Genomic DNA, 461,373 nt, shown 5'->3' with positions numbered 1-461,373 from the left:
TCCGCGATCGTGACTGCCCGCTATGCTTCACCAACGGCAAAGGCGCCAGCAAGAAAGCCGCTCTGGCATCAGCCCTGGGTGAATATTTCGAACGTTTATCCACTAACTATTTCTTTGCCGACTTCTATCTGGGCAAAGCCATTGCTGAGGGTGATTTCGTTCACTATCCAAATGAGAAATGGTTCCCAATTCCTGAAGATGATTTGTTGCCGGAAGGTATTCTGGATGAGCGCTTGCTGGCGTTTTACGATCCGGAAAATGAGCTGGTCGCCAGTGATCTGGTGGATTTGCAGTCGGGGAACGCGGCGCGCGGTATTTGTTCTCTGCCATTCACCCGACAGTCAGATTTAGAAACCGTCTATATTCCAATGAATATTATCGGCAATCTGTATGTTTCAAACGGCATGTCAGCCGGTAATACCGCCAATGAAGCTCGCGTACAGGCATTATCCGAAGTGTTTGAACGCTCAGTGAAAAATCGTATCATCGCGGAATCGATCAGCTTGCCGGAAATCCCAGCCGAGGTATTAAACCGCTATCCCGGCGTGGTAGAAGCTATCGCAAAACTGGAAGAGGAAGGTTTCCCGATCCTGTCTTACGATGCCTCTTTAGGCGGCAAATACCCGGTAATTTGTGTGGTGTTGTTTAACCCGTCAAACGGAACATGTTTTGCTTCATTCGGCGCACACCCAGACTTCGGTGTGGCCCTTGAGCGTACCGTCACTGAGCTGTTGCAAGGCCGTAGTCTCAAAGACTTAGATGTATTCACCGCACCTACCTTTGATGATGAAGAAGTAGCCGAACATACCAATTTGGAAACACACTTTATCGATTCAAGCGGTTTAATCAGCTGGGATATGTTTAAACAAGAGGCTGATTATCCCTTCGTGGATTGGCGCTTTAAAGGCACCACTGAAGAAGAGTTTGCCACCTTAATGGCTATCTTCAAGCAAGAAGACGCTGAAGTGTATATTGCTGATTATGAGCATTTAAGTGTCTACGCTTGCCGGATTATCGTGCCAGGTTGGTCAGATATTTATCCTGCTGAAGATTTGCTGATGGCGAACAACACCATGGGCGTGCACCTGCGTGATACCTTGCTGGCGCTGCCGGACACGGATTGGCAACCAGATCAGTATCTGGAACTCATTCATACCCTGGATGATGAAGGGTTGGATGATTTCGCCCGCGTCCGCGAGCTGCTGGGCATAGCCTCCGGTAAAGATAACGGCTGGTACACACTGCGGGTGGGTGAGTTGAAATCTATGCTGGCGCTGGCTGGCGGTGATTTGGAGCAAGCGCTGATTTGGGTGGAATGGACGCAAGATTTTAATTCTTCAGTCTTCACCCCAAAACAGGCGAACGACTATCGTTGCCTACAAACTCTGTTGCTGTTGACCCAAGAGCCAGATCGCGACCCTGCGCAATATTACAATGCATTCGTGAAGATGTATGGCCAGGAAGCTGTAGAGACTGCATCCGCAGCCATCGCCGGTGAAAAGCGCTTCAATGGCCTGTTCAGTGTGGATGAAGATCTCAAAGCCCTGCCAGCACACCAAGCGCTGCTAGGTGCTTACGCTAAATTACAGGCGGCGAAACGCCGTTATTGGACGAAAAGCGAGTAACTTCCACGGACCTATAGATTTCAGCTAATTGTCTATCAAAGCTGACAAAGTCAATTGAAGGGGAATCGCGCCGTTGAGGTCGTAGCGACGTAAGTCGCTGGAGTGGCCCTAGGTGCGGTAAACCCTTCACTCACTGAACTATCAGCAACTTTGTCATTAACCTCAAGCGGCATTTTGCCGCTTTTTTATCGCAAAATTTTCGGCTATTAATCTCTGCAATTATTCCTAACCCAAATATAGATACCAGTAACACCAACCAACAATTGTTTTTGCCATAAAAAAACGTTATTTTCTGACGCCGCTTAGAGTAAGAACAGCACCTTTAAACAAACATTATTTGCCAATCATAGAAAGAAGACAAATAGGTAAATAAATAGTTAATTTTTAATGATGACGGTGAATTAAAATAGCTACAAATGCTGCTTTTGGTTAACGTTCTCAACGGCTTTAAAACAGTGCAATCAAAATTTTTTGTAAATCTTAAAATATTTTTTTATTTTAAAAATCAGAAAGTTAACCTCATTAGGCACACATTTAGTAGTGTTTTAAAGCGAACTAAACTCTCACGATATGATCCACATCAATTTTCACGCTATACTGCTTTGCTAGTATCTCGTAGTGCTTTATTAACCCTTAAGAGAGAGTTAGTGTGAAAGCTGACAACCCCTTCGATGCATTATTACCTGCGGCAATGGCTAAAGTAGCCGAAGATGCCGGTGTCTATAAAGCCACCAAGCATCCGCTAAAAACTTTTTATTTAGCGATTACTGCTGGTGTGTTTATTTCAATTGCGTTTGTTTTTTATATTACAGCGACTACTGGTACTGCTGGCGTGCCTTTTGGCTTTGCTAAGTTAGTAGGTGGTATTTGTTTCTCCCTGGGGCTAATGTTAGTGGTGGTATGTGGTGGTGATCTTTTCACTTCTACTGTTCTGACTACGGTGGCCAAAGCCAGTGGCCGTATTACCTGGCGTCAACTGGGATGCAACTGGGTTAATGTCTATATTGGGAACCTGTGTGGCGCGTTATTCTTCGTGTGCCTTATTTGGTTCGCCGGCCAATATACTGTGGCAAATGGTCAATGGGGCTTGAATGTTTTACAAACAGCCGAACACAAATTGCACCATACTTTTGTTGAAGCAGTATGTTTGGGTATCTTGGCCAACTTAATGGTCTGTCTGGCGGTTTGGATGAGCTACTCCGGCCGTACCATAATGGACAAAATGTTTGCGATGATTTTACCGGTGGGCATGTTTGTTGCCAGTGGCTTTGAGCATAGCATCGCAAATATGTTTATGATTCCTATGGGTATTGTGATTAAAAACTTTGCTTCGCCTGAGTTCTGGCAATCCATAGGAGCAGCACCTGAGCAATTTGCTAACTTAACCGTAAGTAACTTTATTATTAATAACCTGATCCCAGTCACTATCGGCAACATCATCGGTGGCGGATTATTGGTAGGTTTGACTTACTGGGTAATTTATCTGCGCGGTGACCAGCAACACTAAGTGTGGCCGCACACGGTTTTCGAAGAAATTCACATTAAAAGGTAGATGCATTATGACCGAACTTAATGAAAAATTGGCCAAAGCATGGCAAGGTTTTACACAAGGTGACTGGCAAAAAGAAGTCAATGTTCGTGACTTCATCCAGAAAAACTACACCCCTTATGAAGGCGATGAGTCCTTCCTTGCCGGCTCTACCGAAGCGACCGACAAGTTGTGGGCGCAAGTTATGGAAGGTATCAAACTGGAAAACCGCACTCATGCGCCAGTTGATTTCGATACCGACGTAGCAGCGACCATCATTTCACACGATGCTGGCTACATTAACAAAAATCTGGAAACCATCGTTGGTTTGCAGACTGAAAAACCATTGAAACGTGCCCTGATCCCATTCGGCGGCATCAAAATGGTAGAAGGCTCTTGCAAAGTTTACGGTCGTGAACTTGACCCGCAACTGAAAAAAGTTTTCACCGAATACCGTAAAACACATAACCAAGGTGTGTTTGACGTTTACACCAAAGACATCCTGAACTGCCGTAAATCTGGTGTACTGACTGGTTTGCCTGATGCTTATGGTCGCGGCCGTATCATCGGTGACTATCGTCGCGTAGCCGTTTACGGTATCGACTTCCTGATGAAAGACAAACTGGCTCAGTTCAACTCTTTGCAGGATGACCTGGAAAACGGTAAAGACCTGGAAATGACCATTCAGCTGCGCGAAGAAATTGCTGAGCAGCATCGCGCTTTGGGTCAAATCAAAGAAATGGCGGCCAAATATGGCTGTGATATTTCGGGTCCAGCAACTAACGCAAAAGAAGCAGTACAGTGGACTTACTTCGGCTATCTGGCTGCGGTTAAATCTCAGAACGGCGCTGCAATGTCCTTCGGTCGTGTTTCTACCTTCCTCGACGTTTATATCGAACGTGATATGAAAGAAGGTAAACTGACCGAAATCGAAGCGCAGGAACTGATTGACCATTTGGTCATGAAACTGCGTATGGTTCGCTTCCTGCGTACCCCTGAGTATGATGAGCTGTTCTCTGGTGACCCAATCTGGGCAACTGAGTCGCTGGCAGGTATGGGCGTTGATGGCCGTACTCTGGTGACCAAAACCAGCTTCCGTTTCTTGAACACCCTGTACACCATGGGGCCGTCTCCAGAGCCGAACATGACCATTCTGTGGTCTGAAAAACTGCCACTGAACTTCAAAAAATATGCAGCTAAAGTGTCTATCGATACTTCATCTGTACAGTATGAAAACGATGACCTGATGCGTCCTGACTTCAACAACGATGACTATGCCATCGCATGTTGTGTTAGCCCGATGATTGTCGGTAAACAAATGCAGTTCTTCGGCGCGCGTGCCAACCTGGCGAAAACCATGTTGTATGCAATTAACGGCGGCGTTGATGAAAAAATGAAGATCCAGGTTGGCCCGAAAGAAGCGCCAATGATGGATGAAGTGCTGGACTATGACAAAGTCATGGAACGCATGGATCACTTTATGGATTGGCTGGCTAAACAATACGTTACTGCGCTGAACATCATCCATTACATGCATGACAAATACAGCTACGAAGCTGCACTGATGGCGCTGCATGACCGTGATGTTTACCGTACTATGGCGTGTGGTATCGCAGGTCTGTCTGTTGCTGCTGACTCCCTGTCTGCTATCAAATATGCCAAAGTAAGCACCATTCGTGATGCTGATGGCTTGGCTATCGACTTCAATATCGAAGGCGAATACCCACAGTTTGGTAACAACGACTCACGCGTTGATGACATCGCTTGTGACCTGGTTGAGCGCTTCATGAAGAAAATTCAGAAGCTGCGTACTTACCGTGGTGCAGTCGCAACTCAGTCTGTGCTGACCATCACCTCTAACGTGGTTTATGGTAAGAAAACCGGTAACACCCCAGATGGCCGCCGCGCAGGTGCTCCATTCGGTCCAGGTGCTAACCCAATGCACGGTCGTGACCAGAAAGGTGCTGTTGCCTCTCTGACTTCTGTTGCTAAACTGCCGTTTGCTTATGCGAAAGATGGTATTTCTTACACCTTCTCTATCGTGCCAAACGCGCTGGGTAAAGACGACGAAGTTCGTAAAGCTAACTTGGCAGGTCTGATGGATGGTTACTTCCATCACGAGGCGTCCATCGAAGGTGGTCAACACCTGAACGTGAACGTAATGAACCGCGAAATGCTGTTAGATGCGATGGAAAATCCGGAAAAATATCCGCAATTGACCATCCGTGTATCAGGCTACGCTGTTCGTTTCAACTCGCTGACTAAAGAACAGCAGCAGGATGTGATTACACGTACATTTACACAGTCAATATAAGTTCTAACTAAAATAGATTAGACTAAAAGGCTCCACCTTCGTGGGGCCTTTATTTATCCAGTATTGGAGTAACCTGCAATGTCCGTACTTGGCCGCATTCACTCATTTGAATCCTGTGGTACCGTTGACGGCCCTGGTATTCGATTTATCGTATTCTTCCAGGGTTGCCTCATGCGCTGCCTGTATTGCCATAACCGTGATACCTGGGACACCCATGGCGGTAAGGAAGTTACCGTTGAAGAATTGGTCAAAGAAGCCGTTACCTATCGTCATTTTATGAATGCTTCTGGTGGCGGTATTACTGCTTCCGGTGGCGAAGCCATCTTACAGGCTGAGTTTGTCCGTGATTGGTTCCGTGCCTGTCACGAAGAAGGTATTCATACTTGTCTGGATACCAATGGTTTTGTGCGCCGTTATGATCCGGTGATTGATGAATTACTGGATGCTACCGATTTAGTGATGCTGGATTTAAAACAGATGGATGACAGCGTGCATCAGAATCTGGTCGGCGTATCCAATCACCGAACCTTGGAATTTGCTCGTTACCTGGCAAAACGCAATCAAAAAACCTGGATCCGTTATGTGGTTGTGCCAGGTTGGTCAGATGATGACAAATCCGCGCATATGCTGGGTGAATTCACTCAGAACATGACCAATATCGAGAAAATCGAATTGTTGCCTTACCATGAGCTCGGTAAGCACAAATGGATTGCCATGGGCGAAGAATACAAACTGGACGGGGTCAAGCCCCCTACCGCGGAGATTATGGAGCGCGTAAAAGGCATTCTTGAAAGCTATGGTCACAAAGTGATCTACTGATAGCCGTCAGAAAATTAACTGATTTTCAATCAATACCGCCATGCAAGGCTTCCTCGCTGGCGGTATTTTTTGGCGGTTACACCGCAGCGAATGGTGTTTTTTGCTGATCGGGTTTGCGCAGCAACATCATTAAATACACCAAAGCCACACCCGCAATCATGATAAACAATAGATTGTCTGAATAGCGCTGCATCAATAATGAAGTCATGGTCGGGCCGGTCAGGCTACCGATGGTATAACTCATCAATAGCGCCTGATTCATTGCGACCAATTCATCGGCACTCGCCTTTTCACATGCCCACGCCATGGCGACAGGATAAAGGGTAAAACCGGCGCACCCCAAAATAAACAGTGCCGGTGCCAGCGCATAGTTACCCAGAATGGCGACACTACCGAGAATAACCACAAACACCTGAATCCGCAGCACCAACAAACGACCATAGCGGTCGGCCATTTTGCCTATTGGCCACTGACCAATAATCCCTGAACTGACCAGCAACGCCATCCACCATCCAACACTGGCGTCACTCATTCCTTGATGCGATAAATACAACGGCAGCAGACCATAGAGCGAACCTAATAGCACACCGGAGATAATGCAGCCATTAATCCCCAAACGCGCACTACGACGCTTCAGCATCGGCCAAACGGCGGTATGGGATACATCACTGCTATCTTGATGAGAAAAATGTGCAAATAACAGCGGCAACATCGCGGTAATGACCAAAGCACTGACCCACGGAATAACACTGAGTAGTTGAGTCGAGACTACGCCCAAAAGTAATTGCCCAGTGACCGTGCCCAGATAGTAAACCATCATATAGGCCGCCAGCAGTTGCCCTCGGTTGGTTACCGTACCACTACGTAGTAATGCGCTTTCGACAATAACCCAAATTAATGCGCACGCCACACCCGCGAAAAAGCGCCACCCTAACCAGCTCCAAAAATCAACTGACAGCATTAACCCGCTCGTCGCCAGCGCGAATAAAATACAGGAATAATGGTAGCTGCGATTAAAACCGAGTTGCTGGATAATCCGCCCGGCAATCAATGTCCCAACCAGATTCCCGCTAAAATACGATGAACTTACCATCCCCACTTGCCAGGTCGGCAATTGTTGATGAGATAGCCATAAGGGAACTAATGTATTTAAAACCGCGATAGAAATCGTAAACAGCAAAAGCCCACAGAGCAAAAGCAGCACCGGGCGAGAATATGCGGACATAATAAGATTGAAGCCGTCGGGACAAGAAAAGTGAGCGCATCATGCCACTGGTGATAAAAAAGTCAATTACATCACGAGACTCGATAGCACGATATGTTGGTTGATAAATCTCGATGCGTTAAATTTTGTGTACTCGCCATAACCCAAAAAAGAAAAAGCGCCCGTAGGCGCTTTATAAGTGGTTGATAACTAAACGAGACACATTGACTCGCTGTTTAACCAATAAATTCCAAACCACCCATATAAGGGCGTAAGACTTCTGGTACCTGAATACGACCATCAGCCTGCTGGTAGTTTTCCAGCACTGCAACCAAAGTACGCCCAACAGCCAGACCAGAACCATTTAGGGTATGAACCAAACGGGTTTTTCTGTCTATTTTGTTACGGCAACGTGCTTGCATACGGCGAGCCTGGAAATCCCACATGTTTGAACATGAAGAAATTTCGCGATAAGTATCCTGCGCTGGCAGCCACACTTCCAAGTCGTAAGTTTTGCAGGAGCCAAAGCCCATATCACCGGTACACAGCAACATTTTGCGATATGGCAATTCCAGCAATTGCAGCACTTTCTCCGCATGACCGGTCAGTTCTTCTAGTACCGCCATAGAATCTTCTGGACGAGTTATCTGCACCATCTCAACTTTGTCAAACTGATGCATACGGATCAAGCCACGAGTATCACGGCCATAGGAACCTGCTTCAGAACGGAAGCAAGGTGTATGTGCCGTCATTTTCAATGGCAGAGACTCTTCTTCCAAGATCTCATCGCGTACCAGATTGGTCACCGGCACTTCTGCCGTTGGAATCAATGCATAGTTGCTGCTGTCAGATTCTTCTTCCAGCGGTTTGGTATGGAAAAGATCACCACTAAATTTAGGCAACTGGCCGGTACCATACAGAGTCGCATGGTTAACCAAATAAGGAACATAGGTTTCCAAATAACCGTGTTTTTCCGTGTGCAGGTCGAGCATGAACTGTGCCAATGCGCGGTGCATACGAGCGATTTGCCCTTTCATCACCACAAAACGCGCGCCAGTCAGTTTCACCCCGGCGGCAAAATCAAGCCCACCGGCCATTTCCCCCAAGGAAACATGATCTCTCACCTCAAAGTCATACTGGCGTGGTTCACCCCAACGGCTGACTTCAAGATTATCGTTTTCGTCTTTACCCACCGGAACCGAATCATCTGGCAGGTTAGGAATAGACAGAGCCAGATCGCGGATTTCATTTTGCAACTTGTCCAGTTCGGCCTTGGCTGCATCCAGCTTTTCACCCAACTCGTTGACTTCAAGACGCAATGGTTCGATATCTTCGCCACGCGCCTTGGCCGCACCAATCAGTTTCGATCGGGAGTTACGTTCTGCTTGCAGACTTTCTGTTTCAACCTGTAAAACTTTGCGGCGCTCTTCTTGTTGGCGCAACATCTCAACATCAAGTTTAAAACCTCTGCGAGCCAGTTTTTCGGCGACTGCGTCTAGCTCATTGCGCAGCATATTGGGATCGAGCATGCTAGTCCTGTGCTTGTAGTTATGGTTATACCTTTGAACTGGAATTGCAGTGTTGTTAGCAATGCCATGATTTGGGGTATAAAGGGTTATTGAAAAGAATTTAACCACGTAAGCAGTATAAACAGCCGCTTAGCAGTTCTATATAGCGCTAACCTTACCGCAACAGCAAGGCTAGCGGTAGCGTTTTATCGGGCTATTTTGATCCTGCTCAGCCAGCCATGCCAGCTTTTCACCAATTTTGCCTTCCAGACCTCTGGATGACGGTAAATAGTAGCGGGTTGAGGCCATTTCGGGTGGAAAATAGTTCTCACCGGCAGCATAAGCATGTTGTTCATCATGGGCATAGCGGTATTCAGCCCCTAAACCCATTTCTTTCATGAGTTTAGTCGGCGCATTGCGCAGATGCTCTGGGACATCAAAGTCAGGTTTATCACGCGCATCTTGCATTGCTGCTTTAAAAGCCGAGTAAACCGCATTACTTTTCGGTGCACAGGCCAGATAGACAATAGCCTGAGCAATCGCTCGCTCACCTTCAGCTGGGCCAACACGGGTAAAACAATCCCACGCTGATATCGCCACTTGCATCGCGCGAGGATCGGCATTGCCAATATCTTCTGACGCAATAGCCAGCAAACGTCGGGCAACATAAAGGGGATCGCCGCCTGCCGTAATAATTCGCGCATACCAATACAAGGCAGCGTCTGGCGCAGAACCACGAATTGATTTATGGACTGCCGAGATAAGGTCATAATAGCGGTCACCTTTATTATCAAAGCGCGCGCTACGCTCACCTGACACTTCTTTTAGCAAATCCGGGGTTAACACTCGAACCCCGTTGGCATCTATTTCTGCCATATCCGCCATCATTTCAAGGCTATTCAAAGCACGACGTGCATCGCCTCCCACCAATTCAGACATCATGCGGCGAGTTTCATCTGGCAGTTTTATATTCTGCCCACCATAGCCCCGACTGCTGTCTGACATCGCTTGATCAATAACTTTTTCAATGTCTGCGGCAGTGAGAGCTTTGAGCAAATAAACCCGAGCCCTGGAGAGCAAAGCCGAATTCAGTTCAAATGAAGGGTTTTCAGTGGTGGCGCCAATGAAAGTGATGGTGCCATCTTCAATATGGGGTAAAAATGCATCTTGCTGGCTTTTATTAAAGCGATGAACTTCATCGACAAATAAAATTGTTCGCCGCCCCGCGTCGCGGTTTTGGCGGGCACGTTCAATCGCTTCACGAATTTCTTTAATGCCGGAGGTCACCGCAGAAATACGTTCAACATCAGCTTGACCATAACGGCCAATAATTTCTGCCAACGTGGTTTTTCCGGTTCCCGGAGGCCCCCAAAGGATCATTGAGTGTAATTGCCCGGCAACGATTGCCCGCGGTAACGGTTTACCCGGAGCCAGCAAATGCTGCTGACCAATATATTGCTCCAACGTCAAAGGCCGCATACGCGCGGCCAATGGCTGAAACTCATTCTGGGAAAAATCGAGGGACATATTACTCACGCTGACCTCACTGCCGCTGATCGTCCAGCGTCACGCCTTTTGGCAGGGTAAACTTAAATTTGCTGGCATCTGCTGAGCTATTTTGTTGGCCTTTCAGCGTATAAGCACTGCGCTGCCCATCTTGCTCAACCGCAGTAAAGCTTTTAATGGTGCCCGTTGGCGTCACTGTGATAGCAAATTGCTTCAGATTACCGCTGGCACTTTTCGGCGTCAGCTCAAAATCATCGCCTTTCTGCTTCACATTATATTGTTTCCAATCATCTGGATTATTACGGGTAATAAGCATAAATGGCGTATTACCTGTGGCATTTTTCAGCCAGGTCGCCGTTGCTTGTTCAACAAATGGGTTATAGAACCACAATGTTTCACCATCAGAAATCAAAACACTCTCGTCAGGGGAAGTCATATGCCAATTAAATAAATTAGGTCGCTTCACCCATAACTCACCCTCGCCCTCTTGTACCGCAGTACCCTCTGAGCTGGTCACTTTTTGCGAGAAGTTAGCATGGAAACTGTTCACCTTGCTCAGACGAGCTTGTAAATCTGAACTGGCATCAGCCAGCGCGTGAGCCGACATTAACCCCGATAACAGACAGCAAGCAACAAGCAATTTTTTCATTATTCTGAATACCTTATAAAATTCTCTGATAAATATGGGGGGTACGCTTTTTGCATAAGGGCCGCAAAGCGGCCCTGTCTATGTTAATTGCCTCAGAGCAAAATATAACTACTCATGTGGCGGCGGGGCCAATACTTCACGATTACCGTTATGCCCCGGTGTACTGACGATCTGCTGAGCTTCCATTTGTTCAATAATACGTGCAGCGCGGTTATATCCGATACGGAACTGGCGCTGCACACCGGAGATAGATGCACGACGTTTCTCCAAAACAAAATTCACCGCCTGATCAAACAGTGGGTCCAACTCTTCGTCGCTATCCAGGCCAAGGCTACCGCCTTCACCTTCATCGCTGCCACTGAGAATGCTCTCAATATATTGAGGACGGCCTCGCGCTTTCCAATCATTAACCACTGCATGCACTTCCTGATCTCGGACAAAAGCACCATGAACACGGACCGGAATTGAGGAGTTAGGTGCCATATACAGCATATCCCCCATACCCAGTAGTGATTCTGCCCCCCCCTGATCAAGGATAGTTCGTGAGTCAATTTTGCTGGAAACCGTAAATGCGATACGGGTTGGGATATTGGCTTTAATCAAGCCAGTAATCACATCCACAGAGGGTCGCTGAGTTGCCAGAACCAAATGAATGCCGGCAGCTCGGGCTTTTTGGGCCAAACGAGCAATCAGCTCTTCAACTTTCTTACCCACCGTCATCATTAAGTCAGCAAACTCATCTACCATGACGACGATATAAGGCAATTTCACTAGCATTGGCGGTGAGATATCCATGCTATCGGAGGGTTTCCAGAATGGATCTGGAATTGGCCGCCCCATAGCTTCAGCTTGTGCAACTCGCTCATTATAACCGGCGAGGTTACGTACGCCCAAAGCCGACATCAGCTTATAACGCCGTTCCATTTCGCCGACACACCAGCGCAATGCATTCGCCGCATCCTTCATATCCGTAACAACTTCGGTTAACAGATGAGGGATCCCCTCATACACCGACAGTTCCAGCATTTTCGGGTCAATCATGATAAAGCGTACATCATCTGGTGTGGCTTTATACAAGATGCTGAGGATCATGGCGTTAACACCAACTGATTTACCAGAACCGGTTGTACCCGCCACCAGCAAATGAGGCATTTTTGCAAGATCAGCCACTACCGGTTGCCCCGCAATATCTTTACCCAACACGATAGCTAACGGTGATGGATTATCACGGAATTTGGCGCAATCAAGCACTTCGCGCAAATAAACGGTCTGACGATGTTTATTGGGCAGTTCTAACCCGACGTAAGGTTTACCAGGAATGACCTCAACCACACGTACGGCAATGGCCGATAGCGAGCGGGCCAAGTCACGAGAAAGATTGGAGATACGTGAAGCTTTGACACCCGGCGCTAAATCAAGCTCAAAGCGAGTAATCACTGGCCCTGGCGAAATACCGACCACTTCCGCTTTCACCCGATAATCCCCTAGTCGCGCTTCAACCAAACGAGCTGTTTGCTCCAAAGCAAACATATCAACTGGCTCTTCTTCCGCTGGCGGCGAAGAAAGGAGATCCAGCGTAGGCAATGGGGTTGTCGGTTTGACCAAAGGTTGGTCATTACGCATCAGGAACGGATGGATCAAACTGTCCATCGCCGGGGTTGGCTGCACCGGTGATACTGGCTGTGCTGATGCCGCAGGTTGCACTGGTGTTGATTGATCTGAATATACTTGGTGAGTTTGATTTGCCTCTGATGTCTGATAAGCCGAGACCTGTTCAATGTGCTCTGGTGCTGAAGGACGTTCCACAGGCGCAGGCTGTGCGGCTTCGTCAACATACGAAGAAAGCGTGAACAGAGGTTCACGTGGACTTTCATCAACCAGATCGGCAACAGGTGAGAATGTAAAGGCACTGCGAGTATCTACAGGCTGCATCTCTTCAACAACAGCATGTTCATATTGGCTATTGCCACTGTTTTCACCATGTGTTGCGCCATAGCGATGTTGCTGCTGTGCGGCAAAAGCTTGTCGTAATGCCGCCTCTTGCAAGGCTTGCTCATCTTCCGGCTCTACCGCTGAGAAAGTACTCACTCCCGTATCGGCTGATTGTCCATAACGTTCGGATTGCTGATCAGCGAAGGCTTTACGTAAGGTTGCCTGTTCTAGTGCATCATCATCTTCAGATATGACACCTGCGGTAACCATTGTCTCTGGAGCTTTAGGCGTTTGCACTTCTTGCTCACGTTGCTCCTGCTCCGCCATACGTTGAGACGGGAGTTTGATTCCGTAGGATGCCAGCTCGCGTCTTGTAGGGATGCGGACAGGATTAGGCCGTGGTAACTCCGGCCCTATACCTTGTTTAACCTGTGAACTGCTATCACTGCTAGCAGTAAATGCTGGCATAAACGTAGCTGCGGCTGCAGTTGTTGCGACAATCCCAGTAACAGAAGCAGAGCCAGGGCGACTGAGTGAGCCCATAGCGGCCAAGTTATCTGTATCTGCTCCTAATCCTGGATTCATATAAGGTGTATTTTCCACCTGATCGCTAAGTCGTTGTGCTGTAGAAAAATCAAATGGTGAATGGCTGGTCGGCGTTGCGGGCTTATCCCATGAACCCAGTTGAGGCTCAGGCCGTTCAACCGGTGGAGCAATATGTGTTGGCGCAGGGGACGTCGCTTCTTGTGGGATCTCAAAAGAATAGAGCGGCGGCGTTGCGGCGGCTTTATCGGCCATCGCCACTGCACTGTCGCTGATAATGTGTTCAGGCGGATTCCCAGCAGAAGATAATCCCGATTGCTCGCTATTATCTGTCGCACGCAATGTACTCAATAATGGATCATAATCATTTAATGACTCATCGCTTTCAGCCACAATGTCATCTGTCGGATTTACCCCATCCAATATTGGGTTAGCAGGCGTGTCAGTTACAGATGGTGCCGAGAACAAAACATCGTCGTCATCTGCATGGGCTGCATTTGCCAACAGCGCGCTAGCCGCGGCGGCCCCGGCTACTGCTTTGTTATTTGCACCGATACCCTTATCTTGCTCGACGGTATTCGCTTCTTCAATTTGGTCATCGTCATCTTCATCATAACGTTCTTCGCGACGTGAACGATTGGTCACAAATGTTAATGAACCTAAGACGACCCCACCAATTCTCTCAGCAATGACTAACCATGACCAGCCAGTGAAAAGCGTCAGACCGACAGCCCAGATACACAGCAACGTCAGGGTAGCGCCAACACCATTGAACCACGGCAACATGGCATTACTGAATAGACTCCCGATTACCCCACCGGAGGCGAAGTAATACAGATCGTCAATATTTAATGCAGCCAGCCCGCATGACGTTAAAATCAGCGCTAACGTGCCAATCAGGCGCAGCGAGAGAGCAAAGTAATCGATATATTCATTGGCATCACGCTGGCGGAATGCGGCCCAACACAACATCACCATAATGGCAGGAATTGCATACGCCAATACACCAAAAGTGAAGAACAATGTATCAGCCATCCAGGCACCCACACTCCCACCAAGATTATGGATAGGCTCGTGCCATGAGGTTTGTGACCAACTCGGGTCTGAAGGATTGAAACTAAGCAGCGCGGCCATTAGGAAGGCTGCCAAAATGGTTACTACAATCAAAACAGCCTCAAGCAAACGACGCCCACTGCTGAGTTTTTTCAAAGTAACTTCTTTATCTTCTGTATATTCCTGGCTCAAGAAAGGCTCTCCAGGTTCCTGTTAACTGGTATGAATAACAACGCCGAGAACCTTCCCGGCGCTGAAACTGTATGAATAAACAGGAGTGTAACCAAATTACTCAGGTTTTGCACCTGCCTGTTTATCGCGTTTTAATCACCAAGTGGCTAGTCTGCTTCACTTCTTCCATCACCACATAGGTCCGAGTGTCATTGACACCCGGCAGGCGAAGCAAGGTCTCACCGAGTAATTTTCGGTAAGCAGACATATCGGGCACGCGGGTTTTCAATAAATAGTCAAAATCACCGGAAACCAAGTGACACTCTTGAATTTCATCGAGTTTTTGTACTGCGGTGTTAAATTGCTCAAACACATCCGGAGCACCACGATTCAGAGTAATCTCAACGAAAACCAGCAATGATGCATCCAAATACTGTGGATTAAGCAGTGCAGTATAGCCATTAATGAAGCCCTGACGCTCTAAGCGACGAACCCGTTCCAGACATGGTGTTGGTGACAACCCTACTCGTTTTGAAAGCTCAACGTTGGAGATACGCCCATCCTTTTGTAATTCATTTAGGATGTTACGATCTATACGATCAAGCTCTTTCCCAGGACGTTTTTTATTATCTGTCATCTTATAGTCTCTCTTAATTTCCTTGAGTCTGCGACATACTCTCATCATCAATAAATTTAGAATATATAGCAAACAACGACCCGCAGCCTGTTTTATGCAAATATATCAATACGTTGTTATCTCACACCCTGTCTGTCCAATCGCATGCGAGGCACTCGATGATTATTAGCGTTGAGGAAGAGATAGCGCATCACGAACAGCCGCAGAAACATCCCCCCTACGGTTGTTCGAGAACATACTCCACATGCCATCCAGTATTAATCGAAAACATTCCAGGGCTTTCGATTGGTATCACTGATACCAAATCTGAAATTATGGCGCGCAGATAATTTCTTCTTCCTATGATGTTTTCGCAAATGCACAGCCGATTGTCAAAGTAAAAGAAGTTAAATCAGTAGAACGTGCCAGAATTAAAATCTTAGCCGCCCTCTGCGACCTATTTTTTCACCGTTTTTAAGCAATGAAATAGCGCTAAAACGCACCAGCACATTGCGGGTATTTTTTGAACTATCGGCTGGCAAGCCACATTCTTTATAGGGTCAAAGGGTTTTCAGACTATTTGGCCCATAACGTAAAAATGAATTTTGGTCTAATTAGCCCATTACCCTATTTTTGTTTAACAGCTAACTGTCGATTCTTAATACACTTAGTTCATTAAATAGGCATTACCTATCAAACAAATCGCTAACAACATTTTTGTCTGCTTTTTTTAATGCTCGAATTTCCCTACAATCGTTGACATTGTCCGACATTGTGGGAAAGAGGTATTCATGAGTACGGCTAAACATAGCAAATTGATTATTTTGGGTTCTGGCCCTGCGGGTTATACAGCGGCAGTTTATGCGGCACGCGCCAACTTGAATCCCGTATTGATTACCGGAATGGAAAAAGGCGGTCAATTGACCACCACCACCGATGTCGAAAACTGGCCCGGTGACCCGGAAGGTCTTACCGGCCCGGCACTGATGGAACGGATGCATGCTCATGCAGAAAAATTCCAGACAGAAATCCTGTTCGACCATATCCATAAAGTCGATTTACAAAACCGTCCATTCCGCCTTTTTGGCGATAGTGCCGAGTACACCTGTGATGCCTTGATCATCGCGACAGGTGCTTCTGCACGCTATCTTGGAATGGAATCGGAAGAGGCATTCAAGGGTAAAGGGGTGTCTGCCTGTGCAACTTGTGATGGCTTCTTTTATCGTAACCAAAAAGTTGCCGTCGTCGGTGGTGGCAATACCGCCGTTGAAGAAGCACTGTATCTGGCCAATATCGCCGCGGAAGTTCATCTAATTCACCGCCGTGATAGCTTCCGGTCAGAAAAAATTCTGATTGACCGTCTAATGGAAAAAGTGAAAAACGGCAATATCGTGCTGCACACTGACCGTACGTTAGATGAAGTGCTGGGTGACGATATGGGCGTGACAGGCGTGCGGCTGAAGTCGACCAAAAACAGTGAAACCGAAGAGTTAGCGGTAGCGGGCGTATTTATTGCTATCGGTCATAGCCCTAACACAGCTATCTTTGGCGGCCAGCTAGCACTGGAAAATGGTTACATTAAGGTGCAATCAGGTATCCAGGGCAATGCAACACAAACTTCAATTCCGGGCGTATTTGCTGCGGGTGATGTTATGGATCACATTTATCGCCAGGCAATTACCTCTGCGGGTACCGGATGCATGGCAGCACTGGATGCAGAACGCTATCTGGATGGGTTAGTTAACGATAAATAATCTCTGACATAACTGATTCAACCAATACCAACGGGCAGCGAACAAATATGTGAGCTGCCCGTTTTTAATTTCTATTGGCACTTTATTTTGCATATCGGCATGTCAATGAAAAACAGCAAATTATAGATATCGACTAATGCGGCAACTATCACAAGCATTATGGTTTCACCTCATGGCATGACGAGGTAATATTGCCCCTCGCTGGTTTGTCATCTCGAAAGGTGATAACCATTCTTTTGAAATTTTCCCGTACCTTGCGCAGACAAATTGCCCGATGAATAAAACACGACAGTATGAGTTGATTCGTTGGCTGAAAAAACAAAGCGCCCCCGCGCAACGTTGGCTCCGCCTGTCTATGTTACTTGGCCTTCTCAGCGGGTTATTGATTATTGCTCAAGCCTGGCTGTTGGCCACCTTACTGCAATCTTTGATTATCGATAAAGTCCCCCGCGGAGAATTAATCGCTGACTTTGCTTTACTGGCTGGAACTTTCGCCATACGTGCCGTGATCAGTTGGTTACGTGAGCGAGTTGGGTTTATTTGCGGCATGAAAGTGCGTCAACAAATCCGCAAAGCAGTATTAGACCGATTAGAACAACTCGGCCCAGCCTGGGTAAAAGGCAAACCAGCCGGAAGTTGGGCGACGATTATTTTGGAACAAATTGAAGATATGCAGGATTACTATTCTCGCTATCTTCCACAAATGTATTTGGCCGTTCTTATTCCGGTGCTGATTCTCATTGCTGTCTTCCCGATCAACTGGGCGGCAGGTTTAATTCTATTCGTTACCGCGCCGCTAATCCCTTTGTTTATGGCACTGGTGGGAATGGGGGCTGCCGACGCGAACCGGCGTAATTTTGTGGCATTGGCCCGTCTGAGTGGTAACTTCCTCGACCGTTTACGCGGTTTGGACACCTTACGACTATTTAACCGCGCCAAAGCGGAAACAGACCAAATTCGCGAATCCTCAGAAGATTTTCGCCGCCGCACTATGGAAGTGCTGCGAATGGCCTTCCTCTCCTCTGCCGTATTGGAGTTTTTCGCCGCAATCTCCATCGCAGTCGTTGCTGTTTACTTCGGTTTTTCCTATTTGGGGGAATTGAATTTTGGCAGCTACGGCCTTGGTGTAACACTATTTGCAGGTTTTCTGGTTTTGATTTTGGCACCTGAATTCTTCCAGCCATTGCGGGATTTAGGTACGTTTTATCACGCCAAAGCGCAAGCTGTTGGTGCTGCTGAATCACTAGTTACCTTTTTGAGCACTGACGGTGAAACTATTGGTCGGGGTGATAAAGTTCTTGATGGCACCGATTCCATCACTCTTGAAGCTAATGAATTGGAAATATTATCTCCTACGGGTACTCGTTTGGTCGGGCCACTAACATTCTCCCTATCAGCGGGAAAAAGAGTGGCTATTGTTGGCCTGAGTGGCGCGGGTAAAAGCTCATTGCTTAACTTGCTATTAGGTTTTTTACCTTATCGCGGCTCATTAAAAGTCAACAACATAGAATTGCGAGAACTGGACCCGCAAACCTGGCGTGACCAACTAAGTTGGGTCGGACAAAATCCGCATTTGCCAGAGCAGACGCTGGTCGCCAATATTTTGCTGGACCAACCTGATGCTAACAATGACCAACTACAACTGGCGATTGAACGCGCATATATTAATGAGTTCCTCAATGACTTGCCGCAAGGGTTAGATACGGAGGTCGGTGACCATTCGGCGCGTCTTTCTGTTGGTCAAGCCCAGCGGGTAGCTGTTGCCAGAGCGTTGCTGAACCCATGCCGGCTCTTGTTATTAGACGAGCCTACGGCCAGTCTGGATGCACATAGTGAGCAACTGGTCATGAAAGCGCTTGAAGAAGCCTCTCGTAAGCAGACGACACTGCTGGTCACGCATCAGTTGGAAGATACGCTCGGATATGATCAAATCTGGGTGATGGACAAAGGCCTTTTAATTCAACAAGGTGATTACTCCAGCTTAAGTCAAGCTGACGGTTCATTTGCCAATCTGCTGTCCCACCGCAGTGAGGAGCTTTAATCATGCGAGTACTTCTCCCCTTTCTGGCATTGTATCGCCGCCATTGGTTCCTAATTTGCCTGGGTATTGTGTTGGCAATCATCACCCTACTCGCCAGTATCGGATTGCTCACTTTATCCGGTTGGTTCTTAGCAGGAACCGCCATTGCTGGTCCCGCAGGATTGTATACTTTTAACTATCTGCTCCCTGCAGCAGGCGTGCGAGGAGCCGCAATTACCCGAACAGCGGGCCGCTATGCTGAACGCGTCGTCAGCCATGACGCAACATTTAGAGTGTTGGCACATCTGCGAGTATTTGCATTCCAGAAAATCTTACCACTTTCACCAGCCGGTATTGCTCGCTTTCGCCAAAGCGAGTTACTCAACCGCTTGGTCGCCGATGTCGATACACTCGACCATCTCTATTTGCGGGTAATATCCCCACTGATTGCAGCCATTGTTATCATAGCAGCCGTTACCTTTGGCCTGAGTTACATTGATGTCAATTTAGCACTGACACTCGGTGCCATTCTGCTCGGGTTATTATTGTTAGTACCGTTGATTTTCTATCGTGCCGGTAAACCTATTGGTCGTGATTTAACTGATCTACGCGGTCTTTATCGTTCACAACTGACCTCGTGGTTACAAGGCCAAGCCGAACTGTTGGTTTTCGGCGCATTACATCGTTTTCGCACTTCATTGGAGGAGATTGAACAGCGGTGGATGATTCGCCAAAAACAACAAGCATCCTTGGCCGGTTTAGCCCAAGCTTTAATGATTCTTGCTTCAGGTTTGACTGTTACATTAATTTTATGGTTAGCCGCCTCAGGAATAGGGGGTAACAGCCAGCCAGGTGCATTGTTAGCCCTGTTTGTTTTCACATCGTTGGCAGCATTTGAGGCTCTGTTGCCCGTTGCGGGTGCCTTCCAACACTTAGGGCAAGTTATTGCATCAGCAACTCGAGTTGGTCAGCTAATGGAACAAAAGCCCGAAGTGACCTTCCCGGATAGTGGCCCCGCCGCAGTCCCACTGGCGGCGCTAGAAGTGACAGGGTTGAGTTTTACTTACCCACAGCAGCCTTTGCCTGTTTTACAGAATATATCGCTGTCACTGGCCTCTGGTGAGCATATTGCGCTATTAGGCCGAACCGGCTGTGGCAAATCCACACTATTGCAGTTGTTAACCCGAGCATGGGATGCCAATGAAGGAGTCATCACGCTAAACGGGAAACCTTTAGCCAGCTTTGATGAAACGACACTGCGCCAAATGATGACAGTAGTCAGCCAGAGAGTACATATTTTCAGCAGTACATTGCGAGAAAACCTATTACTGGCCTGCCCTACTGCAACAGATGAACAACTAAAAATTGTTTTGGCACAAGTTGGTTTGGCTAATTTGCTAGATAACGATGAAGGGCTGAATGCCTGGATGGGTGATGGTGGACGGCCATTATCTGGGGGGGAGCAACGCCGTTTAGGTATTGCTCGTGCGCTACTGCATCCAGCGCCACTCCTGCTTCTCGACGAACCGACCGAAGGATTAGACGCAGAAACCGAGCAACAGATTCTGACGCTATTACGCCAACACTGCCAGCATAAGAGCCTGATCATTGTCACACATCGCTTATATGGGTTGGAATATATGGACCGAATCTGTGTTATGGATGGAGGGAAGATAGTTGAGCAAGGCAGCCACCAAAACTTGTTACAAAACAAGGGGCGCTACTACCAATTCCATCAGCGACATTAATACGAAGATGATGTGTAAATAAAACGCCTAAACATAGGCAGATAATCAGCAAATTTATAGCTAATATTAAGTAAAGCTGCTGAAACTAAAGCAGTATTGTTGTAATTGATGATTATATCCAAAGTCATTAGAGCCACAGCAAACAAAATGTGCGACAAATATATCGCCAATAATACTGTGGCTCCAAATACTACGGGGATGCCCAAATGGGCCTGTAAGTGTCACCAAGGGAATTTATGCGCATCACACAGCTCTCTTCTCAATCTTTTGCGTTCCCCTCGCCTGAGCTGGCTCTGCGCGAACCAAACGGATTGCTGGCCCTTGGAGGAGATCTATCTCCACCTCGTTTGTTGGCAGCCTATCAACGGGGGATTTTCCCCTGGTTCAGTCCTGGAGAAATGATTTTATGGTGGTCACCTGACCCACGAGCCGTATTGTATCCAGAAGATTTACATATCAGCCGGAGCATGCGCCGCTTTTTGCGCAACTGCCCTTATCGATTTACGCTCAACCACGCTTTTGAAGATGTTGTTCGTGCCTGTGCTACCCTGCGTGATGAGGGAACCTGGATTGGCGATGATGTACAGCAAGCTTATTACCATTTACATACACTGGGTCACGCCCATTCCGTAGAGGTTTGGTTGGAAAATGAACTGGTTGGCGGCTTGTATGGTATTTCAGTGGGCTCACTCTTTTGTGGTGAATCCATGTTTAGCAGAGCTAATAATGCCTCAAAAAGCGCTTTAATGGTTTTTTGTCATCATTTTACCCGTCATGGTGGAGAACTGATTGACTGTCAGGTCCTCAACGCTCACACTGCGTCGCTGGGTGCGATTGAGATCCCACGCAACTTTTTTTTGCAACAGTTGAGTCAACTCCAGTTTAGTCCACTACCGGCTGAATGCTGGTTACCGCAATCGTTGAATTTTTCATCCGCGATGCAGTAAAGCTCAACAGTTGAAAAGAACCCCACATTAGGCTTTATCCCCTCTTGCCGGCAGACTAATTTTGCTGAAATGGTGCGATGACCGCCAACACTTCTTTACATAATGTGGGTTTTTCGGCATTATCTTGCCGGTTAAAAACTAAGGTAGTTACACCTAGAGGATTCGATGGCCAAAGAAGACAATATTGAAATGCAGGGCACCGTTCTTGATACGCTGCCGAACACCATGTTCCGTGTTGAATTGGAAAACGGGCACGTGGTAACCGCTCATATCTCCGGTAAAATGCGTAAAAACTATATCCGCATCCTGACGGGTGACAAAGTCACTGTAGAGCTGACCCCGTACGACCTGAGCAAAGGCCGCATTGTCTTCCGTAGCCGTTAATCGGCTAATCTGTCGCCAGTTTAAGACTGGCGAGCTCTGAGGATGTAGTCCCCCCTCCGGCGCCCTTCCCGTTTATGGTTAGGGCGTTTTGCGTTTTCTTTTATTTGTCGATTTAGTGCATTTATTCACCATACAAATAAAAGTAAAATGTGCAAAGAAATAAAAAGGGCGATAGCTAAATTAGCTTATCGCCCTTTATTTTGCTCTCATATGAAGCTATGGCAGTGTTAACAGCCCACTGGCTTAGTGAACTGCGCCTTCAGTTTTGCGTTTTTGCGCACTCTGGAACTCGTAAGCCAACTGTTGCTTTTCTTTATCCAACCCAACAGTGACCGAGCCACCATCAACCAGAGAACCAAATAATAACTCGTTTGCTAGTGGTTTCTTCAGATTTTCCTGAATTACCCGAGCCATTGGCCGCGCGCCCATCGCCTTGTCGTAACCTTTATCAGATAACCAATCACGCGCTTCTTCACTCACTTCCAGTGATACGCCTTTAGCATCTAATTGTGCCTGCAACTCAACGATAAATTTATCGACCACTTGCTGGATAACGGTAGGAGATAAGTGGTTGAACCAAATGATGTTATCCAACCGGTTACGGAATTCCGGTGTGAACACTTTTTTGATCTCTTCCAGCGCATCAGTGCTATTGTCCTGCTGTTTAAAACCAATGGAAGTGCGCTGAGTCTCGCGGACGCCGGCATTGGTTGTCATCACCAGAATCACGTTACGAAAATCGGCTTTACGGCCATTATTATCTGTCAGCGTTCCGTTATCCATCACCTGCAAGAGCAAGTTAAACACATCCGGATGCGCCTTCTCAATTTCATCCAACAACAGAACCGCATGAGGATGCTTGATAACCGCATCAGTCAACAGGCCACCTTGGTCGTAACCCACATAACCCGGAGGCGCACCAATTAAGCGGCTAACCGTGTGGCGCTCCATATATTCAGACATATCAAAACGCAGCAGTTCGATATCCAGCGCTTTGGCCAATTGCACCGTCACTTCTGTCTTACCAACCCCAGTTGGGCCAGCAAACAGGAATGAGCCAACAGGTTTATGCTCATGCCCCAAGCCCGCGCGACTCATTTTGATGGCCTCAGACAACGCTTCAATCGCTTTATCCTGACCAAAGACCAGCATGTTCAGGCGATCGCTTAGATTTTTAAGCACATCACGATCACTCGCTGACACCGTTTTCTCTGGAATACGAGCGATGCGGGCAACCACAGACTCAATATCCGATACATTAACTGTTTTCTTGCGTTTGTTTACTGGCATCAGACGGCTACGTGCACCCGCTTCATCAATCACATCAATGGCTTTATCTGGCAGATGACGGTCATTAATATATTTGACCGATAACTCCACAGCCGCACGGATCGCTTTTGCGGTATAGCGTACATCATGGTGCGCTTCATATTTCGGTTTCAGGCCGTTGATAATCTGAACAGTTTCTTCTGGCGTCGGCTCAGTAATATCAATTTTCTGGAAACGACGAGCCAGCGCACGATCTTTTTCAAATATATTGCTGAATTCCTGATACGTAGTGGAGCCAATGACTCGTATTTTACCACTGGAAAGTAGCGGTTTGATCAAGTTAGCGGCATCTACTTGCCCACCCGAGGCAGCACCTGCACCGATAATAGTATGAATTTCATCGATAAATAGGATGCTATCTTTATCATTTTCTAACTGTTTCAGCAGCGCCTTGAAGCGCTTTTCAAAATCACCACGATATTTAGTTCCGGCCAGAAGTGACCCGATATCCAAGGAATACAATGTGCATTCTGACATAACTTCAGGAACATCGCCCTGCACGATACGCCAGGCTAAACCTTCGGCGATAGCTGTTTTACCGACGCCAGATTCCCCCACCAGCAGTGGGTTATTTTTACGCCGACGGCACAATACCTGAATGGTACGCTCCAACTCTTTATCGCGGCCGATAAGTGGATCAATACCGCCAACGCGGGCCAGTTGATTCAGATTGGTGGTGAAGTTTTCCATACGGTCTTCCCCTCCTGCCTGTTCTTCATTCACCGGATTTTCTGCATTCGGTGCCTGACCCGGTTCGTCCTTACGGGCGCCGTGGGAAATAAAGTTCACTACATCCAAACGGCTGACATCATGTTTACGCAGTAGGTAGGCCGCCTGGGACTCTTGTTCACTGAAGATGGCAACCAACACATTGGCACCAGAAACTTCATTGCGGCCTGATGATTGCACGTGGAAGACCGCACGTTGTAATACGCGTTGGAAACTGAGCGTTGGCTGAGTATCACGTTCTTCTTCACTGACCGGTAAGGTCGGTGTAGTTTGTTCAATAAACGCTTCCAGTTCCTGGCGTAACGCCACCAAATCAACTGAACACGCCTCCAGCGCTTCCCGCGCAGCTGGATTGCTCAGCAATGCCAGCAACAGGTGCTCCACGGTCATAAACTCATGTCTGTGCTCACGCGCTCTGGCGAAAGCCATATTGAGACTGAGTTCAAGTTCTTGATTGAGCATAGGCACCTCCCAATAATTGCCTTAATCAGGCTTTTTCCAGCGTACAAAGCAACGGATGCTCGTTCTCCCTGGCGTATTGATTTACATGTGCGACTTTTGTCTCTGCCACTTCAACAGTAAAAACACCGCAAATCGCCTTTCCTTGATAATGCACATTGAGCATCAGTTGTGTTGCACGTTCAATATCATAAGAAAAGAACTTTTGCAGAACGTCAATCACAAATTCCATCGGTGTGTAATCGTCGTTGTTAAGTATCACTTTATACATAGATGGCGGTTTGAGCGCCTCAATTTGTTTATCTTTGACTAAATGTTCAAAATTCAGCCAATCGTTGTTCTTACCCATTGCCTGCCCATCGTTTCACTGAACCATACAGGAGCAATACCTCACTCCGGTTATAAGACCATTTCATGCAGATATCTATTATTATTTTAACATCACTTATGCCATAACGCCGCTAGAGAAAGAAGTCAGTATTTTCACCTTAATAACAGTTAAATTGTATCCAAACACAGACAATAGCGTTAGCTGCATCAAACTTTGAAGAACTGCCCCGCTCTGACAAAAGCCGCCCCTTGACGTTAAGGCCATTTCCACTAGAGTGTATTTTCGTGAGCTGTTGGAGTTTTAACCAATTCGCGCTCACTTTAACCAGTGATTACCTCATCTCGAACTAGAATAGCCTTGCGAGGAACATAGAAGTATGGAGACGGGTACTGTTAAATGGTTCAACAATGCCAAAGGTTTTGGCTTCATTTGCCCTGAGGGCGGCGGCGAAGATATATTCGCTCACTATTCAACTATCCAGATGGATGGCTACCGAACGTTAAAAGCCGGTCAGATGGTTAACTTTGATGTCCATCAAGGGCCAAAAGGGAACCATGCCAGCCTGATTGTCCCACTCGGATTAGATATAGTACTGCAAGAAGCCAAACCGCAGGAACACGCTGTATTGGCCTGACACCGCGCACTTACCCGCTATATTTCTCGGGCACACCATCAGTTCAACACTCTGATGTAATCGGTATTTCCAGAGTGGTTTGTTGCACGGCGACATCAATTACGCTGCAAAATGCCAGCCAGTAATGGCTGGCATTTTTATTTCTGATACTTCTAATATGCGGCCAAATAAACCAAGATCAATCCTCTGACCAATCTATTCGCGAGCTAATGCATCAATAGGGTTTAACCGCGCGGCACTGCGCGCCGGTAAATAACCGAATACAACACCAATGACGGTTGAACATAAAAACGCACTGAATAATGCCACTGGAGGGAAAGCAATTTGCCAGTTAGGTAAAAACATCTCTACTATCAGGCCAATGGCGAAAGACAATGAAATACCGAGAGCCCCCCCTACCAGGCAAACCAGAATAGCTTCAATTAAGAATTGTTGCATAACATCACTGGATCGGGCGCCCACTGCCATACGAATACCAATTTCACGGGTACGCTCAGTTACCGATACCAACATAATATTCATCACGCCAATTCCACCGACCACCAACGAAATAACTGCGACCAATGTCAGGAACAACTGCATGGTGCGAGTCGTTTTCTCAGCGGTTTGCAGCAGACTATCCATGTTGTAGGTGAATATGTCTTTCTTACCGTGGCGCATAGTCAATAACCTGACCAGCTGTTGCTCGGCTTCTTTACTGCTATAGCCCTCTTTAATCCGGATAGTAATCGAATCAAAGTAAGAACGTCCCATTAAACGACTAGCCATAGTGCTATAAGGCACCCACACCCGCAGCGCTTTACTGCTACCAAACATGGATTGTTTTTCTTCCACCACGCCCACAACAGTGGCAGGCATATTGCCAATTAATATTACTTGTCCCACGACGTCTTTGATATGGGGGAACAAACGGCGCTGCGTATTGCGGTCAATAACAACCACTTGTGATTGCCGCTCAACCTGCTCGTGGGTAATCGCAGTACCTTGTTCAAGCTTCATGCCATATACCCGGAAATATTGATCGCTGACACCCGTGATACTAGCCGCCACATCAACATTGCCATAACGTAACCGCATACTGCCGGAGATAGTCGGGGATACCGCGCTGACGTATGACTGTGCTTTTAGCGCAGCCATATCATCATAAACCAACGCCTGTCGGGTACTGGGGTCGTCATCACCAAAGTCTTTACCAGGGTAGACATCGATAGTGTTAGTGCCGATAGCTCTTATATCCGCCAGCACCAATTGTTTAGCCGCATCCCCAACGACTAATATGGAAACAACCGAGGCAATACCAATAATGATGCCTAACATCGTCAGGGCAGTACGCATTTTATTGGCCGACATAGCACGCCAAGCCATCAATAATGCTTCACGAAAACGCCCCACTAATTGCTGCCAAGAAGGTGCGGGTGGCGTCAGGCTAATCGCATCAGAAGATACAACATCTTGCGCTATTTTCGAACCAGAGTCGGCCATGATACGGCCATCTTTAATTTCAATAACTCGCTCAGCCTGAGCCGCAACAGTGGGGTCATGGGTAACAATAATGACCGTATGCCCCTGCTGTTGAAGCTGTTTCAAAATAGCCATCACCTCAACGCTGGAATGACTATCCAGCGCTCCTGTCGGCTCATCAGCAAGAATAACCTGGCCGCCATTCATCAAGGCTCGAGCAATACTGACACGCTGTTGTTGCCCGCCAGATAGCTGATTGGGCTGATAGCCCACTCGCTCCCCCAACCCCAGTCGAGTTAATAACATGTTCGCTCGTTCACGGCGTTCATTTTTACACAAACCGGCATAAACTGCAGGAACTTCAACATTATGGGCCGCACTAAGATGAGGTAGCAGATGATAGCGTTGGAAAATAAAACCAAAATGCTCACGGCGTAACGCGGCCAATGCGTCGTTGTCTAGTGCAGCAACATCTTGACCGGCAACACGATAGACACCCGCACTAGGCTTATCCAGGCAGCCGAGAATGTTCATCAGTGTCGATTTACCTGAACCAGAGGCACCAATAATCGCCACCAACTCACCGGCATTAATAGTTAGTGAGACATCCTGCAATACATCAACGGTTTCTTCGCCGGATTGATAGCTACGACGGATGCCTTTTAATTCAAGCAATGCCGTCATTACGACTCCTCCGTGTCACCGCGGCTAACGATGACCTCTTCACCTACATTCAAACCAGAAATAACCTGCGCATCGACGTTATTACGAATACCAATAGTCACTTCGCGTTTTTCTTCCTTGCCGTCTTTGAGTACCGCGACTTGATAGCGATTGGTGCCTAATTCATCACCTAATGCTGATAATGGGATAACCATCGCCTGTGGGACATTTGCCAACTGAATTGCGACCTGCGCGGTCATTTGTAGTCGCAATAACCGATCGGGGTTCGGTACTTCAAAACGCGCTGAATAGAAAATCGCGTCATTCACTTTTTCTGGTGTTGGCTGAATATCTTTTAATACACCATCAAAGCGCTTTCCCGGGTCCCCCAATACAGTAAACGAAGCTTTCATTCCGGGTTTTAAATGAATTACATCTGCTTCTGAAACCTGTGCATTCACCAGCATCGTACTCATATCGGCCAGTGTAAGAATGTTCGGCGCTTGCTGTGCAGCAATCACAGTTTGCCCTTGTAAAGTCGTGATTTGCACGACATCACCGTCCATCGGAGCCGATATTTTGGTGTAATCCAAGTTAATATTGGCAGTATCCAAGCTAGCTTTGGTTTTATTAATTTGCGCATCAATGGTTTCAACTTGCGCTTTTTTCACTGCCAGTGCGGTGCTCGCTTGATCCAAATCCTGGCGTGACACGGCCTGTAATTTTGCCAATTCTTGCTGGCGACGTAGGGTGACCGCAGCCAATTGCAGTTCAGCTTTCGCCTGCCCCAATTGTGCATTCAAGTCCTGTAATGTCGCTTCCACTTCTTTAATTTGGTTCTGCGCCTGTTGTGGGTCAATCATCGCCAGCAATTGCCCTTGCTTAACTTGATCGCCAATTTCCACATAGAGTTTTTCCAACTGGCCACTGACCTGAGCACCTACATCAACTTTGCGCACAGCATCAAGTTTACCGGTTGCCAATACATTTTGTTGCAGATCACGGTTGGCGACTTTTACCGTTTGAAATTGAACCGGAGTCGGCGCCATAAGGTGCCTGATAATGAAAAAACTGCCAATAATTAAAACGGCAATTGCGATAAGCCATCGGCGCTGACTGCTACTGAACTGCATCAAATCAATTACCTTCCTTAAAAATTATAAATGATCAATCGTCTGAAAATAGCATCGGTAATGTTCATTTAACTAAACAACATATCAACACCCACCAGACTACAGCCGGAATCTAAGATGCATTGAGACTCCGTTTAGATCCCATTTGTTCCAATTAGCTCCGGAAATATATTGATACAACGGACTTAATCATGCACATCAACAACACCCCCGCATTAATCCCTAACAATATTAATCGTTGGGGGCTAATTACATTGCTGTTCAAAGGTCATCAGGCGCTGGGTGGTTCATGGCAAAAATCGCAGTTTCGGCTTAAATTTATCGCCCGAACCTTAATCAGCCCGCAACTGACCTTTAACTTACTGGGTGTACTGGTAAAGCAACCTTTTCTCACTAGTATGCTACGCGCCCAACCGGATTTACCTTGTAAATTACATCGCCCTTATTTGGCTAACACGCTTAATAATCGGCAAAAACTGGAAGTCCTACAGGCTCATTTCCAGTTGGAAAACCAATGTATTCCGGAATTATTACGCCGTAACTATTTGCACCATTCTCCCTATAAACTCACCGAGTTAACTGGCAAGAATGAGGAAAAGTATTCTATTAATTTAGGCGTTATTCCAAAACTCAATAAGGAGGGTGAAATTACGCTGATGCTTGCCAATGAGCAACAACAAACCCTGGCATTGCTCACATTTAGCCTCACCTATTACCAAAACCAAAAAACGCTGTTTATCGGTGGGCTACAAGGTGCTGATAACGAAACCCCACACAGTGAAATTCATGCCTGCACCAAGGCCTGTCATGGATTATTCCCGAAACGATTAGTATTGGAAGCCACCTGTTGCCTAGCTGAACTGATGGGAATAACACAGATAATAGCCGTCGGTAATGCCACCCATATTTATCAGAACTGGCGCTATCGGGCGAAAAAGAGAGACAAGTTACATGCAGATTACGATAACTTCTGGATATCACTCGGTGGAGAACAGTGCTCAGAAGGTCATTTCAATTTGCCCGCCAGAATCGCACGTAAGCCTATAGAAGACATTGCAAGTAAAAAACGCGCAGAATATCGCCGCCGTTATCAATTACTTGAGCAACTTGAAAATGGCCTGGCCGCGCATTTTTCACACAACCAGGAATGCTCAGGTTCAGTGATGCCTCGCTAATCAGCCCGGCCGCGCGCTAGCCACACTACGCGAGAGAACATTTTTTTCAACAAGGGCGGGATGAATTCAATGCCCCGTTCTCTGGCGTAGCTGGTCACTTCAATTGCTAAGTCTGGCTTAGAGGTACGATGAATGGCTTTTTCAATCACCCTGCGGGGTTGCATTTTGGCATTGGCAGGAATACCGGATATCCGGTGATATACCTCATCAAAGCCGGAGCGATATAAAAAGTGCTCCATATCTGGAGCGGGTAAAATGGTCAAACGATCTCGCTCGTGGTCTCGCTCATTGTCCGCCATATTGCGTACTGTAGCGGCATACTTTTTCCCTGCGTCATCACCGTCAGTCAGAACATGCCACTGAATCCCCATTCTGTTGGCAAATTTAAGTAACGGACGTAGGCCGCTCTGAGCAAACTCAATCACTTTTACACCTTCCGCTTCAAAGTGATAGCCGCACTGACGAGCCATTTCATTCAGCAACCAGATTTCAGTTTCCCCCTCAACCAGCAGCCAGCAACGGGCAAACAACGCTGAGGGGCGATTGACACGAATATGAAAAGCGATACGACGGCTATCTTCAGAACTCATACCACGAGGACCAATGCGGTAAGTGGCAACCCTGGATGATTCACGTACTAATCGACAAATGCTCTCAACTGGCACTAATGAAATGAGTTCCCCAGAGTTTGTCGTTGTCATGCGCTGGAGCGGAAGTTGGCTCAGTAACCCCCAGGCAACAGACAACATGATCGGGTGCAAACGAGTTTCCGGGTCTTCTACCAGCAGCAATGGACGCGCATGGGGATCAAGGCTCAGTGGCCCTTTCGCTTGCAATAGCGTTGAAAACATACCCAAAAGTATCAGTCTCATACTGCGGCTGTTAGGTTCGGCCACCATACGATTGATGCTATCGAGGGCGAGCCAGGCTTCACGTTCGGGTTGTGGCCGGTGGCGGTGGTTACGCAGGTTAGCAGATTGTGACCCTTGCTCGGCGAAATAGTGTTCTAACAGTTGACGCATCGCCTCCAAGCCCTGGCGCAGTTGGGTATTAGTCAGCTTTTGTGGATTCCGTACCAATTCACGACTTAACTGATCCAATTGCTGATTCAACGCCACTTTATCTGGCTGGTTACTGTTTTCAGCTGTGGTACTACGCAGTCGGCGAATAAAACGCGCATCTCGCAGGCGCAATACCGGATGAATGCGAATCACCCCACGCGCCAGTTTTTCAATATCATGCAATTCCAGTGGGCAGCCTTCTAAATCGAGGAAAGTGCGCCAGGTACATACAGTGCCATCATCAGCCAGCTCTCCTTCAATACGATAATAAATACGATGTAAACCATCGTCATTATTTATCCATAGCGGCGCCAACTGGCGATAACGAGGGGCGCGCCAATGACCAATATCTTTTTCGCAAAAAGTGAAAATTATTTGTAAGTGGCGCTCTTTAGCACTTTCATCACCAGCTGGGTAATAAAAATCCTGCGAGGTAAAATGATAAAGTTGAGGTTCGGGGGATAAAAGTAACGTGAGAGCATCTAATAGACTGGATTTACCCCAGGCATTCTCACCAATCAGCACCGTATTATCGTCAAGGTTCAATGAAATACGATTAATACCACGAAAACCGACAATATCTACACGTTCAAGATACATGCTACGCCTCCGATGCGAATTTAATCATACTGATACTATCAGATTACAGAGTTAACCTATTACCTGATTAACTCAGGCAAAAAAACCTTATAGGTCAAGTCGCCTGGCAACTAGAGCTACTTTACTCTTCATTTGATTTTAGATAGTTTATTGCGCCACAACTCATTATTCATCTGCATATGATACCCAAGTCATTGACGTTACAGCACGGCAAGTCACGACAATGAAAAAGGGTATAGGACGGTATAACTCGTGTATTCAGGATTGCTGATCATTCTTTTGCCGTTAATTATTGGTTACCTCATCCCACTTAGCCGCAAAACATTAATTCAATTGATTAACCGCTTATTAAGCTGGATGGTCTACGTTATTTTATTTTTTATGGGTATCAGCCTGGCATTTCTCGAAAATCTCAGTGCGAACCTGCTGCTTATATTCCAATACACCGGTGTCTTCTTCCTGTGTATTTTTTGTGCCAATTTACTGGCGTTATTTTTGCTTGAACGTAAAACTCCGTGGAAAAATACTCACCGTCAGGAAGCGTTACCGTCTCGTCTACATATGGCGTTGGAATCATTAAAGTTATGCGGCGTAGTCATTGTCGGTTTCTTACTCGGATTGAGCCAATGGGAGTGGTTGCAGTTTGCTGCTAAAGGCAGTGAAATGGCACTGATTTTCCTACTTTTCTTAGTTGGGATTCAATTACGCAATAGTGGGATGACACTGCGCCAGATTGTATTAAATCGCCGTGGCACCATTGTGGCCTTTGTAGTGGCGATCAGCGCATTAGCTGGCGGAATGCTCGCCGCAGTATTGATGGGCTTGCCGATTAAAACTGGGCTAGCGATGGCCTCTGGCTTTGGCTGGTATTCATTATCTGGCATTTTATTAACTGATTCATTTGGCCCTGTCATTGGGAGTGCCGCATTCTTCAATGATCTGGCGCGTGAATTAGTGGCCATTATGTTGATTCCAACACTGGTGCGCAGCAGTCGTTCCACCGCACTGGGTTTGTGTGGCGCGACCTCCATGGACTTCACGCTACCGGTATTGCAACGCAGTGGTGGGCTGGAAATGGTGCCAGCCGCTATCGTGCACGGCTTTTTACTGAGCTTGCTCGCGCCAATCTTGATTGCTTTCTTCTCTTCATAATTCTTCTTGTACGCAGTGAGCCACTGGGTTCACTGCGTGATTCCCTGCCAACAATAGTGAATGAATTCTCATTCGCAGCAAAAGTTGCGCCAAATCAAAACAAGTTAAAGTTGCATTAAAAAAGCCTTTTTAAACCTCTTGTGCACATCTATGCTCTTAAACACGCATTACAAATGCAACTTTAAAAGGAAAAATAATTATGTTCTGTGTGCAATGTGAACAAACTATCCGGACACCTGTAGGTAATGGCTGCTCTTATGCGCAGGGAATGTGCGGAAAAACTGCCGAAACCTCTGATTTACAAGACCTATTAGTGGCCGTATTACAAGGGCTGTCCGCTTGGGCATTAACCGCCCGCGAGCTGGGCATTGTTGACCATGAGATTGACAGCTTTGCACCCAGAGCTTTTTTCTCCACACTGACCAACGTTAATTTTGACTCAGACCGCATCGTCGGTTATGCGAAAGAAGCCATCTTGTTGCGCCAATCTTTGGCTATTCGTTGCCGCCTGATTGACAGCACGATTACAGTCGATCACCCGCTAGCAGAGCTACAACTGCACTCCGACGATATCCCTACCCTACAACAACAAGCCCAACAATTTGCGCTGAATAACGATAAAGCTGAAGTCGGTGATGACATTCATGGTCTGCGAATGTTGTGTCTGTATGGCCTGAAAGGGGCCGCTGCTTATATGGAGCACGCCTATGTACTAGGCCAGTTCGATGAGCAAATTTATGCACAATATCATGCCTATATGGCTTGGTTGGGCACTCAACCGCGTGATGTTGATACCTTACTGAATAATGCCATGGGCATTGGCAAAATGAACTTCAATGTCATGGCTATTTTGGATTGCGGTGAAACGCAAGCTTACGGCGATCCACAGCCAACATCCGTGAACGTACGCCCTGTAGCCGGTAAAGCCATTTTGATTTCAGGTCATGATCTCAAAGACTTACAAATGCTGTTGGAGCAAACTCAGGGAACCGGAGTCAATATTTATACTCACGGCGAAATGTTGCCCGCCCACGGCTACCCTGAGTTAAAACGCTATTCACATTTGGTCGGTAACTATGGCAGTGGCTGGCAGAATCAGCAGACAGAATTTGCTAAATTCCCCGGCCCTATTTTAATGACATCCAACTGTATTATTGACCCCAATGTGGGAAATTACGGTGACCGTATTTGGACGCGCAGTATTGTTGGCTGGCCAGGTGTCAATCATCTGGAAGGTGAAGATTTCGCTCCGGTTATTGAGCAAGCACTGGGGATGGCAGGGTTCCCATATAATGAGTTGGAACACCTGATTACTGTCGGTTTTGGTCGTCAAACCTTGCTGAATGCTGCGGATACAGTGATTGATCTGGTTGCCACTAAAAAACTACGTCATGTCTTTTTGGTGGGTGGATGTGATGGTAGCCGCACAGAGCGTAGCTATTTCACCGATTTTGCCCGCAGTGTGCCGCAAGATTGCATCATTATGACCTTGGCTTGCGGTAAATATCGCTTCAACAAACTCGATTTCGGGACCTTGGAAGGGTTACCGCGTCTGCTGGACGTCGGTCAATGCAATGATGCGTATTCCGCGATTATGCTGGCAGTTAAGTTGTCAGAAAAACTCGGTTGCACCGTCAATGACTTACCACTCAGCCTGGTGTTGTCATGGTTTGAACAAAAAGCCATTGTTATTCTGCTGACCTTATTGTCATTGGGTGTGAAAAATATCTATACCGGCCCAACCGCTCCGGGGTTCCTAACCGATAATTTGATGGCAATTCTGTATGAGAAGTTTGGGATGCGGCCAATTACTACCGTAGAACAAGATATGAATGCAATCTTAGGTCATTAAGTCACCGCCTTATGCCCGGCCAATGCGCTTTGCTGTCGCTGGCTGGGCATAAATCATATTTTGCCCCAAATGACCTGATTTGTTGTGAGGTACCCATGACTGATTTTATCCCCACTGATTGCCCTACTGCTATGACGCCTAACCGTCTGCAAGTCCACTCCATCGTGCAAGAAACCCCCGACGTATGGAGCCTACTACTGATTAATCATGATTTTTACCCTTATTTACCCGGGCAATATGCCTTGGTGAGTATTCGTAACAGTGATGAAACTCTACGCGCTTATACCCTATCGTCTACACCCGGTTTAAGCCCATTCCTCCAACTTACCGTGCGTTGTTTAGCGGAGGGTGAAGGCTCACAATGGCTGACTCAGCAGGTCAAAGAGGGTGATTATCTGTGGCTGTCCGATGCTCAGGGTGAGTTTACCTGTGCTCATTTTGATGATAACCACTATTTAATGTTAGCCGCCGGTTGCGGTGTCACACCGGTGATGTCAATGTGCCGTTATTTACTCGCGCAACGGCCAAAGGCCGATATCCGAGTCATTTTTAATGTCCGCACTCCGGCAGATGTCATTTTTGCCGATGCTTGGAAAAATCTGTTACAGCTGTATCCCCAGCAGTTACAGCTCACATTGATGGCCGAGTCAGATGCAACGGATGGATTTATTGCTGGGCGAATTAATGCCCAAGTGATGCAACAGGTCGCACCGGATATCACTCGCCGCCGCGTCATGGCTTGCGGGCCTGCACCTTATATGGATTGGGTTGAACAATATTGTCGTGAACAAGCGGTTCCGAGTGACCATTTCCAGAAAGAGCAATTCCGAACATCCGATGAAGCTATCGATAATAGCAATGAACTAACAATGACTATCAGTCACCCGCTACGCAGTGTGAAAGTTCCGGTTGGTACCTCGCTGTTATTTGCTTTAGAGCAACACAAAGTACCAGTGATGGCAGCTTGTCGCGCGGGTGTTTGTGGCTCTTGTAAAACTCGCATTCTGCACGGCGAATACACCACTAGCAGTACCATGACACTGACACCTGAAGAAATCGCTCAGGGCTATGTCCTGGCATGCAGTTGCCAGTTGCAGGGAGATGTTCAGCTGGCTTGAGGCATTTACATATCAGCCCCATAAATGCATATTGCCAGTATTCATGGGGCAATTATTGTTAAACGCGCCATACTTTGACCTCATAGAATAATGACTCGCCATTAATCCTTGAGGGAACAACTATGAAGCAAACCGTGGCAACACTAGTCGCAAAAACGTTGGAACAAGCTGGCGTTAAGCGAATTTGGGGTGTAACCGGGGACTCACTCAATGGTCTGAGTGATAGCCTGCACCGCATGGGAACTATCGAGTGGTTGGGAACACGCCACGAAGAAGTTGCCGCTTTCGCTGCCGGCGCGGAGGCACAGCTCACCGGGCAACTCGCTGTCTGTGCGGGTTCCTGTGGCCCAGGCAACCTCCATCTGATTAATGGTTTATTTGATTGCCATCGCAACCATGTTCCCGTGCTGGCAATAGCTGCTCATATCCCATCCAGTGAGATTGGCAGCGGATATTTTCAAGAAACTCACCCACAAGAACTGTTTCGCGAATGCAGCCACTACTGTGAATTGGTTTCAAATCCGGAACAATTGCCTCGCGTGCTAGAAATTGCCATGCGCAAAGCCATACTTAACCGTGGTGTTTCCGTAATTGTGCTGCCGGGTGATGTCGCACTACAACCGGCTCCAGAAGATGCCGCCGTGGTGTGGCAAACACCTAAACTGCCTTTGGTTCAGCCACTGATGAGTGAGTTGAATATTTTGGCCGAGACATTAAACAAAGCCAAAAACATCACACTGATGTGCGGCAGTGGCTGCGCGGATGCCCATGATGAAGTGGTGAAACTGGCTGAAATGCTGCAAGCACCCGTAGTACATGCGCTACGTGGTAAAGAACATATTGAGTGGGACAATCCGTACAGTGTAGGCATGACCGGGCTGATTGGTTTTGCCTCCGGCTATCATGCCATGATGAATGCCGATACGTTGGTATTACTGGGGACACAATTCCCCTACCGCGCGTTTTATCCCACCCATGCAAACATCATTCAGATTGATATCAATCCCGGCAGCATCGGTGCTCATTGCCCGGTCAATATGGCACTGGTCGGTGATATCAAAACCACGTTGAGTGCGCTGTTACCGCAGTTAGAAGCCAAAAGTGATAATACCTTCTTGACCAAGGCACTGGAGCACTATCACACCACGCGCAAAGATCTCGATGGGCTGGCAACCGCCAATGATAACCAACCCATTCACCCGCAATATCTGGCGCAACAAATCAGTCGCCATGCCACAGATGATGCCATTTTCACTTGTGATGTCGGCACACCCACTGTGTGGGCTGCCCGTTATCTGGAAATGAACGGAAAACGCCGTTTACTGGGGTCGTTTAACCACGGTTCTATGGCTAATGCCATGCCACAAGCCATTGGTGCGCAAGCCACCGACCCAAACCGGCAAGTTGTAGCCCTATGTGGTGATGGCGGTTTCACCATGCTGATGGGGGATTTTCTCACCTTGGCACAGCTAAAATTGCCAGTAAAAATTGTGGTATTTAATAACAGTGTGCTGGGCTTTGTCGCCATGGAAATGAAAGCCGGTGGCTATCTAACCGATGGAACTGACTTGCATAACCCTGACTTCGCCGCCATCGCCAACGCCGCAGGCATCAAGGGTATTCGGGTGGAGAAAGCCTCTGAGTTGGATGCAGCACTGGAAAGCGCTTTTGCCCATCCGGGGCCAGTCTTGGTGGATGTGGTCACCGCCAAACAAGAACTGTCGATGCCGCCACAAATCAAGTTTGAGCAAGCCAAAGGATTCAGCCTATACATGCTTAGAGCTATCATTAATGGTCGTGGTGATGAAGTGGTCGAACTGGCCAAAACCAACTGGTTACGATGATTAAATACCGTTAACTTCAAAGAAGTTCTCTCGGTTTTTCCTGCCACAGAAGCCAGTTTCATACTGGCTTCTGTGGCAAAAAATTGTTGTAATTTGCCCATCCAGTTAACAGTTTTCACACCCTATCCAGATAAAAATTAAGCAGACGCATGAGGCTGTTTTATTTAAATCCTCATTCATAATGTACGGCGTAAATCTTAATTAAGTCGAGTTAGTATTGGGGATAAATAAAATGGCAAAAGACACCATGTCAGATTTCTCACCTTCGGCGGAGTTAATCTGCATACTCAGAGCAAAATCCTACAGTGAGAAAAGAGAGGGATACAAAACAGATGATTATATCTCGCTATTAATTTCGCACTCTCTAACCTCTTTCTTTTCCATGACACAAAAGTCTTTTTTGATGCCGGGCAATATTCTTTCTCCGCAGATCCCCGCAGGTAGCTATGAGTTTTTAATTAGCCGGATAAAATACCTCGACGAATTATTTCAATTACGTGCCAGCGAATTCGCCAACATTTTCATTCTGGGTGCAGGCTTTGATTCCAGGGCGATTAGATTCCAGAGTCAACTACAGCAAAATCGAGTTTACGAACTCGATCATCCTGTATCTCAAAAAAATAAAATAGCGAAGCTACAAGAACTTAGCATTCCTACCCCCGAAAATTTACGCTATATCCCGATTGATTTTAATCAGCAGGATTTAATCACTATCTTACAAGATATTCCGCAAAAAAAAGGAGAGAAAAACCTATTCATATTGGAGGGATTAATTATGTATCTCCCTCCCAGCACCGTGAACCGTATTTTTTCAGCCATAGACACTTGCGCCCCCGATGGCAGTGAAATCATTTTCGATTATGTTTATTCCGACGTCCTCGACGGTGAAAACACCTCATATGGTTCGGTCGAAGTGTTAGAAGGATTAAAAAACATTGGTGAGCACTGGATTTTTGGCATCGAAAAAGAACATCTGACGGCGTTTCTTAATAAGTATCATCTGAAATTGTATTGTGATGCCGATGCCAGCACTTTGGAAAAACGGTTTTTTACCAATAAACAAGGGACAGTTCTGGGCAAACTGAATAAAGCGCTAGCAATTGCTCATGCAATTAAATAAAAACCAGAATAAAATCAGTGAACAGGCCTTGCTTGCGAGATGAATATCCGATTTAAAGTAAATAATATTTTGTCGGGCTTCTTTGGTTTAATATTCTCGCTATGATAAAGCCACTCTTTCCCTGTTCGCGAGAAAATTATGCTGATCGATTTACGCAGTGACACCGTTACGCAACCTGATACTGCCATGCGCCAAGCCATGGCTAATGCCGAAGTCGGCGATGATGTGTATGGCGATGACCCGACGGTGAATGCTTTGGAAGCCCTAGCCGCCAGGTTATCAGGTAAAGAGGCCGCATTATTCCTACCGACCGGCACACAAGCAAATTTGGTGGCACTGTTGACTCACTGTCAGCGGGGTGAAGAGTATATTGTCGGCCAAAAAGCGCATAACTATCTGTATGAAGCCGGTGGAGCCGCTGTGCTTGGTAGCATTCAACCACAGCCTATTGATGCAAATGATGATGGCACTTTACCACTGGATAAAGTTTTGGCCGCTATCAAGCCCGATGATATCCATTTTGCCCAAACCCGGCTGTTAAGTTTAGAAAATACCCACAGCGGAAAAGTATTGCCACTGAGCTACTTGCAGCAAGCATGGGCATTGACTCGTGAACAGAAACTGGCGCTACATATTGATGGTGCTCGTATTTTTAATGCCGCCGTGGCATTGAATGTCCCTCTGAGCGAAATCACTCAATATTGCGATACCCTGACAATCTGCCTATCCAAAGGGTTGGGTACACCTGTTGGCTCATTACTGTGTGGCAGCGCTGAATATATTAAACGCACGCGTCGTTGGCGCAAAATGACCGGCGGCGGCATGCGTCAAGCGGGTATTCTGGCAGCAGCAGGGCTATATGCATTAGAGCACAATGTAGCGCGACTAAAAGATGACCATGACAATGCTATCTGGCTGGAACAACAACTGCGTGCGCTAGGGGTAGAGATAGTGGCTCCGGGAGCACAAACCAATGTGCTGTATATTAAACAATCCGCTGAATTAGCCGCCAAACTAGGCCCGTGGATGCGCGAACGTGGGGTATTAATCAGCGCTGGCCCAATCACTAGAATGATTACTCACATCAATATCAGCCGTACAGATTTGGAAAAAGTCGTCGCGCTATGGCGTGAGTTTTTGAGCGAGTTGCGCTCATGACACCGCAGCGGATATTGGTGCTGGGCGCCAGTGGCTATATTGGTCAGCATCTGGTGCCGAGACTCAGTCAACAAGGGCATAGGGTCACAGCGGCGGCCCGCCGTATCGAGTGGTTAAAAGAGCAACCCTGGCCGGGTGTCGATTGCCGTTTTGTCGATCTTTACCAGCCCTCAACCCTTATTACCGCGCTACAAGATATTGATGTTGTCTATTATCTGGTGCATAGCATGGGTGACGGACAGGATTTGATTGAGCAGGAACGCCTGGCCGCCACCAATATGAAAGCAGCGCTCCAACAAAGTCCGTCAGTAAAGCAGATCATTTATCTCAGCGCATTACAGCCGGATGATAACAGTTCCCCTCATCTGATTGCCCGCAAACTAACCGGTGATCTGCTTTGTCAAAGTGGTATTCCGGTGACGGAGCTGCGTGCCAGTATTATCGTCGGCCCCGGTTCTGCCGCTTTTGAAATTATGCGCGATATGGTTTATAACCTGCCAATTCTGACACCACCGCGCTGGGTGCGCTCAAAGTCATCACCGGTTGCGCTGGAAAACTTGCTGATTTACTTAACGGAATTGCTCAATCATCCGGCCTCAGAAAACCGCATTTTTGATGTCGCCGGGCCGGAATACATTAGCTATCAAACGATGTTCGAGCGCTTTATTGCCATCAGTGGTAAACGACGCTGGCTAGTCCCTATTCCGCTCCCTACCCGCTTCATCTCAGTTTATTTCATCAATATGGTCACGTCGGTACCCACGTCAATTGCCAGCGCATTGATTGAAGGGCTAAATCATGATTTACCTGCGGATGGTGAGGCTTTACAGGCGCTTATCCCCCAGGAACTGATCAGTTTTGACGATGCAGTCAAAGAGACATTACGCCGTGAAGACGAAGTGGTGGATTCACCTGACTGGGGTTATGACCCTGAGGCTCGCGCCCGCTGGCGACCGGGTTATGGCTTTTATCCCAAACAAGCCGGTTGCCAACTCTACACCTCGGCCTCCAGTGAAGCACTGTGGCATGTGGTACAGCAAATTGGCGGCAAAGAAGGTTATTTCTATGGTAATCCATTATGGAAAACCCGCGCCTGGATGGATGACCTTGCCGGTGGTGGAGTGGTTTATGGCCGCCCGGACAGGGAAACGCTGGAATTAGGTGACTTGATTGATGGCTGGAAAGTTATCACGCTCAAACCGCTGCGTCAGTTGGCAATGATGTTTGGCATGAAAGCACCGGGTCTTGGACGATTAACCTTTACCATCAAAGATTTAGATGGCCGACGCAGTTTTGATGTTCGGGCATGGTGGCACCCGGCGGGCTTTAATGGATTGCTGTATTGGTTTGTGATGATGCCAGCTCATCTGTTTATTTTCCGCGGAATGGCAAAGCGCATCACCACTTTAGCGGTGCAATATGACCGCGAACGCAACCATAAGAGCGATGAATAACGCTGCAAATTCAAGTAAGCAGGGGATTCTGATTGCATAGCGCTGCATTTCACGAAAGAATGGCATCTTATTTGCTGGGCGAATAAATAAAAGCTCTAGCATTCTGATTTTTGGTGGGAACCGAATTCGCTATGAAGATATTGGTCACCGGTGCAACCTGTGGGTTAGGCCGAAATGCCGTTGAATATCTCCGTCGTCAGGGTATCAAAGTTATCGCCACCGGCAATAATCCGGCGATGGGTGCGTTATTGACAAAAATGGGCGCTGAATTTATTCATGCGGATCTGACGAATCTGGTTTCCTCGCAGGCGAAAGCCATGCTGGCTGATGTCGATACGCTGTGGCATTGCTCCAGTTTTACCTCGCCGTGGGGCACCGAGCAGGCTTTTGAGCTGGCCAATGTCCGCGCCACACGCCGGTTGGGCGAATGGGCCGCGGCTTATGGTGTGGAAAATTTTATTCATATCTCCTCACCTGCCATTTATTTCGATTATCATCACCATCGCAGTATTCAGGAAGACTTCCGCCCAGCACGTTTCGCCAATGAATTCGCGCGAAGCAAGGCGGCGGGAGAAGATGTGATTCAGCAATTAGCCCTGTCGAATCCGCAAACCCATTTCACTATTTTGCGCCCACAAGGTCTGTTCGGCCCGCACGATACCGTGATGCTGCCGCGTCTGCTGCAAATGATTAAGTATTATGGCACTCTACTGCTACCCCGTGGCGGTGATGCACTAGTCGACATGACCTACCAGGAAAACGCCGTACATGCGATGTGGTTAGCAACTCAAAACCAGAATACTCAGTCTGGTAGAGCTTATAATATTACTAATCAACAACCTCGCCCACTGCGTACCATTGTGCAACATCTACTGGAAGAGTTGGACATGCCCTGCCGTATTCGCTCAGTGCCCTACCCGATGATGGATATCATGGCCCGAGCCATGGAAAAACTGGGAAATAAAACCGAAAAAGAACCTATATTGACCCATTATGGTGTCGCTAAACTTAATTTTGATCTAACGCTGGATACCCACCGCGCTGAATTAGAATTAGGGTATCGCCCGCAGGTGTCATTAGATGAAGGTATTATCCGCACGGCTCGTTGGTTAAAAGAGCACGGCAAGTTACGTGGTTGATAATCGCCTTAGCAAGTCGGGTGTTTTCCTCACCCGACATTATCTATGTTAAGGTTATAGCCTCCCATTATTGTTACAAAGGGAGCCAATACTTATTTATCGCAGGTATTCTCTGATAGGGTAAGTGATTAAATAGATAATAAAACTCTGGGCGCTCAACCATGTCTTCTATCGTCAACAGCTTGATCCTGATTATTCTTTATTTTATTCCTTTTATTATTGCCAAAAATCGTAACCATAATAAAACAGCTTCTATTTTTATAGCTAACCTGCTGTTTGGATGGACATTAATCGGCTGGGCCGCGGCTTTCGTTTGGTCAGTGTCAGCGGATGTTGCCCCCTTAGGCGTCATATCTAAAAAAGACCTTAAGAAGCATCTACCTGAAATAAAATGTCCATTTTGTGGATCCATGAATATAGCTAACACCACCGTTTGCCATGCATGTGGTAAAGACAGTGCAATATTGGCAAGCAGTACTCGGCTAAATTCAGCCACTAAAATTGTCAGTTATGCCCGAAAAGACCCGTCAGAAGGGATTGTCGGTTTACAAGGCAAAACCGGTAAAAAATATAAATCTCAGATTAATATTAATAATAACTAGCCGTTTAGCCCGTGAATGGCAGCAAAAGACAGTGCAGGAAATAGGTTTATACTAATATAACGTTAATAACCACAATCACTTTCATAACAGATTCTTTCACTTAAGGTCATCATATGAAAAAGAAAAATATTATCCTGATTCTTCCTCTTGCCATTCTGCTTAGCGCTTGTAGTAATACCGTGGATCCAGCATACAAAGACATCAGCAGTCGCACGGTGCCTTGTATTGACGGTGGGCCGGACACGGTAGCGCAAAAATTCTATGACCTGCGGGTTCAGCAAATTGGTAATAAGAGTGGCTTGCCCAATGATAATCTGTCAGCTCAATTTCGCCCTTATCTGAGCCAGGCGCTTTATGAACAAATTCAAAAAGCCAGAAAGCAAGCGGGTAATCGCACCTCTTCTGGAGTAAATAGCACACAAACCATTAATGGCGATATCTTCACCAGTTTACGTGAAGGTAGCACCAGCGCGGATGTTGCCAGTGCTTCAACTATTCCCAATACCGATGCGCGGAATATTCCATTACGTGTCAATTTGACGCACCAATCGGCAGGTGGGCAGTCAGTGATGTGGCAAGACGAAGTATTAATGATCCGCGAAGGAACCTGCTGGGTCGTCGATGATATCCGCTTTATGGGCATCTCTGCGCCGGCCAGCAGCTTGCGCCAACTCCTGGGTGATCACTAACCCGCCCCAAATGCAGCCAATACTTCTGCAATTTGAAGGCAAACGAGTATCACTATAGATTTCGAATTGCAGGTAGGCGGCAAAAGAGTGCATCCCGATGAGCTTACACGGGTAAGTGATTCGGGTTAGCGAGTGCAGCCAACACCCCTGCAATTTGAAAGATGACGGGGATCGCTCTGTCAGATTTATTCATCGCATGACAAATTCCCTCTGATAGCATTCAAATCCAAATGTTATGCTATTTTCTGCCCCTGATGCTGGTTATTAATAAATTTTAACGCACAAAGATTGCATAAGTATGCCGCGGAAGTTACCATTCACGACATCATTGGCTATTCAGATTTGGCGCATGAGTATTCAACTTAACGGAATTAACTGTTACTACGGCGTACACCAGGCGCTGTTCGACATTACCTTAGACTGTCCTGCGGGCGAAACCTTAGTGTTACTGGGGCCAAGTGGTGCCGGTAAAAGCTCATTATTGCGTGTGCTTAACCTGCTGGAAATGCCACGTTCAGGCACCTTGCAGATAGCAGGTAATCACTTTGATTTTTCCCAAGCTCCAGGCGCAAAAGCTATTCGCGAATTACGCCAGAACGTGGGGATGGTCTTCCAACAATACAATCTTTGGCCGCACCTCTCTGTCACACAGAATCTGATTGAAGCCCCTTGCCGCGTGCTGGGTCTATCAAAAGATGAAGCTATGGCGCGGGCAGAAAAGTTGCTGACCCGTCTGCGTTTGACTGATTTTGCCGATCGCTTTCCGTTGCACCTCTCGGGTGGTCAGCAACAGCGTGTGGCAATTGCCCGCGCATTGATGATGGAACCGCAGGTTTTGTTGTTTGACGAGCCGACTGCGGCGCTTGATCCAGAAATCACAGCACAAATTGTTAGCATTATCCGTGAGCTGGCAGGAACAGGCATCACTCAGGTGATTGTAACCCATGAGGTTGAAGTCGCCCGCAAAACGGCCAGCCGTGTGGTTTACATGGAAAACGGCCACGTAGTAGAACAAGGTGATGCCAGCCACTTTACACAACCAACAACTGAAGCTTTTGCCAGCTATCTGTCACATTGATATCTATTTGGGAATTTGCGATGAAAAAATTAATAATTGCTGCCGTCCTTGCCAGTATCAGTTTGTCCGCCTCTGCCGCTGAAACTATTCGTTTCGCTGCTGAAGCCACTTATCCGCCATTCGAATTTATTGATGCCAATAATAAGATGCAAGGCTTTGATATCGATCTGGCTAATGCACTGTGTAAAGAGATGCAAGCCGAGTGTACCTTTACCAATCAGGCCTTCGACAGCTTGATCCCAAGCCTGAAATTTAAGCGTTTTGACGCGGTTATCTCTGGGATGGACATCACCCCTGAGCGCCAAAAACAAGTGGCCTTCACCCAGCCTTACTATGAAAATTCTGCGCTGTTTATTGCGGAAAAAGGCAAAGTGGCTGATTTAGCCGCCCTGAAAGGCAAGCGTGTCGGGATGCAAAATGGTTCTACTCATCAAAAGTACCTGATGGAGAAACACCCCGAAATTACCGCTGTGCCTTATGACAGCTATCAGAATGCCATTCTTGACCTGAAAAATGGCCGTCTGGATGCGGTATTTGGTGATACTGCGGTGGTCAATGAGTGGTTGAAGCAAAATAACCAATTGGCGGCTGTGGGTAACAAAGTGACTGACGCTGACTATTTCGGTACCGGTTTAGGGATTGCCGTTCGTCAGAACAACACTGAGTTACAGGGTAAGTTAGATGCTGCGCTGGCGAAAGTTAAAGCAGATGGCACCTATCAGACAATTTATAAAAAATGGTTCCAGCAGTAATTTAAGCACCCATGAATGAATTTCAACCTTTAGCAAGCGCCGCAGGTATGACCGTCGGCCTTGCCGTTTGTGCACTGGCCCTCGGTCTGGTTCTGGCGATGTTATTTGCTGTCTGTGAATCGTCACGATGGAAGGTCGTCAGCTACCTGACAACCGGCTGGGTCACCATTCTGCGCGGGCTACCAGAGATTCTGGTGGTTCTGTTTATCTATTTCGGCTCCTCTCAGTTGCTGATGATGCTATCAGACGGCTTTACTTTGAATATTTATCTGTTCGAGCTGCCGATTAAGCTCAATATTGATGATTTTGAAGTCAGCCCATTCCTGTGTGGTGTTATCGCACTGGCCCTGCTCTATTCCGCTTATGCGTCACAAACTTTACGCGGCGCTCTAAAAGCGGTGCCTGTTGGACAATGGGAATCGGGCCAGGCATTGGGCTTGAGTCAGGCAGCTATTTTCTTCCGCTTGATTATGCCGCAGATGTGGCGTCATGCCTTACCCGGCTTAGGCAATCAGTGGTTGGTGCTGCTAAAAGACACCGCATTAGTGTCACTTATCAGTGTTAATGACTTGATGTTGCAAACTAAAAGCATTGCCACCCGGACTCAGGAACCCTTCACCTGGTATGTTATTGCCGCAGCCATTTATTTAGTGGTGACCCTATTGAGTCAATATGTACTCAAGTGGATTGAACTCCGTACCACCCGTTTTGAACGGAGCCCATCCTGATGCTGGAATACTTACCCGAGATCCTAAAAGGGCTGCACACCAGCCTGACATTGACCATTGCCTCCTTGCTGGTCGCTTTAGTGTTGTCATTGCTGTTTACCATTGTGTTGACGCTGAAAACACCCATCGCCACGCCACTGGTCAAAATCTATATCACGCTGTTCACCGGCACCCCGCTGTTAGTCCAGATCTTTTTGATCTACTACGGCCCCGGCCAATTCCCGGCGATTCGTGAATACCCGTGGTTATGGAACCTGCTGTCGCAACCTTGGCTGTGCGCCATGATTGCCCTGGCATTGAACAGCGCAGCCTATACCACTCAACTGTTCTATGGCGCGGTGCGCGCAATCCCTGCTGGTCAGTGGCAATCCTGTGAAGCACTGGGGATGTCTAAGGCCCAGTCATTACGCATCTTGCTACCATTTGCATTTAAACGCGCACTCTCATCCTATTCCAACGAAGTGGTGCTGGTGTTCAAAAGTACTTCACTGGCTTACACCATTACATTGATGGAAGTAATGGGTTACAGCCAACTGATGTACGGCCGTACCTATGATGTGATGGTATTTGGTGCCGCAGGACTTGTTTATCTAGTGGTAAATGGGTTGCTGACACTGTTGATGCGGTTGGTGGAGCGCAGGGCATTAGCGTTTGAGCGGCGTAATTAAGATTAGTTTTATCACTTGCGATTTAGTTAACAGGATTTAGTGATCCGGTTCGGTTGTTAGGGCACCGAGTTACTTTTTCGGTTGATATTCGTTCAGTGATCACCTGAACTTCGCGGCCTCAACCGAGCAGGAGGGCAAGCCGGCCCTCCTGCACCTGCGGCTTGCGCGAAATATTGCCCTACGGGTAAACCTCCTGCGTCTTTCGGGCTGACGAGCCAGCGCGATTTGCAATCCATGCTCAAGCGCGCTTTTCGCGGGCGTCCATGCCCGCTCACTCTACCCTCCCTCCTTGTCGGCAATATTCCTGATTGCGCTCAAGGTCAAAAGAGAAAATCAAAATCATGGTTTTGATTTTGATTTTGATGTTAAAAGCACATTTGAGCTGCCGAGTGAAGAATGAAGGTAGGACGCGAGGCAGGGATGCCGAGCGAGGGCCGCTTGAGCATGAATGCGAATCGGCCCGGTCCATCAGCGGAATGATGAGTGAGGGAATCCACGAAGTGGGCAAGCGATACGTGCGCAAGCGCAGGGGTTCCAAAGGGGTTACGCGCTTGTAACCCCTTTGGCGGTTGAGGTACCCAATGGCAAGGTGATCACCGCAATCATGTCAACCGAACATGATCACAAAACGAATATCAACCGAAATCCAATCCAATTTAATGTCAGTCAAACCTTAAACCAAATACTCTCCCCTCCCTTTATCTCTTAAAAATAAAAACTAAATTTTTAATCACATTACTTGCATATAAATTCATAAAATGGCAATGTAATCCACATCATTCATCCAAATAAATTGCGATAAAGCATCATCAGTCATAATAAAATCAATAACTAATAACATCTTCTATTAAAAAAATTCAGACAGGAGTTTAAGCATGAAAAAGTTACTATTGGCAACAATCTTAAGTGGCATGGTTTTTAGCGCCACCGCCACTGAAACAATCCGTTTCGCTGCTTCAGCAACCTACCCGCCTTTTGAATCTATCGGTGCCAATAACGAAATTGTCGGTTTTGATATGGATTTAGCAAAAGCATTATGTAAGCAGATGGAAGCCACCTGTACATTCACTAATCAGGCCTTTGATAGCTTGATCCCAGCGCTTAAATTCAAACGTTATGATGCGGTTATTTCCGGTATGGACATCACGCCTGAACGTAGCAAACAAGTCGCATTCAGCCAGCCTTACTATGCTAACTCGGCCATTGTTATTGCTCCGAAAGGTAAATTCACTTCTTTCGCCGATCTGAAAGGCAAGAAGATCGGGATGGAAAACGGCACGACGCACCAGAAATATTTGCAGGATAAACACCCAGAAATTCAAACTGTGGCTTATGACAGTTATCAGAATGCGATTATCGATCTGAAGAATGGCCGTATTGATGGAGTGTTTGGTGACACCGCGGTAGTGAATGAGTGGCTGAAAAACAATCCGAATCTGGCAGCAGTTGGCCAGCATGTCACCGATCCACAATACTTCGGTACCGGCTTGGGTATTGCAGTGCGCCCGGATAACACCGCGTTGCTTGAAAAACTGAATAAAGCCATCGAGGCGGTTAAAGCTGATGGCACCTATAAGGCCATCAATGATAAGTGGTTCCCTCAGTAATACCCTTTCTACTTTCGCCCTACACTACAGCTTCAAGGGCGCAGGTTATACCCAAAGCCATTGGAGTTGTAGGTAGGCGGCAAGCGAACGCATCCCGATGAGCTTACTCAAGTAAGTGATTCGGGTAAGTGAACGCAGCCAACACCCCTACAGCTTCAAGGGCGCAGGGTAAGTAAGGTTAGGACTTCGTAGTGAGCGGTATGCGGAAACATATCAAATAACTGCACCCGCTCAATGCGATAGTCCGCCAACAAACTGATGTCTTTTGCCATTGTTTCGGCATTACAGCTTGAATAGAGAATGAATTGCGGTGCCATTTGGCTGAGGTATTCACACAATTTAGCACCAATGCCACGCCGTGGTGGGTTAACCAAGACCAATTGCGGCACTTGTGTTTCTGCGGTGGCGAATTGGGTTGAATCCAGGGCGGCAAAAGTGACATTTTTCAATCCCAATTGATCTGCCGACTGGCGTGCGCAGGCGATAGCTTCGGCACTGATTTCAATTCCGGTCAGCTGAGTTTCGGTATCCGCACAATGTAGACCAAAGCCCCCCACCCCACAAAATAGATCCCACATACTATCAATCTTCAGTTCGCGCACCCATTGGCCTGCTGTGGCATAAAGTGATGCCGCAACCTGTGGATTTGTCTGGAAAAAACTTTGTGGACGGATAAACAACGGCACCTGATTAAAGATTTCTGGTAGCGCCTGCTGTTTGCTTAATGGAATCTCCTGCTCCCCTTCCAAAATCGCCATATGTACTGGCTGAATATTTGCCGAGATAACCGCCAGTTGAGGTAATTGTTGTTGTAACCAAGGTAAAGCCGCCTGCAGCTGCGCCAGCTTAGTTTGTGAGCGCAGTACAAATCGCAACATTAGATCGCCGTTATAGGTGCTTTCCGTCAATAGCAGAAATTTCAGTTCACCGCGCTTGCGGGCAACGTTATAAGGAGTCAGCCCTGCGCGGGCAATAAACGTTTTTAGTACCGCAAATACCGGCGCGAAGCTGGCTGGATAAAGCGGGCATTCGCATAAATCGACCGGGGTGCCATCGCGATGCAGCATCCCTAATAATGGGCGCTCAACACTGCCGCTGACCACCATTTTGGCTTTATTACGAAAAGCACTTTCCTGCCCGAAGACCGGCGACAGCCACTGAGTGACGCGGTGATCAGATAGCAGATTTTCTAAATGATTTTGTTTATCCGCAAGTTGCTGCGGATAAGGTTTATCCAGCCACTGACAGGAACGGCAGCGACCCGCCGTATATTGTGCGCATTGCATTAATAATTAACCGTTATAATCTAAGATACTAAGATACAGCCGAGGCTATTAATAGGGGCGGATTGTAGCACTGTGTTACGCTAAACACTCATGTTGACGACCGAAAATAGCGATGCCAGGGGAAAAACAACAAGCCGAGAATAACCACATCGGGGATCTTTTGTAACAGCAAACTATGCAAAATTTCAGCACCGGTATCGCCTTCGATTCGGAAAACATCGACATCCAGTACCAGCCAATCCAGCGATGCCATCAGCAAATAGGTAACAACCAACAATTGACAGGCCACATAGCACCAGCGCGCCCAGTTTTGCCGTAGGCATACCGCCACGCCACACACTATTTCCAGCAACAAAATCAAAATACTGGCAATAAAAATCAAGCCAGAATCCCAGCTTTGCAAGCTTTCATAGATAAAACTGCCGGTGCCTCGCCAACCCAATGTCGCTGCCAATAGGATTACGCCGACGAAGCGGGTCGCAACAATAGCGGTTCCGGCAATTAAAACCGGGACGGGCGTGGTGGCGGCAGATGAAAATGCGGCGGTTGAAAATAACAATCTCATATTGCCTTAGCTGCCTCCCTGTTCGGGTTTTGTAACCTGATGTTATCCCTGACAATAACGCCGCTAGAAAGCGGCGTTATAAGCTAATGAAAGACTATCAGTTTTAAGGCTAATCAGCTATTTATAATCAATAACCATTTATTACCAATCAACCACGTGCAGCTTTGCGTAATTCACGCAACCGCTGTTTTTCCGAACGGGACATAAACCACCACGCGATTAAGCCGATAATCCCGACCACCAGCAAAATTAGTGTCGCCAGTGCATTGATCTCTGGATTGACGCCCATACGCACACTGGAAAAGACCAGCATCGGCAAAGTTGTCGCGCCCGGCCCGGCCACAAAGCTGGCTATCACCAAATCGTCTAGCGATAAGGTAAAGGCCAGCAGCCAGCCAGAAACTAATGCTGGGGCTATCATTGGCACGGTAATCACGAAGAAGACTTTCAAGGGGGTCGCGCCCAAATCCATCGCAGCTTCTTCGATTGACCGGTCTAATTCACGCAAGCGGGAACTGATAACGACGGTTACGTAGGCTGTGCAGAAGGTCACATGTGCCAACCAGATGGTGAACATACCGCGCTCAGCCGGCCAGCCGATAGCATGCCCCATAGCAACAAACAACAGCAGTAACGACAAACCGGTAATGACGTCGGGCATCACCAGAGGTGCGGTCAACATAAAAGCAAAACCGGTCGAGCCACGAAAACGACCAAACCGCACCATGACCACTGCGGCTATCGTCCCCAACACTACCGCCATGGTAGCCGAGGCGGCGGCAATAGTGAGACTCAGCCCAACCGCAGATATCATCGCCGAATCATTGAACAGCTCAATATACCAGCGGATAGACCACCCAGCCCACACCGTCACCAGTTTAGAACTGTTAAACGAGTAGATAACCAGCATCAACATTGGCGCATACAAGAAGGTATAGCCGACAATCAAGATGACCCGACGCCAGACCGAACGCACTTCCGGTAAGTTATTCATACCGCGCCTCCTGGCTCTTTATTCTGGTGCTTGTGGAACCAGATAATCGGTACTATTAGCAGCACTAACATCACCGTCGCAACGGCGGAGGCTACTGGCCAGTCACGATTATTGAAGAATTCTTGCCATAAAATACGGCCAATCATGATGCTATCCGGCCCTCCGAGCAGTTCAGGAATAACAAATTCGCCTACCGCCGGAATAAATACCAACATAGAACCGGCCACGATCCCCCCTTTGGTCAAAGGCACAATCACACTGACAAAGGTTTTAAATGGCTTCGCACCGAGATCCAGTGCCGCTTCCACCAATGAATAATCCAGTCGGGTCAATGCGGTATAGATAGGCAGTACCATGAAAGGCAGATAGGAATAGACCACGCCGATATAGACCGCCAGATTGGTATGCAGAATAATCAACGGTTGATCGATAACTCCAGTCCAGATCAGAAAGTTATTCAGAATGCCATTATTTTTCAGAATGCCCATCCAGGCATAAACCCGAATCAGGAATGAGGTCCATGACGGCAGGATCACCAACAGCAATAGGATATTGCGGGTGGATGACTTGCTGTGAGCTATCGCCCATGCCAATGGATAACCGATAATCAGGCAACACAAGGTCGATACCGCAGCCACTTGCAGAGATTGCAGGTAAGCATCGATATACAGCGGATCATCAAGGAGTTGCAGATAATTGCCAAGATTGAGCGAGATATCTAGCTTGCCGTCCAGCCAGGTCACCAGATCGGTATAAGGTGGAACTGCACGCGCCATCTCTGCCAGGCTGATTTTGAAGACAATCAGGAACGGCAACATAAACAGCAGGAATAACCATAAATAAGGGATGCCGATAACCAATTTGCGGCCATGCGACATTTGGAAACGTTGAATCAGCGCTTTAACCGGCCCCACCGCGCGCGTTGGTGGTTCTGCTGCTCCATGAGTAGATTCTGGTATCACAATATTTTGCTCCCCTAATGATCAGCTACAGGCCGATCAGTTACCCAAGACGACACAGCTGTCAGCATCCCAGCAGAGTTGTACTTCATCACCCCAGGTAGGCATCCCTTTGCGGTAACGATGGCCGTTTTGTAGCTGTGCAGTGAGCATCTGTCCGCTGTGTAATTTCACGTGATAAATGGATAAGTCGCCTAGATAAGCAATGTGTACCACTTCACCAACGGCAAAATTGCAGCCATCCTCCGGCACCTGTTCACACAACATCACTTTTTCTGGCCGCAGCGCGACAAAGACGGGAACACCATCAACCACAGACGCATCTGAATCCACTTTCAATGGATGGCGCAATCCGGGGCTGTCAATCACCAGCGCATCATCTAAGCGCTCTTTTAATACGCCTTCAAACACATTCACCGAGCCGATAAACTCAGCACTGAATCTGCTGTTCGGATGCTCGTAAATCTCTTCCGGCTCACCAATTTGCACGAACTTACCACGGTTCATAATGGCGATGCGCCCAGCCATGGTCATAGCCTCTTCCTGGTCGTGGGTAACCATCACGCAAGTTGCTCCGACTCGCTCCAGAATATCCACCACTTCGAGTTGCATGCGGTCGCGCAGTTTTTTATCCAAAGCGCCCATCGGCTCATCCAGCAGCAGCAATTTTGGCCGTTTGGCCAGACTACGCGCCAAAGCAACCCGTTGGCGTTGGCCGCCGGACAGCTGATGTGGCTTACGTTTGGCAAACTCTTGCATATGTACCAGTGTCAGCATCTCTGCCACCCGGCTTTTGATTTCATTAGCAGGCAGTTTGTCTTGCTTCAAACCAAACGCGATATTTTGTTCAACAGTCATATGTGGGAACAATGCATATGACTGGAACATCATATTAATTGGGCGCTGATAAGGCGGTACATGCGACAAATCCTGCCCATCGAGAACAATTTGCCCCTGTGTCGGCTGTTCAAAGCCAGCCAGCATTCGCAACAAGGTGGATTTTCCACACCCCGAAGCCCCTAACAGCGCAAAAATCTCACCTTTGTAGATCGTCAAATTGACATCATCTACCGCGGCCTGACCATCAAATGATTTGGTTAAATTGCGAATTTCCAGCAAGGGTGTAAACACCTTCTGGGATTTTGACTGTGGGCGGGGAATGACATCATTCACTCAGCGTGCTCTCCATAAAAGCAGAACAGGCCGCATTCGAGGTGCGGCGCAATAAAAAACAGGAACAGGAAGATAACCCCCCTGTTCCTACCATGATCTATTTTACTTATCCATCAATCTGTTATCAGCGACAGGCTCACCACCCGCAGCTGATTCTTATCAATGGTTTATTTGCCGCTTTTCACTTTGGTCCAAGCCCGAGTGATCACACGATCAATTTTCGGGTCTTGTACTTTTAGTGTGAACATTTTGGCTCTTACATCTGCCGGTGGATAAATACCCGGATTATCACGAACTTCTGCGTTCACCAACGGAGTCGCTGCTTTATTGGCATTGGCATAAAACACATGGTTGCTAATATTGGCAATCACATCAGGGCGCATCAGGTAATTCAGGAACTGATAAGCTTCATCCTGATTTTTGGCATCCGCAGGCATGGCAAACACGTCAAAGAAGGCTAATGCGCCTTCTTTCGGAATGCTATAAGCCACATTCACACCATTTTTGGCTTCTTTGGCACGATTAGAAGCCTGCATAATATCGCCAGCCCAACCCACCGCTACACAGATGTCACCGTTTGCCAGATCATTAATATATTGTGATGAGTGGAAATAACGGATATTAGGTCGTAGCTTTAATAACAGCTCAGTAGCAGGGCCGGTGTAATCAGTGGCCTGAATACTGTTGGGATCTTTACCTAAATAATTAAGAACGGTGGCAAAAATCTCACTTGGCGCATCCAGGAAGGAAACACCGCAGCTTTTCAACTTCTCAAGATTTTCAGGTTTCAGCACCAGATCCCAACTGTTTATCGGTGCGTCTTTCCCAAGTGCCGCTTTTACTTTTTCGACGTTATAGCCAATACCGGTGGTCGCCCACAGATACGGAATGGCATATTTATTATCGGGATCGTGCTTGCCAACCAGTGTCAGCAATTCAGGATCAAGATTTTTGTCATTCGGTAATTTACTTTTATCCAGCGGCTTAAATACGCCCGCAGACAATTGGCGCTCGAGGAAACTGGCTGACGGCACCACCAAGTCAAACCCGGTGCTCCCCGCCATCAATTTACCTTCCAACACCTCGTTGGAGTCAAACACATCATAGACAACTTTAATGCCGGTTTCTTTTTGGAAATTAGCCAGCGTATCTGGCGCGATATAGTCAGACCAGTTGTAAATGTGCAGTGTTTTTTCTTCAGCTGATGCTGAGACGGACGCGGCCATTAGCAGGCCAGCAGCAACACCCGATAACCACTTTTTACGTTGGGTGAACATCCGTTAACTCCTCCAGAATAGGGGGTAAATTCGTGCGATAAATTTGTATCTCGTGGGATACAACACGGTTGTCCTGCCGAGTGCTATTGCCACAAACACCAGATGCATGGCTATGCACGGTGAGTGATTATTAACCTAACAAGGATAATCACTGATTTTGCGGAGGAATATTATGCCCTTTGCAGAAACAGCAGCATAACCGCAGTTCGGAATTCACGCCAGACTCTAGGTTAAAAAACGCCTTTTATCGATTTTTTATGCACATTCTATCTATGTAATGCGTCAATAATGGTGTAAACGGCGACAAATATCTGGCAAAGGAGGGTAAAAAGCAGAATATCTTATGGTTTAGCGGGGGAATATTATGGTTTACCGAGATAATAAATAGTGTGCCACTGGTTATCAGCAGCACCCTGATTTTGATGCGCGGGAATCAATTAATGAATTTAGTGTATAACAGGGTAAGCGGTAGCGGTTTGCGGCAACTCATCATCGTCGCTGTTGCCAATAAATAATAAATCATTGGCGCGCGCTTCCAAAATAATCATCGAAATCTGCTCTTCACACTGCTGCATAAAATAGCCAAACTGGGCGAATGTGACCCCGACCTCAACAGTCAGTGACTGGCAGACAATCAGCTTTGGCAGATTATCATCCTGAATATCAATAAACGCTTTAACTGTCAGTGAGCTGGCATTAATTTGACTGAGATCTGCGACCAGCGGGATCAACGCTGTTGGGCGTACCTCGGCCAGAGCTGAAAACAGGATAACGTTATCCACCAAATCAATTTTGGCATCAAACACACCCTCAAAATTTTGCATATGCGGCAAATGCAGTGCCTGGCAGGAATCGCACTCAAAAAATGAGATACCGAGTTGATCCAGCCAACGCCGTAATAAGGCTAAATCCGGGACGATGAGTGAATCCATAACTACCTACCTCACGATTCTCATAATACGAAAAGTGCCATAGCTTACGGAATATTGGCCGACAGCGCTACTTCAATCCCGACTAATTTAATACCGCAGGAAAGGCTCAGTGATGACCTTACTTAGATTTGTTCTCCTTTTCGACACGCGCTTTATCTGACTCTTTCTTAGATTGGGGTCTGGAAATTCTATCTGCGCTACCTAAGAGCGGGCCAAAACCTTGGGCGACGCGCCAAACAATGCAGGCTGCCGCTGGGACCATCAAACCAATTCCGACAAAAATCATAATAATTGCAACTGTCGGTGTACCCATTGATCCCGGTAATGACAAATAGTCATTTATACTGAGATAGGCAACAACCAGTAATATCATCCCCAATGCTTCCAAGATAATCACAATCCGGGGCATATCTCCTAACGAGCGCATCTTTACCTCCGATAGGCTCTGTAGCCTTCGCACTTAATGTCACCAGGCGGTTGGAAACCCTCACCTGCAACACCGCTTTCATTGGCTATATATCAGCTTTTACTTAGTGTATTGAATCCCCACTATTTGTAACAGTGCCCATAAGCAAATAGGTAGGATTAATCGAACTAACAGGTAAATCCTGCTTTTTTTTCACTGCATCAAAAGGCATAGTAGTCAGTAGTCGAATGAGTAATACGCTATAAGTCATTTAGCAGCTGAATACATCAGTAACTGTTGGCGAAGTGATTATCTCAAATTAATCAAGGAGTTTTACATGTTTGCTGTGATTTTTGGGCGTCCTGGATGTCCTTACTGTGTACGTGCCAAAGAGTTGGCGGAAAAACTGGAAACTGAGCGTGACGATTTTAAATTTCGTTACATCGATATCCACGCAGAAGGTATCACCAAAGCTGACCTGGAAAAAACGGTCGGCAAACCAGTAGAAACCGTGCCACAAATCTTTATTGATGAGAAACACATCGGTGGCTGCACAGATTTTGAAGCCTACGCTAAAGAAAATCTGAGCCTGTTCCAATAATCGGCTGATAAAACGCCCTTATTGGCTAACGGTTAGCAACAGTGCGCCAAATTTAATGAGTTTTATCCGAAAAAGGGGTGCTTAGCGCCCTTTTTTCTTGCCTGCCATTTAGACCAGCCCAGCAAAAATCGGGTATTAAAGCTATATAACTCCACACTTCATCACTATGTAAGCATATCTCCTGGCTAAGGCAAACTTCCTGCTTACTACTGGCTGTCTCGCAACAGACCGATTAGAATAAACACCGCTATCGCTTACATTTATATTTCAGCTAGCGATGTTTTTTTGAATTAAAAGGTTTTGAATTTAAAGATATGTGTCGCTCTGGCTTTACATTAAGGGTGTATGCATCGTTGATCATCCTGACTAAATAGAAAGTCATACTCGTGAATATAAACGTCGCAAACTTGTTAAACGGCAACTATATCTTGCTGTTATTCGTGGTGTTAGCGCTGGGGTTATGCCTGGGCAAACTGCGATTGGGACCTATTCAACTAGGTAACGCTATTGGTGTGTTGGTGGTATCCCTGTTGCTTGGGCAACAGCATTTTACTATCAATACCGAAGCACTTAATCTGGGCTTTATGCTGTTTATTTTTTGTGTCGGCGTCGAAGCTGGCCCAAACTTTTTCTCTATTTTCTTTCGTGACGGCAAAAACTACCTAATGCTGGCGTTGGTCATGGTGGGCAGCGCAATGGTTCTGGCTCTGGGGCTAGGTAAACTCTTTGGCTGGGATATTGGCCTGACTGCCGGGATGCTGGCCGGTTCCATGACATCCACTCCGGTCTTGGTGGGCGCTGGCGATACTCTTCGCCATACCATCGCGAATAATCCGGCGTTACAACACGCCCAAGATAACCTGAGTCTGGGTTACGCCCTGACCTATCTTATCGGACTGGTTAGCCTGATTTTAGGGGCGCGGTATTTACCCAAGCTTCAGCACCAAGACTTGCCGACCAGCGCGCAGCAAATTGCTCGTGAGCGCGGCCTCGACACCGACAGTCAGCGCAAAGTCTATCTGCCAGTTATCCGTGCCTATCGCGTTGGCCCGGAATTGGTGGCTTGGGCTGATGGTAAAAATCTACGTGAATTAGGAATTTATCGTCAAACTGGCTGCTACATTGAGCGTATTCGCCGAAATGGTATTTTGGCTAACCCGGATGGCGATGCGGTACTGCAAGTCGGTGATGAGATCTCATTGGTCGGTTATCCAGATGCTCATTCCCGTCTTGACCCCAGTTTCCGTAACGGAAAGGAAGTATTTGATCGCGACTTACTGGACATGCGCATTGTTACCGAAGAAATTGTAGTCAAAAACAGCAATGCCGTCGGTAAGCGCCTGAGCCATTTAAAACTGACTGACCACGGTTGCTTTCTGAATCGCGTGATTCGCAGCCAGATAGAAATGCCGATTGATGACAATGTAGTACTGAATAAAGGCGATGTATTGCAAGTCAGCGGTGATGCACGACGAGTTAAAAGTGTGGCAGAGAAGATTGGTTTTATCTCTATTCACAGTCAGGTCACTGACCTGCTGGCGTTCTGTGCCTTCTTTATTTTAGGGTTAATGATCGGCCTGATCACCTTCCAATTCAGTAACTTTAGCTTTGGTGTTGGTAATGCCGCAGGCCTGCTAATGGCTGGGATCATGTTGGGCTTTTTACGTGCCAACCACCCAACTTTCGGCTATATCCCGCAAGGGGCGTTAAATATGGTGAAAGAGTTTGGTCTAATGGTCTTTATGGCTGGGGTCGGCTTGAGCGCCGGTGGCGGTATTAATAGCAGCCTGGGAGCCGTCGGTGGGCAAATGCTGATTTCCGGCTTAATCGTGAGCTTAGTGCCCGTGGTTATCTGCTTTATCTTTGGCGCTTATGTATTGCGCATGAACCGTGCTCTGCTTTTCGGCGCGATCATGGGAGCTCGCACCTGTGCACCGGCCATGGATATCATCAGTGATACTGCTCGCAGTAATATTCCAGCGCTTGGTTATGCAGGTACTTATGCCATAGCAAACGTATTACTGACCTTGGCTGGCTCGCTAATCGTTATTGTCTGGCCGGGAATATTAGGCTAGTGCGTAAAGAGGGAGACTCAAGGTAAAGCTAAACATTTTTTTAAGCTTTTTTCATTTGCCCAGAACTTTCTTACTGGACTGGGGTCTGATTTAATGCCACTGCTTTTCTTTGATGTCCCCATATTGAGGAGCCCGATAGTCCCGCCTTCTTAGGTTCAAGACTAGTCGGGTTTTTTCTTGCCTGAAATTCGAACATTCCATTCCTACGCTTAAGGCTTTCTTAAGACAAAATTATTACAGTTGAAACATCACTACTTCTGCTCCAGGCTATTTCGTGAAGATCAACAAACCTGTTCCTCAATCAAGCGCCACCACATCGACATTAAATAATACCTCAACGGCACTGACAATTAGGACAAACTCCCTTTACTCATTGCCGTTATCCTTTTATTTTTGGCAGGTTTTTGCATTGGTGATCAGTGGATTGCTGTTTCTTTGGTTATCCCGTGATGAGCAATTGGATTGGCTTATCAGTAATTATTGGTTTGATCCCGCCTCGCAACATTTTCCATGGGAAAATAATTACTGGCTGGATTTACTGAATCATCGCTTATTGAAAATAACCATTATCAGCGCTGCCGTCGTCACGTTGCTATGGGGTCTTTATCGCCACAATAAGCGCGTAGTGACCACTATGCTGCTGTTCGGCATCGGCCCGTTGGTGATAGGTGTGCTGAAAGCGACCAGTGCCCACTCCTGCCCTTGGGATCTGGTGGAGTATGGCGGTAAATCCCTGAGCTATGTGCTAACGGCAACAGCCCCGGTCGGCGCTGGCCCTGGCCACTGTTTTCCCGGCGGCCATGCCTCTAGTGGCTTTGCAGTAATGTCATTGTTTTTCTTGTTTTACCCCGAGCGGCCACGCTGGGCTTTATGGTGTTGGTTTGCGGGTGTGAGTCTTGGCATGTTGATGGGTTTTGGACAAATCATGCGCGGGGCTCATTTTCTTACCCACAACCTGTGGGCGGGTTGGTGGGTTTGGCTCAGCCAATTGGCTGTGTATTGGATGATCAGCGGTTTTTACAACCGTGATAAGGGTAAAGAATGATTGAACAAATGAATTACTTTTTCTTTTCCATGATAAATGCCACTCCAGCATCATCGCCATGGATAATTTCTTTTGCGACTTTTATCGCACGCGATTTGATTATGATTATCCCCATATTATTAGTGGGGATGTGGTTGTGGGGGCCACAAAGCAGTATGGACTCACAGCGTGCCTTAGTAACCAAAGCTGCTATCGCACTTGCTTTCTCCATGCTTTCAGCCTCCTGCATCGGGATGCTTATCCCCCACGACCGACCCTTTGTCGTCGGTTTTGGTTATAACTTTATGAATCACGCGCCCGATAGTTCTTTCCCAAGCGATCACGGCACCGCTATTTTCACTTTTGCTCTGGCCTTTGTTTTCTGGCACAAACTGTGGTCCGCTATCAGCCTGATGGTCGTAGCTATCGCCATTGCATGGTCACGAATTTACCTGGGTGTGCACTGGCCATTAGATATGGTGGGTGCATTTTTGCTAGGAATTGTCGGCTGTCTGTTTGCACAATTGGTATGGAACTTGTTCGGTGATGCTATTTCAAATGGCATGAAACGCCTTTATCACGTTGGGTTTGCCTTACCTATCAGCAGAGGATGGGTCAGAAACTAGCGCCCTCTATGTGACTCATCTCACATTGCCGGCAGATTAAAATGCCGGCCAAGTTCTCCGCAAGATCCTTTCACAATTTTAAAATGTACAAAAAATCAAATAATTACGCCGATGCATGGTGCTTCAGATGATTATTTAACCTTCATAAATGTAATTAAAATAACAAAATAAAATCTAAAACAGCTAAAAATGTGAGAATTAGCTTTGTTTTTTCCTAACAATGTTATTATTATAACAACAGAGCTAACTTATAGATAAACGAAAGGATAAAAATCATGACCATCAATTACGCTAATTATATTGACCATACCCTACTGGCAATGGATGCCACCGAAGAGCAAATTGTTAAGCTGTGCGAAGAGGCCAAGCAGCATCATTTTTATGCTGTATGCGTTAACTCTGGGTACGTTCCCGTTGCGGCACAGCAGTTAGCAAGCACCTCGGTTAAAGTGTGTTCAGTCATTGGTTTCCCGCTGGGTGCTGGCTTGACCGAAGCAAAAGCCTTTGAAGCCCAAGCCGCTATCAAAGCTGGTGCACAAGAGATTGATATGGTTATCAATGTTGGCTGGTTGAAAAGTGGCAAGATCGCAGAGGTTAAAGCGGACATCAAGGCCGTGCGCGATAATTGCGCCTCCACACCGTTGAAGGTAATATTAGAAACCTGCCTGCTTAGCGATACACAAATCGTACAAGTTTGTGAAATGTGCCGTGAGCTTGACGTCGCTTTTGTTAAAACCTCAACAGGTTTCAGCACTGGTGGGGCTAAAGAAGAGCATGTCAAACTGATGCGTGCCACAGTAGGCCAAGAGATGGGAGTCAAAGCCTCCGGCGCGGTTCGTGACAGAGCGACAGCAGAAACAATGATTAAGGCTGGCGCGACACGAATTGGCACCAGCTCTGGGGTTACTATCGTTTCAGGTCAGCAAGCATCGGCGTCAAGTTACTGATTTATTACATATCCAATAGATCTCACGCTGTCGGATGGAGAGTAACCCGTGCCGGCAGCTTGAAGAATGATGGGTATATACCCCAAATAATTCAAGTTGCAGAAAAGCGGCAATTGACTCAATCCCGATGAGCTTACTCAGGTAAGTGATTCGGGTGAACGAGAGCTGCCAACGCACATGTAGCTTGAAGTATGACAGGTAAAGCCCGGTTATTGCCGGGCTTACTGATTCCATGTACTGTTTGCACTCTTTGTTTTGTGCTTTTTACTTTACGCTTTTTACTTTACGGTACATGGTGTTAAAAATAACTCGTCAGGGATAGCTTATGGAAACTCGCCGTGCAGAACGTATCAATAAACTTACTCAGGCCCTTAAGCGCTCAGACAAGATCCATCTAAAAGACGCAGCTAATCTATTGCGTGTTTCTGAAATGACAATTCGGCGAGATCTGAGTGCCGAACCTACTTCAGTCATTTTGCTTGGCGGTTATGTAGTGATGGACCCCAAAAGCAACAATGCCAATAACTATTTTGTTTCCGACCAACAAGCTAAACAGGTGGAAGAAAAGCGCCTAATTGGTCAGTTAGCGGCACGTCTTATTGAGGAAAATGATACCGTTTTTTTTGACTGCGGCACCACAATTCCTTCAATAATCGATGAGATAGATGAGGAACTGTCGTTTACTGCCATCTGCTATTCCCTCAATACCTTCCTATCCTTACAAGATAAACCCAATTGCAAAGTTATCTTATGCGGGGGTGAATTCAAACCCAATAACTACATTTTCACCCCTATCAGCCAACATAATGAGCTGGATAATGCTTGCCCAAATAAAGCTTTTATCTCTGCGGCAGGCGTTTCTATTGAGTATGGCGCCACCTGTTTCAACTTTGATGAGATCTTGTTGAAACACCGTGCCATAGCCAAATCCCAGCATAAAATCCTAGTGGCTGATCACAGTAAATTTGGCAAAATAAAGCCTGCCAGTATTGGTGCGTTAACACTTTTTGATGCCATTGTGACCAACCGTCAGCCGGATAGCGAATTCAGCCAGTTCTTCTTACAGCACAATATCAAAACCTACTGTTAGGTTCTTCCCCCCCTTTACAGATATGGATAACGGCAAGATGCAGGGCACCGTATCTGGCTGTGTGCTAGATACCCCCTCTCTTTTATGTTATCCATTGGCTGACGCCCTTGATTATATAGTAAAAATCCTAGTTCAAAAAATACTCAGTGGATAACTCCCTCACCAATATCAGATAAAAAATGGATTATATTTAAGCAAAATAACCTGACGGCAAATAACCATATTTAAATTGTGGCTTAATGGTGTTTTTATCCATAATAAATTTAAAACACGATTCCATTGTAGAATTAATATCCACTTATATTTAGGTTTAAGGTAAATTAATTTAACATTTAGTGTTCTTTTAATGCATTCAATTAAAGGGATGACGTTAGTTTATTGTCTGACAATTACTAATTACACATTTTCATATGACAAATAAAGCATAGAGTGCCAATAATCACTCGCTGACTTATTCCTGTTCATCAACACTCTTATTGTTTTTTTCTTATTTCATTGTTTATATCACCGCCATTTCCAGATGCTATTGCCAATAAGCGTAAAAATATAAATACATTAAATATCATAAGGTTAAATAAACTCACTTTCTTTCGATTAATGATGTTCGTCAACAAAGCGGTGAAAAAATTGATTTTTACTAGATTCGCACGCCGGGTTAAAATATATTGCCCACCAAGATATTAAGGGATAAACAATAACTTGTTTATTTATTGTTCAGTAAGAAAGAGGTGTTTTCATTGTGCTTATTGATAGATTATAAACATTCACATAACACTTGGTTGTAAATTCGCAACAAGTCATGAATGTCGAGTTTATTGAGCATTTGCGAGCATGATCACGGTAGTTTTCACTACAAATCGCTATCTTGCCGCCAGCAAAAACTACTGTTCTTTACTGGACAACAAAAATATCCGATAAAGCGAATTCATCCTCATAAAATCGGTTAAATTTTGCACTTTAACGTTTAGGTATAAATCACAACCACGACACCAAAGTAATAACCAGGGTACCAACTTTAAACAAATCGTTTTGACTGAATTTTTCGCCTGATAACGTCGCTAAATAAGGCATTACAGGTACTTAACTTTCGGCTCTTAATTTAAAATTAACGTGTTCACATTGGAGATTTTTCATGGACACTACTCAAACAGGCACAATTGCCTCCTCGGGAAAAACTTCATCAAGTACATGGCGTAAAAGTGACACCATGTGGATGTTGGGTCTGTACGGTACAGCAATCGGTGCAGGTGTATTGTTCCTGCCAATCAATGCGGGTATCGGCGGCCTTCTGCCTCTTATCGTTATGGCTATTATCGCTTTTCCAATGACCTTCTATGCGCACCGTGGCCTGTGCCGTTTTGTGCTGTCAGGTAAAAATCCGGGAGAAGATATCACTGAAGTAGTTGAGGAGCATTTTGGTCAAGGCGCGGGTAAACTGATTACCCTGCTTTACTTCTTCGCTATCTACCCAATTTTGTTGGTCTACAGTGTCGCAATTACCAACACCGTTGATAGCTTTATTACTCATCAGATGCATCTGCCATCCCCACCGCGTGCCATTCTGTAGCTGATCCTTATCATCGGCCTGATGACTATCGTGCGCTTTGGTGAGCATGCCATTGTGAAAGCAATGAGTATTCTGGTATTCCCATTTGTTGCAGTATTAATGTTGCTGGCTGTTTACCTGATCCCTAACTGGTCAAGTGCTATCTTCGAACACGTCTCCATGGATGGTAATGGTACTGGTAGTGGTCTGTGGATGACTCTGTGGCTGGTAATTCCAGTGATGGTGTTCTCATTCAACCACTCCCCAATCATCTCCGCCTTTGCGGTAGCAAAACGCGAAGAATATGGTGTTGATGCTGAGAAAAAATGCTCCCGCATTTTAGCTTTCGCACACATCATGATGGTTGTTACAGTGATGTTCTTCGTTTTCAGTTGCGTCCTGAGCTTGTCTCCTGCTGACCTGGCAGAAGCGAAAAGCCAGAATATCTCCATTCTGTCTTACCTGGCTAACCACTTTAATACCCCAATGATTGCCTATATGGCACCGGTTATTGCCTTTATCGCTATCACCAAATCTTTCCTGGGTCACTATTTGGGCGCACGTGAAGGCTTCAATGGCATGATGATCAAATCGTTGCGCAGCAAAGGCAAAGAAATCAATCATGACAAACTGAACCGCATCACTGCACTGTTCATGCTGGTCACCACCTGGATCGTAGCAACCATGAACCCAAGCATTCTGGGTATGATTGAAACGCTGGGTGGCCCAATCATCGCGATGCTATTGTTCCTGATGCCAATGTACGCCATCCATAAAGTTCCTGCGATGCGTAAATACAGCGGCAAAATCAGTAACGTGTTCGTGGTCATCATGGGTCTTATTGCTATCTCAGCAATCTTGTTCAGCCTGTTCGGTAAATGATTCTGATGCTGGCTAACCTCCACGGCCAGCTCATTAGCATCAACGGATAATCGTTTCAAAAGCCGGTGCGTCCGCGCCGGCTCTTTTTCCCACGGCATATAAGCATTTTAATAATTAACGCCTTTACATGAAGGAGGCGAATAATATGGTCAGCGTTTTTGACATTTTCAAGATTGGTATTGGTCCTTCCAGCTCTCACACCGTCGGCCCAATGAAGGCAGGAAAGCTGTTTACCGATGATTTAATCGCACTGGGACATCTTTCTGCCATCACCCGAGTCACCGTTGATATTTACGGTTCTTTATCTCTAACCGGTAAAGGTCACCATACCGATATCGCCATCATTATGGGTCTGGCGGGGAATCTACCTGATACCGTTGATATTGATGCTATCCCAGGTTTTATCCGTGACGTAGCCGCGCGGGAACGTTTGTTGCTGGCAAATGGTAGCCATGAAGTCGATTTCCTGGCAAATGGTGGAATGAATTTCCATGAAACCAACTTGCCGCTGCATGAAAATGGCATGACCATCAGCGCACATGCGGGTGATGACTGCATTTTCAGCAAAACCTATTACTCCATTGGCGGTGGATTTATTGTTGATGAAGCTCATTTTGGTCAACAAGATAGCAACGCAGTTACTGTGTCCTACCCGTTCAATTCTGCCCGTGACTTACAAAAGCACTGTAAAGATACCGGTTTATCTTTATCTGGCTTAGTGATGCAAAATGAGCTGGCTTTGCACAGTAAAGCCGAGATAAGCGCACACTTTGCGGCTATTTGGGATGTAATGCGAGCCGGTATTGAGCGCGGTATTAATACTGAAGGTCTATTGCCCGGCCCGATGAAAGTCCCGCGTCGTGCCGCTGCATTACGGCGTATGCTGGTGACTACAGATAAGCATAATGCTGATCCGATGATGGTTGTCGATTGGATCAATATGTATGCCCTGGCCGTCAATGAAGAAAACGCTGCGGGTGGTCGCGTAGTCACGGCACCAACCAACGGTGCTTGCGGTATCATCCCTGCGGTACTGGCTTACTATGATAAATTCATTCGCCCGGTAAATGAGAACTCCTATAGTCGCTATTTCCTGGTTTCTGGTGTTATTGGTGCGCTGTATAAAATGAACGCATCTATTTCTGGCGCTGAAGTGGGTTGCCAGGGGGAAGTCGGTGTAGCTTGTTCAATGGCCGCAGCGGGTCTGGCTGAGTTGATGGGGGGCAGCCCTGCTCAAGTCTGTATCGCGGCTGAGATCGCTATGGAGCATAACCTAGGGCTGACTTGTGACCCAGTAGCCGGCCAAGTTCAGGTGCCATGCATTGAGCGTAACGCCATTTCTGCGGTGCAAGCGGTTAACTCGGCGCGGATGGCATTGCGCCGCACCAGTGAGCCAAGTGTCTGTCTGGATAAAGTCATCGAAACGATGTACGAAACCGGCAAAGATATGAACTCAAAATATCGTGAAACCTCCCGTGGTGGCCTGGCAATCAAAATTGTTGCCTGTAACTGATTGCTATTAGCATAGAAGACTAAGGGCGGCTTGAGAGCCGCCCTTGAAGTTAATGACAAACCTATTTTGTCGCACCGAGACTGACGGGGTGACTGTACCGATGGGCGCTCCGACGGCTTTCGCCGTTACGACCCATTCGGCACATTTCCCCGTTTATCAACTTTGTTAGCAGTCTGAAGGATGACTTGATAGCCGCCCTTTTGCTTAAAACTAGCTAAACAACTGACTGATTTTCATCATCACAAAATCCCAGATTCGGCTGAAGAACCCGCCCTCTTTGACTTCGTTTAATACCACCAATGGGCGCTGATCAATAGTTTGCCCATTCAGTTGAAAATCAATAGTCCCGACTACCTGATGCTTCGCCAGCGGGGCGCGCAACTCAGTCTCATTCAGCTTATAACTGGCTTTCAAATTCTTCATTTGCCCTTTCGGAATGGTGATAGCCGCATCCTCTGCCACGCCCAGTTCAGCTTGCCCTGTGTCACCAAACCAGACTTTCTGCGTCACAAAAGGCTTTGTGGCCTTAATCGGCACCACCGTTTCATAGAAGCGGAATCCCCAGGTCAAGAGCTTCTCACTTTCACTGAAACGGACTCTGTCACTGGGTGCGCCGAGCACAACAGAGATCAAACGCATCGGCCCGTCGGTAGCGGAAGCGACCAGATTATGCCCAGCGCCAGCGGTAAAGCCGGTTTTCATACCATCTACGTTGAGATTAGTACTCCATAACAATCGGTTACGGTTAATCTGACGGATTTTATTAAAGGTAAATTCTTTCTCTTTATGCAATGCATACTCATCAGGAACATCGCGGATCAACGCCTGCCCCAATACTGCCATATCATGTGCGGTGCTGTACTGGCCAGGAGCATCAAGGCCATGCACCGTCATGAAATGGGTGTTACTGAGGCCGAGCGCTTTGGCGTAATTATTCATCAAGCCAACAAAACTGTCCTGACTGCCAGCAATATAATCCGCCAACGCGATGCTGGCATCATTACCAGACTGAATCACAATGCCTTTATTTAAGTCGGACAATTTCACTTGATCGCCCGGTTTCAAAAACATCAATGAGGAGCCGCGCAGTGCCGGGTTACCGGTGGCCCAGGCATCTTTGCCGACCGTCACTAAATCGTCCGGATGCACTTTACCGGCTTTAATTGCCTGTCCAATCACATAGCTGGACATGATTTTTGTCAGGCTGGCCGGGTCAAGGCGTTGGTCACTGTTCCCTTCTGCCAGCACTTTTCCACTGTTGTAATCCATCAATACATAGGCTTTGGCGTCTATTGCAGGAGCCGCAGGAGAGTCAGCCGCGTGGGCATAAGGCAGTGCCAAGAGCAATAAACCAGCACTGAAAGTCAGCTTTTTTAGCTTAAACGGGGGAATAAATTTCATCATGAGGTCGCCAGAGTATCCTTGCAAATAATCGGAAATAAGTGGTATTCCCAAAAAAACCACTGTCCAATTAGCGAAAAAGTAACGTTTTTTCACTGGTACTGAAATATTAGCTTAGCCACAAATTAGTACCGTTCTAAATTTATCCCATTGCCGCGCCAATTGGGCATAGTTTTACGTTTTGTTTTGTAAAGAAGCTATTTTCATACAGTATTGATGGCTACACGGCTAACCGTCTGCCTATCTGAACATCCTTACACCTAAGCACCTAAACGTCTAAAAAATCATAACTATATTCCCAAAAGGAATATGAATGGGTTATTTGTTATTTTTAGTGCCTAAGCCGCTAGCGCTATTATCCAGCCATAGATGGTTAACCGAACTCATTCGGTTAACTCAATTTTTACTGGAGTCAATAATGGCTATCCCACGTTCGGTACTTGATCTTATCGGCCACACCCCCTTATTGGAACTGACCCGCTTTGATACCGGCCCGTGCCAATTATTTGTGAAATTGGAAAACCAAAACCCGGGGGGTTCGATTAAAGACCGTGTTGCACTTTCCATGATTGAACAGGCAGAAAGTGATGGTTTGCTGCAACCCGGCGGTACCATTATTGAAGCCACCGCAGGGAATACCGGTCTTGGTTTGGCACTGGTTGCCGCACTAAAAGGCTATAAGCTGATACTAGTAGTGCCGGATAAAATGAGCCAAGAGAAGATTTTCCATCTGCGCGCATTAGGCGCGCAAGTGCTGCTAACCCGCTCTGATGTGGGTAAAGGTCATCCGGCTTATTATCAGGACTATGCTCTGCGGTTGGCGCAGGAGACACCAGGTTCTTTCTATATTGACCAGTTCAATAACCCGGCCAACCCCGCAGCTCACCGAACCTCAACCGGCCCGGAACTGTGGCAACAGATGGGCGAACAAATCGATGCCATCGTAGTGGGCGTGGGCTCTAGCGGTACTCTGAGCGGCCTGAGCCACTATTTCTCCGAAGTTTCACCGACAACTGAATTTGTGCTGGCTGACCCAGCGGGTTCCATTTTGGCGGATTTCGTTGACAGCGACCGCATTGGTGATGCTGGTAGTTGGCTGGTCGAAGGAATTGGCGAGGACTTTATCCCGCCGCTGAGTAACTTCTCTCAGGTGAAAAAATCCTATCGCATTGATGATGCTGAAGCTTTCAGCACCGCGCGCACCCTGTTACGCGAAGAAGGTGTATTGGCGGGTTCCTCAACCGGCACCTTGCTGGCCGCAGCATTGCGCTATTGCCGTGAGCAAACCACGGCTAAGCGTGTGGTGACCTTTGTCTGCGACAGCGGCAATAAATATCTGTCCAAAATGTTCAATGACTACTGGTTACTGGAACAGGGGCTACTGAGTAAACCTCAACTGGGTGATTTGCGTGATTACATCACTTATAGCCATGAGGATGGCGCGACTGTTTCTGTCTCACCAGAAGATTCCTTAACCGTCGCGCATGCACGCATGCGCCTGTACGACATCTCCCAATTGCCAGTATTGGATGACGAAAAGGTGGTTGGATTAATCGACGAATGGGACTTACTGAACGCGGTGCAAGCCGATGCCTCTCATTTCAAACACCCTGTCAGCAGCGCGATGACTCGTCAGGTCAAGACTTTACAGAAAGAGGCCGATTATCGCTCTTTACTGGCGACCTTTAATGATGGGCATGTAGCGGTGGTATTAGATGGAGAGCGATTCCTCGGCCTGATTACCCGTACCGATGTTTTGAATACCTGGCGTCAAAAGCTGGCTTAATCTTCTCTTATTAAGGATTTTATCATGGCAAAGTTCGATACCCTAACCGTCCATGCCGGTTATACCCCAGACAGCACCGGTGCAGTGATGCCCGCAATTTACGCGACATCCACTTTCGCACAACCGGCCCCCGGCGAACACACCGGGTATGAATATTCCCGCAGTGGTAACCCGACACGCACCGCGCTGGAAAAAGCGATCGCAGAGTTGGAAGACGGTATTCGTGGTTATGCTTTTGCTTCTGGCTTAGCCGCCTGTTCGACAGTTCTGGAACTGCTGGATCAAGGTAGCCATATCATTGCTGTGGATGACTTATACGGCGGAACCTACCGTTTGCTGGAAAAAGTACGCAACCGCACTGCCGGTTTGCGCGTCACTTATGTCTCACCTGCGGATACCGCTGCATTGGAACAGGCCATTTTGCCTGACACCAAGATGATCTGGGTGGAGACACCGACTAACCCATTGTTAAAATTGGCAGATTTGACGGCGATTGCTGCTATTGCCAAGAAACATCAATTGATTAGTGTGGCAGACAATACCTTTGCCTCTCCGTATATTCAGCGCCCACTGGATTTAGGATTTGATATTGTGGTGCATTCAGCCACCAAATACCTGAATGGTCACTCTGATGTCGTCGCGGGTGTCGCGGCGGTAGGCAATAATCCTGAACTGGCCGAACAATTAGGCTTTTTGCACAATGCAGTCGGCGGGATTTTAGACCCGTTTAGTAGCTTCCTGACATTGCGCGGTTTACGAACGTTGGCTTTACGTATGGCGCGACATAATGATAGCGCCCAGCGCATTGCCGAATGGCTTGAACAGCAACCGCAAGTGGAAAACGTGTATTACCCTGGGCTAAAAAGCCACCCGCAACACGCGCTGGCAGCCAAACAGATGGCCGGTTTTGGCGGCATGATTTCAGTGCGATTGAAAGGCGATGATGAGTTCGCCCGCGCCGTTATTAAGCGCTCGCATTTGTTTACGCTGGCCGAAAGTCTCGGCGGTGTTGAAAGCTTAATCAGTCAGCCCTACAGCATGACTCACGCCTCAATCCCGCTGGAAACGCGCTTAAAACATGGAATTACACCACAACTATTGCGTTTATCCGTTGGGATTGAAGACACCGAAGACTTGATTGCAGACTTAGCCCAAGCGCTGAACGGCTAATATTCAATAAGACCCAAAAGGTAGGAATGGAGAACATTCCTACCTAAATACGCAGATATAGCTTAACGCCGATGAGCTAATGACCTAACCCACCGATCACCCAAACTTTGTACACCCTGAACCAAAATCACCAATATGATTAAGGTGGCGACCATCACTTCATTATTAAATCGCTGATAACCATAACGAATAGCTAAATCGCCCAAACCACCGCCGCCAATAACACCGGCCATAGAAGAGAACCCCACCAGCATCACCACGGTTAAGGTAATCCCCGCTAACAAAGCCGGTAAGGCTTCCGGTAATAGCACTTTTTGGACTACATGTCGCGCGGAGCCGCCCATCGATAAAATGGCCTCAATTCGCCCTTTATCAACTTCATCCAGCGCCGCTTCGACGACTCGGGCAAAAAATGGAATCGCCCCAAGTGTGATTGGCACAATAGCGGCAGTGCTACCCAATGTGGTGCCGATAATCCAACGGGTAATGGGAATAAGCGCAATAAGCAATACTACAAAAGGCATTGAGCGTCCCAAATTCACAATTGCACCGACCAATGTATTCAAGCGGGGAGCAGGTAGTACCCCATTCGGGCGCGAAACAAATAATAAAACACCCAATGGCAGTCCAATCAATATCGTGAAAAAGGTGGCAATCACCACCATATAAATAGTTTCACCGGTCGCATTGGTGAGCAATTCCAGCAGATCCTGCCAACTCATGCCACTGTTCATATCAGTTCAGCCCTCACACCACGCTCATTTAGAAATTGTAAGACTTCAGCTAAATTCAACCCGCCGTCTGGGTGGCTGAAATCAACTTGTAAACGTCCGACACGCTGACCACCAATCGATTCGACGCCCCCCCCAAGCAGGGTGACCCCGACCGCATGACGTTGCGCCAACTCACTGAGTACCGGCGAGGCCGAGACGGTATCAAAGAAAGTCAGCTCCGCCACCGGCGCGCCGGATAGTGATGCCGAGCCACGTGCAGGCAGCAATGAGCGCCCCAGACGAGAGTGAGGTGAAGAGAGCAAATCTGCTATCGCACCGGTTTCGACCACCCGCCCACGTTCCAGTAAGGCCGCACTATCACAGATGGATTTCACTACATCCAACTCATGGGTAATCAGCACAATGGTTAACCCCAGTTGGCGATTAATATCACTGAGCAGCGCCAATATCGAAGCGGTGGTTTCAGGGTCCAATGCACTAGTCGCTTCATCGGATAACAAATAGGACGGCTTAGCCGCCAGCGCCCTGGCAATACCGACTCGCTGCTTTTGCCCCCCGGATAGCTGCGAGGGGAAAGCATGGGCTTTATCACCCAACCCGACTAAATCCAATAGATCGGCCACGCGAGTTTGGCGTTGTGCTTTCGGCATACCAATAATTTCCAACCCAACGGCAATGTTGTCCCATACGTTACGTGAATGGAGTAAGTGGAAATTCTGGAAGATCATGCCGATATTCTGCCGTTGCAGGCGTAATTCGCGATCAGAAAGTGTGGTTAACTCGCGGCCATCCACTTGAATACGGCCCGAAGTGGGCCGTTCCAGTAGATTCAAACAGCGGATTAAAGTACTTTTACCCGCCCCGCTGCGACCAATAATACCGAACACCGAGCCGGTCGGGATCTCCAGTGAGATCTCCTCCAGGGCCATCATCGGCAGCCCCCCTTGCGTGTAGGTTTTACTCAGGCGTTCGATGCTAATCATGATTTGATGCCTGCCACCGGGATAACAGAACCGGCATATTTTTCAGTGATAAACTTCGCCACTTGCGGTGACTGCAAGTCTTTCGCCAACTGTTTGATGCGCGGATCATTTTCCAACGCAGGTGTGGTTACCAGAATATTGGCATAAGGGTTGCCGGCAGCCTTCTCTAGCCCCAATGCATCTTTGGCCGGGTTCAAACCCGCTTCCAATGCATAGTTGCCATTGATCACCGCTAAATCAACATCATCCAGAGAGCGAGGGATCTGCGGTGATTCAATTTCGAGAATTTTTAGATGTTTTGGATTGCTGGCAATATCCTTAGGTGTTGCCTGGTTTTTAGCCGGATCGGTAAAGCCCGGTTTTAAGGTGATCAATCCCTGATCTTGTAATAAATAGAGCGCACGGCTGAGATTAGTGACGTTATTCGGTACGGCAACAGTGCCCTTATCTGGCACATCAGCAAAGGTTTTATGTTTATGGGAATAGACACCCAAGGGTTCAATATGCACCGTGGCAGCAACGGCAAACTTCTGCCCCAGCGCTTGCTCTTGAGAATGCAGGTAGGGAACATGCTGGAAGTAGTTAGCATCCACATCGCCATGCGCTAACAGCTCATTCGAGTTAACGCCATTTGGGATTTCAATGACTTTTAGGTTCAACGACGGATCTAGCTTTTGCACGAATTGCAGAATTTCTGCATGAGGAACCGGATCGGCCGCAACCCGCAAGGCCTCGGCAGCCTGCACCGATAAAGTAAAAGTAGAGGTCAGTGCAGTCAATACTGCGGCGCGAACCAAGCCAGAAATGCGTGTTTTAGTCATGATAATCATCCCAAAAATAAGTTTTATAATTTAATATCAATTAGTTGTGATAGTTTCCACTGATGGTGAAACCACTTCTGGATAAAATTTCGCTGCTACATCCGGGTGAGAGCGCAAACGCCCTTTGAGATAATTAAGTCCCACATCACGGAACAGTGGATTATCGGGGTCGCTCGCCGGGCCTCGGGCCTCAGCGGCCAGTTCTGCGTTTAATGGATATAACGGAACCACGGCATCCAGACGTGCACCGAGGAAAAAAGCAATGGATAAACGGTCAGTCCCTGCTGGTGGCGTTTCGACCCGATGTACCGTGGCACGCAGATAACCATTACTGGCCAACTCCAGCAGTTCACCAATATTGACCACAAAGGTATCTGGCCGTGGCACGGCATCAATCCAACGCCCGTCTTCCACTTCAACCTGCAAACCGCGCTGCTGATCTTGCAATAAGAAGCTGAGGAAACCTGAGTCTTTATGCGCACCGACACCCTGCCCGCTTTGCGTGGTTTCTCTCCCCGGATAGCGAATCAGTTTGATATGTTCGTTGGGTTTATCGCCATACAGCTCATCAAAGGCGTTTTCATCCAGATTCAATGACAAAGCAAAGGCGCGCAGTAAACGCAAAGCCATACCCGTCATTTCGCGCTGCCATTGCAATAAGGCCGGTTTTAATTCGGGCAATGCTTCAGGCCACTGGTTTGGGCCTTGCAATCGCGCCCAACTCGGGGTGCCAGGTGTTCGAGGTAATGGTATACGCTCAGCACCGATATCAAACTGTTCACGCCAATCTGGCTGACCACGAGTGAGTTCTGAGGCCGCGCGGTTGTAGCCACGAAAGTGCGGTGAGCGCACCATGGCAACCGCCAGTTTCTCTTCATCAGGCAGAGCAAAGAATTCACGTGATAAGGTTTGGATTTGCTGTAATAACGCGGGGTCAATGCCATGTCCGGTCAGATAAAAGAATCCAATATCTCGCGCGGCATGGCGTAAAGCGCCTAAGAATGTCTGACGTTCAGTTTCACTGCCATTGAGCAATGAAAGATCCAATAAAGGTAATGTATCGATATTAATTGGCGATTGACTGCTTAAGTGTTGGTGACTCATTTTTCACTCCAGGATGTTCAGTGGGCTGTTTTTTTTGTTCAGAACCAATGAAGACTGGACAACCATACAAACGAATAATCAGCATATTTAGCTCCTGAGCTGTGGGGTGAAAGTAGGCAGACGACAACACTCTCTATTTAGCTTGGGCGGCTAACCAATACGGTTTTTAACCATAAGAAGCCGTTTTAAGAGCGTTCTCGACTAGATACTTAACAATCTATATCTAAACGATATAAATAATTAACACCGAAACTCAGCGGCGCACCAATATCAATCTGTTCTATGTTATTTCTTTCATTATTTTGTCTTATTTAGCCGCTACGCTGATTTGCTTTCCTATTTGGATGGAAAGTATTAGGTTAGCTATTGATAGCCGTATTTAGGTGAGTAATGACCAATGTCCAGCACTATTAAGTTTCACTTCAATCGCTTCACCTACCTGGAGGTGGCTTAATGGATTTAGCCTTGTTTGATCTCGATGAAACGCTGATAAGTGATGACAGTTCTGGCCTGTGGCTACGCTGGCTGGTTGATCAAGGCCTTGCCCCTCAGGAGCTGGCTGAGCAAGAGCAGTATTTGATGAAGCAGTATTATCAGGGGAGCCTGTCGATGTCTTGTTATATGGAGTCGACCTTGTCACCCTTGGTGGGCAAACATACGGCTGAAGTGGGTGGTTGGGTTGAGCGTTTTATTGAGCGAGACATTTTACCCCGCGTGTATCCGCAAGCCAGAAAGCTCATGAATTGGCACCGTAATCGTGGTGATTACATCGTCATTATTTCAGCCACCGGCGAGCATTTAGTTACGCCGATTGCACAACAACTCTCGGCCAATGCGGCATTATCTATCGGAGTAGAAGTAGAAAATAGCCGCTATACCGGTAAGACTTATGGCACGCTGACTTACCGCGAAGGCAAAGTTGAGCGGCTAAAACAGTGGCTCACCGAGTCTCCCCAGTTAGATTTTGAGCGCAGCTATGGTTACAGTGATTCCATCAATGACAAACCATTATTGGAGTATGTTGATCGTGCTGCGGTGATCAATCCGGGTACTGAATTGGTGGACTTGGCGATCCTACACAACTGGGATATCCACCATTGGCAACGGCGTTAAACAAGATGGGAGTTTGATATGCTGACGGTTTGGGGTCGGAATAATTCGACCAATGTCAAAAAAGTGCTGTGGTGTCTGGAAGAGTTGGGTATCAGTTATGAGCGCATAGATGTTGGCGGTCAATATGGCAAATTGAATGATCCATTATATCGCTCACTCAACCCCAATGGTTTGATCCCTTGCCTGCAAGATGGCGATTTTATTCTGTGGGAATCTAACACTATTGTGCGCTATCTCGCGGCACAATATGGCGATAATGCACTTTATCTGCCGGAGGCAAAGCAGCGGGCGGCAGCTGAAAAATGGATGGATTGGGCCACATCCAGTGTAGTGGAACCGTTCAAAACCGTGTTTATCGGGCTGGTACGTACTGCGCCGGAATTACAGGACAAAGCCAAAATTGCTCGAGGTATTGAGCAACTGAATACATTAATGGCGATTGCAGATGAAGCCCTGAGCAAACAAACTTATCTGTCGGGCGATAAATTCGGTATCGGCGATATTCCATTAGGCTGTCTGGCTTATGCCTGGTTCAATCTATCCATTGAGCGCCCAGAATTACCACACTTACAGCGATGGTACCAAAGCCTGCCCCATAGAGCTGCATTCCAGAAAGTGATTGATATTGGTTTAAGCTAATTAAACAGGGGGAGAAAAATAGCTCCCCCCCTGCGGCTTCAAGTACGAATCCTATCTCCGAAGTCATTGGAGTCGCAGGTAGGCAGCCAGCGAACGCATCCCGATGAGCTTACTCAAGTAAGCGATTCGGGTAAGTGAACGCCGCTAACACCCCTGCGGCTTCAAGTACGAAGGAGATTAGAAATCGTAGCTGGCACCCACCATATAACGGCGTCCATCCAGGACTTTATCGTTAACTTCGATATCCACTCGTTTATCCAGCAGATTATAGACGCCCCCCATCAGACGGAATTCTTTCGTTAACTGATAGTTAGCACCTAAATCCACAAACGTATAAGACGGTGTGGTAGTACCCATACTGGTGCGATTAAGATACTCGGAGGTTTTACCCCGGTAGTTAGCGCGAATCCAGGTTGCCAGATCTTCAGTGGTTTGCCAGTTCAATGTACCGTTCAACATGTGTTTTGGCATCTGATTCAATGGCTTGCCGGAGAACTGACCACTTTGTTGCTCAGATTGCGTAAACGTATAGTTAGAAGTCAGTGACCAATCTTTGCTGATATCCCAACCAAATGTCGCTTCCACACCGCGCGTCATAGCTTTATCTACGTTGGTACGGTCACTGATAAACTTATAGCTGTTGCCATTAATCATGCACTGGCCGGATGCGTTACCGGTAGTATCAGTACAGCGGCGAACTTCGGTAATTTTATCTTTAAAATCGGTATTAAAGAGCGTCACACCCGCATTCATACCTTCCTGGTTATCCCAGAGAATGCCTATTTCCTCACTAATACTTCTTTCCGGTTTTAAGTTGGAATTACCGACAATAATTGCCGGGTCACCTTTCCCTCCCGTGATTTGGCCCCAATTATCTGTTGCCTGACGTAAATCAGGTGAGCGATATCCACCGGAGACCCCACCTTTTAATGTCCATTGCTCGGACAAATGCCAAACACCGTATAACCGCGGCGTCCAGTGAGTTCCATAGTTTTCATCCTGATCCATACGGATGCCGCCGGTCAGCGCGAAATCATTGGTCATCTGCCATTCATCTTCAGCAAACAATGCCCAACTCCAGCGCGTCAACTTAGTGAGGTCTTTCGCTGAAGCTAGCTGATTACCCTCGTCATATAGTTCTTCATAGCGATATTGGCCGCCAAGAATTAACGTGTGGCTATCAAACAGGAAGGAAGTTTGGCTATTAAAGATATTATCGACACTTTTCATTTCACGCGATGGATTGCGGGTTTCATCGCGCTGTACATAACTGGTGGAATTGCCGAAATCATAATAACCGTGATGGGTAATCGCATAATTATTGCGGTCATATTGCACATCACTGCTTTTACCGTTTAACGCCACTGAACGCCCTGCGGTTGTATTTCTATCTTGCACATAATGGCCAATATCAAAATCAAATTCGTTTTTATCATCCGGTGTGAGTGTCAATGTCGCCGCACCATTTCTGAGGCGCTGCTCATTATAACCGTCGATAATTTTATCTTCGCTACGATGAGAAAGCAGACCACTGACTTTTAATCCCAATAAACCATCAATTAATGGGCCAGAGGCATAGGCGTTGGTTTGATAAATATCGCCAGAGTTGGAGTCTTCCTGCAAAGTCGCATCAGCACGCACGGTGCCGTGCCACTCTTTACCCACTTTACGGGTAATAATGTTAATGACCCCGCCCATAGCATCCGAACCATATAAAGATGACATCGGGCCACGCACCACTTCAATGCGCTCGATGGCCGCTAATGGGGGTAACCAGCCCTGTTCGATCCCTGATCCGTCGCTATTTGGCCGCGTACCACGGGTATCAACCCGCTTGCCATCGACCAGAATCAAGGTGTATTTCGCCGACATACCACGAATACTAATATCACTGTGACTTCCGCCGCCAGTAACAACCACCCCCGGTACATCTCTCAGCGCATCGGTAATATCGGTATAGGCCTTATTCTCGATTTGTTCGCGGGTCACCACAGAAATAGACGCCGCCGAGTCTTGAATACGTTGTTGGAAGCCAGATGCCGTTACCACCATAGTATCTGTAGCAGTGGTTTCAGCAGCAGATGCCTGAGATGAAATAATTGTCGCTATTACCAATGCCGCAGCATTAGATTTCCTAAAGGCCTTAGCCATTACACGTTCTCCATGAGGTATTAATTTACTCAGAGCCTTTCCATCAGGTTCTTTTGCCTGTAGCGATACCGTCTGACGGGCAGGTGATAAATATTACTTTTATAAAAATTGGCAATAGCTCACCAAAGCAGAAATAGCGCTTCCAACGATTCCTGCTTAATAGATAATTATTGTTTTATAAAACCTGTTACCGCATAAACATACCCAAAATGTATAAAGGGTATTAAATTGTTGGTTCCATGGCTAATCCATCAATTAACACTTGTGGTACCCCTTGTGAACAGTACTCAATTCGCCCTTTCACACCATAGACCTTGGCCAAACTTTGCGGCGTAATCACCTCTTTCGGCAAGCCATCGGCAATTAAAGTACCGTTTTGTAACATCAAAACATGGTCGCCATGACGCAAGGCTATATTGATGTCATGCACCACGACTACAGTAATAATATTGCGTTTGCGGGTTTCCTTACGCACTAAATCCATCACATGGAACTGATAATTAAGATCCAGCGCACTGAGCGGCTCATCCAGTAATAACAGTGACGGCTGGCGAATAAGTGACTGCGCCAAACCCACCAACTGCTTCTGGCCACCAGAGAGTTGATCCAGGTAACTGAGTGCCAGATGGGCTATCCCCAGTTGTTCCAATAAAACCATAACCTCAGCTTCACTACTGGCATTGCTGCGCCCACCAGAGGCTCGCTGTGCCACAATAATCGATTCCAGCACATGGAGATGCACACCGGCTGGTAATGATTGTGGCAAATACACCACTTTCTCTGCTCGCTGTGCAAATGGCATCTGCATCAGATCATTATTATCAAGCCATAGCTGCCCTTGGGCGCGGTTTAAACCAGCCATTGAGCGTAACAATGTTGACTTCCCGCTGCCATTCGGCCCGAGCAATACGGTGATTTTGCCACGCGGCAGTAATGGCACCGTCAAATTCTGAATGACCGGGCGTTTCGGGTAACCCGCATTGAAATTTTCAATGCGTAAGCCAGAAGTCATACATTTCCCCTATGGCGCAAAATGATGCTGAGGAAGAAAGGTACACCCACCAGCGAAGTGACGATCCCGACGGGAATGATGACACCAGGAATCAGGTTTTTCGACGCAATCGATGCCATGGACAGCACCAGTGCACCAATCAGGGCGCTGGCGGGCAGATAGAAACGGTGATCTTCACCAAAAATCATGCGCGCAATATGGGGGGCGACTAGCCCGATAAAACCAATCGGGCCGACAAAAGCCACCGCCAGCGCCGATAACATACTGATACGCAGCAATGTCCCCAACCGCAAGCGGCGAACATCAATACCAAAACTGATGGCCCGGTCTTCACCTAAACGCAATGCCGTCAGTTTCCACGAACTCATCATCGACAACGGCAGCATCAGAGCAAACACCGCCAGCATAATGCCCAGTTTGGCCCATGAAGCCCGTGCCAAGCTGCCCATCGTCCAGAACACTAAGCCTTGCAGCGTATCTTCGCTGGCAATGAACTGCATCATGGATACCAACGCATTAAAGGTAAACACCAGCGCGATACCAAACAACACCACACCCGAGGTCGCCACCCGCGTCCAGCGTGTAATACCGTCGAGCATTAATGCGGCAAACAGAGCAAAAATAAAGGCATTAACGGAAATAAACCACTGATCGGGCACCCCTGGAATACCAATTCCTGAGACAATCGCCAGTGCTGCACCAAAGGCCGCAGCAGAAGAGACGCCAAGGGTAAAGGGGCTGGCCAGAGGGTTATTGAGGATGGTTTGCATCTCCGCACCCGCCAGTCCAAGTGACAAACCAATCACCACCGCCATCAAGGCGTAGGGTAAACGGATATCCCAAACGATAACCCGCGTTCCTGCATCTGCACTGGCCGGATCAATTAACGTCTGCCACAGGGATGAAAAAGTCAGACCTGATGGCCCCATCGTGAAATCGAGTAGCAGGCAACCGAAGATGGCCAGCACCAGCACGCCCATGATGAGCAAGCGATGACGCACAATGTTCTGATAACGCGCCATAACATCCGCATCAATCTGGCGAGAGATTTTTGTCATGGGTTCAGTGGATACACTCATTTGTTTCTGCTACCGGCGATCTATATAACACTAACAATAAAACAAACGATAATACTTATCAATAAGATTGCTATAACTGATTTGATATAAATGCCAGTAACTAATTGTTTTAAAATATCATTTAATTAATACGGTGTGTTTTACCCATAATATTAACGAGGGAATGAAGCGAAGTTAGCGAAATTATTTGGTTAACTTCGTTCAAAATATCATCATTTTTGGGCAATAAAAAAGGGCGATAACATTATCGCCCTTCCATCATTGCATCATTTTTTTAGTCAGCAATCAGTGCTGTTTTTTTAGCTTCCTGATCATCATGACTTTCATCACGCCATTTCGGGAATTCCATATCTTTGTACTTGATCACCTTGGTACCACGGCTCAGTTTGTAACCGAACCAAATCACCAGGAATAATGGGATACCGATATAAGTGGCGGTCACGCCATACCAATCAATACGATCTTGCAGGAATGCCTGATAGTTTTGACCCAAAGTAATGATCAAACACAGGACAAAGGCAAAGATTGGCCCTATTGGGAAGAAGCCCGACTGATACGGTAAATCGTTCAAATCGCGGCCCTGCATCATATAACCACGGCGGAAACGATAATGACTGATAGCAATACCCAACCAAGCGATAAAGCCAGTCATGCCTGAGGTATTCAGTAACCACAGATAGACCGTTTGATTACCAAACATCGAACTTAAGAAGCACAAACCCGCGACTACAGTGGTGGCATACAGCGCATTACGGGGAACACCGCCGCGAGAAAGTTTGGCAAAAATACGCGGAGCCTTACCCTCTGAAGCCAAGGTAAACAGCATACGGGTAGAGGCGTACATGCCTGAGTTACCGGCTGACAATACCGCAGTCAGAATAACCGCATTCATCACCGCTGCCGCAGACAGCAGACCTGCATTCTGGAACACCAAGGTGAACGGGCTGACACTGATATCTTTAACATCGTTACGTAACAGACTTGGGTCGGTATACGGAATGATCAGGCTAATAATCAAGATAGCAAAGATATAAAACAGCAGAATACGCCAGAATACTTTGCGCACTGCACGAGGGATGTTTTTGCCTGGATCTTTTGATTCACCAGCAGCAATACCAATCAGCTCAGTTCCCTGGAAGGAGAAACCGACAATCATTGCCACACCAATCATCGCCGAGAACCCTCCGGCAAACGGTGCATCACCAATTGTCCAGTTGTGCCACCCTGCACTCTCGCCGCCTTTCATGATGCCGCTAATCATCATCACACCAATAATGATGAAGATAATAACTGTAGTCACTTTAATCAGTGAGAACCAGTATTCCGCTTCACCAAATCCTTTTACTGAGATGTAGTTCAGTAAAAACATCAGGGCGAGAAACAGCGCACTCCAGATCCAGCCCGGCGCATCCGGGAACCAGTAATTCATCACCAACTGTGCCGCGACCAGGTCAACGGCGATAGTCACCGCCCAGTTGTACCAGTAGTTCCAGCCAAGGGCGAAGCCGAAGCCTTCCTCAACATATTTTGATCCATAAGTCGAAAATGAACCGGATACCGGCATAAATGCCGCTAATTCACCGAGACTGGTCATCAAGAAGTAAACCATCAAGCCAATCAATGCATAGGAGAGCAATGCCCCACCAGGACCAGCCTGAGAAACTGTCGCGCCTGAGGCGACAAACAAACCGGTACCGATGGAGCCACCGATAGCAATCATGGCCAAATGCCGTGATTTAAGCTCACGACGTAAACGCTGTGCACCCTGTTGCACTGGGATTTTAGTATTTTGCTGAGTCATTCTTACCCTAATCCACCCTTAAAAAATAAGGCGGGATTGTAACAAATCCCACCGTCTCGGATAGTAACAATGCGCTGATATAAGATACCTTCATGATCACAGCTCAATTATTAGCAAAAGCTCAATTGTCAGAATAAATCCCTCTCGGATGGGCATTTTTGCCGCGATCTCCGTTTCTCGTGGTGTAAAACACTTAAAATTTTATGCTTCATGACGTCAATACACTTTACTTAAAACCACCGATTCAGGGCTCTTCCTGGCAATAACTGAGAAAGCGCTGCAAAGCGTTCGAGATATGTTTTTGCCGGTGATGAATCAAGTATAACGTCCTGATAAGTGGTGATAAAGGTATCTTAAGCTCAATCAGTTCACCGTTGGCAAGTTGGTCGGCAATCACCCGGCGCGACAAACAACTGATCCCCATGCCGTAGCGCACTGCCCGCTTGATGGCCTCAGAATTCCCAAGCTCCATCACCAGTTTAAAATGAGGCAATTTTGCCAGTAATAAGTGGTCGAGCACTTCACGCGTACCTGAACCCCGCTCGCGTAAGATCCACGAAGCATCGGCAAGCTCTTCTAACGTCAGCATTTTATGGCATAACGGGTTATCCGGCGCGGCAAACACCACCAGTTCGTCACGCAACCAGGCTTGTGTCATCAGCTCTGGCATATGGCACGGCCCTTCAATCAGGCCAAGGTCGCCACGAAAATCAGCAACAGCTTCAATCACATCCTGACTGTTACCAATATTCAGCTCCAGTGGGGTGCCGGGGAAATCACGCCGATATTTGGCAATCATGCCCGGCAACATATAATTGCCGATGGTGCTGCTGGCAGCAATGCGCAGTGCGCCTAAGTCTTGCAAGAAAAGCTGTTCAATTTCAACTGCTTGTTCTAGAAGCGCGAGTGCTTTTGGGTAAAGCAATCGCCCATGTTCATTGGTGACTAAACGCTTACCGACCCTATCAAAAAGTTGTACTCCTAATTGCCCTTCCAAATCCGCTAATGCTGCGCTGACTGCCGATTGTGAAAGCGCGAGCACAACCGAAGCTTGGGTCGTAGAGCCGCTTTTTAGCACCTCAGTAAAGACTTCAAGTTGACGTAAGGTTATATGCATAACGGTCTCTGTAGTAAGAATGGAGGACGCTATCATCATTCTGTTCGTCAGTTGTTGGATGTGAAGAGCTAACGTTTACCCAAAGTAATTGGAGTTGCGACCTGCTATTCCGATGTGCTGGCTCAGGTCAGTGCCCCGTATGAACAGCCCACGCAGCAACTTCAAGTAAGAAGGGTATATTAGTCACTAACGCACTTGCTGACGAAAGGATTATATAGCCTCAATTACCGTATAAGACTAACACCTTTGAGTAAAATCTGGAGGTTATCCGGGATGAATTTCAGCAGTAAAAAATGCTACTTATTCTTATTCTCCCGAAGGAGCAGATGATAAATAATTATCGCACCTCCACCTATAAGCACATTAAAAATCAACCAGATAACCAACAGATAGCTGAATGTCTGGGATAATGGAATACCACGCTCGCTTTTAAACGGATTAAAATGTGGTAGAGGGGCAAGATGAAAAGGATTCAAGTTATATAGATTGAAAAAGTAAGCGGCTAAATAAGGAGGAATCAATAAATTCATGAGTGGAGCAGTTATCAAGATAGCCCATAGTGCTTTCTCTGGTTTTACATGTCTCATTTTAAAAGGCTAAATCCCCAACGAATATTGAAATTCACCACATTGTAGCCCTTCTCCCCCACAAAACCCTGCCCAACAAATGTCGTCTAAGCCCCCAATTACCACTTATATCGATAGATTATAAATATATAATCAATTTATCTATTATATCTAAACCCGGTAAACTGTGCTCAATCTTGACAGGACATAGGAAAAAACATGGCGACTTCACATACAACTGAACTCTCCCGTCCACAGCTGTTTACTCTGACCCGTTATATTCCGGGCTTGGTGTTGACCGGTGTGATTACTGGGTTAGCGCTCAAAGTGGGTGACATGCCGTGGTTTATCGACATGGGGCTGGGAGCACTGACACTGGCCATTTTATTCGGTATCGTCGTCGGCAATACCTTGTATCCCTGGGTACAGCCGGTCTGCTCTGACGGGGTAGTGCTGGCCAAACAGCGCTTACTACGGCTGGGGATTATTTTGTACGGTTTCCGTCTGACCTTCCAGCAAGTAGCTGATGTCGGGGCGACCGGGATGATTATTGACCTGTTAACTCTCAGTTCGACCTTTATATTGGCCTGCTGGCTGGGTAAGCGCGTATTTGGTCTGGATCAGCAAACCGTAATGTTAATTGGTGCTGGTAGCAGTATCTGTGGGGCTGCAGCCATTATGGCGACTGAACCGGTGCTGAAAGCCGATGCCAGCAAAGTAGCAGTAGCTGTCGCTACAGTGGTTATTTTCGGGACACTGGCGATTTTTGTTTATCCATGGCTATATCAGTTGAATCTACATTACCAATGGCTGCCGTTTAATCAGGAAACCTTTGGTATCTTTGCCGGTTCGACTATTCATGAAGTGGCACAAGTCGTCGCAGCGGGTCATACCATTGGCCCCGATGCTGAAAATGCCGCCGTCATTACCAAAATGATCCGCGTCATGATGCTCGCACCATTCTTGCTGTTACTGTCGGCTTATCTGGGTCGCAGCAGCCTGAAGAGCAGCGGTCAAAAACGTGAAAAAAGTACCATCACTATTCCGTGGTTTGCGGTGATATTTATTCTGATGGCCGGTTTTAACTCACTGAATTTGCTGCCCGCAGCTTGGGTTAGCCACTTGATTACACTGGATACCATTTTGCTGGCAATGGCAATGGCAGCACTGGGGCTAACCACTCATGTGGGTTCTATCCGCCAGGCTGGGGTCAAACCGCTGTTATTGGCTTTGATGCTATTTGCCTGGTTACTGATCGGCGGTACGGGTATCAACTTATTGGTGCAGCATATTGCGGCGTAAAGCCGATATCTAAGCTGACTAATTATTACTTAAGGGTCGCCACTTGCACTGCGGCCCTTTTCTTTTCCCGCAGTTTATACTCTAAATAATTCGAGTTGCAGGAAGGCGGCAAGTGAGTGAATTCCGATGAGTTGACGCCAGTTAATGATTCGAGTGAGTGAAAGCATCCAACGCACATGCAGCTTGAAGTATGACGAGTTTATCCCATTCAATCGCGCCGCTATCAATGCCATAATGGCTGGATTATCAAAGGAGAATGGAATGAAATTTGTCGGTGCACATGTCAGCGCAGCAGGTGGAGTCGATCAGGCTGTGATTCGGGCGCACGAACTTGAGGCCACTGCCTTTGCTCTGTTTACCAAGAATCAACGTCAATGGCGCGCCGCCCCACTGGCAGAAGATGTGATTGAAAAATTTAAGCAAGCTTGTGAGCAATACGGTTATACCTCGGCCCAAATTCTGCCTCATGACAGCTATCTGATTAACCTTGGTCACCCGGTTACCGAGGCGTTAGAGAAGTCTCGTGAAGCCTTTATTGATGAAATGATGCGCTGCCAGCAACTGGGGCTATCATTACTGAACTTCCACCCCGGCAGTCATTTACTGCAAATAGACGAAGATAAGTGTCTGGCGCGTATCGCAGAATCCATCAATATCGCGTTGGATGCGACTGAGGGCGTGACCGCCGTGATTGAAAACACGGCGGGTCAGGGCAGTAATCTCGGTTTCAAATTTGAACATCTGGCCGCCATCATTGATGGGGTGGAAGATAAGAGCCGAGTGGGTGTTTGTATTGATACCTGCCATGCTTTCGCCGCCGGTTATGATTTGCGGACTGAAGCTGATTGCCAACATACATTCGGTGCGTTGGGGGATATTGTCGGTTTCGAATATCTGCGCGGTATGCATCTTAATGATGCGAAAAGCGAATTTAACAGCCGTGTTGACCGCCACCACAGCTTGGGTGAAGGGAACATCGGAAAAACCGTATTCAGCTATATTATGCGCGATCCGCGTTTCGATAATATTCCGCTGATTCTGGAAACCGTCAATCCAGATATCTGGGCTGAAGAGATAGTCTGGTTGAAGTCGCAAGCCGGAGTGTAAACACAAAGTGCCAGTCAGCATTAACTGACTGGCACTCATTAATATCTTTATCTGTGTTTAATAATACTTATGCCACTTTAGCGACCACTGCATCAGGGCGTTTTAGCATTGCGTACAGACCACCGGCCAGGACAGTACCGGCAATAATCGCCACCAGATATAACAGCACTGGATGGATGGCCCCAGGAATCAACAGCACGAACAAGCCACCATGTGGTGCCATCAGCTGCGCGCCGAAAGCCATAGACAGAGCACCGGTCAGTGCGCCACCCGCGATACAGCACGGCAAGACACGCATTGGGTCACGGGCTGCAAATGGAATTGCCCCTTCAGAGATAAAGCACAAGCCCAGAACCAGCGCCGCTTTGCCCCCTTCCTGCTCACCTTTGTCGAACTTATGCCGCGCCAGCAGTGTTGCCAGCCCCATCGCCAGCGGTGGAACCATCCCCGCCGCCATAATAGCCGCCATCGGTGCATAAACAGAAGAACTCAGTAGCGCCACCCCAAAGGCGTAAGCCGCTTTGTTCACTGGCCCGCCCATGTCAGTACACATCATCGCACCGAGAATAGCGCCCAGCAGTACCGCGTTCGCTGTACCCATGGATTGCAGCCAGTTAGTCAGACCTGTCATGATTTTAGCAACCGGTGTACCGACCACATAAATCATCACCAAACCGACAATCAAGCTAGCGACTAGCGGGATGATCAATATCGGTTTGAGTGCCTCCATACTCTGCGGCAAACGCAGTTTGGTACTAATAGCCTTGGCAACATAACCGGCCAGGAAACCGGCAATAATACCCCCAAGGAAACCCGCTCCGGTACTCACCGCCAACATACCGCCAATCAGACCCGGCGTCAGGCCCGGGCGGTCAGCGATGGAGAAGGCGATAAAACCGGCCAATACCGGTACCATCAGGGCGAAGGCAGAACCGCCACCAATTTGCATCAAGGCTGCAGCCAGTGTGCCTTTTACTTCAAATGCTTTAATGCCGAACACAAACGAGAGCGCAATACACAAGCCACCAGCAACCACCATTGGCAACATGTAAGAGACACCCGTCAGCAGATGGCGATACGGGCCGCCGGTCTCTGCTTTCTTAACCCCAGTGCTGCTGCCGGTTTTTGGCTGATAAATCTCCGCCTCTACCAGTGCTTTGTCCAGCTCCTGCATGGTTTTCTTCAGCGCCAAGCCAGTCGTTGTGCGGTACATAAGTTTGCCCGCAAACTTATCCAAATCCACTTCAATGTCAGCTGCCACAATCACTAAATCGGCCGCAGCAACTTCTTCCGGCGTAATAGCATTGCCCGCACCGACGGAACCGCGCGTTTCAACTTTTACCCACCAACCACGTTTTTTCGCTTCACTTTCAATGGCTTCAGCAGCCATGAAGGTGTGAGCTACACCTGTTGGACAGGCAGTAATCGCCACAATGCGTTTCGGGCCGGTCGTTGATGTGACGACGGGTGCGGCAGCAGCAGCAGCCTGATAAGGTTTAGCCTGTGCGATAGCCTGGGCCAGAAAGCCTTCAGGATCACGCACTGCTTTTTCCACATCACCGAGATACACGTTTTTGCCGTTCAGCGCACTGTCAGCCGGGACTGATTGCCCAGCCACAATCACCAGTTCGGCATCTGCCGCCTTCTCAACCCAGCTCAGTCCTGCTTTTGCCGCCGCAGCACCCAACATCAGTGACGCAAGGTGGCCTCTGGCCTGCCCGAGCGAACAGTCTATTATTAGTAGCGTTTTCATTTCGCCTCCGGAGATCAATTAAAGGGTTTCAGGTCCACTTTCGCCATCATGGCTGCCAGTTGTGGGCGATCCGTAATACCCACATTGCTCTGGCTAACAGCCAAAGCAGCGACTGCGGTTGCCAGGCGCAAGGTATGCTCACTGGATTCGCGCATTAACAATCCATAAATCAGGCCACCAACCATAGAGTCACCGGCACCTACGGTGCTGACCACATCACAGGCAGGAGGTTTTGCCAACCAGGCACCAGAGGCATTAACCCACAACGCACCTTCGGCCCCGAGAGATATCACCACGTGAGCAATTCCCTGGTCGCGCAGTGCATGTGCGGCTTCCACTACGTCACCCAGTTCAGGTAACGGGCGACCAGCCCAAATTTCCAGTTCACGACGATTAGGTTTCACCAACCACGGTGAAGCTTTCAGACCCGCAACCAAGGCTTCGCGGCTGCTGTCGAAAATAATGCACGGGCACTGGGAGCGCAGGCGCTTCATCCAGTCGGTAAAGTCATCGGGATTGACCCCCGCTGGCAAGCTGCCACTGACGGCGACCATGTCGAACTGCCCCAACCAGCTCAATGAGTCGTTGACAAAACGATCCCAATCCGGCTTGGTGACTTCAAAACCGGAGAAGTTGAAGTCAGTCACTTCGCCATCTTTTTCGGTCAGTTTAACGTTAATGCGGGTACGCCCGGGTACTACCTGAAAACGGTTGGCGATACCCAATTCGCTGAATAAAAGCTGGAAGCCATCTTGGTTATCTTTGCCAAGGAAACCGCCGACTGTGACATCAATACCTAAGTCTTTCAGTACTTTGGCAACATTAATACCTTTACCCGCTGCATGCAGACCGGCCGTTTTTACCAGATTCACTTCACCGCGTTCGATTTCCGGGCAAAAACCCACCAGATCATAAGCCGGGTTCAATGTGATGGTGGCGACTCTTCTGCTCATGCTGCCCCCTCGCCTAGACCGGCGGTGATAGCTTCACCAATGGCATCCAGCGCGGCTTGTGCATCTTCACCGCTGGCGGTAAAGCGCAGACGATTCCCTTTTTTAACCCCTAAAGCCACAACTTTCATTAGACTACGTCCATTCGCGGGTTTACCGGTACCGTCCAGATTGGTTACGGTGATTTCACTGGTAAACTGTTTGATTGTATTGACTAAAATCGTCCCTGGGCGCGCATGTAACCCATGCTCGTTACGAATAACAAACTCAGCGCTTAGCACTTCATTTTGTTCAATATATTCACTAGTAAGCAAAGCCAGCAGTGCGGCAGCATCGGCGTTCAGCAATAGGTCAGCTTTTTTCGCCAGCAGCAAATCGCTCAGGTAGTTCAGCACCGAGAGCGGCTGAACATCAGCTACAGATAATGTCAGCAATAGGGCAACTTTCTCACCGTGATGTTCAAAAGCGCTTGCCGGGCGGCTGACTGTCGCAGCACTGACCAAATTACCTTCGGTGCTGTCACTCAGCCAGATCCCCTGCCCCAAATTCAGCGGCTCACGAGTAATCACATCACTGACAAAGTGCGCATCAACAGCCCCAATTTGCTGTAAACGACCCGCATTCAGTGCTTGCAGCATGATCAAGTTATCAGCCGCGACATCGAGGGCGATGAGTGAAGTGTCAAAATGGAATTCAGCGGTTTTTTTCTCACCCATCAGCAAGCTGCGTAATTCTTCAGCTGAAGTCGTTTTTGCCATCTGCGCGGCAACCGCATCGTCACTTAATACATGCGTCAGTTGGCGCAATAATGCCAGATGCTCATCGGAGCGTGCTGCAATACCGATAACAATATAGGCAATTTGATCTTCGCCCCAGGCAATACCCTGCGGAAATTGGAAAACCTGAACGCCAGTGTTTAGCACCAGGTCTCGGGTATCAGTGGTACCATGTGGGATAGCAATACCATTACCCAAATAGGTCGAGGTTTGCTGCTCGCGGGCTAGCATCCCGTCAAGATAGCCGGCAGCAACATTGCCCGCTTGAGTTAGAGCAGCCGCCACCTGAGTGATGGCCTCATTTTTGCTGTCTGCGTGTGCAGCCAGATGGATATCTTTCGCCGATAATTGGAACATTATGTCTCCTCTCTTGCTGAAATTGAATCGTTTCAGCTTTAATGAGAAAAAGGAGCGTTACCCTTTATCATCTGATGACGAGATAACGCTGAAACGTTTCAAGGAGTGTGTTTCCGACTTAGAATATATGCAAGTTTTCTGCTTTTATTCTTAATAGATTTTTGACACTCCGCACATTTTTGTCTTTAACGAGTTTCTGTCAGCAGCAAAATAGCCCCATTTGCTGACAATTGCTGATACTCATGTCAAAGGAGCTAAACGATGTCTGTTGTTGTCGGTGTTGGCGTTATTATCGTCAATCAACAAGGTGAGATACTGCTCGGCAAACGTAGCAGTCAGCATGCACCTTACTGGTCAATTCCCGGAGGTCACATGGAGGCTGGAGAGTCTTTTGAACAAGCGGCACAACGGGAAATATTTGAAGAAACAGGTTTAAATATCAATGAGATGAAAGTTATTGGCTTGTGCAATAACCTGGCGACCTGGCGTGAAGAAGGTAAACATACGGTTTCAGTCTGTTTGCTGGCACAACACCCCGGTGGGCAACCTGAGCTGAAAGAACCGGATAAATGTCAGCAATGGCTGTGGTGTAATCCACGTGAATTACCCGAACCTCATTTTGAGGCCAGTCGTCATGCTATCGATTTATGGTTGAATCAGCAGTTTTACTTCCTCTACGACTAAAAATAGCGCTATATAAACCAATATATAACCAGTAAAATCAGCTGGTTATATGTGCTATCTCACAAAAATTCATCTATTAATCACATTTATATTCAGCAATTTGAACTAATATTGCTAAATAACCCTATAGAGTTAGTCATCAACAGAAAACCTCCCTACAATAGACCCACTTATTTTATGGGAAAGACTTATCGCGGGTAGATAAAGCTCTGTTGGCAGATTATCTGGCATTTTATCTAGTCGTGCATTTGATCCGTCCGTTTTACCAAAAATTATTAGATAAATAACAGTGGGTGTAATTATGAGCAACAAACAAACTGGCTTCGTGAAAAGACGCCGGTGGGGATGGTTATGGATTCTGTTGATCGGCATTATTATCGGTGCCGCGCTCCTCGCAGGAACTGCCACTGTCTTCCATAAAACCAGTGATACCGCGTTCTGCGTCTCCTGCCATACCATGCAGCAGCCCTTGGCTGAATATCAAGGTAGCGTACACTTCCAAAACACCAAAGGTATCCGCGCTGAATGTGCAGACTGCCACGTGCCACATGAGCCGCTGGATTATCTGTGGACCAAAGTCCGCGCAGTAAAAGATATCTACGGTGAAATGGTTGGCACCATCAATACACCAGAGAAATATGAAGCCCATAAACTCGCTATGGCCCAATCGGTGTGGAAAACGCTGAAAGAAAACGACTCAGCAACCTGCCGCTCGTGCCACAGTTTTGATGCAATGGATATCACCGGACAAAGTGCTGAAGCACGAATTCAGCACCCAGTCGCGATTAAAAAGGGTGAAACCTGTATTGATTGCCATAAAGGTGTGGCCCATATCCTGCCCGACATGAGTGAAGTGACTCAAGCCGGTGCCGCCGAACTGGCCACCGCAGCAGCACAAACACCGGCAACCGCTACTACCCTGTATACCATCGCCACTGAGCCGTTCTTTATGAATGCAGGTGACAGCCATAACGCCGGTAACCTGATGCCATCAACTGAAGTTGAAGTGGTGAAACAGCAAGGCGACCAAGTGTTAGTGGATGTGAAAGGCTGGCAGCAAGATGGCGTGGCAGAAGTGTTCTATGCCGCTCAAGGGAAACGCATCTTGAGTGTTTTATTGGGCGAAGATGCGCAAAAAGCGCTGAAAACGTTAAATACCCAAACTGATCCGGAAACTAATTTGGTCTGGCATCAGGTTGCACTTCAGGTGTGGTTACCGAAGAAACAACTGGTTGATGATCAACAGAAAATCTGGCGCTATGCCGCTGATATGATGTCGGCTAATTGCACTGGCTGCCACGGTTTAACCGCGCTCGACCGCTTCAATGCGAACCAATGGATTGGGGTAATCAAAGGCATGGCACCACGTACCTCCCTGACCCAGGAACAGTTACGCGTGATGACACAATATGTACAAAAACATGCCAGTGATATGCCGGCCAAGCTGTAAATAAGAGGCGAAAATGACTAAATACGAACAACAACCCTTGCAAATGAGCCGCCGTCGCTTTTTATTGGGCACCAGTGCGCTGGCCGCATTGCCTCTGATTGGTGGCCTGTGGCCAAAATCAGCATTGGCGCAAGCTATCAGCCAGGCATTACCGCAGTTTCTGGCACTACGTCAAGCGCAGAAAGGCATTCTGACCGGCGCGCATTGGGGAGCCTTTGAGGCTATCGTCGAAAATGGACGTATGGTCGGCGTGCAACCGATCAAAGATGATCCGTGGCCAAATGACCTTATCACTATGGCACCTTATCAAGTACATGCTGAGAACCGTATCAAATACCCGATGGTGCGCAAAAGCTGGTTGGAAGGTGGCCCCGGCAGCCATACCGAACTACGTGGCCGCGATGAATGGGTGCGCGTCAGTTGGGACAAAGCCACAGAGTTGGTGTGTAACGAAATCGTGCGGGTACAAAAAGACCACGGCCCACAAGCGCTATACGCCGGTTCTTATGGCTGGAAAAGTGTCGGTATGCTGCACAACAGCCGCACTTTGCTGCAACGTTTAATGAACCTGAGTGGCGGATTCCTCGGTTATGCCGGTGACTATTCAACCGGTGCAGCACAGGTGATCATGACTCATGTCATGGGGTCAATGGAGGTTTACGAACAACAAACTGCCTGGCCTAACGTAGTGGATAATAGCGAACTGGTGATCCTATGGGGCTGTAACCCAATGATCACGCTGAAAAACAGTTGGAACGTTCCTGATCACGTTGGCCAAACTGGTTTTGAAGCGCTGAAGAAGAAAGGCACCAAGGTCATTAGCATTGATCCGGTTCATAATGACAGTGCCAAATTCACTAATGCTCAATGGATTGCCCCGCGCCCTTATACCGACAGCGCGATGCTCATTGGGATTGCCCATACCTTGCTGACGGAAAAGCTGCACAATCCTGACTTTATCAAAACCTATACCATTGGCTTCGATAAATTCCAGGCCTATCTGCTTGGGGAAACCGACGGCCAGCCGAAGACAGCAGAATGGGCGGCCGATATCAGTGGTGTCGATGCTAGCGTGATACGTCAGCTGGCACGCGATATGGCGAAGCAGCGCACCATGATCATGGGCGGTTGGGGGATTCAGCGCCAACACCACGGTGAGCAACAACATTGGCTACTGGTAACGGTTGCCTCGATGCTCGGCCAAATTGGTTTGCCGGGTGGTGGTTTTGGTTTCAGCTATCACTACTCCTCCGGTGGTAGCCCAACAGCGAAAGGCGGTATTTTACCGGGGATTTCTGCCGGGAATGCGCCGAAGAACTCGCCATCACCGATTCCGGTGGCACGCATTGCCGAGTGTCTGGCAAATCCGGGTAAAACCATTGATTTCAATGGCACTAAAGTGACCTATCCCGATGTTAAAATGGTCTATGTGGCTGGCGGGAATACCTTCCATCAGCATCAGGATACCAATAACTTGGTGAAAGCCTGGCAACATCCTGAAACCATCGTGGTTAACGAACCCTACTGGACTGCCACCGCTAAACATGCCGATATCGTATTACCGGCCACCACCAGTTATGAACGTAACGATTTGGAAATGGGCGGCGACTATTCGCAGCTTTATGTTTTCCCGATGCATCAGTGTGTCCCACCACAACATGAAGCCCGCAGTGATTTTGATATTTTCGCAGCTATGGCTACTCGACTGGGGGTCATTGATGCCTTTACTGAGGGCAAAGATGAAACTCAGTGGCTGAAATCAATGTACGACGATATGAAGTCACAGGCCCGCACAGCGCGTGTCGCCCTACCGCCTTTCGATATGTTCTGGGAATCAAATAACTATATTCGCTTCCCCATTCCCGAGGCCAACAAGCAGTGGGTGCGTTTTGCCGATTATCGTGAGAATCCATTGCTCAACCCACTTGGTACGCCATCGGGTAAAATTGAAATCTATTCCGATACCATCGCCAAAATGGAGTATGCCGATTGTCAGGGGATCCCAACCTGGATGCCACCTCATGAATGGTATCGCGGAGCCGAAGCGAAAAAATATCCACTGTCGCTGAACACCGCGCACCCAATCAACCGCCTGCATTCGCAATTGGATAACACACCACTGCGCGAAAAGTACGCGGTAGCGGATCGCGAAGCCATTCTGATAAGCCCACAAGATGCCAGCGCACGTCAGATTGTGAACGGCGATTTAGTACGGGCATTTAATGATCGCGGGCAGATTTTGGTCGGTGCCGTGGTCACGGAGGATGTGCGGCCAGGCGTGGTACGGATAAGCGAAGGGGCATGGTTTGATCCCGCCGAGCCATCGGTACCGGGTTCAATTTGTAAGAACGGCAATATTAATTGCCTGACTTTCGATATCGGCTCGTCCAGTTTGGCGCAAGGTAACTGTGGGCAGATGGCACAGCTTGAAATTGAAAAGTACATCGGGCCAGTGCTGAAAAATACCGCTCACGCTGTTCCGGCTGGGGCTTAGTCTTTAGGCTGAGTAACTGGGGGCAATATTATTATCGCCCTCATATTACTGACAAATTGAACCAAGGGGAATCGTGCCGTTGGGGTCGTAACGGCGTAAGCCGTCGGAGCACCCCTAGGTGCGGTAAACCCTTGGCTCACCGTGCTTTGTCGCCGAGCCAATCATCGATTAAGGCGCAGTATCCACTTCCAGTTTAATCAAATACACCAGCGCCTTTTCGCGCGTATCAAAACACATTTCTGGTAATGCTTGCAGGCTGGCACATACCGCCGGGCGGGATGGCGAATGGAAAATACCGCAGCGCATATTGTCATCCAAATGCAGGCAGCGGGTATTGGCGGGCTTGCCAAATGGCATACCGGGGATCGGGCTGGAAATTGAAGGAGCAATACAGCAGGCACCGCAATCTGAGCGACAGTCCATCAGCAGGCTCCTGTAGGCTGGTGGAATAACAGCGGACAATAGCAACCCCCCTCCTTAACTACCAGCACAATCCTTGCTCAACAGCCCAATAACCGATCCAGCACACAGCTTCACCACCTAACCCCATCACTTTCAGTTTACTTTTTAACCTAAAAAATGCTTATTCAGGCGATATTCAATTACAACTGAACACCGAGCCAAGACTAATCACTGATCAAACTATCCACATGAGTATATTCATCTGTTTACAGCTTCATTGCCACCATGTACCATTGAGCTAGTACAAAAGAACTACTAACCATATTATCTATTCTCTAAGTCATGGAGCCGAATTAAATGTCGATGGAAGTCTCCCAACCACTATCACGCCCCTCCGTGCTTGGCGGCGCAATGATAGTCGCCGGTACCGCTGTGGGGGCGGGGATGTTCTCAATTCCCATCGTAACGGCGGGGGTATGGTTTAGCGGCTCAGTTATACTGCTGATTTATACATGGGCCTGCATGCTGATTTCCGGCTTGATGATTCTGGAAGCCAATCTGAACTACCCAAGTGGGGCCAGTTTCCACACCATGGTGCAAGACCTGCTGGGTAAGGTGTGGAGCTCCATTAATGGCGTATCTATCACTTTTGTGCTCTACATTCTGACTTACGCCTATATTTCAGCCGGCGGCTCAATTATTACCCATACGCTGGAAAACACCGTGGGCATTGGTCAAACCGGAGCAGGCTTTATCTTTGCCGTTTTGGTGGCATTTATTGTCTGGTTATCCACCCGCGCGGTTGATCGCTTAAGTACCATATTGATCGGCGGAATGGTCATTACATTCGTCATGTCAGTCGGTGATATGTTTAGCCATGTGGAAAGCGCGGTTCTGTTCAATCAGACCGATAGCAATGCCAGTTATTTGCCTTATGCATTAGCTGCACTGCCCTACTTACTCACCTCTTTTGGCTACCACGGTAATGTGCCGGGGTTGGTGAAGTACTACCATAAAGACGGTAAAGCGGTAGTGCGCAGCTTGCTGTATGGCACGTTGATAGCGTTAGTCATTTATATCCTGTGGCAGTATGCCATTCAGGGCAATATTGCCCGAGATGCATTCAAACAAGTTATCGCTGACGGCGGTAACATTGGCAGTCTGCTGAAACAGATGGATACCGTCTCAGCCAGTCAAGCCACCAGCCAACTGCTGAATGCCTTTTCTTATATGGCATTGGCCAGCTCATTCCTCGGCGTGTCTCTTGGGCTGTTCGATTACATCGCTGATTTCTTTAAATTCACCGATGACCGCGGTGGGCGTACCAAATCTGCATTAATCACTTTTGTTCCACCTACTGTCGGGGCGCTGCTATTCCCGAATGGCTTTATCTATGCCATTGGCTTTGCTGGTTTAGCCGCGACAATTTGGGCGGTTATTGTCCCAGCATTGATGGCGCGCGCTAGTCGTAAACGCTTCCCACAAGCGAGTTATCGCGCACCGGGTGGGCGCTTTATGATTGGCTTTATTATCCTGTTTGGCCTGATCAATGCTGTGGCTCATATTGCGGCATTAATGGGTCTGCTACCGGTGTACGCATAAGGTCGATTTTGTCGCGAAAATCTTACTCTTTTTTGCGCTATCTGCTTGCCTGAAACTGGCGGCGCGAGTAACTTGTCGCAACTTATCTTCAATCCTGATTGGCGGTTAATAAATGGCAAGAGCTAACGAAATAAAACGCGGTATGGCGGTCAACCTCAACGGCAAATTACTGCTGGTGAAAGATATTGACGTGCAAAGCCCAAGTGCCCGTGGTGCGAGCACTTTGTATAAAATGCGTTTTTCTGATGTGCGTACCGGTTTAAAAGTTGAAGAGCGTTTTAAAGGTGATGAAATCCTCGATACCATCACTTTGACTCGCCGCAGTGTGAATTTCTCTTACATCGATGGTGACGAATACGTCTTTATGGATGACGAAGACTTCACCCCATACAACTTCAAAAAAGAGCAGATTGAAGAAGAACTGTTATTTATTCCTGAAGGTGGAATGCCGGGGATGCAAGTTCTGACCATGGACGGTCAGTTGCTGGCGTTAGAATTGCCACAGACTGTTGATATGGAAATTGTTGAAACTGCACCAAGCATTAAAGGTGCGTCAGCCAGTGCCCGTAACAAACCGGCAGTAATGAGTACCGGCTTATCTATTCAGGTACCGGAATATATCAGCCCTGGCGAGAAAATTCGTATTCATATTGCAGAGCGCCGCTATATGGGTCGTGCAGACTAATACTCTTCATCTTTCAAGTTATTAAGGGCCGGAAAACCGGCCCTTAACTATTTTATACCCAAACTATGCCCTATAGATTTCAAGATGCAGGAAGGCGGCAAGCGAGATAATCCCGATAAGCTTACATAAGTAAGTGATTCGGGTTATTGAGAGCAGCCAACACACCTGCAGTTTGAAAGATGAAGGGCTATTTAAGCTCAGGGAAGAATGCGCGTTTGAGCGCTAACTCAACTCCGCGAACTTCTGCCAACCCTTTCAGTCGGCCAATCGCGGAATAGCCCGGATTGGTTTTCTTATGTAAATCATCCAGCATTTGGTGACCGTGGTCTGGTCGCATTGGAATCGGACGCCTATCTCCGGCAGCCTGACGACGTTGCTCTTCAGTTAGAATGGCTTTAACTACGGAGTACATGTCGACATCACCTTGCAAGTGACCGCCTTCGTGGAAGGTTTTTGGGTTCCCTTCACGACAAGTCGAACGCAAATGAGTGAAGTGAATACGATCGCCAAAAGTCTCGATCATCTTCACCAAATCATTATCTGCACGGACACCGTAAGAGCCGGTACACATAGTGAAACCATTATGGATACTGTCAACGGTCTCTTTTAGCCACTGCATATCTTCAATCGTGGAAACAATACGCGGCAGGCCAAGAATTGGACGCGGTGGATCATCCGGGTGAACGGCCATACGCAGGCCAACCTGTTCAGCAACCGGTATAATCGCACGCAGGAAATATGCCATATTTTCACGTAGTTGTGCTTTATCGATGCCATCATATTCGGCTAAGCGCGCACGGAATTGATCCAGCGTATAACCCTCTTCGGCGCCGGGTAGACCCGCAATAATATTGCCTGTCAACTTGGCAATATCGGCCTCAGTCATCGCGTCAAAGTAAGCTTTCGCCTGTGCTTGCTCTTCGGCGGTATAATCCTTCTCCGCACCAGGGCGTTTCAGGATATGTAGCTCGAAAGCAGCAAAGGCTATCTGGTCAAAGCGCAGTGCCTTGGAACCATCCGGCAATTGATATTCCAGATCGGTACGTGTCCAGTCTAATATCGGCATGAAGTTATAGCAGACGATATCAATACCGCATTCGGCAAGGTTACGTAGGGTTTGTTGATAGTTTTCAATATGTTGATCGTAATTACCGCTATGAGTTTTTATTTCCTCATGAATCGGTACACTTTCCACCACCGACCATACCAACCCTTTAGCCGCAATTTCAGCCTGACGCTGTTTGATTTCACTCACCGGCCAGACTTGACCATTCGGGATATGGTGTAATGCAGTCACCACTCCGGTCGCACCCGCCTGACGAACATCATCTAACGACACCGGATCATTGGGGCCATACCAACGCCATGTTTGTTCCATTTATTTTTACCTTCTACGTAAACTGTTCAGGTGCATACAATTTTGTTATACCGACTAATGCGGTTATCCCACGAATGCTTTTTAACTAACCATGTTTTATACAGATCATGTTGTTAAACAGATAATGTTGTTATACCGATTTCCAAGAGGTATCACTCAGCTTTATCCTTACTCTTTAAGCGCTTCGTGTCAAAAAGCAAAACCTCATTGGTTGATCCACTTCACGAATATAATCAATATTGGACTTACCAATTTTATTTTCTGTCATATGGCTTTACACTGCAAGCCGTTATTGCATGGCAACGAGCAAAAGAAAACGGTCAGTATGGTGTGGCTTTTTTCCTATAGAAGCCAAACGAAACTGGTCTAACAACTTTTATCTATCACCTCATGTGTGTCCCCTTTGCTATACCCATGAGGTCAATGATTGTGGAGCTACGAATGAACACTATTGCCAATAGCCGTCTTCCCGATACCGTACAGCAGCCTGCTTATGATAGAACTGCACTAAGAAGCCGTATTGTTCACATCGGTTTTGGCGCATTTCACCGCGCGCATCAGGCACTACTGACTGACAGGGTCTTAAATAAACAGGGAGGCGACTGGGGTATCTGTGAAGTCAGTTTGTTTGGTGCTGATGTCTTGATTCAAAACTTGCGCCAACAAGACCACCTCTTCTCCGTATTGGAAAAAGGCGCACAAAGTAATCAAGCCATTGTCGTTGGCTCGGTATGTGAGTCGGTGCATGCCCGTTTAGACGGCATTATGCAGGTGCTGGAGAAATTGGCCGAACCACAAGTGGCGATCGTGTCGCTGACCATTACGGAGAAAGGTTATTGCATTGAGCCAGGTACCGGCCAACTGGATCTGCAAAATGAATTTGTCCGCGCCGACCTCGCTATCCCTGATGCTCCCACTTCCGCCCCTGGTATTCTGGTTGAAGCGCTGCGGTTGCGTCGCTTACGCGGACTGGCGCCGTTTACTGTGCTGTCATGCGATAACATTCCAGAAAATGGCCATGTGGTGAAAAACGCGGTACTTGGTCTGGCAACAGCCCGCGACCCAGAGTTGGCGAGTTGGATAGAACAAAATGTCACTTTCCCTAATACCATGGTCGATCGCATTGTTCCGGCTGCTACCCCAGAAACATTACAAGAGATAGCCGATACCTTAGGTGTGGTCGATGCTTGCGGTATTGCCTGTGAACCGTTTATTCAATGGGTGGTTGAAGACAAGTTTGTCGCGGGTCGCCCTGACTGGCAAGTCGCTGGGGTACAGTTAGTTGATGATGTATTACCATTTGAAGAAATGAAGTTGCGCATGTTGAACGGTAGCCATTCTTACCTCTCCTATCTGGGGTATCTGGCTGGTTATCAGCATATTAATGACTGCATGGCAGACGAAAATTATCGGCTAACCGCGCATCGTCTGATGATGGCAGAACAGGCTCCAACACTGCGCGTCACCGGTATTGATCTGAGTGCTTATGCTGATCAGTTGATTGAGCGTTATAGCAATCCATCATTGAAACACCGCACCTGGCAAATCGCTATGGACGGCAGCCAGAAATTGCCACAACGGATGCTGGATTCAGTACGTTGGCATTTACAAAATGGTGGCCCATATCGTTGCCTGGCATTGGGTATCGCGGGTTGGATGCGTTATGTGAGCGGTGTAGATGATAACGGGCAACCTATTGATATTCGTGACCCAATGGTGGATAGCTTTAAAACATGCGTTGAGAATAGCGAAGATGGGATTGCCAGAGTACAGAGTTTATTGTCACTAAAACCACTGTTTGGTGAATCCTTGCCACAACAATCCGAATTTGTTCAAGCCGTAACAGAAGCTTATCTCAGCCTTCAGCAGTTTGGCGCGAAAGAAACGGTAAAACGTTTGGCTCAGCAGGGTTAATTTAGCGCGCTAACAAGAATGTGGTTCCTTAAATCCTATCAGAGCAGTGAGTGCAACATCCCTGTAGCTTCAAGGCCACAGGGTTTGCCCAAAGTCATTGAAGTTACAGGTAGGCGGCAAGCAAGCAAATCCCGATGAGATTACACATGTAAGTGATTCGGGTGAGTGAGTGCAGCCAACACCCCTGTAGCTTCAAGGCCGCAGGGTAAATTACTCTTCGAGTTGATATGGCGCAGACTCAAACAAATAACCATCAAAATCGGGATGGTTAGCATCTGAGATCTCAAGCAGTTTCAATTTTACATTTTCCAAATGCTGCCACATGGCTTGCTTAGCGGCTTTGCTATCTCGGCGTAGCACCGCTTGCAGGATTTTTTGATGGTCTTCCATCCATTGCCAACGGTAACTGAAATCAAGGGTGTGACTGTGTGCCCCCTGCCACATGGCGCTGGTTTTCCTGGCCTGCCATGCCTCTGCAACCATATTCGCTAGAACACTGTTTTGTGTCGATTGGGCCAGCAAGCAGTGAAACAACTCATCTGCACTTTCATCCACAGCACCAGCATCTAAAGCGGTTTTTTCCTGCTCGATGGCCTGACGCATTTTGATGATGTCTGCCTTAGTCGCTTGCATAGCAGCAAAAGCAGCGACTTCGCTTTCCAATAATTGGCGAGCCTGCAACAGCTCAAATGGGCCATAGCCACTGTCGGCGGACACGACAGACTCCCCATTTACGAGCCTATCGGGAACGTTCACCACATAGACTCCGGAACCTTTACGTACTTCCACTAATTTTTCCAGTTCGAGCATAATCAATGCTTCACGCACCACACTGCGACTGACGCTAAAGTTTTCGGCAATATCACGTTCAGGCGGTAAACGATCACCCAAATTGTATTGCCCACTGATAATGGCATCTCGCAGCTGACTACCGACTTCCTGATATAACCGCATAACCTTATTTCCTGCATCAGGTGTTAGCATTGAAAGGCTAAATTGGCCTGACCAAAGGGTGTCTGAATAACGATCAGTATATCATGTGGTCAAACAATTTCATTGCGGTCAAACAATTTCAATGAAGAAGAAAACATCCGAAAACTAACACGGCTTATCAGTGTAATAAGCCGTGTTTATAAGATGAATAATTGAGTTTATAGCATTAGAGGTAAGTAACGGTCAAAATACCCAAACTACGTTGCGGATTCAACCATTCCAAGCTTGAAGACGCCAACTGATTAGGTAACCGAGAAGTCAGAGACATATTACGTGAGAGGGTTTGTCGTTGAGTCAGTGTTTTACCATCACGATAACAGTGCGTTGTTATCGTTTGATCCGAAAATGTGGTATCACATGGACTTTCTACTATGGCTCCGGAAAATGTAATTGTTCCAGTCACCGACAGGTTAGACTGCGCGCTGCTTGCGGCAAAAGATATTGTCCATGAAAACAATATTGCTAATATAATCTGCATCCGATATTTGCTCATAACTACCTCGACTCTCATAACTGTCATTTTAAAGATAGAGGATTCCAAGCTGAGCAATGGAAATGATAGAGCATTTTTTATAGCGCTACTCTTTCAATAACTCACTAAAATTCCTCAATAAGACAAATTATATTTCCTATCTTGATATAACCATTAGGCGCCGTTCCTAAGTCCCCTAGGAAATACTCTGTGTTTTGGCTTTTTCCGTTTCAAAATAAGCTGACTCAGTGTTATATCCTCTCCATATAACTACGGCACTGATGGCCTTAAACTTAATAGGGCATTAAAAAAAAATTCATATCGGAGGCTACTGATGACAAAAACAAACTTGATTACCGGCTTTTTGGGATGTGGCAAAACCACCACCATTCGCCATTTATTGTCGCAAAAACCGGAACATGAAAAATGGGCGGTTCTGGTCAATGAATTCGGCGAGATCGGTATTGATGGAGCGCTATTGGCTGATAGTGGGGCGGTATTAAAAGAAATACCCGGTGGATGCATGTGTTGTGTAAATGGATTACCCATGCAAGTCGGCTTGAATATGCTGCTACGGCAGGCAAAGCCAGATCGGTTACTGATTGAACCCACGGGGTTGGGACATCCAAAACAGATTCTGTCTTTATTAACCTCGGATGTTTATCAACCATGGATCTCACTGCATGCCACTCTGAGCCTATTGGATGCACGCCAGTTGAGTGAGCCACGCTATACAGAAAATGAAAACTTTCGTGACCAGCTAGCGGCAGCCGATGTTCTGGTGGCAAATAAACAAGATGCCTATAGTGAGACGGATTATGCGGTATTAAAGCAATGGCATGAACAACAGCCAGTATTACGCCCACTCTATTATACAGAACAGGGGAAGATTGATATTGCTCTGCTGGATATGCCACACAGTAATTATGATGAATTACCCAACAGCGCTCATCATCACAGCCCAACGCGACAAAAAGGATTAGCCGCATTGAGCTTGAAAGGTAACGAACCTTGGCGTCGCGCCCTTAATCAGGGTCAAGGTTATCTGAGTTGCGGTTGGGTATTTAATGCCGATACCGTATTTGACACGGTACCATTATTGGAATGGGTACGATTAAATCCGGTAGAACGTATAAAAGGCGTGATGCGCATTCCTGAGGGCACTCTGGTAGTTAACCGCCAAGGACATGACTTGAAAATTGAAACTCGCCAGGTCCCCCCACTTGATAGCCGAATTGAACTCATTAGCACAACTGACCCTGACTGGAATTCATTACAGCATGAATTACTCAGGACTCGACTATACAAGGGAGTATAATGCGCCCAAATTTATTTACTGCATTGTTATTACATTGACAATTTATAGATTAAAGGCAATCGCATGACCCGTCGTAATTTGCCGACAATACTACTGCTCAATTTACTTGGGATAGCCCTGTTTTTCTCTTGGTATATTCCAGAAAACCACGCTTTTTGGTTTAAAATAGATTCAGCAATATTCTTCTATTTTAACCAGCATTTGCTGTCAAGCCCTTCATTTCTGCATTGGGTAGCGATCACCAACAATCGGGCCTTTGATGTTATTTCCCTGATTTGCATGGGGCTGCTTTATTTGTACTTCTATATGAAAGAAAGCACCGCAGGCCGACGTCGGCTAATCGTCACGGGATTTGTTATGCTGCTAACAGCAGTTATCCTCAACCAACTCGGTCACTTACTGCCCGTTTCGCATCCCAGTCCGACGCTGACCTTTGAAAATATTAACCGCGTCAGTGAGTTAACCGGCATTCCGACCAAAGATACATCAAGCGACAGTTTCCCCGGCGACCACGGTATGATGCTGATGATTTTTGCCTGTTTTATGCTGCGCTATTTTTCCCGGGATGCCTTTGCTATCGCCCTGCTAATCGTGGTTCTCTTTTCCATGCCACGAATAATGATTGGCGCACATTGGTTTACGGATATTGCGGTTGGCTCGCTCTCAATTGTTTTGGTGGGGATGAGTTGGATATTACTAACACCGCTCAGTGACAAAATCATTGATGTCATTAACCGGGGTCTGCCGGGCTCAAAAAGTCGGTAACCCGCGTTCTGCTTTATGATAGGGCAAAAAAGTCTATTTTTTGCCCTATCAGCAATTAACGCCTTCACTCATTTATTGTTACTAAACAGCTACAAATTCAGCTATCCGCTTTTAATATATTAATATTACATTATGTAACATTAACATTTTGTAAAATTATAGGCATAAAAGCTCTCGCCTTTTATTAATCATTACGGTAGTCTCAAAAACGTTTGTGCTCGGATACCGGCATTTCATCCTTATCCTGATTAATATTGTGCGTTCCTGCACATTTATATGGTTAAGTGATTGTCTCATCTGACCACAATCAATAATCTCGATTCGTTTGGCATTTTGGTAGCGACATCCGTCGTAAGGACAGCAAGGGAAAACAACAACAATGGTCAAGTCTCAACCTATTATGAGATATATTCTGCGGGTCATTCCTGCAGTTGCAGCAGCGGTAATGTTATCAGCGTGTAGTTCACCACAGACTTCGAACTTACATAATACGCAAACTGAGATGCGTGCAGTTAATGACAAAGATGGGCTTTTACTGCAAGCCTCTCAGGATGAATTCGAAGCAATGGTGCGCAACGTTGACGTCAAGTCGAAGATTTTAGAACAGTATGCAGGGTGGAAAGGTGTTCGTTATCGTTTAGGCGGTAGCACCAAACGTGGTATTGATTGTTCTGCGTTTGTACAAACGACTTTCCGTGAACAATTTGGTATGGATTTGCCACGCTCAACATCTGAGCAGCAGGATCTTGGCAAAAAAATCCAACGTACTAAGTTGCGCCCCGGTGATTTGGTGCTGTTCCGAGCAGGATCGACTGGCCGCCACGTTGGTATCTATTTAGGTAACGATAAGTTTGTACATGCATCGACCAGTGTCGGTGTGACAATATCGAGCCTAAATGAAGATTATTGGAATAAGCGTTATCGTGATGGGCGACGAGTGCTAAGTAGCGGTTCGCGCAGCTAACTGATTTTTATTCCTGTTGTCCGAGATACCAAACGAAATGATGAAACGCTGCCTTGGCAGCGTTTTTTATTGCCGAAATAGTTTTTATTGCCGAAATATAGTTTTGTAGTCCCTCGCCCTCACCTTGTAGGAAACGTCCTTTTTTTGATCAAAACACATAATTCAAGAGTTTTCTGTGTAAAATGCGCTCCGCTAAACCAAGAGTTTTCTGGCACTAAGACATATCAAACAACGATTATTTTTTCTGGAATAAAGTAGATTGCGTTACTAAGCTGAGAATTTGTTTTATGGATATGTATTTCTAAAATACGCCAATAGAAATGAAGTTCACTTGCCCCGCATATTTGATGCATTTAGATAGCATCTTTGCTTTATATTTGATTGATTTTCAAATCGATAACCTTATTAATGTCAATATTGCTCCCTAGCAAATCGGTAGCGCTGTGCTGCTAACTTACTTATACTCATAATACTTTATCGATCTTGCTGAGGAGCGGCGTAACATGGGTTCAAACAGTGCGTTCTCCCGCAATATTTTATCCAGACGCCATCTCGTTAAAAAAAGTGTCATCCTCGCGCTCTGTTTCTTTATTCTTTTTGCTGTTATTACGTTGTCATTAATTTATCGCAGTGGTGAGCGTAAATTAACATTGCAAAGCGACCATATTATCTCCTATTCGTCTCAGTTCCTGAGTGAACTCACAACGTCTATGTCTCAGCTCATTCCACTGAGTGCAAAAAATTGTGAACAGGCCAGCTCTGCGCTGCACTACCGCGCCGCATTTACGAATGGTGTTCGGGCTTTCTTATTAGTGCGGAATGATATCGCCTATTGTTCATCGGCCACGGGCGAAATGAATGTACCTGTCAGCGCGCTATACCCTAAAATTAATGTCTCCCAGCCATTAGATTTTAAAATTCAGCAAGGTACACCTATGATGCCAGGCAAAGCGGCAATAGGTGTATGGTTACGCGAAGCCGGCCGCGGGAATACCGGTGTATTAGCAACACTGGAACTCACTTTACATCCCTACCTATTGCTAAATTACTCGGATAATCAGGTCAACGGATTAGCTATCATTATTGATGAACTGGCGGTTACTACCTTTGACGCTAAAGTCATTCCTATCAGCCAGCTACCCACGCGTGATGCACGTGAAGTCCAGCTCCCTGGCTACCCAATTAAGATATTGATTTATCATACTAGCCTGACTGCAGATGATATTCGTTTGACTTTGTTGGGCGGATTGTTACTTGCAGGCTTAGTCGGTATTCTGGCTTATTATATTCTCATGGCCAGCCAAAGTGCGGAAGCTGAAATCTTACGTGGTATTCGGCGCGGTGAGTTCTTTGTTGAATACCAGCCCGCATTCCGGTCTGATGACCGTTCATTCTCTGGATTAGAAGCACTTATCCGTTGGCAGCATCCTATTGAAGGACGTATTTCCCCTGATCTTTTCATTCCCTATGCGGAAGCTCAGCATTTGATTCAACCGCTTACCCGGCATTTATTTGAATTAATCATAAAAGACAGCAAATTAATGGAAGCTCATGTTCCAGTAGGCGTTAAATTAGCTTTAAATATTTCACCTGTTCACCTTACAGATGATAGCTTCCGCAAAGATGTCACCCAGATGTTACAACAATTAAATACCAATGTATTTTCACCAGTATTCGAGATTACCGAACGGGGTATGGTTGAAGAAGAGTTAGCCATTGAACAATTTGCCTGGTTGCGTTCTCAAGGGATACAAATTGCTGTTGATGATTTTGGTACCGGGCACAGTGCACTGATTTATTTAGAACGCTTCACATTAGACTTTATTAAAATAGATCGTGGTTTTGTCAGTACTATCGGTATTAATACTGTCGCTGCACCGGTATTAGATGCAGTATTAATGTTGGCGAACAAACTCAATATTGAAACCGTCGCAGAAGGTGTTGAAACCGAACAACAACTCCAGTATTTAGCGCAACATGGGGTCAACTACCAGCAAGGATACCTACTCAGTAAGCCGCTATCTGTTGAGGATCTGGTCAAGTTTTGTAATAAAAAAACTTCGTAACAAAAACTCATTGGCTTAATGTTTGCTTTACCCTTGTAAACTGGTAATTTCATTTGAGATTATTACTACGCAAATAACAGCAGGAGATCACTACCAATATGTTGTTACGCCTATTTGCTACCTTGGCGCTATCAGCCCTGAGTTTTGGTCTGCAAGCTGAAACTATTAAAGAAGGTAGCTCTTTTGCCATATTGGGCGAACCTAAGTACTCATCAGATTTTAGCCATTTTGATTATGTCAATCCAGCGGCCCCTAAAGGCGGAGATATCACGCTCTCTGCAATTGGCACCTTTGATAACTTCAACCGCTATGCGCTGCGTGGCAACCCGGCTGTGCGCACTGAACGTTTATATGACTCACTGTTTAGTACCTCAGACGATGAAATTGGTAGCTATTACCCATTAATTGCCGAGTCAGCGCGTTTTGCTCCCGACTTTCACTGGATTGAAGTTGATATCAATCCTCGTGCCCGTTTTCATGATGGCAAGCCTATTACCGCCCAAGATGTAGCATTCACTTTCAATAAATTTATGACCGAAGGTGTGCCGCAATTTCGTATTGTTTATAAGGGCGTACAGGTAAAAGCCATTTCTCGTCTGACTGTGCGTTTTGAATTCCCAGAACCCAATAAAGATAAGATGCTGGGTCTATTTGGTTTACCTGTAATGCCTGAGCATTTCTGGAAAGATCATAAACTCAGTGATCCACTGAGTCAGCCGCCGGTCAGCAGTGGCCCCTATCGTATTGGCAAATATAAGATGGGCCAATTTATTACCTATGAGCGAGTCAGAGACTACTGGGCGGCCAACTTGCCCGTCAATCGTGGGCAATATAATTTTGACACCATCCGTTACGATTATTACTTAGACGATAAAGTCGCATTGGAAGCTTTTAAAGCCGGTGCTTTTGATTTCCGCGAAGAAACTTCACCTAAGAGTTGGGCGACCCAATATGTGGGCGGTAACTTTGCGAAAAATACTATCGTCAAACAAGATATCCTCGATAACTCAGCTCAAAATACCCGCTGGCTGGCGTTTAATGTCCAGCGCCCTATTTTTAGCGACCGGCGAGTTCGTGAAGCACTGACATTGGCGTTTGATTTTGACTGGATGAATAAAGCATTTTATTTCGACAGTTATCAACGTACTAATAGCTTCTTCCAGAATACGGAATATGCGGCTAAAGGTTATCCTGACAGCGCTGAATTAGCCTGGCTGGCACCGCTAAAAGGCAAAATCCCAGCGGAAGTATTCACTCAAATTTACCAGCCGCCACACACTGACGGCACAGGTAACGCACGCGATAATTTATTAAAAGCGCGCGAATTACTGAGCGACGCGGGCTGGGAAGTGAAAAATCAGCAATTGGTTAACAGCAAAACCGGTAAACCTTTTGTCTTTGAATTACTGTTGCTCAGCGGCAGTAATTTCCAATATGTTCAACCGTTTAAGCATAATTTACAGCGTTTGGGCATAACGATGAATATCCGCGAAGTGGATAGTTCTCAGTTTGTTAACCGCCTGCGCAGCCGGGATTACGATATGATCCCCACGGTTTACACGGCTTTCCCTTACCCTAGCCCGAATCTGCAAATCTTGTGGAGCTCGGCTTATATTGATTCCAGTTATAACGCTTCGGGTATTAAAGATCCGGCGATCGACCAATTGATTGAACAGATTATTAAACATCAGGAACAGCCAGAAGTACTGTTATCTCTGGGCCGCGCTTTGGATCGCGTGTTGACCTGGAACTACTTGATGATCCCGATGTGGTATTCCAATCACGCTCGTTTTGCTTATTGGGATAAGTTCTCGATGCCCGCAGACAGACCCACTTATTCGCTCGGCTTTGACAGCTGGTGGTTTGATGTCAACAAGGCAGCTCGCCTGCCAACAGAACGTCATTAGGGGGCGATTGTGGGCGCATATCTGCTACGGCGACTATTGCTGGTTATCCCCACTCTGTGGGCGATTATTACTATTAACTTTTTTATAGTGCAAATAGCCCCCGGTGGCCCGGTGGATCAGGCGATTGCCAACATCGAACTGGGCCATTCCAGCGGATATAGTGCCGGAGGCGGCGATAGCGGATTAGGTGGTGCTAAGGTTGGCCTGAATGCTGCACAAGTTGGTGATAGCAACTATCGCGGCTCACGCGGATTAGACCCAGAAGTTATTGCCGAGATCAAACAGCGCTTTGGCTTTGATAAACCGCTGCATCAGCGCTATTTCGAGATGCTTTGGAGCTATGTGCGTTTTGATTTTGGTGACAGCTTGTTCCGTGGCGAATCCGTTATGTCATTGATTAAACATAGCCTGCCGGTATCTATCTCACTGGGGTTATGGAGCACACTAATTATCTATCTGGTTTCCATTCCTTTGGGAATTAAAAAGGCAGTGCGTAGTGGTTCGGCTTTTGATACCTGGAGCAGTACCTTAATCATTATCGGCTATGCTATCCCTTCATTTTTATTCGCCATTTTATTGATTGTACTTTTCTCCGGTGGCAGTTATTTCGATCTGTTCCCGCTACGGGGGCTGGTGTCCAGCAACTGGGATACTCTGCCGTGGTACGGCAAGATAACCGACTATTTGTGGCACATCACATTGCCGGTTCTGGCCACCGTGATTGGCGGTTTTGCCACACTGACCATGCTGACCAAAAACTCATTTCTGGACGAAATTCGTAAACAATATGTGGTGACAGCTCGCGCCAAAGGTTTACCCGAAGAAAAAATCCTTTATCGCCATGTGTTCCGCAATGCCATGCTGCTGGTGATTGCCGGCTTCCCTGCCACTTTTATTAGCATGTTTTTTACTGGGTCATTATTGATAGAAGTGATGTTTTCACTAAATGGCTTAGGGCTACTGGGCTATGAAGCTACTTTGCAGCGCGATTATCCGGTGATGTTTGGCACTCTTTATATTTTCACGCTGATTGGTTTGTTGCTGAATATCCTCAGCGATATCACTTACACCTTGGTTGATCCACGGATTGATTTTGAGGGCCGTCAATGATCAAGCGACTAAGTGCAATTAATCAAGCCCGTTGGGCGCGGTTTCGCCAGAACCGCCGTGGCTATTGGTCACTGTGGATATTTTTAACACTGTTTATTATTAGTTTATTTGCCGAATTGATAGCCAATGACAAGCCGCTATTGGTGAACTATCAGGGTAAGTTTTACATGCCCTTTATGATCAACTACACCGAATCAACCTTTGGTGGCATTTTAACCACGGCAGCGGATTACCAAGATCCGTATGTTATTAGCCGGATTAAAGATAATGGCTGGGCCATCTGGGCTCCCATCCGCTTTAGCAACAACACCATTAATTTCGCGACAGACGTGCCTTTCCCCTCGCCACCGAGTCACACTAATTTGCTCGGTACTGACAGCACTGGCGGCGATGTATTGGCTAAGATCATTTACGGCTTCCGTATCTCACTGTTATTTGGCCTGACATTAACCTTGTTCTCCAGTGTGATTGGGATCTGTGCCGGGGCAGTTCAGGGCTATTACGGTGGAAAAATTGACTTGTTGGGGCAGCGATTTATTGAAGTCTGGTCTGGCATGCCAACACTGTTTTTAATCATTTTACTGTCCAGCATTGTGCAGCCGAATTTCTGGTGGCTACTCGCCATTACCGTGATATTTGGCTGGATGGGGCTGGTCGGCGTGGTGCGGGCCGAGTTTCTGCGTACCCGAAATTATGACTATATCCGTGCTGCAAGGGCAATGGGAGTGCGCGATCGCGTGATTATGTCGCGACATATGCTGCCCAATGCCATGGTTGCCACTCTGACTTTTCTGCCCTTTATTCTGTGCGGTTCGATAACCACCCTCACCTCACTGGATTTCCTTGGCTTTGGCTTGCCAATGGGTTCGCCCTCACTGGGTGGGCTGTTATTGGAGGGTAAAAATAACCTTCAGGCTCCGTGGCTAGGAATAACGGCATTCTTGGTATTGGCGGTGCTGTTATCTCTGTTGATCTTTATCGGCGAAGCGGTGCGTGACGCCTTTGACCCAAGCAAGGTGTACTGATATGGCGACCTCCCCACTTCTGGATATTCAAAATCTCAGTATCGCCTTTCGCCAGGCAGGTGTTGAACATCAGGTCGTTAGCGAGTTGTCATTACAAATAGATGCCGGTGAGACACTGGCTTTGGTCGGGGAGTCTGGTTCGGGAAAAAGTGTCACTGCCTTGTCGATACTGCGCCTGCTACCCTCGCCACCCGCGGTGTACCCCAGTGGTGATATCCTGTTTGCCGGTAAATCGCTATTACATGCCGATGAACCGACATTGCGCGGCATCCGTGGTGATCAGATATCCATGATTTTCCAAGAACCGATGGTGTCATTAAATCCGCTGCACACTATTGAGAAGCAGCTATCTGAAGTGCTGTCACTGCACCGTGGCATGCGCCAGGAAGCCGCCCGTACTGAGATTATCCAGTGCCTTGATCGGGTTGGTATTCGCAACGCCAAGGGCCGACTGGCTGATTTTCCACATCAGCTTTCTGGAGGTGAGCGCCAGCGCGTCATGATTGCCATGGCTGTCCTGACTAAGCCCAAACTACTGATTGCCGATGAACCAACGACGGCACTGGATGTTTCGGTGCAAGCCCAGATTTTGAGTTTGCTGAAAGAGTTAAAGCAAGAGATGGGCATGAGTTTGCTGTTTATTACCCATAACCTGAATATCGTGCGCCGGCTGGCTGATAATGTAGCCGTGATGCGTGAGGGGCGCGTGGTTGAGCACAATACTCGTCAAGCGCTGTTTAACTCACCACAGCATGCCTATACTCGCCAGTTATTGGATGCCGAACCACAGGGCGAACCACTGCCACTCCAGACAGGCTTGCAACCCTTACTTGAAGTCAAGGGGCTACAAGTGGCCTTCCCGATTAAACGTGGCTTGTTGCGCCGAACTGTCTCGCATCATTATGCTTTGAAAGATCTCAGTTTTGCTTTAAGGCCCGGTGAAAGCTTAGGTTTGGTGGGGGAATCCGGTTCAGGAAAAAGCACGACTGGGCTGGCATTGCTGCGCTTATTGCCTTCCCAAGGTGAGATTTGGTTTGATGGTCAACCGTTGCATAATTTCTCACCCAAACAGATGTTGCCTTATCGCAGTCGGATTCAAGTGGTATTCCAGGACCCTTACTCGGCACTGAATCCACGCTTGAATATTCAACAGATTATTGCTGAGGGGCTGGAAGTTCATCAGAAACTCAGTGCGGCACACCGCGAGCTCCGTGTAATTAAGGCGATGGAAGAAGTTGGATTGGATCCGGTGAGCCGCTATCGCTACCCAACGGAGTTCTCTGGTGGACAGCGCCAGCGCATTGCTATTGCTCGTGCATTAATCCTGCAACCTCAATTACTGATCCTCGACGAACCTACGTCATCTCTGGACAAATCGGTACAGGCACAAATTCTGGCGTTGCTGAAATCCCTTCAGCAGCGCTACCAACTCAGTTACTTGTTTATTAGCCATGACTTACAAGTCGTACGGTCACTGTGCCATCAAGTGATTGTGTTAAAACAGGGAGAGGTGGTAGAACAAGGGGACTGCCAGGCCATCTTTGCAGCGCCAAAACAGCAATATACCCAGCAATTATTGCAATTTGCTGACTAGTTTGGCGCACATCAGGAATCAGGGCATACGGAAGCGCCAGCATAAATCAGTGACGAAAGCTTAATCGCAAATCAGAAAGGATAAAGCGCAGTCATGGTCTCAGCAATAGCCACACCGACATCTTTCAGGCGGCACATGGTCGCACTTTCATCCTGACGATGAACAAACAGGCAAGGCTCACCTTCCCATTCCACAATCGCGGAGTCCACTTGTATCTCTTGTAGCGAGATATGGAGCCGCTGCATGATAATCTGCGCATGTGTACCATCATGGCTCAGTAACTTCAGTCCCATGAGGTCATTGTTGCTATCGTCTATCGCGGCTAGTGGCATCGGTTCAACTTTGACGCCGATAAACCCAGATAACCAACGGTAACTTTGCGGCAGACGATGTACTACCGAAAGTTGGATATTATTCACGTATTTTTCCTAGTCAAAAATAAAAATTCAAAAATCACAAAAGCACTACAATGACTCACACTCACTAAAGTTATAGCCGCTAACTTGTCATTATGCTTGGTTCAAACCTCACCAAAACACATTTTTTATAACAATTTAGAAACTAAAAATCTACAATACCATTTTTTGTGCTGTTTTTAACCATCATCCAGTTCCCAGCGCCAAGGCCAAAACTGTTGGTTTGGGATTTAGATCCCATTTTTCGTTATATTTAACCCTTTATGGCGGCTATCTCAACCATTTTTCTTGCAAACCCATTACCTAATGTCTGTCAATATTTTACATTTAACGAACAATTCATCGTCAAGCCAACCTAATAAAACAGATTTAATTAATTGATAAATATATAAATTCACTGATATCAACTTCTCGCTTACGAGTGAGAATAACAGGTAAAAATAACGTTATAAGAATTTCATCTTTTTTGATACATCGCTCAAAAAGTTAACAATATGGTGCCAGGTACAACTATGCAATAAATAATGATATGCATGCTTATTATATTGATTCAGCGCAAGAGTTTTGCCATTTTTAGAGGCAAATAGAGTGATATTTGATGATGTGAAAGGTAAAACAAGGACAAGGAATAAATAAGACTGAAATTGACAAATTGGCTACAAATAATAAACGTGAAGGGAGTCCCAGAGGCACCGACCCTTCACATTCTATTCAATAAGGCTATTTTACCGCACCTTTATTATGCGGACGGCTGGCATACAGATACAGCAGCATGGCGACAATGATACAAAATGCCATTGAACTGACCATCGGCCAGGCACTGCGGGAGGGGGCCATCGATAACAGCGTTCCCACTATCGCGCCAATACCAAAGCGCAAAGTACCGGCCAAAGAAGACGCCGTCCCTGCCATATGCGGGAAATCATCCAAAATGACTGCCATCGCATTTGAGGTAATCATCGCGATGCACCCGACATAAGCCGCAACACCCAACACCAGCGCCCAGAATCCTAACCCGGTAGCACAGACCACCAATAGCCAGATCCCCATGACAAATTGGACTAACATACCAAAACGGAACATCTTCAATGCGCCGAAGCGGCGAACATTACGGCTGTTGATCAATGTCATCAAGAATAAAAAGACAATATTCAGCGCGAAGTAATAGCCGAAGTTTTGCGGGGAAACTCCATTTAAATCAATATAAACAAAGGGCCCTGCGCTGAGGAATGAGAACATACCGGCAAAAGAGAAACCGCTGGCAAGCATGTAGCTCAGTACCCGCTTATGGCGAAATAAAGCGCCAAAATTGCCAATAGTGGTGCGCAAATGAAACTTCTGCCGTTTCTCTTGCGGCAAGGTTTCTTTAATAAATAACGCGACCAATATCGCCCCCACCAACGCCGCACCCGCCATGCTCCAAAAGATGGCGTGCCAGCTAAACCACACCAACAAGGCACCACCGATAATCGGTGCCAGCAATGGCGCGATAGTCATCACCAAGACGACAAAAGACATCATTCGTGAGAAATCATCTTTGGTGAACATATCTCGCATCAATGCATTAATCACCACACTGGCAGCAGCGGCTGACAAGCCATGCAGGAAACGTAAATTAATCAATTGCTCAACTGACTGCGCCATAGCACAGGCCATTCCCGCCAAAGCAAAGATAAGCGTGCCCCAGAAGATAACCGGCTTACGCCCGATGCTATCAGCCATTGGCCCATAGAACATTTGTCCAATGGCGAACCCCAGTACGTATGCACTTAGTGTCATCTGTACCGCACCACTTTCTACACCAAACTCCTGCGCAATAATGGGCATACTGGGCAGATACATATCAATAGCCAGAGGCATTAGCATTGATAGCAAGCCCAGGATAAAGATCAAGCCAACGTGGGATGTCCGGTTCTTTGCTTCATTTGGATTACTGGCATGCACGTTCGACCACTCCTTCAATAACCTACCAACCTACCGCGGGTAATATCAACGGCAAAACAGGGTGGAAATAAAGGTTCCACACTGCAATAGAACATCAATTACAAGTGAGGAGCGCCAACACTGGCAATTTCTTCCGGTGTCAGTGGGCGATACTCACCAGGTGCCAAATCATCATCAAGTTTGATATCGCCAATGCGCTCACGATGCAGTTCCAGCACGCGATTACCTACTGCCGCAAACATGCGCTTCACCTGATGGTAGCGCCCTTCACTGATGGTCAGCCGCACCAACTGTGGTTCGATAACCTCAAGTTGCGCGGGTTTAGTCAGAGACTTCTCATTATGCAACTGCACGCCGTCGGTAAACTGCTGCGCGGTATCATCAGCAATCGGCTGTTCCAGCGTGACCAAATAGGTCTTTTCACAATGATGGCGTGGAGAGGTAATGCGGTGTGACCATTGACCGTCATCGGTCATCAGTACCAATCCGGTGGTATCGATATCCAACCGCCCAGCGGCATGAAGTTTGTATGCTACGGGTTCATCGAGGAAATACAGCACGGTCGGATGATCCGGATCTTCGGTTGAACACACATAACCCTGCGGTTTGTTCAGCATAAAGTAACGTGGGCCAACCGTTTGTTGTAATGGGTTACCGTCAAATCTCACGTCTTGTTCTGGTGTCAGCTTGATAGCACCACTTTTGACCACTTCGCCATCTATGGTGACGCGTTTTGCCCGCAGCTCGCGCGCAACTAACGCCCGGCTAACCCCTAATTGCTGAGATAAAAACTTGTCCAATCGCATTGAATCTACTTTGCCTATTCATAGAGTCGTGCCACCGAGGGGCACGATACCCGCACTCACACCTGCCAACCACGACAGAATGCTAATTATACGGTGTGAAATTAATAAAACAGTATAGCGGCGGTTGCCATATCATCCTAGGAACAGTTACGCAAAAGCCGTTATTGAGAAACGACTTATCCGCGCGATCCCGCCTCTCGCACCGGCGGCAACACACAGGCATAATAATAGAAAGTCTTGAAGGTCAATGGCACTTATACGTTGCAGGAAAGTGTTGCAAATGGTGAATGAGTTCAACAAGTTGAAAATAATGATAAACATTACCGGGCTGGCAAAGTAATGGCCTTTACGTTACGCCCTTATCAACAAGAAGCGGTAGATGCGACCCTGGCTCATTTTCGTCGCCATGCCGAGCCGGCATTGATTGTCTTGCCCACCGGGGCCGGTAAAAGTCTGGTTATTGCTGAATTAGCAAAACTAGCTCGCGGGCGCGTTTTAGTGCTGGCGCATGTCAAAGAACTGGTGGCGCAGAATCACGCCAAATATTGTGCTTATGGTTTAGAGGCTGACGGATTAGAGGCCGATATTTTTGCCGCAGGCCTGCAACAACGCCAAAGTGAAGGGAAAGTGGTTTTTGGTAGCGTACAATCCGTGGCGCGAAACCTGTCTCTATTTGATAGTGCCTTTTCACTGTTAATAATTGATGAATGTCATCGAATCAGCGATGAAGATGACAGCCAATATCAGCAAATTATTCAGCATTTACGTACCACTAACCCACGTCTGCGCTTACTGGGGCTGACGGCCACCCCCTACCGCTTGGGTAAAGGCTGGATCTATCAATTCCACTATCACGGTATCACCCGTGGTGATGACAAATCCCTGTTCCGTGATTGTATTTATGAATTACCCCTGCGTTATATGATTAAGCACGGCTTTCTGGTACCACCGGAACGGCTGGATATGCCCGTCGTACAATATGATTTTAGTCGCTTGACCAGCAATAGCGACGGTATGTTCCGTGAGGCGGATTTAGACCGTGAGCTTAAGCAGCAGCAAAGAATTACCCCACATATTGTCAGTCAGATAATGGAATATGCCACCCATCGACGGGGGGTGATGATTTTCGCCGCCACCGTTGAGCATGCCAAAGAGGTCTATGGGCTTTTGCCCAAAGGTGAGGCTGCGCTGGTGAGTGCCGGAACGCCGGCGGCCGAACGGGATGCATTAATTACTGCGTTTAAACAGCAGCAATTGCGCTATTTGGTGAATGTCGCGGTGCTAACCACCGGTTTTGATGCCCCGCATGTCGATCTGATCGCCATTCTTCGCCCGACTGAGTCAGTCAGTTTGTATCAGCAAATTGTCGGGCGCGGGCTGCGGCTCTTTCCGGGCAAAGAAGATTGTCTAATTCTGGATTATGCCGGCAACCCCCACGACCTTTTCACCCCAGAAGTGGGTACCAGCAAACCCCATACTGACAGCCAACCGGTACAGGTCTTTTGCCCGGACTGCGGCTTTGCCAATATCTTCTGGGGAAAGTGCACTGAGTCCGGCGAGATTATTGAACACTATGGCCGCCGCTGCCAAGGCTGGTTTGAAGATGATCAAGGCGCACGAGCACAATGTGATTACCGCTTCCGCTTCAAATCCTGCCCATATTGTGGTGCAGAAAATGATATTGCTGCCCGCCGCTGCCATCAGTGTCAGGAGGTACTGGTCGATCCCGATGACATGCTCAAAGCCGCGCTGAAATTAAAGGATGCACTGGTACTACGTTGTGGCGGAATGAGCCTGGAAGCGGGTCAAGATGCAAAAGGCGAGTGGCTAAAAATCACCTATTACGACGAAGAGGGTACCAATACCAGTGAGCGATTTCGTTTAACCACTGCCGCACAACGGATGGCATTCGAGCAAATTTTCCTTCGCCCTCACCAACGGGCGCCAGGTATTGCGCTTAAATGGCAAACTGCCGCAGATATCATCGCCCAGCAAGCGCTATTGCGTTATCCCGATTTTGTTGTCGCCCGCCGTCGTGGGCAATGGTGGCAAATTAGGGAAAAGGTTTTTGATTATCAGGGCCGTTTTAGACGAGCTGACTCCCTCGCCTGAGCCGCATTTAGCCTGATAATTTCGCAGTTTCGTTTGCTGTCTGCTCAATACTTCGCTAGAATGTCGCCCGCTTTGCTATGGGTTTACCCAATCAAAGCCGAGTCTCGAACCTGTTGCTGGGTCGCCTGTAGCAGGGTAAATTTTCTTTAAGAGAAAACAAAATGATCACTATCAATGCAGAAGTACGTAACGACCAGGGTAAGGGTGCGAGCCGCCGCCTGCTTGCAGCAAATAAATTTCCGGCAATCATTTACGGTGGTTCAGAAGCAGCAATCTCTATTGCTCTTGACCATGACACCACCAAAAACCTTGAATTGAAACCGGGCTTTTATGATAATACTGGACTGACTCTGGTTATCGACGGTAAAGAAACCAAAGTTAAAGTGCAGGCTGTTCAGCGTCACGCTTTCAAGCCAAAACTGACTCATATCGACTTCGTTCGCGTTTAATCGCGTCGCTTTCGATATTCGGGACGCCGAAATAAAAAACGCCGCTTATGCGGCGTTTTTTATTGGCGATTCAGACAACTATCATTTACCTGAATTACGCTGTAGCTGGTCACGCAGATTCGGTGGCGTACCTTTAATGGTTAGCGTGTCTGTTGCCGCATCCCAAAAAATACGCTCGCCCAATAACAATGCATCAAAATTAATACTCAACCCACCGCCACTGCCGGCAAATTTGGTTAATTGACGCAACGTACCACGATCTGCCGGGAAGCTCTCTTCCAATGCATAACCTTGTTCGACGGAGAATTGCTGAAAATCTTTCTCACCCAACTTCGGCAACTCTTGCGCAAGTTCCTGCAAAGCAATTTCTTCACCGGCCTGCAACTGCTCATTACAGTAGCTATAAACCTGCTGGCGATATGCCTGACGTTCATTTTTACCCAGTTCCGCATCCGCGCAATAATCATCAACTGCCTGTAATAAACCACGGTTTTGCGCTTTAGTATCCAAGCCTTCAATTGCGGCCAGGAAATCCATAAAGAAGTCAGAAACTTTGCGCCCTATCCGCCCTTTAAGGAAGGTCAGGTAACGGGTAGATTCCGGGTTATTTTCCCATTCAGTTAAATCGATACGAGCCACAATATCGGCACGATTAATATCGAGATAATGGGTCGTGCTCAGATCAAGTTGCTCATTAACTCGCATGCTATTGCAACTGCTCAGCACTGAAATCAGCAAATATTCCACTGCGAGATAGCGGTATTGGCAAAACAACACCACCCCGCCCTCCGCAAACGGATATTTGGCCAACTCATCCCGCAAACGTCCAGTCGCGGCGCGGCTAAAGCTGAGGAAGTCTTCATCACCCTTACGGCTCCGTTTCAGCGCATCAGCCAGCTCACTTTGTTCATTAAACATCCCATAAGCTTTGCTTTTGGCACTGTATACTCGATGCAGCTCGGCCATCATTTCTTCAACTACAGCATTGGCAGGTAACAACGAATCGCGCAACACCACATCAAGCGTTTGTTCATCACGTTTGACAAGCTGGTGTAAGGCTATCTGGTCAATATCCAGACTCATGATAAATACTCCTTTTGGCTAGTGGCGTATTCAATCACTGATGCCTGAGGGCTGCAACCCAAAAGCTATCCAGCCCCCGAATTAATGGCTAATGATTCTTAATGCTATAAAATAGCGGAAAAGCGCGTCTCTATACGGTAAGATATGGGACTTTGTCAGGTGTTGAGCTCAATTTTTATGCCACAATCATCCCGTTATAGTGACGAACACGTTGAACAATTGCTGTCTGAATTGGTTAGCGTACTGGAAAAACACCGTACCCCAACCGATCTTTCTTTGATGGTTTTAGGGAATATGGTAACAAATCTGATCAATACCAGCATTGCTCCCGCGCAACGCAAAGTATTGGCTCGTTCTTTCGCTGAAGCCCTTCAAGCTTCAGTACGTGAAGACAAAGCTCATTAATTTATCGGCCAAGACTGCAATCTCAATATGGTGACAAATCGTCAGCGCTATCGTGAAAAAGTCTCCCAGATGATCAGCTGGGGGCACTGGTTCGCCTTGTTTAATATCCTGTTCAGCCTGGTGCTGGGTAGCCGCTATTTGTTTGTTTCCGATTGGCCGTCATCGCTGATTGGCCGTGTCTATGCCCTTGTCAGTTGGCTGGGGCACTTTAGTTTTATTGTGTTTGCCGCCTATCTACTGGTGATATTCCCGCTGACTTTCGTGGTGATGTCACAGCGGTTACTCCGATTCATCTCCGCCGCTTTCGCTACTGCGGGTTTGACCCTGTTATTAGTGGATACCGAGGTCTTCACCCGTTTCCACCTACATCTTAACCCCGTCGTGTGGGAATTAGTGGTTAACCCAGATCAAACTGAGCTGGCGCGTGATTGGCAATTGATGTTTATTGCCGTGCCGGTCATTTTTCTGGTCGAGATGCTTTTCGGCACCTGGGCATGGCAAAAACTTCGCAGCCTCAACCGGCAACGCTTTGTTAAACCATTGGTTGCTGTATTTATTTCAGCCTTCTTTGCCTCGCATCTAATTTATATCTGGGCAGATGCTAATTTCTATCGGCCAATCAGTATGCAGCGCGCCAACTTGCCGCTCTCATACCCGATGACTGCACGTAAATTCCTTGAAAAACATGGTTTGCTTGACCAAGAAGAATATCAGCGTCGCTTGATAGAACAAGGTAATCCAGATGCCCTAACGGTGGAATATCCTCTCAGCCCGATTGTCTTTAGTGACAACGGCAGCGGTTATAACCTGTTATTAATTGTGGTTGATGGCATCCGTGCTAATAGCCTACAAAAAGATATGCCAGCTTTGTCAGAGTTCGGTCATACCAATATTCAGTTTGACCGGCATTATAGCTCGGGTAATCGCCAGGATACGGGGCTGTTTGGTCTGTTTTATGGTATCTCCCCGACCTACCTCGACGGTATTCTTTCTGCGCGTAAACCTTCTGCATTTATCACGTCATTAAGTGCGCAAGGATATCAATTTGGGTTGTTCTCATCCGATGGCTTTGCTTCACCGCTCTATCGCCAGGCACTGCTATCCGATTTCACCTTGCCTGCGCCAGAAGAGCAAACAGACAGTGAAACCACCGCACAATGGCAGCAATGGCTATCAACACTCAATAGCAATGCGCCGTGGTTCTCATACATTAATTTGAATGGCGCTGTTGAAGCGCAAGATCCGGTCATGGGTCATAAAATTGCCCTCCCAACTGATTTCATTCATAACTATCAATCGGGTGCCAAGGATGTTGATCAGCAGATTGCGACCATTCTGGATACGCTGAAACAACGTGGCCAACTTGATAAGACCGTGGTTATTATTACTGCGGCTCACGGTGTCGAATTTAATGATACTGGTCATGATAACTGGGGCGCTGGCAGTAGTTTTAATCGACAGCAACTACAAGTTCCATTAATTGTTCATTGGCCGGGCACTCCCGCGCAGAAAGTGAATAAGCTAACGAACCATGAAGACATCATGGCGACACTGATGCAGCGGCTATTACACGTAAAAACTGCCTCAGAAGACTATTCGCAAGGGGAAGACTTGTTCGCGGCGCAACGTAACAATAACTGGGTGGCGACGGGCGATAATGGCACGCTGGTGATTACCACACCAACACAGACCATCGTGTTAGATAATAATGGTGAATATCGCACCTATGATGTGCAAGGCAATGAAATTAAAGATGAAAAGCCACAACTTCCGTTACTGTTGCAAGTACTCACTGATATAAAACGTTTTATTGCGAACTAGCTCTAAAAAATGAGTATGTCGCGGTTAAAAAAACAGCAAACGTATTGGCATAGTCTTGCATTAGTCACTGTAAAATGTAGTATAAATGTCACTGTATCGGCATGTAGCGCAGCTTGGTAGCGCACCGTCATGGGGTGTCGGGGGTCGGAGGTTCAAATCCTCTCATGCCGACCAAATATCCCAAAGAAAACCAATCCGTTAGGGTTGGTTTTTTTATTTGTGGGATGTAGCGAGGGTAAAACAATGGTGAAAGAATGGTAAAATCCCATAATTATTACAGCGCGATCAATTCCTACTTAAACGTAGCCCTCGCTTTCATTTCCATTGGCAAATACAACGTTGCTGCTGATACCCGAGTTCTTCTACTCAATTAACATGAAATGAACGATACCTCGACTCACTAACGTGCTGTACCGTTTTTTAACTTCGCGTCAATTCATGTGAACTTCGCGGCTTGCCGTGATATACCATAAAAGATCTCGATTGTGATTGGCATAGTCCGAGTGAGTTTGAGGCAATCTCTTCATCTCATATGCCCATTCGCTAATCTCCACCTCAATAGATATATCCATCGGCGCTCGTCACACTCTCCCTTCTGAAGCCAGTAACTGCCATAAATGTACGAATATTTCTAATAAAAATAACGAAAAATCACCCTCTATAGGAAAATTCCCACGAAAAGTCAGCATCCATTCCGATATACGCTTCCATCAGTTTATTGTCTAATCGTCAATACCAAACCAAACTTTGATATAGATCACGTTTTTATAGATTACTCATGTAACTGCAACATATCAGTTGACGTTTTTAAGTTGCAATATTGCTCGGACTATAAAAATGAAAAATTAGCGTACTTATGCCCTCTCTTCGATTTTTTCTGTAAATGTAGCAAACCCAGAGATGCCTACAGAAGAATTAAAAATAACCTATGCTTTGGCGGCGATGGACGAGCTCTACGCTGCGTAGCATCCGAAGTGCGGATAAGATATTTACTGTTAAGTTCGACGGTTCTATAAACATGGACTTTCTTACAGTATCTAATTCTCAGTTCATATAATTGAGGGCTATATTATAGCTTTCATTAAATCCACAATCATATTAATTGACCGCGATATATTTATATTATGAGCTAATGAAACTTTATGAAATCCTATATTCTCACGTTGATAATTTTTTCCGTTTTAATTGTATCTGTTTCCGCTCAGAGTGCCCTCCCAACCGCTGAATTAACAGTTAAAGGTCAGGTAACGCCCCCTACCTGTACCGTTACTGCTCCGGAGGGAGGGGTTTATAATGTCGGCGAAATCCCAGGGATAACCATTAAGTCTTCAGCAATTACAGTATTGCCCACAATAACCAAAAACTGGTTGGTTATTTGTGATCTGGAAACCTATCTGAGCGTCATGGGCAGTGAGAACCGTGTTGGTTCGTCTATGTCAAATGGTCAATATGGATTAGGTTTTGTTAATGACACAGGAAGAATAGGTGATTACTTTATAAATATGTCAAATGCAAAGGTTGATGGAGTTTCAAAATATTTTTACAAGCAGAATGAACAAGCCAATACGACTTTGCAATTATTGATTGGACCCCTTAATACACTCAGTTGGGTTCATGCAAACGCAACCAAAGCACCAGGTAAAGTATTCAGTGCAGATATTGGCGTCACACCGAGACTGGGCAGTGTCGCTACCATGAATGGCCCAATTACGGAAAATATTAAAATAGATGGTTCAGCTACCCTAAGTTTTATAATTGGAATTTAGAATATAACCATCTAAATTTAAGCAAGTCAGTTTTATTTAATGAATCTTAACATATCACCTTGGTTAAAGAATGATAATTACAAAAAAGCAAACTTAACTCTATTTGAACTATTCAAAACGATTAGAACTAAAGAGTAATATCCAACTGACTATTACTGAATAGCAGTCATAGTAGAACTGACAGGGCAAGAACATAGCATTACAACATTTCAAAAATACTTGAGCGCTCCGAAAAAACCGCATTAACCCAGTCGCCAAAAATAAATGTGCCACGCAGAGGATGAAATGATCATGATATATTGATTTATATACAGTTAAAATGGATAGCAATATATTATTTTCATATACAGTTAAATGCAACGAAACTCAGTGTCTGTGCATGTTTGAAGGTGTTAAGACGGATAACGTAGAGTACCGAGCTACAGGTTCAAATCATATAATGCCGACCCAATATTTCAAAGAGGAATACTGACTGATTTACGAGCGGCGAGTAATTATTAGCTTGCTTTACAAAAAATCGAACACATAAATATTATTAATTATAAAAACCCAATATTTTCATTACATTACCTATTTTAATTTACCGATATGCTTAATTAGCACAATATACCATTTGCAATACTTCAATTTCGTAGACTACATTCTTTATGGGAATATTTTATATCCATAAAGAATGTAATTGCACTTGTATTAATTGCAATTATATAAAATCACATAAATAACCTGAGGACATTATTATTATGGGCAGTAATAATAAGTTGAATAATGAAGATGATACTGCGGCATTATATTTATTGGAACAGGCTATGGGGTTTACTTTTCAAGCTTCATTGCGCGCCGCAGCAATTTTAGGAGTAGCCGATCATCTGACAAAAGGAGCGAAAACAGCGGAGGAACTTGGACAGGCAGTGGGAGCTGACTGGCGTCAATTAAATCGGGTATTACGCATGCTAGCTTCTCGTAATATTTTTGAAGAATTAGAAGATAGTCGATATTCACTTAATCCCGCAGCGCAATTCCTTCGCTCAGATAGCAGCAACTCACTTCGCTCGGCAGTATTAATGTTAACCGATAAAACATTTTGGCTCCCACTCGGTAATCTTGTCGAAAATCTACGAGGCGAATCAGCCTTTCGAAAGGTATTCGGAATGTCTTTTTATGAATACTGGTCACGAGATAACATTCCCGAATCAGAAGGTGATTTTCATACTGGCATGTCATCAATGTCCTCAGTAGAAAATGAATTCTTGGTGCGCAGCTATGACTTTCCAAAACATGCCACAGTGATTGATATTGCCGGTGGTTTTGGGGGATTACTGTTGAAAGTACTACAAAAGAATCCCACATTGCATGGTATTTTATTCGATCGCCCCGCAGTCTTGGCAAAGAATCGCCTTGGTGAATTAGGAGATGATTCACGTTGGGAAACCCAGACAGGTAACTTCTTTGAAAGCTGCCCGGCAGCTGATATTTATTTATTAAAATATATCACGATGGATTGGCCGGAAGAACAAGCAAGTCAGATATTACGCAGTTGTCGTAATGCAATGCGGCCTAACTCAAAAGTGCTTATCTTTGAACCCGTGATATCCAGAGAAGATACCAGGCAAGGTGGCAAAGAGATCGACCTTTTGTTACTAGGTAGTTTTGATGGAGGGCAAGCACGCACTGAGGAGGAACTTAAAACGTTGCTGGCCAGTGCAAATCTGAAACTTAATCGTATTATCGATACCGGAAGCTATGTATCAATCATTGAGGCTCTTCCAGACTAAATATAAGCATCTATTTTAAAGAAATACGGCGTAATTAAATGTTAAGCAAAGGTTTATTCGTATAATGGCTATCTATTAAACAATAAAGTGCTATGGGCAATGTTATAAAATATTGCGGCATTACATTGTCTATTTTATTAAAAACCAAATGTTAATAATAACAAGATTCATAAGTCTCTCAATATTAAATGGAAGAAGGTTATTCTTAATGATAGCTGTAAGTCTTTTTGCCAAACCTGGCTATAAACATATTTGATGATCTTACTCGCCACTCTCAGAAAACAGAGTGGCGAGAATCATACAAAACATTAATCAACGATAACGCGGCCATTAAGCGGCTGTATTGGCCGATTATTGTTATGATGAACAACAGACTGGAATTGATGTATTTGTTCAGCGGAAACATTAACAGGCTTATCAAGCACTAACCAGGTTACACCTTCAGAGCAAGGTGGCGTGGTAAGTGAACCACTAAAACGGTAGAAGTTGAACTGTTTGGGTAGCAATGCATTAATATCCAAAGGCCTATTCAGTATTGCCTGTTGGTCGATCGCGGTTGGCATTTGCTGCCAGGCCAGTGCCAATTGTGTATTAGCTTTTCCCAACTGGAATAACAGCGCTAAGACTACCAACTCACCTTTGTTATCTTTATAAACAAAATGAGCTTCCAATGGGAATTGTTTGCCATCAATTTCGTTTTCACTGGGGGCGTGAAAATGAAATTGTTGCAATGTAAACGTATCGCCGTCCAGCTTTAACGTATTACCGGCACTAGTGTTAATCTGGATCGTATGGCCGTTATTAACGATTTGTTGCTTGCCTTGCTGGAAATTTAAGTCCAATTGACTATGATGGGTTTTCAATTCACCATGAATATTAACGGGTGACTGATTTTTGCCCGTTTCACAAAGAGAAAAATCAGGAGAGAGTTTCCCCCAATGTGCCGGGTCTTCCTGCCCCTCATATCCCCAGTGAGCATGTTCCGCAGCGCTGGCGGAAAAGCTGGCTACCAGCATTGCAGCGAACAATAATTTTCCTTTCATTTCTTATCCCTATTAAGCAAAACCACATTACACCTGACGAACAACCCTATAAAGCATGGCTATGGCCACCGGGATAAAAGAGTAACTCAGCTTTTTTTTAGGATATGTCAGTTACTTCCTACAAAACGATAAAATTATTGTAATAGCCTAAATTTAAACTATTTTTTCATTAACGAAAAATGTAACTAACTGCGTTATGGAGGGTATAAAGGAGAAATTGGTGAAAAAGGCCGTTGTTAAACGGCCCTTCCCTGTTGGCTAGTTTATCGGAAAACTAAAGCTCTTCACCATTGCTGGCAATGACTTTTTTATACCAGTCAAAACTTAGTTTACGTGAACGCGCCATGGTGCCAGTACCGTCATCGTTTTTATCCACGTAGATAAAACCATAACGTTTGCTGTATTCACCGGTTGTGAATGATACACAATCGATACAGCCCCACGGGGTGTAGCCCATCAGGTCTACGCCATCTTCAAACACAGCTTTTTTCATCTGCTCAATATGGGCTTTAAGGTACGCAATGCGGTAATCATCATGAACCATGCCGTCATCAGCCACTTTGTCGATAGCACCAAAACCATTCTCAACAATAAATAGCGGCTTCTGGTAACGTTCATACAATACACTCAGTGAATAACGCAATCCGACGGGATCAATCTGCCATCCCCAATCGGATGCTTTAACATGGGGATTCGGTACACTGCCCTCAAAGCCAGAAAGCGAATTACCGCTACCGGGATTAACCGCAGAAACTGCGTTACTCATGTAATAACTTAAGCCCATGTAATCGGCACAGCCCTCACGTAGAGTATCAAGGTCGCCCTCTTCCATTTTGATTGTGAAACCACGGCGCTCCCATTCATTCAGGATATATGAAGGGTAGTAACCACGCATATGGACGTCACCAAATAGATAACGCTCACGCATAGCCTCCACCGAATACATCATGTCATCTGGATGGCAGGAGAATGGATAGAGCGGCACCATCGCAACCATACACCCGATCTTGAACTCCGGATTAATAGCATGACCCAGTTTGACTACTTTGGCACTGGCCACAAATTGATGATGCAGAACCTGGTACATCGTTTCTTCAGGATTTTCTTGCTCGGTAAACACCACACCAGAGCAGCAGTAACCAAATAGTGGATATTTCCAGTTACGTTGATTATTGATTTCGTTGAATGTCATCCAATATTTGACTTTGCTTTTATAGCGCTCCATGACCACTTCACTGAATTTCACGAAAAAGTCGACCACTTTCCGATTTTTCCAGCCACCGTATTCTTTAACCAAATGCCACGGCATTTCAAAATGAGATAATGTAATAACCGGTTCTATACCGTATTTCAGCAACTCATCAAACATGTCATCGTAAAATTGCAGACCCGCTTCATTCGGTTGCTGCTCATCACCCTTAGGGAAAATACGCGTCCAGGCAATGGAAGTACGGAAGCATTTGAAGCCCATTTCAGCAAACAGCGCGATGTCTTCTTTATAACGACCATAAAAATCAACCGCTTCATGGTTTGGATAGCGATAACCCTCTTGCACGCCATCAGTCATAACTCGGTCAACACCGTGTGCACCGCCAGACAATACATCAGCGATGCTTACACCTTTGCCGCCTTTATCCCAGCCGCCTTCAACCTGGTGTGCCGCAACTGCGCCACCCCATAAAAAATCTTTCGGTAATTGTTTGTGGCTCATAACTCTCTCCCTTAATACAATTTGGGTCATTCTTCACCCTGAAAATGAAAATCAATGGCGGATAATTAACCCGCCCGAACATTAAATATTCTAGCCTTGATTTATTTGTGCCTGAGCAATAGTTGCTTCAGATGCTTTAGCACTGCCTGGTTGTTCCACATTCTCTGGCTCATCGGTAAACCCAACCAACCAAGTGAAAACCGCGCCCAACACGAAAGCGACGGTAATAGACAGCAGGAATCCCAAGAACTGTGCCATATGTCCTTCTTTAAAGAAGACCGGCAACACCGCAATCCCCGGCAGGCAATAGCTCCATGACACCGCATTAAAAGATCCCGCGATAGCTCCACCAATCCCCCCTGCGGCGCAGCTGCATAAGAAAGGTTTCTTCAGTCGTAATGCCACACCATAAATAGCAGGCTCGGTAATACCGAATAAAGCGGTAATCCCCGCTGACAATGAAATTCCTTTCATTTCACGGTTACGTGTTTTTAAGTAAACACCAAACATGGTTCCGGCCATGGCAAAAACTGCTGAAGCTTGCAAGCCGGTAAAGGTGTCATAACCCAATGTCGCATAGTTTCCTACCGTGACCGGAGTGATGCCCCAATGAACACCCAATGTGACCAGTGGCTGCCAGAATGCACCAACCATAAACCCTGCTATCGCTGGGCTGAGATTGTAAAGGGTGTTGTAAACGCCACCAATTGCCCCACCAATCAGGTTACCCACTGGGCCGAACACCAACAAGGTTAAGGGCACGATAATGGCAATACAGAACATCGGGGTAAATAAGTTACGCACCACCATTGGCAATATTTTTTCGAAGAAGCGCTGCACGTAAGACATGGCCCAAACCATCAAAATGATCGGGATAACCGAGGCGGTATAGCTCAGGTATTGCACGGGAATACCGAAGAAATCCAAGTTGGGTGATGATAATGGAATACCAGCAATAGTATTCAAAATCTGGGCAATCTGCGGATTATTCAGTGCTTCATGCATCAATTGCTGAACGGCAGGATCTGCGGAGTTTACCGTGACAATTTTATTTGCCGTCAGCATGTTCATATAATCAGGGCTGATCAACGCACAAGCAGTAATTACGGCGGTAAAAGGGTTAACATTGAATTTTTTGGCCGCAGTAAAAGCCACCATCACAGGTAAGAAGGTAAATCCGGTCCAAGAGACAAAATTTAAAATTCGATAAGTACCGCTGGCGGCATCCATCCAGCCAATCGCAGCCAGGAAAGAAATAATCCCTTGTAAAATACCGCAGGCGGCCAGTGGATAAAGGAAAGGTGCAAAAATACTGGAGATAATATCCATCAACCGGCTAACGATACCGACTTTTGGTGCTGCCATCGGTGCACTTTCATCGATATTAATCAGGTTCGTGACATGCTTATAGGCATCACCGACGTGGTTACCGATAACCACTTGCATTTGCCCACCAGCTTCAATAACGGTAATAACCCCTTTAACACGATTTAATTTTTCTTTATCGACAGCTTTATTATCTTTCAATATAAAACGTAAACGTGTTGCACAATGTGTGACGGTAATCACATTATTATCACCGCCAATATACTTAATAATTTCTTGGGCGGTTAATGCGTAATCAATTGCCATTATTAATCTCCTGTCACGAATGCTGAGTATAAGATAAACAGAGTGTTATCGGATTATTATTAATATTTTTTCGATTGAGACTGGAGTTTAGCAAAAAGAAAGATGAAGTCACGATATAACAAAAACCATGAATTGGAATATGTAACATGTAAAAAACACCCTGTTTTATTGGGTGTTTTTATTAACTAATTGAGGGAGTTTTTTGCCGATAGTTTCAATAATATATAAAACGGGGATCTGAGTAGTAATATTATATTGTCCCTCTAATACAATAGGTGGCATGTGATAAGAGATATTTAAATCAGCCATCTTAGCCAAGGTCGAATTATCACTATTGGTCAAGCTAATAATCTTGCAGTGTTGCAGGCTAAACTGATTGGCGATACGGATGATTTCTTCCGTTTCACCAGAAACAGAGAGGATAATCGCAATCGCATCCTGATACATATCACTATTGATTGGATAATAAGGATCATCGATATAAGTGCTGTATTTTCCTACATTAGAAAAGAAACGTGCACTGTATTTTCCTAATGCACCCGATGTTCCTATTCCAACAAAAATAATTCTACGTGTAGCCGCTATTTGCGCGGCAGCGCTATCAATAAGTTCGTCAAACTCACTATTATTAATACTTTTAAAGTAGCTAATTATTTCGCTAATACCGAAACTGACCGGTGGTTTTTCGTCATGTTCTAAATAGAGTTTAAAACGAACACGAAATTCAGAGTAACCATCACAATTCATTTTTTTGCAAAAACGTAAAACAGTGGTAGTAGAAACACCCGCTGCGTCTGCCAGTTCCCTGATAGTCATGTACATCACTTTATCGGTATTTTTTATGATGTAGTTATAGACAATCAATTCCAGTTCGTTAAGCGATGATATTTCTTTATAGGTAAACATACTGGTACCTGAAACAATGCAATGGTGTGAGATGAGTAAATTTAGCATGAAATGCGGTTGTTTTACATTAAATAATACTGTATATTTGAACAGTGTTATTACTAAGGAAAGAAGCCATGCGAGTAGAATTAGTTTATGACAAACGGAATGTCGCCGGCCTGACTAACGCCAATGAAATGATTAAAGCTGAATTGACCAAGCGCGTGCATCAGGTGTTCCCAGGTGCCGAGGTTAAGGTCAAACCAATGCAAGCCAATGGCATTAATACTGACGCGACTAAACAAGAAAAATCGGTGCTCAACCGCTTAGTAGAAGAAATGTTTGATGAAGCCGATGAATGGCTAGTCCATGAGTTTTAATCACGATTAAGCCGGGTTATCTGACCTGGCTTATATTATTTTACCTGATAGAACCAAGCCCTCCCCCTAGTGCTAATACATCGCTTGATCTGTCAATCTTTCCGGTATTGATACTGATTTTGCAGTTTAAATATCACTATTTTTTTCAACTTTATTTGCATTTTTACCACTAAGTTAAGATTAAAAAGATAACCAAGCTTCTGTTTTTATTAGATATCGAGAACAACAAATCCCCTCCATTTAGTCACTGTTACATAAAGAAGTATTAACAATAGCTCACTAATTACAGTTTGTTACTGTGACCCAGCTCAAGTTTATCTCTGCCAAGCCGTTACTTGAATTACGCCTTCCCCTTTATTTAGGACCCTCTATGCTTGATTCCATTCGTTCACGTATCTTGGCTGCCTGTATTATCATCGTGGCGGGCTCCCTTGCCATTAACACTTACTTTAACTACTCCGTTGCCAACAAATATAACAGTAGTGCAATCGATAACACCTTGAAGGCGGTCACCGCCAGTCATGGGGTTGGAATTGCGGACTGGGTGGCGATGAAGACACAAATGATTGTGTCTCTTAAAGAGAGCGCATTGGCAGCGGACCCTATTGCAGCCTTACGCCAGGTTGCCGCTGCAGGTCACTTCATTAACGTTTATATTGGTTACGCAAATAAGACAGCCGTTTTTTCTAATCCTGATGGTATTCCTGCTGGCTACGATCCCACCGGGCGTCCCTGGTATTTACAAGCAGTGAAAGCGGGTAGCCCAGTGGTGACTCCCCCTTATATTGATGCAGGGACTAATCAATTAGTTGTGACTTTTGCATTACCTATTATTCAAGATGGTAGTGTGAAAGGCGTGTTAGCAGCCGATGTCACCATGGATAGCGTGATTTCGAACGTGAAATCCATCCATCCAACGGATGATAGCTTTGGTATGTTAATTGATGCGGATGGCACCATTATTGCACATCCCGATTCACAGTTAACCCTTAAGCCGTTGAGTGAGATAGCACCAACATTGGATCTTAAGACACTGCTAACTGCCACCTCCCCTACCGCAGCTGAGTTAGGTGGCAGCACTAAGTTGTTGCTCGCGCAAGCGGTACCCGGTACCCAGTGGTTTACCGTGGTCGCCCTAGACAAAGCTCATGCCACTGCGGGTATGCGTTCATTATTAACGACATCTTTAGTTACTCTGATCGTCATTATCTTAATTGCTGTAGTCATTATTAGTTTGATTACACAACGTGCGCTGACGCCATTGACACATGTACACAAAGCGATGGATGCCATCAGTTCAGGTACTGAAGACTTAACTCAGCGATTACCGGTCGAAGGCCGCGATGAAGTCGCCAAAATAGCCCTTTCATTCAATAATTTTGCCGATAAGCTCAGTGGCGTCATGGCGCAAATCCGCAATACTAGTGAGTCTGTCAGCATTGCCGCCAATGAAATTGCAGCGGGTAATCAGGATTTGTCGGGTCGAACAGAATCCGCCGCCGCCAGTTTGCAACAAACCTCGGCAGCATTAGAACAAATATCAGCAACCGTAGCGCAGTCTGCCAGTGCGGCAAGACAAGCTAATACAGCGGTGCTTTCTGCAGCTAATGATGCTTCTCGTGGTGGCGAGGTTATCGCTAAAGTGATTACTACCATGGAATCTATTGAGGCTGCTTCGGGTAAAATTGGCGATATCACCAGTGTTATCGATGGTATTGCTTTCCAGACCAATATTCTGGCCCTGAACGCAGCAGTAGAAGCGGCTCGAGCGGGTGAGCAAGGCCGTGGGTTTGCTGTGGTCGCAGGGGAAGTTCGCACATTAGCCCAACGAAGTGCGCAAGCGGCTAAAGAGATAAAAACACTGATTGACTCGACTGTCAGCAGTGTCGCCTCTGGCTCTGGGCAAGTGCGTCAGGCCAGCAATACCATGACTGAAATTGTGAGCAGCGTATCTGATGTCACAACAATAATGTCAGAAATCACTAACGCCGCTGATGAGCAAATGCGCGGCATTCATGAGATCAACAGTGCGGTGACGCAATTAGATACTATGGTGCAACAAAATGCCGCATTAGTGCAGGAATCGACCGCAGCCTCAGCAGCATTACAAGCTCAGGCAGCTGATTTGACCAGTGCCGTTAACCAATTCAGAATCTAACGCACCAGTTCAATAGCATGTGTTTTCGTTGTGTTTCAGCGGGTGACCTTTAACCCACTGAAACACAACGCTATTCAAGTAATATCCGAGCACCAATTTTAAGTGGTGAAAAATGATCTCCCGCAACGCCTGCCTCGGTTAATGCGAGCTTCAATTGTTGTGGCGGCTCATCCAGTGATTCATCAGCTAACTCAAACACACCCCAGTGGATAGGCACCGTCGTAGGTTGCTGTAATTGCTTAAATAACTGTACCGACTGCTGCGGGTCCATATGCTGCGCATTCATAAACCAGCGCGGGGCATAAGCGCCAATCGGTAAAGCGGCATAGTTGAATGGCCCCAATCTTTCACCAATGCTCAGCAATTGCGGGCAATACCCCGTATCACCGGTGAAGTAGAAATTAATTGCATCGCGTTTAACCACCCAGCCTGACCACAAACTTTGGTTGCGATCCCAAGGTGTGCGCATGCTCCAATGGCGTGCGGGCACACAATGAAACTCAAATTCAGCCGCGAGATGGGTGTCCCACCAATCCAATTCGTGAACATGGCGAGCACCATGATGCAGGAACCATTTTTTCAGCCCTAACGGGGCCAAAAAAGTCACGTCGGGGAATCGACGCAATAACTGGGTGATGGTCGTGACATCCAGATGGTCATAATGATTATGGGAAATCACCACCACATCAATATGTGGCAAGGCTTTAACGCTGGCCGGTGCCGGTGTTTTACGAGCTGGCCCGTAAAAATTGAGAGGTGATGCTCGATTGGAAAGTACCGGATCAAACAGAACAGTTTTGCCGCCAACGCGCAATAATAACGAAGCATGACCCAGCCACCATAATGCATCTTGCTGCCCACTAAAGTCTGCCAGTTGCCACCAGTCCGCAACAAACTGCTCATACCCCTGTTGCGGAGGCTTAGGCAATGAAAGGCGCTTTCGTTCCTCACGCCAGCGTTGTAAATCTTGTGGATGATGGACGACTGGCTCCAGATTTTGAAAGCCAAACTCGGTGTGGTGTGGCTTACTGGCATCATAATAAGGATTTTTCTTCGCCATTTTACCTCCTTCACTGCCAGCCACTGTTGCAGCCAGAAATATTCATGGGCCATGCCCGTAACCGCCCCACATGCTCAACATTGATATTTGAGCACAGCGAGCCACAAATCTTAATGCTGGTGATGATATTTCAGGCGACTGTTTAAAATCTTGCCATACCTATCACGGTCATGATTGCCGCAAGCGTGCATTATCACTCATTCGTATTCTTATGGATATTTTGTTTTTTAACGAAGATTCCCACTCACCACTAATTTGATTCATATCAACTTTTACTGCAATTCACGCCGCTTCAGGCCACAAAATCCTTTTTCGTGATCAATCCCTCACTTTTAAAAACACCGTACCTTTATAAAGAAAACGATTATCCATTATTTATAAAACATTGTTTTAATTTTAGGTGGCGATATAAATGAGTAAAGCGATTACAACAAGACACACACTGGCGTATGGGAGCGCCAACTTACTGGGGAGTGGCGCGCTGGCAATCAGCGGTGCCTGGCTGATGTATTTCTATACCACCTTTTGCGGCCTTTCTGTCGTTGAAGCAGCCACTATCTTTTCGATCGCCAGTATTCTCGATGCAATCAGCAACCCGGTAATGGGCTATATCACTGATAACTTTTACAATACCCGATTGGGCCGCTTGTTTGGCCGCCGTCGCTTCTTTATCTTGCTTGGGATTCCACTTGTATTAGTCTATCCAATGCTCTGGATGAGCGGGTTTGGTTTCTGGTATTACCTGCTAACCTACGCATTGTTTGAACTGATTTATACTTCCATCATGGTGCCTTATGAAACACTGGCCACCGAGATGACAACCGACTTCGCCAAGCGCTCGAAACTGACCGGTTCTAAAGCTATTTTCGGCAAAGTTGCTAACTTCCTGGCAGCCTTTATCCCCGGCCAATTTATTGCTATTTATGGCAAAGATTCAGCAACACCTTTCCTCTATACCGGTATCGCTTACGGTTTGATTATGTGCTGCGCCATGATCTGGCTTTACAGCTCATCTTGGGAGCGGCCAGCCAGCGAAGTGGTTAGGGAAACTACCAGCAGTCTAAGTCAGGCCTTGAAAAAACTCTGTATTGATATGGCCTCAACTTTCCATCTGCGTATTTTCCGCAAACATCTGGGTATGTATCTGTTCGGCTTTGGTGCTGAATGGTTGTTCGCATCTGCATTCACCTACTTTATTATTTTTGGCCTAGGTCAAGATGCCGCACTGGTTTCTCAGCTCAATAGCTTCAGTTCAATCATGCAGTTGATTTCTACCGCTATCTTTATCGGTATTTGCGTCAAAATGGGCTTTGCACGCCCGTTTCGTATTGCTCTGCAAGTAGTGATTGTTAGTGTAATTGCCTATGCGGCGCTCTACTTCACAGGCTGGTCTCAGACCACTATCGTGGTTGTGCTGTTCTGCATCACCGCTGTTTTCGGTCTAAGCACCGGCGGTATCTACTACATTCCCTGGACGGTTTATACCTTCCTGGCGGACGTAGATGAAGTGCTGACTGGCCGTCGCCGGGAAGGAATCTATGCTGGAGCCATGACGTTTGCCGGTAAGATGGTGCGCTCGATTATCGTCTTCGCTATGGGCTGGACATTAAGCCGCTTTGGCTTTGTTTCCGGGCAATCGAGCCAACCGGAAGTGGCGGTGCAAGCTATAGTTGGCGTCTTTGCCATCGGGGTTGTCTCACTGGCGCTGGTCGCTATTTATTACACTACACAGATGAAACTGGATCGGAAGAATCACAAGATCCTGCTGGAAGAGATTGATCGGATTAAAAGTGGCGGTGCTATGGCCGATATTCCGGCTCATGCCAGAGCCGTGACGGAAGAACTCACCGGTTGGAAGTATGAGCAGTGCTGGGGAAACAATCCCCTTGGTATGAAAGAATCATCGAATGTGATACCTAAACCGGTCACGGAAAGCTAATAGAATAAGATTGTCACCATAAACCGCAGCGGCACGACTCCGTTGCGGTTTCGTTTCCTCGCCACTCCTGACACCGCTTTTCCACAGTGTAAATTATTCGCTCACCCGCAAATTTCAGCAGGTTTTAAACCAATATCCGATTACTATAAGCCTACGAACACTTATTTTTCTTTTTGCACATGGATAAAAGATTGCTGAAACATTTCTCCCCTCCGCTACTGGCCGCAGCTCTGTTCGCCATGCCATTACGCAGCTATGCCAACACCGAGCTTTTGACATCACAAGTTGTTGATCAATATGCCGAACATATCTTCTATAACAGTGGGGCTATGGGGATGGCGCTAGTGGTTATTGATAATAATCAGGTGGTCAATCGCAGTTTTGGCGAAACCAAACCCGGTAACAATCTGCGCCCACGGCCTGACTCATTGATCCGCATTGCCTCTATCACCAAGCTGATGACCAGTGAAGTGATGGTCAAACTGGCCGAAGACGGCACGGTAAAACTGACTGATCCTCTGCAGAAATGGGCGCCTAAAGGTGCCAAAGTCCCGGCTTATAATGCTAAACAGCCGATTACTCTGCTCAATCTGTCCAGCCATACCAGCGGCCTACCGCGCGAACAACCCGGTGGTCCACAAAAAAGGCCGGTATTTACCTGGCCAACCAAAGATAACCGCTGGCAATGGCTGAAACTGGCTAAGGTCACGGTGCCACCCGGTGTAAAAGCGGCTTATTCGAATTTAGCTTACGACTTGCTGGCTGACGCGCTCTCACGCGCTTCAGGAAAACCTTATACCAGTCTGCTGCGCGATAAAATCACCGCCCCGCTGGGGATGCGTAACACCACTCTCACCCCAACGGCTGAACAATGTAGTCGTTTGATGGTCGGCGTCGGCAGCAGTCGCTGTGAAAACACTGTTGCGGCAGCAGGCAGCGGTGGGATTTATTCAACACCAGAAGATATGCAGCGCTGGATGCAGCAATTCTTAGCTTCCAATAACAGCGCGCGCAAAAGCACCGCAAAACGTGAGCAAGCGCTCTATTTTCAGCGCCGCGATTTGGTTTCATTAAAAGGTATGGATGTTGCTGGTCAAGCCGATGCGCTGGGGTTAGGTTGGGTCTACATGGCACCTAATGCCGAACTGCCGGGCATCATGCAAAAAACGGGCGGCGGCGGCGGGTTTATTACTTATATGGCGATGATCCCGGAGAAGAACATTGGGGTTTTCGTGGTAGTCACCCGCACACAACTGACAAAGTTCACCAATATGAGCGATGGTGTGAATCGATTGGTCGCTCAGTTGGCAAAGAATAGCTGACTTAATCAGCGGCAGTGAGGAATCCTGCCGCCATTCACATTTATCGGAAAGCAAAAAGCCCGTTATCTTATTCAGATAACGGGCCTTTAATTGGTGCCGGCACCAAGAGTCGAACTCGGGACCTACTGATTACAAGTCAGTTGCTCTACCAACTGAGCTATGCCGGCGTAATTTGGCGGAAGGATAGAGATTCGAACTCTAGGACCTGTTACAGTCGACGGTTTTCAAGACCGTTGCCTTAAACCACTCGGCCATCCTTCCAATGAGCGGCATTATCATCTATAGCGTGATGATATGTCTAGTGTTTCATTCAAAAAAAATTGAAATTTGGTTCGTTTGGTTAAACTTCAAGCCGAAATTGGTCAAAAAAAGTCAAAGCGATTAAAAATACACCCAAGACTGAAGATAAATATTAGAAGTTAGCAAAGCAAAATAGCAGGCACAAAAAACGCGGCCAAATGGCCGCGTTTTATCAGAAGCTATTTATCAGGATTAGAACTGGTAAACCAGACCAACCGCTACGATATCATCAGTGTTGATACCGGCATTTTTGGTGAAGTTATTTTCATCCAACAGGTTGATTTTGTAATCAACATAGGTGGACATGTTTTTGTTGAAGTAGTAAGTCGCACCGACATCAACATATTTCACCAGATCCTGGTCGCCGTAGCCATTGCCCAAGTCTTTACCTTTAGATTGCAGGTAAGCTAAAGATGGACGCAGACCGAAATCAAACTGGTACTGAGCCACTAACTCGATGTTTTGCGCTTTGTTGGCGAAGCCCGCATCAGTGTTATCATTGCTAAAGTTACCGAAGCGAGTCAGGTTGTAAGTCTGGGCATAAGTTGCGGCCAGATAAACATTATTCGCATCGTATTTCAAACCACCAGAATAGGCATCAGCACGGTCACCGTGACCAAATGCCAGGTTATTTTGGTCATCAGTACGTTTAGAACTAGCCATTGCCGCAGATGCACTTACACCCCAGCCCAGGTCATAAGATACGGACATACCGTACCCGTCACCATTTTGGCCTTGTACTGAACGGCCATTGTTGGTTTCAGTGCCGTCGCCATTTTTGCCCTGATATTGCAGAGCAAAGTTCAGGCCATCTACCAGACCAAAGAAATTGGTATTACGGTAAGTCGCCATGCCGTTACCACGTTGTGACATGAAGTTGTCAGCACCGTAAGTATCGCCACCGAACTCTGGCAGCACGTCAGTCCAAGAAGTTACGTCGTACAGCACACCGTAGTTACGACCGTAATCGAAAGAACCGTAATCAGCAAATTTCAAACCAGCAAAGCCAATACGGGTAAAGTTACCTTGGTCTTGGTCTTCTGCTTTATTTAAATTTGCCTGATATTCCCACTGGCCGTAACCGGTCAGTTGGTCAGTAATTTGTGTTTCGCCTTTCAGGCCAAAACGCATGTAAGACTGGTCGCCATCTTTACTCTTGTCGTCAGAAAAATAATGCAAACCATCAACTTTGCCGTACAAGTCCAGTTTATTGCCGTCTTTGTTGTAAATTTCAGCCGCGCCTGCGCTACCGGCAACTAATAAAGCTGGAACAAGCAGGGAAAGAACTCGAAGTTTCATCGTTATTATCCTCTAATTATTAGATCTAACTATGCCACTGCTCTTGCGAGCATATAATCCCAATAGGGTTATTCTATTGTGGTAATAAGATCGGGATTAATCTATACAGAAAATGCTACGAAGTCTCGGATAATGTTTCATAACCCCAAAAAGCATTTCAAAATGTAAATAACAGCGAACTTTCACAGAATTTACAAACACAGGTAAATATAGCACCCATAATCAAGAATAATTATTAAACTATATAAAACAGTTAGTTATTGAATTACAATAACAGCACAAATTGACAAGTAACCTCTATCAATTAGGAACTATAATAAATCCGCTATCATCATTATTTTACTATTTCCCTCATTGTGGCCCTCGCGGTCAGATAATTCGTAAGTGTTACGGCCGGTCTTTGACCGGCTTTTTTATTGCCTGCGATATATATCGTAAAGTATATTTATAACGGTGGATATGTTTAAAGAATGAAATGATAGCCAAGTGATATAGTTTCATGTTTTTATTTAAGCACGAATAGCTTAAGCTGTTGAGGACAATAAATAGCCAGGTAACTAAACTATTACCAGACTATTTATTGGTTTTACTTCATATTTTTCGTCAGATAAACACCCTATCTAGCCTGAACTCTGGCACAAATAGGGTCAAAAAATGCGGTAATAATATTAACGCTCTCTCAATGATTCCTTCACTTTATTCAGCGGTTTGATCAGATAATCCAAAACTGTTTTTTGGCCGGTTTTAATTTCTACGCTGGCCACCATGCCCGGTAATATTGGGAATAATTTGCCAGCCTTATTGGTCAGATCAGCCCGACTAGTGCGAACATAAATCCGATAGTAGAACTGATCTCGTTTGACCTCATCCTGCAGTGTGTCCGGTGAAACTGTTTCCACAACCCCGGTCAAATTGCCGTAGATAGATGCATCATAAGCGGTTATTTTGACTGTCGCTGGCAACCCTGGCCGAATGTAAGCAATATCGCGTGGGTTGATACGCGTTTCGATCAGCAGTTGCTCTTCGATGGGAACTATTTCCATCAGTTTACCGCCGGGCTGCAACACGCCGCCAACGGTTGAAACCTGAATATCCTTGACGATCCCACGCACCGGTGAAATAAGCGTGGTTCGCGTAAGCTGGTCTTGCTTACCGGAAACCACCTGCAACTGTGCATCTAAATCCGCATTATTCTTCACCTGCTCTTCTCTGGCTCTGACTGCATACTGATTGCGCGCTTCATCAATTTTACCGCGCAAGTCACTTATCTGGCGTTGTAACCGAATCACCTCTACCTGACTGGCTGCCCCTTTAGCCACCAGTGGCTCCGTCATCCGCAGTTCTTGCTGCACAAGTTTCAGGGATTGCTGCAAGTTGCTCACGGTTTCAGTGAGATTCTGCCGTCTGGAAAGATAAAACTGTGTTTCTCGTGCTACCAACTCAGACTCTTTTAAAGTGTCCGCACTGAAAGCCAATGCGGCGCCCGTTAGCTCGGCCCGCAGACGTTCCGATGATGCGCGCAAGGTCCGCACGCGAGCGGCAGCCTCACCATAATTAGATTGAAAACGGGTCGGATCGAGGCGAGCTAGAATTTGTCCTTTATTGATGATGGCCCCTTCATGTACCAATAACTCATTGATAATACCGCCATCCAGGCTTTCTATTAGTTGTGCGCGACTGGATGGCGTGACTTTCCCGGTGCCTACCGTGACCTCATCGAGAATGGCGAAATAAGCCCAAATGAACATCACAATCATCCCAACCAACATCAGCCAAACAATGGCTGACATGTGCCGCTCCTGATGCGCCCTCTCTTGTTGCAGGCTTAGACTGCTCATAGCTCACTCCTGTTAGACAGCACCTTGTTGCGATTTATTCGCCATCGAATTGAGGATATGGTCGCGTGGGCCATCGGCCACCACCCGTCCGTTATCCATAACAATGATGCGATCCACCAACTTTAATAACGCTGGCCGATGAGTCACCAACACCAACATGCGGCCATCTAACCAGGCATGCATCTGACGAATGACATAATCCTCCAACTGCTCATCCATCGACGCCGTGGGTTCATCCATCAAGACAACTTGTGGATTACGTAGAATCATGCGGCTCAGCAATACCATTTGGCGCTGTCCACCCGATAACCCCTGCCCACCTTCATTAATAATCCGGTCAAGACAGGCAGCATCCTGTTGCACCATAGCTATCGCACCACTGATCCTCAGTGCCTCTATCATTTCCTGCTCCGTGGCATGTGGGTGCCCCAGCATCAGGTTTTGCCGAAGTGAGCCAAAGAATAGGCGGGAATCCTGCGATAAAAAGCCCAGTTGGCGGCGCAAATCAGCGGGTTCAATGCGTTTGATATCCACGCCATCAATCACTACTTTGCCCTGTGTGGCAGTGGCCTGACCGGCCAATAGTTTTAGTAAGGTAGATTTACCTGCCCCCACCTTGCCCAGAATCGCCACTTTCTCTCCAGGCTTGATTTCCAGTGCACCGATAGCAACCACGTTTTGCCCTTTTTCTTCATCATAGGTGTACTGCACATTACGTAATTGGTAGTGACCGCTCAGTATTGGACAATGCGCTAACTCTCCCTCTTCGGGACGGTCTAACGGTTTTTTGAGCAGTTCATTCAGGCCGGTCATGGCACTTTTCGCATGCTGCCAGCGCGAGAAAACCATTGTCAGCTGCATTAATGGCGCGATAGTTCTGGAAGAGAGCAAACTGCTGGCGACCAGCGTACCGGTGGTAATCTCACCGGCCAGCACCAGGTAGGTGCCAAAAACCAACATTCCGGCATAAGTTAATTGCGATACCGTCGACGCCCACCCGGTCAGGCGCGCTCCCCATAGCCGCTGTTTCATCCCGATAGCAGCACTCACCTCATGGGTTTGCTCCCATTGGCGCTGGAAATATGGTTCAGCCTGTAAAGCTTTAATATCTTCAATACCTTCAATGGTTTCGACCAAAATGGCATTGCGCAGTGCCCCTTCACGCATGCCCTCTTTAGCCAGTTTCGCCATCGGGAATTGAATCAATAAACCGGGGATAACAATGAGTGGGATAGCTAAAAGCGGGATAACCACCAGCGGACCACCGATAAAGGCCATAATCGCCAGAAACAGCAGGACAAACGGCATATCTGCCGCCGCACCTACCGTGGTGGATGTTAGCAGTTCACGCACCTGATCGATTTCTCGAAGCTGGGAAATAAAGGATCCCGTCGATTTGGGGCGTGCTTCATTCTTGATGGCCATCGCTCGTACAAATAGCATCGATGACACATTAAGGTCGATTTTTTTACCCATCAAATCAGAGATCTGAGTGCGGGTCAGCCGAATGATATATTCCATAAATGCGGCGAGTAAAACACCAAAAAACAGTACCCATAATGTGGCGTATGATTGCGCCGGTATCACCCGATCATAAACCTGCATTGAAAACAGGATCCCCCCCAACGCCAGCACATTACCCAGTACTGAGGCGAGCGAGATTTCAGCAATTTTACGCCCGGCACCGCGAAAATTCTGCCAGAACCAGTGCTGCTGGTAGGGCCGAATAAATTCATCAACACGGCTATCGCGGCCACGGTTGGCAACCCCAACTATGACCACCCGGCCCTGGCTCCGCGCCACTAAGTCCTCCAGACTGATTTCACGTACCACATCGCCGCCATCACTGAGCCAATAACTCACCAACCCGTTGTCATTGATGTGTTCCAATACCGCCACACTGCCGGGCTCCAACTCCAGTAATACCGGGAGTAATTCATTGCGCCAGCGGACTTTTTTCAGCGGCATCACGTTGGTCTGTAAACCCAGCAGACCACTGAGTCGCTCCAATTGACGTAAACCAGTTAATTGCTCAAACCACCGCATTTGCTGGGCAAGAAAGTTCATATCAGCGGGTTTGCCATAACGGCTGGCCACTCTCGCCATTGCTGTTATCCAGACCTCTGTTGGCGTAGATTGCGTTGTCATGTTACCCCTGCCTTGTGGGCTATAATTTTTCTGGCGGGTAAAGCGGCCTGTCATACCCTAAATAATTCGAGTTGCAGGAAGGCGGCAACTGAGTAAATCCCCTGGAACTTACATAAGTAAGTGACTGGGGTGCGCGAAGGCAGCCAACGCACATGCGGCTTGAGGAATGACGGATATTAGAGAGTGGGTAACCTTTCACCACTCTGAGCGACCCGGTCAATTCCCAACATATCCACCAAATTATCGACGGCAGAAGCATAGCGTGCAGTGGCATCCCAGCCGTCATACAGCGCCATCAGCCGCATAGAGTCGGCCTGCAACACATCCTGCTCTACACTCAGCAAATCATTCAGGCTGCGTTTACTTAACTTATATTCATCCTGATAGACACTGCGGGTGTGTACAGCACTTTGCAGTTGCTGCTCGCCTGCCTGTTGGCGCTGTATGGCACCAATCATGTCGGCATAAGCCGTGGCTGCCTTTTGATTCACATCCAGCTTGGCTTTTTCCACTTCAGCTTGTGCCGCAGCGCGCATACCCTCAGCAGCCCTGACTTTGGCACTGACCGCTCCTCCTTGATAAACCGGCGCTTCAACTGCCAGTTGCACCTGATCATCCCAATAAGAACGTGACTCATTTTCATAACGTGTTCTGCCCGCCTGTATCTTTAAGGTGGGCCAATGCTGCGCCTGACTTTGCCTTACCCGTTGCAGCGCGGCCTGTTGTTTAGCCTCGGCGCTACGCACCGCGCTGCTGGCGTCATAAGGAATGGCATTCAGAGTGACTTTTTGTTTGAGCAGATCTTTGGGTAGATCCGGCAGGTTATCAGACACCACGCCGGTCAGTACCGTCAGTTGCGCCTGAGCCGAACGTTGCTGCGCCCGATATTGCTCCAGCGTCGCCACCATACCGGCGATGCGAGTTTCAGCTTGCAACACATCAGATTGCGAACTGAGACCCGCATCCGCTCTCAGTTGGGCGGTCTGTTTGACTTTATCCAGAGAGTCAATATTGTTACGCGCTACTACACTTAACGCCTGATAGCGTTTGACTTGCAAATAAGCTTGGACCGTACTCAGCCCCACGGCAGTCATAGTGTTGAACAGGTCATAGCGATAGGCCTCCGACAAAGAGGCCTGTTCATCAATACTGCCACCGGTTTTGCCAAAGTCATACAGCAGTTGACTCAGTTGGATTCCGGCTGACGCATTGCTATTCAAGCTGCCCGCAGAGTCAGTTTGATGTGATTTCCCAGTCGCTCCTTGCAAAGAGACCTGTGGATACCAACCACTTTCGGCAACCTCTAAATCCCCGTTTCCCACTCTTATCTGCGCTGCCGCCTGTGCAATCTGCGGATTACGGGCGAAAGCACGCAAGATAGCCTCGCGCAAACTCAGCTCTGCCAGTTGCTCTTCGCTCGGTGCAGCTTGCCAGTTAAAAGCTGGTGCCGTCGCGGAGTCAGCCGCCTGCACTGACGGCTGCCCCATCACCGATAACACCGTTATCACCCACAATGCGCCGGAGAGACGCCGGCGAGCAAAATATTCGGTTGTTCTTTTCATCGCCGACAGACTCCTGTGCCGATCATTTTTATAGTCTTTTTGCTCTTAACCGAGCCGGTGACTTCACACCAAATGCACCTGCAAGCCGTGCTGAATCAACACGTCTCCCAATGTGTTACTGCTGTCTAGCGATGAGTTGTGATAGACATCGAACGCCTGTCCATCAATGCTGCGTTGCCCTATGCTGCTCCACACTCCGTCTGGGGTATTACTGAGCGTGACTAGCCCGCCTGGTGCGCCCTTAATCAACAAATCATCCTCCGGCTTGTCGGTTAGCGTGAGCGCATCGCGTAAATCAAGCCGGATACTGTTGTTGCCGCTCTGACCTAAATCAATGATTTCGATATGCTCCACCTTCAGCCCTAAACTGGTCAGATCCCATGTTTGATTCACCCCGTCCAGCAGCAAAGTATCCATACCCAACCCACCATCGATATGGTTGAAGTTCAATGAGTTAACGGTGAAAACATCGGCACCACTGCTGCCGGTAAGCGCCTCGCCGGACATCACCACGCCATCAGCCAGATTTAGCGTAACGCCACCGATGGTATAGCCGCCCTCCGTCACCGTGGTGGTCAGAATGCTGTCGATAGGCTGTGCCAATGGTTCGACTAAATGAGAGGTATCCGTGTCATGGGTAACCGTCATGCTGGCGGCCTGAATATCATGATCGGCTGACAACAATTGGATACCAGAGCCAGAGAGCAGGCCAACCGATATGGCTTTGTAGTTACCCGCTTCATCGGTGACCGATACCGCTACCGGGGTGGTTAAGATGCTGACAACATTCAGCGCTTTGAGGAAAGAGCCAAAGAACTGCACACTCCAGTGCCCACTACTGTCAACAGTGCCTTCTAAGGTTTGACCCAGTAACGTCACTTTAACTTTGGTATTGGCCAGCACATTTAAGCTGGAACCAGAAACAATCAGACCATTGGTTGGCAGTTGCAGTAAGTTGCCGACATTACCCAATGCATCAACTCCCAGCAAAGGTAACGCATGAGTTTTCACAATAAAATCAGTGTTAACAGCGACATGGTTGCCCACAGCATCAGTGACCGACACACCAATTTTAGCGGAACCGTCTAGCAAACCGGTCAGGGCCGAAGGCGTAATCGGCACACTCCAGTGGCCATCACTGCCAATAATGCCGGTCAAGACCGCACCGCCAACAGTTACGATGATTTGCGAGCCAGCGGCGTGAGTGCTGGTGCCAGAAATCACTTGGGCCGTGGTCGATTCAGCCCCACTCAGATAGCTATCTGAAGCAAAGAATGGGTTCAGTGTTAAGGTCGGCAGACTTATGCCAACCGTGACCGGTGCTGTAGCGCTGGCACTGTGCCCGGCGGCATTGGTCAGGTTGGCGCTGGCGGTAAAACTGCCATCCAGCAGGCCTGCCAGCGCCGATGGCGGCACCGCAATGCTCCAACTGCCATCGGCTTTCACGGTGGTATTCAAGGTGAGATTACCTACTTTCACCGTCAAATTGGCTCCGGCAGCAGACGTACTGTGACCACTAATCGTTTGGGTTAACAGTGCATCAGCGGCATTGAGCAGACCATCACCAAAAATAGGGTCCAGTGACAGGGTTGGCGGGGCATTGGCGATGACACTCAACACGCCAGAAGCGCTTGCCGGGTTGCCCACTGCATCTTGCAGCGAAATATTCACTGTCAGTGGGCCATCGGTCACCAGCGTTTTTAAATCCACCGGCTGAATAAGCACACTCCAGTGGCCCCCCGCCCCCACCGTCGCCGTGTAGGGTTTGCCATTGAGAACCACATTGATTTGAGTTCCCAGCGCCACATTAGTGGTGGTGCCGCTGATGGTTTGCGCTACCAGCAAGTCCGCCACACTGAGGATGCCATCACCAAAAATAGGATTAACAGACAGTGTCGGCTGAACATGAATCAGCACATTAACCAATCCATTGGCGCTGGTGGCATTTCCGGCACTGTCCACCAAGGATGCGCTGATGGTTTGGCTTCCATCCAACAATCCGTTCAATATATTGCTCGGAACCTGAACACTCCAGCCACCACCCGTACCGATGATTGCTGTCAGTTGATTGCTGCCAACTTGCACCAGAACCTGCGCACCCACGGTGCCATTGACCACCGTCCCGCTGATGATTTGCGTCACTTTGCTATCGTCAATACTTAATAGCCCGTCGCCAAAAATCGGATTTAGAACTAACTTAGGCAGATTATTAATAATGACATTGACGCTGCCGAAGGTTGTTCCGGTGTTACCGGCGGAGTCGGTCACCGACACACCCACAGTCAGATTGCCATTCAATAATGCGGTTAAATCCGCTGGCTGAACCGTAATGGTGAAACTGCCGTTCGCCGTTGTGGTGCCAAAGAAGGTTTTCCCCCCTAGGGTGACTCTCACCTGAGTCCCCGCCTCCACCCCGCTGACCATACCGCCGATGATTTGCGCAATGGCGGTATCCGCCAGGCTGAGCTTACCGTCGTCAAAAACAGGATTCAGCGAAATAACCGGCAGGGTCACGTTCACCAGCAATGGGCGGGTTGCCGTATTGGTATTCCCGGCAGAGTCAGTCACCGAGGCGGTGACATTGAGTGAACCGGCCAGCAACCCATTTAATGTCAGGCTATCAACCGGCACACTGAATGAGCCATCAGCACCGATAATGGCTTTTAGCCGCGCCGTACCCAGCTTGATGGTGACTTCCGCGCCTGCTGGCATATTGTTAACTGTGCCACTAATGGTCTGATTTAACAGCAAATCAGCCGCATTCAGGATGCCATCTCCAAAGATAGGATTCAGGGTGACCAGTGGTAGATCGTGGGTCAACACCGTAATCCCCAATTGGGTATTAACAATATTCCCGGCGACATCTTTCACCGAAATACCCACTTGCAAGCTGCCGTCCTGTAACCCGCCTAATAGTGAAGGCAGCAAATCAACATGCCACACCCCGCCAGCTTGCACTTGGGCGGTCAATACTTGAGTACCGAGGGTGACAGTCACTGTCGCCCCCGCGGCCACATTATTAATCACCCCACCCAGCGTCTGAGTCACGGCGGACTCCACACTATTCAGGATGCCATCGCCACCAAACAGGGGATCTAAAGTGCCGAAGGTCGGTAAGTTATGCGTCAACACATTTAGCACCGGTGCGGGGAGGAGCTGCACCACGTTGTTATTAGCATCGGTTACGCTGATATTCAGTGTTAACGCGCCATTTGCTAATTGACTTAAATCGGCAGCGGGGAGAGTCAGTGTCCATTTACCATTAGCCCCCACATCCGCAATCTGTTCGTGCCCATTAATGGTGACTTTCACTTTGGCCCCCAGACCGGCATTCAATACGGTGCCGGACAAGGTTTGATCAACCAAAGCACCGACAGCATTGAGATAGCCGCCATTGAACAGCGGGTCGACTGTCAGTGCCAATGCCGGATTGAGCGCCACATTCATCGTGACATTACTGCTGCCAGGGTTACCGGCGGTATCGGTCACACTCAATCCCGCCACCAGCGGGCCATCCACAATTCCGCTCAAATTGCCCGGCAAAACAGTAATGCTCCATTTACCATCATTACCGACCACAGTGGTGAGTATGGTGCTGCCCAAGGTGAGGGTTAAGGTTTTACCCTCCGCCCCCAAAGCGGTGCCGGAGAGTATTGAGCCAAGCACATTACTGTTGAGAACCGGTGCCGCGACATCCAGTGTGATAAGCGCCGGGATAGTATCAACGACGATGGTGGCCGTTTTCTCGGCAGGATTACCCGCCAGATCAGTCAGTGTCACTTTCAGAGTATGTGAGCCTTGCGCCAGCGCCTGTAAATCAGCCATTGGAATACTGGCACTCCACTGACCCTGCGCCCCGATCAGAGCAGAATAGTTTTTACCGTTTAGCGTTACTGTCACGGTGCGCCCAATATCATCAGTTGAAGCCACACCACTCACTAACTGTGGTGATTTGGATTCAAGAGCATCCAAGATGTTATTGTCGGCAAAAGGCGAAAGCGTCAAGGTCGGCGGCGAACGGTCAACCAGCAATTCGACCTGTTCGGAGGCCGTGCCCCCGTCTACTGTAGCCGTTATCTGATAGTTGCCATCGGGGAAACTGAGCTTCGGTAATGTCACCGACCAGTTACCCTCCGCGCCGAAAACAATAGGGGCAACCAATGGCGTACCATTAATACTCACGACCACCGAACCGCCCTGTGCTCCCGCCCCTGTCACCTTACCGCTAATTGTAATATTCAAGGGATCATCAGCAGCATTGATAATATTGTCAGTGGCGATGGGATTAATGGTCAACACCACCGCTGGTGGGCTGAGATTGACATTCACATTGATTGGATTAGTGGTATGGCCCTCGTTACCGGCGCTGTCGGTCACCGTGGCACTGATGGTGGCAGAGCCGCTCAAAGTGCCCAATTGAGCGCTGTTCACCAGCGCGCTCCATTTACCATCAGCACCCACAATCGCGGTGAGATTGAGGGTGCCGAAGCTAATATTGACTAGGCTTCCTTGCGCCATATTGGTGGTGGAGCCACTCAACAGTTGGGGGATTTTGCTTTCAGCAAAGTCCAGCTCCGCGCCAAATAACGGCGCATCGACGGTGACGGTCGGTAAGTTATGGGTCACGACGCCGATATTGAGTGAATTGCTGCCGCTATTACCGCCGCCATCAGTGACATCCACTCTGATCGGTTGCTGTGCGCCATCAGGAATCTGTTTTAAATCAGCCGTCGGTACCGTGACACTCCACGCGCCAGTGGCGATATTGACATTGGCGTTATACACCACTCCATTTATTGTCACTTTCACGGTTTGCGCCGTGTTAAGCAGGCCGGTGGTGCCGGTCAGTAATTGATCGATTCCGGCCTCAGCCAGATTCAAGGTCGCACCAAACAGAGGGGGGCTAATGGTGGGCGCGGGCAGTGTCAGGAAGCTGTCAAAATTGGCTGACTGATTGTTACTGTTACCGGCGGAATCAGTCACGGTGACATTAATTTGATGCTGCCCATTTGTCAGGCCATTTAAAGCTCCAGCGGGAATAGTCACCGTCCAGTTACCGGTGCCAGCATCAACCAATCCGGCATAGCTGATACCCCCCACATCAATCTTCAACTGCACATTTTGATTATTGCCCGTTATCCCGGTTTTACCGCTGATCGTGGTTGCCAGTGCGGCTTCGGCAATATTGATGCTGGCACCGAAGGAAAGGGTATCAATAGATGGCGTTGGTACCTGCTGTTGTGAGGTAAATGTAATCTCGGGTGAAATAGTGACTTCATTACCACCACGGTCCGTGACTTTTATCCCGATGCTGTGTGGCCCACTTGCCAGCCCGACGAGTAATTCCGTCAGTAGCGGTAATGACCAACTGCCATCAGTGTTTGCCGTAATAGTTTGTACTAGTTTGCCATCTATTGAGATAGCCACCTGTTGACCGACGCCCGTTACGCCGGTGCTACCATTCAATGTCTGACCCAGCAAGGCTTCAGCATGATTGAGCACCCCATCACCAAACGGCAATACCAGTGTCGGATGCGGTAAATTGTGAGTCAGCACATCAACCTGGCTGGTCAGCGCGCCGCTATTACCGGCGGCATCTTTGGCGGTGACCGTAACATCCCAGGTTCCCTCTGGTAAGGCTTTCAACATATCGGGCGACAAGGTTAAGGCCCATTTTCCGTCTACGGTTACCGTTGCCGCATAACCGGTACCATTGATGGTCACGGTGACCTGTTGCAGCTTATCGCCGACAATCCCGGTACTGCCGGTTAATTGCCCGCCCGCCGCTGCTTCAGCCGCATTGAGTATGCCACCAATAATTGATCCTGCGTCAAACGTCGGCGCTGGGGTAATGTTCAATGCAGAATTAAAGGTCACTGACTCGGTATCACTGTTACCTACCCGGTCGGTCACGGTGATGGAAATAGTGTGCGAGCCATCAGTTAAACCATTTAATGCCCCGGCCGGTAACGTACAAATCCAGGTGCCATCCAAAGCCACCGTCGCAGGATAGGTCACCCCATCAATTTTCAAGGTAATGGTCTGTCCGCTACCGGTAGCTCCGGTATTGCCGGTCAGAATTTGACTGGCGGCGACCTCCAATTTGTTCAGATAACCATCACCAAACGGCAATGCTGGCAGGGTAATGTTCGGCACGTTATGAATTAAGATATCCAGATCGGCGCTAACCGAGGCTTTGTTACCCGAATTAGCATCCGTGGCACTCACCGTCACTTTGGTCATACCGTCGTTCAGGCTTTGTAGAGCTGCGGCACTGATATTGACCGACCAGCCACCATTCGAAGTCACACTGCCGCTATAATTCTTACCATTAATTGATACCACCACCGCAGTACCAATCGCTAAGTTGCTACAATTGCCCGTCAGAGTGGCATTGGCACTTATCTCACCGACACTTAATACGTTATCGCCAAACAGCGGTGCTAAGGTCAGTGTCGGCAGAGTATTGATGGCCACATTGAGATGAGTGATATCGTGGCTTTCATTACCGGCGGCATCGGTTACACTGACCTTCACTCCACCCGTTAATGGGCCATCCCCTAACAGCAACAGATCAGCGGAAGGAATGGTCAGGCTCCAACTACCATCACTTTGTACCTGCGTCTTATAATTATGACCATTTAGCGTTACGGTGACGGTGAGTCCTGTTTCACCGGCACAAGTGCCCTTCACCACCAGCCCCAGCAAGGCATCGGCCAGATTCAACACATGGTCGAGATTGGTTTGTACATCAACAGTCAGTAGCGGAGCCTGAGTATCGACTGTGACATTATGGGTCGAGCTGGCAGGGTTTTGCGCCACATCATTAACGGCGGCATTGATGACATTATTGCCTTGTGGCAGCGCCTGTACATCACCCGCCGGAACCGACACACTCCAACGGCCATCAGCCTGAACCACGCCTTGGTAATTCTTGCCGTGTAGACTGACAGTCACCGTTTGCCCTGCCTGTACCCGCTGGCTGTTGCCACTGATGGTCAGTGCTGACTGGCTTTCCTGATAATTGATAATGTCATCACTGGTGACCGTGGAGACCGTCAAGACAGGTTGGTTTGCCAGTGAAGCAATGACCGTGACCTGATGAGTGTCACTCGCTGAGTTCCCCGACACATCAGTCACGGTCACCTGCGCAGTTAAGGCTCCTTCCGGCAACTGACTGACATCGGCTGCCGGAACTGTCACTTGCCAGCTGCCGTCACTTTGCACAGTGCCGCTGTAGGTTTTGCCATTGAGCATCACACTGACGGTGCGCCCGGACTCAACATGGCTGGACACCCCATTGATCAACACATCTTTGGTGGACTCATCACGACTAATAAAGTTATCACCCGAGATGCTGCTAATCGTGACCGTTGGGAGATTAGCCGGCGAGGCATCGATGGTTAGCGTGCGGTCGACTATTGTTTGGTTACCGGCGCTGTCACTGATTGTCACTCGCACCGGATAGTTACCATCCGCCAGCCCTTGCAGCAGACTGTTACTCAGCGGAATACTCCAGGTGCCATCCGGTTGAACCAAACTGCTGTAAGTCACACCGTTTAACTGCACCGACACTGTTCGGCCTGCCTCAGATTGCGGCGCACTACCCGTGATATTGACGGTACTCAGGGCCTCAATGGCATTGATGATATTGTCATTACTGATAGGGTTAACCACCAGCACGGGGGCCATTTTATCCACCGTCGCGCTGCCAGTGTAACTGTTGCTGTTGCCTGCACTGTCGGTCGCGGTAACTGAGATCACCAGATTACCATTGGGCAGATTTTGTAATTCTGACGGTTGTAAGGTCAATTGCCAGTTGCCCTGACTGTCCGCCACCAGCGTGTGAACCACCCCGCCTACCGTCACCACCACCTGTTGCCCCGTGCCACTCACACTAGTGCTGCCACTTAATGTTTGGCTGGAGGTGACTTCTGTGGCATTGAGATAGCCATCAGCAAACGGCGTAGTCAGTGTTGGGTTTGGAACCGACTGGGTGACTAACTTGATATTCTCAGTCACAGTAGTGGTATTGCCAACACTGTCCTGAATCGAAATGGTGACGGGATAGCTGCCATCGGCCAACAAATTGAGGGTATTAGCCGGAATATCGACACTCCAACTGCCACTATTGCTAACCCTGGTGCTGTAAGTTTGACCATTTATCACCACATTAACTAAAGCACCCACTTCATTAGAGGTACCAAATATTGGGATGTTGGCTGCCGCTTCAGTGGCATTTATGACGCCATCAACGGCAATTTTCCCCACCGATAACTCAGGCGGCAATGTATCAACCGAAATGGCGGTAGTAGCGCTATTGGTATTCCCCGCAGCATCGGTAACCTGTACCTTTATTGACTGTCCGCCCTGCGCCAGTCCTTGCAACACGCTCGGTGGCAATGTTAATGACCACTGGCCGTCATTACCCACAGCGGCCTGATAGGTTTTGCCCCCGACAGTCACTGTCACCGACTGCCCTGCGCCCGTCACACCGGTGGTGCCATTTAAGCTTTGACTGGTACCAGCCTCGGTTTGGTTGAGAATGCCATCGCCAAAGGGGGGATTAGTCACAACCGCTGGCACACTATGGATATAAACCCCAAGTTCGCTGCTGGTGGATACAGTATTCCCAGCGCTGTCTATCGCGGTAGCAGTCAGTGTGGTTTTACCATCGGCCAACAAGGCCAAATCACCGGCGGGCAATGCCAGACTCCAATTCCCATTCGATCCGGTGACGGTGATGTAGGTTTTGCCATTTAGCGTCACCGTAATGGTCTGGTTGGCATTCAAATTACTGGAAGTGCCATTCACCGTGATGCCTGCCGCCGCTTCTTGCGCGTTGATTAGGTTGTCGCCGGTCAGTGGACTGATACCAATTCCGCTTTGAGTATTATTGACAATAATAGTATGGCTACCATTGGCGGCATTGCCATTCACATCACTGACCGTCGCAGTAATATTCGTCGTACCATTGGTCAGTAATGCCAAATCCCCTGCCGGAATGGTTGTATTCCATTTACCGGCGGAATCCACGGTTGTGCTATAGGTCTTCCCATTAAGGGATATCGTAATCGTTCGTCCAGCCTCAATGCCTGTGGTACTGCCACTGACAGTCTGACTCACCTTCTGTTCAGCACCATCCAGAATATTGTTATCCGCAAAGGCATTGATAGACAGCGTCGGGAAATGACGTGGATCGGCATCGAGCATGACATCTTGTGTCACGGTGGTGCTGTTACCGGCCGCATCCTGAACTTGCGTGCTCACGACATAACGCCCATCACCCAGCGATGACAGCGCACCAGCCGGAATAGTGACACTCCAGCTACCATCAGGCTGCACCATGCCGGAGTAGAGTTGCCCGCCGATACTCACTTTCACAATCGCGCCGATTTCCGAGCTGGAACCCCGAACAGTGATGCTGGCGGCGGCCTCTGCACCATTGATAATGTTATCTGTTGCAATCGGAGCAACAGATAAAGTGGGGGCTTGAGTATCCACTTTGAATTGAGTGTTTAGTGTATTGCTGTTACCGGCCGCATCACTGGCAGTAATCACCAGCAGCTGATTGCCTTGCCCCAATCCTTGCAATGTATTGGCTGGAAGCGACAATGACCAGCTGCCATCTGCGGCAACCGTGGCGACATAGGTCACCCCGCCAAAGGTCACACTCACTTTCTGACCACTGCCTGTGACACCGGTGCTGCCGGTTAATGTCTGGCCGAGCGCCGCTTCCGTACTGTTGAGTGTGCCGTCGCCAAAAGGTGGAGTCAGGCTGGCGGTAGGAAGCTTATGGGTATAAATGCCCAGATTTGCCGAACTGCTAATGGAATTGCCGCTAGCATCTGTGGTACTGGCGGTTAATACCGCGCTGCCATCGGCTAATTGAGCCAGGTCAGTCGCTGGAATCTGGGTACTCCAACGCCCATTCGCTCCCACCAGTGCGGTATAGATTTTACCATTCAATGTCAGGGTAATAGTTTGTCCGGAATTCACATTGAATGATGTGCCGCTGACCGTTACGCCAGCCGCCGCTTCAGCCGCATTAATCAGGTTGTCACCCGTCACTGGGTTGATACCCAGCCCGGTCAACTTATCATTGATGGTAATATTATGAGTTTCAGTCACGGCATTGCCGCTGGCATCCGCGACAGTTGCCGTGATGCTGGTATTGCCATTGACCAGCAGAGCCAGATCAGCAGCACTGACTTTGACACTCCAGCTACCATCAGCACCCACCGTAGCCTGGTAGGTTTTACCGTTCAGCGAGATAGTGACCACACGGCCCAACTCCACTTGGGTGGTGGTGCCACTGACTATTTGATCAACGCGCTGTTCAGCAGCATCGAGAATATTATTACCCGCAAAGGTATTGATGGATAAGGTGGGCAGATTGGCCGGATTGGCGTCCAACGTCACATTCGAAGTGACGCTGGTAATGTTACCCGCAGTATCCATTACCGTGGCCGTTAACGGGTGGCTGCCATCATCAATCCCTGTTAATGCGCCGGCAGGGATATCGACATGCCAGGAGCCGTCTGTCTGCACAACTGCCTGATAAAATTTCCCTTCGTAAGTGATGACGACTGTCGCGCCAATCTCAGAACTACGCCCACTGAGGGCTATCGGCCCAGCGGCCTCTATGGCATTAATGATGCTGTCACCCGCAACGGGATTAATCGTCAGTGTAGGGGCCTGAGTATCCACATTCACTGTCAGTAGCTGACTTTTGCTATTACCCGCTATATCACTGACAGTCACCAACAGCGGGATATTTCCTTGCCCCAGCACCTGTAAAGCCGTGGAGGGGAAAACCAGCGACCAACTACCATCCATCGCCACCACGGGGTGATATGTCACGCCATTAAAGCTCACCGTCACCGTCTGACCTACCCCATTCACCCCCGTTGAACCCTGGAGTGTTTGGTCGATCTTCACTTCGCTGCCATTAAGATTTCCATCACTAAAAGGCGTGTTGAATATCGCCGCAGGCAGATTATGAATATAAATCCCTAATGGCAAAGTGGCATCGGGTAATCCGGTAGCTTGCACCGTTAAGGTTATCGGGCCATCAGTCAGTTTGCCTAAATCCCCTTTCGGGATAAGCACACTCCAGTTGCCATTGGCATCTACAGTGCCGTTATAAATGGCACCATTCAATGTGACCGTCACTGGCGTATTCACCACCAGCCCTGCCGATGTACCCGAAACAGTGAGATCAGTTTGCGCTTCATTGGCGTTAATCAGGTTGTCGCCTGATACTGGGTTTATCCCCAAGCCGCCTTGGGTATTATCGACAGTGAAAACGCTATCTTTGCTGGCCGGATTGCCCGCAGCATTAGTGACTTCGATATGAATAGTGGCAGCCCCATTAGCGATCATCCCCAAATCAGCTGACGGTATCTGAGTGCTCCATTTACCATCCGCCCCAACGGTGGCGCTATAGGTCTTATTATTCAGCGTGATGAGCACTAACCTACCGGCTTCAACATGGGTGGTTTGGCCACTCAATGTCTGGCTCACTTTCTGCTCTGCGCCATTCAGATGATTGTCGCTGGCAAATGAGTTGACAAATAATGTTGGAAAGTTAAGAGGATCAGCATCAATCATCACACTTCCGCTGGCGCTGGTGCTGTTACCTGCACTGTTGCTCACTGTGGCCGATATCGGCTGTGAACCGTCTTTCAACCCAACCAACGCGCTGGCCGGAACATCCACACTCCAGCGCCCATTACTTTGCACCGTACCGGTATAGGTTTTCCCGTTAAATACCACGGTCACGGTTGCACCAATGGCAGATGATGTCCCGCCAATGGCAACTGTCGCTTTGACTTCAGCTGCGTTGATAATGCCATCACCGGCGACAGGAGAGAGGGTCAATGTTGGCGCGATAGTATCAACCACCAGCATGATAGTTTGCTGCGCAGTCTGACCGCTGCCATTGGTCACCGTAACCACCACCGGATAACTACCGTCATGTAAACCTTGCAGCACACCGGCCGGTAACAAAACGCTCCACGAACCATCGGCTTGAACTTTCGCCGTATAGGTGGTGCCGTTAATCGTGACATTCACCAACTGCCCAGCGGTAACACCCGTTGTGGTACCGCTCAAAATTTGATTGGAATTCACTTCGCTACCATTGAGGCGGTTATCGCCGGTCAATGGCTTGACTGTTAATGTCGGTGCAGGGTTCGGATTGCCGCCATTACCAGGAGGATCGATATTACCGCCGTTATTGCCACCGTTGTTACCCGCCGAACTGCTGGCACCGGCGTTACCATTACTGCTGAGGGATGCGGCAATGCCAATACCGCCGGCAATCGCCAGAAAGCCTAATGCACCCGCCAATTGCCCTGCCGTGCTGGCACTTCCTCCCAGCGCCAGTCCCGCTACACTATCAAGGGTGGCCAATTGCGGCACCAGAATGGCATCAGCGCCAGCGGCGGCGGCTCCCATAGCGGCAGGGAAAGTGGCATGTACCGGCGGATTGACACCATCATCAAACACCAATTCGCTGTAATTTCCTTCAGCATCGGCGGTAAAAAAGTGCTGATAACGCACTGTGGTACCATCTTTCATGTGCAAAATCAGGTCATTGCCCTGACGCTCATAGCCAGCAACACTGTCTGCCGTGCCATGAATTCGCACGATACTCAACCCGCTAAGCGCCACGACTGACTGATTACCAGCAACCTCTGAAATCAATGCCCCGTTTTGCCGCGAAATAATATCAATTGCGCCAACTGCTGAATTCGCCATGGATAACCTCAAAATCAAGCAAGTCACTATCTCCACGTAAGAACTTATCGGGGGGCCAGATAAGTCGGACGCCGGAGGGTAAATAAACACCTCAATAACGAGGGTTTAAGCTTGTTTCTGGTGTGGTTAATAACAGCAAAGAAATCAGCGCAATCTGCGTTTGTCTTGTTTTTTTAATGTGATCCCGAACAGCCAGCTGATTGAGACTACTTAAATATAAGTAGATAATATTAAAACTGTACAATTAATTTTTTAATTTAATTTACAAACATTAGTAATCAAAATAATAAATATCGGCTACCTCTCGATGGAAACCGATGAAATAAAAATAACAACTTAATGATAAATTTAATTTTAATCGTTTCAGCAATGCTTTCTACCATATGATATAACAATAATAACGTTAATTATTTACATACAGAAATGAGTATTAAAATTAATGTATTATAGTTACATTTACGCAACATTGCGGGGCGACTATTTTTTCATACTTTAGATTTATTGAATTATCCTACTAAAGCGACGAACTGCTCAAATATTGATCATAATGATGATAAAATAAGCATATTGGTGAATGGAGCGGCTAAGTTTCAACTAATACAGATAAATCCCTTCGACCCGCATTTCGCTTTGTGATAGAAACGTCTGTCTATATTTATTATTAATATCAATCGCAGATCCCATACCTCATGACCGCCAAAACACACCAATCAACAGTGCAGCCCGGTGTTGCGCAACAAGTCTCGACTCGGCTCGCATTTTTTATTTCCGGATTGGGAATGGCCGCCTGGGCACCGTTGGTACCCTTTGCCAAAGAACGGATAGGTCTTAACGATGCCTCCCTGGGCTTACTATTATTATGTATTGGCATTGGATCGATGCTCGCTATGCCCCTCACCGGAGTACTCACAGCAAAATGGGGATGCCGGGCGGTGATTTTATTAGCGGGGGCGGTGCTCTGCCTCGATCTCCCCTTGCTGGTGTTGATGAATACCCCCGTTACGATGGCGCTGGCGCTGCTCGTTTTCGGTGCGGCGATGGGCATAATAGATGTTGCAATGAATATTCAAGCAGTCATTGTTGAGAAAGCCAGTGGGCGCGCAATGATGTCCGGTTTCCACGGGCTGTTCAGTGTGGGAGGGATTGCCGGTGCCGGTGGGGTCAGTGCATTATTGTGGCTGGGGCTAACTCCGCTTACGGCCATCATCGCTACCGTCGCGTTAATGATTATCCTATTACTAACCGCCAATAAAAACCTGTTACAGGGCAGCGGAGAACCTCATGATGGCCCACTGTTTGTTCTGCCGCGCGGATGGGTGATGTTTATCGGTTTTTTGTGTTTTGTGATGTTCCTGGCAGAAGGTTCAATGCTTGATTGGAGTGCCGTTTTCCTGACAACGCTGCGTGGTATGGAACCCTCACAGGCAGGAATGGGTTATGCGGTATTTGCTATTGCGATGACGCTGGGCCGGTTAAATGGTGATCGGATTGTCAACGGATTAGGCCGATACAAGGTATTATTAGGCGGCAGCTTATGTGCTGCTGTGGGGATTATTATCGCGATAAGCATTGATAGCCCAATCGCTGCCCTTATTGGCTTTATGCTCGTGGGATTGGGGGCATCAAATGTGGTACCAATCCTGTTCACTGCGGCAGGCAACCAAACTGTCATGCCAGCGAATTTAGCGGTGGCCTCCATAACCACTATCGGTTACGCCGGCATCCTGGCAGGCCCCGCGGCCATAGGTTTTATTGCCCAGCTCAGTAACTTATCGGTCGCTTTTGGCTGCGTGGCCGTCTTGTTACTTACAGTGACAGCCAGCGCCAAAGCCGTCACGCGCTAACCAAGGGATATGCATTATCGTTATGCAAAATAACTCATCTACCAGTTCAGCTAACATTACGCGCTGCTTCTGGCTGTTTATCGTATTACTGCTCATCACCGTTGGGCTGTATGGCTATAACTATACCAATGCTTACCTAACAGAAAAAAAACACTCATTGAGCTATATCGCCACCGGTTTGCAGCAACGTATCGATGATTATCGTTACCATACCTACCAAGTATATGATTTTGCCAATAATCCGAATATCTCTGATAAAAATATTCTTTCCGCCCAAGAAGTACGTCTGCGCCCTGATATTTACTATATTGAAAAACCACGCAGAAAAACTGACGCCGTCATTTTTGGTAATCATGAACCCGCCACACTCGCCATGACCTTACAGTTGTCAGATTATCTCGACAGCCATTGGGGAGCGCAGAATGATACCTACTCAATGTATTATCTGAACGGCCAGGACAATAGCCTAACTCTCATCACCACTCAGGCCTTAAAGGAAGTCACATCACGTTTTAAAGAAAGCTATCTGACGGCCGCTGCAGAGTCTCGGCGAGCAGAAATGCTGCAACAAGCCAATACGCTAGATGAACGTGAGAGTTTCTCTCCACTACGGAAATTGCGCTTCCAGAACGCCTACTATTTTACGATTCGAACCACCTTCAATCATCCCGGTCATCTGGCGACGGTCATTGCCTTTGATATACCGATTAATGACTTGATTCCGCCGAATATGGCGCGCTCGAACTTCCTGTTGCAGCCGGATAAAACACCGATTAATGAGGGTATGGCACCGGAGGATACTGCCGCTGCCAGCGTGATGCTCAATGGTTATTGGGTTGAAATTTCAGCACCACTGGCCAACGCCGCCTTGAAAATTGTTTATCGTGTTCCGGTGACCGTGCTGGCTATTGATTTGCTGAGAAATAACTTCTGGCTGATCTTGTCCAATATATTGCTGCTGGCTCTGGCTATTTTGGGGATCTATTTTATTCGTCGCCAATTCGTTCGCCCAAGTACAGATATGCTTGATCAATTAGAAGTACAAAAATCACTGAGTCAGGAAATTATTACCCGCTTGCCACAAGGACTACTGGTTTATAATTTCAGTAGCAATACGGTGGTCGCCAGCAATCAGATAGCCGATAACCTGATGCCTCACCTTAACCTGCAAAAAATTGCCCATATGGCAGAACAGCACCACGGGGTGATTCAGGGCACAGTGAATAATGAAGTCTACGAAATCAGGATGTTCCGCAGTAAAATATCGCCTGAAACCTATCTCTTCCTGCTCCATGATCAGGATAAAGAAGTTTTGGTCAATAAACGCCTACAACAGGCCAGACGTGAATACGACAAAAGCTTGCAAGCCCGTAAGCTAATGCTCCATAACCTGGGAATTGAACTGAATCAACCCATTAATAACCTCAATCAAACGGCCAAAGAATTACAAAACACCACTGACCCGGCGCTGCAACATGAATTAACGAGCAAACTGGCTGAACAATCTGACAGTATCATTGAGCTGATTGATAATATTACCTTACTAACACGTTTGGAAACTCAGGATTGGCAACCAGAACAACATAGTTTCTCCCTGTCTGCATTAATTGACGGGCTGCTACTGGAAGTGCTGCCAGCGATAAACCAGAAAGGGTTAACTCTGTTTAATCATTATCTTGTTGGCCTCGACCAAAATTACATTGGTGATGAAAAAGTATTGCGTAAAATACTTTCATTGCTACTGCACTATTCTGTTATAACGACAGCTTACGGTAAGATAACGCTCAATGTAGGTCATGAACCTGGGCAGCCGGAACAACTGATTATTCAAATTACCGATACGGGTGTGGGCATTTCTGATGAAGAGATCAGTAATCTTAATTACCCTTTCCTCAGCCAAACATTGGCCGACAGATACAATCATAGTTCGGGGTTAACATTCTTTTTATGTAACCAATTATGTAAAAAATTAAACGGTCAATTAGAGATTCGTAGCAAAGTTGATATAGGTACTCGTTATACAATTCGGGTTACGATTGCTATCCAAAATGAGCAAGAGGAGGAACAAGAGAAATTATTGGATGGTGTTACGGTATTATTAGATATAACGTCGGAAGAAGTGCGTTCTATAACCTCAACATTATTGAATTCATTTGGCGCAAACTGCATTATCGTCGATGACCGTTTACCGGGACGAGACTATGATGTGACGGTGACTGACAACCCACAACATTATGATAACTTTACTTTATTACTTGCATCTGACGAAGTAGGAATGCAGCAGTTGCAGGATAATTATATTCGGGTAAATTATAATTTAGGAAGTGCAGTCATTGATGCAATATTATTATTAATCGAACAGCAGATTTCATCTGATGAACACATTGAAAAGTCTGAATCCATTGCTGCGGATGATATAAATGCTTACGAGCAACAACTAAAATCCAGTGACTATTATTCCTTATTTGTTGAGACAGTACCGGTAGATCTGAAGAAACTGTATACTGAACTTCAGCAACGTGATTTCATATCGCTTTCGCAGACCGCACATCGATTGAAAGGCGTATTTGCTATGTTGAATTTGCATATCGGCAAACAGCTGTGTGAAACATTAGAACAGCATATCGCAGATGGCGATCGGTTGAAGATCGAAAATAGCATCAGTCAAATTGATTCTTTCGTCACCAGACTGTTGCAGCAAGGTAACCCATAACCATGAACAACCTTAATGTAATTATTGCTGATGACCATCCAATTGTGTTGTTTGGCATCCGAAAGTCACTTGAGCAAATTGAGTGGGTAAACGTTGTCGGGGAGTTTGAAGACTCCACAGCGCTTATTAACAATTTGTCTAAACTTGATGCCAACGTGCTAATTACTGACCTCTCCATGCCTGGGGATAAGTACGGTGATGGCATCACATTGATAAAATATATAAAACGACATTACCCAGATTTAGCCATAATAGTACTAACGATGAATAATAACCCTGCAATTCTTAGCTCAGTTTTGGACTTGGATATTGATGGGATTGTACTAAAACAAGGCGCTCCCGCTGATTTACCTAAGGCTTTAGCAGCATTACAGAAAGGGAAAAAATTCACCCCTGAGAGTGTGGCTAAGCTGTTGGAGAAAATCAGCGCTAATGGCTACGGTGACAAGCGTTTATCACCGAAAGAGAGTGAAGTTTTACGGTTATTTGCTGAAGGTTTCCTGGTAACTGAAATTGCCAGAAAACTGAATCGCAGCATCAAAACCATTAGTAGCCAGAAGAAGTCGGCAATGCTGAAACTGGGCGTGGATAATGATATTGCCCTGTTAAACTACCTTTCCTCTGTCACTATTGACCAAGACAAAGAATAATCTCTGTTCCCCAACCCGGTGTTGCTCAGCAGCGCCGGGTTTATTATCCCCTTCATATTTGAAACTACAGCTTCAAGCTCAACACCATAAGCCAAAGTAATTGGAGTTGCAGGTAGGCAGTAAACGAGCAAATCCCAATGAGCTTACTCAAATAAGTGATTTGGGTGAGCGAGTGTAGCTAACAACCCTGCAGCTTCAAGTACAAAGGCTTTAGCGGGTTTTTCGCACCTTATCGCCATAATATCGCAACATCTGGCGCAAAGTATCTAATGTTACCGGCTTAGATAAACAGTTATCCATACCCGCTTCAATACAGCGCTGCTTACCTTCTGCCAAGGCATTAGCCGTGACACCAATCACTGGGAAATTATGATTCAGTTCTCGCAAGCGATGAGTCAGGCGATAACCATCCATATTCGGCATATTCACGTCAGTGAGTACAATATCGACACTATTTGTATTCAACACCGCCAGAGCATCCAGCCCATCATTCGCCGTAATGACCTGATAACCTAAAGCTGTCAATTGATCAGCCAATAACCGCCGGTTAATAGGGTGGTCATCCACCACCAGAATGTGCAGATCTGCATTCTCATCCAGATTGGTTTTCGGCGCGGGCAACGCCAGTGGTGTATCCTCAACGACTCGCTGATCCAGCAATATCCGATCCAATAATGGGATAATTTCCAACAATGTGGATGTGCTAAGCAACCAATAGCCTGGACGAGTTTCTTGTGGCAAACCAATATGTTCAATAGATAGTTGAATCCATGTCGATAATGGCGCGTTTATTTGCGGTAAATAATCACAGATAAGCACTTGATCCTGCAATGTTTGCTCATTGCTATAGCGTTGGATAGTCGCACCAAAGTGACTTAGCAGATCGAGTAAATAGCTCTCAAGACGAGCATTGCGGATATCCAACCATAGTGTCTTCCCTTGCCAGCGCTCACTCTTCGGCAAGACTGTATTTTGGGCATGATGTTGAACGCCTTTCAGATACAAAGGAATACGAATAGCAAAGATGCTGCCCATCCCCAGCTCTGAAATCACTTCAACATCGCCGTCCATCAGGTTGACTAATTTCTCACAAATTGCCAACCCTAATCCGGTTCCTTGAAAGTGGCGCTGTACCCCTGTCCCCACCTGGAAGAACGGATCGAATAGCTGATTTATCTCACGTGAATTTATACCTACACCGGTATCGCGCACGCGGAACTCCAGATAATATCCACGTACCCTCACCTGCAAAATGATGCAACCCGTATCGGTAAATTTAATCGCGTTATTGAGTAAGTTAGAGATAACTTGTTGTAGACGAACCGCATCACCCAACATCAGTCGTGGAACATCGGCTTCAATAAAACAGTAAAGGCCCAAACGCTTTTTCACCACTAGGGGTAAATAGTTCGCCGTAATATGTGTTATCACCTCTACGGTGGAAAACTCACTGGGTTCAATTTTAAGTTGCTCGGACTCTATTTTGGAGAAATCGAGAATATCACTGATGATTTTGAGCAATAACCCGGACGAGTTGTTCATCGCCGTCACCAGACGCTCAACACCGTGAGGTAATTCTTTGGTTTGTAATAAATCCAGATTACCAATAATGCCATATAATGGAGTACGCAACTCGTGACTGACGGTTGCCAAAAACATCGATTTTGATTGGCTGGCCTGCTCCGCCGCAGCCGCCATTTCCTGCAATGACTCTTCCATTTTTACGCGTGAGCTGACATCTACCAGCACGCAAATCGCTACATCTTCATTACGGTAGCGGGAGTGAACGAAGCTGATTTGTAGATTGTTGTTATTACTGGTCATCACATCGACAAAATTCGCCTGTTGCTCACAAATAATGCGCGTAATACGTTCACGGTCCTCATTGGTCAGCAAGTTAATATAGTTATGTGCTAATTCATTACTGAGGATATTGGTGCCGTCACTGATCCGCAGAATAGAAATACCCACCGGGGCAGAGGCCACAATTTTACGGTTAAACTGCTCATGTTCTTCTAAGCGCAAGGCATTATCTTCAGCTGGATGGAACATTTTTCGCTCAAACAACCAGGCCAATGTAAATATGACTACCGCCGAAAGAGCATTCAGCAACAATGCATTAAAAATTAATAGCTTGAATATCTCTATTATGGTTTTGACCGGCAAGGAATAGGCAATACTGAGGGGAGACGGCAGTAAATTCTTTTTCAGCAAAAGATAATTATAGTCGTCCACATAGCCAAAGTAAGAGGGAGTATCTGGGTAGCCATCCAACATCGAGGCATAGCGTTCCCCCGTCGCCAAGCGTAATACTGGTTCATTATTTTGATCCAGCAAAGTCACGCCAATGGGTAACGGGCCGGAGGAGATAAAATCTTCCAGACGAATAGTCTGTTCGGTCCCGACTAATGCTTCTAACTTATTCCCCACATAAAGCGGGCTAAGCACATACAAGGTGCCTATTTCAGGGCGAATACCGGGGACTATCCAATACAGCGGGCTGTCTTTATCTTGATTATTAGCCTCACGATATCGTGCAACATGTTCACTCAACGACTTAAGTAAGCTTTCTTGCTCCATCGGAACATTGCGAATATCGAAGTCCACCATGCACATGGTGTCGCTGCCAATAAAAAATATCCGATTAAGATCATAGGCAGCAGCGAAGTTCTCTTTCCAATACAAAATAAGATTACTGAGGGAATCTAATGATGAATGGCGAGACGAATTAAGTGTGGCGCAATCGGCTTCTGAATTGAGTGGGTAATATTTAGGCGTGGCTTTATTTTTAATAAAAGCGCCCGAAGCAATATCACTGCTCGCAGTATTGTGGTTGAGCCTGTTTTCCGCCATATATTTGATATCACGAATAATGTCGGAAGAATGTCTAATGTAGTTCTGCGCCTGCTCAAAGTTAGTATTATATTCCTGACGAATATCGGATTTTTTCTCGTTAAGGATGTTCAGGATATAAAAAGTGGTCAGCAATGCACCAAGTGACCATAACATGACAGCCAACACCCGAAATAGGTAACGGGAGATTTTCAGCGTCGTGCGAAATGAAGAAAGATATTTCAATCTGATACCATGATGAAAGCATCGCCGGGCAGGCTGTGTAATAACAGAATACACTACCCATGACTCATTAAAAAGTCAGCATAAAAAAGCCAGCTCGCAAGCTGGCTTCTGTTTCATTTACGCATTATGCGTTGTCATCATCTTCTGCTTCGTCAGCAGCATCTTCATCTTCTGGTGCATTCAGTGCAGCATCTTCGCCACTGCCCTCTTCACCTTCTAATGATTCACCCTCAAGGATGTCATCATCCTCCTCCGGCTCAGCCACGCGTTGCAGTCCAACGACATGCTCGTCTTCAGCGGTACGGATAAGTGTCACACCTTGGGTATTACGCCCCACGACACTCACCTCTGATACGCGGGTACGTACCAGTGTCCCGGCATCGGTGATCATCATGATTTGGTCAGTCGGCGCGACTTGAACCGCTCCAACAACCTTACCATTACGCTCACTGACTTTAATGGAGATAACCCCCTGAGTCGCACGGGACTTAGTTGGATATTCTTCCACAGCGGTACGTTTACCATAACCGTTTTCAGTCACAGTCAGGATTTCGCCATCACCACGCGGGATGATAAGAGAAATAACCCGATCATCGCCATTGAGGTTGATACCGCGCACACCGGTCGCGGTACGGCCCATAGAACGGACCTGCGACTCAGGGAAGCGAACCACTTTGCCCAATGCAGAGAACAGCATCACTTCGTTAGAACCATCGGTCAGATCGACACCAATCAGTTCATCGCCTTCATTCAGATTGACGGCAATAATACCGGCACTGCGTGGGCGGCTAAACTCGGTCAGTGCGGTTTTCTTCACGGTACCGCTGGCGGTGGCCATAAAGATGTGACGACCTTCTTCGTATTCCCGCACCGGCAGAATGGCGGTGATACGCTCATTTGGCTCCAGCGGCAACAAGTTGACGATCGGACGGCCACGTGCACCACGACTGGCTTCCGGCAACTGATAGACTTTCATCCAATAGAGACGGCCACGGCTGGAGAAGCACAAAATAGTATCGTGGGTGTTGGCGACCAACAGGCGATCAATGAAGTCTTCTTCTTTGATACGCGCAGCCGATTTACCTTTACCACCACGACGCTGAGCTTCGTAATCAGACAGAGGTTGGTATTTGACATAGCCCTGATGGGACAATGTCACAACTACATCTTCCTGATTAATCAGGTCTTCAATATTGATGTCAGAGGTATTCGCTGTGATTTCAGTACGACGCGCATCGTTATATTGCTCTTTAATAGCAACTAATTCTTCGCGGATAACTTCCATCAAGCGCTCTGGATTTTCCAGAATAAAGATCAACTCACCGATTAAGGTCAGCAGCTCTTTATACTCATCCAGCAGTTTTTCATGCTCCAGGCCGGTCAGTTTCTGCAAACGCAGATCCAAAATCGCCTGAGCCTGCTGCTCGGTGAGGTAATATTTACCGTCACGGATACCGAACTCAGCTTCCAGCCATTCAGGACGGGCAGCATCATCACCGGCACGTTCTAACATTGACGCAACGTTACCTAATTCCCACGGGTTGGCAATCAAGCCCGCTTTCGCTTCCGCAGGTGTTGCTGCACGGCGGATCAATTCGATAATCGGATCGATGTTAGCCAGCGCAATAGCCAACGCTTCAAGGATATGTGCGCGGTCACGTGCTTTACGCAGTTCGAAAATGGTACGGCGAGTCACCACTTCACGGCGGTGACGCACGAAAGCAACCAAAATGTCTTTCAGGTTAAGCAATTTAGGCTGCCCTTGAGACAGAGCCACCATATTGATACCGAAAGTCACCTGCAATTGTGTCAGAGAGTAGAGGTTATTCAGAACCACTTCCCCGACAGCATCACGTTTGATTTCAATCACGATACGCATGCCGTCTTTATCAGACTCATCACGCAACGCACTGATGCCTTCTACGCGTTTCTCTTTAACCAGTTCGGCGATTTTTTCAATCAACCGCGCTTTGTTCACCTGATACGGGATCTCGTGAACAATAATGGTTTCGCGGCCGGTTTTTGCGTCAGCCTCGACTTCAGCACGTGCACGGATATACACCTTGCCACGGCCAGTACGATAAGCTTCTTCAATACCACGACGACCATTAATAATCGCAGCAGTTGGGAAGTCAGGCCCCGGGATGTACTCCATCAACCCTTCAATGGTGATGTTTTCATCTTCGATATAGGCCAGACAGCCATCAATAACCTCAGAAAGGTTATGCGGCGGAATATTGGTTGCCATGCCGACAGCAATACCTGACGAGCCGTTAACCAGCAAGTTAGGGATTCGGGTTGGCATTACGGCAGGAATTTGCTCCGTGCCGTCATAGTTCGGCACGAAGTCGACGGTATCTTTTTCTAAGTCCGCCAACAATTCGTGAGCAATTTTAGACATACGGATTTCGGTATAACGCATCGCTGCGGCGGAGTCGCCATCAACGGAACCGAAGTTACCCTGCCCATCCACCAGCATATAGCGCAGTGAGAACGGCTGGGCCATACGCACAATTGTGTCGTAGACCGCGCTGTCACCATGCGGGTGATATTTACCGATAACGTCCCCGACTACACGGGCCGATTTTTTGTATGGCTTATTCCAGTCATTACCCAGTACATTCATCGCAAACAGTACGCGACGGTGCACCGGTTTCAGTCCATCCCGGACATCTGGTAACGCACGTCCGACAATAACGGACATCGCATAATCCAGATAGGAGCTTTTCAGCTCTTCCTCGATGTTGACCGGTGTTATTTCTCTGGCAAGGTCGCTCATTGAGCCGCTATCCCTCTACTAATTACCGGATTTAAAGGTACGAAACTATATCACAAATCGCAGATTTTGGCGAAACTGCATGATGTTTGTCGAAACGAGTTATGTATAATCCGCGCAAAGAAACAAAACAGTGAGAACTCTATCATGTGCGCAGATGTCACCGCTCTTAATCAGAACGTCGATGAACAAGAAATCGCCAAGTTTGAGGCAGTTGCCTCCCGTTGGTGGGATTTGGAAGGTGAATTTAAGCCGCTCCATCGCATCAATCCGCTGCGCCTTGATTACATTTTGCAGCGCGCTGAAGGTATTTTCGATAAGAAAGTACTGGATGTCGGTTGCGGTGGTGGCATTTTAGCTGAAAGCATGGCGCGTGAAGGTGCACAGGTTACCGGGTTGGATATGGGTTACGAGCCGCTGCAAGTGGCTCGATTGCATGCACTGGAAACCGGAACCAAGCTTAATTATGTTCAGGAAACGGTCGAAAGCCACGCGCAAAAACACCCGCAGTACTATGATGTTGTGACCTGTATGGAGATGCTCGAGCACGTCCCAGATCCTGCTTCGGTTATTCGCGCCTGTGCACAATTGGTTAAACCCGGTGGTCACGTTTTCTTTTCGACCATCAATCGCAATACTAAATCATGGCTGATGGCCGTGGTTGGCGCTGAATATGTATTGAAGATGGTACCAAAAGGCACCCATGATGCGAAAAAGTTTATCCGCCCGTCAGAACTGATTGGTTGGGTAGACCAAACCCCACTACGCGAACGCCATATTATCGGATTGCATTACAATCCGATAACAGACCATTTCAAGCTGGGCCGCAATGTTGATGTGAATTATATGGTGCACACTCAACGAGATGAAGCATAAAGCACTGGTTATTACTGTCAGGGAGCCAGTCACTTGATTGCTCTCTGATGGAGCACACTGCCTTAATGTATCTATTTTTTTATGTCTTCGCGCACCATTTTGTCGCTTTATACAGCGTATATCATGAAATTCGGCAGAAACCGTTTTTTTGAACAAAAAAAACGATAAGTTATGCCAATTTTTGCTTATGTTTAATAAAACAGCAAACGGTAAAGTTTTTACAATTTTCGTCAAATTCTTATCCCCCAGAATGGCGAGTGGCGAGCACCAGTAATGACGCAGCCTGTGAGCCTTTCGTAACAATTCACCCCCAAGTTATCCACACAATTTGGTGATCTTGTTCACTTGCCAAAAGTCTCAAAACTCACTATCTTGTTATCTATCTACCACCCACCCCCTATATGTTGTGTTTACATACTGAACAATACACTACGACCTCAGTGATTATCTTAATCATGGAGAGCGTAAATTTGTGCTGTATAGATGCTGAGTAAGGGGAACAAAGGTCACGAACACATGAACCAAAGCCTACTTGTTACTAAACGCGATGGCAGTAAAGAACGTATCAATCTGGATAAAATCCACCGGGTCATCGACTGGGCCGCGGAAGGTTTACATAACGTCTCAGTATCTCAAGTAGAATTGCGTTCACACATTCAGTTTTATGATGGCATCAGAACCGCTGATATCCATGAAACTATTATCAAAGCTGCTGCAGATTTGATCTCGCGCGATGCTCCGGATTACCAATATCTGGCAGCACGTCTGGCTATCTTCCATCTGCGCAAAAAAGCCTACGGCCAGTTTGAACCACCAAAATTATTCGCTCATGTGACGAAAATGGTGGATATGGGCAAATACGACAAACATCTGCTGGAAGATTACACCGCAGAAGAGTTCGAACAGATGGACACTTTCATCGACCATTGGCGCGATATGAACTTCTCCTATGCTGCTGTTAAACAGTTGGAAGGTAAATATTTGGTGCAAAACCGCGTCAGCGGCGAGATCTATGAAAGTGCCCAATTCCTGTACATCTTGGTTTCCGCCTGCTTATTCTCTAACTATCCGCGCGAAACCCGAATGGATTACATCAAGCGCTTCTATGATGCGATCTCTACCTTTAAGATCTCATTGCCAACGCCAATTATGTCCGGCGTCCGCACCCCGACTCGTCAATTCAGTTCTTGTGTATTGATCGAGTGTGGTGACAGCCTGGATTCTATTAATGCAACTTCCAGCGCCATTGTGAAATATGTGTCACAACGCGCCGGTATCGGTATCAATGCGGGCCGTATCCGTGCTCTGGGTAGCCCAATTCGCGGCGGTGAGGCTTTCCATACCGGTTGTATTCCGTTCTACAAACACTTCCAAACTGCAGTAAAATCCTGTTCGCAGGGTGGTGTACGTGGTGGTGCGGCCACACTGTTTTATCCGATGTGGCATTTGGAAGTTGAAAGCCTACTGGTGCTGAAAAACAACCGTGGGGTGGAAGGCAACCGCGTGCGTCATATGGATTACGGCGTACAAATCAACAAACTGATGTATCAGCGCTTGTTGAAAGGTGAAGATATCACCCTGTTCAGCCCATCCGATGTTCCGGGGTTGTATGACGCGTTCTTCGCCGATCAAGACGAATTTGAGCGCCTATATACCCAATACGAAAAAGATGACAGCATCCGTAAACAACGTGTCAAAGCGGTTGAGCTATTCTCCCTAATGATGCAAGAACGTGCATCTACTGGCCGTATCTATATTCAGAACGTGGATCACTGCAACACCCACAGCCCGTTTGACCCGAAAATTGCGCCGGTGCGCCAGTCAAACCTGTGCCTGGAAATTGCTCTGCCAACCAAGCCGCTAAATGATATTAACGACGAAAATGGTGAAATCGCGCTTTGTACCTTGTCGGCGTTTAACCTGGGTGCCATTGATAGCCTTGATGATTTAGAAGACCTGGCAGTGCTGGCTGTACGCGCGCTGGATGCGTTGCTGGATTATCAAGATTATCCGATTGCGGCAGCAAAACGTGGTGCTATGGGTCGCCGTACCTTAGGCATCGGTGTGATTAACTTTGCCTATTATCTGGCGAAGAATGGTGTTCGTTACTCCGATGGCAGCGCCAACAATCTGACTCACCGCACATTTGAAGCTATCCAGTACTATTTGCTGAAAGCCTCAAATGACCTGGCCCGTGAACAAGGTGCTTGCCAGTGGTTCAACGAAACCACCTATTCACAGGGTATTTTGCCGATTGATACCTATAAGAAAGATTTGGATACCATCAGCGACGAACCTTTGCATTACGATTGGGAAACGCTGCGTAAGGATATTCAAACTCACGGCCTGCGTAACTCCACGCTGTCGGCACTGATGCCTTCCGAGACATCCTCGCAGATTTCCAATGCCACCAATGGTATTGAACCACCACGCGGCTATGTCAGTATCAAAGCCTCGAAAGATGGTATCCTGCGCCAGGTTGTCCCTGAGTATGAGCGCTTGAAAGATGCCTATGAACTGCTGTGGGATATGCCAAATAACGATGGTTATCTGCAACTGGTTGGTTTGATGCAGAAATTCGTCGACCAGGCGATTTCAGCTAACACCAATTATGATCCAACCCGCTTCCCGTCAGGCAAAGTGCCAATGAAGCAGTTGCTGAAAGATTTGCTCACCACCTACAAATTTGGCGTAAAAACCCTTTACTATCAAAACACCCGCGATGGTGCTGATGATGTGCAGGAAGATATCCAAAGTCAGCCGGGTGATGACGACTGTGAAGGCGGTGCATGTAAGATCTGATTTTGAGTTCAGGCCCTCCTGATGATCCCTCAAGGGGTCATCAAGGGCCTATCTTCATTTGCCTTTTGCTGTCCCTGAGGAAATCATGGCCTATACCACTTTTTCACAAAATAAAAACAACCAGTTACTCGAACCGATGTTCTTTGGTCAATCCGTCAACGTGGCACGTTTTGACCAACAAAAACACGCTATTTTCGAAAAACTGATTGAGAAACAACTCTCGTTTTTCTGGCGTCCGGAAGAGATTGATGTTTCCCGCGATCGTATTGATTACAATGCCCTACCAGATCACGAAAAACACATTTTTATCAGCAACCTGAAATATCAAACGTTGCTGGACTCCATTCAAGGTCGTAGCCCTAACGTCGCCCTGTTGCCGCTTATCTCTATTCCTGAGCTGGAAACCTGGGTCGAAACCTGGTCATTTTCAGAAACCATTCATTCTCGTTCTTACACTCATATCATCCGTAATATCGTTAACGATCCAGCGATTGTTTTTGATGATATTGTGACCAACGAAGAGATCCTCAAACGCGCAAAAGATATCTCAGCCTATTATGATGATCTGATTGAGATGACCAGCTACTACCATCTGCTGGGCGAAGGCACCCATCAGGTGAATGGTAAGACTGTCGTGGTAAATCTTCGTGAGCTGAAAAAGCAGCTTTATCTGTGTTTGATGAGTGTGAATGCGCTAGAGGCGATCCGTTTCTACGTCAGCTTCGCCTGCTCCTTTGCCTTTGCTGAGCGCGAGCTGATGGAAGGCAACGCCAAAATCATCAAAATGATTGCCCGCGACGAAGCCCTGCATCTGACCGGTACTCAACATATTCTGAATCTGATGCGCAGTGGCGAAGACGATCCGGAAATGGCTGAAATTGCTGAAGAATGTCAGCAACAATGCTATGACCTGTTTGTTCTGGCCGCTCAACAAGAGAAAGAGTGGGCAGAGTATCTGTTCCGTGATGGCTCTATGATTGGTCTAAACAAAGAAATCCTGTGCCAATATGTGGAATATATTACCAATATCCGCATGCAAGCCGTGGGACTGGGCATACCATTCAATACCCGTACCAACCCCATTCCGTGGATCAACTCTTGGTTAGTGTCTGATAATGTTCAAGTTGCACCGCAGGAAGTTGAAGTCAGTTCTTATCTGGTCGGTCAAATTGATTCAGAAGTCAGTGCTGATGACCTGAGTGATTTCGAGCTGTAATCCATGAAATCTATCGTGACGTTGAGCACCACCGGTGCTCGACTTAACCGCCCCGCTAGCAGCCGTAACTTGTTAGAAACGCTTGAATATCATCAGGTATCCATCGAATACCAATGCCGCTCTGGCTATTGTGGCTCCTGCCGCCTGCGCTTGCTGAAAGGCGAGGTCTGCTATCAACAGCAGCCGCTGGCATTTATCCAGACTGACGAGATCCTGCCCTGTTGTTGTCAGCCAAAGGGCGATATTGAAATCGAGCTTTAAGCAGATAGATAAATCAACCAATCGGATTTCACCTATAATCAGCCTGTTGAATAGATGATATTTTTGTATCTGGAATTAAAATCATAGGGACAAAAGATGAAAAAACTGTCAATCGCCATAACTAGCCTGTTAATGGCCGCCTCTGCCAGTACTATTGCAGCTACCGAGCCGCCACTTAATCAACAACAGCCGTTAGAGAAGATTGCGCCTTACCCACAAGCTGAAAAAGGCATGAGCCTTCAGGTCATTTACCTCGATCCACAAGAAGACGAAAGCCGCTTCAAAGTTGAATTACTGATCGGTAAAACCATTGAAGTTGACTGTAACCGCCATATGCTCGGTGGCAATCTGGAAACCAGAACCTTGTCTGGCTGGGGCTTTGATTATTTGGTGATGGATAAAATCTCCGAACCAGCCTCAACCATGATGGCTTGCCCGGATAACACCCGCCACCCACAATTTATCGCCGCTAATCTGGGCGATGCCGCCATGCAGCGCTATAACAGCCGCTTACCAATTGTGGTTTATGTGCCGCAGGGCGTTGATGTGAAATACCGAATTTGGGAAGCAGGGAAAGACGTTAGAAGCGCGCAGGTGAAGTAAACCGCGCTCACAACGATATCAAACAAAAGGCAGAACACAGATTCTGCCTTTTTCGTTATCACGCAACAGTCCCGCCATGGTAGCTACAAAATCTCAACCACTTCCAGCCAACCGTGCTGACCACAAATCGGGTTGCCTTTTAACCAGCGGCGCAACATATCTAATGCCAGCATGGCACTACTTTCTTGACGAATGCGTAAACTATGTCGGCTGGCCTGATAACGCACCGTCTGGGCAAAAGTTCCATCAGGGGTGTGCAGCGCAACACTCAGACAATCATTTTGCATGGCCCCGACCGCCAACACCATTTGCGCACCACACAGCATCGATAATGACTGAGCGCGGCTCGCCACCTCGGCTAATGACTCCTGACAATGGGCCGGTAACAACTCCCCCCCAGCCAACGGAGCCGCGGCGCTTTGTAATTGCCAGTGCAACAAACCAGCGGTAAATTGTTCGCTGACGGCCAACAATAATCCACGTTGGTTCAATTGCTCACTCAACAATGCCGGTAAGCCGCGTGTGCCTTCGAATATTGTGCTCTCCCCCGCCACTGCTCTGACCTGCTGCCAAACCTCTTCCATCGCCGCTTGCTGCGAAGCTGGTCCGGTGAGTTTCAACTCAATAATAGGTGCAGATGAGCGATAACCCAGCACCGCGCCGTCCGGAAGCGGTAATGAGTCCAATTCGAGGGCCAAATCACTCTCTGAGCGGCCAAAGGTGGTCATGCGCAGGCACAATGGTGGCTCTGCCACATCAAAATGTTGACGTAAGCGCGGCATAATCTGCTGTTCAACCATCACTTTAAATTCTGACGGCACACCAGGGGTGAAAAACATCAAGCATTTATTAAGCCGTAAAGCGAAACCGCAGGCAGTTCCAACTGGATTATCCAACATTTCCGCATTCGCCGGAATATGGGCTTGCTTACGGTTAGTCGATGACATCACGCGTCCACGCTCTTGAAAGAAAGCCTCCATCCGCGCAATCCATTCTGGATGCTCAATCAGTTCCGTCCCGGCAGCTCGTGCCGCTGCCAACGCGCTCAAGTCATCGCTGGTCGGCCCAAGGCCGCCATTGACAATCAACACATCAGCCACCTGACTCCGCTCCGTCAGCACCTCAATAAGAGCGGAAAGTGAATCACCGACGGTTTCCCGACTGCTGATTGGCAATCCTTGATAAAATAAATAATCTGCCAACCATGCCGCGTTGGTATCAATAATCTGCCCATGCAGCACTTCATCCCCGGTACTCAACATCTCAACTCTGATCATTTTCGTCTCCATTGGCGCTTATACATTTACTTTATGAAGCTCCCTGCCTAAACACAATCGTTATCCATTATCAGAATGAATAACAATGGCAAAAGCCTCTATTTCAACGCCTTGAATGCCGTAATTAAAAGTTTACACCTTGCGTAACGTCGATTTGACACAAATGAGGCGATCTACTACCCTGCTGCACTCAATAATTTTAATATCCTTTCTTACTTGACGTTGTAGCGGCATTCATTCACCCGAATCACTGACTTCAGTCAGCTTATCGGGATTCATTGGTTTGCAGCCTTACTACACCGCCAATTAATTTGGGCATAAATTGTCATGTAGTAGAGGAAAGCGTGAAGAATCGCACTCTGGGCAGTATATTTATCGTTGCTGGTACGACTATTGGTGCTGGTATGTTGGCAATGCCACTGGCGGCGGCGGGAGTCGGTTTCGGCGTCACCCTCGCACTGTTATTTTTTCTTTGGGTATTAATGTGTTACACCGCATTATTGTTGGTAGAAGTGTATCAACATGAAGCGGCAGATACCGGACTTGGTACTTTGGCTAAGCGCTATCTCGGCCATCGAGGGCAATGGCTGACCGGCTTTAGCATGATGTTTTTGATGTATGCGCTGACTGCTGCCTATATCAGCGGCGCCGGTGAGCTACTGGCAACCAGCATCAGCCAATGGACTCAACAATCATTTCCGACCTACCTCGGCGTATTGTTGTTTACACTCGTGGCCGGCGGTGTGGTTTGTATTGGCACTCATTCTGTTGATTTATTTAACCGCATCTTATTCAGCGCCAAAATTATCTTCCTGATAGTCATGCTGTCACTGATGATGCCGCATATCGAAAAAACCAACTTATTGACGTTACCGCTGGAGCAAGGATTAGCACTTTCTGCTATTCCAGTGATTTTCACCTCATTTGGTTTTCACGGCAGCGTACCCAGTATTGTCAATTATATGGGTGGCAATATTCGCAAACTGCGGTGGGTGTTTATTATCGGCAGCGCCATCCCATTAATTGCGTATATTTTCTGGCAGTTAGCGACATTAGGTGCTATTTCCTCCCATACTTTTGTCGGAATATTGGCACAACAAGCCGGTTTGAATGGCCTATTGCAAGCCGTACGCGATGTGGTGGCCTCTCCTCATGTTGAGCTGGCCGTTCACCTATTTGCCGATCTGGCGCTGGCAACATCATTCCTCGGGGTCGCCTTGGGTCTGTTTGATTATCTGGCCGATTTATTTAAACGCCGTAATTCAGTACGAGGCCGCTTGCAAACCGGCGCGATTACCTTTGTGCCACCACTGCTGTTTGCACTGTTTTACCCACGTGGTTTTATTATGGCGCTGGGCTTTGCGGCAGTCGCATTATCCGTCTTGGCATTAATCCTACCCGCGATGCTGGCGTGGAAAGCACGTAAAATCCATCAGGGAAATTATCGCGTCTGGGGCGGGAAACCGGCGTTGGCCGCAGTATTTGCTTGTGGTGTTCTGGTGATTGGCATTCAGGTCGGGATAGTGACCGGCGCATTACCCGCAGTCGGGTAATTCAGTCCATAAATACGAAAGGCGCATATCCTGTCAGGAGTGCGCCCTATTATTTAATCAAACATTACCAATTTATCATTAAAATAAATTTATTATCCAAAACCATTGCCGTTGCAGCTAGGCGGCAAACGAGAAAATCCCGATGAGCTGACTCACGCCAGTGATTCGGGTGAGCGAGTGCGGTCAACAACGCTGCAACGTCAAGGACGAAGGATAATTAGAAGTTCAGCCCAGCGCCGATATACACACCATCCGCTACGCGATTATCACGATGCCCGTCTTTACCTTCCATATTAATATAGCGATAGCCGACATCGACAGTTAATGGGCGGAATACACTCCAGCGCAGGCCACCATTGGCTTCACTGTAGGACTTCATCCCGCTGGTCAGCTCTTCAGGCGCGAAATAGCCTTCACCGTACAGAGTAAATGATTTGTTGATTGGATAAGTTAACCCGCCACCAATGGCTACTGCGCCACCACTGCTGCCGTCTTCCGGTGACATATAAATGCCTTTACCGCCGACAGTTGCCATCAATGGGCCAAGCGGTAAGTTAAAACCGAGACCTAACCCGTAGACATCACCATCGTGATCACTACGCGCCCAGTTGCCACTGATAGCTAACCCGCCAGTGTTAGTGCCCATGCCAAAACCAAGGTTGGTATAATGACTACCCACTTCACCATTAAGACTTATTGCACTGGCTGAACTCGCCACAAGTAGCAGACTGGCGGCGCACGCGGCTAAAGATTTATTCATATTCTTCTCTCATTATCCATTATGTCACCTGTGAGGCTATTCTCACTGACAGGTTTTTCCGCCCCGAGTTTAACTGAAAAAAACCCTAGAAACACACGTAAAAACCGATTAAATACCACACTATTTCAAATGATTGTAAATAACCATGCAATTGACATGTCTTATGTGAGCAATGGTAACGATAAGGTTTACCTATTTGCTGAATACAGATAATAAGGCTACAACTAGTGTGGAGATCAAAGAATAAGACGCTGATGTTGTTTAAGTTATTATTTTGTCAATCGGACTTTTGGCAAAATCTCATGCTGCAAAACACCCGACGTGCAATCAGTTCAATAACTACATTGGAGAAAATGATGAGTAAAAATAAAGGATTAACCACTGCAGCAGGTGCTCCCGTCGTTGATAATAATAATGTTGTGACAGCTGGTCGACGTGGCCCTATGTTGTTGCAAGATGTCTGGTTCCTGGAAAAACTGGCCCATTTCGATCGTGAAGTTATCCCGGAACGCCGTATGCATGCTAAAGGCTCTGGTGCTTACGGTACCTTCACCGTCACCCACGACTTGACCCGATATACTCGCGCAAAAATTTTCTCTGAGATTGGTAAACAAACTGAAATGTTTGTACGTTTCTCTACAGTGGCAGGCGAACGGGGTGCGGCCGATGCTGAACGTGATATCCGTGGCTTTGCCATGAAATATTACACCGAGGAAGGTAACTGGGATTTAGTCGGGAACGATACACCGGTATTCTATTTACGTGATCCACTGAAATTCCCAGATCTTAACCACGTGGTTAAGCGTGACCCCCGCACCAACCTGCGCAATCCAACGTATAAATGGGATTTCTTCTCGCAGCTTCCAGAATCGCTACACCAGCTCACTATCGATTTCAGTGACCGTGGCCTACCAAAATCATATCGCCATATGCACGGATTCGGCAGTCATACCTTCAGCTTTATTAATGCCGCCAATGAGCGTTTTTGGGTTAAATTCCATTTCCGCTGCCAACAAGGCATTGAAAATCTTATGGATGATGAGGCTGAAAAACTGGTTGGTCAGGATCGTGAAAGTTCTCAACGTGATCTGTATGAAGCCATTGAACGTGGCGACTTCCCTCGTTGGAATCTACAAATTCAGGTGATGCCAGAGCATGAAGCATCGCAAACCCCATATAACCCATTCGACCTGACCAAAGTGTGGCCGCACAGCGACTACCCACTGATTGATGTGGGCTTCTTCGAATTGAACCGCAACCCAGAAAACTACTTTGCTGAAGTTGAACAGGCCTCATTTAACCCTGCCAATGTAGTGCCTGGGGTGAGTTTCTCTCCTGACCGTATGCTGCAAGGCCGCCTCTTCTCTTACGGCGACGCAGCACGTTATCGTTTGGGGGTAAACCATCATCAGATACCAGTGAACAGTGCTAAATGTCCATTCCATAATTATCATCGCGACGGCGCAATGCGTGTTGATGGTAACAGTGGTAATGGTGCGACTTATGAGCCAAACAGTTTTGGTCTGTTCCAGGAACAACCTGATTTCAGCGAGCCACCATTAACCCTAGAGGGAGCGGCAGATCACTGGAATCACCGGGAAGATGATGATTACTACTCCCAACCACGAGCATTATTTAACTTGCTCAGTGCAGAAGAGCATCAGCGGATGTTTACGCGTATTGCCGGTGAGTTATCACAAGTTCCGGAAGAAATTCAGCGCCGTCAGGTTGCACTGTTTGAGAAAGTGCATCCCGATTATGGTGCTGGGGTGAAAATGGCGCTGGGGTTAAAGTAGCCTTATTGTTGTAGTCGATTTGGTGATCAGGATCGGTTGCTTGGTGATCAGGTTCGGTTGTTAGAGCACCGGAGCTGATTTCGGTTGATAGTCGATTAGGTGATCGGTTCGGTTGATATGGGGTCGGTATTCACTTAACTACAGGTGCCTCAACCGCCAAAGGGGTTACAAGCGCGTAACCCCCTTGGAACCCCTGCGCTTACGCACGTATCGCTTGCCCACTTCGTGGGTTCCCTCCCTCATCATTTCGCTGACGGACCGCCGTGATTCGCCCCCTGCTCAAGCACGGCTCGCTCGGCATCCATGCCTCGCGTCCTACCTTCACTCTTCACTCGGCAGCTCAAATGTGCTTTTAACTTCAAGGCCAAAACCATGGTTTTTCTCCTTTGACGTTGAGCGCAATCAGGAATATTGCCGACAAGGAGGGAGGGTAGAGTGAGCGGGCATGGACGCCCGCGAAAAGCGCGCTTGAGCATGGATGCGAATCGCGCTGGCTCGTCAGCCCGAAAGACGTAGGAGGTTCACCCGTAGGGCAATATTTCGCGCAAGCGCGGGATTCCACAAGGGGGCCGCTGCCCCCTTTGGCGGTTGGTACATCGGAGGTTAAGTTAACTCAGTTGCTCTAACAACCGAACCCGATCACTAAATCAACTCAACTCAACTCAACTTAGCTACAAAATCCGCCACCCCGCGCCGCGATACCTTAATCCCCCCCATTTTAAGCTCTGCCGGTAAACGATAAAAAGCCACCGGTCGCTGGAATACCGCCAATTGTGGCGCTAACCAATCCGCTAATACGGCGTCATTCACCGAATCATCAGCATCAAGCACAGCAACGGGCCGGTGACCGAATTCAGTATCAGCGACAGGAATAACAAAAGCCTGCTGTACTCCTGGATATTGCAGTAAAACTCTTTCAATATCCTCAGGTTGAATACCCTCACCGCCGCTGAAAAATAGATTATCCAGCCGCCCCAGAATACGTAATTCGCCTTGCTGCCATTCACCACGATCACGGGTATGGAACCAACCATCACTGTCAGTCAGAGGCTGTAACTGCCCCTGCTGCCAATAACCGGCGGCCAGACATGCAGCTTTTACCCAGACTTCGCCCTCGACTAATTTCACCTGTCGCCCTTCCAGCGCGACACCGACACCTGGCAAACCGTCAGCGCGTTTAGCACATACAGTTGAAGCTGATTCCGTCAGACCGTAGCCACACCAGCAGCGAATTCCGCGCGCTTCGGCTTGCTCGGTCAGCGCAGTAGGGATAGTCGCCCCCCCGAGCAACACCTCTTTCAAGCTCAGTGGTTGTTCTGAACTGTCAAGCAAGCGCCAAAGCTGGGTTGGCACCAATGAAGCATGGCTGCAACCTGCAAGGGCATCAGATAACGGCGCACCCGCTTGCACAGCAAGGGTTGCTCCGGCACTTAACCAGCGCCAGACAATGCCCTGCCCGGAGACATGAAATAATGGTAATGATAGCAACCAGCAGTTATTAGCGGTGAAATCCATTAATCGCAACACGCCATCGGCGCTGGCCAGATGCGCCGCCAATGTGTGTACTGCCGCTTTGGGTAATCCTGAAGAGCCGGAGGTCAATGTCATGGTTGCCAGCCGTTGGCTGTCCCATGTCGGGATATTTTCCGTCGAATGTACCGTCGTGAGATTCAGTGGAGTAAAGCTTAACTGCGCAGGCAATGGTTCGGCCAAATTCAGCATGAAATCAATATCAAGCTGCGGCAGAAGTTGCGTCAACAGTGATTCTGGCAATTGGGGGTTAAGCGGTAAAACGCGCGCGGCGCACTGCAATGCCGCCAGATACGCCAGCAACAATGAATAACTGTTTTTACCGCGCAACACCACGCCACAACTGGGCGTCACACCTTGCTGTTGAAAACCGGCGGCCAAATTATCAATATCGGTAGCTAATTGTTGCCAACTGATCCGTTGCGCCCCCGAGCGAATTGCCGTCGCCCGAGGTTGCAGATTGGCCCAGTGTCTCCATGGAAATAAATTCCTCCAAGGCCAATCAGTTAGCTGTGCCATAGCACATCCAGTTGATCGACAGTCACCATCGGCAGTGTGCTATCCGGCCACTGACGGACACATTGCGCCTGCATCAGACTCAATGTATCCAACCCCGGCACAGTTGCTGGGGTTAGCCAATCGGCCAGGCGAGCCAACTGAGTCAGCCCCAAACTTGACTCAATACTGGAGCTAATAACTGCCACCAATCCTGCTTGATGCGCTTGCTGCACCAATTGCTGGCAACGCGCGATACTGCCCACCAGCGTCGGTTTGATGACAATGGCGGCCACACCCGGTTCGGCCTCCACCTGGAAATCCGCCTCGCGTACACTTTCATCCCAGGCAATAGCAATGCCGGTGTCACGAGCAAACTCACGGGATTCGGCACGGGTTTTACAAGGCTCTTCCAGAAACGCAATCCGTGAGCGCAATTCAGGATTAACATATTTGGCAAAACCGTCTGCTTTAGCCCGCGCCCAACTGCGATTGGCATCCAGCCGCAGTTTCAAATCAGGCAACGCCTCCAGCAACACATTAACAATCATGCCATCGCGCACCGCTTCATATAAGCCAACTTTCACCTTGGCAACTTTCTCGCCCGGTAATGCTTGTAACACGGCGAACAGCTCATCAGGATCGCCGGTACACAGCGGGGCTTTGCGGTAATCCGCCGACAGAGGCAATAATTTCTCAAGCTCCGCCAGCGCGCAACTGAGGCCAAAAGCTACCGAGGGCAAGGAGCTGAGACCAAGCTCCGCGCCATTTGCCCAGAGCTGTAACTCAGCGATTGCAGCGGCTTGTGCCTCTGGCAACGTTTCCTGGCTGAACTCTGGCAAAGGGGCAATTTCGCCCCAGCCGGTCTGCTCGCCTTGTTGCAATTTCACCAACAATCCATCGCGACTTTTTAGCCGCTGATGCCGCAGTATCACCCCCGCTTCCATCAGGATGCTATAGCGGTAAAGTGTGGCCGCGCGCATTACGGATTACGCTTGAATTTGCTGAAGTCGGGCTGGCGTTTCTCATTGAATGCGTTACGCCCTTCCTGACCTTCATCTGTCATATAGAACAACATGGTGGCGTTACCAGCCAGCTCTTGCAGACCCGCCTGCCCATCGCAGTCGGCATTTAATGCCGCTTTCAAGCAGCGCAGTGCCATTGGGCTGTTTTGCAGCATTTCACGACACCAGCGCACCGTCTCTTTTTCCAGATCAGCAAGCGGTACTACCGTGTTCACCAGCCCCATATCCAATGCTTGTTTAGCATCATACTGACGGCATAAGAACCAGATTTCGCGCGCTTTTTTCTGGCCAACAATGCGAGCCATATATGCCGCACCCCAGCCACCATCAAATGAACCCACTTTTGGCCCAGTCTGGCCGAAAATAGCATTATCAGCCGCAACGGTGAGGTCACACATCATATGTAATACATGGCCGCCGCCAATAGAATAACCGGCAACCATTGCTACAACTGGTTTCGGGCAAGTCCGAATTTGGCGCTGGAAATCCAGTACATTCAGATGATGAGTACCGCTGGCATCCTGATAGCCGCCGTAGTCACCACGGACTTTCTGGTCACCACCGGAGCAGAAGGCTTTTTCACCCTCGCCGGTCAAAATAATGACGCCGATATTGTCATCATAGCGGGCATCAGCCAGCGCCTGAATCATCTCTTTCACCGTTAACGGGCGGAATGCGTTACGCACATGAGGGCGGTTGATGGTTATCTTGGCGATCCCATCACTGGATTTGTGATAGCGAATATCTTCAAACCCAGCGGAGCAATCTTGCCATTCAATGGCGGCGTACAGTTGTTCTTCGCTCGGATAAAGCATAGTAAGCATTCCTTTAACGGGATAGTGGTGAAAATGAAGATGGTGGTAAAAATGAAGACTGTGATAAGAATGAAAGCACCAGCGCAGCAAAAGCCCCGGGGTTCGCCCGATGCGCATTGTGCCCTGCGCGGGGCAGTGTCCGTAATGGCAACTCATATTGATGAGCCAATTGCTGGAATTTGTGGTCGCGCTCACCACACAGATAGGTGTAAGGGACATTCAGGCGTTGCAGAGCCGGTAATAACCAGGGTTGATGCCCTAGTGAAGTGGCTTCGAGCATATCCGCCACCGCCGGGCCATGATTGTTGGCTCGCACCGCGATCAATTGCTCACGTTGCTGCGAACCCAAATCAGCAAATACATCCTGCTGATACCAGTCAGCCAACACCTGTGGCAAAGGTTCGTGACGAAAGCGCTGTGCCCATTGGCAATCTTGCTCAAAGCGCACTTTTCGCAGCTCATCACTTTCCAGCCCGAGATTGCCCCCTTCGACCAACAACCCTTGCAACCCAACCGCATCGCCATAGCAGGCGTGATACATCGCGATTCTGCCGCCTAAAGAATAGCCCGCCAGCCAATATTCGCGAATGCCATTAGCCTGCAACGTTTCGGTTATCTGGCGGCTGATATCTTCAAAGCCAGTAGTCGTTAGGGCGATAGAATTACCGTGCCCCGGCAAGTCGATAAGTAGTGAGGGGGTGTCGCCGCATAATTCCGCCACCGGTTGCCAGTCCTGACCGCTGCCCAATAAACCATGCAGCCAGACCAACCACGGCCCAGTATATTGCCGTGCCGTAGATTGGGAATATGGTTCGAGCTTACGGCATGCCAGCGTCATAATTGGGCCACCTGTTGTACCAGTTGTTGCAGTGTTTCGGCTCCTTCGCTCGACGGCACCTCTATTTCAATCAGTGTGACTCCACCGCGCAGCCAGCATTGATCGACTTGCTGTTTGAGCATCAACCAGCTTTCTGGCCGGGAATAACCTAAACCGAACATCGCAGCAGCATGTTCAAAACTCACATTCTGCGGCATGCAATAAAAACGCTGACGGTCAGCTTCAGGTGTCGGCAGCAGAGAGAAAATCTGCCCACCATTATTGTTCACCACCAGTAGCACCGTAGGAGCGGAGCTTTGACGCAATAGCGCCAGAGCATTGAGGTCATAAAGGGCTGATAAATCACCTACTATTGCCAGCGTTGGCTTAGCGGTAGCGCGCTGGACACCGGCGGCGGTCGATAACAAACCATCAATCCCGCTGGCCCCGCGATTACTGTAAACCGGATACCCCGCAGGCAACTGCCCCAGCGCATCAATCAAACGGACAATCAAACTGTTGCCGACAAAAAGCTGGCCGTTTTCCGGTAACAACTCAGCCAAACGATGGGCCACTGCCGCCTCACTGAATTGTTCGTTCAGCGCTTCTTCAACATGCGCATGAGCGTTTTCCGACCATATAATCAGCTCGGAAGCCCAAGGTGTGCGGCGTAACGCCGGATGTTGTTCTAACCACGCATTCACCGGAGAGATAATCCGACGACCACGGTGATTCGCCGGGTCAAGACGACCCGCGATGTTATCTACCAGCCAGTATTCTTGCGGCTGGCACTGTGCCTGCCATTGCAATAGACGTTTACCGGTTAAGCTACTGCCAAACTGTATGACTATGTGCGCCTGCGCCAGTACTCGTTGTGCGCCTGGGTGTGCGAGCCACAGGTCGGCACAAGCTAGCGGTTGGCCGGTTTGCGACAGCACATCGCCAATCAGAGGCCAGCCGAGTAATTCGGCCCATTGCGCCAACTGTTCGCCCTCTTCGGCGGTCATGCGCCCGGCAATCACCACGCCACGCTTTTGCCGCCAGAAAAACCAGTCAGCTTGCTCTATTTGCGGTAAATGACGAGATTGGCGCAGCCAGGGATGGCAATCTTGCCACCAGTCACCCAAGGCGGCAGACCAGTCGGCATAGCATTGTTCCTCACCACCATAGAGCGGTTCAGCAAATGGGCAGTTAACATGCAAACCGCCGTGGTGCAATTGCGCCATCGCACTGTCGATGGTTGAAACCAGCCAACTGGCAGGAATATCCGGGGTGGGGCGAGGCAGATTAAGGCTGACGGTTGGGTGGCTGGCGAACATGCCCTGCTGGCGAATCGCCTGATTGGCACCACAATCAATTAATTCTGGTGGGCGATCAGCGGTCAATAAGATTAAGCGCTCACCGGTAAGCCCGGCTTCAATTAAGGCCGGATAAAGATTAGCCGCCGCGGTTCCGGAAGTGACAATCACCGCCACTGGCTCAGTTGAAGCTTTCGCCAACCCCAATGCCAAATGCCCCAAGCCGCGCTCATCAAAATGAGTATGGCAAACCAGCGACGGATTAGCCGCCGCCGCCAAGGTAAGCGGCGTCGAACGGGAACCCGGAGCAATACAGATATGCTGCACACCGTGGCGACTCAACGCCTCCAGTAGTAATGCCGCCCAACGACGGTTAAAAACGCTTGTCGACATGGTTCGCCCAAAAGTCAGTTAACAGACACTGCGACCTCGATAATCAACGTGAGGAACCAAACTATCCGCTGAAAAAGCCCTGAGTGACTGATTAATGGTTAAATTTTTATCGTTATCTACAACAAAACCGGTTTGCATTGGTCCTATTTGACAGTTTACACCCGCAGCATAGGAGCCACAATCCGCCCACATGATTTGTACGGTTAACAACTCAGTGAGCGGTTAATTACTGCATTTTATTATTATCAGACTTAATATTTACTAGCAAAGTACGTAACCCTGCCGATTTATTGTTAATTTCCTGCCATTCTTGCTCTGCGTCAGAGCCGGCGACAATACCAGCACCGGCATACAAATGAATCTGTTTATCCTCCACCCAAGCCGAACGCAATGTCACACTGAATTCAGTTTGCTTGAGAGAAAGATAACCCGCAGAACCCGCATACCAGCCACGAGAGAAAGGCTCATTTTCTGTAATAAACTGCCGGGCAACATTGCGCGGTAACCCCGCCACTGCCGCCGTCGGTTGCAGCCGGTGCAAACAGTCAGCATCATTAGCATGATTAAGTTGCGCATGGATACAGCGGCGTAAATGCTGCACTTTACGCAGGCGGATGACTTCAGGCGGCATCACATCCACCGCTACCACCCCGCCTTGTAAACGCTGGCAAATATCATCGACCACCAGCAAATTCTCGCGTTGATTCTTTTCATCATGCATCAGCCAATCAGCCAATTCAGTGGCATGAACAATATCTTCATCATTTGACGCGGTGCCTGCCAGCGCTTCTGTTTCCAAATGGTGAAGCTGACGCAAATACAGGCGCTCAGGGCTAGAACCCAAAAATGCCCGCAAGCCATCAAAGCGCAACATAAAGTGGAAACAATGATGATTCACCTGACGGCTGGCGGCCATAAAAGCCCCGCACGAGAGAGGCTTATCCAGCATCAACCGAGTTGCCCGAGCCAGAACCACCTTCTCCATTTTTTGCTGCTCAATATTGCCCAATGCCTGTTCAATAAGGTGGCTCCACTGCGGGTATTCCGGCATATGGCTGGCAGCTTCAACCACCACGTCCAATGCAGGCAAAGGTTTGGCGGCAACCAGTTGATCAATAAAGGCAATGGCGAGCAAAGCATCTTGCGCAAGGGAGTTGTCGCTGACCAAATTTAGGGTCAAATAGGTATTTTTGCCGCGCCGTAAAATTTCGATACGCGGTAAAAACAAGAAACTGGTCTGGGTTTGTTTGGACGAGTCTGGGGAGGGTTCGACCATGCTGACCGGCTCAAAAGCATTCAGCCCCCAAACACGTAACCCCGCAATAGCGCTGTGCTGCTGGATAAATTCATCAGCCGATTGCACATCGTGGAATTGCCGGGTTTGCCCACAAACAGCGGCCTCTTCATGACCTTCGCGATGACGCCAATAAAATTGAGGGAAATGATATTGCGCGGCAAGCCATTCAAGCAATTGATTTCCCACTTGTCCCGGTGCGGGCAAGATAATTTGCCGAATACCGGCCTGGTCAGGGAAATTGGCACGTAACTTTTGCCGTAATTCGCCCAACAAACCAGAAAGTTGCTTCACGACCACCTCGGCAAATCAACAGAAAGAGTGGGATTATACGGGGCATGAATAATAAGAAAAGTCAGATTGAAAAGTTATTGTTAGTTATCACACTAATATTTGATATTGATGTTTTTATATACTCAACAAGGGGTATTTAGCGGTACGAATTCAACTCTGTTCGTTAAAAGGGGCCGTAGCCCCTCTTGAGATCGGGTATCTCAACGGCGGGCAAGCAACAATCCAACGACCAATCCAACCGTGGCACCAATCCCTACACTGCACCAAGGTTTGTCGCGCACATAATCATCGGTGCAACACGCCAGCGCTTTTGCCCGTTTGATATAGCACTCACTGCGGCCACTCAAACGGTACTGTACCTCCTTTAACGCTTTCTCTGCTCGCGCTTTGATTTCCTGATAACTTTCATCCGCCGTATCTCCAGAAGCACGCAGCACCTCTTCCAGAGTATCGGTTAGCATCGTTAAATCATCATCCAGCGAAGTTTGCTGTTCTTTATCTCGGTTCATGCGAATTCTCCATGAGTGAAAAAAGTCGTTTTTTAAGCTTAGTCGAAAAGTGCCGTACAGTATTGATTCAGGGCAGATAGAGGAACTTTCAGGATTAATCTGGGGCGGGCTGATGTGGTAACGATAGCGAGCGAGTTGATGAGTGAGCTTGCTGAAAATACTAATGAATACTTCTCATGCTAATCAATTGTATTGAAAAGTCTTTAAGCAATTGTTAATTTATATGAACAATTCGTTATGACCTCGCCCATCCGCGGCCATCGAACCTCTCAAAAACACGACAAAATATAAGAATAATTTTTTCAGCCGCGACCACTTCACGCAATCACCCGATCCAAGAGAAACTCTCGATGGAAAAAAATGCTTCTGCCACGACCATTTTAAGCAATAAAAATGGCGTCGGTTTCACCCGCAGAGAACTGTTAGTGGGCCTGGCCTCCACCATGGTTGCCACTTCCTTATTGGGCTATCCCTTTTTAACTCAAGCCGAGCGGCAGACCGCTGCCGTCAACCCACTGGCTTTTGCCCAATTCTTTAAATTGTCGCAAACCTTGACCGAGCATCAGGATATTGATCAAGGCATGTCAGCGCGTATCTTCACCGCACTGTATAGCAACGACGAACACTTCTCCTCACAAATCAGTCAGTTGATGACGCTCATGCAAGACGGACACCGTGCGCAACAACTGCAAGCACTGGCGCAGCAGCACCAGCTACAAAAAACCGTCAGTGCGATTGTTGCTGCCTGGTATACCGGAACTGTCGGTCATGGGCAGCAAGCGGTTTTGATTGCCTATAAAGATGCGCTGATGTACCGCCCCGCCAGTGACGCCTTGGTCGTCCCCACCTATTGCGGCAATGGCCCGCTGTGGTGGACTGCCACCCCGCCGGATATCAACCTGCCAAAACCTGTCAACGAGAGCCATTCCTGATGAAAAAACCTATTTTTAGTGCCGACGGCAATGCCTCGGCAGATGTCATTATTGTCGGTTCCGGCATTGTCGGTGGCATGATGGCAGACCAACTGGTTGCTCAGGGCTACTCGGTATTGGTATTAGAAGCGGGCTTGCGTATCGATCGCGGTCAGGCGGTTGAGAACTGGCGCAATATGCCTTTCGATAATCGAGCCGGTTCTGATTACCAAGGTTTATATCCACAATCTGAATTTGCCACCGCCCCACTCTACTTCCCGGAAAATAACTATGTCGAGCTGACCGGCCCCAGTGCCAGCAGTTTTAAACAGGGTTATCTACGCACCGTCGGTGGCACCACCTGGCATTGGGCGGCCTCCTGCTGGCGGCACGTTCCCAACGATTTTCAGATGAAAACACGGTATGGCGTCGGTCGCGATTGGCCCATCTCTTATGATGAGTTGGAACCCTACTATTGCCGCGCTGAAGATGAGATTGGCGTCGCCGGGCCGAACGATCCCAAGTTGCAATCCCCGTCCGAGCGTAGCAAGCCTTATCCAATGGATATGGTGCCTTGGGCGCACGGTGATATCCGTTTTGCCGAAGTGGTGAATCCACACGGTTACCAGTCGGTGCCTATTCCGCAGGGGCGCAGTACCCGCCCGTGGGAGGGCCGCCCAACCTGCTGTGGTAACAATAATTGCCAACCTATTTGCCCCATCGGCGCGATGTATAACGGCATCCATCATATAGAACGTGCGGAAATGAAAGGTGCTGTGGTATTAGCCGAAGCCGTGGTTTACAAAATTGATACCGATGACCAAAACCAGGTTACTGCGGTCCATTGGCTGGATAACAAAAAACAGTCTCATCAAGCGACCGGCAAAGTGTTCGCGCTGGCCTGTAACGGTATTGAAACCCCGCGTCTGTTGCTGCTGGCTGCTAATGAGAAAAACCCAAACGGTATTGCCAATTCATCCGACCAAGTTGGCCGCAATATGATGGATCACTCCGGTTTCCACTGTACATTTTTAGCCAAAGAACCGCTGTGGTTGGGGCGTGGGCCAGCACAAAGCAGTTGTCTGGTCGGGCCGCGTGACGGCGAATTCCGCAAAGATTACTCTGCAAACAAAATGATCCTCAATAATATCAACCGTGTATTACCCGCTACACAACAGGCGCTGGAAATGGGGCTGGTGGGCAAAGCGCTGGATGAAGAAATCCGCCGCCGGGCTGCTTATGGCGCTGATTTGTCGATAAGCCTTGAACCGCTGCCAGATCCAGATAACCGCCTGACATTAAGTCAAACCCGCAAAGATGCTCATGGCTTACCTTGCCCAGATATCCATTACGATGTCGGTGATTATGTGCGCAAGGGTGCCGAAGCCGCACACAAGCAACTGGAGCATATCGGCCAGTTGTTTGAAGCAGATGAATTCAAAATCACCACCAGCCTGAATGCCAATAACCACATCATGGGCGGCACCATTATGGGCAGTAACCCGCAAGATTCAGTGGTTGATGGCAATTGTCGCACCTATGACCATGCCAATTTATGGCTGCCCGGTGGCGGTGCTATTCCGTCAGCCAGTGTGGTCAACAGCACATTGACCATGGCTGCATTGGGGCTGAAAGCCGCCGATGATATGGCGCGTTCACTGGCGGGAAAATGATGAAAAAATTGATCGAAATTAGCCTGTTTTCACTGTTTTTATTCGCCGCTGACGTATGTGCATCAGAGCATGCATCACTCAGCGAACAGCAGTGGATCGAAAAAGGCGAACAAGTGGCTATCGCCTCTGACTGCCAGGCCTGTCATACCAAACCTGAAGGCGGAAAACCGTTCACCGGCGGTTATGGTATCAGCTCGCCGATGGGGATGATTTATTCCACCAATATCACCCCATCCCCAGTTGACGGGATTGGCAAGTACAGTGAAGCAGAGTTTGCTCGCGCGGTTCGCGATGGCATTCGTGCTGATGGCAGCCATCTCTATCCGGCGATGCCTTATACCTCTTACACCAAGCTAAGTGATGAAGACATTCACGCGTTGTATGTTTACTTTATGCATGCGGTGCCCGCAATTGATGAAGAGAATACTCCCACCGAACTTCCCTTCCCGTTCAATATGCGCTTTGCCATGCTGGGCTGGAACATGATGTTCCTGGATAAAGGCCGCTTCGAACCGGATACCAGTAAGAGTGATCAATGGAATCGCGGGGCTTATCTGGTTAATGGACCGGGCCACTGTGATACCTGCCATACACCACGAAACTTATTGATGGGAGAAGATACTGGCAAAGCCTTTGCCGGTGGTATGGTCGGGCCATGGTATGCACCTAATATTACGTCAGATCCCATCAGTGGTATTGGTGGCTGGAGCAATGCTCAACTGGTGGAATACCTGAAAACCGGGCGCGTTGCCGGTAAAAATCAGGCGGCTGGAGGAATGGCAGAAGCGGTACAAAATAGCCTGCAATATCTGTCGGAGGGTGATTTACAGGCGATCGTCCTTTACCTAAAAAGCACCACACCGGTACGTGATCCGCAGGATACTCAACCCGCCGACAGTTTTGGCAAGGCGTTGAATGTGGAGATTGGCTTACGCGGTCAACATCCGTCTACGGCGAATAACACTTTAGATAGCGGCGCTGCATTGTTCAGTGGTAACTGCGCCAGTTGTCATCAGCCCGACGGTAGCGGCAGTAAAAATCAGGCTTATCCTTCCCTGTTCAATAACACCGCCACCGGTTCTTCCAACCCAGCCAATCTGGTTTCCGCCATATTGTTTGGGGTCGATCGTAAGGTTGGCGATGAGCATATATTGATGCCCAATTTTGGCCCGCAATCTTATGTTAATCCGCTGAATGACAAACAGATCGCCCTGATTGCCAATTATGTCTTGCACAGTTATGGCAACCCGGCGATCACCGTCAGTGAAGCTGATGTTGCAGAACTGCGTGCTGGCGGGCCTGTGCCACTGCTGGCAAGGCTTCAGCCCTATATGGCTCCGGCCATGATTGCGGCGGTGATTGTGCTGTTAGCATTGATATTTGTTTTAGGCAGAAAGCGCCGTAAAACAAAGAAATAGCGGTGGTAAACAGCGGCAAAGAGGTAAGCGCCCTTTGCCGCTGAACTCCCATTAAAACCGAATACAGCACGCCCCTTGCTCTGCGCCAGTCAATTGTTCGCGTAATGCACCAAACAATTCACGACCACATCCCACATGGAAAGCCGAGATATCAGGTAATGCTGGGTGGCGAGTGGCCAGTTCGGCGTCATCCACCAGCAGCGAAAGTTCACCGCTGACGCCATCAACCCGCACCCGATCGCCATTGCGGATTTTCGCCAGTAAGCCACCACAATAAGCTTCTGGTGTCACATGAATAGCCGACGGCACTTTGCCGGATGCACCGGATAAACGACCATCAGTGACTAACGCCACCTTAAAACCGCGATCCAGTAATACCCCCAGTGGCGGCATCAATTTATGCAATTCTGGCATACCAATGGCACGCGGCCCCTGATGGCGCACCACCACCACACAATCTCTGTCCAGCGCACCTGATTCAAAAGCTGGCCCGACATCATGCTGGCTGTCAAACACCACGGCTGGCCCTTCAATAATCTGATGATCATGCGGTACGGCTGAGGTTTTCATCACCGCTCTGCCCAGATTGCCACTTAATACTTTAGTGCCGCCATGAGGTGAGAAAGGTTTGCTCAGACTGGCAATAACGCTGTCATCCAATGAATGCTCTGGCCCACTGCGCCATTGCAACTGACCCGCGTCCAAATAAGGCTCTTGCGTATAACGTTGTAGGCCGAACCCGGCCACCGTATGAACATCCTCGTGCAATAAGCCGCCTTGCAATAACTCTTGTATCAACAAAGCCACGCCGCCTGCGGCCTGGAAATAGTTAATATCCGCCGGGCCATTAGGGTAAATGCGACACAACTGCGGAATCACTTCCGACAGTTCAGAAAAATCATCCCAATCAATGATTATGCCCGCCGAGCGCGCCATCGCTACCAAATGCATGGTGTGATTGGTCGAACCGCCGGTGGCTAGAAGTGCCACAATCCCATTTACCACCACTTTTTCATCCACTAATTGGCCGACCGGCAAATAATTGCCACTGGTTTGCGTCAAACGCGTGACTTGCCGTGCCGCTGCGGCTGTCAATGCATCGCGCAGTGGCGTATTGGGCTGAATAAAAGAGGAACCGGGCAAATGTAGCCCCATCACTTCCATGACCATCTGATTTGAGTTGGCGGTGCCATAAAATGTACAGGTACCGGCGCTGTGATAAGAGGCAGACTCTGCTTCCAATAGGGCATGCCGATCAACTTTACCCTCCGCATACAGTTGGCGCACTCGCACTTTTTCTTTATTGGACAGGCCGCTGGCCATTGGCCCTGCTGGCACAAAAACCGCCGGTAAGTGACCAAATGACAACGCCGCCATCAGCAATCCCGGCACAATTTTGTCGCATACACCGAGATATAATGCGCCATCAAACATATTGTGCGATAAGCCGATAGCCGCCGACATAGCAATCACATCACGGCTCATCAGCGATAATTCCATGCCATCCTGCCCTTGCGTCACGCCATCACACATCGCAGGAACGCCCCCCGCCACTTGCCCGATCGCGCCCACTTGATGCAGCGCATCTTTAAGTTGTTGCGGATAATGCTCGTAAGGCTGATGAGCTGACAGTATGTCATTGTAGGAGGTAATAATAGCGATATCGCTACGCACCATATTCTTCAGAGAGGCTTTATCCTCGGGCTGGCAAGCGGCAAAGCCATGAGCCAGATTGCCGCAGGCCAATTGTGAACGGTGAACGGTATTTTCTTTTGCCGCACTGATGCGTTGCAGATAGGCGGTTCGAGTCGGCGCAGAACGCGCAATAATACGCTGCGTCACACGGATAAGAGTCGGGTTCATCGCCATTCCTTATTCAGTCAGCGGAGCCAAAAGTTCAATACTGCCCGCAGGAAGACCAATAAAATCCGCCAGTACCTGCAACAGCAAATTGTGATCATCCAAATGTGGCGCGCCGGAGACATTTACGCTGCCAATAATACCGGCTTGCTTAATCTGTAACGGGAAACCTCCGCCTAACGCGGCATAGTCACGTAAGCTGACACCATAGCGCTCCTCAAGGGAGGTTTGGCGCTGTTGCAGCATCAACCCTGCGGCATAAGAGCTGGTGCCCAATAACTCCACAACATTACGTTTGCGCCGCAGCCAGTCAGCGTTTTCTGCACTGGTACCCGGCATGGCGTAACTCAATAAAGTTTGCCCATTTACCCGGATATTGATAGCCAGCGCCACCCCTTGCCGCTCCGCCTGTTGCTTTATTTTTTCACCCAACTGCCAAGCGGTTTCATGATTGAAATGGATCAACTGTAGTCGTTGCTGATGCTGCTGGCTGAGGGTAAGTTGCTGTTGTAAATTCATGAGATTCTCCGGTGATAAATGGCGGCGGTCTTGATTGCAATAAAGACCGCCGACCCGGCTTAAGCGCGTTTTACTTTAGCTAAGCCTTTGTCAGCTATGCCCTTTCCCTTCGTGGTGACTGCAACATCACACTCTTTTGGTAAGGTTAAGGTAATCAGCCCGGCAATCATTAATGAGCCAGCTAACATGCAAACTGCAGCACTTTGACCGTAGAAGAAAATCATGACACCGACCAGATACGGGCCACAGAACCCACCCAAATTACCTAATCCATTAATCACACCGCGAGCGCCACCGGCCACTTCTGGCACAGCAATGCGCCCCGGAATAGACCAGAATGGACTGGTTGCAGCTTTGAGGAAGAATCCGCACACCACCAGAGCCAGATAAGAAATCAACACGTTATGGCGGAAAATAACGGATGTCACCAGACCGGCGGCAAAGCAGAACAGAGAAATCATTATCAGCAAACGGCGTTTACCGGTTTTATCTGATAGCGAAGAAATGACATAAATACCGGCGGTGGTGGCAATAAACGGCAGAATAGCCAGAATACCAATCGAGGCCATATTACCACCGGTCAGATTTTTCAAAATAGTCGGCAACCACAAGGTGTAGCCATAATCCCCGGTCTGATAAAAGAAATTCAGAGCAACCAGTTTCATCAAACCTTTATTTAGAAATACCGCTTTTAATGGTGCATTAGTGACTGGCGCATCCAGCATCCGCTCTGCCCGCTCACGTGCCAGTTCGGTGACCAGATAATCACGCTCTTTTTTCGACAACCATTTGGCTTCTTCAGGTCGGTCACTGATAACAAACCACCACATAATCAACACGACCGCTGACAGTGAACCTTCGAGGAAGAATAACCAGCGCCAATCTAGTGCATTGATAATAAAGCCAGATAAAGGTGCAGTGAACATGCCACCGATGGGGGCAAACATCATCACGAAAGCATTGGCACGGCCAATTTCGCGCTCCGGGAACCAGTTGCTGACCATAGTCAACACCACAGGCAACATGCCGCCCTCAGAAACACCCAGCACAAAGCGCAGGAATAACAATTGATAATGGTTCGTCACAAAGCCCGTCAAAATCGAGACAACAGCCCAGACGGCAAGGGAATAAGCAATAAATTTTCTGCCGCTGCCATGAACAGCAATACGGCCACCCGGCACTTGTAAAAATAAATAACCAATAAAGAAAATACCGCCCGCTAAACCGGCCATTTGGCTGGTAATAGCCAGATCACTTTCCATGCCGCCCGGTAGTGCAAAACTAATATTTACCCGGTCCATAAAAGAAATAATACAAGCAATCATTATTGGCACAATAACGCGGAACCAACGGGCATTAGGGATCTTACTGTCCATATAAACACGCCTCTTTCTCTAGCTGAATAATTCCCACACCATTCAGAAAATAGCGTAGAGAATGCCGCCAACAAATTAGGGTAATTTGCCAGTTATTTAAAATGCACGATGTGGTCTTTTATTTTTATTATAATAAGTTGAGGATCAATTTAATTAATCCTCATTTCTTTCTTAATTAGTAAGTAATAGCAGTAGGTGTTTTCTCACCCGCGAAGTGAGCTTGAATATTTGAAAATACAATATCACTCATTTGAATTCGAGTTTCGATGGTAGCACTGGCGATATGGGGCAGTAATACCACATTATCCATTTGGATTAATGTCTGCGGCACATTAGGCTCATCTGCAAATACATCCAAACCTGCTCCACCAATTTCTTTTTGTTGTAATGCACGGATTAAATCATCCTGATTGACCATACTGCCACGAGCAATATTAATCAGCAGAGCATGATTTGGCATCGCAGCAAAAATGGTTTTATCAACCAGACCAATGCTGTCTTTGCCACCCGATATCGCTATAACCAGAATATCGCTTTGTCTGGCAAGACTGATTAAGTCCGGAACATGCTGATACGGCAGACTTTCGATGTGGGCAGTGTCGGTATAAGCAATTTGCATATCAAAACCGGCTGCGCGGCGGGCAATAGCTTGACCAATGCGGCCCATACCAAAGATACCCAGACGTTTGCCGGTGACTTTAGAGGCCAAGGGTAAGCTGCTGTGCGGCCACTGACCGGCACGCAGGAATTTATCTGCCTGACAGAGGCGTCGTGAAGTCGCGATAATCAGCCCCAGAGCGGTATCGGCTACATCATCAGTCAATACGCCTGGGGTAGTGGTGACGATGATATTGCGCTCACGGGTATAGTCCAAATCAACCGCGTCAGTTCCTACACCAAATATTGAGATAATCTGTACTTCAGGTAAAGACGCCAGTACTTCGTTGGTCACACCGATATCACCACGAGTAACGATACCTTTAATACTCTTGCCCTGTTCAGCAAAAAAATCAGCAGTATCTGTAACTTCGAAAAGTTTATGAACAGTAAAATTCTGTTCCAGTTTCTCGGTTAAATAGTCCATTACCGGGGCAATAATCAATACGGCCGGTTTGAAAGAAGATGGTTTGCTGTTTTTCATAACGAGTACCCGATCATGTCAATAAATCAAAAACCAGAATGGCAGCGGATCATCATCAAATGATTGAGCCATTCAGCGAATATCGTTATAAGACCTGTTTTCAATGTTTTATTTTGTGATACAGGTCACTGTAAGTCATGTTAAGAAAACATGTTACCGGTAACGTGATCGACCTATCATTGCTAATGCTGAATTGTTTCAGCTAAACAAGTCAGCGTTAATTAGTTATGTAATGCCTTAATGAAAATGTTATGGATTGGCATAATTTGTTATATCAGGATTATTATTATGCCGGGTTGTCACAGACGAACATTGACTGCCATTCAATAACACAATGGCAGTTGCGGGTAATGCAGAGGTATTTCAGCAACAGCAGAAATCTTAGATAGTTCCACCGAGTGAAATACGATAATGCAGATCAACCTGTTCAATTGTAGGGATTTTTTTTATTTTCTTAATCAAGATTTCAGCGGCTACTTTACCCATTTCAAAACGTGGAGTGGTGACACTGGCCAGTACTGGAGTGGTCGCTTGGCCGATATCCAACCCATGAAAACCAGAGATTGCCATTTCTGCTGGTACCGCCATGCCCAATTTCAAGCATTCTTGTAACACACCCACCGCCATATCATCATTGGTACAGAAAATAGCATCGACTTGCGGATACATTTGTCGTGCCAATGCCAACATCCCAGCACCAATAGAGACGGATGAAACTTTATTAGGCGTAATATGTAGTGGTGCAAACCCCACGTCCGTCATTGCCTGGCTATACCCTTGATAACGTTTACGATCTCGCACATCAGACATTGAGCCGAAATAGACAACATTTCGCTTCCCGCTTGCCAGTAACGTGGCCGTCATATCATAAGCAGCCTGATAATTATTAAAACCGACCGTAATACGGTTGAATTGGGGTTCCAAGTCCATCACTTGCGCGACCGGAAGCTCTGAAGCATTCAGATATTTGTCCGCACGTAAGGTATGTTCAGAATCAGTGAGTATCAGCCCGGAAATCTGGCAAGAAAGCAGATTAACTATTTGTTCTTCTTCACGTTCTTTATTGTAGTTATAGTTGACTACCAGTGTTTGATAGCCACTGGCAGCAGTGACCGACTCGATGCCAGCCAGTAAATCAGAGAAAATCTGGTTATTAAAGGAGGGAACCAAGATACCGATTCTCGGACTTTTTTGATTGAGGCTAGTTTCGCCTTCCGAATCAGCACTGTAATTGACTTCAGCCATTACTTGGGCAATACGTTCACCGGTTTCTGTAGCCACTTTTTCCGGCGTGCGTAAATAGCGGCTGACAGTCATTTTAGTCACACCCGCTAGTAACGCGATATCCTGTAACGTAACACGCTGGTTTTTCATGGCATCTACCTGGAACAAAAGTGTGGGAAGAATATACTCGTCATACTTCAAGCTGCATGTACGTTGGCTGCACTCAATAACCCGAATCACTTACAACACAGTCAGCTCATCGGGATCCTCTCCCTTGCCGCCTTCCTGCAACTCGAATTATTTAGAGTAAAAAGTAATTATGCACTGTTAACGAAGATAATGAAAAGCATGTTACTGATTTAAAATACAATAACACTCATGCTTCCTATTATTTAGTTATCTTATTATCAATAGGTTAAACCAACACGCTCCCTATTGATAAGTAAAGCCCATACAAATAGCCCCCATTTATCGTCACCAAGGCGATGTCGCTCACGTAAGTGGTAACAGCTTGTCGTAACATGAATTAAAGTGATCTGTATCACAGTTTGGTAAGGCGGAAAACGGTTTGATAGGTACATGTTTTCGCACTGTCATTATTCAATAATATTGATTTTATAATGTCGATTAATAAGCGCCATTTCCATCAGGAATGACTATGAAGAATTTATTTTCGTTAGAAAAACGCAAAGTATTAATTACGGGTTCCGCTCAAGGCATTGGTTTTTTATTAGCAAAAGGCCTTGCCGAATTTGGTGCAGAAATAATAATTAATGATATTACCGCAGAACGCGCAGAAAAAGCCGCCGCAGAATTACGTGAAAGCGGTTTTGTTGCTTATTCTGCAGCATTTAATGTGACTGACCATGATGCTGTGAATGATTCGATTGCGCAAATAGAAAATAATATTGGTGCAATCGATATTTTAATTAATAATGCCGGTATTCAGCGCCGTCATGCATTTACCGAATTCCCAGAAAAAGATTGGGATGATGTAATCGCGGTAAACCAGAAGTCCGTATTTTTAGTTTCACAAGCAGTTTCCCGTTATATGGTTAAACGCCAACGCGGAAAGATTATTAATATTTGCTCAATGCAAAGCGAATTAGGCCGCGACACTATCACGCCATATGCTGCCTCCAAAGGTGCAGTGAAAATGTTGACTCGTGGGATGTGTGTTGAACTGGCCCGTTACAATATTCAGGTCAATGGTATTGCCCCTGGTTATTTCAAAACAGATATGACAAAAGCACTCGTGGACGATAAAGCTTTTACCGATTGGCTGTGCAAACGCACGCCAGCCGCCCGTTGGGGGGATCCGGAAGAGTTGATTGGTGCCGCAGTGTATCTATCTTCTAAAGCATCAGACTTTGTTAATGGTCATCTGCTGTTTGTTGATGGCGGGATGTTAGTTGCAGTTTAATCTTCGTACTTGAAGCTGTGGGGGGTGTTAGCAGCGTTCTCTTGCCCGAATCACTGACCTTAGTAAGCTCACCGGGATTCGCTCATTTGCTGCCTACCCACAGCACCAACTGCTTTAGTTAGATGACTCATTAATCAGGCACCGAGGAAAGTTATGTCTGGGAAATGCATTATTATTATGGGCGTATCTGGCACGGGTAAGTCCTGCGTGGGCCAAGCGCTGGCACAGGCACTTAACGCAAAATTTATTGATGGCGATGATCTGCACCCACGCGCCAATATCCAAAAGATGGCATCAGGTCAGCCGCTCAATGATAGTGACCGCGCTCCGTGGCTTGAACGGCTAAGTGACGTGGCATATAGCCTGCAACAAAAAAATGAAGTCGGTTTTTTAGTCTGCTCGGCGCTGAAAAAACAGTATCGCGACCGTCTACGCGAGGGTAATCAGGGAATTCGCTTTCTGTGGTTGACGGGCGATTACGATTTGGTATTACGCAGAATGCAGCAACGAGCGGGGCATTTTATGCCGGAAAGTCTGTTAAAAAGCCAGTTCGCAACACTGGAAACCCCTGATTCCCGCGAGCCAGACATCATTCCAATTAATATATCACCTGACATTGCTGGTGTTGTTAAACACTGTATTGCCGCGCTGGCGCAGGAAAATAACGTCAGTCACTGTGCTTAAATCCTGGGCATGATGCATACGCAGAAATATAGGAATAGTTATGATACTTGATGAACTGAAAAGTGCGGTGAATAATCCACTTTACCCAGATGCTATTCGTCGCACACTCGCCGCTATCAGCAAGATGGATTTAGACAATTTACCCGCGGGTGAATTAGACATTGAAGACCGTGAGATTTACCTCAATCATATTATTGCCTCATCTAAGCCATTGTATGAGCAAGCACCTGAATTACATCGTTATTATATTGATATTCATATTCTGCTGGAAGGCAGTGAGGTGATTGGTGCTTCACCATCAGCTCAGGGCCAGCGCCCTACAATGGATTTTGATACCGAACGGGATTACGGGTTATTTGAAGGCATTACCACCGAAACATTATTAACTCTGGCTCCGGGTGATATCGCCCTACTGTTCCCTGGTGAGTTGCACCGCCCAATGGGAACATTAGGTGACGTTGCACCGCTGCGCAAGATAGTGGTTAAAGTGGCGAATCATCTTATCTGACTTGATGTTATTTTGGTTAATATTCGTTCAGGTTATTGGTTCGGTTGATAGATACCTGATCAGGTTTCGGTTGTGAATCGTTAGGTGATTGCCTAATTTCCCCAGCCTCAACCGAGACGGGCCACAGGGTGGCGGCCCAACAGCGAAATGATGACGTGCGCTAGCGCAGGGCTCCAAGGGGGGTTACGCGCTTGTAACCCCTTTCTAAGTTGAGGCTGGTGATCAAGCGAACACCGATCTCATGTCAACCGAACAGAATCCTCTAATCAATATCAACTGAAGGTTCTAAGGAACGCCTTCCTTGCCGCTCCCTTCTCGCCGCCAACCACAACCCACTATTCTTCATCGCATAGCCAAACACCACCCCGACCAACAGCGAGACAATCACCAGTTTCCAGTCACCATTACCGGCAAATGTGGCACAGGCACCGATAAAAGTGCCGGGGACGAAGGATAACCACTGCTGGCAGGCCTGAATACACATCAAAAACGCTACAAGGCCAGTCAGAACATAACCAAAGATGGTCCATTCCGGTTGCAAGGCACTGCCCTGAATAATCATCATCGCCCAAAACACCCCGCTCACGCAGGTGAGCAGGGTGATCAGCAAACCTTTTAAGCCACCTTGTGGACAGGCAAAGTAGGCAGTACAGCCCAAAAAACCCGCCCAACTAATAAGCCCCAGGCTCACGGCAACGTAACCCCAGATACCTGAGAGAATGCCGGTGGTAATGGCAATCATCAGAATAATATTCATCCGTATTTACCTGCATAACAAAGGTTAAAAGAGAAAATGCATTGCATGAAAGTTGCGCAGTTTACCTGAACCAAGAGGAATTTTAGCGATTTTAATCACATTTCAAATGATGCGAACTATAGCGTTGCATTAATATCGTGATGTAAATCACATAAACATTGCTGTTATAGATCAAAAACAACACCATTGCGTTTATTCTGATTCTGAATGCCATTCAGCGATTGAAAATACTCAATTTGTGCCAGAGAAGGAACATTAAGCTTTAATTGCTCACGGAAAAACTCATAATAATCATTAGCACATGATGAGATATCATTTTCAGTGAGGTTTTCATTAATACTCAGTAGATAATTCTTAACATCTTTATAAATCTGGCTACTCTTCAAATCTAATGTCTCATCAGTCACTAAATATTCTTTTTGTATCTCTAACGTGGACTTTTTCTTCTCCTCATTATTTTCACGGTATGCGTTAGACCGTTTTTTTGACGCCACCTGTTGCTGAAACATAACGCGAATGACGGGATCGAGTATGGCCTTAGAAATAATCCTATACGCACTAGATTCTGGATCAATAGAATATGGAAGATCTTCAATCGGAGGAAAATGACTATCACTAATACTATTACTAACACTAGCTCTTACCTCCTTAATCACGTTATTAATAAGTTGTTCGTTTGGTAATTTCTCTTTCTCACAATAACATCTATAGTAAGAGTCAGTAATTCTGTGCAATACCTCTATATTGGGTTGATTGTTGTCAATACGTGACTTAAGAAAACCACGTGCATTATTCACCATATCGCCTATGACACTTGCGATAGGGCCTATACCTAAACGATCTTTTGCACCCTCTTTTTTATTAGTGGTTAATCCCAAGATATAAGAGACTAACGAAAGCGTACTTTCTTGTTTTTTAAGTTCTTCATTACCATTCCAATTCAGTGAATTAATTTTCATATCTGCAATAGAGTCAATTTCCGCCTGCACTCCTCTGGCGATGAACTTCCTCAAAACTTCTTCACAAAGTTCAGTTCGCCTAATGTTTTCAACCTTTTCTGATTTATATAAAACACGCTCCTCGATTATCAACCGCGATTGATCAACCAAAAAACAGCATAATGCATCGCTGCGTTTATCTTTATCTGCTTGAGCTTCCCATAACACATAATTACGGTGATCTTCACTTTTACCAATTTGATCCCAGAGCTTTTTATAGATAGATTTTTTCTTGTCATAATCATCGTAGTTAAACACTCGTTCCAAGTCACAAATAGTCTTATCTAAGCTCTTACTGACAGAACAATTAGAATCCATTTGTTGGAGTTGCTTGCTTTTGGATAACTTTTTTTCAGCAGAGTACTCTGGTGATTGAGTTATAGTGATCAGTTTTTTATTAGAAGAGTTAACAGAAACATTGGACGAGGAAAGACAAGACAGCATCAGAAATATCCTTGAAAATAGAGTGAAATAATCGGCCATAACAGTAACCGAATAAAACATCTCTTCCCCTCGGGGCTTCACCCTACTCCATCTGAAACAACCTTAAACAGCCCATAAAACAAAACCCCCTGCAAGTTTCAGCTCACAGGGGGTTGGAATTATCGCTTTAACGCCGTATTACATTAGCGGTTGCGCCAACTGAACCAACGAAATCAGCGGTTGCGGATAGATACCCAGTACCAGCACCAAAATCGCAGAAATTAGTACCACCACACCACCAGCAGTTAATGCCCAGTTATTTGGCGTATCGCGCACCAAAGTTTCCGGCGCACTCAGGTACAAGCTGACAGTTACGCGCAGATAGTAATACAGGCCGATGGCGCTCCCCAATACTACAGCACCGGTCAGCCACCACAGGTTAGCACTCACACCCATTGCCACGACAAAGAACTTACCAATAAAGCCTAATGTCATTGGGATACCGGCCAGTGACAGCATCATCACCGTCATTACCGCAGAGAGAATTGGCTTATGCCAGAACAACCCACGGTAGGAGAACAGTGATTCCGCATCCGGGCCTTTGTACGGGCTGGACATCAAGCTGACCACACCGAAAGCACCTAAGCTGCTGAACAGGTAACCGGCCAGATAGACGCCGACGGTTTCCAGTGCCAGTTGATGGGTTTGTACTGCCACCAACGCAATCAGCAAATAGCCAAGGTGCGCGATAGAGGAATAACCCAGCAGACGCTTGATATTGGTCTGACTGATGGCCATCAGGTTACCAAACAGAATCGAGGCCACAGCAATCAGCGAGAGCACTAAACGCACCGCTTCACTGTCAGCGACTGGCGCGTAGAGGAACAAGCGCATCACCACCGCAAAGATGGCAATCTTACTGGCGGTTGCCAGGAACGTAGAAACCGGGGCAGGAGCACCCTGATACACATCCGGCGTCCACAGTTGGAACGGCACCAGCGATAACTTAAAGCCAAGACCCACAATCATCATCCCCAGACCGGCCAGGATCAGCGGTTGGTGAATCATGGAGTCGCTCAGGCTTTTGCCCAGACCGGCGAATGACAAGTTGCCAGATTCCGCATACAACAGCGCCATACCAAACAGCAGGAATGACGATGCCGCCGCAGATAACAGCATGTACTTGATGCTGGCTTCCAGTGAACGCTTCTGGCGATAGGCATAGCCAATCAAACCAAACAGCGGCAAGGTAATCAGCTCGATACCCAGGAACAGCGATGCCAGATGATTGGCGCTAGCGAGCAATATACCGCCCATAGTCGCAATCAGCACCAGCAGGTAGAACTCTTCGCGGTTATCCGGATAGCCATTGAGCCACGGATAAGCAAAGGTGCTGGTCGCCAGACTGGCAACAATCACCAGCCCGGTGTAGAACATCGCGTAGCCATCAACCCGCATCAGCGGTGTGACATCTATCGGCCCGACCTGGCCGACAAAGTAGAGTGACAGCAGCGCCAGGTTAAGCCCGATAACCGTCAGAGTGGCGTTGATAAAATGATCGCGTCGCCACGCAATGGACAGCATCACAACCACCACCGTCAATCCGACGATCAACAGCGGTAGCATTGCGATCAGTTGTTGAGGAGTTATTGTCATGGCGAATTACGGCCTTGTTGTTGGAATAATAGATGAAGCATTGAACCACTGCTGTACATTACTCATCGCAGCATGGGATGTGTCGAGAATTGGCTGCGGATAAACCCCCAGCAAGACTAACAACACCACTAACAGCAGGATGATGGACAGTTCCCTTGCACTCATGCCCGGTAATGCTTCTTCAGATTTTGGCGCGCCGTAATAAGCACGCTGCATCATAATCAGCGAGTAAACCGAAGCAAAAACCAGCCCAAAAGTAGAAATCACAGTAATCACCGGAACGACCTGGAAGCTGCCGAACAGGATCATAAATTCGCCCACGAAGTTACCGGTACCCGGCATCCCCAATGTTGCTACCGCGAAGAACAGCGATAGCGCAGGCAAGTATTTGATTCGACCCCACAGGCCACCCATTTGACGCATATCACGCGTATGCAGGCGCTCATACAGCTGGCCACAGATGATGAACATACCGGCGGCTGAAAGGCCGTGAGCAATCATCTGGATAACCGCACCTTGGTAAGCCAGTTGGCTGCCGGTATAGATGGCAATCAACACAAAGCCCATGTGCGATACGCTGGTGTAAGCAATCAGACGTTTGATATCGGTCTGACAGAAGGCCATCCACGCACCGTAGAAGATGCCGATGACACCCAGCCACATGGCAATTGGCGCAAACTCATGCGAGGCATTCGGGAACAGTGGCAGGCTAAAACGCAGCAAACCATAAGCTGCGGTTTTCAGCAAAATCCCCGCCAGGTCGACAGAACCTGCCGTTGGAGCCTGACTGTGTGCATCTGGCAACCAACCGTGCAATGGCACCACCGGCATTTTTACCGCGAACGCAATAAAGAAGCCCAGCATCAACAGGTATTCAACATTGTGGGACATCGGGGTTTTCAACAAATCTTCATAGTTGAACGTCCAGATACCGGTGGCGTTGTAGTGCACGAACACCAGTCCCAAAATGGCAATCAGCATGATAAGGCCGCTGGCCTGGGTATAGATGAAGAACTTGGTGGCTGCCGCGATACGGGTTTTACCGTCTGATGCTTTGTGACCCCACAAAGCAATCAGGAAGTACATCGGCACCAACATCATTTCCCAGAAGAAGAAGAACAGGAACATGTCGATGGCGAGGAACACGCCGATTACCCCACCCAGAATCCACAATAGATTCAGGTAGAAGAAGCCCTGATTGCGCTGAATTTCACGCCACGAACAGAGGATAGCCAGCACACCCAACAGGCCGGTCAGCACCACCATCAGCAGTGACAAACCATCTAATGCCAGATGGAATGAGATGCCGAACCGTGGGATCCACGGCAAGGTGAATTCTGACTGCCACTGCGGGATACCCGCCGGATTCATCAGTGAATAGTTGCCCTGCACCCACAACTGCAAGGAGAGCACCAATGTCAGCCCCATCGCGAGTAGCGCTATCCAGCGCGGTACTCTGGTACCGAAGCGCTCACACTGCCAAGACAGTAAGCCGCCGATAAAGGGGATAAGAATTAGCCAAGGTAATAGCATGGCGTTTTGTGTCCCTAATTAAACGAAAAGCAACAGAGCCAGTACAACGACTGCACCCAAACCCATAGACGCGACATACCAACGCACCTGTCCATTTTCACTGACGGTCAGACCGCGATTACTCCAGCGCGAAAGTATCGCCGGGGTATTCATCAGTGAGTTCAGCGGATCACGTTGCAACAATCTTGCAATCCACAGATACGGGCGGACAAACACGTTATGGTACAGCCAGTCGAAGCCCCACGCATGGAACCACCAGACTGTAAAGAAGCGGCCCGGCGCACTTTGCGCGATGCTGTTGACCAGCTGACGTTTGCCCAGATACAGCATTGCTGCCAGTGCGATACCTATCACCACCAACACGCCGGAGAAGATTTCCAGCGGCATTTTGCCCTCTTCACCAAAATGAAGCTCTGGCAGCACCCCCGCCAGCGGCGGAGTGATCAGCGCACCAACAAATGTCGATAGCACCAGCAACACGAGCAGCGGCAGGCTGTGAGTGATCCCTTTGACCGAATGCGCTTTGGTTTTTGGCTCGCCGTGGAACACAATGAAAATCATACGGAAGGTATACAGCGCGGTGAGGAATGCCCCCACCAGCCCGGCGACCATCAGATTGATATGGCCACTGGCCAATGCGCCCCACAGAATTTCATCTTTACTGTAGAAGCCTGCAGTGACGATTGGCAATGCTGCCAGCGCTGCGCCACCCACCAGGAAGCAGATATACACCAATGGAATAGTCTTACGCAGACCACCCATTTTGAAGATATTTTGCTCGTGGTGACAGGCCAGAATTACTGAGCCCGAAGAGAGGAACAGTAAGGCTTTGAAGAATGCATGAGTCATCAGGTGGAAGATAGCCGCATCCCACGCCTGAACGCCGAGCGCCAGGAACATGTAGCCAATCTGGCTCATGGTGGAATAGGCCAACACGCGCTTGATGTCAGTCTGCACCAGCGCGGCAAAACCGGCCAATACCAGAGTGATCGCCCCGATGACCCCTACCAGATGAAGCACTTCTGGTGCCATCAGGAACAGGCCGTGAGTACGGGCAATCAGATAGACACCGGCGGTGACCATGGTGGCCGCATGGATAAGTGCGGAAACTGGGGTCGGGCCAGCCATCGCATCGGCCAGCCAGGTTTGTAATGGCAACTGCGCCGACTTACCTACTGCACCACCGAGTAACATCAGCGTCGCCCAGGTAATGGCAGTAGAGCCCATTTCCAGTTTCTGCGGTGCCAATACCATCAGTTCACGAATGTTCAGCGTGCCAAGTTCCTGATACAGGATAAACAGCGCGATAGCCAGGAACACGTCACCCACGCGGGTCACGATAAAGGCTTTCATCGCCGCCGCACCGTTAGCCGGATTGGTGTAGTAGAAACCGATCAACAGGTAACTGCACAGACCCACACCTTCCCAACCCAGATACATCAGCATCAGGTTATCGGCCAGCACCAAAACTACCATACTGGCGATAAACAAGTTGGTGTAGGCGAAGAAGCGGGAGTAGCCCTCTTCTCCACGCATATACCAAGAGGCATACATGTGGATAAGGAAGCCCACGCCAGTGACGACAGACAACATGGTCAGCGACAAGCCGTCCAGTGTCAAAGTCAACGGAATGTTGAAGGTACCGACCGACATCCAGTTCCACAGTGTTTGGTTAAACACCTGAACTCCGGTTGCTTTCTGACTGAGGAAGTCCACGGCAACATACAGTGTCACCAGTGCCGTCAGACCAATCGATCCCACCCCGACAGTGGCAGAGGTATTTTCAGACCAACGCCCACGGGAGAATGCCAACAGCAAGAAGCCCAGCAGTGGCAGCAGAATTGTTAAATATAATAGGTTCATCCGCGCATCTCACTGACTGTGTCAATATTCAGAGTATGACGGCGACGATACAGCTGTAACAGCAGTGCCAGACCAATACTGGCCTCCGCCGCCGCCAGCGTGATCGCCAGGATATACATCACCTGACCGTCAGCCTGACCCCAATAACTGCCCGCCACCACAAAGGCGAGCGCCGCCGCGTTGATCATCACTTCAAGGCTTATCAGCATAAACAGCAGGTTACGACGAATAATCAACCCCGTCAGCCCCAGCACAAACAGAATGGCCGCTAAAATCAGGCCATGTTGTAGAGGGATCATGCTTGTTCCTCCGTTTTTCTTTTCGCGCTTTCACTTGCGCCCAGCACTTCACCCGGCTTGTGTTCGCGCCCGATATGGAAGGCAACCACCAGACCGGCCAACAGCAGCATTGACGCCAGTTCCACCGCCAGTACATAAGGACCGAACAGGCTAATACCGACCGCTTTAGCATCGACCATTTCACCGCTAATACCGGAATCAGTGATTGAACTGATGGCATAAATCAGCACAGTAAGCAGTACCAATGCCAGTAAACCAGGGCCAATCCATAAGCTCGGTTTCAGCCAATCACGCTCTTGTTGCTCGACATTGCCCAGATTCAGCATCATGACCACGAAGACGAACAGCACCATAATGGCACCGGCGTAAACAATGATTTCCAACGCACCGGCAAAGTAAGCCCCCAGTGAGAAGAACACGGCCGAAATAGCCAGCAAAGAGATAATCAGGTACAGCAGCGCATGTACCGGGTTGGTGTGAGTGATAACGCGAATAGTCGCCACCACTGCCACCAATGCTGCAATATAAAATGCAAATTCCATGGACGCTGGCTCCTAAGGCATCAGACCTTTAACGTCGATCGGTTTGGCTTCATTTTCGGCTTCGCCTTTCTGCTTGCCGTCAATCGCCATACCGGACATCCGGTAGAAGTTATATTCCGGATATTTACCCGGCCCCGAGATCAACAAGTCTTCTTTTTCATATACCAGATCCTGGCGTTTGAACTCACCCATTTCGAAATCCGGCGTCAGCTGGATAGCGGTGGTCGGGCAAGCTTCTTCACACAGGCCGCAGAAAATGCAACGAGAGAAGTTGATACGAAAGAACTCTGGATACCAGCGACCATCTTTGTGCTCGGCTTTCTGTAATGAAATACAGCCAACCGGACAGGCAACCGCACACAGGTTACACGCAACGCAGCGCTCTTCACCGTCGGGGTCGCGTGTCAGCACGATACGTCCACGATAGCGCGGCGGCAGGTAAACCGGCTCTTCCGGATACATTTGGGTTTCGCGCTTGTGGAAGGCATGAAGGCCAATCATCCACAGGCTGCGCACTTGGGTGCCGAAACCAACCACTAACTCTTTTAACGTCATGGTTCATTCACCCCTTATTGAGCGTTGTACAAAATGACCGCGGCAGTCGCCAGCAGATTCAGCAGGGTCAACGGCAGGCAAACTTTCCAGCCGAATGACATTACTTGGTCATAACGTGGGCGCGGCAAGGATGCACGGATCAGAATGAACATCACCATGAAGAAAGCCGTTTTCAACGCAAACCAGATAAATGGCGGCAAGAACGGGCCTTGCCAGCCGCCGAAGAATAAGGTGACTATCAGTGCAGAGACAGTCACGATACCGATGTATTCACCGACGAAGAACAAACCGAATTTCATACCGGAATATTCAATGTGGTAACCATCGGCCAGCTCTTGTTCAGCTTCTGGCTGGTCAAAGGGATGACGGTGACAGACGGCAACACCCGCAATGGCAAAGGTCACAAAACCAAAGAATTGCGGGATAACATTCCAGACGTGCTCCTGAGAGTTAACAATATCCTGCATGTTAAATGAGCCCGCCTGCGCCACTACGCCCATCAAGGATAGGCCGAGGAACACTTCATAGCTCAGGGTTTGCGCTGAAGCACGCATCGCCCCTAACAGAGAATATTTGTTATTACTGGACCAACCGGCGAACAGCACAGCGTATACCGCCAGCCCCGCCATCATCAGGAAGAACAAAATACCGATATTCAGATCCGCAACCGCCCAGGTCGGGCTGACCGGGACGATGGCAAAAGAGAGCAGCAGCGAGGTAAAGGCAATCACCGGTGCCAAGGTAAAGATAGCCCGGTCGGAGAAGCGCGGTACCCAGTCTTCTTTGAAGAACATTTTGATCATGTCAGCCACCAGCTGCAATGACCCACCCCAACCAACACGGTTTGGCCCGTAACGGTTCTGGAACAAGCCCAGCAAGCGACGCTCGCCGAAGCTCATAAATGCACCGCAAGTCACCACGACCAGCAGAATCACTACCGCTTTCAGGACAGAGATTAAAATCTCAATCAATTCAGGGGTAAACCAGCTCATAGTACTGCCTCCCGCAGATTCTCAACGCGCGCACCCACCATAATCGGTGGAATACCCGGTAAGCCAAGCGGCAAGCCGACCTGACCCTGAGCCAAGGTTTCACTCAAACGCACTGGCAGACGTAAGGTCTGACCGGCACAGTTGAACTCGACCAACGTACCGAGGTTAACCCCGAGACGAGCCGCATCAGCAGGATTGACCATCACATAAGGTGCTGGCATGCGCTGCTGGATGACATCTGAACGCTGAGACATCTCTTCACTACCAAACAGATGATAGTAAGGGGCAATCTGCCAGTTTTCGCCGTTAGCAGTAAAGGCGGCGGGTACAGAATCAAAGTAACCGAGCGTTCCCTCCCCTGCTTCAATCAAGCGAATACCCGGATCACCAAAGCGCAGCTTACCGCCCACTTCAGCCTGGAATTTGTTCCATGCTTGCGGTGAGTTCCAGCCCGGCGCCCAGGCAAATGGGATCTGCTGACGGTCAGCCAGTGGGCTGTTGTTCCCTTCCATTGAGAAAGCAAACGGCGTGTCGATATCCTGCGGTTGGCGCGGTTCGTGTACACTGATATCCGCACGCATGGCAGTACGGCCACTGTAGCGGATTGGCGAACGAGCCAGTTTCTGACCACGGATACGGAAGCTGGCATCGGGTGCGGCTTCAACAATCCCTTCCAACTGCGGCAATGCTGCAACACAGGCAGCAATCACATGATCAAGCTGTGTCCAGTCCACGTGGCGGCTGGTGTAAGTTGAATGCAGCGAGTGCAGCCAACGCCAGCTTTCCAGCATGATGCTGTTGTTTTCCGGTTTTTTCGGGTCGTCATAATAGGTTGGGTCATAAACCTGGAAGAAGCGCTGAGCGCGGCCTTCCTGATTGACCAGCGTACCATCACTTTCAGCAAAACTGGCCGCTGACAGAATTAAGTTCGCTTTATCCATAATGGCGGTGCGTTGGTGATCAACCACAATCAGGTTGGCCACTTTATCCAGCGCCGCATCAACTTTATCTTTCGCCGCGTGGCGATAGAGATCGTTTTCCATCACAATAACGCTATCTGCATCACCTTGGGTCAACGACTCCAATGCTTGATCCAGAGAACCACCACCGATCATAGCAAGGCCGATGCTGTTAGCTGCGCTGGCCACGAAAGTCATACCGACATCCGAACCACGGCCTTTCAGGGCCTTCGCCACGTTGGCGGCGGCTTCAATGATGGCATCACTGCCAGCACTGCTGCCGGAAATAATCAGTGGTTTCTTCGCACCCGCCAAGGCTTGCACGATGATATCCACTTTACCTTTCAGATTACGATCCAAGTCAGCTACCGCAGGCGCAGATTCATCCAATGCATGCGCAATGGCGAAACCTAACCGGGCCTGATCATCCACTGGCGCACGATAGTTCCATGCCGCGATATCATCCATACGCGTGTTATCAACGTTGGTGATAAACAGCGGATGTTTGGCATGCTGGCCGATGTTCATGATGGCAGCAATCTGCCAGTCAGCCACTTTCTGTGCGGCGGCCATTTCACGTGCTTTGCCTTTCACGGCCTGGCGCACAGACAGCGCGATACGTGCACCGGTCTGAGTTAAATCTTCACCCAGAATCAGCACCGCATCGTAGCTTTCAATTTCGCGCAGTGAAGGCGTATAAACTCCGCCTTCTTGCAGGACTTTCAGCATCAGTTGCAGGCGTTGTTGTTCGCTGGCGGCGATGCCAGTATAAAAGTTTTCCGCCCCCACCAGTTCACGCAATGCAAAGTTGCTTTCCAAACTGGCACGCGGTGAACCGATACCGATGGTTTTCTTCGCCTGACGCAGAATATCCGCTGCACCTTGCATCGCCTGTTCGGCGTTCAGGTGGATCCAGTCATTGCCACGCAATTGCTGCGGCTGACGTGGGCGGTCTTTGCGATTGACGTAGCCATAACCAAAGCGGCCGCGGTCACACATAAAGTAGTGGTTCACGCTGCCGTTGTAGCGGTTTTCGATACGGCGCAATTCACCATAACGTTCACCAGGGCTGGTGTTACACCCTACGCTGCACTGCTGGCAGATACTTGGCGCGAACTGCATATCCCATTTACGGTTATAACGCTCGGAATGAGTTTTATCGGTGAATACACCGGTCGGGCACACTTCTACCAGGTTACCGGAGAACTCGCTTTCCAGCGTGCCGCTCTCGGTGCGACCAAAATAGACGTTGTCATGCGCACCGTAGACACCAAAGTCAGTGCCATCAGCATAATCTTTGTAATAACGTACACAGCGATAACAGGCGATACAGCGGTTCATTTCATGAGAGATGAACGGGCCGAGATCCTGATTTTGGTGAGTCCGTTTGCTAAAGCGATAGCGGCGGAAACTGTGGCCGGTCATCACTGTCATATCTTGCAGATGACAGTTCCCCCCTTCTTCACAGACCGGGCAATCGTGTGGGTGGTTAGTCATCAACCATTCAACCACACTCTCACGGAACGCTTTGGCTTCACCGTCATCAATGGAAATAAAGGTTCCATCGGTGGCTGGCGTCATACAGGACATCACCAAACGCCCACGCGTGTCGTCCGCGTTTTGGTATTGCTTTACCGCACATTGGCGGCAAGCGCCGACGCTTCCCAGCGCCGGATGCCAGCAAAAGTAAGGAATATCGAGTCCCAGGGAGAGACAAGCCTGTAACAGGTTGTCGGCCCCGTTTACGTCGTATTCTTTGCCGTCTACATGAATCGTAGCCATATGCATGCTTCCAAATGACCTACCTTACGGCAGGCGTTAATCAAAAATGCTGACCCCCACGGCAAACCGTAAGGGTATCTATGCTACCAGCGCGCTTTTAACAGGTTTGGTTGAATACCGGCTATGGCTCGGGTGTTGCCATAGTCTTTCGCGGCGATCCCGGCTTCGAATTCTTCCCGGAAATATTTGATCGCGCTTTGTAGTGGTTCAACCGCGCCCGGCGCGTGGGCACAGAAGGTTTTACCCGGGCCTAAGAAGCGGCAAAGCTGCTCCAGCGTCTCGATGTCGCCCGGCTGACCTTCGCCGCGCTCCAGTGCACGCAGGATCTTCACGCTCCACGGCAACCCATCGCGGCAAGGTGTACACCAGCCACAGGATTCACGGGCGAAAAACTCTTCCAGATTACGCACCAGCGGAACCATACCGATTTCGTGGTCTACCGCCATAGCCAATGCAGTCCCTAAGCGGCTGCCAGCTTTAGCGATATTTTCAAAATCCATCGGTAAATCCAGGTGGTCGGCGGTCAGGAAGTCAGTACCTGCCCCACCCGGCTGCCAGGCTTTGAATTTCAAACCATCGCGCATGCCACCGGCGTAATCTTCCAGAATTTCGCGAGCGGTGATACCAAACGGCAATTCCCACAGACCCGGATTTTTCACCCGGCCAGAGAAGCCCATCAGTTTGGTACCCGCATCGTTACTTTTACCGGCGGTAATTCCCTGATACCACTCCACGCCATGCTCAAGAATGGCCGGAACGTTACACAGAGTTTCAACGTTGTTAACGCAAGTCGGTTTGCCCCAAACACCAGAAGATGCCGGGAAAGGTGGTTTGGAGCGGGGGTTGGCGCGGCGACCTTCCAGCGAGTTAATCAGTGCCGTTTCTTCACCGCAGATATAACGACCCGCCCCGGTATGAACAATCAGCTCAAAATCAAAGCCGCTGCCCATGATGTTTTTGCCCAGCAAACCCGCTTCAGTCGCTTCAGCAATGGCTCGGCGCAAGTGCACGGCAGCTTCGATATATTCGCCACGCAGGAAGATGTAACCACGGTAAGCTTTCAGCGCAAAGGCACTGATCAGCATCCCTTCCACCAACAAATGAGGCAATTGCTCCATCAGCAGGCGGTCTTTATAGGTACCCGGTTCCATCTCATCGGCGTTACACAGCAGGTAGCGGATGTTCATGCTTTCGTCTTTTGGCATAAGGCTCCACTTTAAACCTGTGGAGAAGCCAGCACCGCCACGCCCTTTCAGGCCGGCGTCTTTGACTAAGCTAACAACATCAGGTGCTGCCATGCTTTTTAAGGCTTTTTCCGCACCGACATAGCCATTTTGGCTGCGATATTCATCCAACCATACGGGCTGTTTATCATCGCGCAAACGCCAGGTCAGCGGGTGCATTTCTGGCGTGCGCACAATCTCTTTGGTAAAACCTGAGTGGACTGTCATGGATATTGCTCCAGTAACTTCTCAATATCTTCAGGCTTCAGGTAACTATGCGTATCGTCATCGATCATCATCGTCGGGCCACGATCACAGTTACCCAAACAGCAGGTCGGCAGCAGCGTAAAGCGGCCATCAAAGGTGGTTTGACCTGGTTGAATGCTGAGTTTTTTCGAAATCGCGGCTTGGATCCCCTGATAACCAGTGATGTGGCATACCACGCTGTCACAGTAGCGGATCACATGGCGCCCAACCGGTTGGCGGAAGATCTGGCTGTAGAATGTCGCCACACCTTCAACATCACTGGCGGGGATACCCAACACTTCAGCAATGGCGTGAATCGCCCCATCCGGCACCCAACCACGTTGTTTTTGCACAATTTTCAGTGCTTCAATTGACGCGGCGCGGGCATCTTCGTAATGGTGCTTTTCATGTTCGATAGCATCACGTTCTTCAGCACTCAATTCGAAAACTTCTGCTGTGGTCGCCGGTTCAGCCGCATTGACTGCCAGGTTCGCCACATTTTGGCTTTCGTTACTCACCTGAGTATCTTTTTGGTTGCTCATAATTAGCGGTCCACATCAGACATTACAAAATCGATACTGCCCAGATAGACGATCAAGTCAGATACCAGGCTGCCACGGATAACCGATGGGATCTGCTGTAAATGGGCATAGCTTGGCGTACGTATCCGGGTGCGATAGCTCATGGTGCTGGCATCACTGGTCAGATAGTAACTGTTGATCCCTTTGGTCGCTTCAACCATCTGGAATGATTCGTTAGCTGGCATCACTGGGCCCCATGAAACTTGCAGGAAGTGAGTGATCAGCGTTTCGATATGTTGCAGCGTACGTTCTTTCGGCGGCGGAGTGGTCAGTGGGTGATCTGCCTTGAATGGGCCTTCTGGCATGTTTTTATAACATTGCTCCAGAATGCGCAGGCTTTGACGCAACTCTTCCACTTTCAACATCACGCGGTCATAACAGTCGCCGTTGTTACCGACGGGAACTTCGAAATCGAAGTTTTCATAGCCGGAGTACGGACGCCATTTACGCACGTCAAACTCAACGCCAGTCGCACGTAAACCCGCTCCGGTCACCCCCCATTCCAATGCTTCTTTGGAATTGTAGGCAGCAACACCGATAGAACGCCCTTTCAGGATACTGTTCTGCAATGCAGCTTTGACGTAAGAGTCCAGGCGTTTTGGCATCCAGTCAAGGAAGTCACGCAGCAGGCGTTCCCAGCCACGCGGCAGGTCGTGCGCCACACCACCAATACGGAACCAGGCTGGATGCATACGGAAACCAGTAATCGCTTCTACCAAATCGTACACTTTCTGACGGTCGGTAAAGGCGAAGAACACCGGTGTCATTGCACCGACGTCCTGGATAAAAGTACTGATATACAGCAAGTGGCTGTTGATGCGGAACAATTCAGATAGCATCACGCGGATGGTTTTAACGCGATCCGGCACTTCTATGCCCGCCAGTTTTTCAACTGCCAGCACGTAAGGCATCTCGTTAACGCAACCACCCAGGTACTCAATACGGTCGGTATAAGGAATATAGCTGTGCCAGGACTGGCGCTCGCCCATCTTCTCCGCACCACGATGGTGGTAACCCACATCTGGCACACAGTCGACAATCTCTTCACCATCAAGCTGCAACACGATACGGAACGCACCGTGTGAAGAGGGGTGGTTCGGGCCGAGGTTAAGGAACATAAAGTCCTCATTTTCGGTCCCGCGCTTCATACCCCAATCTTCTGGTTTGAAAGTCAGTGATTCCATTTCCAGATCTTCTTTCTGCTTGGTCAGCACAAAGGGATCGAACTCTGTTGCACGGGCTGGGTAATCTTTACGCAGCGGGTGACCTTCCCAACTCTGCGGCATCATGATGCGCGTCAGATGAGGGTGACCATCGAAGGTAATACCGAACATTTCCCAAGTTTCGCGCTCATACCAGTTGGCATTAGGGAAAATCTTGGTCGCTGTGGACACGTGCAAGTCTTTTTCAGACAGTGCCACTTTCAGCATGATATCGCGGTTACGCTCGATGGAAAGCAGATGATAGAAAACAGAAAAATCCGCGTCAGGCAAACCCTGGCGGTGAGTACGAAGGCGTTCATCTACACCATGCAGATCAAACAGCATGACATACGGCTTCGGTTGTTTTCTCAGAAACGACATTACTTCCAGTAATTGTTCACGCTTCACCCATACCACGGGCATACCGGTACGAGTTGCTTGGACAACAAAGGCCTCTGGCCCAAAACGGTTCGACAGTTCACCAATCACCGGATCATCAAGATGATCCCGGGTCTGCCATGCTGGCTGGGTGCTGTCGGACGTCGTTAAATCGGTCATTATTTATTCACCACACTGTTTTTTCACCACACTGAATGTGTCATTTTGTGGTCATTTGCCGCACACATGTTCTGGAAGAAAAACGGTTCTCTCCAAAAACAAATCACTTACGCACCAAAATCATATGCCTAAAGGCACATTAGATTTCGTCAGGTGTACGCAGGTTAGTTACTGCAATTCGTTCAGCATGCTTACGTTCTCTTTCTGGCTGCATGTTGGCGCGATAAACACCTTGATCACCCACAACCCAAGAGAGAGGACGGCGCTCTTTACCGATAGATTCCTGTAGCAGCAACAATGCTTGCATATAGGCTTCCGGACGCGGTGGACAGCCAGGGATATACACATCTACCGGCAGGAATTTATCCACGCCTTGTACTACCGAATAGATATCGTACATGCCGCCGGAGTTAGCACAGGCACCCATGGAAATAACCCATTTTGGTTCCAACATTTGTTCATACAAACGCTGAATAACTGGGGCCATCTTGGTAAAGCAGGTACCGGCCACGACCATAAAGTCAGCCTGGCGCGGAGAGGCACGCAGTACTTCTGCACCGAAACGTGCCACGTCATGTACGGCGGTGAATGAAGTCACCATCTCCACATAACAGCAGGAAAGACCGAAGTTATACGGCCAAAGAGAGTTCTTACGCCCCCAGTTCACCATGTCATGCATGGCGTTCTCAAGTTTACCCATGTAAACACTACGGTGGACATGTTGCTCGAGAGGGTCGCCGCTGACGGTTTCCTGAGTTTGCAGGGGGTAACGGTCGTTCTCACCGTTAGGGTCTATGCGGGTGAGCGTATAGTCCATGTTAATGCCTCGCTGTATTTATTGACCACTATACCCTTTGTACTTGGAGCCGCAGGGTTGTTAGCTGTGCGCTTTTCTCCCAATCACTTACCTGTTTTAACTATAGATAAGGTCATCGGGATTCATTTGCTGGCAGCCGTACTTTCAACGCCACGTTCTTTGGATATAGCTTGCGGATGATTGCTGGCGTATTTAACTATGCTCGGTTTGCTCACGCGACGATTAGAACGCACAGGAGTCCAATCCAGAGCGCCAATACGCACCAGATAAACCAAACCAGCCAAGAGCACCAAAATGAAAATGGTTGCTTCGATGAAGCCTATCCAGCCACTCTCACGGATAGAGATGGACCACGCATAGAGGTACAGCGCTTCAACATCGAAAATAACGAAGAACATGGCGACCAGGTAGAATTTCGCAGACAAGCGCATACGCGCCGAGCCTACTGAATCAATACCAGACTCATAAGGGACGTTTTTGGCACGGGCCCGAGCTCTCCCACCCAGGAAGAACGCACCTAGCAGCATCAAACCGCACAGCCCGATTGCGCCGATCAGGAATACAGCGAACGCCCAATGATGAGCGATAACTTCAGTGGTTGTTGACATACTCATTGCTTACTCATCAAAAGTGGCGTCGAACATCCTGCTCTTGTGTTGGCAGTTAGTGCACCACATCGATTCAAAGGGAAGGATAAAAACCACACAAAACACACTGTCTTAACAACTGTTTAGCCAGTGTTTTACTGTGGGCTTTTTACTCCTTTCAGTAACCTTTTGTCAACTTTGACAAAAGTAACTACAGATTAATTTACAAACGCACGATCTTACTTAACATTTGATGCGAACCTGTAAGCTAAATCGAGTCAGTAATTTGTTAAGTCAGAACATACACATATAAACCAACATTAATAGTTCGGACTAACTATACCATTGTCTCAGGAATAACCGGTTCTTCCACTCACTAGCTAGGGGTATTTTTTTGATCCAGAACACGTTTTGAGTGTTATTTCATAAATATTCGGCACAAAAAGTTGCTCTTTATTATTTACAAATACTGAAACGGCGTTTTAATAAAAATAAGTATGACATGATAAACGCGTTATTAACCATTATATAACTAAGGTTTATTGTTCGCTATCGACTCTCGAACACACGCTATGAGTAAAATAAAACAACGTTTTACTCATAAAATTAAACTGAACGGGCTAAAAAAGACTTTTAACAAAAAATGAAAATAAAAAAGCCCCTAAAATAAGGGGCTTAGATTGACCTGTTCGAATTCCGGCTTAATTTTGACCGTCGACTAAATAGTCAGAATCTAGCATTAAATCCGTACCGGACTGCAAACCATGTTGATGACCTGTCTGCATAGCTTCGAAAATGGCCAAGGCCAATTCATTGCTACACCGGCTATCTTTACATAATGAATAATGAGTTTCAGGCAGACGAGGTAACCCTTCTGTTTCACCCAACACCCGTAGATCAGGACTCATCATCTCAATCGGTCTGGCAGTAATACCCAGCCCTGCCCTTACTGCCGCACGAATGGCAGAAAGTGAAGAGGCGACATAGGCAATACGCCATGCAATACCGGCTCTGGTCAGATGCTCTATTGCCATATCACGGAATGGGCTTGGCTCATCCATAACAACTAAAGGCACTGATTCGCCGGGTTGGAATTGGTAATCGGCGGAGCAATACCACAGCGTCGGTGATGTTCTTAAAATCACATGGGGATGATTGTCGACCTTAGCGGTGGTAATCGCCAGATCCACTTCGCCATGACTCAGCATATCAGCAATGAGTGGGCTACGTTTTACCCGCACATCGATGGCCAACCGAGGATATAGCGTCGCCACTCGGTTTAGCAAGAAAGGCAACAGCGTATCGGCAGTATCATCAGATGCGCCGATAATGAGTGAACCTTCTACATTGCTATACATCAGTGACGTACAAGCTTCATCGTTGAAACGCAAAATTTTTCTGGCATAGCCAAGTAACTGGAGACCATGTTCAGTCAGTAATTTGTTACGCCCATGACGGGCAAATAACTCCTTACCGACTAACTGTTCTAACCGTTGCATTTGTTGGCTAACTGCTGACTGAGTTCGACAAACCGCTGCCGCAGCAGAGGCAAACGTATTCAAGTCAGCAACAGCTACAAAGGTTCTAAGCAGATCGAGGTCGAGATTAATTATCGGACGATTTGCATTTGTCATAGTGTATTCTTCACTTTTTTGAATTCTAATTACAAACTACCCTGGTGTTTATGTATTAGCGCCATCAATAAGGGACAACGCTAAGTATGACAGTACCCCACTCATTCGAGTAGGGCAAAAAATTTACTTATATTTCGTTACCGCTATCTCTTTTTAAAAAAACTATTGGCTGAGTTCTGCCTATGTTTGTGAGTACGGTCATAAAAAAGAGCTAAATCTTCGATAAATGAAGATTTTTTCCTTTAGAAACCCTCATTCTTGCAACCTTTATAAAGCTGCTCCTCACCTATTTTAATTAAATCAATGAAACCAACTTATCGGTAAATATTAAAAAATATCAATATTTCTTTTGCGGATTTTTTTATCTAATTGAGTAATTTCAAGTGGTAAGATTTGATAATCGATAAGCTTTTCTAAGATTAACATTAGCTGTTCTTAATAGTTTTCCTATTTACAAATTTGCCTGTTTTCTCCCTTCTATATATGTATGATGATATAAACTGTTGAATCCAGGTTTTCAGCTTAAAACGCGACGTAATTGGATACCGATCCCCTCACTTCTTCTCTAGTCTCTATCGCATAGAAAATGGATCTCAATTTTTATTGAAACCTCTTTTTTACTAATGCACACAGACGATGAGATCTGGCAGAAAAAAACTTCAGACAAACTCATCAATCACACAACGGCCGGTAGGTTTGACAACAAAAACACGGGTAAAAACACCTATACTTTACCCCCAACAGTCATTTGCACTAAAGGACGTGCATAGCGCTTCAAAAATCAACGGCGTCGGAGTACATTGAACATCTTGCAGTGTTCCACGCTGAGGACACGCTTTTACCAGCAAAAGGCTCACTTTTTTATGTCCCCCATTGAGAAATCCAGCAAACTGGACAACGTCTGTTACGACATTCGTGGCCCAGTGCTAAAAGAAGCTAAGCGTCTTGAAGAAGAAGGTAACAAGGTTCTGAAACTCAACATCGGCAACCCTGCCCCGTTTGGTTTCGATGCACCGGATGAAATTCTGGTGGATGTGATCCGTAATTTGCCGACTGCACAGGGCTATTGCGACTCCAAAGGCCTTTTTTCGGCGCGCAAAGCCATTATGCAGCACTATCAGGCACGCGATATGCGCGACCTGACGGTAGAGGATATCTACATTGGGAACGGCGTTTCAGAGCTGATCGTGCAATCCATGCAAGCATTGCTAAACCTTGGCGATGAAATGCTGGTACCGGCCCCAGACTATCCTTTATGGACGGCGGCAGTATCGCTTTCGAGCGGTAAAGCTGTGCATTATATGTGTGATGAAGAGTCAGGCTGGTTCCCTGATTTGGACGATATCCGCAGTAAAATCACCCCGCGTACCCGCGGGATAGTGATTATCAACCCGAACAACCCGACTGGTGCGGTCTACAGCAAAGAGTTGTTACTAGAAATTGTCGAAATCGCTCGCCAGAATGACCTGATTATTTTCGCCGATGAGATCTACGATAAGATTTTATATGACGAAGCGCAGCATCATTCCATTGCCGCACTGGCACCTGATCTACTGACGGTGACCTTCAATGGTTTGTCCAAGACTTACCGTGTAGCCGGTTTCCGTCAAGGCTGGATGGTGCTGAATGGGCCGAAGAAACACGCGAAAGGTTATATCGAAGGTTTGGAAATGCTGGCATCCATGCGGTTGTGCGCTAACGTGCCAATGCAGCATGCGATTCAGACCGCATTAGGTGGCTATCAAAGCATCAGCGAATTTATTCAACCTGGTGGTCGCTTATACGAACAACGAGACCGTGCCTGGGAGCTGATTAACCAGATACCTGGTGTTTCCTGTGTGAAACCACAGGGCGCGCTCTATATGTTCCCGCGTATTGATCAGAAGCGTTTTAACCTGAAAGACGATCAGAAGTTGGTATTAGATCTTCTGTTGCAAGAAAAAGTCTTGCTGGTACAAGGTAGTGCCTTTAATTGGCCATATCCGGATCATGTGCGGATCGTGACATTACCGCGTGTGGATGAGTTGGAGATGGCTGTTGGAAAACTGGGGCGATTCCTTGAGACATATCATCAGTAATTGGTTGATTTCGTGATTAGTTCGGTTGTAAGAGTAGATCGAATCATTGTTTCGGTTGTCAGAGCTTCACGGCTCACCTAATCCCCGATGCACCAACCGCCAAAGGGTGCGAGCGCGCACCCTTGTGGAATCCCGCGCTTCGCACGTATCGCCTGCCCACTTCGTGGGTACCCTCTTTCATCGTTTCGCTGGCGGATCGCCGTGATTCGCTCCTGCTCAAGCACGGCTCGCTCGGCATCCATGCCTCGCGTCCTACTACACTCTTCACTCGGCTGCTCAAATGTGCTTTTAAACATCAAGGTCAAAACCCGTATTTTGAATTGGATTTTGACCTTAAGCGCAATCAGGAATATTACCGACAAAGACGATGGCTCGAGTGAGCGGGCATGGACGCCCGCGAAAAGCGCGCTTGGGCAGGGATGCCCATCGCGCTGGTTCGATAAGTCCAACGGCTGCCGGAGGAGACTGCGAATAGCAGTAATATTTCGCGCCAGCCGCAGGTGCAGGAGGGCCGGCCTACCCTCCTGCTCGGTTGAGGCCACTGGGTTCAGGTGAACACTGAACCAATATCAACCGAAACTTGATCCGGGCGGAACCGAGCTGATCAAACCTCAACCCAATCTGATAAACTATCCTCAGACCTGCATTTAAAAAGTTACAAAGAGAGAAAACTATGAGTCACTTCTTTGCTCACCTATCCCGTTTGAAACTCATCAACCGCTGGCCGCTGATGCGTAATGTCCGCACTGAGAATGTTTCTGAGCACAGTTTGCAGGTGGCGTTTGTCGCTCATGCATTGGCTATCATCAAAAATCGGAAATTTAATGGCAATGTTAATGCCGATCGTATCGCGCTGCTGGCGATGTACCACGATGCCAGTGAAGTGATAACCGGTGACTTGCCTACCCCGATCAAGTATTACAATCCACAAATTGCTCATGAATATAAAAAGATAGAAAAAGTCGCGCAGCAAAAGTTGATTGAAATGCTGCCCGTCGAGTTACAACATGATTTTCTTTGTCTGTTGGATGAGCATTATTACAGCGAAGAGGAAAAAGCACTGGTTAAGCAAGCTGATGCCCTGTGTGCTTATCTCAAATGTTTAGAAGAATTATCCGCTGGTAACAATGAGTTCATCCAAGCCAAAGCACGGCTAGAGAAGACCCTCGCTATGCGTCAAAGCCCGGAAATGGATTATTTTATGGAAGTTTTCGTCCCCAGCTTCAGCCTGTCATTAGACGAAATCAGCCTCGATTCACTGGATTAAAGTTGAAGTTGATATTCAAAAGCACATTTGAGCTGCCGAGTGGAGAGTATAGGCAAGGAAAACGGGCAGGACGCCCGTTTTAGGGGTCACGCGCTTGTGACCCCTTTGGCGGTTGAGGCACCAAGGGGCAAGGTGAGCACCAATCTCATATCAACCGAACTAAACATAACTCTTACCCTGTAGCATCCCATTTAAAAAGGAAAAAGTATCGGCACGACCATCACACTCACGATCATCACCAACAGGGTAAACGGCACCCCTATTCGGATAAAATCACCGAATTTATAGCCACCGGGGCCTAAAACTAAGGTATTAACCGGGGACGAAACCGGAGTCATAAAGGCTGCTGATGCGGCAATACCGATAATCATCGCGAATGGATACGGGGAAAGCGACATCTCACGAGCCGCAGCTATGGCGATCGGTGCCATCAACACCGCCGTCGCTGTATTGGAGATAAATAACCCGATGGTGGCGCACAGCACAAATAAGCACAGCAACATCACCCTTGGCCCCATGCCACCAGCAACATCCATCAAACCGCGGACTATCAAATCTACCCCGCCCGTTTTTTGCAGCGCTTGTGCAAAAGGCATCATCCCGATAATTAGAATCAAACTCGGCCAATGGATTGAGCGATAAGCACTTTCCATATCAATACAGCGAAATTGCCCCATCAACAAACATGCCACCAACGCCGCTATCACATTCGGCACTTCGTCAGTTAGCATCATCGCCACCATCAACGCCAGACAGAACAAAGCATGGGGCGCTTGTGAGATAGCGGGGGCTACTTCATCAACTTCAGCGGGTAAATTCAGCACGATAAAATCACGGGTTTTCTGCTGCAACTGACGAATCAATTTCCAGTCGCCGATCACCAATAAGATATCGCCAAACTGTAATTTATCATCGACCAGTTTACCTTCCAACGTCTTACCATTACGGCGAATACCGACAACATTCAGGCCATAGCGGGTACGGAAGGTGACTTCACGTAAACTCTTTCCCAGCAGGGAAGAGTCTGGAATAAGAGAAACTTCGGCCATCCCGACGTTACGCGCCTGTTCAGAGAAATATTCACCACGCAGCACCATCGGCTCTAGCATCTGCTGAGTACAAAACTCGCGTAAATCTACATCGCAATCAGACATATCAATCAGCAAAACATCATTTTCGTGCAGCTCAGACGAACCGGTCGCACTGACCATGACCCGCCGAAAACGTTTCCAGCGCTCAATCCCGACCACGTTCGCGCCATAGCGGGCGCGCAGATGCAGTTCATCAAGAGAACGACCAATCAAAGGAGAATCGTGGCGAATCGCCAGGCGGCGGGCGCGGCCGGTGAGTTTATAATCGCGGATAAGATCACGGAAGGTACGGCGTTTCCATTGCTGCTCTTTTTCTGAACTTTCCGGCTTTCCCCCCAACCAGTGGCGGGCAACCAACATGTAGCCAACTCCCATCAGCAAGATGATAAGACCAATTGGCGTCACGCCGAAGAAACCAAAACCTTTAATACCTTCGCGCAACAACTCACTGTTCACCACCATATTGGGTGGTGTCGCGACCAGAGTCATCATGCCGCTGATAAGCCCGGCAAAACTTAGCGGCATCATTAATCGCCCGGGCGAAATCTTCATCCGACTGGCGACACTTAATACTACCGGGATAAAAATCGCCACCACGCCGGTTGAGCTCATAAAGGCCCCCAACCCCGCCACAGTCACCATCAGTAACGCCAGCATTTTGGTTTCACTGTGGCCAGCAACTTTTACCAGCCAATCCCCCACCTGATAGGCGACGCCGGTTCTCACTAACCCTTCACCAATGACAAACAATGCCGCAATCAAGATAACATTAGGGTCACTGAAGCCGCTGGTCGCCTCCCCTAATGACAGCGTGCCGCTCATCACAAAGGCAATAATGACCAATAATGCCACGACATCCATCCGCAGTTTATTAGTGGTAAACAGCACAATAGCTATCAGAAGTAGCGTCAACACCCATAATAGTTCGCTGTTCAAAATGGCCTCGTTGGCAAAAAGTGAAAAGGAATATTCAGCTCAAGTAAGTAAATCATTAAATTAAGACAGTACCGCTGTTTGAGATCAATAATGACTGTAAATTTATGCGCTTACCATCCCACAACGACATTAATTGTATTTTTTCCTGAAAAATAATTAACCAATATGTGATGCAGTATTCACCAGTAAAAAAATCCCACCAGAAACATTCCGATATTCAATAGGATTTAACCGCCTGACTATACTGATAATACTAAGTGACAATCCATCATTAGGGTTATTTGGCTGGAGCGGTGAATGATCGATATCACGGACTATCCGATTGTACTTTTTCTGCTGTCATGTGCCCTGTTGTATGGTTCAGCTTATGTCGGTCAGGCCTTTTTCCGACGAGGGCGGGATCTGGATGATAATATTCGCGAGAATTTTACCGTCATTCAAGGGGCGACACTCACCTTGCTGGGGCTGATTATCGGTTTTAGTTTTTCGATGGCGATCAGTCGCTATGATTTGCGTAAAAACTACGAAGAGGCGGAAGCCAATGCGATTGGGACTGAATATCTGCGCGTCGATTATTTGCCAGCTGCTTCCAGTGTCACGACTAAGGCATTGTTAATACACTATCTTGATCAACGGATACTTTTTTATACCACGCGCAATGAAAACTATCTGACTGAGATTAATGACCGAACTAATCAACTGGAAAATGCGTTATGGGCCGAGTTACTCGAGCCGGTGAATCAGCGCCCAGACCCTGTTATGGCATTGGTAGTATCCGGTATGAATGATGTTTTGAACTCAGCGGGTTACACCCAAGCGGCGTGGTGGAACAGAATCCCGCATGCAGCTTGGTTGCTGATGCTAATTATCGCGATTTGTAGCTGCACCCTTGTAGGATATGGCTCAAAGCAGGGTAAAAAAGGTAAGGTGATGACGTTGATATTGCCACTGGTTATCTCATTCTCTTTTATGCTCATCGCCGACATTGATAGCCCACGCGGGGGAATTATTCGGGTAAAACCACAAAATCTTCACAGCCTGGAAGACAGCTTAGCGCCGCTCTCCTCAGTACCATCACATTCCCAGTCGCGCTAAAAGCAAAAGAGCGCCATCAGGCGCTCAGAGGTTAATGACAAAGCTGTTGATAACTTAGTGAGTGACGGGTTTACCGCACCTCGGGGCACTCCGGTCGCTTACGCACTTGTATTTGAAACAAAGAGCGACCCCAACGGCACGATTCCCCTTCATTTGACTTTGTCAGCAGTCTGAAAGCGCCATCAAGCGCCCTCAATAAAATACTCACCAAAGTGATTAGCCGATAAAGCGAACTACCGCGCCATTTGCTGTTTTTTCAACAGCAATATGTTCAAGTGAGCTGAGAACTAAGTCCACTTGATCCAGTTTTGGTGTATCAGCAGGTGCATTCACGGCGATCACCTGGCAACCCGCCGCCAGCCCTGACAATATTCCCGCTGGTGCATCTTCCAGCACAATACAATCCGCCGGAGCCAGACCTAAACGTTCAGCACCCAGCAGGTAAGCATCCGGCATAGGTTTGCCATGCTTCACCTGTTCAGCAGTGACGAACACTTTTGGCTCAGGTAAATGACCGGCGGCGCGGCGTGCAGAAGCAACAGGTACCGAACCTGAGGTCACAATCGCCCACGGAATAGACAAACTGTTTAGCCGCGCCAACAATGACACAGCTCCCGGCAGCGCGGTTACACCATCAGTGTCATTGGCTTCAATATGCTCTAAAGCCAAAAATTCAGCTTGAAGTTCTGTATCACTCGCACCCGGCATAAAATGGCGAAGAGAGGTAATTGCTTGTTTCCCGTGGATAAATTCTAGAACTTCCGATGGATCAATGCCACGACTTTGCGCCCAGCCAATCCAGGCTCGCTCCACAGCAGGTAATGAATCAACCAGAGTCCCATCCAAATCAAAAAGAAAACCTTTACACTCCACAAGCACATCCTCGTTAGTCAATCCAGGTCTTGATCATTACGCACTATCAGGCATTGATAATTTGCGAAATCTCAACCGCACTCAAGTGATACTGGCGCGGGCATGATTGCCAGATAGCCAGCATACGTTGGTATTTGTCCCACATTGGGGTTTGGGAATTGAAACCGTGTGTTCCTGAGTCAAAATGGGTATAGCGGCCTTCGGTATTCACCATAAAGCGCACATAACTCAGATAACGCGATTCAGTAGCAGCATCAAAACCAAGGAACGCAATACGGCGCTCATCTAAATCTTGTTTGTCTTTCAGGTTATCCCAAGAGACTTGCAGGGCATGATGCATCTCCATGATATTAATGATAGTACGGCAAGTATCTTCGCTCATTTCACCAAAATCACGGTCCAGTTCACGCATTTGCAAACCAAAGCCACGTTCGACAATAGTTTGCTGGCGGCGATAGCGCTCAGCATTTTCCGGATCCAGCATGGTCATCATTTTGTACTGATTCGACAGAATCAGTCGTTGGGCGTTTGTCATATCCATCACTAAACTCCTAAGACATAAATAATGAGGAAATCATCGCATACAGAGTTGAGCCATACTTTGATTTGACAGGGGATTTTACGCTGCTGTTTATCAGATACATAAAAAGCCCCGGTTGCAGATAAAGCCCGATATGGATTCCCAACATTGCCCAATCAAAGGCTACCCTTACAAATCATCAAGAAATGTTTTATCCAACTGCTTGAAGGCGCGTTTGAGCACATCAGCCAAAGATTGGTAGGTCGGCGTTTGCTCAACAGGTGCGACGGCTTGCCCGGATTCAACCAGTTTATTCCGCACCTCATGGAACCACTGCAATAATGTCGGCGGTAACGGCGTAATAGCACGTTTACCTAACCACCATAACCCTTGCAGCGGTAAACCGCAGGCAAACAATGCCGTGGCAATGGCTGGCCCTAATTGCCCGCCAAGAGCTATTTGCCAGGTCAGTGTAAAGATGGCCAATGGCGGCATGAAGCGGATACCAAAGCGGGTCGCGGTCGCCACACGATTCTCGGGAAACACCGGCGCCAGGCGTTTATCAGCAGGCCAGGTCTTCATATAATGCTGGCCGCGCTGGAGTACCTGAAACCAACTTACGGAATCAGAGGGTTTTGTTGTCATGGCTCACCTCAACTTCACAAACAAAGATTAAAATTTTTTTTGTAATCCACTAACTAAAAATTAGTCTGTTAAATATATTTTGTTTTTAGGCGGCGCTATCGGTATCCTAGTCCGGCCTTTTGGCCGCTAGAAGATGACGCTAAATATGTCAACTTTTTGCAGCATTTAAATCAATTTTGTTAAATCGCGCGGTCTTTTACCACCAGGCATTAACGTTTGTACTTAATACTAAATCGGCGATTTTTCCTCCATCATGCATTTTTCGCTATCGCATGATGTTAATCATTAATGTCGACGCCAATATGCGCTACGCTTTTGGATAGATTGACGTTTTATTAACCACGTGTTTTCGCTGTTTTTGTACTCCGATACATTATCTGTATCGATCATGCAAAAACACATGTCGAACACGACTATAAATAGGTACTTCCATGTCGAGTAAGCTAGTACTGGTTCTTAACTGCGGTAGCTCTTCCCTTAAATTTGCTATCATCGACGCGACCAATGGTGAAGAACACCTCTCTGGTTTAGCCGAATGCTTCCATCTGCCGGAAGCCCGTATCAAATGGAAACTGGACGGCAGCAAACAGGAAGCAGCATTGGGTGCTGGTGCAGCACACAGCGAAGCACTAAATTTCATTGTTAATACTATTCTGGCACAAAAACCAGAGCTTTCCGCTCAACTGACGGCTATCGGTCACCGTATTGTTCATGGCGGCGAGAAATTCACTGCATCAGCTATCGTTACCGAAGAAGTTATTCAGGGTATCAAAGATTCCATCCCGTTTGCACCTCTGCATAACCCAGCTCACCTAATTGGTATCGCTGAAGCATTGAAATCCTTCCCGAATCTGGCTGATAAAAATGTTGCAGTCTTTGACACTGCCTTCCACCAGACCATGCCGGAAGAGTCTTATCTCTACGCCCTGCCGTACAGCTTATACAAAGAAAACGGTATCCGTCGCTATGGCGCACACGGTACCAGCCACTTCTACGTGAGCCAGGAAGCAGCAAAAACTCTGAACAAACCACTGGAAGAACTGAACGTTATTACTTGCCATTTGGGCAACGGTGGCTCAGTTACTGCGGTGCGTAACGGTAAATGTGTTGATACTTCTATGGGCCTGACGCCACTGGAAGGTCTGGTCATGGGCACACGTAGTGGTGATATTGACCCAGCTATCATTTTCCATCTGTATGATGCGATGGGCATGACCATGGAACAAATCAGCAAACTGTTGACCAAAGAATCTGGCCTGTTGGGTCTGACCGAAGTCACCAGCGACTGCCGTTATGTTGAAGACAACTACGAAACCAAAGCCGATGCACGTCGCGCAATGGATGTGTTCTGCCACCGTCTGGCGAAATACATCGGTGCTTACACTGCATTGATGGATGGCCGTCTGGATGCAGTTGTATTCACCGGCGGTATCGGTGAGAACGCAGCAATGGTGCGTGAACTGACCTTGGACAAACTGGGCCTATTGGGCTTTGAAATTGACCATGAACGCAACTTGGCAGCGCGCTTTGGTAAATCAGGCACCATCACCAAAGATGGCAGCCGTCTGGCTTTGGTTATCCCAACCAACGAAGAGCTGGTCATCGCACAAGACGCTGCTCGTCTGACCGCATAAGAATTTTTGACATATACCCAAAGTCATTGAAGTTGCAGGTAGGCGGCAAGCGAATAAATCCCGATGAGCTGACTCAGGTCAGTGATTCGGGTGCATGAACGTAGCCAACACCCCTGCGGCTTCAAGGACGAAGGATGTTCCCAAAGTCATTGAAGTTGCGGGTAGGCGGCAAGCGAATAAATCCCGATGAGCTGACTCAGGTCAGTGATTCGGGTGCATGAACGTAGCCAACAACCCTGCGGCTTCAAAGACGAAGGGCATAACCGTAAAGAGGTTTAGCCGTGTCCCGTACAATAATGTTGATCCCTACCGGCACCAGCGTTGGTCTAACCAGCGTCAGCTTGGGTGTCATCCGTTCCATGGAACAAAAAGGTGTACGCCTGAGCGTATTTAAGCCCATCGCACAGCCCCGTGCTGGTAACGATGCACCTGACCAAACCACCACTATCATTCGCGCGAACTCTAGCATCACTGCTGCTGAGCCGCTGAATATGAATCATGTGGAAAACTTGCTGAGTTCTAACCAGCAAGATGTGTTGATGGAAGAAATTGTTGCCCGTTACCACGAAAATACCAAAGACGCCGAAGTGGTTCTGGTTGAAGGTTTAGTGCCAACACGTAAACATCAGTTTGCTAACGCACTGAACTACGAAATTGCCAAAACGCTGAATGCGGAAATCGTGTTTGTTATTGCGCTGGGTAATGATTCACCAGACCAATTGAAAGAGCGTATCGAACTGGCTCGTTCCAGCTTCGGTGGCAGCAAAAACAAAAATATCACTGGCGTTATCATTAACAAACTAAATGCACCAGTTGATGAACAAGGCCGTACCCGCCCTGACCTGTCTGAAATCTTTGATGATTCTACCAAGGCCAGTGTGGCGAGTATCGATCCAAAACAGCTGTTTGCCAACAGCCCGCTGCCGGTTCTGGGTTGCGTGCCATGGAGCTTCGAGCTGATTGCGACCCGTGCAATTGATATGTGTAAACACCTGAATGCACGTATTATTAACGAAGGCGATATCAGAACCCGCCGCGTTAAATCAGTGACATTCTGTGCGCGCAGTATCCCACATATGTTGGAACACTTCCGCCCAGGCTCTCTGCTGGTGACCTCAGCAGACCGCCCAGACGTGTTGGTTTCTGCTTGTTTGGCAGCCATGAATGGCGTTGAAATCGGTGCTATTTTGCTGACTGGCGGTTATGCGATTGATGAGCCAATCAAAAAGCTATGTGATCGTGCCTTCCAAACTGGTCTGCCAGTATTTATGGTTGATACCAACACTTGGCAGACTTCTCTGAGCCTGCAAAGCTTCAATCTGGAAGTGCCTGCAGATGACCATGAACGTGTTGAGAAACTGCAAAACTACGTTGCCAGCCATATCAGCAGTGAGTGGATTGATTCTCTGAGCGCTACATCCGAACGTTCACGTCGCCTGTCTCCTCCAGCATTCCGTTATGAGCTGACCGAGTTGGCGCGTAAAGCCGGCAAACGCATTGTGCTGCCAGAAGGTGATGAGCCACGTACAGTTAAAGCTGCGGCTATCTGTGCTGAACGTGGTATTGCGACTTGCGTGCTGTTGGGTAATCCTGAAGAGATCCAACGTGTTGCTGCGGCCCAAGGCGTTGAGCTGGGTAAAGGCGTTGAAATCATCGATCCAGTTGCTGTGCGTGAGCAGTATGTTCCACGTCTGGTAGAACTGCGTAAGAGCAAGGGCATGACTGAAGTGGTTGCTCGTGAGCAACTGGAAGACAACGTGGTTCTCGGCACGCTGATGCTAGAGAAAGGCGAAGTTGATGGTCTGGTGTCTGGTGCTGTTCATACCACCGCAAACACTATTCGTCCACCGTTGCAGTTGATCAAAACAGCACCGGGCAGTTCACTGGTGTCTTCTGTATTCTTCATGCTGCTGCCTGACCAGGTTCTGGTTTACGGTGACTGCGCGATTAACCCAGATCCAACTGCTGAACAACTGTCAGAAATTGCTATCCAATCAGCTGATTCTGCGGCGGCATTCGGTATCGAACCGCGTGTAGCGATGATCTCTTACTCCACCGGTAACTCTGGTGCAGGTAGCGACGTAGAAAAAGTGCGTGAAGCAACGCGTCTGGCACAGGAAAAGCGCCCAGATCTGATCATCGATGGTCCGTTGCAATATGACGCGGCAATCATGGCTGATGTGGCTAAATCCAAAGCGCCTAACTCGCCAGTGGCCGGTAAAGCGACAGTGTTCATCTTCCCTGATTTGAACACCGGTAACACCACCTATAAAGCGGTACAACGTTCTGCTGACCTGATCTCAATCGGGCCGATGCTGCAAGGCATGCGCAAGCCAGTTAACGACTTGTCTCGTGGTGCGTTGGTAGACGATATCGTCTATACCGTGGCGTTGACCGCAATTCAATCAGCTCAGGCTGACGCTAGCGCGTCTTAATTTAACGATTAAGTATGTATAAAAACACCAACGCCAGCCTCGTGCTGGCGTTTTTATGTTCTGCCAAAATAGCGAGTCAGGAATTAACTATCAAGTGCTTTGCCGTGGTTCAAATTTATAGCTGAAATTCTGGCTCAGAGGTTCACTCTCTTCATCATTATCCAGCATATCAATCAGCATTTTACCGGCTTCCTTACCCATTTTTTTGTAATCAATGCGCATTGAAGTCAATGTTGGATAGGTTTGGTCACAACTATCAGACCCATCTAAACATGCCACCGCAATGCCGCTCGGGATTCTCAACAACCGGCGCTGGCATTCAAATAATACGCCGAGCGCAATATCTTCGTGACTGCATATCACCGCATCCAATTCTGGCTGGCGTTGGAGTATTTCTGTCAATGCATAGCGCCCAAACTGCAAACTGGCCGTCTCAGGTGTAGTGACCGTCTGGTCCGCATTTTTATAATGCTCTAACATCGCCTTATGCCAACCATTCAGTTGCTGGCGTTGCAGGCGGTTATCCATATGAGCGCCAATAAAACCAATATTGTGATAACCCCGCTCCAATAAATGTCGGCTTAACTCATAGGCCGACTCAAAAAAAGCCGCCTCAAGAGTAATTTTGGCCGCTTTGAAATAAGAACCGACTACGTTGACCGTCGGGATGTTGGCACGTTCCAGCAATTGATAGGTTTTCTCTGCCAGCTGAGAGCCAAATATCACTACCGCTGCCGGGTTACTTTGCAGCAATGTCATCAATATTTCCGCTTCTTTACGCTGGTTATATTCGTGGCAACCTAGTAATAACTGAAACTCATTTTTATTCAGAATCTGTTGCAGTGCCTGCATAAATCGGGAACTGGCTTTGTCCGTTAATGACGGAATTAAAACAGCGACAGTATCGCTGTGACCGGATGCTAATGCTCCAGCTGCGCGGTTAGGAATATAACCAAGAGTTTCAACCGCTTGTTCTATTTTTTCACGTAATTTATCTGAAACCTGCTCCGGCGTTCGCAGCGCTCTGGAAACAGTCATCGACCCTACCCCGGCGTAATTCGCCACATCCGATAGAGTGACCCGCCCGGTATTACGGCGCTTGCGCGTTTTTTCCATGCTGATTTCCTGCCTGATTAAAATTCTTGTCGGAGTAAAACCTTCCCACACTGGCCTCGACAATACATTGCATTGTATATGGCTTATTTGGAGATAGCCAAAGCCCTTGGTGCGACAAATGATAGCGCTATCACAAATTTTGATAGCGCTATCAGGTAGCGCTATCAATTGAGATATCCATCACATTAATGCCAATGATAACTATCTACTCTCACGTTAACAGTCATAGGGAGTCATATATATCATGTTAAAAACACTGTTAACGCCAGACGTCATTCAGGTCGTCAGCCAGGCGAAAGACTGGCGTGATGCCATCGCGATTTCATGTCAGCCACTGATTGATAATGGCTCGATTGAAGCCCGTTATGTCGAGGCAATTTATCGCTCCCATGAGGCTATTGGTCCTTATTACGTGGTCGGGCCGGGCATTGCCATGCCGCATGCCCGGCCGGAAGAAGGTGCCAATAAACTCTCTCTGGCGTTAACCGTCATCACCGAGGGCGTGACTTTCAATGCTGAAGGTAATGATCCGGTAAAACTGCTCATAGTGTTAGCGGCGACAGACAGCACTAGCCACATCGGGGCTATTTCTCAACTCGCTCAGTTGTTCGATAACGATAATGATGTACAAGCCTTACTTAATGCCAAAACGCAGCAGGATATTCTATCCGTTATTGCACGTTATTAATCTCAGCATTGAGTTCGAATAATAATTTTAAGGGGAAAGAAAATGAAAATTACAGTGGTTTGCGGTAACGGCTTAGGTACCAGCCTGATGATGGAAATCAGCATCAAAAATATTCTGAAAGAATTGGCGGTCAATGCCGAGGTGGATCATGTGGATCTGGGTTCTGCCAAAGGAACACCCAGTGACATTTTCATCGGCACTAAAGATATCGCCGAACAATTAGTTGCTCAGGCCGTGGGTGGAAAAATCGTGGCACTGGATAATATGATCGACAAGAAAGCCATGAAAGAGCGTTTGTCTGTGGCATTAACCGAATTAGGCGCTTTGTAACAGGAGGCTGGTATGGATTTCTTTCGCTTTTTAATGAGTGATGTTCTTTCCGAACCAGCGGTTCTGGTTGGTTTGATCGCTTTAATCGGCCTGATTGCACAGAAAAAACCGGTCACGGAGTGCATTAAAGGCACCGTAAAAACCATTATGGGTTTTGTTATTTTAGGTGCCGGTGCTGGCCTGGTGGTTTCATCCCTGGGTGATTTCGCCAACATCTTCCAACATGCATTTGGTATTCAGGGTGTTGTGCCAAATAACGAAGCTATTGTGTCGGTGGCACAAAAGAGTTTCGGTAAAGAAATGGCGATGATTATGTTCTTCGCTATGGTTATCAATATTCTGATTGCCCGCTTTACGCCGTGGAAATTTATTTTCCTGACCGGGCACCACACGCTGTTTATGTCGATGATGGTAGCTGTCATTCTGGCGACTGCCGGGATTAGTGGTGTAACGCTGATTGTGATCGGTTCTTTGGTTGTTGGGGTTGCGATGGTGTTCTTCCCGGCCATTGCTCATCCTTACATGAAGAAAGTTACCGGCTCAGATGATGTGGCAATCGGCCACTTCTCTACTCTGTCTTATGTATTAGCTGGCTTTATCGGCAGTAAGTTTGGCAATAAAGAACATTCGACTGAAGACATGAATGTGCCAAAAAGTCTGTTGTTCTTACGTGATACGCCGGTCGCAATCTCCTTTACCATGTGTATCATTTTCATCGTCACCTGCCTGTTCGCGGGACCGGAAGTGGTGAAAAGCCTGAGCGGTGGTAAAAACTGGTTCATGTTCTCACTGATGCAATCCATTACTTTCGCCGCGGGTGTCTACATCATCTTGCAAGGTGTGCGTATGGTTATTGCCGAGATAGTTCCAGCCTTCAAAGGCATTTCCGACAAGTTAGTACCAAATGCTAAACCTGCACTTGATTGCCCGGTTGTGTTCCCTTACGCACCCAATGCGGTATTGGTTGGTTTCCTGAGCAGCTTTGCCGCCGGTCTTATCGGTATGTTCGCCCTGTACTTGATGAATATGACCGTTATTATTCCAGGTGTTGTGCCTCACTTCTTCGTCGGCGCTGCCGCAGGGGTGTTTGGCAATGCTACTGGTGGGCGTCGTGGCGCTATCTTGGGTGCCTTTGCTCAAGGTTTGCTGATTACTTTCCTGCCTGTATTCCTGCTGCCAGTTCTGGGTGATATCGGGTTCGCCAACACAACGTTTAGTGATGCTGACTTCGGTGCGCTGGGTATTCTGCTTGGAATTATTGTTAGATAATCAGTGAGATAAGCTAAAAAAAAGCCCTGACAGATGTCGGGGCTTTTTTATGGCTGAATGAGATTAATCTTCGCGTGGTGTAATTTTACCGTAATCCTGCTCGTTGTTACGAGTTAACCACAGCGATAGTGCTTTCAGGGAATCCGGCGTGAACTCATCGCAACGCGCGGTAATTTCTTCTGGCAGCATCCAACTGACTTCATCTATTTCTTCCGCCTGCAATGCAAATGGGCCGTGTGAAACACAGCTGAACAAAGCCCCCCACACGCGGCAGCACTCTTCTTCAAAGTAGAACTGGCCATGTTCAGCAAAAGGCACGCCAGCAATGCCTAACTCTTCTTCCGCCTCGCGTCTTGCAGATTCAAGGTAGTTTTCACCACTTTGCACCACGCCACCGGCAGTTGCATCCAGTTTTCCAGGATAGAAATCTTTGCTCTCAGTACGGCGCTGTACCAGTATTTTTCCCATTCCGTCGTGCACCACAATATAGGTAGCACGATGGCGTAGTCGTTGAGCTCTCATTTGTTGACGACTGGATTGAGCAATCACTTCATTTTGCTCATCAACAATATCAACCCACTCGATGACTGCTGCTGGATTTTGCTCCACCATCCTCTAAAACCTTCTATCTAGGCGCGGTTAGATACGCGCAATTGTTAATCAAGAGTTTATAACTCGTTATATTATTTGGTTTTTAATGACAATTGGGTGACAGGTTCATCATTTTGTAGGGTCAGAACCTGTAAAACTCCCCCATCCAACATGCCATAACTCGCCGGATATCCCCCTTTTGGGATACTGACTGAGCCGGGATTAAAGCATATAACGTCATCTTGCCACTCTGCTTGTGGTAGATGAGTATGACCATAGACTAAGACATCTCCCTTGCGCAATGGCGGAAGCGCAGCTGGGTGATAAAGGTGACCATGCGTCAAAAATAAACGTGTTTCGGGCATAATAATCTGTTGCCAGCCAGCCATAATAGGGAACTGTAATAGCATCTGATCGACTTCGCTATCGCAATTACCCCGCACAGCAATAATCTGGTCTTTATAGGGATTAAGACATTCTGCAACAGTTGCCGGTTGATAACCTGTCGGTAACGCATTACGTGGCCCGTGGTTGAGTAAATCCCCCAATAGCACCAGCCATTGCGCCCCACTACGGTCAAAAATTTCCAGCGTTTTTTTAGTGGCCGGTAGCGATCCATGCAGATCTGAAGCAAACATTAACTTCATGGTATCGTCATCTCTTAGGTCTAATCTCAGTCAGTCTGGCGGCACCTGCCGCCATAATAAGTAATGAGAACTAAATGTGGCTTCATTCTATCATCCAATCCGCTAGATTAATCCGAGAAAAGCCGCTATCCAGCATAAGAAAATTTTATCGTAAAATACAATGCAGACCTAAAAGAATAATGTCAGCATTGCGCAAAATAAAATAGGAGAGGGATCGTTAAAGCGAGGATTGCGATACCAATTCATCCAGTGTCAACTGATTGAATAGATACCCCTGCATGGCATCAATATTACTGCCTTTAAGCTGCTCCGATTCGTCCTGATTTTCTACGCCAACCACAATCACCCCGAGACAATATTTCTTAATGTTGTTAATCAAAATCGGGAAGGTATGCTTATTGTGCTGCCAGAAGAAATGCTTATCAATTTTCACATACTCGAAAATATTGGCAGTCACTGCGTTTAGGGTAGAACCACCGCTGCCAAGGTCATCCAGCCATAGTGGATAGCGCTCAGCCAGATCGCGTAACAATGGGTTATTCATTCCATCAGATAAATTGGAGAATGTCTCCATTATTTCTAAACGCAAGAAAGGCAATTCATCAAGCATTTGACGAGTTGATTCATCTGTAACAATCACACTTGCCAAGTCAAAATCAATATTAATTGAGAGCAGAACATTATGAGTGATAAACCAATCCTTATAAGCCTTCACTGCACGTAATTGGTCATGGAATAAATCTATCTTTCCATCAACATCCAATTTATTAATAAAATTTTCAACATCGATGGGTAAATCTACCGATTTAGCTGAAAATCGGCTCAATAGCTCCACGGCTAATAAACTATCGTCTTGCTTATGTATAGGCTCACACACATAAGAACAATTAACTTCAATGTTTAGCTTCATGCGCACCTGAAAAGTGTATGGACAACAATGAGGCAGCAACCTGACCTCAATCGCAGGATTTATAAGCCGCCGTGAGTTTTTTATGAAATACTCAGCTTTTATTTATAAAATATCCAACATTACAAGGTGAAAGAGGTAAGCGGCCTCTTTTCCATACTGATGAGTATATTGGCTCTAGCAGCAAAGCGCGAACTCAGAACTTTGTTGTCATCGGTATGGCTTATAACCCTTGTTCGCGTTCAGAAACAATAAAGTAGATAGTCCTAACGGTTCTACTACATAATGGGTAATAGCCGAGTATTCAATACTGTATTAATCGGATAGATCAGCCAATTTATTTAGTTATTATTTTTTATTTTGTTAAAAATTTCACTCAGGATGTGCTCAGCATCGTGGGAGAAGAACGCAAGTTAGCCTATGCTAAAAAGAAATCAGGCTGCCGCTACCCCCAAAGAGCGTGGAGTTGCAGGTAAGCATCAAGTCAGAAGAATATATACGGAGATTGGCTATGCGTATTTTAATTACTGGAGCTACAGGGCTCATCGGGCGCAGTCTGACCGCATTTCTTTTATCGCAAGCCCATCAAATAACAGTTTTAACCCGTGATCCACAGCGAGCAAATGATGTTCTTGGTTCGCAAGTCACCTGCTGGTCGACATTAGATGACCAACATGACCTTAATCATTTTGATGCCGTTATTAATCTGGCAGGAGAGCCTATTGCGGAAAAACGTTGGACGCCGCAACAAAAAGAGATCTTATGCCAAAGTCGCTGGCAGATAACTGAAAGACTGACAACATTAATTAGGGCCAGTAGTCAGCCGCCAGCAGTTTTTATTTCAGGATCAGCCGTCGGATTTTATGGCGACCAGGGACAAGCCGTCGTCACCGAAGATGAAATCCCTCATGATGAATTTACTCATATGTTATGTGAGCGCTGGGAGAATCTCGCTCGGGCTGCTGAAAGTCATCACACTCGGGTTTGCCTTCTACGCACTGGCATCGTATTAGCTCCACATGGTGGAGCATTAGCTAAAATGATACCGCTGTTGCGCCTTGGGCTAGGCGGCCCGATCGGGGATGGTCGCCAATACCTGCCGTGGATACATATAGATGATATGGTTCATGGGATTCATTATTTACTCACCACTCATGGCCTTAGCGGCCCATTTAATATGGTGTCTCCTTATCCAGTCCATAATGAGCAATTTATTGCCACTCTGGCCGAGGTATTAGATCGCCCAGCTGTAATACGTACACCTGCTGCTGCAATGCGTTTGTTACTGGGAGAATCTGCCGCATTGGTATTAGGTGGGCAGCGGGCGATTCCAAAACGTTTGGAAGAAGCCGGTTTTGCCTTCCGTTATTTCGAACTGGAAGAAGCACTGCGTCATGTGCTGAATAAACCTATTCCATAAATTATCTATGCTTCAAGTCGGTTCTTGCAGAATTCAATAATTTTGAAGGGGGCATATATTACGGAGAATTAATATAACAATGAGATGAACATTACGCTCATCTCATGGGAATAAATTACTTCAATGCACCAGAAAGAAATTGCTGCAAACGAGGGCTTTTAGGATTACCAAACAGCTCAGCGGGCGGGCCTTCTTCTTCGATTAATCCTTTGTGCAAGAAAATAACATGGCTGGAAACATGACGGGCGAACTCCATTTCGTGGGTCACTACCACCATGGTTTTTCCCTCTTCTGCCAGTTTTTGCATAATTCGCAGAACTTCACCGACCAACTCTGGGTCCAGCGCAGAAGTTGGCTCATCAAATAGTAGTACATCCGGCTCCATCGCTAATGCCCGCGCAATAGAGACACGTTGCTGTTGACCCCCGGAAAGATGTACTGGATATTTGGCTCGCGCACGCTCATCAATGCCGACTTTATCCAGATAACGAATAGCACGCTCTTTGGCTACTGATTTACTCAGCCCGAGTACCTGCACCGGCGCTTCCATCACATTTTCAAGCACTGTCATATGGCTCCATAAATTAAAATGCTGGAATACCATCGTCAGCCGAGTACGTAGTAATTGCAGTTCTTTTTTATCAAAAACCTTTAATTGTCCGTCTTTATCGCGCACCAGTCGAATGTCTTGATTATTGACACTGATCGATCCTTCGCTGGGTTTTTCCAAGAAGTTGATGCAACGCAAAAAGGTACTTTTCCCCGATCCAGACGAACCAATAATAGAGATAACGTCCCCCGCTTTAGCTGAGAGTGAAACACCTTTTAATACCTCATGTTCCCCATAGTGCTTATGCAATTCGGTCACAGACAGTTTGGTTTCAGCTATTTTAGGTTTTAGTGTATCGGTCATAGTTTTTAATGTGTCAGTCATAAGGTCTCCGTACTTAATGCGATGCCTGAGGTTTTATATGTGCCAGCCAACGTTTCTCTGCCTGGCGGAACAGGCTAATTAGCGTAAAGGAGATAATCAGATAAAGTACGGCAGCAATACCAAAAGCATAAAACGGCTGATATGTCGCAGCGTTAATATCACGCGCTATTTTCAGTATATCTGGCACCGTGGCGGTAAAAGCCAATGCGGTTGAATGCAGCATTAAAATAACTTCATTACTATAGGCGGGTAAAGCAATACGCAGTGCGGAAGGTAAAATAATGCAGCGATACATTTTAAAACGCGAGAAACCATAGGCTCTTGCTGCTTCAATTTCACCGTGTGGTACTGATCGAATAGCACCGGCGAATATCTCAGTGGTATAAGCACACGTATTTAGCGTCAAAGCCAAAATAGTACAATTCAATCCGCTGCGGAAGAATGCATTGAGTAGATCGTTACCTCGGACTATCTCCAGGCTGTACATACCGGAATAGAACACCAACAATTGCACGTATAACGGCGTACCGCGAAAGATATAAGTAAATATCCACACCGGTAAGCGAATCCAGCGCCGCTCAGCAACACGCGCCACCGCCAACGGAATAGCCAGCAACCCGCCTATCACAACTGAGGTGATTAATAACCATAGTGTAACGGCCATGCCAGTAAATCGATAACCGTCGCTCCAAAGCAAGGCTTGCCAATATTGATGTAGGATTTCAATCATAGTTCGGCCCTCTTCACTCCGTGGGAATAGCGCCGTTCCAACCACAGTAAAATACCATTGGATAGAGTGGTAAAAATAAGATAAATCACGCCAGCTACCAATGCGAAGAAGAATGGTTGATAAGTCCCCTTTCCAGCCAATTGGGTTGCTTTCACCACATCGTTCAATCCCAAAATAGAGACTAATGCAGTCGCCTTGAGAATGACTTGCCAATTATTACCAATGCCTGGCAGCGCATAACGCATCATGGCAGGAAACATAATTCTGCGAAAAATCTGACTGGAAGAGAAACCAAATGCTCTGGCGGCTTCAATCTGGCCAGTTGGAACCGCCATATAAGCGCCACGGAATGTTTCAGTGAAATAAGCACCATAGATAAAACCGAGGGTGATAATCCCAGCTGAAAGGGGATCAATATTGATTTGTGCAAAACCAAGGGATTCAGTAATGCTATTCAGGACTATCTGCAAACCATAAAAAATAAGCAGCATCAAAACTAAATCAGGAACGCCACGTATCAACGTGGTGTAGCACTCAAATAAGCCAGATAACAGCCGATTCGATGATAATTTCCCACCGGCACCTATTAAGCCGATAATCACTGACAGCAGCACTGAGCACAGTGCTAGCTCCAGTGTCACCAGCGCACCTTCAAATATCAGTTTGGAATATCCATCCAGCATCTTGGTTATCCTATTCTACTGAGTAAGGAGTCTGGTTAATTACTTTGGCTAGTCGCTATAACGGCCCCTGCCTATTTAGGCTGAGGCCGTTACAACAAGCGGAATTAACCGCCGTAAACATCAAAGTCGAAATATTTTTTCGCAAGCTTGTCGTAGGTACCATCTTTGCGCATTTCTGCAAAGGCCTTATCCAGCGCCGCTTTCAGTTCTGCGTCATCTTTACGTAGGCCCATCCCCGTACCTATACCAAAGAATTGATCATTCTTAACTGATGGACCGGCGAAGGCATAACCCTTACCTGCTTCTTGTTTCAGGAAACCTTCACTGCCAGCCACTTCATCCTGGAAAGCAGCATCAATACGACCAGAGCTCAAGTCGGAATAAATCAAATCCTGATTCTGATAGGCGACAACATCAATGCCTTTTGGCTGCCACTCAGCATTGGCAAATGCTTCCTGAGTCGAACCTTGTAATACACCAACACGTTTACCTTTCAACGCCACCAATGTTGGTTCAATTTTGCTGTCTTTTGGCGCGATCAAACGAGCATTTGCTGCATAGAGTTTGTCGGTGAAGGCAATTTCTTTTTGGCGTTTTTCAGTAATTGAAAGTGAAGAGATAATGGCATCGATCTTTTTAGCTTTCAGTGATGGAATAAGTGCATCGAAATCACTTTCAACAAAAGTACATTTAGTATCAATACGATTACATAACTCTTTGGCGATATCGATATCAAAACCTACCAACTCACCACTGGCATTTTTTGATTCGAAAGGAGCATAAGTTGGATCTGTACCAATTTTGATATCTTTAGGAATAGCAGCAAAAGCAGTGCTGGCAGCAGCCAATGCTAATACGAGAGGCAGAACCAAAATTTTCTTATTCATACATAACCCTCAAATTGATTTTCGATGCCACAAAGCGCGTTAGTTTTCAGTACAACCCTTAGCGTCCATAAATCTACGTTTCCATAAATCGATGTGCAGTAATCGTGCCAGTAATCATTGGCGGGAAAAGCAAACTCCATCACCGCTTGCTTGGCACAACAACCACTAAAAATGGGCATAGGGTCGTAGGGAAAAACTGAATACGAAATCTATGTGACAGTATGCGATCTGAAACAGCATCATTGTGGTGCATAATGCGCCCTATTTCAGTGCGATGTTGCACAAATGTATCAATTAAGGGATAAATGTTAACCCGCGCCTTGCCAACGCGTAAATAAATCTTCAGGCAACTCAATATCGAACTGATCGATGACCCGATTAACTGTTTGATCGACCAAGTGTTGGATAGTCTGTGGGCGATGATAAAACGCTGGCATTGGCGGCATGATGACCGCGCCCAACTCAGCAGCTTGTACCATTAGTCGTAAATGGCCTAAATGTAGTGGCGTTTCACGCACGCACAGCACCAGAGGGCGGCGTTCTTTCAAAATGACATCAGCTGCACGAGTCAATAAACCATCTGTATAGCTATGAACAATGCCAGATAACGTTTTGATTGAACAAGGTAAAATGACCATCCCGCAGGTCTTGAATGATCCCGAGGAAACACAAGCTGCGATATCGCGAGAGTCGTGCACCACATCCGCTAGCGCCTGCACATCCTTTACACTGAAATCGGTTTCAAGTGCTAACGTCTGACGTGCGGCGTTACTAAGAATCAAGTGTGTTTCCACTCCCTCGACCTGTTGCAGCACCTGTAACAAGCGAACACCATAAATGGCACCGCTGGCACCGCTAATGCCAATAATAAGTCGTTTCATGGGAAAGTCCCTCAAGCTGGCTTTATGCCTTATAAATTAAGCATAACATAAAGAAATATGGCGAGACTTTGCCGTATCCGAGATCAATTAGCAAATCATCGCCCGCCAATTTAGCCCTAACATCCTGAGTTCTGTTGGCAACAAAAAAGGTGCACCGCGCCTGCACGCTGGTTGCACCTTTTTGATTCACACTCACCTTTTCACTAAGTAGACCCAATAGATTTCAAGACACAGGAAGGCGGCAAGCGAAAGAATCCCGATGAGCTTACATAAGTAAGTGATTCGGGTGATTGAGCGTAGCCAACACACCTGCGACTTGAAAGATGACGGGTATTACCCTTCGTTATGCATCTCCAGGTTTTCTGCTTCGTTATGACTACGTAATGCTTGCGCATCATCGTTACGTAACGATTCCAGATACTCCAGATAGCTTTGATCCACATCTTTAGTGACGTAAACGCCGTTAAAGACTGAGCACTCGAACTGTGTAATATCTGGATTATCTTCGCGTACCGCCTCGATAAGGTCACTAAGATCCTGGAAAATCAGTGCATCTGCACCAATCAACTGACGAATCTCATCCACTTCACGCCCATGCGCAATTAATTCATTGGCACTTGGCATATCGATGCCATACACATTCGGAAAACGAATTTCAGGAGCGGCAGAGGCGAAATATACTTTCTTCGCCCCAGCTTCACGCGCCATTTCAACAATCTGTTCTGACGTGGTACCACGCACAATAGAGTCATCCACCAATAACACATTCTTATCGCGGAATTCTGCACGATTGGCATTCAGTTTGCGGCGCACAGATTTACGACGCTCCTGCTGGCCTGGCATGATAAAGGTACGGCCAACATAACGGTTTTTCACAAAACCCTGGCGGTAGGGCTTATCCAGAATACGGGCGATTTCTAGTGCGATATCGCAGGAGGTTTCCGGGATAGGAATAACAACATCAATGTCCAGGTCTTCCCACTGTTTGGCAATTTTTGCGCCTAACTTCTGGCCCATACGCACACGCGCACTGTAAACAGAAATTTTATCCATAAAGGAGTCGGGGCGAGCAAAATAAACATACTCAAACAAGCACGGATTATATTTCGGATTTTCAGCACATTGGCGAGTGAATAATTGGCCTTTCTCGGTGATATACACCGCTTCACCCGGTGCAACATCCCGCAGGAATTCGAAACCAAGGGTATCCAACGCCACACTTTCAGAAGCGACCATATATTCATTACGGCCATCAGCGAGGGTGCGTTTCCCCATAACCAACGGGCGAATACCGTTAGGATCACGGAAAGCAACCATACCATGACCAATGATCATCGCGACGCAAGCATAGGCACCACGAATCAATTGATGTGTGGCGGCAACAGCGGCAAAAATGTTGTCAGATTCCAACGGATAATGCTGGAAACGGTCCAATTCGCTGGCAAAAATATTCAGCAGAATTTCTGAGTCAGAAGTGGTGTTCACATGACGGCGAGAAACTTCGAATAATTCCTTTCTCAGCTGGTGAGCATTAGTCAGATTACCGTTATGAGCCAAAGTGATGCCAAACGGTGAGTTAACGTAGAAAGGTTGAGCCTCGGAAGCACTGGAGCTGCCAGCTGTTGGGTAACGAACATGGCCAATACCCATATTCCCCTGTAAGCGCAGCATATGCCGGGTTTCAAATACATCCTTCACCAAGCCGTTTGCTTTACGCAGCCGGAACCCATTATGGGCATCAATGGTAACGATGCCCGCAGCATCCTGGCCTCGGTGCTGAAGCACCGTCAACGCATCATAAATCGACTGGTTTACCGGTGCAAAACCGGCGATACCGACAATACCGCACATGTTGTCTTTTCCTCATAAGCCGCTCCGAATCGGTAGTTGATTCGGTAAGAAACTCGACGTGCTCTGTAGGTAGTCAAAGAACCACCTGATGATATAACTGAACTGCGGGATTAATTGTGACTGCTTCCAGCCAACACTTTGCGAAAAGCCGGTAAACGTATCCAGAAAGAACAACATGGCCGAGACAATCAGAACGCCTCGCAGCGCGCCAAAACAGATGCCCAGTACCCTGTCAGTTCCTGATAGCCCGGTACGTTCAACTAGCGAACCTATCACATAGTTAACAATAGCCCCGACGATCAACGTCGCAATGAACAAAATGCCAATAGCAATCCCGTTACGAACCACTTCATCCTCAAAACGAGTGAAGTAGATAGCAAGGTAACTGTAAAAATGGCTGGCAACAAAAAACGCACATCCCCATGTTACAAGTGACAATGCTTCACGGACAAACCCCCGGATTAAGCTGACTAAAGCAGAAAACCCGATAATCCCTATAATGACGTAATCAATCCAGACCATGACTATTCCAATGACGAAATCGCCGCTTCATCCTGTTCGCGGCGAATTCTAACAGAAAAAGAAAACGTTTGCGTAGAGGAATTATTACCGTCGATAAATTAAAGTGCGGCGATTTTAAAAACAACAATCGCCGCACAAACTTAACGCTAAAACCCTATACACCCTGATGTCTTAACCTTTAATCAAATTTTAGCGCCCCGTGCCATAGGGCTTAACCTTCCCATCCAGACCACTTAATGAATTAAGCTCTGGCAAGGCCGATTGCAGTTTTTGTTTTGACGCATCAGGCCCAACATACACGCGGGTAATCTGGCCTTGAACTGGCGTCGCTGGCACCGTAAATGCGCGATGACCTGACAAGCGCAGCGTCGCAATAATTTCGTTAACTTTGGCCGCATTTTTCAGTGCCCCCAGTTGGACGACATAGGCCTGTCCCACTGGCGCTTTTTCTTCAGTAGCCGGTTTGCTTTCTGGTTGTACTGGCGGTTTAACCTCAGGTTTTGGCTTAACTTCCTGCGGTTTTTTCTCGACTAGTGCTGGCTTGGCTTCTACTGGCTTAACCTCAGCTGGTTTTTTCTCGACAGGTTTCACTTCAACCGGCTTACTTTGTACCGGTGGCGGTGCCACGATAGTCGGTTGAGACGGCAGGTTACCGGCATCATTAGCGGCCTGAGAGGCGGAATCATCTTTAGGGACTGCCACGGCTTGCGCTGCACCTTCCGGCGGCGCAATAGGCAGGGGCTGACTGACCGGCGGAACCGCATCAATCTCCTGACTATCACCGGGTTTTGGCACTAATGGGATGGCAGCAAACTCATCCTCATAATGCTTCTTTTTACCATCCAGCAGCCCAGGCAGTACAATCACGCCCAACGCCACCAGAATTATGGTCCCGACTAAACGGTTCTGGAACTTACTTGCCACTCGCACTCCCCATTTCAATGTCTTGATAAACTCAAGCTGTTACAAATCCATTGCTGCCATAACATGAGCAACCGTATGGAAAGAGCCACAGACAATGACCACATCCTGTGGTTCTGCATCCTGCATAGCCTGACGCCAGGCAGTTTCGACATCACTAAACTGGCGTGATTGCGCCAAATACCCGGCTAATTGCTCCGCGCTGGCCCCGCGCGGCCCTTCCAGCGGCGCACAGTACCATTCATCGACTTGCTCAGATAAGCACACCAGCGTACCACCAATATCTTTATCCGATAACATCCCAACCACCGCGCGCACTTTGCCCTGTCTCGGTAGTTGAGCCAGTTTATCAGTCAAATAACGCGCTGCGTGCGGATTGTGAGCAACATCCAAAATCAACAACGGCTGCTCACTGATTATCTGAAAACGCCCTGGTAAACTGGCAGCTTGTAGCCCCTGACGAATCACGTCTTCGTTCAGCGACAATCCAGAATAATGCAATACTGCCAGAGCCGTCGCAGCATTGGCTAGCGGCACATTCGGCAAAGGCAAATCATTCAGTTGGCGATCACCACATTGCCAGTTCCAGCCATTACGGGCTTCATCAACGGCGCCATGTTGGTTGAACTGCCAGGCAATATCGCGTTGATACAGGTGCGCACCGAGTGTTGCCGCAACGTCTGCAATTGATTGTGGCATATCAGGTTCCCCAACGACTGCCGGTTTACCCGCACGGAAGACCCCGGCTTTTTCACGGCCAATGCTTTCTCTGTCGAAACCCAGCCAGTCAGTGTGGTCGATCGCAATACTGGTAATGGCAGCAACATCTGAATCAACAATATTAGTCGCATCCAAACGCCCACCCAGCCCGACCTCCAGAATCACTACATCAAGCTTAGCCTGCTTAAACAGTTGCAGGGCAGATAAGGTGCCAAACTCGAAATAAGTCAGTGAGATACCTTCGCGCCCAGCTTCAATTTTAGCAAAAGCATGGCTGTGCTCCGCTTCAGGCAATTCTTGTCCCTGAATACGAACGCGCTCGGTGTAACGCAAAAGATGAGGTGAGCTGTAAACCCCAACCCGCATACCCGCTGCGAGTAAAATTGATTCCAGGGTACAACAGGTGGTGCCTTTGCCATTCGTACCGGCAATGGTAAAGACTTTAGGAGCAGGCTTAAGCAAGTCCAAACGCTCAGCAACCTGTTTAACACGTTCCAACCCCAGCTCGATTGGCTGAGAATGCAAGCGCTCAAGATAGTAAAGCCACGCGGCCAAAGGCGACGTGGCTTGGGGAGTTTGATGGTTGTTCATAAGTCCCGTCACTGGCCTTTATACCCATAAGACTTCAAGCTGCATGTGCGTTGACTGCTTTCATTCACCCAAATGATTGACTAGCATCAACTCAGCGGGGTTCACTCAATAGTCGCCTTCCTGCAACTCGAATTATTTTGGGTAAATATTTTCTTTTTTAAAGCGATAAAGCTTAAGTTCCGACCATGCACAATAACCGGGCACCACCTTATCAGAGTGGTGCCCGTTAAGATAATCAGGCATCGGCCTGATTATCTGCCACAGCCGCATCAGCCTTAACCCCATCCACGCTTGGTTGCGGTTGATGAGTCAATTTCGACAAAATGCTGGCCAGCGTCTCACGCATAACCGGACGGCGGACTATCATGTCGATAGCGCCTTTTTCAATTAAGAATTCGCTGCGCTGGAAGCCCGGTGGCAGTTTTTCACGCACAGTTTGCTCGATAACCCGAGGGCCAGCAAAGCCAATCAGTGCTTTCGGTTCAGCGATATTGATATCACCCAACATAGCCAGACTGGCGGAAACACCGCCCATGGTCGGGTCAGTCAGCACTGATATATACGGCAAACCACGCTCTTGCATTTTAGCCAGAGCGGCACTGGTTTTTGCCATCTGCATCAGAGACATCAATGCTTCCTGCATACGGGCACCGCCACTAGAAGAGAAGCACACCAGTGGACAGTTGTCTTCCAGTGCCTGTTCTACCGCGCGAACAAAGCGAGCGCCGACGACTGATGCCATTGAACCGCCCATAAAAGCAAATTCAAATGAAACTGCCACAATAGGCATACCTTGTAAGGTTCCTTTCATGACAACTAAAGCATCTTTCTCGCCCGTCTCTTTTTGTGCAGCTGAAAGGCGGTCTTTATACTTTTTGGAATCCTTAAATTTCAGGATATCCTTTGGCTCCAGTTCGCTACCCAGTTCAACTTCACTGCCTGCATCCAGCAGCATATGCAACCGCGCACGGGCTGACATACGCATATGGTGATCACACTTAGGACACACTTCCAGATTGCGCTCTAACTCGGCACGATAAAGTACCTGACCGCAGCTGTCGCACTTCGTCCACACCCCTTCAGGAATACTCGCTTTACGGGTTTGTGTAATATTGCTTTTGTTGAGAATTCGTTCAATCCAGCTCATCGATGACCTTTCTGTTTGAACCTGGCTGTTGCCAGTTCGCTGTTCATGCTTTAACCATCTCCCTGAAAACACCCCAATAAAAAATGCCTAAGCTATACGCCAATGCGGCGTCACTAAGGCACTTAACTCAGATTGTCCGCAGGAACAGACCACAAATGTGACTCATTAAACCATATTGGTTCGACAGTGTAGATAAAAAACTGGTCGAACCCGCGGCTTAGGTAACATTTTTACTGATTTTTCTGACGCGCTGCTGCCCGCCGATGCCGCCAAACCTCGAATACGCCTGGCAAGATTGACACCACGATAATGGCAACAATCAGCAATTTCAGATTATCCTGAACAAAAGGCATGTTACCAAACCAGTAGCCAGCATAGGTGAATAACAGCACCCATACCAACGCCCCAATCACGTTATAAGCGGCAAAATGGCGATAGGACATTTTGCCCATACCCGCAACAAATGGCGCAAAAGTACGAATAATCGGAACAAATCGCGCCAAAATAATCGCTTTTCCACCATGCTTTTCGTAAAACTGATGGGTTTTATCCAGATAACTACGACGGAAAATTTTAGACTCAGGATTACAGAATAACTTTTCACCGAATACCCGGCCAATGGTGTAGTTAATCGCATCACCCAAAATTGCAGCCGTGACCATCAGAGCAACCATAATGTGAACATTGATGTCATTGGAGGGCAATGAGGCTAATGCACCCGCCACAAACAATAGAGAATCGCCCGGCAAGAATGGCGTGACAACCAAGCCAGTTTCACAAAATAGAATCAGGAATAAAATGCCATAAACCCAGACGCCATACTGCGCTACCAACTCCGCTAAATGCACATCAATATGCAAAATAAAATCAATAACGAAACGTATAAATTCCATAAATAATCTCGAGTAGTCAACGAGCTTGATCTTTGATTAAGCGAGCTTAGCTGAACTTCCTTAGGTAATCCTTAGCCCCAAGTCACCAACTCGCCTAACTCATTTTGTTGCATGAAAATAAGGTTATAAAATCAGTCGTCCGCTAAGAAAAGCGGTCCCAATGGCATTTTGGGTAGAGCAAAGTGGTCAGGATAGTCAACCGAGACTAAATATAACCCTTCCGCTTTCGCGGTTGCCGCCGCTCGAGCTCTATCTTTCAGCGCCAGTAATTCGGCCATCCAGGTGACACTCTGATTGCCGCAACCAATTTCGATCAGGCTACCAACAATATTGCGCACCATATGATGAACAAATGCGTTGGCCTTGATATCTACCACGATATACGCGCCATGTCGGGTAACTTTGACATGTTTTACATTTCGCCAAGGTGTACGGGACTGGCACTGTATCGCACGAAACGAAGTAAAATCATGCTCACCGAGCAAACATTGCGCAGCCTGTTCCATTTTTTCGGCATCCAGCGGCATATAACAGTGGGTGACTCCTTGCGCCAAAACCGCTGGTCGGTAGCGATGGTTAAAAATAATATAACGATAGCGCCGAGCCGTGGCACTGAAACGGGCATGAAAGCCATCATCAACTGTTTTAACCCAACGAACCGCAATATCTGGCGGTAAATGGCTGTTGACGCCCATCGTCCAGGCGGCATCTTTGCGCTCGGCCGTGGTGACAAAATGAACTACCTGCCCCGTCGCATGCACTCCAGCATCTGTCCGTCCGGCACATAATACGCCGATAGGCTCATTGGCGACTTTTGACAGTGCGGCCTCCAGACAAGCCTGGACGCTGGCAACCTCTTGCTGGCGCTGCCAACCGAAATAGCGGCTGCCGTTGTATTCAATACCCAGCGCGATTTTAATCCCCACAGCCTCAACCACGGTATTTTCTGGCTGAGTCAACTCAAGTTCGGACATCAGTATAGTTGCTCCTGCAACAGGCGCTCCGCCGTTTCAATCGCCATCAACGCACCGCCGAAACGAATGTTGTCAGCCACAGACCAGAACTGCAACACTTCGGGGATACCATAGTCATTGCGGATGCAACCAATACTCAAAACATCACTGCCAGAGGCATCTGTCACTTGTGTTGGATAATCATCTTCTTCCGATAACTGAATATCGTCGCAACTTTCTAGCTCACTGCGGGCCTCCTCCGCGGCGATTGGGCGTAGCGCTTCCAGATGAACCACTTGTGCCTGACCATAGAATACTGGCGACTGGACACAGCTCACGGAGATAGGTAACCCTTCGTCTTGTAAGACTTTACGTACCTGATCCACTAAACGGCGTTCTTCTCGTACACTGCCTTCTTCATCAGCCAGCAGCGGTAAAACGTTAAAGGCCAATTGCTTAGCGAAAACACCTGGCTCAGCAGGAATGCCATTTAACAGCTTAGCGCTTTGCCCGGCGAGATCATCTACTGCGGCTTTACCGTGAGCGGAAGCAGAAATCAGCGCGGTAACATGCAAACGGGACAAACCAGCCTGCTCGGTCAGCGGCTTAATTGCTGTCAATAACTGGCTGGTCAGGCTATCGGCGACCGCCACAATATTGCGGTTGCGGTACTCCGCCAACACTTGAGGATTCACACTTGGCACCACCAGCGGCACATCTTGTTCCATGGCAAACAAGCCACTGCTGTCGATAACCAAACAACCAGCGTTGGCCGCTTCTTCAGCGTATTGCTGTGAGGCTTCACGGCCTGCAACAAAGAAAGCCAGTTGCGCCTGAGACCAGTCAAATTCTGCGGCATTTTCAACCAGCACACTTTTACCGTTAAAGCGCACAGTTGCACCAGCACTGCGCTCGCTGGCCAGAGGATACAATTCACCAACCGGGAGCTGGCGCTCATTTAACAGCTCCAGCAAAGCTTCACCTACTGCGCCCGTTGCTCCTAACAGAGCTATATTCCAGCCGTCAGACATGTTGGTTTTCTCCACTAACGTTCATTAAATTACAAGGATTTATACAAAGACAAAGGCGGTAAAATACTGCCTCAAACTGCTGACAAAGTTAAATGAAGGGGAAACGTGCCGTTGGGGTCGTAACGGCGTAAGCCGTCGAAGCGCCCCTAGGTACGGTCAACCCTTTACTCACTAAGCGATAAATAGCTTTGTCATTAATATCAGACGGTAAAACACCACCTGATATTCCATCATGATTAATCTATAGAGCGGCTTAGAGTCATTGAGTGCTGAATCCTAACTTTTGCAACAACTCAGCGCTGGCAGCATCATCGCACTGCACACAAAGTGATGACCATTCGCGCCGCTCTTGATAGCGCTTGCGCAGGCGGTCAAATTCGCCCGGCTGGCCAGCAACACGCCGTAACGGCGCATCATCGCGGCGCACATCATACACCAAGTGCATCAATCGTTTTAATTTGCCTTCGTCTAACTCACCATTTAGTCGTAACTGGCTGAATTCGGGCTGTGGCAATAAGCTGGCAAGCTCGACGGATTGTGGTTGGCCCAAATATTGACTGAATGCTTCGAACACTTGAGTTGTACCGCGCGCTTTACCCTCCAATGTGTATCCGGCGATATGGGGTGTCCCGATATCAACACGGGCCAATAATGACAGAGATAACTCTGGCTCTGGCTCCCACACATCCAGCACCACACTGAGCTTTTTGCCCTTTTCCAACGCACGGAGCAATGCAGTGTTATCAACCACCGCACCGCGACAGGCATTAATCAGAATGCGACCATCTGGCAAAGCAGCCAGCAACTCATCATCTGCCATGTGCAAGCTTTGGTAAGGGCCGTTTTTATTCAGCGGTGTATGGAAAGTGAGAACATCAGCCTCGCGTACCAGCTTTTCCAGCGGCCAGAATGTTTCGTTATCACCGCGATCCGCGCGTGGTGGATCACACAGAAGAGTCCGCACCCCGAGAGCTTGCAGACGAGCATTCAGCCGTGCTCCCACATTACCCACACCAATGATACCAACCGTTTTATCACGCAGTTGGAAGCCATCGCGTTCGGCCATCATCATCAGCGCAGAAAAAACATATTCCACCACGGCAATAGCATTACAGCCAGGAGCGGCGGAGAAGCCGATGCCCTGCTGTTGCAGCCAGTTTTCATCGACATGATCAGTGCCCGCGGTCGCTGTGCCGACAAAACGAATTGACGTGCCTTGCAATAGCGCCTCATTCACTTTGGTGACCGAGCGCACCATCAACGCATCTGCACCAGCCAGCGCATCAAGGGGAATTGGCCTTCCCGGCACTGCCTGCACATCACCTAACCGCTGAAATAGCGCATCGGCGTATGGCATATTCTCATCAACCAGAATTTTCACTTTGTTCTCCGGCAGCTTGCTGCCCTACAGATGAAAAACAGGGCGCTTAGTATATCTCCAAAATCGTTGGAGTTGCAGGTCGGCGGCAAACGAATAACCCTCGATGAGCTGACTCAAATCAGTAATACGGGTGCGTAAGCGTAGAAACCCCACTGGGGCGTCAAGGAGAGAGGGGATTGGTGCGGCGAAAACGCTCTGGTGTCGTCCCCGAAATTTGCTGAAACATGGTAATAAAAGCTGACGCAGAACTATAGCCCACATCAAATGCCACACTTTGCACCGTTTTCCCCTGTTCGAGTAGCGAAATTGCGTGTAAAAAACGTAAACGTTGCCGCCATTCACTAAACGCCATGCCTAACTCTTGCTGGCAACGGCGTGATAACGTTCGTTCAGTGGTATAGACCCGTTTGGCCCAAACTGCCAGCGAGGTATTATCTGATGGGCAGCGTTCCAGCGCCGCCAAAATGGGCGACAGCAACTTATCTTGTGAGGTCGGCAAATAAGTGCGCTGCACCGGTGATACTCTGAGCTGATCAATCAGCACAAGGCTTAAGCGCAAATCTTGTTCGCTTTCCGGCATTAATAAACCACGGGCGAAGCAATCCTCCACGATGGTACTAAAAATCGGGCTGACATTAATCAAACAAGCTGACGTAGGTAACTCTTTGCAATGTTCTAACGCGATATCGATAGCGCGAAAATGCATTGATTTACGGTTATAACTGGAATGTTGGACCCCGGCAGGGATCCAGACACTGAATTCAGGCGGAGCAAGAAAACGCTGTCCGCCAATACTCATTGCCAGTACACCCGATTTAACACAGATCAATTGTCCATAGGGATGGGTATGGGGCAGAAATTCAGTATTGGCATTGTATATCTCGCAGCGGAAAGAGAGATCCTGCGGCGCAGTATCGGCGACCATCGGAAGATTAGGTTTTATCACCGTCATATCAATACCCTAAATAATTCGAGTTGCAGAAAGGCTGCCAGCGAATGACAAATCGGTCGGGAGCAGATTTGAACGCTACTTGCAGCGGCCTCGTAGAGGCGGGGCCCATGGACGGGCCGAGTAACGAGTGCAGCCAACGCATATGCAGCTTGAAGTATGACGGGTAAGTTGTCTTAATCACAGCAACGATTGTCTGATTATCAGTATATAGAATAAATCAGACAGCGTTACACTGCACCGTATTAGTATCTTAATGAGAATTATGTTCATGAATGTGTTATTCCCCTTATTCGCGGTGATTATCTGGTCAATCAATGCCGTAGTCAGCAAAGTCTCCGCTACCGCTATCGATCCGGCGGCAATCTCCTTCTATCGCTGGGTGCTGGCATTACTGACTCTAACGCCATTTTTGCTGATGGGCGTTATCCGCAACTGGCAGGCCATCCGCATTTATTGGTGGAAACTGATGATTCTGGGGTTATTGGGGATGGTGTTGTACCAAAGTCTGGCTTATTACGCCGCCCATAGTGTCAGCGCCCTATTTATGGGAATACTCAGTTCGTTAATTCCATTATTGACCGTGCTTATTAGCATTGTGGTACTGCGTGTGGCACCTACCGTCGGGATTGCGCTGGGCAGTGTATTGTCATTAGGGGGATTGGTGTGGTTGGTCAGCGCGGGTAACCCGGCGCAGTTGCTGCAACATGGCATCGGCAAAGGTGAATTGATGATGTTCGGTGCCTCGGCATCCTATGCTCTCTACGGGGTATTAACCAAGCGCTGGGCGATTCAATTACCTAACTGGCAATCCCTATATATACAAATTGTCTTTGGTGTGGTGCTGTTATTACCGAACTTCCTGTTGGCCGCAGATGTTCAATTAACGGCACAGAATATCCCGCTGGTATTATTTGCCGGCATTCCTGCTTCTATTATTGCGCCTTATTTGTGGATCCACGGCGTCATGCGACTGGGAGCAAACACCGCGTCAATATTTATGAACCTGACGCCAGTGTTTACCGCCATTATTGCCGTCACTTTCCTGCATGAGCAGTTGCACAGCTACCATCTGATTGGCGGCGGAATTACCCTCGCGGGGGTGATATTAGCTCAACGTCTGCGCACACCATTACGTCGGAAAACCGCGCAATAAACGCTCTCAGGGCGAGGTAGCACTATTGCTCGGTGTTGCTACCTCACCCTAAGTATTATCTTTTCTATGCAGCATTAATACGCCCAATAAAACCAATGCACTGCCCAGTAATTGCGAAGCCGATAAGATTTCATCTAATAGAAAATAAGCAATTACAGCGGTGAACACCAATTCCAGGGTAAGTATTAAGCTGGCGACTGCCAGCGGAAGAGTTTTCAAACTCAGATTAAACAACCCAAAGCCCAGTAATGTCGGGCCCGCGGCCAGAATTAACAATAGCCACCAGCCAGACCATTGAACACCTTCTGTCCCGATGGATAAAAAGAACAGATTTCCCACCATCTGCTGTAACCCCTGTATCGGGAACCACAACAATATTTGATTGAATATCAACTGATACACAGCGGAAAGTCCAAACACATATAAAATGGTATTCCACACGGGATAGCGGCGATCCGTGGCAATTCGCCCGGCCAGAGTATAAAAGCTGTAACCAATTCCTGACGCCAAACCAACGAATAAACCCACAAAATTAAAATCTGCCGCTGTGATATTTACTCCATCACTGACCAGAAAACAGCCCATCATGCTAATGACAATAACGAAAAACTCACGCCAGCCCATATATTCGTTATAAAAAATCCAGCCCAGAAAAACGGTAAAACCCACCGAGCAATACACCAAAATGGTGGATATCGATGCCCCATTTAACGCCACGGATTCTGTCCATAAGCCATTAAATACCGCCAGCAACAGACCATAAGCCAAATAGAATTTGACCTGATCGCGGCGCAATTTGGCCCACTCGGGCTTGATCACTAATAAAATAGGCAACAGAACAGCTGCGACCAACCCTGCCCGCCAGAAAGCTAAAACTGAAGTCGGTAAATGATAATGCGCGGTGAGAATGCGGATAATAATCCCAGTAAAACCCAATAACATGGCACTGATAAGAGCCAGTACATACCCTTGCCGTTTACCGATCAAGAAGCGGCTTCTCACCTGCGGAGCACAAATTATTGATGGGGGTAATCCCGCCGACATTGCCATAACAGCCTCATTAGATTAACGACATTGCTTAATTTAAGGCAATTTTACTCCGCCATTTTTTTGCCACCAGAGCCACTTACCTCCCGATTGATACAGGCCACTTTTTCTTGCTTGAAGCCTTGCTGGCATTGGGTATAGTAAAAGTATTATTTCTAGCCTGAGCCACTTTCGGCGTTATCACATGCATATTCCTTTAGATCGCCAACAAGACATTCCATTGTATCTGCAAATTGAAGAAGCACTGCGGCGGGCTATTCTCAGTGGTGTATTTGCTGATGGGGATAAATTGCCGTCAACGCGTACTTTGGCAACAGAATTGTCAGTCAGCCGCCTAACGGTGGATAACGCCTACGCCGAGTTGGCAGCAAAAGGTTTTTTGCAACAAAGACGTGGCAGCGGTGCCTATGTTCGCCATCTCCCGCCACCGCTAAGTCAGCCACAGCCGCTATTAACAGGGGAATTTCCACTCGACCGTTTTACCACCGTGACTTCACGACTGGACGGTTATGCTGATATTCCCCTCCCCCCAGACACCATCAATTTCGCCGCGGGCATTGGTAGCCCAAAGATTTTTCCACTGGATGAATTCCGCCAGATTTTACAATCGATATTGCGACGCCATGCTGAGGAAGCATTCAGTTACGGCGATTACTGCGGTTATTACCCGTTGCGCGATACCCTGAGCCGCATTCTTTCTGCGCAGGGTATCGCGACACGCCCAGAGCAATTGCTAATAACCAATGGTTCGCAACACGCCATCAGTTTGGTGAGCCAATCATTATTGGCCCCTGGCGATACTGTATTGGTAGAAGAACCTACTTATGCCGAAGCTATCGCCCTGTTTCGCCTACATAAAGTGAATGTTGTTGCACTGCCCAGCGATCAGCAAGGCATGCAATTGGATACACTGCCTGCGCTATTGGTTAAGCATCAACCCAAGCTCATTTATTGCATCCCTAATTTTAATAACCCGACGGGTCGCTGTCTGAGTGAAAGCCGTCGCCATCAGCTATTACATATCGCACGAGCCGGCGGAGTGCCGATTCTTGAAGATGATTACGTCGGGGATTTGCGCTACAGCGGCAAAAAACTGCCTTCATTGCGCTCACTGGCGGCACCGGGCGAGGTTATTTATGTCAGCACTTTTTCAAAAATGTTGCTACCCAGTATGCGTATTGGTTATTTGGTTGCTGACCAACCTCAATACACACAGTTGGCGCGTTTAAAACATGTTGATAGTTTTACCAGCTCGAACCTGATTCAGCGGGCGCTGGATGCCTTCGTTACCGTCGGACGATATGACAAACAGCTACGACGGGCATGCCGTTTATATCGCCAGCATCGTGATGTGATGGTCGAGGCTCTCACCCAGACATTGCCGCCAGATTGTCAGTTTGAAATACCTGATGGTGGGTTATTTATCTGGCTGCAATTACCACCAAATGCACCGATTTCGCGCTTGATGCCGCTGGCGTGGCAAGCGGGTGTGACTTTCGCCAAAGGTGGTGGTTTTCACACTCAGGAAGCCGACGGGGAGTTTACCCTGCGCTTGAATTTTGCTGCCAACTCCCCAGAATTGATAACTCAAGGAATAAACCGACTCAGTGCCGCTATCAGGGAGTGTGGGGCAGAAAATTAGCCCAGCCTAATGGCACTGGGCTATATATGAGAATGAGGAAAATATTACGTTAGAAGGACGCTAGCCACAAACGCAGTTTCATCCCCCAATAGCTGGTCCAGCCGCTGGTATGTTGCACCATTTTGCCTTGATAGAGGATAACCACGGTCGGCGTGACATTAATTTGCCACTGCGCTGATAACTCGCCTTGCGGGTCATTTATCACCGGCAACGGGTAACCTTTTTTACGGAGCCAAGTCTCAACTTGTGCGGGATTGCCTGACCTCAGTGCCACGGTCAGAACATTTTCACCCTCTTGCACCAGCTGATTGACACTGGGTGTGGTGTATTTACACACACCACACCATGTCGCCCAAAAATAGATAAGCAGCGGTTTTTCCTGACTCATTTCAGGTAACGAAACCGTCTTTCCTGCCAGTGTTTGCCGTGGTGTATCTGGCCAATTTGCGGGCGCTTGCGGGCGACGCAACTAATCCATTACCAGAGAAACCACCACCACGAGCAACAATAGAACCATCAGTTCTTTGCCCCAGCGCTTTAACCGATTCATTTACCCGCCAGTGCCAGTTGTTGCTTCACTATCTCTTCCAATTTTTGATAAGAAATCGCGCCCGGCACCATCTCGTCGCCAATTAAGGTGGCGGGAGTGCCCTGAATACCCAGTTGGTCGGCCAACTTCAAATTGGAGCGCAGCACATCCAGACTTTGCTCACTTAGCGCAGCCGGTGTCACCCCGGTTTTTTTCTGTGCAGCAGCAATACTGCTCGCATCGTGGAAGCCTTTTTTTGCCATCAAACGCTGATGAAAAGCCATCCATTGTTCCGGATGCTGTTGCCACAGAGTCAATGCCAATCGTGCACTGGTCACCGAGCTTTCCCCTTTGAATGGCAATGGTTTTATCACCACCGCCACCTGCGGGTACTCTTTGACTAACTTTTCCAGCAATGGGTCAAATGTTTTACAGAATGGGCAATTGTAGTCAGTGAAAGAAACCAAGGTCAGTTGCGGTGTCGTCGCGCCAAAACGCGGGCTGCCAGGGTCTTCATACAAGGCTTGTTTATTCGCCGCGATAAACTGGCTCAGTTGCTGTCCTTGGGCTTCATTGGCCTGCTGCTGCCAGGCATTGACCGATTGCTCCAGAATATCTGGATTAGAGATGAGCGTTTCACGGATCAGTTCTTTAATTCGAACTTCCTGTTCAGGGGTGAAAGGAGGCGCCGCCCATAGAGGGTTCGAAAACATAACAAACAGTAATACAGTCAATATTCTCATTTTTCATTTCCTTTCGCATCGGCCAATACTTTGAGCAGAACATCACGATCCAGCAGCGGAGAAAGTACGACTCCCTGCGGTTGCTGCGGCCCATAAATTTGGTTGAACGGAATGGCAACACTGCCACGTTCACGTAAAAAAGCGGTAATATCAGCAGAAGGGCGCGTCCAGTCTCCGCGTAACGCCACCACATCCGGCGCTTGCAAAGCCTGCTGCACATCATCACGCATCAGCACGTGTATCTTGTTAACTTTGCAAGTCACACACCAATCGGCGGTGACATCGACAAACACGCGTTTATGTTCGGCCAAGGCCTTCTTAATGGCAGTTTCTGTTAACGGCTGCCACGGAATATCGTCATGCAGCGGTTTGCGCCATAAATCTGCGGTTAATGACCCTACCAACAGCAATCCCCCAACAATCAGCATGGCGATTAAACTGACTATCGCGGCAATGCGAGTGCAGTAACGTCTGCCAATAGCCAGTAGCAGTGACAGCAAAGCTATTCCGGCGATGATAATGACCGTTTGCAGGCCGATATGACTGACCATCAAGCTAAGTAACCACAAGCTGGACGCGAGCATCAGTACGCCCATTGCTATCCGCAGGTGGTTCATCCAACGGCCGGGGCGCGGTAGGCACAGCGCGAGTTTCGGCCACGAGGCAACCGCCAACCACGGCAAACTCATCCCCACGCCAAGCGCGGTAAAAATCCCCCACAGTGCAGGTAAAGGGGCAGCCAGTGCGAAAGCCACGGCTGTACCGAGGAAGGGAGCAGAACACGGAGTTGCCAGCAAAGTCGCCAAAGCGCCTTGCCCAAAGTGGCCCGCCATCCCCCGTGCGCCCGGTTTCTCAATGCGTGGGGCGGCAATGCGGGTATTCAACGATGAAGATAGCTGAATCTCGAACAGCCCGAATAAGTTGGCGGTAAAGAGAGCGGTAACCAAAACCATAAAACCGATAAACCATGGATTTTGGAACTGAATACCCCAGCCAAGCGCATGATTACCCAGGCGCAGTGCCGTCATCAACAAGGCCAGCAACCAGAAGGAGGTGATTATCCCAGCAGATGAGGCCAGAAACTGCCAGCGTACCTGACGGCGAGTTTGATGCCCAGTTTGCAGAATGGAGCCAAGTTTCATCGCCAATACCGGCAGCACACATGGCATCAGGTTAAGGATTAACCCACCGGTCAGCGCCATCAGAATCCACGACCAAAACGAGAAACTGGATTGCGGTAACGTCAGCGCTGGCCCGATAGTCACCGTCGCCTCTTGCGCCAGCCCACCATCTACTATCACCAGAGTCAGCGACTTGCCGCTCAGATTGCCAGTTCCCTCCCCCCATCCATCGGTAGCAGGCACCCGCACGGATAGTTGATTATCTTGTACCGTGACGACCGGTTTGCCGAGGTCGACATCTTCGAGGGTATCGAAGAACAGCTCTGGCTGCTGCCAACCTTCATCACGCTGAGCAAGAATCTGTACTTCTCCCTGACTAAAACCCGCTTGAATTTGCTGAGTCAATGCATTGGCAATCGGCACTTGCCCCATCGCTTGAGCAAAATCGTGTTCAAATTGCTGCTGGTTTTCAGCACTGACTGCCGCAGACATATCCAAACTAAATGGGTAGTCAGTCAAAATGCAGACATTACTGCATGTCGACAGGGTTAATGTTCCGCTGAGTGTTTTGGGGACTTTACCGGAAATCACGATTGGCCAGACGGCCTGCTCATGATAGCCCTGAGTAGAAATTCCAGACACATCAAAACGTTGCGGTACCGGCCAGTACCATTTTACGGTTTCGAGAGGTGGCGACCAGGTCACCACGGGTGCAATGCCCCCTTCTCCCGGCGAGCGCCAATAGGTTTTCCAGCCTTTTTCCAGCTGAACGCTCAGTAACATACGTGTTTCATTACCAACTGAAGGCTCGGTACGGACTCGAACCTTGGCATGGTCATTTTGCGGACTGATCAGCCAACCGCTATCTGCCGCCCAAAGAGTTGGCATCCATAGCAGCAACAGACAGAACAAAGCTGTCTTGCTTAAATTGAACATTGTTTTTCTCCAGAAATAGATTAATTACAACAACATAGAGAGTTGTTGCGCTATTCCCGGAAAACGCATAATCGCAAATGCACCCTCAAACCGCTGGGTGATATGACTCTGGGCGGAGGGAACCGCATACTGATGGGTATGATGGGCACTAACAACAGCAGCAATAAGCCCAGAGAGAAAATGGCTAATTCGAACAGAACGGGGGGTGATGCCAACAAAGATTTGGCACTCAATTCACAAGGCGTTGGGGCGTCGTTTACATCAGCGACAACTTGTGATGATGATGGTAAAAGCAGACTTTGTTCCAACGCGTGCAAGCTGGCAATGCGTTGCGTCATACAAACCAGTATGACCAGGCAAGCCAGACAGAGGAACCACTTTGCGCCGCGTTGTCGTTTAAACATTATCCCTATTTAATCCTATCCATACTCAACGGTATCCGTGATCAACCTTGCATCGAGTGAATTATCCTTGGAATTGTTAAATCAATCCCATTCAAGGTTGAGCGCCCATCTTAGCGGTATAATTTAGATTATCAATCTCCGAACCTAAACAATCAGTCAAAGTGACATTTAATTACAAAGGTATTTAGCCAAAAAACATAATCTGACGGTATGGGTCGCGCTCATTTACAGGTATTATACCTGCAACCCGCGGGTCACCGTAGATCCTCCACACTGTCGCCTCCACTGCGAAGGACTGGTTATATGCAACCGTTGAACGGCCCAGGTGTTCCTATTGCCAATGATCGCAATGTTGCGCCGAACAAACAGCCCTCGGTGGGCCAAGTGGAAGAGCGAGCTTTGACCCCAGCACAGCGCACCACGCTGGAAAAGCTAATAGTGCGGATCATGGCACTCAGCCCAATAAAATCTGCCGAGATTTGGGCGGCTTTGCGCCATGACTTATCCCTTAGCAGCACCAGTGATTTGCTGGCTCGCCACTTCCCACCCGCAGAGCAGCTACTGCAAACTCGCTTGTCTCAGGCTCAGGAAAACCATACTAATCACCAGCTACGCCAACAGCTTACCGAGTTGCTGCCCCAAGGTAATAACCGCCAGGCGGTGAGTGATTTTATCCGTCAGCAGTTTGGTCATACAGTATTAAGTCAGTTGAGTCATGCTGAGTTGCAACAGGTGTTGGTATTACTACAATCCGGTACGCTGAATATTCCACAGCCTCAGTTAACAACGATAACTGACAGACCATTGCTGCCTGCGGAACATCAACATATTCAATCATTGGTAGCTAAACTCAGTGCTGCGACCGGTGAGCAGCCAGCCAAAATTTGGCAGGCACTATTTGATATGATGGGAGTGAAAAGTAATGACCCGCTACCCGCGCGTCATTTTCAGATACTCAGCCAGTTTTTACAGGCCAAAGTGGCTCTCAGTCAGCAAACCGCACCAACACTGATTAACCTGCAAACGGCCCTGAAACAGCCCGCCGATGCGCAGGAACAGCAGCTATTGATTGATTATAGTCAGAATCGTTTCCAGGCTAGCCCCACCACACCGCTGACGCAGGCGCAGCTAAACGACATTATTAATGTCTTATTTTCCGCCCGATTAGGCCGGGCGAATGCCGCACAGCACTTAGCCGAAGAGCGAGAAACCATTCAACCCTTGATTAACCCGCTGATTGCCGCCCTGCCACAGTCATTACAACCCTTGTTGCAAAAACCATCACTGGTCTTTGTCGCGCTGATTATTGTCATGGCTTTTTTATTGGCTATTTTTCTCTAAGCGCAGTGAACCACTTTATTGGCTCTGGATATTTCGCTCTAAGCCAATAAAGTGACTCCCCTTATCTCAGAGCACTAATAATAGCCAGCCGACCAACCCACTCCAGAATAAGAATGGCAGCGAATAAGCATGGAATTTTAGCCAGATGGCCGGTTCACCCGCCATTCGAAGTGCAATTAAATTGGCCATAGATCCTAAAGCAAAGCCAAAGCCACCCATATTAACTGCGTAAGCCACCAGCGCACTGGAAGGCAGGTAATTAAGTAATAAAATGGTCGCTGGAACATTACTGATAACCTGGGATAACCCGATACCCAATATATAAGCCGCAGCCGCAGATAATGTTTTGATTTCACTGAAGAGTGACTGTAAGCCAGGTAATTCAGTCAGTAAGCGCACATCAATAAACATCGCCATAAAGACCACGATCAAACTCCAGTCTATTGCCAGTAAAACGCGCCGTGCCAGTAATAATAACCCGGCAAAAACAACCAATAGCCCGTAACCCGCCCAGCCAAAATCCACACAAATAATAAAAATCACATACAGCGCTAAACAGCTGAGTAATAAGCGAGATTGGTAAGGGTAAACCGGGCTGGAAGCTTGTTTGCTGATTTTACGCGCAGGGAAACGCCACCAAGTCACGGCCAGCAAGGTCAACAAGATTATTGCCGCCAGCGGAGCCATTTGCAGTGTAAAACCAATAAATGACAGCTCTGAACGGCTCCATAATAGAATATTTTGTGGGTTACCGATCGGCGTTAATAGTGACCCTGCATTCACCGCCAGTGCTGAAAAAATAATCAGACGTGAAACCGGTAAAGCAGATATCTTTTTTAGCGTTAAAATCAGTGGAACAATGATAAACAGTGCCACATCATTGGTCAAAAAAGAGGACAACACTGCCGCTGACAAAACTAAAAACAGCGCCAGATGCCGCTCCGTCTGTAATGTATTAATAATCTTGCGACCGATGAAATCGAAGTAACCGCTCACCTCGACGCCTTTCGTCAGTAGCATTAATCCCAATAAAGTGACAATGGTGGTCCAGTCAATAAACTGTGGAAAGGTCGAAATTTTTGCAGGCATCAATGCGGTCAGGCCGATACCTAAAATCAACAGAATATGCAGCAAGCGGTCTTTCAAAAAAGGTTTGAAAACAGTTTTTGCTGCGTGATGGGTAGTCGTGAATAGTGTCATCAGAAGATCTACAAATAGCAGGGGCTGACAAAGAAGGCCACGTTAGCGCAGCTCGTCGTTTTATGCCAGCCCCTATTCTCTGCTTCTGACCAAACTTATCCGCAGTGGCCTCAAACTAGATTTGGGTATTTTGTTTTATCGCTTTTCTAAAATCATCCATGGAACAGAATCCTTTAGCATCAATCGGACACCCTTTAATTTCCAGTGTGACGCGTTTTGGCGGAGCTTGAAGTGACAGCGGTGTTTTATTACGGATTTGCTCGGTCGACAAATAGATATACTCAATCTTCATCAATTCTTTGTTTTGTTTAATATCTTTCCAACGTTCGAATACTACCTTACCGCTGATAGGTGTTTTCTCATACTGATCTGGCAACTGATATTCTTTCGTTTTGAGCGCGGCTAATAGTGACGCAATATTGGAGTCATGCCCAACCAATACCGCCAATTTGGCTTTTTGTGCCGCTAATTCATTTGGTGTTTTCTCACCCACCGGATCAAAGGCGGAACTGATAAAACCAACCAATTTCTCGGCAGCATTATCTGCTATAGCGGGTGAACCGAATAAAGTTTCATGGTAAAGATTTTTAATATCGATTAATTTACGCCACTCTTCAGAAGAGTGAATGCGCCCCCAGGCGACATCTTTGGCTGGAAAACCTTCATAATATTGCAACATGAAAGCATCCGAAGCACCGGTACCGAATCTTAGTGGACCTGTAATGCCCGGCTCTTTATTTTTTACTAACACGATATCAGTCGATTGCGTGCTCCAGTCACATTTTTTATCTATCAAGCAAGCAGGTGAATTTTTATAATCCAAAATCTTGGACAGTAAATCATAATTAGGCTGCAAGCGCTTATTCAGCCCCTCAACGCCACCTGGCCCGGCGTGTTGATTAATAGAAGCTAATGCCTTCTCTTTAAACTCAGGAGTGATATCCAAGGTAATGATTGGATTAAATACCGGGTCCATTTTGCCAATTTCTTTTTGGTGGACAACGGGAACATTACAGCCGGGGAAAGCACCAAATAAGAAATGCTGCGCGGTATCAATGGTTCTGGGTAAACTGTTGGCGTAGGTAAATACCGTCGTAGTTGCTGGGCATCCTTTTGATTTTAATAACGTAGTATCTGCCAGCCACTCGCGGAAATACCCGCCCATCATCGCCTCAAGCTCTGCTCCTTTTGGCGTCAGATAGCCTCCAGGTGTCGTCCATTGCGGCCATTTGTCCGGTGTTGCACTAGAAAGCATATCGCCATAATTCACTAGAGGTGCGCGTATACCATGACGGCTCATGACCAAAACCTGTTCAAGCTTATAATTATCGCTTTTATCTTGAGCCATAATATGGGGTGAAGCAGGAAGGAGTATTGCCAATAAGGTCAAGGTATACGCCGTTTTTACTTTTATCATCTCAAGCTCCGTCATCCAGTTGATGGTATATCCCTTTCTCGCTTGACGTTGCGGGGTGAGCTGCAAAGCCAAACACTGCGGATATAAGAATCCATAGACATCCAATTGCTACAGATTTGTTGCAACAGACATGATAGACATAGAAAAGAGATAAAAGCAGAGTCACATCACAGTTCCACTATTTGTTTATCCCGTCATACTTCAAGCTGCATGTGTGTTGGCTACGCTCAATAACCCGAATCACTTACTCATGTAAGCTCATGCTCATCGGCATGAGTTCCCTTGCAGCCTTCCTGCAATTCGAATTATTTACGCTATTTTGGGCGTCATCTAAGTATTAACGAAGGGGCGTTTTTATCCTTACTTAGCGCTGAGATTGCCACAGCGCTATTTTAAACAGAAGTCATTTTCTGGCAGGCATATCCGGAATAATTAAATCTCCACGTAATGCGTATGAACCCAGCACATTTTTGGTTTTTTCATTAAGCCATGCCACTATTTTCGCAGCCATCGCATCCATAGAATATTCAATCGCAGGAATGGTCGGCACTCCCGGATAATGTAATGACCCGGCCAGGCTAAATACCATAATGTCATCAGGAACAGATTTATTAAACGCCTGAAGCTGTGGAATAACGCTTTGAGCTTCCCGCTCATCCGCCACCAGTAGGGCATTAAAATTGAGTGTCGCACTGCTATTAAGCAGCACTTGTAACGCCACCGATGAAGAAGAGGAATCCATAAAGATCAGGTCACGGTTGAAGGGCAAAAAGTTATTTTCCAATGCTCGCTTATAACCCAAAAGCACTTCGTCCACATACCCACTGCTATCCGGATTTATTAAAGCAATCTTCCTTCTACCCTGCTTTATTAAATAATTACAGGCGGTTTCTGCGGCAAAAGCGTGATCAAAATGGATACTGTTAGTGGCATCGACATCCATACAATCGACCAGAATAATACTTTCATCCGCGAGATTAAGCGGGAAACGGGCACCAATGATCAGCACGTCATCACACAAACCACAGGTCAATTCATCCAGTGCCTGCATAACTTCAGCTTTGTTATTGGCAAAACGCAACAGCAGATGCTTTTGATGCTGACTCAGATGTTTTTCAAGCGCATACAGATAGCCGGTAGTTTGATTTATATTTTCCTGCGCACAGATAACACCAATGCACCCCGTAGACTGGCTCAATAATGATTGAGCGATAACATTTGGCCGATAATTAAGTTCATCGACCGCTTTCAGTACGGCCAGGCGGCTGGCTTCCTTAACGCCACGTGAACCACTCAACACCCGTGAGACTGTGGCTTTAGAAACCCCAGCTAAACGTGATACATCGTTGATTGTAGACATGATTCTCTCCTCGGCAGGCTTTAGTCCTTGCCTGTCATTCCTAAATACAGCTCGGCCCAACTATTACAGCTTCCTGAGTATAGTCGTTTCCATTTGTCATGGAAACCGAATTTCCATCACGTTTCAAAATAGTTATCCAAACCTCAAAGCTGTGATAGCCATCAAATAAATAATCCCTTTATATACTGGACTTTGATGGCTATCACAGTTCTCTCCACTTTGAATGGAAAACGGTTTCCGTATGATATCCAATCATTCTCGAAACAGCCGCATTACCTAATTGGAAAACGGTTTCCGTGGAGTGTCAAAATCGTTTTTCATCTCGTTTTTATATTTTGAGGATGGTTGTAGATGTTCAAGATTATGTTGTGTTGCTCTGCCGGGATGTCCACCAGCATGTTAGTTAAGAAAATGCGGGTCGTTGCCGATGAAAGAGGGATTCCTGTTGAGATTGATGCTTTTGGCGTATCTGAATTTGATACTCAGTTTCCGCGCTATCAGGTCGTACTCCTCGGGCCGCAAGTGAAATACATGTTAGGTATGCTCTCAGAAAAGGCCGCTGCTCACGGTATTCCTGTTCAGCCCATCGATATGATGGATTACGGAATGCAGCGTGGCGATAAAGTCCTGGACTATGCACTGTCGCTCATTAACGCGACCCACTAAGAAGGTGTTCAAATGAGTTCTCTTTATCAATCGATGGTTGCTGTTATTGAACAATCTATTACTCCGCTAGCCGGACGTCTCGGACAGCAAAAATATGTTATTGCTATCCGTGATGGCTTTACCGCAGCACTGCCTTTCATGATCATCGGCTCATTTATGCTGGTGTTTATTTTCCCACCCTTTTCTGCCGACACCACAATAGGATTTGCCCGAGCATGGCTGGACTTTTCTCAGACCTACCGTGCGCAACTCATGCTGCCATTCAATCTGAGCATGGGGGTGATGACATTTTTCATTTCGGTTGGAGTAGGAGCAAGTCTGGGTCGACAGTTTAATCTCGACCCGGTTATGACAGGTTTATTGGCATTTATGGCATTCTTGTTAGTTGCAGCTCCCTTTGCCGACGGCAAAATCTCGACGCAATACCTTTCTGGTCAAGGGATTTTCACTGCACTGATTACCGCTATTTATTCTACCCGCGTTTATGCCGCATTGAAGCAATACAATATTACTATTCGCTTGCCGAAAGAGGTGCCAACCGGTGTTGCGCGCTCTTTTGAAATTCTAATCCCGGTTCTGGTCATTATTGCTACATTGCATCCACTCAATTTATTCATTGAATCGCAGACTGGCATGATCATTCCAGAAGCTATCATGCATTTACTGGCTCCATTAGTTTCTGCATCAGACTCTTTGCCAGCAATATTACTGTCAGTATTGTTGTGCCAGATTTTCTGGTTCTCCGGTATTCACGGTTCACTGATTGTTACCGGCATCATGAGTCCATTCTGGATGACCAATCTAGCGGCAAACCAAGCCGCATTGGCCGTCGGCGCAACCTTACCGCATATCTATCTGCAAGGTTTTTGGGATCACTACTTACTGATTGGTGGCGTAGGTTCCACATTGCCACTGGCTTTCCTGCTGTTACGCAGCAAAGTCACTCATTTACGTACCATTGGTAAGTTGGGCGTAGTACCAAGCTTCTTCAATATAAATGAGCCTATTTTGTTCGGTGCTCCCATCATTATGAACCCAATAATGTTCATACCTTTCATTTGCGTACCCATGATCAACGCCGTGCTGGCCTACACTGCAACCAAACTAGGATGGCTTGCTCAAGTGGTTTCTCTGACCCCGTGGACAACACCGGCTCCAATTGGTGCATCCTGGGCGGCAAACTGGGCCTTTAGCCCTGTAATGATGTGCTTGATATGTATGATGGTTTCTGCCCTGATCTATCTGCCATTCCTGCGTGCTTATGAGCGCTCGCTAGTCAAAACTGAAGGGGAAAAAGTCTCAGGTAACGCACCATCACTTTCAGATACCGTCCGTAGCAACTGATAAAGAGAGCAGATTAATGAAATACCAATTTCCAGATAACTTCTGGTGGGGCAGCGCCAGTTCTGCACTGCAAACTGAAGGAGAAAGCCTGCGCGGAGGCAAAAGCCCCACCACCTGGGATGCTTGGTACGCCAGCCAACCGTCGCGCTTTCACCAACAGATTGGCCCGAATGATACCTCTACGTTCTATCGCCATTGGAAACAGGATATTGCTTTACTTAAGCAACTGAATCACAACAGTTTTCGTACTTCATTGAGTTGGACGCGGTTAATCCCAAATGGCGTTGGGGAAGTGAATCCTGAGGCAGTGGCTTTTTATAACAATGTGATAGACGAACTTCTGGCCCAAGGTATTACGCCCTTTATTACCTTGTTTCACTTTGATATGCCGATGGCCATGCAAGAAATTGGCGGTTGGGAAAACCGTGAAGTGATTGATGCCTGGAAGCACTACGCCGAAGTGTGTTTTGAACTGTTCGGCGATCGGGTTAAGCATTGGTTTACCTTCAATGAGCCGATTGTTCCTGTTGAAGGTGGCTATCTATATGACTTCCATTATCCCAATGTGGTGGATTTCAGACGTGCGGCGACAGTGGCATATCACACGGTACTGGCACATGCGACAGCAGTTAAAGCTTATCGCGCTGGTTCGTATGAGGGGGAAATTGGTATCGTGCTGAATCTGACCCCGTCATACCCACGCTCGCAGAACCCTGCTGATCTGCAAGCGGCCGAATATGCTGATCTCTTGTTTAACCGCAGCTTCCTTGATCCCGCATTGCGCGGTGAATATCCACAGGAGCTCATTGATTTACTGTGTGATTACGACCAAATGCCGCTACGCCTGCAAGGGGATAAAGCCTTAATTGCTGAGGGTATAATCGATCTGCTGGGCATTAATTACTATCAACCACGGCGCGTAAAATGCCGTGACAGTGCGGTAAACCCACAAGCACCTTTTATGCCCGAATGGCTGTTTGATGCCTACGAAATGCCTGGCCGTAAAATGAATCCTTATCGCGGCTGGGAGATTTATGAACCTGGTATTTACGATATTTTGACCAATTTACGGCTTAATTATGGTAACCCTCGCTGCTTTATTTCTGAAAATGGTATGGGAGTCGAAAATGAAGAGCGATTTATCCAAGACGGAAAAATTAACGATCAATATCGCATAGACTTTATTTCCGACCATTTGAAATGGCTACATAAAGGAATCAGTGAAGGTTGTCATTGCCTTGGCTACCATATGTGGACATTTATCGATAACTGGTCCTGGTGTAATGGTTATAAAAATCGTTATGGCTTTATTCAATTAGATTTACCCAGCCAGAAACGAACAATTAAAAAAAGCGGGGAATGGTTTACGGCTACCGCGGCAAATAATGGTTTCGATTAATTTAGGAATAAATCATGATTGAATTAGAAGAAGCAGTAATGGAAATTATTGTTAATGCCGGACAATCACGTAGCCTGTGCTTTGAAGCATTACAAGCTGCGCGCAAAGGCGACATTGATAAAGCCAAAAATTTACTACAGGAAGCTGATGGCTTTGCCCGGCAGGCGCACCATATGCAAACCAAGCTCATTGAACAAGATGCAGGAGAGGCCCGACAACCGATGACACTTATTATGGTTCACGCACAGGACCATTTAATGACTTCTTTGTTGGCACGTGAATTATCAGAGGAAATTATTCATCTTTATCAGCGCTAACTTTTAATTATAAAAAATATCATCCATCTTAAACGGAGAGACTATTACGCCAAAAATTCAAATAAAACTTAGTCTAATGAAATTATAGAAACAACCTTACTTTGGTGATAGCACTATTATTCTGTTAAATTCGGGCGGGATAATATCGCCTACTATAATAAAATACTAAATTGAGATAGCGATGAAAATATACAAACAACTACCATTAGCAATGGCGGTTATCGCCGCGCTTTGCCCTATTTCTGTACTGGCACAAGAAACAGTTACTACGATTACCACTGAGCAACTTAATAAAATAGTGGCCGACGCAGTAGAAAAAGCACTAGCAGAACGTAAAGAAAAAATAGAAGCGGCCACTATCCAAAAACCAAGCGTAGATATCGTTGAGAAAGCCTCTATTCCGCCAAGCCCGGATATGGCTATCCCTTACGGCCTAAAATTCAATGCTTATGCGCGATATGGCGCACAATTCCAGGCGGGTGACCAAAAATACGTCGGTGTTGATGGCTCCTATAATGGCTCTTCAGCGATTGGACGTTTGGGTAATGAAGGTAACGGTGGGGAGTTCCAACTTTCTAAAGCCTTTAAAGGTGATAATGGCGCTATATGGGATGTGGTGGTCATGCTTGACCATTGGGGTGATGAAGTTAACCTGAAAAAAGCGTACGCCGGGGTGACGAACTTATTTGAATCTCAACCGAATGCTTATTTATGGGCTGGTCGCGATTTCCATCAGCGCCCGCAACAAGGTATTAACGACTACTTCTGGATGACCCACGACGGACAAGGTGCCGGGATAAAAAATCTGGATCTCGGTGGCGTTCAACTTGATGCCGCGGCTGTTGGCGCAGTGCAATCCTGTAATCCTGAAGTTATCGCAGACCAATCAAATCCATCACGCATTACCTGTACTGGTGGTTCAGGAACCGGTGATAATGGCCATTATGCTTTAACATCCAAAATACATGGCGTGAAGTTGGGGCCGATTAATTTTGAATTGTTTACCAACTATGGTTTTGATTCTAAAGCTATTGAAAGCGAAGAAAAGTTGAAAGCCTGGCAGACTGCCGTTGTGCTTAGCCATACCGGTGAAAACATCGAAAATAAATGGGTTACCCGTTATTCAGATAATTCCGACAATAGTGTTTATAACAAAACAGCTGATCTCCGTACTATTTATACCAGTGTTGAGGGTACCTATAAGTTCACACCACAAACTTCCGTGACTTACCTCGCCGCATTCCATGATTATGATAGAAGCAACCATAGTGAGGACACTCGTCGTAACTATGGTGTGATTATTCGCCCAATGCATTTCTGGAATGACGTACATTCGACCTGGCTTGAAGCGGGTTATCAGCGGGTGGATTATGATACCGGCGGCGATAACAAAGGCTGGAAGTTGACACTGTCCCAGAACATTTCTATCGCGATGGGCGCAGACTTCAGACCAATGCTGCGCTTCTATGTCACCGGTGGTGAAGTCGATAACAACATACTGCCACCACGACCGACACCGAAGATACACGTCTTGACTCTTTCAACGTCGGGGCGATGTGGGAAGCCTGGTTCTAGTCCATATTCAGGATAGCCGCTGCGGCGGTTATCCTGAGGCAACACTGTATTGATAAATATCGCATTAATAAAAATCCCACCTCACATCATTTCCTCATATTGTCTTACCGTACACCTGCCGTTATCTTGGTATCCATGCGGAATCACACTTTCACCCGCCATAAGTAACAGATAGGAATAATAATGATGAAAGTTTTGGGCCTTATTGGCGGTATGAGTTGGGAATCAACTATTCCTTATTACCGGATGATCAACCAACACGTTAAAGAACAATTAGGTGGGTTACACAGCGCCAAGATTGTTCTCTATAGTGTGGATTTCCATGAGATTGAGCAGTTACAGGCCCAAGGTGATTGGCAAACTGCAGGCCAGGTGTTATCCGATGCCGCGCTGTCCTTAAAACGTGCCGGGGCAGAGGTTGTGGTGGTATGCACCAACACCATGCATAAAGTGGCAGATGATATTGAAACGGCCAGTGGATTACCTTTATTGCATATTGCCGATGCCACTGCGACGCAAATAAAGCAACAAGGGATCAATAAGATCGGTTTGCTCGGCACCCGCTATACCATGGAGCAAGATTTCTACCGTGGCCGTTTAACTGAAAAACACGATATTAACGTGATTACGCCCAACAGCGCAGACCGCGAAATCATTAATCGCATTATTTATGAAGAGCTATGTCTTGGCATTATCAGTGAAAGGTCACGTCAGGAATATCGCCGTATCATCTGCCATTTAGAAGAGCAAGGCGCACAAGGGATTATCTTTGGCTGTACTGAGATTACCTACTGGTAAATGCGCAAGATGCCACGGTGCCTGTGTTTGATACCACGGCGATACATGCTAAAGCAGCGGCTCAATATGCGCTTCAGCCATAGTAATACCGAAAGTCGATAGCATCACGGGCCAAGAATATCAGCCGATAATGATATTCTTGCCCGCCGCTTTTGCACTATAGAGCATTTTATCTGCGCGAATGAGTAATTGCTCCTGCGATTCGTTTTGTTCCAACTCAACCACGCCCAGACTCATTGTGACATAAATATTGTCATCCACCGGCATGAGCTCAACCAGTTTTCTAATTTTCTCGGCAATATTTTTAGCCTCAGCTAATTGCGTATTAGGCAACACAATCATAAATTCATCGCCACCCCAACGGCCTAAAACGTCAATCTCTCTAATGCTATTCCTAGTGACATCAACAATATGTGTCAGAGTTAAGTCACCCACCAAATGGCCGTATCTGTCATTAATAGATTTAAAATTATCTAAATCCAATGAAAGTAATGAGAGAGGCTGGCAAAAACGCTTAGCACGATTATATTCATGCTTTAGAACCTTTTCTAACAAATAACGATTCGCAGTGGAGGTTAATACATCCGTTTCTGAAAGAATTTTTTTAATATCTAATTGCTGTTGAAGCTGAAAATTACTTTCGCGTAACTCAGTAGTTCGTTCTTCGACTAATGCTTCCAAGGTTTTATTTTTTAATTCTAATTTTTCAAGACGATTTTTTCTGTCATGGATATTCCGGTGAGCACCTATCATTCTGGATACTGTGCCATCACTATTACGTTCAATCACCTTGCCGCGATCTTCAATCCAGATATAGTCCCCATCATGGGTTCGGCAACGATATTCAATCTGATATCTTTCGGCTTGTTGATTTATATAAGCATCGAACTGAAACATAACCCTTTCAAAATCATCTGGATGAATAATTTTCTCCCAAGTATGTACTGTATTCTCAAAAGCATGAGCCGGATATCCCAGCATTTCATACCAGCCGGTATTGCGGTAAACAAATCCATTGTTGGCATTCCAGTCCCAGATACCATCACTTATAACTTCAAGAATTTCATGAACGACGCGCTCATTTAAATCGGCAATCTTAAACTTCTGATCACTTTGATTATGGCTCATTAAACTACCCTGCAGTGTTGGTAAATTAGAAAGCAAAAATAGATTTGTTTAATTATTGTTCTAATATTGTGAATTAACGTTTTTTAGCAGGCAAGGATTTTTTAGCTCTAAATTTTACTTTAAAAGAATATAAGCACAGTAAAAATAGGTGAGATTAGCGTGAATACTTTACGATTCAATCACCTACTTTTTATAGTGTTATCTTTATCAGATCTTGAGTATAAGATATTTTATGAATAACATGTGATCTACCAGACCTCTTTTGTAAGAAATGCCAAAGTTAAGCCAAAAAATAGGTATTTTTGTTAATTAGACAATTTTAGAGAACTGTGTTTATTTTATAGCGAATAAAAAAGCCTGCGATCTCTCGCAGGCCTAATTATTAACGATCATGTAGCAGAAATATCTGCGATTGATCTTATTTCTGGTATTTACGCATGACCAAGGTAGCGTTGGTGCCACCGAAACCGAAGCTGTTAGACATAACAGTGTTCAGTTCACGTTTGGTTGGCTCAGTGACGATATTCATCCCCGCAGCCTGCTCATCCAGATTTTCAATATTAATGCTTGGAGCAATAAAGCCGTGCTCAACCATCAATAAGCTAAAGATAGCTTCGTGTACACCAGCGGCACCCAGAGAGTGACCCGTCATGGCTTTGGTTGAGGAGATAGCTGGCGTGTTATTACCAAACACTTCACGGATCGCGCCCAACTCTTTCACATCACCCACCGGAGTAGAAGTGCCGTGTACGTTCATATAGTCAATTGGTGTATCAACGCCGTCCATTGCCATCTTCATGCAACGTACTGCGCCTTCACCTGATGGGGCCACCATATCAGCGCCATCTGACGTTGCGCCGTAACCCACAATCTCAGCATAGATATGTGCACCACGCGCCAGCGCATGTTCTAACTCTTCAACAACAACCATGCCGCCGCCGCCAGCAATGACGAAACCATCACGGTCTTTATCATAGGTACGGGATGCTTTCGCCGGGGTTTCATTGTATTTAGTAGACAATGCGCCCATAGCGTCAAACTCGCAGGACATTTCCCAGCACAGTTCTTCACCGCCACCGGCAAACACCACATCCTGTTTGCCCAGTTGGATCAGTTCCAACGCATGACCAATACAGTGTGCCGAGGTCGCACAAGCGGAACTGATGGAATAGTTTACGCCTTTGATTTTAAAGGGGGTTGCCAGGCACGCGGAGACACCGGATGCCATCGCTTTAGTGACCATATAAGGGCCTACGCCACGCAAACCTTTCACGCGCATGCCATCAGAACCGGCCACCTGGTTACGGGGTGAGCCACCACCAGAGCCGACGACCAGCCCACTGCGGAAATTGGAGACTTGTTCTTCCGTCAGACCAGAATCTTCAATGGCCTGTTTCATGGAAAGATAAGCATAAACAGAGGCATCGCTCATAAAGCGCAGCACTTTACGGTCGATATTTTCTGTAATGGTCTCAGGTGCGAGCTTGACGTCGCCCCACACATGGCTGCGCATACCTGCGTCTTTAAATTCCTGAGAGAAAGTAATGCCAGAGCGGCCTTCCTGTAAAGATGCCAGAACTTCCTGCTGGTTATTACCAATGCTGGATACAATACCCAAGCCAGTAATGACTGCACGCTTCATTCAATACCTCTTCCACTTATTTTACATTCGGGATTTTGCAACGCACTTTAGCGTACAGTTGTACGCCGAACAAGTCCGATCAGCGTAATATACCCAGATAATTTTACGATTTGCACCCAGCGGGTCACATAGTTAGAATCGCCCTACCCCTTGAGATATGAGTCTTTCAACGTGAGCCACCCCCCAATCCAAACGGCAACATTAAGCTGGAATGAACAGGGTACACCTGTATCGGAACAGTTTGGTGACATCTATTTTTCTAATGAAGATGGATTAGAAGAGACTCACTACGTTTTTCTCAAGGGAAATGGCTTTCCCGAGCGCTTTGCACAACATCCACGTGAGAACTGTATTTTTGCCGAAACTGGTTTTGGTACTGGGTTGAATTTCCTGACATTATGGCGTAACTTCGCCCAGTTTCGCCAGCTTCATCCCGCAGCTAAACTGCAACGTTTACACTATATTAGTTTCGAAAAATACCCACTTCAGATCGCTGATTTAACCGCCGCCCATGAGCGCTGGCCAGAACTGGCCTGTTTTGCCGAACAACTCCGTGCTCAGTGGCCGTTGCCGATGGCAGGATGCCACCGCATTTTACTGGCTGAGGGGGCTATCACACTGGATCTGTGGTTTGGTGATGTGAATACCCTGCTGCCCCAGTTGGATTCCAGCGTGAATAATCAAGTGGACGCGTGGTTCCTTGATGGTTTTGCACCGGCTAAAAACCCTGATATGTGGAATGATGTACTGTTTAATGCCATGGCACGGATGGCAAGGCCCGGTGGCACATTCGCCACTTTTACGGCGGCCGGATTTGTGCGCCGTGGTTTGCAACAAGCAGGGTTTGACGTCGCTAAAGTCAAAGGGTTTGGGCAAAAACGTGAGATGCTAACCGGTACACTGCCACAACGCCTTAATGCCCAATCTGAGCCTTGGTATCACCGGCCATCGGCCACTCATTGTGATGATATCGCCATTGTCGGCGGAGGAATTGTCAGCGCTTTGACAGCACTAGCGTTGCTACGCCGTGGCGCCAAAGTGACACTTTATTGCGCCGACGCACAACCCGCCCAAGGTGCATCAGGCAATCGACAAGGCGCACTCTACCCATTACTTAACGGCAAAAATGATGCCCTGGAAATATTTTTCACCAGTGCTTTTACCTTTGCCCGCCGTCAATACTCTCAATTGGTTGAGCAAGGTATCCGCTTTGATCATCAGTGGTGTGGCGTCAGCCAGCTGGCCTTTGATGCTAAAAGCCGTGGCAAAATTGATAAAATGCTGCAAACCGATTGGCCGGCATCACTTGCCGCAGCGATGAGCCGCGAACAACTCAGTGCGCTGGCTGGGTTAGATTGCGCTCACGATGGTATCCATTATCCCGCCGGTGGTTGGCTTTGCCCATCAGACCTCACCATAGAGCTCATGGCGCTGGCGCAACAAAAGGGTATGACCTGCAACTATGAGCATGAACTGCATCAGCTAGAGCGGGTTGACGGGCTATGGCAGCTCATATTTAAACAATCGATAGCAAACAATAAGCAATCAACAGCAAACAAGCAACCGCAGGCAAGCAGACAACATGCCACTGTAGTACTGGCTACCGGCCACCGCTTATCCGAATGGGAGCAAACACAGCATCTGCCGCTGTCGGCTGTGCGTGGACAGGTTTCACACATTCCCACTACGCCGGTACTTAGCCAGTTGCGGCAAGTGCTGTGCTATGACGGTTACCTGACACCAGTGAACCCCGCCAATCAGCATCACTGTATTGGCGCCAGTTATCAGCGCGGTGATGTTACGACTGATTTTCGTGCCGACGAACAGCAAGAAAATCGAGATCGCCTGTTACGCTGCTTGCCTGATGTTAGTTGGCCGCAACAGGTGGATATCAGCGATAATGAGGCGCGCTGTGGCGTGCGTTGCGCTATTCGTGACCATTTACCGATGGTGGGCGCAGTACCGGATTACAGTGCCACACTGGCGCAATACCAGGATTTGCCGCGCAAAATCCAGCAAGGAGAAGACATTCCCCTCGCGCCGGTGTGGCCAGAGTTATTTATGGTGGGTGCTTTGGGGTCACGCGGTTTGTGTAGCGCACCATTGGTGGCAGAGATTCTGGCCGCGCAAATGTTTGGCGAACCGCAGCCATTAGATGCAGCCACGCTGGCGGCACTAAATCCTAACCGATTCTGGATTCGAAAATTACTGAAAGGCAGGCCGGTGCAACAGCGTGCTTCAACTATCTCTGGATAAGTATTATTGAAGTTGCTGCATGTCCAAAGACTGACGGGGTGACTGCACCGATGGGCGCTCCGACGGCTTATGCCGTTACGACCCATTCGGCACATTTCCCCGTCCTGGCTAGCTTATTAGCTGCCTGAGTTGAGGGCTATTAAGTAAAATATTTAGTGTGGCAACTGGGCGTTTTCCAATAAACGATCCCACAACCCCAATACTAAAGCCTGATCCGGAGGGGAAAGCTCACCGGCTTTGATGGCTTTATCCAGACTGGCTTGGACCCTTGCGTGTAGCTGCTCAGCGGAGTGCTCACCAAACTCTTCAGATTCAGCCACTGCCAATGTCAAATGACCACGCAGGTAACCGCCAGCAAATAAATCATCATCACTGGCGTGCTCTACCATATCATCAATCTGCGCCAGGATGTGCGTTTCAAACTCTGCGATCATCGTTTCCTCAATATATTCATTTTTTATATCCAAAATAATGGATGTTCAGTCAAACAGAAAACTAAGCTAAATCTTCCGGATAAGGGAAAAGCTCTGCCGCGAATGATGGTGTATTGTAAAACGATTGTAGCGCCTGAATAAAGCGCGCAGGTCGTGGGGATATTCCGTTTTCTAGATACCACAACACCTGTTCGCGTACTTTTCGTTGGAATGTGATGCGATCTGGCTCGCAATCACCTTCCAGATTGTCGCAACTGACATTGAACGGGAAACCCGCTGCCACGCAAAACATCCATTCCAGTGCCTGCGGCTTGATCTCAACCACTTCAAACTGGCTTTGAGTTAATGCATCGCGCCCATCGGGGCAATACCAATAGCCAAAATCGACTAATTTGCGGCGCTCTTCCCCGGCAATACACCAATGGGAAATTTCATGCATACCGCTAGCGTAATAACCATGAGCGAAAATCACCCGATGATAAGAAAACTGTTCATCAGCGGGCAGATAGATGGGTTCATCATCGCCTTTCACCAATTGGGTATTATATTCATCACTAAAACAGCCATTAAAAATATCGATTAATTGTTGATAATCATGAGTCATGCGTGGGTCCGTAACAGCGGTATCAGCAGCGGCATTCAAGCTCACTGTTCTGTTTGATATTTTCAGTTATGCAAAACAAATTATTATGCGAAAATATGTAATCCTAGCCAAGCGGAAATCTCAGCACCGTGGCTGTCATACAGTAGCTTGCAACTCATGACGAATGACACCACGACAATCATTGGGCGAATCAATTTCTGCCCTTTGGTCAATACCATGTGAGCCCCCAGGCGGGCACCCAGGACTTGCCCTACCAGCATCACCAACCCGATACTCCACACCACTTTGCCGCCGACAATAAAGAAAATCAGGCTACCGAGATTGGAGGTAAAGTTGAGCACTTTAGCGTGAGCAGTGGATTTCGCCAGATTAAAGCCACACAAAGTCACAAAAGCCAGAGCATAGAAAGAACCGGCTCCTGGGCCAAAGAACCCATCATAAAAACCCACACCACCGCCCGCTATCAGAGCGAATGGCAGTGCAGACAGACGGCGTTGTTGGTCAACTTCTCCGAGCTTGGGGGTCACCAGAAAATAGACCCCAATGCCTATCACCAACAGTGGCAGAATTTGCCGCAGAATATCGGCCCGCATATGCTGAACTAAAATGGCGCCTAACATTGATCCCACCACAGTGAGAGCAATGGTAAGCCTTTGTTCCTTTAGATTAACCGCGCCACGGCGAATAAAATAAAGGCTGGCGGAGAATGATCCGCCAACAGATTGCAGCTTGTTGGTCGCCAGGACCTGCGCTGGAGGTAACCCCACCGCCAGCAATGCCGGAACGGTCAGTAACCCGCCGCCACCGGCGATGGAATCAATAAATCCGGCCAATAAAGCGACTAAAAATAATATCCCTAAAACCGCAGGACCCAGGGTAAACCAATCCATGATTTATTCCGCAGCGAAATGGTTATCCAACAAAGCCTGACAGGAAGGTGGCAATGGTGGTGGTAAGGTTTTGTCCGGTTTAGCACTTGGCTGATGAGGCTGGAACCAACTTTCCAATTCCGCACCACACCCATCACCCGGAGGTGGCGTATCTTGGTCCAGACATTCCAGGCTGTCGGCCGGGCAACGCAAACGCACATGCATATGGGCACGATGCCCAAACCACGGCCGCACCTTATGCAGCCAGGTACGATCCGCACCGGCATCTAAACACAGCTGCTTTTTAATCGCCGGATTAACGAAAATACGTGTCACTTCATTATCATTGGCCGCAAGTTTAATCAGGTTTTCAACTTGCGGCTGCCACAATGCTGGCACCACGCGTTTACCATCGGCGGCAACCAAATCAATAGGTTGAGGTTTTAATAATTGCTGTTGGCTCCAACGCTGCTTCGGTAGTTGTAGCCAAATATCCACATCCAAGCCAGATTGATGGCTGGCATGACCGCTGCTAAAACGTCCGCCAGCGGGCATCGCCATATCACCAATCAACACTGTACCAAGCTGATTTTTTTGGGCTTTATCACTCAGGCGATGGATAAAGTTCAACAAATCCGGATGACCAAAATAGCGACGCTGATCCGGGCGCATCACCTGATAATCGGCTGACTCGAGTGGCAACGGCATCGCACCAATAACGCAGCCATTGGCAAAACCACCAATTGCCTGCGGAGAGCCCGCCACCGGGTGGGTAATCTGTTGCCATGGCGTCGCGGCCATCACCGGGGTGATGGCAATCAGTGCCAATAAGCCCGCTATCCATTTTTTCATTGTGCTTACCAGCGCGGAACGTCTGAAACCACATCACCACACTGTGCACGCTGGCGCAGCAGGTGATCCATTAACACAATTGCCATCATCGCTTCAGCAATCGGCACAGCGCGGATGCCAACACAAGGGTCATGGCGACCCTTGGTGATCATCTCAACCGCTTCGCCCTGCCGGTTAATAGTTTGCCCAGGAACCGTGATACTGGAGGTAGGTTTCAACGCGATATGTGCTACCACTGGCTGCCCACTGCTGATGCCCCCTAAAATGCCGCCCGCATGGTTACTTTGGAAACCTTGTGGCATAATTTCATCTCGGTTTTCACTACCACGTTTGCTCACTACAGCAAAACCATCACCAATTTCCACCCCTTTCACCGCATTGATACTCATTAGTGCATGAGCTAAATCAGCATCTAAACGATCAAATACGGGCTCACCCAGCCCCACAGGCACATGTTCAGCCACCACTGTAATTTTGGCACCAATAGAGTCACCGGCCTTTTTCAGCTCGCGCATCAGGGCATCCAGTGATTCCAATTTGCTGGCGTCCGGGTAGAAGAAGGGATTTTGCTCAACTTGATCCCAGTCAACCACGTCACAGCTGATATCGCCGATTTGTGCTAAATAACCGCGCACCTGCACACCAAATTTCTGCGCCAGATATTTTTTCGCAATAGCACCTGCAGCAACACGCATCGCTGTTTCACGGGCAGAAGAGCGACCACCGCCACGATAATCACGCACGCCGTATTTCTGCTCATAGGTGTAATCGGCATGACCTGGGCGGAACACATCTTTAATTGCGCTGTAATCTTGCGAACGTTGATCGGTATTTTCAATCATCAAGCCGATACTGGTACCGGTGGTGACACCCTCAAATACGCCAGACAGAATGCGAACTTGATCCGGTTCACGGCGTTGAGTGGTGTAGCGCGAGGTACCTGGGCGACGTCGGTCGAGATCCAACTGAATATCAGCCTCGGTGATGGGAATACCCGGTGGAACACCGTCGATAATACATCCCAAGGCGATGCCGTGAGATTCACCAAAAGTGGTGACGCGGAAAAACTGCCCTATACTGTTCCCAGCCATCACGGCTCCTTGAATTCTCGAATAAGCACTTGGTCAGAGCGAAACTCGTCGCCCTGACAGATTTAAAAGTCAATGATTAATCGCGATACATGCTGAAATGTGGCGCACAATCAATTAGTTGCTGTTTAGTCAGCATAAAGACACCATCACCGCCATTATCAAACTCCAGCCAAGTGAACGGCACCTCTGGATATTCATCCATCAAATGCACCATGCTGTTGCCCACTTCACAAATCAGCACACCATCATCTTGTAAAAAATCTGGCGCACAAGCCAGAATGCGACGGGCCAGTTTCAGGCCATCGCTGCCCGCAGCCAGACCCAGTTCAGGTTCGAAGCGGAACTCCTGTGGCAAATCAGCCATATCTTCAGCATCAACATACGGCGGATTAGTGACAATCAAGTCATATTTGATAGGCGGTAAATCGCGGAACAAGTCAGAGCGAATCGGCGTGACCTGATGCTCCATGCCATGCTGTTGAATATTATGCTCAGTCACCGCCAACACGTCATTGGAGATATCGACAGCATCCACTTCCGCTTCCGGGAAAGCGTAGGCGCAAGCAATAGCAATACAGCCGCTGCCGGTGCACATATCCAGAATATGTTTAGGTTGATGGCGAATCAGCCCAGAAAAATTGTTATTAATCAGCTCACCAATCGGTGAACGAGGTACTAATACGCGCTCATCAACGTAATATTCCATGCCGCAGAACCAGGCTTTATTGGTCAGGTAAGCAACCGGAATGCGTTCATTTACCCGGCGAATAACTCGCTCAACAATACGATGACGCTCGCTGGATGTCAGGCGCGCATTGCGCATATCTTCTGGAATATCTATCGGCAAAAAGAGGCTTGGAAAAACCAATTGCACCGCTTCGTCCCACGGATTATCAGTACCGTGACCATAAAAAATATTGGCCGCGTTAAAACGGCTAACTGCCCAACGCAACATATCCTGAATGGTGTGCAGCTCATTTACTGCTTCGTCGACGAAAATCTTGTCCAAGGTATTCTCCAGCTAAGGCATAAAATCATTATCTATGCCCCTAGTTTGCCATGAAGCACGCCACAAATCAGCAGCAATACACCAGTTGAATGATAACCAAATAATGAAATAGACATTAAAGCTATTAATCCTACTGTTACATTTATTTAGACAGATGCCTCTCAACAGGTAAACTGAGTGAATTGCATAAGTACGATGAACAGATAATGAAAAATAAATATCACCTGACAACAGATGAATTACAGCTTTTTAAAGAGTCGATAGCCGGGGCAAAGAAGTTAAAACAAGACACGATTGTCCATCGCTCGCCGCCCAAACTGGGTCAAAAAATTGCACCGGAGCGGTTGCTGCAAGAACAAGTTGATGCCAGTTATTATTTTTCCGACGAATTCCAACCACAGTTGGATACCGAAGGCCCAACGCGCTATGTGCGGCCAGGTGTTGACCATTTTGAAGTGAAAAAATTGCGACGCGGTGATTACTCACCCGATATGTTTTTGGATTTACACGGATTAACTCAGAAACAAGCCAAGCAGGAGTTGGGGGCATTAATTGCGGCTTGTAAACGCGAACATGTCCATTGCGCCTGTGTGATGCATGGACATGGCAAGCATGTTCTGAAGCAACAAACCCCCCTATGGCTGGCACAACATCCTGATGTGCTGGCATTTCATCAGGCCCCGAAAGAATGGGGTGGCACGGCTGCATTATTGGTATTAATCGAATTAGAACAATAGCCGAATTAGCTTATAGGATGCATTTTGCTGCCACATACATGCATGCAGTCTACCCATCACAAAGAGCAGAAATAACAAGAGCGCGACAGTGATGCCGCGCCCATTGATCATTGGCTCAAATGATACTTAGCCGTGGCAAGCTTTAGCTAAAAGCTGTGTCGGACTAACCTGCCAGTCAAAAGTCCCGTTGCCAGTCTCATCATCTAAATCAACACAAGCGATGGCCGACGTCGCAAACATCGGCGGGCATTGCCCCGGACAAAGTTCAGCCACTAAGTAGCCGACCAGCGGCAAGTGTGAAATGACTAGCACCGCAGCACAGTCTTCTTTTGCCAATGCTTGTAAATAGCAACTAACAAAAGCGGCATCCCCACCTGGCGTTAATTCTGGCATCACTTCCTGTTCAGCCGGAAGTGTCAACACTTCACGTACCACTTCCAATGTCTGCCCTGCGCGTAAATAAGGGCTAACCAATACCCTTTCTACATCAACGGACTGGTCGTTTAACCAGCTCGCGATCTGACGTGATTCATCTTGGCCACACAGAGTCAGAGGCCTTTGCGCATCACTGGCTGCATCAAGAGCCGCGTCGCCGTGACGCATAATGAAAACTTGCATATTGCACCGTTTTTGTTAACAAAATAACGCTATACAGAAACGCTTTGCGTGCTGTACCGCCGAAACCTTTGCTTGAGAGCAAAGAAACTTCATAACGATAACGCGCCGTCTCTCTATGGCGGCCGGGCATTTTGCCTGAAACTTGAGGTAAAGAAAATGGCTGTTTTTTACACCACTAACACCGACAGCCAACCTTAATTGGTTACAGAGTAACCATATCAACAGCTTAATCCAAACTCTATCACCTATGCAATAAGTGACAATTTATTCATTTTGGCACGAATAGTCACTTTACGTGATTCTAATTTAAGGTAGCGCGGGTCGACGCAGATGTATAGCTACCTTATCCGTTAGAATTGCTGGTGGTGATCTTGTTCACACTCTTAATTATGTGCGGTAATTGCCTCATCATCCATACTGTTTTCCGGCGGATAAAACCTTTTTTTCTGTTCAGCCATCGTGACCAATAATGAGCAAGGCTCAAAACGGTCGCCATATTGCTGGGCAAGTAAATTCAGTGTTTTTACCACTTTATCTGCGCCCAAGCTGTCCATATAGCGGAAAGGCCCGCCCAAGAACGGAGGGAAACCAATCCCGAACACTGCACCAATATCCCCATCGCGCGGATTACGAATGATGGATTCATCCAAACAGCGTGCGGCTTCATTCAGCATCATCATCGTGCAGCGCTGTGCTATCACCGCAGATTCGAGATGCGCTTTCGGTGTGACACCCAGTAAGGTGTACACGCTGATGTCCACTTGCTTACCGGGACTTCTTTTCCATTTAAAACCGCGACTTTTAGCGGGGTAAAGGTAGAAACCGCGACCATTTTTACGCCCTTTCCGCCCATCCTTCAAGATGACATCAAAAGAAGGCGGTGCGGCAAAACGTGCCCCTAACTTCTCCACCAGAATAGGCATTATTTTGGTACCCACATCAATTCCCACTTCATCCAGCAAGGTTATCGGGCCAACCGGGAAACCAAAATCGACCAGAGCTTTATCAACTGAATCTATAGGCTCACCGTCTAATATGCAGCGGGCTGCTTCATTGATATACGGAGCCAAAATACGATTTACGTAAAACCCGGCACGATCAGCCACCACGATCGCTGTTTTGCCCTGTTTGCGCGCTAAAGCAACCGTGGTTGCAATAGTTTCTTCGCTAGTTTTTGCATGTGGAATAACTTCCACCAGCGGCATTTTATCCACCGGACTAAAGTAATGCAGGCCGATAACCTGTTCCGGCCGCTGTGCCTGTGCAGCAATATCGCTGATTGGCAGGGATGATGTATTAGAGGCAAAAATAGTGTGAGGGGCCGCAAAATGCTCAATATCTGCCACCATCTGCTGTTTCAACGATAAATCTTCAAATACCGCTTCAACTACAATATCCACATTGCCAAAACCTGAATAATTGGTGCTGCCGGAAATCAGCATCATTTGGCGTTGCCGCTCAGCCGGACGTATCCGTTTACTGCGTACCCGCTTGTCTAAGGTATCCCAGGTATATTTCAGCGCCTGATTAATTCCGGTTGGATTGATATCTTTAATCCGTACCGACAACCCCGCACGGGTTGCGGTAACATTCGCAATACCGCCCCCCATCAAGCCTCCCCCTAATACTCCCACACGATGGATAGCGCGAGGCTGCGCTTTGCCACCTGTCTCTTTTTTCAGCGAGGTGGTTGCAAAAAACAAGCTGCGTAATGCGGCTGACTCAGGGGACATCGCCAGCTCACCAAAAGCTTTAGCTTCGGCCTCATAACCCGCTGGGCCGCTGTGGTCTAACCCTTTACGCACCACATCAATAATACGCTCGGTTGCTGGATAATGGCCTTTGGTCTTTGCCTGCGTTTTCTTACGAACGATATTAAATAACAGTGCCTTACCTAGCGGACCACTGAGTAAACGCTCCTGCCACGGCAAGGGCGGTTTATCAAGCCAACCGGCTTTTGCCCGCTGAATAGCCACATCCAGCAAGATGTCCTGCGGCACTACATCGTCCACCAGCCCCATTTTAAGTGCCTGTCGCGGACGAACCTGCCTACCCGTAAGTATCATATCCAGCGCCTTACTGACTCCCACCAAGCGTGGCAAACGCTGAGTGCCTCCTGAGCCCGGCAGCAGCCCTAATTGCACCTCTGGCAAGCCGAGCACGGTTTTATCATCCTGTGAGCAAATTCGGCTATGGCATGACAACGCCAGTTCCAAACCACCGCCAAGGCAAGCACCGTGGATCGCGGCGACTACCGGCACAGGAAATGCCGCGATTTGTGCCAGAATGGATTGGCCTTTCTGGGCCAAAATCCGAGCATCCTGCGCAGTGCGACAAGCGGCAATCATGGTGATATCAGCACCAGCGATAAAAGAGTCCGGTTTGCCAGAAATAATCACTAATCCCTGTAATTGGCTCAAAGCCTGTGCTTGCAGCAATATTTCAGCAATTTGTTCTGCGAATTCAGCTTTTAAGGTGTTCACTTTATCACCGACAACATCAACAGTAATGATACCAATATTGTCGGGCCGAACACTGAGAGTGAATACAGAATGGGCTGGAGCGACAGCTTCCACCAGAGTCGTTTCATCACCACTGCTAAGCGTATTTTCCTGACTCATTACTCCACCTCCAAGATCATTGCTGCACCCAAACCACCCGCAGCACATGCGGTTGTTAGCCCTAATCCCCCACCGCGGCGACGTAATTCATGCAGTGTTTGAGTAATCATACGCGCCCCTGTCGCTGCAAATGGGTGACCATAAGCAATCGAGCCACCTAATACGTTGAATTTACTCATATCAACCTCACCAACTGCCTGGCTACGCCCCAGTTTTTCCCGTGCAAAGCTATCACTGGCAAACATTTTCAGATTAGCCAGAGTTTGTGCCGCAAAGGCTTCATGCATATCGATAAGAGTTAAGTCTGTCAGGGTGATTCCAGCGCGATCGAGTGCTAATGGTGTAGCGTAAGAGGGGCCTAGTAACATATCTTGCCAGACATCAATGGCCGAAAAAGCAAAGCTGCGCAAATAACCTAACGGCTGGAGACCCAATTCTTTCGCTTTTGATTCACTCATCATCATGACAGCGGCTGCACCGTCGGTCAGTGGTGTACTGTTCGCCGCCGTGACACTACCGTGTTTGCGATCAAATGCCGGGCGCAATTTGGCGTATTGATCCATAGTGGAATCTTTGCGGATATTATTATCTTCAGTGATGGCATCACTAAAAGGTGGAATATAAGCCGTCATCACCTCATCGTGTAATAACCCTTGTTGCCAGGCCTGTGCCGCCATTTGGTGAGAACGCAGCGCTAGCGCATCCTGATCCTGGCGACTAATTCCATAGGTTTTTGCCATTTGTTCGGCTGTATCCCCCATGCGTAAGCCCGTTGAATACTCGGCAACCGCAGGTGCTACCGGCAGTAAATCGCGCAGTTTTAAGCGGCTAAACAATTTCAATCGTTGGGATAACGTTCGGGCTTTATTGACGTCAACCAAGGTCCGTGCCAGTGCTTTGCTGACACCAATGGGCAAAACAGAAGAGGAATCTGCACCGCCAGCAATCGCTACCGTCACGGAGCCAGCAATGATGCTTTCCGCCACATTCGCCACCGCCTGAAAGCTGGTCGCACATGCACGCGAAACACTGTAAGCGTCGGTATGCACACTCATGCCCGTGCCCAATACTATTTCACGGGCAATATTTGGCGCTTCTGGCATCTGTACCACTTGGCCGAATACCAGTTGATCAATCAATTCAGGAGCAACGCCACTTCTGGCTAGTAATTCACTGACCACAATTTTGCCTAAATCTACAGCTGGCACACCATGATAAGCAGTTGCCTGCTTGGCAAAGGGGGTTCGCAGGCCGCTGACTATGGCAATGCGATCGCCCTGGCGCGTCACTAGCGGTAATGGCTTACTCATAAATGCTCCTGATAAGTCAAAGTGGCTTTGATGAAAGCATAACAAATAACAGGTCTGACCTGATCCAATTATTGTTAACCAGATATTTACATTTGGTAAACCTATAGAACAGGAAAGTGAGAGCAGGAGCAACTTTTCGGACTAAAAATGGGAAATGAGAAGAACTGACAGGCAAATAACTTATCTGGAAGTGATAAATCAAATGTGATGAATTCAAAAGACGAATCAACCCTAAACAAACGCGAAGCTAAAAGCTCCGCGTTTTTAGGTATCCAACTGCACTGAATAGACTCACAGCAAGGTGTGAATTAACGCAGGCCTAACTGGAAAATCATGGTTTCAGCCTGACAAGCAAAAGTGAAATCAACGGTTAAACGCACACCACCGTCAGCTTCTTCCAGCTTATGCTCGATTAGGCAAGGTTCAGATTCAACAGCGCGCGCTTTTTCAGTTAGCGTTTTCAGCATAACTTCAGCTTCTGTACGATTGTCGAATACACAGCTATAGGAGGCAGTACAATCAGTATTGTCCATGATAGTACCTACATCTATGCAGCAGCAGGCTGCAGTTTCTTCCGCGCTACAGCGATTGTTTGTTGACCCAACAGTTGCATCTGACATCTTCAATTCTCCTCAACGGACATTTCAAAATAGGTGCAAATTGCCTATCAGATAGCGCAAATAGCAATTGGCGCAAACAAATAAGACATAGTGCAAAAAATATTTTCTCTGACGCTATTTTACTACCGTCAGTCATCTGGCACTAGAACTTACTGTTTATAGGCCTATTAAGTGACGGAAATCACACTAAAATTGTTTGTTCAATCATCAATAATGTAATAATTGCTACGAATTTGTGAGGCTTTTGTTAACTGCGTCTATTTTTTGCAATCAAATTCGGTCAAATGTAAAAACATACTTGCAACACCCTCGCTGGTCAGACCTATACTTCAGCCACTGGTCTGCTTTGTCTGACCGATAACGGACCCTACAATCCCGCATTCTCTTGTTACGGTATGTAACATTAATTAAAATAATGAGGTTTTGGTCATGAACCAGAAAAACCTGTTTACCCGATCAGCTCTGGCAGCTGCAGTAGCAATCATTTCTTCAAACGTTTCTGCGGCCGGTTTTCAGCTGAATGAATATTCAGCAGCTGCATTGGGCCGCTCTTTCTCTGGTGAAGGCGCTGTTGCTGACAATGCTTCTGTTGGTAGCCGCAACCCCGCCGCAATGACCTTGTTCGACCGCCCTTCATTCTCCGGCGGTTTCGTGTATGTCGATCCTAATGTTGATATCAGTGGAACATCACCAAGCGGCAAAAGTACCAGTGCTAAAAATATCGCGCCCTCCGAGTGGATCCCAAATATCCACTTTATTATGCCACTGAATGAACAGTGGGCAATTGGGGCTTCCGGTACTTCAAACTATGGTTTGGCCACTGAATTTAATGATGACTACACAGCAGGTTTACTCGGTGGTAAGACTGACCTGAAAACCGCAAACCTCAATTTAAGCGGTGCTTATCGTCTGAATGAAAACTTCAGCTTTGGCCTGGGCTTTAATGCCGTTTATGCCGATGCTAAAATTGTGCGCCACCTCGGTGAGGCCGGTCCACGTGTAGGCCTACCGGCAAGCACTGAAGCCACCCGAATGGAAGGAACCAAGTGGGGCTATGGTTGGAATGCGGGTGTTTTGTACGAAGTGGATAAAGAAAACCGCTATAGCTTTACCTATCGTTCAAAAGTGAAAATCGACTTTGATGGTGATTTCAGCAACCAATTACCGCGAGCTGTTGGGGGTACGGGGGGTGCAGTAGTTCCAGGCGCCCTAACCCTAAACCTACCAGAAGTCTGGGAAGTGTCTGGCTACAATAAAGTGGCACCACAATGGGCTATTCACTACAGTATGGCCTACACCAGTTGGAGCCAGTTCAAAGAGCTGAAAGCTACCGGAACCAACGGTAACACTCTGTTTGAGAAGCAAGAAGGCTTCCACGATGCTTACCGCATCGCACTGGGTACTACCTATTATTACGATGATAACTGGACCTTCCGCACCGGTATTGCTTTCGATGACAGCCCGGTTCCAGCAGATAACCGCACTATTTCGATTCCAGACCAAGATCGTTTCTGGATAAGTGCTGGTACCACCTACGCATTTAACAAAGATGCATCAGTTGACGTAGGTATTTCCTATATGCATGGCCAGAACGTGCACATCACGGAAAAAACGCCAACAGCACTGGGCGGCACAACTTATGAATTCGACTCTAAAGGTACCGCATTGCTGTATGGCGTGAACTTCAACTACGCCTTCTGATAGCAATTATTAGTAGCGTTGTTTTCCTAATAACAGTTGTCTACAAAAAAGCGCCTCACGGCGCTTTTTTATTTGTCGAGACAGCACACACCTGTCAGTTAGGTGAATCGATGCTTTCCAAATCTCCCTCAATAGCCTGAGCATTAGAGTTAGCTTCTGGCTTCAATTGTCCGCCGTTCGCCAGGAAGTCATTACGTTGGAAGTAAGCCTCACGCACCATCAGATATGGATCAGAAGAGTTACGTAATAAGCCATCTGAATCTAATAGCTGCGCCCGGGTTTCGACCCCTTCTAGCATCCATTTACCTGCCGACATCCAGAAAGTCAGATAACTCAGCACCGGATAGACGTAATCCACGGCATCACCTCCATCCTCACGGATCGTGAAGCTACCATAGCCCGGTAATACGACGTAAGGGCCATAGCCGACATTATAGTGTCCTAACGTACTACCAAAGCGGTTAGGAACTTTTTTGGCCAATTTTGGATTCGCCATACCGGCAACATCAATTAAGCCCCCCATCCCTAAAATAGTGTTTAGGAAGAAGCGGTTAAAGTGTTTCATGGCGTTGTACGGATCACCAACCAAGAAGCTGTTAACCATGCTTGCTGGCTCTTCAAGGTTACCCAAGAAGTTACTCATCCCATTACGCGCGGGTTGTGGCAAATAATCGCGCCAAACAACAGCAACCGGACGCACGATATAAGGGTCAAGAACCTCATAGTTAAAATTGAACATTGCCCGGTTAAAACCTTCCAGCGGATCTGAGCGGCCCTGCTCCATTTGATCCGGCGAGCTACTGGCGCAGCCTATTAACAATACGGTTGCAAAAGCCAGCCCAATCAGGCGGTAGTTCATATCTTTCTCCATGAAATTCTTTCCAGCCCTTTATATTTAAGGGATCTGTTTGTTTATCTGAACATGAATAGTTTGGGGCTGCCCTTTCGTGCCAAAATCCTGCACACTGCTTTCACCAAACCAATCACCTGGCTGCGAATTAGCAGTGCCATCCAGTGAGATACGCGCACGCACTTTCACCTGTTGCAACGAGGAGAGCATACGCTCCGGCATCATTGCATTGCTATCATCCAGTGTCACGGATAGCGGGAATCGGCTCAAAGGTAACTGTTTTACCGCAACGGGGATCGGGTTTGTGCCATCCGTTACCGAAATAATCAGCGCCCCTTGCTGGGGTAATTTCTGGGCAGCCTCTGGTGACAACGAGACCTCTATTCCCAGTGTAGCTGTTTCCTGCCCTGCCTGTGATTTCGCTTGCGCAATACTGCGTTTTATCACTTCGACGCGAGAATCACCTGCAGGCAGCAATTTTAGCATAACTTCCCATGCACCAATGGCTTGTTTGAAATCACCCTGCTCAAAAGCATTAAAAGCTAACAAGCTCATAGCGCGTAAGTCGGTGTGATCCTGCCCAACCATAGTACGTAACATCTTGGTTGCCAACTGATTATCTTGCGGATCGTTGGAGCGCGTCAGCACTTCAGCATAGCCCAGCCTAACATCATCATTATCGGGCGCTAGTTGGTAAGCTTTAGCAAAAGCTTGCGTCGCAGTAGTCGCATTATTCAAAGCCATGCCCACTCTGCCAAGCATCATCCAATCATTGACGTTGCCGCTATCTTGCTGCAACGAGGTGCGCAATCCCAGCCCTAAACGAGCAACTTCCTCCATAGTCAGAGGCTCAGCCCTTTCGTTGGCAACTCTGGCGCGTAACTCTGGCATCTGAGCTTCAACCTGATGCCACGCCTGCACTTGCGTTAAGCCGCCTGTTTTCACATATAATCCGACCGAAACGACCACCAGAATGACTACACCCGGTAATAAAACCCAGCGGTTGATTGGGCTAGTGTCTTCAGTGGATTCATGTGGAATATCTGTTAGCAGATTTTGCTGTAATTCCTGAATCAATTCAGGCCGCTGTTCCACTACGCCCTGTGCTTCATCTTCTACCAATTCAGATAACCGGTCTTGATAAATCGCCTTATTTAGCTCATCTCGAGTAGTTACCGATGAATTGCTCTCTTGTCGCAGCGCCGGAATGACCAATAAGGCACCCGCGACCGCCAGCAAAATAATCACTATCAGCCAAAAAGCCATTATGGTTGTTTCCTGTTCGTCTTTTTGTGTGGAGCCGAAGGTTGTTGTTGTTCAGCCAGCAGAATGTCTAACCGCTGCTGCTCCTGCGGTGAAAGCGAGGCCTCTTTTTCCACCCGCCGGCGGGCGCGTAGCACTACAATCACTGCACCAATCAGAACGAACATGGCCGGGCCGACCCACAAAATCAACGTTGCCGCCGTCACTGGGGGCTCATACGTGACGAAATTGCCGTATCGGGCTACCATATAATCGATAATTTGCTGTTTAGAATTGCCCTGCTGCTGCAATTCATACACTTTGCCGCGCATATCGGCGGCAATAATGGCATTAGAATCAGCAATGCTGTTGTTTTGACATTTAGGGCAACGCAATTGCTCTGTTAACTCACGATACTGCTGTTCCTGCTCCACCGAGCTAAAGGTGTAGGTATCAATGGCCGCAAAAACATTAGTCGCAAAAATACTCCAGCCCAATATCAGGCCCAGTACCAGGCTGAATAATCTCATGCGCCCTCCTGATACTTTTTATACAGTGGCAGGATTTCCTGCTGCCAGACGCGATCATTAAGATCACCGGCATGGCGATAGCGAATAATGCCCTGACCGTCGATCAAGAAAGTTTCCGGCGCACCATAAACCCCCAGATCCAGCCCTAACATGCCATCGCCATCATACAAACTCAGCGCGTAAGGGTTACCCAGCGCATTAAGCCACTGCACCGCTTTGGCGCGATCATCTTTATAGTTCAACCCCACCACACGAATACCCTGCGCCGCCAGCTTATTCAGATATTCATGCTCGGCACGGCAAGTCGGGCACCAGGTTGCCCAGACATTGAGCAGCATGGGTTTGCCGTCATGCAATACTGCCTGATCGAAAGTTTTCCCGGGTTGCTCAAGGGATTCCAGTTTAAAAGTCGGTACCGGTTTGCCAATGAGCGCAGACTCCAACATGGTGGGATCATCGCCATTAGCATTGCGGGTCAATTGCACCAAAAAAGCCACAACCAGCAGCAAAAAGAGTACCAGTGGAATGAACATCAGCTTATTAAATGAAGATTGAGATTTCATTATTTAGCCTCCGTCGCCGCGCCGCGTTTTAACTTTTTGCTCATCCGATAACGGGGATCAAACATACAGAAAATACCGCCGATAGCCATAAATACCCCGCCATACCAGATCCAACGGACAAATGGCTTATAATACAAGCGCACCGCCCATGAACCATCATCCAGCTCTTCACCCAGTGCGGCATACAGATCACGCGTCAGGCCACCATCAATGGCAGCTTCCGTCATCATCGAGCGGGCCACACTGTAATAACGTTTTTCTGCATGCAAAGTCGCTTCAGGTTTGCCGTTTCGGGTAACATCAATAATGCCTACACCGCCGGTATAGTTTGGCCCCTTGATATCATGAACATCGCGGAATACAAAGTGATAATCGTGGATATCGATACTATCACCGGCTTTCATGCGCACATCGCGCTCAACACTGTAATTCTGACTGAACGCGATACCGATCACGGTCACCGCCACCCCAAGGTGCCCCAGCACCATCCCCCAATGACTACGGGAAAGATGGCTCAGACCACGCCAGAAGCCATGACGATGAGTGGCGCGCTCATGCAACTCCATCACAGTAAGAATAATCACCCAGATAGCCATCATCAGGCCGACTACGGTCATTCCGGCAATGGTGTCTTGCAGCAACCAAGGGACTAATATCGACATCAACAAAGTGACCACCAGAGCCACACCCAAGCGTTTATAAAGCTTGCTCGGCTCATCGCGACGCCAGCGAACTAATGGCCCAATTCCCATTAAGAGCGCCATTGGTGCCATCAACCAGGTAAACATGGTATTAAAGAAAGGTTCGCCGATGGAGATACTACCCAAACCAAGCTGTTTGTGGACCAATGGCAGCAATGTGCCGAGTAATACCACCAACATAGCAGCAATTAGCAGCACGTTATTGCCCAACAGGAATGTCTCGCGCGAGAACACTTCATGCTGAGTCCGGCTGCGCACTTGTGCACCTTTAACTGCATATAGCAGTAAAGAGCCGCCGATAACTATCACTAAATAGGCCAGAATAAACATGCCGCGCGCGGGATCAGAGGCGAAAGAGTGCACCGAGACTAATACACCGGAGCGCACCAGGAATGTCCCCATCAGGCATAAAGAAAATGCGGTAATTGCCAGCAATACTGTCCACGCTTTAAATGTTCCACGTTTTTCAGTAACAGCTAATGAATGAATCAGAGCCGTCCCTGCCAGCCAAGGCATAAATGAAGCATTCTCTACCGGATCCCAGAACCACCAACCGCCCCAGCCAAGTTCATAGTAAGCCCACGCGGAACCAAGCACGATCCCCATAGTCAGGAACACCCATGCGGCCTGAGTCCACGGGCGTGACCAGCGAGCCCAAGCGCTATCGAGCCTTCCAGCCATTAAAGAGGCAATGGCAAAAGCAAATGCTACCGAGAAACCGACGTAACCCATATAAAGCAAAGGTGGATGGAAAATCAGCCCAACGTCTTGCAACAGCGGGTTCAAGTCATTGCCATCAATCGGGAAGTCCGGCAAAGTTCGGTTGAACGGATTCGAAGTCAGAATAATAAATAGCAGGAAGCCGCCAGTAATCATCCCCAATACCGACAACACACGGGCGACCGCATCATCCGGCATGGAGCGGCTACACAGCGCCACTGCCAGTGACCAACAACTGAGCAACAATACCCATAACAGCAGTGAGCCTTCGTGCGCTCCCCAAGTTGCCGCAATGCGGTAATAGACCGGCAGATGTGAATTTGAGTTCGCCGCGACATAAGAGACAGTGAAATCATTCACCACAAACGCATATACAAGGCATATAAATGAAAGTGCGATGGTGGCAAACATGCCGTAGGTCAATGGCCTGCCGGTTGCCATCATGCGGGCATCCTGGCGAGCAGCACCCCACTGCGGATACAAACTCAGCAATAGCGAAATAGCCAGCGCCAGACATAACAAGAAATTCCCAATTTCGGGCATCATGAGGCATTACCTTGCGCAGTAGTGCTGTTGTAGGCATCAGCCGGACGGGTATGGTTTTCTTTCATCGCCTCTTTGACTTCCGGTGGCGTGTATTTTTCATCATGTTTTGCCAAGACTTCTTTGGCATTGATGGTATTTCCTTCAGCAAACACCCCTTGCGCCACTACCCCCTGCCCCTCGCGGAATAGGTCGGGAAGAATACCGGTATAAGTCACTGTGACGGCACCTCGCGCATCGTAAACCTTAAAACTCATTTCTAGCGTTTTATCGTCACGCTTCACCGAACCTGGCATCACCATCCCGCCGATACGCAAGCGCTGACCGATTTCCGGCTTCTCATGGCGCTCGCCTTTGCCCTGCAAAATTTCGCCCGGCGTATAAAACAAGTCAATATTAGAACGCAGCGCATACAGCACCAGAGTGGTGGTCAAACCGATACCGATTAGAACCACAATCGCCAGATAGAGCCGACTTTTTCTACGTGGGTTCACTGTTGTTTCTCCTGCGAACGGGCTGCATTTTTGGCTGGATGATTCTGGGCCTGATTTGCCTGACGAATACGTTGTTCTCTCGCCTCACGGCGTTGAATATCTGCTAATAATTGTTTGTGCTGCCATACCGTGCATATCCATAGGCCAAGCAGCGATAAGACCGTCGCCGCTATCGCCAGCCAGACATAAAAGGCATAGCCTCCCATGGCAAAAAATGCCGCCCAAGAATTAAAGGCCGGATTCATACACGAGGCTCCTTACGCAGCAAAGCGGTGACCCAAGGCCGATGGCGCTCTTGCTGCAAAATCAGATTACGCAGGCGCATTAATGTCAGGGTGATAAAGAAGAATAGATAACCCAAAATAGCCCAGCGCAGCGGTGAGCGCATACTCGGATCAATGCTTTGCTGCATATTAGTCGAACCTTGATGCAAGGTATTCCACCACACGACAGAGAAATGAATAATAGGGATATTGACCACGCCGACCAACACCAAAATACCGGCGGCGCGCCCGGCCAGTTTGCGGTCTTCAAAGGCGTTATACAGGGCAATCACCCCCAGATAGAGGAATAACAGCACCAACTCGGAGGTCAGTCGCGCATCCCAGATCCACCATGTTCCCCACATGGGTTTACCCCAGGCCGAACCGGTAACCAGGGCAATAAAGGTAAATACTGCGCCCACTGGGGCCATAGCAGCCACGACGTTATCAGACATTCTCATTTGCCAGACCAAACCGACAAATGCCGCGATAGCCATCGACATATAAATGCCCATCGACCAAATCGCCGCCGGAACATGCAAATATATGATACGGAAGCTATCACCTTGCTGATAATCCGACGGGGCGAAACCAAAGCCCCACACCCAGCCCACAATCAGGCAGATAACGGCTCCGATACCCAGCCATGGAATAAATCGGCCACACAGCTGATAGAGCCGTTCAGGTTTAGCGAATTGATGAAACCATTTCCACATTTTTCATTGCTCACATTTAAATTGGACGAGCATCACCACATGGGCAATGCCAGTGCAGGGAACGGCGCGCAATCTGCTCTGACTGGAGTTGGCTACCGCGTTTAAGCTTTTGAAAATCGGTACTCTTTTCTTCTATTACTCATACCCGCCTAAACAGCTAGTGCACACTCACTCTCAATGCAGCAGCAGTAGCAAAAGGCGCCAGTGTCGCGCTCCCCGCCAACATCGCGCCCAAAATCGCCAGATAACCATCTATAGGTAATGACATTGAAGCGGCGTCAATGGCCGCAGTAGCAAATATCAGCACCGGGATATACAGCGGCAGCACCAATAAGCTTAATAAAACCCCGCCCTTACGTAATCCCACCGTTAGCGCCACACCGATGGCCCCGATAAAACTTAAAGTCGGCGTTCCCAATAGCAGTGTCAGCGCCATGGCAATCGCAGTGTTACTGTCAAGGGAAAGCAATAAAGCCACCAGCGGCGATAAAATCAGTAAAGGCAGCCCGGTAACCACCCAGTGAGCACACACTTTGCCTAACACCGTGAGTGTCAGTGGACTGGGTAACAACAATAATTGCTCCAGAGAACCATCGTGAAAATCATCACGGAAAAGTCGCTCTAGTGATAATAATGATGCCAACAATGCTGCCACCCAAACAATGCCCGGTGCAATGCGCGCCAGTAATTGCGGCTCAGGGCCGATACCCAGCGGAAACAAGGTGATGACAATCAGAAAAAACCACAGCGGATTAACGATTTCAGCACCTTTTCTGAAGGCAATTTTTAATTCACGGCGCAACACGCTAATAAACATTAATTCTCCTGCGTGTTGGTTAAACGGATTTTACGCACCTGCTGCCCGACACCATCCAACTCCTGATGAGTGGTGAGCAACACCATGCCTCCTTTGGCGGCATGTTCCACAAACAGAGCCAACAAGGTGCTGACACCCTGTTTATCAATTGCGGTCAGTGGCTCATCCAAAATCCACAATGGTGATTGGCTCAACCACAAACGGGCTAAAGCCACCCGTCTTTGCTGACCCGCAGATAACTGTGATACCGGCAAATCTTCATACCCCACCAGCCCGACTTGAGATAATGCCTGCCAGATAGCCGCACTATCAACCGGTTGAAATACCGACTGATAAAATGCCAAATTCTCAAAAGGGGTGAGTACAGATTTGATCCCCGTCTGATGGCCTAAAAAGAGCAAATCCTGATGATAACGGTCGCGGTCGCGACGAATATTCTCTCCCAACCAATTCACCTGCCCTTCGTCAGCATCGGCAAGGCCCGCCAGAATACGCAACAGGCTAGTTTTACCGGCTCCATTTTGCCCCTCTATCTGCACAATCTCCCCCGCAGCCACACAGAAACTGAGCTGTTGAAATAAGCTTCTTTCGTCTCGGATGCAGGTCAGATTTTTAGCTTCCAGCATGAAGGATTGTCTTCCACCGTAGGATTGTCAGTTCAGGAAAACCGAATGATAGCATAAAGGCTTAATCCTTACGTAGTGTGGGCCCAACGCTATCCCTACCCTTATAGAGGTAATATTCGGTTTAAGATCAATATTCTGTAGAAAAAAACAACAATATGAAAACCCGGTGACCTTTTACTTCTATTTGCATGACCAAAAAGTCGCGAATAAAAATTTGCAACTATGCTTATAGCTTGGCTGCTTTCTTTTTCCTCTACTAATCAGGAATTCCTTATGAATAATGAAAAACGATCTCAAGATAAGGGCAAATTAACCGTGGAAAGTAATGAGCCACATGAAGGGCAAGAAATTGAAGTCAATGAAAAGAAGCTCCCCTCCAAGGCGGCGGCCATTCATGAGATTATCCGTGTCGACGGAGAGAAAGAGTTAGAGCGCGATAGCTTCGCATTATTGTGGTCGGCGGTTGCCGCGGGGCTTTCAATGGGAGCATCCCTGATTGCCAAAGGCATTTTTCACGCAAAATTGTCTGAGACTCCGGCCAGTTTTCTACTGGAAAATATCGGTTATACCTTTGGTTTTATTATTGTCATTATGGCCCGCCAACAGCTCTTTACCGAAAATACCGTCACACCCGTATTGCCAATAATGCAAAAACCTAGCCGCCAAAACTTCATTTTATTATTTCGCCTCTGGGGGCTGGTGCTATTGGGCAACCTGATCGGTACAGGGATTGCAGCTTATTCCTTTATTCATATGCCAGTATTTGATAATGCAACGCGTGCGGCGTTTGTCACAATTGCCCAAGGGGTGATGGAGAGCTCAGCGGGAGAAATGTTTGCTAAAGGCATATTTTCCGGTTGGATTATTGCCACTATGGTATGGATGATGCCCTCAGCAGGCGGAGCCAAGATATGGGTAATCTTCCTGATGACTTATTTAGTCGCTTTATGCGATTTGACCCATATTGTGGTCGGCTCAGTAGAAATCTTCTATTTAGTATTTAACGGCTCAATACCCTGGCAGCAATTTATCTACCCGTTCGCGATCCCGACGCTAGCAGGTAACATTATTGGCGGAACCTTTATTTTTGCCTTGATAAGCCATGCACAGATTCGCAGTGATATGGCCCATCAACCTAAAAAAAGCGAAAAAGTAGACAGTGATTCACCGCCACCGCACCCGTAACGGCTCGTATTTTGCGGCTATGTCTGATGTTTTTTGCCAACAAATACTCATTATTCACCATCAGTTGGTGACAGAGTAACCAAACAGACAGCTAACTGCTTATTATCTGGGTCAAAATGCGTATAATACTCCGGCAGTATACTTCATCGGCAGTCACCCTGTAGATGAACAGGTCCCCGTAGTTAAACGGATATAACAAGCCCCTCCTAAGGGCTAGTTACTGGTTCGATTCCAGTCGGGGACACCATTAGCACTTCTCAAGATGTTCAATAAAGTCTAAAAAACCTTTAAAAACAACTGCATTATAAAAAACCACGTCCAAAGAAATCCCAAAAATACCCGTAACAGCTACACAAAACTTGTATAGAATGTTGTATAACGCTAGGTTCGATCTTATGGTTATACAAAAATGCTGCTAAATGACTTCAAAATCCGCTCCGCCAAGCCGACATTCATCCTTCGAGTGGATAGAATTAGTGATATACACCGGTAAAGAGTCCCGTAAACCACTAAATAGAGTTTACGGGATAAAATGTTAAGAACCGAAAAAATATTAATTATAAACTATCGCATCAGCATTATACTCGCTGGAATCGCCAGCCGTTCCCATTGCAACAATATAATAATATCCAGCCCCAAGTTTATCTGCTTTTTTATTAAGTGCATTTTTTACAGCTTCAGGAGAAAGAACTGTAGGATCTCCATGTACAGATATATGCCCCATTTCATGTAAATTATGGGCTTGAGTTTTACTAACTTCCACAGCAGAAACTGAGTAAGTTGCGTAAGTCACTAATAGTAATAAAAACATAGATTTTTTCATGAAATACTCCTTGAATAGTATTTAGCAGTTTTATAAAAATAGATGTCATCAATGATATAATTACCCATACCGTAATTACTCATTAAATATGCCTCTGCATAAATCGTAAGCGTAATCGATTTCTTTTCCGATATATAACCTCACCAATAGTCAGATATATACTGCCAAGAATAAACATAAATAGAACGTCCTTTGCTACATCATTTAGTGGCAGAGACATTTGATTAATACCCACCATCGCTTTGGTTGCCCATGTTGATGGAAGTAAATATGCTATAAAACGTACAGCGACTGGCATTGCCTGAAGTGGCCAAATAGTACCTGAGATAAAAAATACAGGAAGAGTTATAAAAGGTAATGTTAGATATATTAATCCAGAATGCAATAAACACTCAGTTATAATACGACTTAATCCTATTACAGAAAAAATAAATGGAATAGTTATGACTAGAACCTCCGTGATATTTGCAGTCTGCCGGTAACCAAGAACATTCGGTAAAATAATATATACGACGAAAGATAAAATAATCCAGATTGGAAATGTAGCACTAACACCACCCAAAAACTCCCGAAATAACATTAAGTCCCCATCCTCCCTTTTTAATCCTAACGTGATCGTTACGCAGGCAACAAGAAGAGATTGCTGAAGGATCATCGAAACCAGTCCAGGGAAAATAATGGCAGAAAAACTAATGCCTGCATTATAGAGATCAATAAGCGTTGGATTAATTGGTTGAAAAAATGAATTAAAATCTTTACTGCTCCAATTACTCTTCATTGCCAAGGATTTATTGTATTCAAAAATAGTATCCTCATACACTGATAATATATCCTTCTGTATAAGCCCATTCGGTAATCGATTAGTCGCATCACCAGATGCCTGAATAGATATATCCTCACCTTTCAGAATATTTTTTTCCGTATCCTTTGGAATAATAATGACAGCAAATATTTTTTTATTTGCAAGATCTTTTCGAGTATCCATTTCAACTGAATAGTGAATTATCTCAAGTCTTGACATTGAATTGAGCTTTCGGGCTAGCGAGCGACTCATATTTGAATGTTCTAAATCCACCAGTGCAACAGGTAATTTCCATACATGATTTCCATAGACTAAACTCATCATAGAAAGCGATATCAATACCAGCAGCCATAACGGCTTTTTTATCAAATGTATCAAGACATGGCAGAATGTCTTCCAATATTCAATCATTATGCCCCCATAGGATTCAGTTTGATTCTAAAATAGAGTCGACGGCGAATAAGAATAAAGGTCACAATGGGATAAATAAGGAGTATCCCGCATGACTTCATAATGGCCGTTGCTGATACATGACGTAAAAAAATATCGAACATTATTTTAAGTGCGTGAGTTAAGGGTTCTAGCTCTGAGACCAATTTTCCTAGGCTACTGAGAGAAAATTCCGGCATAGCCAGACCAGAGAAACTCAATGCAATACTGACCAGCAAGCCAATCAGTGTGAATGCCATGTTAGTCGAGGGCGTGAAAGTATAAAGTATTAATCCCAAACTTTGGGCCGCAAGAATATAACAGAACCCTACGCACAATATATAGAGTGGATTCCCGTTAATTTTCGCATCAGAAAGTGTAATAAGAATCGCTAGTTCTAAAACTAATAATAGAGTGAAAATGACTGTGTAGGGGATTATTTTACACAGTATCATAGCATTGAAACCAACCAGCGAATTAGTTTTCCCTGTGTGGCCAAGAATATAAATAGTTGTTGTAACAACAAATAATTGTATAAGATGTATCGTGGCTGCAAATTGTTGATAGTATACGAAACTACCACTAGGGTTAAAAAGGCTACTATAGACCAGATGAAGTTTGGATAATTTTATTGCCTGCTGTTCATTATGTGCATTTAGTATTGGACGATAAGTATTATTAATCTCCGCAACTAATCCTGAGAAATCCTGAGATGAGTAACTACCTGAAGCATAGAATAGCGCATTGTATAAGAAAACAACATTTGGACTATTACCTGAAAGTACATTTTTCTCGAATTTAAGTGGAATATAAAGTACGGCGTAAACATCCCCATATTCAAGAGCACGTTTGGCATTTTCCAGGTCATCACCATATGAAATTATTTGCGCATGAGAAGCAGCATTAAGTTGTCGCATAATCTTTTTAGATAAATGACTATGGTCATTATCTACAGCAGCAACAGGTATATCTAACAGTGTTCCTTTAGAGAAACTTGCATTGAGCAATGCAAATAAAAGCAATGGAAATATCCAGCATAGCCAATGATATATCGGCTTTTTAAAGGAGTTTTTTAGTTCTTTAATAACTAACTGAAAACAGACTCCAATATTATATTTTATAACTTCCATGACCATAATACGCTCATACCAGGGCGTAGCCCTTCTACTGGATCTAATGGATATAACCTGATCTCAAAAGTTTTCAAATCAAAGTCACCGGTTGCGCGTGTTGCTCTTTTCGTTGAAAAGTCACCAAGAGGAGCGATATATCTTATTGTGGCAGGAACTAATTTATTATTTAATGCCGGGATACGTAGTGTAACATTATCACCTTTATGAATATCCGAGAGAATATCCTCACGGATATCAAAAACAAAATAGGATTGGTCGAGATTAATTAAAACTAAAAGAGGGGAAAGTGCATTCAATAAATCGCCTTTCTCAGCGGGCATAGTACCCACTTCACCATTGATAGGTGATGTAACAAGTAAATCGTTGACTATTATAGAGGCTTCATTTAACTCTTGCTCTGAAGCGCGTAATGTCGCCTCAAAAGCTTCGCGCTGCTCAATCCGGTAACCATTCAATGCCTCATCTAAAAGTGACTGGGCCGATTTTAGCTTCTGCCTGTCAGATTCTTGACTACAAATGATTCATCTAATTCATCCTGAGAAACATAGTTTTTCTGTAGAAGTTTGCTGAATCTTTGGTATGTCTGCGCGGAATTTTTAAAGTTCTGAGTTGCTTCTAACAATTGAGCTCTCGCATAACGAATCTTTTCTTCACGTGTGCCGTTTTGCGACATGGCTAAATTTGATTTTGCCTGATCTCTTAATGCTTCATATTTTTTCAGTTGTGCGAATAATTCTGGGCTCTCCAGAGAGATTAAATTCTGACCTTGAACAACATCATCACCTCGCTCGACAAAACGCTCTATAACTCTCCCTTTCGCCTTGGAAGAAATAACCACTTCTGGTGCATCAACTTCCCCTTGTAACCATATTTCACTGCTATATGCCCTAAATAGTAATGCCATTGCCACTACTGCAATGAAAAAAAACAGTACACCAACAACGATGGTAAATTCTTTTCTTTTCATTAAATAACACACCTATAAAACTAGCACCGCTAAGCCAAATAACTACCGAGTTATCTTATGTATATAAATATTACGAGTTTAATGATGGCAAACATTGATCGAGATCATTAGCATGCTATTTATAACCAATGTAGATTAATAGCGCGCTAATCATTGATGCGCATAAAAATGGCCTTAAGGATAGAGACTTTCCGTTCAGTACAGAGGCGCAAATCAAAATCAATCTTTGTAGATTAGGAGTCAAAATGAAGATTAATGCAGTGGTGGTCTTAGGTTTAATCGCAACGTCGACCTACTTTCCTTCGGTAAATGCTGCCGAAATTTATAATTCTGATGGTAACAAATTAGATTTGTACGGAAGATTTGATGCAATGCATTGGTTCTCGGGTGACAATGGAATTGATGGTGATCAGTCTTATCTACGCTTTGGTTTTAAAGGGGAAACACAGATCAATACTCAATTAATTGGGTATGGACAATGGGAGTATCAAGCTAATCTTAATCGACCTGAAAGTGAAGATAACAAAAACTTTACTCGAGTAGGCTTCGCTGGGTTAAAACTACAAGATTATGGCTCTATCGACTATGGCCGAAATTATGGAGTACTCTATGATGTTGCAGCTTGGACCGACGTTATGCCAGAATTTGGCGGTAACACCTACGGCGCCGATAACTTTATGTTTCAAAGAGCGAATGGTCTGTTAACTTATCGGAACAATGACTTCTTTGGTGTAAATGACGATCTCAAATTTTCCCTCCAGTATATAAATAGCAATGGTGGGCCAAGTGAAACAAATAACGGTCGCGATGTATTGGCTCAAAATGGCGATGGTTATGGTATGTCTATTGCTTATGATATTGGAGCTGGCGTCAGTATATCGGGTGCATTCTTTAATGTTAAAAGAACGGATGAACAAAATGGGGCCAATAATAAGGATATTATCGGGCGTGGCAGCAATGCTGAAGCTTACAGTGTTGGATTAAAATATGATGATAATTCATATTATGCCGCAATAATATACACACAAGCATATAATGCAACACGCTTCGGTAACGTTGATAGTGCCGCCTATGGTTTTGCTGATAAATCACAAAATATTGAAGCTGTTATTCAATATGGGTTCGATAGTGGGTTTAGGCCATCACTTGGTTATCAGCAGTCCCGTGGCACGCAAATAGATGGATACGGCGATCAAGATATTTATAAAGATATTAATATTGGTGTTTTTTATTACTTTAACAGCAATATGTATGCCTACGCTGATTACCAAATCAATTTACTTCACAACAACAACTTCACAAGAGATGCACATATTGCAACAGATAACATGGTTGCTGTTGCCTTAAATTATCAATTTTAAGGAAAGGGATACTTTCATTTGATGTTCCATTCTAAAATGGACGAAAAGTAATGCCATACAATAATATATTACTGATTTCAGATTTCTGTAGAGGTTCAAGTGATTTACTTGAACTGGCAATATCCATTGCCACTCCATATCATTCACATATCTCTATTGTCATAGAAATCTATGAACCAGAATTATTTTTATTATGTGAACGCTCTATTTTTGAAGAATACAAAAATATACTATTTGCTGAGGCTCGTCTATTTTACAATAATATAACAAAGAACGTAGACTATCCGACATCTATTATCTACACATACAGTAATAAGTATCTTGAAAGCATCCTAGAAATACAGCCAAATTTTGATCTCATCATTTTTAGTAACTGTTCTTATAATCTCGGAAAGAAGTCTGACATTCTCATGAATGGAGGGAGCATGCAATTCAGTAGTGATGTGTTAATTGCTCATATATAAATCCATAAGTGTGGATGTCGATATGTGCCACTAAAATTGTATTACTTGTTTATTTTTAGAGTGCTTTTTAAAAGCACTCTTTTTTTATCGTCGGATATGGGAACAAATGACAGCCAATTTTAATGCAATCAATACTATCTAAATTTAATCAAAATATTTTAGTTCAACGTTTGAATTGTACTAAGTAGTGCCAGAGAAATAATTTGATGGTGTCAATAATTTACTTTAAATACAATAGGATAAATTTAATTTCGATTCCAATCGAGGACACTATCATCGCTTCTTACTCCTGCCTTTCTCCTGAAAATTCTTATCCCTCCTGTTGACTTATTTTACCGAAAGTATACTTTTCAGGACATGTATAAAATTCTCATTATTGTTCCTGACGGCGGCATGCTGTTCGAGTCTGCCGGTATTGCAGACATTCTGATGCAGGCTAACCAGTTGCATACGGAAGGCCTGGATCGCCCTCGTTATCATGTTGGCATTGCAACAACTCAGCTGCATCAGGTGATCCACGGCCAGTCCGGGTTAAACTTGCTTGCCGATCATCGCCTTCATGAGCTGGATCCCCGTGAACCGTTCGACACCATACTCATTACTGGTCGCGGTCAGAATGAGCAGGAAGGCACTGCTATTGTCGACTGGCTACATCTCGCCGCACCGTATGCACGCCGTATTGCCTCAATTTGTGGCGGTGCGATGCTGTTGGCGCAGGCCGGATTACTTAATGGAAGACGAGCAACGACACACTGGAAATTGCTGGAAACCATGCAATCGGCATTTCCTGAGGTGAAGGTCGAAGGTGGGCCGCTGTATATTCAAGATGGGCCGATCTGGACATCCGGTGGAGTCAGCTCCGGTTTTGATCTGACGCTGGCACTGGTTGAGGAAGATTACGGTTTTAGCCTTGCCCGCGATGTCGCACAGGATTTAGTGATGTATCTTCGCCGCCCCGGCGGTCAATTACAGTTTAGCCGCTACGATCTGCGGAAAAACAGCGGTTCTGGCCCGATAAGTGATCTACAGTCGTGGATCCTGGAAAATATTACCGCCGACCTCTGCGTTGAAAATCTGGCAGAAAAAGTGGCGATGAGTCCGCGCAATTTCACCCGCGTTTTTACCCGTGAAACCGGCGCATCTCCGGCACGCTATGTTGCCGAAGCTCGCCTTGCTGCCGCACGGCAACGGCTGGAGCAAACTACTGATATGCTGGACGAAATTGCCGTGCAAACGGGTTTCGGTAGCAGTATCAATCTGCGTCGCATGTTTGAAAAACAGCTGAACCTGACTCCGGGGGAATATCGCCAACGCTTTCATTGTCGCAAAATGGCGTAAAATGATCCTTTTTTGTCATTTACGCCAAACTGCTCTGGGCCTAAAGTCACTCCTAAGACAACACATAAGGAGTTCATCATGGTCAAGGTCGGTATTAATGGTTTCGGGAGAATCGGGCGCAACGTATTACGCGCAGCACTGGGCAATCCGGATATTCATATTGTGGCAATCAACGATCTGACAGACAGCAAAACACTGGCTCATTTGCTGAAATACGACTCTCTACTGGGTACGCTGCTATGTTCAGTAGATGCAGCCGATGGGCAACTGAATGTCGATGGTCGACCCATCGTGGTATTCAGTGAACGCGATCCGGCCCGTATCCCTTGGCGGGATGTGGACGTGGATATCGTTATTGAGGCGACGGGTTTCTTCACTGAACGCGAAAAAGCAGCGGTGCATGTTCACAGTGGCGGTGCAAAACGCGTCATCATCTCGGCACCGGGCAAAAATGACGATTTAACCGTAGTGATGGGCGTAAACCATCAGCTGTACGACCCGCAAAAACACTTTGTTGTCAGTAATGGTAGCTGCACGACCAACGGTCTGGCTCCTGCCGCACAAGTGCTGCACCAACATTTTGGTATCAAGCACGGTCTTATGAATACCACGCACGCATATACTAACAGTCAGGTATTGCACGACCAGCCCGAACAAGACTTACGCGGCGCACGAGCGGCAGCGCTGTCGATTGTGCCATACTCCAGCGGTGCCGCCAAAGCGTTAGGAAAAGTGATTCCTGAACTTGATGGCCGCCTGACAGGCTACTCGTTGCGGGTGCCCGTTCCTGTGGTGTCGATTGTCGATCTCACGGTGACGCTTGAGCGTGATGTCACTGCGCAGGAAGTCAATGATGCGTTCCGCCAGGCGGCCGCTTCTGAGCCGTTGCAGGGTATTCTGGGTTATAGCGATGAACCCTTAGTGTCGAGCGATTATCAGGGCGATCCCCGTTCATCTATTATTGATGGATTATCGACACTGGTTATCGGCGGAAATATGGTCAAAATCCTGGCTTGGTATGACAACGAATGGGGATTCTCAAATCGCCTTGTGGATCTGGCATTAATGATGAACCAGCGCGAACTATAATCAATGCAGCTCTCAAACATCCGATTTTATCGGGTGTTTGTACTGGCCCAGCCTGAACGCTACCTGAAGCAGCCAGTAACAATGATACATAACCAAAGGAGATTTTTATCTGGTAAATATATGGCGAATGTATAAATCAGGTAATAAATAAAAAGCATAAAGTTATTTTCTCTGGAAATAGCATAAAAGAATGATACTTTAGGCTAGCGATTTATTTATCTTAAATCTCTAAGTTAATCCCAGATTAAAAATCAATAAAAAAATACAAAAATAATTAAATTGTACATCAATATAAAAGAAATTAACTATTATTCTAGTCTTTGATTCAACGCAGCTATCACACTCTACATCGGTGCGAGATTTCCTTCCTCTCTCTTTTTCATCCGAAGCATGTTAACCGTGGTCAACCTAATGCTGACAAACTCACTGCGATATAGTATTTGGGAGGATACTAAACGGATAACGATCAGTTAGACTCATAGAAAGTTCAGAAATATATGATTTAAATCATTTTATTATTTTTTTAACTGACCGCCATTTCGCCTTCACAAATGACAAGCTGCCATTGTAATTTAATTTAATGAGATATTTATCGTAATAACTTTCCGTTTGAACGATATTTTATATGGAATTTACAAGCTAATTATTGGATATTTTTATATTATAAAAACACATTGAAAATAACTTTTTCGCGTGCATAATTCGCTGAATTATTTTATTCAGCCGTTTATCTGCCCCAACAGGGCAAATAAGGATATTCCCTGTGCTGCGTTCCCACTATTCAACATTAATAGCTGGCATATTGTTGCCTGCGGTAGCTATTCCACTTGCAAGTAATAGCGCGGAATTAGCCCCCGCACAGCAAAGTATTCATCAGCAGGAACGGCAACGGGCACTGGAAGAGCGTCTGGCACCAACCACACCAGATGTGCGCTTATCTGCGCCATCAGCATCCGTTGGCCGCATCACTTTTCCAGCAGAGAAACCCTGTTTTGTCATTGAACGCGTCACGGTTAGTGGAACTGAACCATTGCCCCGCTGGTTGCCATTGCAACGACTCGCCGATCAAGCGCAAAACCAGTGTTTGGGGGCCAAGGGGATTAACCTGCTTATGAGCCAATTACAAAATCGGCTAATTGATCATGGTTATGTCACTACCCGTACTCTGGCTCCGCAGCAGGATTTGAACAGCGGTACTCTGGCACTACAAGTGGTACCCGGCAAGATACGTCAGGTGACGCTGACCCCAAACAGTGACCACCATGTCACATTATTTAGTGCTTTCCCCGCACGCCCCGGTAACTTGTTGGATTTACGTGATATCGAACAAGGACTGGAAAACCTACAGCGCATCCCCACCGTGCAAGCCAGTATGGAATTGATCCCCGGCTCCGCACCCGGTGAGACAGACATCGCCCTGAACTGGCAGCAGAGCAAAATGTGGCGGCTGGCAGCCTCATTGGATGACTCCGGCACCCGCAGCACCGGCCGCTATCAAGGTGGCGCGACACTGTTTCTGGATAACCCTTTATCCCTGAGTGACCTGTTTTATGTCTCGGCTGGCGGCTCAATAAAAAATCGCGGCGATAAAGGTACCAATAACCTAACCGGCCATTACTCGCTGCCTTTCGGTTACTGGACCGCAGGTATTACCGCCAGCAGCTATGACTATCATCAGACGGTGGCAGGGCTGAATGGCGACTACAGCTATCGGGGGGAAAGTGAGAATGTGACACTGCAACTCAGCCGCCTGCTGCACCGCAACGCCAACCAGAAAACCACTTTTACCTACGATGTGCTGACCCGCTCGTCAAAAAACTACATCAATGATACCGAAGTGGAAGTACAGCGCCGTCGCACCTCCGCCTGGCGTATTGGGCTGGAACATCGCCACTTTATTTCGCAAGCCACACTGGATGCCGGTATCAGCTATCAGCGCGGCACCCGTTGGTTTGGTGCGATGCCCGCGCAGGAAGAGTATGTCGGGGAAGGCACCGCCCTGAGTAAAATTCTGCGCTTGAATGCGCAACTAGATATTCCTTTTGCCATCTTGATGCAAAAGTTTCACTACAACCTGCAATACCAGCGTCAAAGCACTAACACGCCGCTGACGCCACAGGATCAGTTCTCTATCGGTGGCCGCTGGTCAGTGCGTGGTTTTGATGGCGAGCGCACGCTGAATGCCGACCGGGGCTGGACAGTGCGCAATGATCTCGGCTGGTACACCCCGCTGCCAGGGCATGAGCTGTATGTCGGTGTTGACTATGGCGAGGTCGGGGGACCCAGCGCCTCTTATCTACTGGGCCAGCATTTGGCGGGCGGTGCCATTGGTGTGCGCGGCAATATTCTGAATACCCGCTACGACCTGTTTGCGGGCAAACCACTCTCTAAACCCGACGGATTCAAAACCGACTCGGTGACTCTGGGCTTTAACCTGAACTGGCAATACTGATGCACCCGCTTAACGCTTTACTCTGGGATGAGTTATGAATAAGAACCTGTACCGTATCGTATTTAACAAGACACGTGGCTTGTTGATGGTAGTGGCCGATATCGCCGCCTCCGGTCGGGCCGCCTCGTCACCCTCGTCAGGTATTGGGCATACTCAACGCCGTCGTATCAGTGCCTTGTCATCGCTGAGTTTTAGCCTGTTACTGGCCTTAGGCTGCGTCTCGTTATCCGCGCAAGCCAATATTGTCGCCGATGCCAGTGCGCCGGGTAACCAACAACCGACCATTATCAGCAGCGCTAACGGCACGCCACAGGTGAATATCCAGGCGCCCAGCAGTGGTGGCATTTCACGTAACGTTTACAGCCAATTTGATGTCGATAATCGCGGGGTGATCCTCAATAACGGACAGGGTATCAATCAGACGCAACTCGGCGGTTTTATCAGCGGTAACCCGTCGCTGGCGCGCGGTGAAGCCAGTATTATCCTCAATGAAGTCAACAGCCGTGACCCCAGCAGACTCAACGGTTATATCGAGGTGGCCGGGCGCAAAGCGCAGATGGTTATCGCCAACCCGTCGGGCATTACCTGCGAAGGCTGCGGTTTTATTAATGCCAACCGCGCGACCTTAACGACCGGTCAGGCGCAGCTCAATAATGGCCAACTTACTGGCTACGATGTGGATCGGGGTGAGATTGTTATTCAGGGTAAAGGCCTGGACAGCAGCCGTCAGGATCATACTGATCTGATCGCCCGTTCCGTTAAAGTCAATGCCGGTATCTGGGCCAATGACCTAAAAGTCACCGCCGGGCGCAATCAGGTTGACGCCGCGCATCAAAATATTACCACCAAAGCCGATGATGGCAGCGCCCACCCTACCGTGGCGGTGGATGTCGCCAATTTGGGCGGCATGTATGCCGGTAAAATTCGCCTAATCGGGACTGAAACCGGTGTCGGGGTGCACAATGCCGGTGAGATAGGTGCGTCAGCCGGCGATATTACTATCACGGCTGATGGCATGCTGATCAACAGCGGCCAGATCAACAGTACTCAGCATCTGGCGGTGAAGACTTCCACCGATATTGATAACTCAGGGGTGCTCTACGCCAGTGGTGATACCCAACTCACTACGGCGGGTAAGCTAAGTAACAGTGGCACCATTGCCGCCGCGGGGGATACCGCTCTGCGTGCAGCTGAAGTCAATAACAGCCGCAATTCTCTCTTAGGTGCGGGTGTCAAATCCGACAACAGCAGTGTTACCAGCGGCACTCTTAGCATTGAAGCCAACGGGTAGCTAATCGCCCAAGGGAAAAATGTCAGTGGTACGGCGCAGAATCTCAACGCGCACAGTATCGATCTGAGTGGCAGTCAAACCCAGAGCCGTGATATCACTTTGACCTCACAAGTCGGGCCAATTGATCTCAGCGGAGCCAGATTATCCGCCAGCCAGAATCTTTCTGCCTCAACCGCCTCACAACTGCGTACCGACAATGCCAATCTGGTTGCCGGGCAAGTGACACTCGACGCGCAAGCACTCTCCAATGTCGGGGGTGTGATAGCTCAAACGGGAACCACAGATTTCAATCTGAATCTGCCGGGTAATATTGATAACCGTGATGGCAAAATCCTCTCTGGTGGCAAACTCTCGTTACAAGCCGAAACGCTGAATAGCAATGGCAACAGTTTGCTCGATGCCGGAGTGCAGAGCGATGGCAAGCTGGCTCAGAGTGGTGAACTGAATATCGCCACGCGTCAGGCATTGATTGCCCAAGGGCAAAATGTGGCTGCGGGTGCTATGACGTTATCTGGCAGCCGTGTTGATCTCACCGGTAGCCAAACTCAGGCTGGCAATATCACTATAACGGCCCGCGACGGCGATGTTTCTACGCAAGACGCAACAGTGCTCACTCCCGGAACCCTTGCGATCACCGCCGCAGCAAACTCGAAACAAACCCTGAATAACAGTGGCGGTAAATTGCATGCTGATAATATCCAGCTCAATCTCGCCAAACTTGATAGCAGCAAAGGGGAAATTGCAGCAGCGACCGATATGTGGGTACGCCTGCAAAGTGATTTCACTCATCAGGCTGGCGCACGGCTCACGGCGGGGCGTGATCTGGCCTTTACCACCAGCGGCGCACTGACTAATCAGTACAAACTGGAAGCCGGACGAGATATGCAACTGAAGGCGCTCAGTATCAGCAACACCCATACTGATAACAGCAGCGCCCTACTGGCCGGTCGGGATTTGTCATTGAACACTGATAGCCTGTTTAACAGCGGGACTCTGTATGCCGCCGGTGTTGGGCAATTTACGATTAACGAAAACGCCGAAAATCGGGGCGAGATCTACACCGAACAACAATTGACGTTAGCCTCTGCGGGCAATCTGGCTAACAGCGGTGTGATGCAAACTCGCGGGGATATGCAGTTATCCACAGAGGGCTATCTCAACAATAGCGGCACCCTGTATAGCGCGGGTGACCAAATGGCGCTATCCACCAGCGGAGACCTAACCAATAAGGGCAGCTTGTACGCCGCCAGGGGCAATTTGCACCTGTTGACCAAAGGTAATTTGGATAACAGTGGCAGCCTCTATGGCGCGGGGAACAGCGAGTTAACCGTGCATGGCAATGCAGCTAACTCCGGCTCCGTTTATACCCAAGGCGCACTACAGTGGCAGTCTGACGGCAGTGTCGCTAACAGTGGTTCCATTGCCGCACTTGGCGACCTCCAACTGAAAGCCAACGACTTACTCAGTAGCAATCCATCCATGATAGCAGCGGGTTTGACAGCAAATGGTAGCCGAGCCAACAACAGTGATTTGACTATCACCACAGAGCACACCTTGATTGCACAAGGGCAGAATATCGCTACGGGTACATTAGCGCTGTCAGGTAGCCAACTTGATTTAACCGCTAGCCAGACTCAGGCTAACGCCATCACTCTCGCGGCCAAATCGGGCGATATCACCTTAACTGAAGCCGTGGTTAAAGTCGCGACGCAGTTGTCGGCTGGGACAACCACCCTACTACGTACTGATAAAGCCAGCCTGATTGCTGATCAGATAACTCTCACCGCGCAATCACTCTCTAACTTCGGCGGTGTCATCGCACAAACCGGCATCACGGATTTCAATCTCAATCTGGCTGGTTATCTGGATAACCGCGCAGGCACCCTGCTCTCTAAAGGCAACGTGGCGGTGCAGGCACAGCGCCTTGATAGCAACAGCACCAGCCTGTTGGGCGCTGGGATACAGAGTGATGGCCGTCTGACTGATGCGGGTAACCTGGCGGTAACCACTCATCAGGATTTGATCGCACAAGGTCAAACCCTCGCGGTCGGGGCCATGACATTAACCGGCAGTCGGGTGAGTCTTGCCGACAGCCACACGCAAGCCCGCGAGATGAATATTATTGCCAACAGTGGTGATGTCAGCACACAGCGCGCCAACATCATCTCTCTTGACTCGCTGACCATTACTGCGGGCGCAAATGCAGCTCAAAAACTCAATAACCAAGGCGGTGTACTGGCGGCGAATAATATCTCGTTGAATCTTGGTCAGTTTGATGGCAGCGCAGGTAAAGTCAGTGCCAGTCAGGATCTGACTATTGGTTTACTGAGTGATTTTAACAATCTGGCAGGTTCCACCCTCCAGGCTGGACGAGACTTAACCTTTACCACTCAGGGTGCCTTAACCAATAGTGGGCAGTTGTTAGCAGGCCGAAAACTCAGCACCGACTCCACCACCTTGTTCAACAGCGGCAGCATTATTGGGGCTGAAGCCACACTTAAAGCGCGAGATCGCATCACCAACTCCGGCCCTAAAGCCCTTATCGGCGCAACGGATGAAAATGGCACATTAACCTTGCTGGCACCGGTGCTGGAGAACAGTGATATCGTCACCAACACAGACAGCGCCCCGACCACCACCATTTTAGGTATGGGCAAGGTCATTCTGGCGGGTGGGCAAGATAATGGCGGGAATTATCAGACGGCGGCTCAAATTCTCAATATTTCTGGTCTGATTGAATCAGGCAAAGATCTGCTGGTTTACGCCAGCAAGCTGACTAATAGCCGTCATATCTTAACCGCCAATAGCAATTTCGTGGCGGCAGGTACAGTGAGTGGGACGGGCTACTGGACGGCGGAAAACCCCGACATCCCAGGCGGGCGCTATGCTGAGCCACCTCATGGCGGCTCCATGAACAGCGATTATATTGGCACAAACTATACCTCGACTACCGCCAAAAACAGCATCGATAAGATAAGCCCTGAAGCTCAGTTATTAGCGGGCGGTAACTTAATGCCGCATGTCAGTACGCTGGAAAACTTCTGGAGTAAAGTGAGTGCGCAAGGTGAGATCAACCTCTCGGGTGTGACGCTGAACCAAGATGGTTGGGGAAATGCACAACGGCTAATCGAAAGAACCACCTCCAGCGGTGAGTGGCGCTACCGCACCTATAAAGGCAATTTGTGGGGTACCGGTTGGGGGCCAGAGGTCAAAGAACATACGACTAACCAATACGCCTCCAGTCTTACCGCGAAAACCATTAGTGGCAGTGGGACGACGATTAACAATGGGGCAAACTCCGGTGCAATCTCTCCACCAAACAATCGTGACAATATTGGCAAGGACATTGCTGTTGAATTTAAAGATATTTCACTGACACTTCCCAGCGGTGGGCTGTATCAACTCAGTACAGACAAAGGTCACTACGCGCCAAACCCGGAAGGTGATCTCTCGCTTGGCAGTATCAATAGCCCGTCCGCCAACCTGGATCGCACCGGCCTCACGGCTCCTGATCGCGCGGTAAGTGGCGGCTACCTGATAGAAACCAACCCTGCATTTGCCAATCTGAATAACTGGAAAGGATCGGATTATTATCTCCAGCAGTTAAATAACGATCCTTCTTTCATCCATAAACGTCTGGGGGATAACGCCTATGAGCAGCGTCTGGTGCGCGATCAGGTGCTGGCATTAACCGGTCAAACGGTTGCCAGTGATTACCGTAGTGCACAAGAGCAGTTCGAGCAGCTATTTGCCGCCGGAATTGAATACAGTAAGGCATTTAATATTGCTCTTGGTAGCCACCTCAGTGCCGAGCAGATGGCGGCATTAACCAGTAATATCGTGCTGATGGAAACCCGTGAAATCGCTGGCGAAACCGTATTGGTGCCAGTGGTCTATCTGGCGGGGGTGAAGCCGGGTGATCTACAGGCCAACGGTGCGTTGATTGCGGCCAATAATATCGAACTCACCGATGTTCAGGGTTTAAGTAATCAGGGGGCCATCAAAGCCACCCATGATCTGCGCATTAGCATGGCAAAAGATATCACCCTGACCAGCAATGGTGGCCTGTTTCAGGCGGGCAATAACCTGCAACTCAGTACGTTGAACAGTGATATCGACCTGACCGGTGCGCGGCTAAACGCGACTAACCTGCAACTGGATAGCGGGCGCGATTTAATCCTGCGCACCGACACTGAACAACTCAGTAGCAACAATGGCTCAGTACTGCGCAATCAAACCCTGCTGGGGCCTCTGGCGAGTATCAATGTCAGTAACAACGCGGTGATTAATACCGAGCGCGACTTTATCCTGCAAGGCGCGAGCATGAATGTCGGTAAAGATCTTCAGGTCAATACCGGCGGCGACTGGCTCCTCAATACCGTCGAGCGCAGCGACCAGATAAGTGCGGATTATGGTTATGGACACGCCACCAGCGAACACATTCGCCGTCTGGGTAGCGAGGTGAATGTCGGTGGAACGTTGACCGCTAAGGTCGACAATCTGACCGCCGTGGGCGCAAACATCAATGCCGACACCCTTGATGTGCAGGCACAGAATATTAATCTTAGTGCAGCCACTGACAGCCTACAGGTCACCGGTAAAGCCTCCACCAAACGCCATAGTGACTCAGTGGATCTCTATGATGAAACCCTGCTCGGCAGCCAGTTGAATGCCAAGAGCGATATCAATTTACAGGCGGCGCAAGACATCACCCTCAGTGCCAGCGCGGTGCAAACCGATGGCGCGTTGAAGCTGGCGGCGGGTAGCGATGTCACCGTCACCACCCAGACCGAACAGCATGATGAGCAGCGCATTCATACCGGTAAGCACAAAGGTCTGGCTTCCAGCTCTACCACGCACACCGAAGATAACCGAAGCCAGACACTAGCAGTCGGCTCGATGCTCTCGGCGGGTTCTATCGATGTCAGCGGCAAAAATATCGCGGTCACCGGCAGTAACGTGGTGGCCGATAACGATGTCAGCCTACGGGCGAAAGAGAACATCACCGTCAGTACCGCGCAACAGAGCGAGAGCGAGTCTCACCTGTTCGAGCAGAAAAAATCCGGTCTGATGAGCACCGGCGGGATTGGTGTCACGATTGGGAGTCATAGCCAGAAAACGACTGATACCGGCAAAACCATCTCCAACGTGGGCAGCACGATCGGTAGTCTGGGCGGCAATGTCAACATGACCGCAGGTAAAGACCTGACGGTGCAAGGCTCCGAGGTGTTGGCCGGTAAAGACATCAATCTGACCGGTAAAAACGTCGCTATTTTGGCGGCGGAGAACCAAAGCAGCCAGACCCACAGCGTTGAGCAAAAAAGTAGCGGCCTGACACTGGCACTGTCTGGTACGGTTGGCAGCGCCGTTAACACGACAGTTACCACCGCCAAAGATGCCCGCGAAGAGAGCAATGGCCGACTGTCCGCGCTGAAAGGGGTTAAAGCGGCTCTCAGTGGTGTGCAGGCGGTACAAGGTGGGCAGATGGCAGAATTGAATGCCAGTGACCAAAATGCTATTGGCATTAGCCTGTCTTATGGCAGCCAGTCATCAAAATCAGAACAAACCGTCAATCAAACTACCCATCAGGGCAGCACACTGACCGCCGGTAATAACCTGAATATCACCGCCACTGGGAGCGGCGTGAAAGGGGCGGATGGCGATATAGTGGTGTACGGTAGCCAGTTACAGGCGGGTAAAGACGCCAGCCTGACTGCCAATCGTGATGTGATTTTACCATCCACTCAAGAGAGCCAGACGCTGGACGGCAGTAACAAAAGCAGCGGCGGCTCATTGGGGATAGGAATAGGTGCCGGTCAGGGTGGCTGGGGCATTAATGTCTCCGCCAGTCTGAACAAAGGTAAAGGCAGTGAAAGCGGCAACGGCGTGACTCACACAGAAACCATAGTCAATGCCGGTAACCAGCTCAACATCACCAGTGGCCGCGATACGATATTGCAAGGTGCACAGGTCAGCGGTGAAACCGTCAAGGCCGATGTGGGCCGTGACCTGTTGCTGCAAAGCCAGCAAGACAGCGACCGTTACGATTCTAAGCAACAAGACGCCAGTGTCGGCGGCAGCTTCAATTTCGGTTCGATGACCGGCAGTGCCAGCATCAATGCCAGCCGCGATAAAATGCACAGCAACTTTGACTCGGTACAGGAACAGACCGGCATCTTTGCAGGCTCTGGCGGTTTTGATATCACTGTTGGCGAGCATACTCAGCTTGACGGCGCAGTCATTGGCTCTACTGCCACCGCCGATAAAAACACACTCGATACCGGCACGCTGGGATTCAGTGATATCGGGAATAAAGCGGACTTCAAGGTTGAGCATCAAAGTGTGGGTATCAGCACTGGGGGTAATATCGGCGGTCAGTTTGCCGGGAATATGGCCAACGGCTTGCTGGTTGGCGCTCACAATGAAGGCCACGCCGACAGCACCACCCATGCAGCCGTCTCCGATGGCACTATCACGGTGCGTGATACGGATAAGCAACAGCAAAATGTTGATGACCTAAGCCGCGATGTCGAACACGCCAACAACGCCCTCTCCCCTATCTTTGATAAAGAGAAGGAGCAAAACCGCCTGCGCGAAGCACAACTTATCGGTGAAATCGGCAGCCAGGTCAGTGATGTTATTCGCACACAGGGTGATATCAACGGCCTGAAGGCAGCAAAAGAAAAACTCGGCCCATTGAAGGAAAATGCCACCGAGAAAGACCGTGCCGAGTATATGGAAAAACTGCGCAACTCGGATGTCTACAAAGACGAAATGAAGAAAAACGGCACCGGCAGCGCCCTACAACAAGGCGTTCAGGCCGCAACAGCCGCCATACAGGGCCTGGCCGGTGGCGATATGGCAAAAGCCCTGGCGGGTGCCAGTGCGCCGTATCTGGCTGAAGTGATTCACAATATGACCACCGATGCCAACGGCAAAGTCAACGTCGAAGCCAACCTGATGGCACATGCAGTACTGGGTGCCGTGATGGCTCAGGTGAACGGCAACAGTACGCTGGCCGGTGCATCGGGGGCGGTGATGGGCGAGTATATCGCCCAGCAGATGTACCCTGGCATCAACCGTGAAGACCTGACCGAAGAGCAGCGACAAACCATCAGCGCCTTGGGTACACTGGCGGCAGGATTGGCCGGTGGCTTAACCGGAGGTAGCACCGCTGACGCCGTTGCCAGCGCGCAGGCTGGGAAGAATGCACTGGAGAATAACTTCCTGCTGCAAATATTAGTTCCGCCTCCACCGGTTGCGGGACAAGCACCACAGAGTGAAGCTAATACAATTATCGCGCAAAAGCTGGATGCAGCCGTGAAAGAGTTTGGCCGTGATGTTGTAAAACAATGCCTCTCTGGTGGCGATTGCCCAATGCCCGTGCAAATTGCATTATTGGCTATTCAGGCAATGATTGGACAGGGTGATAATGGCCTTTCTAATACCGGTGGTGATCAGATTGCAGGAGCTGGGGCTGCGAATACGGGTGGAAACCAACTACCAGAACAGGGTATAAACCATACTGGAAATAATACAGGACAGGTTGATGTAGGGCCAAATAATACAGGTGGTAACCAGACTGTAGCGCAATCACCTAATAACACAGGTAATACAGAAGGTGCGCCTGATTTACCGACTAATTACGAGAGTAGTAATAAAATCACGCAAGGCGAGCATGCTGAGATCCGAAATAGTGAGGGGCGTCCGGTTGGGGCTGTCATTAATGATGTACAGAAATCACGACCAGCAGATATTTTGCTTCAAGACGATGGCCGTTGGATCGTTAAAGGTAGTGGTGGAAATATCCACATCATTGATCCTAATGGGGAAGTTGTAACTTCTTTCAAGAACTCTGACAAGAACACAGCGCAACGTTTAAATGATGGTCGGTGGAGTAGACCTGATAGCAGCCAACTAAATGAATTTAAAAATAAATTCTCTGACTATGTAAGGTGGTAATGATGGATGTTCTCAAGGTTGATTACATTCCAGGGGGAAACGTCACTTTGTTTGACGTTCGTCTCTCTGAATCTGAAGTTGTAGTTTTTTCAGACTGTTTAAACTATGTTTTGAAAAATTGCTCAGACGAACAAATAGATAGGTTAACAGAGTGTTCAGGCAAAGAAGAGCTATCTTGGTTTTTAGCTGATCTTTTAGGCCTGATGAAATCTATGGAACACAAGGAATATATACCTGAGAGATATAAAAATCTGGATTAATATATAAATCAAGATCTTTATAAATATCTATGTGTCTAACTCCGGTCACATGGCCGGGATCTTTGCTTCTAAGCCTTGAAACCTCATCTTCCCACTGTTGCAACCGTATCAATCCGGGCGCGGCGGTAATCCCCAGTTGTTCACCCTCGGTAATCCAGTCCCCGCCAATAATCAGCTCGCCATTATCTCGCACCCAATCCTCGCCCAGACCCGGGCGGTCTTGGCTGGCCTCGCGCAGTGCCTCCTAGGTGGCTTCATCGGTGTCGACAGTGATCCAGAGCTGGTGATACTGGAGCGTCAGTTGCAACGGGGTGCCAGCGGCAAATCCTAACGCGCCGCTTGCCAGCGTCAGCTCTGGGATCGGTTGAGGGGTAAAGGTGATGTTCATGCGACACCTCGCAACAGAGCGAGAGCGAGTCTCACCTGTATGAAAAGAAAAAATCGGGTCTCTCCACCAATGGGGGTATTGGGGTAGCCTGACCCATACTGAAACCCAGTTAAAAGCGGGCGATACGATGAGTATCACCAGTGGCCGCGATACATCCTTGAAAGGTACGCAGGTCAGCGGCGAAACCGTGAAAGTGGATGCTGGCCGCAATTTAACCCTGCAAAGTGAGCAAGACCGCAACAACTACGACAGCAAACAGACCAGCGTGAGTGCCAGTGGCAGCTTCACCTTCGGCACCATGACCGGCAGCGGGAGTGTCAGTGCCAGTAAGTCCAAAATTGACTCAGACTATACATCGGTACAGGAGCAAACCGGGTTCTTCGCCGGCAAAGGCGGCTTTGATATCACCGTCGGTGAACACACTCAGCTCAACGGTGCGGTGATTGGCTCGACTGCTACTGCCGATAAAAACAAGTTGGATACTGGCACACTCGGCTTCTCGGATCTCGATAATCAGGCCAGTTTTAAAACCTCGACCAGCAGTATGGGTCTGAGCAGCGGCGGTTTTACGGGTAGCCAAGACTTTATCAGCAATATGGGCGGGGGCATCCCCATCACGGGCGGTAATAGTGGTGATGCCAGTTCCACCACTCATGCGGCTATTTCAGATGGCACTATCACGGTTCGCGATACCGATAAACAGCAACAAAATGTCGCTGACCTGAGCCGCGACGTTGAGCATGCGAACAATGCGCTTTCGCCTATCTTTGATAAAGAAAAAGAACAGAACCGCCTGCGCGAAATCAATTTGATCGGGGAGATAGGCAATCAGGTTGCCGATATTGCGCGCACGCAGGGTAAGATAGCGGAAGAAAAAGCGCTGAAAGATCCGAAGGCGATTCAGGCAGCAAAAGACGCGCTGGCGGAGAACGGCAATCTGACGCCGACGAATAAGCAACTGGTCGAGCAGATACGTAATACAGCGTCAGCCAGTTACGGTATCGGCAGCGATTTACAACGGGCGATCCAGGCCGCGACAGCGATCACTCAGGGGCTGACCGGCGGTAACCTCGGCCAGGCTCTCGCTGGCGGCAGCGCGCCTTATCTGGCCCATGAAATCAGCAAATACCTGCCCGCCGATCAGAGTCTGGGCGCTAATCTGATGGCGCATGCGGTGTTGGGTGCGGTGGTGGGCCACTTCAGTAGCAATGCGACAGTCGGTGCCGTCTCGGCCTTCACGGCAGAAGCCGCCGCACCCGCAATCATCAAGGCCATGGGCTGGGATAAAGACAGTCTCACCGAAAAACAGAAGCAAACTGTCAGCGCGCTGGCGACACTGGCAGCAGGGTTGGCGGGTGGGTTGGTAGGTGACAGCAGCAGTAGCGCAGTGGCCGGTGCGCAGGCTGGCAAGAATGCGGTTGAGAATAACTATTTGAGTGCAGATCAAGGACTCGCTTTTGATAAAGAAATGCAGAGTTGCAAGGCTTCCGGTGGTGACTGTACGACAGTAATTGATAAGTGGAAGAAAATCAGTGATGAGCAAAGTGCAACGCTCGATCCTAAATGTGCTGAGAATCCTTTGCTTTGTCAGAACATTGACAAACCGATCATTGAGATGGGTTCGGAAATGGCACAGCGTCCAGAATGGATAGGAAATCTGCCTGGTGTGGACGTGATGACTGATGAGCAAGCTAAAATCTATGTTCAATATTGGAATGCACAAGACCTTGAAAAAATAGATGTTAATAGTCCTGCTTGGACGAAATTTGCGACGTTTATATCAGATCCAGAAAACCAAGCCGCAGTGGCTTCACTAGGAGTACTGGGTAAAGATCTTGTTCTTATAGCAAAAAATAGCTTCACGACTAAATCATTGTTTAAAGAAATGACAGATCAGGGTATTAAATTTACACCTGAAAACATTGTTAGTGCGGCAAAAGATTCCAGCGGGAAAATTATTTTCCTTGAAAAAGGTAGTTCTAAAGCAGGTTTGCAGCATATTGTCGAGGAGCATGGTAGCCAATTTGCACAAATAGGTGTGTCAGAAGCACGTATTCCTGATGTGGTAATGAAAGCTGTGACTGATGGTAAAATAGTTGGTTATCAAGGAGCTGGAACTGGTCGTCCAATCTATGAAACCGTGATAAATGGCAAGAAATACAATATCGCTGTCACTGTAGGAAATAACGGGTATATCGTAGGTGCTAATTTACGGGGTTCAGTGAAATGAGAAAAATTAAATTAATGGCTGATTATCAATGTCATCCATTATGGGATGTTTCCCCAGAAGACTATAGAGATATCTCGCCAGAAGAACTTCCAATATCTTCGGAATTAAAATATAGACTTAGGGAATGGGCTGAACGGTATGATGCCATACTCAATATAAATGATCCGGCTTCGTCTGGTTTTGAAAGCAAAGAGGAAGAAAAACAATTTATTGAGGATGGTCATAAACTAGTGCGTCTTCTTCAAGAAGAACTTGGAGACAGTTATAATATTACTTATCACTCTGAGTATTAATAGATCTCTGCTCTCGAGCCGGGATTTTACCTTTAACGGTCAGCAATTAACCTCAATCATCAGCCGCCCATGCTCAACAGCTACGGTTACGGGGTATTGAATGTCAGATAGCAGAGTCTGGGCGCTAATCTGATGGCGCATGCGGTGTTAGGTGCGGTGGTGGGGCACTTCAGTGGCAATGCGACAGTCGGTGCCGTCTCTGCCTTCACGGCAGAAGCCGCCGCACCGGCAATCATCAAGGCCATGGGCTGGGATAAAGACAGTCTCACCGAAAAACAGAAGCAAACTGTCAGTGCGCTGGCGACACTGGCCGCCGGGTTGGCGGGTGGGTTAGTTGGTGACAGCAGCAGTAGCGCAGTGGCCGGTGCGCATGCTGGCAAGAATGCGGTTGAGAATAACTCGCTGGGTGATATCGTTGATCAAAAAGTTTCCGGTGTATCGCAAGCAGAGAAATATCAGAATGCACAAAAGCAAATCGAAGCTGCGGTGGAGGATTTCAAAGCTCAGAATTGTGCCGGTATAAGTGCCGATGCGTGTTCAGCCAAGATGCAGGCCAATAGCGACGAATTGCTGAAAGGTGCCGCCGGTTTTGGTTTAGACTTTGTACCTATAATTAGTGATATCAAGAGCTTTGCGGACGCGCAGAGCGCGCTGGATTATCTGATAGCTACAATAGGTCTGGTTCCTGTGCTGGGAGATGGTGCGGGTAAGCTTATCAAGGCAGCAGAGACAGCACTGAAAAAAGGCGATGTTACTGAAGCATCGAAGTTACTCAATAAGGCCAGCGACGAAGTTAGTAGCGCCAAGTACTTCGGCCAGGAAAGAAAATATTGGTCTGATGAGCCAGTACAATTTAATGGCAATAAGGTCTATCAACGGAATGATTTATTCGATCCAAATGCTATAGATGCCAGGGGAAGAAGCAATATTCAGAGGATGGAGAAAGGGCTGGCCCCACTTGATGCGAATGGAAACTCTGTGAATTTACATCACATGTTGCAACGTCAAGATGGCCCTATTGCTGAGGTGACGCAAACTTTCCATAAAGAAAATCATGCTGTTATCCATATTAATGATAACAACATACCTTCGGGCATTAATCGGACTGAGTTTGATAAATGGCGCTCTAATTACTGGAAAGAACGCGCTCAGACTTTTAAAAGGTAGATGATATGAGTTTGAATGATATGAAAAATGCCATTGATATTATCAATGGTAAGATTGACGAGGCAGATTTTGATGGGCCTAAAGATGATGCGCTTATTAAATCTGCTGAGAAAGTGCTCGACTTAAGCTTTCCTACGACATATCGATACTTTTTGGAGAATTTAGGGGCTGGAGATATAGCAGGCCAAGAGTTTTATGGATTGATTACATCTGATTTTTTTAACTCAAGTATTCCTGATGCTGTCTGGATAACTATGCAAGAGCGAAATAATTCTAACTTACCAAGTAATTATATAATTATCAGTTCTACGGGAGATGGGGATTATGTAGTTTTGGACTGTGCTCAGCCAGGTATCGAAGCTCCTGTTGAACTATGGTCTCCTGGGGTGAATGACAATCACCTTGCATTTAAGCCCCTAGCGAATGATTTTGGTGAGTTTTTTTATAAACAGATACAAAGTATAGTTTGATCTAATTCCCCGGCCTTGGCCGGGGCTGTTACTTCTAAGCCCTAAAAACTCCCACTTCCCACCGCTGCAACCGAATAACACTGGGCACAGTGCTTATATCCAGTTGTTCCGCGTGGGTGATCCCGATATCCGTCAGCCAGTCGTGGAGAATAATGCAGCGAAGAATATTTCTTCCGGTTCAGGTTCAAAAATTGATGCCGGCAAATTTGGCCAACTTGAATTGGATGCAGCATTGTTGAAAGCGGGTATGGAATACTGTGCTGGCAGTTTGTTTCTATGTGTAAATAATCTTGGGCTCCAGGCGTCAGAGATTATTGTCCCGGGTGGTGTAGGGGCTGGCGGTGCGATAGGTGTTGGTAAGACAGTCGCGGAGGCGACAGCAGCGAAAGCCGAAGCTGCGGCGGTGAATTCTGCAAAGGAAGTCTGGAAAAGCTCGAGCGTTCAGTCTAGGGTCAACCTTAGAAATGGTGATAGTTCGACAGCCTCAGGGCTTGAATATGCCTGGAAGAAACATGGTGGTGAATGGGGAGCTAATAAATCACACTTCACAATGACGAAGGATGAGCTGAAAACGGTCTTGCAGTCAGATACTGTTGTGAAGACACCTGTGCAATACTCACCATCTACTGGTAACTATATTCGTACTGTGGATATGGGGAAAAATATTGGAGTTGATGCAATGAATAACAGGACACCAACATCAATTATGACCGTCATCACTGATAAGCAAGGTAATTTGGTCAATACGTTCCCAGGTAAGACGGTGGTGAGGTAACTATATGTTTATTGTTTACTTATGGGATAAAGTTATCGGTGAAAGCATTGCCTCATTGGAAGACTTTCCGGGGAATGAAAGCTTTTTAATCAGGGACGATCACTGTAAATACCCATTGTTATCTGAGTTATCTAACTGTGACATGGAGCTTTTTAGTGATGAGCAACTTGCAGATCTTCGTAAGGAGATTAATAACCTGATGAAAGATGAATCATCAGAGCAAGATGTTCATGATTACCTATTATCTGTGATTGCATTAATAGATCAGGCTAATCGCGATAATAAGAGTATTTTATTTTCGCCGTTTTAACGAACTACCATCGACCGATGGCCGAGGTGGTTGATCTCAAATTCTAGAGCCCCCACTTCCCACCGCTGCAACCGAATAACACCGCGCGCAGCGGTAATCTACAGTTGCTCAACATCGGTGATCCCGGACTCGGTGAGCCAGTCGCCATCAATCACCAATTCGCCGTTCTTCCGAACCCCATCTGCCCCTAAACTGTTGGTTGCCTCACACAATGCCTCCCGTCGGTGACGGTTGTTACCTATAGCCGGTGGTGACGGAGCGTCAGGTGCAACGGGATGTCGGTGTTAAATCCCAATACGGCTACTGGCACACTCGGCTTCTCGGATCTCGATAATCAGGCCAGTTTTAAAACCTCGACCAGCAGTATGGGTCTGAGCAGCGGCGGTTTTACGGGTAGCCAAGACTTTATCAGCAATATGGGCGGGGGCATCCCCATCACGGGCGGTAATAGTGGTGATGCCAGTTCCACCACTCATGCGGCTATTTCAGATAGCACTATCACGGTACGCGATACCGATAAACAGCAACAAAATGTCGCTGACCTGAGCCGCGACGTTGAGCATGCGAACAATGCGCTTTCGCCTATCTTTGATAAAGAAAAAGAACAGAACCGCCTGCGCGAAATCAATTTGATCGGGGAGATAGGCAATCAGGTTGCCGATATTGCGCGCACGCAGGGTAAGATAGCGGAAGAAAAAGCGCTGAAAGATCCGAAGGCGATTCAGGCAGCAAAAGACGCGCTGGCGGAGAACGGCAATCTGACGCCGACGAATAAGCAACTGGTCGAGCAGATACGTAATACAGCGTCAGCCAGTTACGGTACCGGCAGCGATTTACAACGGGCGATCCAGGCCGCGACAGCGATCACTCAGGGGCTGACCGGCGGTAACCTCGGCCAGGCTCTCGCTGGCGGCAGCGCGCCTTATCTGGCCCATGAAATCAGCAAATACCTGCCAGCCGATCAGAGTCTGGGTGCTAATCTGATGGCGCATGCGGTGTTGGGTGCGGTGGTGGGCCACTTCAGTGGCAATGCGACAGTCGGTGCCGTCTCGGCCTTCACGGCAGAAGCCGCCGCACCGGCAATCATCAAGGCTATGGGCTGGGATAAAGATAGTCTCACCGAAAAACAGAAACAAGCCGTCAGTGCGCTGGCGACACTGGCCGCTGGGTTGGCGGGTGGGTTGGTAGGTGACAGCAGCAGTAGCGCAGTGGCCGGTGCGCAGGCTGGCAAGAATGCGGTTGAGAATAACTTCCTGAGTGATAAGGACATCAAGACCTTCACAGAGAAGTATGCCGCTGCGAAGACCGATGCCGAGAAAGAACAGCTTGTTGCTGACCTGAAAAAGCTGGATGCAGATCAACAGAAACAGGCGTTATCTACAGGAATTTCAATTGCTGACCAGAAAGCAGAGCTTGAGAAACTGAAGCAACTTGCAGCGTCCCCAGACTGCACGAGGCAATGTCGCGAACTGACGAATTACTCGATATCACAACTTGAGCCAGTGGTGAATAACACACAGTTGCATAAGGACAATTTGACAAAGGCGGTGCTTGCGTCAACGATCATTGCATTGACGTTAGAGCAATCAGGGAAAACTAGCGAGAAGGCACCTGCAACGGGAACGACCAGCGCAAGCAAATCGACCTCTGCTATTGATGATATTATTAAGGGAGAGGGGCAAGCAGCAAAAGGGGCTACAGATGCTACAAACAGTAAAACAATTAATAATAGAATATTAGATAACCCAAGAGTCGGAGCTGGGGAAAAAGGAACAGGCAGTGGGAATAAAGTAGATCAACAACCTGATAGAGTTGTTACCAATATTAATGGAAAAGAGATCTCTATTTACTCAAATGATAAGAAACCTTTTGCAACCCAGGAGTTTTCTGCTGTACCTAAAGCTCATGGGTTTAATGATATAGTTGATAACTATGCAGGCTCTGCCACAACAACCAATTTAAATAATGGTGCTACACTTTATCAATTAGAAGGTAGTTTGAATGGAGTCGCTGGTCGATTTGAATGGATCGTAGATCCTAAATTGGGTGGAGTAAGTCACCGAATGTTCGTTTCTGAAGGAAAAATCAATGGGGTACCATCAAAACCATGATTGAAAAATTATTTGTTTTATCTAATCAGCTAAATATGACTGATTGGGGGATGATCCTCCTAGGCGCACAAGGAACTCCAGCAGGCAAGTTGTCTGCGCCTGAGATCAGTGATTTTGCATGTCAGAAAATAGCGATGTCTGATATTAAAGAATCCCTATTAACAGCTATTTCTGAGGTTGCTTTTTGTACATCTGTTACAGATGAAATTATTAGTTATTTAGAATTTATCTGTAATGAAGAGAATGTAGATTTGCAAATATCAGGAAGGAAATGGCGATGTGTAGCATTGTCGTTATTACTTGAAAACCTCCCAAGCGATTATGTATATGGGTCTATTGAATTGAATGATTTTTGGAATGAATGGGGTGAGCCGATTAACTCCCCGAATATTGTGCAGGGTGTTGGAAATAATATCTCACCATCTGAATATTATACGGCTGATAATTACCTTTTGTTGATTAATAAACATCAGCAATGGTTAAATGAAGAACTAAAGCAATTAATATAGTCAGAGATCCCGGATAAAGATGCCGGGATCTTTTTACCTGTCAGTCAACCCCTCTAATCCATTTCCCAGAAGGTGGTCGTTTAGCCGTGATCAGTTCGATAAACGCCAGGATCTTCTGTTGCTTACGCCCCGAAAGCTTACAGACCTTGCGCAGCATCTGCATGATCTCCGGCTCTGGCGGTGGTAGGGGTAATGGCTCTTCGGTGGTCAGTACCAAGCAACCCGTCATCACAAGTACCTTCAGCGGTGTCCCTGTCGTAAAGCCCGTACCATCCAGCCAGTTGCCCTCCAGCGTGATGGATGTTGCTGCATTATGCGTCTTCCAGCCGCGGATGTACCCACGGTATGACGGAGGGTTTTTAACTATGATACTTCTGTAGTAACGACATCTGATTTAGACTCCTGCTCAGCCATAGTAACTACCTCTTTAGTTGCTCATGGTTAGCGGAGTTGAAGTGTGTCAGCACTTTGATCCCACGTTAAAAATCAGTGGTTCCTCTCCTGGTCAACAGGCCGTATAGCCGACTCAACCCGATGCTTCACAATCACCGCATCAATAAGCTTAATGACCGTCTCCTGCTCTTCTGGCTGGCACTGCCAGCATCAATGCCAGCCGCGACAAAATGCACAGCAACTATGACTCGGTGCAAGAACAGACCGGGTTCTTCGCCGGCAAAGGTGGTTTTGATATCACCGTCGGCGAACATACCCAGCTTGATGGGGCGGTGATTGCATCTACCGCAACAGCCGATAAAAACACACTGGATACTGGCACACTGGGCTTCAGTAACATCGGGAATAAAGCCGATTTCAAAGTTGAACATCAGAGTGTAGGTATCAGTACCGGCGGTAATATCGGCGGTCAGTTTGTCGGCAACATGGCCAACGGCTTACTGGTTGGAGCCAACAATGAAGGCCATGACAATAGCACCACTCATGCAGCCGTTTCGGATGGCACTATCACGGTTCGCGATACCGAGAAACAACAGCAAAATGTCGCTGACCTGAGCCGCGACGTCGAACACGCCAACAACGCCCTCTCCCCTATCTTCGATAAAGAGAAAGAACAAAACCGCCTGCGCGAAGCACAACTGATTGGCGAGATAGGCAGTCAGGTCAGTGACGTTATTCGCACACAGGGTGATATCAACGGCCTGAAGGCAGCAAAAGAAAAACTCGGCCCATTGAAGGAAAATGCCACCGAGAAAGACCGTGCCGAGTATATGGAAAAACTGCGCAACTCGGATGTCTACAAAGACGAAATGAAGAAAAACGGCACCGGCAGCGCCCTACAACAAGGCGTTCAGGCCGCAACAGCCGCCATACAGGGCCTGGCCGGTGGCGATATGGCAAAAGCCCTGGCGGGTGCCAGTGCGCCGTATCTGGCTAAGTGATTCACAATATGACCACCGATGCCAACGGCAAAGTCAACATCGAAGCCAACCTGATGGCACATGCAGTACTGGGTGCCGTGATGGCTCAGGTGAACGGCAACAGTGCGCTGGCCGGTGCATCGGGGGCGGTGATGGGCGAGTATATCGCCCAGCAGATGTACCCTGGCATCAACCGTGAAGACCTGACCGAAGAGCAGCGACAAACCATGAGTGCGCTAGGTACACAGGCCTCAGTATAGCAACCCAATACCCAGACAATCCTCCCTCCCCTTTACTGACCTCAATCATAGTCTGACTATCCTTTAATGTGATAAAAAGTGTAAAATAGGTGAACATCGATACAGTAATCTGTAATTTGTCACTTTTTTATATTTATTAATTTTAATTTCAAGAGGTTAGTGAGATGGGTTTACCAAACTGTCCAAAATGCAATTCGGAGTATACATGGCAGGAAGGGGAAAAACTGAATTGCCCAGAATGTGGTAATGAGTGGTCAGAAAATGGCGATTCTGCAACTACCGATGAGGGCTTGGTAGTACGTGATGCCAATGGCAATTTGCTGGCCGACGGTGACGCGGTGACAGTGGTTAAAGATCTGAAAGTAAAAGGCAGCTCTTCAACCCTGAAAATTGGGACTAAAGTGAAAAGCATCCGCCTGGTTGAAGGTGACCACAACATCGATTGCAAAATTGATGGCTTTGGCCCGATGAAACTAAAATCTGAGTTTGTAAAGAAAAGCTGATAGCTCGGTTCCCCTTGCTCACCATAGTGTTACGGCGCAAGGGGATTATTTATAGCTGTATCCCCTCGCCTCCCCCCAGCCATAAAAATATCCCACCACTGCCTCTGGTCACTAAGGAATCACTGCCATTGTGGCTTTTCTCTTCTATCTTTCCATCCGCCACTCTATCGAAAAAACTTATTTAGATATATCTTTATGACATCTGCCTCTTGCTAATTTCGATATATCGATCTAGATTAGATATATCGAAACGTTTTCGATATATCTAAAGGAGATTCATTATGTTTGGTTTTTCAAAATGTGGTCATCGTTGTGGTGAAGAACACCATGAAGAGCAGCGTCGTTGCGGTGAAAAAATGCATCGCGGCGGCCGCCATCATATGGCAGTTGAAGCAATCGAAGCCGCAAGAGGCGGTAGACGCCGGCGCGGTGAAAAAATCCATCGCTTGTTTGAGCATGGCGATTTGCGGGTTGTTCTGCTGGCGCTGCTTGATAAAAAACCCAGCCATGGCTATGAACTGATTAAAGCTATCGAAGAGGCATCTTCAGGCTTATATGTACCAAGCCCAGGTGTTATCTATCCAACACTGACATTGTTAGAAGAACAGGATTTTGTTACTCCAGTAGCGACGGGTAATGGCCGTAAAAGCTACCAAATTACTGATGCTGGTAAAGCTGAATTGCAGCAAAATCAACAGATAGTTGATGCTATTTTTGCACGACTGGCACAAGTCAATCGCCGCTCTGAAAGCAATATGGCTGAAGGTATTTCTGATGCAATGCACCGTTTACGCCATATTCTACGTAGCAGTATGATGCGTTCGGATGTCACACCAGAGCAAGTTGAGCATATTAATTCAGCATTACTGACCGCAGTAGAAGCCATTGAAAAAACGTTAGAACCGAAGGCGACAGAGACTAATAACCCGGAGAAAAGCTAATGCCCGGTTACCGTTATAGAATCACCATTGAACCATTGACGGATCGCAAAGGTGAGCCTCTGGATAAAGCGCCAGTGACATTCGAAGCCGAAAATCACGATGAGATCCTCGGCATTATCGAACGGCTACAGGCGCGTGAAGATCTGGACTTTGGTAAAGAAAAAACAGCAGCATTTGCACTAGGTCTGAAACTGTTTTCAGAAACTATGATGGAGAATCGTAAGCATCCAGTATTTGCCCCATTGCGAACTGCATTTATGGATTTTATGACTAACTTGAAGAAAGGCTCTACACGCGATCGTGACGAGTGAATATCAGAGATTTAAAACAAAAATACAGCGGTATCCAAATCCTATTCGTCGCCGGGAACATTAGTCATAGCCACCATTCCCGGCGAGTTATTTAACTCAAATCGGCACCATTACTGGCAATGACTTTTTTATACCAATAGAAAGATTTCTTTTTCTTGCGTGCTAAAGAACCCTTGCCCAAATCGTCACGGTCAACAAAAACAAATCCATAGCGTTTGCTCATTTCCCCAGTCGAGGCAGAAACTAAATCGATACATCCCCATGAGGTATATCCAATGACCGGAATACCATCGTCTATAGCTTCCGCCATAGCTTTAATATGTTCACGTAGATAACTAATACGATAATCGTCTTCAATTTCACCTTGTGGATTAATTTCATCCTTGGCGCCCAGCCCATTTTCAACTAAGAAAAGTGGTTTCTGATAGCGGTCGTACATCATATTCATGGTGATGCGCAAACCTAAAGGATCGATGCCCCAACCCCATTCACTGGCTTGAATGTGTGGATTTTTCAAAGATTTTACAATATTAGCTGCGCTACTGTTATGGTCATTCATATCCGCCGACGCACAACGCGAAGCGTAATAACTAAATGAGACGAAATCCACCGTATGTTTTAGAATATCGTCATCACCCACTTGGGTAGCAATTGAAATTCCCTTCTCTCTGAAAAGGCGTTTTGTATAAGCGGGATAAGCCCCACGAGCCTGCACATCAATAAAAAATAGATTTTCCCTATCTTTTTCCAGCGCGGCCCAAACATCTTCGGGTTTACAGGTTCGCGGGTAAAAATTCCCTCCCGCCAGCATGCAACCTACCTGATTCTCAGGATTGACCTCATGAGCAATTTTAGTCGCTAAGGCGCTGGCGAGCAGTTCGTGATGAGCCGATTGGTATTTTACCTGTTCCTGATTTTCATTCGGCTCAAAGACCAAACCAGCACCTGAAAATGGGCTATGAAGCAGGATATTAATTTCATTAAATGTGAGCCAATATTTCACCAAACCATCGAAGGCCTCAAAACATGTTCGGGCATAACGCGTAAAAAACTCAACCATTTTTCGGTTACGCCACGAGCCATATTCCGTGACCAGATGCATGGGTACATCAAAGTGACACAGTGTTACCAGCGGCTCAATATTGTGTTTCTTACATTCATTAAAAAGGTCGCGATAAAAGGCAATGCCCTCGGTATTAGGTGTCAATTCATCGCCATTAGGATAAATACGGCTCCATGAAATTGATGTACGGAATACGGTAAACCCCATTTCCGCCATTAACGCGATATCTTCTTTATAACGATGATAAAAATCAATGGCCTGATGACTGGGGTAAAACTCATCATCTCTTAAGGTAAAACGCTTTTCCTGCCCTAATTTCACTGCCAAACGGTGTTCCCCATGAGGGATCATATCCACCGTTGTCAGCCCTTTTCCACCTTCAAAACAAGCACCTTCGGCCTGGTTTGCGGCTAATGCGCCGCCCCATAAAAAACCGTCGGGAAATGTTGATACTGACATTCAATACCTCTTTATTTAGTTAGTTTTCACTGCACTATGTGAAGCAGGAGAATCGGCACGGCTATCCGCACTATCTTCGACAGGGATATCTTCAAACCCCAGTAAGAGAGTGGTGACGAAAGAAATGACTATTGCCAGAATCATGACGCCAAACACCCATACAATGCTCATTGGATTAGCCGGATCGAAGAACTGAACACTGGTAAATAACCCAGGTGAGGCCATGGAATGGCTGGCTAGCCCACCTATTCCGGCTACGGCACCACAGATAAACCCACTGATAAGGCTGGCGATTAACGGGCGTTTGAGCCGTAATGCCACCCCATAAAGTGCCGGTTCAGAGATGCCCGCTACAATCGCGGAAGCCGCAGCAGCCAACGCCGTTTGGCGTAATTCCGGGTTTTTAGTGCGCCAGGCAACCGCCAAAGATGAACCGCCCAGTGAAAGGTTGGCACCAATCTCTGATGGCATCACCATGCCCTCTTTGCCCGTTTCGGCAATGGTCTGGATGATGGTGGGTGTAAAGACACGGTGCATACCCGTCATGACTAATAATGGCCAAAGTGCTCCCATAATTGCTACGGAGAGCCAGCCCAGATAATCATGAACGGTATACACCAAAGAGGAAATACCGCTGCCGATCCAGATACCCAGTGGCCCAATAAACATGATGGCAATAGGGGCAGAAATCAGCACGATCAGCATCGGTTTAAGGAAGTTTTTAGTCACCGCCGGTGTAATACGGTCAACCCAGCGCTCAATATAAGACAACAGCCAGGTCATGCAAAGTGCTGGGATCACAGTATAGGTGTACTTCACTGCCGTAACGGATACGCCCATAAATTCAACATGTTGGCCTTGTGCAGCTTTTGCCATTAAATCAATAAACGCCGGATGAACCAATACCCCGGCAATAGCGATAGCCAGCGACATATTGGTTTTGAATTTTATCGCCGCAGAAGCCGCCACCATGACTGGCAGGAAGAAGAAAGCACCGTCGCCAATTACATTAAGGATGATGAGAGTTGATGAGCCTTTCTCAAAAATGCCGGTCATATCCAGTATCATCGCCAGCAGTTTTACCATCGAACCACCGATAATGGCGGGGATCAACGGTGACATGGTGCCAATCAATGCATCCAGTATCCCTGCCCCAATCCGCTTTAAGGTGATCTTGTTTTTCTGGGGTAATACGTTTGCCGGCAATGCGCCTTCAGGCAACAATTTGAGCACTTCAGCAAAAGCATAACTCACATTATTTCCAATGATAACCTGACACTGATTTTCACTGTGTACCACACCCAACACACCGGTGATGGCTTTTAATTTTACCAGATCGACCACAGTCTTATCATTGAGTACAAAGCGTAAGCGTGTCATGCAGTGGGTCACGGCCCCAATATTATTGGCCCCACCAATGGCATCGACTATCTGTTGTGATATTGCGGCATAATTTTTTGACATGAGTAACAACTCCCCGTAATGGCGCGCACTGAGCTAAGTGTCCCTTCTGCACTGAGGGAATTCCTCATCGCCATGAACTCACAATTAGCCATAAAATTCATATAGTTATAAATTACTCACTGACCAGAAAGATCTTATCTATGAACATTTCAGACAAATAGGTAACCGGTTCCACATGAGAGTCTTAAAATATGAGATAGAATTCAATAGTTAGTTTTATTCAATTTTCATTCTGTGATGATGATCGACATCGAGAGGGAATTTATTCTGCCCTGCAACCTGCTTCTAGGCGGCGGTAACGTGTAGAATAGTAATAATTTTCAACGTGTCAGGAAGAGCCTATGTCTACAATGCAAGAAGTGGCAAAGAAAGCCGGTGTTTCAAAAGCCACTGTTTCGCGTGTTTTGTCGGGCAAAGGCTATGTCAGTGATGCGACGAAAGAAAGTGTCTTTAAAGCCATTGAAGAGACGGGATATCGGCCAAATTTACTGGCGAGAAATCTGGCAACCAATAAATCTGAATGCATCGGATTGGTGGTCACCAATACCCTGTATAACGGCAGCTACTTTAATGAAATTTTGTCTCAAGCTGCGCAAAAATTAGAAAAAAATGGTCGTCAGTTAGTTCTGGTTGATGGGAAACACAGTGCTGAAGAGGAACAAGAGGCTATTCAGTTCCTGCTAGACTTGCGCTGTGATGCAATAATAATTTATCCCCGGTTTTTAACTGTGGATGCCATGGATCTTATTATTGATCAATATAAACAGCCGATTATGGTGGTTAACAGAAAGCTGCGAAAAAATCATAGTCATTGTATTTTCTGCGATCATAAAGGTTCCAGCTATAATGCGACTCAATATCTTATTGAGCAGGGCCATCAAGATATCGCTTTTATTACCGGCTCACTTGATTCACCTACCGCAATTGAGCGACTTTCAGGATATAAGGCAGCATTAGCAGCATTTTCTCTTCCCGTTCAGGACAAACTGATTGTGCAAGGTAGATGGACGCCTACAAGTGGTGTCACTGCGGTTGAGTCTTTATTAGCCAGCCAGTTATCCTTTAGCGCAATTATCGCCAGTAACGATGATATGGCCATTGGGGCGATGAAAAAATTACATGAAGCCGGGTTAAAAGTTCCGGAAGATGTTTCCATCATCGGGTTTGATAATATTCCTATCGCACCTTTCCTGCTACCACCATTATCCAGTATCAAAGATCCCGTCAGTAGCATGATAAATGAAGTTATTAACAGGCTGATATCCATGCTAGATGGCGGCTATCTATCAAATGAAAATATATTTCAATCTGAATTGTTCATCAGAGATTCAGTCAGCCAAGGGCCTTTTTTTGCAGCAAATAAGGTCAAATAGCCTTATTTTTATAGTCCTGATATTAAAAAAGGAGCCAAGGCTCCTTTAAAATAGAACAATACAGCTTATTTAGCTCGAACACCTTCAACGGACAGGATCAATTCAACTTCCTGTGATGCTGGGCCTAAATCAGTGGTGATATTAAAGTCTTTCAACTTAATATTACCATTAGCTTCAAAACCGGCACGATAACCCCCCCATGGGTCATTACCCTGGCCAGTCAGCTTACTTTCCAAGGTCACTGGCTTAGTTACGCCATTTAATGTCAGGTTGCCGACTACAGTATAACCTTCGGCATTTTTCTTCACTTCAGTCGATGCAAATGTCGCCTGTGGGAATTTACTGACGTTCAGAAATTCTTTGCTGCGCAGATGTTTATCACGTTCAGCATGGTTGGTATCAACACTGTTAGTGTTAATCACCACATTCACTTTATCTGCTGCGGGATTCTTTTCATCAAAAGTGAAAGAACCATCGAAATCATTAAAACTGCCATATAACCAGCTATAGCCTAAGTGTTTAATCCGGAATTCGATAAAGGCGTGTTGACCTTCTTTATCAATTTTATATTCGGCGGCTGCGGCACTACCAGCGGTAAACATCAGTGCACCCACAGTCAGGCCCAATAGGGTCTTATTAAACATATTTAATTCTCCATAATACAGTTGGTTAATCGGTGCTACGTCCCAGCATCCGTTTAAGGGTAATATCACCATCAATAAAATGGTGTTTAATTGCGGCCAGCCCATGTAATAGTGAAAGCACCACTAAGGCCCAAGCCAGATAAAGATGCACAGTACCCGCAGTATCAGCCTGATCAGGTAAACTTGTTAATATTGCAGGAACAGCAAACCAACCAAATACAGAGATCGGTTGCCCATCAGCCGTAGAGATCAAATAACCGCTGAACATAATACAAAATAAGACAATATATAAAAACAGATGTGCTAATACCGCACTGACTCGTGTTAACTGGCTATAACTGGATAAAGGCTTTGGTGGCGGTGAAATAAAGCGCCAGATTACCCGAAATAACATCACAGCAAAAAGTATACAACCGATGCTTTTATGTATTTCAGGTGCCTGATGATACCAGCCATCATAGTAGCCTAAAGTCACCATCCATAAACCCAGAGCAAACAGTGCATATACTGTCAATGCCACCAGCCAGTGGATACTAATTGTGATACGGCCAAACTGTTCCTTGGTATTTTTCCAAAGCATAATGATTCCCTTTTGCTCAATTTATAGAACAATAGTCAAACATTATGAAACATAAAATCAACTCTTATTTGATATAAGATATATTTCAGTAACAGCAATCAGATATTTTGCAGAAGTTTATAATTTCTCAGTCAATATAACTGTCGGACTTTACTTAACCTGACATATACCCGTCATACTGCAAGCTGAATTTGCGGTGGCTATCTTCATTACTTGGCCCATCTATGGGCCTCGCCAGCAAACAGCGTACAAATCGGTTCCCGACCGATTTGTCCCCCAGCCACTTACTGCCATTGACCTTAGAATCAATAAGCTCCTGGGGATTTACTCACTAGCCGCCCTCCTGCAACTCGAATTACTTAGGGTATATCTAAGATGAAGACAGCCCTTTCACTGAGAAAACAGTTACTGAGGAGACTGTTGCAGTGTCCAGTTCAGCACCTGTGAGGCCAACTGATTACTCGCCAAGCCAAAAGCATCCACCACTTCATTCATCTGTGCGCCCTTAATAGGTTGTCGAATTTCAAAATGTCGTGTTGCCATAATTCTGCGGTCTGAAATACGCACCAGTCGGGCATCAAAACGGATCAGTACTTCACTGTTACCCGCTTGATATACCCCCTGAAATGCCGATAAATCGCCGCTCAGCTCAACATCAGCCTGAAGGCTATCATCGTCGCTGCTGACAGCAGAAATACGGCCATCAGTACGGAATTCCTGGATCAGGCGATTACGCACTAAAATAGGGGTCGGATCAGTCCAGCGCGAATTTTTGTAGACCGCTATTTCCTGCCCTTCTGGCTGCACAGCAATGCGCGAACTGTTGATAAACTGATTGGTGGCTGGTTGTGAAACTCGCAACGACCAATTTACTGCCTGCGCGCGCGGCGCATTTGCTGCGGGCGGCACGGGCAGTAAGTAAACCTGTGATACCGGCGCGCTGGGTAAAATGGTACAAGCTGACAGTAACATCGCCAGTCCGGATAACATCAACAGCCGCGCACCACGGCCGGTAGAATGCATTATCTTCAGAGATATCATCGAGGCGTAAACTCCTGTGTTCTTTCACGGCCACGCAGCAGAGCCGCAGGATTTTCTTCCAAACGGGAAACCGCCGCACGCAATGTGGCTAATGTTCTGCGCAATTCATCAACAGCAGGCCCTAATTCATTCATTCCTTGCATGCCATTATTGAGAGAAGTTTTATTTTCAGTGACCAATTTATTGAGAATGATGCTGGTATTTTGTAACGATGCCATCGTCTTGGCGGCATCATTAACCAGTTGCTTACCCTGCCCATCCATCAATCCATTAGCGTTGCGCAGCAAGCGATTGGTTTGCGCCAGTGTCTCATTAGCTTGTTTGCTGGCCTGGGCCAACTGCTGCAACATGGTACGAATGTCCTGACGTTGATCGGCGACCGTCTGGGTGACCAGTGCGAGATTATCAAGTGTGGTGATGAGCCGCTGTTGATTATCAGGTGCCAGTAGCTGGTTTAAGCGCATCAGCACTTCATTGGCGTTACTCATGAAATTCTCGCCATTGGCCAGCAATTGGCTCATCGGTGACGGAGTGGCAATAATAATAGGAATTTCGCCATCTTTACCCTCCAATAACGGGCTTGACGGGGTGCTGCTGCTAAATTGAATATTTGAGGTACCGGTAATACCAGCAACCGTCAGACGGGCTTGCGTATCTTGGCGGATAGGTGTCGAAGCAGAGACGCGAATCCGCGCCCAAACCTTATTAGGGTTCTCACTGTCCAAACGCAGTTGAGTCACTTCGCCAACCCGAATACCACTGTACTGCACGATACTCCCTTGAGACAGGCCACTCACCGGTTCATTAAAAACAATATCGTAGAGCTTGAACTGGCGATTAGAGCCGGCGTTTGTCAGCCATAGGCAGAATAACAGCGCGGCACTGACCACAATGAGAGTGAACAAACCAATGACAACATGGTGAGCACGGGTTTCCATTTACAACCTCTCTTCGCTATTAATCGCTGCCGCCGCCTGATAAGCAGCCCGGCCACGAGGGCCATGAAAATACGCCTGAATCCAGTCATCATCAGTTGCAGCCACTTTATCCAATGTATCTACCACCAGTACTTTCTTTTGTGACAATACGGCCACACGATCACACAAGGTATAGAGTGTATCCAGATCGTGTGTCACCAGAAATACCGTAAGATTCAGTGCATCCCGCAAGGTGCGGATTAAACTATCAAACGCCGCCGCACCAATAGGATCAAGGCCCGCAGTCGGCTCATCGAGAAACAAGATATCAGGGTCTAATGCCAGCGCGCGCGCCAATGCAACACGTTTAACCATCCCGCCTGACAATGAAGCCGGATATTTACTGCCCGCCCCTGGCGGTAAGCCCGCTAGCGCTAATTTAACCTGAGCTAACCGCTCTGCCTCGTCACGGGGTAAACCCGCATTTTCGATTAATGGCAGAGCCACGTTTTCCGTCACCGTCAAAGAACTAAATAATGCGCCGCGTTGAAACAATACACCAAATCGGCGTTCAACTTGAGAACGCGCCTGGCCCGATAGTGTCATTAAATCCTGACCAAACACATGAATCTGCCCTGCCGTTGGACGGCGTAATCCCACGATACTGCGCAGTAGCACTGACTTACCAGTACCCGATCCGCCCACCACACCGAGCACTTCGCCGCGCTGCACGTCAAGATTAAGATCCTGATGTACGCACTGTTTGCCAAAGCAATTCACCAGATTACGAATTTGAATGATTGGCTCTTGTATCATTTGGCTCACCATCCCATCTCCATGAAAAATAGTGCTGCGACGGCATCAAGCAAGATCACCACGAAGATTGAATGCACCACACTGGTGGTCGTGTGTACTCCGACAGACTCAGCACTGCCAGTGACTTTGAACCCTTCGAGGCAACCAATAATGGCAATCAGGAAAGCGAAAATAGGTGCTTTGCTTATTCCCACCAGAAAATGCTGCAATCCATTACTGCTTTGCATGATCGATAAAAACATGGTGGGCGAGATATCGAGAGCTAACGCACAGACCACCATCCCGCCGAAAATGCCGCAAACCATACCAATAAAGGTCAACATCGGTAATGAGATTAACAGCGCCAACACGCGTGGCAGTACCAACAACTCAACCGGATTTAAACCCAGAGTTTGGATGGCATCAATTTCCTCGTTCGCTTTCATCAGACCGATTTCAGCGGTGAAAGCACTGGCTGTACGCCCCGCCATTAAAATAGCCGTTAGCAGGACGGCAAATTCACGTAGAAAAGAAAACACCACCAAGTCGACGGTAAAAATACCGGCACCGAAAGTGGTTAATACTGTCGCCCCAAGGAAAGCAATGACCGCTCCCACCAGAAACGTCAGTAGCATAATAATAGGAACAGCATTGAGGCCGATTTGCTGAATATTGGCAATCAAAGAAGTCATTCGCCAGCGCGAGGGGCGGAAAATCGTGCTAAATAGTGCTTCGAGAGTCAGGCCGATAAAACCCAGTAACGATTTGATATCTTGCCATAAATTGTCCACCGACCGGCCGGTATTTGCCAATAAGTCAAGCCAAAATGAAGATGATTTCTCTGACGACTCGGAGGCTAAATCAGGTAAAACACGGCTAACTGTTTCCAATAAAGTACGGCGTTCTTCGGGTAGTTTAGGCGCAAGTTCACGCAGATGATTGACACGTTCTTCACCCAGAAGCAGTGCTAACAGTGTCGCGCCAGCAGTATCTAAAGCGCCTAATTGCGTAAGATCAAAGACCACTGACTGAGGCTGGCTAGCGCGAAATTGCGTGACGACCGGTTCCAAAACGCGGTAATACGCCAGCACCCAATCTCCTTTGATAGAGACCCGGACAGGTTGAGTTGAGCTGTCGATATCGAGTTGTGCTGTGAACGGCCGCGCGGTCATAGAAAAACCTTACTCTTTATTGGAATACGGTTTTGACATCATTTATCAATCAAAACCCAAATCACTACTGTAAATATGTATATCACACACTTAACTAAGAGCAATGACTAATGAATAAAGAGAGTTGGTAGACTCTAAACCGTTAATAAACAGTTTAATAAAAAAAGAAGTAGTGGGCGGGTATCAGGGGCCAGCAGGCCCCTTCGGTCAATGTGCAAATTGCCGTATTTTTTCCCCCGGCATCGCAAACCACACCACGGTCGCCAGCAGGATCAACAAACCGCTAGCAGTACCTAACACTAAGCTGTGCGAAGCCGAAAAAGCGATTTTGGCACTATTGAGCAGCGCGTCATATCCACCAAGGCTATTTACTACCTGAATGGTTTCACTGATAGAAGCACTGGCCTGTTCCGTCAAGCTGGCGGGCAAATCCTCCGGTAATACAATCGAGGATGTATAAGCCCGCGATAGCATCAAACCAAAAATTGCCACCCCCAAACCTGCGCCCAACTCATAAGCCATTCCCTCTACGGCTCCCGCCGCACCGGCTTTTTCTGGTGGAGCTGCACTCATGATTGCCGCCGTGGAGGCCAGCAGTGATGCTTCAATACTGAAACCGAGTAATATCATCCATCCCCACGCCAGATATACCTGCGTGGCAAAATCAGTCCAGGCCAACCCGAGAAAACTCAATGAACTGAAGGCGATACCGGCACTGGCGACAGTACGTAATCCCAGTTTGGCCACTAACCATCCCGATAAAGGCCCGCTCACTCCGCTGGCAATCATTAAAGGCAGCAGAAATATGCCCGCTTCAAGTGGACTTTTTCCCAACACAAACTGCAATTCTTGCGTCAGGAGTAATTCAAATCCCACCAGCGTTATCATCGCCGTCATTGCCATTGTTATACCAACGGCTATAACTCGCTGACTTATCAGACGAAAATCGATCATCGGGGCAGAGGTAGACAATTGATTGCGCACAAAAGCAAACAACATCACACCGCCAAACAAGGCCGTCAGCGACGTCGTTACTGGGTCGCCATTGCCGCGTAGCCCGGTTTTGGCTGCATAGACCAGCATCAGGATAGCAGTGATCAACACCAATGCCGGAGCCAATTTCCATGTCTGTTCAGTGCGCATCGGCTGGGTAGGAATAACCACCAATGTGGCAATAACCACCGCGATAATAATAGGAATATTGATTAAGAACACCGATCCCCAATAAAAGTATTCCATTAATAGCCCACCGACCAACGGCCCCATCGCCGCGCCCATGGTGCCAATAGCTACCCAAATTCCTAATGCTAAAGCTCGCTCGCGTTCATCAGTAAAAACATGGCGCACTGCGGATAAAGTGGCGGGGAGAATCATCGCCGCGCCAATCGCCAGACAAGCGCGCGCAGCAATCAACGCGGCAACCGACGGTGCCAAAGCAGCCCCAAGAGAAGCTATACCAAACAATACCGACCCCAATAAAGCCAGTCGTTTAAAACCGATGCGATCACCCAGTGCCCCCATTGGGAGTAATAAACAGGCCATCACTAACGAGTAAATATCGATGATCCATAATAACTCGCTACCGGTGGCAGACAAGGCTATCCCCAGCCGTGGTGCAGCCACATGAAGTACGGTTGCATCAATAGAAACAGGGAGATACATCAGAATAATAACGTAGAAAATCATCCACTTTTTAGACATAGAAAACGCTCGAATTAAGCATAATTTAAAACTGAACACCCGTTCAATTTCGCAATAATAGCGGAAAGTTGAACTGACGTCCAATTCATCACATAATGATGAAAATATTAATGTGTCAGATAAAGGAATCTCTTTGGCCTATTTGAATCGTGAAGAGCGACATGACACCATTTTGCACGCTGCGATGCGTGTCGCCATAACCGAGGGGATGAACGCTACCACCGTGCGCCGTGTTGCCAGTGAGGCGGGCGTGGCTGTTGGGCAAGTCCATCACCACTTTTCATCGGTTTCACGACTGCGAGCCGATGCTTTTCTATTATTAGTGAAGCAATCTTTAGCGGCTTTCGCGATAAACAGCCAAAACTTACCGGCCCACGAGCGGGTGCTCCTTGTTCTGGGTTATCCACAAGATGAAGCGGGTAAGCGAGAAACGCGCTTATGGAATGAAGTCTCGGTCATGGCCGAACGCGATGACTTGATTAAAGAGGCCTGCGCCATCTCAATGTCAGATTGGCATCAAGCCACCGTCGAGGTAATTGATGCCGGAATAGCCAATAATGAATTCCGCGCAAATATAAGCGCCAGTGATATCGCATGGCGCTTGATTGGGCTGGTCTGTGGTCTGGATGGATTGACACAATTAACCGAATTAGGTTTTTCGGAAACAGAAATACTGCGTCATCTGACAGCTACGATGAAAGCCGAATTATTAAAAAACCCTTAAGCTAACACCAGCCTCAGTTTGTATCTCACTCGTAATTTTACCGGAGATACAGGCTATAATGGCTATTTGACCCACCTATTCCCAAAATCATTGGCGTTGTAGCCAGCATCAGAAACTGCTGCAACATCAAGGAAGAACGGGATTTTTGAGAGCCAACTATGACTCAACAATCTACTGTCGCCGATGTTATCTATTACAACGGCATCATTTACACGGCAGATGCCAATAACCGGATGTGCAGCGCCATCGCACTGGGCCAGGGCTATATTCTGGCGACGGGCAATGATGAGCTTATCCCACAGTTTTCTGGCCCGAAAACCCAACTTATCGATCTGGCTGGCAAGTTTATGATGCCCGGCCTTATTGACAGCCATATGCACCCGTTTTGGGGTGGCAAACAGCTGATCGGTTGTAATCTCAATTATGCCGCGCTGAGTGTTGAGCAGACGTTAGATATTATCCAAAAGCATCTCGATAGTGATCCCTTTAAAGGTGAAAATGACTGGTTGACTGTGCGTGCCTGGCAGCGCCAAGCCATAACACCGGTAGGTGCAGATATGAGTCGTGCCGCCCTCGACTCACTTAATACTCGTCGCCCGGTGGCGTTGTTCTCGAATGACTGCCACACGCTGGCGGCTAATAGCCGCGCGCTTGAGTTGCTGGGGATTGATGAAAATACGCCCGTCCCACCCGATGGCAAAATTGCTCGCGACGTGAACGGCAAACTTACCGGCATTTTGGAAGATGCGCCGGCCATGCGCGCCTTTGACAGTATCCCTTCTGCCACGCCAGAAAAGAATGTGCAAATCGCCGCGCATGTGCAACAAGTCTTAAATGCTCAGGGTGTCACTACCGTGATGGATACCCGTGTATTTGCCGAACAATTGGTGGCTTTCCGCCAATTATATGAGCGCAACGAGCTGACTTTACGCGTTCTGGGTGCCAAAGAAGTCACACCAGACAGCCTACAAGGGCCGGAAGATGCGGCACGCGTGGTACAAGAAGTGGTGGACTTTGGTCGTCAGTGGGGAAATGAAGAGTGGACACCCGCGCCGGGGTTTGCTGTTGATCACTTGAAACTGTTTATCGACGGTGTTCTACAGCCGCCGACCATGACCGCCGCCCTGCTCGAACCTTATCGTGCCAACCACGGCACGGCAGAAAATCCAGACTGGCAGCCAACTAAACACTATGGCGACCTCTATTTTACCGCGCCAGTCGTCAATGCGGTGATGCTGGAATGCGCCCGTGCCGGCCTTCATCCACACACTCACACCGTGGGTGATGGTGCGATCGAAATGGTGCTGGATGCGGTGGAACAGATGCGAGCTGCCTTCCCTGGCAAAGATATCCGGCCGGGGCTGGCGCACAATGAGCTGGTGGCTACTCATCAATATGACCGCTTTGCCAAACTGGGGGCGACTGCCGTGCTCTCTTTCCAGTGGGGCGGTTTGCCGGGTGTATTGATTGATGAAGAGCGCGAAATGCTGGGTGAAGCCCGTTTCCAACATATGGAACCCGCGGCGCGTTTCCTCGATGCAGGGGCTCGTATTGCTTATGGGAGTGACTGGCCGATTGATCGTTTGGATGAATGGTACAACCTGCAAGTAGGGATGACCCGCCGCGCATGGCATCTTGACGGCAGCCCCGCTGGCCCGCGGCTGGATAATGATCGTGACCTGACGCTGATTGAAACATTACGCTCCGCCACCATTGACGCGGCGTATATGATTGCCAAAGAGCAGTATATTGGCTCACTGGAAACGGGTAAATTTGCCGACATTATCATTTTGAAAAACAACCTGTTTGAGCAGTCACCAGAGACGATTTATCAAACTCAGGTGGAATGTACATTGATTGGCGGTAAAGTGGTTTATCAGGCCGGATAAACCGGTATTTATACCCACCCGAGTCACTGATATAAGTCGGTGACTCGGGTGATAAACATGCCGAAATAAAAGGTAATTTACCTGGATGATCCGAGTCATCAATCTGGCAAATAACGCAGCAATACCAAGTCGGAAAGGTATTGGCTTTCAAACCTTACCCCCTTGTGTCAAAATCCGCTCCTTTCTATGTTAGATCTGCATAAAAATGCAGCTTAGCGGTGCTTGTACACACCAGGAGATGATACGGTAATGCCACAAAATATTCAGTTGCGCAGAGTGCTTAAAACCCCCGCGCTGGTCGCTTTCGGGCTCGCCTATATGGTGCCTTTGGGCGTATTTACTACCTACGGACAGGTGACTGTATTAAGTCAGGGGCATCTACCTATTGCCTATCTGGTCACCGTAGCTACCATTTTATTTACCGCCCTCAGTTATTGCCGGATGACTAACGCTATGCCGTTATCAGGTTCTGCCTATTCTTACGTTCAGCGTAGTTTTGGTGGAAAAACCGGTTTTCTGGTGGGTTGGGCGCAAATTTTGGATTATCTGTTCCTGCCAATCCTGAATTATTTAGTTTTGGGCATTTTCTTGCACGAGGCATTTCCGGCGATCCCCGCACCGGTATTTATTATGGCGTCTATTGTCAGTGTCAGCCTATTGAATATTCTCGGTGTGCGCCTGCTCACTTCGGTGAATTTCTCGCTGATAGCGGCGCAAATGATCTTTATCGTATTATTTATTGCTCTTTCTTTCAGTCAGGCTGATTTAAGCCCGGCTGCGTTAATGAAGCCACTGCTGGTCAATGCCGGTGATATGTCTGGATTATTATCCGGTGCCGCGGTGCTTTGTCTGGCATTCCTCGGCTTTGATGCCATCGCGACTATGGCAGAAGAAGCCCACGACGCGAAACGCACTCTGCCACGCGCTATTCTGTTTACCGTGATAAGCGCCGGTGCCATCTTTATTGCTGTGTCTTATGCTGCGCACTTGGCTTATCCAGACTGGAAATCATTAATCCCTTATCAGGATACCGCTAGCCTGATTATCTCCGAGCATGTCGGCGGTAAGTGGATGTATAACTTCTTTATGGCCACTTACCTGACGGGCGTTTATGCCTCGGCGATGACCGCACAGACCAGTGTGTCGCGTATCTTCTATGCCATGGGCCGTGAAGGGGTACTACCGCGAAAAGTGTTCTTCCATCTGCATCGCAAGTTTCATACGCCGTGGCGCGCTATTTTGTTCGTGGCGACCATCTCGCTGCTGGCGCTGTTCCTTGATCTGAATTTAGTGGTGTCGATGATAAGCTTCGGAGCACTCGGCGCGTTCACTTTTGTGAATTTGAGTGTTATAAAACACTTTATTTTCAATGAGAAGCGTCGTGGTATTTCAGCCATGTTTAAATATGGGCTGTTGCCAATGATGGGGTTTGTGATGTCGGTGTGGTTGTGGCTTCATCTTGAACAGCGCGCGCTAGAGGTCGGCTTGTTGTGGTTACTGGCTGGTTTTATTTACTTGCTGTGGCTCACACGCGGTTGGCGTCAGTCTCCACCATCAGTTCATCCGGATGATATTTCTCATCTGCTGTGATTAGTATGAAGAGCCGCATAACGCGGCTCTTTTTTGTGATATCCGCTCAGCTATTAAAGGCCGCGACGCGCCCGACCGACCGCCTCACCTAACTGCCACACCGCCATCGCGTAATGGGTGCTGTGGTTATAACGGGTAATAGTGTAGTAGTTTGGCAAACCATACCAATATTGATAGCCGGTACCGACATCAAGACGCAACAAGCTGGCTTCCTGATAGTCGCCCAGCGAACCGGTCGGGCTTAGCCCTGCGGCAGATAATGTCGAAATGGGGTATTTTGTCTTAAAGCCATTATCGAGATTTGGCGCTTGCCCGTTGGCAGGAATAGCCACGGCGGCCCCTTTGGTCCAGCCGTGGGCTTTGAAGTAATTCGCCACACTGCCGATGGCATCCTCCGGATCCCACAAATTGATGTGGCCATTACCATTAAAATCAACAGCATAATCTTTAAATGACGATGGCATAAATTGACCATAACCCATTGCACCAGCGTAGGAACCGCGCAGACTGAGCGGATCATTGCCCTCAGCGCGCGCCATCAGCAAGAAGGTTTCCAACTCACCGGAAAAATACTCGGCGCGGCGCGGATAAGCAAAGGAGAGTGTTGCCAGCGCATCAATGATACGAGTCTTACCCATCACTCTGCCCCAGCGCGTTTCAACGCCAATAATGCCAACGATAATTTCTGGTGGAACCCCGTAGACCTCATAAGCACGTTGCAGGGCTTCTTCATGTTGGTTCCAGAAATTCACGCCATTTTGCACGTTATCTGGCGTAATAAATTGGTTGCGATAGCGGTTCCAGGCCCCATTTGGCCCGGATGGACGGCCAGAGGTCGGCGCTTGCTTATCCATCAAGCGGATAACAAAATCCAGTTTTTTAGTTTGCGCTAATACATCATGCAGTTGCTGACGCTCAAAACCATGCTCACGCACCATTTTATCGACAAAACGGGCAGTATCCGCATTATAGGCAAAATCACCGTCTGGCACGTGACCCACATGTTGCGGTTCAAGTAAAAAACCGCTTTGTGTCAGGCTATCTGACGGCGTCGCAGCCACAGGAGGCGTCGGCTTGCTGCTACAGGCAGAAAGCAAAATGAGTGAGGGAAGAATGACAGCTAAGTGACGCATCGTATATCCATAGACCATGCCAAAAAGTAATAGCTATGTTAAGTCATTGTCTGTAAGGAACAAACAGGAAATACGGGATTACATTGGGTTATTTACAATAGGAATCGCACAGTAGCCGGGGTCTTCACCAGAGAAAAACAGACTAAACCCTTTGAAGAATAAGGAATTACAGCAACATCAATGAAACATTTAGTATCAAATAATACGAATGATTTTCACTATCATTGCTAATTTCTTTCTATACAATCGAAATGTTTCTCCGTTGACTAACTCTCTCGTTTTCTTCTTTGACCTGTTAAAGGATGTCTTTATGAAGTTACGTTTATCCTCTCTTGGCCCTGTTGCTCTGTTAGCTTCCTCAATGATGCTGGCTTTTTCCGCCAATGCTGCATCCAATGACGAAGGTATTGTGGTGTATAACGCCCAACACGAAAATCTGGTGAAATCCTGGGTCGACGGCTTTACCAAAGATACTGGTATTAAGGTAACCCTGCGCAATGGCGGGGACAGCGAGTTAGGTAATCAGCTGGTTCAGGAAGGTAGCGCATCACCCGCAGACGTTTTTCTGACGGAAAACTCCCCGGCAATGGTGCTGGTCGATAATGCGAAATTGTTCGCCCCATTGGATGCGGCAACACAAGCTCAGGTAGCGACAGAATATCGCCCTGACCATGGACGCTGGACTGGCATTGCCGCCCGCAGTACCGTTTTTGTCTATAATCCAGAAAAAATTAGCGAAGCCGAGTTACCTAAGTCGATTATGGATTTAGCCAAACCTGAGTGGAAAGGCCGTTGGGCTGCATCACCTTCTGGGGCTGATTTCCAAGCCATTGTTAGCGCCATGCTGGAACTGAAAGGCGAAAAAGCCACGTTGGAATGGTTAAAGGCCATGAAAACTAACTTTACTGCCTATAAAGGTAATAGCACTGTAATGAAAGCAGTGAATGCTGGCCAAATTGATGGTGGGGTTATCTATCACTATTACCGCTTTGTTGATCAAGCCAAAACCGGTGAGAACAGCGGTAAAACTCAACTGCATTACTTCAAACATCTAGATCCGGGTGCTTTTGTGAGTATCTCCGGTGGCGGTGTATTGGCGTCCAGCAAGCATCCGAAAGAAGCTCAAGAATTTATGAAATGGATAACCAGTAAATCCGGTCAGGATGTGTTGCGCACCAATAATGCATTTGAATATGCCGTGGGTGTTGATGCTGCTTCCAATCCTAAGTTAGTGCCACTGAAAGATCTGGAAGCACCAAAAGTAGAACCGTCTAAACTGAACAGCAAGAAAGTGGTTGAGTTAATGACAGAAGCAGGCTTGCTGTAATACAGCCAACCTGCTGATAATATGTATTTTTAGCCCGTCGCGTCCCTGACCCGGCGGGCATTAACACGCCGAGTGCCTTGACGATTATGGCCAATGTAAACCCCGATGTTATCCCTATGCCACTGGGTCAGACAACTCAACGCCAATATAGCCGCCGCCCCGGTTCTGAGATTGTGGTTATTGCTGTGATGCTTTCTCTATTGTCCCTGCTGCCGCTGGGGTTTGTTATTGGCATTGCCATTGATACCGGTTGGTCAACGGTCAAGGCTCTCGTTTTCCGCCCTCGCGTGGGGGAATTACTGCTTAATACGGCATTACTGGTGGCGTTCACTTTACCGCTATGCGCCATTATTGGTGTGGCGTTGGCATGGCTCACCGAACGCACCACACTACCCGGCAGGCGAATTTGGTCACTGCTGGCTATTGCCCCATTGGCAGTGCCTGCTTTTGTGCAAAGTTATGCCTGGATAAGCCTGGTACCCTCAATGCACGGGCTTGGCGCGGGGGTATTTATCTCTGTCATTGCCTATTTCCCTTTTATTTATCTGCCCGCTTCAGCAGTATTGCGTCGCCTTGATCCCGGTCTGGAAGATGCTGCAGCATCTTTAGGTAGCACGCCCCGAGGGGTATTTTTCCGCGTAGTGCTACCGCAATTAAAACTCGCTGTTTGGGGCGGTTCGATATTGATTGCACTGCATTTATTAGCAGAATATGGCCTGTACGCCATGATCCGTTTTGACACCTTTACCACGGCTATTTTTGATCAATTCCAATCCACCTTTAATGGCCCAGCAGCCAATATGTTAGCGGGTGTCTTGGCGTTATGTTGTCTGGGATTATTGTTAATCGAGGCCACCAGCCGCGGCTATAACCGCTATGCTCGAGTCGGTTCGGGGAGTGCGCGCAGACAAACCGCTTATTCAATGGGAACCGCCCTCACCCTATTGTGTCTGCTACTTCCACTGGCGATGACCACCCTCTCGCTCGGTGTGCCTTTTATCACCCTCACCCGCTGGCTCTACATCGGCGGCATCGATGTATGGTTGAATGCTGAGCTATTTCCAGCCTTGAAACAAACGCTGGCTCTGGCGCTGAGCGGTGCCGTGATTATCACCCTGTGCGCTATACCAATGGCTTGGTTATCCGTCCGCTATCCAGGGCGTTTGCACCGGGTCATGGAGGGGTGTAATTATGTCACCAGTTCGCTGCCCGGTATTGTGGTCGCACTGGCGCTGGTGACCATCACCATCCGCATTGCACGGCCGCTGTATCAGACTGAATTCACGCTTTTACTGGCCTATTTATTGATGTTTACGCCACGCGCCTTAATCAGTTTACGGGCCGGAATTGCGACTGCGCCGGTCGAGCTGGAAAACGTGGCACGCAGTTTGGGCAAAACGCCCGCTCAGGCCATCTGGAGCACCACCATGCGGCTAGCGGCCCCCGGTGCGGCGGCGGGTGCAGCCTTGGTATTTCTGGCGATATCCAATGAATTGACTGCCACCTTATTATTAGCACCCAATGGTACCCGAACTCTGGCCACTGGATTCTGGGCATTAACCAGTGAGATAGACTACGTCGCTGCATCACCTTATGCCCTGCTCATGGTAGCGCTCTCCCTGCCACTCACCTGGCTCCTTTATTCTCAATCTCAACGTACGGCAGGATTATGAGCACGCTTGAACTTCAACAAATCGGTAAATCTTACCAATCGGTCCAGGTATTAGACGGCATTGATTTACAGGTGACAGCGGGCAGCCGCACAGCGATTGTCGGGCCATCGGGTTCGGGTAAAACTACATTGCTGCGTATTATTGCCGGCTTCGAAACGCCGGATAGCGGCAAGGTGATTTTGCAAGGAAATCCGCTATTTGACCAATCAACTCACGTCCCAGCGCATAAACGCGGGATTGGGTTTGTTCCGCAAGATGGTGCACTATTTCCACATTTTAGCGTGGCGGGCAATATTGCTTATGGGCTAAAAGGCAGCAAGCAAGATAAAACTCGACGGATTGATGAATTGATGGAAATGGTGGCACTAGATCGGCGATTAGCGCAACTTTGGCCCCATGAAATATCCGGTGGTCAGCAACAACGTGTCGCACTCGCCAGAGCATTGGCACAAAGCCCGGTATTGATGTTATTGGACGAACCCTTTTCCGCACTGGATACCGCTTTGCGCGCATCTACCCGCAAAGCGGTAGCTGAACTGCTGTCACAAGCCAATATCGCCTCCATATTAGTCACGCACGATCAAAGCGAAGCATTATCTTTTGCCGATCAGGTCGCGGTAATGCGCGCGGGCAAGCTGGCTCATGTGGGCGCGCCGCAAGAGCTTTATCTCAGACCGATTGATGAGCCGACCGCGACATTCTTGGGGGAAACACTGATTCTTTCCGCTAACATTGAGGCCGGATGGGCCGACTGTGCGCTAGGCCGTGTCAAGGTTGACGATGCAACACGCCAGGGGCAAGCACGCATTATGCTGCGCCCCGAGCAAGTGACTATCACACCACTGCCCTCCGCTCACCATTATCCGACTCACTGTTTGGCTAAGATTGTCAGTATTGATTTTGCCGGTTTTATTTCAACGCTCACGTTATCTATTATTGAGCACAACGACATCGTCGCAATCAAAACTATCAGCCGCGAAGGTATCTATGTCGGCTTAATGGTTGATTTGACGATTATGGGTCAGGCCCATATTTTTGTTGAGTGACAGACAACACATTTCTATCAACACGTGTCGACTAAAACATGGCAACAAGCACAAGTTATGCTCTGCCCACTCCCGCAGATTAGATTATGCTACTGAGCATCATGAATATCGGAGCCGCACCAAATGGATGAGATCCACGTCATCATATTGACCATCGGGCTATTTGTACTCACATTTATTAATCCCGGCGCTAACTTACTTGTTGTGGTTCAAACCAGTCTCAGCTCCGGTAAAAATGCAGGTTTACTCACCGGGTTAGGTGTGGCTTTAGGGGATGCGATTTACTCAGGATTGGGGTTATTTGGTATGGCAGCGCTGATTGCTGACGGAGGATCACTGTTCTCGGCAATCAAGATCGGCGGGGGTTTGTATCTGGTTTGGTATGCCTACAATATGGTGCGCCATCGTCAAGAACTGCACATGGGCATAGGTGCTGTCGCGGCTTGGTCAATTACGCCTTGGTATGTGTTCTTCCGCCGTGGCCTGTTAACTGATTTATCTAATCCGCAAACTGTGCTGTTTTTTATCAGTATTTTCTCGGTAACTCTCACCCCGACCACACCAGCATGGGCCAAAATGATCGCCTGGCTCGGCATTGTTGTGGCCTCAATCCTCTGGCGGTCATTGCTGAGTATGGTATTCTCCCGCCCTGCAGTACGCCGCGCGTATGGCAAAGTTCAGAACTTGTTAAGCGGAATTATCGGAATCGCTGTCGGAGCCTTTGGGCTTCGCTTAATTTATGAAGGAATAACTCACCGCTGATAGCAAAATCAGCATCACAAAGGCTTCGCTTGGAGCCTTTTTTGTTCCCGTCGCAATTGCCGATACTCCAACACTGTCAACACGATAACCACTAAGTCAAGAATAGTGATTAAAATCAGCATAATAGAGTGAGTAAAGGTATAGCGATAAAGTTGATAGATAATAAATAAGCTAAAAATGACTATTGCTGCTGGGTAATATCCCAGCTTTTTGCGCCACAATCCAATAATGACCCATAACTTAACAATGCCATGAATTAATAAATAAAACGCGGCGAAATGCAGACTGCTGATGGAAAGGCTTTGCGCTGCATGCAACAAATGATTGGCAATCACATCGCCACGATCTTCGATAAACTCAACTTGAGTGATGCGATGCAATATATTCAATAAAAGCTGTGGGGTGATAAAAAAAGTTAAAATACCCGCCACTATCTCCATGATAGCCAATATCGCTTTTAGCAGCAGGCTAACTTCAAAAACAGCATGAATATTCTTCTCTCCGAAGAGATTATTACGCTCAAAACGGTTTCTCATATTCAACATCGCACTCATTCCCTGCGTGATAAAGTGTTGAAGAGTATTGATATAGAATAGCAGTTTACACGGTGCCGGTTAAAGCACCGCTATTGAAATAGGCCAATATTAGCGTTTTAGTGTTTCGCCATTACTCTGAATGACATCCCGATACCAATAGAAACTTTTCTTACGGCGACGTTCCAAGCTGCCATGACCACTATCATCACGATCAACATAAATAAAACCGTAGCGCTTGGATAATTCAGCTTTCGACGCACTCACCAAGTCAATCGGCCCCCAACTGGTGTATCCCATTACCTCTACACCATCTTCAATAGCCTCGCTGACTTGCACTAAATGGTCATTGAGGTAGTCTATGCGGTAATCATCTTCAATATTTCCATTAGCATCCAGCTCATCTTTTGCGCCCAGACCATTTTCAACAATAAACAGTGGCTTTTGATAACGATCCCACAATTCATTGAGCAGAATACGCAATCCATCGGGGTCTATCTGCCACCCCCACTCTGAACTGGCAAGATGCGGGTTTTGTACCATGTTCATAATATTGCCTCTGGCCTGATGATTTAATTTTTCATCGGTAGTCACACAGCCACTCATGTAATAACTAAAGGAAATAAAATCGACCGTTTCTTTTAGTGCCAGTTTATCTTCTGCCGTAATCTCAATACTAATACCATGCTGCTTAAAGTAACGGCCCATATAGGAGGGGTAATAGCCGCGCACCTGTACATCGCCAAAGAATAACCATTCACGATTCTGCTGTAGAGTTTCTAACACGTCAGCAGGTTTACAGGTTAACGGATACATCAAACCGCCTAACAACATATTACCGATACGGCCATCAGGAATAATTTGATGCAAAGCAGTGACTGCTTTAGCACTGGCAACTAATTGGTGATGAATCGCCTGATATATCTCACTTTTACTGCTTTCTCGCTCTAACCCAACACCGGTAAAAGGCGCGTGTAGTGACATATTTATTTCGTTAAATGTCAGCCACAATTTGACCTTATGCTGATAACGCTGAAATACCGTTCGGGCATAATGCTCAAAGAAACCAATTGTTTTACGATTTCCCCAGCCGCCATAATTCTTCACTAGGCCATAAGGCATTTCATAATGAGATAACGTCACCAGTGGCGTAATATTGTATTTCGCCATTTCATCGAATAAGCGATCATAGAATGCCAGACCGGCTTCATTCGGCTGTTCCTCGTCGCCCTGCGGAAAAATACGTGTCCAGGCAATGGAAATACGCAGGCATTTAAAGCCCATCTCGGCAAATAGTGCGATATCTTGCGGGTAACGGTGATAAAAATCGATAGCCACATCTTTGACATAACTGTCGCCATTCACTCGGGGAACGATATCACCGAAAATACCGTATGGCTGTAAATCAGAGGTAGATAGTCCTTTTTCATCAGTAAGATAAGCCCCCTCTACCTGATTAGCTGCAATAGCCCCGCCCCAAAGGAAGTTATCTGGAAATGCATGTTTCATCTGTTTTCTCCTGAATCAGTATTAACGAATCACGGTTAATAACGGTGCTTGCTCTGTAATAGATGTCCCTTTGGCATAGAGAACATCCTGATAATCTTCACTGTTGCTGATAATGACCGGCGTGGTCAGGTCATAACCGGCGTTAATAATCGCCGTATAATCAAACTCCAATAGCAGGTCCCCAACATTAACTCGCTCTCCCACACTGACATGCGCGGTAAAATATTGACCTTCGAGTTTGACTGTATCAATACCGACGTGAATAAGAATTTCAGCACCTGCATCGGACTCAATACCTATTGCATGGTGAGTTTTAAATAAGGAAACCACTACACCATTAACCGGTGAAACAACCCGACCTTGCTGAGGAATAATGGCTATTCCCGCCCCCAACAAACCGCTGGCAAAAATAGTGTCGCCAACACAAGCTAATGCCTGTAATTCGCCGCTGATAGGGCTAAATATCACTTCACCAAGGCCATTATGGTTCTTGGTGATAGATAAGGTTTCAAGTGGATCTTCAATTTGTGGTGCCGCAATGGGGGTTGGCAAGCCAAAGAAGAAAGTGCCGATTGCGGCAAAAATCAATGCCGTCAGAGTGCCTATAATTGCACCCCATACGCTGGCATCAATGCCGGTGGTTGGAATTATCTGGGCAAAAGAGAAAATACTGACCAGACCAAATGAATAAACATGAGTCTGGCTATACCCCACAATAACGCCACCGATCGCCCCGCCGATACAACCGAATATAAACGGTTTTTTAGACGGTAACGTCACCCCATAAATAGCAGGTTCAGTGATACCAAATATACCGGCAGTAAATGCCGAACCCGCCAATACTTTCATTTTGGCATCACGGGTACGCAAAAAGACTCCGAGTGTCGCCCCTACCTGCCCCATGACTGCAGGTAATAACAATGGCAACATGGCGTCATAGCCCAATACACTCAAGTTATTAATCATCAATGGAACTAAGCCCCAATGTAGGCCAAAGATGACGCATATCTGCCATATTCCAGCTAATACACCCCCAGCCACCGACGGGGCTGCGGAATAAATAAATTGAAAACCTTCTGCTAATAAATGACTCAGCGAGGTCGCTAGCGGGCCAATCAATAAGAATGTGGCAGGAACCGTAATCACCAAACACAACAGCGGGGTGAAAAAGTTTTTAATACTGCTGTGTAAAATGCGATTAAACCTTTTTTCTAACCAACAACTGACCCAGGCCGCTAATATGATAGGAATAACAGACGAAGTGTAATTAATAAAAGTAACCGGAAGACCGAGGAAATAAAGGGTTTCAGCATCAGATTGCCCAGTGACATTAAATGCAGCCAGCATCAGGGGATGGACTAAAGCACCACCAATCGCCAAGGTAATAAACGGATTGCCACCAAATTTCTTACCCGCGGTATAACCTAGCACCAGCGGGAAAAAGTAGAACAAAGAGTCGCTGGCAGCGAATAAAATCATATAGCTGCCGCTGGTTGGGTGTAACCAACCGCATACCACACTGAGTGCTAGAAAACCCTTAAGAATACCAGAGGCTGCCATGATCCCGAGTAAGGGAGTAAAAATGCCCGAAATAATATCAATACAACGACTCAGTAAACCTTCTTTTTGTCGACTCGGCTGACGCACATTTTCATCACCATCAGATAAACCCGCTTGCTGCAATAATTCCTGATAGACCTCGCTGACATGGTTGCCAATTACCACCTGAAACTGCCCACCACTCTCCACCACCATAATGACGCCCGGATTTTGCTTCAGCGTTTGTGCATCTGCTCGCGATGTGTCCTTAAGTTTAAAGCGCAAACGAGTAGCACAGTGAATAACACTGCTAATATTGCTCTTCCCTCCCACTCCGGCGAGGATCTCGCTGACGATCGCTGTATATTGCATAATATGTTCCTTGGCTAGCGCGATTATTTACTCAGGTAAGCAAATACTCAGATAAATAATTATGGGCAAAAAAAAACCTGAATATGCTCTGCACCGCCATAAGCGATACCAACACATTCAGGTTTTGCCTGCCCTCGGCAGTCACAATCCTTTATTCTAAAATCTCTTTTGCTAATTGCTTAATCGGGCAAGTTTGAACATTCCCGACGAACCCGCTCAATATGAATAGTCAAAAACATCAGCTCTTCTTTGCTCAAATCCTGCTGATACTGCAATTTAATATGTTGCTGAACTTTCCCGGCACAGCGATAAGCCCCGATATAATTCTCTTTTATCGTATCGTGTAAAGAATCATCATCACTGATGACGTTATTGCGCCCCAACATGCGCTGCGCAAAAAATTTCAGATGCGTGACAAAACGGTGATAGCTTAGCCCGTTCTCATCATATTCCAACTTAAACTGATATTTTACGATATGCAGAATTTCCTGCATCACTTTGGTGACCTGCATGACTTCAGACATTTCGCTATTTAGCTGCGCATTCACTAAATGTAACGCAATAAATCCAGCCTCATCTTCATGCAATTGCACACCGAGCCGTTGTTCAATGATTTGCAATGCTTCACAGCCCAATCCAAACTCTTTCGGATACAGCCGACGAATCTCCCATAGCAATCTATTGGTGATATCTAAGCCTTGCTTGTGGCGTTCAATTGCATAGAAGCAATGGTCCGTCAGTGAGATATAGAGATTATTTTGCAGCTTCCCCAACTTAGCCGTCGCTAAAGTGATTATTCGATCACAAGTAATCATCACTTCTAATGGGATACAACTCAGTAACTCACTTAATCGCGAAACCCACTCATTGTCTTTCAGCGCAAATACTTTTTCTATCAATGTGTTATCCAGCAATTCACCCGGATGTTTTTGAAAGCCAAGCCCGCGGCCCATCATCACCTGCTCCTGTCCCTGGGGGTCAAGAACGATAACCACATTGTTATTAAGTATTTTAGCGATTTTCATGTGTTAGCCCTGAAAACAAAAAAACCCGACTCAGCAGCATTCATCAAGCTACTCAATCAGGTTTTGCCCGCCATTGACGGTAACAATCCAACTACCGCTAAATTAACATGTTACTACCCGACGACAAGCAGGTAGAGCTAAAAATCGTGATGCAGATCTCCTCTTGCTTTCGCCCAAAAATGTCCTGCGCAAAGGGAATGTCGATGAATAACAATAAAAGACCGATTACTGCTTCACTGAGCCGCAGTGAATTTATTCAACCATCTGCCGCAGTCAACGAGGCTGCGGCAATTGCCGATTTTTGTGACAAACAGGCGCTACTCAGACAATATTGCTCTTGCCCGTACTCGCCAATATTCATCATTTATGCCTAGACGCTAAATAAGTAACCCAGCATTGCTGATGCCAGTACAATGTCCTCATCTTGAAGTACCTTGTTCCTACAGGAGTTACACCGTGCACCATTACCCAGCCAGTTATACCTATGATGAAGCCAGCGGCGAATACCATATCCATTACCGCGACTTTCCAGAATCAGGTTCTGTGACTTACTCAGTCGATGACATAGAGTTAGAAGCACAAGATGGCATTAAAAATGGCATTGCCGCACAAATAGAAGAACAGCGCCCCGTCCCTACACCATCGGTATTGCAACCGGAGGATATTGCTATTCACGTACCTATTCTGGTACGGCTGAAAGCAGAATTGCACAATGCCATGCTTACCACCAAAACCCGCAAAGCCGATATGGCCCGTAAGTTAGGTTTGAATGCAGCTCAAATGGATCGTCTGCTGGATGTGTATTACGCCTCCAAGGTTGAAGCTCTGGAACAAGCCCTTTATTTACTGGGTTTTGAAGCTGATGTGGCGGTAAGAAAAATCGGATAATTAAACTCCCCCAATCGTTATCGCTTAAATTTAAGCCAAGAGAGTAACAAATTGTTATTAAGCGATAATTTAAAAAAACGTTAATAGCTTCACACTTCAATACATTGACTAACATCGATTACTGTTTCTGTATAAAAGTGTGATCTAGTGCATAAAATTACAGTATTGAAAATCGCTCTCTATTGGGATTACATTAGCGCCATCGACTCGCAACAGTGACTGAGTGACTCAGGCTGGCGGGGTGCTCCAAGGGGGAGTGGTTAAATGAAGTATTTCTTTATGGGTATCTCAATTATGTTGGTGGTTTGGGTTGGCACTTTCATGATGATGGTCGAATAGTTTTAGACTGAGATATTCACTACCTGACATCGTATAAAGGGCGCATTTGCGCCCTTTATCATTTTAGACTCTATATCATTTACCCGGCATCATTCTGCGTAAAGTATCATCGCGGCGAATATAGTGATGATAAAGCGCCGCCAAAGTATGAGCGCCAATCACGAAATAGCCTAAATTAGCAATTAATTCATGTATTTGTTTTAGATAAGCCCGCGCTTCATCATTCGGTGTCACCCATTGCGGGACTTGCCAGCCGAGTAAGAACCAAGTTTTCCCACCATAGGCCTGCGCCAAAACACCCAAAATTGGTAACGATAAAAACATCAAATACAGGCACCAGTGTAAAATATGTGCCCCTAATAGCTGCCAATCAGGCAATTTTGGTGTAATAGGAGGAATTGTATTTTTGTGGCGCAACCAGAGTCGCACCAGCATAAGCAACCAAACAGAAATACCAAAATTGAAATGCAGGTTTTTTACCAGGGCTCTGTCTTCATCAGGCACCGTGTCACTGAGCAGCATGGCTGCATAGGTCAAAATGACCATCAATAACGTCAGCCAATGTAAGGTAATCTGGGGTAATGAATAGCGATTTCTCATAGCCGCACGCTCCACTTAAATAACACAATTAAGACTAAGTATGGTGGTAAACAACTAAAGAGAAATCGCTAACGGATTAAACCGCGTCCCCTGATGCAGATTTACCCGGTTTCAGCAAACCATCAGCACGGAACATACTTTTAATCCCGCGTACCGCCTGGCGGATCCGGTCCTGATTCTCAATCAGAGCGAAGCGGACGTGAGTATCACCATAATCTCCAAAACCAATCCCCGGCGAGACACAAACCTTCGCATCAGACAGCAGACGTTTAGCAAACTCTAATGATCCTAAATGCGCGTAAGGCTCGGGAATTTTAGCCCAGACGTACATTGATGCTTTCGGATTTTCAACCATCCAGCCCGCTTCGTGCAGCCCACGAACCAAGGCATTGCGACGTTGGCGATATTGTTCGGCGATATCACGCACACACTGCTGATCCCCTTCCAGGGCGGCTATAGCGGCAACCTGTAATGGGGTAAAGGTGCCGTAGTCGTGGTAGCTCTTAATCCGCGCCAATGCATTGACCAACTCGGGGTTGCCGACCATAAAACCAATACGCCAGCCCGCCATATTGTAGCTTTTAGATAAGGTAAAGAATTCAACTGCAATATCTTTTGCACCCGGCACTTGCATGATTGATGGGGCTTTCCAGCCATCATACACAATGTCGGCATAAGCCAAATCATGCACCACCAGCACATCATATTGCTTCGCCAGCGCCACAACGCGCTCGAAAAAGTCCAGCTCGACACATTGCGCCGTCGGGTTAGACGGGAAACCGAGGATCATCATTTTCGGTTTCGGAATGGTCTCGCGAATAGCGCGCTCAAGTTCGCCAAAGAAATCAATACCTTCAGTTAGGGGAACCGATCGCACTTGTGCTCCCGCGATCACCGCACCGTAGATATGAATAGGATAACTGGGATTAGGCACCAGCACGGTATCACCGTGATCCAATGTCGCCAGCATCAAATGTGCCAGCCCCTCTTTCGAGCCGATAGTGACAATAGCTTCACTTTCAGGGTCAATATCTACCTGATAACGATCCGCATACCAGCGCGAAATCGCCCTGCGCAAGCGAGGTATCCCTCGAGAGGTTGAATAACCGTGAGTGTCTTCACGTTGTGCGACGCTGCACATTTTCTCAACAATATGCGGCGGCGTCGGGCCATCCGGATTACCCATACTAAAATCAATGATGTCTTCACCACGGCGACGCGCGGCCATCTTCAACTCAGCAGTGATATTGAAAACATACGGGGGAAGACGATCAATTCGGGTAAAACGACGTTTGGAAGGGGATTCAGCCATAATTTCCTCAAGGATACGTTAGCGCCCGGACCGTCCGAGCGACGCTGACCAGTAAATGGTCTATTAATGAACATATCCCAGCGCTGATTAACTGTCGATAGGCTGGTAATAAATATCCCACTCATCGGAGTTCAACACGATAGCTCAAATTCACTATCCAACAGCCCTAATACCCAGTCATCACACCATTGCCCATCCAGCTGAAAATTATCACGCAAGGTGCCTTCCAACTGAAAGCCGCAGCTCTCCAACGTCCGCCGCGAAGCCGTGTTCCCTACGGTGACCGTGGCTTTCATTTTATGGAATTGGCACTGTTGAAAGCCAAATCCCAGCACGCTCATCAGTGATTCTTTCGCAAAACCCTTGCCATGATAAGACGGCAATATGGCATATCCCACCTCAGCCTGTTGCAGCGGCAACCACTCAGCTAAAAAACCGGTCAGCCCTATAGCCTGTCCACTGTCTCTTTCGCGGATAACCAAGCATAACCAGTGATTGGAGGTTTTTCCCCACGGCATTAAACGTGATTCAAAGCGAGCGCGTATTTCGGCCATTTCCTGCGGATCAGCAATATAACGCTGAACATCCGGGTCTTGATGTAATTGTAAAAACAGCGGCCAATCCTGCTCGACAAGACTGTCCAGCATCAGCCGTGGTGTTCTCAAAGAAATGGGCGAGTAACTAAACATGGAGATCACTGGCACTATTTTTCCCTCAATTTGAAGAAGTTAGCCGTAAAAAGAGGAGAAAAATTAAAGAGGAAATTTTACGAAAACCTTATCCCTTTATTCTTCTCTATTTTACTTAAATAATGTTTACCTGAAGATAACAAAAAACAAACAAATGGTCAGCAAAACGCCACCATGACGCTGGCCTCAACCTACAGCTATTGGAGAATCAATATTATGTCTTCATTACAAATAGACGATATTCCCTCAGCAATCAAAGCCGTGAAACAACAGTTACGTCAAGCGCTACCCAATTATCAGCAGGTTTTCCAAGACGTAGAAGAGAATATCCGTCAACAAGTTAGCGAGATCCGCCGTAGTCTGGCTCAGGGTGAGAACCCGGTTCCACGTATTCATGCTGATGATATTATCAATGGCAAAGTCACTGACGAGCAAAAAGCCCAAATAAAACAACGGGGTTGCTGCGCTATTCTCGGGGTATTCCCGACCGAGAAAGCGGCAGCATGGAACCGCGAAATCGGTGATTATCTGGATCGTAATAATTTTGTCGAGCGCCTGAAAAATGCAGCGGAAGACAACTACTTCGGCACTCTGGCGGCCAGCAAGCCACAAATTTACGGCATTTACTGGTCAACTCCACAGGTTGAGGCTCGTCAGGACCAACGCATGAACGCAGTACAGATTTTCTTAAATAACCTGTGGCAAACCGAGAGTAATGGGAAGCAACACTTTGACCCTAACCAAGTGGTAACTTATGCTGACCGCACCCGCCGCCGCCCGCCAAAATCCTCATCTCTTGGCTTATCGCCTCATGTGGATGGTGGTTCTATTGAACGCTGGCTGGATGAGAATTTCCGCCATGTTTACCGCCATGTATTTTCTGGTGAATGGCAGAAATACGATCCCTTTGCTGCTGAAGGTCGCCCGGAGGTACGCGAATTCCCGTCACCCGCAGTATGTTCCATGTTTCGGACATTCCAAGGCTGGACTGCGCTGACACCGCAACGCACCCATGCCGGGACGTTAAACGTGATTCCAATTGCCAATGCCATGGCCTATATTCTGCTGCGTGCTTTACAAGATGATGTGGCTGATGATGACTTATGTGGCGCGGCACCGGGGCGCGCATTATCGGCCTCTGAACAATGGCATCCTCTTTTAATCGAAGCCATTTCCCCTATTCCAGATCTGGAAGCGGGCGATACTGTATTTTGGCACTGCGATGTTATTCATTCGGTAGAAAACGAACATAACGGTGAGTTTGACAGCAATGTTATGTATATCGCAGCTGCGCCTGGGTGCGAAAAAAATGCCGCTTACTTACCGCGTCAGTTAGCCAGCTTTATCGATGGTCGCTCTCCACCAGACTTTGCAGCCGATGATTTTGAAGTCGATTTTGTCGGCAGAGCCACAGTCGATAAGTTAACTGCCATCGGCAAGCAGCAATTAGGGATGACAAAATAATCTTCGTCCACCCGATACTCAGCCGGAGTTTATTGCTCCGGCAGACTCCCTTTAATAGCACGGATAAAGTAGCAGTCTTCCCCCATTTTCCTTATAGTGATTCGCTTATTCGCCCCAGGATTTGATGGTTTCTTACCGCCAACCCCCGGTTGTTACCAAGAGAAAACAGTGTGCACCAGATATTTGAAATGCTATTAGCGGTATTTGATCGTGCCGCATTGATGTTAATTTGCCTGTTCTTTCTGACCCGCACCCACCTATTTCGTCAGTTATTGCAAAAAGAGAAACACACGCCGCTAGAATTGGCTGCAGTCACTGCTATCTTCTCGTTATTTGCTATTTTCGGCACCTATTCCGGTATCAATGTTGAAGGCTCGCTGGTTAACGTGCGGGTGATTGCCGTGATGTCCGGCGGTATTCTATTTGGCCCGTGGGTGGGGATTATTACTGGGCTTATTGCTGGCTCTCATCGTTATTTAATTGATATTAATGGTATTACCTCAGTCCCTTGCCTCATAACCAGTATTATTGCGGGTTTGATGTCGGGTTATATCAACTTGAAAGTCAAGAAAGAGCGGCAATGGAGCATCGGTATTCTGGCCGGTATGATTTGTGAATCGCTGACCATGCTCTTGGTGGTTATATGGGCCAAACCGACGGCATTGGGCATCGATATTGTGTCTAAAATCGCCATTCCGATGATTTTAGGGGCAGTCTGTATCGGGCTGATTGTGCTATTAGTGCAGAGTGTCGAGGATGAAAAAGAGGTCATTGCTGCGCGACAGGCAAAGCTGGCACTGGATATTGCTAATAAAACCTTACCCTATTTTCGCAATATCAATGGCGAGTCATTGCGCAGTGTGTGTGAAATTATTCGCCATGATATCAAGGCCGATGCTGTCGCTATCACCGATACCCAACATATTTTGGCGTATGTCGGTGTCGGGGTAGAAACCTATAATATCGGCCATGAAATCATCAGTGACATTACCAAGGAAAGTATTCAGCGCGGTAAAATTACCATCCGCAATAATGATGAAGTCCACCGGACGCCCCAAATTCATTCGCTTATTATTATTCCTTTATGGGAAAAAGGTGAAGTGACGGGCTCACTGAAAATCTATTATTGTCATGCCCATAAAATTACTTATTCACTCAAAGTGATGGCGGTAGGTTTGTCGCAAATTATCTCAACTCAAATTGAGGTTTCGCGTATTGAACAACTGCGCGAAATGGCGAATAAAGCGGAAATGCGAGCATTACAAAGTAAAATTAATCCACACTTTTTATTTAATGCCTTAAATGCTATTTCTTCGTCAATTCGTATTAATCCAGATACCGCGCGTCAATTGATCATCAATCTATCTCGCTACCTGCGCTATAACCTTGAACTGAATGATGAACAAATTGATATCCGTAAAGAACTGCATCAAATTCAAGACTATATTGCTATCGAACAGGCGCGATTTGGCAGTAAGTTAACCGTCATTTATGATATTGATGATGACATTGCGCTAAAAATCCCCAGTTTGTTGATCCAGCCGCTGGTTGAGAATGCAATCGTGCATGGTATTCAGCCGTTCCGAGGTAAAGGTGTGGTGGTTATTGCGGTCAAAGACTGTGGCGATCAGATAAAAATCTCGGTGAAAGACACCGGCAATGGGATCAATCAGGAAACTATTGAGCGCGTGGCAAATAATGAAATGCCCGGCAATAAAATCGGCTTACTGAATGTTCATCATCGAGTGAAATTACTCTATGGCGAGGGTTTACAGATACGCCGAATGGAACCGGGCACCGAGATTTCTTTTCATATCAGTAAAAATGGCGGCAAAGTCCATGCAGAACCCAGTATTTCAGTCGGAGCTTAATCCGTGAAAGCAATTATTGTCGAAGATGAATTTCTGGCTCAGGAAGAATTAAGTTACCTGATCCAGCAGCACAGTAATATCACCATCGAAGCAACCTTCGAAGATGGATTGGACGTCCTTAAATACCTGCAAAATCATCAGGTTGATGCCATTTTTCTCGATATTAACATTCCGTCGCTTGATGGCGTTTTACTGGCGCAAAATATCAGCAAATTTTCCCATAAACCATACATTATCTTTATTACTGCTTATAAAGAGCATGCGGTAGAAGCCTTTGAAATTGAAGCTTTTGACTATATTTTAAAGCCTTATCACGAATCGCGTATTGTCACTATGCTGCAAAAGCTGGAAACCCTACATAAGCGTGACCGCCAAAATAAAGAACACACCAACAGCCCCACTCATCGCCCAACGGCCCATACCATCAATCTGATGAAAGATGAGCGCATCATCGTCACGGATATCAATGATATTTATTATGCAGCGGCGCAGGAAAAGGTCACGCTGGTTTACACTCGGCGCGAGGAATTTATCATGCCGATGAATATCACTGAATTTTACAGTCGCCTGCCTGAAGAGTACTTTTTCCGCTGTCACCGCTCTTATTGTGTGAATTTAGCCAAAATCCGCGAAATCGTACCCTGGTTTAACAATACCTATATTCTGCGACTCAGTGATTTGGACTTTGAAGTCCCAGTGAGTCGCAGCAAGATAAAAGAATTCAGGCAACTGATGCGCCTTTAAATGCATTTCATTCCTCCCCGAATGCAGCTCATTCCCCTTTCGATCTATTGCTATTAGCTCGCCCGTATACTGGTTTCATTCGGCGGGCTGATAACACCGCAATACAAGACTTTCGGTGATCCATCAGCGCGTAATTTTTAGGCTCCGACGCTATTGCTTACTGCTATCTCGTCAGCAATAGCCCCCATTCGGGCCGTATGCATTGATGTTTAAGGAGTCCGGCATGAGCAGTAAACCGGTAAATCGTTGGCTAATTGTTGTTGGTACCATCATAGTTCAGATGGGTTTAGGCACTATCTATACTTGGAGCTTATTCAATCAGCCGCTGGGGGAAAAATTTAGTTGGTCACTAGGGGCGGTTGCAACCACGTTCTCTATCACCAGTTTCTCTCTGGCTATCGCCACCTTGTTTGCTGGCCGTCTGCAAGAGCGCATTGGTATCCGTAAGTTGACGTTAATTTCCGGCATCATCCTCGGTTTGGGTTTGATTGCCAGTTCTTTTGCCACCTCGTTGGGGATGATTTATCTGCTGGCAGGGATTGTGGTTGGCTTTGCCGATGGCACCGCCTACATCACTACGCTGTCAAATCTGATTAAATGGTTCCCAGAGCGTAAGGGCTTGATTTCAGGTATTTCTGTCGGGGCATTTGGTACCGGTAGCCTGTTATTCAAATACGTGAATGCTAGTTTTATCGCTAATCAGGGGGTCTCACTGGCTTTCTTCTACTGGGGCATTATTGTGATGGTTTTGGTCGGAGCGGGTTCTTTCCTGCTGCGGGAAAAAACAGTCGCACCACAAACCGCTGCCCACCTGCCATCTGCGCTTGCTGGACGTGATTTCAGTGTCAAAGAGATGTTGGCAGTCAAAGAGTCTTACTTCCTGTTTATCATCTTCTTCACCGCATGCATGAGTGGTTTATATCTGATTGGTATTGTGAAGGATTTGGGCGTGCAGCTAGCGGGTATGGATTTGGCGACTGCAGCCAATACCGTGTCGGCTATCGCCATCTTTAATACTGCTGGACGTATTATTCTCGGAGCGCTATCCGATAAAGTGGGCCGCCTGCGAGTTATCAGCTTTACCCTGTTGGTGACCACTTTAGCCGTATCGGTGTTGAGTTTTGTCCCGCTGACTCATGCCCTGTTCTTCTTGTGTGTCGGTGCTATTGCTTTCTGTTTCGGCGGAAACATCACGGTGTTCCCGGCTATTGTGGGCGACTTCTTTGGCCTGAAAAACCATAGCAAAAACTATGGGGTTATCTATCAAGGGTTTGGTTTAGGCGCACTGGCGGGGTCATTTATTGCAGCACAGCTGGGCGGATATCACGCAGCCTTTATCGTTATTGCAGTGATGTCAGTGGTTTCTCTGTTATTAACCCTGGTTATCAAGCCACCGAAAGGGGCTGCTACCGAGGCAGAAAATACATCAACGGTTTCATCTGGGGTCACCGTCAGCAGTCACGCCTAGTCATTATAAGTTGTAAAAAAGCAGAGCATTGGCTCTGCTTTTTCATTTCAATCCAGTAAACGATGCTGTTTTAAGGATGAAGAGTATGCCCTAACTTCTGACGTAAATAAGCCCCCGCTCCCAGCAAACCGGGTTGCTGGTGCGTGATCATATAGACCGGAATATCCTGTAAGAAATCTTTGAAACGCCCTTTATCCTCAAAAGCACCGCGGAAACCAGAAGCTTTAAAGAATTCCATAAAGCGCGGTACAATCCCGCCTGCGATATACACGCCGCCAAAGGTGCTGAGATTCAAGGCTAAATTGCCACCAAAGCGCCCCATAATCACGCAAAATAGTGATAATGCGCGGCGACAATCAGTGCAGCTGTCTGCCTGAGCACGTTCAGTCACATCTTTCGGCGCCAGATTTTCGGGCAAACGACCATCAGAAATCACAATGGCCCGGTATAAATTGACCAGCCCTGGCCCCGAAAGCACTCGCTCAGCAGAAACGTGGCCCAGCTCCTGGCGCAATACCGCCAAAATCCGGTCTTCTTCTTCACTATTGGGCGCAAAATCCACATGCCCGCCTTCACCCGGCAAGCTTATCCAGCGGCTGTCCACATTAACTAAATGTGCTACCCCTAACCCCGTTCCAGCACCGTATACTGCCACCGGCTTGCCCGACCGCGGCGATGTACCACCAAATTGCAGCACATCCTGCTCAGACAACATGGGAATTGCCATTGATACGGCGGTGAAATCATTAATGATCTCTAAGTGCTTCAGACCGAGGTTTTGCTGCATAGCCGCGATAGAGAATGCCCACGTGTGATTGGTCATTGCTACCCAATCTCCGGTAATGGGACAGGCAATAGCAATACAGGCGTGCTCTACAGTGACCTTGTGCTCTGATAAATATTGCTTAATGACAGCTTCCAGACTGTCGTAATCTAGCCCTGAATATGTTTTTGCTTGTGATATTTCACCCGTCGCTACAGCGCAAAGCGCCAAACGGGCATTAGTGCCGCCAACGTCACCCACCAGGGCATAGCTCGTCATCAGAAACTTCTCCGTTACAGATATTCTTAACTTCAACTATGCCCACTGTAAAATCAGGTTGGCGAAACAACAATCTCAATGCTGGAAACCGTTTCGCTTTGGGATAAAGATCACATAAAAACGTTTCAGCAGCGGTAAATTGCCACTGCTGAAGTGAGAAATCACGTTTGTGATGAGCCAATATGAGTATTAAATGAAGGGGAAGCGTGCCGTTGGGCTCGTAACGGCGTAAGCCGTCGAAGTGCCCCTAGATACGGTCAACCCTTCACTCACTGAGCCATAAATAGCGTTGTCATTAACTTCATATTAGTTTGAACCACGCCCTTTATCGGCGACTTGCGTTAAGGCATCGGGCTGACGTGAGCGGAGAATTCGCGCCCGCACACTGTCATAAGCCCAGTTATAGAACATGGTGTAGGGCAGGAAGAACAAGAAGAAACCAATCTCCAATATAAACGCCTGTACCAGTGAAATCCCCAATGCGAAAGCCGCAATCGGTAAACCAATCACAATAAATCCGCCTTCAAAACCTAACGCATGGAATACTCGCACACGCAGGGTTTTCGCTACCCGGCTCACCGGCCAGAAAGAGTCGAACAGACTGTTATAAATAATGTTCCATAGCATCGCCACAGAAGAGAGAAGAATAGCCAATGTTCCCATTTGTAATACGGAACGATCGAGTAACCATGCCCCGACCGGCGCACAAATTGCGACGGCAATCACTTCAAAGCCGATAGCATGGATAATCCGCTCAAATAAAGTTTTGCGCTGAACTTGCATAAAACACCCACTTAATTAATCAATAACACAATGTCGAAGGTGATTATCATCGTTTTTTAAGATAGATTAAAAATAGAACCCATCGATAAAATAGATAGATTATGCACTACTCTCCCGAAGCGCTGATTGCGTTTGTTGAAGCTGCCGCACTGGGTTCATTCTCCGCTGCAGCGCGTAAGCTACGCAAAAGCCAGTCAACTATCAGCACCGCTATTGCCAATCTGGAGGCCGATCTGGGGTTAACCTTATTTGACCGGCAAGCCCGCCAGCCGGTATTAACCGATCATGGACTGCGCGTACTCTCTCATGTGCAAGAAATTTTAGCTGCCAGTGAGCGCTTGGATAATCTGTCAATCCGGCTGGCGGGCCAGGTCGAAACCCGTCTGACGTTTGTCTTGTCCGACACCTATCAACCGACCCATCATGAAAGTCTGCTGCGACGCTTTGAGCAACGTTACCCCGATATCGAATTTGAGTGTTTGATTGCTGAGGATGATGATGTGATTGATTTACTGCAACTGAGGCGCGCGCATATCGGCGTGGTAGAGGTGCAAAAAAATTACCCGCCAGATATTGCCGCCAGCCGATTAGCCGAGCAAACCGAAATGGCGATATTTGTGCAACGTCATCATCCGTTGGCACAATTATCACAGGTTCACCCGGAACAACTCGCCACCACCCGCCAACTCTGTCTCAATACCTATAACCGCACCGAGCGCAATCAGTCGCAGGGATTGATATGGTCAGCACCGAGCTATTTAATGTTGATGGAGATGGCGGTGCAAGGCTTCGGCTGGGCGATTTTACCGCACTGGATGGTTGAGCAATACAGTGATAAAAAACTGGTTGCCTTGCCAATCACAGGTTGGCCAAAAATGATCTCAATTGATGCAGTTTGGTCGAAAAAAAGCCCACCGGGGCCGGCAGGCTATTGGCTATTGGATCAATTAACCGGTGCTATTAAATCGCCGCATTACGGGCCTGAATAGATTTGGCCACATTAACCATTAATTCAGGCATATCCATTGGTGGCAACATCACCTCAATGAATGCTAATTGCTGGCAATTTTCGACCTGTCCCATCGCCTGTTGTAATTCATCAGCCCGCGTGACCCGGTAGGTCAATGAGGTTTTTTCCACCGCCAAGGCTTGTGGTAGCTGCGTCCAATCCCACTCGGCAATGTCGTTATAGCGTTGCTGTGGCCCATGAATAGCACGCTCTACAGTGTAACCATGATTATTAAGCAGAAAAATGATAGGAGTTAAACCATCACGCAGCATCGACCCCAACTCTTGTATGGTGAGCTGCGCTGCGCCATCACCCACCAACAATATGACTCTACGTCGCGGTTGCGCCAATTGCGCGCCATAGGCCGCGGGTAAACTAAAACCAATTGATCCCCATAATGATTGGGCGGCAAAGGTACAACCAGAAGGCAGGCGCAGTGTTGCGGCACCAAAACTGGAGGTACCCTGATCCGTCACCACAATATCGTCAGGCCGCAGGAAATGTTGGACGTGATACCAAAATGTCTGCTGGCTAAGGAGATTATCTGAAGGCTGCGCGGGCATAGGATGAGTGATGACCGGCTGCTGCCACTCTTCCTGTAAAGACAGGCATAACTCGTGTAGCGCATCAACGGCGGCTAGCATGGGGATTTGACTAAAAACCTGACGGCCAATCCGCACTTGTTCCGGCTGAACATCAATACAATTATCCTGAGTAATATGTTGGCTGAATCCGGCGGTAATGGTATCGACAAACCACACACCGACAGTGATAAGCACATCGGCCTCTTCGATATATTCTCTGACGCTGGCATCACTGGCTGCTCCGGCATAAGTCCCGATGAACATCGGGTGAGTCTCATCCAGAAAACCTTTTCCCATAAGCAACGTCGAATGCGGTAGATTCACTTCTGCCAGCCAATGATTCAGCGCGTGTCGTGTGCCAAACCTATCGGCGAGAAAATCTGCCAATAGCGCCACCCGGTGTGCCGACTGCAATTTTTGACGGGCAGCTTCAATAAAAGCCTGTAACGAGGTCGGGGATAGCATGGGTTGAGACAGGGCTAATGCCCCAGATTGGCTGGTTAATTCAGCCTCTCCCACATCAGAAGGGAGCTGTAAATAGACCGGACGCCGTTGATAAAGTGCCGCTACCAACAAGCGATCAATCTCAGACGCGGCATTTTCAGCAGTTAAGCTGGTATGTGCGCAAGCAACCTCTTTCGCCATCCGCGCGAAATGGTTGAAATCACCATCGCCAAATGAATGATGTAATAATTCGCCCGCTTTTTGTGAGCGTAGCGCCGGTGTGCCAACAATATGAACGATGGGAAGATATTCAGCAAAGCTACCCGCGATACCATTAATAGCGCTCAACTCACCGACTCCTGTTGTGGTCAATAACGCCGCCGCAGGCATGACACGGGCATAACCATCGGCCGCATAAGCCGCGTTAAGTTCATTCGCGCATCCCATCCATTGAATGACCGGATGGCTGATGACATGATCTAAAAAGTGAAGGTTGAAATCACCGGGAACACCAAATAGATGCCTGATGCCCACTTGTGCCAGTCGATCCAGTAAATAATCTGCTACCTTATAGTTGCTCCCCATCACTACACCGCCTCAATGCTTATTATTGTCAAATAAGTATTGAGAAAAACATAAATAAATCTAATGTTTTTTAAATTATTAATTAGTCCACACAGAATAGCGCTTTGCTGACAGACCTACTCTCCTGAAACCGAATGCAAACTCTGTGATCACACCAACTGTCGAAACCGGTGGAAACGCATACACTAAGGAGTTCTTTACTTTCATCAATAAGGGGCATCATGGTCTACCAAGCAGCTTCCTCCCGCTATCAGGAGATGGAGTATCACCGTTGTGGCCGCAGTGGATTAATGCTGCCAGCGATTTCTCTTGGCTTATGGCATAACTTTGGTGATACCACCTTGTATGAAAATAGCCGCAACCTGATTCATCGTGCTTTTGATCATGGTATTACCCATTTTGATTTAGCCAATAACTATGGTCCACCGCCCGGTTCTGCCGAACTGAACTTTGGCCGGATCCTGCAACAAGATTTGCGTCCTTATCGCGATGAACTGATTATTTCGTCCAAAGCGGGTTACACGATGTGGCCCGGCCCGTATGGGGATTGGGGCTCCAAAAAATATCTGGTCGCCAGTATTAATCAAAGTTTGCAGCGGATGGGGCTGGATTATGTCGATATTTTCTATCATCACCGCCCAGACCCTAATACCCCATTGGAAGAGACGATGGCAACGCTGGATTTACTGGTGCGCCAAGGCAAAGCTTTATATGTCGGCTTGTCCAACTACCCAGCAGCACAAACACGTCAGGCCTGCGAAATTCTGGCACAGCTCGGTACGCCTTGTTTGATTCATCAACCCAAATACTCCATGTTTGAGCGCTGGATTGAAGCAGGCCTACAAGATACGCTGGACGAGTATGGTGTTGGATCTATTGCTTTCTCACCGCTGGCGGGCGGTTTATTAACTGATCGCTATTTGGCCGGTATCCCATTGGACTCACGGGTAGCCAGTGACAGTAAATTCCTGAATCCTGAGCAACTTTCAGCGGAGAAACTGGCCAAGATTCGCCAATTGAATGAACTCGCGCTTGATCGTGGGCAGAAGTTGTCGCAAATGTCTTTAGCGTGGGTATTGCGGAGCGGGCGAGTAACGTCGGCGCTGATCGGGGCGAGCAAAATCAGTCAAATTGATGATGCTGTGGGTATGTTGGCAAATACCGAATTCAGTGACACCGAGATAAAAGCTATCGAAAATATATTAGTGTAAACGTTCTCTTTTTGACTATTCAACAGGGGGCTGACGCTCCCTGTTACGACCTGTTATCTCCCCTCACAGATAAATCCTAAATCTGTATTTTACAGTTTAATCCGAATCTCAGCGGCTGATTTCCTATTTAAGATGGCGCTATAGCCTATAAGGCCAGACAAGGATAAATAATGTTAAAAACGGCCATGTTTAAATCAACAATGTTAAAGCTAAGCGTAGTGAGGCCGAGAAGGATAAAACCGCTGTTACTGATAACCATCTTAGCCTGGTTCCCGCTTATCCCAATGGCGAATGCCGAGAGTATTGAGTTGCTCCCCGGTGTTTCGCTACAAATTGGCGAACAAGACCGCAGCGGTAATTATTGGGATAGTTATGACTGGCGTGACCAACAATGGTGGCAAAATCATCAAGGACGAGATTTAGGCGAGCGGAATCGTCATGGTCATTACTGGGACGGTCACCGCTGGCAACACAAAGATTGGTGGAAAAAGAACTACTACTATCGTGATGGGCATTATTGGAAATATGACAAACATCATAAAAAACAGAGTAAAAAACATCATCGCGGTAAAGGCCATGATCATGATTAGATGAGAATATCCCAGGCGAGTTTTTATCCTTAACTCGCCTTACTGATAAATTAAATCAGGCTCACCAATAAGTAAGCATTCAATCCCACCACCACCAATACAATCAGCTTCCCCAACATCTGAATCAATCTTGAGTTAACCATATCCCCCATCAATTCTTTATTGCCGGTAAAGGCCAACAATGGCACTAACGCCAAAGCAATACCGAAACTCAGCAATACTTGACTCATCACCAGTATGCGAGTGGCATCCATTCCCATCAAAATGACAATAAAGGAAGGTAACATAGTCACTGCTCGGCGCACCCAAATGGGGATATAAAACCGTACAAAACCCTGCATAACGACTTGTCCAGCCAAGGTTCCGACCACGGTTGATGACAGCCCGGCAGCCACCAAACTCAAGCCAAAAATGGTCGCGGCAGCATTCCCCAACAAGGGTTGTAATGTTAAATAAGCTTGTTCAATTTCCGCAATGCTGCCATAGCCGTTGAAGTGGAAAGCGGCAGCTGCCGTCGCCATCATCGCCAAATTGACGAAACCCGCAATCGTCATGGCAATGGCCACATCCAATTTAGTCGAGGCGTAGCGATCCGCTTTTGAGTTTTCCCCGGCGGTTTGCGTCAATGATGAGTGCAGATAGATAACGTGCGGCATTATGGTTGCGCCCAAGACCCCGGCGGCTAAAAATACTGCATCGCGGTTAGGGAGGTCCGGGATTAACATCCCACGCCCTAAAGCCGCTATCTCTGGGCGTGAGAAGACAAGTTCTACAATATAAGCTGCGGCGACAAACAACAGCAGGCCACCAATCACTAACTCTAATGGCTTTTGCCCACGCTTTTGTAGCATCAATATAAGGAAGGTCGCGATACCCGTGAGTACCGCCCCCTCAAGCAACGTCACACCCAATAGCAATTTGAACCCAATCGCCGCCCCAATAAACTCAGCCAGGTCTGTCGCCATCGCAATAATTTCAGCTTGCACCCAGTAAGCCCATACCGCAGGGCGAGGAAAACGGTCACGAATATGTTCAGCCAGATTTTTGCCGGTGGCAATACCGAGCTTGGCGGAAAGGAGTTGGATAAGCATGGCCATAAAATTGGCCCAAACCACGACCCATAATAAGGTATAGCCAAAGGAAGCACCGGCCTGAATATTGGTGGCAAAGTTGCCGGGATCGATATAGCCAATAGCCGCGATAAAAGCAGGTCCCATCAGGGAGAGTTTGATTCTCCTTGATGTACGGGAGGGCGTATCGACAACACGGCTATTCAACATTCAGTATTACCCTTGAAATACTTACGGCTACTTTCTTATCTTTAACAATATACAAATGATAATAATTATCAAGCGCATTTAGATCGGTAAAACTTATCTCTCTGATAGCTAATACCGCATAATTTGCCGTGTCGTCATCGTCAGTTGTTGGTTTCTGAAAAATTGAGTTAAAAACGGCATCGCAATTTCTGAGACTGAACACTACAATTGTTCAAACTAGCATATTTACACCATCCCTGTAGCATATTATTAACATCCTGTTTTTTGTGATCAACCCCGCTAATTTGTTTGCATTTATGAAAGTGAATTTCTATATTTGCAGACTACATCTCGTTTTTAATGTAGCCGTTACATAAAATGTCCACCAAAACCTAGCCTGCCTCTAATTTGGAGCACACATGTCCCATATTTTACAGTTTGCGTTGGCCTTAGTCGTAGTGGCCATACTCGCTCTAGTGATCTGTAAGGATCGTAAAAGCATCCGCATTCGGTTTGTTATTCAATTGTTGGTTATTGAGGTGCTGTTAGCATACTTCTTCCTCCATTCGGAAGTTGGATTAGGTTTTGTGAAAGGATTCGCCAGTTTATTCGACAAATTGCTTGGGTTTGCCGCTACCGGTACCGATTTTGTCTTCGGTAATATGGGTGATAAAGGTCTCGCGTTCTTCTTCTTAAGAGTGCTATGCCCTATCGTCTTCATTTCTGCCCTGATTGGTATTCTGCAATACATTAAAGTTCTGCCGGTCGTTATTCGTATCATTGGTACTTTACTGTCCAAAATTAACGGCATGGGTAAGCTGGAATCATTCAACGCAGTCAGTTCACTGATTCTGGGCCAGTCTGAAAACTTTATCGCCTATAAAGATATTTTGGGCAAAATGTCTGAAAAACGCATGTACACCATGGCAGCAACAGCAATGTCGACGGTTTCTATGTCGATAGTGGGTGCTTATATGTCAATGCTGGACGCGAAATTCGTGGTCGCAGCACTGGTGCTTAACATGTTCAGTACCTTTATCGTGTTGTCGTTAATCAACCCCTATAAAGCTGAAGATGAAGAAGAGTTACAACTGAGCAACCTGCACGAAGGACAAAGCTTCTTTGAAATGCTGGGTGAATACATCCTGGCTGGTTTTAAAGTTGCCATTATCGTTGCGGCAATGCTGATTGGTTTCATTGCATTGATTGCTGCCATGAATGCTCTGTTCAGTCTGCTGTTTGGTATCAGCTTCCAGGGTATTCTGGGCTATGTCTTCTTCCCGTTTGCCTGGGTAATGGGTATCCCTGCTCATGAAGCCCTACAGGTTGGCGGGATTATGGCAACCAAACTGGTTTCAAATGAATTTGTGGCAATGATGGACTTACAAAAAGTTGCATCAGAATTGTCACCACGCAGTGTAGGTATTCTGTCCGTATTCCTGGTTTCATTCGCTAACTTCTCTTCCATCGGTATCGTAGCTGGTGCGATTAAAGGGCTGAATGAGCAGCAAGGTAACGTTGTTTCTCGCTTTGGCTTGAAGCTGCTGTACGGCTCTACGCTGGTCAGTGTGCTGTCCGCTTCTATCGCGGGCCTGGTACTCTAACTATCAGAAAAAAAATCGTTTAAAAGGCGCTACGGCGCCTTTTTTTATGCCTGCGATTCGAGGATGAGTTATTTACTGTAGTGATGTTTATTTAGAGTCTAAAAGACTACAGGTATAAGTTGGTCATAAAAGAATAGGGATAATGCCATTTGGATGTTAAGAAGGAGAATTGGATATTAAGAGGGTGGAGTTACCGAGGTACTGGATAGAATGGTGGGTCGTGCGGGATTACTCGGCCGCTGGCCTCGCCCTTCGGGTCAACGCTAGCGCGTTGCTGTCTCGCTTCGCTCGGCTCGAACCTGAACGCAGGTTACTCGTATCATTCTAATACTCGCCCTTCGGGCCAACGCAAGCGTTGTTCAAAACTGACATGCAGTTTTGTCTCACCCACACGATATTTTAAAGTATGCGATTTCAGAGTTTGGGGGAGGTTACTGAGGCACTGGATATAATGGTGGGTCGTGCGGGATTCGAACCTGCGACCAATTGATTAAAAGTCAACTGCTCTACCAACTGAGCTAACGACCCATTATATAATTCTGAAAGTATAGAAGTGGTGGGCGATACCAGATTCGAACTGATGACCCCCTCCGTGTAAAGGAGATGCTCTACCAACTGAGCTAATCGCCCACTTCTACTACTTTAACACATTAAACATGAGTGATGAGTGGTGGGCGATACCAGATTCGAACTGATGACCCCCTCCGTGTAAAGGAGATGCTCTACCAACTGAGCTAATCGCCCTCATCTATCTCATTTAATGCTTATATTTCATTTACTTCGCAACACGTCGAGTTTGGTGGGCGATACCAGATTCGAACTGATGACCCCCTCCGTGTAAAGGAGATGCTCTACCAACTGAGCTAATCGCCCCGCCGTGTTGTTGGAGTCGCATTATAGGGATAGTTCGAAGTGAGTCAACGGTTTTTAAAACGAAAACAATCGTTCGCCGCAAATTTAAACAGGATGCGATATTTATCACCGCTAAGGGCGTTTCTTTAGCCGGATCTAATTGCATATCGGTAACATCGTTGAGGAATTGTCTCAGGGTGGTAGAATGTCGCCTACTTTTTCCAAATTCGAGCAACAGCCAGCTTCAGCTGGCCGGCATAGCGTAATAAGGCATCGAACCCAATGAAAATCAAAACCCGTTTTGCACCCAGTCCTACCGGCTATCTCCACGTAGGTGGCGCGCGTACCGCGCTGTATTCCTGGTTATTCACCCGCCATTTTGGTGGTGAATTTGTTTTGCGTATCGAAGATACCGATCTTGAGCGCTCAACTCAGGAAGCCATCGACGCTATTATGGACGGTATGAACTGGCTGAATCTGGATTGGGATGAAGGCCCGTATTTCCAAACCAAACGTTTCGATCGCTACAATGCGGTGATTGACCAAATGTTGGAAAATGGCACTGCATATAGATGCTATTGCTCTAAAGAACGTTTGGATGAATTACGCGAAACCCAAATGGCCAATAATGAGAAACCTCGCTACGATGGTCGCTGCCGTGATAGCCAGTGTAGCCACAGTGCTGATGAACCTTCTGTGGTGCGTTTTCGTAACCCGCAGGAAGGCTCGGTTATTTTCGATGATAAAATCCGTGGCCCAATCGAATTTAGCAACCAAGAATTGGATGACTTAATTATCCGCCGTACCGACGGTTCACCAACTTATAACTTCTGCGTCGTGGTTGATGACTGGGATATGGAAATCACCCACGTTATTCGTGGTGAAGACCATATCAACAATACCCCTCGCCAGATCAACATTCTAAAAGCATTAGGCGCACCTGTTCCTGAATATGCTCACGTTTCAATGATTCTGGGTGATGACGGCAAGAAACTGTCTAAACGTCATGGTGCAGTCGGCGTGATGCAATACCGTGATGACGGCTATCTGCCAGAAGCCCTGCTGAACTATTTAGTTCGCCTGGGTTGGTCGCATGGTGATCAGGAGATTTTCTCTGTTGCTGAGATGACCGAACTATTCACACTGGATGCGGTAAGTAAATCGGCCAGTGCTTTCAATACTGAAAAACTGCAATGGCTGAACCACCACTATATCAATAGCCTGCCACCAGAGCAGGTTGCCGTTCACCTGTCATGGCAGGTTGAGCAGTTGGGTATTGATACTCGCAACGGCCCTGAATTGGTCGAGATCGTTAAACTGTTGGGTGAGCGCTGTAAAACGCTGAAAGAAATGGCTGAATCTTGCCGTTACTTCTATGAAGAATTTGATGAATTCGACGCTGATGCCGCGAAAAAACATTTGCGCCCTGTTGCACGCCAGCCGTTGGAAGCTGTTAAAGCTAAACTGGCTGCCATCACCCAGTGGACTACTGAAAACGTTCACAATGCCATTCAGGGCACGGCTGATGAGTTGGGTGTAGGTATGGGTAAAGTTGGCATGCCATTACGCGTAGCGGTCACTGGCGCGGGTCAATCACCAGGAATGGACGTCACCGTCCATGCTATCGGTCAGACGCGTTCACTGTCTCGTATTGATAAAGCACTCGCTTTTATCAGTGAACGTGAAGCGCAGCAATAAAATCAAATCTATTTATCAGGCGACTGAATAAAGTCGCCTTTTTTATGCTGTTTGCCCACTGATTTGGCGGCTTTTTCAGCGCTTGGCGTGAGAAATAGAATTAGCCGTTGACACTGTTTCAGGGGTTTCATATCATGCGCCCCGTTCACACGATTTATTATGTGCGCATTGGGGCTATAGCTCAGCTGGGAGAGCGCTTGCATGGCATGCAAGAGGTCGACGGTTCGATCCCGTCTAGCTCCACCAAATTATCTTGTTTGATAAGATTCCAAGCTTGATAATCAGGTAGCATGATAGATAAATCAGCACGAACAACCACCACTGTGGGGCTATAGCTCAGCTGGGAGAGCGCTTGCATGGCATGCAAGAGGTCGACGGTTCGATCCCGTCTAGCTCCACCACTCTTTAAAAGACCGGCCTATGGCCGGTCTTTTGCTTTTTAGCATTTATCAGAATCATTCTCCGCTGCTATGCTGCTCCAAATACATTAATTACCGAGGAAACAGGCAATGAACCAGCAACAACAAATCATTGAATGGCTACGCGCAGATCCCTATCGGATGCAAGCATTGTCTATTGCCCGTGAACTTCAGTTAAACCAATGGTGCCTGGCCGCAGGATTTGTCCGTAATCTGGTGTGGGATAAGCTACATGGATACCCTTCCTCTACCCCACTTAATGATATTGATTTAGTCTATTTCGATGAGCAAGATGCCAGTGAGCAGCAGGATTTACAGCTCGAAGAACAACTTAATCACACAACTTCAGCCCTGCATCAATCGTTTCCGTGGTCAGTCAAAAATCAAGCCAGAATGCACCTGCGTAGTGGCCGCTGGCCTTACACCAGCACACAAGACGCCATCAGCTATTGGGTTGAAGTGGAAACGGCGATTGGGGCCTGCCTTAAAGAAAATGGTGATATTGAACTGGTCGCCCCATTCGGTTTGGCTGCTTTATTTAGTCAAACCATTACGCTGAATACCAAAAACGGTGAAGTCGACACTTACTACCAGCGGGTCAATAGCAAAGGATGGCAACAGCATTGGCCGCAACTGCAATTGGTGGTTTAGAACCAAGACTTAACGCGCATATAAGCACCAAGTGATAGGTTACTGATTAGCAAGTGATAAGATTGTGTAAAACCGCCCGCTAAAGCTAAAGGTTAATATCCCCTCGTCGATAAGCATTATTCCACCCACATGTTCTAAGGAATAATGATGTCGAATACTATCTCTACAGCATCCGTTTCAGTAAGCAGTAGCAGCTCTTCAGATAGCAGTACCGCCGCACAGATTAAATCTCTTAATCAAGAGATTCAAAAACTGACCGAAAAGTTAAGTACCTTAAAAGACTCTGGTTTGACTGCTGATGAGTTGCAAAAGCAGCAGCAACAAATTCAGAGTCAAATTGCAGCACTGCAAGCTCAAGTGGCTCGTATTGAGGCACAGGCGGCGGAAAAAGCCAAAGAAGGTAAAGACGATACAACCAGTGCTAGCACACCTACAGGTGATGGGGTAAACCGCCCTTCTGCTCAAAATCAGATTGACGTCTATATTTAATGCAGTTTGTGCCCTACAAAATAAGACTATGGCGATGATCTGCGGCTATTCATCGCCATATTTAAGTCTAAAAAATTAGCCCCGTTTGAGTGGTTTAACCAAACCATCCAGCCCTTCAATTTTAATCGCCAGCGTCATCTCCATCAACATCCCCAGCTTGCCTTGCGGAAACTCACCTTTACGGGCGAACCAAAGCAGGTACTCTTCCGGCAGATCGATTAACACCCGCCCCTGATATTTACCAAAGGGCATCCGGGTATTGGCTATCTCAACCAAGTTCTCTTTTTCCATACACCCCTCAGCCGTTAGGACGACTCACCGAGCAAACGGATCATTTCCGCTTCATCGATAACTGTAATTCCCAGCTCCTGCGCTTTCGCCAGTTTCGATCCCGCCGCTTCACCCGCAATCACCAGATCCGTTTTCTTGGAAACACTGCCACTGACTTTGGCCCCTAAAGCCGTCAGGCGATCCTTGGCTTCGTCTCGTGAGAGGATAGTCAGTGAGCCGGTCAGAACCACGGTTTTACCCGCGAATGGGCTGTCTATCTCTTCGGCTATAATTTGCTGCGGCTCGGGCCAAGTGATCACTTTTTCCAGCGCTTCGATCACTTTCTGATTGTGCTCTTCACCAAGGAAGTTCATCACGTGCTTGGCCACCACTTCCCCGACATCCGGCACACTTTTTAATGCCTCAATGTCAGCCGCACGGAGATTATCCAGATTACGGAAGTGAGCAGCCAAATTAGCCGCTGTAGCCTCACCCACTTCACGAATACCCAGTGCATAGAGGAAACGAGCAAAAGTCGTCTGTTTTGCCTTTTCCAGCGCCACAATCAGATTTTGAGCCGACTTCGGCCCCATCCGGTCAAGACCAGTCAGCTTGCCCGCAGTCAGCGTAAATAAATCAGCTGGGTTCTCAACATACTGTTTTTCTACCAATTGTTCGATAATCTTGTCGCCCATGCCATCGACATCCAGCGCGCGGCGCGAGACAAAATGCTTCAGTGCCTCTTTACGTTGTGCGGCACAGAATAACCCACCAGTGCAACGGGCAACCGCTTCCCCCTCAACCCGCTCGATATCAGAACCACACACCGGGCAGTGCTCAGGGAAAGTGATTTCTTTGGCATCCTGCGGGCGTTGCTCCATCACCACGCCCACCACTTGCGGAATAACATCGCCAGCACGACGGACAATCACGGTATCGCCGATACGTAGGCCCAAACGCTCAATTTCATCGGCATTATGCAAGGTGGCATTGCTGACAATCACACCTGCCACTTGCACTGGCTCCAGCCGCGCAACTGGCGTAATTGCGCCGGTACGCCCCACCTGAAACTCCACTTCACGAACTTGCGTAATCTGCTCTTGTGCCGGGAATTTAAATGCTGTAGCCCAGCGAGGTGCGCGCGCGACAAAACCCAGTTGCTCCTGTAAGTCGAGTGAATCAACTTTGATAACTACACCATCAATATCAAAACCTAGACCACCGCGGTCTTCTTCGACTTGCCGATAGAAAGCAATCACTTCCTCGCTACCAGTGCATAATTTCACCCGATCACTGACCGGTAAGCCCCAAGCCTTAAATTGCATCAAGCGCTGAATATGACTGCGGGGCAGTTCGCCGCCCTCTAATAAACCGACGCCATAGCAGAAAAAAGTTAATGGCCGTTTAGCCGTAATACGTGGGTCAAGTTGGCGCAATGAACCGGCAGCAGCGTTACGCGGGTTGGCGAAAACTTTTTCCCCTTTGCGACGAGCCTCGTCGTTAAGCTGCTCGAAACCCGCCAATGGCATAAAGACTTCACCGCGAACTTCGACGCGTCGTGGGAGTTTATCGCCCTGCAAACGTAGCGGGATTGCACGGATAGTGCGTACATTGGCGGTAATATTTTCACCGGTAGTGCCATCACCACGCGTTGCCGCTCTCACCAACTCGCCATCTTCGTACAATAAACTCACCGCTAAACCATCAAGTTTCAGTTCACAGCAGAATGTCAGGGGATCGGCGCGTTTCAGGCGGTCATGGACTCTTTTATCAAAAGCCAGATAGCTTTCTTCATCAAAGACGTTATCGAGAGAGAGCATTGGGACTTCGTGTTTAACCTGCTCGAAAGCATCGAGCGGCGCAGCACCCACGCGCTGTGTCGGTGAATCATTGGTAATCAATTCAGGATGTTGTGCTTCCAGCTCACGCAATTGCTGCATCAGGCGGTCATATTCAGCATCAGGGATCTCTGGCGCATCCAACACATGGTACAGATGTTCGTGATGGCGCAATGAGGTTCTTAGTTGATTAATTTGCTGAATTATTGATTCCATAGCTCACCATCAAAGATAAAAAACCCCCGGCATGCGGGGGTTCGGGTTAATTCGATTCATTGCGAGGCAACATTATCAGGCGGTTGCATTTGCATCCAACACTTCGCGGATGCGAGCCTTATATGTTTCCAATTTTTGCGGGGTCATCATGCGGCGTTCGTCATCCAACACCACACCACCGACATCATCGGCAATACGTTGGGCTGATTGCAGCATCAACTTAAAGTTTTGATTCGCGTCGCCATAAGACGGCACCATCATAAACATTGAGACACCCGGCGTTGAGAAGTCAGACATCGTGTCAGGGTCAAAAGAACCCGGCTTCACCATATTTGCCAGACTGAATAATACTGGGCCACTGCCAGCAGGGCTTAGATGACGATGGAAAATCCCCATTTCACCGAACTGGAAACCCGACTGAAGCACACTCTGTAACAACACTTCTCCACCCAGAGCACCACCGTGATGCGCAGCGACATGCAGCACCAAAACAGTTTCTTTCAGTTTTTGCGGTTTCACCTCAGAAGCCGCAACAGCAGGCTCTGGTTGTGATTCCGCATGTTGTGGAGCGACCTGAGGGGCATGTTCAGCCACATGTTGTGGCTCTGCGTAACGCGGTTGTGAGTCATGCTCTTCAACCGAGCCAAGCAAAGGATCACGCTGTGATTCATGCGGTGGTTGCTCAGCAGATAGTCCACCCAAAAGAGGGTCTTCATAATCTGTTTGCACTGAAGCAAAAGGTTTTTGGCGAGGCTCCGCCTTGACCTGCACCGGTTTGGCTTCAGTATGCTGAATCACCGGCAGTTCATCGTCGTCTTCATCAATATGATTAAACGAAGGCTTTTCTTGTGGATGAGCAGTGCGGACGCGCACTTCTCCTACCCCTTCATCGAGACTCTCGATCGGGGTTTCAACACGTTCTTGTTTCGGACGTTTAACTGGGCGATCGCGAAAAAGCGATGAGCGTTCTTTACGGCTGGTCCATAAACCATGCAATAACAACGCTATTATGGCGATCGCGCCAACAACGATTAATATCAGACGCAAATCCTGCATCATTACTATCTCTGTTGTTCCAATACATTGCCACCGCGGCAAACATTCACCCTTTAACTCTATTTCCCAACGAACACAAGTGCAAGTCCGTGCTCAATTTTCTTCGAAGAAAGATGATTATGCTAGATGTTTCGCTCACTTTTCATACAATATGTGACTATGCAGTGGGAAATCATACCGATATGATACGCAGGTCAATGAGCTTATAGAGAACGGAATGGCATGGCGTATACGCAAAAAGCGGTAAAAAAGGTCAGTGGTATCCATTATTTCGCCCAAGGATGGCAGTTAATCTCCCGTCCAGGTATCCGACGATTTGTGATTTTGCCCCTCTTGGTGAATATTCTGCTGATGGGTGGGGCTTTCTGGTGGTTATTCAATCGGATAGGAGACTGGGTTCCCCAATTGATGAGTTATGTCCCTGACTGGTTGCAGTGGCTCAGTTATCTATTGTGGCCAGTGATGGTGATTTCAGTGCTACTGGTATTCAGTTATCTATTTAGTACGCTGGCCAATTTTATCGCCGCCCCCTTCAACGGTTTGCTGGCCGAGCAGTTAGAAGCCATTTTAACCGGGAAGCCCCTGCCGGATACCGGTATTCTGGGGATTATGAAAGATTTGCCGCGGATTATGGCTCGTGAATGGCGTAAATTAGCCTACTACTTGCCTCGGGCATTAGTGCTGTTGCTATTGTATTTGGTGCCGGGTGTCGGCCAAACACTGGCCCCTGTTTTGTGGTTCCTGTTCAGCGCCTGGATGCTGTCGATTCAATATTGTGATTACCCCTTTGATAACCACAAAGTGAGTTTTCAGCATATGCGCAGTGCGTTGCGTCAAGATAAAGTTGATAACCTACAATTTGGTGCGCTGGTAAGCTTATTCACTATGATCCCATTACTTAATCTGGTGATTATGCCAGTTGCAGTCTGTGGTGCTACCTCAATGTGGGTTGATCGTTATCGCGACCAGTTTACGCAACCACCGCGTTAATTTGGCATGGGCGTGCCAGTCACGCCCCTATAGCCAAGGTTAAAAGTTAACTGTTCAGATTAAAAGCTATTGGGATTAAAACTTATTTCCTAATAACATATCGATATACCAATTACTTACTTCCATAGCCATACTGTTAGCGTATGCTTTGAACGTTTCCTACATTTTCATAGAGTTAAAGGACGGGCTATGAGCAAGATATATGAAGACAACTCTTTAACAATCGGCCATACGCCGCTGGTTCGTCTGAACCGTATCGGTAACGGGCGTATTTTGGCGAAGGTTGAATCACGCAATCCAAGTTTCAGTGTTAAGTGCCGTATCGGTGCCAATATGATTTGGGACGCCGAAAATCGTGGCATTCTGACCGCAGACAAAGAACTGGTAGAACCTACCAGTGGCAATACCGGCATCGCACTGGCATTTGTTGCAGCCGCGCGCGGTTATAAACTGACCCTGACCATGCCTGAAACCATGAGTATTGAGCGCCGTAAACTACTTAAAGCATTGGGTGCCAATCTGGTGCTGACCGAAGGTGCTAAAGGGATGAAAGGGGCAATAGCCAAAGCGGAAGAAATTCAAGCCACCGATCCAAACCGCTATATTATCTTGCAGCAATTCAGTAACCCAGCAAACCCGGAAATTCACGAAAAGACCACTGGCCCAGAAATCTGGGAAGATACCGATGGCGAAGTGGATGTCTTTATCGCAGGTGTTGGTACCGGCGGTACTCTGACCGGAGTCAGCCGCTACATCAAAAAAACCAAAGGCAAGGCCATCACCACTGTTGCAGTTGAACCGACTGATTCTCCCGTCATCACTCAGGCATTAGCGGGTCAGGAAATTAAACCCGGACCACACAAAATTCAGGGTATCGGCGCAGGTTTCATTCCCGGCAACCTTGATTTGAATCTGGTTGACCGTGTCGCACTGGTTACCAATGATGAAGCAATCTCTATGGCTCGTCGTTTGATGGATGAAGAAGGTATCCTGGCCGGCATTTCTTCCGGTGCCGCGGTTGCGGCGGCAGTCAAGCTCTCTGAAGAACCAGACTTTACTGACAAAACAATTGTGGTTATTCTTCCGTCCTCGGGTGAGCGCTATTTAAGTACGGCGTTGTTCGCAGATTTGTTCACCGAACAAGAACTGCAACAGTAGTTATACCGTCGCACTAAATGCTAAAAAAGCACCCTCATGGGTGCTTTTTTTGTGGCACGCGTCAAAGTTTTTACTACATAAAGATTGATTTTACCCTCTGGGTTTAGTATTTAACCGGTCAATTATTTTGATACGCGAAATTAATCAAGTATCCTGTGTGTCTCTGGCTGAATCGATTTATCAATTATGCAACACAATAAAAAATGTCATCACTGAACGCTGATTGAAGACATAAGGCAAAGAGAGCATTATTCTTAGATGTAGCAGTATCGATTTTAAGCCTGAACTCAGGTTGTATCGGAAACTGTCTTTGTGACTTACCTGCGGTTAGGGCATAGTCATGCGCGAGTTTGAAAGAAGAGTTATCCGCGCACCAATACAGGCTAAAGTTTAGGTTCTACACTAAACTTTAGCTCCACAACATAAATCCAATAAGTTGGGGAAATACAATGTTCCAGCAAGAAGTTACTATTACTGCACCAAACGGTCTGCATACCCGCCCTGCTGCCCAGTTCGTAAAAGAAGCAAAAGGCTTCCCGTGCGAAATTACTGTGACCTCTAACGGTAAAAGCGCTAGCGCTAAAAGCCTGTTCAAACTGCAAACTCTGGGCCTGACCCAAGGTACTGTTGTGACGATTTCGGCTGAAGGCGAAGATGAAAAGAAAGCTGTTGAGCATCTGGTAAAACTGATGGCAGAGCTTGAGTAATCGCACGCTCTTTTTTAGTTAACACCAGTCAAGAGTAAGGTAGGGTTATGATTTCAGGCATTTTAGTATCACCGGGTATCGCTTTTGGTAAAGCACTTTTACTGAAAGAAGATGAGATTGTCATCAACCGGAAAAAGATCTCTGCTGACCAAGTGGAGCAAGAAGTCGAGCGTTTCAAAACTGGGCGTGCTAAAGCGTCTGAACAGTTGGAAGCGATCAAGACCAAAGCTGAAGCAAGTCTCGGCGAAGAAAAAGCAGCCATCTTCGAAGGGCATATCATGCTATTGGAAGACGAAGAGCTTGAGCAGGAAATCATAGCCCTCATCAAAGATGATAAGCAATCTGCTGATGCAGCGGCTTATTCAGTCATTGAAGGCCAGGCGAAAGCGCTGGAAGAATTAGATGACGAATATCTGAAAGAACGTGCGGCTGACGTACGTGATATCGGTAAACGCCTTCTGAAGAACATTCTCGGCCTGACCATTGTTGATTTGAGCGCAATTCCGGATGAAGTGATTCTGGTTGCCGCCGATTTGACCCCGTCAGAAACCGCACAGCTTAATCTGGATAAAGTGTTAGGGTTCATCACCGATTTAGGTGGCCGTACCTCTCACACCTCGATTATGGCGCGCTCACTGGAATTACCGGCTATCGTCGGCACCAGCGATGCAACCAAACAAATCAAGAATGACGATTATGTGATCCTCGATGCGGTCAATAACAAAATCTATTTAAACCCAACGGCTGAAGTGATTGAGCAGTTGAAAGCAGTGAAAACTCAATATATCACTGAAAGAAATGATCTGGCCAAACTGAAAGACCTGCCTGCTATCACCTTAGATGGCCATCAGGTTGAAGTCGTTGCCAACATCGGTACTGTGCGTGATATCGCAGGTGCTGAGCGTAATGGTGCTGAAGGTGTTGGTCTGTATCGTACCGAATTCCTGTTCATGGATCGCGACTCACTGCCTACTGAAGAAGAGCAGTTCCAGGCTTATAAAGCCGTCGCAGAAGCCATGGGCTCTCAGGCAGTTATCGTCCGTACTATGGACATCGGTGGTGATAAAGACCTGCCGTACATGAACTTGCCGAAAGAAGAAAACCCATTCCTGGGCTGGCGTGCCATCCGTATTGCTATGGATCGCAAAGAAATCCTGCACGCACAACTGCGCGCCATCTTGCGTGCCTCGGCGTTTGGCAAATTGCGCATCATGTTCCCGATGATAATTTCGGTGGAAGAAGTGCGTGAACTGAAAGCAGAACTTGAACTGCTGAAGAGCCAATTACGCGAAGAAAACAAGGCCTTTGATGAAACCATCGAGGTCGGTGTTATGGTAGAAACACCCGCGGCGGCGGTCATCGCTCGCCATTTAGCTAAAGAAGTTGACTTCTTTAGTATTGGGACAAACGATCTAACTCAGTATACTCTGGCAGTAGATCGCGGCAATGAGCTGATTTCTCATCTCTATAATCCAATGTCACCATCGGTATTGGGCCTGATCAAACAGGTAATTGATGCGTCTCACGCTGAAGGTAAGTGGACCGGTATGTGCGGTGAACTTGCAGGCGACGAACGTGCTACACTGTTGCTATTGGGCATGGGGTTGGATGAGTTCAGCATGAGTGCGATTTCGATCCCACGCATCAAGAAAATTATCCGTAATACGAATTTCGAAGATGTGAAGGTGTTGGCGGAGCAGGCATTAGCTCAACCAACAGCGAAGGAATTGATGGATTTGGTTACCACATTCATCGAAGAAAAAACGCTCTGCTAATTCCACGATACTGGAACGCTGCCCAATATAAATACTTAGGAGAAGATCATGGGTTTGTTCGATAAACTGAAATCACTGGTTTCAGATGATAAAAAAGACAGTGGTACTATTGAAATCGTAGCACCGTTGTCTGGTGAGATCGTCAACATCGAAGATGTTCCTGATGTTGTGTTTGCAGAGAAAATCGTTGGTGATGGTATTGCCATCAAGCCTTCAGGCAATAAAATGGTTGCTCCTGTTGACGGCACCATCGGTAAAATTTTCGAGACTAACCATGCTTTTTCTATCGAATCAGACAGCGGCATTGAGCTGTTCGTCCACTTCGGTATCGATACTGTTGAACTGAAAGGCGAGGGCTTCAAACGCATCGCGGAAGAAGGCCAACGCGTCAAGAAAGGTGATGTGGTTATTGAGTTCAATCTGGCCCTGTTGGAAGAGAAAGCCAAGTCGACTTTGACTCCGGTTGTTATCTCTAACATGGATGAGATCAAAGAACTGATTAAGCTATCTGGTAGTGTCACCGTGGGTGAGACACCTATTATTCGTATCAAGAAGTAATTGCATACGAATGGAAAACGGCGCTCTTGGGCGCCGTTTTTGTTTAGTCATTTAATCTGCTGCAATCCAGCGCGGTACACGTAGTGTAATCACCAACCCACCCTGCTCTCCGTTTCTTGCTTCAACCTGCCCACCATGAGCCAAAATGACCTTACGAGTAATCGCCAGCCCTAAGCCGTAACCTTTACCCGACATTGCCGACTTAACGCGCACAAAGGGATCGAAAATACTGGATAACTTGCTCTCATCAACACCAGGCCCCTGGTCAGAAACCTGAATCTGAAAACACTTATCAACCTGCGAAAGCAACACTTTCACTTGTTGGCCGTGAGTTGAGAAACGCAACGCATTACGGACAATATTGTCGATCGCCCGCCGCATCAGCTCGGCATTCCCCTTGACGGTATAATCAACTTGCGGTGATACCTGTAGTAGGATTTCAACCCCCGGTACCTGCGCTTCATAGCGGGCATCATTAACGACCACAGCCACTAACTCACGCAAATCGAAATACTCTTCATCTTCAGCAATATTGTGGTTTTCAGCACGTGATAATGCCAGTAACTCGCCAATCATCTTATCGAGGCGTTCCGACTCATGCTCAATACGCTGTAATGAATTTTCGACATTATCGGGATTCTGACGCGCCAATCCAATCGCTAATTGCAATCGTGCCAGCGGCGAACGTAACTCATGAGAAACATCATGCAGCAGCTGCTCACGGGCGCTGACCAGCTCTTCCAATCGCTCGGCCATTGAATCAAAATCCCGAGCCACTTCGGTCAATTCATCATGGCGGCGGCGCATGACGGGCAACAATCGCACCGACAAATCCCCCTGAGCCACCCGTTCAAAACCCGCGCGTAATTGGCGCATCGGCCGTGTCAGATTCCAGGCCAGCAAGGTACTGAAAAATAAACCACCTAATACTCCCATCCAAATCATCGGGATCGGAATATTCAATATTTCGCGGCGGCTCTCACCGCCTCCGCCCCGCTGATTAACATCCCTTAGTCCATCAATGTCATAACTAATACGATAATTCTGACCATCAAGACCTTGAGTCCAGGTCGTCACTTCACGACTGTAAAACTCGGGATCGCGATTCTTAGGGGATTGCACCTTATCCGATGACAGTTCTGTTACCGGGAGAATTTGTGCCACAGGCAAAACCGAAAAGTGACTTTTCTCTGTTTCTGACCAGTTAGCCGTCATGGCATTTAGGGCTGGCAGACCACCACTTTGCAGTACCGAGGCCGCAGAAGCGACTTGTAATTTGGCAATACTGCGCACCATCTCACGCTCAGGCGGTTCATGGCGATTGCCGTAAAAGGAAAACACCAGCCACAGCATCTGAGTCATTAAAATGAAGGTAACCCAAAATCCCAGCAGGATTTTCCAAAATAACCGTCCACGCATAGCTGAGTGACTCCACCAATAGTCATTATCTGATGCGGTAGCCAATGCTGCGTACCGTTTCAATGTTTAAAGTACTGCCCGGCAACGCCGCAAGCTTTTGTCTGATATTGCTGATATGCACATCAACACTCCGGTCATAGGCCTCACGTGGTCGGCCCAAACCTTTATCAGATAGCTCATCTTTAGTCACCACACGATCGGGTGAACGTAATAGCAGCTCCAGCAAATTAAACTCAGAGGCAGTCAAATCAAAGGGTTTACCTTGCCATTCACTGCTGCGAGTCGACGGGTTAAGCGTCAAATCACCATGAGTAATAACACTATCATCAACCGATAACGCATCCGGATGCTCGTCAAAGCGGCGTAAAACAGCACGTAATCGAGCCACCAGCTCGCGCGGATAACACGGTTTTGGCATATAGTCATCAGCCCCCATTTCCAAGCCGATGACGCGATCAATATTATCGCCTTTGGCGGTCAGCATGATGATCGGTAAGCGGCTTTTTTTACGCACCTGCCGCAACACATCGATACCACTCATATCAGGCAACATAATGTCGAGGATCAAGGCGGTATAGTTACCAGACAACGCACCGTCTATACCCTCTTTGCCGGTTAATACCAGCTCGGCGGCAAACCCTTCGCCGCTCAGGTATTCTCTCAACATGCTGCCCAGTTCAACATCATCATCGACTAACAAAATTTTCATGTCTTAACTCTCCTGCCTGATTTCAGCTATTTTCATGCCTATTTGACTCACGCGCAGCCGTTTTTACTCAATCCTTACATATCCTTGAATTTCACTTAACTCACACCCGTTGGCCTTGGCGTTAAATTATCCCCTGACATTTGGCTTCACTATTTTGTTCATCGTGGTTCAAGGATCGTTGATTGATTATGCAAAAAGTTACAGGTTCGAAACGGCACCTTATGGGGCTGGCTATTGTGCTACTGATCGCCGTTGGCGTACTGTTCTTTAGACTGATTTCACCGCCGGACAAGCTAGGATTTATCACCGCTCCAGCAGAGATCCGCACTCTGGAACAAACGGTACTGGCAGATGGCACTATCAAGGCACAAAAGCAGGTCACGGTGGGCGCTCAGGTTTCAGGGCAAATCAAAGCCCTCCATGTCACCCTAGGGCAACAGGTTGAAAAAGGCCAGTTAGTGGCTGAAATTGATGATCTTACTCAGCAAAATGCGTTGAAAGACGCAGAAGAAGCACTAAAAAATGTGTTAGCCCAGCGCGCGGCCAAAGAGGCAACTCAGAAAAATAACCAATTAACCTATCAACGCCAGCAACAAATCCTCGCCAAAGGGCTTGGTGTACGGGCCGATTTTGATAGCGCTACAGCCACATTAGAAAGCACGCAAGCTGAAATTAAAGCCTTGGATGCCCAAATTGCTCAGGCTGAAATCGCCGTCAGCACTGCCAAACTCAACCTCGGTTATACCAAAATCACTTCGCCGATCAACGGTACAGTTGTCGCTATCCCGGTTGAAGAGGGGCAAACCGTCAATGCAGTGCAAAGTGCGCCAACAATTATAAAAGTGGCACAACTCGATACCATGACCGTCGAAGCCCAGATTTCCGAAGCTGATGTAGTGAAAGTCAAAGCTGGCATGCCGGTTTACTTTACTATTTTGGGCGAACCGGAAGAGCGCTTCAGCGCCACACTACGAGCTATTGAACCCGCGCCCGACTCGATTAACGATGAAACCACCACTACATCATCCAGCTCAAGCAGTAGCTCCAGTTCCACCACAACCGCTATTTACTATAACGGTTTATTTGATGTCGCTAATCCAAACGGGGCTTTACGTATTTCAATGACTGCACAGGTGTATATCGTATTGCGTAAAGCTGAGGATGCCGTCGTGATCCCAGCGACTGCATTGGAGAATAACAATGGGCGCTATCGGGTCCAGGTTGTTGATGACAATGGAAAAGTCAGTACGCACGCGGTCACTGTTGGACTCAATAATAATGTCGATGCCCAGATACTTTCCGGTTTGCAAGCCGGGGAGCAAGTGATTGTGAGTCAGGCGAGTACTGTTACCTCCAACAATAAGGCCCAACGTATGGGGCCACCGATGGGGATGTAACGGATGCTCAATCTCAATCAAAGTAAGATTTTGCTTCAGCTCGATAATGTCAGCCGCTGGTTTATCAGCGCTGAAGAACGTGTTCAGGTACTGAAGAATATTAATATCACCATTCACAGCGGCGAAATGGTAGCGATTGTCGGCGCATCAGGTTCCGGTAAATCAACACTGATGAATATTCTCGGCTGCCTGGATAAACCCAGTTCGGGTGAGTATCTGGTAGCGGGTCGCATCCCTCAACATTTGGACCGCAATGAATTAGCAGAATTACGCCGCGAACATTTTGGTTTTATCTTTCAGCGCTACCATTTACTGAATGATTTAACCGCGCAAGAAAATGTCGAGATTCCAGCTGTTTATGCCGGAGTTAATCGTGAAGAACGTCGCTTGCGGGCTGCCAACCTGCTCTCTCGTCTGGGGTTGATTGACCGCTTGGATTATCGTCCAAACCAACTTTCCGGTGGACAACAACAACGGGTCAGCATTGCCAGAGCACTGATGAATGGCGGAGAAGTTATTCTGGCCGATGAGCCCACGGGCGCACTGGATACCCACAGCGGTACAGAAGTATTGAATATACTGAAGGACTTACATCAGCAAGGCCATACCGTGGTGATTGTCACCCATGACATGTCGATTGCGGAACATGCTCAGCGGATTATCGAGCTCAGGGACGGCGAGGTGATTGCGGACAAACAAATGCGGCAACCAGAGTTACCCGCGAAAATAAGCACGATAAAAACGCCCGACATTGTCCATAAGCCACCACTAACCTCATGGAAAGCGCAGCGTGACCGCCTACAAGAGGCGTTCAAAATGGCCCTGCTGGCAATGTCAGCACAGCGCTTGCGCACCCTATTGACCATGCTGGGGATTATTATCGGTATTGCTTCGGTAGTCTCGGTGGTAGCATTAGGTAAAGGATCGCAACAGCAGGTTCTGGCAAATATTAATTCGATGGGTACCAGTACGTTAGAGATCTTCCCCGGTAAAGATTTCGGTGACATGCGCTCGGCGGCGATCCACACCCTGCGGGCCACAGACGCTGATGCTTTAGCACAACAAGGTTATATTCACAGCGTGACACCAACCATATCTACCAGCACCACCCTGCGCTATGGCAATAAGTCCGTCAGTGGCACGGTAAATGGTGTCGGCGAGCAATATTTTTTGGTACGCGGCTATACCCTCGCTCAAGGAATGGCATTTAATCGCACCAGCGTAGATCACTTGATGCAAGAAGCTGTTATTGATGAAAATACTCGCGATAAGCTATTTCCAAATGGGGAAAACCCGTTAGGCAAAGTGATCTTGCTCGGGTCCCTGCCCTGCCGAGTCATCGGTGTCGCGGCTAAGAAGCAGAGTGGCTTCGGCAGTGACGAAAATCTCAACATATGGATCCCCTATACCACTGCGATGAAACGTATGCTGGGGCAATCCTATCTGAAAAGCATCACGGTGCGGATGAATGATGATATTGATCTGGCGAACGCCGAACAGGGAGTAACCAAATTGCTGACACAACGTCATGGTACGCAGGATTTTTTCGTGATGAACACCGATAGCATCCGCCAAACCATTGAGAAAACCACCTCAACTATGACATTACTGGTATCGATGATAGCGGTTATTTCATTAGTTGTCGGTGGAATTGGGGTGATGAATATCATGTTAGTTTCAGTCACCGAGCGCACCAAAGAGATTGGTGTGAGAATGGCTGTTGGCGCACGAGCCAGCGATATTATGCAGCAGTTTTTGATTGAAGCGGTGCTGGTATGCTTACTGGGGGGCTGCCTCGGCGTGGTACTATCACTGGCTATCGGCCTATTGTTCAGCCAATTTAGCAGCAGTTTTTCGATGGTTTACTCCGCGACATCAATTATCGCCGCGTTTATCTGCTCCAGTTTAATTGGCGTGATTTTTGGTTTCTTCCCCGCCAAAAGAGCGGCGCAGATGGACCCTATCAGAGCATTGGAGCGAGAATAGGGTTTATATTTTACGCAACCGGCAAAGGGTGTTTTCATACACACCCTTTAATCAAAAACGCCGGTCGATAAATAGCGATCGCCACGATCGCAAATAATCGCCACAATCACCGCGCCCGGATTTTCGGCCGCCACTCTTAATGCTCCAGCTACCGCGCCACCTGAGCTAACACCACAGAAAATCCCCTCTTCTGTTGCCAACCGGCGCATGGTCTGTTCGGCTGAAATCTGCGAGATATCCAACACCTGATCCACCAGTTCGGGGCGGAAAATTCCCGGCATATAGGCCGCAGGCCAGCGGCGGATCCCCGGAATACTACTGCCTTCAGCCGGTTGCAGACCAATAATCGTCACATCCGGATTTTGGCTTTTCAGATATTCGCTAACACCGGTAATGGTGCCGGTAGTGCCCATGCTGGAAACAAAATGGCTCACTTTACCCGCGGTTTGCTGCCAGATTTCCGGCCCGGTACCGGTAAAATGGGCATACGGATTGTCAGTATTATTAAACTGATCCAGCACCTTGCCCTGCCCTTCGGCTTGCATTGCCAAAGCGCTATCCCGCGCGCCCTCCATGCCCTGCTCACGGCTGACCAAAATCAGCTCGGCTCCATAGGCACGCATGGCGGCCTGACGCTCCTGGCTCATGTTTTCCGGCATCAGTAATTTCAGCGGATACCCCTTCATGGCGGCAATCATCGCCAGCGCAATGCCGGTATTACCGCTGGTTGCCTCGATAAGCACATCACCCGGTGCAATGTCCCCACGCAATTCTGCCTGTTGGATCATCGCCAGTGCGGCACGGTCTTTCACCGAACCGGCAGGGTTATTGCCTTCCAATTTGACCCAAATTTCCGCCTTCAGCCCTTTACTTAAACGCTGGAGTTTGACCAAAGGGGTATTGCCGATGCAGTGTTCGAGGGTTGTCACTGTAAATACCTTTTTTTACTAATAAGAAAAAGGTGGCTACCAGGCCACCTTTTAGACTGCTGAAAAAGTCAAATGAAGGGGAATCGTGCCGTTGGGGTCGTAACGGCGTGAGCCGTCGGAGTGCCCCTAGGCGCGGTAAACCCTTCACTCACTGTGTTATCAGCAGCTTTGTCATTAATCAAAAGGTGGTTATTGCGCCACCTTTGTTCGCCATATACAGAAAAACTTATCAGGCGCTTTGGGCTAAAGCAATGGGTTGTAGTAATTGATCGCCAGAATATAAGCGAGCATTTAATCCACCAACATAATAACGAGTGCCGCGTACCGGAGTGTCAATGTTACCTTCCGGCAAGACCACACTAATGGGATCCTGATGCCAACCAATAGGTTGTACCGTTAATTGCCAGAAATGGCCGCGAGGACTGACTTCAAGCACCTGAACTGGCAGCGGGCAGCGCGAGCTTGATTGAGTACTGACTTCCATCTCCCAAGGGCGCAGGAAGAGATCCACGCTACCTTGGTGCATCGGCGTCAAATCAAGCGGCCAATGATGGGCACCGATAAACAACTGTGACCCCCGAATTTCGCCACTTAAGCGGTTAACTTCACCGAGGAACTCTAATACAAACCGAGTTGCTGGGTCGCGCCACACTTCATCCGGCGTCCCGACCTGCTCAATATTTCCCTGGCTCATTACCACCACGCGATCAGCCACTTCCATGGCTTCTTCCTGATCGTGCGTTACAAAGACGCTGGTGAATTTCAATTCTTCGTGTAACTGACGTAACCAACGGCGCAGCTCTTTACGCACTTGCGCGTCCAGTGCACCAAACGGCTCATCCAATAATAGAATTTGCGGCTCTACCGCCAGCGCCCGCGCCAAAGCAACACGTTGTTTCTGCCCGCCGGAAAGCTGCGATGGATAGCGGTTAGCCAGATGTCCTAATTGCACCATTTCCAGCAACTGCGCAACTTTCTGCTTGATAGCCGCAGTATTTGGTCGCTCACGGCGCGGCAATACCGTTAAACCGAAAGCGATGTTATCGAATACCGTCATATGGCGGAACAGCGCGTAATGCTGGAACACAAATCCGACACGGCGGTCACGGGCATGTAAGCGGCTAACATCGGTGCCGTGGAAGCTTAAACGCCCAGCGTTTTGGTTCTCCAATCCGGCAATAATACGCAATAAGGTAGTTTTTCCGGAACCAGAAGGGCCAAGCAAAGCCACCATTTGGCCGGAAGGAATATCAAGTGTGATGTCATTCAGTACCTTGGTACGACCAAAATACTTACTGATATTATCAATCTCAATGCTCATGCTTTTGCTCCTGTTCGAGACGAACAACCTGACGCGCTAAGCGCCATTGCAGGCCGCTTTTCAGAAAAAGGGTCACTATTGCCATCAGGGTCAGTAGCGCAGCGGCAGTAAATGCCCCAGCGGTATTGTAATCCTGATGCAATAACTCAACTTGCAGCGGCAAGGTATAGGTCTCGCCACGAATAGAACCGGATACCACTGAAACCGCACCGAACTCGCCAATGGCACGGGCGTTGGTCAACACCACGCCATACAGCAATGCCCAGCGGATATTGGGAAGTGTCACGCGGCGAAACATCTGCCAGCCTGAGGCGCCTAACAGCACCGCAGCCTCATCTTCCTGACTGCCCTGACTCATCATCACCGGTACCAATTCACGTACCACAAATGGGCAGGTGACAAAGATAGTTACCAGTACCATGCCCGGCCAGGAGAACATCAATTGGATATCGTGAGAATCCAGCCAACCACCCACCACACCATTTGAGCCGTAAAACAGCAGATACATCAGACCGGCAACCACCGGTGAAACGGCAAACGGAATATCAATTAACGTCATCAAAAGCTGCCGACCAGGGAAGACAAAGCGCGTCACCAGCCAGGCCAATACCACACCAAAGACCAAATTGACTGGCACGGTAATCAGCGCTACCAGCACCGTCAACCAAATAGCATGCAGCATGTCCGGGTCGAGTAAGTTCTGCCCTACCACCTCAATCCCTTTCGAGAATGCAGTGATAAAGATCCACACCATCGGGATCACCAACAGTAAAAATGAGAACAACGCGCCGATGGCGATCAATGTCCATTTGCCCCAATTGATCGGCGGGCGGACCACACCATGAAACTCGGAGATATCAGCCATCAGTGCCCACCTATCCGCCGACCAAAGCGACTTTGTAACGTGTTAATACCGAACAACAACACCAATGAAACCGCCAAAATAACGGAGGCAATGGCGCTGGCGGCCGGGTAATCAAATTCTTGCAAGCGGATGAAAATCATCAGCGAAGTAACTTCAGTCTTCCAGGCAATATTGCCAGCGATAAAGATAACCGCACCGAATTCGCCCAAACTGCGAGTAAAGGATAATGCTGTCCCTGCCAACAATGCCGGTGCCAGTTCTGGCATCACCACCAGTCGGAAACTCTGCCAACGGCTGGCACCCAAGGTCTCAGCCGCTTCTTCATATTCCGGCCCTAACTCTTCCAATACTGGCTGCACGGTGCGTACCACAAACGGCAAGCTGGTAAAGGCCATAGCGACCGCGATCCCTAACCAGGTAAAGGAGACTTTGATACCGAAAACATCGTTTAACCAGGCTCCGTACCATCCGGTGGTGGAGAACAAGGTTGCCAGTGTCAACCCCGCCACCGCAGTGGGTAAGGCGAAGGGTAAATCCATCAAACCATCCAGCAAACTGCGGCCGGGGAATTGATAGCGCGTCAGGATCCACGCCATCAACATGCCAAATACCGCATTGAATACACTGGCAACACCAGCGGCCAATAACGTGACTTTATAAGCGGCAACCACCTGCGGGTTAGTGATGACTTCCCAGTACTGAGCCCAGCTCATCTGGGCAACTTGCATCACTAACGCACTGAGCGGCAATAACAAGATCAGACAGGTGTAAAGCAGGCTGCTCCCAAGACTGAGGGTGAATCCGGGCAGAACCCGTTTACTGGATGCCGACAACATTACTGATGACCTTCTGCTAACAATTTATCCAGCACACCGCCAGTGGCGAAGTGGATGCTCATAACTTGTGGCCAGCTACCAAATTGCTCTTCAACCCGGAATAATTTGGTGTCAGGGAATTGGGATTTAGCCGCCTCCATGGCCGCTTTATCATAAACACGGTAGTTAAAGCTGGTGATCACCTGCTGTGCCGGTGGGCTGTAGAGGTAATTGAGATAAGCCTTGGCCGCTTTTTCAGTGCTATTTTTCTCAACATTTTTATCTACCCAGGCCACAGGGAACTCCGCCAGAATATCGACCGGCGGGACAATCACTTCATATTTATCGCTGCCATACTCTTTGCGGATATTGTTAACTTCAGATTCGAAACTGATCAGCACATCACCCAAGCCGCGCTCGACAAAAGTGGTAGTGGCACCACGTCCGCCGGTGTCAAAAACCACCACGTTTTTCAGGAAGCGCTTCATCCAATCACGGGTTTTGGCCTCATCTTTGCCATTAGCTTGTTCGGTGGCTCCCCAAGCGGCCAGATAGGTATAACGGCCATTACCAGAGGTTTTTGGATTCGGGAATACCAGTTTGACGTCTTCACGCACCAAATCATCCCAGCTATGGATATTCTTTGGATTGTCCTTACGCACCAGGAAAGCCATCGTGGAGTAGAACGGCGAGCTGTTGTTGGGTAACCGAGCTTGCCAATCAGCCGGAATAAGGTTGCCGCGGTCATGCAAGATTTGGACATCGGTGACTTGGTTATAGGTCACTACATCCGCTTTCAGCCCTTGCAAGATAGCCAATGCCTGTTTGGAAGAACCGGCATGAGATTGTTTGATAGTGAGCTTGTCACCGGGATGTTGCTGTTCCCACTGTTTCTCAAAGCCCGGATTTAATGCGGTAAATAACTCGCGGGAGACATCATAAGAGCTATTGAGCAGTTCAGTCGCAGAAGCCGTTGCACTGCCGAAGATTAACGCGCTAAATAAGGCAACACGGGTCCATCCATTTTTCTGTATTGAAATCTGTTTCATTTTGCACCTTATTCACTGGGTTCATTCGGCAACAAACTTATTGATTGAGAACGTTGCGCCGCTAAATTATGTTCAGTGTATTTATAACTAGGTGCATACCTATAACGCTTTTATATACCGTTTAGTGATGTGCAAGTATCAAATGCTCTAAGCCAGTCACCGCGCAGGTCGCCAGCCGTCGATTTCACTTATGTCTGGTCAATAAAAAGCCCGGCTAAACTGCACCGGGCCATAAAAATGCGTTCTTAGGTAGAAATATTATTTCTGCGTCACAACACTGGCACCCACTGGCCCGATAGCGCCACTGAATGGTTTGCCGTCAATCGCATCCACCATACGCAAACCGGATGGCCGCACCCAGCGCTGTACACGGGACGGCATATCAAAACCAATCAGCAGAATAACCACAAATGTCAGGCTGAATGAGAGTGAACCCAATGCCGTACCGAGGCTGAGGTGTTGAGCAATTGACGCCCCTAGAATCGGTGCCAGTGCCCCACCCAGAGCACCGACGTTATAGGTAAAGCCCAACCCTGCCGCACGTTGTTCAGTATCAAAGTAACCGCCCAGCAGTTTTGGTAACAACCCGGCAATCCCCTGGCCCAACATTTGTTGCAGGAATAATAATCCGCCAAGGAATAGGATGCTGCTGCCCTGAATAGCAAACAGTGGGATTATCAGTAACTGTGAAATCAGCAAACTGGTTACATAGGCTTTACGCGTCCCAAGCCAATCACCCAAAAACCCCCCAACACAGCAGCCCACTGCAGCACCGAACCCACTGAAGAACAACACATTGCCCACAGTATGCGGGTCATAGCCCAAATCCATTTTCAGGTAGGTGGGCAATAATGCCTGAATCGGCCACGAGTAGAGGAAAGCACAGAACACCACCACCATCAGCATCACACCGGTCGGCCAGCGGTCGCCACTGGTTTGCACCATAAAGTAGATGAAGACGGCGGCGCACAAAATACCGAGCACCACCACCACAGGGGTGGATACCATGCCGGTGAAGCAAGCATAGAGTGCGGCGGCGGCAAAGAGAGTTAACGCAATATTCAGGTAGCTCAAGTTGCTGCGATACAGAATATCCACCATGTTACCGTCTTTAATCTGCTTAGATTGCTGTTGTTTACTTTGTGCTTTTTCCCAATCTTCAGCTTCAGGCAGATTTTTACGTAACCACAAAGCAAAGATAATCGGCAGCAAGCCAATGTAGAAAAGCATACGCCAGCCAAATGCCGGAACCACATAACTGTACGCCTGAGCGGCTAAGACCGCGCCAATGGAGAAACCAGAAATCAGGAAACCACTGGCTTTGTTACGCATATTCTTAGGCCAGCTCTCCATCACGTAGGTAGAACTGGAGCCATACTCCCCCGCCATCCCGATACCGATAATCAGTCGGGCAATAAACAGCGTGGTGTAACCCGGCGCTAAACCACAAGCCAGCGTACCGAAAGAGAACAGTACGATGCTGGTGATCATGGCTAATTTACGGCCATAACGGTCACCCATTGCACCCAGTACCAAACCCCCGAACCAACGTGAAATAAACGCGGCTGAAATCAGACTGGTCGCCTGAATCAGCGTAAGACCAAATTCCTGTTTAATATCAGTCAGAACCAGAGTAATAAGAACAAAATCAAAGCCATCCAGGGCATAACCGATCCAGGCAGCAATAAATGCCTTCCATTGCGCAGGGGTAAGCTGCTTATACCAGCGTAATGGTTTGTCTCCACGAGATTGTACTGAAGTGCTCATAGCGTCGCTCTCTCCACCACCAGCCAAGCTCACTGGCAGAAACTGTTTTCCTCGTGGCAGGTAAACCATAGCAACTGATTGTTTAGCATAACTTAATCTGTCACTACCTGACGGTTTTCGCCACATTTATATTTATGTGGTTTCACTCCAAATAAAAACAAACAAAGGAGTAAAACTCCATTTGAGTTTATAAGATTAGCCCGCTATTTCAATCACAATGTGTTTAAAACGTGACAAAGATGGCGAAATGCTGAGGTAACTGAGATAAGCAACAGGATGCGGGGTATTTACCACCGCTGGCGGAAGATCCCCGCAGCGGCGGCTAGACATGGCAGCAGAAATAGATTACCGGTCATCCATTTTGGCTAACAGCTTGGGTTGTTTTACGTTTAATGCTTTCTGCCTGAGCCGGATCAGCTTTGACTAGCAAGGCGTAAATCAGGTCTAGCACGAATAATTGGGCAATTTTGGTACCAATGGAGTCACCTTGCAGCTGCCCCTGACGATTGCCGTTAATCAGCACATAATCCGCCAGCTCTGTAATGGCAGAGCCCATATTGTGCGTCAGCGCCACAGTAGTAGCCCCGGCCTGCTTTGCCAGCTTTAATGCATGTACCGTTTCAGCTGAGGTCCCCGAATGACTGATACCAATTGCTACATCACCGGGGTGCATCAAAGAAGCCTGCATATACATAAAATGATTATTTGTGGCCGCATCAACCCGCAATCCGATACGCATCAATTTACCTTTGGCATCTTCCGCGGTGATACCGGATGAGCCGACACCAAAAATGCAGATACGATCAGCTGGGCGCAATAGCTTAACCACCTGCTCGACACTCTCGATAGACAACAGATTCAAGGTTTCAGACAATACGTTATTAATTGCCGATTGCAATTTATTGCCAATCGCCAATGCATCATCGCCGTCTTGCACATCTGCATCTAACAGACTGTTTTCACTGTGATGGCGGGTTGCCATCTCAATGGCCAAATCCATTTTGAAATCTTGGAATCCTTTATAACCCAGAGTGCGACAAAAACGGATAATCGTGGCTTCACCGGCTTGTGTCAGCGCAGAAAGGTCAGCAATGGAAAGCTGAGTCACTTTAGCGGGTTCTGCCAGAATATAGGCAGCAATACGCTGCGCTGAGCGAGTCAGGCTATTTTGCATCGCACCTAAGGCATCAAGAATTTTACCTGGCTTAAAACGGGGGGCACCAGTTTTCACGCGGACACCTCAAGGGAAAGAGAATTGACGGACAGGAGACGGTTCTGCGGCGCATCATGACATAATTGGCCCATTTCGTGAAGAAAAATGGCGGTATTGTGCGGGGTGAGATCAATAAAAAACCCCGGGGGGCCGGGGAAGATGTCAAAGATAACGTGCTTTCTTATTATTTAAAAATCATAGGGATAATCAGTTATGTAATAAACTATGATGAACTTTCACCACCGCTTTTTTGATAGTACCAGAACCGGCGATTTGGCAACCTGGCTTATGCGGTTCACCCGGAAAAAATACTGCAAACATCCCCGGAAACATACGTAATTGGCTTTTATCTGGAATGTCAGCAATAAGCTGGTAGTCATCGTCAGCATGATAAGGTTCGAGATGCTCGGTGGGTTTCAATGCCGAGAATTCAATCCCTTCAACGCCACTGATAAGTAGTTGAACATCGGCATAAGTTTGGTGCATTTCAGCTTTCTTATTTTCAGCAGGTTGGGTGTCAAACTCCATCACGTTCATGAAAATAAGCTCGCCATCTATTTCATGACGCCCGCAATTCAATTCAGCCAACGGCGTCTTAGCCAAATAGGCTAAAACCCATTGCAGACGTTCTGGTAATCCGTTGAAAAAAGCTGTTTGTGTTAATAATCCGCTGATCATATTGACCTCAATATTTTTGTTCTGATGTTATGGCTTCAGTGATGATCTCGCCCACAATGCTGCCCCCAGCAACCCGCTATCCTGTCGGTGATAAGCCGCTTGTAGTGGCACACGATAGACTTGTGGCAAGGTTTTTTGTGCGCCAATGACCCGCTCTAAATACCCTGGTGCCAACCCGACACTGCCGCCCAGAATCACCACTTCCAGATCCAGCGCCATTTTCATGTCTGCCAGCATCTGGGCAATGGCGGTCGCGGAGCGGTTAATAATATTTTCCGCATGAACATTACCAAGTTGTGCCAATTCAAATACTTTGGCGGCAGTCACCGGTTGTTTCCAACCCAACGTTTCCGCACCGATTGCCGTACCGGAAGCCACACTCTCGACACACCCCTTACGGCCACAGCCACACAATAAGCCATGAGGATCGGCTAGCGTATGGCCTATATGTCCAGCCAGTCCGTGGTTACCGACCTGCAGTTTTTTATTCAACACGATGCCGCCGCCCACTCCCGTGGAAACCGTCACAAACATCATATTGTTTATCGAAATCAGCTTGTCCTCCTCAGGGCTTAATGCCTGATATTCAGCCCAGGCGGCCGCCTGCCCATCATTAAGCAGCACACAAGGTAAATCAGCGATCGATTGGATGCATTCTTGTAACGGAAAATCCGCTAAGCCCCCCAAATTAGCGGGATTCAGCGCGGTCAGGCGGCCACCACTGATAATGCCGGTTGAGGCAACAGCAATAAAATCAACCAGATGTCGATAAGGTGTAATCAGCGTTTCCAGCGCTAGTGCCAGTTGTGCAGCCCCGCCACGTGGCGTTGCCACCTGCTGACGGCCAACCAACATGCCGCTTTCAGTCACCACCGCCGCCGCAATTTTTGTTCCACCGATATCCAGTGCCAACACTTGTCCCATCTGGCGCAACCCTCTTGTACCTGTAATGATGTTAATAGAATGACTATGACAATTTTTCGGCCATAACTCCATTGTTATTTAAAAAATGGAGTATAACTCCTAAGTAAACGCTTTTGACCCGACCTATAAAAGGTTGACCATTGCGCCCTGCAAATAAAAGATCTAACATGACGGAGCTAAACTTCATTTAAAATATTCAATCGGAGCTAAAGACCGTGAGCAATCTGAACCTAAGCAAAATAAGTCGTCTCCGCCACCAGCTCCAGAATGGCCTTATCGCCTCGTGCCAACCCGTACCTGGCAGTGCTATGGATACGCCAGAAATTGTCGCGGCAATGGCATTGGCGTCACTGGCAGGTGGGGCGGTTGGCCTGCGTGTTGAGGGCATTAGGAATATTAAAGCGGTGCGCCGGGTTACCGATGCCCCAATCATCGGCATTATTAAACGTGATTTGCCTGACTCAGAAGTCAGGATCACACCGTGGTTGGAAGATGTTGATGCGTTAAGCGTCGCCGGAGCCGATATTATCGCTTTTGATGTCACCTGCCGCCCACGACCGGTTTCAGTGGAGGATTTATTCCAGCGAGTGCAGGCAACTGGCCGCCTGGCGATGGCGGATGCCTCTAATATTGAAGATGGTCTGTTAGCATACCGCCTAGGTATCGACTTTATCGGTACCACATTATCCGGCTATACCCAAACTCCCGTCCCTACTGAACCAGACTTACAACTGGTAAAACAGTTATCTCAAGCGGGCTGTAGTGTGATAGCGGAAGGCCGTTATAACTCATCCGCTTTAGCCGCAGCGGCAATATCAGCCGGTGCTTATGCCGTAACCGTTGGCTCTGCTATTACGCGTATAGAACATATTTGCAGTTGGTTTTGTGAATCGATTCAACAGCATGCGCTACAAGAACACGAAGCAGCAAAACTAACGAGTCACTGATGGCACAACAAGATGTCGCTGGTACTCAAAACTATTTTGGCTAACCACGCCCCACTCTCTCTGATTTATTAAGGATGCGTATGAAAAAGTTAACCGGCCTGATCGCAGCTCCGCACACTCCCTTTGATGAGCAGGGTGAAGTCAATTATCCCGTCATCGACCAAATTGCCGAGCATCTGGTGAATGATGGTGTGAAAGGGGTTTATGTGTGTGGCACCACGGGGGAAGGTATTCACTGCTCGGTAGAAGAGCGCAAAAAAATTGCTGAGCGCTGGGTAAAAGCAGCACAGGGTAAACTAAGCATTACCTTACACACTGGCGCACTCAGCATTAAAGATGCTGTTGACCTTTCGCGTCATGCCGAAACACTGGATATATTCGCAACCTCAGCCATCGGCCCATGCTTCTTTAAACCAGGTAATATTGACGACCTGATTGCCTATTGCCAGGCCATCGCGGCAGCCGCACCATCAAAAGGTTTCTATTACTATCATTCTGGAATGTCCGGTGTGAATTTGGATATGGAACAATTCCTCATCAAAGCTGAATCAAAAATCCCAAATCTGTCAGGGATTAAATTCAACAATGCGGATTTGTATGAATTCCAACGCTGTCTGCGCGTCAGCGGTGGCAAATTTGATATTCCATTCGGGGTAGATGAACATTTACCGGGTGGCCTAGCTGTGGGTGCTATTGGCGCAGTCGGTAGTACTTATAATTACGCGGCGCCGCTATTCCATAAAATCATTTTTGATTTCAATGCTGGTAATCAAGTTGCCGTACAACGCGGTATGGATCAGGTTATTGCCCTTATTCGCGTCTTGGTCGAATTTGGTGGTGTTGCTGCCGGTAAAGCTGCAATGCAATTACACGGTATTGATGCGGGTAATCCGCGCTTACCATTACGTGCACTGACCAAAGAACAGAAACAAACCGTGGTGAATAGAATGCGAGATGCAATCGCGATTTAATTGCAATAAATAACTCACAGCAAAAAAGATAAAGGCCGGGAAACCGGCCTTTCATCATTCAGAGGAGCTGCACTTATAAAGACAATAGTTTAGTCAGAGAGGGTGCAAAGTAATAACTGCCGGTTACTGGCTTACTAAAACCTAATAACAGATCGTGCTTACCGTCTATTGAACCAAACATGCTCAATAATTGCTGTTCGATATTGTGCAACCGCGCACAATAGGCAATGAAATACAAACCATGTTTGCCACTGGCAGTACCGTAAGGCAAGCTTTGGCGCAAGATTTTTAGCCCTTGACCATTCTCTTTAAGATCAACCCGGCTGACGTGAGAGGTATCGGGGCGTTGATCTGAAGGCAATTCCTCACTGCCATGTTTGGTACGTCCTACAATTTGTTCTTGTTTGTGTTCTGGAATACGCTGCCATTTTTTCAGATCATGTTCATAGCGCTGAACTAAGACATAACTGCCGCCCGCATCTTCTTCGCCATCAGCAATAACAGCCACCTCAGGTCGACTTTCACCTTGTGGATTCTCAGTACCATCAATAAATCCAGTGAAATCACGCTCTTCAACCCAGCGGAAACCATGAGTCTCTTCTTCAACCGCAATAGCATCACCAAATGCAGCCACAGCAGCTTGCGCCAGAGTGAAGTTGATATCCTGGCGTAATGACTGAATATGAATTAATAAATCACGTTGGGTAGCAGGAGCAATCATCGGCGCTTTGCCCAGTGCGGTAAAAGGCTTTAACTCATTCGCACCCTGACCATTTGACAGGTCATGCCAAATATCTGAACCGAAAGCGATAACTGCGCCTAAATGCTCATTGGGGAATTGCTGTTGTAACTCTTGCAATGACTGACAGAATTTTTTACACCCTTGGCGAATGGCATCAAACTCGCCCTGCACTTTTGCTTCAATAAAAATGGCAAAACGGCAATGCTCCAGCAAAATGCCACTCTGAACTTGAGTCATGTTATTTCCTCACTAACAGCCAATATTAATTATGCCGAATATCATAGCTGAATCGATTAAAATAACCTTGCGTCAGCGCAAAATAAAATTGAGCCAGGGCCGGAGCTTTGAGATGAGAGAATATTATTAAGGCGCAGATATAAGCCGCGCCTTAATAATAAAAAGAGAACAATATTTATTCGCTTTTAGCGCGCCATATAATTTTACTCACTTTCCAGCTTTGTAAAGCATCGTCAGATGGCATTAAGCCCTCCGGACCATGCCAGTCACCATCAAATAAATAACTGACATGCTGACTATCTGGCGCAGCACATTCTATTTGTGCATGATCATCACCAGTACCTTGGCGGCACACACCAAAGGCTTTTTTATACAATTGGCTAAATGGTGTACCGATACTGACACCCCATTGGCTCGGAATATCTTTATCTATAACATCAATACGCTCTACCGTACCTTTTGGTTGGCCGGAGATAACCAACTTAATTTGGTCTTCTTTCATTGCCTGATAGAAAGACACTAACTTGCCACCATTAGTTGCCATACCGCTGCGCAGCCGATAATCACCGTTCAGCCCTTCTTTAATCTCATTTTCGCTCAGCGGTGTACTGGCTGTAATTCCACCAACACCTTTATCGGTAACTTGCATACTGCTACTACCGCCAAACCAATTAAGCGGAGACAAACTTGACCAAGAAAAACCGGACGTGGCTGAACACCCTGCCAGCAACAAAGGGGCTCCCAGTAATAAACAGCGCATCCCAGACAATCGTGGGCGAATACTCATCTAAAACTCCTAAAAAATCCAGTGCATCCCATAAGTTCTCCTGCAAAAAGACTATGCACAGAAGCAAGAGCATGACAGTTGAAAATGATAACCAGAGATTGGAGTCCAGCCCGCTGAAAAAGTGCCATCACACAGTAGGCTTTCATCATTCTTTCCTATAATTAGCAAATTTTAATGTGATTTTGGTCTAGTATATACTCTAAATAATTCGAGTTGCAGGAAGGCGGCAAGCGAGATAATCCCAATGAGCTTACATAAGTAAGTGATTCGGGTGAGTGAACGCTGCCAACACACATGCAGCTTGAGGTATGACGAGTATTGGGTAGCGAGGCTAACAAGGCCTCTGGTTTCAAATGCAATAATTCATTCATTGAAGGAGCAATAAAATGAAGAAACTGACATTAGCTGCAACCTTGGTTATGTTATGCAGCACACCATTCCTGGCGCAAAGCGCATCAACCGCGGCACAAGGTGGTTTTGACGGCCCGGCAACAACGCAGACTCAGCCAGCCGCTCAAGGCGGGTTCTCAGGGCCAAATGCCAGTAATACCACGGTAGATAAAGTGAAGAGTATGCGTGATGATGCCCATGTTACCTTGCAAGGGAATATTACCGAGCGTCTGAGCCATGATACTTATACTTTCCGTGATAGTACCGGCACCATTACTGTAGATATCGACAGTAAACGCTGGAAAGGCCAAACCATTACGCCGCAAGATAAAGTCCAAATCGAAGGGAAAGTGGATAAAGACTGGAACTCTGTGGAAGTTGATGTGAAAAACATCACTAAGATTCAATAAGCCATCTGAAAGTAAATGGAGTCGCAACCAACCTATTTGCGACTCCGCATAATAAAATCACTCATTAATATCATTGGATGTCTGAGCCATTTCAGTCACTACAACTATTGAATAAAAAGTGCGGTTTTAAATTAAATTCAACCCACTAAACTCTTAATACTCCTGATCCACAATCAACCGCTTGCCCAGCATGATGCTGTCTTGGGTTTCATAATCGAGTTTTTCATACATACCAATTACCGCGTCATTATCTTCGCGCACCATGATATTGAGCTTTGGGCAGCCGCGAGCGATGAGTTTCTTTTCCAGGCGGCTGATCAGCGCATTGGCAAAGCCACGCCCCCGGAAATCTGGATGAACGCCCAGATAATAAGCAGAGCCTCGGTGGCCGTCATACCCTCCCATGACCGAGCCGACTATCGCGCCACTGACTTCCGCTACTAGAAACAATTCGGGATCATGATTTAGTTTACGTTCAATATCCATTTCCGGATCATTCCAAGGCCGCAGCAAGTCACAATGCTCCCACAGCAGAATCACTTCTTCAAAATCACTTTGCTGAAATACACGGATTTCCATGGATATTCGCACCCTTGAGTCAAATGGATATGCTGATCATTACACAAAATTATATCACGCAATAATAAAGTGATATTTCCCATAGTGATAGTACGTAATGATAGGAGAACTGGATAAATCTTGTCGGATCCTAACTCACTCAGCACAACTCCACACCGAGAGTACAACAATGGCAGCAAATCGCGGTATACTTGGGCCCCTATAATTTCCCGGCTACCAGAACCCTTCAGAATGAACTTACCCGATATAGACCAAATAAAAACCTACCTTCTGGATTTACAAGATAAAATCTGTGCCGCACTGGCTCAAGCTGACGGCAGCGCCAAATTCACAGAAGAAAACTGGGTGCGTGAAGAAGGTGGTGGTGGCCGCAGTCGGGTATTGGTCAAAGGGGCAGTTTTCGAGCAAGCAGGGGTGAATTTTTCACATGTTTCCGGCGCAGCACTGCCTGCATCAGCCACTGCTCATCGCCCTGAACTGGCGGGTCGCAGTTTTCAGGCGCTCGGTGTGTCACTGGTTATTCATCCAAACAACCCTTATCTACCCACCAGTCATGCCAATGTACGCTTTTTTATTGCTGAAAAGCCTGGCGAAGAGCCGGTGTGGTGGTTTGGTGGCGGCTTTGATTTAACCCCCTTCTATGGTTTTGAAGAGGATGCGATTCACTGGCATCGAACCGCTTATAACCTGTGCCAACCTTTTGGTGAACAACTCTATCCGCGTTATAAAAAATGGTGTGATGACTATTTTTATATTAAGCATCGTAATGAAGCCCGGGGTATTGGCGGCCTGTTCTTTGACGATTTAAACAGCCCTGACTTTGATACCTGCTTCAACTTTACTCAGGCCGTCGGCGACGGTTTCCTGGAAGCTTATATGCCGATTGTCGCGCGGCGCAAAGTTCTAAGTTGGGGCGAACGTGAGCGGGAATTTCAGCTTTATCGCCGGGGCCGTTATGTTGAATTTAATTTGGTCTGGGATCGTGGCACGTTATTTGGTTTGCAAACCGGTGGTCGCACAGAATCTATTTTAATGTCCATGCCGCCACTGGTGCGCTGGGAATATAATTATCAACCAGCAGCGGACAGCGCTGAAGTGGCGCTGTACCGAGATTTTCTGCCCGTAAAAGACTGGTTAGCCGCAGGAGAACATCACTGATGCAAATTTGGGTTGATGCGGACGCTTGTCCGAATGTTATTAAAGAAGTGTTATTTCGTGCCGCAGACAGAACCGGCATGATGGTCACACTGGTGGCAAACCAGCCACTAAAAACCCCACCTTCAAAGTTTATTCGCACATTACAAGTTGCTTCTGGCTTTGATGTTGCCGATAACGAAATCGTGCAGCGCGTCGAAAAAAATGATCTGGTCATCACTGCAGATATTCCGTTGGCCGCAGAGGTGATTGAGAAAGGAGGAATTGCGTTAAATCCACGCGGTGAACGCTATACTCCAGATACTATCCGTGAGCGGTTGAATATGCGCGATTTTATGGACACTATGCGCGCCAGCGGTATTCAAACCGGTGGCCCTAATACCTTAAATCAGCGCGATCGCCAGCAATTTGCCAATGAGCTGGATAAATGGTTACAGCAAGCCATTAAAGCGCGAGTCTAAATATCAATAACTGAAAATTTAGCACTATCCCTGGCCCAACAGTCCAAAATGAGTAATTTGGTTTTATCGTGCTATATACTTTATATAAACCTTCACTGTGGGCGGGCATATGAAAAAATTTGATTACAATCTGGTGAAATTGCTGCAATGCCTGATTGAGTTTCGTAGTGTTACCCGCACAGCAGAAGAGCTGGATGTCGCAATTTCAACGGTTAGCCACGGTCTTGCTCGTTTAAGGCGTGAATTCAATGACAGGATTGTAATTAATACCAAAGAAGGTTTGGTTCCAACCACACTAGCAATAACACTCAACAGCCATTTTTCATCTGCAGCAGACCTGATTGATAATGCCATTGCTGCCGGAAAAGATAGTGATTCGGCCCAAAGCTCTCTGACAATCAGTGCCAACCCATTAATTCAGCATTGGTTAAGTTGCCAGATAGACCAACTGTCACAGTCTGGAGATATTAGCGAGAGTTTTACTATTAAATATGTTGATAATTATTATAGCAGCGAACAGCGAGTATCACGGTTAAGGAATAGTGAAGTAGATATTGACATTGGCTCTATTCTGAATATTGATCGGTCATTAGTCAGTTATCATTTAGGATCATTTCCACTGGGGGTTTTATTAAGTAATTCCCACAGTAGAATTTCTGGTGACGTAAGTAAAGATGATTGGTTGCAGGAGCAGCGCTTAATTTGGAATCTCAATATGCAAGGGGCGTTATTTGCTCCGGGTCGTTCGTTTAAAGATATTCATGTGAATAATAATGCAAAGATTCAAACAACCAACTCGCTTAATGCGGTAACTTTAGTCGCCAATACAGACTACTTAGCGATTTTCCCCTTTATGATGCAGTCATTCTTAGCGAAACAGTTCAATGTCCGCATGTCTCCACTCCCCTTTTCAAATGATGGTTTAGTATCATTTTATGCCTATATCCATAAAAAATCCGACTCAAATGAACTGATAAAAAAATGTCTCAAGATCATAGAGAGTCTTCATTAACGGAAACTAACAACATACAGCCTGATTAAGTAATTTATTATAAAGTTGCCCAACCGACTTAACTTTTAGTTTGATATAAATACTGTGTCGATGACCGCTCACAGTTTTCTCACTAATATCCAATTTCTGTGAAATTTGCTTATTTTTGTCACCTGATAAAATCAGACTAAGTATAGTATATTCTCTTTGTGTTATTTTAAACTTCCTTAAATAGTAGATATAAAGAATATCCTCAATGTTAATATCATTATTACTTCGCCCTTTAATGGCTGTGCTATCAGAAAATACCAATTGTAACCCTTGGATGCTATTGTATAAATCAAAAGACAGATAAGAGGTTTGCTTGATAACAATATGTTCTATTTCAAGAATTTTCTCACCAATAATACTGACTGTTTTGAAATTATGATATCGCATCCGTTCCTTCAGTGAAATTATCATATTTAACCAGTTTTCACCTGGCCAGGTATAATCAACTATTAAGAAATCGACGATATGCATCTCAACATAATCACAGACTTCAGCGATATCAGTAAAATTATTTAGTGATATTAAACGACTAGATTTTCTGAGTGGCATGACATCCGAGACTAGATAGTCTAATCCTGCACCAAAAAATGATGACTGACTTAAAGATACAACTGAAATCATTGGATTACCCTTGAGTTTAAATAAACGAACACAGCGCATCAATCTATTGATAATCATGTTATCAATACCAATAGACAAAGTAATTCAGACACACCTTGCTGTACTGGGAATAATCCTATTATGTAAAATCAAACAACAACAGATCTTAAAATGAAAAGACATTTAGCAAAAACAAAATCACCTTAAAAATCATAACATTAAACTAGGAAATTGTCTTTAAAGAAGATAAAATGAACAATTAATGGCTATTAAATATCATTGTAATTAAATATTTACGCTATAAAAACAACACATAGTATTATTAAATAATCACCAATAACTTTAGGCAACCTAAGTTAATCTAAACACAATCGATAATAGATCAGTTGTTATTTTATAAGATCATTTTATATATTCATATGACTTGTTGACAGGAAACCAGACTTGCATTCGCTTCTTTACAATTTAATAAAGAAGAGGGAGCTAATATAGCTCCCTCCTTTTTGGCTCACGAAGTTATAACACCAGAAACTACAATGGCTGGGTTTGCGCCTCTACCACCGCTAACGCCACCATATTCACGATTCGGCGTACAGAAGCAATCGGCGTCAGAATATGAATCGGTTTTGCCACGCCCATCAGCACCGGCCCGACGGTCACGCCCTCTGAAGTGGTCACTCGCAGCAAGTTATAACTGATTCTCGCAGCTTCCATATTTGGCATTATCAGTAAGTTCGCAGCTCCTTTCAATGGGCTATCCGGCATCAGGTTATGGCGGATACTTTCTACCAGCGCGGCATCCCCATGCATTTCACCGTCAATCTCCAGTTCAGGTGCCATCTGATTCACCAACTCAAGTGTGCGACGCATTTTACGCGCTGCCGGGCAATCGGATGTACCAAAACTCGAATGAGATAACAGTGCCACTTTGGGCTCAATACCAAAACGACGCACCGTTTCGGCCGCCATCAAAGTAATCTCGGCCAACTGCTCCGGTGTCGGGTCATCATTGACGTAAGTGTCAGCGATAAACGTGTTGCCGGTTGGCAGTAACAGCGCATTCATCGCGCCCGCCACATGCGCCCCCTCACGGAAACCGAATACTTTCTCGACCACATCATAATGCTCATGGTATGTGCCAATGGTGCCGCAAATCATCGCATCGGCTTCCCCCCGATGAACCATAATGGAACCAATCAGGGTGGGGTTGCCAATCACTGCACGACGCGCCTGTTCCTGGGAGACGCCACGGCGCTTCATGATTTGATAGTATTCGTGCCAATATTCATTAAAGCGTGGGTCAGACTCATTATTGACCACTTCAAAATCTTTACCAGCTATAATTTGCAGGCCCAATTTCTTCAGCCGAGTCTCAATCACGCTTGGGCGACCAATCAAGATAGGATAGGCCAGCCCTTGGGAAATAAGCTCTTGAGTCGCATGCAATACTCGCTCTTCTTCCCCTTCAGCCAAGACTACTCGCTTCATCTCTTTTTTCGCTTGGGAGAAAATCGGCTTCATAAATAAGTTAGTTTTGTAGACAAATTCCGTCAGTTTTTCGATGTAAGCACTAAAGTCAGTGATTGGACGGGTTGCCACACCGGAATCCATTGCCGCTTTCGCCACCGCCGGTGCGATTTTCACAATCAAACGCGGGTCGAATGGTTTAGGGATAATGTATTCAGGGCCAAAGGAAAGATCTTGTTCACCGTAGGCTGACGCCACCACATCGCTCTGTTCAGCCAGTGCCAGGTCAGCAATCGCATGCACACAGGCCAGTTTCATCTCTTCATTAATGGTGGTCGCGCCGACATCTAATGCGCCACGGAAAATGAACGGGAAGCACAGCACGTTATTGACCTGATTCGGGTAGTCCGAGCGACCGGTGCAGATAATCGCATCAGGGCGCACGGCTTTTGCCAGTGGTGGCAGGATTTCAGGTTCAGGGTTCGCCAACGCCAAAATCAGCGGGCTAGGGGCCATGGTTTTCACCATATCTTGCGTGAGGACGCCGGGGCCGGAGCAGCCGAGGAAGATATCTGCACCAGGCATTGCATCCCCCAAGGTGCGCTGACCGTTATCCTCAATTGCATAAGCCGCTTTGGTTTCGGCCATATTGGCTTCACGGCCTTTATAAATCACACCTTTGGAATCACATGCCGTAATATTGTGATGCTTCAATCCCAGTGCAACGAGCAAATTCAGACAAGCAATAGATGCCGCCCCCGCCCCAGACACCACCAGTTTGACATCGCTGATATCTTTTTTCACGACACGCAAGCCGTTGAGTACCGCAGCGGTGCAGATAATCGCGGTACCATGCTGGTCATCATGGAACACCGGGATCTTCATGCGTTCACGTAATTTCTGCTCAATATAAAAACACTCGGGCGCTTTAATATCTTCCAGGTTAATGCCACCAAATGTCGGTTCCAATGAAGCAATAATGTCGATCAACTTATCAGGATCAAGTTCATCTACTTCAATATCAAATACATCAATACCGGAGAATTTCTTAAACAGAACCCCTTTCCCCTCCATGACCGGTTTACCCGCCAATGCACCAATGTTACCCAACCCCAATACCGCAGTACCGTTTGAAATCACAGCGACCAGATTGCCGCGCGCCGTATATTTATAGGCAGCCAGTGGATCAGCCGCAATCTCTAAACACGGTGCAGCAACACCAGGAGAATAAGCCAGCGCCAAATCTCGTTGGGTCGCCAGCGGTTTAGTGGGCGACACCTGAATTTTTCCCGGAGTAGGATATTGGTGGAAATCAAGCGCGCTCTGTTTCAATTGTTCGTCCATTGTAGGTTCCCTTTGCTTTTATTCTTTGAGGTGGTAGGGAACCAGTATAGTGAGTGAATTATCACAATCTATGAAGCAGGGCATACTCTGGATAACATTTTTATATCAACAGCATAATTTACTGATCAATCCGTGGGGAATAATCAACAATCGGAGAGTTATCAACAATCGAGAATTAAATGCCGCGAAATAGCGGCAATAAAAAGTAAAGCAGCACTCTGATAAGAAAGAATACTAACCTAATAAATTGTGGATTTGCGCATACTGTAAAAGCATGATGGTTTTGCCATCTTTAATTCGACCATCTGCGATCATGGCAATGGCTTCAGTGAAGGGTAACTCAACCACCTCAATCACTTCATCTTCAACGCCGATATTATCAGTCACTTTTTGATCCGAATGATATTCCGCAGCGAAGAAATGAATAATTTCAGTCACGCCTCCCGGCGACATATAAGCTTCAAACAGCTTCTGTACATGATCAACCTGATAGCCAGTTTCTTCCATGGCTTCACGGCGAATACACTCTTCCGGTAAGTCGTTATCCAGCAAACCGGCACAAGTTTCCAGCAGCATGCCATCGGGATTGCCGTTGACATAGGTTGGCATACGAAATTGATTAATCAGCAAGACGGTGCTGTTTTGACGGTTATACAACAAAATCGTCGCGCCATTCCCTCGGTCATACACTTCGCGAATCTGTTGTACTGGAGTTCCATTATCATCTATTAAATCAAAGGTGTACTTGTGGAGCTTGAACCAGTTTTTAGATAACAATTCACTGCGTATATTTTCAATTTTGACTGACATAAGACCTTCTTTAATCCCCAAAACACCCTAGAATTTTATTTAATTAGCTAACGCTAGTCCTTGTTCATTTGCAATAGGAATAAGCACAATAAAAATGCCCCGATAACGGGGCATTTAAGACAAGATGTTGGGAACGTTGCTATCAGAATCCGGTAGGTACATCCTTCATGTCCGGCAACTTATGGGCGATGCCTTTATGGCAATCGACGCAGGTTTTACCTTCTTCAATCGCTTTACTGTGCATTTTTGCCGCCACCGTTTTCTGTGCCGTGAAGTCCATATTGTCAAAATTATGGCAGTTGCGGCACTCTTGCGAACCATTGGCTTTCATCCGCGCCCACTCGTTTTCCGCCATCGTCAGGCGATGAGCCTCAAACTTCTGCGGGGTATCAATCAAACCAAAGGTCTTGGCATACAGCTCTTTACTGGCTTTGATTTTACGCAGCATTTTCGGCCCCCACTCATGAGGCACATGGCAATCCGGACACGTTGCCTTCACACCACTGCGGTTGCTGTAGTGAATGGTTCCCATGTATTCCTGATAAACATTATCTTTCATTTCATGGCAGCTAATACAGAATTTTTCAGTATTCGCCATTTCCATACCGGTATTAAAACCGCCCCAGAAAATGATGCCACTGACAAAGCCAATCAGCAGTAACGTGCCGAGCGCCAGCCGGCTCGGCCGACGCCACCACTGCCATATTCGTTTGATCATGCCGGGCTTTTTAGTTTCACTCATAGTTTATTCTCACAATAGCCATCTCGCTTATTGACCAAAGCCAGGTGCTGGCTGGAAGCTATTACCGACAATCGGCGCTGCATCAGTTTGTGGCACATGGCATTGCAAGCAGAAGTAGCGACGTGGGGACACTTCACTCGATACCTTGCCATCGCGATCAATAAAATGGGTTGGGCTAACACGCGGCGCACCCGTAGTACGATAATGTTCAACGCCATGACATTGCAGGCAGCGGTTGGTGTTTTTACTGATTTGATAGCCATCAACACTATGTGGGATCAGTGGTGGTTGGTTAACATAATTCAGCGCCATCCGTTGTTGCTGTTTGGGCATTTTCACCTTGCCTTCTGTCGTACCAGAGACTTCCGGTGATTGACTTAAATCCATCTCGACATTGCTGGCAGCATTGACGACACCGGTTATCAGCAATACCGCCAGTAGCGCTATCACAGATAAAACCCGGCGATTGAATGCGTGTAACATCGTGTTATTCATTATTTTCTCCTGAGAACACCGCTCTTCCTGAACTGCGCGCTATTTTTTGAACTACGCGCTATCTTCTGAACTACGCGACAATCCGAGCCAATTTAACTGCACATTTCTTGAAGTCAGTTTCTTTGGATAACGGATCGGTAGCATCCAACGTCAGGTTATTCACCAACTGCGCAGCATCAAAGAACGGCATGTACACCAGCCCTTGTGGCGGGCGGTTACGGCCACGGGTTTCCACCAGCGAAATCACTTCGCCACGGCGTGAAATCACTTTCACTTTGTCACCGCGCCGTAAACCACGAGCTTTAGCATCCAATGGGTGAATGAAAAGCACCGCTTCAGGGAAAGCACGATGTAATTCAGGCACTCGACGAGTCATGGAACCGGTATGCCAATGCTCCAGTACACGGCCAGTGGAGAGCCACAGGTCATATTCCTGATCCGGACTTTCAGCCGCCGGCTCATAAGGCAATGCAAATATCACGGCTTTACCATCCGGTTTGCCATAGAAACGCACGTCCTCACCTTTTGGTACGAACGGATCAAAGCCTTCACGGTAACGCCACAGCGTTTCTTTACCATTCACCACCGGCCAGCGCAGACCGCGTTCCTGATGGTAGCGATCGAACGGCGCTAGATCGTGACCATGACCACGGCCAAAATCGGCATACTCTTCAAACAGCCCTTTTTGAATGTAGAAACCGAAATCACGCGCTTCATCATTCAATTGGTCAGCAGGAATTTCACTCAGTGGGTATTTATTCACCACATTGTTGGCAAACAACACGTCATACAGCGTCTTACCGCGATATTCCGGTTTCTTATTAATCAGTTCATCAGGCCACACTTCTTCAACTTTGAAGCGCTTGGCAAACTCAACTATCTGCCATAAGTCAGATTTCGCCTCACCCGGTGCAGGCACTTGTTGACGCCAGAACTGGGTACGGCGCTCAGCATTGCCATAAGCGCCCTCTTTCTCGACCCACATCGCGGTCGGTAAGATAAGGTCAGCGGCTAAGGCACTGATAGTGGGATAAGGGTCTGAAACCACAATAAAGTTACGCGGATCACGCCAACCTGGCATGCGCTCTTCATTGATATTTGGCCCGGCCTGCATGTTGTTGTTACACATCACCCAGTAGGCATTAAGCGTGCCATCTTTCAGCGCTCGGTCTTGCGCTACAGCATGTAAACCCACTTTTTCCGGAATAGTGCCCGCTGGCAGTTGCCATTTGGTTTCAGCAATTTGGCGATGTTTTTCGTTCGTGACCACCATGTCGGCAGGCAGGCGGTGGGAGAATGTCCCTACTTCACGGGCTGTACCACAAGCGGAAGGCTGGCCGGTCAGAGAGAAAGGCCCAGAACCCGGTTTAGAAATTTTGCCGGTTAACAGGTGCAGGTTGTAGCACATGTTATTGGCCCAAACACCACGAGTATGCTGGTTAAAGCCCATCGTCCAGTAAGACACCAGTTTCACTTTAGGATCAGCATACAACTGCGCCAGTGACTCTAATTGATCTTCCGGCACACCGCTCATTTTGGCGGTTTTTTCCAGCGTATATTCAGCAACAAAGGCTTTAAAATCATCAAAACTCATCGGCTCTGATGCATCACTACCGGGATTTTTGGCCGCTTTTTCCAGTGGATGTGTTGGCCGTAAACCATAGCCAATATCCGTTGCACCACGGCGGAAGTTCACATGACGATCCAGGAAACCCTGATCAACGGCATTATTTTGAATAATGTAATTGGCGATATAATTCATAATCACCAGATCGGTCTGTGGGGTAAAGACGATCGGGTTATCGGCCAGTTCAAAGCTGCGATGTTCAAAAGTAGACAGAACCGCAATTCTGACATGCTCATTCGTCAGGCGACGGCTGGTCATGCGTGACCACAAGATAGGGTGCATTTCCGCCATATTGGAGCCCCAGAGCACAAAGGCATCTGCTTCTTCAATATCGTCATAACACCCCATTGGCTCATCCATTCCGAAGGTACGCATAAAGCCCACCACGGAAGAAGCCATGCAATGACGCGCATTGGGGTCAAGGTTGTTAGAACGGAAACCGGCTTTCAGCAGTTTAGACGCCGCGTAGCCCTCCCACACCGTCCACTGGCCGGAGCCAAACATACCTACAGCGGTCGGGCCTTTTTCTTTCAGCGCATTTTTGAATTTTAACTCCATGATATCAAAGGCTTTCTCCCAACTGATCGGAGTAAAATCACCTTCTTTATCATACTGGCCGTCTTTCATCCGTAGCAGCGGCTGGGTCAGGCGGTCTTTGCCGTACATGATTTTAGGCAAGAAATAGCCTTTCACGCAGTTCAACCCACGATTGACCGGTGAATCCGGGTCACCTTGAGATGCCACGATACGGCCATTCTGCGTGCCGACTAAGACACCACAGCCAGTACCACAGAATCGGCAAGGCGCTTTATCCCATTTGATTGCGTTTGTTGTCTCACCCACGACCGCCTTGGCGACGGTGGGTATGGTCAATCCGGCTGCGGCTGCCGCAGCAACTGCGGCATTGGCCTTCATAAAATCCCGGCGACTGAGTTTCATGGCATTTCCTCACCTTGCTGATCCTGCTGGTGATAAACCAGCGATACAGCCAGCACACCATCCAGATTACGTGCTGACTCAATATAATTCAGGAGCACGTCTGAGCGCGCTGCCTGCATGACCACCACCAACTTACCCAGAGCGGTATCACTGGTGGGTATTTCTGTGCCCGGAATCGCCAGCAGGCTGTCGATGAGTGGCGCTATTCGCGCAGGCTTGGCTTGTATCACCAATCCACAGACATGCCATTCTTTATCGTCCATCTTCACTCCGGGTAAGGGTTACTGCCTGAACGGGGCAGCTGGGTACACAGGCACCACAGCCGGTACAAGCAGGAAGGTCTAATTCGGGCTGAGCAATACCGTTTAGGCGCGGACGGAATTTTATCGCCCGCGTTTCACAACTATCCTGACAACTGCGGCATTCAATATTGTGAAAAGGTAAACAGCGATCAGAGACATTAATTTTCAGCGACCAGGCGGGTTGCGCCGTTGAGGTAAAAACACCCACTTCACAGGCCAGCACACAGGCTTGGCAGAAATTGCACTCGGCACGCTGAAAATCTATTTCGGGAAATCCGCCACTGCCAGCAACCAATACACCCGTTTCACAAGCGGCAACACAGTTTTGGCAACGGGTACAACCAACAATAAAATCACTTTCGCTAACCGACCAGGGTGGCCGAATAGCCGAGGGCTGCTGTTTGCCTGATTGCCAAAAACCAGTCAGCAATTTACGCCGTGATAAATCAGTCATGCTGATATCCTTAACATCTACTGGCGCGCCCGCGTGTACTTTAGGAGAGTGTTCATTTAAAGCTCGGTGAGTCACACCAAAGCAATGATAATAATTCTTATTTGTATTATTAGATAATTTCCCAGTGTCTAGGTATTAAATACAGAATTATGAGTAATAAAATAATTACTCTTTAGAGTTAATCGTTGGTAGATATTGAGCAAGATCAATTAATTTAGTGGTTATTTGCGTGGTTTCTCACTGTGAAATCTATTTGCGTTATTACATTTTTTATATAACGATTTGTTTAATGAGAATGGCTATCAAAAAGAAATGATATTTTGGTGATTATTCTTTAGATAAACTGGCACGGTAAAATGAATTTGGCCGAAGTTTTGAGGTACACTTAACGCGTGGTTCAACTAACTATGATGGATAACATGGTTGGCCAAATCAATGCCGCCAAATAATCCACGTTCAACAGCCAGACATTTAATGCTATCGGTTACAGGGACATTACTTATCATGACCAAAAGTCACACTATAATGATCGTTGACGATCATCCCCTCATGCGCCGTGGGATCAAGCAGTTACTTGAGCTGGATAGCAACTTTGATGTTGTTGCTGAAGCCAATTGCGGTAGTGATGCCGTTATTGAAGCGGCCAAATCTCAGCCAGATGTCATTCTGCTTGACCTAAATATGAAAGGCATGTCTGGGCTGGATACATTGAAAGCTTTGCGTAATGAAGGTATTGATGCACGAATTATTGTTTTGACCGTCTCAGATGCACGCAGTGATGTGTACGCCATGATTGATGCGGGCGCAGATGGTTATCTGCTTAAAGACAGTGAACCTGAAATATTACTGGAAAATATCCGTCGGGCTTCAAAGGGTGAGAACGTATTCAGTGATGCGGTCACACAATATTTATCCTCGCGAGATGAGCAGATTAATCCATTCTCTGAATTAACCGAGCGCGAATTAGATGTTCTGCAAGAAGTCGCGCGAGGAATGTCCAATAAACAAGTCGCGTTCGAGTTACACATTTCAGAAGAAACAGTGAAAGTTCATATCCGTAATTTATTACGAAAACTGAATGTCCGTTCACGCGTTGCAGCAACCATTATGTATTTAGAAAATAAAAAATATTAATAGCCACCTTATTATCTATACTCTAAATAATTCGAGTTGCAGGAAGGTGGCAAGGGAAAAATCCCGACGAGCTTACTCTTTATTAAGGTCAAGGCCAGTAAGTGATTCGGGTTATTGGTCATAGCCAAGGGACATGTAGCTTGAAGTATGACGGGTATATAGCAGCCAAGTTATTAGATTACTTAATGGCTGCTAAAATAAAATCATGGTTATCGTCTATCCATTTTTTATTCAGCGGCCCCCAACTGTCTAACCGATAATATCCCGCATTATTGCGCACACCATCCTGTACAAATGTCAAGGTGATGCCCAAACCGGGCAGAGCTTTCAGCACATCCTGTAATGTTCGCCGTGGCCAGCCGGTCAATTCCATCAAGCGCGGTACATTCAGCGATGCCTCCCGGCTTATCAACCAACAAAGGTAGAGACGACGGGCAAATACCGGATTAAGTTCCATAACATTCTCCAAGGTTGGATAGCTACTCAATAGTCTACTTGATGCCAGAAAAAACACCTGTTTATCCCCGTCATACTTCAAGTTGCATGTGCGTTGGTTGCCTTCCTCCAACTCGAATTATTTAGGGTATATGACTATTTTCGCCAGCAAGGTGAATTAACTCGATTTTTACGATGTTATTTACAGCTTCTCCTTATTTTCTTCACGTTTTTCTCAGCATTCCCGCGTAAAGTGCAACGTGGATTCTGCTGTATTTAACCCTAGAGGCTGGCACTGCATGGCTAATTTTTTCATCGACCGCCCAATATTTGCTTGGGTATTGGCGATAATTTTGTGTCTGACTGGCGCATTGGCAATCTCAACACTGCCGGTTGAGCAATATCCTAATCTGGCACCGCCTAATGTGCGCATTAGTGCATCCTATCCTGGAGCCTCGGCACAAACACTGGAAAATACTGTCACGCAGGTCATAGAACAAAGTATGACCGGTCTGGATAACCTGCTGTATATGTCGTCACAAAGCAGTAACTCCGGCAGTGCATCAATAACCCTGACTTTTCAGGCTGGAACCAATCCTAACGAAGCTATGCAGCAGGTACAAAACCAGTTGCAGTCCGCTATCAAAAAGTTGCCGCAAGATGTACAGCAGCAAGGCGTTTCAGTATCTAAATCAGGGGATAACACCCTGATGATGGTGGCGTTTGTTTCCACTGATGGCAGCATGGATAAACAAGATATTGCCGACTATGTCGCCAGTAATCTGCAAGACCCACTCAGCCGTATTGAAGGGGTGGGCAGCATTGATGCATTCGGTTCCCAATATGCGATGCGTATTTGGCTTGATCCTAATAAACTCAATAATTATCAACTTACTACCCAGGATATTGTGACTGCGATTCAGTCACAAAACAGCCAGATAGCCGTGGGGCAATTGGGCGGAACACCTTCTGTCGATAATCAGGCGCTCAATGCCACGATTAATGCCCAATCACAGTTGCAAACTCCAGAACAATTCAGAGAAATCACGTTGCGAGTCAATCAAGATGGTTCACTGGTGACACTGGGTGATGTAGCAAAAATTGAGATGGGTGCCGAAAAATATGATTATCTGAGTCGTTTTAATGGTCAGGCAGCTTCGGGGATGAGCATCAAACTGGCATCAGGCGCTAATGAGCTGCAAACGGATGAATTAGTCAAAGCCCGTATCGCAGAACTGACCCCATTCTTCCCGCACGGCCTGGAAGCAAAAATTGCCTATGAAACCACCCCCTTTGTGAAAGCCTCCATCAAAGACGTGGTCAAAACACTGCTGGAAGCCATTTTACTGGTTTTCCTGGTGATGTATTTGTTTTTACAAAACTTCCGCGCCACGCTTATTCCCACAATTGCCGTTCCGGTGGTGCTATTGGGTACCTTCGCAATACTGTCGGCATTCGGATTCAGCATTAATACCTTAACCATGTTTGCCATCGTGCTAGCCATCGGTTTACTCGTCGATGATGCCATTGTCGTAGTGGAAAATGTGGAGCGCGTGATGAGTGAGGAAGGGCTTGATCCACGAGAAGCCACACGCAAATCCATGAGCCAAATTCAGGGCGCGCTGGTGGGGATTGCTCTGGTGCTGTCAGCGGTATTTATTCCGATGGCTTTCTTCGGTGGCACCACTGGGGCTATTTATCGCCAGTTCTCCATTACTATCGTATCCGCCATGGTGCTTTCAGTGCTGGTGGCATTGATTTTGACCCCGGCACTTTGCGCCACCATGCTTAAGCCTATCAAACCGGGACATCATCATGCCAAACGCGGCTTCTTTGGCTGGTTTAACCGCATGTTTGACCGCAATGCTCACCGCTATGAGCGGGGCGTGGCGCAGGTTTTACATCACAGCGTGCGTTATATGCTGCTGTATTTATTGCTTTTAGGTGGGCTGGCGCTGCTGTTTATCAAGTTACCAACCTCATTCCTGCCCCTGGAAGACCGTGGTGTCTTTATGGCTCAGGTACAACTTCCTGTCGGCTCTACTCAGCAGCAGACACTCAGAGTGGTTGAGAAAGTCGAGAATTACTTCCTGACGGCAGAGAAAAATAATGTGCTGTCGGTGTTCTCCACGGTGGGGTCAGGCCCCGGTGGTAATGGTCAAAACGTCGCGCGCCTGTTCATCAGACTGTCTGACTGGGAACAGCGAAAAGACAGTAATGATTCGTCATTTGCCATCATTGAACGCGCCACCAAGATGTTTAACAAAATCGCCGAGGCCAAAGTCTCTGTCAGTAGCCCCCCGGCTATTTCAGGTTTGGGTGGTTCGTCAGGTTTTGATATGGAATTACAAGATCACGGCGGTTTAGGGCACGATAAACTCATGGCGGCACGTGACCAATTATTACAGATGGCATCTCAGGATCCCGCGCTAACACGAGTTCGCCATAACGGGTTGGATGATAGCCCGCAATTACAGATAGATATTGATCAGCGCAAAGCACAAGCGCTGGGTGTGTCCTTGGATGATATTAACAACACGCTAAAAACGGCATGGGGGTCGACTTACGTTAACGACTTTGTTGATCGTGGGCGGGTGAAGAAAGTGTATGTTCAATCTGAAGCCACTGCACGTATGTTGCCGGAAGACGTTAACAAATGGTATGTGCGTAATAAAAGCGGCGGCATGGTACCTTTCTCTGCCTTTTCAACCACTCGCTGGGAGTATGGCTCGCCACGATTGGAGCGCTATAACGGCTATTCTGCTTTGGAAATCGTCGGTGAAGCGGCTCCGGGCGTCAGTACCGGCACCGCTATGGATGTAATGGAGGGGTTGGTCAAACAACTGCCTAATGGATTTGGTTTGGAATGGACGGGAATGTCCTATCAAGAGCGGCTCTCTGGCTCACAAGCCCCTGCCCTCTACGCCATTTCACTGTTAGTCGTATTCTTATGTCTGGCAGCATTATATGAAAGTTGGTCAATACCCTTCTCAGTGATGCTGGTTGTGCCACTCGGGGTGATTGGGGCGGTTGCTGCAACCTGGATGCGGGGCTTGGAAAATGACGTCTATTTCCAGGTCGGATTACTCACCATCATTGGGCTATCAGCCAAAAATGCTATATTGATAGTCGAGTTTGCCAGTGAATTGAACAATAAAGGCAAAGATTTAGTGGAGGCAACACTTGAAGCCTCTCGCCTGCGGCTACGGCCCATTCTGATGACTTCATTGGCATTTATCTTTGGTGTATTGCCAATGGCAATCAGTCAAGGGGCCGGCTCTGGTAGCCAACATGCGGTGGGTACCGGTGTGATGGGGGGGATGATTTCAGCTACCGTGCTGGCTATTTTCTTCGTGCCACTGTTCTTTGTCCTGGTGCGACGCCGCTTCCCCGGCAGGCTGGCATCTGCGAAAAATAGTGATACTCAGTAGAGCTGTAAAGGATACTGGGTGTACCTAAAGAAAGGTGACATTAACGATTAATGTCACCTTTTTATTTAAAGCAAATTAAAGAATAATAAGTCAATATATTAATTATATTTAAATAAGTAATTAAAGAATTAAACAAACAAGCAGCACTATATATTTACAGTTATATCTTGACCATTTTAAAATCATCATCCATATTTATTTTTCCCGTCATACTTCGGGAATAAAAACACAGCATAACATTAACCTCAAGAGAGTCAGGAGATATAATTATGGGTATTCTCGGCTTATTGCCAAATAAAATTGATGAAGATGAGTCTATTGAAAACAATGAACACCTTACTTGTTTAACAGAAAAGGAGTTAGCTGAACTGGAAAGTTAATAGCATCATAATTAGGGGGGCTCAGGCCTCCTTAATTAATTGTTAACAGGAGATAAATTAATGGAATTACCTCATGAGCGAGAAATTACATTAGTCGAAGCAAAAAGACGAATTCTGGCTGAGTTTCAGGATAACGCCATCACTCCTCACATAGAAAACATTGGCCTACATATCATTACGACCACATGTGATATTTATGATAAAAATAATAATTTACTCAGCCAAGGTGTGGGTAAAGGTATTGATGGCGCAGCTCTAACGGGTGCTTTTTATGAAGCATTTGAACATTATATTTCAACAAATCACCAAAGATTCGGCGAAATAACATTATGCAAAACCAATAAACTACAAAATACCTTGGACGGTACGGATTTCGTTAGAGATGTGCTACAAACTCAACCCAACACAAAAATTGCTTGTCGCCGTTATAGTAATATCACTGGCGATATTTCGATTTATTATCCAGCCGCTTTTTCAACGCCGGATTACGCAGATTTTCCCCTTGAAGGAGATAGTTTCGATTATCAGGTATTACGCCGCTATTCCAGTAATAGCGGCACCGCTATTGGTTCTTCTTTTCAGGAAGCGGCGCTGCATGCTGCAAATGAAAGTATTGAGCGTGAAGATTTATCTCAATTTTTGATTAATTACTTTTATCAAGATAGCAAAAAAGCATTACGCCTGGTTAATCCTGATTCGCTACAAGAAGAACTTCACGCTTTATGGTTAAATGCTCAGGCCGAAATAGCAGATCACATTACAGTACTCGAAATAAGCCAATCTTCAAGTTGTCGGACATTCATCGCTTTCGGCCATAAAACTTGCCAGGCGGTACATTTATTTGGTGCAGGAACCTCCCTCTCACCTTATTACGCTATATCTCGGGCAATAACCGAACTGATCCAGTTTCATTCTATTGTCACCAGATTCCCTTACCTCATTGATACACAGAAACATTCTTTACGGCGATTAGCACAGTGGCCAAAACTACGGCGTAGTTGTGAAGCTTATTTACCCGGACTATTAACGGATAGAACCTTACATAGTGTTGATATTCCAGAAGATAGCCCCATTGCGCCAGTAATTGAGCAATTATTGCAGGTAGAACGGGAGTTAAACATGCGAGGGTACCAATTGCTGGTTAATATTCTCTATCAAAGCACTTCTGGCTGCACTGTCGTCAATGTGTTGGTTCCTGGCTTTGAGCGTTTCTTTCTTATTAATAGCGGCAACATTGTGGTGCCTTGGATGGGCTATCAATATCAAAACAGCCAGTGATAATTGGCTGAGAGTAAAAGCGATAAACAGCCAATAAAAAAGGCAGGAACGATGACGTTTCTGCCTTTCTGCGGACGATACCCCGCCCCTGGATATGTATTAATAAAACAACAAAAGATAACAACTCTTACTGCCGGTTTATTCGCTTATGCCTTACGCAACATAGCATCGATAAACTCTTTCCACGTACCTAACTCAACATCGACCATAACTTCCTCTCTAATTATCGCGGTCAATTATACGCCTGTTTTTTGAACAGTCAAAATTGGAATCCATTTAGATGAGTGTGGAAATGAGATCTGCTTCAGAGATATTGAATTTGGTCTTTTGACTGCGTTTCTCTGGCAGTGAGCACTTTACTTGCCTGTTGGTTGATTCCGGAGTAGCGTGCTCAGATATATAGGGATAAATGCCGTTTTTGACACAACCCATTATTGGCAAAATGCAGAGTAAACCATGAAACACTCTATTGATTCGCTGAAAGAGTTGGGCCGTTACGATGATGCGGTGGCAATGGCGCAAAATTTACTGCGCAGCGACCCAGACAACGCCATCCTGCTGTATAAGATTGCCTCTCTTTATGATGTGCAAGGGCTAGAGTTGCAAGCGATCCCTTTCTATCGTGCGGCTATCGAGCATAATTTGGCGGGAAAAGAGTTACAGGAAGCCTATCTTGGACTAGGTAGCACTTACCGGGCGCTGGGGCTCTATCAGGAATCATTAAATACATTTGACGCGGCGTTAGTGCGTTTTCCACAAGCAAAAGAGATCACCTTGTTTCGTGCCATGACATTGTACAATCTGGGTGAGACCAAAGAAGCGGTTGCAGCATTATTGATATTGCTGGCTGAAACCTCAAATCATCAAGATATCAGCCTCTACCAAAAAGCTATTCGCCAATATGCCGCTGACCTAGACCGAATTGGCTAAATCCCTCAACTACACGTACACATTTACGCGCTAAACACTTCATAGCCGTCTGGATTCAAACCCCATTTTCCCGCATTATGGACAAACTTGGCAGCCACATCAGTGACTGGCCTTATATTTATCCTGCATAATCGCGCCATTCTAGCCGAGGTATTATTTTTCCATGTCAGATAATCCAGCAACCTCATTATTGTGCCTTTATGGCATTAAAAATTGTGACACCCTAAAAAAGGCCCGCCGCTGGCTGGAAGAACAAAACATTGCCTATCAGTTTCACGATTATCGTGTGGATGGGTTGAGTGACGAACGCCTACAAGGTTTTATCGATAAGCTGGGTTGGGAGCCATTGCTGAACACTCGCGGGACAACCTGGCGTAAATTGCCACAAGCCCAGCGCGATGCCATTACTGATGCACAATCGGCCAAACTGCTGATGTTGGAACAGCCTGCTATTATCAAACGTCCGCTGTTAGAAACAAGCAATGGTGAGCTGCTGCTGGGCTTCAAAATTGAAATTTATCAACAGTTTATTCAGCAACATCTTACTCAACAAAAAGTAACCCATAACCAAAACGCTATTGAGGTGCAATAACATGATCTGTCCGGTAATCGACCTGGCCCAACAATTAATTAAACGCCCGTCGCTCAGCCCTAATGATGCGGGTTGCCAGGAGATCATGATTCAGCGCTTAGAAGCTATCGGTTTTACCGTCGAACCGATGAATTTTGGCGATACTCTCAACTTCTGGGCCTGGCGTGGCGAAGGCGAAACACTGGCGTTTGCCGGTCATACCGATGTGGTTCCTACCGGCGATGAAAGCCATTGGAGCAGCCCACCGTTTGAGCCAACTATTCGCGGTGGCATGCTGTATGGCCGTGGCGCTGCCGACATGAAAGGTTCACTGGCGGCGATGGTGGTTGCAGCTGAGCGCTTTGTGGCCGCATATCCTAATCATAAAGGTCGCCTGGCATTTATGATTACCTCAGATGAAGAAGCCAAAGCTATTAATGGCACCGTTAAAGTGGTTAACGCCCTGATGGCACGTCATGAGCGGTTGGATTACTGCCTGGTAGGTGAGCCATCCAGTACCGACCGCGTCGGTGATGTAGTGAAGAATGGTCGTCGAGGCTCTATCACCGCCAACTTGCGCATCCACGGTATCCAAGGGCATGTGGCTTATCCTCATCTGGCTGATAACCCCGTTCACCGAGCAATACCTGCCCTGAATGAACTGGTGGCGACACAATGGGACGAAGGCAATGAGTTCTTCCCCGCCACCAGTATGCAAATCGCTAACTTGCATGCCGGGACTGGCAGTAATAACGTGATTCCCGGTGAGTTCTATGTGCAATTCAACTTCCGCTTTAGCACTGAACTGACTGATAGCATGATTAAGCAGCGGGTTGAGGCATTACTGGAGCGTCATCAACTCGATTACACCCTGGAATGGGTTCTATCTGGTCAGCCATTCCTGACTGCGCGTGGTGCCTTGGTTGATGCTGTGGTTAATGCCGTTGAGCATTACGCCGAGATAACACCGCAACTGTTGACCACCGGTGGTACCTCTGATGGCCGGTTTATAGCCTTAATGGGCGCACAAGTGGTTGAACTGGGGCCAGTTAATGCCACAATCCATAAAGTGAATGAATGTGTTCACGCTGCTGATTTACAACTGCTGAGCCGGATGTATCAGAAAATCATGGAGCAACTTATCGCATGACAGCTAATACATTGACCCCACAGATGGTCACCGGGCGCTCAACGGAACATTTAGTGGTGTTAACCGGTAATCACCGCATGCAGCCCCAGGCTGTTGATGCCTTTCTCGCCATGCAACGGGCAGCTAAAGTGGCCGGTTTTGATTTGCAGCCAGCCAGTACTTTTCGCGATTTTGATCGCCAATTGGCTATCTGGAATGGCAAATTTCGCGGTGAGCGACCAGTATTAGATAAAGACAGTCAACCGATAGACATTTCTCAGCTTGATGCAGCCAGCCGTTGTGAAGCTATCTTGCGCTGGTCTGCCCTACCGGGGGCCAGCCGTCACCACTGGGGCAGTGATTTGGATATTTACGACCCATCACTGTTACCTGTGGAGACAAAATTGCAACTGGAGCCATGGGAATACCAAGAGGGGGGATACTTTTATCCGCTGACTCAATGGCTTGATGCACATATGGCTGAATTCGGTTTTTACCGGCCTTTTAGCACAGACACCGGCGGCGTTGCTGCTGAACCTTGGCACCTGAGTTACCGCCCTCTGGCAACAACTGCGGAACATTTACTGACACCCGCCATCTTGCTGGAAGCCTGGCAATCACAGGATGTGGCGGGTAGTGAGTGGCTTGCTAATCATTTACCCATGATTTTTTCACGATTTATAACGATACCTAATAGATTTCAAGATGCAGTTAACACATAGCAATTTGAAAGATGATAGGTAAAGGAATTTAACCATGCATTGGCTCGCAGATTACTGGTGGGTAGTTCTCATCATACTTGTCGGCATGATCTTAAACGGTATCAAAGAGTTACGCCGCCTTGATCATAAGAAATTTTTGAGTAATAAGCCGGAGATCCCCCCCCACCGCGACAATAACGCGCAGTGGGATGATGACGACGACTGGCCGGATAAAGACAAGAAAAAGTAAATGAGAGGGAGCACAACTCCCTCCTGATTAATTTCCCGCAAGATCGTGGTGCAAATGAGTAATCGCTCGCGCCAACATGGGTTGATTAATCCCATGTCCGGTATTGGCATCCAGATCCAATGTCACCGAACATCCCAACGCCGTTAAGCTATTCGCTGCGGCTTTGGCCTGTTCTACCGAGATAACGCCATCTTGCTCCCCATGGATCAGATGAATAGTGACGTCAGTAATGGGCTGCTGTGGCAAGGTAGCGAAACGCCCGCTGAATCCGATGACCTGCCCGGCCAGCTGCGGCTGCGCTTTCACTCCTTCCAAAGACATAATAGTGCCCTGCGAGAATCCCACTAATGTTGTCTGCGCTGCGCTAAGCCCACTTTGTTGCTGCCAGTGACGCACCGTAGCAATAAATTCAGTCATCACTTCATCAATACGCCCTTGCCTACCCTGCTCGGTTATCCCCTGAACGGAAAACCACTGCCGCCCATTGCCCATACTGCTGGCAAATGGCCCATCAATACTGACCACCCGTGCCGCAGGAAAAGCTTGAGCAAAATGGCTACCGATCGGGGCCATCCCCGCAGCACTGTCGCCAACACCATGAAATAACAAAATTAATTGCTCAGGTTGTGCTGGTTGCTGCACCACAATGTGTTTCTGATTCATCGCGAGACCTTTAGTATCCAAATAATAATAGGATTAACTATAGGCTGCTGCTTTAAAAAGGATATTGGGTTTTATTGAGGGAGTTATTGGAAATAATTGATGTTAACTAAAGAATTGCACACCGGTTTTAGCTCAGCCATCGCTTCGGCAGCCTCTTGACGCCATTTGGTCACCAATGCTTTCCGCCCTGAAAGGCCCAGATGATGAATAATGTCCGCTGTCGTACGCCCCTGCTGTAAATATTGTCGTAATGCAGGAAGAGGGGCTTTTATTTGCAACACTTTCTCTTGCAACAACAGCCGCTGTAACGCAGGCAAACTCGCCTCTAATGGGCGCAAAGCAAAAGCAAACCCGGCAAGCTCGCGCCAGTCATCATCATTTAAGGTGATATCAGGTTGTTCTGGTGGGAGTATCAATACAGGTGTTTCCAGATCAATCCATTGCTGCAACCAATACCAGTCCCGCACTAATTGCTGGCGTGCCGCCTCACAGAGCATTTGCCCGGCGCGACTAAGAGGTAACACAGCCATTGCTGCGTAACAGCCGCTGCTGGCTTCTTTATGACTACCAATCCGCACCAGTTGAAAGCCGCAGGCTCTCCAAAAACACGCTAACTCTGCCGTAAAGCCAAAACTGACCGAAAGAAAATCCAACCCTTCCCGCTGTGCCCGAGCTTGTTCGGCAGCAATCATCTGCCGGGCAATCCCTCGCTGTCGCCATAATGGTGCTACCGCAACTCGACTAATTCGTCTGGATAATAAGATTGGCGCTTGCCATTGCCCGCTATGGGCCGCCAGTGATTGCGCCACCAAACTGCCTTTAGGTCGCCGTTGGCCGGCCCAAACCGCATGGGCTAATGCGCTCTCCAGCCCACCTTCATCCACCAGCCACAAAGCCCCAACCACTGAATCAGCAACCTTTGCGGCTGAAAAATGCATACCGGGCGCATCCATCAAACGCCGCAAATCAAGTGGTGTAGTGCGGTAATGGGCGCTGGAAAGCAAACCATAAAAGTGCCGCAATAACTCGAAGTTATTCAACCAATCAGACTGTTCACAGACAGTAATATCGATGGATGTCGTGGCTGATTCTGTCGGCGACAATTTATCATTTATCCGATCATCATCGAACAGCATAATATCGTCGATAATCTGCTCCAGTGGATCATGGCTGGCCCAGCGAATAGGATCTGTCAGTGTTAAATGATGCCAGTCACTTAAGGTCGCGCAAAACTTCAATAAGAAGCCACGTCCAGTACCTTCATAGCCCTGTACAGTCGTGGTTAATAAAGCCCGAGGAAAGTGAGCCAAAAGCGCCGATAGCAACGCAGTTGGGATAGTGGCGGCCTCATCAATCAATAACCAGTCAATATCACTGACATCATGTTGCTGGCAATAATCCAGCAGCGCATCTGGCGCCCAAAAACGCGCGCGCCCCTCTGCTCGCTGGCTTAATACTTGGGTGGCGGCCTTGCCCGGCCCAGTGACCCAACAATGGCCCGTAGATTGTGCCACCAGCATACCGGCCAGTGTCGACTTACCCCGTCCGCGCGCTGCTGTTAGCACCCAAACACCCTGCCTGGCCTGCATCAAGCGTTGAAGAATTGCCTGCTGTTCTGTGGTGGGGGTGCCGTCTGGCGGCTGCCAGTTTGGGCGAGCATCAAACTGCAGTGCAGGTGGCAACTTGCCCTGCTGCCACAAAAAAACATCGGGAGAGGCGAGAAGTTGGTGTTGCACATGACGGATAAAATTCGGCGTCGAGATAGGAGAACCCTGTTCACTCCAGCGCAGGCTGTCACTGTCGGGTAATAGTGCCCAATCGTCCCATGCAGGCACCAACAACAGTAGCCAACTTCCTGCCCGTAATACCCCTGACAATACCGCCAGCGCTTCTGTATTCAGGCCATCAGTGGCATCAAATACGCCGTGTAACCCCTCCTGCCCCAATAAGGTTTTAGCTGCCATCGGTCGAATACCATTGGCGCCAGGGGGGAAATGATCCCCGACCCACAGCCAATCGCCAGGCAGTTGTTCACTGAGATTTATCGCCTGCTGCCGCGCCCAATCAGCATCGCCACTGAGCATCAGCAAGCGCCGATGCCCCTGCTGTGCCATCAATGCCTGACTGGCGATAATCCCGTTGATCACGCTAGGATTTACCAATAACCAGTGAGAGCAAACCAGCAGCAATCAAAGGCCCAACCGGCACACCACGGAACAAGGCAACCCCCAACACGGTTCCGACTAATAGCCCAGCAACGACCGAGGGTTGGTGTGTCATCAGTGATACGCCTCGCCCACCAAGCCAGGACACTGCGACACCGACCACAATAGCCAGTATCGATTTCCACTGGACAAAGGAGTGCAACACTTCGCTGGCACTGATTTTCCCACTGGCAATCGGTGTCATCACGCCAATAGTCAGAATCAATATACCGATGGTTAAACCGTATTTTTCTATCCAGGGGAAAAACTGATTCAGTGGGGTGATACGCACCGCGATTAGTGTCAGAATCGCGAGTGTGACAGTCATGTTGTGGCTAATAATACCGAGTCCAGCCAGTACTAATAGGATTAATAAAGTTGGATCAAGAGCGGCCATTGTTATTGTGCCTTATCATAATGGTTATTCTGCCTTGCAATAAAATGCCGGCGGCGAATGCACCGGCAAAAAGTACGCTTATGATAGTCTCTGCTTACTTGAGGTTCTAGCGCTATTAGCGGGTGGCGAAGGTGTTGCAGCTATTCGGGTCCCCACTGTCGAACCCTCGTTTAAACCAAGTATAACGTTGAGCCGAGGTGCCATGAGTGAAGCTATCTGGCACTACGCGCCCTTGGCGCTGCTGCTGTAATCTGTCATCACCAATGGCCTGTGCAGCATTCAACGCTTCCTGTAAGTCGCCGACCTCTAATACATTTTGCGCTTCCATAGCTTTACCCCAGACGCCGGCAAAACAGTCCGCCTGCAATTCCATTTTGACCGATAAGCGATTAGCTTCCGCCTCAGAAGCGCCCTGTTGCTGTTGACGCACTTTAGTATCGATACCCAGCAAATGTTGCACATGATGCCCAACTTCATGAGCAATCACATAAGCTTGAGCAAAATCACCCTCTGCACCCAGTTTATTTTTCATATCTTCATAGAAAGATAAATCGATATAAACCGTAGTGTCAGCCGGACAATAAAACGGCCCCATTACCGACTGACCGGTGCCGCAACCGGTACGCGTTGCACCGCGATACATCACCAATTTAGGTTCTTGGTAGCTACGGCCCATTTTTTGAAAAATAGGTTTCCACGTGTCTTCGGTATCGGCCAGCACCACAGAGGTAAATTTAGCGTATTGGTCATCTTTGGCGCTGACTGAACCTTGTGGACGTGGTTGAGTCTGAGTTTGAGACATAGGATCACTGCCGTTTAACAGCGGCGTCAGATCAACACCGTAGTAACCTGCTACCAGCACCACAATCAGGATGACAAGCCCCCCTTTGCCACCAATAGGAGGCCGGAACCCGCCACCACCGCCAGATGAATCACCCCGCCGGTCTTCTACATTGTCACTTTCGCGACGACCTTGCCAACGCATAGCTTTACTCCCAGATATATTTCTTACGTATTATCGTAGAAAATCTGTGAAGCAAATACCATCAAAAGCAAAAATGATTAATACCACGGGGAAAAATAAGGCGAGATGAGGGGGAGACAGAGGCTATCTCCCCTTAAAACGGTTACGTCAGTGAAAACGTAATCGATTGCGTGGTTAGTCTAATTTTACGCCAATACGGTGTGCAACTTCTTCGTACGCTTCAATCAAACCACCCAAGCTCTGACGGTAACGGTCTTTATCCATTTTGTTTAGGGTTTTCTTATCCCACAAGCGGCTGCCATCGGGTGAGAACTCATCGCCCAACACCACTTCACCGTTGAACAGACCGAATTCCAACTTGAAATCCACCAGGATTAAACCTGCGTCATCAAACAGTTTGCTCAGCACGTCATTGGCCAAATAGCTCAGTTCTTTCATCCGTGCTAATTGTGCTTCTGTCGCCCAGCCAAAAGTCTTGCAGTAAGACTCATTGACCATTGGATCATGCATAGCATCGTTTTTCAAAAACAAGTCAAACAGCGGTGGGCTCAGTTCCAGGCCTTCTTCGATACCCAGACGCTTGACCAAAGAACCCGCGGCACGGTTACGGATAACACATTCAACCGGGATCATTTCCAGTTTTTTCACCAGCACTTCGGTATCAGACAGTAAGCTTTCCATCTGAGTAGGAATACCGGCTTCTTCTAATTTAGCCATAATAAAATGGTTAAATTTGTTGTTTACCATGCCCTTACGATCGAACTGCTCAATGCGCTGACCATCCAGTGCTGACGTATCATTACGGAACTCCAATACCAACAGGTCAGGGTTTTCGGTGGTATAGACGGTCTTCGCCTTACCACGATACAACTCAGCTAGCTTTTGCATCTTAATTACTCCAGTAATGTGAAAATATAACTCGCCATAAAATGACTAAACCCTAAATAATTCGAGTTGCAGGAAGGCGGCAAGCGAGAGACAAATCGGTCAGGAACCGATTTGAACAGCATTTATGCTGCCCGCAGGGTGAGCCTCAAGGATGAAGCTCATTAATCCCGATGAGCTTACTATTTCTTAAGATCAAGACCAGTAAGTGATTCGGGTGATTGAACGTAGCCAACGCACATGCAGCTTGAAGTATGACGGGTTTAAAGGGGCCGAAGCCCCTTTGGTTTTATTGAGTACTTATAGCACTAGTCTGGCTAAGCGCTGCCTGGAATACCGCGACCAGCGCATCATTCTGCGACTGAGTCAGCGTTTGCCCTTTAGGCCCGATGAACTGTAAGCTACTGCGGTTATCAAGGTCACCGACTTGCAGCTTATAATCACCGGTTGGTAATTCTGGGTCTTTGGCACCCAAGGCATCCCAACTACTGCTGCTCATCGATTTAACGGTAACGTTAATCGTACCCTGCGGGCGGCTACGATCCGTCACTTTCATGCCCACTTTTTCAAGTGCATTTGGCAGGCGTTCCCACAGTACAGCATACGGCGCACGCACAATCAGTTGCGGTAAGCCAGTATCATCGCTACCACTCTGGACATCAAGAGCACCGGCTGTACGTGCCGCCTGACTGTTTTCGCTATCAGAACGCACCTTATCAAGACCTTCGATAATGGCATTCAGCATGGCACCATTGTAGCGCTGGATCTCGGTATAGCTGGTAACTGGCTTGCCACCTTGTTGCAACTCAAGGGATTTAACCACCAGGGCCAACTGATAACCTTGCTCTTGCACACTTATCTGATAACGCCCTTCAAACTGGACATCTTCATCTGCACGATTCCATTTAATCCAGTCAGTTGTCAGAGTTTGGCTGGCATCCTGGCGGCTGGCGATCGTCCAGTTTTTGTCCTGTAGAACGCGGGTAACTTGCGCCCACAAGCTACGATTTTGCGGGCTATTTTCTAACAATAGCTTGCTGGTATCGTTAGCATTTTCAGCGCGAGAACCGCTTAACAATGCCAGTGGCTGAACGGGAGGACGGATATCCAACTGTTTGCCCACAGCGCCTTGTGTGTTGACAGAGCGGACATCATACTCACCATTTTGCACTGGCAGAATCATCCCTGCCGGTGAATTCAGTGGCTTCAACCCCGGAGCTTCAAGATAAGACTCGTCACCGCCAACCTGGCGTTTGTAGCGTTGGTCAGTGGTACAGCCTGCCAGCAACATCGCCAGCGAAACCCCCACAACCGTTACCACTGTCGACTTTTGCAATGTTATTGCCATCAAATTTCCCTAAGAGTTACAGCAAACCTGCGCTTTTCAGCGCGTCTTCCACAACCCGTTTAGCTGGGTCAGTCAGTGGGGTCATTGGCAGACGCAGAGTGTCATTCGCCATTAATCCCAGCTTCTTTGCGGCCCATTTCACCGGAATTGGGTTTGCTTCTACAAATAAATGCTGATGCAACGGCATCAAGCGCTGATTCAAACGGCGTGCCTCTGCAAAGTTACCCTGTGCAGCCAGCGCGCAAAGTTCAACCATTTGGCGCGCAGCAATGTTTGCTGTCACCGAAATAACACCTTGGCCACCCAACTGCATAAAGTCTAAACCGCTAGCATCGTCACCACTGAGCAGGATGAAATCTTCATCATCAACCAGCACTTGGATCTGACTTACACGACTTAAGTTCCCTGTTGCTTCTTTAACAGCAACAATATTTTTAATCTTGGCTAAACGGGCAATCGTCGGCGGTAACATATCGCAACCGGTACGCGAGGGCACATTATAGAGAATTTGTGGCAAATCGGTACTTTCAGCAATCGCTTTGAAGTGTTGATATAACCCTTCCTGCATTGGGCGGTTATAATATGGCGTCACCGTCAGACACCCCACCACACCGGTATCATTAAATCGCTGCGTGAGCGAAATGGCTTCGGAGGTAGCATTAGCACCGGTTCCGGCAATCACAGGAATCCGGCCATCAGCCAATTCGAGCGTCTGCAAGACAACATCAACATGTTCGTCATGGTTCAACGTCGCAGATTCACCCGTCGTGCCTACGGAGACAATCGCCGCAGTTCCACTGGCTACATGATAATCGATAAGTTTCTTAAGACTCGCACGATCGACATTACCTTTGTCGTCCATCGGCGTTATCAGCGCAACTATGCTTCCTGTAAACATCGGACTTCCCGTAAACATTGCCCACCCCCTCCATAAACAAGTTACTCATGGTACTTTTGACCTCTATCCAAAAGCAAGCAAACAACTGTGTTGTAAGCGCTTGGCAGCAGGTTTTTTTTATGTTTACCATGGTAACCCCAAAGAGCATGACAGGAAGAGCGATTTTGCCGCAGCTTGATGAACATTATCTGGTCATTACCGCACTCGGTGCTGACCGCCCTGGAATCGTGAATACTATCACCCGCCATGTCAGTAGCTGCGGCTGTAATATTGAAGATAGCCGGCTGGCCATGTTTGGTGAAGAGTTCACTTTTATTATGCTGCTTTCCGGCAGTTGGAACGCGATAACCTTACTGGAATCAACCTTGCCGCAAAAAGGCGCAGAGCTTGATTTGCTGATTGTGATGAAACGCACCAATGCACAAAATCAGAAAGCCATGCCTGCCACTGTCTGGGTGAAAGTCGAAGTGAATGACTCCCCTCATATTATTGAACGGTTTACCAATCTGTTCCATTGTCACAATATGAATATCGCAGAGTTAGTTTCCAAAACTCAACCAGCTGAAGGTGAGATTCCTCCTCGGTTACATATTCAGATAAGTGCGCACAGTCCTGCTAGCCAAAACAGTTCGATAATCGAACACGCTTTTTATCAGCTATGTACAGAACTCAATGCACAAGGCAGTATTAGCGTTGTGAACTATCCACAGCATGACTCACGAATGGAGAGTTAGTAATGAGCCCATTGAAAGCCGGTGATATAGCGCCGAAGTTTAGTTTGCCCGACCAAGATGGCGAGCAAATTAGTTTGGCCGACTTCCAGGGACAACGTGTCTTGGTCTATTTCTATCCTAAAGCCATGACGCCTGGCTGTACCGTTCAGGCCTGTGGTCTGCGCGATAATATGGATGAATTGAAAAAAGCAGGGGTCGAAGTGCTGGGTATTAGCACCGATAAACCTGAAAAGCTGTCACGTTTCGCCGAAAAAGAGCTACTGAATTTCACTTTACTGTCTGACGAAAATCATGAAGTTGCAGAGCAATTTGGCGTATGGGGCGAGAAAAGCTTCATGGGAAAAACCTATGACGGTATCCATAGGATCAGTTTCTTGATTGGCACTGATGGTAAGGTGGAGCATGTGTTTGATAATTTCAAAACCACTAACCACCACGAAATCGTTATGGACTATTTGCGCCAAAGTGCTTGAGTCATAGCACTCCGGCCCTGACCGATAAATTGCAAAAAAGAGCGCTCAAACGCTCTTTTTTATTGGCAATAAATTGAATGCTCCCCAAAGCCATTGCTGTTGCAGCAAGGCAGCCAGCGAACTCATCCGATGAGCTGACTCTGGTCAGTGATTCGGGTGAGTGAGTGCAGCTAACACAGGTGCGACATCAAGGGCGCAGGGGGGAGAGTTAATCCGCATCCGGGATAAACTCCTCCGGCCACGCATGGATAACGGCTTTAACCAAGGTTGCCAGCGGGATAGCAAAGAACACGCCCCAAAAGCCCCACATCCCACCAAAAATGATCACTGACAGAATAATCACCAGTGGGTGCAGATTCACCGCCTCAGAGAACAGTACCGGCACCAGCAAGTTACCATCCAAACCTTGTACCACCAAATAAGCGATAAAAAGCGTCCAGAAATCCGCGCCAATCCCCCATTGGAACAGTGCCACCAGCACCACTGGAATGGTAACAATCACCGCACCAATATAGGGAATCAGGACGGAAAAACCGACTAACACCGCCAGTAACAGGGCATAATTCATCCCCATCACGAAGAACACCAGATAAGTAGCAATGCCGACCACCACCATTTCCAACACTTTTCCACGAATATAGTTGGTGATCTGTTGGTTCATTTCCAACCAAACCTGACCTGCCAAACCACGATTACGCGGTAAAATACGGCGCACCGCATTTAGCATCTGCTCTTTATCTTTGAGCAGGAAAAACAGCATCAGCGGCACCAGAATCAAATAGATCGCCAATGTCAGTAAGCCGATTAATGAAGCCAGCGAGATTTTCACCACTGACTCCCCCATACCAGAGAGCTTGCTACGCAGGTTTTCTGCCATCATATCGACAATACCAGCGTCCACTAATGCGGGATAACGCGCAGGTAATGTCTGAGCAAACGCATTGAATTTATTAAGCATCTTCGGCATATCTGAGATCAGATGATTACCTTGTTGCCAAACTGTCGGGGCAACAACAAACACCGCCAGCAGCGCAATACCACCGAAGACTACCAACACAATACTGGCCGCCCACGGGCGTGAACAGCCAATACGCTGTAACCGAGCCGTTGGCCACTCCAAGAGATAGGCCAGAACAATAGCCGCCAATAACGGGGCCAAAATACCACTGAAGAAGTAGAGAATGCAGAATCCAGCCAACAGAATAACCAGTAAAGCGATAACCTGCGGGTCGGTAAAACGACGGCGATACCATTGTAACAACATCTCTAGCATCCGAAATTGCTCCTTAAATACTATGAGGAATCCGCAAGTAAGCGAATCCCTTAAACAGCCCCATGATGCAGAGGCATAACCCGAAGGTCCGGTTTACACGCCAATCGTTTCTTTATCGCCGTTGCCCTAGCCGCCATTCCTTTATATAACTATTTCTTTATATCTATAGGCTGACTAAGATAGCTGCGAGTCTCAGTTAAGGATGATGAGCTTAGCCTTTGACTTATTTAATACTATTTTTGTGATCTAACTCGCTTTCGTGATGATTGTACTGGAGAGCAGTGCAAGGAAGAAGAACTCTTGCACATCTCGGAGTCTAATTGTCATTACATCAGTAGGGGCAATCTCGTTTATGACATATCAGTTAAATAAAACAGGCCGGATAAGTAAGACGGTGATCGTCACACTGCTCAGCAGTTTACTGCTCACTGGCCCCATATCTGTCAATGCTGAGACACAGACACAAGATCTGCTACCCGATATCGGCACCTCAGCTGGGGCGACATTGAGTATCGATCAGGAAAAAGCCATGGGGGACTTTTATGTCCGCCAAATGCGTGCCAGTGCCCCACTGATTTATGACCCATTATTGACACAATACATCAATACGCTGGGTAATCGCTTAGTCGCAAATGCTTACTCAGTGCGCACACCATTCCATTTCTATTTGGTGAATAACGATCAAATTAACGCCTTTGCTTTCTTTGGTGGCAATGTGGTGCTCCACTCAGCCCTGTTCCGCTATACAGAAAATGAAAGCGAACTGGCCTCCGTATTAGCTCATGAAATATCTCACGTCACTCAACGCCACCTGGCGCGAGCGATGGAAGAACAGCAGCGTATGGCACCACTGACATGGGTTGGTGTGCTAGGGTCTATTCTGCTGACAATGGCGAGCCCACAAGCGGGTATGGCGGGTTTGAGTGGCACATTAGCAGGTGCTCAGCAGGGCATCATCAGCTTTACGCAGGGCAATGAGCAAGAAGCCGACCGAATTGGCATTCAAGTGCTACAGCGGTCAGGATTTGATCCACAAGCCATGCCCAATTTCTTACAAAAACTGGCCGATCAGTCGCGATATGCATCTAAACCACCGGAAATGCTACTGACCCACCCATTACCCGATAGCCGTCTATCTGATGCACGCAACCGTGCTAATCAGATGAAACCGCACCCGATTGCCTCGTCGCAAGATTACTTATTCGCCAAAGTTCGTATTCTGGGTATGTATGGCTCAACCGAAAACAACCTGACACCCGATCTACTTGAGACGTTGAGCAAAGGCACGACACGCGAACAAATGGCCGCCAAATATGGCCAAGCCATTTTGTGGTATCAAGCCAAAAAGTACGATGAAGCCCGTAATGAGTTACAGCCGCTGTTAACCCAACAACCGAACAATGTTTGGTTCCTCGATTTAATGACAGATATCGATTTGGGGCAAAACAAAGCGGCCAGCGCCATTAGCCGCCTACAAACCGCAACCGCTAAACAAAATAATGACCCGGTGTTACAGCTCAATCTGGCCAATGCCTATGTTCAAGGCAGCCAACCGGCGGCGGCTATCAAAATATTGCGTAACTACACATTCCGCTATCCGAATGACCCTAACGGTTGGGATTTACTGGCGCAAGCCGCAGCAGCACTTGGCCTGCGCGATCAGGAACTGGCTGCGCGCGCGGAAAGCCTGGCATTGAGTGGCAAATTAACTCAAGCCATCGGCTTACTGAGTGATGCCAGTGCGCGGGTGAAACTAGGGAGTTTGGAACAGGCGCGCTATGATGCGCGAATTGACCAATTGCGCCAATTGAATGAACGCTTCCGTAAATACCAGAAGTCCTAAGGAAAGTTACTATGAAAAACGTCACGATTTATCACAATCCGCGTTGCTCCAAAAGCCGGGAAACACTCGCGTTAGTTGAGCAACAGGGCATCAAACCGCAGGTGATATTGTATCTGGATACCCCACCTTCGGTGGCAACGTTAAAAGAATTACTACAACAGTTGGGGTTCAGTGACGCCCGGCAATTGATGCGCACCAAAGAGGAGTTGTATAAGGAGCTGAATCTGGCTGATAACGCGCTGACGCAAGAACAATTGCTGCAAGCCATGAGTGATAATCCTAAGCTTATCGAGCGCCCTATCGTGGTTTATCACGGCAAAGCGCGCATTGGCCGCCCACCAGAGCAGGTACTGGAGATTTTGTAGTCATTGCCTGAATGAATTCATGCCCTGTGTCATAAGAACGCGGGGTATTAAAGGCTGAGGATCTCTTTCACAAAGGGGATAGTCAGTTTGCGCTGCGCAGTAATGGAGGCTCGATCAAGTTGATCTAACGTCATAAATAAGGTGCGCATTTCTCGATCGAGGCGTTTTAACAAAAAACGGCCCACATCTTCCGGTAATTCAAAACCGCGTAATTTGGCGCGTAATTGCAAAGCCTGCAATTTTTCATCATCTGATAAGGGCTGCAATTTATAGATCTGCCCCCAATCAAGCCGAGAAGCCAAATCAGGCAAACCAAGATTTAACTGTCTTGGTGGGCGATCACCGGTTATCAATAAACGAGTACGGCCGGTTTCCACGATGCGATTATAGAGATTAAACATCGCCATCTCCCACTGTTCGTCGCCTGCAATACACTCAATATTATCAATACAAACCAGGGCCAGTTGCTCCATGCCATCCAATACTTCCGGCACAAAATATGCGCGTTTATCCAGCGGGACATATCCCACCGCCTCACCTTTTTGTGATAACTCGGCGCAAGCTGCATGCAGCAGATGACTACGGCCACCGCCTTCGCGCGACCAAAAATAGATATAACTGCCATGAGACTGATGAACTGCAGACTGGATCGCCGCTAATAGGGACGGGTTCTCCCCCGGATAAAAACTGGCAAAAGTTTCATCATCGGGAAGATAGAGTGGCAGTGAAAGCTGTGCCGGCGTATTCAGAAGCACCTCAACCAACAAAACGGGCGGGAAAACGTGGCAAGTTTACCACAAAAAATGACAACAGCATAAAAACCTGTCCTTAGGTAAAAAACTGGCCGAACTGACAAATACAGTTCGACCAGATCGCACTTTTACTTAAGCGCAGGCTCGTCTTCTCCCGCCTCGATAATTTCTTCTTCGGTGCGAATTAAGCTAATTACTTTGAACAACAGGCTCAGGCCGATACCCACGACTGTCGCCAGTGCCATGCCTTTCAGCTCCGTGGCACCAATATTCACTTTCGCACCGCTCACCCCAATTATCAGGATGACAGAGGTTAAGATCAGGTTTTGTGCTTTGTTATAGTCGACTTTTGACTCGATCAATACGCGAATACCTGATGCGGCAATAACTCCGTACAGCAGCAGTGAGACGCCCCCCATAACCGGCACTGGCACTGCCTGAATCGCAGCGGCCAATTTACCGACACAAGAGAGCATAATTGCCAGAATCGCTGCACCACCGATAACCCAAGTACTGTAAACACGGGTGATCGCCATAACGCCGATATTTTCACCGTAAGTGGTATTCGGTGTCGAACCGAAGAAACCTGAAATAACCGTCGAAATACCATTAGCAAACATCGAACGATGCAGGCCAGGGTCACGAATCAAATCTTTTTTCACAATATTTGCTGTGACCACCAAATGCCCAATATGCTCGGCAATCACCACCAATGCCGCGGGCAAGATAGTCAGAATGGCAAACCACTCAAAACGTGGAGTATAAAATGTCGGCAAGGCAAACCAGTGAGCATCACGAATAGGAGTCAAATCAACCACCCCCATAACGAATGACAAGGCATAACCGACCAGCACCCCAATCAGAATAGGGATAATGGCAAAGAAACCACGGAATAACACTGACCCTAGAATGGTCACACCTAAGGTCACCATTGAAATAATGATGGTGGTAGAATCGACTGTCACCCCTTCGGCAGGCAACAGCCCCGCCATCCCCGCAGCTACGCCAGCCAATTCAAGGCCGATAACCGCAACAATCGCTCCCATTGCTGCAGGTGGAAATAGGACATTCAACCAACCGGTACCGGCTTTTTTTACAATCAATGCCACCAGACAGAACAACACACCGCACATGATAAAACCGCCCAAGGCGACTTCGTAACCCAATGGCAGTAATAGCAATACTGGCGAAATAAAGGCAAAACTAGAACCGAGATAAGCAGGAATTTTTCCCTTACAAATGAATAAGTAAAGCAAGGTTCCGATACCGTTAAACAGCAGCACCGTCGCCGGGTTAATTTTAAACAGAATAGGAACTAAAACAGTGGCACCAAACATTGCGAATAAATGTTGGAAACTCAGGGGGATCGTCTGGAGCAGCGGTGGGCGCTCGCTGACGCCAATGGTGCGACGGCTCATTTTCTCTATCCTCTAATGAAAGTTATATGGTGTTGTGTTGAATGCTGAAAATTATTCAAAAAAAAGCCGACTATCGAGTCGGCTATCTAAAGGTTATTCCAGTATGCGGTAATGAGCGCAGGCAGTTTGGACACGGACAGCGCACAGAAACCAGAGCGTACACGTAGTACGTGAGGATTTCGAGCACTGCCCTGGTTCAAAATGGCAAGCGAATAGCATAATGGGGTGACCTTTTATTTGGTTCCGAAAATCTTATCACCGGCATCACCCAATCCAGGGATAATGTAGCCGTGTTCATTCAGGCCTTGATCGATAGAAGCCGTGTACAGCTCGACATCTGGGTGAGCGGCTTCCAGCGCTTTGATACCTTCAGGAGCGGCAACCAATACCAATACCTTAATACTCTTACAACCCGCGTTCTTGAGCAAGTCAATGGTTGCAATCATCGAACCACCGGTTGCCAGCATCGGATCAACCACCAGCGCCATGCGCTCATCGATATTTGACACCAGCTTTTGGAAGTAAGGCACCGGCTTTAAAGTCGCTTCATCACGATAGACACCCACCACACTGATGCGCGCACTAGGCACATTTTCCAATACCCCTTCCATCATGCCCAAACCAGCACGCAGAATAGGGACTACGGTAATTTTCTTACCCTTAATCTGTTCAATCTCAACCGGCCCGTTCCAACCCTCGATGGTGACTTTTTCAGTTTCCAGATCGGCGGTCGCTACGTAAGTCAGCAAACTTCCCACTTCAGACGCTAACTCGCGAAAACGCTTCGTACTGATATCATTCTCACGCATCAAACCAAGTTTATGTTTTACTAGCGGGTGTTTCACCTCAACGATCTTCATTATTTTTCTCCTGGTTAGGCGACTGGCGGCCAAAAAAATCGCGAGATTATACCGCCTTTTTTTTTGAACGCCACAATCAATAGCCTGATTCAGATCAATAGAAAATCATTATTAAGTCAAGAAGGCTAAAAATCGGAGTGATATCACAAGCCACTCGCAAACGTTTGCCTCCGCTGTTAGAATTGTCGCGTTTTCTTTAAACCGCCAACCGCCGTGGGGACCTCGCAGTGACCAACAAAACCTCTCTCAGCTATAAAGACGCAGGTGTAGATATTGATGCCGGCAATGACCTTGTTGATCGCATAAAAGGTGTGGTTAAACAGACTCGTCGCCCAGAAGTGATGGGGGGATTGGGTGGCTTCGGTGCCCTGTGCGCTTTGCCACAAAAATACCGTGAACCTATTCTGGTTTCAGGCACCGACGGCGTCGGCACCAAGCTGCGTCTGGCGATGGACCTGAAACGTCACGATACCATCGGTATCGATTTAGTCGCTATGTGTGTTAACGACCTGGTGGTTCAAGGCGCAGAGCCACTGTTCTTCCTTGACTACTTTGCCACCGGTAAACTGGATGTGGATACTGCCGCCAGTGTGATTACCGGGATTGCCGAAGGGTGTAAGCAATCAGGTTGTGCGCTGGTCGGGGGTGAAACCGCCGAAATGCCAGGGATGTATCACGGCGAAGATTATGACGTTGCCGGTTTCTGTGTTGGCGTAGTCGAAAAATCAGAAATTATTGATGGCAGCAAAGTTGCGCCAGGTGATGCGCTGGTGGCGTTAGGGGCCAGCGGCCCGCACTCTAACGGCTACTCTTTGGTGCGTAAAATTCTGGAAGTCAGCCAAACCAATCCAGAACAGACCCAATTGGAAGGTAAATCTCTGGCTGACCATCTACTGGAACCGACCAAAATCTACGTAAAATCAATTCTAAGCTTAATTGAACAACTTGATGTCCATGCGATTGCTCACCTTACCGGTGGTGGCTTCTGGGAGAATATCCCGCGCGTATTGCCGCAAGGGACTCAGGCAGTGATTGATGAAGCTAGCTGGCAGTGGCCAGCGGTGTTTAGCTGGTTACAGCAAGCCGGTAATGTCAGCCGCCACGAAATGTACCGTACCTTTAACTGCGGCGTCGGTATGGTTGTTGCGCTCCCCGCTGAACTGGCAGACAAAGCGGTTGAGTTGCTGACCGCATCCGGTGAAAAAGCCTGGAAAATCGGTGTTATCGCTGCGGCGACTGATGGTGCAGAGCAAGTCATTATCAATCCGTAATATTGATAATTCTCCCTGCAACTTCAAGTACGAAGGGTATTATGAAAAAGATAGTGGTATTGGTCTCCGGCCAAGGCAGTAATTTACAGGCACTGATAGACGCCCAACAACAAGGGCGTATTTCAGGCGAGATTAGTGCTGTTTTCAGTAATAATCCTGATGCTTATGGGCTAGAGCGAGCTGAATTGGCGGGTATTGCGCATCATGCTCTGGATGCCAAGGCTTATGCCGATCGCGCCAGTTTTGATTTAGCATTAGCGCAAGCTATTGATCAGTATCAGCCTGACTTACTGGTACTGGCGGGCTATATGCGTATTCTCAGCCCGGAATTTGTTCAGCATTATGCTGGGCGGATGTTGAATATTCATCCCTCTCTGCTGCCGAAATACCCCGGCTTGCATACCCATCGTCAAGCATTGGAAAACGGCGACCAGGAACACGGCACCTCAGTGCACTTTGTCACAGAAGAACTGGATGGCGGCCCGGTCATCCTGCAAGCTAACGTCCCGATTTTTAGTGATGATAGCGAAGCGGATATCATGTTGAGAGTACAAACTCAAGAGCATAGCATTTACCCGTTAGTGGTCGGCTGGTTTACTGATGGCCGTCTGGCAATGCGTGATAATGCCGCCTGGCTGGATGATAAACGCTTACCCACACAAGGTTATGCGGCTGAGTGAATAAGTTAGTCAATATTAATTAAAGGCGCTGCCATTTTAAGGTGAGCGCCTTTTTTAATTCCCTTGTGCTTACCCCTTACACTAATAGTATAATTTTGAAGGCAGCAGCCGCTGTCGTCATATGAGGAATAAGCATGTCTACCACTAGCAGCGTCCGGTTACGCCCTCTGGAACGGGATGATCTGCCGTTTGTCCATCAGTTAGATAATAATGCCAGTGTTATGCGTTATTGGTTTGAAGAACCTTATGAGGCTTTCGTCGAGCTGTCTGATCTGTATGATAAACATATCCATGATCAGAGCGAGCGCCGCTTTATTATTGAAAGCCAGGGCACCAAAGTCGGTCTGGTTGAGTTAGTTGAAATTAACCACATTCACCGCCGCGCTGAATTTCAGATTATTATCGACCCAGCCCATCAAGGCAAAGGTTATGCCGGTGCAGCGGCAAGATTAGCAATGGAATACGGCTTTTCCGTCCTAAACTTGTATAAGCTATATTTGATTGTCGATAAAGAAAATGAGAAAGCTATTCATATCTACAGTAAATTAGGCTTTGAATTAGAAGGCGAGTTAAAACAAGAGTTCTTTATCAATGGTGAATACCGCACTGCAATACGTATGTGTATTTTCCAGCCGCAATATTTGGCGAAATATAAGACACCATCGATAAAGAGTGCTTAGCCGATAATGAGATCATTGACGCTGTAGCAATCCAAACTGCTTCAGCGTCAATTTCACCCAAATGCCATCAACCATAGCGCCCAGTAATATAATCTTCTGTACGCCGCTGATGTGGTGAAGTAAATAACGCATCAGTAGCGTTATATTCCACCAACCCTCCTTGATGGATAAACGCGGTGTAATCTGAAACCCTGGCCGCCTGCTGCATATTATGGGTCACTAAGACTACGGTATACTGCTGTTTTAATTCGGTAATTAACTCTTCAATGGTTAATGTCGAAATAGGGTCTAACGCCGAGGTCGGCTCATCGAGCAATAACACTTCCGGCTCAATGGCAATAGCCCGGGCTATCACTAAGCGCTGCTGTTGACCACTGGAGAGGCGAAAAGCATTTTCGCGCAATCGGTCTTTAACTTCATGCCACAAGGCAGCAGCGCGTAATGAGCGCTCGACGGCATCATCCAATACTCGCCTATCACGGATCCCCTGCAAACGTAGACCATAAACCACATTCTCATAAATAGATTTTGGGAAAGGATTCGGCCGCTGGAAGACCATGCCGACCCGCCGACGCAGTGCAGCCACATCGGTGGTCTTATCGGTAATCACTTGGTTACCCAGCCGAATCTGCCCCTCAAGACGGCAGTTATCCAGCAAATCATTCATGCGATTAAAACAGCGCAACAAGGTTGATTTACCGCAACCGGAGGGGCCAATTAACGCAGTAACACGGTGGCTGGGGATATCAAAGGAAATATCATGCAGCACCTGTTTTTCGCCATAAAATAAATTGAGCTTTTCGACCGCTAATGCAGTTTGCTCGTGAGTCAATTGCTGCACATCTAACAGCGGCAGCGAATCCGGCATCAAAAGTCCCATATCTCATCCTGCGGATTAAAAAGTTCAGTCACAGCATTAAACCACGGTATTTTTCGCGCAGATGATGGCGAATTCCAATAGCCGCTAAATTAAGGCCTACCACAATAATCACCAGCAGTAGCGCGGTGGCAAAGACTAATGGCCGGGCAGCTTCTACATTAGGGCTTTGGAATGCCATATCGTATATTTGGAAGCTTAAATGCATAAATTTACGTTCCAGATGCAGGAATGGGAAAACGCCGTCCACTGGCAATAGTGGCGCTGATTTCACCACCCCCACCAACATCAAGGGAGCCGTTTCCCCCGCGGCTCGCGCTACCGCCAAAATCAACCCGGTTATCATCGCCGGGGCAGCCATCGGCAACACAATATGCCACAGTGTCTCGGCTTTACTCGCCCCTAGCGCCAATGATCCCTGTCGCAAGCTGGCCGGAATACGCGATAATCCTTCCTCTGTGGCAACAATCACTACCGGCAATGTCAATAAAGCCAGCGTTAATGCCGCCCATAGCACCCCTGGTGTCCCAAATGTCGGGTTAGGTAACGCTTCGGGATAAAATAGTTTATCCAGTGAACCACCGATAAAATAGACAAAGAAACCGAGGCCAAATACCCCATAAACAATGGAAGGTACACCAGCTAAATTCACCACGGAAATACGAATCATCCGAGTCAGCCAGTTTTTGCCTGCATATTCATGTAAATAAACCGCTGCAATCACCCCCAATGGCATGACAACAATAGACATCAGGATCACCATCAACACGGTGCCAAAAATAGCCGGGAAAACCCCACCTTCAGTATTGGCGTTACGCGGGTTATCGGTCAGAAACTTATGTGTTTGCACCGCGAAATGGCGTAGTTTCTGCCCAAGACTCATCTCATTGGGGTACCAGGCACGATTGATTTGACTCAGTGGCAGTGGATGAACTTGCCCATTCATATCGCGCAATAGCAGAGTGTAACGGCTTTGATCGCTTTGCAAGCCGCGTAATTTTTCCATCATCGCCTGATGGCTACGCTGGAGTTCACCCCACTCGGCTTCAATGCGGTCTTGCGCTTTGCCATCAAAGTCACCGCTAATTTGCAGGCGTTTTTTCTGTAGCCGCAATGCCTCGAACTGTTGATTCAGCATATTCATCTGGCGGAACTGAATGTCTTTGGACTGCCTGACCAGCGACTGTATGACCGGAATACGTTTTTGCAGTTCCTGAGCTAAATTATCGCCTACCACCGGCTGGCCGTTATCCAGCATTCCAGCAAGAAATCCATATGCCGTACCATTAATGTGGCGATCTAACACCAATAAATCTTTGGGCTGGCTGCGCTGTTGAATATCGGTGTCCAGCAAGCGATGAAAATCTTGCCCTTGTATCTCACGATTACCCGTCTTAATCAGATAACGGGTCACAGTTTCACCCGCTTCAGGCGGTAACATAATGCCTGCCTGCTCTAATTGTTCGCGTGGGATAGACTGCTGCTGATAAATTTCACCAATTACCCGGACAGGGCCAGCGGCGGTTTGTTTGAGTTCAAAAACGTAAACCGGGCTGGGCCAAAAATAACGCAACCCCTGCCCCGCCAACAATAAAACCACACCCAGTAAGGCCAGTAAGCTGACACTCACCGCCCCGGCCGTCAGCCAGATCCACGGCGAGCCGGAAGCAAACCATTTTTTAGTGAAGCCAGTCATCAGACAATCTGCTCCATTTGATAGCGTTCACGTAACCGCAAGCGAATGGACTCAGCGAGTGTATTGACTAAAAACGTGAAACAAAACAGCACCAATGCCGTCAAGAACAGTACCCGATAATGGCCACTGCCCATCACCGCCTCCGGCATTTCAATGGCAATATTAGCGGCCATCGCCCGTAACCCCTGGAAAATGCTGCCATCGATAATCGGTGTATTGCCGGTCGCCATCAGTACAATCATGGTTTCCCCTACTGCACGGCCAAAACCAATCATTAATGCGGAAAAAATACCGGCATAAGCTGAAGGCAGCACCACACGAATCAGGGTTTGCCATGAGGTTGCTCCCAGCGCCAGAGAGCCCTGACTCAGTGATGGCGGCACGCTAAATAGTGCATCTTCGGCCAGCGAGAAAATGACCGGGATCAGGGCAAAGCCCATGGCAACCCCCACCACTAAGGCATTGCGCTGGTCATAATTATCGCCCAACCATTCATGCAGCGGTACTCCCAGTACACCTATCGCCAGTTTTGGCCCGCACCAGAGTGCCAGCCAGCCAGTCAATAAAATGACCGGCAGCAAAATAATGACATCCCAGCCCGCGGGTAACTGGCGTTGCGTTTTTGCTGCCAATCGAGCGTTCCCCCAGCCACACAATAAAATCGTCAATGCCAGCAAGGGGGGCAACAATAAAACACCGGTCAAATACTGTTCGATAATCGGAGCCAGCCAAATACCGGCAATCAAACCGATCACTACCGTAGGAAAGGCACCCATCATCTCAATCGTTGGTTTAACTATTCGCCTTAGGCCCGCCGACATAAAATAAGCAGTATAAATAGCACCAGCCAATGCCAGAGGCACAGCGAATAACATGGCATAGCCCGCTGCTTTTAAGGTGCCGAAGATTATGGGGATTAGACTGAATTTAGCTTGATAGCTCTCTTGTGCCGAACTTGATTGCCAAACATAGGCCGGTTCGGGGTAATTCTCATACCACACCCTATGCCATAGGCTACGCCAATGGATGTCAGGGTAGCGATTGTCTAATTGATAGGCAGACCAACCGGCAGCATCCTCGACCAGCAGTTTATCGCCCCAAGGGGAGAATGCGGCATGAGTGATTCCCGCCACCAGTTTATGTTGTAACAGCGGTGCTGACTGGATACTGGAGAACAGTGATAGATCACCTTGAGGAGATAGTGAAGCAAACACCCGCCGCGTGTTTTCAGTAGTTAGTAAGCCCTTACCTGCAGGCGTAAAGCTGCGAATTCGCGTCAAATGATATTGGTTGTCTGGCCCTTTAGGTACATCAAACCATTGCGTGACAGCACCGTCCGGCGATTGAACCAGCAGTGACTTTCCCCCTGCTAATAAAGAAAGGTGCAATGGCCCTTCCGACGGGTGTTTGTCATCTTGCAATGAAACCACTTCTCGTAATGTCAGTTCAGCGCCAAATTGGTAGATATATACCTGATGGCCGGATAATAGATAGAGCAGGTGCCCGTCGGGTGCTAATAACAGTTGCTCAACGGCCTTGGGGACATTCGTCAGTTCAGTGACCTGCTGCCCTTGAGCAGTAAACATCCCAGCCATCAGACGACCATCGGCGGTAGTCGCAGCAACAGAAAAATGTTGCGGTTGGGGTTCAGCCAACACCAAATGACTCAGGTTTTGGCCTGTCAAATCCAGAAAACGCGGTTTCTCACCCAGCGGATATTGCCAGCTGGGCGGTGTCGCTGAAAAATCGGGTTGCAGCAGAATAAAACGACCTTTGTTCAGGCCAATGCCATACAAAGATTGCGCCCCCGCAGCACGACTGATTGATAGCGGTGGGGGCGATAGCGGGTGCTCACTGATAAGGCTTCCAGCGGGCGATTCACCCTGCTTATCCAGCCGAATGAAATAGCCTCTCCCCTTATCATCAATGCGATATCCTACCAGCCCTGCGGCATCAGCCCCCATAGCAAGCGTCGGCGCACTACGATTCACGGCAAATTGATGATGCAAATTAATGGATGCGGGCTTAAATAGAGGCAGAACAGCGTACAATAAATAGACGAAAATAAGCATTAAGGTCAGCAAAACCAACAGGCCACTGCCCGTCACTAACATACGCACCAGACGTTCAATGACAGCCCGGCGCTTATCTCTCCCTGATAGTGTTACTACGCCCGCTTGCTGCATAATCTTTGCTTGCCCCATGCCCTTACGCTATATATCGCCTATGTTATCAAGCCAGCGCCTATCTATGAATAGATATACCGCCAGATGACCGAGCATCTTATGTCAGTTTTGTGGCGTTTGCATGACAATGTAGGCGTTTTTAACCAACAACGTTAACTCGTGATATCTGTTGGACTTTCTTGTCAATCTTTCGCAATAATGATTGAGGACACTAAATACTCCCACAATAATCTTACTGGAGTTGCAATGGGTCAGGAAAAGCTCTACACCGAAAAAGAACTCAGTTGGTTATCTTTTAATGAACGGGTATTGCAGGAAGCGGCGGATAAGAGCAATCCACTTATCGAGCGGATGCGATTTCTTGGCATTTACTCCAATAATCTCGACGAATTTTATAAAGTCCGTTTCGCCGATCTGAAACGGCGCATTTTAATTAGCGAGGAGCAAGGCTCTGCCGTTACCTCTCGCCATTTGCTGAAAAAAATCCAAAGCAAAGTGGTGAAAGCTGATCAAGAATTTGACGGGCTTTATAATGATCTATTGCTGGAAATGGCGCGTAATCAGATCTTCCTGATTAATGAGCGGCAAATTTCCGAAAATCAGCAAATCTGGTTAAAGCAATACTTCAAACAGCATCTGCGCCAGCACATCACGCCGATTCTGATTAACCACGACACTAATTTGGTGCAATTCTTAAAAGATGATTACACCTATCTAGCAGTGGAAATTATCCGTGGCCAGGAAATAGCCTACGCGCTGCTAGAAATACCGTCAGACAAAGTGCCACGCTTCGTTAATTTACCACCGGAAGCCCCTCGTCGTCGCAAACCAATGATATTACTTGATAATATTCTTAGATATTGTCTCGATGAGATTTTTAAAGGCTTCTTTGATTACGACGCGCTGAATGCCTACTCCATGAAAATGACCCGCGATGCGGAATATGATTTGGTCACTGAAATGGAATCCAGCCTGCTGGAATTGATGTCGTCGAGCCTAAAACAGCGCCTAACCGCAGAGCCAGTACGCTTTGTTTATCAACGCGATATGCCTGATGAAATGGTGGAATTACTGCGCAATAAACTGGGTATCTCTAACGACGATTCCGTCATTGCCGGTGGCCGTTACCATAATTTTAAAGACTTTATCAGCTTCCCTAATGTGGGGAAAAGCAATCTGGTTAATAAACCCTTACCACGTCTGCGCCATATTTGGTTTGATAAATTCCGCAATGGTTTTGATGCCATTCGCGAACAGGATGTGCTGCTATATTATCCTTATCACACTTTCGAACACGTGTTGGAATTACTGCGTCAGGCATCATTCGACCCCAGTGTTTTGGCCATTAAAATCAATATTTATCGCGTTGCCAAAGATTCGCGCATTATAGAATCAATGATCCATGCCGCTCATAATGGTAAAAAAGTGACGGTGGTGGTGGAATTACAGGCGCGTTTCGATGAAGAAGCCAATATCCATTGGGCCAAAAGTCTGACTGCGGCTGGTGTGCACGTTATTTTCTCCGCGCCGGGGCTGAAAATTCATGCCAAATTATTCCTAATCTCTCGGCTCGAAGGCGAGGAGATCGTGCGTTATGCTCATATTGGTACCGGTAACTTTAACGAGAAAACAGCCCGTATTTATACCGACTATTCTTTGCTGACGGCTGATGCACGTATTACCAATGAAGTACGACGGGTCTTTAACTTTATTGAAAACCCTTACCGTCCGGTCAAGTTCGATAATCTGATGGTGTCACCACAGAACTCACGCTTGATGCTGTATCAATTGATTGATCAGGAAATTATTCATGCTCAGGCGGGCGAAAGCGCCGGTATTACCCTGAAGATAAATAATTTAGTGGATAAAGGCCTGGTAGATAGGTTATATAGCGCCTCCAGTGCGGGCGTGAAGATCCGGCTATTAGTGCGAGGGATGTGTTCGTTAATCCCTAATATGCCGGGGATCAGCGATAATATTCAGGTCACCAGTATCGTTGATCGCTTCTTAGAGCATGACCGAGTGTACGTTTTTGAGAATAAAGGCGACAAACTAGTCTATCTCTCTTCCGCCGACTGGATGACCCGTAACATTGATTATCGTATTGAGGTGGCAGTCTCATTACTAGACCCGAGGTTAAAGCAGCGGGTGCTGGATATTTTAGAGCTGCTATTCAACGACACGGTGAAAGCCCGTTATATTGATAAAGAACTGAGTAATCGTTATGTACCGCGTGGAAATAGGCGCAAAGTACGTGCACAGATTGCCATCTATGATTATTTAAAAGCGCTGGAACAACCAGACGCATCGAGCTAAAACTATGCCGCTAACCAACAATTCAATTACCTCGAAACCGCAAGAAATTGCTGCTATCGACCTGGGATCCAACAGTTTTCATATGGTCATTGCCCGCGTCGTCAACGGCGCGTTGCAGGTTTTAGGGCGTCTGAAGCAGCGCGTGCATCTGGCTGATGGTCTGGATAGCAATAATATGCTAAGTGAAGAAGCCATCGAGCGAGGTCTGGCTTGCCTGGCCCTGTTTGCAGAGCGTTTGCAAGGTTTCTCACCAGACAATGTCTGCATCGTCGGGACGCATTCACTGCGGCAAGCGGCGAATGCAGAGACCTTCCTCAAGCGCGCCGCCGAAGTCATTCCTTATCCGATCGAAATTATCTCGGGTCAGGAAGAAGCGCGTCTGATTTTCATGGGAGTCGAACATACCCAGCCCGAAAAAGGTCGTAAACTGGTGATTGATATCGGTGGTGGTTCAACCGAGTTGGTGATTGGTGAAGATTTTGAACCTCTGTTGGTTGAAAGCCGCCGTATGGGGTGTGTCAGTTTTGCACAACAGTTTTTCCCACACGGCGAAATCAGTAAGATAAACTTTAAGCGCGCCCGCCTGGCTGCTGCACAAAAGTTGGAAAACCTTGCCTGGCAATACCGTATTCAAGGCTGGCAATATGCTCTGGGTGCGTCCGGCACCATTAAGGCCACCTACGAAGTATTGGTGGAAATGGGCGAGAAGGATGGGTTGATCACCCCAGAACGCCTCGAAATGCTGGTTGATCAAGTGCTGCAATACAAACATTTCTCTGCACTAAGCCTGCCGGGATTATCGGAAGATCGCCAATCGGTATTTGTGCCAGGTTTGGCTATCTTGTGCGGTGTGTTTGATGCGCTAGCAATCAAAGAGTTACGACTGTCCGATGGTGCATTGCGTGAAGGCGTGTTGTATGAAATGGAAGGCCGTTTCCGTCATCAGGATATCCGTCAGCGCACGGCTAAAAGTTTGGCCGAACACTATAATATTGACCGGGAGCAAGCCCGTCGGGTACTGGAAACCACCGAGCAACTTTATGCTCAATGGATGGCGCAAAATACTAAGTTAGTGCAACCGCAATTGGAAGCCTTGTTAAACTGGGCGGCCATGCTGCACGAAGTGGGGCTGAGTATTAATCATAGCGGGATGCACCGCCACTCTGCCTATATATTGCAAAATACCAACCTGCCCGGCTTCAATCAGGAGCAGCAATTGCTGCTGGCAACCCTGGTGCGTATGCATCGTAAAGCCATTAAGCTTGATGAGTTACCACGCTTGAATTTATTCAAGAAAAAGTACTATTTACCGTTAATTCAGTTATTACGCTTAAGCACGTTATTGAATAATCAGCGCCAATCGACCACCACACCGGAAACACTGCGACTGATAACTGACGATAGCCATTGGACATTGCGTTTCCCGGCGGGTTACCTGGCACAAAATAATCTGGTACAACTGGATTTTGAACGTGAACAGGCATATTGGGATGACGTGGTTGGCTGGAAGCTAATTATTGAAGAAGATGTAGCGGAAGAAGCCGAATCTGAGGCTGACAAAGCGTAATCAACTACACCCCGATGAACTTACATGAGTAAGTGATTCGGGTGAACGAATCCAACTAACACCGCTGCAATTTCAAGGACACAGGGTAAATATGAAGAGACGGCCATCGACCCAACTAACAAAAATCATCTTGCTGGTGAGCTTTCTCATTCTATTTGGCCGCTTATTGTTTGCAGGGATCGCCTCTATTTCTCATCATCAGGAGCGACGTGAAGCACAACAAGTTGAGTTGTCAGTGGACAGTGAGCTTCCTGGCCCGCATGAGACAGATGTTAGCCCCTAGATTTTCACACTCATGCGCTCGTTTTATACACACGGACATTACACATTATGCCAGTACCAATCATTCCGGTTTCGTTTTCTGCTGCGGCCAAAAAAACCTCTAAAAATAACGCGAAAAAACTGGCAGAAATACGCAATCGAATCCTATCCCTCTTATTAAATAATAAAGCTTTAGTAGATGGCATTCTTGGCCGTCAGGATGAGCGGGAAAAATTCAGTGATGAGCAATTAGCTGAACAAATTTTAGAAATCAAAACACTGCTCGACGATCTGCACGCCGCTGACCTTGCCGACTTACTCGAAGCCTTGCCCAACGATGAACGTTTGGCATTGTGGCGGTTAGTGAAAAATGAAAAACGCGGTCAAACGCTAGTCGAAGTCTCTGAAACAGTGTGGGATACGCTGATCAAAGAGATGAGCGATAAAGACCTGTTAAAAGCGATGCGCACCTTGCATGTCGATGAACAGGCTTATCTGGCTGAATACCTGCCGCGTAACTTGATGGGCCGCCTGTTAACGTCACTGGATCCGGATCAACGCGCTCGGGTACGGGAAGTTATCCAATATGGCCGTGATACTGTCGGTCAGATGATGGATTTCGAATTGGTGACGGTTCGGGCTGATGTCACCCTCGCCACCGTGCAGCGTTATTTGCGTTATCGGAAAAATATCCCCGATGCTACAGATAAAATCTTTGTTATTGATCGTAAAAATACCTTACTGGGCGAACTGCCGTTAACCGCCATTCTGCTCAATGCGCCAGATACCCAGGTATTTGAGGTAATGGAGAGTAACCCGACAACTTTCCAACCGGAACAGAAAGCAGAAGATGCCGCAGGTGCTTTTGAGCGTTATGACTTGATCAGTGCCGCCGTTATTGATGCAAAAGGCAAACTGATGGGCCGTTTGACCATCGAAGAGATCGTTGACGTGGTCAATGAAGAGAGCGACACCACCTTAAGGCGCATGGGGGGATTGAGCCCGGAAGAAGACGTGTTCTCCCCTGTGGGCCGTGCGGTTCGTACCCGTTGGTCATGGCTGGCCATCAATCTCTGCACCGCGTTTGTGGCCTCAAGAGTCATCGGGTTATTTGAAGATACCATCTCACAATTAGTGGCATTGGCCGCATTAATGCCAATTGTCGCCGGCATTGGCGGTAACACCGGTAATCAAACCATCACCATGATTGTTCGAGCCTTAGCGCTGCATCATATCCAGCAGGGTAATGTCACCTTCCTGATGTTCAGAGAGTTAGGTGTTGCGCTGATTAATGGTCTGGTGTGGGGTGGGATTATGGGGGTGGTCACCTATCTACTCTATGGCGATCCGGCCATGGGCGGCGTGATGACGCTGGCAATGATACTTAACTTGTTAATGGCGGCACTGATGGGCGTCATTATCCCGATGACCATGGCTCGTTTGGGTCGAGATCCGGCAATCGGTTCCAGTGTCATGATCACAGCTATTACCGATACTGGCGGTTTTTTCATTTTTCTGGGACTCGCCACTCTATTCTTAGTTTAAGAATTATGATAATAAACAAATAATTAATTAAGCATAGAACCAGAAAATCGCAACCATCCATGCTTAGCTATACTAAACTACTGAATATAAGCGTTTTCAAATGCTGTATATTTTTATGTGATGGATTCCCCGTCATAATTAAAATGATGCGAGCAAAATAAGGTGTTCTATGGATCTCAGCGCGGCCGAAAAACCGGCTCCTGACAATAAAACTATTCTGCACATTACTATCATTAGCATAGTGGTGTTTTTGCTCGCACTATTTTGTATTCGCCTTTCTGAGCAATCAGAAAATCTAGCCCCATTATGGTTCCCAACCGCAGTATTGATGGTGGCATTATTTCACCATCCCTTACGCTATTGGTCGTGGCAATTATTGGCCGCAGGGATATGTATTATCACTGCCAATTTTATTTTATATGGCATCAGCTGGTTTCCCCTGCCCCTGACCTTGATAAACCTTACTGAAGCAGCTGCTGGCGCGTGGCTACTGCGTAAACTGTTATACCCCAAAGACCCGCTTAATAGCCTCTTCAGTTGGCTCAAATTCTCGGTCTGTACCGTGATTCTGGTTCCCCTGATCAGTGGGGTAGCTGCAGCATGGTATTTGGCTCCCCAAAACGGCAACTTTACCCAAGTACTGACCGTATGGTTTATGTCTGAAGCCATCGGCATGTTGTCGCTGGGGCCTGTTGGGCTACTTTACCGGCGAGGTTATTTTAATATTACCAACAAAACGAAAGCGCTGTTCGACATGACATGGATGATGATAGTGTCACTGTCAGCTTGTTATATCGGTCTAATGTATCTGCCATTTCCCTTTACTTTCATTATCATGGCATTGATTTGGGCCTCGATTCGGTTGCCTCGTTTTGAAACCTTTACTATCTGTTTTCTGGCCACATTGCTGATTGCGATGATGATCAATTTCAATCTGTTTACACTTCAGGCTGATACCAAACTGTCAGTGCAGGCATTTTCCTTTATTCCAC

General features: G+C 47.5%; 371 protein-coding genes, 10 tRNA genes, 1 other RNA gene and 9 pseudogenes (2 of these 391 only partly in view). 181 read left to right on the top strand and 210 right to left on the bottom strand.

Features of this window, described 5'->3' with window-relative positions; translation table 11 throughout:
• The 4 genes from ycaO to pflA all read left to right on the top strand — a co-directional run.
• On the top strand, positions 1–1,625 hold the 3' portion of the coding sequence (ycaO, locus tag ACF3VQ_RS07785; RefSeq protein ID WP_392434468.1) for a 30S ribosomal protein S12 methylthiotransferase accessory factor YcaO. 142 nt of this gene lie to the left of the window's left edge; only the last 1,625 of its 1,767 coding nucleotides appear in the window; its start codon lies off the left edge, out of view; its stop codon occupies positions 1,623–1,625.
• A 649-nt stretch (positions 1,626–2,274) separates the two neighbouring features.
• Complete coding sequence (gene focA, locus ACF3VQ_RS07780) at positions 2,275–3,132, top strand: formate transporter FocA (RefSeq protein WP_392434467.1); 858 nt, start codon at positions 2,275–2,277, stop codon at positions 3,130–3,132.
• Positions 3,133–3,184: 52 nt separating this feature from the next.
• Positions 3,185–5,467 carry a formate C-acetyltransferase gene (pflB, locus tag ACF3VQ_RS07775; protein ID WP_392434466.1) on the top strand — a complete coding sequence of 761 codons (2,283 nt, stop codon included), beginning with the start codon at positions 3,185–3,187 and terminating at the stop codon, positions 5,465–5,467.
• 78 nt (positions 5,468–5,545) lie between these two features.
• A complete protein-coding gene (gene pflA / locus ACF3VQ_RS07770; RefSeq protein WP_392434465.1) occupies positions 5,546–6,286 on the top strand; it encodes a pyruvate formate lyase 1-activating protein in 741 nt (246 codons plus the stop codon).
• Between the two features lie 76 nt (positions 6,287–6,362).
• Here the strand turns inward: pflA and ACF3VQ_RS07765 are convergent, their stop codons facing one another.
• The 6 genes from ACF3VQ_RS07765 to lrp form a co-directional block, all read right to left on the bottom strand.
• Complete coding sequence (locus ACF3VQ_RS07765) at positions 6,363–7,511, bottom strand: MFS transporter (RefSeq protein ID WP_392434463.1); 1,149 nt, start codon at positions 7,509–7,511, stop codon at positions 6,363–6,365.
• 215 nt (positions 7,512–7,726) lie between these two features.
• A complete protein-coding gene (serS, locus tag ACF3VQ_RS07760) occupies positions 7,727–9,019 on the bottom strand; it encodes a serine--tRNA ligase (protein ID WP_392434461.1) in 1,293 nt (430 codons plus the stop codon).
• A gap of 171 nt (positions 9,020–9,190) precedes the next feature.
• Positions 9,191–10,534, bottom strand: coding sequence for a replication-associated recombination protein A (locus tag ACF3VQ_RS07755; protein ID WP_032900749.1), 1,344 nt, complete (start codon positions 10,532–10,534; stop codon positions 9,191–9,193).
• Positions 10,535–10,541: 7 nt separating this feature from the next.
• Positions 10,542–11,153, bottom strand: coding sequence for an outer membrane lipoprotein chaperone LolA (lolA, locus tag ACF3VQ_RS07750; RefSeq protein WP_392434459.1), 612 nt, complete (start codon positions 11,151–11,153; stop codon positions 10,542–10,544).
• 108 nt (positions 11,154–11,261) lie between these two features.
• The gene (locus tag ACF3VQ_RS07745; protein ID WP_392434457.1) at positions 11,262–14,873 is read right to left on the bottom strand and encodes a DNA translocase FtsK 4TM domain-containing protein; all 3,612 of its coding nucleotides are present in this window, start codon (positions 14,871–14,873) and stop codon (positions 11,262–11,264) included.
• 121 nt (positions 14,874–14,994) lie between these two features.
• Positions 14,995–15,489, bottom strand: a complete 495-nt coding sequence (gene lrp, locus ACF3VQ_RS07740; protein ID WP_005162770.1) for a leucine-responsive transcriptional regulator Lrp — start codon at positions 15,487–15,489, stop codon at positions 14,995–14,997.
• Positions 15,490–16,259: 770 nt separating this feature from the next.
• On the opposite strand from lrp, the gene trxB reads away from it, so the two are divergent.
• The 5 genes from trxB to infA all read left to right on the top strand — a co-directional run bounded on the left by trxB (position 16,260) and on the right by infA (position 22,321).
• On the top strand, positions 16,260–17,222 hold the full coding sequence (gene trxB / locus ACF3VQ_RS07735; protein ID WP_392434456.1) for a thioredoxin-disulfide reductase: 963 nt from the start codon (positions 16,260–16,262) through the stop codon (positions 17,220–17,222).
• Between the two features lie 274 nt (positions 17,223–17,496).
• The gene (cydD, locus tag ACF3VQ_RS07730) at positions 17,497–19,263 is read left to right on the top strand and encodes a cysteine/glutathione ABC transporter permease/ATP-binding protein CydD (protein WP_392434453.1); all 1,767 of its coding nucleotides are present in this window, start codon (positions 17,497–17,499) and stop codon (positions 19,261–19,263) included.
• A 2-nt stretch (positions 19,264–19,265) separates the two neighbouring features.
• Positions 19,266–20,990, top strand: a complete 1,725-nt coding sequence (gene cydC, locus ACF3VQ_RS07725; RefSeq protein WP_392434450.1) for a cysteine/glutathione ABC transporter ATP-binding protein/permease CydC — start codon at positions 19,266–19,268, stop codon at positions 20,988–20,990.
• A 236-nt stretch (positions 20,991–21,226) separates the two neighbouring features.
• Positions 21,227–21,937 carry a leucyl/phenylalanyl-tRNA--protein transferase gene (gene aat, locus ACF3VQ_RS07720; RefSeq protein WP_392434447.1) on the top strand — a complete coding sequence of 237 codons (711 nt, stop codon included), beginning with the start codon at positions 21,227–21,229 and terminating at the stop codon, positions 21,935–21,937.
• Between the two features lie 165 nt (positions 21,938–22,102).
• Positions 22,103–22,321 carry a translation initiation factor IF-1 gene (infA, locus tag ACF3VQ_RS07715; protein ID WP_002211347.1) on the top strand — a complete coding sequence of 73 codons (219 nt, stop codon included), beginning with the start codon at positions 22,103–22,105 and terminating at the stop codon, positions 22,319–22,321.
• Between the two features lie 243 nt (positions 22,322–22,564).
• Here infA and clpA read toward each other — a convergent pair whose 3' ends face one another.
• Entirely contained in the window at positions 22,565–24,841 is a 2,277-nt protein-coding gene (gene clpA / locus ACF3VQ_RS07710) for an ATP-dependent Clp protease ATP-binding subunit ClpA (RefSeq protein WP_392434445.1), read from the bottom strand.
• 25 nt (positions 24,842–24,866) lie between these two features.
• Positions 24,867–25,187, bottom strand: a complete 321-nt coding sequence (gene clpS / locus ACF3VQ_RS07705) for an ATP-dependent Clp protease adapter ClpS (protein ID WP_392434442.1) — start codon at positions 25,185–25,187, stop codon at positions 24,867–24,869.
• Between the two features lie 358 nt (positions 25,188–25,545).
• On the opposite strand from clpS, the gene cspD reads away from it, so the two are divergent.
• Positions 25,546–25,803 (top strand): cold shock-like protein CspD, encoded by a 258-nt coding sequence (gene cspD, locus ACF3VQ_RS07700; protein WP_392434439.1) that lies wholly within the window; start codon positions 25,546–25,548, stop codon positions 25,801–25,803.
• Between the two features lie 195 nt (positions 25,804–25,998).
• On the opposite strand, the gene macB is transcribed toward cspD, so the two are convergent.
• Positions 25,999–27,948, bottom strand: coding sequence for a macrolide ABC transporter ATP-binding protein/permease MacB (gene macB / locus ACF3VQ_RS07695; RefSeq protein ID WP_392434436.1), 1,950 nt, complete (start codon positions 27,946–27,948; stop codon positions 25,999–26,001).
• Positions 27,948–29,060 (bottom strand): macrolide transporter subunit MacA, encoded by a 1,113-nt coding sequence (macA, locus tag ACF3VQ_RS07690; RefSeq protein WP_392434433.1) that lies wholly within the window; start codon positions 29,058–29,060, stop codon positions 27,948–27,950. Before macA ends, macB begins: the two co-directional genes overlap by 1 nt.
• A 191-nt stretch (positions 29,061–29,251) precedes the next feature.
• Here macA and ACF3VQ_RS07685 point away from each other — a divergent pair, with 191 nt between their 5' ends.
• Positions 29,252–30,235, top strand: coding sequence for a VirK/YbjX family protein (locus tag ACF3VQ_RS07685; RefSeq protein WP_392434430.1), 984 nt, complete (start codon positions 29,252–29,254; stop codon positions 30,233–30,235).
• Here the strand turns inward: ACF3VQ_RS07685 and ACF3VQ_RS07680 are convergent.
• Positions 30,232–31,896, bottom strand: a complete 1,665-nt coding sequence (locus ACF3VQ_RS07680) for an ATP-dependent endonuclease (RefSeq protein ID WP_392434427.1) — start codon at positions 31,894–31,896, stop codon at positions 30,232–30,234. The genes ACF3VQ_RS07685 and ACF3VQ_RS07680 overlap by 4 nt on opposite strands.
• 252 nt (positions 31,897–32,148) lie before the next feature.
• Between ACF3VQ_RS07680 and ACF3VQ_RS07675 the strand changes: the two genes are divergently transcribed.
• The 15 genes from ACF3VQ_RS07675 (at position 32,149) to ACF3VQ_RS07605 (ending at position 48,857) form a co-directional block, all read left to right on the top strand.
• Positions 32,149–33,048 (top strand): lysine exporter LysO family protein, encoded by a 900-nt coding sequence (locus tag ACF3VQ_RS07675; protein ID WP_392434426.1) that lies wholly within the window; start codon positions 32,149–32,151, stop codon positions 33,046–33,048.
• Between the two features lie 199 nt (positions 33,049–33,247).
• Positions 33,248–34,900 carry a hydroxylamine reductase gene (hcp, locus tag ACF3VQ_RS07670; protein ID WP_392434424.1) on the top strand — a complete coding sequence of 551 codons (1,653 nt, stop codon included), beginning with the start codon at positions 33,248–33,250 and terminating at the stop codon, positions 34,898–34,900.
• A 95-nt stretch (positions 34,901–34,995) separates the two neighbouring features.
• The gene (gene hcr / locus ACF3VQ_RS07665; RefSeq protein WP_392434422.1) at positions 34,996–36,018 is read left to right on the top strand and encodes an NADH oxidoreductase; all 1,023 of its coding nucleotides are present in this window, start codon (positions 34,996–34,998) and stop codon (positions 36,016–36,018) included.
• Between the two features lie 122 nt (positions 36,019–36,140).
• Positions 36,141–37,862, top strand: a complete 1,722-nt coding sequence (gene poxB, locus ACF3VQ_RS07660) for a ubiquinone-dependent pyruvate dehydrogenase (protein ID WP_392434420.1) — start codon at positions 36,141–36,143, stop codon at positions 37,860–37,862.
• A 232-nt stretch (positions 37,863–38,094) separates the two neighbouring features.
• On the top strand, positions 38,095–38,982 hold the full coding sequence (locus ACF3VQ_RS07655; protein WP_392434417.1) for a class I SAM-dependent methyltransferase: 888 nt from the start codon (positions 38,095–38,097) through the stop codon (positions 38,980–38,982).
• A 138-nt stretch (positions 38,983–39,120) separates the two neighbouring features.
• Entirely contained in the window at positions 39,121–40,140 is a 1,020-nt protein-coding gene (gene ltaE, locus ACF3VQ_RS07650) for a low-specificity L-threonine aldolase (protein WP_392434414.1), read from the top strand.
• Positions 40,137–41,594: a DUF2867 domain-containing protein gene (locus tag ACF3VQ_RS07645; RefSeq protein WP_392434411.1), complete on the top strand. Its 1,458-nt coding sequence runs from the start codon at positions 40,137–40,139 to the stop codon at positions 41,592–41,594. The genes ltaE and ACF3VQ_RS07645 overlap by 4 nt, the downstream gene beginning before the upstream one ends.
• Positions 41,595–41,725: 131 nt before the next feature.
• Complete coding sequence (locus tag ACF3VQ_RS07640; protein WP_392434409.1) at positions 41,726–42,733, top strand: NAD-dependent epimerase/dehydratase family protein; 1,008 nt, start codon at positions 41,726–41,728, stop codon at positions 42,731–42,733.
• Positions 42,734–42,894: 161 nt separating this feature from the next.
• A complete protein-coding gene (locus tag ACF3VQ_RS07635) occupies positions 42,895–43,335 on the top strand; it encodes a superinfection immunity protein (protein WP_392434408.1) in 441 nt (146 codons plus the stop codon).
• A gap of 113 nt (positions 43,336–43,448) precedes the next feature.
• Positions 43,449–44,024 (top strand): lipoprotein, encoded by a 576-nt coding sequence (locus ACF3VQ_RS07630; RefSeq protein ID WP_392434406.1) that lies wholly within the window; start codon positions 43,449–43,451, stop codon positions 44,022–44,024.
• 349 nt (positions 44,025–44,373) lie between these two features.
• Complete coding sequence (gene artP, locus ACF3VQ_RS07625) at positions 44,374–45,102, top strand: arginine ABC transporter ATP-binding protein ArtP (protein WP_392435485.1); 729 nt, start codon at positions 44,374–44,376, stop codon at positions 45,100–45,102.
• 20 nt (positions 45,103–45,122) lie between these two features.
• Positions 45,123–45,854, top strand: coding sequence for an arginine ABC transporter substrate-binding protein (gene artJ, locus ACF3VQ_RS07620; protein ID WP_392434403.1), 732 nt, complete (start codon positions 45,123–45,125; stop codon positions 45,852–45,854).
• A gap of 11 nt (positions 45,855–45,865) precedes the next feature.
• Positions 45,866–46,582: an arginine ABC transporter permease ArtQ gene (gene artQ, locus ACF3VQ_RS07615; protein WP_392434401.1), complete on the top strand. Its 717-nt coding sequence runs from the start codon at positions 45,866–45,868 to the stop codon at positions 46,580–46,582.
• Positions 46,582–47,250 carry an arginine ABC transporter permease ArtM gene (artM, locus tag ACF3VQ_RS07610; protein WP_392434398.1) on the top strand — a complete coding sequence of 223 codons (669 nt, stop codon included), beginning with the start codon at positions 46,582–46,584 and terminating at the stop codon, positions 47,248–47,250. The genes artQ and artM overlap by 1 nt, the downstream gene beginning before the upstream one ends.
• Before the next feature lie 875 nt (positions 47,251–48,125).
• Positions 48,126–48,857 carry an arginine ABC transporter substrate-binding protein gene (locus tag ACF3VQ_RS07605; protein WP_392434395.1) on the top strand — a complete coding sequence of 244 codons (732 nt, stop codon included), beginning with the start codon at positions 48,126–48,128 and terminating at the stop codon, positions 48,855–48,857.
• Between the two features lie 155 nt (positions 48,858–49,012).
• Here ACF3VQ_RS07605 and rlmC read toward each other — a convergent pair whose 3' ends face one another.
• The 8 genes from rlmC to ACF3VQ_RS07565 all read right to left on the bottom strand — a co-directional run bounded on the left by rlmC (position 49,013) and on the right by ACF3VQ_RS07565 (position 56,470).
• Positions 49,013–50,143: a 23S rRNA (uracil(747)-C(5))-methyltransferase RlmC gene (gene rlmC / locus ACF3VQ_RS07600; RefSeq protein ID WP_392434393.1), complete on the bottom strand. Its 1,131-nt coding sequence runs from the start codon at positions 50,141–50,143 to the stop codon at positions 49,013–49,015.
• 88 nt (positions 50,144–50,231) lie between these two features.
• Positions 50,232–50,708 (bottom strand): YbjO family protein, encoded by a 477-nt coding sequence (locus tag ACF3VQ_RS07595; protein WP_392434391.1) that lies wholly within the window; start codon positions 50,706–50,708, stop codon positions 50,232–50,234.
• A 148-nt stretch (positions 50,709–50,856) separates the two neighbouring features.
• On the bottom strand, positions 50,857–51,702 hold the full coding sequence (gene potI, locus ACF3VQ_RS07590; protein WP_392434388.1) for a putrescine ABC transporter permease PotI: 846 nt from the start codon (positions 51,700–51,702) through the stop codon (positions 50,857–50,859).
• Positions 51,699–52,664, bottom strand: coding sequence for a putrescine ABC transporter permease PotH (potH, locus tag ACF3VQ_RS07585; protein WP_392434386.1), 966 nt, complete (start codon positions 52,662–52,664; stop codon positions 51,699–51,701). Before potH ends, potI begins: the two co-directional genes overlap by 4 nt.
• Before the next feature lie 36 nt (positions 52,665–52,700).
• Positions 52,701–53,834, bottom strand: a complete 1,134-nt coding sequence (gene potG / locus ACF3VQ_RS07580) for a putrescine ABC transporter ATP-binding subunit PotG (protein ID WP_392434383.1) — start codon at positions 53,832–53,834, stop codon at positions 52,701–52,703.
• 167 nt (positions 53,835–54,001) lie between these two features.
• A complete protein-coding gene (gene potF, locus ACF3VQ_RS07575; protein WP_392434381.1) occupies positions 54,002–55,111 on the bottom strand; it encodes a spermidine/putrescine ABC transporter substrate-binding protein PotF in 1,110 nt (369 codons plus the stop codon).
• Positions 55,112–55,557: 446 nt separating this feature from the next.
• Complete coding sequence (locus tag ACF3VQ_RS07570) at positions 55,558–56,043, bottom strand: YbjN domain-containing protein (RefSeq protein ID WP_005162876.1); 486 nt, start codon at positions 56,041–56,043, stop codon at positions 55,558–55,560.
• 118 nt (positions 56,044–56,161) lie between these two features.
• Positions 56,162–56,470, bottom strand: coding sequence for a YbjC family protein (locus ACF3VQ_RS07565; RefSeq protein WP_392434377.1), 309 nt, complete (start codon positions 56,468–56,470; stop codon positions 56,162–56,164).
• Between the two features lie 316 nt (positions 56,471–56,786).
• On the opposite strand from ACF3VQ_RS07565, the gene ACF3VQ_RS07560 reads away from it, so the two are divergent.
• The 8 genes and pseudogenes from ACF3VQ_RS07560 to ACF3VQ_RS07525 all read left to right on the top strand — a co-directional run bounded on the left by ACF3VQ_RS07560 (position 56,787) and on the right by ACF3VQ_RS07525 (position 66,753).
• The gene (locus ACF3VQ_RS07560) at positions 56,787–57,050 is read left to right on the top strand and encodes a GrxA family glutaredoxin (protein WP_004873700.1); all 264 of its coding nucleotides are present in this window, start codon (positions 56,787–56,789) and stop codon (positions 57,048–57,050) included.
• Positions 57,051–57,436: 386 nt separating this feature from the next.
• Positions 57,437–59,125, top strand: coding sequence for an aspartate:alanine antiporter (locus tag ACF3VQ_RS07555; RefSeq protein ID WP_392434375.1), 1,689 nt, complete (start codon positions 57,437–57,439; stop codon positions 59,123–59,125).
• A 274-nt stretch (positions 59,126–59,399) separates the two neighbouring features.
• A complete protein-coding gene (locus ACF3VQ_RS07550) occupies positions 59,400–60,170 on the top strand; it encodes a phosphatase PAP2 family protein (RefSeq protein ID WP_392434373.1) in 771 nt (256 codons plus the stop codon).
• Complete coding sequence (ybjG, locus tag ACF3VQ_RS07545) at positions 60,170–60,775, top strand: undecaprenyl-diphosphate phosphatase (protein WP_392435483.1); 606 nt, start codon at positions 60,170–60,172, stop codon at positions 60,773–60,775. The genes ACF3VQ_RS07550 and ybjG overlap by 1 nt, the downstream gene beginning before the upstream one ends.
• Before the next feature lie 275 nt (positions 60,776–61,050).
• Positions 61,051–61,722 (top strand): deoxyribose-phosphate aldolase, encoded by a 672-nt coding sequence (gene deoC / locus ACF3VQ_RS07540; protein ID WP_392434370.1) that lies wholly within the window; start codon positions 61,051–61,053, stop codon positions 61,720–61,722.
• 325 nt (positions 61,723–62,047) lie between these two features.
• On the top strand, positions 62,048–62,812 hold the full coding sequence (gene deoR / locus ACF3VQ_RS07535) for a DNA-binding transcriptional repressor DeoR (protein ID WP_392434367.1): 765 nt from the start codon (positions 62,048–62,050) through the stop codon (positions 62,810–62,812).
• Between the two features lie 1,132 nt (positions 62,813–63,944).
• Positions 63,945–65,240 (top strand): annotated as a pseudogene (locus tag ACF3VQ_RS07530) (HAAAP family serine/threonine permease).
• Positions 65,241–65,385: 145 nt separating this feature from the next.
• Positions 65,386–66,753 carry an L-serine ammonia-lyase gene (locus ACF3VQ_RS07525; RefSeq protein ID WP_392434364.1) on the top strand — a complete coding sequence of 456 codons (1,368 nt, stop codon included), beginning with the start codon at positions 65,386–65,388 and terminating at the stop codon, positions 66,751–66,753.
• Positions 66,754–66,963: 210 nt separating this feature from the next.
• On the opposite strand, the gene ACF3VQ_RS07520 is transcribed toward ACF3VQ_RS07525, so the two are convergent.
• The gene (locus ACF3VQ_RS07520) at positions 66,964–68,157 is read right to left on the bottom strand and encodes a serine hydrolase (RefSeq protein WP_392434362.1); all 1,194 of its coding nucleotides are present in this window, start codon (positions 68,155–68,157) and stop codon (positions 66,964–66,966) included.
• Between the two features lie 415 nt (positions 68,158–68,572).
• On the opposite strand from ACF3VQ_RS07520, the gene ACF3VQ_RS07515 reads away from it, so the two are divergent.
• Both ACF3VQ_RS07515 and ACF3VQ_RS07510 read left to right on the top strand, forming a co-directional pair.
• The gene (locus ACF3VQ_RS07515; RefSeq protein WP_392434359.1) at positions 68,573–69,940 is read left to right on the top strand and encodes a pyridoxal-phosphate dependent enzyme; all 1,368 of its coding nucleotides are present in this window, start codon (positions 68,573–68,575) and stop codon (positions 69,938–69,940) included.
• A gap of 24 nt (positions 69,941–69,964) precedes the next feature.
• Positions 69,965–71,110: a trans-sulfuration enzyme family protein gene (locus ACF3VQ_RS07510; protein ID WP_392434356.1), complete on the top strand. Its 1,146-nt coding sequence runs from the start codon at positions 69,965–69,967 to the stop codon at positions 71,108–71,110.
• A gap of 62 nt (positions 71,111–71,172) precedes the next feature.
• Here the strand turns inward: ACF3VQ_RS07510 and ACF3VQ_RS07505 are convergent, their stop codons facing one another.
• The 4 genes from ACF3VQ_RS07505 to ACF3VQ_RS07490 are packed head-to-tail and all read right to left on the bottom strand — an operon-like array spanning position 71,173 to position 74,752.
• Positions 71,173–71,844 carry a methionine ABC transporter permease gene (locus ACF3VQ_RS07505; RefSeq protein WP_392434354.1) on the bottom strand — a complete coding sequence of 224 codons (672 nt, stop codon included), beginning with the start codon at positions 71,842–71,844 and terminating at the stop codon, positions 71,173–71,175.
• The gene (locus tag ACF3VQ_RS07500; RefSeq protein WP_392434351.1) at positions 71,841–72,827 is read right to left on the bottom strand and encodes a methionine ABC transporter ATP-binding protein; all 987 of its coding nucleotides are present in this window, start codon (positions 72,825–72,827) and stop codon (positions 71,841–71,843) included. The genes ACF3VQ_RS07505 and ACF3VQ_RS07500 overlap by 4 nt, the downstream gene beginning before the upstream one ends.
• A complete protein-coding gene (locus tag ACF3VQ_RS07495) occupies positions 72,824–73,648 on the bottom strand; it encodes a MetQ/NlpA family ABC transporter substrate-binding protein (protein ID WP_392434349.1) in 825 nt (274 codons plus the stop codon). Before ACF3VQ_RS07495 ends, ACF3VQ_RS07500 begins: the two co-directional genes overlap by 4 nt.
• Positions 73,649–73,684: 36 nt before the next feature.
• Complete coding sequence (locus ACF3VQ_RS07490; protein WP_392434348.1) at positions 73,685–74,752, bottom strand: isopenicillin N synthase family dioxygenase; 1,068 nt, start codon at positions 74,750–74,752, stop codon at positions 73,685–73,687.
• Positions 74,753–75,205: 453 nt separating this feature from the next.
• Between ACF3VQ_RS07490 and ACF3VQ_RS07485 the strand changes: the two genes are divergently transcribed.
• The gene (locus tag ACF3VQ_RS07485; RefSeq protein WP_392434345.1) at positions 75,206–75,865 is read left to right on the top strand and encodes an HAD family hydrolase; all 660 of its coding nucleotides are present in this window, start codon (positions 75,206–75,208) and stop codon (positions 75,863–75,865) included.
• A gap of 18 nt (positions 75,866–75,883) precedes the next feature.
• Positions 75,884–76,504, top strand: coding sequence for a glutathione S-transferase family protein (locus ACF3VQ_RS07480; RefSeq protein ID WP_392434342.1), 621 nt, complete (start codon positions 75,884–75,886; stop codon positions 76,502–76,504).
• 177 nt (positions 76,505–76,681) lie between these two features.
• Here the strand turns inward: ACF3VQ_RS07480 and yuiR are convergent, their stop codons facing one another.
• The 5 genes from yuiR to yieE all read right to left on the bottom strand — a co-directional run bounded on the left by yuiR (position 76,682) and on the right by yieE (position 83,664).
• Positions 76,682–78,655 carry a colicin FY TonB-dependent receptor YuiR gene (yuiR, locus tag ACF3VQ_RS07475; protein WP_392434341.1) on the bottom strand — a complete coding sequence of 658 codons (1,974 nt, stop codon included), beginning with the start codon at positions 78,653–78,655 and terminating at the stop codon, positions 76,682–76,684.
• Between the two features lie 223 nt (positions 78,656–78,878).
• Positions 78,879–79,667: an ABC transporter ATP-binding protein gene (locus ACF3VQ_RS07470; protein ID WP_392434339.1), complete on the bottom strand. Its 789-nt coding sequence runs from the start codon at positions 79,665–79,667 to the stop codon at positions 78,879–78,881.
• Positions 79,664–80,746 (bottom strand): FecCD family ABC transporter permease, encoded by a 1,083-nt coding sequence (locus ACF3VQ_RS07465; RefSeq protein ID WP_392434337.1) that lies wholly within the window; start codon positions 80,744–80,746, stop codon positions 79,664–79,666. The genes ACF3VQ_RS07470 and ACF3VQ_RS07465 overlap by 4 nt, the downstream gene beginning before the upstream one ends.
• Before the next feature lie 274 nt (positions 80,747–81,020).
• Positions 81,021–82,547 (bottom strand): amino acid permease, encoded by a 1,527-nt coding sequence (locus tag ACF3VQ_RS07460; protein WP_392434335.1) that lies wholly within the window; start codon positions 82,545–82,547, stop codon positions 81,021–81,023.
• A 244-nt stretch (positions 82,548–82,791) separates the two neighbouring features.
• Positions 82,792–83,664: a DNA-binding transcriptional regulator YeiE gene (gene yieE, locus ACF3VQ_RS07455; protein ID WP_392434332.1), complete on the bottom strand. Its 873-nt coding sequence runs from the start codon at positions 83,662–83,664 to the stop codon at positions 82,792–82,794.
• Between the two features lie 785 nt (positions 83,665–84,449).
• On the opposite strand from yieE, the gene ACF3VQ_RS07450 reads away from it, so the two are divergent.
• Together ACF3VQ_RS07450 and nfo are read left to right on the top strand one after the other, a co-directional pair.
• The gene (locus tag ACF3VQ_RS07450) at positions 84,450–85,532 is read left to right on the top strand and encodes a YeiH family protein (protein ID WP_392434329.1); all 1,083 of its coding nucleotides are present in this window, start codon (positions 84,450–84,452) and stop codon (positions 85,530–85,532) included.
• A 261-nt stretch (positions 85,533–85,793) separates the two neighbouring features.
• Positions 85,794–86,639, top strand: a complete 846-nt coding sequence (gene nfo / locus ACF3VQ_RS07445) for a deoxyribonuclease IV (protein ID WP_392434326.1) — start codon at positions 85,794–85,796, stop codon at positions 86,637–86,639.
• A 67-nt stretch (positions 86,640–86,706) separates the two neighbouring features.
• Here the strand turns inward: nfo and fruA are convergent, their stop codons facing one another.
• Genes fruA through fruB form a run of 3 tightly spaced genes read right to left on the bottom strand, consistent with a single transcriptional unit; the run spans position 86,707 to position 90,475 of the window.
• A complete protein-coding gene (gene fruA / locus ACF3VQ_RS07440) occupies positions 86,707–88,392 on the bottom strand; it encodes a PTS fructose transporter subunit IIBC (RefSeq protein ID WP_392434324.1) in 1,686 nt (561 codons plus the stop codon).
• 14 nt (positions 88,393–88,406) lie between these two features.
• On the bottom strand, positions 88,407–89,345 hold the full coding sequence (gene fruK, locus ACF3VQ_RS07435; protein ID WP_013650126.1) for a 1-phosphofructokinase: 939 nt from the start codon (positions 89,343–89,345) through the stop codon (positions 88,407–88,409).
• Positions 89,342–90,475, bottom strand: coding sequence for a fused PTS fructose transporter subunit IIA/HPr protein (fruB, locus tag ACF3VQ_RS07430; protein WP_392434321.1), 1,134 nt, complete (start codon positions 90,473–90,475; stop codon positions 89,342–89,344). The genes fruK and fruB overlap by 4 nt, the downstream gene beginning before the upstream one ends.
• Positions 90,476–90,736: 261 nt before the next feature.
• Here fruB and ACF3VQ_RS07425 point away from each other — a divergent pair, with 261 nt between their 5' ends.
• The 3 genes from ACF3VQ_RS07425 to torA all read left to right on the top strand — a co-directional run bounded on the left by ACF3VQ_RS07425 (position 90,737) and on the right by torA (position 95,103).
• The gene (locus tag ACF3VQ_RS07425) at positions 90,737–91,159 is read left to right on the top strand and encodes an NUDIX hydrolase (RefSeq protein ID WP_392434318.1); all 423 of its coding nucleotides are present in this window, start codon (positions 90,737–90,739) and stop codon (positions 91,157–91,159) included.
• A gap of 301 nt (positions 91,160–91,460) precedes the next feature.
• Positions 91,461–92,609 (top strand): NapC/NirT family cytochrome c, encoded by a 1,149-nt coding sequence (locus tag ACF3VQ_RS07420; RefSeq protein ID WP_392434316.1) that lies wholly within the window; start codon positions 91,461–91,463, stop codon positions 92,607–92,609.
• A gap of 13 nt (positions 92,610–92,622) precedes the next feature.
• A complete protein-coding gene (gene torA, locus ACF3VQ_RS07415) occupies positions 92,623–95,103 on the top strand; it encodes a trimethylamine-N-oxide reductase TorA (RefSeq protein WP_392434314.1) in 2,481 nt (826 codons plus the stop codon).
• A gap of 168 nt (positions 95,104–95,271) precedes the next feature.
• Here torA and ACF3VQ_RS07410 read toward each other — a convergent pair whose 3' ends face one another.
• The gene (locus ACF3VQ_RS07410) at positions 95,272–95,526 is read right to left on the bottom strand and encodes a YkgJ family cysteine cluster protein (RefSeq protein WP_145562267.1); all 255 of its coding nucleotides are present in this window, start codon (positions 95,524–95,526) and stop codon (positions 95,272–95,274) included.
• Positions 95,527–95,862: 336 nt separating this feature from the next.
• On the opposite strand from ACF3VQ_RS07410, the gene mtr reads away from it, so the two are divergent.
• Entirely contained in the window at positions 95,863–97,107 is a 1,245-nt protein-coding gene (mtr, locus tag ACF3VQ_RS07405; RefSeq protein WP_392434311.1) for a tryptophan permease, read from the top strand.
• A gap of 112 nt (positions 97,108–97,219) precedes the next feature.
• Positions 97,220–97,792, top strand: a complete 573-nt coding sequence (yeiP, locus tag ACF3VQ_RS07400) for an elongation factor P-like protein YeiP (protein WP_004389501.1) — start codon at positions 97,220–97,222, stop codon at positions 97,790–97,792.
• Between the two features lie 187 nt (positions 97,793–97,979).
• Here the strand turns inward: yeiP and uxuA are convergent, their stop codons facing one another.
• Positions 97,980–99,170: a mannonate dehydratase gene (gene uxuA / locus ACF3VQ_RS07395; RefSeq protein WP_019083491.1), complete on the bottom strand. Its 1,191-nt coding sequence runs from the start codon at positions 99,168–99,170 to the stop codon at positions 97,980–97,982.
• Positions 99,171–99,611: 441 nt separating this feature from the next.
• Here uxuA and ACF3VQ_RS07390 point away from each other — a divergent pair, with 441 nt between their 5' ends.
• Complete coding sequence (locus tag ACF3VQ_RS07390) at positions 99,612–101,084, top strand: mannitol dehydrogenase family protein (protein WP_392434307.1); 1,473 nt, start codon at positions 99,612–99,614, stop codon at positions 101,082–101,084.
• A 210-nt stretch (positions 101,085–101,294) separates the two neighbouring features.
• Here ACF3VQ_RS07390 and ACF3VQ_RS07385 read toward each other — a convergent pair whose 3' ends face one another.
• Positions 101,295–102,038: a GntR family transcriptional regulator gene (locus ACF3VQ_RS07385; protein WP_392434305.1), complete on the bottom strand. Its 744-nt coding sequence runs from the start codon at positions 102,036–102,038 to the stop codon at positions 101,295–101,297.
• A gap of 205 nt (positions 102,039–102,243) precedes the next feature.
• Positions 102,244–102,570 carry a type 1 fimbrial protein gene (locus ACF3VQ_RS07380; protein ID WP_392434302.1) on the bottom strand — a complete coding sequence of 109 codons (327 nt, stop codon included), beginning with the start codon at positions 102,568–102,570 and terminating at the stop codon, positions 102,244–102,246.
• Between the two features lie 313 nt (positions 102,571–102,883).
• On the opposite strand from ACF3VQ_RS07380, the gene ACF3VQ_RS07375 reads away from it, so the two are divergent.
• From ACF3VQ_RS07375 to yejF, 8 genes are all read left to right on the top strand, one after another.
• A complete protein-coding gene (locus ACF3VQ_RS07375) occupies positions 102,884–103,867 on the top strand; it encodes a CobW family GTP-binding protein (protein WP_392434299.1) in 984 nt (327 codons plus the stop codon).
• A gap of 63 nt (positions 103,868–103,930) precedes the next feature.
• Positions 103,931–104,632 (top strand): phosphatase PAP2 family protein, encoded by a 702-nt coding sequence (locus ACF3VQ_RS07370; RefSeq protein ID WP_392434296.1) that lies wholly within the window; start codon positions 103,931–103,933, stop codon positions 104,630–104,632.
• Between the two features lie 379 nt (positions 104,633–105,011).
• Positions 105,012–105,596, top strand: a complete 585-nt coding sequence (gene mepS, locus ACF3VQ_RS07365) for a bifunctional murein DD-endopeptidase/murein LD-carboxypeptidase (RefSeq protein WP_392434293.1) — start codon at positions 105,012–105,014, stop codon at positions 105,594–105,596.
• Between the two features lie 503 nt (positions 105,597–106,099).
• A complete protein-coding gene (locus ACF3VQ_RS07360) occupies positions 106,100–107,662 on the top strand; it encodes a cyclic di-GMP phosphodiesterase (protein ID WP_392434291.1) in 1,563 nt (520 codons plus the stop codon).
• A gap of 98 nt (positions 107,663–107,760) precedes the next feature.
• A complete protein-coding gene (locus tag ACF3VQ_RS07355) occupies positions 107,761–109,569 on the top strand; it encodes an extracellular solute-binding protein (RefSeq protein ID WP_392434289.1) in 1,809 nt (602 codons plus the stop codon).
• 9 nt (positions 109,570–109,578) lie between these two features.
• Entirely contained in the window at positions 109,579–110,679 is a 1,101-nt protein-coding gene (locus tag ACF3VQ_RS07350) for a microcin C ABC transporter permease YejB (RefSeq protein WP_005171436.1), read from the top strand.
• Positions 110,676–111,704, top strand: coding sequence for an ABC transporter permease (locus tag ACF3VQ_RS07345; RefSeq protein ID WP_392434286.1), 1,029 nt, complete (start codon positions 110,676–110,678; stop codon positions 111,702–111,704). Before ACF3VQ_RS07350 ends, ACF3VQ_RS07345 begins: the two co-directional genes overlap by 4 nt.
• 1 nt (position 111,705) lies before the next feature.
• A complete protein-coding gene (yejF, locus tag ACF3VQ_RS07340) occupies positions 111,706–113,298 on the top strand; it encodes a microcin C ABC transporter ATP-binding protein YejF (RefSeq protein ID WP_392434284.1) in 1,593 nt (530 codons plus the stop codon).
• Between the two features lie 71 nt (positions 113,299–113,369).
• On the opposite strand, the gene ACF3VQ_RS07335 is transcribed toward yejF, so the two are convergent.
• From ACF3VQ_RS07335 to rsuA, 3 genes are all read right to left on the bottom strand, one after another.
• A complete protein-coding gene (locus ACF3VQ_RS07335) occupies positions 113,370–113,717 on the bottom strand; it encodes a YejG family protein (protein WP_392434282.1) in 348 nt (115 codons plus the stop codon).
• Between the two features lie 717 nt (positions 113,718–114,434).
• Positions 114,435–115,658, bottom strand: coding sequence for a Bcr/CflA family multidrug efflux MFS transporter (locus ACF3VQ_RS07330; protein WP_392434281.1), 1,224 nt, complete (start codon positions 115,656–115,658; stop codon positions 114,435–114,437).
• 98 nt (positions 115,659–115,756) lie between these two features.
• Positions 115,757–116,464: a 16S rRNA pseudouridine(516) synthase RsuA gene (gene rsuA, locus ACF3VQ_RS07325; protein ID WP_013650136.1), complete on the bottom strand. Its 708-nt coding sequence runs from the start codon at positions 116,462–116,464 to the stop codon at positions 115,757–115,759.
• Positions 116,465–116,803: 339 nt separating this feature from the next.
• On the opposite strand from rsuA, the gene ACF3VQ_RS07320 reads away from it, so the two are divergent.
• Both ACF3VQ_RS07320 and rplY read left to right on the top strand, forming a co-directional pair.
• Positions 116,804–118,576 (top strand): DEAD/DEAH box helicase, encoded by a 1,773-nt coding sequence (locus ACF3VQ_RS07320; protein ID WP_392434278.1) that lies wholly within the window; start codon positions 116,804–116,806, stop codon positions 118,574–118,576.
• Between the two features lie 161 nt (positions 118,577–118,737).
• Positions 118,738–119,025, top strand: coding sequence for a 50S ribosomal protein L25 (gene rplY, locus ACF3VQ_RS07315; RefSeq protein WP_392434275.1), 288 nt, complete (start codon positions 118,738–118,740; stop codon positions 119,023–119,025).
• Between the two features lie 81 nt (positions 119,026–119,106).
• Here the strand turns inward: rplY and yejK are convergent, their stop codons facing one another.
• Positions 119,107–120,108 (bottom strand): nucleoid-associated protein YejK, encoded by a 1,002-nt coding sequence (gene yejK, locus ACF3VQ_RS07310; RefSeq protein WP_392434272.1) that lies wholly within the window; start codon positions 120,106–120,108, stop codon positions 119,107–119,109.
• 177 nt (positions 120,109–120,285) lie between these two features.
• On the opposite strand from yejK, the gene ACF3VQ_RS07305 reads away from it, so the two are divergent.
• From ACF3VQ_RS07305 to ACF3VQ_RS07285, 5 genes are all read left to right on the top strand, one after another.
• Positions 120,286–120,513 carry a YejL family protein gene (locus tag ACF3VQ_RS07305; protein WP_002208836.1) on the top strand — a complete coding sequence of 76 codons (228 nt, stop codon included), beginning with the start codon at positions 120,286–120,288 and terminating at the stop codon, positions 120,511–120,513.
• 27 nt (positions 120,514–120,540) lie between these two features.
• Positions 120,541–122,334 carry an LPS biosynthesis-modulating metalloenzyme YejM gene (yejM, locus tag ACF3VQ_RS07300; protein ID WP_392434267.1) on the top strand — a complete coding sequence of 598 codons (1,794 nt, stop codon included), beginning with the start codon at positions 120,541–120,543 and terminating at the stop codon, positions 122,332–122,334.
• A gap of 97 nt (positions 122,335–122,431) precedes the next feature.
• Positions 122,432–122,508 (top strand) — tRNA-Pro (locus ACF3VQ_RS07295).
• A gap of 968 nt (positions 122,509–123,476) precedes the next feature.
• Entirely contained in the window at positions 123,477–124,100 is a 624-nt protein-coding gene (locus ACF3VQ_RS07290; protein WP_392434265.1) for a hypothetical protein, read from the top strand.
• Between the two features lie 740 nt (positions 124,101–124,840).
• Positions 124,841–125,872, top strand: coding sequence for a methyltransferase (locus tag ACF3VQ_RS07285; protein ID WP_392434262.1), 1,032 nt, complete (start codon positions 124,841–124,843; stop codon positions 125,870–125,872).
• 308 nt (positions 125,873–126,180) lie between these two features.
• Here the strand turns inward: ACF3VQ_RS07285 and ACF3VQ_RS07280 are convergent, their stop codons facing one another.
• From ACF3VQ_RS07280 to ACF3VQ_RS07265, 4 genes are all read right to left on the bottom strand, one after another.
• Positions 126,181–126,915, bottom strand: coding sequence for a carbonic anhydrase (locus ACF3VQ_RS07280; protein ID WP_392434260.1), 735 nt, complete (start codon positions 126,913–126,915; stop codon positions 126,181–126,183).
• A 274-nt stretch (positions 126,916–127,189) separates the two neighbouring features.
• Positions 127,190–128,626, bottom strand: coding sequence for a 6-phospho-beta-glucosidase (locus tag ACF3VQ_RS07275; RefSeq protein WP_392434257.1), 1,437 nt, complete (start codon positions 128,624–128,626; stop codon positions 127,190–127,192).
• A gap of 90 nt (positions 128,627–128,716) precedes the next feature.
• Positions 128,717–130,258, bottom strand: a complete 1,542-nt coding sequence (locus tag ACF3VQ_RS07270) for a PTS transporter subunit EIIC (protein ID WP_392434255.1) — start codon at positions 130,256–130,258, stop codon at positions 128,717–128,719.
• Between the two features lie 165 nt (positions 130,259–130,423).
• The gene (locus tag ACF3VQ_RS07265) at positions 130,424–131,164 is read right to left on the bottom strand and encodes a MurR/RpiR family transcriptional regulator (RefSeq protein ID WP_392434252.1); all 741 of its coding nucleotides are present in this window, start codon (positions 131,162–131,164) and stop codon (positions 130,424–130,426) included.
• 116 nt (positions 131,165–131,280) lie between these two features.
• Here ACF3VQ_RS07265 and ACF3VQ_RS07260 point away from each other — a divergent pair, with 116 nt between their 5' ends.
• Both ACF3VQ_RS07260 and ACF3VQ_RS07255 read left to right on the top strand, forming a co-directional pair.
• Positions 131,281–131,523, top strand: coding sequence for a DinI-like family protein (locus ACF3VQ_RS07260; protein ID WP_392434250.1), 243 nt, complete (start codon positions 131,281–131,283; stop codon positions 131,521–131,523).
• A 370-nt stretch (positions 131,524–131,893) separates the two neighbouring features.
• Complete coding sequence (locus tag ACF3VQ_RS07255) at positions 131,894–133,681, top strand: methyl-accepting chemotaxis protein (RefSeq protein WP_392434247.1); 1,788 nt, start codon at positions 131,894–131,896, stop codon at positions 133,679–133,681.
• Between the two features lie 70 nt (positions 133,682–133,751).
• Here the strand turns inward: ACF3VQ_RS07255 and ACF3VQ_RS07250 are convergent, their stop codons facing one another.
• Complete coding sequence (locus ACF3VQ_RS07250) at positions 133,752–134,741, bottom strand: MBL fold metallo-hydrolase (protein ID WP_392434244.1); 990 nt, start codon at positions 134,739–134,741, stop codon at positions 133,752–133,754.
• Positions 134,742–135,153: 412 nt separating this feature from the next.
• Here ACF3VQ_RS07250 and ACF3VQ_RS07245 point away from each other — a divergent pair, with 412 nt between their 5' ends.
• Both ACF3VQ_RS07245 and ampH read left to right on the top strand, forming a co-directional pair.
• The gene (locus ACF3VQ_RS07245; RefSeq protein ID WP_392434241.1) at positions 135,154–136,680 is read left to right on the top strand and encodes an MFS transporter; all 1,527 of its coding nucleotides are present in this window, start codon (positions 135,154–135,156) and stop codon (positions 136,678–136,680) included.
• 179 nt (positions 136,681–136,859) lie between these two features.
• Positions 136,860–138,002, top strand: a complete 1,143-nt coding sequence (gene ampH / locus ACF3VQ_RS07240) for a D-alanyl-D-alanine-carboxypeptidase/endopeptidase AmpH (protein ID WP_392434238.1) — start codon at positions 136,860–136,862, stop codon at positions 138,000–138,002.
• Positions 138,003–138,093: 91 nt separating this feature from the next.
• Here ampH and ACF3VQ_RS07235 read toward each other — a convergent pair.
• From ACF3VQ_RS07235 to ACF3VQ_RS07205, 7 genes are all read right to left on the bottom strand, one after another.
• Positions 138,094–138,169: transfer RNA gene (locus ACF3VQ_RS07235), tRNA-Thr, on the bottom strand.
• A gap of 6 nt (positions 138,170–138,175) precedes the next feature.
• Positions 138,176–138,263: transfer RNA gene (locus ACF3VQ_RS07230), tRNA-Ser, on the bottom strand.
• A gap of 231 nt (positions 138,264–138,494) precedes the next feature.
• Positions 138,495–139,601, bottom strand: coding sequence for a porin OmpC (locus ACF3VQ_RS07225; protein WP_392434235.1), 1,107 nt, complete (start codon positions 139,599–139,601; stop codon positions 138,495–138,497).
• 668 nt (positions 139,602–140,269) lie between these two features.
• On the bottom strand, positions 140,270–141,439 hold the full coding sequence (locus ACF3VQ_RS07220; protein ID WP_392434232.1) for an HlyD family efflux transporter periplasmic adaptor subunit: 1,170 nt from the start codon (positions 141,437–141,439) through the stop codon (positions 140,270–140,272).
• Between the two features lie 12 nt (positions 141,440–141,451).
• Positions 141,452–143,587 (bottom strand): type I secretion system permease/ATPase, encoded by a 2,136-nt coding sequence (locus ACF3VQ_RS07215; RefSeq protein ID WP_392434229.1) that lies wholly within the window; start codon positions 143,585–143,587, stop codon positions 141,452–141,454.
• 176 nt (positions 143,588–143,763) lie between these two features.
• Entirely contained in the window at positions 143,764–145,074 is a 1,311-nt protein-coding gene (locus tag ACF3VQ_RS07210) for a TolC family outer membrane protein (RefSeq protein WP_392435481.1), read from the bottom strand.
• Positions 145,075–145,212: 138 nt separating this feature from the next.
• Positions 145,213–157,914 (bottom strand): Ig-like domain-containing protein, encoded by a 12,702-nt coding sequence (locus ACF3VQ_RS07205; protein ID WP_392434226.1) that lies wholly within the window; start codon positions 157,912–157,914, stop codon positions 145,213–145,215.
• 689 nt (positions 157,915–158,603) lie between these two features.
• Between ACF3VQ_RS07205 and ACF3VQ_RS07200 the strand changes: the two genes are divergently transcribed.
• Genes ACF3VQ_RS07200 through rcsB form a run of 3 tightly spaced genes read left to right on the top strand, consistent with a single transcriptional unit; the run spans position 158,604 to position 163,121 of the window.
• Complete coding sequence (locus tag ACF3VQ_RS07200; protein WP_392434223.1) at positions 158,604–159,758, top strand: MFS transporter; 1,155 nt, start codon at positions 158,604–158,606, stop codon at positions 159,756–159,758.
• A 22-nt stretch (positions 159,759–159,780) separates the two neighbouring features.
• Complete coding sequence (gene rcsD, locus ACF3VQ_RS07195; RefSeq protein WP_392434220.1) at positions 159,781–162,471, top strand: phosphotransferase RcsD; 2,691 nt, start codon at positions 159,781–159,783, stop codon at positions 162,469–162,471.
• 2 nt (positions 162,472–162,473) lie between these two features.
• Complete coding sequence (rcsB, locus tag ACF3VQ_RS07190; RefSeq protein WP_392434218.1) at positions 162,474–163,121, top strand: response regulator transcription factor RcsB; 648 nt, start codon at positions 162,474–162,476, stop codon at positions 163,119–163,121.
• A 210-nt stretch (positions 163,122–163,331) separates the two neighbouring features.
• Here rcsB and rcsC read toward each other — a convergent pair whose 3' ends face one another.
• Positions 163,332–166,199: a two-component system sensor histidine kinase RcsC gene (rcsC, locus tag ACF3VQ_RS07185; RefSeq protein ID WP_392434215.1), complete on the bottom strand. Its 2,868-nt coding sequence runs from the start codon at positions 166,197–166,199 to the stop codon at positions 163,332–163,334.
• A 124-nt stretch (positions 166,200–166,323) separates the two neighbouring features.
• Positions 166,324–168,978 carry a DNA topoisomerase (ATP-hydrolyzing) subunit A gene (gene gyrA / locus ACF3VQ_RS07180; RefSeq protein WP_392434213.1) on the bottom strand — a complete coding sequence of 885 codons (2,655 nt, stop codon included), beginning with the start codon at positions 168,976–168,978 and terminating at the stop codon, positions 166,324–166,326.
• 144 nt (positions 168,979–169,122) lie between these two features.
• Here gyrA and ubiG point away from each other — a divergent pair, with 144 nt between their 5' ends.
• The 5 genes from ubiG to eco all read left to right on the top strand — a co-directional run bounded on the left by ubiG (position 169,123) and on the right by eco (position 174,733).
• Positions 169,123–169,851, top strand: a complete 729-nt coding sequence (gene ubiG, locus ACF3VQ_RS07175) for a bifunctional 2-polyprenyl-6-hydroxyphenol methylase/3-demethylubiquinol 3-O-methyltransferase UbiG (protein WP_392434210.1) — start codon at positions 169,123–169,125, stop codon at positions 169,849–169,851.
• 516 nt (positions 169,852–170,367) lie between these two features.
• Positions 170,368–172,653, top strand: a complete 2,286-nt coding sequence (nrdA, locus tag ACF3VQ_RS07170) for a class 1a ribonucleoside-diphosphate reductase subunit alpha (protein WP_392434208.1) — start codon at positions 170,368–170,370, stop codon at positions 172,651–172,653.
• An 85-nt stretch (positions 172,654–172,738) separates the two neighbouring features.
• Positions 172,739–173,869, top strand: coding sequence for a class Ia ribonucleoside-diphosphate reductase subunit beta (gene nrdB, locus ACF3VQ_RS07165; RefSeq protein ID WP_392434205.1), 1,131 nt, complete (start codon positions 172,739–172,741; stop codon positions 173,867–173,869).
• 3 nt (positions 173,870–173,872) lie between these two features.
• Positions 173,873–174,130 carry a class I ribonucleotide reductase maintenance protein YfaE gene (gene yfaE / locus ACF3VQ_RS07160; RefSeq protein WP_392434203.1) on the top strand — a complete coding sequence of 86 codons (258 nt, stop codon included), beginning with the start codon at positions 173,873–173,875 and terminating at the stop codon, positions 174,128–174,130.
• Positions 174,131–174,226: 96 nt separating this feature from the next.
• The gene (gene eco / locus ACF3VQ_RS07155; protein ID WP_392434201.1) at positions 174,227–174,733 is read left to right on the top strand and encodes a serine protease inhibitor ecotin; all 507 of its coding nucleotides are present in this window, start codon (positions 174,227–174,229) and stop codon (positions 174,731–174,733) included.
• 83 nt (positions 174,734–174,816) lie between these two features.
• Here the strand turns inward: eco and ACF3VQ_RS07150 are convergent, their stop codons facing one another.
• Positions 174,817–176,010, bottom strand: coding sequence for a nicotinamide mononucleotide deamidase-related protein YfaY (locus ACF3VQ_RS07150; RefSeq protein ID WP_392434199.1), 1,194 nt, complete (start codon positions 176,008–176,010; stop codon positions 174,817–174,819).
• 344 nt (positions 176,011–176,354) lie between these two features.
• Here ACF3VQ_RS07150 and tyrP point away from each other — a divergent pair, with 344 nt between their 5' ends.
• A complete protein-coding gene (gene tyrP, locus ACF3VQ_RS07145) occupies positions 176,355–177,563 on the top strand; it encodes a tyrosine transporter TyrP (protein ID WP_392434197.1) in 1,209 nt (402 codons plus the stop codon).
• 217 nt (positions 177,564–177,780) lie between these two features.
• Here the strand turns inward: tyrP and ACF3VQ_RS07140 are convergent, their stop codons facing one another.
• Entirely contained in the window at positions 177,781–178,323 is a 543-nt protein-coding gene (locus ACF3VQ_RS07140; protein ID WP_392434195.1) for a YfaZ family outer membrane protein, read from the bottom strand.
• 356 nt (positions 178,324–178,679) lie between these two features.
• Here ACF3VQ_RS07140 and ACF3VQ_RS07135 point away from each other — a divergent pair, with 356 nt between their 5' ends.
• On the top strand, positions 178,680–180,119 hold the full coding sequence (locus ACF3VQ_RS07135; protein ID WP_392435479.1) for a catalase: 1,440 nt from the start codon (positions 178,680–178,682) through the stop codon (positions 180,117–180,119).
• Between the two features lie 657 nt (positions 180,120–180,776).
• On the opposite strand, the gene menE is transcribed toward ACF3VQ_RS07135, so the two are convergent.
• The 7 genes from menE to ACF3VQ_RS07100 form a co-directional block, all read right to left on the bottom strand.
• Positions 180,777–182,168, bottom strand: coding sequence for an o-succinylbenzoate--CoA ligase (gene menE, locus ACF3VQ_RS07130; RefSeq protein ID WP_392434193.1), 1,392 nt, complete (start codon positions 182,166–182,168; stop codon positions 180,777–180,779).
• Positions 182,156–183,127, bottom strand: coding sequence for an o-succinylbenzoate synthase (menC, locus tag ACF3VQ_RS07125; protein ID WP_392434191.1), 972 nt, complete (start codon positions 183,125–183,127; stop codon positions 182,156–182,158). The genes menE and menC overlap by 13 nt, the downstream gene beginning before the upstream one ends.
• On the bottom strand, positions 183,127–183,984 hold the full coding sequence (menB, locus tag ACF3VQ_RS07120) for a 1,4-dihydroxy-2-naphthoyl-CoA synthase (protein ID WP_019082037.1): 858 nt from the start codon (positions 183,982–183,984) through the stop codon (positions 183,127–183,129). Before menB ends, menC begins: the two co-directional genes overlap by 1 nt.
• A 13-nt stretch (positions 183,985–183,997) precedes the next feature.
• The gene (menH, locus tag ACF3VQ_RS07115; protein WP_392435476.1) at positions 183,998–184,825 is read right to left on the bottom strand and encodes a 2-succinyl-6-hydroxy-2,4-cyclohexadiene-1-carboxylate synthase; all 828 of its coding nucleotides are present in this window, start codon (positions 184,823–184,825) and stop codon (positions 183,998–184,000) included.
• Positions 184,819–186,492 carry a 2-succinyl-5-enolpyruvyl-6-hydroxy-3-cyclohexene-1-carboxylic-acid synthase gene (menD, locus tag ACF3VQ_RS07110; RefSeq protein WP_392434188.1) on the bottom strand — a complete coding sequence of 558 codons (1,674 nt, stop codon included), beginning with the start codon at positions 186,490–186,492 and terminating at the stop codon, positions 184,819–184,821. The genes menH and menD overlap by 7 nt, the downstream gene beginning before the upstream one ends.
• Positions 186,493–186,718: 226 nt before the next feature.
• Positions 186,719–188,080 carry an isochorismate synthase MenF gene (gene menF, locus ACF3VQ_RS07105; RefSeq protein WP_392434185.1) on the bottom strand — a complete coding sequence of 454 codons (1,362 nt, stop codon included), beginning with the start codon at positions 188,078–188,080 and terminating at the stop codon, positions 186,719–186,721.
• 200 nt (positions 188,081–188,280) lie between these two features.
• Complete coding sequence (locus ACF3VQ_RS07100) at positions 188,281–188,589, bottom strand: DUF883 domain-containing protein (RefSeq protein WP_392434182.1); 309 nt, start codon at positions 188,587–188,589, stop codon at positions 188,281–188,283.
• 350 nt (positions 188,590–188,939) lie between these two features.
• Between ACF3VQ_RS07100 and ACF3VQ_RS07095 the strand changes: the two genes are divergently transcribed.
• The 3 genes from ACF3VQ_RS07095 to ACF3VQ_RS07085 are packed head-to-tail and all read left to right on the top strand — an operon-like array spanning position 188,940 to position 192,591.
• A complete protein-coding gene (locus ACF3VQ_RS07095; RefSeq protein WP_392434179.1) occupies positions 188,940–189,521 on the top strand; it encodes a sorbitol dehydrogenase family protein in 582 nt (193 codons plus the stop codon).
• Positions 189,521–191,173 carry a GMC family oxidoreductase gene (locus ACF3VQ_RS07090; protein ID WP_392434176.1) on the top strand — a complete coding sequence of 551 codons (1,653 nt, stop codon included), beginning with the start codon at positions 189,521–189,523 and terminating at the stop codon, positions 191,171–191,173. Before ACF3VQ_RS07095 ends, ACF3VQ_RS07090 begins: the two co-directional genes overlap by 1 nt.
• The gene (locus ACF3VQ_RS07085; protein WP_392435475.1) at positions 191,173–192,591 is read left to right on the top strand and encodes a c-type cytochrome; all 1,419 of its coding nucleotides are present in this window, start codon (positions 191,173–191,175) and stop codon (positions 192,589–192,591) included. The genes ACF3VQ_RS07090 and ACF3VQ_RS07085 overlap by 1 nt, the downstream gene beginning before the upstream one ends.
• A gap of 51 nt (positions 192,592–192,642) precedes the next feature.
• Here the strand turns inward: ACF3VQ_RS07085 and edd are convergent, their stop codons facing one another.
• The 5 genes from edd to ACF3VQ_RS07060 all read right to left on the bottom strand — a co-directional run bounded on the left by edd (position 192,643) and on the right by ACF3VQ_RS07060 (position 198,861).
• Positions 192,643–194,454: a phosphogluconate dehydratase gene (edd, locus tag ACF3VQ_RS07080; RefSeq protein WP_392434174.1), complete on the bottom strand. Its 1,812-nt coding sequence runs from the start codon at positions 194,452–194,454 to the stop codon at positions 192,643–192,645.
• Positions 194,455–194,463: 9 nt separating this feature from the next.
• A complete protein-coding gene (locus ACF3VQ_RS07075; protein ID WP_392434171.1) occupies positions 194,464–194,970 on the bottom strand; it encodes a heme-degrading domain-containing protein in 507 nt (168 codons plus the stop codon).
• A 59-nt stretch (positions 194,971–195,029) separates the two neighbouring features.
• Positions 195,030–196,346 carry an MFS transporter gene (locus ACF3VQ_RS07070; RefSeq protein WP_392434168.1) on the bottom strand — a complete coding sequence of 439 codons (1,317 nt, stop codon included), beginning with the start codon at positions 196,344–196,346 and terminating at the stop codon, positions 195,030–195,032.
• Positions 196,347–196,521: 175 nt separating this feature from the next.
• A complete protein-coding gene (locus ACF3VQ_RS07065; protein ID WP_392434165.1) occupies positions 196,522–197,487 on the bottom strand; it encodes a 2-hydroxyacid dehydrogenase in 966 nt (321 codons plus the stop codon).
• 381 nt (positions 197,488–197,868) lie between these two features.
• Entirely contained in the window at positions 197,869–198,861 is a 993-nt protein-coding gene (locus ACF3VQ_RS07060; RefSeq protein WP_392434163.1) for a substrate-binding domain-containing protein, read from the bottom strand.
• Between the two features lie 508 nt (positions 198,862–199,369).
• On the opposite strand from ACF3VQ_RS07060, the gene idnO reads away from it, so the two are divergent.
• The 3 genes from idnO (at position 199,370) to ACF3VQ_RS07045 (ending at position 201,326) form a co-directional block, all read left to right on the top strand.
• Positions 199,370–200,134 carry a gluconate 5-dehydrogenase gene (idnO, locus tag ACF3VQ_RS07055; RefSeq protein ID WP_392434160.1) on the top strand — a complete coding sequence of 255 codons (765 nt, stop codon included), beginning with the start codon at positions 199,370–199,372 and terminating at the stop codon, positions 200,132–200,134.
• A gap of 153 nt (positions 200,135–200,287) precedes the next feature.
• A complete protein-coding gene (locus ACF3VQ_RS07050) occupies positions 200,288–200,818 on the top strand; it encodes a gluconokinase (RefSeq protein WP_392434157.1) in 531 nt (176 codons plus the stop codon).
• Positions 200,819–200,858: 40 nt separating this feature from the next.
• Positions 200,859–201,326, top strand: coding sequence for a YhcH/YjgK/YiaL family protein (locus ACF3VQ_RS07045; RefSeq protein WP_392434155.1), 468 nt, complete (start codon positions 200,859–200,861; stop codon positions 201,324–201,326).
• 262 nt (positions 201,327–201,588) lie between these two features.
• Here ACF3VQ_RS07045 and ACF3VQ_RS07040 read toward each other — a convergent pair whose 3' ends face one another.
• The 16 genes and pseudogenes from ACF3VQ_RS07040 to rovM all read right to left on the bottom strand — a co-directional run bounded on the left by ACF3VQ_RS07040 (position 201,589) and on the right by rovM (position 220,533).
• On the bottom strand, positions 201,589–202,083 hold the full coding sequence (locus tag ACF3VQ_RS07040; protein WP_392434152.1) for a DUF1097 domain-containing protein: 495 nt from the start codon (positions 202,081–202,083) through the stop codon (positions 201,589–201,591).
• 164 nt (positions 202,084–202,247) lie between these two features.
• On the bottom strand, positions 202,248–203,525 hold the full coding sequence (locus tag ACF3VQ_RS07035; RefSeq protein WP_392434150.1) for a hypothetical protein: 1,278 nt from the start codon (positions 203,523–203,525) through the stop codon (positions 202,248–202,250).
• 177 nt (positions 203,526–203,702) lie between these two features.
• The gene (nuoN, locus tag ACF3VQ_RS07030) at positions 203,703–205,160 is read right to left on the bottom strand and encodes an NADH-quinone oxidoreductase subunit NuoN (protein ID WP_392434147.1); all 1,458 of its coding nucleotides are present in this window, start codon (positions 205,158–205,160) and stop codon (positions 203,703–203,705) included.
• Between the two features lie 6 nt (positions 205,161–205,166).
• A complete protein-coding gene (gene nuoM / locus ACF3VQ_RS07025; protein ID WP_392434144.1) occupies positions 205,167–206,693 on the bottom strand; it encodes an NADH-quinone oxidoreductase subunit M in 1,527 nt (508 codons plus the stop codon).
• Positions 206,694–206,711: 18 nt separating this feature from the next.
• Positions 206,712–208,556: an NADH-quinone oxidoreductase subunit L gene (gene nuoL, locus ACF3VQ_RS07020; protein WP_392434141.1), complete on the bottom strand. Its 1,845-nt coding sequence runs from the start codon at positions 208,554–208,556 to the stop codon at positions 206,712–206,714.
• A complete protein-coding gene (nuoK, locus tag ACF3VQ_RS07015; protein WP_005159229.1) occupies positions 208,553–208,855 on the bottom strand; it encodes an NADH-quinone oxidoreductase subunit NuoK in 303 nt (100 codons plus the stop codon). The genes nuoL and nuoK overlap by 4 nt, the downstream gene beginning before the upstream one ends.
• Complete coding sequence (gene nuoJ / locus ACF3VQ_RS07010) at positions 208,852–209,397, bottom strand: NADH-quinone oxidoreductase subunit J (protein WP_392434138.1); 546 nt, start codon at positions 209,395–209,397, stop codon at positions 208,852–208,854. Before nuoJ ends, nuoK begins: the two co-directional genes overlap by 4 nt.
• Before the next feature lie 12 nt (positions 209,398–209,409).
• Positions 209,410–209,952 (bottom strand): NADH-quinone oxidoreductase subunit NuoI, encoded by a 543-nt coding sequence (nuoI, locus tag ACF3VQ_RS07005; protein WP_005171687.1) that lies wholly within the window; start codon positions 209,950–209,952, stop codon positions 209,410–209,412.
• A gap of 14 nt (positions 209,953–209,966) precedes the next feature.
• Positions 209,967–210,944, bottom strand: a complete 978-nt coding sequence (gene nuoH, locus ACF3VQ_RS07000) for an NADH-quinone oxidoreductase subunit NuoH (RefSeq protein WP_005159221.1) — start codon at positions 210,942–210,944, stop codon at positions 209,967–209,969.
• Positions 210,941–213,685, bottom strand: a complete 2,745-nt coding sequence (gene nuoG, locus ACF3VQ_RS06995; RefSeq protein ID WP_392434134.1) for an NADH-quinone oxidoreductase subunit NuoG — start codon at positions 213,683–213,685, stop codon at positions 210,941–210,943. Before nuoG ends, nuoH begins: the two co-directional genes overlap by 4 nt.
• Positions 213,686–213,768: 83 nt before the next feature.
• Positions 213,769–215,136: an NADH-quinone oxidoreductase subunit NuoF gene (gene nuoF, locus ACF3VQ_RS06990; protein WP_392434131.1), complete on the bottom strand. Its 1,368-nt coding sequence runs from the start codon at positions 215,134–215,136 to the stop codon at positions 213,769–213,771.
• A pseudogene (nuoE, locus tag ACF3VQ_RS06985) lies at positions 215,133–215,632 on the bottom strand (NADH-quinone oxidoreductase subunit NuoE). The gene nuoF and the pseudogene nuoE overlap by 4 nt, the downstream one beginning before the upstream one ends.
• A 66-nt stretch (positions 215,633–215,698) precedes the next feature.
• The gene (nuoC, locus tag ACF3VQ_RS06980) at positions 215,699–217,495 is read right to left on the bottom strand and encodes an NADH-quinone oxidoreductase subunit C/D (protein WP_392434129.1); all 1,797 of its coding nucleotides are present in this window, start codon (positions 217,493–217,495) and stop codon (positions 215,699–215,701) included.
• A 139-nt stretch (positions 217,496–217,634) separates the two neighbouring features.
• Positions 217,635–218,312, bottom strand: a complete 678-nt coding sequence (locus ACF3VQ_RS06975; RefSeq protein WP_002210278.1) for an NADH-quinone oxidoreductase subunit B family protein — start codon at positions 218,310–218,312, stop codon at positions 217,635–217,637.
• Positions 218,313–218,434: 122 nt separating this feature from the next.
• A complete protein-coding gene (nuoA, locus tag ACF3VQ_RS06970; RefSeq protein ID WP_392434123.1) occupies positions 218,435–218,926 on the bottom strand; it encodes an NADH-quinone oxidoreductase subunit NuoA in 492 nt (163 codons plus the stop codon).
• Between the two features lie 674 nt (positions 218,927–219,600).
• Positions 219,601–220,533: a virulence transcriptional regulator RovM gene (gene rovM, locus ACF3VQ_RS06965; protein WP_392434120.1), complete on the bottom strand. Its 933-nt coding sequence runs from the start codon at positions 220,531–220,533 to the stop codon at positions 219,601–219,603.
• Between the two features lie 863 nt (positions 220,534–221,396).
• Between rovM and ACF3VQ_RS06960 the strand changes: the two genes are divergently transcribed.
• Together ACF3VQ_RS06960 and yfbR are read left to right on the top strand one after the other, a co-directional pair.
• Positions 221,397–222,611 (top strand): pyridoxal phosphate-dependent aminotransferase, encoded by a 1,215-nt coding sequence (locus ACF3VQ_RS06960; RefSeq protein ID WP_019082014.1) that lies wholly within the window; start codon positions 221,397–221,399, stop codon positions 222,609–222,611.
• Between the two features lie 673 nt (positions 222,612–223,284).
• On the top strand, positions 223,285–223,878 hold the full coding sequence (yfbR, locus tag ACF3VQ_RS06955; protein WP_392434117.1) for a 5'-deoxynucleotidase: 594 nt from the start codon (positions 223,285–223,287) through the stop codon (positions 223,876–223,878).
• A gap of 191 nt (positions 223,879–224,069) precedes the next feature.
• Here yfbR and ACF3VQ_RS06950 read toward each other — a convergent pair whose 3' ends face one another.
• Positions 224,070–225,905, bottom strand: a complete 1,836-nt coding sequence (locus ACF3VQ_RS06950; RefSeq protein WP_392434115.1) for an SLC13 family permease — start codon at positions 225,903–225,905, stop codon at positions 224,070–224,072.
• 297 nt (positions 225,906–226,202) lie between these two features.
• Here ACF3VQ_RS06950 and ACF3VQ_RS06945 point away from each other — a divergent pair, with 297 nt between their 5' ends.
• Positions 226,203–227,000: a hypothetical protein gene (locus ACF3VQ_RS06945; protein ID WP_392434112.1), complete on the top strand. Its 798-nt coding sequence runs from the start codon at positions 226,203–226,205 to the stop codon at positions 226,998–227,000.
• A gap of 216 nt (positions 227,001–227,216) precedes the next feature.
• Here the strand turns inward: ACF3VQ_RS06945 and ACF3VQ_RS06940 are convergent, their stop codons facing one another.
• The 3 genes from ACF3VQ_RS06940 to yfbV form a co-directional block, all read right to left on the bottom strand.
• On the bottom strand, positions 227,217–227,873 hold the full coding sequence (locus ACF3VQ_RS06940) for a sugar phosphatase (protein ID WP_392434110.1): 657 nt from the start codon (positions 227,871–227,873) through the stop codon (positions 227,217–227,219).
• 46 nt (positions 227,874–227,919) lie between these two features.
• Positions 227,920–228,414: a YfbU family protein gene (locus tag ACF3VQ_RS06935; protein WP_005159196.1), complete on the bottom strand. Its 495-nt coding sequence runs from the start codon at positions 228,412–228,414 to the stop codon at positions 227,920–227,922.
• A 168-nt stretch (positions 228,415–228,582) separates the two neighbouring features.
• A complete protein-coding gene (gene yfbV, locus ACF3VQ_RS06930) occupies positions 228,583–229,038 on the bottom strand; it encodes a terminus macrodomain insulation protein YfbV (protein ID WP_392434107.1) in 456 nt (151 codons plus the stop codon).
• Between the two features lie 431 nt (positions 229,039–229,469).
• Between yfbV and ackA the strand changes: the two genes are divergently transcribed.
• Both ackA and pta read left to right on the top strand, forming a co-directional pair.
• On the top strand, positions 229,470–230,672 hold the full coding sequence (ackA, locus tag ACF3VQ_RS06925) for an acetate kinase (protein WP_005171756.1): 1,203 nt from the start codon (positions 229,470–229,472) through the stop codon (positions 230,670–230,672).
• Between the two features lie 296 nt (positions 230,673–230,968).
• Complete coding sequence (pta, locus tag ACF3VQ_RS06920; protein ID WP_019082007.1) at positions 230,969–233,107, top strand: phosphate acetyltransferase; 2,139 nt, start codon at positions 230,969–230,971, stop codon at positions 233,105–233,107.
• A gap of 90 nt (positions 233,108–233,197) precedes the next feature.
• Here the strand turns inward: pta and ACF3VQ_RS06915 are convergent, their stop codons facing one another.
• On the bottom strand, positions 233,198–234,223 hold the full coding sequence (locus ACF3VQ_RS06915; RefSeq protein WP_392434104.1) for a LacI family DNA-binding transcriptional regulator: 1,026 nt from the start codon (positions 234,221–234,223) through the stop codon (positions 233,198–233,200).
• Positions 234,224–234,467: 244 nt separating this feature from the next.
• Between ACF3VQ_RS06915 and ACF3VQ_RS06910 the strand changes: the two genes are divergently transcribed.
• The 3 genes from ACF3VQ_RS06910 to ACF3VQ_RS06900 are packed head-to-tail and all read left to right on the top strand — an operon-like array spanning position 234,468 to position 236,510.
• The gene (locus tag ACF3VQ_RS06910) at positions 234,468–234,911 is read left to right on the top strand and encodes a PTS sugar transporter subunit IIA (RefSeq protein ID WP_392434101.1); all 444 of its coding nucleotides are present in this window, start codon (positions 234,468–234,470) and stop codon (positions 234,909–234,911) included.
• A 42-nt stretch (positions 234,912–234,953) separates the two neighbouring features.
• Positions 234,954–235,241: a PTS sugar transporter subunit IIB gene (locus ACF3VQ_RS06905; protein ID WP_019082005.1), complete on the top strand. Its 288-nt coding sequence runs from the start codon at positions 234,954–234,956 to the stop codon at positions 235,239–235,241.
• A 12-nt stretch (positions 235,242–235,253) separates the two neighbouring features.
• Positions 235,254–236,510, top strand: a complete 1,257-nt coding sequence (locus ACF3VQ_RS06900) for a PTS ascorbate transporter subunit IIC (protein WP_005277900.1) — start codon at positions 235,254–235,256, stop codon at positions 236,508–236,510.
• Between the two features lie 63 nt (positions 236,511–236,573).
• Here the strand turns inward: ACF3VQ_RS06900 and yfcD are convergent, their stop codons facing one another.
• The 3 genes from yfcD to ACF3VQ_RS06885 form a co-directional block, all read right to left on the bottom strand.
• On the bottom strand, positions 236,574–237,122 hold the full coding sequence (yfcD, locus tag ACF3VQ_RS06895) for an NUDIX hydrolase YfcD (protein ID WP_392434099.1): 549 nt from the start codon (positions 237,120–237,122) through the stop codon (positions 236,574–236,576).
• A 71-nt stretch (positions 237,123–237,193) separates the two neighbouring features.
• The gene (gene yfcE, locus ACF3VQ_RS06890) at positions 237,194–237,748 is read right to left on the bottom strand and encodes a phosphodiesterase (RefSeq protein ID WP_392434096.1); all 555 of its coding nucleotides are present in this window, start codon (positions 237,746–237,748) and stop codon (positions 237,194–237,196) included.
• Between the two features lie 217 nt (positions 237,749–237,965).
• On the bottom strand, positions 237,966–238,658 hold the full coding sequence (locus ACF3VQ_RS06885) for an EAL domain-containing protein (RefSeq protein WP_392434094.1): 693 nt from the start codon (positions 238,656–238,658) through the stop codon (positions 237,966–237,968).
• Between the two features lie 508 nt (positions 238,659–239,166).
• Here ACF3VQ_RS06885 and ACF3VQ_RS06880 point away from each other — a divergent pair.
• Positions 239,167–240,075 carry a TIGR01777 family oxidoreductase gene (locus ACF3VQ_RS06880; RefSeq protein WP_392434091.1) on the top strand — a complete coding sequence of 303 codons (909 nt, stop codon included), beginning with the start codon at positions 239,167–239,169 and terminating at the stop codon, positions 240,073–240,075.
• Positions 240,076–240,190: 115 nt separating this feature from the next.
• Here ACF3VQ_RS06880 and hisP read toward each other — a convergent pair whose 3' ends face one another.
• The 15 genes from hisP to ACF3VQ_RS06805 all read right to left on the bottom strand — a co-directional run bounded on the left by hisP (position 240,191) and on the right by ACF3VQ_RS06805 (position 255,146).
• A complete protein-coding gene (gene hisP / locus ACF3VQ_RS06875; RefSeq protein WP_005171791.1) occupies positions 240,191–240,988 on the bottom strand; it encodes a histidine ABC transporter ATP-binding protein HisP in 798 nt (265 codons plus the stop codon).
• A 34-nt stretch (positions 240,989–241,022) separates the two neighbouring features.
• Complete coding sequence (locus ACF3VQ_RS06870) at positions 241,023–241,739, bottom strand: ABC transporter permease (RefSeq protein ID WP_392434089.1); 717 nt, start codon at positions 241,737–241,739, stop codon at positions 241,023–241,025.
• Entirely contained in the window at positions 241,736–242,422 is a 687-nt protein-coding gene (locus ACF3VQ_RS06865; protein ID WP_392434086.1) for a histidine ABC transporter permease HisQ, read from the bottom strand. The genes ACF3VQ_RS06870 and ACF3VQ_RS06865 overlap by 4 nt, the downstream gene beginning before the upstream one ends.
• Before the next feature lie 104 nt (positions 242,423–242,526).
• Positions 242,527–243,309, bottom strand: coding sequence for a histidine ABC transporter substrate-binding protein HisJ (gene hisJ, locus ACF3VQ_RS06860; protein ID WP_392434085.1), 783 nt, complete (start codon positions 243,307–243,309; stop codon positions 242,527–242,529).
• Positions 243,310–243,617: 308 nt separating this feature from the next.
• Positions 243,618–244,190, bottom strand: a complete 573-nt coding sequence (locus ACF3VQ_RS06855) for a UbiX family flavin prenyltransferase (protein WP_392434082.1) — start codon at positions 244,188–244,190, stop codon at positions 243,618–243,620.
• A 333-nt stretch (positions 244,191–244,523) separates the two neighbouring features.
• Entirely contained in the window at positions 244,524–246,041 is a 1,518-nt protein-coding gene (purF, locus tag ACF3VQ_RS06850) for an amidophosphoribosyltransferase (RefSeq protein WP_005158469.1), read from the bottom strand.
• Between the two features lie 12 nt (positions 246,042–246,053).
• Positions 246,054–246,563: a colicin V production protein gene (cvpA, locus tag ACF3VQ_RS06845; protein WP_392434080.1), complete on the bottom strand. Its 510-nt coding sequence runs from the start codon at positions 246,561–246,563 to the stop codon at positions 246,054–246,056.
• 189 nt (positions 246,564–246,752) lie between these two features.
• Complete coding sequence (gene dedD, locus ACF3VQ_RS06840) at positions 246,753–247,487, bottom strand: cell division protein DedD (RefSeq protein ID WP_392434077.1); 735 nt, start codon at positions 247,485–247,487, stop codon at positions 246,753–246,755.
• A 39-nt stretch (positions 247,488–247,526) separates the two neighbouring features.
• Positions 247,527–248,795, bottom strand: coding sequence for a bifunctional tetrahydrofolate synthase/dihydrofolate synthase (gene folC, locus ACF3VQ_RS06835; protein WP_392434074.1), 1,269 nt, complete (start codon positions 248,793–248,795; stop codon positions 247,527–247,529).
• A 235-nt stretch (positions 248,796–249,030) separates the two neighbouring features.
• Positions 249,031–249,942: an acetyl-CoA carboxylase, carboxyltransferase subunit beta gene (accD, locus tag ACF3VQ_RS06830; RefSeq protein ID WP_392434073.1), complete on the bottom strand. Its 912-nt coding sequence runs from the start codon at positions 249,940–249,942 to the stop codon at positions 249,031–249,033.
• Between the two features lie 230 nt (positions 249,943–250,172).
• Positions 250,173–250,835, bottom strand: coding sequence for a DedA family protein (locus ACF3VQ_RS06825; protein WP_392434071.1), 663 nt, complete (start codon positions 250,833–250,835; stop codon positions 250,173–250,175).
• A 131-nt stretch (positions 250,836–250,966) separates the two neighbouring features.
• A complete protein-coding gene (gene truA, locus ACF3VQ_RS06820; protein ID WP_392434068.1) occupies positions 250,967–251,809 on the bottom strand; it encodes a tRNA pseudouridine(38-40) synthase TruA in 843 nt (280 codons plus the stop codon).
• Complete coding sequence (locus tag ACF3VQ_RS06815) at positions 251,809–252,819, bottom strand: aspartate-semialdehyde dehydrogenase (protein WP_392434064.1); 1,011 nt, start codon at positions 252,817–252,819, stop codon at positions 251,809–251,811. The genes truA and ACF3VQ_RS06815 overlap by 1 nt, the downstream gene beginning before the upstream one ends.
• A 259-nt stretch (positions 252,820–253,078) precedes the next feature.
• Entirely contained in the window at positions 253,079–254,200 is a 1,122-nt protein-coding gene (gene pdxB / locus ACF3VQ_RS06810) for a 4-phosphoerythronate dehydrogenase PdxB (RefSeq protein WP_392434061.1), read from the bottom strand.
• Positions 254,201–254,360: 160 nt separating this feature from the next.
• Positions 254,361–255,146, bottom strand: a complete 786-nt coding sequence (locus ACF3VQ_RS06805) for an AraC family transcriptional regulator (RefSeq protein ID WP_392435472.1) — start codon at positions 255,144–255,146, stop codon at positions 254,361–254,363.
• A 274-nt stretch (positions 255,147–255,420) separates the two neighbouring features.
• Here ACF3VQ_RS06805 and ACF3VQ_RS06800 point away from each other — a divergent pair, with 274 nt between their 5' ends.
• A complete protein-coding gene (locus tag ACF3VQ_RS06800; RefSeq protein WP_392435470.1) occupies positions 255,421–256,305 on the top strand; it encodes a DMT family transporter in 885 nt (294 codons plus the stop codon).
• A gap of 48 nt (positions 256,306–256,353) precedes the next feature.
• Here the strand turns inward: ACF3VQ_RS06800 and ACF3VQ_RS06795 are convergent, their stop codons facing one another.
• The gene (locus tag ACF3VQ_RS06795; RefSeq protein ID WP_392434059.1) at positions 256,354–257,355 is read right to left on the bottom strand and encodes a DMT family transporter; all 1,002 of its coding nucleotides are present in this window, start codon (positions 257,353–257,355) and stop codon (positions 256,354–256,356) included.
• Between the two features lie 181 nt (positions 257,356–257,536).
• On the opposite strand from ACF3VQ_RS06795, the gene ACF3VQ_RS06790 reads away from it, so the two are divergent.
• Entirely contained in the window at positions 257,537–258,994 is a 1,458-nt protein-coding gene (locus tag ACF3VQ_RS06790) for a PLP-dependent aminotransferase family protein (protein WP_392434056.1), read from the top strand.
• 49 nt (positions 258,995–259,043) lie between these two features.
• Here ACF3VQ_RS06790 and ACF3VQ_RS06785 read toward each other — a convergent pair whose 3' ends face one another.
• From ACF3VQ_RS06785 to ACF3VQ_RS06770, 4 genes are all read right to left on the bottom strand, one after another.
• Positions 259,044–259,463, bottom strand: coding sequence for a protein disulfide oxidoreductase (locus ACF3VQ_RS06785; protein ID WP_392434053.1), 420 nt, complete (start codon positions 259,461–259,463; stop codon positions 259,044–259,046).
• Between the two features lie 77 nt (positions 259,464–259,540).
• Positions 259,541–260,266: a DsbA family protein gene (locus ACF3VQ_RS06780; RefSeq protein ID WP_392434050.1), complete on the bottom strand. Its 726-nt coding sequence runs from the start codon at positions 260,264–260,266 to the stop codon at positions 259,541–259,543.
• A complete protein-coding gene (locus tag ACF3VQ_RS06775; protein ID WP_392434048.1) occupies positions 260,263–262,323 on the bottom strand; it encodes a protein-disulfide reductase DsbD family protein in 2,061 nt (686 codons plus the stop codon). The genes ACF3VQ_RS06780 and ACF3VQ_RS06775 overlap by 4 nt, the downstream gene beginning before the upstream one ends.
• Before the next feature lie 50 nt (positions 262,324–262,373).
• Complete coding sequence (locus tag ACF3VQ_RS06770) at positions 262,374–262,727, bottom strand: copper resistance protein (RefSeq protein ID WP_392434046.1); 354 nt, start codon at positions 262,725–262,727, stop codon at positions 262,374–262,376.
• 303 nt (positions 262,728–263,030) lie between these two features.
• On the opposite strand from ACF3VQ_RS06770, the gene flk reads away from it, so the two are divergent.
• Complete coding sequence (gene flk, locus ACF3VQ_RS06765; RefSeq protein ID WP_392434043.1) at positions 263,031–264,068, top strand: flagella biosynthesis regulator Flk; 1,038 nt, start codon at positions 263,031–263,033, stop codon at positions 264,066–264,068.
• A gap of 66 nt (positions 264,069–264,134) precedes the next feature.
• Here flk and ACF3VQ_RS06760 read toward each other — a convergent pair whose 3' ends face one another.
• The 3 genes from ACF3VQ_RS06760 to ACF3VQ_RS06750 form a co-directional block, all read right to left on the bottom strand.
• A complete protein-coding gene (locus ACF3VQ_RS06760; protein WP_392434040.1) occupies positions 264,135–265,268 on the bottom strand; it encodes an SLC13 family permease in 1,134 nt (377 codons plus the stop codon).
• A 115-nt stretch (positions 265,269–265,383) separates the two neighbouring features.
• Entirely contained in the window at positions 265,384–266,685 is a 1,302-nt protein-coding gene (agp, locus tag ACF3VQ_RS06755) for a bifunctional glucose-1-phosphatase/inositol phosphatase (RefSeq protein WP_392434038.1), read from the bottom strand.
• Between the two features lie 403 nt (positions 266,686–267,088).
• On the bottom strand, positions 267,089–268,045 hold the full coding sequence (locus ACF3VQ_RS06750; RefSeq protein WP_005171884.1) for a LacI family DNA-binding transcriptional regulator: 957 nt from the start codon (positions 268,043–268,045) through the stop codon (positions 267,089–267,091).
• A gap of 351 nt (positions 268,046–268,396) precedes the next feature.
• Between ACF3VQ_RS06750 and ACF3VQ_RS06745 the strand changes: the two genes are divergently transcribed.
• The 6 genes and pseudogenes from ACF3VQ_RS06745 (at position 268,397) to ACF3VQ_RS06720 (ending at position 274,227) form a co-directional block, all read left to right on the top strand.
• Positions 268,397–268,711: a PTS sugar transporter subunit IIB gene (locus tag ACF3VQ_RS06745; RefSeq protein WP_005158553.1), complete on the top strand. Its 315-nt coding sequence runs from the start codon at positions 268,397–268,399 to the stop codon at positions 268,709–268,711.
• A 12-nt stretch (positions 268,712–268,723) separates the two neighbouring features.
• A complete protein-coding gene (locus ACF3VQ_RS06740) occupies positions 268,724–270,055 on the top strand; it encodes a PTS sugar transporter subunit IIC (RefSeq protein WP_392434035.1) in 1,332 nt (443 codons plus the stop codon).
• A 16-nt stretch (positions 270,056–270,071) separates the two neighbouring features.
• Entirely contained in the window at positions 270,072–271,454 is a 1,383-nt protein-coding gene (locus tag ACF3VQ_RS06735) for a glycoside hydrolase family 1 protein (RefSeq protein WP_392434033.1), read from the top strand.
• Between the two features lie 14 nt (positions 271,455–271,468).
• A complete protein-coding gene (locus ACF3VQ_RS06730; RefSeq protein ID WP_005158562.1) occupies positions 271,469–271,771 on the top strand; it encodes a PTS lactose/cellobiose transporter subunit IIA in 303 nt (100 codons plus the stop codon).
• Between the two features lie 181 nt (positions 271,772–271,952).
• A pseudogene (locus ACF3VQ_RS06725) lies at positions 271,953–273,346 on the top strand (carbohydrate porin).
• Positions 273,347–273,532: 186 nt separating this feature from the next.
• Positions 273,533–274,227 (top strand): annotated as a pseudogene (locus tag ACF3VQ_RS06720) (aspartate/glutamate racemase family protein).
• 37 nt (positions 274,228–274,264) lie between these two features.
• On the opposite strand, the gene ACF3VQ_RS06715 reads toward ACF3VQ_RS06720, so the two are convergent.
• Both ACF3VQ_RS06715 and fabB read right to left on the bottom strand, forming a co-directional pair.
• Complete coding sequence (locus ACF3VQ_RS06715; protein ID WP_392434029.1) at positions 274,265–275,272, bottom strand: sensor domain-containing diguanylate cyclase; 1,008 nt, start codon at positions 275,270–275,272, stop codon at positions 274,265–274,267.
• 418 nt (positions 275,273–275,690) lie between these two features.
• On the bottom strand, positions 275,691–276,914 hold the full coding sequence (fabB, locus tag ACF3VQ_RS06710; RefSeq protein WP_392434026.1) for a beta-ketoacyl-ACP synthase I: 1,224 nt from the start codon (positions 276,912–276,914) through the stop codon (positions 275,691–275,693).
• Between the two features lie 171 nt (positions 276,915–277,085).
• Between fabB and mnmC the strand changes: the two genes are divergently transcribed.
• Complete coding sequence (gene mnmC, locus ACF3VQ_RS06705) at positions 277,086–279,170, top strand: bifunctional tRNA (5-methylaminomethyl-2-thiouridine)(34)-methyltransferase MnmD/FAD-dependent 5-carboxymethylaminomethyl-2-thiouridine(34) oxidoreductase MnmC (RefSeq protein ID WP_392434024.1); 2,085 nt, start codon at positions 277,086–277,088, stop codon at positions 279,168–279,170.
• 152 nt (positions 279,171–279,322) lie between these two features.
• On the opposite strand, the gene ACF3VQ_RS06700 is transcribed toward mnmC, so the two are convergent.
• The 6 genes from ACF3VQ_RS06700 to prmB form a co-directional block, all read right to left on the bottom strand.
• Positions 279,323–279,604 (bottom strand): YfcL family protein, encoded by a 282-nt coding sequence (locus ACF3VQ_RS06700; protein ID WP_392434022.1) that lies wholly within the window; start codon positions 279,602–279,604, stop codon positions 279,323–279,325.
• A 61-nt stretch (positions 279,605–279,665) separates the two neighbouring features.
• Positions 279,666–280,208, bottom strand: a complete 543-nt coding sequence (locus ACF3VQ_RS06695) for an elongation factor P hydroxylase (RefSeq protein ID WP_392434020.1) — start codon at positions 280,206–280,208, stop codon at positions 279,666–279,668.
• Between the two features lie 83 nt (positions 280,209–280,291).
• A complete protein-coding gene (locus ACF3VQ_RS06690) occupies positions 280,292–281,098 on the bottom strand; it encodes a sulfite exporter TauE/SafE family protein (RefSeq protein WP_392434018.1) in 807 nt (268 codons plus the stop codon).
• Positions 281,099–281,101: 3 nt separating this feature from the next.
• The gene (gene mepA / locus ACF3VQ_RS06685; protein WP_392434016.1) at positions 281,102–281,929 is read right to left on the bottom strand and encodes a penicillin-insensitive murein endopeptidase; all 828 of its coding nucleotides are present in this window, start codon (positions 281,927–281,929) and stop codon (positions 281,102–281,104) included.
• 5 nt (positions 281,930–281,934) lie between these two features.
• Positions 281,935–283,020: a chorismate synthase gene (aroC, locus tag ACF3VQ_RS06680; RefSeq protein ID WP_392434014.1), complete on the bottom strand. Its 1,086-nt coding sequence runs from the start codon at positions 283,018–283,020 to the stop codon at positions 281,935–281,937.
• Positions 283,021–283,096: 76 nt separating this feature from the next.
• Positions 283,097–284,029 (bottom strand): 50S ribosomal protein L3 N(5)-glutamine methyltransferase, encoded by a 933-nt coding sequence (gene prmB, locus ACF3VQ_RS06675; RefSeq protein WP_392434012.1) that lies wholly within the window; start codon positions 284,027–284,029, stop codon positions 283,097–283,099.
• Between the two features lie 206 nt (positions 284,030–284,235).
• Here prmB and smrB point away from each other — a divergent pair, with 206 nt between their 5' ends.
• Positions 284,236–284,766, top strand: coding sequence for an endonuclease SmrB (gene smrB / locus ACF3VQ_RS06670; RefSeq protein ID WP_392434010.1), 531 nt, complete (start codon positions 284,236–284,238; stop codon positions 284,764–284,766).
• Positions 284,767–284,892: 126 nt separating this feature from the next.
• On the opposite strand, the gene sixA is transcribed toward smrB, so the two are convergent.
• From sixA to ACF3VQ_RS06650, 4 genes are all read right to left on the bottom strand, one after another.
• The gene (gene sixA, locus ACF3VQ_RS06665) at positions 284,893–285,384 is read right to left on the bottom strand and encodes a phosphohistidine phosphatase SixA (protein ID WP_392434008.1); all 492 of its coding nucleotides are present in this window, start codon (positions 285,382–285,384) and stop codon (positions 284,893–284,895) included.
• Positions 285,385–285,767: 383 nt separating this feature from the next.
• Positions 285,768–288,005: a fatty acid oxidation complex subunit alpha FadJ gene (fadJ, locus tag ACF3VQ_RS06660; protein ID WP_392434006.1), complete on the bottom strand. Its 2,238-nt coding sequence runs from the start codon at positions 288,003–288,005 to the stop codon at positions 285,768–285,770.
• Positions 288,005–289,315 (bottom strand): acetyl-CoA C-acyltransferase FadI, encoded by a 1,311-nt coding sequence (fadI, locus tag ACF3VQ_RS06655; RefSeq protein ID WP_392434004.1) that lies wholly within the window; start codon positions 289,313–289,315, stop codon positions 288,005–288,007. Before fadI ends, fadJ begins: the two co-directional genes overlap by 1 nt.
• Before the next feature lie 308 nt (positions 289,316–289,623).
• Positions 289,624–289,935 carry a YfcZ/YiiS family protein gene (locus ACF3VQ_RS06650; RefSeq protein ID WP_392434002.1) on the bottom strand — a complete coding sequence of 104 codons (312 nt, stop codon included), beginning with the start codon at positions 289,933–289,935 and terminating at the stop codon, positions 289,624–289,626.
• Between the two features lie 429 nt (positions 289,936–290,364).
• Here ACF3VQ_RS06650 and fadL point away from each other — a divergent pair, with 429 nt between their 5' ends.
• Positions 290,365–291,636: a long-chain fatty acid transporter FadL gene (fadL, locus tag ACF3VQ_RS06645; RefSeq protein ID WP_392433999.1), complete on the top strand. Its 1,272-nt coding sequence runs from the start codon at positions 290,365–290,367 to the stop codon at positions 291,634–291,636.
• Positions 291,637–291,730: 94 nt separating this feature from the next.
• Here fadL and mlaA read toward each other — a convergent pair whose 3' ends face one another.
• From mlaA to ccmA, 10 genes are all read right to left on the bottom strand, one after another.
• Positions 291,731–292,495 carry a phospholipid-binding lipoprotein MlaA gene (gene mlaA / locus ACF3VQ_RS06640; RefSeq protein ID WP_392435468.1) on the bottom strand — a complete coding sequence of 255 codons (765 nt, stop codon included), beginning with the start codon at positions 292,493–292,495 and terminating at the stop codon, positions 291,731–291,733.
• Positions 292,496–292,531: 36 nt separating this feature from the next.
• A complete protein-coding gene (gene ccmI, locus ACF3VQ_RS06635; RefSeq protein ID WP_392433996.1) occupies positions 292,532–293,752 on the bottom strand; it encodes a c-type cytochrome biogenesis protein CcmI in 1,221 nt (406 codons plus the stop codon).
• The gene (locus tag ACF3VQ_RS06630) at positions 293,752–294,258 is read right to left on the bottom strand and encodes a cytochrome c-type biogenesis protein CcmH (protein ID WP_392433993.1); all 507 of its coding nucleotides are present in this window, start codon (positions 294,256–294,258) and stop codon (positions 293,752–293,754) included. Before ACF3VQ_RS06630 ends, ccmI begins: the two co-directional genes overlap by 1 nt.
• Positions 294,255–294,821, bottom strand: coding sequence for a DsbE family thiol:disulfide interchange protein (locus ACF3VQ_RS06625; protein ID WP_392433991.1), 567 nt, complete (start codon positions 294,819–294,821; stop codon positions 294,255–294,257). The genes ACF3VQ_RS06630 and ACF3VQ_RS06625 overlap by 4 nt, the downstream gene beginning before the upstream one ends.
• On the bottom strand, positions 294,821–296,788 hold the full coding sequence (locus ACF3VQ_RS06620; protein ID WP_392433989.1) for a heme lyase CcmF/NrfE family subunit: 1,968 nt from the start codon (positions 296,786–296,788) through the stop codon (positions 294,821–294,823). Before ACF3VQ_RS06620 ends, ACF3VQ_RS06625 begins: the two co-directional genes overlap by 1 nt.
• Positions 296,785–297,279, bottom strand: coding sequence for a cytochrome c maturation protein CcmE (gene ccmE, locus ACF3VQ_RS06615; protein ID WP_392433986.1), 495 nt, complete (start codon positions 297,277–297,279; stop codon positions 296,785–296,787). Before ccmE ends, ACF3VQ_RS06620 begins: the two co-directional genes overlap by 4 nt.
• Positions 297,276–297,524: a heme exporter protein CcmD gene (gene ccmD, locus ACF3VQ_RS06610; RefSeq protein ID WP_392433983.1), complete on the bottom strand. Its 249-nt coding sequence runs from the start codon at positions 297,522–297,524 to the stop codon at positions 297,276–297,278. The genes ccmE and ccmD overlap by 4 nt, the downstream gene beginning before the upstream one ends.
• Complete coding sequence (locus tag ACF3VQ_RS06605; protein WP_392433982.1) at positions 297,521–298,258, bottom strand: heme ABC transporter permease; 738 nt, start codon at positions 298,256–298,258, stop codon at positions 297,521–297,523. The genes ccmD and ACF3VQ_RS06605 overlap by 4 nt, the downstream gene beginning before the upstream one ends.
• A 157-nt stretch (positions 298,259–298,415) precedes the next feature.
• Positions 298,416–299,075, bottom strand: coding sequence for a heme exporter protein CcmB (ccmB, locus tag ACF3VQ_RS06600; protein WP_011815897.1), 660 nt, complete (start codon positions 299,073–299,075; stop codon positions 298,416–298,418).
• Positions 299,075–299,701, bottom strand: a complete 627-nt coding sequence (ccmA, locus tag ACF3VQ_RS06595; protein WP_392433978.1) for a cytochrome c biogenesis heme-transporting ATPase CcmA — start codon at positions 299,699–299,701, stop codon at positions 299,075–299,077. Before ccmA ends, ccmB begins: the two co-directional genes overlap by 1 nt.
• 273 nt (positions 299,702–299,974) lie before the next feature.
• Here ccmA and ACF3VQ_RS06590 point away from each other — a divergent pair, with 273 nt between their 5' ends.
• Both ACF3VQ_RS06590 and ACF3VQ_RS06585 read left to right on the top strand, forming a co-directional pair.
• Complete coding sequence (locus tag ACF3VQ_RS06590; RefSeq protein ID WP_392433977.1) at positions 299,975–300,886, top strand: formate/nitrite transporter family protein; 912 nt, start codon at positions 299,975–299,977, stop codon at positions 300,884–300,886.
• A gap of 172 nt (positions 300,887–301,058) precedes the next feature.
• Positions 301,059–301,133: transfer RNA gene (locus tag ACF3VQ_RS06585), tRNA-Arg, on the top strand.
• 306 nt (positions 301,134–301,439) lie between these two features.
• Here ACF3VQ_RS06585 and ACF3VQ_RS06580 read toward each other — a convergent pair.
• The 4 genes and pseudogenes from ACF3VQ_RS06580 to ACF3VQ_RS06565 all read right to left on the bottom strand — a co-directional run bounded on the left by ACF3VQ_RS06580 (position 301,440) and on the right by ACF3VQ_RS06565 (position 305,040).
• A complete protein-coding gene (locus tag ACF3VQ_RS06580; RefSeq protein ID WP_392433975.1) occupies positions 301,440–301,709 on the bottom strand; it encodes a DUF1471 domain-containing protein in 270 nt (89 codons plus the stop codon).
• An 82-nt stretch (positions 301,710–301,791) separates the two neighbouring features.
• Positions 301,792–302,922, bottom strand: coding sequence for an ABC transporter permease (locus ACF3VQ_RS06575; RefSeq protein WP_392433973.1), 1,131 nt, complete (start codon positions 302,920–302,922; stop codon positions 301,792–301,794).
• Entirely contained in the window at positions 302,922–304,076 is a 1,155-nt protein-coding gene (locus ACF3VQ_RS06570) for an ABC transporter permease (protein ID WP_392433971.1), read from the bottom strand. Before ACF3VQ_RS06570 ends, ACF3VQ_RS06575 begins: the two co-directional genes overlap by 1 nt.
• Positions 304,058–305,040 (bottom strand): annotated as a pseudogene (locus ACF3VQ_RS06565) (HlyD family secretion protein). The gene ACF3VQ_RS06570 and the pseudogene ACF3VQ_RS06565 overlap by 19 nt, the downstream one beginning before the upstream one ends.
• 245 nt (positions 305,041–305,285) lie before the next feature.
• Between ACF3VQ_RS06565 and ompC the strand changes: the two are divergent.
• The 8 genes from ompC to ACF3VQ_RS06525 all read left to right on the top strand — a co-directional run bounded on the left by ompC (position 305,286) and on the right by ACF3VQ_RS06525 (position 321,257).
• Positions 305,286–306,401 carry a porin OmpC gene (gene ompC / locus ACF3VQ_RS06560; RefSeq protein WP_046694776.1) on the top strand — a complete coding sequence of 372 codons (1,116 nt, stop codon included), beginning with the start codon at positions 305,286–305,288 and terminating at the stop codon, positions 306,399–306,401.
• A gap of 50 nt (positions 306,402–306,451) precedes the next feature.
• Positions 306,452–306,865, top strand: coding sequence for a hypothetical protein (locus ACF3VQ_RS06555; RefSeq protein WP_392433967.1), 414 nt, complete (start codon positions 306,452–306,454; stop codon positions 306,863–306,865).
• Between the two features lie 357 nt (positions 306,866–307,222).
• Entirely contained in the window at positions 307,223–308,203 is a 981-nt protein-coding gene (locus ACF3VQ_RS06550; protein ID WP_392433964.1) for a GlxA family transcriptional regulator, read from the top strand.
• A gap of 78 nt (positions 308,204–308,281) precedes the next feature.
• A complete protein-coding gene (gene gap, locus ACF3VQ_RS06545) occupies positions 308,282–309,292 on the top strand; it encodes a type I glyceraldehyde-3-phosphate dehydrogenase (protein WP_392433962.1) in 1,011 nt (336 codons plus the stop codon).
• Between the two features lie 763 nt (positions 309,293–310,055).
• Positions 310,056–311,744: a ShlB/FhaC/HecB family hemolysin secretion/activation protein gene (locus ACF3VQ_RS06540; protein ID WP_392433959.1), complete on the top strand. Its 1,689-nt coding sequence runs from the start codon at positions 310,056–310,058 to the stop codon at positions 311,742–311,744.
• A 34-nt stretch (positions 311,745–311,778) separates the two neighbouring features.
• Positions 311,779–313,035: a filamentous hemagglutinin N-terminal domain-containing protein gene (locus tag ACF3VQ_RS06535; protein ID WP_392433956.1), complete on the top strand. Its 1,257-nt coding sequence runs from the start codon at positions 311,779–311,781 to the stop codon at positions 313,033–313,035.
• 99 nt (positions 313,036–313,134) lie between these two features.
• Positions 313,135–320,997, top strand: a complete 7,863-nt coding sequence (locus ACF3VQ_RS06530) for a hemagglutinin repeat-containing protein (RefSeq protein WP_392433953.1) — start codon at positions 313,135–313,137, stop codon at positions 320,995–320,997.
• On the top strand, positions 320,997–321,257 hold the full coding sequence (locus ACF3VQ_RS06525) for a hypothetical protein (protein ID WP_392433951.1): 261 nt from the start codon (positions 320,997–320,999) through the stop codon (positions 321,255–321,257). Before ACF3VQ_RS06530 ends, ACF3VQ_RS06525 begins: the two co-directional genes overlap by 1 nt.
• A gap of 244 nt (positions 321,258–321,501) precedes the next feature.
• Here ACF3VQ_RS06525 and ACF3VQ_RS06520 read toward each other — a convergent pair whose 3' ends face one another.
• Positions 321,502–321,645, bottom strand: coding sequence for a hypothetical protein (locus ACF3VQ_RS06520; RefSeq protein ID WP_172654614.1), 144 nt, complete (start codon positions 321,643–321,645; stop codon positions 321,502–321,504).
• A 97-nt stretch (positions 321,646–321,742) separates the two neighbouring features.
• Here ACF3VQ_RS06520 and ACF3VQ_RS06515 point away from each other — a divergent pair.
• The 8 genes and pseudogenes from ACF3VQ_RS06515 to ACF3VQ_RS06480 all read left to right on the top strand — a co-directional run.
• A pseudogene (locus tag ACF3VQ_RS06515) lies at positions 321,743–323,875 on the top strand (VENN motif pre-toxin domain-containing protein); the annotation flags it as partial.
• The gene (locus tag ACF3VQ_RS06510; RefSeq protein ID WP_019082613.1) at positions 323,872–324,168 is read left to right on the top strand and encodes a hypothetical protein; all 297 of its coding nucleotides are present in this window, start codon (positions 323,872–323,874) and stop codon (positions 324,166–324,168) included. The pseudogene ACF3VQ_RS06515 and the gene ACF3VQ_RS06510, both read left to right, overlap by 4 nt.
• A gap of 123 nt (positions 324,169–324,291) precedes the next feature.
• A pseudogene (locus ACF3VQ_RS06505) lies at positions 324,292–325,335 on the top strand (HNH/ENDO VII family nuclease); the annotation flags it as partial.
• 5 nt (positions 325,336–325,340) lie between these two features.
• Positions 325,341–325,805 (top strand): SMI1/KNR4 family protein, encoded by a 465-nt coding sequence (locus ACF3VQ_RS06500; RefSeq protein ID WP_392433947.1) that lies wholly within the window; start codon positions 325,341–325,343, stop codon positions 325,803–325,805.
• 112 nt (positions 325,806–325,917) lie between these two features.
• On the top strand, positions 325,918–326,580 hold the full coding sequence (locus tag ACF3VQ_RS06495; RefSeq protein ID WP_392433945.1) for a hypothetical protein: 663 nt from the start codon (positions 325,918–325,920) through the stop codon (positions 326,578–326,580).
• A 4-nt stretch (positions 326,581–326,584) separates the two neighbouring features.
• On the top strand, positions 326,585–326,890 hold the full coding sequence (locus tag ACF3VQ_RS06490) for a hypothetical protein (protein ID WP_019081668.1): 306 nt from the start codon (positions 326,585–326,587) through the stop codon (positions 326,888–326,890).
• Positions 326,891–327,165: 275 nt separating this feature from the next.
• A complete protein-coding gene (locus ACF3VQ_RS06485) occupies positions 327,166–329,001 on the top strand; it encodes a VENN motif pre-toxin domain-containing protein (protein WP_392433942.1) in 1,836 nt (611 codons plus the stop codon).
• Positions 328,998–329,510: a DUF2247 family protein gene (locus ACF3VQ_RS06480; protein ID WP_392433940.1), complete on the top strand. Its 513-nt coding sequence runs from the start codon at positions 328,998–329,000 to the stop codon at positions 329,508–329,510. Before ACF3VQ_RS06485 ends, ACF3VQ_RS06480 begins: the two co-directional genes overlap by 4 nt.
• 40 nt (positions 329,511–329,550) lie before the next feature.
• Here the strand turns inward: ACF3VQ_RS06480 and ACF3VQ_RS06475 are convergent, their stop codons facing one another.
• Entirely contained in the window at positions 329,551–329,739 is a 189-nt protein-coding gene (locus ACF3VQ_RS06475) for a hypothetical protein (RefSeq protein ID WP_392433938.1), read from the bottom strand.
• A gap of 257 nt (positions 329,740–329,996) precedes the next feature.
• Positions 329,997–330,107, bottom strand: a pseudogene (locus ACF3VQ_RS06470) (XRE family transcriptional regulator); the annotation flags it as partial.
• On the opposite strand from ACF3VQ_RS06470, the pseudogene ACF3VQ_RS06465 reads away from it, so the two are divergent.
• From ACF3VQ_RS06465 to ACF3VQ_RS06450, 4 genes and pseudogenes are all read left to right on the top strand, one after another.
• Positions 330,095–331,137 (top strand): annotated as a pseudogene (locus ACF3VQ_RS06465) (filamentous hemagglutinin); the annotation flags it as partial. The pseudogenes ACF3VQ_RS06470 and ACF3VQ_RS06465 sit on opposite strands and share 13 nt — an antisense overlap.
• Before the next feature lie 170 nt (positions 331,138–331,307).
• Entirely contained in the window at positions 331,308–331,646 is a 339-nt protein-coding gene (locus ACF3VQ_RS06460) for a zinc ribbon domain-containing protein YjdM (protein WP_005158648.1), read from the top strand.
• 281 nt (positions 331,647–331,927) lie between these two features.
• Positions 331,928–332,587, top strand: a complete 660-nt coding sequence (locus tag ACF3VQ_RS06455; RefSeq protein WP_392433935.1) for a PadR family transcriptional regulator — start codon at positions 331,928–331,930, stop codon at positions 332,585–332,587.
• Positions 332,587–332,898 (top strand): DUF3861 domain-containing protein, encoded by a 312-nt coding sequence (locus ACF3VQ_RS06450; RefSeq protein ID WP_392433934.1) that lies wholly within the window; start codon positions 332,587–332,589, stop codon positions 332,896–332,898. The genes ACF3VQ_RS06455 and ACF3VQ_RS06450 overlap by 1 nt, the downstream gene beginning before the upstream one ends.
• Before the next feature lie 91 nt (positions 332,899–332,989).
• Here ACF3VQ_RS06450 and ACF3VQ_RS06445 read toward each other — a convergent pair whose 3' ends face one another.
• Positions 332,990–334,420, bottom strand: a complete 1,431-nt coding sequence (locus ACF3VQ_RS06445; protein WP_392433931.1) for a 6-phospho-beta-glucosidase — start codon at positions 334,418–334,420, stop codon at positions 332,990–332,992.
• A gap of 15 nt (positions 334,421–334,435) precedes the next feature.
• On the bottom strand, positions 334,436–335,884 hold the full coding sequence (ascF, locus tag ACF3VQ_RS06440; RefSeq protein WP_392433928.1) for a PTS cellobiose/arbutin/salicin transporter subunit IIBC: 1,449 nt from the start codon (positions 335,882–335,884) through the stop codon (positions 334,436–334,438).
• A gap of 341 nt (positions 335,885–336,225) precedes the next feature.
• Here ascF and ACF3VQ_RS06435 point away from each other — a divergent pair, with 341 nt between their 5' ends.
• Positions 336,226–337,257: a LacI family DNA-binding transcriptional regulator gene (locus tag ACF3VQ_RS06435; RefSeq protein WP_392433925.1), complete on the top strand. Its 1,032-nt coding sequence runs from the start codon at positions 336,226–336,228 to the stop codon at positions 337,255–337,257.
• Positions 337,258–337,322: 65 nt separating this feature from the next.
• Here ACF3VQ_RS06435 and ACF3VQ_RS06430 read toward each other — a convergent pair whose 3' ends face one another.
• The 7 genes from ACF3VQ_RS06430 to ACF3VQ_RS06400 form a co-directional block, all read right to left on the bottom strand.
• Positions 337,323–337,901 (bottom strand): YceI family protein, encoded by a 579-nt coding sequence (locus ACF3VQ_RS06430; protein WP_392433922.1) that lies wholly within the window; start codon positions 337,899–337,901, stop codon positions 337,323–337,325.
• A 25-nt stretch (positions 337,902–337,926) separates the two neighbouring features.
• Positions 337,927–338,481 carry a cytochrome b gene (locus tag ACF3VQ_RS06425; RefSeq protein ID WP_392433920.1) on the bottom strand — a complete coding sequence of 185 codons (555 nt, stop codon included), beginning with the start codon at positions 338,479–338,481 and terminating at the stop codon, positions 337,927–337,929.
• 405 nt (positions 338,482–338,886) lie between these two features.
• Positions 338,887–339,522, bottom strand: a complete 636-nt coding sequence (locus ACF3VQ_RS06420; RefSeq protein ID WP_392433917.1) for an ABC-type transport auxiliary lipoprotein family protein — start codon at positions 339,520–339,522, stop codon at positions 338,887–338,889.
• A complete protein-coding gene (locus ACF3VQ_RS06415) occupies positions 339,519–340,460 on the bottom strand; it encodes an MlaD family protein (RefSeq protein ID WP_392433914.1) in 942 nt (313 codons plus the stop codon). Before ACF3VQ_RS06415 ends, ACF3VQ_RS06420 begins: the two co-directional genes overlap by 4 nt.
• Complete coding sequence (locus ACF3VQ_RS06410; RefSeq protein WP_392433911.1) at positions 340,461–341,267, bottom strand: ABC transporter ATP-binding protein; 807 nt, start codon at positions 341,265–341,267, stop codon at positions 340,461–340,463.
• Positions 341,261–342,406: an MlaE family ABC transporter permease gene (locus tag ACF3VQ_RS06405; protein ID WP_392433909.1), complete on the bottom strand. Its 1,146-nt coding sequence runs from the start codon at positions 342,404–342,406 to the stop codon at positions 341,261–341,263. Before ACF3VQ_RS06405 ends, ACF3VQ_RS06410 begins: the two co-directional genes overlap by 7 nt.
• Positions 342,407–342,613: 207 nt before the next feature.
• Positions 342,614–344,107 (bottom strand): MFS transporter, encoded by a 1,494-nt coding sequence (locus tag ACF3VQ_RS06400; RefSeq protein ID WP_392433907.1) that lies wholly within the window; start codon positions 344,105–344,107, stop codon positions 342,614–342,616.
• A 133-nt stretch (positions 344,108–344,240) separates the two neighbouring features.
• Here ACF3VQ_RS06400 and ACF3VQ_RS06395 point away from each other — a divergent pair, with 133 nt between their 5' ends.
• The 3 genes from ACF3VQ_RS06395 to ACF3VQ_RS06385 all read left to right on the top strand — a co-directional run bounded on the left by ACF3VQ_RS06395 (position 344,241) and on the right by ACF3VQ_RS06385 (position 348,310).
• Positions 344,241–344,831, top strand: a complete 591-nt coding sequence (locus tag ACF3VQ_RS06395; protein ID WP_392433905.1) for a TetR family transcriptional regulator — start codon at positions 344,241–344,243, stop codon at positions 344,829–344,831.
• A 158-nt stretch (positions 344,832–344,989) separates the two neighbouring features.
• Entirely contained in the window at positions 344,990–346,720 is a 1,731-nt protein-coding gene (locus ACF3VQ_RS06390; RefSeq protein WP_392433902.1) for an amidohydrolase, read from the top strand.
• 249 nt (positions 346,721–346,969) lie between these two features.
• On the top strand, positions 346,970–348,310 hold the full coding sequence (locus tag ACF3VQ_RS06385; protein ID WP_392433899.1) for an APC family permease: 1,341 nt from the start codon (positions 346,970–346,972) through the stop codon (positions 348,308–348,310).
• Positions 348,311–348,363: 53 nt separating this feature from the next.
• Here the strand turns inward: ACF3VQ_RS06385 and mltB are convergent, their stop codons facing one another.
• Positions 348,364–349,443, bottom strand: coding sequence for a lytic murein transglycosylase B (mltB, locus tag ACF3VQ_RS06380; RefSeq protein ID WP_392433897.1), 1,080 nt, complete (start codon positions 349,441–349,443; stop codon positions 348,364–348,366).
• Positions 349,444–349,753: 310 nt separating this feature from the next.
• Between mltB and ACF3VQ_RS06375 the strand changes: the two genes are divergently transcribed.
• The 4 genes from ACF3VQ_RS06375 (at position 349,754) to ACF3VQ_RS06360 (ending at position 354,251) form a co-directional block, all read left to right on the top strand.
• A complete protein-coding gene (locus tag ACF3VQ_RS06375; protein ID WP_392433895.1) occupies positions 349,754–350,770 on the top strand; it encodes an iron ABC transporter substrate-binding protein in 1,017 nt (338 codons plus the stop codon).
• A gap of 86 nt (positions 350,771–350,856) precedes the next feature.
• Positions 350,857–352,443 (top strand): ABC transporter permease, encoded by a 1,587-nt coding sequence (locus ACF3VQ_RS06370; protein ID WP_392433892.1) that lies wholly within the window; start codon positions 350,857–350,859, stop codon positions 352,441–352,443.
• Positions 352,440–353,489 carry an ABC transporter ATP-binding protein gene (locus ACF3VQ_RS06365; protein WP_392433890.1) on the top strand — a complete coding sequence of 350 codons (1,050 nt, stop codon included), beginning with the start codon at positions 352,440–352,442 and terminating at the stop codon, positions 353,487–353,489. Before ACF3VQ_RS06370 ends, ACF3VQ_RS06365 begins: the two co-directional genes overlap by 4 nt.
• Positions 353,490–353,612: 123 nt before the next feature.
• Complete coding sequence (locus tag ACF3VQ_RS06360) at positions 353,613–354,251, top strand: LysE family transporter (RefSeq protein ID WP_392433887.1); 639 nt, start codon at positions 353,613–353,615, stop codon at positions 354,249–354,251.
• Between the two features lie 14 nt (positions 354,252–354,265).
• On the opposite strand, the gene ACF3VQ_RS06355 is transcribed toward ACF3VQ_RS06360, so the two are convergent.
• The 4 genes from ACF3VQ_RS06355 to licT form a co-directional block, all read right to left on the bottom strand.
• Positions 354,266–354,796, bottom strand: a complete 531-nt coding sequence (locus tag ACF3VQ_RS06355) for a DUF2127 domain-containing protein (RefSeq protein WP_392433885.1) — start codon at positions 354,794–354,796, stop codon at positions 354,266–354,268.
• A 99-nt stretch (positions 354,797–354,895) separates the two neighbouring features.
• Positions 354,896–356,293, bottom strand: a complete 1,398-nt coding sequence (locus ACF3VQ_RS06350; protein ID WP_392433882.1) for a glycoside hydrolase family 1 protein — start codon at positions 356,291–356,293, stop codon at positions 354,896–354,898.
• A 21-nt stretch (positions 356,294–356,314) separates the two neighbouring features.
• The gene (bglF, locus tag ACF3VQ_RS06345; RefSeq protein WP_392433879.1) at positions 356,315–358,204 is read right to left on the bottom strand and encodes a PTS beta-glucoside transporter subunit IIABC; all 1,890 of its coding nucleotides are present in this window, start codon (positions 358,202–358,204) and stop codon (positions 356,315–356,317) included.
• Between the two features lie 179 nt (positions 358,205–358,383).
• Positions 358,384–359,229, bottom strand: coding sequence for a BglG family transcription antiterminator LicT (gene licT / locus ACF3VQ_RS06340; RefSeq protein ID WP_392433876.1), 846 nt, complete (start codon positions 359,227–359,229; stop codon positions 358,384–358,386).
• Positions 359,230–359,432: 203 nt separating this feature from the next.
• Here licT and ACF3VQ_RS06335 point away from each other — a divergent pair, with 203 nt between their 5' ends.
• The 3 genes from ACF3VQ_RS06335 (at position 359,433) to ypdK (ending at position 360,456) form a co-directional block, all read left to right on the top strand.
• Entirely contained in the window at positions 359,433–359,603 is a 171-nt protein-coding gene (locus tag ACF3VQ_RS06335) for a hypothetical protein (RefSeq protein ID WP_019083642.1), read from the top strand.
• A gap of 82 nt (positions 359,604–359,685) precedes the next feature.
• The gene (locus tag ACF3VQ_RS06330) at positions 359,686–360,117 is read left to right on the top strand and encodes a hypothetical protein (RefSeq protein WP_392433873.1); all 432 of its coding nucleotides are present in this window, start codon (positions 359,686–359,688) and stop codon (positions 360,115–360,117) included.
• A 264-nt stretch (positions 360,118–360,381) separates the two neighbouring features.
• Positions 360,382–360,456, top strand: a complete 75-nt coding sequence (gene ypdK / locus ACF3VQ_RS06325) for a membrane protein YpdK (RefSeq protein ID WP_098057507.1) — start codon at positions 360,382–360,384, stop codon at positions 360,454–360,456.
• 75 nt (positions 360,457–360,531) lie between these two features.
• Here the strand turns inward: ypdK and ACF3VQ_RS06320 are convergent, their stop codons facing one another.
• The 3 genes from ACF3VQ_RS06320 to ACF3VQ_RS06310 all read right to left on the bottom strand — a co-directional run bounded on the left by ACF3VQ_RS06320 (position 360,532) and on the right by ACF3VQ_RS06310 (position 363,015).
• Positions 360,532–361,056 (bottom strand): cytochrome b, encoded by a 525-nt coding sequence (locus tag ACF3VQ_RS06320; RefSeq protein ID WP_392433870.1) that lies wholly within the window; start codon positions 361,054–361,056, stop codon positions 360,532–360,534.
• A 76-nt stretch (positions 361,057–361,132) separates the two neighbouring features.
• Positions 361,133–362,368 (bottom strand): alanine transaminase, encoded by a 1,236-nt coding sequence (alaC, locus tag ACF3VQ_RS06315; protein WP_392433867.1) that lies wholly within the window; start codon positions 362,366–362,368, stop codon positions 361,133–361,135.
• Between the two features lie 131 nt (positions 362,369–362,499).
• Complete coding sequence (locus ACF3VQ_RS06310; RefSeq protein WP_392433865.1) at positions 362,500–363,015, bottom strand: GNAT family N-acetyltransferase; 516 nt, start codon at positions 363,013–363,015, stop codon at positions 362,500–362,502.
• Between the two features lie 258 nt (positions 363,016–363,273).
• Here ACF3VQ_RS06310 and ACF3VQ_RS06305 point away from each other — a divergent pair, with 258 nt between their 5' ends.
• The 4 genes from ACF3VQ_RS06305 (at position 363,274) to ACF3VQ_RS06290 (ending at position 368,604) form a co-directional block, all read left to right on the top strand.
• Positions 363,274–364,521 carry a DUF1479 domain-containing protein gene (locus ACF3VQ_RS06305; protein WP_392433862.1) on the top strand — a complete coding sequence of 416 codons (1,248 nt, stop codon included), beginning with the start codon at positions 363,274–363,276 and terminating at the stop codon, positions 364,519–364,521.
• Positions 364,522–364,691: 170 nt separating this feature from the next.
• Complete coding sequence (locus tag ACF3VQ_RS06300) at positions 364,692–366,392, top strand: LytS/YhcK type 5TM receptor domain-containing protein (protein WP_392433860.1); 1,701 nt, start codon at positions 364,692–364,694, stop codon at positions 366,390–366,392.
• Between the two features lie 3 nt (positions 366,393–366,395).
• Positions 366,396–367,136, top strand: coding sequence for a LytR/AlgR family response regulator transcription factor (locus tag ACF3VQ_RS06295; protein ID WP_392433858.1), 741 nt, complete (start codon positions 366,396–366,398; stop codon positions 367,134–367,136).
• Positions 367,137–367,359: 223 nt separating this feature from the next.
• Positions 367,360–368,604: an OFA family MFS transporter gene (locus ACF3VQ_RS06290; RefSeq protein WP_392433856.1), complete on the top strand. Its 1,245-nt coding sequence runs from the start codon at positions 367,360–367,362 to the stop codon at positions 368,602–368,604.
• Positions 368,605–368,674: 70 nt separating this feature from the next.
• On the opposite strand, the gene glk is transcribed toward ACF3VQ_RS06290, so the two are convergent.
• Positions 368,675–369,646 (bottom strand): glucokinase, encoded by a 972-nt coding sequence (glk, locus tag ACF3VQ_RS06285; protein ID WP_392433854.1) that lies wholly within the window; start codon positions 369,644–369,646, stop codon positions 368,675–368,677.
• A 306-nt stretch (positions 369,647–369,952) separates the two neighbouring features.
• Positions 369,953–370,429 carry a multidrug/biocide efflux PACE transporter gene (locus ACF3VQ_RS06280; protein WP_392433852.1) on the bottom strand — a complete coding sequence of 159 codons (477 nt, stop codon included), beginning with the start codon at positions 370,427–370,429 and terminating at the stop codon, positions 369,953–369,955.
• Positions 370,430–370,530: 101 nt separating this feature from the next.
• Here ACF3VQ_RS06280 and ACF3VQ_RS06275 point away from each other — a divergent pair, with 101 nt between their 5' ends.
• Entirely contained in the window at positions 370,531–371,418 is an 888-nt protein-coding gene (locus tag ACF3VQ_RS06275; protein WP_392433850.1) for a LysR family transcriptional regulator, read from the top strand.
• Here ACF3VQ_RS06275 and ACF3VQ_RS06270 read toward each other — a convergent pair.
• Positions 371,390–373,051 (bottom strand): alpha-keto acid decarboxylase family protein, encoded by a 1,662-nt coding sequence (locus tag ACF3VQ_RS06270; protein ID WP_392433849.1) that lies wholly within the window; start codon positions 373,049–373,051, stop codon positions 371,390–371,392. The two genes, ACF3VQ_RS06275 and ACF3VQ_RS06270, sit on opposite strands and share 29 nt — an antisense overlap.
• A 221-nt stretch (positions 373,052–373,272) precedes the next feature.
• Here ACF3VQ_RS06270 and ACF3VQ_RS06265 point away from each other — a divergent pair, with 221 nt between their 5' ends.
• Positions 373,273–374,262 carry an aldo/keto reductase gene (locus ACF3VQ_RS06265; protein WP_392433847.1) on the top strand — a complete coding sequence of 330 codons (990 nt, stop codon included), beginning with the start codon at positions 373,273–373,275 and terminating at the stop codon, positions 374,260–374,262.
• 170 nt (positions 374,263–374,432) lie between these two features.
• Positions 374,433–374,852 carry a DUF2502 domain-containing protein gene (locus tag ACF3VQ_RS06260; RefSeq protein ID WP_392433845.1) on the top strand — a complete coding sequence of 140 codons (420 nt, stop codon included), beginning with the start codon at positions 374,433–374,435 and terminating at the stop codon, positions 374,850–374,852.
• A gap of 50 nt (positions 374,853–374,902) precedes the next feature.
• Here the strand turns inward: ACF3VQ_RS06260 and ACF3VQ_RS06255 are convergent, their stop codons facing one another.
• Positions 374,903–376,132: an Nramp family divalent metal transporter gene (locus ACF3VQ_RS06255; protein WP_392433843.1), complete on the bottom strand. Its 1,230-nt coding sequence runs from the start codon at positions 376,130–376,132 to the stop codon at positions 374,903–374,905.
• A 398-nt stretch (positions 376,133–376,530) separates the two neighbouring features.
• Here ACF3VQ_RS06255 and ACF3VQ_RS06250 point away from each other — a divergent pair, with 398 nt between their 5' ends.
• Positions 376,531–377,715, top strand: a complete 1,185-nt coding sequence (locus ACF3VQ_RS06250) for a NupC/NupG family nucleoside CNT transporter (protein ID WP_392433841.1) — start codon at positions 376,531–376,533, stop codon at positions 377,713–377,715.
• Positions 377,716–377,926: 211 nt separating this feature from the next.
• Here the strand turns inward: ACF3VQ_RS06250 and ACF3VQ_RS06245 are convergent.
• From ACF3VQ_RS06245 to ACF3VQ_RS06225, 5 genes are all read right to left on the bottom strand, one after another.
• Positions 377,927–378,066: non-coding RNA, RtT sRNA (locus ACF3VQ_RS06245), on the bottom strand.
• Positions 378,067–378,167: 101 nt separating this feature from the next.
• Positions 378,168–378,243 (bottom strand) — tRNA-Lys (locus ACF3VQ_RS06240).
• Positions 378,244–378,269: 26 nt separating this feature from the next.
• Positions 378,270–378,345 (bottom strand) — tRNA-Val (locus ACF3VQ_RS06235).
• A 38-nt stretch (positions 378,346–378,383) separates the two neighbouring features.
• Positions 378,384–378,459, bottom strand: a tRNA-Val gene (locus ACF3VQ_RS06230).
• A 53-nt stretch (positions 378,460–378,512) separates the two neighbouring features.
• Positions 378,513–378,588 (bottom strand) — tRNA-Val (locus ACF3VQ_RS06225).
• 261 nt (positions 378,589–378,849) lie between these two features.
• Here ACF3VQ_RS06225 and gltX point away from each other — a divergent pair.
• From gltX to ACF3VQ_RS06200, 5 genes are all read left to right on the top strand, one after another.
• Entirely contained in the window at positions 378,850–380,265 is a 1,416-nt protein-coding gene (gene gltX / locus ACF3VQ_RS06220) for a glutamate--tRNA ligase (protein ID WP_392433839.1), read from the top strand.
• Between the two features lie 170 nt (positions 380,266–380,435).
• Positions 380,436–380,511: transfer RNA gene (locus ACF3VQ_RS06215), tRNA-Ala, on the top strand.
• 79 nt (positions 380,512–380,590) lie between these two features.
• Positions 380,591–380,666 (top strand) — tRNA-Ala (locus tag ACF3VQ_RS06210).
• A 108-nt stretch (positions 380,667–380,774) separates the two neighbouring features.
• A complete protein-coding gene (locus ACF3VQ_RS06205; RefSeq protein ID WP_392433837.1) occupies positions 380,775–381,335 on the top strand; it encodes a nucleotidyltransferase family protein in 561 nt (186 codons plus the stop codon).
• A gap of 147 nt (positions 381,336–381,482) precedes the next feature.
• Positions 381,483–381,824, top strand: a complete 342-nt coding sequence (locus ACF3VQ_RS06200) for a FlxA-like family protein (RefSeq protein WP_019081726.1) — start codon at positions 381,483–381,485, stop codon at positions 381,822–381,824.
• A gap of 75 nt (positions 381,825–381,899) precedes the next feature.
• Here ACF3VQ_RS06200 and ACF3VQ_RS06195 read toward each other — a convergent pair whose 3' ends face one another.
• The 3 genes from ACF3VQ_RS06195 to zipA form a co-directional block, all read right to left on the bottom strand.
• On the bottom strand, positions 381,900–382,115 hold the full coding sequence (locus ACF3VQ_RS06195) for a DUF3820 family protein (protein WP_019081727.1): 216 nt from the start codon (positions 382,113–382,115) through the stop codon (positions 381,900–381,902).
• Positions 382,116–382,129: 14 nt separating this feature from the next.
• On the bottom strand, positions 382,130–384,148 hold the full coding sequence (gene ligA, locus ACF3VQ_RS06190; RefSeq protein WP_392433834.1) for an NAD-dependent DNA ligase LigA: 2,019 nt from the start codon (positions 384,146–384,148) through the stop codon (positions 382,130–382,132).
• 75 nt (positions 384,149–384,223) lie between these two features.
• A complete protein-coding gene (gene zipA, locus ACF3VQ_RS06185; protein WP_392433833.1) occupies positions 384,224–385,207 on the bottom strand; it encodes a cell division protein ZipA in 984 nt (327 codons plus the stop codon).
• 219 nt (positions 385,208–385,426) lie between these two features.
• On the opposite strand from zipA, the gene cysZ reads away from it, so the two are divergent.
• The 5 genes from cysZ (at position 385,427) to crr (ending at position 390,392) form a co-directional block, all read left to right on the top strand.
• Positions 385,427–386,194 carry a sulfate transporter CysZ gene (gene cysZ, locus ACF3VQ_RS06180; protein ID WP_392433832.1) on the top strand — a complete coding sequence of 256 codons (768 nt, stop codon included), beginning with the start codon at positions 385,427–385,429 and terminating at the stop codon, positions 386,192–386,194.
• Between the two features lie 189 nt (positions 386,195–386,383).
• The gene (gene cysK / locus ACF3VQ_RS06175; RefSeq protein ID WP_392433831.1) at positions 386,384–387,352 is read left to right on the top strand and encodes a cysteine synthase A; all 969 of its coding nucleotides are present in this window, start codon (positions 386,384–386,386) and stop codon (positions 387,350–387,352) included.
• Positions 387,353–387,801: 449 nt separating this feature from the next.
• On the top strand, positions 387,802–388,059 hold the full coding sequence (gene ptsH, locus ACF3VQ_RS06170; RefSeq protein WP_005164859.1) for a phosphocarrier protein Hpr: 258 nt from the start codon (positions 387,802–387,804) through the stop codon (positions 388,057–388,059).
• 47 nt (positions 388,060–388,106) lie between these two features.
• The gene (gene ptsI, locus ACF3VQ_RS06165; RefSeq protein WP_392433830.1) at positions 388,107–389,834 is read left to right on the top strand and encodes a phosphoenolpyruvate-protein phosphotransferase PtsI; all 1,728 of its coding nucleotides are present in this window, start codon (positions 388,107–388,109) and stop codon (positions 389,832–389,834) included.
• A 48-nt stretch (positions 389,835–389,882) separates the two neighbouring features.
• A complete protein-coding gene (crr, locus tag ACF3VQ_RS06160; protein WP_004392561.1) occupies positions 389,883–390,392 on the top strand; it encodes a PTS glucose transporter subunit IIA in 510 nt (169 codons plus the stop codon).
• A gap of 51 nt (positions 390,393–390,443) precedes the next feature.
• Here crr and ACF3VQ_RS06155 read toward each other — a convergent pair whose 3' ends face one another.
• Both ACF3VQ_RS06155 and ACF3VQ_RS06150 read right to left on the bottom strand, forming a co-directional pair.
• Entirely contained in the window at positions 390,444–391,811 is a 1,368-nt protein-coding gene (locus tag ACF3VQ_RS06155; protein ID WP_392433829.1) for an ATP-binding protein, read from the bottom strand.
• A 25-nt stretch (positions 391,812–391,836) separates the two neighbouring features.
• Entirely contained in the window at positions 391,837–392,520 is a 684-nt protein-coding gene (locus tag ACF3VQ_RS06150) for a response regulator transcription factor (protein ID WP_392433828.1), read from the bottom strand.
• Between the two features lie 188 nt (positions 392,521–392,708).
• Between ACF3VQ_RS06150 and ACF3VQ_RS06145 the strand changes: the two genes are divergently transcribed.
• The gene (locus ACF3VQ_RS06145) at positions 392,709–393,917 is read left to right on the top strand and encodes an efflux RND transporter periplasmic adaptor subunit (protein ID WP_392433827.1); all 1,209 of its coding nucleotides are present in this window, start codon (positions 392,709–392,711) and stop codon (positions 393,915–393,917) included.
• A 3-nt stretch (positions 393,918–393,920) separates the two neighbouring features.
• Positions 393,921–395,903, top strand: a complete 1,983-nt coding sequence (locus ACF3VQ_RS06140; RefSeq protein WP_392433826.1) for a MacB family efflux pump subunit — start codon at positions 393,921–393,923, stop codon at positions 395,901–395,903.
• A gap of 47 nt (positions 395,904–395,950) precedes the next feature.
• On the opposite strand, the gene cysM is transcribed toward ACF3VQ_RS06140, so the two are convergent.
• From cysM to ACF3VQ_RS06095, 9 genes are all read right to left on the bottom strand, one after another.
• The gene (cysM, locus tag ACF3VQ_RS06135) at positions 395,951–396,832 is read right to left on the bottom strand and encodes a cysteine synthase CysM (protein ID WP_392433825.1); all 882 of its coding nucleotides are present in this window, start codon (positions 396,830–396,832) and stop codon (positions 395,951–395,953) included.
• 229 nt (positions 396,833–397,061) lie between these two features.
• Complete coding sequence (gene cysA, locus ACF3VQ_RS06130; RefSeq protein ID WP_392433824.1) at positions 397,062–398,153, bottom strand: sulfate/thiosulfate ABC transporter ATP-binding protein CysA; 1,092 nt, start codon at positions 398,151–398,153, stop codon at positions 397,062–397,064.
• Positions 398,143–399,018, bottom strand: coding sequence for a sulfate/thiosulfate ABC transporter permease CysW (cysW, locus tag ACF3VQ_RS06125; RefSeq protein ID WP_392433823.1), 876 nt, complete (start codon positions 399,016–399,018; stop codon positions 398,143–398,145). The genes cysA and cysW overlap by 11 nt, the downstream gene beginning before the upstream one ends.
• Positions 399,018–399,854, bottom strand: coding sequence for a sulfate/thiosulfate ABC transporter permease CysT (gene cysT / locus ACF3VQ_RS06120; RefSeq protein ID WP_005164877.1), 837 nt, complete (start codon positions 399,852–399,854; stop codon positions 399,018–399,020). The genes cysW and cysT overlap by 1 nt, the downstream gene beginning before the upstream one ends.
• Positions 399,854–400,882: a sulfate ABC transporter substrate-binding protein gene (locus ACF3VQ_RS06115; RefSeq protein WP_392433822.1), complete on the bottom strand. Its 1,029-nt coding sequence runs from the start codon at positions 400,880–400,882 to the stop codon at positions 399,854–399,856. The genes cysT and ACF3VQ_RS06115 overlap by 1 nt, the downstream gene beginning before the upstream one ends.
• A 258-nt stretch (positions 400,883–401,140) precedes the next feature.
• On the bottom strand, positions 401,141–402,649 hold the full coding sequence (locus ACF3VQ_RS06110) for an MFS transporter (protein ID WP_392433821.1): 1,509 nt from the start codon (positions 402,647–402,649) through the stop codon (positions 401,141–401,143).
• A gap of 352 nt (positions 402,650–403,001) precedes the next feature.
• Positions 403,002–403,880 (bottom strand): MurR/RpiR family transcriptional regulator, encoded by an 879-nt coding sequence (locus ACF3VQ_RS06105; RefSeq protein WP_392433820.1) that lies wholly within the window; start codon positions 403,878–403,880, stop codon positions 403,002–403,004.
• 189 nt (positions 403,881–404,069) lie between these two features.
• The gene (nanQ, locus tag ACF3VQ_RS06100; protein ID WP_392433819.1) at positions 404,070–404,540 is read right to left on the bottom strand and encodes an N-acetylneuraminate anomerase; all 471 of its coding nucleotides are present in this window, start codon (positions 404,538–404,540) and stop codon (positions 404,070–404,072) included.
• A gap of 27 nt (positions 404,541–404,567) precedes the next feature.
• Positions 404,568–405,464, bottom strand: a complete 897-nt coding sequence (locus tag ACF3VQ_RS06095; RefSeq protein ID WP_392433818.1) for an N-acetylmannosamine kinase — start codon at positions 405,462–405,464, stop codon at positions 404,568–404,570.
• 275 nt (positions 405,465–405,739) lie between these two features.
• On the opposite strand from ACF3VQ_RS06095, the gene ACF3VQ_RS06090 reads away from it, so the two are divergent.
• Positions 405,740–406,411 carry an N-acetylmannosamine-6-phosphate 2-epimerase gene (locus tag ACF3VQ_RS06090; RefSeq protein ID WP_392435466.1) on the top strand — a complete coding sequence of 224 codons (672 nt, stop codon included), beginning with the start codon at positions 405,740–405,742 and terminating at the stop codon, positions 406,409–406,411.
• An 80-nt stretch (positions 406,412–406,491) separates the two neighbouring features.
• Positions 406,492–407,382 carry a dihydrodipicolinate synthase family protein gene (locus ACF3VQ_RS06085; RefSeq protein ID WP_392433817.1) on the top strand — a complete coding sequence of 297 codons (891 nt, stop codon included), beginning with the start codon at positions 406,492–406,494 and terminating at the stop codon, positions 407,380–407,382.
• A 73-nt stretch (positions 407,383–407,455) separates the two neighbouring features.
• Here the strand turns inward: ACF3VQ_RS06085 and ACF3VQ_RS06080 are convergent, their stop codons facing one another.
• Both ACF3VQ_RS06080 and ACF3VQ_RS06075 read right to left on the bottom strand, forming a co-directional pair.
• Positions 407,456–408,361, bottom strand: coding sequence for a Dyp-type peroxidase (locus ACF3VQ_RS06080; protein WP_392433816.1), 906 nt, complete (start codon positions 408,359–408,361; stop codon positions 407,456–407,458).
• Between the two features lie 175 nt (positions 408,362–408,536).
• On the bottom strand, positions 408,537–409,148 hold the full coding sequence (locus tag ACF3VQ_RS06075) for an RpoE-regulated lipoprotein (protein WP_392433815.1): 612 nt from the start codon (positions 409,146–409,148) through the stop codon (positions 408,537–408,539).
• 386 nt (positions 409,149–409,534) lie between these two features.
• Between ACF3VQ_RS06075 and ACF3VQ_RS06070 the strand changes: the two genes are divergently transcribed.
• Entirely contained in the window at positions 409,535–409,948 is a 414-nt protein-coding gene (locus tag ACF3VQ_RS06070) for a YgiW/YdeI family stress tolerance OB fold protein (protein ID WP_392433814.1), read from the top strand.
• Between the two features lie 153 nt (positions 409,949–410,101).
• Here ACF3VQ_RS06070 and ACF3VQ_RS06065 read toward each other — a convergent pair whose 3' ends face one another.
• Entirely contained in the window at positions 410,102–410,527 is a 426-nt protein-coding gene (locus tag ACF3VQ_RS06065) for a GNAT family acetyltransferase (RefSeq protein WP_005166566.1), read from the bottom strand.
• Between the two features lie 231 nt (positions 410,528–410,758).
• Between ACF3VQ_RS06065 and hemF the strand changes: the two genes are divergently transcribed.
• The 3 genes from hemF (at position 410,759) to ACF3VQ_RS06050 (ending at position 413,155) form a co-directional block, all read left to right on the top strand.
• Positions 410,759–411,685, top strand: a complete 927-nt coding sequence (gene hemF, locus ACF3VQ_RS06060) for an oxygen-dependent coproporphyrinogen oxidase (RefSeq protein ID WP_392433813.1) — start codon at positions 410,759–410,761, stop codon at positions 411,683–411,685.
• On the top strand, positions 411,685–412,143 hold the full coding sequence (locus tag ACF3VQ_RS06055; protein ID WP_019081752.1) for a YaiI/YqxD family protein: 459 nt from the start codon (positions 411,685–411,687) through the stop codon (positions 412,141–412,143). Before hemF ends, ACF3VQ_RS06055 begins: the two co-directional genes overlap by 1 nt.
• Before the next feature lie 109 nt (positions 412,144–412,252).
• Complete coding sequence (locus ACF3VQ_RS06050; RefSeq protein ID WP_392433812.1) at positions 412,253–413,155, top strand: LysR family transcriptional regulator; 903 nt, start codon at positions 412,253–412,255, stop codon at positions 413,153–413,155.
• Between the two features lie 6 nt (positions 413,156–413,161).
• On the opposite strand, the gene ACF3VQ_RS06045 is transcribed toward ACF3VQ_RS06050, so the two are convergent.
• From ACF3VQ_RS06045 to napF, 8 genes are all read right to left on the bottom strand, one after another.
• Entirely contained in the window at positions 413,162–413,884 is a 723-nt protein-coding gene (locus tag ACF3VQ_RS06045) for a LuxR C-terminal-related transcriptional regulator (RefSeq protein WP_392433811.1), read from the bottom strand.
• Positions 413,885–414,316: 432 nt separating this feature from the next.
• Positions 414,317–416,596, bottom strand: coding sequence for an NADP-dependent oxaloacetate-decarboxylating malate dehydrogenase (gene maeB / locus ACF3VQ_RS06040; protein WP_392433810.1), 2,280 nt, complete (start codon positions 416,594–416,596; stop codon positions 414,317–414,319).
• 234 nt (positions 416,597–416,830) lie between these two features.
• Positions 416,831–417,406, bottom strand: coding sequence for a GDP-mannose pyrophosphatase NudK (nudK, locus tag ACF3VQ_RS06035; RefSeq protein WP_392433809.1), 576 nt, complete (start codon positions 417,404–417,406; stop codon positions 416,831–416,833).
• 142 nt (positions 417,407–417,548) lie between these two features.
• Positions 417,549–418,148: a cytochrome c-type protein NapC gene (gene napC, locus ACF3VQ_RS06030; RefSeq protein ID WP_392433808.1), complete on the bottom strand. Its 600-nt coding sequence runs from the start codon at positions 418,146–418,148 to the stop codon at positions 417,549–417,551.
• A gap of 27 nt (positions 418,149–418,175) precedes the next feature.
• A complete protein-coding gene (napB, locus tag ACF3VQ_RS06025; RefSeq protein WP_392433807.1) occupies positions 418,176–418,643 on the bottom strand; it encodes a nitrate reductase cytochrome c-type subunit in 468 nt (155 codons plus the stop codon).
• Between the two features lie 70 nt (positions 418,644–418,713).
• Positions 418,714–421,209 (bottom strand): nitrate reductase catalytic subunit NapA, encoded by a 2,496-nt coding sequence (gene napA / locus ACF3VQ_RS06020; protein ID WP_392433806.1) that lies wholly within the window; start codon positions 421,207–421,209, stop codon positions 418,714–418,716.
• On the bottom strand, positions 421,206–421,472 hold the full coding sequence (napD, locus tag ACF3VQ_RS06015) for a chaperone NapD (protein WP_019081761.1): 267 nt from the start codon (positions 421,470–421,472) through the stop codon (positions 421,206–421,208). Before napD ends, napA begins: the two co-directional genes overlap by 4 nt.
• The gene (napF, locus tag ACF3VQ_RS06010; RefSeq protein ID WP_392433805.1) at positions 421,462–421,965 is read right to left on the bottom strand and encodes a ferredoxin-type protein NapF; all 504 of its coding nucleotides are present in this window, start codon (positions 421,963–421,965) and stop codon (positions 421,462–421,464) included. The genes napD and napF overlap by 11 nt, the downstream gene beginning before the upstream one ends.
• Positions 421,966–422,469: 504 nt before the next feature.
• Here napF and ACF3VQ_RS06005 point away from each other — a divergent pair.
• Positions 422,470–423,099: a response regulator gene (locus ACF3VQ_RS06005; RefSeq protein WP_392433804.1), complete on the top strand. Its 630-nt coding sequence runs from the start codon at positions 422,470–422,472 to the stop codon at positions 423,097–423,099.
• Between the two features lie 178 nt (positions 423,100–423,277).
• Here ACF3VQ_RS06005 and ACF3VQ_RS06000 read toward each other — a convergent pair whose 3' ends face one another.
• Complete coding sequence (locus tag ACF3VQ_RS06000) at positions 423,278–423,556, bottom strand: helix-turn-helix domain-containing protein (protein ID WP_392433803.1); 279 nt, start codon at positions 423,554–423,556, stop codon at positions 423,278–423,280.
• A 277-nt stretch (positions 423,557–423,833) separates the two neighbouring features.
• On the opposite strand from ACF3VQ_RS06000, the gene acrD reads away from it, so the two are divergent.
• From acrD to ACF3VQ_RS05965, 7 genes are all read left to right on the top strand, one after another.
• Positions 423,834–426,965, top strand: a complete 3,132-nt coding sequence (gene acrD / locus ACF3VQ_RS05995) for a multidrug efflux RND transporter permease AcrD (protein WP_392433802.1) — start codon at positions 423,834–423,836, stop codon at positions 426,963–426,965.
• A 440-nt stretch (positions 426,966–427,405) separates the two neighbouring features.
• A complete protein-coding gene (locus ACF3VQ_RS05990; RefSeq protein ID WP_392433801.1) occupies positions 427,406–428,623 on the top strand; it encodes a YcaO-like family protein in 1,218 nt (405 codons plus the stop codon).
• A 456-nt stretch (positions 428,624–429,079) separates the two neighbouring features.
• On the top strand, positions 429,080–429,553 hold the full coding sequence (locus ACF3VQ_RS05985; RefSeq protein ID WP_019081767.1) for a tetratricopeptide repeat protein: 474 nt from the start codon (positions 429,080–429,082) through the stop codon (positions 429,551–429,553).
• Positions 429,554–429,716: 163 nt separating this feature from the next.
• Complete coding sequence (locus ACF3VQ_RS05980) at positions 429,717–430,145, top strand: ArsC family reductase (RefSeq protein WP_392433800.1); 429 nt, start codon at positions 429,717–429,719, stop codon at positions 430,143–430,145.
• A 1-nt stretch (position 430,146) separates the two neighbouring features.
• On the top strand, positions 430,147–431,274 hold the full coding sequence (dapE, locus tag ACF3VQ_RS05975) for a succinyl-diaminopimelate desuccinylase (RefSeq protein ID WP_392433799.1): 1,128 nt from the start codon (positions 430,147–430,149) through the stop codon (positions 431,272–431,274).
• Complete coding sequence (locus ACF3VQ_RS05970; RefSeq protein ID WP_392433798.1) at positions 431,271–431,975, top strand: M15 family metallopeptidase; 705 nt, start codon at positions 431,271–431,273, stop codon at positions 431,973–431,975. The genes dapE and ACF3VQ_RS05970 overlap by 4 nt, the downstream gene beginning before the upstream one ends.
• A gap of 34 nt (positions 431,976–432,009) precedes the next feature.
• The gene (locus tag ACF3VQ_RS05965; protein ID WP_005172354.1) at positions 432,010–432,204 is read left to right on the top strand and encodes a YpfN family protein; all 195 of its coding nucleotides are present in this window, start codon (positions 432,010–432,012) and stop codon (positions 432,202–432,204) included.
• A gap of 27 nt (positions 432,205–432,231) precedes the next feature.
• Here the strand turns inward: ACF3VQ_RS05965 and ypfH are convergent, their stop codons facing one another.
• The 7 genes from ypfH to dapA all read right to left on the bottom strand — a co-directional run bounded on the left by ypfH (position 432,232) and on the right by dapA (position 439,584).
• Positions 432,232–432,867, bottom strand: coding sequence for an esterase (gene ypfH, locus ACF3VQ_RS05960; RefSeq protein ID WP_392433797.1), 636 nt, complete (start codon positions 432,865–432,867; stop codon positions 432,232–432,234).
• An 83-nt stretch (positions 432,868–432,950) separates the two neighbouring features.
• The gene (locus tag ACF3VQ_RS05955) at positions 432,951–435,014 is read right to left on the bottom strand and encodes a tRNA(Met) cytidine acetyltransferase TmcA (RefSeq protein WP_392433796.1); all 2,064 of its coding nucleotides are present in this window, start codon (positions 435,012–435,014) and stop codon (positions 432,951–432,953) included.
• Position 435,015: 1 nt separating this feature from the next.
• Positions 435,016–435,468 carry a DUF441 domain-containing protein gene (locus tag ACF3VQ_RS05950; RefSeq protein WP_005172363.1) on the bottom strand — a complete coding sequence of 151 codons (453 nt, stop codon included), beginning with the start codon at positions 435,466–435,468 and terminating at the stop codon, positions 435,016–435,018.
• A 115-nt stretch (positions 435,469–435,583) separates the two neighbouring features.
• Positions 435,584–436,453, bottom strand: coding sequence for a neutral zinc metallopeptidase (locus ACF3VQ_RS05945; protein ID WP_392433795.1), 870 nt, complete (start codon positions 436,451–436,453; stop codon positions 435,584–435,586).
• A gap of 174 nt (positions 436,454–436,627) precedes the next feature.
• A complete protein-coding gene (gene purC, locus ACF3VQ_RS05940; protein ID WP_392433794.1) occupies positions 436,628–437,341 on the bottom strand; it encodes a phosphoribosylaminoimidazolesuccinocarboxamide synthase in 714 nt (237 codons plus the stop codon).
• A gap of 286 nt (positions 437,342–437,627) precedes the next feature.
• Positions 437,628–438,686 carry an outer membrane protein assembly factor BamC gene (bamC, locus tag ACF3VQ_RS05935; RefSeq protein WP_392433793.1) on the bottom strand — a complete coding sequence of 353 codons (1,059 nt, stop codon included), beginning with the start codon at positions 438,684–438,686 and terminating at the stop codon, positions 437,628–437,630.
• 16 nt (positions 438,687–438,702) lie between these two features.
• Positions 438,703–439,584, bottom strand: coding sequence for a 4-hydroxy-tetrahydrodipicolinate synthase (gene dapA / locus ACF3VQ_RS05930; RefSeq protein ID WP_392433792.1), 882 nt, complete (start codon positions 439,582–439,584; stop codon positions 438,703–438,705).
• A gap of 164 nt (positions 439,585–439,748) precedes the next feature.
• Here dapA and ACF3VQ_RS05925 point away from each other — a divergent pair, with 164 nt between their 5' ends.
• Positions 439,749–440,318, top strand: coding sequence for a glycine cleavage system transcriptional repressor (locus tag ACF3VQ_RS05925; RefSeq protein WP_392435464.1), 570 nt, complete (start codon positions 439,749–439,751; stop codon positions 440,316–440,318).
• Between the two features lie 2 nt (positions 440,319–440,320).
• Positions 440,321–440,791, top strand: coding sequence for a thioredoxin-dependent thiol peroxidase (bcp, locus tag ACF3VQ_RS05920; RefSeq protein WP_005172369.1), 471 nt, complete (start codon positions 440,321–440,323; stop codon positions 440,789–440,791).
• A gap of 208 nt (positions 440,792–440,999) precedes the next feature.
• Here the strand turns inward: bcp and ACF3VQ_RS05915 are convergent, their stop codons facing one another.
• Positions 441,000–442,064: an AI-2E family transporter gene (locus tag ACF3VQ_RS05915; protein ID WP_392433791.1), complete on the bottom strand. Its 1,065-nt coding sequence runs from the start codon at positions 442,062–442,064 to the stop codon at positions 441,000–441,002.
• A 352-nt stretch (positions 442,065–442,416) separates the two neighbouring features.
• On the opposite strand from ACF3VQ_RS05915, the gene ACF3VQ_RS05910 reads away from it, so the two are divergent.
• On the top strand, positions 442,417–443,907 hold the full coding sequence (locus ACF3VQ_RS05910; protein WP_392433790.1) for a M48 family metalloprotease: 1,491 nt from the start codon (positions 442,417–442,419) through the stop codon (positions 443,905–443,907).
• A gap of 11 nt (positions 443,908–443,918) precedes the next feature.
• Positions 443,919–444,272 (top strand): arsenate reductase (glutaredoxin), encoded by a 354-nt coding sequence (arsC, locus tag ACF3VQ_RS05905; protein ID WP_392433789.1) that lies wholly within the window; start codon positions 443,919–443,921, stop codon positions 444,270–444,272.
• A gap of 47 nt (positions 444,273–444,319) precedes the next feature.
• Here arsC and hda read toward each other — a convergent pair whose 3' ends face one another.
• From hda to upp, 3 genes are all read right to left on the bottom strand, one after another.
• Entirely contained in the window at positions 444,320–445,027 is a 708-nt protein-coding gene (gene hda, locus ACF3VQ_RS05900; RefSeq protein ID WP_005172380.1) for a DnaA inactivator Hda, read from the bottom strand.
• A gap of 125 nt (positions 445,028–445,152) precedes the next feature.
• Complete coding sequence (uraA, locus tag ACF3VQ_RS05895) at positions 445,153–446,442, bottom strand: uracil permease (protein WP_392433788.1); 1,290 nt, start codon at positions 446,440–446,442, stop codon at positions 445,153–445,155.
• A 233-nt stretch (positions 446,443–446,675) separates the two neighbouring features.
• Positions 446,676–447,302: a uracil phosphoribosyltransferase gene (gene upp / locus ACF3VQ_RS05890; RefSeq protein ID WP_392433787.1), complete on the bottom strand. Its 627-nt coding sequence runs from the start codon at positions 447,300–447,302 to the stop codon at positions 446,676–446,678.
• Positions 447,303–447,529: 227 nt separating this feature from the next.
• Between upp and purM the strand changes: the two genes are divergently transcribed.
• From purM to speG, 3 genes are all read left to right on the top strand, one after another.
• A complete protein-coding gene (purM, locus tag ACF3VQ_RS05885; RefSeq protein ID WP_392433786.1) occupies positions 447,530–448,573 on the top strand; it encodes a phosphoribosylformylglycinamidine cyclo-ligase in 1,044 nt (347 codons plus the stop codon).
• A gap of 41 nt (positions 448,574–448,614) precedes the next feature.
• Positions 448,615–449,253 carry a phosphoribosylglycinamide formyltransferase gene (gene purN / locus ACF3VQ_RS05880; protein WP_392433785.1) on the top strand — a complete coding sequence of 213 codons (639 nt, stop codon included), beginning with the start codon at positions 448,615–448,617 and terminating at the stop codon, positions 449,251–449,253.
• A gap of 134 nt (positions 449,254–449,387) precedes the next feature.
• Entirely contained in the window at positions 449,388–449,933 is a 546-nt protein-coding gene (speG, locus tag ACF3VQ_RS05875; protein WP_392433784.1) for a spermidine N1-acetyltransferase, read from the top strand.
• Positions 449,934–450,000: 67 nt separating this feature from the next.
• Here the strand turns inward: speG and pstB are convergent, their stop codons facing one another.
• From pstB to ACF3VQ_RS05860, 3 genes are read right to left on the bottom strand one after another with little or no spacing between them, the layout of a single operon-like run.
• Complete coding sequence (pstB, locus tag ACF3VQ_RS05870) at positions 450,001–450,813, bottom strand: phosphate ABC transporter ATP-binding protein PstB (protein WP_392433783.1); 813 nt, start codon at positions 450,811–450,813, stop codon at positions 450,001–450,003.
• A gap of 28 nt (positions 450,814–450,841) precedes the next feature.
• Positions 450,842–452,506: a phosphate ABC transporter permease PstA gene (pstA, locus tag ACF3VQ_RS05865; RefSeq protein WP_392433782.1), complete on the bottom strand. Its 1,665-nt coding sequence runs from the start codon at positions 452,504–452,506 to the stop codon at positions 450,842–450,844.
• On the bottom strand, positions 452,506–454,692 hold the full coding sequence (locus ACF3VQ_RS05860) for an ABC transporter permease subunit (RefSeq protein WP_392435463.1): 2,187 nt from the start codon (positions 454,690–454,692) through the stop codon (positions 452,506–452,508). Before ACF3VQ_RS05860 ends, pstA begins: the two co-directional genes overlap by 1 nt.
• A 246-nt stretch (positions 454,693–454,938) precedes the next feature.
• On the opposite strand from ACF3VQ_RS05860, the gene ppk1 reads away from it, so the two are divergent.
• From ppk1 to ACF3VQ_RS05835, 5 genes are all read left to right on the top strand, one after another.
• A complete protein-coding gene (gene ppk1, locus ACF3VQ_RS05855; protein WP_392433781.1) occupies positions 454,939–457,008 on the top strand; it encodes a polyphosphate kinase 1 in 2,070 nt (689 codons plus the stop codon).
• Positions 457,009–457,012: 4 nt separating this feature from the next.
• On the top strand, positions 457,013–458,575 hold the full coding sequence (gene ppx / locus ACF3VQ_RS05850; protein WP_392433780.1) for an exopolyphosphatase: 1,563 nt from the start codon (positions 457,013–457,015) through the stop codon (positions 458,573–458,575).
• 91 nt (positions 458,576–458,666) lie between these two features.
• The gene (locus ACF3VQ_RS05845) at positions 458,667–458,858 is read left to right on the top strand and encodes a YfgG family protein (protein ID WP_392433779.1); all 192 of its coding nucleotides are present in this window, start codon (positions 458,667–458,669) and stop codon (positions 458,856–458,858) included.
• 47 nt (positions 458,859–458,905) lie between these two features.
• The gene (gene mgtE / locus ACF3VQ_RS05840; protein WP_392433778.1) at positions 458,906–460,381 is read left to right on the top strand and encodes a magnesium transporter; all 1,476 of its coding nucleotides are present in this window, start codon (positions 458,906–458,908) and stop codon (positions 460,379–460,381) included.
• A gap of 169 nt (positions 460,382–460,550) precedes the next feature.
• On the top strand, positions 460,551–461,373 hold the beginning of the coding sequence (locus ACF3VQ_RS05835; protein ID WP_392433777.1) for a diguanylate cyclase. Its footprint extends 2,522 nt past the window's final position; only the first 823 of its 3,345 coding nucleotides appear in the window; its start codon is at positions 460,551–460,553; the stop codon falls past the right edge of the window.

Origin of the sequence: Yersinia fenwicki (assembly GCF_043099325.1) — a bacterium.
In the GTDB taxonomy this organism is placed as follows: Bacteria; Pseudomonadota; Gammaproteobacteria; order Enterobacterales; family Enterobacteriaceae; genus Yersinia.
Note: the sequence above shows the minus strand (reverse complement) of the source record. Positions and strands in the feature narration are given on the sequence as shown.

Bases quoted from the DNA above. Each gene is read 5' to 3' on its own strand.
- pflB (WP_392434466.1), top strand. From the start codon at position 3,185: ATGACCGAACTTAATGAAAAATTGGCCAAAGCATGGCAAGGTTTTACA.
- pflA (WP_392434465.1), top strand. From the start codon at position 5,546: ATGTCCGTACTTGGCCGCATTCACTCATTTGAATCCTGTGGTACCGTT.
- ACF3VQ_RS07765 (WP_392434463.1), bottom strand. From the start codon at position 7,511: ATGTCCGCATATTCTCGCCCGGTGCTGCTTTTGCTCTGTGGGCTTTTG.
- serS (WP_392434461.1), bottom strand. From the start codon at position 9,019: ATGCTCGATCCCAATATGCTGCGCAATGAGCTAGACGCAGTCGCCGAA.
- lolA (WP_392434459.1), bottom strand. From the start codon at position 11,153: ATGAAAAAATTGCTTGTTGCTTGCTGTCTGTTATCGGGGTTAATGTCG.
- lrp (WP_005162770.1), bottom strand. From the start codon at position 15,489: ATGACAGATAATAAAAAACGTCCTGGGAAAGAGCTTGATCGTATAGAT.
- trxB (WP_392434456.1), top strand. From the start codon at position 16,260: ATGAGTACGGCTAAACATAGCAAATTGATTATTTTGGGTTCTGGCCCT.
- cydD (WP_392434453.1), top strand. From the start codon at position 17,497: ATGAATAAAACACGACAGTATGAGTTGATTCGTTGGCTGAAAAAACAA.
- cydC (WP_392434450.1), top strand. From the start codon at position 19,266: ATGCGAGTACTTCTCCCCTTTCTGGCATTGTATCGCCGCCATTGGTTC.
- aat (WP_392434447.1), top strand. From the start codon at position 21,227: ATGCGCATCACACAGCTCTCTTCTCAATCTTTTGCGTTCCCCTCGCCT.
- infA (WP_002211347.1), top strand. From the start codon at position 22,103: ATGGCCAAAGAAGACAATATTGAAATGCAGGGCACCGTTCTTGATACG.
- clpA (WP_392434445.1), bottom strand. From the start codon at position 24,841: ATGCTCAATCAAGAACTTGAACTCAGTCTCAATATGGCTTTCGCCAGA.
- clpS (WP_392434442.1), bottom strand. From the start codon at position 25,187: ATGGGTAAGAACAACGATTGGCTGAATTTTGAACATTTAGTCAAAGAT.
- cspD (WP_392434439.1), top strand. From the start codon at position 25,546: ATGGAGACGGGTACTGTTAAATGGTTCAACAATGCCAAAGGTTTTGGC.
- macB (WP_392434436.1), bottom strand. From the start codon at position 27,948: ATGACGGCATTGCTTGAATTAAAAGGCATCCGTCGTAGCTATCAATCC.
- macA (WP_392434433.1), bottom strand. From the start codon at position 29,060: ATGCAGTTCAGTAGCAGTCAGCGCCGATGGCTTATCGCAATTGCCGTT.
- ACF3VQ_RS07685 (WP_392434430.1), top strand. From the start codon at position 29,252: ATGCACATCAACAACACCCCCGCATTAATCCCTAACAATATTAATCGT.
- ACF3VQ_RS07680 (WP_392434427.1), bottom strand. From the start codon at position 31,896: ATGTATCTTGAACGTGTAGATATTGTCGGTTTTCGTGGTATTAATCGT.
- hcp (WP_392434424.1), top strand. From the start codon at position 33,248: ATGTTCTGTGTGCAATGTGAACAAACTATCCGGACACCTGTAGGTAAT.
- hcr (WP_392434422.1), top strand. From the start codon at position 34,996: ATGACTGATTTTATCCCCACTGATTGCCCTACTGCTATGACGCCTAAC.
- poxB (WP_392434420.1), top strand. From the start codon at position 36,141: ATGAAGCAAACCGTGGCAACACTAGTCGCAAAAACGTTGGAACAAGCT.
- ACF3VQ_RS07655 (WP_392434417.1), top strand. From the start codon at position 38,095: ATGGCAAAAGACACCATGTCAGATTTCTCACCTTCGGCGGAGTTAATC.
- ltaE (WP_392434414.1), top strand. From the start codon at position 39,121: ATGCTGATCGATTTACGCAGTGACACCGTTACGCAACCTGATACTGCC.
- ACF3VQ_RS07645 (WP_392434411.1), top strand. From the start codon at position 40,137: ATGACACCGCAGCGGATATTGGTGCTGGGCGCCAGTGGCTATATTGGT.
- ACF3VQ_RS07640 (WP_392434409.1), top strand. From the start codon at position 41,726: ATGAAGATATTGGTCACCGGTGCAACCTGTGGGTTAGGCCGAAATGCC.
- ACF3VQ_RS07635 (WP_392434408.1), top strand. From the start codon at position 42,895: ATGTCTTCTATCGTCAACAGCTTGATCCTGATTATTCTTTATTTTATT.
- ACF3VQ_RS07630 (WP_392434406.1), top strand. From the start codon at position 43,449: ATGAAAAAGAAAAATATTATCCTGATTCTTCCTCTTGCCATTCTGCTT.
- artP (WP_392435485.1), top strand. From the start codon at position 44,374: ATGAGTATTCAACTTAACGGAATTAACTGTTACTACGGCGTACACCAG.
- artJ (WP_392434403.1), top strand. From the start codon at position 45,123: ATGAAAAAATTAATAATTGCTGCCGTCCTTGCCAGTATCAGTTTGTCC.
- artQ (WP_392434401.1), top strand. From the start codon at position 45,866: ATGAATGAATTTCAACCTTTAGCAAGCGCCGCAGGTATGACCGTCGGC.
- artM (WP_392434398.1), top strand. From the start codon at position 46,582: ATGCTGGAATACTTACCCGAGATCCTAAAAGGGCTGCACACCAGCCTG.
- ACF3VQ_RS07605 (WP_392434395.1), top strand. From the start codon at position 48,126: ATGAAAAAGTTACTATTGGCAACAATCTTAAGTGGCATGGTTTTTAGC.
- rlmC (WP_392434393.1), bottom strand. From the start codon at position 50,143: ATGCAATGCGCACAATATACGGCGGGTCGCTGCCGTTCCTGTCAGTGG.
- ACF3VQ_RS07595 (WP_392434391.1), bottom strand. From the start codon at position 50,708: ATGAGATTGTTATTTTCAACCGCCGCATTTTCATCTGCCGCCACCACG.
- potI (WP_392434388.1), bottom strand. From the start codon at position 51,702: ATGAATAACTTACCGGAAGTGCGTTCGGTCTGGCGTCGGGTCATCTTG.
- potF (WP_392434381.1), bottom strand. From the start codon at position 55,111: ATGTTCACCCAACGTAAAAAGTGGTTATCGGGTGTTGCTGCTGGCCTG.
- ACF3VQ_RS07570 (WP_005162876.1), bottom strand. From the start codon at position 56,043: ATGGATTCACTCATCGTCCCGGATTTAGCCTTATTACGGCGTTGGCTG.
- ACF3VQ_RS07565 (WP_392434377.1), bottom strand. From the start codon at position 56,470: ATGCGCTCGTTAGGAGATATGCCCCGGATTGTGATTATCTTGGAAGCA.
- ACF3VQ_RS07560 (WP_004873700.1), top strand. From the start codon at position 56,787: ATGTTTGCTGTGATTTTTGGGCGTCCTGGATGTCCTTACTGTGTACGT.
- deoC (WP_392434370.1), top strand. From the start codon at position 61,051: ATGACCATCAATTACGCTAATTATATTGACCATACCCTACTGGCAATG.
- deoR (WP_392434367.1), top strand. From the start codon at position 62,048: ATGGAAACTCGCCGTGCAGAACGTATCAATAAACTTACTCAGGCCCTT.
- ACF3VQ_RS07525 (WP_392434364.1), top strand. From the start codon at position 65,386: ATGGTCAGCGTTTTTGACATTTTCAAGATTGGTATTGGTCCTTCCAGC.
- ACF3VQ_RS07520 (WP_392434362.1), bottom strand. From the start codon at position 68,157: ATGATGAAATTTATTCCCCCGTTTAAGCTAAAAAAGCTGACTTTCAGT.
- ACF3VQ_RS07515 (WP_392434359.1), top strand. From the start codon at position 68,573: ATGGCTATCCCACGTTCGGTACTTGATCTTATCGGCCACACCCCCTTA.
- ACF3VQ_RS07510 (WP_392434356.1), top strand. From the start codon at position 69,965: ATGGCAAAGTTCGATACCCTAACCGTCCATGCCGGTTATACCCCAGAC.
- ACF3VQ_RS07505 (WP_392434354.1), bottom strand. From the start codon at position 71,844: ATGAACAGTGGCATGAGTTGGCAGGATCTGCTGGAATTGCTCACCAAT.
- ACF3VQ_RS07500 (WP_392434351.1), bottom strand. From the start codon at position 72,827: ATGATTAGCATCGAACGCCTGAGTAAAACCTACACGCAAGGGGGGCTG.
- ACF3VQ_RS07495 (WP_392434349.1), bottom strand. From the start codon at position 73,648: ATGACTAAAACACGCATTTCTGGCTTGGTTCGCGCCGCAGTATTGACT.
- ACF3VQ_RS07490 (WP_392434348.1), bottom strand. From the start codon at position 74,752: ATGAGTCACCAACACTTAAGCAGTCAATCGCCAATTAATATCGATACA.
- ACF3VQ_RS07485 (WP_392434345.1), top strand. From the start codon at position 75,206: ATGGATTTAGCCTTGTTTGATCTCGATGAAACGCTGATAAGTGATGAC.
- ACF3VQ_RS07480 (WP_392434342.1), top strand. From the start codon at position 75,884: ATGCTGACGGTTTGGGGTCGGAATAATTCGACCAATGTCAAAAAAGTG.
- yuiR (WP_392434341.1), bottom strand. From the start codon at position 78,655: ATGGCTAAGGCCTTTAGGAAATCTAATGCTGCGGCATTGGTAATAGCG.
- ACF3VQ_RS07470 (WP_392434339.1), bottom strand. From the start codon at position 79,667: ATGACTTCTGGCTTACGCATTGAAAATTTCAATGCGGGTTACCCGAAA.
- ACF3VQ_RS07465 (WP_392434337.1), bottom strand. From the start codon at position 80,746: ATGAGTGTATCCACTGAACCCATGACAAAAATCTCTCGCCAGATTGAT.
- ACF3VQ_RS07460 (WP_392434335.1), bottom strand. From the start codon at position 82,547: ATGACTCAGCAAAATACTAAAATCCCAGTGCAACAGGGTGCACAGCGT.
- yieE (WP_392434332.1), bottom strand. From the start codon at position 83,664: ATGCATATAACCTTACGTCAACTTGAAGTCTTTACTGAGGTGCTAAAA.
- ACF3VQ_RS07450 (WP_392434329.1), top strand. From the start codon at position 84,450: ATGGCGACTTCACATACAACTGAACTCTCCCGTCCACAGCTGTTTACT.
- nfo (WP_392434326.1), top strand. From the start codon at position 85,794: ATGAAATTTGTCGGTGCACATGTCAGCGCAGCAGGTGGAGTCGATCAG.
- fruA (WP_392434324.1), bottom strand. From the start codon at position 88,392: ATGAAAACGCTACTAATAATAGACTGTTCGCTCGGGCAGGCCAGAGGC.
- fruK (WP_013650126.1), bottom strand. From the start codon at position 89,345: ATGAGCAGAAGAGTCGCCACCATCACATTGAACCCGGCTTATGATCTG.
- fruB (WP_392434321.1), bottom strand. From the start codon at position 90,475: ATGTTCCAATTATCGGCGAAAGATATCCATCTGGCTGCACACGCAGAC.
- ACF3VQ_RS07425 (WP_392434318.1), top strand. From the start codon at position 90,737: ATGTCTGTTGTTGTCGGTGTTGGCGTTATTATCGTCAATCAACAAGGT.
- ACF3VQ_RS07420 (WP_392434316.1), top strand. From the start codon at position 91,461: ATGAGCAACAAACAAACTGGCTTCGTGAAAAGACGCCGGTGGGGATGG.
- torA (WP_392434314.1), top strand. From the start codon at position 92,623: ATGACTAAATACGAACAACAACCCTTGCAAATGAGCCGCCGTCGCTTT.
- ACF3VQ_RS07410 (WP_145562267.1), bottom strand. From the start codon at position 95,526: ATGGACTGTCGCTCAGATTGCGGTGCCTGCTGTATTGCTCCTTCAATT.
- mtr (WP_392434311.1), top strand. From the start codon at position 95,863: ATGTCGATGGAAGTCTCCCAACCACTATCACGCCCCTCCGTGCTTGGC.
- yeiP (WP_004389501.1), top strand. From the start codon at position 97,220: ATGGCAAGAGCTAACGAAATAAAACGCGGTATGGCGGTCAACCTCAAC.
- uxuA (WP_019083491.1), bottom strand. From the start codon at position 99,170: ATGGAACAAACATGGCGTTGGTATGGCCCCAATGATCCGGTGTCGTTA.
- ACF3VQ_RS07390 (WP_392434307.1), top strand. From the start codon at position 99,612: ATGAACACTATTGCCAATAGCCGTCTTCCCGATACCGTACAGCAGCCT.
- ACF3VQ_RS07385 (WP_392434305.1), bottom strand. From the start codon at position 102,038: ATGCGGTTATATCAGGAAGTCGGTAGTCAGCTGCGAGATGCCATTATC.
- ACF3VQ_RS07380 (WP_392434302.1), bottom strand. From the start codon at position 102,570: ATGAGCAAATATCGGATGCAGATTATATTAGCAATATTGTTTTCATGG.
- ACF3VQ_RS07375 (WP_392434299.1), top strand. From the start codon at position 102,884: ATGACAAAAACAAACTTGATTACCGGCTTTTTGGGATGTGGCAAAACC.
- ACF3VQ_RS07370 (WP_392434296.1), top strand. From the start codon at position 103,931: ATGACCCGTCGTAATTTGCCGACAATACTACTGCTCAATTTACTTGGG.
- mepS (WP_392434293.1), top strand. From the start codon at position 105,012: ATGGTCAAGTCTCAACCTATTATGAGATATATTCTGCGGGTCATTCCT.
- ACF3VQ_RS07360 (WP_392434291.1), top strand. From the start codon at position 106,100: ATGGGTTCAAACAGTGCGTTCTCCCGCAATATTTTATCCAGACGCCAT.
- ACF3VQ_RS07355 (WP_392434289.1), top strand. From the start codon at position 107,761: ATGTTGTTACGCCTATTTGCTACCTTGGCGCTATCAGCCCTGAGTTTT.
- ACF3VQ_RS07345 (WP_392434286.1), top strand. From the start codon at position 110,676: ATGATCAAGCGACTAAGTGCAATTAATCAAGCCCGTTGGGCGCGGTTT.
- yejF (WP_392434284.1), top strand. From the start codon at position 111,706: ATGGCGACCTCCCCACTTCTGGATATTCAAAATCTCAGTATCGCCTTT.
- rsuA (WP_013650136.1), bottom strand. From the start codon at position 116,464: ATGCGATTGGACAAGTTTTTATCTCAGCAATTAGGGGTTAGCCGGGCG.
- ACF3VQ_RS07320 (WP_392434278.1), top strand. From the start codon at position 116,804: ATGGCCTTTACGTTACGCCCTTATCAACAAGAAGCGGTAGATGCGACC.
- rplY (WP_392434275.1), top strand. From the start codon at position 118,738: ATGATCACTATCAATGCAGAAGTACGTAACGACCAGGGTAAGGGTGCG.
- yejK (WP_392434272.1), bottom strand. From the start codon at position 120,108: ATGAGTCTGGATATTGACCAGATAGCCTTACACCAGCTTGTCAAACGT.
- ACF3VQ_RS07305 (WP_002208836.1), top strand. From the start codon at position 120,286: ATGCCACAATCATCCCGTTATAGTGACGAACACGTTGAACAATTGCTG.
- yejM (WP_392434267.1), top strand. From the start codon at position 120,541: ATGGTGACAAATCGTCAGCGCTATCGTGAAAAAGTCTCCCAGATGATC.
- ACF3VQ_RS07290 (WP_392434265.1), top strand. From the start codon at position 123,477: ATGAAATCCTATATTCTCACGTTGATAATTTTTTCCGTTTTAATTGTA.
- ACF3VQ_RS07285 (WP_392434262.1), top strand. From the start codon at position 124,841: ATGGGCAGTAATAATAAGTTGAATAATGAAGATGATACTGCGGCATTA.
- ACF3VQ_RS07280 (WP_392434260.1), bottom strand. From the start codon at position 126,915: ATGAAAGGAAAATTATTGTTCGCTGCAATGCTGGTAGCCAGCTTTTCC.
- ACF3VQ_RS07275 (WP_392434257.1), bottom strand. From the start codon at position 128,626: ATGAGCCACAAACAATTACCGAAAGATTTTTTATGGGGTGGCGCAGTT.
- ACF3VQ_RS07270 (WP_392434255.1), bottom strand. From the start codon at position 130,258: ATGGCAATTGATTACGCATTAACCGCCCAAGAAATTATTAAGTATATT.
- ACF3VQ_RS07265 (WP_392434252.1), bottom strand. From the start codon at position 131,164: ATGTTTACCTATAAAGAAATATCATCGCTTAACGAACTGGAATTGATT.
- ACF3VQ_RS07260 (WP_392434250.1), top strand. From the start codon at position 131,281: ATGCGAGTAGAATTAGTTTATGACAAACGGAATGTCGCCGGCCTGACT.
- ACF3VQ_RS07255 (WP_392434247.1), top strand. From the start codon at position 131,894: ATGCTTGATTCCATTCGTTCACGTATCTTGGCTGCCTGTATTATCATC.
- ACF3VQ_RS07250 (WP_392434244.1), bottom strand. From the start codon at position 134,741: ATGGCGAAGAAAAATCCTTATTATGATGCCAGTAAGCCACACCACACC.
- ACF3VQ_RS07245 (WP_392434241.1), top strand. From the start codon at position 135,154: ATGAGTAAAGCGATTACAACAAGACACACACTGGCGTATGGGAGCGCC.
- ampH (WP_392434238.1), top strand. From the start codon at position 136,860: ATGGATAAAAGATTGCTGAAACATTTCTCCCCTCCGCTACTGGCCGCA.
- ACF3VQ_RS07225 (WP_392434235.1), bottom strand. From the start codon at position 139,601: ATGAAACTTCGAGTTCTTTCCCTGCTTGTTCCAGCTTTATTAGTTGCC.
- ACF3VQ_RS07220 (WP_392434232.1), bottom strand. From the start codon at position 141,439: ATGAGCAGTCTAAGCCTGCAACAAGAGAGGGCGCATCAGGAGCGGCAC.
- ACF3VQ_RS07215 (WP_392434229.1), bottom strand. From the start codon at position 143,587: ATGACAACGCAATCTACGCCAACAGAGGTCTGGATAACAGCAATGGCG.
- ACF3VQ_RS07210 (WP_392435481.1), bottom strand. From the start codon at position 145,074: ATGGGGCAGCCGTCAGTGCAGGCGGCTGACTCCGCGACGGCACCAGCT.
- ACF3VQ_RS07205 (WP_392434226.1), bottom strand. From the start codon at position 157,914: ATGGCGAATTCAGCAGTTGGCGCAATTGATATTATTTCGCGGCAAAAC.
- ACF3VQ_RS07200 (WP_392434223.1), top strand. From the start codon at position 158,604: ATGACCGCCAAAACACACCAATCAACAGTGCAGCCCGGTGTTGCGCAA.
- rcsD (WP_392434220.1), top strand. From the start codon at position 159,781: ATGCAAAATAACTCATCTACCAGTTCAGCTAACATTACGCGCTGCTTC.
- rcsB (WP_392434218.1), top strand. From the start codon at position 162,474: ATGAACAACCTTAATGTAATTATTGCTGATGACCATCCAATTGTGTTG.
- gyrA (WP_392434213.1), bottom strand. From the start codon at position 168,978: ATGAGCGACCTTGCCAGAGAAATAACACCGGTCAACATCGAGGAAGAG.
- ubiG (WP_392434210.1), top strand. From the start codon at position 169,123: ATGTGCGCAGATGTCACCGCTCTTAATCAGAACGTCGATGAACAAGAA.
- nrdA (WP_392434208.1), top strand. From the start codon at position 170,368: ATGAACCAAAGCCTACTTGTTACTAAACGCGATGGCAGTAAAGAACGT.
- nrdB (WP_392434205.1), top strand. From the start codon at position 172,739: ATGGCCTATACCACTTTTTCACAAAATAAAAACAACCAGTTACTCGAA.
- yfaE (WP_392434203.1), top strand. From the start codon at position 173,873: ATGAAATCTATCGTGACGTTGAGCACCACCGGTGCTCGACTTAACCGC.
- eco (WP_392434201.1), top strand. From the start codon at position 174,227: ATGAAAAAACTGTCAATCGCCATAACTAGCCTGTTAATGGCCGCCTCT.
- ACF3VQ_RS07150 (WP_392434199.1), bottom strand. From the start codon at position 176,010: ATGATCAGAGTTGAGATGTTGAGTACCGGGGATGAAGTGCTGCATGGG.
- ACF3VQ_RS07140 (WP_392434195.1), bottom strand. From the start codon at position 178,323: ATGAATAAATCTTTAGCCGCGTGCGCCGCCAGTCTGCTACTTGTGGCG.
- ACF3VQ_RS07135 (WP_392435479.1), top strand. From the start codon at position 178,680: ATGAGTAAAAATAAAGGATTAACCACTGCAGCAGGTGCTCCCGTCGTT.
- menE (WP_392434193.1), bottom strand. From the start codon at position 182,168: ATGGCACAGCTAACTGATTGGCCTTGGAGGAATTTATTTCCATGGAGA.
- menC (WP_392434191.1), bottom strand. From the start codon at position 183,127: ATGCGCGCGGCCACACTTTACCGCTATAGCATCCTGATGGAAGCGGGG.
- menB (WP_019082037.1), bottom strand. From the start codon at position 183,984: ATGCTTTATCCGAGCGAAGAACAACTGTACGCCGCCATTGAATGGCAA.
- menD (WP_392434188.1), bottom strand. From the start codon at position 186,492: ATGTCGACAAGCGTTTTTAACCGTCGTTGGGCGGCATTACTACTGGAG.
- ACF3VQ_RS07100 (WP_392434182.1), bottom strand. From the start codon at position 188,589: ATGAACCGAGATAAAGAACAGCAAACTTCGCTGGATGATGATTTAACG.
- ACF3VQ_RS07095 (WP_392434179.1), top strand. From the start codon at position 188,940: ATGGAAAAAAATGCTTCTGCCACGACCATTTTAAGCAATAAAAATGGC.
- ACF3VQ_RS07090 (WP_392434176.1), top strand. From the start codon at position 189,521: ATGAAAAAACCTATTTTTAGTGCCGACGGCAATGCCTCGGCAGATGTC.
- ACF3VQ_RS07085 (WP_392435475.1), top strand. From the start codon at position 191,173: ATGAAAAAATTGATCGAAATTAGCCTGTTTTCACTGTTTTTATTCGCC.
- edd (WP_392434174.1), bottom strand. From the start codon at position 194,454: ATGAACCCGACTCTTATCCGTGTGACGCAGCGTATTATTGCGCGTTCT.
- ACF3VQ_RS07075 (WP_392434171.1), bottom strand. From the start codon at position 194,970: ATGAATTTACAACAGCAACTTACCCTCAGCCAGCAGCATCAGCAACGA.
- ACF3VQ_RS07070 (WP_392434168.1), bottom strand. From the start codon at position 196,346: ATGGACAGTAAGATCCCTAATGCCCGTTGGTTCCGCGTTATTGTGCCA.
- ACF3VQ_RS07065 (WP_392434165.1), bottom strand. From the start codon at position 197,487: ATGAAAAACAGCAAACCATCTTCTTTCAAACCGGCCGTATTGATTATT.
- ACF3VQ_RS07060 (WP_392434163.1), bottom strand. From the start codon at position 198,861: ATGAAAAACCAGCGTGTTACGTTACAGGATATCGCGTTACTAGCGGGT.
- idnO (WP_392434160.1), top strand. From the start codon at position 199,370: ATGAAGAATTTATTTTCGTTAGAAAAACGCAAAGTATTAATTACGGGT.
- ACF3VQ_RS07050 (WP_392434157.1), top strand. From the start codon at position 200,288: ATGTCTGGGAAATGCATTATTATTATGGGCGTATCTGGCACGGGTAAG.
- ACF3VQ_RS07045 (WP_392434155.1), top strand. From the start codon at position 200,859: ATGATACTTGATGAACTGAAAAGTGCGGTGAATAATCCACTTTACCCA.
- ACF3VQ_RS07040 (WP_392434152.1), bottom strand. From the start codon at position 202,083: ATGAATATTATTCTGATGATTGCCATTACCACCGGCATTCTCTCAGGT.
- ACF3VQ_RS07035 (WP_392434150.1), bottom strand. From the start codon at position 203,525: ATGCTGTCTTGTCTTTCCTCGTCCAATGTTTCTGTTAACTCTTCTAAT.
- nuoN (WP_392434147.1), bottom strand. From the start codon at position 205,160: ATGACAATAACTCCTCAACAACTGATCGCAATGCTACCGCTGTTGATC.
- nuoM (WP_392434144.1), bottom strand. From the start codon at position 206,693: ATGCTATTACCTTGGCTAATTCTTATCCCCTTTATCGGCGGCTTACTG.
- nuoL (WP_392434141.1), bottom strand. From the start codon at position 208,556: ATGAACCTATTATATTTAACAATTCTGCTGCCACTGCTGGGCTTCTTG.
- nuoK (WP_005159229.1), bottom strand. From the start codon at position 208,855: ATGATCCCTCTACAACATGGCCTGATTTTAGCGGCCATTCTGTTTGTG.
- nuoJ (WP_392434138.1), bottom strand. From the start codon at position 209,397: ATGGAATTTGCATTTTATATTGCAGCATTGGTGGCAGTGGTGGCGACT.
- nuoI (WP_005171687.1), bottom strand. From the start codon at position 209,952: ATGACGTTAAAAGAGTTAGTGGTTGGTTTCGGCACCCAAGTGCGCAGC.
- nuoH (WP_005159221.1), bottom strand. From the start codon at position 210,944: ATGAGCTGGTTTACCCCTGAATTGATTGAGATTTTAATCTCTGTCCTG.
- nuoG (WP_392434134.1), bottom strand. From the start codon at position 213,685: ATGGCTACGATTCATGTAGACGGCAAAGAATACGACGTAAACGGGGCC.
- nuoF (WP_392434131.1), bottom strand. From the start codon at position 215,136: ATGACAGTCCACTCAGGTTTTACCAAAGAGATTGTGCGCACGCCAGAA.
- nuoC (WP_392434129.1), bottom strand. From the start codon at position 217,495: ATGACCGATTTAACGACGTCCGACAGCACCCAGCCAGCATGGCAGACC.
- ACF3VQ_RS06975 (WP_002210278.1), bottom strand. From the start codon at position 218,312: ATGGACTATACGCTCACCCGCATAGACCCTAACGGTGAGAACGACCGT.
- nuoA (WP_392434123.1), bottom strand. From the start codon at position 218,926: ATGAGTATGTCAACAACCACTGAAGTTATCGCTCATCATTGGGCGTTC.
- rovM (WP_392434120.1), bottom strand. From the start codon at position 220,533: ATGACAAATGCAAATCGTCCGATAATTAATCTCGACCTCGATCTGCTT.
- ACF3VQ_RS06960 (WP_019082014.1), top strand. From the start codon at position 221,397: ATGTCCCCCATTGAGAAATCCAGCAAACTGGACAACGTCTGTTACGAC.
- yfbR (WP_392434117.1), top strand. From the start codon at position 223,285: ATGAGTCACTTCTTTGCTCACCTATCCCGTTTGAAACTCATCAACCGC.
- ACF3VQ_RS06945 (WP_392434112.1), top strand. From the start codon at position 226,203: ATGATCGATATCACGGACTATCCGATTGTACTTTTTCTGCTGTCATGT.
- ACF3VQ_RS06935 (WP_005159196.1), bottom strand. From the start codon at position 228,414: ATGGATATGACAAACGCCCAACGACTGATTCTGTCGAATCAGTACAAA.
- yfbV (WP_392434107.1), bottom strand. From the start codon at position 229,038: ATGACAACAAAACCCTCTGATTCCGTAAGTTGGTTTCAGGTACTCCAG.
- ackA (WP_005171756.1), top strand. From the start codon at position 229,470: ATGTCGAGTAAGCTAGTACTGGTTCTTAACTGCGGTAGCTCTTCCCTT.
- pta (WP_019082007.1), top strand. From the start codon at position 230,969: ATGTTGATCCCTACCGGCACCAGCGTTGGTCTAACCAGCGTCAGCTTG.
- ACF3VQ_RS06915 (WP_392434104.1), bottom strand. From the start codon at position 234,223: ATGGAAAAAACGCGCAAGCGCCGTAATACCGGGCGGGTCACTCTATCG.
- ACF3VQ_RS06910 (WP_392434101.1), top strand. From the start codon at position 234,468: ATGTTAAAAACACTGTTAACGCCAGACGTCATTCAGGTCGTCAGCCAG.
- ACF3VQ_RS06905 (WP_019082005.1), top strand. From the start codon at position 234,954: ATGAAAATTACAGTGGTTTGCGGTAACGGCTTAGGTACCAGCCTGATG.
- ACF3VQ_RS06900 (WP_005277900.1), top strand. From the start codon at position 235,254: ATGGATTTCTTTCGCTTTTTAATGAGTGATGTTCTTTCCGAACCAGCG.
- yfcD (WP_392434099.1), bottom strand. From the start codon at position 237,122: ATGGTGGAGCAAAATCCAGCAGCAGTCATCGAGTGGGTTGATATTGTT.
- yfcE (WP_392434096.1), bottom strand. From the start codon at position 237,748: ATGAAGTTAATGTTTGCTTCAGATCTGCATGGATCGCTACCGGCCACT.
- ACF3VQ_RS06885 (WP_392434094.1), bottom strand. From the start codon at position 238,658: ATGAAGCTAAACATTGAAGTTAATTGTTCTTATGTGTGTGAGCCTATA.
- ACF3VQ_RS06880 (WP_392434091.1), top strand. From the start codon at position 239,167: ATGCGTATTTTAATTACTGGAGCTACAGGGCTCATCGGGCGCAGTCTG.
- hisP (WP_005171791.1), bottom strand. From the start codon at position 240,988: ATGACCGATACACTAAAACCTAAAATAGCTGAAACCAAACTGTCTGTG.
- ACF3VQ_RS06870 (WP_392434089.1), bottom strand. From the start codon at position 241,739: ATGATTGAAATCCTACATCAATATTGGCAAGCCTTGCTTTGGAGCGAC.
- ACF3VQ_RS06865 (WP_392434086.1), bottom strand. From the start codon at position 242,422: ATGCTGGATGGATATTCCAAACTGATATTTGAAGGTGCGCTGGTGACA.
- hisJ (WP_392434085.1), bottom strand. From the start codon at position 243,309: ATGAATAAGAAAATTTTGGTTCTGCCTCTCGTATTAGCATTGGCTGCT.
- ACF3VQ_RS06855 (WP_392434082.1), bottom strand. From the start codon at position 244,190: ATGAAACGACTTATTATTGGCATTAGCGGTGCCAGCGGTGCCATTTAT.
- purF (WP_005158469.1), bottom strand. From the start codon at position 246,041: ATGTGCGGTATTGTCGGTATCGCCGGTTTTGCACCGGTAAACCAGTCG.
- cvpA (WP_392434080.1), bottom strand. From the start codon at position 246,563: ATGGTCTGGATTGATTACGTCATTATAGGGATTATCGGGTTTTCTGCT.
- folC (WP_392434074.1), bottom strand. From the start codon at position 248,795: ATGAACAACCATCAAACTCCCCAAGCCACGTCGCCTTTGGCCGCGTGG.
- accD (WP_392434073.1), bottom strand. From the start codon at position 249,942: ATGAGCTGGATTGAACGAATTCTCAACAAAAGCAATATTACACAAACC.
- ACF3VQ_RS06825 (WP_392434071.1), bottom strand. From the start codon at position 250,835: ATGGAATTTATACGTTTCGTTATTGATTTTATTTTGCATATTGATGTG.
- truA (WP_392434068.1), bottom strand. From the start codon at position 251,809: ATGTCCGAACTTGAGTTGACTCAGCCAGAAAATACCGTGGTTGAGGCT.
- ACF3VQ_RS06815 (WP_392434064.1), bottom strand. From the start codon at position 252,819: ATGTCTGACGGCTGGAATATAGCTCTGTTAGGAGCAACGGGCGCAGTA.
- ACF3VQ_RS06800 (WP_392435470.1), top strand. From the start codon at position 255,421: ATGAATGTGTTATTCCCCTTATTCGCGGTGATTATCTGGTCAATCAAT.
- ACF3VQ_RS06795 (WP_392434059.1), bottom strand. From the start codon at position 257,355: ATGGCAATGTCGGCGGGATTACCCCCATCAATAATTTGTGCTCCGCAG.
- ACF3VQ_RS06790 (WP_392434056.1), top strand. From the start codon at position 257,537: ATGCATATTCCTTTAGATCGCCAACAAGACATTCCATTGTATCTGCAA.
- ACF3VQ_RS06780 (WP_392434050.1), bottom strand. From the start codon at position 260,266: ATGAGAATATTGACTGTATTACTGTTTGTTATGTTTTCGAACCCTCTA.
- ACF3VQ_RS06775 (WP_392434048.1), bottom strand. From the start codon at position 262,323: ATGTTCAATTTAAGCAAGACAGCTTTGTTCTGTCTGTTGCTGCTATGG.
- ACF3VQ_RS06770 (WP_392434046.1), bottom strand. From the start codon at position 262,727: ATGTTTAAACGACAACGCGGCGCAAAGTGGTTCCTCTGTCTGGCTTGC.
- flk (WP_392434043.1), top strand. From the start codon at position 263,031: ATGCAACCGTTGAACGGCCCAGGTGTTCCTATTGCCAATGATCGCAAT.
- ACF3VQ_RS06760 (WP_392434040.1), bottom strand. From the start codon at position 265,268: ATGACACTATTCACGACTACCCATCACGCAGCAAAAACTGTTTTCAAA.
- agp (WP_392434038.1), bottom strand. From the start codon at position 266,685: ATGATAAAAGTAAAAACGGCGTATACCTTGACCTTATTGGCAATACTC.
- ACF3VQ_RS06750 (WP_005171884.1), bottom strand. From the start codon at position 268,045: ATGTCTACAATCAACGATGTATCACGTTTAGCTGGGGTTTCTAAAGCC.
- ACF3VQ_RS06745 (WP_005158553.1), top strand. From the start codon at position 268,397: ATGTTCAAGATTATGTTGTGTTGCTCTGCCGGGATGTCCACCAGCATG.
- ACF3VQ_RS06740 (WP_392434035.1), top strand. From the start codon at position 268,724: ATGAGTTCTCTTTATCAATCGATGGTTGCTGTTATTGAACAATCTATT.
- ACF3VQ_RS06735 (WP_392434033.1), top strand. From the start codon at position 270,072: ATGAAATACCAATTTCCAGATAACTTCTGGTGGGGCAGCGCCAGTTCT.
- ACF3VQ_RS06730 (WP_005158562.1), top strand. From the start codon at position 271,469: ATGATTGAATTAGAAGAAGCAGTAATGGAAATTATTGTTAATGCCGGA.
- ACF3VQ_RS06715 (WP_392434029.1), bottom strand. From the start codon at position 275,272: ATGAGCCATAATCAAAGTGATCAGAAGTTTAAGATTGCCGATTTAAAT.
- fabB (WP_392434026.1), bottom strand. From the start codon at position 276,914: ATGAAGCGTGCAGTCATTACTGGCTTGGGTATTGTATCCAGCATTGGT.
- ACF3VQ_RS06700 (WP_392434022.1), bottom strand. From the start codon at position 279,604: ATGATCGCAGAGTTTGAAACGCACATCCTGGCGCAGATTGATGATATG.
- ACF3VQ_RS06695 (WP_392434020.1), bottom strand. From the start codon at position 280,208: ATGACTCATGATTATCAACAATTAATCGATATTTTTAATGGCTGTTTT.
- ACF3VQ_RS06690 (WP_392434018.1), bottom strand. From the start codon at position 281,098: ATGGATTGGTTTACCCTGGGTCCTGCGGTTTTAGGGATATTATTTTTA.
- mepA (WP_392434016.1), bottom strand. From the start codon at position 281,929: ATGAAAAAATGGATAGCGGGCTTATTGGCACTGATTGCCATCACCCCG.
- aroC (WP_392434014.1), bottom strand. From the start codon at position 283,020: ATGGCTGGGAACAGTATAGGGCAGTTTTTCCGCGTCACCACTTTTGGT.
- smrB (WP_392434010.1), top strand. From the start codon at position 284,236: ATGAAAAATAAATATCACCTGACAACAGATGAATTACAGCTTTTTAAA.
- sixA (WP_392434008.1), bottom strand. From the start codon at position 285,384: ATGCAAGTTTTCATTATGCGTCACGGCGACGCGGCTCTTGATGCAGCC.
- fadJ (WP_392434006.1), bottom strand. From the start codon at position 288,005: ATGAGTCAGGAAAATACGCTTAGCAGTGGTGATGAAACGACTCTGGTG.
- fadI (WP_392434004.1), bottom strand. From the start codon at position 289,315: ATGAGTAAGCCATTACCGCTAGTGACGCGCCAGGGCGATCGCATTGCC.
- ACF3VQ_RS06650 (WP_392434002.1), bottom strand. From the start codon at position 289,935: ATGTCAGATGCAACTGTTGGGTCAACAAACAATCGCTGTAGCGCGGAA.
- fadL (WP_392433999.1), top strand. From the start codon at position 290,365: ATGAACCAGAAAAACCTGTTTACCCGATCAGCTCTGGCAGCTGCAGTA.
- mlaA (WP_392435468.1), bottom strand. From the start codon at position 292,495: ATGAACTACCGCCTGATTGGGCTGGCTTTTGCAACCGTATTGTTAATA.
- ccmI (WP_392433996.1), bottom strand. From the start codon at position 293,752: ATGGCTTTTTGGCTGATAGTGATTATTTTGCTGGCGGTCGCGGGTGCC.
- ACF3VQ_RS06630 (WP_392433993.1), bottom strand. From the start codon at position 294,258: ATGAGATTATTCAGCCTGGTACTGGGCCTGATATTGGGCTGGAGTATT.
- ACF3VQ_RS06625 (WP_392433991.1), bottom strand. From the start codon at position 294,821: ATGAAATCTCAATCTTCATTTAATAAGCTGATGTTCATTCCACTGGTA.
- ACF3VQ_RS06620 (WP_392433989.1), bottom strand. From the start codon at position 296,788: ATGATGCCCGAAATTGGGAATTTCTTGTTATGTCTGGCGCTGGCTATT.
- ccmD (WP_392433983.1), bottom strand. From the start codon at position 297,524: ATGAATCCGGCCTTTAATTCTTGGGCGGCATTTTTTGCCATGGGAGGC.
- ACF3VQ_RS06605 (WP_392433982.1), bottom strand. From the start codon at position 298,258: ATGTGGAAATGGTTTCATCAATTCGCTAAACCTGAACGGCTCTATCAG.
- ccmB (WP_011815897.1), bottom strand. From the start codon at position 299,075: ATGTTTATTAGCGTGTTGCGCCGTGAATTAAAAATTGCCTTCAGAAAA.
- ccmA (WP_392433978.1), bottom strand. From the start codon at position 299,701: ATGCTGGAAGCTAAAAATCTGACCTGCATCCGAGACGAAAGAAGCTTA.
- ACF3VQ_RS06590 (WP_392433977.1), top strand. From the start codon at position 299,975: ATGAATAATGAAAAACGATCTCAAGATAAGGGCAAATTAACCGTGGAA.
- ACF3VQ_RS06580 (WP_392433975.1), bottom strand. From the start codon at position 301,709: ATGAAAAAATCTATGTTTTTATTACTATTAGTGACTTACGCAACTTAC.
- ACF3VQ_RS06575 (WP_392433973.1), bottom strand. From the start codon at position 302,922: ATGATTGAATATTGGAAGACATTCTGCCATGTCTTGATACATTTGATA.
- ACF3VQ_RS06570 (WP_392433971.1), bottom strand. From the start codon at position 304,076: ATGGTCATGGAAGTTATAAAATATAATATTGGAGTCTGTTTTCAGTTA.
- ompC (WP_046694776.1), top strand. From the start codon at position 305,286: ATGAAGATTAATGCAGTGGTGGTCTTAGGTTTAATCGCAACGTCGACC.
- ACF3VQ_RS06555 (WP_392433967.1), top strand. From the start codon at position 306,452: ATGCCATACAATAATATATTACTGATTTCAGATTTCTGTAGAGGTTCA.
- ACF3VQ_RS06550 (WP_392433964.1), top strand. From the start codon at position 307,223: ATGTATAAAATTCTCATTATTGTTCCTGACGGCGGCATGCTGTTCGAG.
- gap (WP_392433962.1), top strand. From the start codon at position 308,282: ATGGTCAAGGTCGGTATTAATGGTTTCGGGAGAATCGGGCGCAACGTA.
- ACF3VQ_RS06535 (WP_392433956.1), top strand. From the start codon at position 311,779: ATGAATAAGAACCTGTACCGTATCGTATTTAACAAGACACGTGGCTTG.
- ACF3VQ_RS06525 (WP_392433951.1), top strand. From the start codon at position 320,997: ATGATGGATGTTCTCAAGGTTGATTACATTCCAGGGGGAAACGTCACT.
- ACF3VQ_RS06520 (WP_172654614.1), bottom strand. From the start codon at position 321,645: ATGAACATCACCTTTACCCCTCAACCGATCCCAGAGCTGACGCTGGCA.
- ACF3VQ_RS06510 (WP_019082613.1), top strand. From the start codon at position 323,872: ATGAGAAAAATTAAATTAATGGCTGATTATCAATGTCATCCATTATGG.
- ACF3VQ_RS06500 (WP_392433947.1), top strand. From the start codon at position 325,341: ATGAGTTTGAATGATATGAAAAATGCCATTGATATTATCAATGGTAAG.
- ACF3VQ_RS06490 (WP_019081668.1), top strand. From the start codon at position 326,585: ATGTTTATTGTTTACTTATGGGATAAAGTTATCGGTGAAAGCATTGCC.
- ACF3VQ_RS06485 (WP_392433942.1), top strand. From the start codon at position 327,166: ATGTCGGTGTTAAATCCCAATACGGCTACTGGCACACTCGGCTTCTCG.
- ACF3VQ_RS06480 (WP_392433940.1), top strand. From the start codon at position 328,998: ATGATTGAAAAATTATTTGTTTTATCTAATCAGCTAAATATGACTGAT.
- ACF3VQ_RS06475 (WP_392433938.1), bottom strand. From the start codon at position 329,739: ATGACGGGTTGCTTGGTACTGACCACCGAAGAGCCATTACCCCTACCA.
- ACF3VQ_RS06460 (WP_005158648.1), top strand. From the start codon at position 331,308: ATGGGTTTACCAAACTGTCCAAAATGCAATTCGGAGTATACATGGCAG.
- ACF3VQ_RS06455 (WP_392433935.1), top strand. From the start codon at position 331,928: ATGTTTGGTTTTTCAAAATGTGGTCATCGTTGTGGTGAAGAACACCAT.
- ACF3VQ_RS06450 (WP_392433934.1), top strand. From the start codon at position 332,587: ATGCCCGGTTACCGTTATAGAATCACCATTGAACCATTGACGGATCGC.
- ACF3VQ_RS06445 (WP_392433931.1), bottom strand. From the start codon at position 334,420: ATGTCAGTATCAACATTTCCCGACGGTTTTTTATGGGGCGGCGCATTA.
- ascF (WP_392433928.1), bottom strand. From the start codon at position 335,884: ATGTCAAAAAATTATGCCGCAATATCACAACAGATAGTCGATGCCATT.
- ACF3VQ_RS06435 (WP_392433925.1), top strand. From the start codon at position 336,226: ATGTCTACAATGCAAGAAGTGGCAAAGAAAGCCGGTGTTTCAAAAGCC.
- ACF3VQ_RS06430 (WP_392433922.1), bottom strand. From the start codon at position 337,901: ATGTTTAATAAGACCCTATTGGGCCTGACTGTGGGTGCACTGATGTTT.
- ACF3VQ_RS06425 (WP_392433920.1), bottom strand. From the start codon at position 338,481: ATGCTTTGGAAAAATACCAAGGAACAGTTTGGCCGTATCACAATTAGT.
- ACF3VQ_RS06420 (WP_392433917.1), bottom strand. From the start codon at position 339,522: ATGATATCTCTGAAGATAATGCATTCTACCGGCCGTGGTGCGCGGCTG.
- ACF3VQ_RS06415 (WP_392433914.1), bottom strand. From the start codon at position 340,460: ATGGAAACCCGTGCTCACCATGTTGTCATTGGTTTGTTCACTCTCATT.
- ACF3VQ_RS06410 (WP_392433911.1), bottom strand. From the start codon at position 341,267: ATGGTGAGCCAAATGATACAAGAGCCAATCATTCAAATTCGTAATCTG.
- ACF3VQ_RS06405 (WP_392433909.1), bottom strand. From the start codon at position 342,406: ATGACCGCGCGGCCGTTCACAGCACAACTCGATATCGACAGCTCAACT.
- ACF3VQ_RS06400 (WP_392433907.1), bottom strand. From the start codon at position 344,107: ATGTCTAAAAAGTGGATGATTTTCTACGTTATTATTCTGATGTATCTC.
- ACF3VQ_RS06390 (WP_392433902.1), top strand. From the start codon at position 344,990: ATGACTCAACAATCTACTGTCGCCGATGTTATCTATTACAACGGCATC.
- ACF3VQ_RS06385 (WP_392433899.1), top strand. From the start codon at position 346,970: ATGCCACAAAATATTCAGTTGCGCAGAGTGCTTAAAACCCCCGCGCTG.
- mltB (WP_392433897.1), bottom strand. From the start codon at position 349,443: ATGCGTCACTTAGCTGTCATTCTTCCCTCACTCATTTTGCTTTCTGCC.
- ACF3VQ_RS06375 (WP_392433895.1), top strand. From the start codon at position 349,754: ATGAAGTTACGTTTATCCTCTCTTGGCCCTGTTGCTCTGTTAGCTTCC.
- ACF3VQ_RS06370 (WP_392433892.1), top strand. From the start codon at position 350,857: ATGGCCAATGTAAACCCCGATGTTATCCCTATGCCACTGGGTCAGACA.
- ACF3VQ_RS06365 (WP_392433890.1), top strand. From the start codon at position 352,440: ATGAGCACGCTTGAACTTCAACAAATCGGTAAATCTTACCAATCGGTC.
- ACF3VQ_RS06360 (WP_392433887.1), top strand. From the start codon at position 353,613: ATGGATGAGATCCACGTCATCATATTGACCATCGGGCTATTTGTACTC.
- ACF3VQ_RS06355 (WP_392433885.1), bottom strand. From the start codon at position 354,796: ATGTTGAATATGAGAAACCGTTTTGAGCGTAATAATCTCTTCGGAGAG.
- ACF3VQ_RS06350 (WP_392433882.1), bottom strand. From the start codon at position 356,293: ATGAAACATGCATTTCCAGATAACTTCCTTTGGGGCGGGGCTATTGCA.
- bglF (WP_392433879.1), bottom strand. From the start codon at position 358,204: ATGCAATATACAGCGATCGTCAGCGAGATCCTCGCCGGAGTGGGAGGG.
- licT (WP_392433876.1), bottom strand. From the start codon at position 359,229: ATGAAAATCGCTAAAATACTTAATAACAATGTGGTTATCGTTCTTGAC.
- ACF3VQ_RS06335 (WP_019083642.1), top strand. From the start codon at position 359,433: ATGAATAACAATAAAAGACCGATTACTGCTTCACTGAGCCGCAGTGAA.
- ACF3VQ_RS06320 (WP_392433870.1), bottom strand. From the start codon at position 361,056: ATGAGAAATCGCTATTCATTACCCCAGATTACCTTACATTGGCTGACG.
- alaC (WP_392433867.1), bottom strand. From the start codon at position 362,368: ATGGCTGAATCCCCTTCCAAACGTCGTTTTACCCGAATTGATCGTCTT.
- ACF3VQ_RS06310 (WP_392433865.1), bottom strand. From the start codon at position 363,015: ATGCTGGACAGTCTTGTCGAGCAGGATTGGCCGCTGTTTTTACAATTA.
- ACF3VQ_RS06305 (WP_392433862.1), top strand. From the start codon at position 363,274: ATGTCTTCATTACAAATAGACGATATTCCCTCAGCAATCAAAGCCGTG.
- ACF3VQ_RS06290 (WP_392433856.1), top strand. From the start codon at position 367,360: ATGAGCAGTAAACCGGTAAATCGTTGGCTAATTGTTGTTGGTACCATC.
- glk (WP_392433854.1), bottom strand. From the start codon at position 369,646: ATGACGAGCTATGCCCTGGTGGGTGACGTTGGCGGCACTAATGCCCGT.
- ACF3VQ_RS06280 (WP_392433852.1), bottom strand. From the start codon at position 370,429: ATGCAAGTTCAGCGCAAAACTTTATTTGAGCGGATTATCCATGCTATC.
- ACF3VQ_RS06275 (WP_392433850.1), top strand. From the start codon at position 370,531: ATGCACTACTCTCCCGAAGCGCTGATTGCGTTTGTTGAAGCTGCCGCA.
- ACF3VQ_RS06270 (WP_392433849.1), bottom strand. From the start codon at position 373,051: ATGGGGAGCAACTATAAGGTAGCAGATTATTTACTGGATCGACTGGCA.
- ACF3VQ_RS06265 (WP_392433847.1), top strand. From the start codon at position 373,273: ATGGTCTACCAAGCAGCTTCCTCCCGCTATCAGGAGATGGAGTATCAC.
- ACF3VQ_RS06260 (WP_392433845.1), top strand. From the start codon at position 374,433: ATGTTAAAAACGGCCATGTTTAAATCAACAATGTTAAAGCTAAGCGTA.
- ACF3VQ_RS06255 (WP_392433843.1), bottom strand. From the start codon at position 376,132: ATGTTGAATAGCCGTGTTGTCGATACGCCCTCCCGTACATCAAGGAGA.
- ACF3VQ_RS06250 (WP_392433841.1), top strand. From the start codon at position 376,531: ATGTCCCATATTTTACAGTTTGCGTTGGCCTTAGTCGTAGTGGCCATA.
- gltX (WP_392433839.1), top strand. From the start codon at position 378,850: ATGAAAATCAAAACCCGTTTTGCACCCAGTCCTACCGGCTATCTCCAC.
- ACF3VQ_RS06205 (WP_392433837.1), top strand. From the start codon at position 380,775: ATGAACCAGCAACAACAAATCATTGAATGGCTACGCGCAGATCCCTAT.
- ACF3VQ_RS06200 (WP_019081726.1), top strand. From the start codon at position 381,483: ATGTCGAATACTATCTCTACAGCATCCGTTTCAGTAAGCAGTAGCAGC.
- ACF3VQ_RS06195 (WP_019081727.1), bottom strand. From the start codon at position 382,115: ATGGAAAAAGAGAACTTGGTTGAGATAGCCAATACCCGGATGCCCTTT.
- ligA (WP_392433834.1), bottom strand. From the start codon at position 384,148: ATGGAATCAATAATTCAGCAAATTAATCAACTAAGAACCTCATTGCGC.
- zipA (WP_392433833.1), bottom strand. From the start codon at position 385,207: ATGATGCAGGATTTGCGTCTGATATTAATCGTTGTTGGCGCGATCGCC.
- cysZ (WP_392433832.1), top strand. From the start codon at position 385,427: ATGGCGTATACGCAAAAAGCGGTAAAAAAGGTCAGTGGTATCCATTAT.
- cysK (WP_392433831.1), top strand. From the start codon at position 386,384: ATGAGCAAGATATATGAAGACAACTCTTTAACAATCGGCCATACGCCG.
- ptsH (WP_005164859.1), top strand. From the start codon at position 387,802: ATGTTCCAGCAAGAAGTTACTATTACTGCACCAAACGGTCTGCATACC.
- ptsI (WP_392433830.1), top strand. From the start codon at position 388,107: ATGATTTCAGGCATTTTAGTATCACCGGGTATCGCTTTTGGTAAAGCA.
- crr (WP_004392561.1), top strand. From the start codon at position 389,883: ATGGGTTTGTTCGATAAACTGAAATCACTGGTTTCAGATGATAAAAAA.
- ACF3VQ_RS06155 (WP_392433829.1), bottom strand. From the start codon at position 391,811: ATGCGTGGACGGTTATTTTGGAAAATCCTGCTGGGATTTTGGGTTACC.
- ACF3VQ_RS06150 (WP_392433828.1), bottom strand. From the start codon at position 392,520: ATGAAAATTTTGTTAGTCGATGATGATGTTGAACTGGGCAGCATGTTG.
- ACF3VQ_RS06145 (WP_392433827.1), top strand. From the start codon at position 392,709: ATGCAAAAAGTTACAGGTTCGAAACGGCACCTTATGGGGCTGGCTATT.
- ACF3VQ_RS06140 (WP_392433826.1), top strand. From the start codon at position 393,921: ATGCTCAATCTCAATCAAAGTAAGATTTTGCTTCAGCTCGATAATGTC.
- cysA (WP_392433824.1), bottom strand. From the start codon at position 398,153: ATGAGCATTGAGATTGATAATATCAGTAAGTATTTTGGTCGTACCAAG.
- cysW (WP_392433823.1), bottom strand. From the start codon at position 399,018: ATGGCTGATATCTCCGAGTTTCATGGTGTGGTCCGCCCGCCGATCAAT.
- cysT (WP_005164877.1), bottom strand. From the start codon at position 399,854: ATGTTGTCGGCATCCAGTAAACGGGTTCTGCCCGGATTCACCCTCAGT.
- ACF3VQ_RS06115 (WP_392433822.1), bottom strand. From the start codon at position 400,882: ATGAAACAGATTTCAATACAGAAAAATGGATGGACCCGTGTTGCCTTA.
- ACF3VQ_RS06110 (WP_392433821.1), bottom strand. From the start codon at position 402,649: ATGAGCACTTCAGTACAATCTCGTGGAGACAAACCATTACGCTGGTAT.
- nanQ (WP_392433819.1), bottom strand. From the start codon at position 404,540: ATGATCAGCGGATTATTAACACAAACAGCTTTTTTCAACGGATTACCA.
- ACF3VQ_RS06095 (WP_392433818.1), bottom strand. From the start codon at position 405,464: ATGGGACAAGTGTTGGCACTGGATATCGGTGGAACAAAAATTGCGGCG.
- ACF3VQ_RS06085 (WP_392433817.1), top strand. From the start codon at position 406,492: ATGAAAAAGTTAACCGGCCTGATCGCAGCTCCGCACACTCCCTTTGAT.
- ACF3VQ_RS06080 (WP_392433816.1), bottom strand. From the start codon at position 408,361: ATGACTCAAGTTCAGAGTGGCATTTTGCTGGAGCATTGCCGTTTTGCC.
- ACF3VQ_RS06075 (WP_392433815.1), bottom strand. From the start codon at position 409,148: ATGAGTATTCGCCCACGATTGTCTGGGATGCGCTGTTTATTACTGGGA.
- ACF3VQ_RS06070 (WP_392433814.1), top strand. From the start codon at position 409,535: ATGAAGAAACTGACATTAGCTGCAACCTTGGTTATGTTATGCAGCACA.
- ACF3VQ_RS06065 (WP_005166566.1), bottom strand. From the start codon at position 410,527: ATGGAAATCCGTGTATTTCAGCAAAGTGATTTTGAAGAAGTGATTCTG.
- hemF (WP_392433813.1), top strand. From the start codon at position 410,759: ATGAACTTACCCGATATAGACCAAATAAAAACCTACCTTCTGGATTTA.
- ACF3VQ_RS06055 (WP_019081752.1), top strand. From the start codon at position 411,685: ATGCAAATTTGGGTTGATGCGGACGCTTGTCCGAATGTTATTAAAGAA.
- ACF3VQ_RS06050 (WP_392433812.1), top strand. From the start codon at position 412,253: ATGAAAAAATTTGATTACAATCTGGTGAAATTGCTGCAATGCCTGATT.
- maeB (WP_392433810.1), bottom strand. From the start codon at position 416,596: ATGGACGAACAATTGAAACAGAGCGCGCTTGATTTCCACCAATATCCT.
- nudK (WP_392433809.1), bottom strand. From the start codon at position 417,406: ATGTCAGTCAAAATTGAAAATATACGCAGTGAATTGTTATCTAAAAAC.
- napC (WP_392433808.1), bottom strand. From the start codon at position 418,148: ATGAGTGAAACTAAAAAGCCCGGCATGATCAAACGAATATGGCAGTGG.
- napB (WP_392433807.1), bottom strand. From the start codon at position 418,643: ATGAATAACACGATGTTACACGCATTCAATCGCCGGGTTTTATCTGTG.
- napA (WP_392433806.1), bottom strand. From the start codon at position 421,209: ATGAAACTCAGTCGCCGGGATTTTATGAAGGCCAATGCCGCAGTTGCT.
- napD (WP_019081761.1), bottom strand. From the start codon at position 421,472: ATGGACGATAAAGAATGGCATGTCTGTGGATTGGTGATACAAGCCAAG.
- napF (WP_392433805.1), bottom strand. From the start codon at position 421,965: ATGACTGATTTATCACGGCGTAAATTGCTGACTGGTTTTTGGCAATCA.
- ACF3VQ_RS06005 (WP_392433804.1), top strand. From the start codon at position 422,470: ATGACCAAAAGTCACACTATAATGATCGTTGACGATCATCCCCTCATG.
- ACF3VQ_RS06000 (WP_392433803.1), bottom strand. From the start codon at position 423,556: ATGGAACTTAATCCGGTATTTGCCCGTCGTCTCTACCTTTGTTGGTTG.
- acrD (WP_392433802.1), top strand. From the start codon at position 423,834: ATGGCTAATTTTTTCATCGACCGCCCAATATTTGCTTGGGTATTGGCG.
- ACF3VQ_RS05990 (WP_392433801.1), top strand. From the start codon at position 427,406: ATGGAATTACCTCATGAGCGAGAAATTACATTAGTCGAAGCAAAAAGA.
- ACF3VQ_RS05985 (WP_019081767.1), top strand. From the start codon at position 429,080: ATGAAACACTCTATTGATTCGCTGAAAGAGTTGGGCCGTTACGATGAT.
- ACF3VQ_RS05980 (WP_392433800.1), top strand. From the start codon at position 429,717: ATGTCAGATAATCCAGCAACCTCATTATTGTGCCTTTATGGCATTAAA.
- dapE (WP_392433799.1), top strand. From the start codon at position 430,147: ATGATCTGTCCGGTAATCGACCTGGCCCAACAATTAATTAAACGCCCG.
- ACF3VQ_RS05970 (WP_392433798.1), top strand. From the start codon at position 431,271: ATGACAGCTAATACATTGACCCCACAGATGGTCACCGGGCGCTCAACG.
- ACF3VQ_RS05965 (WP_005172354.1), top strand. From the start codon at position 432,010: ATGCATTGGCTCGCAGATTACTGGTGGGTAGTTCTCATCATACTTGTC.
- ypfH (WP_392433797.1), bottom strand. From the start codon at position 432,867: ATGAATCAGAAACACATTGTGGTGCAGCAACCAGCACAACCTGAGCAA.
- ACF3VQ_RS05950 (WP_005172363.1), bottom strand. From the start codon at position 435,468: ATGGCCGCTCTTGATCCAACTTTATTAATCCTATTAGTACTGGCTGGA.
- ACF3VQ_RS05945 (WP_392433795.1), bottom strand. From the start codon at position 436,453: ATGCGTTGGCAAGGTCGTCGCGAAAGTGACAATGTAGAAGACCGGCGG.
- purC (WP_392433794.1), bottom strand. From the start codon at position 437,341: ATGCAAAAGCTAGCTGAGTTGTATCGTGGTAAGGCGAAGACCGTCTAT.
- bamC (WP_392433793.1), bottom strand. From the start codon at position 438,686: ATGGCAATAACATTGCAAAAGTCGACAGTGGTAACGGTTGTGGGGGTT.
- dapA (WP_392433792.1), bottom strand. From the start codon at position 439,584: ATGTTTACAGGAAGCATAGTTGCGCTGATAACGCCGATGGACGACAAA.
- bcp (WP_005172369.1), top strand. From the start codon at position 440,321: ATGAGCCCATTGAAAGCCGGTGATATAGCGCCGAAGTTTAGTTTGCCC.
- ACF3VQ_RS05915 (WP_392433791.1), bottom strand. From the start codon at position 442,064: ATGCTAGAGATGTTGTTACAATGGTATCGCCGTCGTTTTACCGACCCG.
- ACF3VQ_RS05910 (WP_392433790.1), top strand. From the start codon at position 442,417: ATGACATATCAGTTAAATAAAACAGGCCGGATAAGTAAGACGGTGATC.
- arsC (WP_392433789.1), top strand. From the start codon at position 443,919: ATGAAAAACGTCACGATTTATCACAATCCGCGTTGCTCCAAAAGCCGG.
- uraA (WP_392433788.1), bottom strand. From the start codon at position 446,442: ATGAGCCGTCGCACCATTGGCGTCAGCGAGCGCCCACCGCTGCTCCAG.
- upp (WP_392433787.1), bottom strand. From the start codon at position 447,302: ATGAAGATCGTTGAGGTGAAACACCCGCTAGTAAAACATAAACTTGGT.
- purN (WP_392433785.1), top strand. From the start codon at position 448,615: ATGAAAAAGATAGTGGTATTGGTCTCCGGCCAAGGCAGTAATTTACAG.
- speG (WP_392433784.1), top strand. From the start codon at position 449,388: ATGTCTACCACTAGCAGCGTCCGGTTACGCCCTCTGGAACGGGATGAT.
- pstB (WP_392433783.1), bottom strand. From the start codon at position 450,813: ATGGGACTTTTGATGCCGGATTCGCTGCCGCTGTTAGATGTGCAGCAA.
- pstA (WP_392433782.1), bottom strand. From the start codon at position 452,506: ATGACTGGCTTCACTAAAAAATGGTTTGCTTCCGGCTCGCCGTGGATC.
- ACF3VQ_RS05860 (WP_392435463.1), bottom strand. From the start codon at position 454,692: ATGCAGCAAGCGGGCGTAGTAACACTATCAGGGAGAGATAAGCGCCGG.
- ppk1 (WP_392433781.1), top strand. From the start codon at position 454,939: ATGGGTCAGGAAAAGCTCTACACCGAAAAAGAACTCAGTTGGTTATCT.
- ppx (WP_392433780.1), top strand. From the start codon at position 457,013: ATGCCGCTAACCAACAATTCAATTACCTCGAAACCGCAAGAAATTGCT.
- ACF3VQ_RS05845 (WP_392433779.1), top strand. From the start codon at position 458,667: ATGAAGAGACGGCCATCGACCCAACTAACAAAAATCATCTTGCTGGTG.
- mgtE (WP_392433778.1), top strand. From the start codon at position 458,906: ATGCCAGTACCAATCATTCCGGTTTCGTTTTCTGCTGCGGCCAAAAAA.